The organism is Streptomyces sp. NBC_00252 (genome assembly GCF_036187565.1).
Classification (GTDB): domain Bacteria; phylum Actinomycetota; class Actinomycetes; order Streptomycetales; family Streptomycetaceae; genus Streptomyces.
In genome coordinates this window covers 1-461,373 of sequence record NZ_CP108087.1, presented here as the reverse complement: position 1 = coordinate 461,373, position 461,373 = coordinate 1, and the positions used below count along the sequence as shown (strand labels likewise).

376 protein-coding genes, 1 tRNA gene and 27 pseudogenes (1 of these 404 only partly in view) are annotated in these 461,373 nt (G+C 70.3%); 241 read left to right on the top strand and 163 right to left on the bottom strand.

From position 1 onward, the window contains the following. On the top strand, positions 1 to 3,293 hold the 3' portion of the coding sequence (locus OHT77_RS01990) for a BTAD domain-containing putative transcriptional regulator (RefSeq protein WP_328826160.1). Its footprint begins 286 nt before the window's first position; the window shows 3,293 of its 3,579 coding nt (coding positions 287–3,579); its start codon lies off the left edge, out of view; it ends in the stop codon at positions 3,291 to 3,293. 17 nt (positions 3,294 to 3,310) lie between these two features. On the opposite strand, the gene OHT77_RS01985 is transcribed toward OHT77_RS01990, so the two are convergent. Continuing rightward, the gene (locus OHT77_RS01985) at positions 3,311 to 4,726 is read right to left on the bottom strand and encodes a ricin-type beta-trefoil lectin domain protein (protein ID WP_328826158.1); all 1,416 of its coding nucleotides are present in this window, start codon (positions 4,724 to 4,726) and stop codon (positions 3,311 to 3,313) included. Positions 4,727 to 4,892: 166 nt separating this feature from the next. Further along, positions 4,893 to 5,525: a response regulator transcription factor gene (locus OHT77_RS01980; RefSeq protein ID WP_328826157.1), complete on the bottom strand. Its 633-nt coding sequence runs from the start codon at positions 5,523 to 5,525 to the stop codon at positions 4,893 to 4,895. Positions 5,526 to 5,775: 250 nt separating this feature from the next. On the opposite strand from OHT77_RS01980, the gene eccCa reads away from it, so the two are divergent. The 12 genes from eccCa (at position 5,776) to OHT77_RS01920 (ending at position 37,300) form a co-directional block, all read left to right on the top strand. Beyond that, positions 5,776 to 9,807 carry a type VII secretion protein EccCa gene (eccCa, locus tag OHT77_RS01975; RefSeq protein ID WP_328826156.1) on the top strand — a complete coding sequence of 1,344 codons (4,032 nt, stop codon included), beginning with the start codon at positions 5,776 to 5,778 and terminating at the stop codon, positions 9,805 to 9,807. Next, positions 9,804 to 11,201: a type VII secretion integral membrane protein EccD gene (eccD, locus tag OHT77_RS01970; RefSeq protein WP_328826155.1), complete on the top strand. Its 1,398-nt coding sequence runs from the start codon at positions 9,804 to 9,806 to the stop codon at positions 11,199 to 11,201. Before eccCa ends, eccD begins: the two co-directional genes overlap by 4 nt. Before the next feature lie 11 nt (positions 11,202 to 11,212). Next, complete coding sequence (gene eccB / locus OHT77_RS01965) at positions 11,213 to 12,550, top strand: type VII secretion protein EccB (protein WP_328826154.1); 1,338 nt, start codon at positions 11,213 to 11,215, stop codon at positions 12,548 to 12,550. A gap of 5 nt (positions 12,551 to 12,555) precedes the next feature. Further along, positions 12,556 to 14,958, top strand: a complete 2,403-nt coding sequence (locus OHT77_RS01960; RefSeq protein WP_328826153.1) for a hypothetical protein — start codon at positions 12,556 to 12,558, stop codon at positions 14,956 to 14,958. Continuing rightward, the gene (locus OHT77_RS01955) at positions 14,955 to 18,143 is read left to right on the top strand and encodes a right-handed parallel beta-helix repeat-containing protein (RefSeq protein WP_328826152.1); all 3,189 of its coding nucleotides are present in this window, start codon (positions 14,955 to 14,957) and stop codon (positions 18,141 to 18,143) included. Before OHT77_RS01960 ends, OHT77_RS01955 begins: the two co-directional genes overlap by 4 nt. 213 nt (positions 18,144 to 18,356) lie before the next feature. Then, on the top strand, positions 18,357 to 18,692 hold the full coding sequence (locus OHT77_RS01950) for a WXG100 family type VII secretion target (RefSeq protein WP_328826151.1): 336 nt from the start codon (positions 18,357 to 18,359) through the stop codon (positions 18,690 to 18,692). Positions 18,693 to 18,732: 40 nt separating this feature from the next. Next, complete coding sequence (locus OHT77_RS01945; protein ID WP_266779154.1) at positions 18,733 to 19,023, top strand: WXG100 family type VII secretion target; 291 nt, start codon at positions 18,733 to 18,735, stop codon at positions 19,021 to 19,023. A gap of 1 nt (position 19,024) precedes the next feature. Further along, the gene (locus tag OHT77_RS01940) at positions 19,025 to 19,630 is read left to right on the top strand and encodes a hypothetical protein (protein ID WP_328826150.1); all 606 of its coding nucleotides are present in this window, start codon (positions 19,025 to 19,027) and stop codon (positions 19,628 to 19,630) included. Between the two features lie 23 nt (positions 19,631 to 19,653). Then, a complete protein-coding gene (locus OHT77_RS01935; protein WP_328826149.1) occupies positions 19,654 to 21,900 on the top strand; it encodes a hypothetical protein in 2,247 nt (748 codons plus the stop codon). A 47-nt stretch (positions 21,901 to 21,947) separates the two neighbouring features. Next, the gene (locus OHT77_RS01930; RefSeq protein WP_266779160.1) at positions 21,948 to 22,379 is read left to right on the top strand and encodes a YbaB/EbfC family nucleoid-associated protein; all 432 of its coding nucleotides are present in this window, start codon (positions 21,948 to 21,950) and stop codon (positions 22,377 to 22,379) included. Beyond that, the gene (locus OHT77_RS01925; protein ID WP_328826148.1) at positions 22,372 to 22,743 is read left to right on the top strand and encodes a WXG100 family type VII secretion target; all 372 of its coding nucleotides are present in this window, start codon (positions 22,372 to 22,374) and stop codon (positions 22,741 to 22,743) included. The genes OHT77_RS01930 and OHT77_RS01925 overlap by 8 nt, the downstream gene beginning before the upstream one ends. Before the next feature lie 7 nt (positions 22,744 to 22,750). Then, on the top strand, positions 22,751 to 37,300 hold the full coding sequence (locus tag OHT77_RS01920) for a WXG100-like domain-containing protein (RefSeq protein ID WP_328826147.1): 14,550 nt from the start codon (positions 22,751 to 22,753) through the stop codon (positions 37,298 to 37,300). A 353-nt stretch (positions 37,301 to 37,653) separates the two neighbouring features. On the opposite strand, the pseudogene OHT77_RS01915 reads toward OHT77_RS01920, so the two are convergent. Next, a pseudogene (locus tag OHT77_RS01915) lies at positions 37,654 to 37,786 on the bottom strand (IS5 family transposase); the annotation flags it as partial. 172 nt (positions 37,787 to 37,958) lie between these two features. Here OHT77_RS01915 and OHT77_RS01910 point away from each other — a divergent pair. Then, a complete protein-coding gene (locus OHT77_RS01910) occupies positions 37,959 to 38,369 on the top strand; it encodes a peptidase inhibitor family I36 protein (RefSeq protein ID WP_328826146.1) in 411 nt (136 codons plus the stop codon). 345 nt (positions 38,370 to 38,714) lie between these two features. On the opposite strand, the gene OHT77_RS01905 is transcribed toward OHT77_RS01910, so the two are convergent. The 3 genes and pseudogenes from OHT77_RS01905 to OHT77_RS01895 all read right to left on the bottom strand — a co-directional run bounded on the left by OHT77_RS01905 (position 38,715) and on the right by OHT77_RS01895 (position 40,238). Further along, positions 38,715 to 39,576, bottom strand: a protein-coding gene (locus tag OHT77_RS01905; RefSeq protein WP_443047871.1) for an IS5 family transposase whose coding sequence is annotated in 2 segments (ribosomal slippage) — positions 38,715 to 39,209 and positions 39,211 to 39,576 — 861 coding nt in all. Because the reading frame shifts where the segments join, the coding sequence is not laid out codon by codon here. Between the two features lie 18 nt (positions 39,577 to 39,594). Continuing rightward, positions 39,595 to 39,803: pseudogene (locus OHT77_RS01900) on the bottom strand (MFS transporter); the annotation flags it as partial. Positions 39,804 to 39,821: 18 nt separating this feature from the next. Next, entirely contained in the window at positions 39,822 to 40,238 is a 417-nt protein-coding gene (locus OHT77_RS01895) for a hypothetical protein (protein WP_328826145.1), read from the bottom strand. Between the two features lie 456 nt (positions 40,239 to 40,694). On the opposite strand from OHT77_RS01895, the gene OHT77_RS01890 reads away from it, so the two are divergent. Together OHT77_RS01890 and OHT77_RS01885 are read left to right on the top strand one after the other, a co-directional pair. Next, complete coding sequence (locus tag OHT77_RS01890) at positions 40,695 to 41,630, top strand: AfsA-related hotdog domain-containing protein (RefSeq protein WP_328826144.1); 936 nt, start codon at positions 40,695 to 40,697, stop codon at positions 41,628 to 41,630. Between the two features lie 207 nt (positions 41,631 to 41,837). Further along, entirely contained in the window at positions 41,838 to 42,419 is a 582-nt protein-coding gene (locus OHT77_RS01885) for a DUF4383 domain-containing protein (protein WP_328826143.1), read from the top strand. A 107-nt stretch (positions 42,420 to 42,526) separates the two neighbouring features. Here OHT77_RS01885 and OHT77_RS01880 read toward each other — a convergent pair whose 3' ends face one another. Then, entirely contained in the window at positions 42,527 to 43,588 is a 1,062-nt protein-coding gene (locus OHT77_RS01880) for a MerR family transcriptional regulator (RefSeq protein ID WP_328826142.1), read from the bottom strand. Further along, positions 43,585 to 44,052, bottom strand: a complete 468-nt coding sequence (locus OHT77_RS01875; protein WP_328826141.1) for an SRPBCC family protein — start codon at positions 44,050 to 44,052, stop codon at positions 43,585 to 43,587. The genes OHT77_RS01880 and OHT77_RS01875 overlap by 4 nt, the downstream gene beginning before the upstream one ends. A gap of 273 nt (positions 44,053 to 44,325) precedes the next feature. Between OHT77_RS01875 and OHT77_RS01870 the strand changes: the two genes are divergently transcribed. Both OHT77_RS01870 and OHT77_RS01865 read left to right on the top strand, forming a co-directional pair. Further along, entirely contained in the window at positions 44,326 to 44,679 is a 354-nt protein-coding gene (locus tag OHT77_RS01870) for a hypothetical protein (protein WP_328826140.1), read from the top strand. A 100-nt stretch (positions 44,680 to 44,779) separates the two neighbouring features. Then, a complete protein-coding gene (locus OHT77_RS01865) occupies positions 44,780 to 45,481 on the top strand; it encodes a YqjF family protein (RefSeq protein ID WP_328826139.1) in 702 nt (233 codons plus the stop codon). A 38-nt stretch (positions 45,482 to 45,519) separates the two neighbouring features. Here the strand turns inward: OHT77_RS01865 and OHT77_RS01860 are convergent, their stop codons facing one another. Further along, the gene (locus OHT77_RS01860; RefSeq protein WP_328826138.1) at positions 45,520 to 46,857 is read right to left on the bottom strand and encodes a glycosyltransferase; all 1,338 of its coding nucleotides are present in this window, start codon (positions 46,855 to 46,857) and stop codon (positions 45,520 to 45,522) included. Positions 46,858 to 47,033: 176 nt separating this feature from the next. Here OHT77_RS01860 and OHT77_RS01855 point away from each other — a divergent pair, with 176 nt between their 5' ends. From OHT77_RS01855 to OHT77_RS01835, 5 genes are all read left to right on the top strand, one after another. Then, the gene (locus OHT77_RS01855; protein ID WP_328826137.1) at positions 47,034 to 49,106 is read left to right on the top strand and encodes a glycosyltransferase family 4 protein; all 2,073 of its coding nucleotides are present in this window, start codon (positions 47,034 to 47,036) and stop codon (positions 49,104 to 49,106) included. A 366-nt stretch (positions 49,107 to 49,472) separates the two neighbouring features. Further along, positions 49,473 to 50,117 (top strand): RNA polymerase sigma factor, encoded by a 645-nt coding sequence (locus tag OHT77_RS01850; RefSeq protein WP_328826136.1) that lies wholly within the window; start codon positions 49,473 to 49,475, stop codon positions 50,115 to 50,117. A gap of 178 nt (positions 50,118 to 50,295) precedes the next feature. Continuing rightward, positions 50,296 to 50,865 carry a carboxymuconolactone decarboxylase family protein gene (locus OHT77_RS01845; protein WP_328826135.1) on the top strand — a complete coding sequence of 190 codons (570 nt, stop codon included), beginning with the start codon at positions 50,296 to 50,298 and terminating at the stop codon, positions 50,863 to 50,865. Further along, entirely contained in the window at positions 50,858 to 51,664 is an 807-nt protein-coding gene (locus OHT77_RS01840) for a helix-turn-helix domain-containing protein (protein WP_328826134.1), read from the top strand. Before OHT77_RS01845 ends, OHT77_RS01840 begins: the two co-directional genes overlap by 8 nt. Before the next feature lie 194 nt (positions 51,665 to 51,858). Beyond that, complete coding sequence (locus tag OHT77_RS01835; RefSeq protein WP_328826133.1) at positions 51,859 to 52,884, top strand: SDR family NAD(P)-dependent oxidoreductase; 1,026 nt, start codon at positions 51,859 to 51,861, stop codon at positions 52,882 to 52,884. A gap of 457 nt (positions 52,885 to 53,341) precedes the next feature. On the opposite strand, the gene OHT77_RS01830 is transcribed toward OHT77_RS01835, so the two are convergent. Continuing rightward, positions 53,342 to 53,737 (bottom strand): C2 domain-containing protein, encoded by a 396-nt coding sequence (locus OHT77_RS01830; RefSeq protein WP_328826131.1) that lies wholly within the window; start codon positions 53,735 to 53,737, stop codon positions 53,342 to 53,344. Positions 53,738 to 54,502: 765 nt separating this feature from the next. Between OHT77_RS01830 and OHT77_RS01825 the strand changes: the two genes are divergently transcribed. Together OHT77_RS01825 and OHT77_RS01820 are read left to right on the top strand one after the other, a co-directional pair. Beyond that, on the top strand, positions 54,503 to 55,045 hold the full coding sequence (locus OHT77_RS01825) for a hypothetical protein (RefSeq protein ID WP_328826130.1): 543 nt from the start codon (positions 54,503 to 54,505) through the stop codon (positions 55,043 to 55,045). Positions 55,046 to 55,357: 312 nt separating this feature from the next. After that, on the top strand, positions 55,358 to 56,011 hold the full coding sequence (locus OHT77_RS01820; RefSeq protein ID WP_328826129.1) for a class F sortase: 654 nt from the start codon (positions 55,358 to 55,360) through the stop codon (positions 56,009 to 56,011). Between the two features lie 135 nt (positions 56,012 to 56,146). Here the strand turns inward: OHT77_RS01820 and OHT77_RS01815 are convergent, their stop codons facing one another. Together OHT77_RS01815 and OHT77_RS01810 are read right to left on the bottom strand one after the other, a co-directional pair. Then, the gene (locus OHT77_RS01815; RefSeq protein WP_328826128.1) at positions 56,147 to 57,046 is read right to left on the bottom strand and encodes a DUF72 domain-containing protein; all 900 of its coding nucleotides are present in this window, start codon (positions 57,044 to 57,046) and stop codon (positions 56,147 to 56,149) included. A 234-nt stretch (positions 57,047 to 57,280) separates the two neighbouring features. Beyond that, positions 57,281 to 58,201 carry an NADP-dependent oxidoreductase gene (locus OHT77_RS01810; protein WP_328826127.1) on the bottom strand — a complete coding sequence of 307 codons (921 nt, stop codon included), beginning with the start codon at positions 58,199 to 58,201 and terminating at the stop codon, positions 57,281 to 57,283. Between the two features lie 131 nt (positions 58,202 to 58,332). Between OHT77_RS01810 and OHT77_RS01805 the strand changes: the two genes are divergently transcribed. The 4 genes from OHT77_RS01805 (at position 58,333) to OHT77_RS01790 (ending at position 60,931) form a co-directional block, all read left to right on the top strand. Continuing rightward, positions 58,333 to 58,908, top strand: coding sequence for a TetR/AcrR family transcriptional regulator (locus OHT77_RS01805; RefSeq protein ID WP_328826126.1), 576 nt, complete (start codon positions 58,333 to 58,335; stop codon positions 58,906 to 58,908). A gap of 132 nt (positions 58,909 to 59,040) precedes the next feature. Continuing rightward, a complete protein-coding gene (locus tag OHT77_RS01800) occupies positions 59,041 to 59,523 on the top strand; it encodes a hypothetical protein (protein ID WP_328826125.1) in 483 nt (160 codons plus the stop codon). Between the two features lie 329 nt (positions 59,524 to 59,852). Continuing rightward, complete coding sequence (locus OHT77_RS01795) at positions 59,853 to 60,542, top strand: DJ-1/PfpI family protein (RefSeq protein WP_328826124.1); 690 nt, start codon at positions 59,853 to 59,855, stop codon at positions 60,540 to 60,542. A 71-nt stretch (positions 60,543 to 60,613) separates the two neighbouring features. Beyond that, the gene (locus tag OHT77_RS01790; protein WP_328826123.1) at positions 60,614 to 60,931 is read left to right on the top strand and encodes a hypothetical protein; all 318 of its coding nucleotides are present in this window, start codon (positions 60,614 to 60,616) and stop codon (positions 60,929 to 60,931) included. Between the two features lie 42 nt (positions 60,932 to 60,973). Here the strand turns inward: OHT77_RS01790 and OHT77_RS01785 are convergent, their stop codons facing one another. Next, positions 60,974 to 61,471, bottom strand: coding sequence for an Lrp/AsnC family transcriptional regulator (locus tag OHT77_RS01785; RefSeq protein ID WP_328826122.1), 498 nt, complete (start codon positions 61,469 to 61,471; stop codon positions 60,974 to 60,976). A gap of 73 nt (positions 61,472 to 61,544) precedes the next feature. Here OHT77_RS01785 and OHT77_RS01780 point away from each other — a divergent pair, with 73 nt between their 5' ends. Further along, positions 61,545 to 62,579, top strand: a complete 1,035-nt coding sequence (locus tag OHT77_RS01780; protein WP_328826121.1) for a DMT family transporter — start codon at positions 61,545 to 61,547, stop codon at positions 62,577 to 62,579. A gap of 84 nt (positions 62,580 to 62,663) precedes the next feature. Here the strand turns inward: OHT77_RS01780 and OHT77_RS01775 are convergent, their stop codons facing one another. Next, a complete protein-coding gene (locus tag OHT77_RS01775; RefSeq protein WP_328826120.1) occupies positions 62,664 to 63,266 on the bottom strand; it encodes a TetR/AcrR family transcriptional regulator in 603 nt (200 codons plus the stop codon). A gap of 286 nt (positions 63,267 to 63,552) precedes the next feature. On the opposite strand from OHT77_RS01775, the gene OHT77_RS01770 reads away from it, so the two are divergent. After that, positions 63,553 to 64,491, top strand: a complete 939-nt coding sequence (locus OHT77_RS01770; protein WP_328826119.1) for an alpha/beta fold hydrolase — start codon at positions 63,553 to 63,555, stop codon at positions 64,489 to 64,491. A 345-nt stretch (positions 64,492 to 64,836) separates the two neighbouring features. Continuing rightward, positions 64,837 to 65,478, top strand: coding sequence for a DUF2461 family protein (locus OHT77_RS01765; RefSeq protein ID WP_328826118.1), 642 nt, complete (start codon positions 64,837 to 64,839; stop codon positions 65,476 to 65,478). Positions 65,479 to 65,688: 210 nt separating this feature from the next. Here the strand turns inward: OHT77_RS01765 and OHT77_RS01760 are convergent, their stop codons facing one another. After that, on the bottom strand, positions 65,689 to 66,147 hold the full coding sequence (locus OHT77_RS01760; RefSeq protein WP_328826116.1) for a hypothetical protein: 459 nt from the start codon (positions 66,145 to 66,147) through the stop codon (positions 65,689 to 65,691). Positions 66,148 to 66,308: 161 nt separating this feature from the next. Between OHT77_RS01760 and OHT77_RS01755 the strand changes: the two genes are divergently transcribed. Beyond that, positions 66,309 to 68,402, top strand: a complete 2,094-nt coding sequence (locus OHT77_RS01755; protein WP_328826115.1) for a CASTOR/POLLUX-related putative ion channel — start codon at positions 66,309 to 66,311, stop codon at positions 68,400 to 68,402. A gap of 75 nt (positions 68,403 to 68,477) precedes the next feature. Here the strand turns inward: OHT77_RS01755 and OHT77_RS01750 are convergent, their stop codons facing one another. Then, a complete protein-coding gene (locus OHT77_RS01750; protein WP_328826114.1) occupies positions 68,478 to 69,140 on the bottom strand; it encodes a response regulator transcription factor in 663 nt (220 codons plus the stop codon). A gap of 21 nt (positions 69,141 to 69,161) precedes the next feature. After that, a complete protein-coding gene (locus OHT77_RS01745) occupies positions 69,162 to 70,394 on the bottom strand; it encodes a sensor histidine kinase (protein ID WP_328826113.1) in 1,233 nt (410 codons plus the stop codon). Positions 70,395 to 70,584: 190 nt separating this feature from the next. Here OHT77_RS01745 and OHT77_RS01740 point away from each other — a divergent pair, with 190 nt between their 5' ends. The 4 genes from OHT77_RS01740 to OHT77_RS01725 all read left to right on the top strand — a co-directional run bounded on the left by OHT77_RS01740 (position 70,585) and on the right by OHT77_RS01725 (position 75,838). Then, positions 70,585 to 71,847 carry a glycosyltransferase family 4 protein gene (locus OHT77_RS01740; RefSeq protein ID WP_328826112.1) on the top strand — a complete coding sequence of 421 codons (1,263 nt, stop codon included), beginning with the start codon at positions 70,585 to 70,587 and terminating at the stop codon, positions 71,845 to 71,847. Between the two features lie 752 nt (positions 71,848 to 72,599). Beyond that, complete coding sequence (locus OHT77_RS01735) at positions 72,600 to 73,631, top strand: serine hydrolase domain-containing protein (protein WP_328826111.1); 1,032 nt, start codon at positions 72,600 to 72,602, stop codon at positions 73,629 to 73,631. A 313-nt stretch (positions 73,632 to 73,944) separates the two neighbouring features. After that, entirely contained in the window at positions 73,945 to 74,982 is a 1,038-nt protein-coding gene (locus OHT77_RS01730; RefSeq protein WP_328826110.1) for a terminase large subunit domain-containing protein, read from the top strand. Between the two features lie 313 nt (positions 74,983 to 75,295). Then, positions 75,296 to 75,838: a hypothetical protein gene (locus tag OHT77_RS01725; RefSeq protein WP_328826109.1), complete on the top strand. Its 543-nt coding sequence runs from the start codon at positions 75,296 to 75,298 to the stop codon at positions 75,836 to 75,838. A 78-nt stretch (positions 75,839 to 75,916) separates the two neighbouring features. Here OHT77_RS01725 and OHT77_RS01720 read toward each other — a convergent pair whose 3' ends face one another. Continuing rightward, entirely contained in the window at positions 75,917 to 76,765 is an 849-nt protein-coding gene (locus tag OHT77_RS01720; protein WP_328826108.1) for a hypothetical protein, read from the bottom strand. A gap of 283 nt (positions 76,766 to 77,048) precedes the next feature. Between OHT77_RS01720 and OHT77_RS01715 the strand changes: the two genes are divergently transcribed. Next, positions 77,049 to 77,930 carry an IS5 family transposase gene (locus tag OHT77_RS01715; protein WP_328826107.1) on the top strand — a complete coding sequence of 294 codons (882 nt, stop codon included), beginning with the start codon at positions 77,049 to 77,051 and terminating at the stop codon, positions 77,928 to 77,930. A gap of 17 nt (positions 77,931 to 77,947) precedes the next feature. Here the strand turns inward: OHT77_RS01715 and OHT77_RS01710 are convergent, their stop codons facing one another. Beyond that, positions 77,948 to 78,661, bottom strand: coding sequence for a hypothetical protein (locus OHT77_RS01710; RefSeq protein ID WP_328826106.1), 714 nt, complete (start codon positions 78,659 to 78,661; stop codon positions 77,948 to 77,950). A 118-nt stretch (positions 78,662 to 78,779) separates the two neighbouring features. Then, positions 78,780 to 80,054, bottom strand: a complete 1,275-nt coding sequence (locus OHT77_RS01705; protein ID WP_328826105.1) for an IS701 family transposase — start codon at positions 80,052 to 80,054, stop codon at positions 78,780 to 78,782. A gap of 457 nt (positions 80,055 to 80,511) precedes the next feature. On the opposite strand from OHT77_RS01705, the gene OHT77_RS01700 reads away from it, so the two are divergent. Then, positions 80,512 to 81,660, top strand: a complete 1,149-nt coding sequence (locus OHT77_RS01700) for a glutathione-independent formaldehyde dehydrogenase (protein ID WP_443047889.1) — start codon at positions 80,512 to 80,514, stop codon at positions 81,658 to 81,660. A gap of 428 nt (positions 81,661 to 82,088) precedes the next feature. Here the strand turns inward: OHT77_RS01700 and OHT77_RS01695 are convergent, their stop codons facing one another. Together OHT77_RS01695 and OHT77_RS01690 are read right to left on the bottom strand one after the other, a co-directional pair. Further along, entirely contained in the window at positions 82,089 to 82,661 is a 573-nt protein-coding gene (locus OHT77_RS01695; protein ID WP_328826104.1) for a hypothetical protein, read from the bottom strand. Positions 82,662 to 82,877: 216 nt separating this feature from the next. Continuing rightward, positions 82,878 to 83,258 (bottom strand): DUF6083 domain-containing protein, encoded by a 381-nt coding sequence (locus OHT77_RS01690; protein WP_328826103.1) that lies wholly within the window; start codon positions 83,256 to 83,258, stop codon positions 82,878 to 82,880. A gap of 510 nt (positions 83,259 to 83,768) precedes the next feature. Here OHT77_RS01690 and OHT77_RS01685 point away from each other — a divergent pair. Continuing rightward, entirely contained in the window at positions 83,769 to 84,539 is a 771-nt protein-coding gene (locus OHT77_RS01685) for a transposase family protein (RefSeq protein WP_328826102.1), read from the top strand. Between the two features lie 424 nt (positions 84,540 to 84,963). Here the strand turns inward: OHT77_RS01685 and OHT77_RS01680 are convergent, their stop codons facing one another. Then, complete coding sequence (locus OHT77_RS01680; RefSeq protein ID WP_328826101.1) at positions 84,964 to 85,530, bottom strand: TetR/AcrR family transcriptional regulator; 567 nt, start codon at positions 85,528 to 85,530, stop codon at positions 84,964 to 84,966. A 143-nt stretch (positions 85,531 to 85,673) separates the two neighbouring features. Here OHT77_RS01680 and OHT77_RS01675 point away from each other — a divergent pair, with 143 nt between their 5' ends. The 5 genes from OHT77_RS01675 to OHT77_RS01655 all read left to right on the top strand — a co-directional run bounded on the left by OHT77_RS01675 (position 85,674) and on the right by OHT77_RS01655 (position 90,890). Continuing rightward, positions 85,674 to 87,143: an MFS transporter gene (locus OHT77_RS01675; protein ID WP_328834119.1), complete on the top strand. Its 1,470-nt coding sequence runs from the start codon at positions 85,674 to 85,676 to the stop codon at positions 87,141 to 87,143. Positions 87,144 to 87,404: 261 nt separating this feature from the next. Continuing rightward, a complete protein-coding gene (locus tag OHT77_RS01670; RefSeq protein ID WP_328826100.1) occupies positions 87,405 to 88,055 on the top strand; it encodes a CatB-related O-acetyltransferase in 651 nt (216 codons plus the stop codon). Positions 88,056 to 88,100: 45 nt separating this feature from the next. Continuing rightward, the gene (locus OHT77_RS01665; RefSeq protein ID WP_328826099.1) at positions 88,101 to 89,372 is read left to right on the top strand and encodes an erythromycin esterase family protein; all 1,272 of its coding nucleotides are present in this window, start codon (positions 88,101 to 88,103) and stop codon (positions 89,370 to 89,372) included. After that, positions 89,369 to 89,833 carry a VOC family protein gene (locus tag OHT77_RS01660; protein ID WP_328826098.1) on the top strand — a complete coding sequence of 155 codons (465 nt, stop codon included), beginning with the start codon at positions 89,369 to 89,371 and terminating at the stop codon, positions 89,831 to 89,833. Before OHT77_RS01665 ends, OHT77_RS01660 begins: the two co-directional genes overlap by 4 nt. A gap of 253 nt (positions 89,834 to 90,086) precedes the next feature. After that, the gene (locus tag OHT77_RS01655) at positions 90,087 to 90,890 is read left to right on the top strand and encodes a hypothetical protein (protein WP_328826097.1); all 804 of its coding nucleotides are present in this window, start codon (positions 90,087 to 90,089) and stop codon (positions 90,888 to 90,890) included. Between the two features lie 927 nt (positions 90,891 to 91,817). Here OHT77_RS01655 and OHT77_RS01650 read toward each other — a convergent pair. From OHT77_RS01650 to OHT77_RS01620, 7 genes are all read right to left on the bottom strand, one after another. Then, entirely contained in the window at positions 91,818 to 93,128 is a 1,311-nt protein-coding gene (locus tag OHT77_RS01650) for an alpha-glucosidase/alpha-galactosidase (RefSeq protein WP_328826096.1), read from the bottom strand. After that, entirely contained in the window at positions 93,125 to 94,102 is a 978-nt protein-coding gene (locus OHT77_RS01645) for a carbohydrate kinase family protein (RefSeq protein WP_328826095.1), read from the bottom strand. The genes OHT77_RS01650 and OHT77_RS01645 overlap by 4 nt, the downstream gene beginning before the upstream one ends. 47 nt (positions 94,103 to 94,149) lie before the next feature. After that, positions 94,150 to 95,043 (bottom strand): carbohydrate ABC transporter permease, encoded by an 894-nt coding sequence (locus OHT77_RS01640; protein WP_328826094.1) that lies wholly within the window; start codon positions 95,041 to 95,043, stop codon positions 94,150 to 94,152. Next, positions 95,040 to 95,978: a carbohydrate ABC transporter permease gene (locus OHT77_RS01635; protein WP_328826093.1), complete on the bottom strand. Its 939-nt coding sequence runs from the start codon at positions 95,976 to 95,978 to the stop codon at positions 95,040 to 95,042. The genes OHT77_RS01640 and OHT77_RS01635 overlap by 4 nt, the downstream gene beginning before the upstream one ends. Positions 95,979 to 95,989: 11 nt before the next feature. Beyond that, positions 95,990 to 97,318 (bottom strand): ABC transporter substrate-binding protein, encoded by a 1,329-nt coding sequence (locus tag OHT77_RS01630; RefSeq protein WP_328826092.1) that lies wholly within the window; start codon positions 97,316 to 97,318, stop codon positions 95,990 to 95,992. 552 nt (positions 97,319 to 97,870) lie between these two features. Next, complete coding sequence (locus OHT77_RS01625; RefSeq protein WP_328826091.1) at positions 97,871 to 98,689, bottom strand: endo alpha-1,4 polygalactosaminidase; 819 nt, start codon at positions 98,687 to 98,689, stop codon at positions 97,871 to 97,873. 210 nt (positions 98,690 to 98,899) lie between these two features. Further along, positions 98,900 to 99,823, bottom strand: a complete 924-nt coding sequence (locus tag OHT77_RS01620) for a 1-phosphofructokinase family hexose kinase (protein ID WP_328826090.1) — start codon at positions 99,821 to 99,823, stop codon at positions 98,900 to 98,902. A 254-nt stretch (positions 99,824 to 100,077) separates the two neighbouring features. Here OHT77_RS01620 and OHT77_RS01615 point away from each other — a divergent pair, with 254 nt between their 5' ends. The 5 genes from OHT77_RS01615 (at position 100,078) to OHT77_RS01595 (ending at position 104,882) form a co-directional block, all read left to right on the top strand. Then, complete coding sequence (locus tag OHT77_RS01615) at positions 100,078 to 101,316, top strand: Gfo/Idh/MocA family protein (protein ID WP_328826089.1); 1,239 nt, start codon at positions 100,078 to 100,080, stop codon at positions 101,314 to 101,316. Positions 101,317 to 101,385: 69 nt separating this feature from the next. Continuing rightward, the gene (locus tag OHT77_RS01610; protein WP_328826088.1) at positions 101,386 to 102,276 is read left to right on the top strand and encodes an SIS domain-containing protein; all 891 of its coding nucleotides are present in this window, start codon (positions 101,386 to 101,388) and stop codon (positions 102,274 to 102,276) included. 71 nt (positions 102,277 to 102,347) lie between these two features. Then, the gene (locus OHT77_RS01605) at positions 102,348 to 103,193 is read left to right on the top strand and encodes a class II fructose-bisphosphate aldolase (protein WP_328826087.1); all 846 of its coding nucleotides are present in this window, start codon (positions 102,348 to 102,350) and stop codon (positions 103,191 to 103,193) included. 290 nt (positions 103,194 to 103,483) lie between these two features. After that, on the top strand, positions 103,484 to 103,753 hold the full coding sequence (locus tag OHT77_RS01600) for a hypothetical protein (RefSeq protein ID WP_328826086.1): 270 nt from the start codon (positions 103,484 to 103,486) through the stop codon (positions 103,751 to 103,753). A 412-nt stretch (positions 103,754 to 104,165) separates the two neighbouring features. Continuing rightward, complete coding sequence (locus tag OHT77_RS01595; protein ID WP_328834118.1) at positions 104,166 to 104,882, top strand: DUF4142 domain-containing protein; 717 nt, start codon at positions 104,166 to 104,168, stop codon at positions 104,880 to 104,882. A 428-nt stretch (positions 104,883 to 105,310) separates the two neighbouring features. Here the strand turns inward: OHT77_RS01595 and OHT77_RS01590 are convergent, their stop codons facing one another. Next, positions 105,311 to 106,252 (bottom strand): SDR family oxidoreductase, encoded by a 942-nt coding sequence (locus tag OHT77_RS01590; RefSeq protein ID WP_328826084.1) that lies wholly within the window; start codon positions 106,250 to 106,252, stop codon positions 105,311 to 105,313. 178 nt (positions 106,253 to 106,430) lie between these two features. On the opposite strand from OHT77_RS01590, the gene OHT77_RS01585 reads away from it, so the two are divergent. After that, positions 106,431 to 107,273, top strand: coding sequence for a helix-turn-helix transcriptional regulator (locus OHT77_RS01585; RefSeq protein WP_328826083.1), 843 nt, complete (start codon positions 106,431 to 106,433; stop codon positions 107,271 to 107,273). Between the two features lie 235 nt (positions 107,274 to 107,508). On the opposite strand, the gene OHT77_RS01580 is transcribed toward OHT77_RS01585, so the two are convergent. Further along, on the bottom strand, positions 107,509 to 108,417 hold the full coding sequence (locus OHT77_RS01580; protein ID WP_328826082.1) for a LysR family transcriptional regulator: 909 nt from the start codon (positions 108,415 to 108,417) through the stop codon (positions 107,509 to 107,511). A gap of 125 nt (positions 108,418 to 108,542) precedes the next feature. Between OHT77_RS01580 and OHT77_RS01575 the strand changes: the two genes are divergently transcribed. Further along, positions 108,543 to 109,346 (top strand): SDR family NAD(P)-dependent oxidoreductase, encoded by an 804-nt coding sequence (locus tag OHT77_RS01575; RefSeq protein ID WP_328826081.1) that lies wholly within the window; start codon positions 108,543 to 108,545, stop codon positions 109,344 to 109,346. A gap of 24 nt (positions 109,347 to 109,370) precedes the next feature. Here the strand turns inward: OHT77_RS01575 and OHT77_RS01570 are convergent, their stop codons facing one another. Next, positions 109,371 to 110,027 (bottom strand): DUF4232 domain-containing protein, encoded by a 657-nt coding sequence (locus OHT77_RS01570; protein ID WP_328826080.1) that lies wholly within the window; start codon positions 110,025 to 110,027, stop codon positions 109,371 to 109,373. Positions 110,028 to 110,547: 520 nt separating this feature from the next. On the opposite strand from OHT77_RS01570, the gene OHT77_RS01565 reads away from it, so the two are divergent. After that, a complete protein-coding gene (locus OHT77_RS01565) occupies positions 110,548 to 112,143 on the top strand; it encodes a phospholipase D family protein (RefSeq protein ID WP_328826078.1) in 1,596 nt (531 codons plus the stop codon). Positions 112,144 to 112,258: 115 nt separating this feature from the next. After that, the gene (locus OHT77_RS01560) at positions 112,259 to 112,786 is read left to right on the top strand and encodes a DinB family protein (RefSeq protein ID WP_328826076.1); all 528 of its coding nucleotides are present in this window, start codon (positions 112,259 to 112,261) and stop codon (positions 112,784 to 112,786) included. A 126-nt stretch (positions 112,787 to 112,912) separates the two neighbouring features. On the opposite strand, the gene OHT77_RS01555 is transcribed toward OHT77_RS01560, so the two are convergent. Together OHT77_RS01555 and OHT77_RS01550 are read right to left on the bottom strand one after the other, a co-directional pair. Beyond that, complete coding sequence (locus OHT77_RS01555; protein WP_328826075.1) at positions 112,913 to 113,686, bottom strand: DUF5995 family protein; 774 nt, start codon at positions 113,684 to 113,686, stop codon at positions 112,913 to 112,915. A 149-nt stretch (positions 113,687 to 113,835) separates the two neighbouring features. After that, complete coding sequence (locus tag OHT77_RS01550) at positions 113,836 to 115,254, bottom strand: hypothetical protein (RefSeq protein ID WP_443047886.1); 1,419 nt, start codon at positions 115,252 to 115,254, stop codon at positions 113,836 to 113,838. A 113-nt stretch (positions 115,255 to 115,367) separates the two neighbouring features. Here OHT77_RS01550 and OHT77_RS01545 point away from each other — a divergent pair, with 113 nt between their 5' ends. Next, positions 115,368 to 116,603 carry a molybdopterin-dependent oxidoreductase gene (locus tag OHT77_RS01545; RefSeq protein ID WP_328826074.1) on the top strand — a complete coding sequence of 412 codons (1,236 nt, stop codon included), beginning with the start codon at positions 115,368 to 115,370 and terminating at the stop codon, positions 116,601 to 116,603. 322 nt (positions 116,604 to 116,925) lie between these two features. Here the strand turns inward: OHT77_RS01545 and OHT77_RS01540 are convergent, their stop codons facing one another. Genes OHT77_RS01540 through OHT77_RS01530 form a run of 3 tightly spaced genes read right to left on the bottom strand, consistent with a single transcriptional unit; the run spans position 116,926 to position 119,191 of the window. Continuing rightward, positions 116,926 to 117,762 (bottom strand): class I SAM-dependent methyltransferase, encoded by an 837-nt coding sequence (locus OHT77_RS01540; RefSeq protein WP_328826073.1) that lies wholly within the window; start codon positions 117,760 to 117,762, stop codon positions 116,926 to 116,928. 56 nt (positions 117,763 to 117,818) lie between these two features. After that, positions 117,819 to 118,436 carry a TIGR04282 family arsenosugar biosynthesis glycosyltransferase gene (locus tag OHT77_RS01535; protein WP_328826071.1) on the bottom strand — a complete coding sequence of 206 codons (618 nt, stop codon included), beginning with the start codon at positions 118,434 to 118,436 and terminating at the stop codon, positions 117,819 to 117,821. After that, positions 118,433 to 119,191, bottom strand: coding sequence for a glycosyltransferase family 2 protein (locus OHT77_RS01530; RefSeq protein WP_328826070.1), 759 nt, complete (start codon positions 119,189 to 119,191; stop codon positions 118,433 to 118,435). The genes OHT77_RS01535 and OHT77_RS01530 overlap by 4 nt, the downstream gene beginning before the upstream one ends. A gap of 104 nt (positions 119,192 to 119,295) precedes the next feature. Here OHT77_RS01530 and OHT77_RS01525 point away from each other — a divergent pair, with 104 nt between their 5' ends. Further along, on the top strand, positions 119,296 to 120,051 hold the full coding sequence (locus tag OHT77_RS01525; RefSeq protein ID WP_443047885.1) for a response regulator transcription factor: 756 nt from the start codon (positions 119,296 to 119,298) through the stop codon (positions 120,049 to 120,051). Positions 120,052 to 120,053: 2 nt separating this feature from the next. Continuing rightward, a complete protein-coding gene (locus OHT77_RS01520; RefSeq protein ID WP_328826069.1) occupies positions 120,054 to 121,166 on the top strand; it encodes a sensor histidine kinase in 1,113 nt (370 codons plus the stop codon). 23 nt (positions 121,167 to 121,189) lie between these two features. Here the strand turns inward: OHT77_RS01520 and OHT77_RS01515 are convergent, their stop codons facing one another. Together OHT77_RS01515 and OHT77_RS01510 are read right to left on the bottom strand one after the other, a co-directional pair. Further along, positions 121,190 to 122,188 carry an NAD-dependent epimerase/dehydratase family protein gene (locus tag OHT77_RS01515; RefSeq protein ID WP_328826068.1) on the bottom strand — a complete coding sequence of 333 codons (999 nt, stop codon included), beginning with the start codon at positions 122,186 to 122,188 and terminating at the stop codon, positions 121,190 to 121,192. Between the two features lie 159 nt (positions 122,189 to 122,347). Continuing rightward, positions 122,348 to 123,385: a LacI family DNA-binding transcriptional regulator gene (locus OHT77_RS01510; protein ID WP_328826067.1), complete on the bottom strand. Its 1,038-nt coding sequence runs from the start codon at positions 123,383 to 123,385 to the stop codon at positions 122,348 to 122,350. A 690-nt stretch (positions 123,386 to 124,075) separates the two neighbouring features. Here OHT77_RS01510 and OHT77_RS01505 point away from each other — a divergent pair. From OHT77_RS01505 to OHT77_RS01490, 4 genes are all read left to right on the top strand, one after another. Continuing rightward, a complete protein-coding gene (locus OHT77_RS01505) occupies positions 124,076 to 125,383 on the top strand; it encodes an extracellular solute-binding protein (RefSeq protein ID WP_328826066.1) in 1,308 nt (435 codons plus the stop codon). Then, the gene (locus OHT77_RS01500) at positions 125,380 to 126,282 is read left to right on the top strand and encodes a carbohydrate ABC transporter permease (protein WP_328826065.1); all 903 of its coding nucleotides are present in this window, start codon (positions 125,380 to 125,382) and stop codon (positions 126,280 to 126,282) included. The genes OHT77_RS01505 and OHT77_RS01500 overlap by 4 nt, the downstream gene beginning before the upstream one ends. A gap of 1 nt (position 126,283) precedes the next feature. Further along, a complete protein-coding gene (locus OHT77_RS01495; RefSeq protein WP_328826064.1) occupies positions 126,284 to 127,180 on the top strand; it encodes a carbohydrate ABC transporter permease in 897 nt (298 codons plus the stop codon). A 327-nt stretch (positions 127,181 to 127,507) separates the two neighbouring features. After that, entirely contained in the window at positions 127,508 to 129,889 is a 2,382-nt protein-coding gene (locus OHT77_RS01490; RefSeq protein WP_328826063.1) for a beta-glucosidase family protein, read from the top strand. 85 nt (positions 129,890 to 129,974) lie between these two features. On the opposite strand, the gene OHT77_RS01485 is transcribed toward OHT77_RS01490, so the two are convergent. Both OHT77_RS01485 and OHT77_RS01480 read right to left on the bottom strand, forming a co-directional pair. Beyond that, entirely contained in the window at positions 129,975 to 131,162 is a 1,188-nt protein-coding gene (locus OHT77_RS01485) for a fumarylacetoacetate hydrolase family protein (protein ID WP_328826062.1), read from the bottom strand. Positions 131,163 to 131,208: 46 nt separating this feature from the next. Continuing rightward, complete coding sequence (locus OHT77_RS01480) at positions 131,209 to 132,945, bottom strand: IlvD/Edd family dehydratase (protein ID WP_328826061.1); 1,737 nt, start codon at positions 132,943 to 132,945, stop codon at positions 131,209 to 131,211. A 161-nt stretch (positions 132,946 to 133,106) separates the two neighbouring features. Between OHT77_RS01480 and OHT77_RS01475 the strand changes: the two genes are divergently transcribed. Next, complete coding sequence (locus OHT77_RS01475) at positions 133,107 to 133,826, top strand: FadR/GntR family transcriptional regulator (protein WP_328834115.1); 720 nt, start codon at positions 133,107 to 133,109, stop codon at positions 133,824 to 133,826. Positions 133,827 to 133,952: 126 nt separating this feature from the next. Here the strand turns inward: OHT77_RS01475 and OHT77_RS01470 are convergent, their stop codons facing one another. From OHT77_RS01470 to OHT77_RS01455, 4 genes are all read right to left on the bottom strand, one after another. Beyond that, positions 133,953 to 134,678, bottom strand: a complete 726-nt coding sequence (locus tag OHT77_RS01470) for a class I SAM-dependent methyltransferase (RefSeq protein WP_328826060.1) — start codon at positions 134,676 to 134,678, stop codon at positions 133,953 to 133,955. Positions 134,679 to 134,982: 304 nt separating this feature from the next. Beyond that, positions 134,983 to 135,360, bottom strand: coding sequence for a hypothetical protein (locus tag OHT77_RS01465; RefSeq protein ID WP_328826059.1), 378 nt, complete (start codon positions 135,358 to 135,360; stop codon positions 134,983 to 134,985). A gap of 643 nt (positions 135,361 to 136,003) precedes the next feature. Next, positions 136,004 to 136,078, bottom strand: a tRNA-Met gene (locus tag OHT77_RS01460). A gap of 249 nt (positions 136,079 to 136,327) precedes the next feature. Next, positions 136,328 to 136,969: a carbonic anhydrase gene (locus OHT77_RS01455; protein WP_328826058.1), complete on the bottom strand. Its 642-nt coding sequence runs from the start codon at positions 136,967 to 136,969 to the stop codon at positions 136,328 to 136,330. Between the two features lie 351 nt (positions 136,970 to 137,320). On the opposite strand from OHT77_RS01455, the gene OHT77_RS01450 reads away from it, so the two are divergent. From OHT77_RS01450 to OHT77_RS01385, 14 genes and pseudogenes are all read left to right on the top strand, one after another. Next, positions 137,321 to 137,821 (top strand): TetR/AcrR family transcriptional regulator, encoded by a 501-nt coding sequence (locus OHT77_RS01450; RefSeq protein WP_328826057.1) that lies wholly within the window; start codon positions 137,321 to 137,323, stop codon positions 137,819 to 137,821. Between the two features lie 13 nt (positions 137,822 to 137,834). Then, a complete protein-coding gene (locus OHT77_RS01445; protein WP_328826056.1) occupies positions 137,835 to 138,200 on the top strand; it encodes a hypothetical protein in 366 nt (121 codons plus the stop codon). Next, a pseudogene (locus tag OHT77_RS01440) lies at positions 138,200 to 139,233 on the top strand (alpha/beta hydrolase). The gene OHT77_RS01445 and the pseudogene OHT77_RS01440 overlap by 1 nt, the downstream one beginning before the upstream one ends. A 784-nt stretch (positions 139,234 to 140,017) precedes the next feature. Beyond that, complete coding sequence (locus tag OHT77_RS01435; protein WP_328826054.1) at positions 140,018 to 140,350, top strand: metalloregulator ArsR/SmtB family transcription factor; 333 nt, start codon at positions 140,018 to 140,020, stop codon at positions 140,348 to 140,350. Next, a complete protein-coding gene (locus OHT77_RS01430) occupies positions 140,347 to 141,093 on the top strand; it encodes a DUF2071 domain-containing protein (RefSeq protein WP_328826053.1) in 747 nt (248 codons plus the stop codon). Before OHT77_RS01435 ends, OHT77_RS01430 begins: the two co-directional genes overlap by 4 nt. A gap of 225 nt (positions 141,094 to 141,318) precedes the next feature. After that, the gene (locus tag OHT77_RS01425; protein ID WP_328826051.1) at positions 141,319 to 142,272 is read left to right on the top strand and encodes an RNA-binding protein; all 954 of its coding nucleotides are present in this window, start codon (positions 141,319 to 141,321) and stop codon (positions 142,270 to 142,272) included. Positions 142,273 to 142,694: 422 nt separating this feature from the next. Continuing rightward, complete coding sequence (locus OHT77_RS01420) at positions 142,695 to 142,907, top strand: hypothetical protein (protein ID WP_328826050.1); 213 nt, start codon at positions 142,695 to 142,697, stop codon at positions 142,905 to 142,907. Between the two features lie 318 nt (positions 142,908 to 143,225). Then, positions 143,226 to 143,603 (top strand): hypothetical protein, encoded by a 378-nt coding sequence (locus tag OHT77_RS01415; protein ID WP_328826049.1) that lies wholly within the window; start codon positions 143,226 to 143,228, stop codon positions 143,601 to 143,603. Positions 143,604 to 144,388: 785 nt separating this feature from the next. Next, positions 144,389 to 144,598, top strand: a complete 210-nt coding sequence (locus tag OHT77_RS01410) for a DinB/UmuC family translesion DNA polymerase (protein WP_328826048.1) — start codon at positions 144,389 to 144,391, stop codon at positions 144,596 to 144,598. Positions 144,599 to 144,624: 26 nt separating this feature from the next. After that, positions 144,625 to 144,774, top strand: coding sequence for a hypothetical protein (locus tag OHT77_RS01405; RefSeq protein ID WP_328826047.1), 150 nt, complete (start codon positions 144,625 to 144,627; stop codon positions 144,772 to 144,774). A gap of 659 nt (positions 144,775 to 145,433) precedes the next feature. Then, positions 145,434 to 145,979 (top strand): SigE family RNA polymerase sigma factor, encoded by a 546-nt coding sequence (locus OHT77_RS01400; protein WP_328826045.1) that lies wholly within the window; start codon positions 145,434 to 145,436, stop codon positions 145,977 to 145,979. After that, positions 145,976 to 146,677 (top strand): SecDF P1 head subdomain-containing protein, encoded by a 702-nt coding sequence (locus OHT77_RS01395; RefSeq protein ID WP_328826044.1) that lies wholly within the window; start codon positions 145,976 to 145,978, stop codon positions 146,675 to 146,677. Before OHT77_RS01400 ends, OHT77_RS01395 begins: the two co-directional genes overlap by 4 nt. Positions 146,678 to 147,169: 492 nt before the next feature. Then, positions 147,170 to 148,267 carry a barstar family protein gene (locus tag OHT77_RS01390; protein WP_328826043.1) on the top strand — a complete coding sequence of 366 codons (1,098 nt, stop codon included), beginning with the start codon at positions 147,170 to 147,172 and terminating at the stop codon, positions 148,265 to 148,267. Between the two features lie 251 nt (positions 148,268 to 148,518). Beyond that, a complete protein-coding gene (locus tag OHT77_RS01385; RefSeq protein ID WP_328826042.1) occupies positions 148,519 to 149,385 on the top strand; it encodes a hypothetical protein in 867 nt (288 codons plus the stop codon). Between the two features lie 653 nt (positions 149,386 to 150,038). On the opposite strand, the gene OHT77_RS01380 is transcribed toward OHT77_RS01385, so the two are convergent. Genes OHT77_RS01380 through OHT77_RS01370 form a run of 3 tightly spaced genes read right to left on the bottom strand, consistent with a single transcriptional unit; the run spans position 150,039 to position 152,587 of the window. Continuing rightward, entirely contained in the window at positions 150,039 to 151,064 is a 1,026-nt protein-coding gene (locus OHT77_RS01380; RefSeq protein ID WP_328826041.1) for an SDR family oxidoreductase, read from the bottom strand. A gap of 55 nt (positions 151,065 to 151,119) precedes the next feature. Beyond that, the gene (locus tag OHT77_RS01375; protein ID WP_328826040.1) at positions 151,120 to 151,491 is read right to left on the bottom strand and encodes a VOC family protein; all 372 of its coding nucleotides are present in this window, start codon (positions 151,489 to 151,491) and stop codon (positions 151,120 to 151,122) included. A gap of 46 nt (positions 151,492 to 151,537) precedes the next feature. Further along, positions 151,538 to 152,587 carry an aldo/keto reductase gene (locus OHT77_RS01370; RefSeq protein ID WP_328826038.1) on the bottom strand — a complete coding sequence of 350 codons (1,050 nt, stop codon included), beginning with the start codon at positions 152,585 to 152,587 and terminating at the stop codon, positions 151,538 to 151,540. A gap of 148 nt (positions 152,588 to 152,735) precedes the next feature. Here OHT77_RS01370 and OHT77_RS01365 point away from each other — a divergent pair, with 148 nt between their 5' ends. After that, on the top strand, positions 152,736 to 153,296 hold the full coding sequence (locus OHT77_RS01365; protein ID WP_328826037.1) for a TetR/AcrR family transcriptional regulator: 561 nt from the start codon (positions 152,736 to 152,738) through the stop codon (positions 153,294 to 153,296). Positions 153,297 to 153,492: 196 nt separating this feature from the next. Then, positions 153,493 to 153,639 (top strand): hypothetical protein, encoded by a 147-nt coding sequence (locus tag OHT77_RS01360; protein ID WP_328826036.1) that lies wholly within the window; start codon positions 153,493 to 153,495, stop codon positions 153,637 to 153,639. Positions 153,640 to 153,927: 288 nt separating this feature from the next. Here the strand turns inward: OHT77_RS01360 and OHT77_RS01355 are convergent, their stop codons facing one another. Then, positions 153,928 to 154,722, bottom strand: coding sequence for an AraC family transcriptional regulator (locus tag OHT77_RS01355; protein ID WP_328826035.1), 795 nt, complete (start codon positions 154,720 to 154,722; stop codon positions 153,928 to 153,930). A 91-nt stretch (positions 154,723 to 154,813) separates the two neighbouring features. Here OHT77_RS01355 and OHT77_RS01350 point away from each other — a divergent pair, with 91 nt between their 5' ends. From OHT77_RS01350 to OHT77_RS01320, 7 genes are all read left to right on the top strand, one after another. After that, on the top strand, positions 154,814 to 155,620 hold the full coding sequence (locus OHT77_RS01350; protein ID WP_328826034.1) for a sulfite exporter TauE/SafE family protein: 807 nt from the start codon (positions 154,814 to 154,816) through the stop codon (positions 155,618 to 155,620). Between the two features lie 111 nt (positions 155,621 to 155,731). Continuing rightward, complete coding sequence (locus tag OHT77_RS01345; RefSeq protein WP_328826033.1) at positions 155,732 to 156,337, top strand: dihydrofolate reductase family protein; 606 nt, start codon at positions 155,732 to 155,734, stop codon at positions 156,335 to 156,337. Between the two features lie 256 nt (positions 156,338 to 156,593). Further along, positions 156,594 to 157,475: a helix-turn-helix domain-containing protein gene (locus OHT77_RS01340; protein ID WP_328826032.1), complete on the top strand. Its 882-nt coding sequence runs from the start codon at positions 156,594 to 156,596 to the stop codon at positions 157,473 to 157,475. Positions 157,476 to 157,614: 139 nt separating this feature from the next. Then, positions 157,615 to 158,517, top strand: coding sequence for an ABC transporter ATP-binding protein (locus OHT77_RS01335; protein WP_328826031.1), 903 nt, complete (start codon positions 157,615 to 157,617; stop codon positions 158,515 to 158,517). A gap of 107 nt (positions 158,518 to 158,624) precedes the next feature. Beyond that, positions 158,625 to 159,686, top strand: coding sequence for an iron-siderophore ABC transporter substrate-binding protein (locus tag OHT77_RS01330; protein WP_328826030.1), 1,062 nt, complete (start codon positions 158,625 to 158,627; stop codon positions 159,684 to 159,686). Next, positions 159,683 to 161,785, top strand: a complete 2,103-nt coding sequence (locus tag OHT77_RS01325; RefSeq protein ID WP_328826029.1) for an iron ABC transporter permease — start codon at positions 159,683 to 159,685, stop codon at positions 161,783 to 161,785. Before OHT77_RS01330 ends, OHT77_RS01325 begins: the two co-directional genes overlap by 4 nt. 73 nt (positions 161,786 to 161,858) lie before the next feature. Beyond that, a complete protein-coding gene (locus OHT77_RS01320) occupies positions 161,859 to 163,013 on the top strand; it encodes a peptidase C39 family protein (protein WP_328826028.1) in 1,155 nt (384 codons plus the stop codon). 28 nt (positions 163,014 to 163,041) lie between these two features. On the opposite strand, the gene OHT77_RS01315 is transcribed toward OHT77_RS01320, so the two are convergent. Further along, on the bottom strand, positions 163,042 to 163,206 hold the full coding sequence (locus OHT77_RS01315; RefSeq protein WP_328826027.1) for a hypothetical protein: 165 nt from the start codon (positions 163,204 to 163,206) through the stop codon (positions 163,042 to 163,044). 822 nt (positions 163,207 to 164,028) lie between these two features. Here OHT77_RS01315 and OHT77_RS01310 point away from each other — a divergent pair. From OHT77_RS01310 to OHT77_RS01295, 4 genes are read left to right on the top strand one after another with little or no spacing between them, the layout of a single operon-like run. Beyond that, entirely contained in the window at positions 164,029 to 166,506 is a 2,478-nt protein-coding gene (locus OHT77_RS01310) for a sensor histidine kinase (RefSeq protein ID WP_328826026.1), read from the top strand. Then, positions 166,503 to 166,934: a roadblock/LC7 domain-containing protein gene (locus OHT77_RS01305; RefSeq protein WP_266779333.1), complete on the top strand. Its 432-nt coding sequence runs from the start codon at positions 166,503 to 166,505 to the stop codon at positions 166,932 to 166,934. Before OHT77_RS01310 ends, OHT77_RS01305 begins: the two co-directional genes overlap by 4 nt. 14 nt (positions 166,935 to 166,948) lie before the next feature. Then, complete coding sequence (locus tag OHT77_RS01300) at positions 166,949 to 167,329, top strand: DUF742 domain-containing protein (protein ID WP_328826025.1); 381 nt, start codon at positions 166,949 to 166,951, stop codon at positions 167,327 to 167,329. Then, entirely contained in the window at positions 167,310 to 167,933 is a 624-nt protein-coding gene (locus OHT77_RS01295) for a GTP-binding protein (protein WP_328826023.1), read from the top strand. Before OHT77_RS01300 ends, OHT77_RS01295 begins: the two co-directional genes overlap by 20 nt. Positions 167,934 to 168,273: 340 nt before the next feature. Here the strand turns inward: OHT77_RS01295 and OHT77_RS01290 are convergent, their stop codons facing one another. The 3 genes from OHT77_RS01290 to OHT77_RS01280 all read right to left on the bottom strand — a co-directional run bounded on the left by OHT77_RS01290 (position 168,274) and on the right by OHT77_RS01280 (position 171,095). Further along, complete coding sequence (locus tag OHT77_RS01290) at positions 168,274 to 168,792, bottom strand: hypothetical protein (RefSeq protein WP_328826022.1); 519 nt, start codon at positions 168,790 to 168,792, stop codon at positions 168,274 to 168,276. 990 nt (positions 168,793 to 169,782) lie between these two features. Further along, positions 169,783 to 170,259 carry a hypothetical protein gene (locus OHT77_RS01285; protein WP_328826021.1) on the bottom strand — a complete coding sequence of 159 codons (477 nt, stop codon included), beginning with the start codon at positions 170,257 to 170,259 and terminating at the stop codon, positions 169,783 to 169,785. A gap of 206 nt (positions 170,260 to 170,465) precedes the next feature. Next, on the bottom strand, positions 170,466 to 171,095 hold the full coding sequence (locus OHT77_RS01280; protein WP_328826020.1) for an NADAR family protein: 630 nt from the start codon (positions 171,093 to 171,095) through the stop codon (positions 170,466 to 170,468). Between OHT77_RS01280 and OHT77_RS01275 the strand changes: the two are divergent. Beyond that, positions 171,043 to 171,210, top strand: a pseudogene (locus tag OHT77_RS01275) (GNAT family N-acetyltransferase); the annotation flags it as partial. The gene OHT77_RS01280 and the pseudogene OHT77_RS01275 sit on opposite strands and share 53 nt — an antisense overlap. Before the next feature lie 104 nt (positions 171,211 to 171,314). Further along, a complete protein-coding gene (locus OHT77_RS01270) occupies positions 171,315 to 171,878 on the top strand; it encodes a DinB family protein (RefSeq protein ID WP_328826019.1) in 564 nt (187 codons plus the stop codon). A 1,020-nt stretch (positions 171,879 to 172,898) separates the two neighbouring features. Here OHT77_RS01270 and OHT77_RS01265 read toward each other — a convergent pair. Further along, positions 172,899 to 173,564, bottom strand: a complete 666-nt coding sequence (locus tag OHT77_RS01265) for a TetR/AcrR family transcriptional regulator (RefSeq protein WP_328834114.1) — start codon at positions 173,562 to 173,564, stop codon at positions 172,899 to 172,901. Between the two features lie 109 nt (positions 173,565 to 173,673). On the opposite strand from OHT77_RS01265, the gene OHT77_RS01260 reads away from it, so the two are divergent. After that, the gene (locus tag OHT77_RS01260; protein ID WP_328826018.1) at positions 173,674 to 174,630 is read left to right on the top strand and encodes an SDR family NAD(P)-dependent oxidoreductase; all 957 of its coding nucleotides are present in this window, start codon (positions 173,674 to 173,676) and stop codon (positions 174,628 to 174,630) included. 931 nt (positions 174,631 to 175,561) lie between these two features. Here the strand turns inward: OHT77_RS01260 and OHT77_RS01255 are convergent. After that, on the bottom strand, positions 175,562 to 176,362 hold the full coding sequence (locus OHT77_RS01255; RefSeq protein WP_328826017.1) for an alpha/beta hydrolase: 801 nt from the start codon (positions 176,360 to 176,362) through the stop codon (positions 175,562 to 175,564). Positions 176,363 to 176,735: 373 nt separating this feature from the next. Between OHT77_RS01255 and OHT77_RS01250 the strand changes: the two genes are divergently transcribed. After that, positions 176,736 to 177,821 carry an Lrp/AsnC family transcriptional regulator gene (locus OHT77_RS01250; protein WP_328826016.1) on the top strand — a complete coding sequence of 362 codons (1,086 nt, stop codon included), beginning with the start codon at positions 176,736 to 176,738 and terminating at the stop codon, positions 177,819 to 177,821. A 210-nt stretch (positions 177,822 to 178,031) separates the two neighbouring features. Here the strand turns inward: OHT77_RS01250 and OHT77_RS01245 are convergent, their stop codons facing one another. Further along, positions 178,032 to 179,498, bottom strand: coding sequence for an MFS transporter (locus tag OHT77_RS01245; RefSeq protein ID WP_328826015.1), 1,467 nt, complete (start codon positions 179,496 to 179,498; stop codon positions 178,032 to 178,034). Then, positions 179,495 to 180,226: an SDR family NAD(P)-dependent oxidoreductase gene (locus OHT77_RS01240; RefSeq protein WP_328826014.1), complete on the bottom strand. Its 732-nt coding sequence runs from the start codon at positions 180,224 to 180,226 to the stop codon at positions 179,495 to 179,497. Before OHT77_RS01240 ends, OHT77_RS01245 begins: the two co-directional genes overlap by 4 nt. A 349-nt stretch (positions 180,227 to 180,575) precedes the next feature. On the opposite strand from OHT77_RS01240, the gene OHT77_RS01235 reads away from it, so the two are divergent. Beyond that, a complete protein-coding gene (locus OHT77_RS01235; RefSeq protein ID WP_328826013.1) occupies positions 180,576 to 181,007 on the top strand; it encodes a DUF5959 family protein in 432 nt (143 codons plus the stop codon). Between the two features lies 1 nt (position 181,008). Here the strand turns inward: OHT77_RS01235 and OHT77_RS01230 are convergent. From OHT77_RS01230 to OHT77_RS01220, 3 genes and pseudogenes are all read right to left on the bottom strand, one after another. Then, positions 181,009 to 181,347: pseudogene (locus OHT77_RS01230) on the bottom strand (transposase); the annotation flags it as partial. 191 nt (positions 181,348 to 181,538) lie between these two features. Beyond that, positions 181,539 to 181,823, bottom strand: coding sequence for a hypothetical protein (locus tag OHT77_RS01225; protein ID WP_328826012.1), 285 nt, complete (start codon positions 181,821 to 181,823; stop codon positions 181,539 to 181,541). Next, positions 181,820 to 182,872 (bottom strand): sigma-70 family RNA polymerase sigma factor, encoded by a 1,053-nt coding sequence (locus OHT77_RS01220; RefSeq protein ID WP_328826011.1) that lies wholly within the window; start codon positions 182,870 to 182,872, stop codon positions 181,820 to 181,822. The genes OHT77_RS01225 and OHT77_RS01220 overlap by 4 nt, the downstream gene beginning before the upstream one ends. 362 nt (positions 182,873 to 183,234) lie before the next feature. Here OHT77_RS01220 and OHT77_RS01215 point away from each other — a divergent pair, with 362 nt between their 5' ends. Then, positions 183,235 to 183,999 carry an isocitrate lyase/PEP mutase family protein gene (locus OHT77_RS01215; protein WP_328826010.1) on the top strand — a complete coding sequence of 255 codons (765 nt, stop codon included), beginning with the start codon at positions 183,235 to 183,237 and terminating at the stop codon, positions 183,997 to 183,999. Between the two features lie 347 nt (positions 184,000 to 184,346). On the opposite strand, the gene OHT77_RS01210 is transcribed toward OHT77_RS01215, so the two are convergent. Beyond that, positions 184,347 to 185,705: a WD40 repeat domain-containing protein gene (locus OHT77_RS01210; RefSeq protein ID WP_328826009.1), complete on the bottom strand. Its 1,359-nt coding sequence runs from the start codon at positions 185,703 to 185,705 to the stop codon at positions 184,347 to 184,349. 439 nt (positions 185,706 to 186,144) lie between these two features. Between OHT77_RS01210 and OHT77_RS01205 the strand changes: the two genes are divergently transcribed. Together OHT77_RS01205 and OHT77_RS01200 are read left to right on the top strand one after the other, a co-directional pair. After that, complete coding sequence (locus OHT77_RS01205; protein WP_328826008.1) at positions 186,145 to 186,570, top strand: hypothetical protein; 426 nt, start codon at positions 186,145 to 186,147, stop codon at positions 186,568 to 186,570. A gap of 508 nt (positions 186,571 to 187,078) precedes the next feature. Continuing rightward, positions 187,079 to 187,282, top strand: coding sequence for a cold-shock protein (locus OHT77_RS01200; protein ID WP_328826006.1), 204 nt, complete (start codon positions 187,079 to 187,081; stop codon positions 187,280 to 187,282). A 186-nt stretch (positions 187,283 to 187,468) separates the two neighbouring features. On the opposite strand, the pseudogene OHT77_RS44970 reads toward OHT77_RS01200, so the two are convergent. Next, positions 187,469 to 187,603: pseudogene (locus OHT77_RS44970) on the bottom strand (DUF397 domain-containing protein); the annotation flags it as partial. A gap of 31 nt (positions 187,604 to 187,634) precedes the next feature. Between OHT77_RS44970 and OHT77_RS01195 the strand changes: the two are divergent. Beyond that, positions 187,635 to 187,943, top strand: a complete 309-nt coding sequence (locus OHT77_RS01195) for a hypothetical protein (RefSeq protein ID WP_328826005.1) — start codon at positions 187,635 to 187,637, stop codon at positions 187,941 to 187,943. A gap of 64 nt (positions 187,944 to 188,007) precedes the next feature. Here OHT77_RS01195 and OHT77_RS01190 read toward each other — a convergent pair. Beyond that, a protein-coding gene (locus OHT77_RS01190) for an IS5 family transposase (RefSeq protein WP_443047871.1) occupies positions 188,008 to 188,869 on the bottom strand; the annotation gives its coding sequence in 2 pieces (ribosomal slippage) (positions 188,008 to 188,502 and positions 188,504 to 188,869; 861 coding nt in all). 41 nt (positions 188,870 to 188,910) lie between these two features. On the opposite strand from OHT77_RS01190, the pseudogene OHT77_RS01185 reads away from it, so the two are divergent. The 3 genes and pseudogenes from OHT77_RS01185 to OHT77_RS01175 all read left to right on the top strand — a co-directional run. Next, positions 188,911 to 189,240, top strand: a pseudogene (locus OHT77_RS01185) (zinc-binding dehydrogenase); the annotation flags it as partial. Positions 189,241 to 189,283: 43 nt separating this feature from the next. After that, positions 189,284 to 189,640 (top strand): DUF4440 domain-containing protein, encoded by a 357-nt coding sequence (locus tag OHT77_RS01180; protein ID WP_328826004.1) that lies wholly within the window; start codon positions 189,284 to 189,286, stop codon positions 189,638 to 189,640. Positions 189,641 to 189,885: 245 nt separating this feature from the next. Next, positions 189,886 to 190,314, top strand: a complete 429-nt coding sequence (locus OHT77_RS01175; RefSeq protein WP_328826003.1) for a VOC family protein — start codon at positions 189,886 to 189,888, stop codon at positions 190,312 to 190,314. 101 nt (positions 190,315 to 190,415) lie between these two features. On the opposite strand, the gene OHT77_RS01170 is transcribed toward OHT77_RS01175, so the two are convergent. Beyond that, positions 190,416 to 191,354: a helix-turn-helix domain-containing protein gene (locus tag OHT77_RS01170; protein WP_443047881.1), complete on the bottom strand. Its 939-nt coding sequence runs from the start codon at positions 191,352 to 191,354 to the stop codon at positions 190,416 to 190,418. Between the two features lie 127 nt (positions 191,355 to 191,481). Between OHT77_RS01170 and OHT77_RS01165 the strand changes: the two genes are divergently transcribed. From OHT77_RS01165 to OHT77_RS01155, 3 genes are all read left to right on the top strand, one after another. Continuing rightward, positions 191,482 to 191,877 carry an MmcQ/YjbR family DNA-binding protein gene (locus tag OHT77_RS01165; RefSeq protein WP_328826001.1) on the top strand — a complete coding sequence of 132 codons (396 nt, stop codon included), beginning with the start codon at positions 191,482 to 191,484 and terminating at the stop codon, positions 191,875 to 191,877. Continuing rightward, entirely contained in the window at positions 191,874 to 192,242 is a 369-nt protein-coding gene (locus OHT77_RS01160) for an MmcQ/YjbR family DNA-binding protein (protein ID WP_328826000.1), read from the top strand. The genes OHT77_RS01165 and OHT77_RS01160 overlap by 4 nt, the downstream gene beginning before the upstream one ends. Before the next feature lie 103 nt (positions 192,243 to 192,345). After that, entirely contained in the window at positions 192,346 to 193,662 is a 1,317-nt protein-coding gene (locus OHT77_RS01155) for a replication-associated recombination protein A (protein WP_328825999.1), read from the top strand. 296 nt (positions 193,663 to 193,958) lie between these two features. Here the strand turns inward: OHT77_RS01155 and OHT77_RS01150 are convergent, their stop codons facing one another. The 4 genes from OHT77_RS01150 to OHT77_RS01135 form a co-directional block, all read right to left on the bottom strand. Beyond that, a complete protein-coding gene (locus tag OHT77_RS01150; RefSeq protein WP_328825998.1) occupies positions 193,959 to 194,867 on the bottom strand; it encodes an SDR family oxidoreductase in 909 nt (302 codons plus the stop codon). Between the two features lie 443 nt (positions 194,868 to 195,310). Next, positions 195,311 to 195,790 carry a MarR family winged helix-turn-helix transcriptional regulator gene (locus OHT77_RS01145; RefSeq protein WP_328825997.1) on the bottom strand — a complete coding sequence of 160 codons (480 nt, stop codon included), beginning with the start codon at positions 195,788 to 195,790 and terminating at the stop codon, positions 195,311 to 195,313. A gap of 11 nt (positions 195,791 to 195,801) precedes the next feature. Then, entirely contained in the window at positions 195,802 to 196,863 is a 1,062-nt protein-coding gene (locus tag OHT77_RS01140; protein ID WP_328825996.1) for an alkene reductase, read from the bottom strand. Between the two features lie 50 nt (positions 196,864 to 196,913). Then, the gene (locus OHT77_RS01135) at positions 196,914 to 197,819 is read right to left on the bottom strand and encodes an NADP-dependent oxidoreductase (RefSeq protein ID WP_328825995.1); all 906 of its coding nucleotides are present in this window, start codon (positions 197,817 to 197,819) and stop codon (positions 196,914 to 196,916) included. 164 nt (positions 197,820 to 197,983) lie between these two features. On the opposite strand from OHT77_RS01135, the pseudogene OHT77_RS44965 reads away from it, so the two are divergent. After that, positions 197,984 to 198,712: pseudogene (locus OHT77_RS44965) on the top strand (transposase); the annotation flags it as partial. A gap of 209 nt (positions 198,713 to 198,921) precedes the next feature. Here OHT77_RS44965 and OHT77_RS01125 read toward each other — a convergent pair. From OHT77_RS01125 to OHT77_RS01110, 4 genes are all read right to left on the bottom strand, one after another. Continuing rightward, a complete protein-coding gene (locus OHT77_RS01125; RefSeq protein ID WP_443048194.1) occupies positions 198,922 to 199,368 on the bottom strand; it encodes a hypothetical protein in 447 nt (148 codons plus the stop codon). Then, a complete protein-coding gene (locus tag OHT77_RS44960; protein WP_443047880.1) occupies positions 199,263 to 199,769 on the bottom strand; it encodes an SRPBCC family protein in 507 nt (168 codons plus the stop codon). Before OHT77_RS44960 ends, OHT77_RS01125 begins: the two co-directional genes overlap by 106 nt. Before the next feature lie 122 nt (positions 199,770 to 199,891). Continuing rightward, complete coding sequence (locus OHT77_RS01115; RefSeq protein WP_328825992.1) at positions 199,892 to 200,503, bottom strand: TetR-like C-terminal domain-containing protein; 612 nt, start codon at positions 200,501 to 200,503, stop codon at positions 199,892 to 199,894. Next, positions 200,496 to 201,332, bottom strand: a complete 837-nt coding sequence (locus OHT77_RS01110; protein WP_328825991.1) for an alpha/beta fold hydrolase — start codon at positions 201,330 to 201,332, stop codon at positions 200,496 to 200,498. The genes OHT77_RS01115 and OHT77_RS01110 overlap by 8 nt, the downstream gene beginning before the upstream one ends. Before the next feature lie 187 nt (positions 201,333 to 201,519). Between OHT77_RS01110 and OHT77_RS01105 the strand changes: the two genes are divergently transcribed. The 3 genes from OHT77_RS01105 to OHT77_RS01095 are packed head-to-tail and all read left to right on the top strand — an operon-like array spanning position 201,520 to position 202,403. Then, complete coding sequence (locus OHT77_RS01105) at positions 201,520 to 201,786, top strand: hypothetical protein (protein WP_328825990.1); 267 nt, start codon at positions 201,520 to 201,522, stop codon at positions 201,784 to 201,786. A 44-nt stretch (positions 201,787 to 201,830) separates the two neighbouring features. Further along, positions 201,831 to 202,043 (top strand): hypothetical protein, encoded by a 213-nt coding sequence (locus OHT77_RS01100; protein ID WP_328825989.1) that lies wholly within the window; start codon positions 201,831 to 201,833, stop codon positions 202,041 to 202,043. 48 nt (positions 202,044 to 202,091) lie between these two features. Next, positions 202,092 to 202,403: a hypothetical protein gene (locus OHT77_RS01095; RefSeq protein WP_328825988.1), complete on the top strand. Its 312-nt coding sequence runs from the start codon at positions 202,092 to 202,094 to the stop codon at positions 202,401 to 202,403. A 192-nt stretch (positions 202,404 to 202,595) separates the two neighbouring features. On the opposite strand, the gene OHT77_RS01090 is transcribed toward OHT77_RS01095, so the two are convergent. Beyond that, positions 202,596 to 203,413, bottom strand: a protein-coding gene (locus OHT77_RS01090) for an IS5 family transposase (protein WP_328825987.1) whose coding sequence is annotated in 2 segments (ribosomal slippage) — positions 202,596 to 203,065 and positions 203,065 to 203,413 — 819 coding nt in all. Because the reading frame shifts where the segments join, the coding sequence is not laid out codon by codon here. 54 nt (positions 203,414 to 203,467) lie between these two features. Between OHT77_RS01090 and OHT77_RS44955 the strand changes: the two are divergent. From OHT77_RS44955 to OHT77_RS01075, 5 genes and pseudogenes are all read left to right on the top strand, one after another. After that, positions 203,468 to 203,716, top strand: a pseudogene (locus OHT77_RS44955) (SUKH-4 family immunity protein); the annotation flags it as partial. Between the two features lie 5 nt (positions 203,717 to 203,721). Then, on the top strand, positions 203,722 to 204,030 hold the full coding sequence (locus OHT77_RS44950) for an SUKH-4 family immunity protein (RefSeq protein ID WP_443048193.1): 309 nt from the start codon (positions 203,722 to 203,724) through the stop codon (positions 204,028 to 204,030). Between the two features lie 991 nt (positions 204,031 to 205,021). Further along, a complete protein-coding gene (locus OHT77_RS01085) occupies positions 205,022 to 205,501 on the top strand; it encodes an SRPBCC family protein (RefSeq protein WP_328825986.1) in 480 nt (159 codons plus the stop codon). A gap of 69 nt (positions 205,502 to 205,570) precedes the next feature. Further along, positions 205,571 to 207,187, top strand: coding sequence for a phytoene desaturase family protein (locus tag OHT77_RS01080; RefSeq protein WP_328825984.1), 1,617 nt, complete (start codon positions 205,571 to 205,573; stop codon positions 207,185 to 207,187). Between the two features lie 95 nt (positions 207,188 to 207,282). Further along, on the top strand, positions 207,283 to 207,552 hold the full coding sequence (locus tag OHT77_RS01075) for a hypothetical protein (RefSeq protein WP_328825983.1): 270 nt from the start codon (positions 207,283 to 207,285) through the stop codon (positions 207,550 to 207,552). A gap of 47 nt (positions 207,553 to 207,599) precedes the next feature. Here the strand turns inward: OHT77_RS01075 and OHT77_RS01070 are convergent, their stop codons facing one another. The 7 genes from OHT77_RS01070 to OHT77_RS01040 form a co-directional block, all read right to left on the bottom strand. Then, a complete protein-coding gene (locus OHT77_RS01070; protein WP_328825982.1) occupies positions 207,600 to 207,992 on the bottom strand; it encodes a GIY-YIG nuclease family protein in 393 nt (130 codons plus the stop codon). Between the two features lies 1 nt (position 207,993). After that, positions 207,994 to 208,275 (bottom strand): hypothetical protein, encoded by a 282-nt coding sequence (locus tag OHT77_RS01065; RefSeq protein WP_328825981.1) that lies wholly within the window; start codon positions 208,273 to 208,275, stop codon positions 207,994 to 207,996. Between the two features lie 328 nt (positions 208,276 to 208,603). Beyond that, entirely contained in the window at positions 208,604 to 209,110 is a 507-nt protein-coding gene (locus OHT77_RS01060) for a hypothetical protein (RefSeq protein WP_328825980.1), read from the bottom strand. Positions 209,111 to 209,156: 46 nt separating this feature from the next. Beyond that, the gene (locus tag OHT77_RS01055) at positions 209,157 to 210,521 is read right to left on the bottom strand and encodes a hypothetical protein (RefSeq protein WP_328825979.1); all 1,365 of its coding nucleotides are present in this window, start codon (positions 210,519 to 210,521) and stop codon (positions 209,157 to 209,159) included. Positions 210,522 to 210,753: 232 nt separating this feature from the next. Further along, positions 210,754 to 211,086: a helix-turn-helix domain-containing protein gene (locus OHT77_RS01050; RefSeq protein ID WP_328825978.1), complete on the bottom strand. Its 333-nt coding sequence runs from the start codon at positions 211,084 to 211,086 to the stop codon at positions 210,754 to 210,756. Then, positions 211,083 to 212,162, bottom strand: a complete 1,080-nt coding sequence (locus OHT77_RS01045; protein WP_328825977.1) for a tyrosine-type recombinase/integrase — start codon at positions 212,160 to 212,162, stop codon at positions 211,083 to 211,085. Before OHT77_RS01045 ends, OHT77_RS01050 begins: the two co-directional genes overlap by 4 nt. 172 nt (positions 212,163 to 212,334) lie before the next feature. After that, complete coding sequence (locus OHT77_RS01040) at positions 212,335 to 212,793, bottom strand: MarR family winged helix-turn-helix transcriptional regulator (RefSeq protein WP_328825976.1); 459 nt, start codon at positions 212,791 to 212,793, stop codon at positions 212,335 to 212,337. Positions 212,794 to 212,931: 138 nt separating this feature from the next. On the opposite strand from OHT77_RS01040, the gene OHT77_RS01035 reads away from it, so the two are divergent. The 7 genes from OHT77_RS01035 to OHT77_RS01005 all read left to right on the top strand — a co-directional run bounded on the left by OHT77_RS01035 (position 212,932) and on the right by OHT77_RS01005 (position 218,147). Beyond that, complete coding sequence (locus tag OHT77_RS01035) at positions 212,932 to 214,029, top strand: SDR family oxidoreductase (RefSeq protein ID WP_328825974.1); 1,098 nt, start codon at positions 212,932 to 212,934, stop codon at positions 214,027 to 214,029. Between the two features lie 254 nt (positions 214,030 to 214,283). Further along, on the top strand, positions 214,284 to 215,375 hold the full coding sequence (locus tag OHT77_RS01030) for an IS630 family transposase (RefSeq protein ID WP_328825973.1): 1,092 nt from the start codon (positions 214,284 to 214,286) through the stop codon (positions 215,373 to 215,375). A 100-nt stretch (positions 215,376 to 215,475) separates the two neighbouring features. Further along, complete coding sequence (locus OHT77_RS01025; RefSeq protein WP_328825970.1) at positions 215,476 to 215,979, top strand: hypothetical protein; 504 nt, start codon at positions 215,476 to 215,478, stop codon at positions 215,977 to 215,979. A gap of 59 nt (positions 215,980 to 216,038) precedes the next feature. After that, the gene (locus OHT77_RS01020; protein WP_328825969.1) at positions 216,039 to 216,290 is read left to right on the top strand and encodes a hypothetical protein; all 252 of its coding nucleotides are present in this window, start codon (positions 216,039 to 216,041) and stop codon (positions 216,288 to 216,290) included. Positions 216,291 to 216,418: 128 nt separating this feature from the next. After that, positions 216,419 to 216,796, top strand: a complete 378-nt coding sequence (locus OHT77_RS01015; RefSeq protein ID WP_328825968.1) for a hypothetical protein — start codon at positions 216,419 to 216,421, stop codon at positions 216,794 to 216,796. Positions 216,797 to 216,867: 71 nt separating this feature from the next. Further along, entirely contained in the window at positions 216,868 to 217,533 is a 666-nt protein-coding gene (locus OHT77_RS01010; protein ID WP_328825967.1) for a hypothetical protein, read from the top strand. Continuing rightward, on the top strand, positions 217,485 to 218,147 hold the full coding sequence (locus OHT77_RS01005; RefSeq protein ID WP_328825966.1) for a hypothetical protein: 663 nt from the start codon (positions 217,485 to 217,487) through the stop codon (positions 218,145 to 218,147). Before OHT77_RS01010 ends, OHT77_RS01005 begins: the two co-directional genes overlap by 49 nt. 483 nt (positions 218,148 to 218,630) lie before the next feature. Here the strand turns inward: OHT77_RS01005 and OHT77_RS01000 are convergent, their stop codons facing one another. Then, positions 218,631 to 219,209, bottom strand: coding sequence for a TetR/AcrR family transcriptional regulator (locus OHT77_RS01000; RefSeq protein WP_328825964.1), 579 nt, complete (start codon positions 219,207 to 219,209; stop codon positions 218,631 to 218,633). Between the two features lie 51 nt (positions 219,210 to 219,260). On the opposite strand from OHT77_RS01000, the gene OHT77_RS00995 reads away from it, so the two are divergent. Both OHT77_RS00995 and OHT77_RS00990 read left to right on the top strand, forming a co-directional pair. Beyond that, positions 219,261 to 220,136, top strand: a complete 876-nt coding sequence (locus tag OHT77_RS00995) for an SDR family oxidoreductase (protein ID WP_328825962.1) — start codon at positions 219,261 to 219,263, stop codon at positions 220,134 to 220,136. Positions 220,137 to 220,668: 532 nt separating this feature from the next. Next, the gene (locus OHT77_RS00990; protein WP_328825960.1) at positions 220,669 to 221,127 is read left to right on the top strand and encodes a hypothetical protein; all 459 of its coding nucleotides are present in this window, start codon (positions 220,669 to 220,671) and stop codon (positions 221,125 to 221,127) included. Positions 221,128 to 221,148: 21 nt separating this feature from the next. Here OHT77_RS00990 and OHT77_RS44945 read toward each other — a convergent pair. After that, positions 221,149 to 221,229 (bottom strand): annotated as a pseudogene (locus tag OHT77_RS44945) (ATP-binding protein); the annotation flags it as partial. A 20-nt stretch (positions 221,230 to 221,249) separates the two neighbouring features. Here OHT77_RS44945 and OHT77_RS00985 point away from each other — a divergent pair. Next, entirely contained in the window at positions 221,250 to 221,507 is a 258-nt protein-coding gene (locus tag OHT77_RS00985) for a DUF5707 domain-containing protein (protein ID WP_328825959.1), read from the top strand. A gap of 79 nt (positions 221,508 to 221,586) precedes the next feature. After that, a pseudogene (locus OHT77_RS00980) lies at positions 221,587 to 221,666 on the top strand (IS21-like element helper ATPase IstB); the annotation flags it as partial. Between the two features lie 54 nt (positions 221,667 to 221,720). Here the strand turns inward: OHT77_RS00980 and OHT77_RS00975 are convergent. Together OHT77_RS00975 and OHT77_RS00970 are read right to left on the bottom strand one after the other, a co-directional pair. Next, positions 221,721 to 222,113: pseudogene (locus tag OHT77_RS00975) on the bottom strand (DUF6879 family protein); the annotation flags it as partial. A gap of 396 nt (positions 222,114 to 222,509) precedes the next feature. Further along, entirely contained in the window at positions 222,510 to 223,028 is a 519-nt protein-coding gene (locus OHT77_RS00970) for a hypothetical protein (protein WP_328825957.1), read from the bottom strand. A gap of 252 nt (positions 223,029 to 223,280) precedes the next feature. Here OHT77_RS00970 and OHT77_RS00965 point away from each other — a divergent pair, with 252 nt between their 5' ends. Beyond that, entirely contained in the window at positions 223,281 to 224,483 is a 1,203-nt protein-coding gene (locus OHT77_RS00965; RefSeq protein ID WP_443047878.1) for an IS110 family transposase, read from the top strand. 517 nt (positions 224,484 to 225,000) lie between these two features. Here the strand turns inward: OHT77_RS00965 and OHT77_RS00960 are convergent. The 3 genes from OHT77_RS00960 to OHT77_RS00950 all read right to left on the bottom strand — a co-directional run bounded on the left by OHT77_RS00960 (position 225,001) and on the right by OHT77_RS00950 (position 228,764). Next, entirely contained in the window at positions 225,001 to 225,411 is a 411-nt protein-coding gene (locus OHT77_RS00960) for a hypothetical protein (RefSeq protein ID WP_328825956.1), read from the bottom strand. Positions 225,412 to 225,474: 63 nt separating this feature from the next. Beyond that, positions 225,475 to 226,746 carry an NAD(P)/FAD-dependent oxidoreductase gene (locus OHT77_RS00955; RefSeq protein ID WP_328825955.1) on the bottom strand — a complete coding sequence of 424 codons (1,272 nt, stop codon included), beginning with the start codon at positions 226,744 to 226,746 and terminating at the stop codon, positions 225,475 to 225,477. Beyond that, positions 226,743 to 228,764, bottom strand: a complete 2,022-nt coding sequence (locus OHT77_RS00950) for a LodA/GoxA family CTQ-dependent oxidase (protein WP_328825954.1) — start codon at positions 228,762 to 228,764, stop codon at positions 226,743 to 226,745. The genes OHT77_RS00955 and OHT77_RS00950 overlap by 4 nt, the downstream gene beginning before the upstream one ends. A gap of 609 nt (positions 228,765 to 229,373) precedes the next feature. Here OHT77_RS00950 and OHT77_RS00945 point away from each other — a divergent pair. The 4 genes from OHT77_RS00945 (at position 229,374) to OHT77_RS00930 (ending at position 236,892) form a co-directional block, all read left to right on the top strand. After that, entirely contained in the window at positions 229,374 to 231,929 is a 2,556-nt protein-coding gene (locus OHT77_RS00945; protein WP_328825953.1) for a type II toxin-antitoxin system prevent-host-death family antitoxin, read from the top strand. Next, complete coding sequence (locus OHT77_RS00940) at positions 231,929 to 232,501, top strand: hypothetical protein (protein WP_328825952.1); 573 nt, start codon at positions 231,929 to 231,931, stop codon at positions 232,499 to 232,501. Before OHT77_RS00945 ends, OHT77_RS00940 begins: the two co-directional genes overlap by 1 nt. 2,086 nt (positions 232,502 to 234,587) lie before the next feature. After that, positions 234,588 to 235,103, top strand: a complete 516-nt coding sequence (locus OHT77_RS00935) for a DUF2231 domain-containing protein (protein ID WP_328825951.1) — start codon at positions 234,588 to 234,590, stop codon at positions 235,101 to 235,103. Between the two features lie 517 nt (positions 235,104 to 235,620). Then, the gene (locus tag OHT77_RS00930; RefSeq protein WP_328825950.1) at positions 235,621 to 236,892 is read left to right on the top strand and encodes an HAD-IC family P-type ATPase; all 1,272 of its coding nucleotides are present in this window, start codon (positions 235,621 to 235,623) and stop codon (positions 236,890 to 236,892) included. On the opposite strand, the gene OHT77_RS00925 is transcribed toward OHT77_RS00930, so the two are convergent. From OHT77_RS00925 to OHT77_RS44940, 4 genes are all read right to left on the bottom strand, one after another. After that, positions 236,835 to 237,017: a hypothetical protein gene (locus OHT77_RS00925; RefSeq protein WP_328825949.1), complete on the bottom strand. Its 183-nt coding sequence runs from the start codon at positions 237,015 to 237,017 to the stop codon at positions 236,835 to 236,837. The genes OHT77_RS00930 and OHT77_RS00925 overlap by 58 nt on opposite strands. Further along, entirely contained in the window at positions 237,014 to 237,202 is a 189-nt protein-coding gene (locus tag OHT77_RS00920; RefSeq protein ID WP_328825948.1) for a hypothetical protein, read from the bottom strand. Before OHT77_RS00920 ends, OHT77_RS00925 begins: the two co-directional genes overlap by 4 nt. 260 nt (positions 237,203 to 237,462) lie before the next feature. Then, positions 237,463 to 238,044 carry an Rv1733c family protein gene (locus tag OHT77_RS00915; RefSeq protein WP_328825947.1) on the bottom strand — a complete coding sequence of 194 codons (582 nt, stop codon included), beginning with the start codon at positions 238,042 to 238,044 and terminating at the stop codon, positions 237,463 to 237,465. A 131-nt stretch (positions 238,045 to 238,175) separates the two neighbouring features. Continuing rightward, positions 238,176 to 238,307 carry a hypothetical protein gene (locus OHT77_RS44940; protein ID WP_443047877.1) on the bottom strand — a complete coding sequence of 44 codons (132 nt, stop codon included), beginning with the start codon at positions 238,305 to 238,307 and terminating at the stop codon, positions 238,176 to 238,178. A 562-nt stretch (positions 238,308 to 238,869) separates the two neighbouring features. On the opposite strand from OHT77_RS44940, the pseudogene OHT77_RS44935 reads away from it, so the two are divergent. Further along, positions 238,870 to 239,010 (top strand): annotated as a pseudogene (locus OHT77_RS44935) (galactose oxidase-like domain-containing protein); the annotation flags it as partial. Between the two features lie 30 nt (positions 239,011 to 239,040). Here OHT77_RS44935 and OHT77_RS00905 read toward each other — a convergent pair. Continuing rightward, on the bottom strand, positions 239,041 to 240,099 hold the full coding sequence (locus OHT77_RS00905) for a PucR family transcriptional regulator (protein WP_328825946.1): 1,059 nt from the start codon (positions 240,097 to 240,099) through the stop codon (positions 239,041 to 239,043). Positions 240,100 to 240,338: 239 nt separating this feature from the next. Here OHT77_RS00905 and OHT77_RS00900 point away from each other — a divergent pair, with 239 nt between their 5' ends. Beyond that, positions 240,339 to 240,743 (top strand): hypothetical protein, encoded by a 405-nt coding sequence (locus tag OHT77_RS00900; protein WP_328825945.1) that lies wholly within the window; start codon positions 240,339 to 240,341, stop codon positions 240,741 to 240,743. 236 nt (positions 240,744 to 240,979) lie between these two features. Here the strand turns inward: OHT77_RS00900 and OHT77_RS00895 are convergent. Continuing rightward, positions 240,980 to 241,841, bottom strand: a protein-coding gene (locus tag OHT77_RS00895) for an IS5 family transposase (RefSeq protein ID WP_443047871.1) whose coding sequence is annotated in 2 segments (ribosomal slippage) — positions 240,980 to 241,474 and positions 241,476 to 241,841 — 861 coding nt in all. Because the reading frame shifts where the segments join, the coding sequence is not laid out codon by codon here. 165 nt (positions 241,842 to 242,006) lie between these two features. Here OHT77_RS00895 and OHT77_RS00890 point away from each other — a divergent pair. Next, positions 242,007 to 242,471, top strand: coding sequence for a CBS domain-containing protein (locus OHT77_RS00890; protein WP_328834112.1), 465 nt, complete (start codon positions 242,007 to 242,009; stop codon positions 242,469 to 242,471). Positions 242,472 to 242,480: 9 nt separating this feature from the next. Here the strand turns inward: OHT77_RS00890 and OHT77_RS00885 are convergent, their stop codons facing one another. After that, a complete protein-coding gene (locus OHT77_RS00885) occupies positions 242,481 to 242,894 on the bottom strand; it encodes an STAS domain-containing protein (protein WP_328825944.1) in 414 nt (137 codons plus the stop codon). Positions 242,895 to 243,190: 296 nt separating this feature from the next. On the opposite strand from OHT77_RS00885, the gene OHT77_RS00880 reads away from it, so the two are divergent. The 5 genes from OHT77_RS00880 to OHT77_RS00860 all read left to right on the top strand — a co-directional run bounded on the left by OHT77_RS00880 (position 243,191) and on the right by OHT77_RS00860 (position 247,743). Further along, positions 243,191 to 244,444, top strand: coding sequence for a cation:proton antiporter (locus OHT77_RS00880; protein ID WP_328825943.1), 1,254 nt, complete (start codon positions 243,191 to 243,193; stop codon positions 244,442 to 244,444). Continuing rightward, positions 244,441 to 245,739: an ArsB/NhaD family transporter gene (locus OHT77_RS00875; RefSeq protein ID WP_328825942.1), complete on the top strand. Its 1,299-nt coding sequence runs from the start codon at positions 244,441 to 244,443 to the stop codon at positions 245,737 to 245,739. The genes OHT77_RS00880 and OHT77_RS00875 overlap by 4 nt, the downstream gene beginning before the upstream one ends. Before the next feature lie 58 nt (positions 245,740 to 245,797). After that, positions 245,798 to 246,283: a cation:proton antiporter regulatory subunit gene (locus OHT77_RS00870; protein WP_328825941.1), complete on the top strand. Its 486-nt coding sequence runs from the start codon at positions 245,798 to 245,800 to the stop codon at positions 246,281 to 246,283. A gap of 4 nt (positions 246,284 to 246,287) precedes the next feature. After that, entirely contained in the window at positions 246,288 to 247,523 is a 1,236-nt protein-coding gene (locus OHT77_RS00865; protein WP_328825940.1) for a cation:proton antiporter, read from the top strand. A gap of 88 nt (positions 247,524 to 247,611) precedes the next feature. Then, positions 247,612 to 247,743: a hypothetical protein gene (locus OHT77_RS00860; protein ID WP_328825938.1), complete on the top strand. Its 132-nt coding sequence runs from the start codon at positions 247,612 to 247,614 to the stop codon at positions 247,741 to 247,743. Positions 247,744 to 248,524: 781 nt separating this feature from the next. Here OHT77_RS00860 and OHT77_RS00855 read toward each other — a convergent pair. Then, positions 248,525 to 249,028 (bottom strand): nitroreductase family deazaflavin-dependent oxidoreductase, encoded by a 504-nt coding sequence (locus OHT77_RS00855; protein ID WP_328825937.1) that lies wholly within the window; start codon positions 249,026 to 249,028, stop codon positions 248,525 to 248,527. A gap of 172 nt (positions 249,029 to 249,200) precedes the next feature. On the opposite strand from OHT77_RS00855, the gene OHT77_RS00850 reads away from it, so the two are divergent. The 3 genes from OHT77_RS00850 to OHT77_RS00840 all read left to right on the top strand — a co-directional run bounded on the left by OHT77_RS00850 (position 249,201) and on the right by OHT77_RS00840 (position 251,764). Next, positions 249,201 to 250,247 carry a PP2C family protein-serine/threonine phosphatase gene (locus OHT77_RS00850; RefSeq protein WP_328825936.1) on the top strand — a complete coding sequence of 349 codons (1,047 nt, stop codon included), beginning with the start codon at positions 249,201 to 249,203 and terminating at the stop codon, positions 250,245 to 250,247. A gap of 34 nt (positions 250,248 to 250,281) precedes the next feature. Then, positions 250,282 to 250,818: a MarR family winged helix-turn-helix transcriptional regulator gene (locus tag OHT77_RS00845; RefSeq protein ID WP_328825935.1), complete on the top strand. Its 537-nt coding sequence runs from the start codon at positions 250,282 to 250,284 to the stop codon at positions 250,816 to 250,818. 400 nt (positions 250,819 to 251,218) lie between these two features. Further along, the gene (locus OHT77_RS00840; RefSeq protein ID WP_328825934.1) at positions 251,219 to 251,764 is read left to right on the top strand and encodes a hypothetical protein; all 546 of its coding nucleotides are present in this window, start codon (positions 251,219 to 251,221) and stop codon (positions 251,762 to 251,764) included. Here OHT77_RS00840 and OHT77_RS00835 read toward each other — a convergent pair whose 3' ends face one another. The 3 genes from OHT77_RS00835 to OHT77_RS00825 form a co-directional block, all read right to left on the bottom strand. Continuing rightward, positions 251,765 to 252,505 carry a DUF4142 domain-containing protein gene (locus OHT77_RS00835; RefSeq protein WP_328825933.1) on the bottom strand — a complete coding sequence of 247 codons (741 nt, stop codon included), beginning with the start codon at positions 252,503 to 252,505 and terminating at the stop codon, positions 251,765 to 251,767. Positions 252,506 to 252,622: 117 nt separating this feature from the next. Continuing rightward, on the bottom strand, positions 252,623 to 253,396 hold the full coding sequence (locus OHT77_RS00830) for a DUF4142 domain-containing protein (protein ID WP_328825932.1): 774 nt from the start codon (positions 253,394 to 253,396) through the stop codon (positions 252,623 to 252,625). 197 nt (positions 253,397 to 253,593) lie between these two features. Continuing rightward, on the bottom strand, positions 253,594 to 255,285 hold the full coding sequence (locus OHT77_RS00825; RefSeq protein WP_328834111.1) for a chloride channel protein: 1,692 nt from the start codon (positions 255,283 to 255,285) through the stop codon (positions 253,594 to 253,596). Positions 255,286 to 255,867: 582 nt separating this feature from the next. Here OHT77_RS00825 and OHT77_RS00820 point away from each other — a divergent pair. Continuing rightward, positions 255,868 to 256,677: a DUF4118 domain-containing protein gene (locus OHT77_RS00820; RefSeq protein WP_328825931.1), complete on the top strand. Its 810-nt coding sequence runs from the start codon at positions 255,868 to 255,870 to the stop codon at positions 256,675 to 256,677. Here OHT77_RS00820 and OHT77_RS00815 read toward each other — a convergent pair. The 12 genes from OHT77_RS00815 to OHT77_RS00760 form a co-directional block, all read right to left on the bottom strand. Next, complete coding sequence (locus OHT77_RS00815; protein WP_328825930.1) at positions 256,571 to 257,293, bottom strand: FadR/GntR family transcriptional regulator; 723 nt, start codon at positions 257,291 to 257,293, stop codon at positions 256,571 to 256,573. The genes OHT77_RS00820 and OHT77_RS00815 overlap by 107 nt on opposite strands. After that, positions 257,284 to 258,312, bottom strand: a complete 1,029-nt coding sequence (locus OHT77_RS00810; RefSeq protein ID WP_328825929.1) for an aldo/keto reductase — start codon at positions 258,310 to 258,312, stop codon at positions 257,284 to 257,286. Before OHT77_RS00810 ends, OHT77_RS00815 begins: the two co-directional genes overlap by 10 nt. A gap of 53 nt (positions 258,313 to 258,365) precedes the next feature. Then, entirely contained in the window at positions 258,366 to 259,430 is a 1,065-nt protein-coding gene (locus OHT77_RS00805; protein ID WP_328825928.1) for a sugar kinase, read from the bottom strand. After that, on the bottom strand, positions 259,427 to 260,053 hold the full coding sequence (locus OHT77_RS00800; RefSeq protein ID WP_328825927.1) for a bifunctional 4-hydroxy-2-oxoglutarate aldolase/2-dehydro-3-deoxy-phosphogluconate aldolase: 627 nt from the start codon (positions 260,051 to 260,053) through the stop codon (positions 259,427 to 259,429). Before OHT77_RS00800 ends, OHT77_RS00805 begins: the two co-directional genes overlap by 4 nt. Further along, positions 260,050 to 260,811, bottom strand: coding sequence for an SDR family oxidoreductase (locus OHT77_RS00795; protein WP_328825926.1), 762 nt, complete (start codon positions 260,809 to 260,811; stop codon positions 260,050 to 260,052). The genes OHT77_RS00800 and OHT77_RS00795 overlap by 4 nt, the downstream gene beginning before the upstream one ends. Further along, complete coding sequence (locus tag OHT77_RS00790) at positions 260,808 to 261,854, bottom strand: zinc-dependent alcohol dehydrogenase (protein ID WP_328825924.1); 1,047 nt, start codon at positions 261,852 to 261,854, stop codon at positions 260,808 to 260,810. The genes OHT77_RS00795 and OHT77_RS00790 overlap by 4 nt, the downstream gene beginning before the upstream one ends. Further along, entirely contained in the window at positions 261,851 to 262,288 is a 438-nt protein-coding gene (locus OHT77_RS00785; protein ID WP_328825923.1) for an RbsD/FucU family protein, read from the bottom strand. The genes OHT77_RS00790 and OHT77_RS00785 overlap by 4 nt, the downstream gene beginning before the upstream one ends. Beyond that, positions 262,279 to 263,196, bottom strand: coding sequence for an amidohydrolase family protein (locus tag OHT77_RS00780; RefSeq protein ID WP_328825922.1), 918 nt, complete (start codon positions 263,194 to 263,196; stop codon positions 262,279 to 262,281). Before OHT77_RS00780 ends, OHT77_RS00785 begins: the two co-directional genes overlap by 10 nt. Beyond that, entirely contained in the window at positions 263,189 to 264,523 is a 1,335-nt protein-coding gene (locus OHT77_RS00775) for an L-fuconate dehydratase (protein ID WP_328825921.1), read from the bottom strand. The genes OHT77_RS00780 and OHT77_RS00775 overlap by 8 nt, the downstream gene beginning before the upstream one ends. 107 nt (positions 264,524 to 264,630) lie before the next feature. Then, a complete protein-coding gene (locus tag OHT77_RS00770) occupies positions 264,631 to 265,674 on the bottom strand; it encodes an ABC transporter permease (RefSeq protein WP_328825920.1) in 1,044 nt (347 codons plus the stop codon). Then, the gene (locus OHT77_RS00765; RefSeq protein ID WP_328825919.1) at positions 265,667 to 267,229 is read right to left on the bottom strand and encodes a sugar ABC transporter ATP-binding protein; all 1,563 of its coding nucleotides are present in this window, start codon (positions 267,227 to 267,229) and stop codon (positions 265,667 to 265,669) included. Before OHT77_RS00765 ends, OHT77_RS00770 begins: the two co-directional genes overlap by 8 nt. A 45-nt stretch (positions 267,230 to 267,274) precedes the next feature. Further along, positions 267,275 to 268,336: a sugar ABC transporter substrate-binding protein gene (locus OHT77_RS00760; protein ID WP_328825918.1), complete on the bottom strand. Its 1,062-nt coding sequence runs from the start codon at positions 268,334 to 268,336 to the stop codon at positions 267,275 to 267,277. Positions 268,337 to 268,912: 576 nt separating this feature from the next. Here OHT77_RS00760 and OHT77_RS00755 point away from each other — a divergent pair. After that, on the top strand, positions 268,913 to 270,850 hold the full coding sequence (locus OHT77_RS00755; protein ID WP_328825917.1) for an alpha-L-fucosidase: 1,938 nt from the start codon (positions 268,913 to 268,915) through the stop codon (positions 270,848 to 270,850). 35 nt (positions 270,851 to 270,885) lie between these two features. Here the strand turns inward: OHT77_RS00755 and OHT77_RS00750 are convergent, their stop codons facing one another. After that, positions 270,886 to 271,440 carry a winged helix-turn-helix transcriptional regulator gene (locus OHT77_RS00750; protein ID WP_328825915.1) on the bottom strand — a complete coding sequence of 185 codons (555 nt, stop codon included), beginning with the start codon at positions 271,438 to 271,440 and terminating at the stop codon, positions 270,886 to 270,888. A 110-nt stretch (positions 271,441 to 271,550) separates the two neighbouring features. Here OHT77_RS00750 and OHT77_RS00745 point away from each other — a divergent pair, with 110 nt between their 5' ends. The 3 genes from OHT77_RS00745 to OHT77_RS00735 all read left to right on the top strand — a co-directional run bounded on the left by OHT77_RS00745 (position 271,551) and on the right by OHT77_RS00735 (position 275,015). After that, positions 271,551 to 273,173, top strand: coding sequence for a phytoene desaturase family protein (locus OHT77_RS00745; RefSeq protein WP_328825913.1), 1,623 nt, complete (start codon positions 271,551 to 271,553; stop codon positions 273,171 to 273,173). Next, positions 273,170 to 273,478, top strand: a complete 309-nt coding sequence (locus OHT77_RS00740; RefSeq protein ID WP_328825911.1) for an EthD family reductase — start codon at positions 273,170 to 273,172, stop codon at positions 273,476 to 273,478. Before OHT77_RS00745 ends, OHT77_RS00740 begins: the two co-directional genes overlap by 4 nt. Before the next feature lie 565 nt (positions 273,479 to 274,043). Further along, positions 274,044 to 275,015, top strand: a complete 972-nt coding sequence (locus OHT77_RS00735; protein ID WP_443047875.1) for an expansin EXLX1 family cellulose-binding protein — start codon at positions 274,044 to 274,046, stop codon at positions 275,013 to 275,015. Positions 275,016 to 275,088: 73 nt separating this feature from the next. Here the strand turns inward: OHT77_RS00735 and OHT77_RS00730 are convergent. The 3 genes and pseudogenes from OHT77_RS00730 to OHT77_RS00720 form a co-directional block, all read right to left on the bottom strand. Beyond that, a pseudogene (locus tag OHT77_RS00730) lies at positions 275,089 to 275,435 on the bottom strand (transposase); the annotation flags it as partial. A gap of 326 nt (positions 275,436 to 275,761) precedes the next feature. Then, entirely contained in the window at positions 275,762 to 278,377 is a 2,616-nt protein-coding gene (locus tag OHT77_RS00725; RefSeq protein WP_328825909.1) for a LamG-like jellyroll fold domain-containing protein, read from the bottom strand. Positions 278,378 to 278,603: 226 nt separating this feature from the next. After that, a pseudogene (locus OHT77_RS00720) lies at positions 278,604 to 278,906 on the bottom strand (arabinofuranosidase catalytic domain-containing protein); the annotation flags it as partial. A gap of 671 nt (positions 278,907 to 279,577) precedes the next feature. Between OHT77_RS00720 and OHT77_RS00715 the strand changes: the two are divergent. Then, complete coding sequence (locus OHT77_RS00715) at positions 279,578 to 280,609, top strand: LacI family DNA-binding transcriptional regulator (protein ID WP_328825908.1); 1,032 nt, start codon at positions 279,578 to 279,580, stop codon at positions 280,607 to 280,609. A gap of 72 nt (positions 280,610 to 280,681) precedes the next feature. Here the strand turns inward: OHT77_RS00715 and OHT77_RS00710 are convergent. After that, a protein-coding gene (locus OHT77_RS00710) for an IS5 family transposase (protein WP_443048192.1) occupies positions 280,682 to 281,472 on the bottom strand; the annotation gives its coding sequence in 2 pieces (ribosomal slippage) (positions 280,682 to 281,142 and positions 281,142 to 281,472; 792 coding nt in all). Between the two features lie 282 nt (positions 281,473 to 281,754). Here OHT77_RS00710 and araD point away from each other — a divergent pair. After that, positions 281,755 to 281,912, top strand: a pseudogene (gene araD, locus OHT77_RS00705) (L-ribulose-5-phosphate 4-epimerase); the annotation flags it as partial. Between the two features lie 603 nt (positions 281,913 to 282,515). Here the strand turns inward: araD and OHT77_RS00700 are convergent. The 7 genes and pseudogenes from OHT77_RS00700 to OHT77_RS00670 form a co-directional block, all read right to left on the bottom strand. Continuing rightward, positions 282,516 to 284,393, bottom strand: coding sequence for an RICIN domain-containing protein (locus OHT77_RS00700; RefSeq protein ID WP_328825906.1), 1,878 nt, complete (start codon positions 284,391 to 284,393; stop codon positions 282,516 to 282,518). Between the two features lie 55 nt (positions 284,394 to 284,448). After that, a complete protein-coding gene (locus OHT77_RS00695) occupies positions 284,449 to 286,206 on the bottom strand; it encodes an amylo-alpha-1,6-glucosidase (protein ID WP_328825905.1) in 1,758 nt (585 codons plus the stop codon). Between the two features lie 89 nt (positions 286,207 to 286,295). Continuing rightward, positions 286,296 to 287,138, bottom strand: coding sequence for a carbohydrate ABC transporter permease (locus OHT77_RS00690; protein ID WP_328825904.1), 843 nt, complete (start codon positions 287,136 to 287,138; stop codon positions 286,296 to 286,298). After that, positions 287,135 to 288,106 carry a carbohydrate ABC transporter permease gene (locus OHT77_RS00685; RefSeq protein ID WP_328825902.1) on the bottom strand — a complete coding sequence of 324 codons (972 nt, stop codon included), beginning with the start codon at positions 288,104 to 288,106 and terminating at the stop codon, positions 287,135 to 287,137. Before OHT77_RS00685 ends, OHT77_RS00690 begins: the two co-directional genes overlap by 4 nt. Before the next feature lie 20 nt (positions 288,107 to 288,126). Further along, the gene (locus OHT77_RS00680; RefSeq protein WP_328825901.1) at positions 288,127 to 289,371 is read right to left on the bottom strand and encodes a sugar ABC transporter substrate-binding protein; all 1,245 of its coding nucleotides are present in this window, start codon (positions 289,369 to 289,371) and stop codon (positions 288,127 to 288,129) included. A 164-nt stretch (positions 289,372 to 289,535) separates the two neighbouring features. Next, complete coding sequence (locus OHT77_RS00675) at positions 289,536 to 290,591, bottom strand: LacI family DNA-binding transcriptional regulator (RefSeq protein WP_328825899.1); 1,056 nt, start codon at positions 290,589 to 290,591, stop codon at positions 289,536 to 289,538. Between the two features lie 943 nt (positions 290,592 to 291,534). Then, a pseudogene (locus OHT77_RS00670) lies at positions 291,535 to 292,121 on the bottom strand (glycoside hydrolase family 6 protein); the annotation flags it as partial. Positions 292,122 to 292,292: 171 nt separating this feature from the next. Between OHT77_RS00670 and OHT77_RS00665 the strand changes: the two are divergent. Further along, positions 292,293 to 292,589: a hypothetical protein gene (locus tag OHT77_RS00665; protein ID WP_328825897.1), complete on the top strand. Its 297-nt coding sequence runs from the start codon at positions 292,293 to 292,295 to the stop codon at positions 292,587 to 292,589. A 153-nt stretch (positions 292,590 to 292,742) separates the two neighbouring features. On the opposite strand, the gene OHT77_RS00660 is transcribed toward OHT77_RS00665, so the two are convergent. Further along, the gene (locus OHT77_RS00660; RefSeq protein ID WP_328825896.1) at positions 292,743 to 293,786 is read right to left on the bottom strand and encodes a LacI family DNA-binding transcriptional regulator; all 1,044 of its coding nucleotides are present in this window, start codon (positions 293,784 to 293,786) and stop codon (positions 292,743 to 292,745) included. A gap of 161 nt (positions 293,787 to 293,947) precedes the next feature. On the opposite strand from OHT77_RS00660, the gene OHT77_RS00655 reads away from it, so the two are divergent. Further along, entirely contained in the window at positions 293,948 to 295,024 is a 1,077-nt protein-coding gene (locus OHT77_RS00655) for an RNA-guided endonuclease InsQ/TnpB family protein (protein WP_328825895.1), read from the top strand. Positions 295,025 to 295,055: 31 nt separating this feature from the next. Here OHT77_RS00655 and OHT77_RS00650 read toward each other — a convergent pair whose 3' ends face one another. Then, entirely contained in the window at positions 295,056 to 295,544 is a 489-nt protein-coding gene (locus OHT77_RS00650) for an RICIN domain-containing protein (RefSeq protein WP_328825894.1), read from the bottom strand. A gap of 160 nt (positions 295,545 to 295,704) precedes the next feature. Here OHT77_RS00650 and OHT77_RS00645 point away from each other — a divergent pair, with 160 nt between their 5' ends. The 18 genes and pseudogenes from OHT77_RS00645 (at position 295,705) to OHT77_RS00560 (ending at position 321,283) form a co-directional block, all read left to right on the top strand. Continuing rightward, positions 295,705 to 296,493, top strand: coding sequence for a transposase (locus OHT77_RS00645; RefSeq protein WP_328825893.1), 789 nt, complete (start codon positions 295,705 to 295,707; stop codon positions 296,491 to 296,493). Between the two features lie 707 nt (positions 296,494 to 297,200). Further along, a complete protein-coding gene (locus tag OHT77_RS00640; protein WP_443047873.1) occupies positions 297,201 to 298,796 on the top strand; it encodes an arabinofuranosidase catalytic domain-containing protein in 1,596 nt (531 codons plus the stop codon). A gap of 114 nt (positions 298,797 to 298,910) precedes the next feature. Next, the gene (locus OHT77_RS00635; RefSeq protein ID WP_328825891.1) at positions 298,911 to 301,361 is read left to right on the top strand and encodes an RICIN domain-containing protein; all 2,451 of its coding nucleotides are present in this window, start codon (positions 298,911 to 298,913) and stop codon (positions 301,359 to 301,361) included. A gap of 47 nt (positions 301,362 to 301,408) precedes the next feature. Continuing rightward, positions 301,409 to 302,530, top strand: a complete 1,122-nt coding sequence (locus tag OHT77_RS00630) for a ricin-type beta-trefoil lectin domain protein (RefSeq protein ID WP_328825889.1) — start codon at positions 301,409 to 301,411, stop codon at positions 302,528 to 302,530. A gap of 95 nt (positions 302,531 to 302,625) precedes the next feature. Beyond that, a pseudogene (locus OHT77_RS00625) lies at positions 302,626 to 304,095 on the top strand (endo-1,4-beta-xylanase); the annotation flags it as partial. Between the two features lie 438 nt (positions 304,096 to 304,533). Continuing rightward, entirely contained in the window at positions 304,534 to 305,961 is a 1,428-nt protein-coding gene (locus OHT77_RS00620) for an arabinofuranosidase catalytic domain-containing protein (RefSeq protein ID WP_328825887.1), read from the top strand. A gap of 36 nt (positions 305,962 to 305,997) precedes the next feature. After that, on the top strand, positions 305,998 to 307,677 hold the full coding sequence (locus OHT77_RS00615) for a glycoside hydrolase family 27 protein (RefSeq protein WP_328825886.1): 1,680 nt from the start codon (positions 305,998 to 306,000) through the stop codon (positions 307,675 to 307,677). Between the two features lie 70 nt (positions 307,678 to 307,747). Continuing rightward, positions 307,748 to 309,289, top strand: a complete 1,542-nt coding sequence (locus OHT77_RS00610; protein WP_328825885.1) for an arabinofuranosidase catalytic domain-containing protein — start codon at positions 307,748 to 307,750, stop codon at positions 309,287 to 309,289. A gap of 144 nt (positions 309,290 to 309,433) precedes the next feature. Next, positions 309,434 to 311,266 (top strand): RICIN domain-containing protein, encoded by a 1,833-nt coding sequence (locus OHT77_RS00605; RefSeq protein ID WP_328825884.1) that lies wholly within the window; start codon positions 309,434 to 309,436, stop codon positions 311,264 to 311,266. Positions 311,267 to 311,312: 46 nt separating this feature from the next. Beyond that, on the top strand, positions 311,313 to 313,721 hold the full coding sequence (locus tag OHT77_RS00600) for a ricin-type beta-trefoil lectin domain protein (RefSeq protein WP_328825883.1): 2,409 nt from the start codon (positions 311,313 to 311,315) through the stop codon (positions 313,719 to 313,721). A 107-nt stretch (positions 313,722 to 313,828) separates the two neighbouring features. After that, a complete protein-coding gene (locus tag OHT77_RS00595) occupies positions 313,829 to 315,808 on the top strand; it encodes an alpha-L-fucosidase (protein WP_328825882.1) in 1,980 nt (659 codons plus the stop codon). A 74-nt stretch (positions 315,809 to 315,882) separates the two neighbouring features. Beyond that, on the top strand, positions 315,883 to 317,199 hold the full coding sequence (locus OHT77_RS00590) for a ricin-type beta-trefoil lectin domain protein (protein ID WP_328834110.1): 1,317 nt from the start codon (positions 315,883 to 315,885) through the stop codon (positions 317,197 to 317,199). A gap of 149 nt (positions 317,200 to 317,348) precedes the next feature. Continuing rightward, a pseudogene (locus tag OHT77_RS00585) lies at positions 317,349 to 317,595 on the top strand (molybdopterin cofactor-binding domain-containing protein); the annotation flags it as partial. Between the two features lie 107 nt (positions 317,596 to 317,702). Further along, positions 317,703 to 318,448, top strand: a pseudogene (locus OHT77_RS00580) (XdhC family protein); the annotation flags it as partial. A gap of 311 nt (positions 318,449 to 318,759) precedes the next feature. Continuing rightward, positions 318,760 to 319,254 (top strand): MarR family winged helix-turn-helix transcriptional regulator, encoded by a 495-nt coding sequence (locus OHT77_RS00575; RefSeq protein WP_328825881.1) that lies wholly within the window; start codon positions 318,760 to 318,762, stop codon positions 319,252 to 319,254. A gap of 155 nt (positions 319,255 to 319,409) precedes the next feature. Continuing rightward, a complete protein-coding gene (locus OHT77_RS00570) occupies positions 319,410 to 320,018 on the top strand; it encodes a DsbA family protein (RefSeq protein WP_328825880.1) in 609 nt (202 codons plus the stop codon). A gap of 45 nt (positions 320,019 to 320,063) precedes the next feature. Then, positions 320,064 to 320,870, top strand: a complete 807-nt coding sequence (locus tag OHT77_RS00565) for an MBL fold metallo-hydrolase (protein ID WP_328825879.1) — start codon at positions 320,064 to 320,066, stop codon at positions 320,868 to 320,870. Between the two features lie 2 nt (positions 320,871 to 320,872). Then, positions 320,873 to 321,283, top strand: coding sequence for a nuclear transport factor 2 family protein (locus tag OHT77_RS00560; protein WP_328825878.1), 411 nt, complete (start codon positions 320,873 to 320,875; stop codon positions 321,281 to 321,283). Positions 321,284 to 321,444: 161 nt separating this feature from the next. Here OHT77_RS00560 and OHT77_RS00555 read toward each other — a convergent pair whose 3' ends face one another. Continuing rightward, the gene (locus OHT77_RS00555) at positions 321,445 to 321,603 is read right to left on the bottom strand and encodes an Arc family DNA-binding protein (RefSeq protein WP_328825876.1); all 159 of its coding nucleotides are present in this window, start codon (positions 321,601 to 321,603) and stop codon (positions 321,445 to 321,447) included. A gap of 140 nt (positions 321,604 to 321,743) precedes the next feature. On the opposite strand from OHT77_RS00555, the pseudogene OHT77_RS00550 reads away from it, so the two are divergent. Together OHT77_RS00550 and OHT77_RS00545 are read left to right on the top strand one after the other, a co-directional pair. Further along, positions 321,744 to 322,701: pseudogene (locus OHT77_RS00550) on the top strand (RNA-guided endonuclease InsQ/TnpB family protein); the annotation flags it as partial. Between the two features lie 225 nt (positions 322,702 to 322,926). Then, positions 322,927 to 323,766: an IS5 family transposase gene (locus OHT77_RS00545; RefSeq protein WP_328825875.1), complete on the top strand. Its 840-nt coding sequence runs from the start codon at positions 322,927 to 322,929 to the stop codon at positions 323,764 to 323,766. 236 nt (positions 323,767 to 324,002) lie between these two features. Here the strand turns inward: OHT77_RS00545 and OHT77_RS00540 are convergent, their stop codons facing one another. The 3 genes from OHT77_RS00540 to OHT77_RS00530 all read right to left on the bottom strand — a co-directional run bounded on the left by OHT77_RS00540 (position 324,003) and on the right by OHT77_RS00530 (position 327,537). Further along, positions 324,003 to 325,208, bottom strand: a complete 1,206-nt coding sequence (locus OHT77_RS00540) for an FAD-dependent oxidoreductase (protein ID WP_328825874.1) — start codon at positions 325,206 to 325,208, stop codon at positions 324,003 to 324,005. 560 nt (positions 325,209 to 325,768) lie between these two features. Next, a complete protein-coding gene (locus OHT77_RS00535) occupies positions 325,769 to 326,452 on the bottom strand; it encodes an ABC transporter ATP-binding protein (protein WP_328825873.1) in 684 nt (227 codons plus the stop codon). Then, positions 326,449 to 327,537, bottom strand: a complete 1,089-nt coding sequence (locus tag OHT77_RS00530; protein ID WP_328825871.1) for an ABC transporter permease — start codon at positions 327,535 to 327,537, stop codon at positions 326,449 to 326,451. Before OHT77_RS00530 ends, OHT77_RS00535 begins: the two co-directional genes overlap by 4 nt. A gap of 172 nt (positions 327,538 to 327,709) precedes the next feature. On the opposite strand from OHT77_RS00530, the gene OHT77_RS00525 reads away from it, so the two are divergent. From OHT77_RS00525 to OHT77_RS00515, 3 genes are all read left to right on the top strand, one after another. Continuing rightward, entirely contained in the window at positions 327,710 to 328,930 is a 1,221-nt protein-coding gene (locus OHT77_RS00525) for a sensor histidine kinase (RefSeq protein ID WP_328825870.1), read from the top strand. Next, positions 328,927 to 329,562: a response regulator transcription factor gene (locus OHT77_RS00520; protein ID WP_328825869.1), complete on the top strand. Its 636-nt coding sequence runs from the start codon at positions 328,927 to 328,929 to the stop codon at positions 329,560 to 329,562. The genes OHT77_RS00525 and OHT77_RS00520 overlap by 4 nt, the downstream gene beginning before the upstream one ends. A 403-nt stretch (positions 329,563 to 329,965) precedes the next feature. After that, positions 329,966 to 330,232, top strand: a complete 267-nt coding sequence (locus OHT77_RS00515; RefSeq protein ID WP_328825867.1) for a hypothetical protein — start codon at positions 329,966 to 329,968, stop codon at positions 330,230 to 330,232. Between the two features lie 39 nt (positions 330,233 to 330,271). Here the strand turns inward: OHT77_RS00515 and OHT77_RS44930 are convergent. The 4 genes and pseudogenes from OHT77_RS44930 to OHT77_RS00500 all read right to left on the bottom strand — a co-directional run. Continuing rightward, positions 330,272 to 330,408, bottom strand: a pseudogene (locus OHT77_RS44930) (IS701 family transposase); the annotation flags it as partial. Between the two features lie 184 nt (positions 330,409 to 330,592). After that, the gene (locus OHT77_RS00510; RefSeq protein WP_328825866.1) at positions 330,593 to 330,976 is read right to left on the bottom strand and encodes a hypothetical protein; all 384 of its coding nucleotides are present in this window, start codon (positions 330,974 to 330,976) and stop codon (positions 330,593 to 330,595) included. Continuing rightward, positions 330,973 to 331,179, bottom strand: coding sequence for a hypothetical protein (locus OHT77_RS00505; RefSeq protein ID WP_328825865.1), 207 nt, complete (start codon positions 331,177 to 331,179; stop codon positions 330,973 to 330,975). Before OHT77_RS00505 ends, OHT77_RS00510 begins: the two co-directional genes overlap by 4 nt. A gap of 822 nt (positions 331,180 to 332,001) precedes the next feature. Then, positions 332,002 to 332,715: a TetR/AcrR family transcriptional regulator gene (locus OHT77_RS00500; protein WP_328825864.1), complete on the bottom strand. Its 714-nt coding sequence runs from the start codon at positions 332,713 to 332,715 to the stop codon at positions 332,002 to 332,004. Between the two features lie 129 nt (positions 332,716 to 332,844). Between OHT77_RS00500 and OHT77_RS00495 the strand changes: the two genes are divergently transcribed. From OHT77_RS00495 to OHT77_RS00485, 3 genes and pseudogenes are all read left to right on the top strand, one after another. Further along, entirely contained in the window at positions 332,845 to 333,519 is a 675-nt protein-coding gene (locus OHT77_RS00495; protein WP_328825863.1) for an SDR family NAD(P)-dependent oxidoreductase, read from the top strand. Between the two features lie 490 nt (positions 333,520 to 334,009). After that, a complete protein-coding gene (locus OHT77_RS00490; protein ID WP_328825861.1) occupies positions 334,010 to 334,480 on the top strand; it encodes a hypothetical protein in 471 nt (156 codons plus the stop codon). 44 nt (positions 334,481 to 334,524) lie between these two features. Beyond that, a pseudogene (locus tag OHT77_RS00485) lies at positions 334,525 to 334,941 on the top strand (hypothetical protein); the annotation flags it as partial. Positions 334,942 to 335,491: 550 nt separating this feature from the next. Here the strand turns inward: OHT77_RS00485 and OHT77_RS00480 are convergent. Then, entirely contained in the window at positions 335,492 to 337,234 is a 1,743-nt protein-coding gene (locus tag OHT77_RS00480; RefSeq protein ID WP_443048191.1) for an endo-1,4-beta-xylanase, read from the bottom strand. An 86-nt stretch (positions 337,235 to 337,320) separates the two neighbouring features. On the opposite strand from OHT77_RS00480, the gene OHT77_RS00475 reads away from it, so the two are divergent. The 3 genes and pseudogenes from OHT77_RS00475 to OHT77_RS00465 form a co-directional block, all read left to right on the top strand. After that, positions 337,321 to 337,842, top strand: a complete 522-nt coding sequence (locus tag OHT77_RS00475; protein ID WP_328825857.1) for an RHS repeat-associated core domain-containing protein — start codon at positions 337,321 to 337,323, stop codon at positions 337,840 to 337,842. Between the two features lie 258 nt (positions 337,843 to 338,100). After that, positions 338,101 to 338,274 carry a hypothetical protein gene (locus OHT77_RS00470; RefSeq protein WP_328825855.1) on the top strand — a complete coding sequence of 58 codons (174 nt, stop codon included), beginning with the start codon at positions 338,101 to 338,103 and terminating at the stop codon, positions 338,272 to 338,274. 190 nt (positions 338,275 to 338,464) lie between these two features. After that, positions 338,465 to 338,703 (top strand): annotated as a pseudogene (locus tag OHT77_RS00465) (glycoside hydrolase domain-containing protein); the annotation flags it as partial. A 43-nt stretch (positions 338,704 to 338,746) separates the two neighbouring features. Here the strand turns inward: OHT77_RS00465 and OHT77_RS00460 are convergent. Together OHT77_RS00460 and OHT77_RS00455 are read right to left on the bottom strand one after the other, a co-directional pair. Continuing rightward, entirely contained in the window at positions 338,747 to 340,141 is a 1,395-nt protein-coding gene (locus tag OHT77_RS00460; RefSeq protein ID WP_328825854.1) for an MFS transporter, read from the bottom strand. Beyond that, on the bottom strand, positions 340,138 to 340,983 hold the full coding sequence (locus tag OHT77_RS00455) for an alpha/beta hydrolase (RefSeq protein ID WP_328825853.1): 846 nt from the start codon (positions 340,981 to 340,983) through the stop codon (positions 340,138 to 340,140). The genes OHT77_RS00460 and OHT77_RS00455 overlap by 4 nt, the downstream gene beginning before the upstream one ends. 90 nt (positions 340,984 to 341,073) lie before the next feature. Here OHT77_RS00455 and OHT77_RS00450 point away from each other — a divergent pair, with 90 nt between their 5' ends. The 3 genes from OHT77_RS00450 to htpG all read left to right on the top strand — a co-directional run bounded on the left by OHT77_RS00450 (position 341,074) and on the right by htpG (position 345,292). Then, the gene (locus tag OHT77_RS00450) at positions 341,074 to 342,039 is read left to right on the top strand and encodes a LysR family transcriptional regulator (protein WP_328825852.1); all 966 of its coding nucleotides are present in this window, start codon (positions 341,074 to 341,076) and stop codon (positions 342,037 to 342,039) included. A 647-nt stretch (positions 342,040 to 342,686) separates the two neighbouring features. Then, entirely contained in the window at positions 342,687 to 343,349 is a 663-nt protein-coding gene (locus tag OHT77_RS00445) for a type III effector protein (RefSeq protein WP_328825851.1), read from the top strand. 23 nt (positions 343,350 to 343,372) lie between these two features. Next, positions 343,373 to 345,292: a molecular chaperone HtpG gene (htpG, locus tag OHT77_RS00440; protein WP_328825850.1), complete on the top strand. Its 1,920-nt coding sequence runs from the start codon at positions 343,373 to 343,375 to the stop codon at positions 345,290 to 345,292. Between the two features lie 135 nt (positions 345,293 to 345,427). Here htpG and OHT77_RS00435 read toward each other — a convergent pair. Both OHT77_RS00435 and OHT77_RS00430 read right to left on the bottom strand, forming a co-directional pair. Next, a pseudogene (locus tag OHT77_RS00435) lies at positions 345,428 to 345,727 on the bottom strand (transposase); the annotation flags it as partial. 228 nt (positions 345,728 to 345,955) lie between these two features. Next, positions 345,956 to 346,891: a helix-turn-helix domain-containing protein gene (locus OHT77_RS00430; RefSeq protein WP_328825849.1), complete on the bottom strand. Its 936-nt coding sequence runs from the start codon at positions 346,889 to 346,891 to the stop codon at positions 345,956 to 345,958. 545 nt (positions 346,892 to 347,436) lie between these two features. Between OHT77_RS00430 and OHT77_RS00425 the strand changes: the two genes are divergently transcribed. From OHT77_RS00425 to OHT77_RS00415, 3 genes are all read left to right on the top strand, one after another. After that, complete coding sequence (locus OHT77_RS00425; protein WP_328825848.1) at positions 347,437 to 347,823, top strand: SH3 domain-containing protein; 387 nt, start codon at positions 347,437 to 347,439, stop codon at positions 347,821 to 347,823. 252 nt (positions 347,824 to 348,075) lie between these two features. Continuing rightward, positions 348,076 to 348,459: a hypothetical protein gene (locus OHT77_RS00420; protein WP_328825847.1), complete on the top strand. Its 384-nt coding sequence runs from the start codon at positions 348,076 to 348,078 to the stop codon at positions 348,457 to 348,459. 337 nt (positions 348,460 to 348,796) lie between these two features. Next, a complete protein-coding gene (locus OHT77_RS00415) occupies positions 348,797 to 349,225 on the top strand; it encodes an FAD-dependent monooxygenase (protein ID WP_328825845.1) in 429 nt (142 codons plus the stop codon). A 23-nt stretch (positions 349,226 to 349,248) separates the two neighbouring features. Here the strand turns inward: OHT77_RS00415 and OHT77_RS00410 are convergent, their stop codons facing one another. The 3 genes from OHT77_RS00410 to OHT77_RS00400 form a co-directional block, all read right to left on the bottom strand. Then, positions 349,249 to 349,470: a hypothetical protein gene (locus tag OHT77_RS00410; RefSeq protein WP_328825844.1), complete on the bottom strand. Its 222-nt coding sequence runs from the start codon at positions 349,468 to 349,470 to the stop codon at positions 349,249 to 349,251. A gap of 377 nt (positions 349,471 to 349,847) precedes the next feature. After that, positions 349,848 to 350,054: a hypothetical protein gene (locus OHT77_RS00405; RefSeq protein WP_328825843.1), complete on the bottom strand. Its 207-nt coding sequence runs from the start codon at positions 350,052 to 350,054 to the stop codon at positions 349,848 to 349,850. 474 nt (positions 350,055 to 350,528) lie between these two features. Next, a complete protein-coding gene (locus tag OHT77_RS00400; protein WP_328825842.1) occupies positions 350,529 to 351,143 on the bottom strand; it encodes a hypothetical protein in 615 nt (204 codons plus the stop codon). A 657-nt stretch (positions 351,144 to 351,800) separates the two neighbouring features. Here OHT77_RS00400 and OHT77_RS00395 point away from each other — a divergent pair. The 6 genes from OHT77_RS00395 to OHT77_RS00370 all read left to right on the top strand — a co-directional run bounded on the left by OHT77_RS00395 (position 351,801) and on the right by OHT77_RS00370 (position 357,870). Next, positions 351,801 to 351,956: a hypothetical protein gene (locus OHT77_RS00395; protein WP_328825841.1), complete on the top strand. Its 156-nt coding sequence runs from the start codon at positions 351,801 to 351,803 to the stop codon at positions 351,954 to 351,956. Positions 351,957 to 352,479: 523 nt separating this feature from the next. After that, a complete protein-coding gene (locus OHT77_RS00390) occupies positions 352,480 to 353,856 on the top strand; it encodes an IS1380 family transposase (RefSeq protein WP_328825840.1) in 1,377 nt (458 codons plus the stop codon). 342 nt (positions 353,857 to 354,198) lie between these two features. Further along, positions 354,199 to 355,077: a hypothetical protein gene (locus tag OHT77_RS00385; RefSeq protein ID WP_328825839.1), complete on the top strand. Its 879-nt coding sequence runs from the start codon at positions 354,199 to 354,201 to the stop codon at positions 355,075 to 355,077. Further along, positions 355,074 to 356,303 carry a hypothetical protein gene (locus OHT77_RS00380; RefSeq protein WP_328825838.1) on the top strand — a complete coding sequence of 410 codons (1,230 nt, stop codon included), beginning with the start codon at positions 355,074 to 355,076 and terminating at the stop codon, positions 356,301 to 356,303. The genes OHT77_RS00385 and OHT77_RS00380 overlap by 4 nt, the downstream gene beginning before the upstream one ends. Continuing rightward, positions 356,300 to 356,773: an effector-associated constant component EACC1 gene (locus OHT77_RS00375; protein ID WP_328825837.1), complete on the top strand. Its 474-nt coding sequence runs from the start codon at positions 356,300 to 356,302 to the stop codon at positions 356,771 to 356,773. The genes OHT77_RS00380 and OHT77_RS00375 overlap by 4 nt, the downstream gene beginning before the upstream one ends. Beyond that, positions 356,770 to 357,870, top strand: a complete 1,101-nt coding sequence (locus tag OHT77_RS00370; RefSeq protein WP_328825835.1) for a hypothetical protein — start codon at positions 356,770 to 356,772, stop codon at positions 357,868 to 357,870. Before OHT77_RS00375 ends, OHT77_RS00370 begins: the two co-directional genes overlap by 4 nt. 9 nt (positions 357,871 to 357,879) lie before the next feature. On the opposite strand, the gene OHT77_RS00365 is transcribed toward OHT77_RS00370, so the two are convergent. Beyond that, a protein-coding gene (locus OHT77_RS00365) for an IS5 family transposase (protein WP_443047871.1) occupies positions 357,880 to 358,741 on the bottom strand; the annotation gives its coding sequence in 2 pieces (ribosomal slippage) (positions 357,880 to 358,374 and positions 358,376 to 358,741; 861 coding nt in all). Between the two features lie 97 nt (positions 358,742 to 358,838). On the opposite strand from OHT77_RS00365, the gene OHT77_RS00360 reads away from it, so the two are divergent. Further along, complete coding sequence (locus tag OHT77_RS00360) at positions 358,839 to 360,113, top strand: IS701 family transposase (RefSeq protein WP_328825834.1); 1,275 nt, start codon at positions 358,839 to 358,841, stop codon at positions 360,111 to 360,113. Between the two features lie 61 nt (positions 360,114 to 360,174). Here OHT77_RS00360 and OHT77_RS00355 read toward each other — a convergent pair whose 3' ends face one another. Next, positions 360,175 to 360,345 (bottom strand): DUF5959 family protein, encoded by a 171-nt coding sequence (locus OHT77_RS00355; RefSeq protein WP_328825833.1) that lies wholly within the window; start codon positions 360,343 to 360,345, stop codon positions 360,175 to 360,177. 528 nt (positions 360,346 to 360,873) lie between these two features. On the opposite strand from OHT77_RS00355, the gene OHT77_RS00350 reads away from it, so the two are divergent. The 5 genes and pseudogenes from OHT77_RS00350 to OHT77_RS00330 all read left to right on the top strand — a co-directional run bounded on the left by OHT77_RS00350 (position 360,874) and on the right by OHT77_RS00330 (position 374,249). Next, entirely contained in the window at positions 360,874 to 365,142 is a 4,269-nt protein-coding gene (locus tag OHT77_RS00350) for a LamG-like jellyroll fold domain-containing protein (protein ID WP_328825832.1), read from the top strand. 169 nt (positions 365,143 to 365,311) lie between these two features. Further along, positions 365,312 to 372,085 (top strand): polymorphic toxin-type HINT domain-containing protein, encoded by a 6,774-nt coding sequence (locus OHT77_RS00345; RefSeq protein ID WP_443048190.1) that lies wholly within the window; start codon positions 365,312 to 365,314, stop codon positions 372,083 to 372,085. Continuing rightward, complete coding sequence (locus OHT77_RS00340; RefSeq protein WP_328825830.1) at positions 372,069 to 372,476, top strand: hypothetical protein; 408 nt, start codon at positions 372,069 to 372,071, stop codon at positions 372,474 to 372,476. The genes OHT77_RS00345 and OHT77_RS00340 overlap by 17 nt, the downstream gene beginning before the upstream one ends. A gap of 156 nt (positions 372,477 to 372,632) precedes the next feature. After that, positions 372,633 to 373,363, top strand: a pseudogene (locus OHT77_RS00335) (transposase family protein). Positions 373,364 to 373,487: 124 nt separating this feature from the next. Further along, complete coding sequence (locus tag OHT77_RS00330; protein ID WP_328825829.1) at positions 373,488 to 374,249, top strand: transposase family protein; 762 nt, start codon at positions 373,488 to 373,490, stop codon at positions 374,247 to 374,249. A 108-nt stretch (positions 374,250 to 374,357) separates the two neighbouring features. Here the strand turns inward: OHT77_RS00330 and OHT77_RS00325 are convergent, their stop codons facing one another. Further along, positions 374,358 to 375,098: a ScbR family autoregulator-binding transcription factor gene (locus OHT77_RS00325; RefSeq protein ID WP_328825828.1), complete on the bottom strand. Its 741-nt coding sequence runs from the start codon at positions 375,096 to 375,098 to the stop codon at positions 374,358 to 374,360. A 398-nt stretch (positions 375,099 to 375,496) separates the two neighbouring features. Here OHT77_RS00325 and OHT77_RS00320 point away from each other — a divergent pair, with 398 nt between their 5' ends. Further along, positions 375,497 to 375,877 carry a hypothetical protein gene (locus OHT77_RS00320; RefSeq protein WP_328825827.1) on the top strand — a complete coding sequence of 127 codons (381 nt, stop codon included), beginning with the start codon at positions 375,497 to 375,499 and terminating at the stop codon, positions 375,875 to 375,877. Next, positions 375,874 to 376,572, top strand: a complete 699-nt coding sequence (locus tag OHT77_RS00315; protein ID WP_443047869.1) for a nucleotidyl transferase AbiEii/AbiGii toxin family protein — start codon at positions 375,874 to 375,876, stop codon at positions 376,570 to 376,572. Before OHT77_RS00320 ends, OHT77_RS00315 begins: the two co-directional genes overlap by 4 nt. Positions 376,573 to 377,326: 754 nt before the next feature. Here the strand turns inward: OHT77_RS00315 and OHT77_RS00310 are convergent. Then, the gene (locus OHT77_RS00310; RefSeq protein WP_328825826.1) at positions 377,327 to 378,382 is read right to left on the bottom strand and encodes a ScbA/BarX family gamma-butyrolactone biosynthesis protein; all 1,056 of its coding nucleotides are present in this window, start codon (positions 378,380 to 378,382) and stop codon (positions 377,327 to 377,329) included. 670 nt (positions 378,383 to 379,052) lie between these two features. On the opposite strand from OHT77_RS00310, the gene OHT77_RS00305 reads away from it, so the two are divergent. The 3 genes from OHT77_RS00305 (at position 379,053) to OHT77_RS00295 (ending at position 385,962) form a co-directional block, all read left to right on the top strand. After that, positions 379,053 to 379,250: an acyl-CoA carboxylase epsilon subunit gene (locus tag OHT77_RS00305; protein WP_328825824.1), complete on the top strand. Its 198-nt coding sequence runs from the start codon at positions 379,053 to 379,055 to the stop codon at positions 379,248 to 379,250. Positions 379,251 to 381,597: 2,347 nt separating this feature from the next. Continuing rightward, positions 381,598 to 382,551, top strand: coding sequence for an AfsR/SARP family transcriptional regulator (locus tag OHT77_RS00300; protein WP_328825822.1), 954 nt, complete (start codon positions 381,598 to 381,600; stop codon positions 382,549 to 382,551). Positions 382,552 to 384,024: 1,473 nt separating this feature from the next. Further along, the gene (locus tag OHT77_RS00295) at positions 384,025 to 385,962 is read left to right on the top strand and encodes an FAD-dependent monooxygenase (RefSeq protein WP_328825820.1); all 1,938 of its coding nucleotides are present in this window, start codon (positions 384,025 to 384,027) and stop codon (positions 385,960 to 385,962) included. Here OHT77_RS00295 and OHT77_RS00290 read toward each other — a convergent pair. Beyond that, complete coding sequence (locus OHT77_RS00290; RefSeq protein ID WP_328825819.1) at positions 385,955 to 386,617, bottom strand: ScbR family autoregulator-binding transcription factor; 663 nt, start codon at positions 386,615 to 386,617, stop codon at positions 385,955 to 385,957. The genes OHT77_RS00295 and OHT77_RS00290 overlap by 8 nt on opposite strands. A 553-nt stretch (positions 386,618 to 387,170) precedes the next feature. Between OHT77_RS00290 and OHT77_RS00285 the strand changes: the two genes are divergently transcribed. The 13 genes from OHT77_RS00285 to OHT77_RS00225 all read left to right on the top strand — a co-directional run bounded on the left by OHT77_RS00285 (position 387,171) and on the right by OHT77_RS00225 (position 407,181). Further along, on the top strand, positions 387,171 to 388,112 hold the full coding sequence (locus OHT77_RS00285; RefSeq protein ID WP_328834107.1) for an NAD(P)H-binding protein: 942 nt from the start codon (positions 387,171 to 387,173) through the stop codon (positions 388,110 to 388,112). A 1,608-nt stretch (positions 388,113 to 389,720) separates the two neighbouring features. Continuing rightward, a complete protein-coding gene (locus OHT77_RS00280) occupies positions 389,721 to 391,313 on the top strand; it encodes an acyl-CoA carboxylase subunit beta (protein WP_328825818.1) in 1,593 nt (530 codons plus the stop codon). A 328-nt stretch (positions 391,314 to 391,641) separates the two neighbouring features. Next, positions 391,642 to 392,520: an AfsR/SARP family transcriptional regulator gene (locus tag OHT77_RS00275; protein ID WP_328825817.1), complete on the top strand. Its 879-nt coding sequence runs from the start codon at positions 391,642 to 391,644 to the stop codon at positions 392,518 to 392,520. Positions 392,521 to 392,664: 144 nt separating this feature from the next. Beyond that, positions 392,665 to 394,938, top strand: a complete 2,274-nt coding sequence (locus OHT77_RS00270; protein WP_328825816.1) for a (Fe-S)-binding protein — start codon at positions 392,665 to 392,667, stop codon at positions 394,936 to 394,938. Positions 394,939 to 395,195: 257 nt separating this feature from the next. Next, entirely contained in the window at positions 395,196 to 395,873 is a 678-nt protein-coding gene (locus OHT77_RS00265; RefSeq protein WP_328825814.1) for a ScbR family autoregulator-binding transcription factor, read from the top strand. Between the two features lie 820 nt (positions 395,874 to 396,693). Next, positions 396,694 to 397,515, top strand: coding sequence for an AfsR/SARP family transcriptional regulator (locus OHT77_RS00260; protein WP_328825813.1), 822 nt, complete (start codon positions 396,694 to 396,696; stop codon positions 397,513 to 397,515). A gap of 585 nt (positions 397,516 to 398,100) precedes the next feature. Further along, positions 398,101 to 398,853, top strand: a complete 753-nt coding sequence (locus OHT77_RS00255) for a thioesterase II family protein (RefSeq protein ID WP_328825812.1) — start codon at positions 398,101 to 398,103, stop codon at positions 398,851 to 398,853. Between the two features lie 177 nt (positions 398,854 to 399,030). Beyond that, complete coding sequence (locus OHT77_RS00250) at positions 399,031 to 400,053, top strand: cyclase (protein WP_328825811.1); 1,023 nt, start codon at positions 399,031 to 399,033, stop codon at positions 400,051 to 400,053. A 645-nt stretch (positions 400,054 to 400,698) separates the two neighbouring features. Continuing rightward, positions 400,699 to 404,778, top strand: a complete 4,080-nt coding sequence (locus OHT77_RS00245) for a condensation domain-containing protein (RefSeq protein ID WP_328825809.1) — start codon at positions 400,699 to 400,701, stop codon at positions 404,776 to 404,778. After that, positions 404,697 to 405,212 (top strand): hypothetical protein, encoded by a 516-nt coding sequence (locus OHT77_RS00240; RefSeq protein WP_328825808.1) that lies wholly within the window; start codon positions 404,697 to 404,699, stop codon positions 405,210 to 405,212. Before OHT77_RS00245 ends, OHT77_RS00240 begins: the two co-directional genes overlap by 82 nt. A 141-nt stretch (positions 405,213 to 405,353) precedes the next feature. Next, complete coding sequence (metK, locus tag OHT77_RS00235; protein ID WP_328825807.1) at positions 405,354 to 406,577, top strand: methionine adenosyltransferase; 1,224 nt, start codon at positions 405,354 to 405,356, stop codon at positions 406,575 to 406,577. A 57-nt stretch (positions 406,578 to 406,634) separates the two neighbouring features. Further along, positions 406,635 to 406,799, top strand: a complete 165-nt coding sequence (locus OHT77_RS00230) for a surface protein (RefSeq protein WP_328825805.1) — start codon at positions 406,635 to 406,637, stop codon at positions 406,797 to 406,799. 103 nt (positions 406,800 to 406,902) lie between these two features. Beyond that, on the top strand, positions 406,903 to 407,181 hold the full coding sequence (locus OHT77_RS00225) for a DUF6059 family protein (protein WP_328825804.1): 279 nt from the start codon (positions 406,903 to 406,905) through the stop codon (positions 407,179 to 407,181). 144 nt (positions 407,182 to 407,325) lie between these two features. On the opposite strand, the gene OHT77_RS00220 is transcribed toward OHT77_RS00225, so the two are convergent. The 9 genes from OHT77_RS00220 to OHT77_RS00180 all read right to left on the bottom strand — a co-directional run bounded on the left by OHT77_RS00220 (position 407,326) and on the right by OHT77_RS00180 (position 416,680). Further along, positions 407,326 to 408,339 (bottom strand): 3-oxoacyl-ACP synthase III family protein, encoded by a 1,014-nt coding sequence (locus tag OHT77_RS00220; protein ID WP_328825803.1) that lies wholly within the window; start codon positions 408,337 to 408,339, stop codon positions 407,326 to 407,328. 140 nt (positions 408,340 to 408,479) lie between these two features. Then, a complete protein-coding gene (locus OHT77_RS00215; protein WP_328825802.1) occupies positions 408,480 to 409,649 on the bottom strand; it encodes a hydroxymethylglutaryl-CoA synthase in 1,170 nt (389 codons plus the stop codon). Positions 409,650 to 409,651: 2 nt separating this feature from the next. After that, a complete protein-coding gene (locus OHT77_RS00210; protein ID WP_328825801.1) occupies positions 409,652 to 410,713 on the bottom strand; it encodes a hydroxymethylglutaryl-CoA reductase in 1,062 nt (353 codons plus the stop codon). Next, complete coding sequence (gene fni, locus OHT77_RS00205; RefSeq protein WP_328825799.1) at positions 410,710 to 411,807, bottom strand: type 2 isopentenyl-diphosphate Delta-isomerase; 1,098 nt, start codon at positions 411,805 to 411,807, stop codon at positions 410,710 to 410,712. Before fni ends, OHT77_RS00210 begins: the two co-directional genes overlap by 4 nt. Then, positions 411,804 to 412,997, bottom strand: coding sequence for a phosphomevalonate kinase (locus OHT77_RS00200; protein ID WP_328825797.1), 1,194 nt, complete (start codon positions 412,995 to 412,997; stop codon positions 411,804 to 411,806). The genes fni and OHT77_RS00200 overlap by 4 nt, the downstream gene beginning before the upstream one ends. Continuing rightward, on the bottom strand, positions 412,994 to 414,124 hold the full coding sequence (mvaD, locus tag OHT77_RS00195) for a diphosphomevalonate decarboxylase (protein WP_328825796.1): 1,131 nt from the start codon (positions 414,122 to 414,124) through the stop codon (positions 412,994 to 412,996). Before mvaD ends, OHT77_RS00200 begins: the two co-directional genes overlap by 4 nt. Beyond that, a complete protein-coding gene (mvk, locus tag OHT77_RS00190; protein ID WP_328825795.1) occupies positions 414,114 to 415,121 on the bottom strand; it encodes a mevalonate kinase in 1,008 nt (335 codons plus the stop codon). The genes mvaD and mvk overlap by 11 nt, the downstream gene beginning before the upstream one ends. 804 nt (positions 415,122 to 415,925) lie before the next feature. Next, on the bottom strand, positions 415,926 to 416,111 hold the full coding sequence (locus OHT77_RS00185; RefSeq protein ID WP_327740976.1) for a hypothetical protein: 186 nt from the start codon (positions 416,109 to 416,111) through the stop codon (positions 415,926 to 415,928). Continuing rightward, positions 416,108 to 416,680 carry a hypothetical protein gene (locus tag OHT77_RS00180; RefSeq protein ID WP_328825794.1) on the bottom strand — a complete coding sequence of 191 codons (573 nt, stop codon included), beginning with the start codon at positions 416,678 to 416,680 and terminating at the stop codon, positions 416,108 to 416,110. The genes OHT77_RS00185 and OHT77_RS00180 overlap by 4 nt, the downstream gene beginning before the upstream one ends. Before the next feature lie 591 nt (positions 416,681 to 417,271). Between OHT77_RS00180 and OHT77_RS00175 the strand changes: the two genes are divergently transcribed. The 5 genes from OHT77_RS00175 (at position 417,272) to OHT77_RS00155 (ending at position 425,525) form a co-directional block, all read left to right on the top strand. Next, positions 417,272 to 419,410, top strand: a complete 2,139-nt coding sequence (locus tag OHT77_RS00175) for an FAD/NAD(P)-binding protein (protein ID WP_328825793.1) — start codon at positions 417,272 to 417,274, stop codon at positions 419,408 to 419,410. Next, entirely contained in the window at positions 419,407 to 420,969 is a 1,563-nt protein-coding gene (gene pcaB / locus OHT77_RS00170; protein ID WP_328825792.1) for a 3-carboxy-cis,cis-muconate cycloisomerase, read from the top strand. The genes OHT77_RS00175 and pcaB overlap by 4 nt, the downstream gene beginning before the upstream one ends. Before the next feature lie 434 nt (positions 420,970 to 421,403). Beyond that, positions 421,404 to 422,903, top strand: a complete 1,500-nt coding sequence (locus OHT77_RS00165; RefSeq protein WP_328825791.1) for an FAD-dependent oxidoreductase — start codon at positions 421,404 to 421,406, stop codon at positions 422,901 to 422,903. 225 nt (positions 422,904 to 423,128) lie between these two features. After that, positions 423,129 to 424,910, top strand: coding sequence for a cytochrome bc1 complex cytochrome b subunit (qcrB, locus tag OHT77_RS00160; protein WP_328825790.1), 1,782 nt, complete (start codon positions 423,129 to 423,131; stop codon positions 424,908 to 424,910). Between the two features lie 255 nt (positions 424,911 to 425,165). After that, complete coding sequence (locus OHT77_RS00155) at positions 425,166 to 425,525, top strand: DUF3099 domain-containing protein (protein ID WP_328825789.1); 360 nt, start codon at positions 425,166 to 425,168, stop codon at positions 425,523 to 425,525. Positions 425,526 to 425,712: 187 nt separating this feature from the next. On the opposite strand, the gene OHT77_RS00150 is transcribed toward OHT77_RS00155, so the two are convergent. Together OHT77_RS00150 and OHT77_RS00145 are read right to left on the bottom strand one after the other, a co-directional pair. Then, entirely contained in the window at positions 425,713 to 426,171 is a 459-nt protein-coding gene (locus OHT77_RS00150; protein ID WP_328825788.1) for a hypothetical protein, read from the bottom strand. Between the two features lie 59 nt (positions 426,172 to 426,230). Beyond that, the gene (locus OHT77_RS00145) at positions 426,231 to 427,535 is read right to left on the bottom strand and encodes a multidrug effflux MFS transporter (protein ID WP_328825787.1); all 1,305 of its coding nucleotides are present in this window, start codon (positions 427,533 to 427,535) and stop codon (positions 426,231 to 426,233) included. A gap of 527 nt (positions 427,536 to 428,062) precedes the next feature. Between OHT77_RS00145 and OHT77_RS00140 the strand changes: the two genes are divergently transcribed. The 15 genes and pseudogenes from OHT77_RS00140 to OHT77_RS00070 all read left to right on the top strand — a co-directional run bounded on the left by OHT77_RS00140 (position 428,063) and on the right by OHT77_RS00070 (position 446,158). After that, positions 428,063 to 428,854, top strand: coding sequence for a helix-turn-helix transcriptional regulator (locus tag OHT77_RS00140; protein WP_328825785.1), 792 nt, complete (start codon positions 428,063 to 428,065; stop codon positions 428,852 to 428,854). Between the two features lie 96 nt (positions 428,855 to 428,950). Continuing rightward, complete coding sequence (locus OHT77_RS00135) at positions 428,951 to 430,018, top strand: type III polyketide synthase (protein ID WP_328825784.1); 1,068 nt, start codon at positions 428,951 to 428,953, stop codon at positions 430,016 to 430,018. Between the two features lie 50 nt (positions 430,019 to 430,068). Beyond that, positions 430,069 to 430,602: pseudogene (locus tag OHT77_RS00130) on the top strand (cupin domain-containing protein); the annotation flags it as partial. A 234-nt stretch (positions 430,603 to 430,836) separates the two neighbouring features. Then, positions 430,837 to 431,985: a DegT/DnrJ/EryC1/StrS family aminotransferase gene (locus OHT77_RS00125; protein WP_328825783.1), complete on the top strand. Its 1,149-nt coding sequence runs from the start codon at positions 430,837 to 430,839 to the stop codon at positions 431,983 to 431,985. 103 nt (positions 431,986 to 432,088) lie between these two features. After that, entirely contained in the window at positions 432,089 to 433,702 is a 1,614-nt protein-coding gene (locus OHT77_RS00120) for a class I adenylate-forming enzyme family protein (RefSeq protein ID WP_328825782.1), read from the top strand. 4 nt (positions 433,703 to 433,706) lie between these two features. Beyond that, the gene (locus OHT77_RS00115; RefSeq protein WP_328825781.1) at positions 433,707 to 434,777 is read left to right on the top strand and encodes a methyltransferase; all 1,071 of its coding nucleotides are present in this window, start codon (positions 433,707 to 433,709) and stop codon (positions 434,775 to 434,777) included. A gap of 53 nt (positions 434,778 to 434,830) precedes the next feature. Continuing rightward, positions 434,831 to 435,538 (top strand): AAA family ATPase, encoded by a 708-nt coding sequence (locus OHT77_RS00110; protein ID WP_328825780.1) that lies wholly within the window; start codon positions 434,831 to 434,833, stop codon positions 435,536 to 435,538. 39 nt (positions 435,539 to 435,577) lie between these two features. Then, complete coding sequence (locus OHT77_RS00105; protein WP_328825779.1) at positions 435,578 to 436,216, top strand: flavodoxin family protein; 639 nt, start codon at positions 435,578 to 435,580, stop codon at positions 436,214 to 436,216. Positions 436,217 to 436,809: 593 nt separating this feature from the next. Continuing rightward, complete coding sequence (locus OHT77_RS00100; protein ID WP_328825778.1) at positions 436,810 to 437,886, top strand: AvrD family protein; 1,077 nt, start codon at positions 436,810 to 436,812, stop codon at positions 437,884 to 437,886. 86 nt (positions 437,887 to 437,972) lie between these two features. Beyond that, entirely contained in the window at positions 437,973 to 438,626 is a 654-nt protein-coding gene (locus OHT77_RS00095; RefSeq protein ID WP_328825777.1) for an undecaprenyl diphosphate synthase family protein, read from the top strand. 159 nt (positions 438,627 to 438,785) lie between these two features. After that, a complete protein-coding gene (locus OHT77_RS00090; protein ID WP_328825776.1) occupies positions 438,786 to 440,111 on the top strand; it encodes a cation:proton antiporter in 1,326 nt (441 codons plus the stop codon). 657 nt (positions 440,112 to 440,768) lie between these two features. Continuing rightward, the gene (locus OHT77_RS00085; RefSeq protein ID WP_328825775.1) at positions 440,769 to 441,704 is read left to right on the top strand and encodes an aromatic prenyltransferase; all 936 of its coding nucleotides are present in this window, start codon (positions 440,769 to 440,771) and stop codon (positions 441,702 to 441,704) included. A 169-nt stretch (positions 441,705 to 441,873) separates the two neighbouring features. Then, on the top strand, positions 441,874 to 443,394 hold the full coding sequence (locus tag OHT77_RS00080; RefSeq protein ID WP_328825774.1) for an MFS transporter: 1,521 nt from the start codon (positions 441,874 to 441,876) through the stop codon (positions 443,392 to 443,394). Between the two features lie 259 nt (positions 443,395 to 443,653). After that, positions 443,654 to 444,577 (top strand): RNA polymerase sigma-70 factor, encoded by a 924-nt coding sequence (locus tag OHT77_RS00075; protein WP_328825773.1) that lies wholly within the window; start codon positions 443,654 to 443,656, stop codon positions 444,575 to 444,577. A 156-nt stretch (positions 444,578 to 444,733) separates the two neighbouring features. After that, complete coding sequence (locus tag OHT77_RS00070; RefSeq protein ID WP_328825772.1) at positions 444,734 to 446,158, top strand: MFS transporter; 1,425 nt, start codon at positions 444,734 to 444,736, stop codon at positions 446,156 to 446,158. A gap of 108 nt (positions 446,159 to 446,266) precedes the next feature. Here the strand turns inward: OHT77_RS00070 and OHT77_RS00065 are convergent, their stop codons facing one another. Further along, on the bottom strand, positions 446,267 to 447,172 hold the full coding sequence (locus tag OHT77_RS00065; protein ID WP_328825771.1) for an aromatic prenyltransferase: 906 nt from the start codon (positions 447,170 to 447,172) through the stop codon (positions 446,267 to 446,269). 271 nt (positions 447,173 to 447,443) lie between these two features. Here OHT77_RS00065 and OHT77_RS00060 point away from each other — a divergent pair, with 271 nt between their 5' ends. From OHT77_RS00060 to OHT77_RS00050, 3 genes are all read left to right on the top strand, one after another. Next, a complete protein-coding gene (locus OHT77_RS00060) occupies positions 447,444 to 448,901 on the top strand; it encodes a DUF6851 domain-containing protein (RefSeq protein ID WP_328825770.1) in 1,458 nt (485 codons plus the stop codon). Positions 448,902 to 448,978: 77 nt separating this feature from the next. Beyond that, a complete protein-coding gene (locus OHT77_RS00055) occupies positions 448,979 to 449,335 on the top strand; it encodes a hypothetical protein (RefSeq protein WP_328825769.1) in 357 nt (118 codons plus the stop codon). A 350-nt stretch (positions 449,336 to 449,685) separates the two neighbouring features. Next, positions 449,686 to 450,339, top strand: a complete 654-nt coding sequence (locus tag OHT77_RS00050; protein WP_328825768.1) for a sigma factor-like helix-turn-helix DNA-binding protein — start codon at positions 449,686 to 449,688, stop codon at positions 450,337 to 450,339. A gap of 113 nt (positions 450,340 to 450,452) precedes the next feature. Here the strand turns inward: OHT77_RS00050 and OHT77_RS00045 are convergent, their stop codons facing one another. The 4 genes from OHT77_RS00045 to OHT77_RS00030 all read right to left on the bottom strand — a co-directional run bounded on the left by OHT77_RS00045 (position 450,453) and on the right by OHT77_RS00030 (position 454,692). Further along, complete coding sequence (locus OHT77_RS00045) at positions 450,453 to 451,688, bottom strand: NAD(P)/FAD-dependent oxidoreductase (protein WP_328825767.1); 1,236 nt, start codon at positions 451,686 to 451,688, stop codon at positions 450,453 to 450,455. A 336-nt stretch (positions 451,689 to 452,024) separates the two neighbouring features. Further along, complete coding sequence (locus tag OHT77_RS00040) at positions 452,025 to 452,498, bottom strand: carboxymuconolactone decarboxylase family protein (protein WP_328825766.1); 474 nt, start codon at positions 452,496 to 452,498, stop codon at positions 452,025 to 452,027. 191 nt (positions 452,499 to 452,689) lie between these two features. Further along, entirely contained in the window at positions 452,690 to 454,297 is a 1,608-nt protein-coding gene (locus OHT77_RS00035; RefSeq protein ID WP_328825765.1) for a sodium/solute symporter, read from the bottom strand. Next, positions 454,294 to 454,692, bottom strand: a complete 399-nt coding sequence (locus OHT77_RS00030; RefSeq protein ID WP_328825764.1) for a DUF485 domain-containing protein — start codon at positions 454,690 to 454,692, stop codon at positions 454,294 to 454,296. The genes OHT77_RS00035 and OHT77_RS00030 overlap by 4 nt, the downstream gene beginning before the upstream one ends. 460 nt (positions 454,693 to 455,152) lie before the next feature. On the opposite strand from OHT77_RS00030, the gene OHT77_RS00025 reads away from it, so the two are divergent. From OHT77_RS00025 to OHT77_RS00010, 4 genes are all read left to right on the top strand, one after another. Then, positions 455,153 to 455,470, top strand: coding sequence for a helix-turn-helix transcriptional regulator (locus OHT77_RS00025; protein ID WP_328825763.1), 318 nt, complete (start codon positions 455,153 to 455,155; stop codon positions 455,468 to 455,470). Beyond that, positions 455,467 to 456,975 (top strand): helix-turn-helix domain-containing protein, encoded by a 1,509-nt coding sequence (locus OHT77_RS00020; RefSeq protein WP_328825761.1) that lies wholly within the window; start codon positions 455,467 to 455,469, stop codon positions 456,973 to 456,975. The genes OHT77_RS00025 and OHT77_RS00020 overlap by 4 nt, the downstream gene beginning before the upstream one ends. After that, positions 456,975 to 457,538 carry a transcriptional regulator gene (locus tag OHT77_RS00015; RefSeq protein WP_328825760.1) on the top strand — a complete coding sequence of 188 codons (564 nt, stop codon included), beginning with the start codon at positions 456,975 to 456,977 and terminating at the stop codon, positions 457,536 to 457,538. Before OHT77_RS00020 ends, OHT77_RS00015 begins: the two co-directional genes overlap by 1 nt. Before the next feature lie 458 nt (positions 457,539 to 457,996). Next, positions 457,997 to 458,194 carry a hypothetical protein gene (locus OHT77_RS00010; protein ID WP_328825759.1) on the top strand — a complete coding sequence of 66 codons (198 nt, stop codon included), beginning with the start codon at positions 457,997 to 457,999 and terminating at the stop codon, positions 458,192 to 458,194. A 74-nt stretch (positions 458,195 to 458,268) separates the two neighbouring features. On the opposite strand, the gene OHT77_RS00005 is transcribed toward OHT77_RS00010, so the two are convergent. Further along, positions 458,269 to 460,758, bottom strand: coding sequence for a DEAD/DEAH box helicase (locus tag OHT77_RS00005; protein ID WP_328825757.1), 2,490 nt, complete (start codon positions 460,756 to 460,758; stop codon positions 458,269 to 458,271). Positions 460,759 to 461,373 lie beyond the last annotated feature (615 nt).

Below are 461,373 nucleotides of genomic sequence, written 5' to 3'. Positions count from 1 at the left end.
TGCGGCTGCCCGAGGACGCGGTCGACGCCTGGCGGTTCGAGGCGGCGGTACGGCGGGCTCGCAGGGCCCGCGGGGCAGAGGCCCGGCGGCTGCTGGAGGAGGCGCTCGGGTGGTGGCACGGAGCGGCGTACGGCGAGTGGGCGGACGAGGAGTGGGCGTCGGCCGAGGCCGCCAGGCTGAACGAACTGCACCTGACGGCACGGGAGATGGCGATCACCGCGACCCTCGCCACGGGAGCCGCGCGGGAGGCGGTGCCGGCGGCCGAGGCGCTCGTACGGGAGCACCCGCTGCGCGAGGAGGGCTGGCGGCTGCTGGCCCTCGGGCTCTGGGCCAGTGGACGCCGCGCCGACGCGGTGGCCGAACTGCGGCGGGCGGCAGGCGTGTTGGCCGCCGAACTCGGCCTGGGGTTCGGCGGCGCGCTGGCCGAGCTGGAGGGGGCCGTGCTGGCGGGGCGCACCGAGTTCCTGCGTGCGGCGGTACCGGCGGAGGCAGCGACGCCGGAAGCCCTGGAACCGGTGGTGACCGACTCGTCGGCGCCGGATCGGGGTGCGCCGTCCGGCGGAGTGGGGGATCAGGTGGGCGTCGTCCTGCCGGACGACGAGCTGTTCGTGGGCCGGGACGACGAACTGCGGGCCTTGGAGAAAGTGGCGCGCGAGGCCCGGCGGGGCGGCGGTGTGGTCCTGGTGACCGGCGACGCCGGGGCCGGCAAGTCGGCGCTGCTCGGTCGGTACCAGCGGCGGCTGCGGGAGCAGGGCTGGACCGTCGTGGTCGGCCGCTGCCCCGAGTTCGACGGCGCCCCCTCCGCTTGGGCCTGGGTGGAGGCGCTCGGCGCGCTCGCCCGCCGGACCCCTCCCACCGACCCGGCCGCGCTCGGCGCCCTGCTCCAGGAGGCCGGCTACGGCGAACGCGAAGAGGGCGAGTCCGCGCCCGGCGGCGATATGGCGGAGGGATTCCCGGGACGGGACGACACGGCGTCCGTCGGACGGTTCCGGCTGCACCGGGCGTTCAGCACCTGGCTGCGGGAGGCCGCCGCGGACGCACCCCTGGCCGTGGTCGTGGACGACCTGCACCGGGCCGACGGCGAGACGCTGGCCCTGTTGGAAAGGACCGCCGAGCTGATCGGATCGCCGGTACTCGCGATCGCCGCGTACCGCCCGGCCGACGCGGGGGAGAGGCTGACGAAGACGCTCGCCGCACTCGCCCACCGCTCGCCGTACCGGCTGGCCCTCGGCGGACTGCCCTTACCTGATGTGGACGCCCTGGTCAGGGCGGTGTGCGGGAAGCAGGTCGACGCGGCGACCATCGGCGCGCTCGCCGACCGGACCGACGGCAACCCCTTCTACGTCCGGGAGAGCGCGCGGCTGCTCGCCAGCGAGGGCGCCCTGGTGGCGGTGTCCGAGGTCCCGCAGGGCGTGCGTGACGTGCTGCGGCGTCGGCTGCGGCAGTTGCCCGAGGGTGCGCTGGCCGTCCTCCAACTGGCCTCCGTGGTGGGCCGCGAGATAGAGATCTGCGTCCTCGTGGAGGCCGCGGACCCCACGCGGCACGACGAGCACGCCGTGCTCGACGCCGTCGAGGCGGGTGTGGTGGCCGGGCTGCTGACCGAACCGGCGCCCGGCGTGGTCCGGTTCGCGCACGCGCTGGTCCGCGACACCCTGTACACCGACCTCATCGGCGTGCGCCGGGCCCGACTGCACGCCCGGCTCGCCGAGGTGCTGCGCAGACGCCGTCCGGACGACCTCGCCGCCCTCGCGCACCACTTCGCCCGGGCCGCGAGCAAACAGACCGCGTCGCTCGCCGTCGCGTACTCGCTCGGCGCGGCCGACCAGGCCGAGCGCCGCTATGCCCACGACACGGCGGTCCAGTTGCTCACCCAGGCCATCGAGTCCTTCGCGCTGATCCCCGCCGACGCGGACGGTGCCACGGTGAACGGCCGCTCCGGGCGGCTGGTAGCGCTGTACGGCCGCCTGCTGCGGGCCGAGATACGGGCCGGAGCGATCGTGGCGGCACGGCACACCCGGCAGCGCGCCTTGGAGGCGGCCGAGGGCGTCGGGCACGACGAGTTGGTCGCGGCGGCGCTCGGCGTGTGGGGCGGACAGGGGCCCGCCCTGAGCGGGCCGCAGGGGCTCGCCGAACCGGCGGCGATCGACGCGTTCGTCGACGTCCTGACGGCCCGTGCGGACCTGGATCCGGCCGTCCTCGGCATCCTGCCGCCGGCCGTTGCGGACGACCTGCCCCGCCACACGAGGGGCGGCGCACCCGCCGTACGCCCCGAAGGAGAGAGGAAGGCCACGGGGCCGCAGGTCGCGCACCACGGCGTGGAGTCGATGGGCGCGGCGGACGCGTGCGGTGGGGGAGCGGCGGAGGAGAGTTCCGAGGCCGATCGCCGACTGGTCGTGGCCCGGGCCGTGGGGGATCCGTTGCTGCTCTCCTCCGCGCTGACGGTGGCGGCCGCGGTGAAGCCGGAGGGGTTCTCGGACCGCCGCGCGTTGCTGGCGGCGGAGTTGCGCGTCCTCGGCTACGCACACGACCTGCCCGCCAACAACTGGGTGCGCGAGCACACCGGGGCCATGGCGGCCGGGGCCCGCAACGACGTCGAGAGGGTTCGCCGGCACACCAGGGACGGGCGGGCGATCGCCGGACGGCACCGCCTGGTGGAGGCCGAGGCGATCAACCTGCTGACCCTCGCCATGCTGGCGCACGTCGAGGGCCGCTTCGCCGAGTCGGAGGCCGGTTACACGGAAGTACGCGACCGGTTGCGCTACCACGGCTCGCCGTTCGGCGACTTCGTGTACGTCGTGGGGCTGACGTCGGTGCGATTCGGCCAGGACCGTCCGCGTGCGGCCGAGCCCCTGCTGCGGTCCCTTCTGCCCGGATCGGTGCCCATCGCCGAACTCGCCCTCGGTGTCGCGCTCGCCCGGCAGGGCGAGCACGCACAGGCCCACCTGTTGGGCGGGCACACTCCGACCGTGGTCCCCGTCGTCCCCGACCACCTGTACGGCATCGCCCTGTCGCTCCGGGCCGAACTCGCCTTCCTGCTGGGTGACATGACCACCGCGCGGGAGCTGATCCCGCTCCTGCGGCCGCTGCGCACCCAGCTGGCCGGCGCCGCCAGCGTCTCCTTCGCCACCCGCCCCTTCGCCCACTCCCTGGGGGAGTTGCACCGGCTTCTGGGCGACGAGGACGAGGCGCTACGGCAGTTCGCCCGCGCCGAGGACGTGGCGCGGCGATGGGGCTCGCGGCACCTCGCGGAGGCGGCGCGGGCCGCCTCGCAGGAGCGGGCCGCCCGGAGGTGACGTGACGGCGGCGGGGATCAGCCCAGGTGCCACTTCTGGTTGGACGTCCCCCCGCAGGTCCACAGCTGGAGCCGGGTGCCGTTGCCGGTGCCCGAGTCCTTGGCGTCCACACACTTGCCGATCACGGTGTTGACCAGGTCGTGGGAGCCGTTGAGGTTGAAGCGCTGGGCCCAGCCGCCGTTGCAGGTGGCCAGCTGGATGGCCGCGCCGTCGGACTCCGAGGCGTTCGCGATGTCCAGGCACAGGCCCATGGACCGCACGCTGCCGTCGGACTTGAACACCCACTTCTGCCAGGCGTCGCCGTCACATCCCCACAGCCGCAGCGGGGAGCCGTCCACACCGGAATGGGCGCTCACCTCGATGCACTTCGACGATCCGTAACCGACGAGCTCGTCGCCGGCAGCGCCGGCAGCACCGGCAGCGGCCGGCTTCGACGTCGGGGTCTTCGTGGTCGTGCTGCCCGATCCGGTCCCGCTCTGTGCGTCGGCGTCGGCGGCGTGGGCCGCCTTGGTGCCGGACGCCTTGTCGGGGTGCGCGGCATCCGCCACCGGGGACGAACTCCCCTCGGCGTGCGGGCCCTTGTCCGTACCGGCCTTCGACCCCTTCGTACGGTGGGCCGGCCGGCCGCTGCCCGAGGGGGAGCCGGTCTGCCCCACCGAGCCGCCCGCCGTGAGCTGCGGGACGGCGCCGTCGCCGACGCTCGCCGCCCGCGGACCGGAGTCGTCGTGGTCCGGCATCGAGATGAACGCGGCGCTGCCGATCCCGATGACCAGCAGGGCACAGCCGGCGACCGCGACACCGACCACTCGCGCGCTCCGCTCCGGGCGCACGTCCCCGGCACCCGTTCCGCGCTGTCCGCCGGAGTCACCCGACCCCGTCGTGCGCGGCCGGAACAGCGAGCCCGGCGCGGCGGACGCTTCCTCGGCAGGCGGCTCGGCCGCAGTGGTGGCCACCGATGCCGCGGCGGGCGCGGGCTCGGCCGGCCGTGCCGCCCTGGGGCGGAACAGCCCGCCGGGTGCGGCAGGTTCGGGTGCGGTGGGGGATGCCGGAGCGGGCGTCGGGCTGTCCGGCCGTGCCGCCCTCGGGCGGAACAGTCCGCCCGGTGCGGCGGGCTCGGCCGCGGGGCTGGAGGCGGGAGCGGACGCGGGCGTCGGGTCGTCCGACCGCCTCGTCCTCGGCCGGAACAGCGTGCCCGGCGCGGAGGAGGTCTCGTCCGTGCCCGGCGCGGGGTCGGAGGCCGTCCCGGTCGCCGGTGTGCCGTCGGGTGTGCTCACGCCGTCAGGAGCGGAACCGTCCTCGGAGGGCGACACGGGCTCCTCCTCCGACGCGTCCCCCGGCCCGGACGTCGGCTCGGTCTCCCGAAGCCACGGCAGCGGCCGTTCCCAGAGGGCCGGCTCCTCCGGTGTCTCCGGCTGCCCCGCTGTGTGCTCCATGTCTGCCTGCCCGTCTGCGTACTCGATGTTCCCCGGCGGGCGACGTTAGGGGCGCCGGTCGTGGACACCCGCCGGAAGGCGTCGGTTCTGCCCCGCCGGACCGCAAACCCTTCCCCTGCGGACCGGACGACCGGGGTGCCGTACCCCTCGCACGGTTTCCGACCGGCTACAGCGTCCCTGTGCGGAGCGCGTACGCGACCGCGTGGGTGCGGTTGCGCAGGCCGAGCCGGTTCATCATGACGCTGACGATGCTTTTGATGGTGCGCTCCGAGTAGTTCAGCTTCTGGGCGATCTCGGTCGTCTCCAGCCCCTCGGCCAGCAGCCGCAGCACATCGACCTCGCGGGTCTCCAGGCCGGACGCGGTCAGCCCCAACGGCCCCAGCACGTCGCGCTCGACCGTCATGAGATGGTCGAGGAGCTGCCCCTGGACCGGGTGCGGCAGCGCCGCCCCGCCCTCGGCCACCGCGCGCACGGACTCCACGACCTTGTCGTACGTGGTGTCCTGACGCCACATCACCCCGCGCAGGCCGAACCGGACCGCCCGCAGCAGATGGGCCTCCCCGATGTGCCCGGTGACCAGCACGATGCCCGGGCCGGGACGGGTCGAGCGCTCGGCCACCGACTCCATCAGCAGCATGGTGTCCTCGGTGACGTCCGGCGTGATCAGGAGCGCCACGTCCGCGTTGCGGTGTTCCTCCTGCGGCAGCACCGTCAGATCCGGATACCTGCGCAGGCACCAGACGGCCCCCTCACCGGTGATCGGGTCACTGGCCAGGACTGCTATCGAGATCGTTCCCAACGTTCTTGCTTTCCTTCCGGGCGCGGACCGTCGCCCTGGACGGGCGGGCGGCGATCGTCACCGGGCGGCCTTAAGGCCGACTTGGCGTGTACTTGGCGAAGCTGCCCCTGCGGCCAGGCTTCGCTGCCCGCGCGGGCGGACATCCGCCCGTACGTCACGGTCGCGGGCGACCCTCTGCCTACGCTCCACGCGCGGATCCGGTCGTGGATCCCGTTGCGGGAACGCCAGCAGAAGCAGAGAAGAGAGCACGTTGAGCACCGTCGTCGCCAAGCGCTCGCCGCGTGCCGAAGGTCCCCCGATGCCGGAGGGGCAGGTGGAACTCGCCGAGCCCCCGGTGCTCGGCGAACCGGCCACCGCCGACTTCGGCTCGGTCATGACATACCTGCCGATGGGCCTGGGTGCAGGCGCCATGGTGCTGATGTACTCGGTCGGCAGCGGCGGTCCGTCCATGTACATGATGACCGGGATGATGGGCGTCGCCATGATCAGCATGACGCTGACCCAGATCGGCAGGCCCGGCGCGGACCGACGCCGCCGCATGCGCGCCGAACGCCGGGACTATCTGCGCTACCTCGCCCAGAAGCGTGCACAGGCCCGGCAGGCGGCCGACGACCAGCGGGCCGCGCTGCTGTGGGACAACCCCGACCCGTCCGACCTGTGGGCGCTCGCGGCCGGCCCCCGCCTGTGGGAACGCAGGCCCGGGCACGAGGACTTCGGCCGGATCCGCATCGGTCTCGCGACCCGTCGCGCCGCACTGGAGTTCCTGCCGCCGCAGACCAAGCCGGTGGAGGACCTGGAACCGCTGTGCGCGATCTCGCTGCGCCGGTTCACCAAGGCCCACCAGACCGTGCCCCTGCTGCCGGTGCCGGTCTCCCTCCAGCGCTTCACCAGCGTCGAGTTCACCGGGGAGATCGAGGAGGCGGTGGCTCTCGCCCGCGCGCTGCTCGGTCAGTTGGCGGTCCTCCACTCCCCGGACGAACTGCGGGTGGCGGTCCTCGGCGACGAGGCGGCCCACCACGACTGGGACTGGCTCAAGTGGCTGCCGCACAACGCCCACCCGGCGGAGGAGGACGCGGCCGGAGCGGTGCGGCTGGCTGCCGGCGATCACGACGAACTCCTCGATCTGCTCGGGCCCGATGTCCGCGACCGTCCCGACCACGACGTCACCTCCTCGCCCAGCGTCGCCGAGCCCTTCACGGTCATCGTCGCCCAGGGCGTACAACTGCCCGCCACCTCAAGGCTGTTGGGCGCCGGGATACGCGGGGTGGTGCTGCTCGACCTCACCGGCGCGATGCCCGGCGGACCCAAGGTGCTGCGGCTCACGGTCCGCGCCGGCGAGGTGGGCTTCCCCAGCGGCACCGAGAACGTCAGCGGCCGTGCCGACCGGCTCGGCCCCGTCGAGGCCGAGCAACTGGCCCGGGCCCTCGCCCCGATGCGTACCGGCGGCGGCGTCGACCTGGTCGACCGGCCCCTGGAATCCGACTTCGACCTGGCCACCATGCTCGGCATCCGTGACGTACGCGCCTTCGACGTCGCCGCCAAGTGGCGTCCTCGGCTGGCCCAGGACGCCCGGCTCAAGGTGCCGATCGGCGTCACCGAGGACGGCGAGATCGTCGAGCTGGACCTCAAGGAGTCCGCACAGGGCGGCATGGGCCCGCACGGCCTGCTGATCGGCGCCACCGGCTCCGGCAAGAGCGAACTGCTGCGCACCCTCGTCACCGGCCTGGCCGCCACCCACTCCTCCGAGATCCTGAACCTGGTCCTGGTGGACTTCAAGGGCGGCGCCACCTTCCTCAACATGGACCGGCTGCCGCACACCTCCGCCGTCATCACCAACCTCGCCGACGAACTCCACCTCGTCGACCGCATGCGGGACTCCATCAACGGCGAGATGATCCGCCGTCAAGAACTGCTGCGGGAGGCCGGATACGCCTCGCTCTTCGAGTACGAGAAGGCACGCGCCGCCGGCGCGAGCACCCTGGCTCCGCTGCCCTCGCTGCTGGTCATCGTCGACGAGTTCTCCGAACTGCTTGCCAGCAAGCCGGAGTTCGTGGAACTGTTCGTCTCCATCGGGCGGCTCGGCCGCAGCCTGGGCGTCCATCTCCTGCTGGCCTCCCAGCGGTTGGACGAGTCCCGCATCCACCGCGTCGAGGGCCACCTCTCGTACCGGCTCGCCCTGCGCACCTTCTCCTCGATGGAGTCGCGCAGCGTGATCGGCACCTCCAGCGCCTACGAACTGCCGTCCGCCCCCGGCAACGGCTACCTCAAGGTCGACACCACCAACCTCGTCCGGTTCAAGGCCGCCTACGTCTCCGGAGCGGCGCCCGCACCGGCCGGCCCCGAGGAGACGGCGCACCGGACGGCCGCGGCCCGAGAAGTGACCGCCTTCGGACTGGAGCGACACGGACCGCCGGCCGCGGACCGCGAGACGGAGGAGGCCGCCCGGCTCGTGTCGCTGGCCGAGGAGGCCCTACGCGACCAGGGCGTCGGCGCCGGACCCGAGCAGGACGGCGGTGACGGCGGCGAGGACAGCCTGCTGGAGGTCTTCGTCGGACGGCTGGAGGACAGTGGTCCGCCCGCCCGGCAGGTCTGGCTCTCCCCGCTGTCCGAGTCACCCGGCCTTGACCAGCTGCTGCCCGGCATCGTGCCCGACCCGGACCGCGGCATGGGCGCCGCCGATCCTCGCGTCCAGGGCGCGCTGCGCGTCCCGTTGGGCATGGTGGACCGCCCGTTCGAGCAGCTCCGCGAACTGCTCGTCGCCGACCTGTCCGGCGCCGACGGCCATCTCGGCCTGGTGGGCGCACCGCAGACCGGCAAGTCCACCCTGCTGCGCACCCTGATGCTGTCGCTGGCCCTGACCCACACGCCCGCCGAAGTCCAGTTCTACTGCCTCGACTTCGGCGGCGGCGGTCTCGTCTCCACCGCCGGACTCCCGCACGTCGGCTCCGTGGCCACCCGACTGGAACGCGACCGGGTCCTGCGCACCGTCGAAGAACTCACCCAACTCCTGGAACAGCGCGAGCAGTTGTTCACCTCCCGGGGCCTGGAATCGATGGCCGCCTACCGGGCGCTGCGCGCGGACGGCACGATCGACGACCCCTTCGGCGACGTGTTCCTCGTGGTCGACGGCTGGGCCACGCTCCGCCAGGACTACGAGGACCTCGAACGGCGGATCATGGAACTCGCCGCGCGCGGCCTGTCGTTCGGGCTGCACATCGTCGCCTCCGCGGTGCGCTGGTCCGAAGTGCGGCCCCGGCTGCGGGACATGCTCGGCACCAAACTCGAACTGCGGCTCGGCGACTCGATGGAGTCCGAGGTCGGCTCCCGCGCGGCAGCCGGCGTCCCGCACCGGCCGGGACGCGGACTGACCAGCTCCGGACACCACTTCCTGTCCGCACTGCCCCGCCTCGACAGCTCCTCGCGCACCGACGACCTGACGGCCGCCACCAAGGCCGCGGTCGCCGAGATCGACACCTTCTGGACCGGCCCCCGGGCTCCTGGCGTACGCCTGCTGCCGACGAGACTCGACGCCCGCAGGCTGCCCGCGCCGGCCGACACGCGCGACCTGAAGTTCTGCGTTGGCTGGGACGAGCAACGCCTCGCCCCCGTCTGGCACGACTTCGGCGCCACCCCGCACCTGCTGGTCTACGGCGACGGCGAGACCGGCAAGACCAACGCGCTGCGGCTGGCCATCCGAGCCATCACCACCCGCTACCGGCCCGAGGAGGCCAGGATCCTGCTGGCCGACCCCGGCCGCGGACTCCTCAAGGACGTACCGGACGAGTACCGCGTCGGATACGTCGTCGACAGCGACGCGCTCGGCAAACTCGCCGACAGCGCCGCCGTGTCCGTCGCCAAACGACAGCCCGGCACCGATGTCTCCCCGGAGCAGCTGGAGAAGCGCGACTGGTGGACCGGACCGCTGCTGTTCGTCCTCGTCGACGACTACGACCTCTTCTCCGGCGCGCCCGGCACCCCGTCACCGATGCTGCCGCTGGTGCCCCTGCTCGCGCAGGGCGCGCACATCGGACTGCACATGGTCGTCGCCCGCTCCACCTCCGGCGCCATGCGGTCCGTCATGGACCCGCTGATCCGCCGGATGTGGGAGCTGGGCAACCCCGCACTGCTGTTCTCCTACCCCAAGGAGGAGGGCAAGTTCATCGGCGAGGCCAAGCCCCGCACCCTGCCCGCGGGCCGCGCCCAGCTCGTCACCCGCCGCACCGTCCAGCTCGTCCAGACCGGCCTGGTGTCGGCGGCCCCCCTCCCCACAGGAGCACGATGACCACCGCCGTACCCCTGCCCGCCCGGACTGCCGAGGTCTGCCGCCTCACCGTGGAGGCACCGGACGGCCGCGCCGACCTCGCCGTCCCCGTCACCACCCCCGTCTCCGCCCTGCTGCCGGTGCTGCTGCGCCACACCGCCGGGGGACCCGACACCCAGGGCACCCCCTGGACCCTGCAACGGCTCGGCGAAGACCCCCTCGACCCCGAGGCGACCCCCGAGAGCGCCGGGCTGCGCGACGGCGACGTCCTGCACCTGCGTCCGGCCGAGGCGGCGCTGCCCGCCCTGCACTTCGACGACGTCTCCGACGGCGTCGCCCACACCGTCGGCTCAGGACCAGGCCGCTGGCGCCCCGAACTCACCCGCAAACTCGGCCTCGCCCTGGCCAGCCTGGCGCTGGCCGCGCTCGCCGCCGCGCTGCTCGGCGCGGGCCCCGGCCCGCTCACCGCCGTGACCGCCGGAGCGATCGCGCTGGTGCTGGCCGCGGGCTGCGCGAGCGCCGCCCGTATGCACGCCGTCCCGGGCGCGATCCTCGTCGCGGGCGTCGGCGCGTTCGGCTTCGCCGCACTGGCCGGCACGACCCTGCGCGAGGGCCCGTCCGGCGGCTTCGCCCCCGGCACCACCGGAATCCTCGTGGCCGCCGGATGCGTGGTCGCCCTGGCCGGCGGGCTGCTCGCCCTCGGAGCACTGCCCCTGGTCGTACCCGGGACCGTCCTGCTCACCGCGGTCGCCGCCGCCGTCGGGGCCGGCCTCGCCGAGACCGCCGGACTCCACGGTTTCCAGGCCGCCTCGGTGGTCGCGGTCGGCCTGTTCGTCCTCGGCCACCTCGCCCCCCGGCTGGCCCTGCGCACCGCACGGCTGCGCGTGCCCCAACTCCCGCACGACGCCGAGGAACTCCAGCAGGACATCGAGCCCGAACCCGGTGAGCGGGTGACCGGCCGCGTCACCGTGGCCACCGCCTGCCTCGACGCGATCGGCATCTCCTCCGCGCTGGTGTGGGCGGTGGCCCTGTGGCTGCTCGCCGACCGCGAACACGGCTGGACGGGCTGGCTCCTTCCCCTCTGCCTCAGCCTCGCCGTCCTGCTCCGCGCGCGAGGCACCAACGGCACCCTCCAGCGGGTCCCGGCCGTGCTGGCCGGCGCCTACGGCCTCGGGCTCGTGCTCATCGTCCGGGTCGCACCCACCGGCCCCGTCGGCCGGGCCTCCGTCCTCGCGGCGCTGCTGGCCGCCGCGCTGCTGCTGCTCGTCGGCGCCTGGCGGCTCCCGCGGGCTCGGCTGCTGCCGGTGTGGGGACACCTCGGTGACCTGCTGGAGACGGTCACGGCGATCGCGCTGCTGCCGCTGCTGCTCCAAGTGCTGCACGCCTACACCTACTTCCGCGGCCTCGCGGGCTAGGAGCGGCACCCATGCAGACACGACGCGATCACGTGCAGGCCTACCAGTTCGCCATGGGGCGCCTCGCCTCCGCCCTCGTCAGCGGCGACCCCGGCCGGGGCGACAGCCCCACCCGGCGCTCCGCACTCGGCTCGGTCTTCGGAGTGGGCCTGGTCGTCCTGCTGTGCGCCGGGTACGGGGTGTACGGCCTGATCTCGCCCGTCGCCAAGGACGACTGGCGCAAGGACGGCACGATCGTCCTGGAGAAGGACACCGGCAACCGCTACGTCTACGCGAACGGCGAGCTGCGCCCTGTGCGCAACTACGCCTCCGCACTGCTCATCGCGGGGGCGCGGACCGCACCCGAGACGGTGTCCGCCACGTCCCTGGCCGGAGTTCCGCACGGCACCCCCGTCGGCATCCAGGGCGCGCCGGACACCGTGCCGGACGCGTCCGCTCTGGCGACCGGAGCCTGGGCGCGCTGCCTGCCGGGGCAGGGAGCGGACGGCACCGCGGCCACGACGAAGGGGACCAAGGCGAAGGACTCCGCCGGCCAGGGGCAGAGCCTCGTCTTCGGCAGCTCCGTGACGGCGCTCGCCGCGCTGCCCGCTGATCGACAGGTACTGCTCCGCGGGCCGGGCAGTACCCGGTATCTGCTGCTCAGCGGCGTCAAGTACCCGGTCCCCGGCACCCCGACGCTGATCGCCCTCGGCCTGGACGACGAGACGGCCCTGCCCGCCACCGCCGACTGGCTCGCCGCCGTTCCCACCGGCACCGCGCTCGCCGGGCCCGTGCCGTCCGGCGCGGGCAAGGCCGCCGCCAAGGTCGCCGGACAGAGCACCGTGGTCGGCCAGGTCTTCCGCACCACCACGGGCAGCGCCGAGCACTACTACGTGATGCGCTCGGACGGGCTCGCCCTCGTCAACGCCACCGAGTACGCGCTGCTCGCCGCCCGCCCCGGTGCCCCTGCTCCACGTCAGGTCGGACAGGCGGACATCGCCGTGGCCCCGGTCTCGGCCGAACACGCCACGACCGGCCGGGTGCCGGACCTGACCCGTGTCCGTCCGCTGGAAGGCGGCACCGTCTGCGTGACCGATCTCGCCGACGGCCGGGCCCGGATCACCATGGCCGCCTCGGAGAGCGGCGGAATCGTCCTGCCGGCCGGCGGCGGTGTCCTGGCCGTCCCGGACAGCGGGCGCACCGAGTACCTGATCACCGAGCAGGGCCTGAAGTACCGCATCGCCGACACCGACGCCGCGCGGGCCCTCGGGTTCGGCGACACCAAGCACCGGCTCACGCTGCCGGCGGGCGTCCTCGCCCTCGTCCCGGACGGTCCGGTACTCAGCCGCGCCGCCGCCGCGAAGGACTGAACCCGATGGCCCGGCTCCGCCTTCGCTCGACACCTGTGGGCGACGTCCTGCTCATCCATCCCAAGGGCGGATACGACGACCGGGCCGCCGCGTTCGCCTCCGGCATTACCGAGGACCCGCTCCACACCCTCGTCGTGGTGGACCTGCCCGCCGACGCCCTCGTCACGGAGTGGGAGGGGGTGGCCCGGCTGCTGTCGTCCCCCCGGCACGGCAGCCCGCGCCTGGTCTTCGGCCGGGGCAACGGCGACGACATCCGCACCGCCTGCCGCCTCCTGGCCGAACGCCTCGAACGCGAGGTGCTCGCCCCGGACGGCGACCTCGTCCCGACCGTCACCGGCGGGTTGTTCGTACCGGGTGACGACGGTGCCGCCTGGCTGAGGTTCCGGCCGGGCCGCGACCCCGAGCCCGAGGCGCAGCGCTACCCCAAACCGCACTGGGAGTTCACCGCACCGACCCGCACCGGTCCGGCCGGCGCCCACACCGTCGCCCAACCGGTGCCGGCGGGGGTGTGGTTGCGCCACGCCGACCACGACCCACTGGCCGTCCGTCACGATCGCGCGGTCGAAACCGTCCCTACCGACCCGCACCTCTTCCTGCTGGTCCTCGGCAGCCCCGGTACCCCACCGCTCGCCCTCGACGACGTGGCGCGGTTCTGGGACACCGTGCTCCCCGGCGTGCGCCCCGCAGCCCGGTTCGTCCTCCACGGCAGCCTCGACACCCCTGCCGACCAGGAACCGGGCCAGGCCCTCGCCGACGTCCTCAATCACCAGGTCACCCTGTACGACGCCTTGCCCTACGCGGAGCCCGAGGGCCTGCCCGTCCCGGCCGAGTCCACCTACCTGCCCTCCGCGACCCACACGCCGGGGATCACACCGGGGCCGGCGCCGCAGCGAGAACCCGCCTCCGGCGTACCGTCCCCGCAGGTCCCGCCGCCCATCCGCACGGAGTCCGGCGGCGGCGCGCCGCACGGGCAGACCAGCACCGAAGAGCTCCCCGAGGGCCTCACCAGCCCCGACGCCTCCGACGACACGGATCTCTCGGAGGCGCCCACCGTCCGCAACGACGGCGAGACGCACCTGCCTGCCCCGGAGCCCACCACCACCGGCGCGGCGGATCTGGAAGAAGCCCCCACGATCCGCAACACCCGCCGTACCAGGGCCCCCAAGACCCCGGACCCGACACCAGCGGCCGACCCCGCACGAGTACCCGACCCGCCATCCGAGCCGCCGCGAACGCCTCTCCCAGCTCCGACCTCGATCCCGGCTGAGACCCCGTCGACGCCCCCGGCCTCGGTCCTGACCTCGGCCCTCGCCGCACCTCCGACCCCACAGCCCGACTCCGCGCCCACTCCCACCTCTTCTCCCGCACCCACCCCCTCTCTCGCCCCCGCACAGCGGCTCGCCCCGCCCATCGCCCCCCGTTTTCGGCTGGAGTCCGGCGCCCCCGAGCCGGAGCCCCCGGTGGCCGGAGACGTGGGCACCTCCGTGGCCGCGGACACCCCGGCCGCCGCCACGGGCACCGGCCCGGCGCCCGGCACCACCCCCGTCATCGGTGGTGCCGGCGCCGGGCCAGGTGTCCGGGTGCAACCCGTGCCACGGGCATCGGCCTGTGCGCTGCCGCCGGAGCGGGGGATCGCGCAGGAGCGGGAGTGGCTGCGGCGGACGCTGAGCGAGCAGTACAACGCCGTGGCCGGTTCCGTCTCGCGGGTGATGTCCGAGTCACCGGGCCTGCGTGGCGGGTCCCGGACCGAGGTGGCGGACGCGCTGACCGATCTGGTCGCCGTACGCCTGTACTTGTCCGGTGACAGTCGTCAGGCCGACGCGGTCGTCCGCGAGGCGGTGGCCGGGCCGCACGTGCCGTTGGCGCGCTGTGTCACGGCGGGACTGCGGCGGCTGCCGTCCTACCGGGGGCCGGCCCTGCTGCGCACGCGCCTCGGTGACGCGGAGCGTGCGTGGTACCGCGAGGGCAGGCTGGCCACCGAGTGGGCGTTCTGCCATGCCCGCACGTCGTTGCACCCGGGCCCGCAGGGCGGCGGCGCCACCGACGTGCTGATCTGGTCGATGACCGCCCGGCGGACCAGTTCGCTGGACCCCGCCGTCCCCGACCGGGTGCTGTTCCTGCCCGGCACGGCCTTCAAGGTGCTGCGCGCCGAGGGTTCGGTCGTGCTGATGCGGGAGCTGTCGCCGTCCGAGACCGCCCAGGACAGCCGTACCACCCAGGAAGGCCGCAGCAGCCAAGACGGTCGGCGCGAGATCCCCGCCAAGTTCGACGAGATCGCCGTCAAGGGACTGGAGAAGATCCTCGACGCGCTGGAGCGGACCGGCACCGACGCCGCGGCTGAGAGCGCCGATCCGCCCGGACTGATCGTGACCCCCCGTGCGGTCCGCACAGAAGGAGCCAAGCCGTGAGCAGGCAGGTCTTGCTGGTCTCCCCGGACCGACCGGGCGCCCACCGTACGATCGCGCGGGCACTGGCCGAGGCCGCCGAGGGAGCGCTGATCACGGTCGCCCCCGGCCGCTACGAGGAGTCGCTGGAGATCGTCCGGCCCGTGACCCTGGCCGCGGAGGGCGGCGCCGGGACCGTACAGGTCCACGCGTCCACGGGCAGCACGGTCGTGGTGGACACCGAGGCGGTCCAGCTGTCCGGGCTGGTCCTGTCCGGCGCAGACCGGGAGGCACCGGTCCTGGACCTGCGGCGCGGGCAGTCGGCGCTGGACGGCTGCCGGATCGAGGGCGAGGCGTGGACGGCGGTACTGGCCTGGCACGAGGGCACCCTCGTCGCCCGAGGCTGCCGGGTCACCAACCCGCGCGGCGCTGGGGTGGTGGTCACCTCGCGCGGCGACAACGTGCTGGCCGACACCGAAGTCACCGAGGCCGGATCCTCCGCGGTCGTGGTCGCCGAGCACGGCCGTCTCGACGTACGGGACTGCCGTCTCGACCGCCCCCGGGGCAACGGCGTCTGTGTCAACGGCAACGCCTCGGCGACGGTCGAGGCCACGCTGATCACCGGCAGCGGCAAACCCGCCGTCGCCGTGGAGCAGGAGGCGCGCGCCACCCTGCTCCGGGTGACCGTGACGGGCAGCAGCGCGCTGGACGCGTACCTGACCAGCCGGGGCGAGACCACGCTCACCGACTGCGCGTTCTCCGGCTCAGGCGGGCAGTCCGTACACATCGCCGACGGCGCCGCACCGCACCTGCGCGGGTGCGCGGTCACCGGCGCGGCCCGCAGCGGCATCCAGGCCACAGGTGGCGCCCGGCCCCGGTTGGAGGACTGCACGGTCACCGGCACCCCGGTAGGCGTCCATGTCACCGGCGCGGCGACCCTCGTCAGCGCCACCGGGCTCGTCGTGCGGGACGCCTCGACCACCGCGGTGCAGGTCGCCGACTCCGGCACGGTGGAACTGGAGCGGCTCACCGTCGCCGGCACCATCGGCGCCGGGGTCCGGGCCGAGGGCGGCGCACGGGTGACCCTGCGGGGCGCCGACATCGCGATGAGCGGCGGGGAGCGGCCGGCCGGCCAAGGAGCGGGCCGGGGGACGGGACTCGGGCTGGCCGGGTCCGCGAGCGCGTTCGTGTCCGGCTCCGTGCTGCGCGAGTGCGGTGCGGTGATCGGTGCGGACGCGGAACTGACCGCGCACGACTGCGAGTTCACCGGTTCGCCGGGCGACGCCGTGCGGGTCGGGGCGGGAGGTTCGTTCACTGCGGTCGGGTGCCGGATGACCGGTGCTCGCGGCCGTGGGGTCGACGCGCACGCCGACGCCCGCACCGATCTCAGCAACTGTGTGCTCCAGGACAACGCGGGCGATCCTCCGGCCGACCGGGCGGAGCACGGGTTCGACGGGGACGGCGAGGACCTCGGCGCGGCCCGGTCGACCGGCCGTGACACGACCGGGGAAGAGGGAGGGGACGCGGGACCGGCGGCGGGCAGGGACGTCCCCCGTTCCGGGACCGGGCCGCTGGCCGAACTGGAGGCACTGGTCGGTCTGGAGAGCGTGAAGCTCGAGGTCACCGGGCTGATCAACCTCAACAAGGTGACCAAGCGGCGCACCGAGATGGGCCTGCCGATGCCGCCGATGAGCCGCCATCTCGTCTTCGCGGGTCCGCCCGGTACCGGCAAGACGACCGTGGCCCGGCTGTACGGCGCGGTGCTGGCCGAACTCGGCATCCTCGGCAAGGGGCACATCGTCGAGGTCGCCCGCGCCGACCTGGTCGCCCAGATCATCGGCGGGACCGCCATCAAGACCACGGAGGTCTTCAACCGGGCGTTGGGCGGGGTGCTCTTCATCGACGAGGCCTACACCCTGACCAACCAGTCCCGCGGCACGGGGCCGGACTTCGGGCAGGAGGCCGTCGAGACCCTGATGAAGATGATGGAGGACCACCGCGACGAGATCGTCGTCATCGCGGCCGGTTACTCCGAGCACATGGACCGGTTCCTCGCCTCCAACCCCGGTATGGCGTCCCGTTTCGCCCGCACGATCGAGTTCCCCAACTACTCCCCGGAGGAACTGGTCACCATCGTCCGGGGTCTGTGCGCCAAGCACTACTACGAGCTGTCCGACGACACCGTGGACGCGCTGTCCCGCTACTTCGAAACCGTCCCCAAGGGACCGACCTTCGGCAACGGCCGGGTCGCCCGCCAGGTCTTCGAGTCGATGATCGGCGCCCAGGCCTCGCGGCTCGCCATCCAGTCGCCGGGACACGACAGCGAACTGAGCCTGCTCACCGCCGCCGACGTCACCCCGGCCCCCCAGGCGCCGCCGCCCGCACCGGAACCCTCACCGCCGTCCACGGCCCGTGCCGCCCCGCCGCCTCCCGCACCGGTCCCCGAGGCGCCCTCGGCGTCCCCGCCTCCCGTCGCCCGTCACCTGGCCGCTCTCAGTGGTCCTGGCCCGGTGGCCGAGGCGCTGGCCGCGCGGCTGCACACCCTGGTGAAGCTCGGTCAGGGCACCGCCGGGCTCGCGGACGTCGTCCTGGAGGGCGCGCCGGGCAGCGGACGACGGGCCGTGGCCGCCGCGTACGGCAGAGACCTGGGGGAGCTGGGCATCCTGCCGTCCGGCGCGCTCACGTGCGTGTCGCTCTCGGAGGTCCCGGCGCGCTGGGCGGCGCAGCCCCGCACGTTCCTCGCCGACGTGTTCCGCCGCGCGGCCGGCGGCCTGCTCCTGCTGGAGGCCGGTCCGGCGTTCGTGGCCCGGCCGGACGCCGAGCGTGACGCGGTCCTCGACGCGCTGGCCGCGGAGACGGCGACCCGCGACCCGTACGACACCGTCCTGGTGCTGTCGGGCAGTGCCCCGAGCCTGGGCGAACTGCTGCGCACCCGCGCCGACCTGGCCGGTGCGTTCGCCGAGTACCTGCGCCTGCCCGCCTGGACCGGCACGGGTCTCGCCGAGCTGACCCGGCGGCGCCTCACGGCACAGGGCTTCGAGGTGCCCGACGACGTCCTCGCGGCTCTCGCCGCACAGGACACGGCCCAGGGCGCGTACGGCGCGCACCGACTGGCGGACCGCATCGCCGCGCGCGCGGGTGCCCCCGTACTGGTCGCCGCCGACCTGACCGGCGAACTCCCGCTGGCAGAAGCGCTGGTGGCGCGGTGAGGGGTCGTAGCGGATCGTCGCCCGGGCCGGCCGAGGTGATCGGTCCGGTCGCCGGACTCCTTTGGGCGGCAGTGCCGGGGTCGGCCGGCGGGTCGCAGGGACAGAGAATCACGGTCGCTGGGGCAGGGAGTCCGGTTCCGGTCCGTCGTGGGCGTCGACCCGGACCACCATCACGGACGAGGACCGCCAGAAACCCGTCACGAGAGGAACAGCATGGCCGGCAACGTGAACACATCGGTCGACACCTCGGGCATGAAGATCGCCCAGGGGAGCTTCCAGACCGCCCTGGACGAGGTCAACGCCACGTACACGCAGATGCAGAGCCAGATCGACACCCTGCGCAGCAACTGGTCCGGTGATGCCGCCACCACCTTCCAGGGCGCCATGGACACCTGGCTCAGCGACTTCGGCACCGTCAAGCAGCAGTTGGAGCTGATGCTCCAGAAGCTCCAGGCCAACACCGGGAGTTACGACACCACGCACCAGGCCACCTCGGACACGGCGACCCAGCTCCACAAGAGCATGACCACCCCGCTGCCCGGCTTCTGACCACCCCACCCCCGACCACCCCGCACACGAGGAGCGAGCCATGCCCACGTACACCGTCAACATGAACCAGATCGAGTACGTCGTCGGTGAGATGACCGCGATCAGCGGGAAGATCCAGGCCGCGCTGACCGACCTGGACGACAGCGCCAAGGTGCACCTGAGCGAGTGGACGAGCGACGCCCGCGCCACCTACGACGTCGCGAAGGCCAAGTGGGACGCGGCCGCCGCCGACATGGTGACCCAGTCGCAGAACGCGACCAACTCCCTCGGTCACATCAACGAGTCCTACTACGCGGGTGAGCGGCACGGCGTGAGTCTCTGGGAGCAGTGACATGACGGACGGCATCAGCGCCGAGAGCAACAGCAACAGCAACGGCAACGGCAACAGCAGTACGGGCGACAGCAACACTGGTGACCACCACTACCACGGTGGTACGGACGTCCTGCACGTCCCGGGCATCCTGAGCGACCTGCACCCCTTCGTGCCTCCGCCGGTACCGGGCGGGGACGGGCACAACGGGACCTCGGTCAGCACGCCGTCGCTGGACCTGTTCGCCACCAACATCGACCTGCTGATCCAGCCGGTACGCGACGTCGCCACCGCGCTGACCGATGTCTCGGTCGCGCCGGGCGCGTTCTACCACGCCAACGTCATGCGCACGTCGGTCAACGGCCCAAATGCCGACGCCGGTCTCAAGAAGAGCTACGGCGACGCTCTGACGGCACTGGTCCGAGGCCTGACGGACCTGCGGGACGGGGTGAAGGGGCTCAGCCACAAGTACGCCACCACCGAGGACGCCAACGGCATGACGGCCCAAGACCTCGCGGACGCCTTCACGACCACCACGGCCGACTTCAACACGGTGATGACGTCGAACGGCGGTACCGGCATGACAGGCAACACCGGTACCGGCAACCCGAACACCACCACCACTTAGGCGCGCTGCGCGGGAGAGCGAAAGTGCCGGACTACAACAGCGGCGGCTTCCATCAGGGCGACGACGGGACGATCTTCGGCAACCCCGACGGCTCGTCCAACGGAAGCGTCACGGACTACGACAACTGGGACTGGAAGCAGATCAAGGCGGCCGTCTACGGCATGTCGTCCGGAGTCGGCACCGAGTCGAACCTGGCGCACGCCCGGTCCATCGCCAACCCGCAGTCGCTCCTGGACGCGGCCAACGCCTTCTTCCACGTCCAGCGCGTCCTGGAAGGCATCACGAAGAGCCTGGTCGACCAGGCCAAGGCCCTGGCCGGCGACAACGGGCCCTGGGGCGGCAGCGCGGCCGACTCCTTCCTCACGATGATGACCAACTTCTCCCGCCAGGTGAAGGCCAACGCCGATGTCCTGTCCGGAGGTTCGACCGGCGACCACTCCGTCCCCCATCAACTCGCCAACAACGCGATCGCCTTCCAGAGCGCGCAGAACAAACTCGCGGAGATCGACGTCTGGTACGCCCATCAGGCCGTGCTGATGGGCGTCACCCCGATGTCGGACGGACTGATCCCGATCAGTCAGAAGCCCGAACTCGTCGCGATGATGACCGACGACATGCGTGCCGTGCTGAAAAACCTGGCGCACTCCTACCAGGTCACGACCGACGCCATCGTGAACCCGACCCCGGTGACCTCACCGACCAACAACCCGGACGGCTCGGGGAACGACGAAGGCCTCCCCGACCCGAACGCCGGCGTGAACGACCCCGATCTCGGCGGGTCCGACAACGGGATCGGCGACGGCATCGGCGACGGTATCGGTGACACCGGAAGCCTGTCGGACCTGTCCGGCTATCCCGACACAGGCCTGGACAGCGGCACCGGCACCGGTGACGGCATCGGCGACGTCGGAGACCTGGCCGGCCTGGACGGGTCCGCCGACCCGACCGCCTTTCCCGGCGACCTGTCCGACCTCGGCGACACCGGCCTCGACCCGTCCGCACTCGACGGCACGGGACTCGGGGACCTGGGCCTCGACAGCCTGGACCCGTCGGCCCTCGACAGCGCGCTGAACCCCCTCTCCTTCCCCGGGCTCGGCAGCCTGGCGGGTCTCGGCACCGGCGGTCTGGGGTCCGAGGGGGAGAGTTCCCTCGGCGGCCTGTCCACGGCCGACCCTGCCGCGTTCGGCGACACCGGGCTCGGCGACGGCCTCGCCGACGGCCTCACCGGCGGACTGGACAGCGGCCTCGGCGAGGGCCTGTCCGCCGGTTCGCTCGCCCCTTCACCGCTCGCGACGTCCTCCGGGATGCCGTACATGCCGGGGATGGGCGGCTCAGGGGCCGGCGCGGGCGGTCAGACGGCCGAGCCGACGGACGCCTCCGGGCTGCTCGACGCGAGCGCGGATCCCTGGGACGGCGAGGAGATCCCCGGCGGCGACGAGGTCGGCTCGGAACTCGGCACGGCCGCCGGCGGCGAGGGCCTGGGCACGGCCGGGATGCCCTATCTGCCGGGCATGGGAGGCACGGGCGCCTCCGGCGCGGGCCGGGACGGCACGAACGAACGGACCGACGCCTCCGGGCTGCTCGACCCGAGCACCGAGCCCTGGGTCGGCGACGACGAGACCGGCGACGACGAGGCGGGCTCGGTGACAGGGGCCCTGCCCGGGGTGCCCTTGCTGCCCGGCTTCGGTACGGCCGCACCAGGGACGACCAGCGCGACGACGCGTCGCACGGACGCCCGGGGCGACGAACGTACGGGGGAGGCGGCCCCGGCGGAGGAAGGCACGACGGAAGCGGGCGCGGCGGAACACGGCGCGACCACGGCCGAGGCCCCGGTCGCGGTCGGGTCCGACGGCATGCCGCTGCCGGCCCCCGTCAGCGCCGTAGCTCCGGAGCCGTCGGCCGATGACGGCGAGGAGGACTTCTCCGCGTGGGAGGCCGGTGCGGGTGCGTTCGTGCCTCTGCTGTGGGCAGTGCGCGGAGATCACGAGCGGGAGGCGGAGGACGTCGCGGCGGCGCCGGGCGAGTCCGCTGAGCCGCGCAGTACGTGGCAGCCGGACCGCACCGGCGCCGGTGCGGTGGCCGGCGTGGGAACCGGCGCCCTGGGTGAGGCGTTCTGCGGCGACGGCGGCCCCGAGCCGGACGAGCCAGAGGAGCCCGCAGAGCCCGAGGAGCCGGAGGAGGAACCGGCACCCCGGGGCATCGCGGACCTGCTGGTCCAGTCGGAGACCACCTGGGGCACCGCGCCCGGCGACTCCGCCGCCACCCTCTGACCGGCTCACACGCCCGTCCGACACCTTCCGAGAGGAGAGAAGTTCACATGCCCGGTCCGTACGACCAGCAGATCGAGGACCTGCTGGACCAGTACCGCCGCCAGCGTGACGAGGCCGCCGAGACCCGGCGCCGGATCAACGAGACGACGTCGACCGTGACCGCCCCCCGGCAGACGGTGAAGATCACTGTCGGTGCCCAGGGGGAGGTCACCGCCATCGAGTTCCCCACCGGCGCCTACCGGCGGATGGCGCCCAAGGAGCTGGCCGACGTGCTGCTCACCACCCTGCGGCAGGCCAGGGCCGAGGCGCTGGAGGGCGTCTCGGGCGTGCTCGCCGACCGGCTGCCGCCCGGGGTGACCGTGCCCGACCTGCTCCAGGGCCGGGTCGACCCGGCCGCCGTACTGCCCGAGGACCCGGCCATGCCGGACTCCGTACGCGACTACGTGGACCACGGCTTCAAGGGAGGCCCCGATGAGTGACGGCACCTTCTCCGTCGACACCGAACGGCTCGAGCAGGCCGCCCCGCAGATGCAGGAGCTGGCCGGACGCATCAGGTCCATCGCGACGAAGCTCGACGGCCGCCTGGAGGCCCTCGGCGCGTGCTGGGGCGACGACGAGAGCGGACGCCAGTTCCTCGAGCAGTACGCCGAGCCCAAGCGGCAGCTCAGCGCCGGCATCACCGGCGCGGGCAACGTGCTCGACAGCACCGTCGACGGCGTCCGGACCATGGCCAGGGGATTCGCGCGGACCGAGGAACAGAACGTGGAGACCCTGCGCGCCGTCACACCCGCGGCCGACTCCGTGACGACGAGCGGCTCGTCGTCGCACCACACCCGGCGCTGAGTCCCGTATGAGCGTCGACATGCCCCCCGAGCTGGCCTGGGTCGCCCGGCTCGCCGTCGGTCAGGCCTGGCCCAAGGGAGACGAGGACAACCTGCACGCCCTCGGCCAGGCGTGGAACGACGCGGCCCAGGAACTCAAGGGCATCAGCGGGCAGATCGGCGCGTCCGGCAACGGGGTCCTGGAGAGCGTGGGCGGGCAGGTCGCCGACGAGTTCCAGGCCTTCGTGACCCAACTGGAGTCCAGCCTCCCGGAGATGGCCGAGTCCGCGAACCAGTTGGGCAAGCTCGGCAAGCACACCGCCGTGCAGGTCGAGTACTCCAAGTACATGATCATCGGCCAGCTCATCCTGCTGGCCGCGCAGATCGCGGAGTGGATCTTCTTCGCGCCCGAGGTCATCCCGCTGGCCATCACCGCCGCCCGGGTCGCGGTGAAGATGATCCTGCGCCGGCTGCTCATCTCGGTCGCGACCGGCGTCGCCATGAACGTCGGCCTCGATGTCGCCGTCCAGACCATCCAGTTCCTCAAGGGCGACCGCACCGAGTGGTCCACCGACAACACCGTCTCCGCCGTGGTGTCGGGTGCCATCGGCGGGGCCATGGGCGGCCTCTTCTTCGGCGTCGGCAGCGTCCTCGCACCGAAGTTCGCGCACTCGCTGCTCGGCAAGGGCATCCTCGGCGCGGCCACCGGCATCGGCACCTCCGGGATCATGTACGGCATCTACCACAGCGGGGAGGACGAGTTCGGCACGTCCATCAGCGCGGGTGCGCTGGGCGCCCTGGGCGGCGGAGGCAAACGGCGGTTCGGCGGCAAGAGCGACACGGTGACGGTGGACCCCGTCCACGTGAACCTGCCGACGGCGCTGGAAATCGACCTGCCCGGAGTGGTGTCGGCCGCCAAGACGGAACTGCCCGGCACGGACACCTTCAAGGAACCGGCGGACAGCACGGCGACGGCCGGCACGAACGGGACCGGACACACGACCGGTTCGGCGGCCACGACCAGCCCGGCCACCGGCACCGCCGGGACGGAGCACAGTGCCTCCCGCACCGGCAGCTCCACCGCCGTGCACGAGACGACCCACGCCGCGTCCACCCCGGTCACCGCCGAACACGAGAACGGCCTGCCCGGATTCACCACCACCGTCACCTCCGCGTCGCACACGACGCCCAGCGCCGGTGGTTCGACCGCCACCCGCACCGGGACGGCCGGCATCACGCCGACCCGCGCCACGACGGGCGGCGGCGCGGCCGGCACCGGAACCACGGTCGCGAACGGAGGCCGTCCCACGACCACCAGCGGCTCCGGCACCGCCACCCCCACCGGCTCCGCGCGCCCGTCCACGGTGAGCGCAGGCACCGACCGCGGCACCGGCGCCACTGGCGCGGCGTCGTCCGTCCGTTCGGAGTCCGGCCCTCCGTCGGGTGCTGATACCCGTCCGTCCACGGTGAGCACGGGCACCGACCGCGGCACCGGCGCGACCGGCCCGGCGCCGTCCGTCCGTGCGGAATCCGGCACTCCGCCAGCCGCGGACACGCGCACGCACGCGGGACCGGAAACCGCCGGGCCGACGGAGCCCACCGCCACCGCGAGCATCACGGAACCCGAGGCGGGCGCCGGGGCGACCGCGCACGAAACCGCCGCCCCCGTACCGGAGTCGGAGACCGCCGCGGCCTCCGGCCGACCCCGCCATGAGGCCGCCGCGCCGGTCCCGGACCCCACCCCGCCCCCGGGCGGACACCCCGCCGGTTCGGTCCCGCCCCCTCGGATGAAGCTCGACCGCACACCGCGCATCGTCGTCCGGTCCTCCTTCGAGGCCCGGCGGTTCCTGTACCGGGGCGAGCCGGTCACCGACCTGACGGTCAGGGTCGCCTTCCGGAACGGTGGCGGAGGACACGACACGGACGCGGTCTGGGCCAAGGTGACGGCCGGCGTCGAGGCGTACTTCAACGCCCCGGAGTACCACCTGCCCGGCCCGGACCACCGTCCAGGCACCGGTGACCGGCTGCATGTCACCGCGGTGCGTGCGAGGCCCGGCGAGGAGGCGCACCTGACGGTCGACCTCGTCGACGGCGACGGGGTCATGGACCAGCGGAGGTGGCGGACCGACGCGGAGCCCATCGTGTACGCGCACGAGCTGGGGCACCAGGTGCTCAACCTGCGTGACGAATACCGTGACGCGGCTGTTCCGCACCGCCCCGATGTCAAGGGCGGTCTGATGGGCGACTTCCACACCGCATCGCCCGAGGGGCTGCGCAGGGGCGGCCTGGGTGACCGCCATCTACAGCTGAGCGCCGCCGTCGTCGGCGACCTCCGCCTTGAACATCCGGGACTTCCGCACGACGCCGAATGGGAACAGGTGCGTCAGGCCGCGACGCCCCACAAGCGCGCGCACACCTGGGTGGACCCGGTCTCCGAGCCCTCGCGCTACGAGCCGCTCGACGGCACCGGGGAGAAGGCGTCGGCGGATGTGGAGCCGCGCACCACGACCCAGGCGGACCTCGCCAGGGCGCTCGAAGCCGCCCTGGGGAGTCGGCGGCAGCAGGACTCGGGCGATGAGTCGGATCCGGAGTCGGAGTGGAGCGACGCGGAGAGTGACACGCCGGCCAGGCGTGTCCCCACCGCTGTGCCCGGAGCGTCCCGTTGGATGGGCCCGGCCCCCGTACCGGCTCCGGCCCACCACACGGCGGGGGACGGCAACGGGACGGACGTAGCGGGAGGGAGCCCGGACCGTTCCGCGTCGCCCGAGTCCGAGGAGCGGACGGCGCACACCGACGCCACCGGACAGCAGCCGGAGGCGGACGAGGCGCCGCTGCCCACCCCGTCCGTACCGCTGCTGGAGGCGTTGCCCGCCGGACCGTTCGAGGCACACACCCTGTGGGCCGACGAGCCCTCCTTCCCTCTCGGGCTGGTCGTGCAGGAGAACCGGTCCGGCCAGACGATCTCCACGTTGCCGGTGGCCTACTCCCACGAAAACGATGTGGCACACCTGCTGGCGGATGGCGGGAGCGGCAACTGGAAGCTCTGGGAATTCCGGAACAGGGCCCATGACGCCCTGGCGCGTGCGGCGGAGCACCGGCTTCGCCTGATCACCGAACGTGCGCAGGAGGTCGTCGATTCGAAGGAGACGCCCGCTCGGGAACGACAGCGCGCCGAGCGCCTGCTGAAGACCGAGACCGCCCTGAAGGGCGGCGGCTGGACGGCCGAGTACCGCAGCGAGTTCCTCCGCGTGCAGATGCTGATGGGGGACAGCGACTTCCTGGACCGGCTGCCGCCTGAGCTGGTCGTGAACGAGCACTGGGGGGACCGGACCGGGAGCGACGCGGACGCCGTCACGTCGTGGGCCCTGGTCTCCCCGGACGATCCGACGGGACGGATCGGCGGTTCACTGGGTGGCCCTGACGGTGTGTCGGCGCGGTTCCACACCTGGCTGAAGGAGAACGGCGGCGACAGCGACTGGCTCGCCGAGTGGGCCGTCGGCCAGTCGGCAGGCTCCAACACCAGCTCGGCGCAGCGCTTCAAGGTGCTGATGAGCCATTTCCATCCGGCACGGCATGACGACGGCTTCTACATGGCTCGCCTGGACGGCATGGAGGTGAAGAACGACGAGGCCCACGTCCCGGGCCACTACGACCCGATGCCGGTGGTGAGCTTCGCCCCGGAATACGTGCGGAGCATCGTGGCCCAGCACGTCTTCACCCACGAGATCCTCAACCGGGTGAAGATGCCGAACGTGGACCCGGAGCGAGGCGTCGTCCGACTCCTGCGCCTGGACAAGCGATCCGTCGTCGACGACACGAACGGTGGGCGCAGGCCGGACCTCCACGCCCAGATCGATCTGCGGCGCGGGCCCGCGGACTCGTACAGCCTGCTGGCACCGTACAAGGACCAGAACGACACCGAGAACCACACGCTGGGAGCGTTCTGGGTCACCTCGCAGGAGATCCCGCTGCACCAGGTCTTCGGAACGTACCTCCAGAGGAGGGCACCGATCTCCGGCGAGCCCGAACACACCCTCTTCCTGTACGAGCCCGAGAACGAGTTCCTGGCGATGTCCGACGGTGTGAAGGCCGACTTCTACGGAACGGATCTGCCGCCCCTGCTGAACGTGGTCCGTGAGGCGTCCGCTCCGCCCTCCGACGAGTTCGTCCCCCGGGCCCCGGTGGCCGACGGAACCAGCCGCCGGACGAGCCCGTCGAGCCTTCCGGACACCGCGCCGCAGCAGGCCCCGCACCAGGCACCGCCCTCCGCGCACGCGCCGTCGGACACGGACGTGGCAGCCGGATCCTCGCGGACGGTGGCCCCGTCCCTGGCCCGTTCGCAGTACGGCATGCCGGAGAAGAACTTCGACAGGTTCAGGGATCTGGCGCGGACGCGCAATCTCGTCATCGACGTCCGGCCGACGAACACCGCCGCCCCCGAATGGCTCGATCAGGGGAAGCTGCCGAAGCCCAAGGACATCAAGGCGAAGTCCGTCAACGACCTGGACGTGCTGCTGGGAGCGAAGGCCGAACACCGCGGTCTGATCGGGTACTTCGAGCCGGTCCGGCCCGAACGCGGGAACCTCGACGACCGGACGTGGGAGGGGCTCGAGAGACGGTTCGCGCAGCGCGCCGAGGAGTTCGAGACGCTGGCGCCGGTGATGGCCGGCCTTGTGTCCGAGGGCCGGTTCAAGGTCGAGAACGGTCTGGTGTACGGCCGGGACGGTCAGGGCGACTGGACCGAGATCACCGGCGATCACGACGTGTTCGACATCCACACACCGGGCGGCACCCGGCTGGCGGGGGAGCCGTACGGCGAGGTCGTCAACACCATGATGACCACCGACATGGCCGTCATGCACGGCGCGCACATGGACTGGGAGCCGACCACGCCCTTCAGCAAGGGCATCTTCAGCAAGATCGTGGAATCGCACCAGGAGGGCGGCGAACCCCTCCTGCGCTTCCGGCCCGGCCTCAACGAGGCCGAACTCGTCCATGCCCCGGCGGAGTTCCTCCTCAAGGCCCCGGAACCGGCGCGGCCCGACGAGCCCGTCACCCGGCACGACGGCTCGCCTCTCCCGCACCCCGACATCGACCCCGCGCGTTCCGGCTCCGTCCTGCGGCCCGCCGAGGAACCCGTTCCGCGACCGGCTGGGCCGCCGTCCGAGTCCACGGCTGCGACGTCCGCGACCGCCCTCGCCGAGCCGCCGCTGATCCGCTCCGACGCGCCGGTCACGCACGTGTCGTCGCACCCCCGTGTCGAGCAACCCGCCCTGCGCGCACCGGAGTCGGAGCAGGCGCCCGGTGCGCGCCTCGGCCGACCCGAGGCGCTGCCTGAGGTACGGCCCGAGGTACGGCCAGGGACACCGCCCGCCCGGGATCCCCTCGCGGACCCCTTGGCAGAGCCTTTTGCGGAACCTCTCACCGAGCCGCCCGCAGAGCAGGTCAAGCCCGCAGCGCCGGTCAAGGCCGCGGAGGCGGAGCCGAAGACCGTGGAGCCGGAGGGAGACCCGCTGTCACCGCCTCCGCCCGTCGACGACCAGCACCGGGCCGGTGACCCGGAGACCGCGGACCTTCCCGCGCCGCCGCCCGAGCCGCCTGGCCCGCCCGCCCGGCTGGGCGGCCCGCATCAGCGGTCGCTGGCCGGCATCCGGATCACCGACGCCCCCGGCCCGGACGACCTGCGCGCACAGGTGGTGGCGGCCCTGCCCGCCGCGCACCGTACCGACCGCCAGGTCGTCCAGAAGCTCGACGCCGAGTTCGACCCGGCCACCTTCCGTGCCCGGCACGAGCAGATGGTCAACGGCGGCTGGCGCTTCCAGCTCCGGGCGGGCGGCGACCTGCACGACGTGGTCCTCACGGCCCGGCCCGGTCCCTGGCAGCTGCGCGCGGACCAGGCACCGGCCGAGGAGAAGGAGGGAAAGAGCTTCGACCGGTCCGCCGGGACCAAACGCGTGGCCGTGCCGATGAAGACGGCGCTGACCACCTCGACGGCGGGCCTCGACCTGGCCCCGACCGTGATCCTCCCGGACGGTTCCGGGGGCGACCGGCTGGGCCTGATCACCCCCTCCGTCAAGGCGGGAGGCAGCACGCACGCGACCGACACCTCGGTGAACGCGGGCACCGAGACGGGCACCAAGACCTCGCTCACCGGCCCCACCGACACCTATGTCTCCGCCTTCCACTACGAGTCGACCGTCACCGGTCCCGACGGCCGCCCGCTCCCTCGCCCCGCCGGCGCGCCGCTCACCGCCGACGTGACCGCCGAGGTCACCCGCACGGATCCGGCTCCAGCGGACGGTCGTGCCGCCCGCTGGAACGGCTGGGAGAGCGACCACCCCGACCGTGCGCAGGGCAGCCCGCTCGACGTCACCGGGCTGGACGCACTCCATGAGGACGTCTTCCGCCGTCTGCCCGACGAGGGCCGCCCCGACGGCCTCGCGCACAACGACATCCTGGAGTTCCTGTCCCCGAAGAACGTCGTCGACGGGTTCGAGCACGCCGCCGGCTGGGGTCTGACCTCCAAACGGCTCGACCTCAGCGACGGCGGCCACGCCTGGCTCCGGCTCACCCTGGAACCCGGCACGTCGACACGCGAGGGCACGGTCGCCGACAAGGACACCGTCACCAGCGCGGAGACCGGTGAGCACGCCACGGGCCGCACCGACACCTCCGGCTGGGGTCTCGGCCTGAACGGCGGCGGCGCGCGGCGGATGTGGCAGAGCAGCACGACGAAGGAGTCGTCCTGGCTGACGGTCACCGGCGGTTACTCCTACGCGTACAGCCAGGCCCACCAGGAGAAGGGCAAGCAGACCTTCTCGCTGGAGCGGAGCCTGGAGCACCCGGGCACGGGCGACTTGATCAGGACGGACGTACGGTTCCGGCTGGAAGTACTGCGCGAGCGGCTCTCCCCGGGCACGGACGGCCTGCACGCGGTCCGCGCGGAACCCGTCCCCGCGCCCGCCCGTGACGAGGCCCCGCGCGACGCGGAGAATCCGCCCGCCCCACGCACCGGCACGGTCGTCCGTGTCGTTCACCATCCGTCCGCACCCGCCGCGGACGCCCCCGGGGGCCGCACTCCCGCCCCGGCCGCCGACAGCCTGCGCCGACCACTGACCGCCGCGCGCACCGCCTTCGTCGACCTGCCCGGCGCCCGGCAGCTGGAGCAGCACATCACCGACCGGCTGCATGAACTGGCCCCCGGCACCCTCCCACCGCCCGACGGCGCGGCGGCGGGACGGATCACTCCGCAGGCCATGGAGAACCAACGCCTGCTGCGCGAGCGCCTCTCCCGGTCCGGGCTGCGCGCCGACGGCGGACAACTCCTTGACGGCACCTTCCGCATCACCCTGGACACCTCCCATCTGCCAGGGCTGCCCGGTCGTACGTACGAGGTGGTCGTCCGGGCCGACATCGGCGCGGGCCGCCACGACGGGGAAGCGGCGGGCACCGCGAAGGACACGGTGGTCAGGGGCCATGCCGCCGACAAGGCCGTGACCCGGGGGAGCAAGCACACCCTGAGCGCAGGCGGCAACCTGCGCCGCGCGCTGAACCCGCCGGACACCGTCCGGGCGTTCGGCAACCTCGGTGTCGACGGCTCCTACGGCCCGTCCCGGCAGACCGTCGCGTCCGGCGAGACCCAGGCCAAGCGGACGTTCCAGCACAAGGGGCCCGCGGACGCCTTCAGTTACCCCGTGACGTACCGGGTCCTGGTCGCCCCGCACCGGGAGGGAACCCCGCCGGGCACCCTGCCCGCCGAACGCCCGGCCCACGGCCAGGGGCCGGACACCGTACGCGAGGTGACCCTCGCGGGCGACGACCGGATGCGGGTCGAGGTGCGCCGCACGGAGCGGTCGGCCTCCGCACCCCGGTATCTGCGGCCCGCCCGGCTGCCGCAGTCGCACGCCGTCACCCACGTCACCGACGAGGCCGGCTTCCAACGGCAGGCGCGGGCCGCGCTGGAGGCCGCGTACCGGTCCCGTGAGCCCGACGTCGAACCACCGCGGATCCCCGAACTCGACGCGGCCGTGACGTCACTGGCCGGCCGCGCCCAGCTGCCCGGTCTGGTGTCCGCCTCGCACTCCGGCTGGGCCAACACGCTCGACCGGCACGTCGGCACCGGACGGGCCCCCGACACCGTGGGCCTGTCGGTGCGCACCCGGCTGATCGACCTGCACTACGAGGAGACGCTGTCCGGGGACAACACCCTCGACCTGGAGCTGAAGGCGAGCGGAGCCACCACCGTCGCCGACCAGACGTCGTCGTCCGTCAAGGGCAGCCTCGGACCCGACTTCGGTCTGTTCCCCGAGACCGCGACCGGCGCGCTGACCACCACGTTCCAGGTGCGCGGCGGCGGCAAGGGCAAGGCCGGGGGCCAGTGGGACCAGGTCGACACCCTCAAGCAGCAGACCGCCACCACCCGCAAGGTCAGCCACACCGGAACCTGGCACGTCTACCGCGCCACGGCCGAGGTGAGCATCGCCGGCCGCCTCACCGAGGCGTCCGGAGCCTCGCACGTGGGCCGCCCGATCCGTCACCACCACGACATCCACGTCCTCCTCTCCGACGAGGACGTGACCCGCCTGCACAACGCGGCCCTCACCGACCCGGCCGCCCAGCCTCCGGAGCGCCGCGCCACCCTGCTGGACCTCGGCATCTCGGGCGGCGCCCTGGTGGAGCTGCCCGGCACCGATCCCGTCCTCCAGGAGATCGACCGGCAGCTGCGCGGGCCGGACGCCAGCACCGTCCCGGTGTCGGCCCTCCCGTTCGCCGACGCCTACTCACCGGACACCCTCGCCGCCCGGTACGACGAACTCGTCGGCCCCGGCATCCTGGAACGGCACGTGGAGGTGACGCGCGCCGGACACGTCGTCACCGAAGTGCTGGTGCGCGGGATCACCGACGGCTGGCGCGACGACGGTTCCCGCTCGGACCGCCCCCTGACCCGTGACGTCACCGCCGCCCACACCGTCAAGGGCAAAGCCGGCGCGAAGGGCAGCCTCGGCGCCGAGGCCAACCTGCGGGCCTCCGTGCGCCCTCCGGCGGTGCCCCACCTCAACTCGATCTCCATCACCCCCGCCGGAGGACTCGAAGGCGGCCGCGGCAGCAGCGCCGAATCAGGCGTGACCACCACCGTCGGCCACAAGACGTCCGGCTACGGCGACACCAACGCCCGGTTCACCACCGGCCTGAGCTACGAAGTGACGGTCACCCGGCGCACCGAGACGGGCCGCTTCGTCCACCTCCCGGAAGAACCACGGACCATCGGTCCCTACGGCGCGAGCGCCTGGGTGCCCGAGTCCCTCACCGAGAGCGCGACCGCCCCGCCCCACCCGCACACACCCGGCGACGACGCCCGCCCCGCCCCCTTGGCCGAGCACCCCTTCGCCATCGAGCTCGACCCGCGGCCAGGACCGGGCCCGGCCGAGCGGCTCGGCTGGCACAACGCCCTGCGCGAGGGGCACGACCTGGTCGGCTTCGACAACGCCAAGTCCCTGCACGACACCGCCGTCCAGGTCCAGGCGACCCCCCGCCCCTGGGGCGACGGCCTGCTCGGACACCTGGGCACCTACTACTCGTGGGCTCTCTCCCAGGGGGCGGACCTGACCCGATGGGCGGCGCGCTCCACCCTGCCCACGCAGCTGACCGACACCGTCTCCCGCTTCGTGGACACCTTCACGGCCGACCCCCGGCTGGGACACGAGCACGATCTGAGCCAGGAGCAACGCCTCTCCCTGGAGGAGCAGTTCGCGATCCGGCAGGTCTTCTCCGGGCAGTCGCTGCCCGCCCTGTTCCACCTGCTCAACACGCCGGGCACCGAGTACCGGGTGCCCGGGACCTCGATCACTCTGTCGATGGAGGCCATCGGGCCCCCGGAGGAGGTCGGCCAGCGTGACACCGCCGACGACGAACTCTCCGTCGCCGTCACGGGTGAGTCCGCCACCGCCGCCACCAACACGTACAACTGGTCCGTCTCCCCGCTCGACCTCGCCGTCCTCACCGAGGACCCGGCGGGCAGCATCCCCCTGTCCACCGCGCGCATGACCCGCGACGCGACCTTCGACTCCACCCGCCCCGTCACCCGTACACCCGGCACACCGAGCAGGCCCACCCCCGACGCGGAGCCGCCGCACGGCATCGCGGCCACGGAACCCGGCAAGGCCAAGCTCACCGGCGCAGCCTCACTGATGCGCCAGCCCGTCAGATTCACCGTCCGGGCCCACGACGACGCCGGCCCCTACGGCACCCCGCGCACCGTCACCGGCCACATCTTCCACTGGACGACACCCCGCGACCGGGCCACCCCGTCGGCGTCGGGTTCGGCGACCGCGTTCGCCTCGGGTTCGACTCGCCCTCCGGGCACGTCGTCGGCTTCGAGCGCCGTGGTTCCGCCGGCTCCGGGATCGGCTCGCCGTACCGGTGCCTCGTCGGCCTCACGTTCCTCCGCCCCGCCGCCCTTCGCCGTCCCGCACCGTCCCGCCGCATCGTCCCTCGCCGGCTCCCTGCACCGCCCCGCCGTTCCCTCCTCCCTCGGCCCGTCCCGCCGCCGCAACGCTCCGTCTCCTTCCGGATCCACGGAGACCTCCACTGCTCCGTCCTCTCTCGGCCCGCCCCGCCGCGCACCCGCCGCCGCCCCTCCCTCCCGCCTCTCTCCGCCCAACTCCGGCCCTGCCGAGGCCAGTTCCTCCGACTCGGTTTCCAGCGTGCCGCGTCCGGCCGACGCAGGTACCTCCGAGTCGGTTTCCCGCGTGCCTCGCCCCGTCGACGCCGGCTCTCCCGAGTTCTTCCCCCGCGCCCCCCGCCCCGGTGCCGTGGCAACCGCTCCGCACCCCGCCCATACCGAGCCAACGGCCCCCGCCCACACGGAGCCCACGGCCCCTGCCGCGCCCACCGCGCTCACACGCGGCATCGCGTTCTCCGCCGAGGACGTCACCACGCCCGGGCCCGCCGAGACCGCCCACGTCGACGCGCTGGCCGCCGAGGTGGCGGACGACGCGGTGCGGCGGGTGGCGAGCGGGCTCGGGCTGCCGGCGGTTCTGGTCACCGGGCACGGCACCGCGTCCGTGTCCGGCCTGCCCCACTTCGGCAGGGCGGTCCAGGTAGGCGCCGAGCGGGCCGAGAGCGTCCGCGCCCTCTTCGCCCGGCGCCTCGACGCCCACCTGCGGGACCTGGGCACCCCGCTGACGTCGGACGCGTTCACGATCAGCGCCGAGTCCCGTGGCCCGGACCTCCCGCACGGCACGGACCCGGCCCAGGACACTCCGGAGGCCCGCCGCCGCGCGGTCATCACCGTCACCCACTCGCAGGCCACGGAACACGAGCCGTCCATCGTCGGCGAACATCCGGCGGACCACGGCACGGCGTCCCCCGCTCCGTCCCACGCGGCGCAGGCCCCCGCATCCGCCGTACCGTCCGCACCGCCCTCGGACGGACGGCCGCCCCTGCGGCCCGAGCAGTGGCGTGCCCGGCGCGCGCAGGCTGCCTGGGCCGTGGTCAGGACCGAGCAGTACGACCCCGCCCGCGACCCACTGGCCGAGCGTCCCGGGCCCGGGCTGCTGGCCGGACGAGACGTCGTGGTCCGCGCGGCCGTCGCCCGGATCCAGGCGGACGACGGCCGCTGGGTCCGCAACCTCTCCCTGCACCTCCCCGTGCGCTTCGGCGACGGATTCGGCCCCGCTGACCTGGCCTCCTACCGCGAGCGGCTCCAGTCGCTGCTCGACACCCACGTCAACGACGGGCGCCGACTGCCCGGCTCGGGCGACCAGTTGCACATCGACGTGGACCTGGAGCACCGGCCCGACCATCCCGAGGCCGTCGAGATCAGCCGGGGCGAAGCGCCGCAGCGCGCATGGGACCAGTTCACCTTCCCGCTGGGCGAGCACGAGGGAGTGCGGGACGACGCCCGCGCCCTCCACGAACTGCTGCACTACAGCGGTCTGCCCGACCGCTACCACGACGTCACGACGCTCTTCCGCCGCCGCGAGGGACAGACAGACCGGACCGGCGTCATGGCGGACGTCGACACCATCGACGTACCCGACACGTACCTTCGGACGATCGCCGAGGTCACCGAATCGGGGCCGGTCCTGCGTGACCTGCCGTACACGGGAGAGAACGGGAAGCCGGGCGTCGCCGCACCGGGGCTGACCGGAGCCGCCGCCCGAGAGGTCCTGCTCGCGGTGGAGAGGGACGCGTCGGCCCCGGCCCGGCCCCCCGCCGCCGCGCCGTTCGCCACCCTGTCCGACGCGAAGGTCAGGGAGCTGACCCGTCAAGTCTGGGGCGAGGGAACCAAGTTGACCGGCGGTGGCCGGAACTGGCGGGGCATCGCGCGGCCCGCGTTCGACCCCACCCGGTACCACGTCCACCAGGACGGCGGTGAACGGACCGTGCACGCCATGCCGTGGGCCGAGGGCTCCTACGTCGTCCTGGCCCGGGCCGGAAACGGCCACATCACCCTGGAGACTCCGGGCGGCGAATTCCGGCTTGCACGCGTCGAGGACTTCGTCCACCTGGTGGCGAACGATCCGCACCGTCCGCCGGACGCCGACATCGTGCTGGCCGTGCGCGGCCTTCCGGCGGACGCCTTCGGTCTGCCGCAAGCCGTGTTCGCCGCCACGGGCAACCGGGTCTGGTCACCGTCGGGCGGGGACGCCGACCTGACCCGGGTGGTGCGCGGGAAGGTGAAGCTGGAGCGGATCCGGCTGGCCGGCCGCGACCCGCACTGGGCCCCGACCACCTCGGCGGCGGGCCCCGACCACTTCGCGCACCTGCGGCCGCAGCGCCTGACCACCGACGAGTACTCCGTGCGGTTCACCGACGACGAGGCCGTGCTCTTCCACCGGCTGCCCGCAACGCGGTTGACGGCCGACCCCGTCGGCTCCGCGGCGACTCCGCTGTACCTGCCCACCCAGGAACTCGGCGTGGTCCCCGTCCAGGACTTCCCCGCGATCCACGTCTCGCAGGACCACACGCTGGCCATCGACGCCGGCGGGCTCAGCCAGCACGCGTACGCCACCGAGCAGGCCGTCGACCAGGCCAACGCCAAGCTGGCGGCAGCGGGCAGCAGCGTACGGCTGAAAGCCGATCCGGAGATCTCCCTCACCTTCACCCGGGGCGACACCCTGCCCACCCCGCCGCTGCTCCAGGTCACCCCGCGGTTCCTGACCCGGTCCGAGAGGTCCGAGGAGGAGACCTGCCGCGACTTCGCGCAGATGGTGTCCGGCCAACTCCGGGCCTCGCACGTGGTGTTCAGGGTGCCGGGACGCGTCTCGACCGGCCGGATCAGCGCCCTGGACACGGCCGAGGTCACCGGCACACACCATCTCGCCGAGTCCCTGGCCGAGGTCGCCGACGGGCTGACCGACCCGGCCGTCACCGGCCCGTCCTGGGCCGCCGAGCAGATCGCCCGGGACAACCGGGGCGTCGGCGGTCAGGGCGGCGCGCCGATGCCCGGCCGGGAGTACGGCAGCGCGCTCAGCTACGAGTACGTCGACGACCCGCGCCGCGACGCCGTGACGCGGGCGGCGCTGCGGACCGGGATCAACGAGGGAGCCTGGGCCGAGGTCGGCGAGGGCTACCTGGTCCAGTCGATCAGCGCTGCCGACGACGAGGGAAAGCCGACCCTGGCGGTCAACTACGCCAAGCCCACCGCGAGCAACACATCGCACTTCGGCTACCACTTCGCGACCGTCGTCCTGGCCAGCGAGGACGGCCAGTCGCAGCTCACCCTGGAGAACCACGCCCGGGTCAGCAGGAACAAGGCGGAGATGAACGCCGCCGTCGAGGAGAACCTGAGCAGCCCCGCCACCGAACTGCGCGCGCTCGCCGCCCGGCTGCACGAGCGCGCGCGCTTCGCCGGACAGGTGGGCGCGGACCCGGCGTGGCAGGACGCCCTCAAGTCCAGGGCCCGGCTCGCCGACCTGTTGGCCACCGCCAGGGAGGCTCGCGACCGGGGCGACTCCGAGGAGGAGCGGAACCGTACGTTCCAACAAGCCGCCAGAGCCATGCCGCAGGTCGCCTCCATGATCGACGGAAAGCACCAGTGGTACTTCCGCTCGTACAGCAGACGTCCCGGGGAGTCGATGCACGAGTCCCACGCGGAACTGCTCTCGGACGACCACGCCTCGGCCGAGGCGAATCCGCTCACCCTGGTCGTCCTGCACGGCCACGCCGTGTCCGCGCCCGAGCACCGTTTCATCCCGTTCGAGGAGTCCGGCGCCCTGGCGGACAGTGCGGGCTACAAGCTCGACCACCTGGCCGAGCACATCGTCCGCACCGGCCTCTGGAACCTGGCACACGGGCTGCGGCTGCCGTCCGTCCGGCTGGCCGGCCACGGCGGCGGCGCGACGGTTCTGGACCGCGACCTCACCATGGCCGCCACGATCCGCGACGAACTGCGCAGCCGCATCGCCACCCTGCTCCACGACCGCGGCGCGACCACGACCGCCGACGCCTTCACGATCAGCATCGCCGCCGCCGTCCACCGCACCGACAGCGAAACCCGTACCCCTCAGGTCACGTTCGAGGTCGATCACTGGCGCAACCTCCAGGACGACGACCCCGCGACGCAGGACGGGTGACGCGGGGAACGGCGCACTGCCCGGGATTCACGGGACCCACTCGCGCGGCGGCGTACACCGCGTCACCGCGTCCTCTCCCTGACGTGGGGCCCGCGGCTGTTCCTGCGTTCGGACGGGACGCGCAAACTCGCCTTGGCACGACGGTTGTCGGCGGCGCCCGCGTCCACTCGCGCAACGGTTCCGTGCACTGCGTACGGTCCACTAATACTCCCCGGACGCCGTCCGCGAACCGCTGGAGTCGGCCGCCGCGCCGGACGTGTGGGCCGCCCTGCGCGGCGACGGGCCGACTGCGCGAGGACTTCGACTCCTGGGATCTGGTGCTGCTGCACATGGCCAACGGCAGGACGCCCTCTGGGGTGGGTTTCGTAGTCGCGCGCGAGACGGCGGGCGCATCGGCCAGCCGAAGATCCGCTCGACCACCCACCGGCGGGGGATAACCTTCAACCCTGCGACGCCGGGGCCCCGTTGGACGACTTCAAGGTCGATTCAGGGGCGGGCACAGGGATCCATGGCTTTCGTCCTGAGGGTGCGGGGCGGACAAGGTTTCCACCAGGTCGGGGCAAGGTCGGCCTTCCACTATCGGTGCACCCATCGCCGAGGGGGCCGGCCCGGAGACGTCTTCCTGGCCGGAAGGATCACTTACAGGAAGGGATCACGAATGAACGTCACTACACGCACCGTCCGCAGGACTGTGAGCGCGGGCGTCGTCGCCGCCACGGTGGCGGCTCTGGGCCTGTTGGCACCGGGTTCGGCCGAAGCCGCCGCGAGTTGCCCTTCCGGCAGCCTGTGCGTCTGGGACCAGATCAACTACACAGGGAACCGCTGCAGTTGGAGCAACGCCGACAATGACTGGACCAGCGGTACCGTGACGTGTTCATGGGCGGATGACCGCAACGTCAAGTCGGTCTGGAACAACGGGACTTCGTCCTCGTACGCGGGGGTCGGACTCTATTCCGGCACGGGTTATTCGGGGTATCTCGGCTGCATAGGACAGGGCGTGAAGGGCCCCGGCGTCAGCGGCGGCCCCGGCCTGAAGGTGCTCTCCCACAAGTGGCTCACCAGCTGCTGAGTCCGGACACTCCAGTTCGTCAGCACAGCAGGGCCGTCACGGGGGGAGTGGCTCCACTGTTGCCGATGCGGGTCATGAGGGCCACGGGTACTCGACCGACGCTCCCGGGCCGACTCATTGCCTCTCGCGCGCCCCGGCCCCCGCGACGCGGGCCGGGGCGCGCGGCGACGGAGCGCCGACCGCGACCAGCAGCAGGACGACAGCACACGCCTCGAACAGTCGGGGCTCCCGGGGACATCCGCACTGCCCTTTCCGCCCGGTACCCAAGTCGGCTGCCGAGAGATCGAGCTCGTCGGCGGTACGAGCCCTCCGGGTGGGAGAAAACGCCGGCACTAGGGTCCGTCTTCAAACGGATCTTGCCCAGAGTAGGAATGACGCGAGATTGACCGCTGCTTCGTAGGAGGTGGCGGTCTTGTCGTATCTGGTGGCGATGCCGCGGAAGCCCTTGAGCTGGTTGAAGCAGCGCTCGACGACGTTGCGCCGACGGTAGAGCTGGCGGTCGAAAGCGGGTGGCCGGCCTCCTCGGTAGCCGCGATTGTGGCGGTGACGCTTCTGGTCGGTCTTTTCCGGGATGGTGCATGCAATTCCGCGTTTGCGCAGGTAGGCGCGGAAACCACGAGAGCTGTAAGCCTTGTCGGCGACGACCTGGTCGGGTCTGCAACGGGGTCGGCCCAGTCCCATACGCGGGACGCGAATGCGTTCCAGGAGGGGACGCGCGCAGGTGCTGTCGTGGCGTTGTCCGGGTGTCAGCAGGACGGCCAGGGGCCTGCCGCGGCCGTCGCAGGCGAGGTGGATTTTGGTGGTCAGTCCGCCTCGGGATCGGCCGAGGGCGTGATCGTCCGGTTCGTCCGGCCGGCTGATCCCCTTTTCGGCCGGTGGCGGCCGAGTGTTGGTGGGCGCGGACGATGGTGGAGTCGATCTGGACGAGCCAGTCGATGTCGCCGACAGCGTCCGCGTCGGCCTGGATCTGCTGGAGTGCCCGGGTGAACACGCCGTCCAACGCGTAGCGGCGAAAGCGGGTGTAGACCGTCTGCCACGGCCCGTAGCGTTCCGGCAGGTCACGCCAGGAGACCCCGGTCCGGATCTTGTAGACCATCCCGTTGATGACCTGCCGGTCTGGCACGCGCGGTCGTCCCGTCGCGGCACGCGGTATGAGAGGAGCAAGTAACTCCCACTCCAGGTCGGTGAGTTCATGGCGGCGTATCACCCGACCATGATCCACCACTCAATGATCTTTGAAGACGGACCCTAGTGCCTGGACGACTGCTCCCGACAGCCCGGTCCACAGCGCGAGGCGATAACAGACCTGGCGGCGAGTACTCCGCCAAGAGGTGCGCCCACCGCGACCACGCCCCAGTTCAGCGAGCGGATCGTCGCGTTCATCCGCCCGCGCGGCCTGCCGGGCGTCACCGCCCGGCGGTAACTCATCTCCAACCGGCCCGCGATGCCGCATCAAACAACGTTCGCCCTGGTGAGGAACCGAGCCAGCACAGCCACGCCGACGGGCAACGCAACAAGGTAGCCGACGAGGACAGCGACGCCCGGATCAGTGAGCGCGGGAAAGGCCCAGTTCACTGCTGCGGCCACGAGCAGTCTCACCGCTGCCAGCGCGAGGAGAGCGGCAACAACAGCGAGCCGACGCGGCGGGCCCGCCCTGCTGTACAACTTGGCCGCAGGCCCGATCGCGATCAGGCCCGTCTCGATCAGCAGGAAATCACTGTCGGGCAGCCACCCGAACGGCCACCCCATCAGGGCGATCAACCCGGAGCACGTGAGGCCGCCCAGTTCCAGCGCAATGGTGGCCACCACCGGGTGGTCCCACGAAGGGCGTCGGATCGAATCGCTCGCACTGACCTTCTCATCGGCCACGTCGTCAGAGTAGCCATCGCCAGGGCGAATGTTGCCTGATATGGCCGGAGTTCACGGCATCGCTCGCCAGAACGCACGGTCGCCCCGCGCGGGCAGCGCAGCCTAACGGAGTGGGATCAGCTGGGTGACGTCGTTGCCCTCTCCTCGACGGGAGCTCGTCCTACAGGACGGTCGCGAGGAGGACGACTGCCTCCCCGCCGCGTGGAGCGGATCACGCGCATCTGCCCGACGGGTACGGACGCCAGCGGACGGCGCGGTACGCCGAAGGGCGACGGGGCGGAGGAACGTGAGGCCGACGAGGCGACCTGGGTTCAGCAGTGCCCTGCGTCCGAAAAGGCCGCCAACGGGATGATTCCGTACGTATGCGTCATAGTCGTGCATCCGTCGGCGCGGCCCGGTGCGAAGACCCAGTGCGGTGCGGTCGAAGACGACCTGCCGGCCGAGCGAGGAGGGTCCATGCCTGACGGTGCGGTGCGCGAGGCGCCTGTCTTGGAAGAGGCGTCCTCCGAAATGCCCGGTGCCGGGTGGGCGACAGGCGCGGAGGGCGTGGAGGGGGAGCTGACCTGGCGGGTCCTGGGCCTTGAGACGGTGGCCTCCATGCTGGTCGTCGCACTGCGCCGCCAGGGAGACCGCTCCTTCGAGGCGCAGTGTCAGTGGCCGCGGATGCATCCGCTGAACGAACGCGTCAACGTCGTGGAACATCACCCCCTGATCGTCGTCGAGTCCACCCGGCAGATCGCCGCGGCCGTCCAGCGCGGGCATCTCCGCACCGCCGGGGATCAGCGGTTCGAGGCGGTATCCGTGAGCCTGGGACTGCATCCTGGCCTACAGCCGTCGGAGAGCGGCAGTGCCACCCATGTGCGGGTCCGGGTGACGCTGAGCGACGTCGTGCCGCGGGCCGGTGCACTGGACTCGTTCCGCGTCACGGCCGAGTACCTGCACGCGAGGCAGGTGTTCGCGACCTGCACGATGATCTGCGCGCGGCCCGTCCCGGACGAGGGCGAGCCTCTCGTCGCGGCGCCGGGGTTCGGCCTGTTGCATCCCAGTGCGGCTGCGGTGGGCGCGGTAGCGGACGCGGATGTGCTGCTCGCCCGTGGACCACAGGGCCGCTTGGTGGTCGTTCCGCGCGACCCGGCGCACCCCGTCCTCCTGCCGGGCCGGCCGCGTCTTCTGACGGTACTGGCCGTGCTGGAGGCCGGACGGCAGGCCGTCCTCCTCTCCTCCGGCATGACGTCTCGTGCCGTGGCGGGGCTGCGGGTGGACATCCGGTCGGCGGTACCGGCCAGGGGAGCCACCGTCGCCGTCGTCTCGGATCACTTGGGTGCACATTTCGCCATGACCGTCGCCGACCGCACCGTGGCGACGGGCACGGTGAGTCTGCGGCGGTCGTGACGCGGAGTCCGGCTGGGGGGAGCGGGTCGAGGGCCCGGTTCGCCGTCTTCCGAACCGCATCGCCACGTTGCCGGTAGGCCGTCCGGTCGAAATTCCGAAGCAACGCAACCGTATGGCCGTTTTGCCACGAATACCCCTTTGAGTCGTCGGCTCGGAGGCTGCTCCACGGAAGCCCGCGACGCGTTCGCGCATCGGAAAGGATTCGCCATGAAACTGAGCGACGAGCTGCCTGTGGACCACCAACTGACCACGGTCTACCGGTACGGCGCCGCACTCTGCGGACTCACCCTGCTTGTCTTCGGCGTCCTCGGATTCGCCGATGAGCTCAGCCCGTTCAACACCCACGGGCACCACATCGCGGGCATGTCCACCAACGGCCTGCTGAGCGTGATCTCCGTCGTCGTGGGCCTCGCGCTCATCGCCGGTGGCATTGTCGGCGGGAACTTCGCCTCGACACTCAACATGGTGGTCGGAACGCTGTTTCTCCTGAGCGGTTTCGTCCACATCTTCATCCTGGACCGGCCGGCCAACATCCTGGACTTCGGGATGACCAACGTCCTGTTCAGCTTCGTCATGGGGCTGATCATTCTGACGTTCGGTATGTACGGGCGCGTATCGAGCAAGCTGCCGCACGACAATCCGTACTGGCGCCGTCGGCACGCCCGTGAGGCCGCCCGCGAATCCCTCGCGGTCCGCCGCCGGGGCCAGGAAGAGAAGCCCGCGCTGTCCACGGGCGGCGCGAGTGCGAGCCCGGTGCTTCCGGCGGCGAACACGCAGCGCGAGAGCTGACGGAGTGGACGACCCGGCCGGTTCGCCGTCCTCGCAGCGCCGGATGAGGTCGACGAACTGGCCGGGTCGTGCCGCGGACAGGACCGCGCCCTGAGGGGGGCGGCCTGTCAGGGGGTGGGCGACGACGTGAGGTGTTCGCCATCGAGCATGAGCAGGGCTTCGTGCAGTCCCTGCGGCCGCAGCAGACCGGAGTGTTGCGCCCGCCGCCAGCCGGGTCCCGTGAGCAGCACCCGGCTCTGCGTGCGCGCCCCGCGGACGCCCCATCGGGTGGCGGCCACAAGGCGGGCCAACGGGACACTCGCCGTCGACGTGGACTGCGACCACAGGACCACGGCACTCGGACCGACCCGCTGCACCGCGGCCACCAGGGCCTCCGCCGGGACGGCGCCACCGAGCATCAGGGTGGCGACACCCCGCTCCGCGAGAACGGCCGTGAGTGCCTCCAGCGGCAGAGTGTGCTGCTCGCCGGGCAGGCAGGCCAGAACCACGGGCGCCGAGCGCGGCGCCTTCTGCGCGGCCACCGAACTCACGTAGAGGTGACGGAGGGTCGCGGAGATGTGCCACGACAGCAGATGCTCCACCTCCACATAGCGCTCGCCCGCGGACTGCCACTTGCGCCCCACCGCCTGGAGCGCCGGAGCCAGGATCTCCTCCCACGTCACGACCAGCCCGTGCCTGCGCACCGCCGAGTTGAGCTGTTCCTGCACGGCGGCTCCGTCCAGCCGTACGGCCGCGCGGGCGAGCCCCTTGCACTCCTGCCGCACATTTCCCAGCGGCAGCCCGCTGCCGGACCGTGAGGCGTACGGGGACGTGGAGCCGGACTCCGGCGGAGCGAGGACACGGTCCGGGAGCCCGGCGGTGGCGGAGGGTGAGACTCCGTTCCCGGCGTCACGCCCTTCCTTGTGGCCCTTGGCCACCTTCGCCGCCTCGCCCGGCGGGATACCGGCTGCCGTCAGGCGGCACATCTCCAGGACCATGGCGACATCGTCGGAGGACCATCTGCGGTGGCGTCCCTCCGCTCTGGTCGCGGGTCCGAGGCCGTAGCGGCGGTCCCAAGAACGAAGCGTGGTGGGCGACACGCCCACCCGTCTCGCGAGGGAACCCGTACTCACCCCGGCCTCCAGCGGCAGCACCGCGTCCGTGTCGGTCACGTCGATGTCGCTGGTCACTGGGGATGTGCTCCGCCCGAGGGCGGAACGCTCAGGGCACGGTCAACCGCCTGGGGCAGCCGCTCGACCACCTCGTCCCCGAGCCGGTCGAACTCCCGCTTGAGGAGTGGAGTGGCCAGCCGGGCCAGGCCGTTGAACTCGACACGCGCCCGGTAGGTCAACTGGGTCCGGCCGTCGCGCTCCTCGAATCGCATGTCGTCGGTCGAGGTGGCGGTCTTGTTGCGTCCTACGAAGGTCAGGTGATCGGCGTCGAAGCGGTCCAGTTGGTAGCGCAGTTCGGTACGACGGCCCCAGAACTGGGAGACGTTGTGCCACTCGGCTCCCACCTCCGGACCGCCGGTGCCGATCCGCTCGCAGGTGATGGTTCCCGGATCCCACAGCTCGGCGTTCGAGAAGTCCGCGAGGAAGCCCACCACGTCGCGCAACGGATGGTCCAGTGTCATGACACGCTCGACTTCGATCACAACTGCCTCCGCTTTCGACATCCGGCCGCCGGAACACACGCTGGTCCTGGCGTCTTCCTTTCTGTTCTGTGCTGCCGCGGTCGTCGGATGCATCAGTGCACGATCGTTCGGAATCCGTCATCCCGAGCCGCACCGGTCGTCGGCTCTCCGTGCCAGGTCTTCCGGACGCCGCGCTGACCTGAGCCCTCGCGTCCCACGCGCTGCATCCGACGGACGGCCGACCGGCGAACCAGACACGTGGCACCAGACCGGCGGTGGATTCGGGAGGCGAGCATGGATCTACGAGGCGGACGCATCCCCCTCCCCGGCAGTACCGGCGAGATCGGTCGAGTACTCGCCGTCCGGCTGCACACCCTGGGCACCCACACGGCATGCGCCGACCGTGACCACGCCGTCTCCGTGACCGTGACCGGCATCGCGGCCGAGACGGCACCCGCGCGGATGGCCGACTGCGCTGCCGCCGAAGCGGCCCTGCCCAGCCGGCTCACGGCGGTCCACCGCCTGCGAACGGGCAGGGGCGTGGCGGTGCCGGAGATCAACTTGCCCCACCTGGGCACGGGTTTCGCCGCGTGTGCTGTCGTAATGATTCGCCCCGGCGGCGGTCCGGCGCTCGAGATGGTGCGGTAGGGCGGCCATGGTGAGAGATCGCCCCGGTCCCGGCCCTTCGGTCCACCGGCCCCGGCCCGTGGAAGCGCTGACACCGTTGACTCCCCGTCCGGTGCGGCGCGTGCTCTTCCGGCAGAGCTGGCGGGACCTGGTGTTCCTGCACTGGGCCGCCGATCCGTTCGAGGTGGCCCGGCTGCTGCCCGCCGGCACCGTGCCGGACCTTCACCAGGGACGGGCGTACGTCGGCCTGGTCTTCTTCCGCATGGACGACCTCGCGTTCGGGCGGACGAGGGCGCTGCCGTATCTGGGGAGCTTCGGCGAGGTCAACGTCCGCCTGTACAGCCGTGACGCGGCGGGTCGGCGCGGTGTCGTGTTCCGTTCCCTCGACTGTGACCGCCTGTTGCCGGTGCTGACGGCGCGATGGGCTTTCGGCCTGCCCTATCGATGGTCCCGTATCAGCGGCAGATGGTTCGACAGCCGGCTGCTCTACAGCACGTCGCGGCACGGTGGCGGCAGCACGGGGGCTCGGGTGTGGATCGATGTGGGGGACAGACCCGTGGTGGCCGGGCCGTTGGAGGAGTTCCTCACCAGGCGGTGGGGACTGCACGAGCGGTTCCTCGGCCGTACCTACTACCTGCCCAACGCCCACCCCGCGTGGACCTTCCGCGAGTGCGCCCTGCTGGGATGGGAGGACGGCCTGATCCCGGCCGCGGGTCTGTCGAAACCGCGGGGGGAGCCCGTCAGCGTTCTGTACGCGCCTGGCGTCCCGGTGCGGTTCGGGCCACCTGTGCCCCTTCTCGGCTCCGGCCCGGCGCCGACCTGACCTGCCACGGAGCCTGCGGCCGCGCGGCGACCGAGGGATCAGGTCCGCGAGGCCCGAGCGCCCATGGCCGCCAGCAGTTCACCCGCCGCCCATCGGGGACCGTGCTGTCCCACCGACTCGGCCAGAGCGGAGACGCGTGGCTCCAGGGTGGCCCACACCGTTTCCAGAGCTGCCGGAACCTCGTCCGGAGACAGGGCATTCGGGTCGAGCACCACACCGGCGCCCGAGCGCTCCGCGTCCCGCGCCACGGAGAACTGGTCGCTGGAGAACGGCAGTACCACCGCGGGTACGCCCGCCCGCAGGCACTCGGTGAAGGAATTGCCGCCGCCGTGATGCACCATGGCGTCCACGTGGTCGAGCAGCGCACGTTGCGGTACCGAGCGCGCCACCTCGACCCGGTCACCCGCGAGATCGGCCAGTGCCGCGGTCCGCTCGCCGGCCGCCACCACGACGGACACGTCCCGCGTTCCGTCCAGCAGTCCGGTGACGATGGTGCGCAGGACATCGTCACGCGCGGACAGGAACGTGCCGAGCGCGACGAGGACGAGCCGCCCGCCGTTTCCCCGCAGGCGCCGGAGACGTGCTTCCCATTCCGCGTCGAGGGGATCCGGGTCGGCGGCCATGTGCCCGCTGAACAGGCGCACCGGCCCTTGCGGAGGCTTCGGCAGCCACGGGAAGGGCGGGTAGGCGTAGACGACCGCATGCGGCGAGCTGAGCGCGAAGGCTCTGCCGGGGGCAGGCCGGGAAGGCGCGCGCCGCCGGGCGAAAGCTCCGAAGAGGGCGGTGAAGGCCTCGTCGTTCTGCCGCGCGGCGGTACGCAACTCCCGTAGACGCCCTGGGGCGGGTCGCAGCACGTCGGGCCAGTCGTAGGGCACGCCGAACAAGGCGTCGGGGTCCGCGAGCACGTAGCTGGGGTGGCCCGGGCAGAAACTCGCGTACGGCAGACCGAGGCAGTGCAGCGCCAGGGTGACCGGGTAGCTGAGCTGGTCCACCACGTACCAGTCGGGACGCAGCTCCCGGTCGATCGAGCGCAGCGCGTCGAACACGCCGTCCGGGTCGGCGAGCATGTCCGCGCGCCGGTGACGTGCCTGGGCCAGGAGCGCGGACACGGCACCCTCCCTGGTGGCGTCGAGGAACTCCCGTAGCCGGGCCGCCTCTTGAGCGTCCTGCTGCGTCGCCTCGGCCACGCCGGTGTTGGCGTTGCGTGTCACGGACAGCGGCACGAAGCCCACCCCCGCCTGCCGGGCCAGGTCCTCGAACGCCGGCGCACAGGCGAAATGGACGTCCGTCCCCTGCAGGCCCAGCGCGCCGGCCAGGACCGACAAAGGCCGGGCGTGGGACATGAACGGGGGGCTGACGACTACGACACGCGGCATGGGCATCCTTCGGCCAGACGTCTTCCGACCTCGACCGGTCAGGGCGAGGCGAGCGCATCGTAGGCGACGTTCGGCCAGGTCGCCCCCGTGTCGATGATCACCGGGGGAGGCGCATCCGTAGGGCCGACACTCCTGGAACCACATGGGTCAGAGCCGTCCCCGAGACAGGAGAGCCCATGGCCGGCACCGCCTTCGCACCCGCCTCGGTGCCCCAGGACCCCGGACGTCCGGCACACGCGGGGCACGGGGACCAGGACGCCTTGGTGGCCGCCCGCGCCGCGTTCTTCGACGGCTCCGGACGGACCGGGCGCGCGTCCTCCCCCGGAGGGCGGAGCCCCCTTCCCGTCCCGGACGAGCTGGCGCGGCTGTTGGACGCCGAATACGGAAGAGGGCCATGGGCCGTGCCGCCCGGGAACGGTCACGGCGCGACCCGTGACGACCGGGCCGTGGCGGCGCTGCGACGCGCGGCCCGGCTCGGCACGCCGCCGACCCCGGAGGCACTGCTCGCCCACCGTGACGGCGGCCCGAGGCTCAGCGCCGCGCTCACCGAGCTGTGGCCGGAAACGGTCCGCCGACATGGCCGCAGGCAGGCGGAGAAGGCGCTGCGCACGCGACTCACCGACCCGGTCGACGCGCCGGACGTGGGCTGCCTGCTGGACCTCGCGGTGGCCGCCGCACTGCACCCTCTCACTCCGGCCGAGGGCGCCGCGCTCGGGCAGCGCAGCGCCCATCGAGCGGTGCGCCATTCCGCCTGGCGGTACCTGCACCAGATCCCGGGAGGCCCGGCCCACCTGCCCGATCCGAGCCGGGCCGCGGACGCCTATGAGCGGCTTCTGCTGACGCCGCCGGTGCCCGTGCTCGGCCCGGACCAGGACGGCCCGTCGGGCTTGGTGGTCGCCCAGACCATGCTGCTGGGCCGACTGGACTCTCCGGGGCAGGGCATGAGCGGGGGACTGGCGGTGCTGCTCGGAGACCTCGGCGACCGGCTCGCCGAGACCGACGGGATCGGCGGCGTGATCACGGTCGTCACGGTCGGGCTCGAGGACTTGGCGGACCCCGGGCTCGTGCGCCAACGCGCTCCGGGCCACTGGGTGTTGCGGCTGCCCGTGGACGCGCCCACGCCCCTGGCCCAGCCGGACATGCACCACCACCGCGCCGCGCTGACCTGGTGGGCAACCCGCCTGCTCGGTGGGATGGGGCGGCCCCTGGACGTCCTGCATGTCAGATACGCCGACGACGGCAGCCTGGCGCTCGCGGAGGCCGCCGAGCGACTGGGCGCCGCGCTGGTCTTCACGGCCACACCCGACCCGCATCGCGATCTTGCCGCGCGTCACGCCGCGCGCGACCCGGCCGACCCGACGGCGGGGGAGGAGCTCCGGAACGAACTGCACCGCGTGTTCGTGGCCGATCGCCTCGTGGCCCGTGCCGGCACGGTCGTCGGCATCCCCGGTCGTGGCGGTACGGAGGAACTCGTCCGCCATTTCCCCGGCCTGGCCCGGCTCAACGCGGGAGCGGGACCGAGCGCACCGCCCGAAGGCATAGCCGCATACCGGCCCGCGCCCGACGAGGACGACCGCATGCACCAGGCGCTCGCCATGCTCTACCGGGACGGAGCGCGCCCCGACTCCCTGGACCCGAGAGACCGCGGCCTGCCCCTGCTGCTGTGCGTCGGCCGCCTCCACCCGGTGAAACAGCAGGACCTCCTGGTCCGGGCCTGGCTGGCGACAGGCGGTCACCTCAGCAGCACCCTGATCCTGGTCGGCGGCAGCCCCGGCGCGGGCACGGCCGCCGAGGCCGAGATCCGCCACCGCATCGACACGCTGCTGGCCGGGAACGCTCAGGCAAGCAGCCGTCTGGCGCTGCTGCCCGCTCTGCCGAACACCGAGGTGCGCCGTCTCCAGCGTGCTCTCGCCCGGCGGACGGCGGACGCGTGCTCCTGGTACGTGTGCCCCAGCGCGAAGGAGGAGTTCGGTCTCGCCGTACTGGAGGCGATGGACGCAGGCCTTCCCGTGGCCGGGCCCCGGCGCGGCGGCGTCACGCACTACCTCCGTGATCGGGTCAACGGACTCCTGATCGACACCTCTGACCAGGCGGGACTGATGCGAGGCCTGCGGCGCGTCGCGACCACATCCGTCGACGACCGACGCCGCTACGCCGCCGCGGGCAGGAAACTGGTCGCCGAACGATTCTCCGTGGCGCGCATGGCGGACGAGCTGGCAGACGAATACATCGCACTGCGCGGCCACTGAGGAGCGGGTCGCGTCGCCGGTACCCGGGCGGACCGGCTCGCGGATCGATGCCGCTGTGCGGGCATGGGCCCACGCCCGGAACCACTGGACACGCGCGGGGAGCGCCGTCGTAGACGGACGTGCGGACGCCCGAGCGTACAGACGCGTGACCAGGCGCGTTCCGCCCGACTCCGCGCCCGCACCGGCGTTTCTCGGGATACCGATCATGGCTCCGGCCGCCCGGCAACCATGCCCTCCGTCGGCTGCTTCGCGGCTTCGGCCATTTCGATGCAAAGACGATGCGAGTTGTCCATCTTGCATCGATTGCGAACCGTAGAGGAGACACAGTCGCTCCCGGCGGCTGGCGGGTCCAGCGAGGAGCAAGCCATGACGACCGCAGTGCACATCGACGCGGAGATCGACGACGGTGCCCTCGTGCACGGGTTCCTGAACGGCGACGAGGACTGCCTCGATGCCCTGCACCGGCGTTGGGGTCCTCTCGTGTACGCCCACGCCAGACGCTCGACGGGCGATGCGCGGGAGGCCGAGGACATCACCCAACTGGTGTTCTTCGCCGCCTGGCGCGGACGAGCCGGATTCGTGCCCGAACGCGGCACGCTTCCCGGATGGCTCCTGGGTATCACCCGCCGGAAGATCGCTGACGCACTCGCCGCCCGCACCCGCCGTACCGAGCTCGTCGACGCGGCGGCCGCCCAGCTGCTGCTGTCGGCGGCCGACGAGGCCGTGCAACCGGAGGCCGCGCTCGACCGCGTCCTGCTGGCCGACGAGTTGTCACGCCTTCCGCAGCCCCAACGTCAGGTGCTCAACCTGGCCTTCTACGACGACCTCACCCAGACCCAGATCGCCGAACTCACCGGTTGGCCCCTGGGCACCGTCAAGAGCCACGCACGCCGCGGCATGCACCGCCTGGCCTCACGCCTCCGGGACGACACCGGATCGGGCTTCGGCATGGATGGGGACCAAGGTCGGCCGGCGACGGTTCCCTCATCCGGTGGCCGTAGCGGCGAGTAGTGCGCGGACCGGCTCGTCCTGCGCTCAGGCAGCTGGATGGGCCCGCTCGACGCGGAGAGAAGTGCGGGCTCAGCTGCCGGCCCGTCGAACTGCCGCGGTGACCACGCGCGAGCGGTACCACGCGCATTTACCTCTGAGGGAATTGGTTCGACGTCGCGGCTGCCACAGACTCCGAGTCATGACCAACTACCAGATCCACACCGCCGACACCGCGTCCGAAGCCGCGAAGGAGCCGCTGACGGTCCTGCCGGGGGCATTCGGGTTCGTTCCGGCCGCGGCCGGGCTCATGGCGAACTCGCCGGCGCTGCTGAACACCTTCTTCTCCGCCTTCGGGCACTTCCGGGGTGGCGGAACGTTCGGCCCGGACGAACGGCAGGTCCTGCTGCTGTCCAACGCGGTCGCCAACGGCAGCGAATGGGCGGTCGCGTTCCACACGCTGGAGGCGCTCGCGGACGGGGTCGAACCGGCCGTGGTCGAGGCCCTGCGCCGCGGCGAGCTTCCCACCGACCCGCGGATGGCGGCGCTGTCGGCCCTCACCCGCGCGTTCATCGACAAGCGGGGCCGGCTCGATGAGACGGACGTGGCCGCGTTCACGGCGGCCGGCTTCACAGAGGAGCAACTGTTCGAAGTGATAACCGGGGTGGCGATCTCCACGATGACGAACTACACCGCGAACGTCGCCCGGCCACCGCTGGAAGCGGCGGTGCAGCCCCACGCTTGGACTGCGGGATACTCGAGCGGTGTCTGAGGTCGGTCCGCTGTTGAAACACTGGAGGAGCGTCCGGCGGTTGAGCCAGCTGGCTCTGGCCGCCGAGGCCGCGGTGTCGATCCGCCATCTGTGTTTCCTCGAGACCGGCCGCGCGAACCCCAGCCGGGCCATGGTCCTGAAGCTCGCCGAGGTGCTCGACGTACCCCTGCGCGAACGCAACACCCTGCTGCTCAAGGCCGGGTTCGCGCCCGAATACCCGGAGTCCGAACTGGACGCGCCGTCGCTCGCCGCCGTCCGCGACGCGCTCGACACCATCCTGACGCAGCAGGAGCCCTTCCCGGCCCTGGTGATGGACCCGAGCTGGGACATCCGGCACACGAACGCCGCCGCTCGCCGCTTCTTCGCTTTCCTCCAGGACGGACAGGCGAAGACAGCTCCTGGACCGGCGAACGTGCTGCGCCGGATGTTCCACCCCGACGGCGTCCGCCGGCACGTGACGAACTGGCCGGACGTCGCGGAGGCGCTGGTGCAGCGCGTGCGCCGGGAGGCGATCGGGGGTGTCACCGACGAGCGCGCCCAACGGATCCTCGACGAGGTACTGGGCTACCCAGGTGTGCCGGCCTCGCTGCGGTCGCTCGACGCGGCCACGCCGGTGCTGCCGATCGTGCCGATCCAGTACGCGCACGGTGGCCGGCGGTTCGACTACTTCTCCACCGTGACGACGCTCGGGACACCGCAGGACGTGACGCTGCAGGAGTTGCGCATCGAGTGCTTCTTCCCGATGAACGACGAAACGCGATCGCACGCGCGTCAACTCACCGAGGCACCGCAGCTCTGACTCAGGCCCACGGCGGCGGTCTCTCCGGCGCCCTCGTCGGCATCGGCCGGCCGGGTGTGTCTCGGCATGTCCTGCCAACGGTCCCGGGGTAGCGGTTCGGCCCTACTGACGGCTGGGAGCGGCGCCCGGTCGCCTCGTGTACGCGCACCCGGTGCGGGTACTCGAGGCTTCTTCGACGAGTGAGGTGAGAAGACATGGCAGCCGAGACGTCACGCCGATCCAACCTGGACGGTCTGTCTGCGCTGGTCACGGGCGGGTCCCGGGGGCTGGGGCTCCTGTTGTCCGCGCGTCTGGCGCAGCGCGGCTGCCGGGTCACCATGGCGGCCCGCGACGAGGACGAACTGCGGCGTGGCGCCGCATGGGTCGAGGACAGGACCGGGGTCAGTGTCTCCATCGCGGTGTGCGACGTCCGTGACCGGGATGCGGTGGAGTCGGTGGTCCGGCAGGCGGAGAGGCGATACGGCGGGCTAGACATCGTCGTCGCCAATGCGGGGGTCATTCAGGTGGCTCCGGTGGCGTCGCTGGACAGCGAGGCGTTCGACGACGCCATGGCCGCCATCTTCGGAGGCGCGGTGAACACGGCGATGGCGGCTCTTCCGCATCTGCGCATGAGTGATGCCGGGGGGCGTCTGTGCCTCATCGGTTCCGTGGGCGGACTGCTCGCTGTTCCGCACCTGCTTCCCTATTCGTGCGCGAAGGCCGCCGTCGGAGCGCTGGGGGAGGGGCTGCGGGCCGAGACGGCCGGGCAGGGCCTCAGTGTGACGACAGTCCATCCCGGGCTGATGCGCACCGGCTCTCATCTCCAGGCCGAGTTCGGTGGCCGCTCGTCCGAAGAGTTCGCCTGGTTTTCCGCGCTGTCGGGGGCACCGGTGATCTCCATGGACGCCGAACGCGCGGCAGAGCGCATCGTCCGAGCACTGGAGAAGCGCCGGACCCGCCTGGTGCTCACCCCTGCGGCACGGGTCGCATCGGTGGCACACGGCGTAGCGCCGGTCACGGTCACCAAGCTCAGCGGACTCGCCGCCCGGCTCCTTCCCCGGTCCCCGTCCCGGGACGGAGACGTAGGTGGGTCAGGGGAAGACGGCATCGATCAAGGCCACAGCATCGATCGCGCCGCCCCTTCGTGGACGGAAAAGGTACGCAGGCTGGGCAGCGGCCTCAACGACCGGGCGGCGCGCCGCTACAACCAGCGCGTGCCGGGGCCCCCGACCAGCGCGTGACGCATCGACGCCGTCCAGGGACAAGGCCCCCCGCCCGTCGGGCCCGGCAGCCAGCAGCTTCGGCAGCGCGGCCCGAGCGCGGACAGGTCCGTGGATCGGCCCACGGAAGTGACGGCCAGGAGCAGGACGGTGGGTTCCGCCCTGCGGGACGGCGGACGAAGCCGCCGGGACGTGACCGGCAGGCAGGCCTCGGATCCGTTCGGGAGTCGGCTCGCGTCGAGGGGCGATCTCTTCGAAGGCGCAAGACCGAATGATGGATCCGACCGGCCGTCAGCTCCCGCCCGAGCGACTGCAACAGGTCCGACAGTTGGTGAAGGAGAGCCGGCGGCGCCGCACCTGCCTCCGAAGCCGCCGCACGCGGCAGTGCCCGAGCTGGAAGCCGAACCCGCCATGGCAGTCCGTCTACTGCCGTAGGTGCCGCCGGAGATGAACCGAACGATGCGGCTGGCGGCTACCGCTACGAGGTCTCCCAGCGGGCCTTGACCTCGATGTAGCTGTCGCCGGCGCGGAGCGTCTGGCGCTTGTCTTCGTTGTTGTAGAGGAACTGGCCCACCGTCATCTGGATCTGGCCGAGGTCGTCATCGTGGACCGGGGAGTCGGAGTCGTAGACGTGGAACTTGATCCGACAGGCGGGGGTCACGTTTTTGAACGTGTAGGACCAGTGCCACCGCGGCCTGGTGGTGTCGTCGTCGACGGGGGTCTGGGCCTTCTCTTCGCAGACCGTCACAGAAACGTAGGGGTCGCTGTTGAAGAGGTCCTTGGCGGGCACGTTCCCCTCGTAGACCTTGACGTACAGGGAACGCGCAGTGTCCGCCTGAGCCGACGCGGGCGCCAGCACGGGGAGGCACGTCAAGGCGAAAGCAGCGACGGCTGCGCGCGTAGCGAAGAGCATGGTCAGTCAACGAAACACACGTGACCGGGACACGAGGCCGGTGCGGAGAGCCGACGCCTCCCGGCAGCGGGAGTGAACCGCACCGAATGCGCGCGGGACGGCCGAGCAGCCGCCGACCCCGGCCGTGTTGCCGGAGAGACGCGAGGCCATCGTGCCCACGCCGCTCCTGCCCGGCTCAGCCGCGCCTACCCGCCATCCTGCCCGTCCAGGTTCCTGGAGCTGCGCAGGTGTCCTTCGGTCGAACTGCCCGTTCTTCAGGGCGATTTACGCGACCGTTCGCCTTGTCCGGGGAGGACGTACCGTCGGTTGGACGCACGTCCCGGGTGGGCATCCGCGCATTCCGTGACCTGCTCGGCTGCGCCACGCAACGGAAGGCGATCACACCGGGAGACCTGCGGGTCGAGGTGAGGCGGGTTGGGTCCGCGGCCTTTCACGCACATGGCGGGGGCGCGCTGAGCAGACGTGTGGCCTCCGATCGGGTCAAGCACAGCGAGGCCTGCGGGCTCGGTGACACGCCGGGGGTTCGCATCGAATCGCAGGTCAAAGAGGTGTGGCCGTCCTCGGGTGGGCGAACGGCTCGACCGATGGAGGCGGCCGGGGGAGTAGGCCGAGCGTGCGTTCCGAGTGGTGGGCAAGCCAGATCGAAGTGACGGTAGATCACGTCGTACCGGTTTCACCTGTGCTGACAAGAGGTCAGCTGCCGGTCCTGACGGAAGGACTCCGACGATGCGATCTGCCCGCATGCTCCTTGCTGCCGCGACGGCCACCGCCGCTCTCGCGATCGCAGCCCCTGGTGCCTACGCCGCCACGCTCGGCGACGGGGACCACGACTCCTCGTCCTCCTCGACGATGGAGCACGAGGACTCCTCCTCTTCGTACAGCAGGGAGCACGACAAAGACAGCGACCACGACAGGGGCTCGTCGCACGAGAAGCCGAATGGCGGTATGCACACCGGTGGCGGCGCGCTGACAGCCGTCAAGACGGACGACTCGTTCAAGGGCGACAAGAAGTTCGACCCGGAGACCTACAAGGACAAGAACTCCTCGGGCTCGGACGAGGAAAAGGGCTCCTGGAACTCCGAGCAGGACGGAGGATCGTGGGACGACCACGGTAGGGACGAGGAGGAGAAGCCGCACGGCGGCATGCACACCGGTGGCGGCGCGCTCGCCACGCCCGGTGTCACGGCCGGCGGTGTCGCGGTCCTCGGTCTCGTGGCCGCGGGTGCCTACGTGATGCGTCGCAGGAACAACGAGGGCGGTGTGGCCTGACCATGCCTGACGACATAGTGGCCTGAGCCGCCACCCCGTTCTCCGTGGCGGCTCGGCCGGCTTTCCACCGGCCCCCTTGCTGTCGGCGCATAACCCAAAGCCCGCATGGCCCAAAGCCCGCATGGCCCAAAGCCCGCATGGACCAGAGCCGGTATGGGCGCGCCCGACACAGCGCGTTCTCGACTCCGAGACTCAGCGCTTCCCCGACTCCGCCCCGCCGCTTCTCCCGCGGTCACCACGCTCGCCGTACGTCCGGGGGAGCCTGACCGCCGCTGGTTTGCTTCGCTGCCCGACCCGATGAGGTGGTGCCCGATGGCAGTTCGTTCGCCCTTTCCCGCCGAGACCCGCAATCCCCGGCGGCGCCTGGCCTGGATCGTGTGGTGCGCGGGCATCGCGATCGTCATGGCCATGAGCGTGTTCCACGGTCAGGACGATCCGTCCGGCCCCACCGGTACGTCCCACGCGGCGGCGGCCCCCGGCGCGTCCAAGGCGCCCCACCGGTCCGGCAAGTACCTGCCTCGGGCCGAGCCCACGCGGCTGCTCATTCCGAAGATCGAGGTCGACGCGCCGTTCACCGAACTCGCCACCGACGACTCGGGCCGGCTCGAACCACCGCCGGCGGACGACGTGAACATGGTCGGCTGGTACGCCAAAGGTGTCTCGCCCGGCGAGCGAGGTGCGGCGATCATCGCCGGGCACGTCGACACCAAGACCTCGGCCGCCGTGTTCGCCGGTCTGAGCGACCTGAAGAAGGGGGACAAGTTCAGCGTCAAGCGGTCCGACGGCCGTACGGCGACGTTCGCTGTGGACAGCTCGGACACCTTCGAGAAGGACGACTTCCCCGACGAGCGCGTGTACGCGGACACCCCCGACGCCCAGGTCCGCCTGATCACCTGCGCGGGCAACTACGACCGCTCTGCCAAGGACTACACCGAGAACCTGGTGGTCTTCGCCCACCTCGTGTGACGACGACGGTAGCTGTGCGCCGGGGCACACCAGTCCGGTGTGCGCGCCCGGCAGGCTATGGACGGACGGCCCCCTGCTCCGCCCGGCCGGGCACTCCAGGGGACGGGGACCTGGCGGGCGACATGGGCTCCGGTTTCACTGCGGATGTGGTGGCCACGGTGACCGGCTGGAGGCCGGACACGAGCTGACTTCCTGCCGGATCAGGTGCGCCAGCTGCTCCGCGGCCCGCACCGAGGCGTCACCGCAGCAGTTGTTGAACAGCACGTGGACTCGCTCGGCCCGCTCGGCGAGCGCACGCAACCGAGGCAGCCACTCGGCGAGTTCACCATCGGAGTACGTGTAGCGGAAGCGGTCTTCTTTGCTCCCTCGTCCCCACGCCGTGCTGCGCCCGTGGAACCGTACGACGGCCAGGCGGGATGTGGTGACAGGTGTGACGGGTGGCATGGAAGAAGGCAGCCCCTGGACCATGTCGACGGCGACGGCGGCCATGCCGTGGTCCGCGAGCAGCGCGCTGGTCAGCTCGGCCTGCTCCGGCCGCCACCAGTCGGGATGCCGGAACTCCACGGCGACCGGCCAGCCCGCGGTGCGCCGTGCGGTCTGCGACAGGATCCGCTCGCCCCGGGATCCCGGCCGCAACCACGGTGGGAACTGGAACAGCACGCTGCCAAGTCGCCCTGCTCTCCGCAGCGGGCCGATCCCCTCGGCGAACCGCGCCCACAGCTCGTCGAGTACGCCGCTGTCCTGCGCGTCGGCCGCCATGCCATCCGGTAGGACGCCATGGCGGGCGGGATGCCCGGTCAGCAACGAGAACGCCTTGACGTCGAAGACGAACCCGTCCGGGGTGCGTTCTGCCCACATCCGGCTGAAGCGCTCCTGCGGCAGGGCGTAGTACGACGAGTCGACCTCGACGACTGGAAACCGTCCGGCGTAGTAGCGCAGCCGCCCTTCCGCATCCCGCTGTCCCTTGGGATACCAGCCGCTGCGCACAAGTGCCGGGTCGGTCCACGAGCAGGTGCCCACAAGAATGTCGCCCATACGGGACCGGTACCCAGGAAGCGATGTCTCGCTCCTGAGGGCAGCTTCGCTCACCGGCTGTCGGTAGCGCGGGGAAATGGGGCCGGGTCGTGGTGGGCGGGCGGGCGGCTGCGTCGTAGTTCTACGACGATACGACGACGGGTGGGCGGCGCGGACATCGGGACCTGCTTCGGCGCGGCCCCCTCGGAGGGAACTGGCGGGGAGCAGGGGGCCGACGCCAGCCGTCCTCCGTGGTCACAGCGTGACGACGATTTTCCCGTGGACGTGGCGTCCGGCCTGGAGGGTCACGGCGTCGCGGATCTTCTCGACCGGGAAGGCCGCGGCGATGGGGACGGTCAGCCCGTCGGCGAGGATCGCGGCGGTGATCCGCTCCATGGCGTCCGGCCCCGCGTCGACCGCGCCGGTGGCGTGGACGCCGTCGAGTGCGTCGGGTCCCGCGGCGACCGTGGAGATCCGCTCGGGCGCGACACCGAGTGCCAGTGCGGCCTCGGCCGTCTCGGTGCCGAACAGGTCGGTCGCGGCCGTGACCCCGCCGGGCGACAGTGCCCGGACCCGGTCCGCCAGCCCCACGCCGTAGGCCACCGGTTCGGCGCCCAACTGCCTCAGGAACGCGAAGGTTTCCGGTGCGGCGGTGCCGATCACGGTGGCGCCAGCGAGCTGGGCGAGCTGGAGGGCGAACACACCCACGCCGCCTGCGGCTCCGCCGATCAGGACGGTGTCGCCGGGCTCCGGGCGGATTGCCGCCAGGGCGGCGACCGCGGTGAGGCCGGCCACCGGGAGCACGCTCGCCACCTCGTCACCGATCTCCGGCGGGGTGTGCCACAGGGGATCGGCGGGTGGCCTGACCACGACGAAGTCGGCCACCGCTCGGCCCAGGGCGCCACCGTGGACGCGGTCGCCCACGGCGAAGTCCGTGACTCCGTCGCCGACTTCGTCGATCACGCCGGCGAAGTCGGACCCGAAGCCGGAGGGCGCGGTGATGCCGAACCGTGCCGCCACCTCCGGTCGCGCGGCGATGGCCCAGTCCATCGGGTTGAGCCCGGCGGCTGTCACCCGCACACGGACCTCGCCCGGACCGGCATGAGGCTCGGGGACCTCACGCAGCTCCAGCACCTCGGGGCCTCCGAACGTTTCGTAGATGACGGCTCGACTCATGGGACGACTCCTGACGGGACGGATGACGGGACGGATGAGGGAACGAGTGACGGGACTTGGTCCCATCACTGTATACCCACGATGGGACCAAGTCCCGTGGGTGATGAGACCGAGTCCCATAGGCTGTGCTCATGGCTCGCTGGGAACCCAACGCCCCCGAACGGCTGGCGCACGCCGCCCTGGACCTGTTCGCCGAGCGCGGCTACGAAAACACGAGCGTGCTCGACATCGCGCAGCGCGCCGGGCTGGGGAAGAGCACCTTCTTCCGGCACTTCCAGGACAAGAGGGAAGTTCTCTTCGGCGGCGGAACCGTGAGCGGACTCCTCACCGAGGCCATCGACTCGGCACCGGCGACCGCCGACCCGTTCGAGGCGGTCGCGCACGCACTGGACGCGGCCGGTGCGGAGGTGTTCACGGCCGCGCGCCGCGCCTTCACCGCCCGCAGGCAGGCGGTGATCGCCGCCAACCCCGAACTGCGGGAACGCGAGGCCCTGAAGAACCTCGCCCTGGTCGCCTCCATGGCCGACGCGCTCAAACGGCGAGGTGTCCCCGACCTGACCGCCCGCGTGGCCGCGGAACTCGGCTCGCTCGCTTCCGCTATCGCCTATGAACGCTGGATCGAGGCGACGGACGATGCCGAGTTCGGCCCGATCGCGCGCCAGGCGCTCGCTGACGTGCGGGCTTCCACGGGTTCGGTCTCGCCCTGAGACGTGAGGGTGTGTCTGGTGGGCGACGAGGGTGAATCCGGCGCGGTCGGCGTCGCGGAACGGATGGATGAATCTTCGTCACGGGTCGGGGCACTCGCCTGAAGTCAGTGTTCACCCGCCCCCGGAGAGGTCATGACGGAGCATACGGAAGGCCCTGAGCACAGCCGGTTCTGCAAGGCGTGCGGCGCGCCCGCCGCGGACGGGAAGCTGTGCCGACACTGCGGAGTGGAGCTGGAGATCCCTGAGGAGGCGAGCCTGATCGACGACGAAGGCGCGGCCGTACGGCGGGACTTCGAGGGTCGGGGCACCCCATCCGATGGGGAGGCCCGGCCGCAGCGGAAGCGGACGCTGAGGCAACTGAGCCATGTCCGGGGCTTCTACGGAGCGGGCGTCGCTCTCTGGACCGTCTCGACCGCCTGGGCGGCATGGGACTCTCCCGGAAGCCGACCGATGTGGACGTCGGTGCTTCTCCTTGTCGTCTTCACGGGCTTGCTGGCCCTGACGACCGTGTGGGTGCGGCGCGTCAAGGGCGCGGGTGCAGAAGGACCGGCCCGGCACGCCGCACCGCGATCGACGGTTGTTCCGCGTGTTACGGCTTCCCGCTCGACGCACTAGAAGCAGGCGGCCCGGCCTGTCACGCAGAGGGTGACAGACCGGGCTGCCCTGCGATCACGGGGAAGAGGCCGCGCGTTGTTCGCCGAAGCCGACGAGAACGCGAACCCGTCGTCCCCGTAGCCACGGAGCGCATCGAGGCGAGCACCTGTGTGCTCGTCCGGACATGTCGGCGGGATCACCGAGGCGGACTTCGCCTGAAGCGGCTGCGCCCCACGGGCAGGTCGTGGCAATAACCCGTCGGGATACGGCACCAATGCCACTGGGGGAACAGAGCGGCAGTCGGTTGAATTCGGAGCGTCCGAAGCAGATCGACTTTGAAGGACTCCACCATGCACATCCAGTTCGTGCTGTTCGACGGCTTCGATCCGCTCGATGTCATTGCCCCGTACGAGGTGTTGCACTCCGGCGGTGCGGCGTCGGGGGGTGCGGTGACCGTCGAGTTGGTCTCCGCCGAAGGCCCGCGTGAGGTGACCAGCGGCACCGGGGCACTGACGTTGCGCGCTGTGGGCGCCGTGGATCTGGAACGCGCGGACATGCTTCTCGTGCCCGGCGCCTCCGGCCGGGTGGGCGAACCCGGAGAGGTCCCGGAGGAGGAGGTGGGTGCCGGTGACCGTAAGCAGGACGAGCTCATCCCGGTGCTTCTGGGGCGCACGTTGACCACGGGACTGCCCGCACTGCTCGAGCAGGCCATGGACGACCCCGGGATCACGGTCGCCGCCGTCTGCGGCGGGTCCCTCGTCCTGGCCATGGCCGGTCTGCTGGAGGGACGTCATGCCACGACCCACCACCTGGGCCTCGACATGCTCGACGCCACCGGCGCACACGCGATCCACGCCCGCATCGTGGACGACGGCGACCTGATCACCGGTGCCGGTGTCACCTCCGGGCTGGACCTGGGCCTGTACCTCCTGGAGCGCGAGCTGGGACCCCGTGTCGCCCACGCCGTCGAGGAGTTGTTCGCCCACGAACGGCGGGGCACCGTCTGGCGTGCCCAAGGTCTGACGCCCACCGCCCTCTGAACGCCCCGCCGTTGGTGGATCAGCCGCCCAGCATCCGTCAACCCCCTTGCCCCGTAAGGAAGTACACCAGCATGTCCGTCGTCGGCACCTGGGACCTGTCCGTCTTCACCCCCATAGGGAAGATCAAGGTCGTCATCGAACTCCACGAGCGGGAAGGCGTGTTGACCGGCGTCGCCCGGGGAGCCGGCGAGGAGGTACCACTCGCCGACATCTCTCTCGACGGCGACCGGCTCACCTGGAAGCAGGCCGTCACCAAGCCCATGCGGCTGAACCTGGCGTTCGACGTGACCGTCGACGGTGACACCCTTCGCGGCACCTCCAAGGCCGGCCGTCTCCCGTCGTCGAAGGTGACCGGCGAGCGCCGGAACGCCCCTGAGCACCAGGCGTGAGCGGCGTCTCCATCAGAGGGGCATCGCGGGCCGCCGCAGTGATCAACGTGACCTGTGGCCGGTGCTGCGGCGGCGATCCGCGTCGGCGGGTTCGATGGAGCGGGCCTGGACGTGCTCGTAGGCCATGGTGGTCTGTACGTCCACCACCTCGCGGCGCTCGGTGAGGCGGTCGATGACGAAGGCGTACACCCCGTTGACGTCGGGAACGGCGATGTGGATGAGGAAGTCGTAGGCGCCGGAGGTGACGAACAGGCCGATGGTCTCCGGCAGTTGGGCCGCCCATTCGCGGAATCCCTCGATGACCGGGCGGGCCGGCGGCCGGATGCGGACGGAGATCAGGGCCTGGACGGAACGGCCGGCGGCTTCGAGATCCAGGGCCGCGTGGTAGCCGGTGATGATCCCGTGCTCGCGCAGCAGTCGCACGCGTTCCAGCGAGGTGGAGGGCGAGACTCCCGTCTTGGCGGCCAGATCGCGGTTGGTCTGCCGTGCATCGTTCTGCAGCTCCCGCAGAAGAGCCCGATCCAGCGCATCAAGTTCCACGGAATCACTCTTTCTCTGAATAAAGTGCGGCGTCCGATGTATCTCTCCTGATGTTTGCCTAGCGTAACGCCTCATGAATGTGCAGAAGAACGGTACGGCGGCCGGAGCGGGGCTGGTGCTCGGCGCGGCCGTCCTGTGGGGTACGGTCGGCCCGGCCCAGGTCATGGCCGACAGTCCGCTGGGAACCGTGGCCCTGGGCGGCTGGCGGATGCTCGTCGGAGGCGTGGTGCTGGGGGCGCTGACGGCGCGGGACCGCGGCAGGCTGCGGGTCCTGGCGGCACGCTCGGCCTGGGTGCCCTTGCTGGTGTGCGCGCTGTCGACCTGCCTGTACCAGGCGGCCTTCCTGTACTCCGTGTCCCTGACCGGGGCGGCGCTGGCGACCGTGGTCGCGCTGGGCACCGCCCCGGTCACCACCGGCGTGTGCGCGTGGTGGTTCACCGGTGAGCGGGTGGGCGTGTCCTGGCTGGTCAGCACCGGTGCAGCGACGGCCGGATGCGCCCTGCTGCTCGTCCCCGGAGGCCGTCCGGCCGATGCGCTCGGTCTCCTCCTCGGGGTCGCCGCCGGTGCCTGCTACGGCCTGTACACGGTCTTCGCCAAACGGCTGGCCGCCGACAATCCGGCCGTCCACCTGCCGACCGTCTCCGCGGTCTCGCTGACCGCCGGCGCCGCCATGCTGCTGCCCTGGATGGTCACCGACACCGCCGGACTCTCCGACACCCGCACCCTGGGCCTCGTCGCCTGGCTGGGACTGGCCACCACGGTCGCCGCCTACTGGCTGTTCTCCGCCGGTCTGACCCGGATGAGCGCCACCGCGGTCGGCACCCTGAGCCTCGCCGAACCCCTGGCGGCGGCCCTGCTCGGCGTGCTGGTGCTCGGCGAGCGCCTGTCGGCCACCGCTGTCGCCGGGTGCGTTCTGATGCTGATCGGCCTGACCGCCGTATCCCTGCCAGGCGTACGACGATCCTCCCGGAAGGGCGCGGTCGTGGTCACGGTCGGGGAGGTTTCGTCCCCGGGGCCGCACATGGGGGCCCTCGTGGCGAGCGATGTCGTAGGCGACGATGAGGTGAGCTGTTCCCCGAGCGGGACGGGTGCGGGGCATGCGAGATAGGTGATGCCGAGTGCCTGGCCGATCTTCACCAGGACGGTGTGGTCGTTCCGTAGGGCGGTCAACTGCGCCTGGGATGAGGTGACTTCACCCTTGGACATGCCTGGTCGCAGGCAGCGCCCGCGAGAGTGCGTCGAGGGTGACGCCCACTACGGACGCGAGTTGGGCCGGGCTTGCCCCTGCTCTGCTCATGACGGCGAGGGACTGGTTCACGGCAGCCATGTGTTCGGCGAAGGCGTCGGCGTCCTGATCGGGCAATCGCCCGGCCTTCAGTGCCGCGCGCAGACGTGAACGCTGGAAGCCGAGCGCCTCCTTGGTGTGCGCCGCGACGGCTGGGCTCAGCGTCGGAATCGCCATGGCCGACTGGGCGATCAGGCATCCATCGGGCAGCTCGGGGTCGGCAATACGCTTGAGGGTGACATCGAAGAACGCGCGAACGGCCGCAAGGGGTTCCGAGGCGGCACTCGACAGGGCGGCGTCGTACCTCTCGCCGTAGCGCGCGGCGTAGCGATCCAGGCAGCGCAGGAAGAGTGCGTCCTTGTCGCCGAGTGAGGAGTAGATGGAGCTGCGGTTCAGGCCGGTCGCGCGTGACAGGTCGTCCACCGAGGTGGCGGCGTAACCGGCGCGCCAGAACTGGACCATCGCGGCGTCGAGCGCCGTATCCATGTCGAACTGCTTCTTGCCTGCCACGGGGTACTTCCTTGCCGGTGTGTCGATCCCTGTCCATGGGCCGAGCTGTACACCACTCTATCTTGAACTGAATGGTTCAGGATGTGTTACGTTGCAGAAGTGATCGCGACCGCGGGCATTCGCAAGCGGCCGCAGGGCCGTACGGCGGAGTTCGTCACGGCATCAGCCGCACCCGGCTCGGCATGGTCGGGCCCCCGGATCTTCACCATCGATCCCGGCTGTTCTCCCAGCAGCGAACCAACCCACCCCGCCCCCGCATTCGACATCCCGCCCCTGGAGGACTCACGTGACCGACCCGACGACCGTCACTCCGCATGTCTCCGGAACCAATCCTGTCCGCGACCTTCCCTTGCACGAACTGGACGGGTTCACCCACCGTTGGGTCGAGGTGGGCGGCGTCCGCCTTCATGCCGTTGATGGCGGCCGGCCGGACGCCCCGGCCGTCGTCCTGCTCGCCGGGTTCCCGCAGACCTGGTGGGCCTGGCGAAAAGTCATGCCCAGCCTCGCCGACCGGTTCCGCGTCATCGCGGTCGACCTCCCGGGTCAAGGCAACTCAGAACGCCCTGAGGGCAGTTACGGCACCCACGCGGCCGCTGCCCACGTCCACTCCGCCGTCAAAGCTCTCGGAGTGTCGACCTACTGGCTGGCCGCCCATGACATCGGCGCCTGGGTCGCCTTCTCCCTCGCCCTCAACCACGGGAGTCACCTGCGCGGGGTCGCCCTGCTCGACGCCGGAATCCCGGGCATCACCCTTCCGGAATCGATCCCCACCGACCCGGAACGGGCGTGGAAAACCTGGCATTTCGCGTTCCACCTCGTGCCCGACCTGCCCGAGACCCTGCTCACCGGCCGCGAACGGGACTATGTCGACTGGTTCCTGAAGACGAAGGCTCATTCGCCCGACACGTTCGACGACGCCGACGTCGACCACTACGCGGCATCCCTCGCTGCCGACGGCGGCCTCCGCGCCTCCCTCGCCTACTACCGGGACGCGGCCGAGTCGGCGCGCAAGAACCACCAAGCGCTCGACCGGCAGCATCTGACCGTGCCCGTGCTCGGGATCTCCAGCAGCCACGGTTCCATCCCGGACATGGCGGCCTCCATCAGCCCCTGGGCCGACAACATCACCGGAGTCGTCGTGCCCGACGCCGGGCACTTCATCCCCGATGAGCAGCCCGAAGCGGTCGCTGCCGCGTTGGCCGGCTTCATCGCACGCGCCGCCTGAGGCCGATGACTTGACGGTCCTCCGAAGCACAACGCCCTTACAGGTCCGAGCAGTTGAGGGGCTGTGTACCGCGCCCGTGCCGCACGACGCGAACTAGGACTCGCCGTCGCTGGACGGCCCGCCGCGCAGCGGTTCAGGCGGTCGACCGTCTCCTCGCTCCATGCCTGGATGAGTGACGTCTGTTCGGGACCCAGTGAGTCGAGGACGTGGCGGCGGATGTTGCCGCCGTGCACGAGGACGGCGCTCCAGGCGGCGCGACGCCCCTCGGCGGTCAGTCCGATCGCCGCACGGCGGCCGTCGGCCCCGTACCGGGTGCGTTGGACGAAGCCGCGCTATCGTGCGCCCATGCGTGGACAGGTCGGACGGTTCGCCGGGTGGCCGGAGCAGGCCATGGACGTGTTGTGGCAGCTCCAGGGTGAACCGAGCCACACGACGCGCGAGCGGTGTCGAGCGGACCGCGAACGGCTGGTCCGGCAGCCGATGATCGCCCTGCTGAACGCGGTAGCGGACGCCGATGCCCGCTACGAGGACTTCTCCGTCTGGCACTACCGCACCACCTCCTGGTGGTGGCAGCACCAGGGCGCGGTGATCCGGCTCGGCCGCAAGATCGAGATCGGACTCCGGTTCGACCTGGACGGCCTGCGGATCCAGGGTGCCTGGTGGTATCCCGATCCCGGCCAGGTGGACATGTTCCGCAGAGCCGTGGCCTCCGAGGGGAGCGGCCGCGAACTCTCCGCCATCGTCGAAGAGGTACAGACGAAGGGCTACGACATCTCCGGGGACGTGATGAGACGTCCCCCACGCGGATATCCGACCGACCACTCCCGTGCGGAACTGCTGCGCCACCGCTCGCTGATCGCCGCCCGCCCCCTCGGCTGCGAGCGGTGGCTGCACACCTCCGAAGCGGTCGACCGGGTCCTTGCGGCCGCAGCCGATCTGGACGCCCTGCTGATGTGGCTGGTCCGTCATGTGAAGAGCACGGCCTGAGATCCTGAGGGCGCCGCCGCGACACATCTCGCGCTCACCGGCCAACTGCCGTACCGGGTGGGCGCTTTGGGCTTCGCACCTCCTCCGGGGACTCCGGTCCGGTTCTGTGGTGTTCGGTGTTCCGGGCCAGGGAGCCGGGCCACCGGGCTCGGGGTCCGATGCGCACGAACCCAGGCTCCCGCGCTGGTGACTTGAGCGCGGCCGGGCCTGTCAGGTCTGCGGTGGGGGAGCGAGGAAGACGGGCCACTCGTCCTCGGACGTGAGCAGGTCGTCCAGGGGGACGTCGGCGGCTGCCATGAACACGGCGGTCGCCTCCGCCAGCCGGGTGGACAGGTCCGGGTCGGCCGCGGTCCTGGCCGTCAGCACGATCACGGCCTCCGGGTCGACGGCCGATCGTTCGGTGAAGTCTTCGGGATCCACGTCCATCTGCCGCAGCGCGACGGTACGGACAGCGACACGGACCACCAACGTGCCGCCGTCGAAGGACTGCTCGGCCCAGCCGTCGGTCCGGACGAGGTACAGGGCGGCGTCGCCCTCGTAGCAGTGCGCGCCGATCTCGGTCATGGCCCGACCTCCGGGACCGCCGTCGGGAGCGACGACGAGGACGGCGAAGGCGGCGTCCGGAGCGTCGGGACTCAGGTCGGAGCGGACGTACAGGCGGGCGGTCATGGGGTGAACCTTCAGAAGGGGGGCGGGACTTCAGCAGTACAGCATGGCGCGGAGTCCGGGCCCCGCACTCGCGCTGGACCCGGACCCGTCGACGTCGACCCGGTGGCCGGACCTGACCATGTTTCAGCCCCGTGCCGTTGCCCGAAAGTATGAAACTCCTGATGAAACGGCGTGCCCCGGACGCCGGACCCGGCACGCTTCGATTCCCGGCGGCGTATGGAGATCAGGGGGTCGATGTGGAACGGCGGCAGGAGCGGAGCCCGTTACGCCACCGCACGCGGTATCTGTTCGACAGGACGCTGGCGCGCAGCACGGCGACCCTGCTGGGCTGGCTGGCCCTGTGCTGTCTGGCCGTCGTCGTGCCGGTGAGCACCCTGCTGGTGTGGACCGACCCGGATGCACCGCATTCGCTGTCCGGCCGGCTCACCCAGGTGTGGCGTACCAGCGCGGAGACCCTGCGGCTGAGCGTGGCCACCGGCGCGCCGCTGCGAATGCTGCTGTCCGTACTGCTCGGCCTGATCGCCCTGCTGTGCGTGTCGACGGTCGTCGGAGTCGTCACCACGGGCCTCGGCGACCGGCTCGCGGAGCTGCGGCGAGGGCGCTCCCGGGTCGTGGAACGCGGCCACACCGTCGTCCTCGGCTGGTCGGACCAGGTGTTCACCGTGGTCGAAGAGCTGATCGCCGCCCGCGCCGCAGGCGACCGGCAGGTGATCACCGTGCTCGCGGACCGGGACCCGGCCGCGATGGAACGGGCGCTGACGGCCGCCCTCGGAGTCACCGACGGCGTGCGGCTGGAGTGCCGCACCGGAGTGCCGTCCGACCCCGACACCTTACGGCTGGTCAGCCTGGGCGCGGCCCGAGCGGTGGTGGTGCTGCCCGCCGAGGGTCCCGACGGCGACCTGAGGGTCGTACGGATCCTGCTGGCGTTGCGCACCGTGCTCGGCGCGCAAGGCGGCCCGCGCGTAGTGGCCGCCGTACACGACGAACACCATGTCCCCGCCGCGCGACTCGCCGTGGGACCGCGTGGCACGGTTCTCGGGACCGACCAGTCGACCGCGCGGCTGCTCGTGCAGTGCGCACGGAATCCCGGGATGTCGACGGTGCTGCGGGACCTCCTGGACTTCTCCGGAGCCGAGTTCCACGTCGTCGACGTCCCGCAGGCGACGGGACTGTCCTTCGGCGAGGTGGCGCTGCGCCTGGAGACGTCCAGTGCCGTGGGGCTTCTGCGGGCCGACGGCCGCCCGCTGCTCACCCCGCCGCCGGGCACCGTACTGGAGGCGGGGGACCGGCTGGTGACCGTCGCGCACGACGACGGCCCGCCGCCCCTCAGCGCCCACCGCGCTCCGGTCGACCCCACGGCGGTGGCCCGCACCCGGCCACGGCCCGAACACCCTTACCGGCTGCTGCTGTTGGGCTGGAACCGACGCGCCCCGCTCATCGTCGACACCCTGTGCCGCACCGCCCGACCGGGCTCCGCGCTCGACCTGGTCACCGGCCTCGCAGCACCGGGAATCCCATCGCGCGCGGACGTCTCACCCCTACGGCTCACCCACCACCCCGGCGACCCGTCCGCCCCCGAAACCCTCACCGGCCTCGACCTCTCCGCCTACGACTGTGTCCTCGCCCTGGGCGCCGACCAGCAAGCGGAGACGGCCCCCGAACGGGCCGACGACCGGACGCTGTTGGCCATGCTGACCCTGCGTTCCTGGGAGGAGGAGACGTCCCGGGTGCTCCCCGTGGTGGCCGAGATGCGCGACCACCGCAGCCGTACACTCGCCCCGCTCGGCCCGGCCGGTGACGTCGTCGTCGCGGGAGAACTCACCGCCCTGCTGATGGCCCAGATCGTCCACACCCCGGAACTGGCCGCCGTGTTCGAGGAGATCTTCGCCGTGCGCGGTGGAGCGCTCGCCCTGCGCTCGGCCGCCCACTATGTTCGGCCCGGCCGCGAGGCGTCCTTCGCCACGGTCGTCGCGGCAGGGATACGGAACGACGAGTACGCGATCGGCTACCGCCCTCACGTCCCTCGCCCGCCCCGCGCCCACGGCACCGTCCACCTGTGCCCCGGCAAGTCCGAACGGCGCGTGTGGCACGCCGAGGACGAGATCCTGGTCCTGACACCGGGGCACACCGAGCCCGCCCCTACCGACCTGGCCGGACTCACCCTGCCCGCCATGCGCCCCGGACCTGGGGCACCTGCCGAACCCCAGCCGCCGGACTCCCCGCCGACCACGCCCGGAGCCGACATCTCTCCCTGAGCACCAGCGCTGCTCCTCCTGTCCCGGACCAGCGCAGCCCCACCGGATGCTCAGCGTCGGCGGTCTGGCCAACTTCTAGTCCAGCAGCCGCAGTTCAGTGGCTTTGGAGACGGCCGCCGCACGGGTCTGGACCTCCAGGCTGAGGAAGATCCGGCGCAGATGTGACTTCACAGTGGTCTCGCTCAGGAACAGCGTGCGGGCTATCTCGCGGTTGGTACGCCCCTCGGCCAGCTGCCGCAGGATGTGCCGTTCACGCTCCGAGAAGGAAGGCGGGGGAGTGCGCATCTGCTGTACGACGCGGTCCGTGACGCGTTCGGAGAGGACGGTCCGACCCGAGGCGGCGGCCGTGATCGCCTCGTACAACACCTGTGGTCTGTCCGCCTTCAACAGATAGCCGGTGGCGCCGGCCTTGAGGGCGCGCGTGATGTCCGCATCGGTGTCGAACATCGTGAGCACGAGCACGCGGGGCGTGGGCGTGGACGGATCGGCTGCCGCCCGGTTCAGGAGCTGCCGGGTGGTGGCGATGCCGTCGGAACCCCCCTCCAGCTTCAGGTCCATGAGAATCACATCGGGGTGGACGCGGGCGGCGACGGCGAGGGCCTCCTCCCCACTGGCCGCTTCTCCGACGATGGTCATGTCGTCCCTGCCGGACAGAAGTGCGTGCAGGCCCGCGCGGACCACGGCGTGGTCGTCGCACAGGAGGATCCGCACCTGGCGTGCGGCGGGCGAGGAGGTCATCGTGGGGCCTTTCACACGGTGTCAGGAGGACATGGGGAAGGTCGCGGTGAGGACGGTGCCTTCCTGCGGGGTGGACTCAAGGCGCAGGGTGCCGCCGGCACTCCGGGCGCGCCTGCGCATCGCGGGCAACCCGAAGCCGCGATCGTCAGCGGGAGTTCGTTCGCCGCGCGGCGGTGGTACCTCCGTCGTGCCGGGCGCGCAGCCCGTACCGTCGTCGGCGATGTCCAGGCACACCTCATGCTCGAGATGCGTGAGCGTGATGACAGCGCGGCCGGCGTTGGCGTGCTCCCGCACATTCGCCAGCGCGCCCTGGGCGATGCGGAGCGCGGCGCTGGACACGGGAGGTGGCACGGAGCCCACGACTCCTTCCTCATGGAACGTCACGGCGAGACGGGGCGTCGTCTCCCGCACTGCCAGCGCGGCCAACGCGACGGACAGGGTGTGATCGGCGAGGTCCGCGGGCCCGAGATCCCGTACGAAGCGCCGGGCCTCCACCAACCCGCGCTCCACGATCGCGGTGGCATCCGCGACATGACGCCGGGCGGCGGTGGCATCGGTCGACCAGAGCTGCTCGGCGGCCCGCAACAACATCTGCTGACTGGCCAGTCCCTGCGCGAGCACGTCATGGATCTCGGCGGACAGACGCTGACGTTCGGCCAGGGTCCCGGCCGCGCGCTCACTGCGCGCGAGTGACTCCCGCGTGGCCACGAGACCGGCGATCAGGACCCGCTGGCGTGCCGACTGCCGCTTGAGCCGAACCAGCACGGCGGTGGCCACCGCGGCCACGGCCGGCGGCGCCAACAGCATGTTCGGGTTGGTCGCGCCGATCCCTCCCCGCAACTGGGACGCCACGACGAGGGCGGTCAGCAGGGCTCCCACGGGGACGGCGACACGTGTGGGCAGCCGGTGCGGACCGGCGAACAGGATCGGCATCAGACACCACGTGGCACTGGGCGCCCACATCAGGAGGACCACCCAGCACGCGGACACCCCGGCCAGCCAGCCGAGATGCCGACCTGTCGCCCGATCCCCTGTCCGGGGCGCGGGCGCCCACCGCGCACCGGCGACATAGACCAGGCCGAGAAGGGCGTACAGGCAACTGACCGTCAGGACATGGCCCTGCGACCGGTCGTGGGCGACGTAGCGGACGAAGGACGACGCGAGCAGCACCAGGAACGCTCCGTGCATGACGGCTGACAGCCATCTCTCGTCCTGCTGCTCAGCGACCTCGGACATGACCGTCGCCTCACCCATGCTCGCCCCCTCGGCGCGATCGCATACCCCGGTGGCGCGGCGAGAGCAATACCCATCCGGGTCCGAGATCGCCGTCCGTGCCGTCCGACAGCGACGCCCGTACACCACCGGGCGGCGGTCGCCACCCGGCCCATGCTGTCACCAGGCCCATCGCGGCCGTACGCACGTCCCCCTACCTCCCGTGGAACGCATGCACATCACCTTCCTCCTCCACAACGCATTCGCCGTCGGTGGCACCACCCGCACCACGTTCAACCTGGCCGCCGCCCTGTCGGCACGCCACCAGGTCCACGTGGTATCCGTCTTCCAGGACCGGGCGCGCCCGCGGCTCGACCCACCACCGGGCATCGAGATCACCGCGCTGGTGGATCGCAGAACCACGTCACCCGACAACACGGACGCCCGCAGTCGCCAGGGCGGCCGCCATTTCCCGCGCGGCGACAGCCGTCACCACCAGTACCACCGACTTGCCGAGGACCGGCTGAGGGAGTGGTTCGCCACCTGCTCCACCGACGTCGTCATCTCCACCCGCGCCGGTCTCAACGTGCTGTTGGCCCGCTTCGGCCCCACCACCGCCCTGCGCATCGCGCAGGAGCACCTGGTCCACGACGCGCTGCGCCACTCCCTGCGGCGCGCGATGCGGCGCTGGTATCCCGCACTGGACGCCGTCGTGACGATGACACGGGCGGACGCGGCGGCCTACCGGGCGGGGCTTGGCCTGCGCAGGCCGGAGATCAGGGCACTGCCCAACAGCGTCCCCCCACCCGAACACCCGCTCCCGCGGCAGACCGGAAAAATCGTCATGGCCGCCGGACGGCTCACCCGGGTGAAGCGCTACGACCTGCTCATCGACGCCTTCACCCGCATCGGTCCCGAACGCGAGGGCTGGCAGCTGCACATCTACGGCTCCGGGCCGGTCCGGCAGTCCCTGGAGACGGAGATCGACCTCCGCGACATGGGCGGTCACATCCGTCTCATGGGCCAGGCAACCCCGTTGGCCCCGAAGTGGAACGCGGCCTCCCTCGCCGCCGTGACCTCGGCGCAGGAAGCGTTCGGCATGACACTCATCGAGGCGATGGCACACGGTGTGCCGGTGGTGAGTACCGACTGCCCCCACGGCCCCCGGGAGATCATCCGGGACGGAACCGACGGCCGCCTCGTACCCCGTGACGACGTTCCCGCCCTGAGCGCGGCACTGGCTCAACTGATGGACGACCAGGCGCTCCGCGAAGCCATGGGGAGAAACGCCCGCGAGCGAGCGCAGTCCTGTTTCACACCCGACCCCGTCGCCAGACGCTACGAGACCCTCTTCGACGAACTGCAGAACAACGCGGGCGCGGGAGCCGCCCGACCCGTCCCCCTCCGATCGCCCCGACGGCGCTCGCCACTCCCCGTCCTACGGGCGACAGCCGGGATCATTCTCCGGGGCCTGCGCAGGCGGTTGCTCCGATGACGACAAGCCTGGCCATCGGCACCACGTGCCTCCTCAGGTGTCACCCGCACCGTCGTCGCGACGGAAGAGCAATGCAACGAAGTCGCCCATCGGCCCGGGGACTTGGGTTCCGGGGGCCGATGGCCATTCACCCGAGTTGGACGGACGGGGGCAGGTCGGACGGCAGGTGACTGACCGCCTGACGCCAGACTTCGTGCCCGGGCGTGCGGGCGTGTGCGGTGTCCTCCGCGATCTCGCTGGTGAGACGGAGGGCTCGCCGAGGTGGGGCCGGTTCCCATCGGGTGGCCCCTGTACCGGAGCGCTCGGGGTCCCGCCGGGCGGAGTTGACCGGTCGCCGGATGGCGGGTGGGGGGGGGAGGCGTTGTGGCCGGGAGTATGACGGATCCTCACCTTCGCTCTCCGTCTCTGCCATTCCTCCGTAGGATTCTCCCGGGGTCGCCGGACGCCAACTCGCATACCAGAAGCCTGTGTTGTCGTCCCCGTATCTCGATCGCACCCGACGGACTCACCGGATCTCGAAGGAGCATGACGTGCGAGTGAACGCGCGTGTCCGACGGCGCCCGCAACGCACGGGGCTTCGCGCAGGAGCAGCAGTAGCGGTGTGCGCGGCCCTGATCGTGCCCCTCGTCGCGTCCCCGTCGAGTGCGAACTCGATCCGGGGGAGTGCGGTGGTCCGACAGGACGCCACCTCTGCGACGCGCGCTCATCTGCGGGATTTGGCGCGGAAGTTGGTGGCAGCAGGAGTGCCCGGGGTGATCGTGCGGGTGGACGACGGGCATGGCAGGCCCATCGAGATCTCCGAGCAGGCGGCCTGGACGCGGAAGGACCATCGACTGCGGGCGGACGACGAGGTCCGTGAGGCGTCCAACACCAAGACGATGATGGCCACCCTCGTGCTGCAACTCGTCGCCGAGCACAGACTCGCCCTCACCGACTCGGTCGACAAGTGGCTGCCCGGGCAGGTGCGCAACGGCAGGGCGATCACCCTGCGCATGCTGCTCAACCACACCAGCGGATTGTTCGACTACACCGACGACCCCGCCCTCGCACCGGCCCTCACCGGCCGGGACCCGCACGTATGGACGTCGACGGAGATCCTCAGGCTGGTGAGCGGACACCCGGCACTGTTCGAACCCGGCAGCGAGTGGTCGTACAGCAACACCAACTACATAGCGATCGGCGCCGTGTTGGAGAAAGCCACCGGCAAAAGCCTCGCGACGCTGGTGCGGGACCGGATCGCCGGGCCCCTGGGGCTCCGGCACACCTTCTACGCCACCGGCTCCACCTGGCGCGGCCGCCATGCGCACGGCTACGAACCTGACGCCGCCCACATGCCGCCGGACGTCCCCGAAGAGTTCAGGACCTACGGCGGACCCCAGCACGACGACCACGTGGACGTCACCGGCGACTACGTCACGGCCGACGGCGCGGATGCCGCGATCGTGTCCACCGCCGGTGACTGGTCGCGTTTCTACGGTGCGTTGATGTCGGGCCGCCTGCTGCCCGCGGCCCAACTGGCGCAGATGCGCACCACCGTGCCGGAGGACGGGCCGGGAGACCCGCAGGAACTCGGCTACGGCCTGGGCATCGAGACGGCGAAGACCGACTGCGGCACGGTCTGGGACCACGTCGGCATCGTCCCGGGCTATGCGACCTACAACGTCACCGACTCCACGGGCCGTCGCACGGCCGCCTTCTTCTTCGCCACGTCCACGCTCACCAAGGAGGGGCACCAGGCCGGCGCCGCCCTGATGGACGCGGTCGACTGCGCCATTTTCGACTGAGCCGCCGCTCGCTGCCGATCGCCGTCGGCATGGCAGATCCGGAGGACAACGAGTTCGACGGGGCCCGCACCTTGGCACCGCAGAACGAAGCCCGGGCACCCGCACCCGTCGCACACCCGGAACCACCGCGCTGCCGAGGAGGCCTCGATCGTTTCGGTGGGGCGGACAGTGAACAGGAACGCGATCACGCATCCTTCGACGGAGCCAGCCGGAAGATGACGGCAGCCGTTCCGAATGCGGGCACGTCGACCCAGACGGTGCCCTCGGGTTCCGGATCGAGTTCCCGCTGCGTGAGCCCGAGGTAGCTGGTCCGGTGTGCCTGAGGGAAGGGCTCAAGCCCGGCAGTCAGGCCGCCAACAGGTTCGACATCGTCGGCGGCGAAGGCGGCCTCCTCGTGGCCGGTATCGGCGGCGGCCTCACCGGACGCGGCGCACACATCGCCATCGTCGATGACCCGGTCAAGGACATGGCCGACGCCGACAGCCCCACCCTGCGCAAGCGCGCCTGGGACTGGTGGACTTCGGTACTGCAGACCCGACTCGAACCCGTCGGCGCCAGCTGCCTCATCCAGACCCGGTGGCACGAAGACGACCTCGCCGGACGCATCCTCGCCACCGAGCGAGGCGCCTGGCGAGTCATCGACCTGCCCGCCATCGCCGGCAGTCTCGACGACCCCCTCGGCCGCATACCCGGTCAGGCGCTGCGGCCTGAACGCTTCGACGTCACTCACCACGCCAAGACCCGCAAGCGAGTCGGTGAACGCGTCTGGGGCGCCCTCTACTTGCAGAAGCCCCGCCCGCCGGAGGGAGGCGTCTGGAGGCGGGAGCGGATCGAGACCGCCCGGATCAACGCCGTCCAGTTCTCCGGCCTCGACATGGCGCGCATCGTTGTCGCCGTCGACCCCGCCGGTGGAGAGTCCACCATCGGCGACGAGACGGGCGTCATCGGCGTCGGCCGCGACTTCGACCGGCAGCTGTACCTCCTGGCCGACCGATCCGGATCGATGGGCGCCAACGACTGGGGCCTAGCCGCATGCCGACTCGCCCTCGAACTCAAGGCCGACGCGATCGTGGTCGAGAAGAACTACGGCGGCGACATGGCCCGGCAGATCGTCACCCAGGCATGGGAGCAGCTGCGCCGCGAGAGCGTCACCAAGGGGCTCCTCGAGCCCATGATCCTGGAGGTCACCGCCAAGGTCGGCAAACGTCTGCGGGCCGCCCCCGTGGCTCAGCTGTACGAACAGCAGCTCGTACACCACGTCGGCGAATACCCCGACCTGGAAGGCCAGATGGTCACCTGGGTCGAGGGAATGGACAGCCCGACCGCATGGACGCCGCCGTCCACGGACTGACCGAACTGGCCGACCCCGACCAACTTGACACCCTGCCCACCGACACCGATGACGGCCGCCGCTGAACTGGCGCGGGTAGACGTACGACCGGAAACGGCCCCCAGAGGAAAGTGCCCATGTCGAGATGGCCCCGGCGACCCGGACCTGTCCGGTCGATCATGCGCGGAGCCAGATGACCAGGGTGGCTTCGATGGCGATGCCGAGAAAGGCGTGGCCGCGTTCTCGATGCGCGTCGCCACGGTGCGGGACCACATGGGATTCTTGAGACCTCATGCTGGCTGACGTTCCGACATCCGCGGTCTAATACGCGGTGATGGACGCGAGCGTGGTGGGCCTGGTGGGCGCGGCGGTCGGCGCGCTGGGAGCTGCGGCAGGCGGCTGGGTTTCCGTGCTCGGCCAAGGGCGTCAGCAACAACGGCAGTTACAGGCGGACCGGGAGCATCGGCGTGAAGCCGCACGTCGGGATGTGTACGGCGCATGCATTGCAAGCACGAAGCTGCTGTCGAATACGTGGTGGCGGTTTTCCGACATCGTCTGGACCGAGCAATCCACGCCCGAGCAGTGGCGGACTGCCTTCGCCGAGGTGCACGAGGCATGGACCCAGTTCAGCACAGCAGTCGCGGCAGTTACCGTCGCCGGGCCGGTATCCGCCGCGGAGGCGGCCGAAGAGCTACGCGTGGCCATGTACGAATGGGAGAAGGCAGGGATGGACTGGTACGCGGCGGCCCGGCGGGAGGGACACGGCCGACTCGATGAGTACGCCGAGCGATTCCAGCAAGCATGGCAGGCGAAACGTGCTCCGGACCGCACCTTCCAGCAGGCCGCCCGAGAGGCTCTGGGAACAGAGGAGCCATAGCAAGTCCGCCCAGTCATGCGGCGGATGTGCATGGTCACGCTGGTGATGGAGAATACCGCTGAACTGCGCTGGCCCGATCTACCGGGTGTTCCTCTCCACGCGCAGAGGCTCGTCATCGGCCAGGCGGGCAGCGATGTCCTGTGCTTCCGGGAACGCAGGGGACGTCAGTTGCAGCTCGGCGTTAGTCATCACCGTGGCAACGCGCTCTGCCAGTTCCTTGAGTTCTTCGTCCGGAACACCGCTGAGGTTGAGGGAGAGCCAGACCCGCATGTCGTGGCCCTGCGAGACGAGGACCTGGCCCTGAGGGGGAGTGCAGGAAATCGTCGCGTCGGTCAGCACCTGGACGACTTGGTCCCGTAGTTCGGCCGCGCTCCGCTGGTCGACCGCGCGTGTCGCGGCGTAGATCGCATCGAACAGTGCGTTGGCGGCAGGGACCGCCACGCTGACGGAGATGGTGAACGGCCCCATGGTGACGGTGTCGGCGACCGGGTCGTAGCCGAAGCTCCAGAAGTCGCGGGCTACATCGCGGGGGTCAGCGGTCTTGCGGGCGTCTTTCTGCGGCCCGCCGCCCCTGCCGCGTGCCCAGTCCTCGAAGTGAGTGAGGCCGTCACGGACGTGCTTGATGTTCGGCAGGGCGTCAAGGAAGACCTGCTCGGCATCATCGAGTGCAGTGATCACCGCGGGATCGATGCCGAGGTCTGTGAGGGCGATCCGTTCGAGCTTGACGGCGGCGAGGAGTTGGCGCAGGGCGACGACCAGTGTCCGTGCGTCGATCTGCCGGGAGCTGAACCAGCCGGCTGGGACGTCGTCACCGTGCATGCGCTCGACGGTCAAGGCGACCGTGGCACGCCACCAGTTCGCTTCCGAGAGCGCGATCGAGTACGGATTGTCCGCTGGGGACCAATCATCCGGCGGGTTGCTGTTCATGACGGAATCTTCGACCCCGAGAGCGTTCGCCTGCTCGGAATATTCGGATCCCGAGGTGCTGTGAACTGAGAGCGTCCGTCGTGGAAAACGTTTCGTAGGCTGGAGGCGCGGCGCGGGGCCGACTGCCGGAGGGGCACTGTGGGCCTGCGCGAGCTGATCACCGACGGCGGGCAGGTGCCTCAGATCGTGGTTCGTCGCGTCGACCGCCACGGCGGGCGGTGCTCTGGGTTAGGGACTGTCCGGCGGATCAGGTGATCGCCTCGCGTGGACCATTGTGTTGCTCGTGGGGCGGGGCGATCTTACGAACGACGAGTGGCTACAACTGGCACCGTTTCTACCGAAGGCCGGGTGCCGCGGCGGACGTTGGGCCGATCACCGGAAGGTGATCAACGGGATCCTGTTCCGGGTGCGCACGGGTGTCCCGTGGCGGGACCTGCCGGACCGGTTCGGGAACTGGAAAACCGTCTATGAGCGCCACCGCCGGTGGTCGGCGGACGGCACCTGGGAGAGGATCCTCCAGGCCGTCCAGGCCGAGGCCGACTCCCAGGGGCGCATCGACTGGAGCATAGTGAGCGTGGACTCCACCTCGTGCCGGACCCACCAGCACGCCGCCGGTGCACCGCGCAGAACACCCCGGATCCCAAAGCGGAGATCAACGCCCCGGCAGCACCGCACCGACGAAGGACTCGGCCGCTCCCGTGGCGGGCTGACCTCCAAGATCCACCTCGCCGGGGAAGGAGGCCGCCGTCCGCTCGCTGTGCTGATCACGCCGGGCCAGTGGGGCGACAGCCCGCAGTTGATCCCGATCCTGGAACGCATCAGCGTCAAGCGCCCAAGTGGCGGCCGCCCGCGCACCCGGCCTGACCACCTCGGCGGTGATAAGGCCTACGGCTCCCGCCGAAATCGCCGCTACCTGCGCAGACGCCAGATCAAGCACACCATTCCGGAGCCGAAGGACCAGCGGGCCAATCGCCGGCGCCGCGGCAGCCGGGGAGGCCGGCCTACGGCCTTCGACAAGGAGATGTACAAACGCCGGAACGAGGTCGAGCGCACGATCAATCGACTCAAGCACTCCAGGGCCATCGCGACGCGGTACGACAAGCGAGCCTACGTCTTCCACGGCACCGTCACCCTCGCGTCGATCCGCTTGTGGCTCGGGCCTTGAACCGCCGCATGGGGCACCTACAGCAGACCCAGGACAGAGGCGCTCCACCCGAGGGCCTCGGGCGTGTGCCAGCGTGGCCGCTCTCGTGTCCCGGCCATGGCCCGGCCTGCCGCGAACGCTTGCTGATGGGCCGGCTGATGTTCCTGGACCCTCTTCCAGAGCGCCCGTGCCTGCGAATGATGGCCAGTGCTGACGAGGAACTCGACGAGATCCTGCGCGAACCCCCACCCCGTGAGAAGAGGATCAGGAGCTGCCCGCGCGATCTGCTCGGGATCGGCGGTACTGGCGAACCATGGGAGCGCGGTGTCACGAAGGTGAGCTGCGAACTGCTCCAGTTTCGTTGGGCGCTCCTCGGGCTGGGTGAGCACCACGAAGTACTGACCGGGCAGGTCGAGAAAGCTGGAGGCGCAGAAGATCGACTCGACGGATTCGGGCCGGCGAACGGTCAGCTCGGGGTTGGCCCGACGCCACCTGCCCAGGTCGTCGTCGAAGACGGTCAGGCTCGTCACGGTGAACTTGATCAAGTGTCCCGATCGGTTCCACTTGCCCTTCTCCAGCTGGAGCACCTCCCGGCGAACCGACTCCCGGCGCTCCAGCGAATGCCGAGACCTGACCCACCTAAACCCGTCGAGCATCTCAGCCAAGCAAGCGGCCCCGGCATGGACGACATCGGCTGGCTTGTCGGCCTCAATCAGGCGGGTGATCAGGTCATCAGGCTGCGTCGAGGGCACCTCGCACATGATGCCGCACGAAGATCCGCCGGACAGTGCCTAGTAGTGCTTCGTTAGGTTCTGGGTCTGCTGGTTTTGAGGGGGTGGCCGCAGGTGCTGCAGGTGCCGGTCCAGCACCTCAGCAGGTCTTGGAGTGCGTCGAGGGTCTGGTAGAGGCTCGGGGAGGTGCCTCGACTTTTGGGTCGAGCCTGCGGAGGGTGAGGAATGCCTGCGCGGCGGTGACGAGGGTGACGTGGTGGTGCCAGCCGCGCCAGGTTCGGCCTTCGAAGTGGTCGAGCCCGAGGCCGTGTTTGAGCTCGCGGTAGTCGTGTTCGATCCGCCAGCGCATCTTCGCCCACCGCACCAGGTCAGCGATCGGCGTGTCAGACGGCAGGTTCGATATCCAGTAGTCCGTCGGGGTGTCCTGGCCGTCCGGCCATTCGACCAGGAGGGTTTGGGTGGGCAGGACGCCGTCCCACTGGCTGCGGCCCCCGCCCGCCTCCTGAGCTGCGGCCAGAGACTGTTTGCCCGCGGGCCGCACCGTCAGCACCGTGAATCGTGAGGTCATCGCGCCCTTGCTGCCCTGCCTCCAGGTCACTTCGGAGAATCGCTCCGCACCCGCCTCCGCCGCGAGGGTGGAGAGGGCTCGCGGCGGGGTGCGGTAGCGGGGAAGGGTGGGCGGCCCGAGCCCGCCATAAGCGGGCTGGTGCGGCCGGGCATCCTCCGGATGAGCGACTTCCTTCCCGCTCAGGGCCAGGACGTAGGGCAGCCCTCGCTCCTGGAGACCGAGCCGGAACGGTGTGCTGACGCCGTAGCCGGCATCAGCGACCACGACCGGCGCCTCCACCTGCCACTTGGCGAGTGTGTCCAGCAGGCCGAGCGCGAGACGCCACTTCTCCCGGTGCACCACGTCCTCGGGGACGCCTGCCCTGCGGCAGCGCTCGGGCTCGTCCGTCCACTCCCGCGGCAGATACAACTGCCACTCCAACGGACACGAGGCGGTGTCGGTGGCGGCATGGACACTGACTGCGACCTGGCAGTTCGCCCGTTTGCCGACCGCTCCGCAGTACTGGCGGGCCACCCCGACCGAGGCTGTGCCGCACTTGGGGAACGACACATCGTCGATCACCCACACCTCGGGCCTGACGGCTTGGGACAGCCGCTCGGCGATCCGCTGCCTGACCGGCAGCGGATCCCACGGCGACTGGTTCACGAACTGCTGCAGGGCTTGCATGTTCCCGTCCGGCAGACGCCCGGCCATCGGCTGGATCGACTTGCGCCGACCCTCCAGCATCAGGCCTCGCAGATAACACTCACCCTTGGCCCGCTGATCCGTACGCGGCACCGAGGCGAAGACATCCGCCACGAACATCGCCAACGCCGCCCGTAATCGGTTCACTTCATGTGCATCCACACAACCAACATGCTCTTGATCAGCATCAACGAACAGACCTAACGAAGCACTACTAGGGCTTGGAGAGCGACGAGGCGATCCGGGCCGCCGCCTGTTCCAAGCGGGAGCAGGAACGTCGGAACGTGCTGCAGAGTGAAGGCTGATCAGCCGCTGCGGAAGTTCTCGGTGATCGATCAGTGCGCGGTGTTTGTGCAGGGGCTGGGCGGGGACGCGTCTGTTAGGTCGCCGGCGCGCCGCGTTATGCCGGGCAGCCAGGTGGCGACAACACAACCGTTCCGCCCGTAGAGGGGGGAATGGCTCGCAGAGGCGTGCCCCAGTCATGGCCCCTCGCCTCATCGGCCGGGTACCACCGGCACGGCACCATCCACCGGGTACTGCTGGCCATCGGGTACTGCTGGCACGTCCTCTCCCAATCCGCTGCGCTGCGGCCCGGCCGCGGGATCGGAGGGAAAACGTCATGAAGGCAGCCATATATGAAGGTCCGCGAACGGTCACGGTGAAGGATGTACCGGACGCGAAGATCGAACACCCTTGCGACATTATCGTCAAGATCACCACCACGAACATCTGCGGTTCGGATCTGCACATGTACGAGGGCCGCACCTCGTTCGAGTCCGGCCGCACCCTGGGACACGAGAACATGGGCCAGGTCGTGGAAGTCGGCTCGGCCGTCCGCAAGGTCCAGGTCGGCCAGTACGTCGTCCTGCCCTTCAACATCGCCTGCGGCTTCTGCAAGCAGTGCGAGCAAGGTCTGACCAACTACTGCCTGACCATGCAGCCGGAACCGGCCCTGGCCGGAGCGGCCTACGGATTCGCCGACATGGGCCCCTATCAGGGCGGCCAGGCCGAGCTGCTCCGCGTGCCCTACGGCGACTTCAACGCGCTGCGGCTGGGTGAGGACGCCGCCGAGCGGCAGACCGACTACGTGATGCTCGCCGACATCTTCCCCACCGGCTATCACGCCACCGAGATGGCCCATGTCAAACCAGGCGACCAGACGATCGTCTTCGGCGCCGGCCCCGTCGGGCTGATGGCGGCCTACTCCGCTCTCCTCAAGGGCGCCGGACGCGTCTGGGTGGCCGACCACCAGCCAGACAGGCTGCGCAAGGCCGAAGAGATCGGAGCCATCGCGATCAACACCGCCGAGCAGGATCCGGCGGAGGTCGTCAAGGAGGCCACGCTGGGCCTGGGCGCCGACAACGGCTGCGAGTGCGTCGGCTACCAGGCGCACGACGCCAACGGTCACGAGGACGCCAGCCTCACGCTCAACGGACTGATCGACTCGGTCAGGTTCACCGGCGCCATCGGCGTGGTGGGCGTGTTCCTGCCCCAGGACCCCGGCGGCGAGGAGGCCCAGGGCGAGCTGGAGGCGGAGGGCAAGGTCCCGATCGACTTCGGCATGATGTGGTTCAAGGGCCAGCGCATGGGGACCGGCCAGGCGCCGGTGAAGAAGTACAACCGGGCACTGCGGGACCTGATCGCCGGTGGAAAGGCGACGCCGAGCTTCGTCGTCTCTCACGAACTCGGCCTGGACGAGGCCCCGGCCGCCTACGAGCACTTCGACGCCCGTGACGACGGCTGGACCAAGGTGGTCCTGCACCCCTGATGGCCACAGCAACGGCCGCAAGCGCTGAATGACACGGAGGACGTCGCACGACGACTTCTCCGGGGAATCCTGAGGTCTCCAATCGCGCGGCACAATCTCATGCTTTTGGCATCGAACAGAGAATTCAGCGGCTCGCCGAGTCCGGCGCGAGGAACCCTTGCTGCTCACATCGTCGGCGTCTGCCTGCCTGCCGGTTAGAACGGTCGTGGAGGCCGCAGGCGGCGCACGCTCCGCGAGGAGGGTAGAGGTAGAAGGCCTGCGCCCCTCGCGCGGTGAGCCGCGACTCGACCTCGCGAAGCAGAACGGGGCGCTTCGATACCGGCACCGCGGTACACATAGGGGGAAGTCCGGATGCCTCCTCGTCCTTCGAGGGCGCTCACGGCGTCGCGTATCTGCTGTGACCGCCGGTACGGAGTGGCCTTGCCGCTCTACCGCTCGGTGGCGCCGTCCTCACCATCGATCTCATAGATCCGCTCCCGAAGCCGTTCACCGGCCCAGTCCAGCCCGACACCCAAGTCAAACCAGCGCCGATCCCTGCGGACTTCGGGCCCTGACAGGTTTACCGCCGCCCAGGAGAACACCCCTAGGAGGACAGAGCGGCCGTGCTGCGTTGCGCGCACGGACAACGCGAACGGCGCGGCGAGTGCCGCGCGGGTGAGCAACATGACCTGTTCGTCCTCAGAACGTTGACGCCCACCCGTGAGGAACCGGGGCGTTTCAAGGATCTTGACCCACTCGACCACTGAGTCTGCCACCTGGGCGCGCAAGGACTCTTCGAGGCCCTCCCGGACGGCACCCGCGGGATCATCACCGAGCCAGCCAAGCCAGTGATCAGGATCCGTGAGCTTGCTGAAGTCGTCCTGGGGCACCCCGTGACGGGGATTCTCCTGGTACTCACCTGTCAGCTTCCCGCTGCTGTCCACCAGCCACGCGCCGCGGATCGCCTCCGGAGGCACATAGCCGTTCGGGTCGCCGATGTGCGTCGGGTCGATCTCGGCCACGCTGCCACCCGGATTCTCAGCGGCCTCAGCCAGTAGCGCCGGCTCATCCGGTATGCCCCTACGCCGACTTCGCCAGCCGAAACGCCCCACGTTCCCACCCCTACCATTCACCGCCCAGTTGACCGCGATTGTGCCGCACCAGGCAGGACCGCATGAGGCCAGGTGCGGGTGACGGCGACGCTGGGTGGGGTTCGATGACCAGGAACTCGCACCAGCTCAACCTGTCGCCGGCAGCTCGGCAGGCATCGTCGGCGGCTCAGGCTCATCCCGTCGCTCCGACGCCCGCCGGTTCTCCTCCCGCAACGACGTCAGCCACGGCCACAGGTCCGGCAACGCCCGCCCCGGGCAAGCCAGCTCGTGCTCGATACGGCACCGCTGCTCCACCACCGGCGGACACACTCCGTAAACCGTCACCCGCCCGTCCGCCACCGTGATCCACCGACGCTCGGCGGGCACCGTATGCGCGGGCGGCTCCATGCCCGGCTCCAGCATCACCCAGTCACTGTCGAGCGTCGCCACCCGCTCCTGCGGCAGCCCGCAATACGGGCAGGTGAACATCGTCGTGTCGATCCGCGATAAACCCTCATCAGCCCCCATACATCGAGGCTGCACGCCACACCCGGACATGCGGCAGGGCGCGAACCGGACGGGACCACGGAGGTAGGCGATGCGGCGGGCGACTGGAGGCGAAACGGCAGGCGGCAGACGCGTGCACAAGCCACGCGTCGACTGGCCGAGGAGCGAGCATCCACGCCCAACTCGGGCCGCCGTGCCAGACAACACGAGCGAGATCGAGATCCACATAGATCGAGCGACCGGCGACGTGTACGCCCATGGACCCGGACTGCTCAAGCCCCTGGGGCGGGTCGAGCAACAGAACGGCGGACGGCGTCCTGGGACGACCAAGGCTCAAAGGTTCTACTGCATCCGGTCCGCACCGACCCAGGTCGCCGCACCCAGTTTCCCCTCGACCACGCATGCTGCCCTGAGTTTGCCGCACATCCCCGCCAGCAGCCAGGGCTACTGGTCTGGGGAGACACGCAGATCGTTTACGGGACGACGCTTAAAGGGTGTTGCACAAGGCCGTGAACTGGGCATCTCCGGTGTATGGCAGGGGTGTTGAGGGCCGAACGGGTGTGGGTGGAGACATTCACCGGGCTGCAAGTGACGCAGTTCGCGCGTCTGTTGAAAGTGGTGCGGGAGCGGGGCGGTAACGGCACCCTGCGGGGCCGGCCATGGTCGCTGCCGCTGGCCGAGCGGGTGCTGGTGGTCGCGGTGTACTACCGCACCAATCTGACGATGCGGCAGCTGGGCCCGCTGTTCGGTGTCTCCTCCTCCACCGTGTGCCGGGTCATCCAACGACTGGGACCGCTGCTCGCGATCGAGCCCGTCTCCCGCCCGGCCGATGCCCCGGAACGCATGTGGATCGTGGACGGCACGCTGATCCCGCTCCGCGACCGGTCGGTGGCCGCATCCAGCCGCAACTACCGGTTCTCGGCGAACGTGCAGGTGGTCGTGGACGCGGACACGCGGCTGGTGATCGCGGCAGCACGACCGGTGCCGGGCACGACGGCGGACGCCCACGCCTGGCGTGCGTCCGGGCTGAGCCGACACTGTGAGGGCGTGACGGTGCTCGGCGACGGCGCCTACCTCAACTGCGGCATGGCGGTACCGCACCGCAAACGCCCCGGACGGGCTCTGCTCCCGGGCGAGGAGGACGACAACGCCGCCCACCGCAAGGTCCGCGCCCGCGTGGAACACGTCATCGGCCGCCTGAAGAACTACAAGATCCTCCGCGACTGCCGACAGCACGGCGACGGCCTCCATCACGCGGTCCAAGCCGTCGCCCACATGCACAACCTCGCCCTCGCATCATGACCAGAAGACTGTGCTCACCCACTCTGGCCTGCCCGAACACGGCCTTGTGCAACACCCTTTAGGGAGAGGGTCTGTGAACCGGGTGCATTTGCCCATCTGGGACGCGTTCTGGACGCAGGTTGGACACAGGGATCGGAAAAGACTGACAAGGGCCGAGAAGGACTGAGGCGCCAAACCGCGTCTGAACTGGGAAAACGGCCGAGATGCGCATGGATCGACAAGGGCCGCCAAGATCCTCAAAGGACTCGAACTCCGTGTGCTGATCGGTTGCTTGGCCGACAGCTTGGGGAGGCGTACGGCGCGTGCCGCCCCGTAGCCGCTCCGGCGTCTTCCTGACCGAGCACATCCGACGCTTGGGCGACCGCCGGTCGGCGGCTTGGGTCAGGCCGCGTACGAGGGCTGATGTCCGAGGGCCGGGGCGGGGTCACAGCAGTCGGTCGACCAGCCCGTCGACGTAGTCCGGGGTGAGCGGGCCGATGCCGAACAGGACGCGGATATACATCGGGGCCATGATGTGGTCCAGCACGTCGAGCGCGCCGAGTGACTGCTCGCCGCGTTCGCGGGCGCGATCGAGCATGGTCTGCAGTTGCCGGGTGCGTTCGTCGCGGAAGGCGTCACGCGCCTGCAGCCCCTTCTGGCCATTGTTCGACAGGGCGACGGCCAGGCGCACCAACAACAGGCCGTCGGGTCCGGTGATCTCGCGGGCCACTTGGGCTGCGTACGTGCGCAGGTCGCCGACCAGGGTTCCGGTGTCGGGCATCGGCGACTGCGCGTTGAGACGGGTGAGCGCCACGTCGGTGAGCAGGGATTCAAGGCTTCCCCACCGGCGGTAGATGCTGCTGCCGGCCACGTTCGCGCGGGCTGCGACGTCGCCGACGGTGAAGTTGCCGTAGCCGTGCTCGTTGATCAGGTCGGTCACGGCCTGGTGCACCTCCGCGGCAACGCGGGCGCTGCGCCCGCCGGGCCGTCGGGGTCGCTGCTGTTCGTCCATCTCTCCACCTTAACGCAATTATCGCTTGCGTTTACGGAGTGATCCTCTCTATAGTCGCCTAACGCAACCGCTGATTGCTTTAAGGGTCGGAGGTTGACCGCGTCGCCCATCGAGAGGCGCAAGCCACCTTGAGAGGAACCACCATGACTGCATCGCTTGTGGCCGCGGGCAGCCGACCGAGCCGGTCCGTGCTGCTCACGGTGACCTGCCTGGGCCAGTTCATGGTCCTGCTCGACAACACGATTGTCGGAGCGGCGCTGCCCGACATGCAGCACCGGCTGCACACTCAGCTGACCGGTCTGCAATGGATCGTCGACGCGTACGTACTTCTGGTCGCCATGCTGCTCCTGTCCGGCGGCGTCTTCGCGGACCGGTTCGGACGCAAGCGGGTGTACCTGACCGGCGTCGCGGTGTTCACCGCCGCGTCACTGGTGTGCAGCCTCGCGCCGTCGGTCGGCTGGCTGATTGCCGGCCGGGTACTGCAGGGCGTCGGGGCCGCGGCGCTGGCGCCTGCCTCACTCGCCCTGCTCGCCGCCGCCCATCCTCTGCCGCAGGATCGAATGAAGGCCATCGGGCTGTGGGCCGGCCTCAGCGGAGTCGGTCTGGCCGCGGGCCCCGTGGCCGGCGGTGTACTGACGGAAGCCTTCGGCTGGCCCGCCATCTTCCTGGTCAATCTGCCCATCGGCGTGGTCCTGCTCCTGGTCGGCCTGCGCCACCTCGGCGAATCCCGTAACCCGAATGCCCCCGCGATCGACATCCCGGGCACGGTGCTGTCGGTGCTGGCGGTGGGGGCTCTGACCTACGGGCTGATCGAGGGCGGTGCCCGAGGGTGGACCTCACCGGTCATCCTGGGGAGCTTTGCCGCCGCGGTGATCCTCCTCGCCGCCTTCATCGCCGTCGAGGCGCGTGGACCCGCGCCGATGCTGCCGCTGCGACTGTTTGGGGAGCGGCTGTTCACCGTGTCCAACATCGCCATGGTCGTGGTGGGGTTCGCGCTCATGGGTTCGTCGTTCTTCTTCTCCCAGTTCTTCGTCTACGTCCAGGGCAGCTCGATCCTGCGTGCCGGCCTCCAGACTCTGCCGATGTCCCTCGCCATGGTGATCGTCAGCCCGTACGCAGGCCGGATCGCCGCCCGGTACGGCTTCCGGATCCTGGTCACCACCGGCCTGGCCCTGGCTGGCCTGGGACTGCTGGCGCTCGGCACAGTGCACGCCGACACCGGTTACGGAAACGTGTGGTGGCGGCTGGGAGCTGTCGGCATCGGTTTCGCTCTGGCCCTGTCCCCACTGACGGCAGCCGCCATCCAGGCAGTCAGCCCGCAGGAAGGCGGTCTCGCATCAGGCATCAGCAGCACCACCCGGCAGATCGGCGCGGTGCTCGGCGTGGCGGTGCTCGGCGCCATCGTCCGCGCAAGGCAATCCGGCGGCGCCTCTTTCGAGACCGGCCTCGACAGCGCCTTCCTCGCTGCCGGCGCCGTCACTCTGTCCGCCGCCGTGTTCACCGGCCTGTGGCTGGCGAGGTCCAGGCCCGCGAACGGGTCGGCGCCGCCTCAACGGTCCGCCGATCCCGGTGCGGTCACCACCTCGGACGAGACAACCGCGAACAGCCGTTGACGGCGACACCGACCTCGGGTCGGGATTCATCCCGCCGACGGCCGAGGGCGCCCGTTGACGACGAGCATGCTCTGACCCTGATCCGTCCGGACGCACATATCGCCTGAGCGTTGCCCGTCGGCGCGTGCTCCGACATTCTCCTGGTCGCGCTGCGGCGAGCCCTGTCCGCCTGTGCGGACGCCCCTGGACCAATGAGGTACCGCACCACAGGTCGGTCAACGGCCACGTACCGACAACCCACACACGACGAGGACATCCACCGTGCACGTACCCGCCGACCCCACAACTCTCCACCCCATGCCGGACCAGCCGCGGGTGGTGCTGCTCAAGCCGTTGGTCACGTCCCCGCTGATCGACGTCGGGGTGTACTCCTACTACGACGACCCCGATGACGCGACCGCCTTCGAGACCCGTAACGTGCTGTACCACTACGGGCCCGAGAGACTGGTCATCGGCAAGTTCTGCGCGCTGGGCACCGGAGTGCGGTTCATCATGAACGGCGCCAACCACCGCATGGACGACCCCTCCACCTTTCCCTTCCCCACGCTGGGCGGATCCTGGGCCGACCACTTCGACCTACTGACCGGCCTGCCCAACCGCGGGGACACCGTCGTCGGCAACGACGTCTGGTTCGGCCACAGCGCGACCGTCATGCCCGGCGTGCGCATCGGACACGGCGCGATCATCGCCAGCGGCTCCGTGGTCACCAAGGACGTCCCGGACTACGGCATCGTCGGCGGCAACCCGGCCCGTCTCATCCGCACCCGCTACAGCGACGAGGACATCGCCCGGCTGCTCGCGCTGGCCTGGTGGGACTGGCCCCCGGAGCACCTCAGCAAGCACGTACGAACCCTCATGTCCGGCAGTGTCGACCAGCTGCAGGACGCGGCACCCTCCCTCCCGCACCCCTGATCCAGCGCCCACGCCCTCACCATCACCTCTCGGAAGGCCGCCACCTTGCCCGCCGCGACCGATCTGACCCCTTTCACCGACTGGCTCAAAGGCCATGCCACCCCACTGAGCCACCTTGACCCTGCAGCTCCCCTTGACGACCTGGAACCGCTGCGCGACATCCTCGAGGGTGTCCGCGTGGTGGCCGTCGGCGAGCACTCACACTTCGTCAGCGAGTTCGCCGCGATGCGCCAGCGCATCCTGCGGTTCCTCGTCGAGCGCTGCGGCTTCACGGCTCTGGCCTTCGAGTACGGCTTCTGCGAAGCCATACCCCTCGACGCCTGGGCCCACGGCGAGGGAGCGGACGACAACCTCTCCACGCTCCTGGCCACCGCGGTTCCCATCGGACTCCAGGAGCCGGCGCGCTACATCCGCCGGCACAACCGCACCGCCGCGGAACCGGTTCGCTTCGCGGGAATCGACATCCCGGCGGCCGGCGGGTCGCTGCTCCCCGCTCTGGCCCCGGTCGCCGACTATCTCCGCCACATCGACCCGGAAACCCTGCCGACGCTCCAGAGCGCGACCACCATCGCCGCGTCCTTCGCCGGTGACTCGGCAGCTGTAGCCGCACCGGCATGGGCGCGCCTGACCACCACCGAGCAGGACACCCTCAGCGCGCTCCTGGCACGGCTGCTCATCCGATTCCGTTCCCTGAAACCGCTGTACCTCTCCCGCGGAGACCGCCACAGCTACGACACCGCCCTGCGATGCCTGGAGGCCGCCTGCCACGGCGACCACACGTTTCGCGCCATGGCCGGTCTCTTCGCCGGAGACGGGCTCACGGCCGACACCTCCGCCCGCGACCTCTACATGGCGGAATCACTTCTGTGGCATCTGAAGCGACTCGAACCCACGACCCGCGTCGTGTTGATGGCGCACAATGCGCACATCCAGAAGACGCCGGTCGCCTTCGACGGCCAACTCACCGGGATCCCCATGGGGCAGCACCTGTACCACGCCCTCGGTGACTCGTACTTCGCCCTCGGCCTGACCAGCGTCACGGGTCACACCGCCGACATGCGTCGGGACGAGACCGCTTCCTTCGGATTCACCGTTCACGACACCCCGCTGGAGCCCCCCGCGCCGGGAAGCATCGAAGAGGCCTTCGCCCGGACCGGCCTCGCCGTGGCTCATCTTGGACAGCCCCGGTCCAAGAACCTCATCGGCCCGGACCGCATCCGTTTGCAAGGGATCTACCAGCAGACCCCGGTCATCGACGCGTTCGACGGCATCCTCTGCACTCCCGCCTCCACCACCACCGATCTGGAGAATGCATGACCAGCAGGTTCACCGAATTGGTCGTCGACTGCCACGATCCGCAGCGACTCGCGGCCTTCTGGTGCGAAGCCCTGGACTTCACCGTGCTCGACCGCAGCGAGGGCATGGTCGAGATCGGCTCCTGGGAGCCAACCGTCGAAGCCGTCCGAGCCGGCCAGATGCCGCCAACCTTGGTGTTCATCCAAGTGCCCGAGGGAAAGACGGTGAAGAACCGGCTCCATCTCGACGTGAGCCCCATCGACGCCAGCACTGCCGACGAGGTCGCCAGACTGCTCAGCCTCGGCGCCACCACAGTCGACGTGGGCCAGGGCTCCACGCGCAGCTGGACGGTCATGGCCGACCCTGAGGGCAACGAATTCGATGTCCTGCGTACCCTGGCGCCCGCCGCCACGGGACGCCCACTGCAGAGCCAGGATGCGGCACCGGACCCGACCGCTCCAGGACCAGGCGCGGCGATCTAGACGCCGCGCGATCTCCTGGACGGCCAACACGGCGTACGACGCGCCGGCAGGCGATGGGCGCTGCCCTTCCTGCGCACCAGGGTTTCGGGGGTGGAAGCCGCGGCTCGGGGTACCGGCGGGCGGGTTCTTCGGATTGAGGCCTGCCGCTCGGAGTCTTGACGTGTGTGGATGAGCGCGGGGGCCACAGTCGGCCGGTGCATACCGTTCGCTAGCATCCGTGCGCATGACAATGAGGGGGTGGCGTTTAGGTGTCGTGGCGGTGCTGACAGCGATCTGTGTCTCCGGTCCGGGAAGCACGGAGACTGTCCGTACGGCGTCGGACCTCGGCCCTCTCCCGGCCGACAGCTACGCCTACACGTCACAGGACTATCAGCGATCGCAGCGGGCATCGGCGTTGCTGGTCCGGCAGTGCATGGCGGAGCACGGCCACCGGGACTTCCCGCTCGACCCCCGCTCTCCCGGCGACCCCGTCGTCGTCACTGCGGTCGGCACCGACTACGGTGTCCTGGATCTCGCAGTCGCCCGCCGCTGGGGCTATGGCTGGGACCCGGCCAAGTCCCAGGCCCTCCGGCCGAAGGGCCGCCGGATGACCAACGCCGAGGACGCGGACTTCCCCGCATGCAACGCCGAGGCGAGCCGACGGCTGCTGCGGGGCATCGACGTCAAGCGGGACTGGCTCTACGCGACTACACGGGAGATTGAGGTCGACAGGGCGGTTAGGCGGGACCCGCGCCTCCGGGCGGCTTGGGACGTGTGGTCCCACTGCGTGGCGGAACAGGGATTCACGCGCTATCCCGACCCCGTCGCGGCGTACTCGGACAGCGCCTGGCAGCGGGGGAATGACGGCAACACCAGGCATACGCAGCGTGAACGGGCCACCGCCGTCGCGGACGTCACCTGCAAGCAACGCCACCACACGGCCGAGGTCTGGCACTCTGCGCGGGCGCAGCAGCAGGCCTTGGACATCACACGGCACCGCGACCGCTATACCGCCGGACTGAAGGCGCTGCGGACTTACCGGGCAACAGTCGCCGAGGTGCTGCGGAAGCTCGGCTAGCGGGGTGTCGGCCAAGGAGATCGGCGCGTCACGTGATGGGCGCTCCGTCCGGCTGAGAGCCTGCCGCCGAACGTGCTCGGTCGAGATCGGTGCGCCACGCGTCCGCTGCTACCTCGTCCGACTGCCCGTGCATGTGAATCGCCGGAGCCGGGAGCCGAAGTCTCTTCCGGAGCTGACAGATCCCCGACGAGGATGCACCCTCTGCGCTCGCCTCGGGGCCGTAGACACCTTGCCGGTCGGTGGCTCACCCCTGATCGATCCGCTCGGCGGCGAATCGCGCCCCTTGCCAGACACTGCCGTTGAGGGGTACGTCAGGTGTGCGGCGTCGTTGCCGCCGTTGCCGCAGACAGGGTCGCCGAAGACGACGACCGCCTGACGTGATCGGCGAGCCCCGCGGGAATGGCGCGGCCGGAGCCCAGTCGCGTTCGGATGCCGAGGGCGATGTCGGTGACTCCGCCGCCCTGGGAACAGCCGCCCGGAATGAAGGACGTGTTGGCGCAATCGGCTGCCATTGACGTGACGCGAGTTGTCCCCGAGCCCGGGCGCTTCCCCGGTGCCGCGTGCGGAGACGTCCTCGACGTCGGGGCACGCGGCGGCAGGTAGGTGCAGGCCGCGCCGAGGACAACACCGACCCCGGCGAAGGACACGAGAGTGAGACGACGCCGTGAAGCACGACGGGACATATGGCACAAGTCCGTTTCCGCGGTATCGCGGGCTGTCGGCCCCGGCGGCCACCGGTGGGTGACTGGCGATGTCTTGACACCGAGTGAGGGCTGCCGGACGGACCCGACCCCGGTCAATTCCACAGCCCTCTCCCGGCCGTAGCCCTGTCGGGTTTCCCGCGCCGGCGCCGGGGCGTCGCACCTTCCCGGCCGCCGCTGGGAACTTGATGTGGTGTCCGGCGGGTCGGCCCGCCGGACACCACCGTCAGGTGCCGAGGCGGGCGCGCAGTCCCGGCTGGAGCAGGTCGCCGTGGGCGGTGACCATGTCGTCGCACAGGCGCCAGATGTCCTCGACGGGCAATGTCGCGGCGGTGGCCGGGTCGGTCATCGCCGCGTGCCTGATGTGTCTCGGGTCGTCTTCGAGGGCCGCCCGCACCACCAGGTCGTTCGCGCTCAGGTAGGTGCGGTTCAATGCCGCGAGCTGGGGCGGGAGGGCGCCGACGCGGGTGGGCTGGACGCCCAGCGAGTCCACCAGACACGGCACTTCGACCACGCCGTGGGCGGGGAGGTTGTCGATCAGACCGCGGTTGGGGACGTTGCCGTAGATCGTGCGCGGGGTGCCGGTGACCATGCTGTGGATGATCTGCGGCGCGTACTCCATCGTGCCCTCGACGGTGATCGGGGCCCCCGCCGCCAGCGCGTCGCGGGTCCTCTCGTACTCGGCCGTGTTCTCGTCGACGATCTTGAGGTACTCGCCGACGGGCAGCCGCAGCCGCTCGATCTCGCTCGTGTGGTGCAGGTACCAGGGGACGTACTCGGAGGAGTGTTCGCTGGTCTCGGTCGGGTAGTGGCCGAGCCTGCGGTACATGTCGACGCGGACCCGGCGGCGCAACTGCTCGTCCCCGGCGATCAGTTCGTCGAGTCTCGGGTAGAGGTCCTGCCCCTCGTGCTCGAAGCGCAGTACCCACGCCTGGTGGTTGACACCCGCCGCGTGGTAACTGACCTCTTCGTAGGGCACCTTGACCAGGTCGGCGAGGTCGCGCATCGTCCAGTAGACGGAGTGGCACAGTCCCACCACCCTGGTCAGGCCGGTGGCCTCGGTGAGGTACTGCACGTTCATCGCCATGGGGTTGGTGTAGTTGAACAGCCACGCCTGGGGGCAGAGTTCGGCGATGTCACGGCCCAGTTTCCGGAGGAAGGGGAAGGTCCGCAGGGCGCGGAAGATGCCGCCGATGCCGAGGGTGTCGCCGATGGTCTGGCGCACGCCGTAGCGCGCCGGTATCTCGAAGTCGGTGCGGGTGGCCTCCACCATGCCGATCTGCACGATGTTGATGACGAAGTCGGCCCCGGCCAGGGCCTCGCGGCGGTCGGCGTGGGCGGTGACCGTGGGGGCGGCGCCGAGGGTGTCGGCGATGCGGAGGGCGGCGGCGTGTGCGGTGGCCAGGCGTTCGGCGTCGATGTCGTGGAGCGCGACGTGCGCGGACCTCAGTTCGTCGAAGGCGAGGAGATCCGCGAGCAGACCCTGGGTGAAGACGACGCTGCCGGCGCCGACGAAGACGATCTTTGGGGTGGTCATACGGGGGTTTCCTCGGTCTCGGTGAGGCGGGTGAGTGCTTCGTCCCAGGTGGGCTGGGCGGCGGTGCCGCCGGGGGCGCGGGTGGACAGGGCGCCGCAGACGGCGGCGAGGCGCAGCGCGTCGGCCAGGGGCATGCCGTTCAGCAGTCCGGCGATGAACCCGGCGTCGAAACTGTCGCCCGCGCCGACGGCGTCGACCGGCTCGACGCGTATGCCCCGGGTGGTGAGGAGGCGTTCGCCGTCGTGGCACAGCGCGCCGTCGGCGCCGTTCTTGACGACGGTGACCGGTCCCCGGGCGGCGAGCCGGGCGGCGGCGCCGGCCGGGTCCATGACGTCGGCCGGGCCCGCTATGCCGGTGGGCGCGGCGAGTTGCCGTGCCTCGGCGGCGTTGGGCAGGAGGAAGTCGGTGTGGGCCAGGACGGCGGCGAGACCGGCGGGTTCCCAGCGGCCCGTCGGATCGTCGTTGGTGTCGACGGACGTGGTGGCGCCGTGCCGGCGTGCGGTGCGCAGGAGGTCCGGGAGCGCGGCGGCGAGGTGCGGCATCAGGAAGTACGAGGCGGAGTGGACGTGCCGGGCGGCTGCCGTCAGGGCAGGTGGCACGTCGTCGGCGGTGGTCGCGGCCAGGGTGCCGGACGCGGTGAGGATGGCCCGGTCGTCGCCCCGGGTGAGGACGACGGTCAGCGGGGTGAGCCGGTGGGGGTCCAGCGTCAGCGCCTCGGTGTCGACGCCGTGGGCGTCGAGACGGTCGCGCATGTACCGGCCGGCGTCGTCGTCGCCCACCCGGCCTGCGAACGCGACGCGCAGGCCGAGCCGTGCGGCACCGCAGGCGACGATCGCGCCGGAGCCCCCGACCGTGAGGGTGCCCGAGGGCACCAGTTGTTCACGCTGGCCGAAGGTGAGCGGGGTGTCGAGGGGGCCGATGACGACGTCCGGGTTGGCGTCGCCGATGACGAGCAGGTCGAAGGCGTGCGGCATTGCGGAGGTTCCTGCCTGAGTGGTGTGTGGCGGGGAGACCGGCGGGCTCAGCCCTTGAGCCCGCTGGAGGTGACGGACTGGATGAACGCCTTCTGTGCGACGAGGAAGGCGATCAGGACGGGCAGCACGGTGATGACGTTCCCGGCCATCACGGCGGCCCATTGGGTGTGGTGCTGTCCCTGGAAGGTCGTCAGGCCCAGCTGGAGCGTGTACTGGGTGTCGTGGTTGATGGCGATCAGGGGCCAGGTGAGGTCGTTCCAGGTGCTCAGGAAGGTGAGGACGGCGACGGTGCTGAGGGCGGGCCGGGACAGGGGGAGCACGATCTGCCACAGGACGCGCAGCCGCGAACAGCCGTCGATCCAGGCCGCCTCCTCCAGTTCGCGGGGCAGGGAGAGGAAGAACTGGCGGAGCAGGAACACCGAGAACGGGGTGACCAGGGACGGCACGATCAGCGCGCCGAGCGTGTCGATGAGGCCGAACTGCTTCATCACCAGGAACGTGGGGATCATGGTCAGCTGGAACGGGATCGCCATCGTCGCCAGCATCAGGCCCAGCAGCAGCCGGGAGCCCGCGAACCGCATCCGGGCGAAGGCGTAGCCGCCGAGGGTGCCGAAGACCAGGTTCGCGGTGACGGTGACCAGGCTGACGATGAAGGAGTTGGCGAACCAGCGCGGGAACATGGCGTTGCCCAGCACGTACCGGTAGCCGCCCAGGTCGATGTGAGAGGGCCACAGCGCGGGCGGGAAGCGGTTGATCTCGGCGTTGCTCATCACCGAGCTGAGGACCAGCCAGATCAGTGGCACCGCGAAGAGCAGGGCGGACGGCGCGAGCAGCAGGTGCCAGGCGCTGAACGGCTGCCGGGTCCGGCGCCGCCGCGAGTCGGGGCGTGCGGCGGGCGACGCGGTGTGCGCGGTCTCGGGCGGTGCGGAGAGGGCGGTCATGCGGAGGCTCCCTGGAGGCGGCGGCGGGCGACCTGGAAGATCAGGCCGATGACGCCCAGGGCGATGGCCAGGACGTAGGCGGAGGCGGCTCCGTAACCGGCGGTGGCGTTCTTGAAGGCCTGTTCCCAGATGAAGTAGACGATCACCGTGGTGGAGCCGAGCGGGCCGCCCTTGGTGGTGACGTAGACGAGGTCGAAGGTCTGGAGGGACTGGATGGTCTGCCACAGCAGGAGGAACACCGTCACGGGCCGCAGCGCGGGAAGGGTGACGTGACGCAGCAGGCGGCGGCGGTCGGCGCCGTCCAGGCGGGCCGCCTCGATCAGTGAGACGGATACGTCCTGGAGCGCGGCGAGATAGATGACCAGACAGAATCCGGTGCCGCTCCACAGACTGACGGCGACCAGCACGGGCAGCGCCTGGGAGGGGTCGGTGAGGAACCCCTGGGAGGGGATGCCGAAGCGGTGGAGCACGGCGTTGGCGGCGCCGAACTCGGGGTCGAGGATGAAGGAGAACAGCACGCCCTGCGCGGTCGCGGAGACCACGAACGGGACGAAGAACAGGGTGCGGTACAGGCCCACGAAGCGGATGCGCCGGTTGAGGGCGAGAGCGAGGGCGAGGCCGATCACCATGGACGCCGGCACGTACAGCGCGGTGTACAGCAGGGTGTTGCGCAGAGCCTGGCTGAAGTGCGGGTCCTGGGCCAGGGCGCGGTAGTTGTCCAGGCCGACCCACCGGCTGGGGGTGACCAGGTCGTCGGCCTGGAAGGACAGCAGCAGCGACCAGATGATCGGTACGACGCTCAGCCCGAGGATGATGAGGACGGCGGGCGTGACGAACGACCAGGCCATGGCGGCCTCGCCGGCGCGTCTGCGGCGCAGGGCACGGCGGTTGTCCGGGGGCCGGGACACGGTGATCGGGGTGGGCAGTCGCGACATGTCGGGGCTCCTCAACGCGGGATGAGCAGTGCGGCGTTGGCGTCGTCGGCGCAGGCGCGCATGGCCTGCGCGGGACTGCTCCGGCCGAGCAGTACGGCGACGACGGCCTGTCCGAGGGCCTGGGAGATCTGCGGGTAGGCGGCGTGCACGGGGCGCACGCGGGCGGAGTCGAGGGCCTTGGTGAACACGTCCAGGCCCTCGGTGGTGCGCTCCTTGTGCTGCCAGTCGGGCAGTTCGCGCGTGGCGTGGCTGAGGGGCAGGCTGCCCGCGCGGATGTCCCAGCGCACGTCCTGGGCCGGCTGCATGAGCCAGCTGAGGAAGGTCTTGGCGGCCTTCCCGCGTGCCTCGCCGTTGTCGAAGACGGTCCAGGTGTCGGGTCCGCTGATGGTCGTCGGGCGGCCGGTGAAGGTGGGCAGCGGGACCACGTGGTAGTCGACCTTCGCCTGCTGTATGTCGGGGAGCTGCCAGGGACCCGTGACGGCCATGCCCATGCGGTTCGACATGAAGACCTGGTACATCTGCTCGCTGCCGGGCTTCGGATCGACGTAGACGCTCTTGTCGCGGGCCAGTTGGGCGACGACCTCCAGGGCCCGGGTGCCGGTGTCGCCGAAGCCGATGTGCTTTCCGTCGTCGGCGACGACGTCCCCGCCGAGGTCCCAGATCATGGGCCACAGCCGCCAGACGGTGTCCTCGTCCCCGACCCCGGGCCAGCCGGTGCCGAAGCGTCCGCCGCGGGTGTCGGTGAGGGCTTTGGCTGTGGCGACGAACTCGTCCCACCGCCAGCCCGCCTCGGGCAGGGGCAGGCCGGCCTCGCGGAAGAGCTTCTTGTTGCAGACGACGGCGAGGGAGTCCAGGACGGCGGGGGCGGCGCGCACCCGGCCGTTGACGGTGACGGCCTTGCGGGCCGGTACCCAGTAGCTGGTCCAGGGGGTGGGCGAACTCTCGACCATGTCGGTGAGGTCGACGGCCTGGGGGCTGCGGGCGACGCTGGCCAGGTCGGAGCCGAAGATGTAGGCGATGTCGGGATAGGAGCCGGCGGCGAGGGCGGCCGTCACCTTCTGGAGCATCGCGTCGGCGAGGACGCCACCGCCGAGCCGGACATGGATGTGGGGGTGGCTGCTCGTGAAGGAGGCGACCAGGGACTCCAGCGCCTTCTTGCCGGTGTCGGTCTGGCCGTGCCACATCTCGATCGTCACGGTGCCGTCGGCGGCGACGCCGTCGTCGCGGCCCGCCGCGCATCCGGTGGCCGCCGTGCCCGTGGCCACCGCCGTGGCCAGGCCGGCGCCGGCGCGCAGTACGTCGCGGCGGGCGGGCCGCGCGCTGCGGGGGACCGCTTGCATGGATACCTCCGGTGGGAGCTGTGGGACGGGCGATGCGTGCAGAGGGAGGAGACCGGCGTGTGCCGTTGGAGACGAGTGCCGGGTGGGGGAGGAGCCGGTCGGTCGCCGGGGCCCGGTGGGGTGGTTCAGCGCCGGGGCCGGGAAGGCGGTCGTAACGCCGTCGGTCTCGTGGTCGCCGGAGCTTCGGCGGTGCCCGGCCGCCGGCCGCGGCGGGGCACGCGGGTTCGGTTCATGGCCGTGCTCCAGAGCGTGGTGGGCACGTCCCCGCCTCGGATGCCCGCGGGCTCCTGGCGACTCAGTCCGGGCTCCTGGCGCGTGGTCAGCTACCGGCTGGGCGTACCTCTTTCGCCGCGTCCTGCGTGTGCGGCGTTGGCCAGGATTTAAACGACGGTCACTGGCGTCTGTCAAGAGCTTCGGTGCTCGGAAGTGCGTGAAACTCCTTGGAAACACGCATCATTGAGCATGGCGGAGGGGGTCCGAGAGGGGATCCGAGCCTCGTGAAGCGGTCCGTGGCGGCTCGCGTGAGCCGCCACGGACCTAGGGAGAGCCCGGTCAGCAGGTCTTGCGGACGTACCCGCTGCTGCCGGCGGGGGAGACGTCGACGTCACGCTGGACGATGCTCAGCGTGCTGCCCCACGACCGGCACGCCTTCGAACGCCCGGAGTCGGTGTACTCGATCACGATGACGTTGGAGCCGAAGGCGCTGGTGTAGTCGCCGCACTCGTCGTACGTGCCGCATTCCTCCGCCACGGCGAAGTCCAGACCGTTGGCCGTGCGGTTCGCGGCCAGCTCGGAGGTGTTCTTCTGGGCGATGGCCAGACCGTCCGCGTGTGCGCGGGCGGACAGCAGCTTGATGAACGCCTGCGCGTTGTTCGCGGTCAGGCGGTTCCCCGAGCGCGTGTAGCTGTCGTAGTTGTCCGGTTCGACGGCCTGGAAGCCCTTGGTGTGGCAACTGTCGATCAGGGCCCCGATCTTGTCGGCGATCCGCTTGCGCTTGGCGTCGGTGCCGACGTCGAGGAGGGCCTCGCCCCAGTCCTCGTCGTAGACGACCTTGCCTGCGGAGTCGCGCAGCAGCAGGTCCGAGGCCCAGTCGCCCTCGGCGCCGGGCTGGGCCTGGAAGGCGTTCACGTAGCAGATGTTGTACAGCCCGGCCGCCGGGGAGGCGTCGTGGTCGCGGGTGACGACCTTGACGCCGGACGGCGGGGTGTAGGCGCCTCCGATCTGGTAGTCGAAGCCGACGTGGGTGGGGGGCAGCGTCATGGCCGCGGCCTGCGACGTGTCCGCCTGCACGAGCAGCGCGCCCGCGAGGGCGGCGACGCCGACGGCTGCGCCGACGACCTTCCGCGGAGTGGTGTTCATCAGGTGGCTCATGTATCGAGCTCCATGGGAAGAGGGCACGTCCCCGCCTCGGACGCGTGGGGCGTCCTGGCGACTCGGGCCGGGCTCGCGGCGCGGGGCCTGCATACCGGCTGGGCGTACCTCTGACGCGGAGCGGGGCTCCTGCGTAGTCCGGGAGTAAAGCGATCGCCGGAGCGGATGTCAACGAGCGCGTCGGTCGCTTGAGCCCGATGTGCCGGGGCGTCAAATGGTGGACGGGGGAACCGAGTTGACGGTCACCGTGCCGAGCAGGGCGCGGCGGACCGCGGGGTCGAAGTCCCCGGCGAGCGGCGCTGCCACGGCGGCTGCCGACAGTGCCACGGCCTCCACGAGCCGCTCCGGCCAGGCATGTCCGGCGGTCAGCCCGAGGGCGAGAGCGGCGACCGCCGCGTCCCCCGCGCCCGTGGGGTTGCCCGCGACGGGGGCGGGCGGCCGGGCCCGCCACACACCGTCCGGGGTGTGGGCGAGCAGCCCGTCGGGGCCCAGCGACACCACCACGGCCCGGGCTCCCGCGGCGGTCAGAGCGGCCGCGCCCACCGCCGGGTCCTCGCCCCCGGTGACCGCGGCGAGTTCGTGGATGTTCGGCTTCACGACATCGGGACCCTCGGCGAGCGCCGCCAGCAGGGCCTCGCCGTCCGCGTCCAGCAGGGCGGGCACGCCCGCGGCACGGGCCAGGGCGACGAGCACGCCGTAGGCGTCCGCGGGTACGCCCGGCGGCAGGCTGCCGGAGAGGACCACGGCCCGTGCGCCGCCCAGAAGTTCGCGGTACCGGCGAGTGAACCGCGCCCACTCGGCGGAGGTCACCGGCGGTCCGGGCTCCAGCAGGATCGTGGTGTCGCGGTCGTCGACGACGGCGACGGTACGACGGCTTTCCCCGTCGATCGGGACGAGATGGTCCGCGATGCTCGCCGCGGCGAGGTCGGCGCGCACGGCGGCGCCGGTCGGGCCCCCGGCGAGTCCGGTGACGGCGGTCCGCTCACCGAGTGCGCGCAGGACCCGGGCCACGTTGACGCCCTTTCCGCCGGCCCGCTGGCTGACGTCGGAGACGCGGTTGCTCGCGTGAGGACGGAGCCGGGCGACGCGGTGGGTGATGTCGAGGGCGGCGTTGAGGGTGACGGTGAGGATCACTGCTTCTCCTTGGACGGTGGCCGGAATCGTAGCCAGAATGCTCGAAGTTGCTCGCTAGAGGCATTGATAGAGCAGTTTCAAGCATCTATGGTCAGGGGCGTCACAGCGAAACCCGGAGCCCGGCTCCGGGTCCGGAGGTCTGCCGTGACGCCGGCCCAGCGCCCGGGCCCCGCAGCCCACGACCCTCCGGCCGCCGCGCCCTCGCGGCGCCGAGCGGCTTCTTCCCCGCCGCGACGAAGACGAAGGGAACCCGCATGACCGAGCAGCCGCCGCCCGAACTACGCCTGGGAGTGGTCGGCGTCGGCCAGCGCGCCGGACTGGCCGCCCTCGCCGACCGGCCCGGACGGGCCCGGGTGGTCTCGTGCGCCGACCCGGCCGAGCGCGGACGCGCCGACGCCCGCACGCTGTTCGGCCCCGGCGTACGGCTCCACGAGCGCTACGAGGACATGCTCGAGGACGACCTCGACGCCGTCTTCGTCCTGACCCCCGACGACCTGCACACCGCGCCCGCGCTGTTCTTCCTCGAAGCGGGCGTCGCCGTGTTCGCCGAGAAGCCACTGGCCATCACCCTCGACGACTGCGACCGGGTACTGGCCACCGCCGCCCGCACCCGCACCCGCCTCTACGTCGGCCACAACCTGCGGCATCTGCCGGTCCTGCGCACCATGCGCCGTCTCGTGACCGAGGGCGCCATCGGGACCGTACGGGCCGTGTGGTGCCGCCACTTCGTCGGCCACGGCGGCGACTACTACTTCAAGGACTGGCACGCCGAACGAGCCCGCACCACCGGCCTGTTGCTCCAGAAGGGCGCCCACGACCTGGACGCGATCCACTGGCTGGCCGGCGGCAGCGCCCGCACCGTCACCGCGCTGGGCGACCTGGCGGTCTACGGTGCCGACACGCACCGGCGCTCCGAACCTCAGGGCTCGCGGCGGGTGCAGGACTGGTTCGACGAGGGTGTCTGGCCGCCGTCCCGACTGCGCGACCTCCACCCCGTTATCGACGTCGAGGACATCAGCATGGTGCTGACCCGCCTCGACAACGGCGTCCTCACCAGCTACCAGCAGTGCCACTTCACCCCCGACTACTGGCGCAACTACACCGTCATCGGCGACGAGGGCCGCATCGAGAACCTCGGCGACGGCATCGAGGGAGACCCGCCGGTCGTCAAGGTCTGGAACCGGCGCCGCTCCGGCTACCGCCCCGAGGCCGACCGCACCCTCGGGGCCGAGAGTGCCGAGAGCACGGATGCCGCTCACGGCGGCGCGGACCAGGCCCTCGTCGACGAGTTCCTGCGTTTCGTCGCGCACGGCGCCGCCACCGACACCTCGCCCGTCGCCGCCCGGGAAGCGGTCGCCACGGGCATCGCGGCCACCGTGTCCCTGCGCTCGGGGGGCACCCCCGTCGAGGTGCCCGCCCTCGCCCCGGACCTGGCCGACTACTTCGCCCGCCACCAGCCCGGTTCACGCGGCCCGGCCGCCCGGACCTCCTGACCCCAGTCATCCACCGCCATCATCCGTGGGCGCCGAGACGCGCCCGCGCGCACACCGAGGAGCACCAGCATGTCGTTCATAGGCGAGGAGATCGCCCGCCAGCCCCAGGCCTGGCTCAAGGCCGCGACCGCGGCGAGCGGGTCCGCGGACCTGCTGCCCCGGCCGGGCGAGCGGGTCGCCGTCGTCGGCTGCGGCACCTCCTGGTTCATGGCCGAGGCCTACGCCGCCCTGCGCGAGGCCCGCGGCCTGGGCGAGACGGACCACTTCGCGGCCTCCGAGTTCCCGCACGAGCGCACCTACGACCGGCTGGTGGCGATCTCCCGGTCCGGCACCACCACCGAGGTCCTGGAACTGCTCGACCGCCGGCGCGGCCGCTACCCCGCGATCGCCCTGACAGCCGACACCTCCACGCCGATCGTCGACGTCGCCGACCACGTCCTCGACCTGTCCTTCGCGGACGAGAGGTCCGTGGTACAGACCCTCTTCGCGACCACCGCGCTCACCGCCCTGCGCGCCGGACTGGGCGAACCGGTGGAGCCGCTGGCGGAGGCCGCGCGCACGGCACTCGACGCGCCCCTGCCCGAGGAGTGGGTGACCGCCGAGCAGATCACCTTCCTCGGCCGCGGCTGGGCGCACGGCATCGCACGCGAGGCATCCCTCAAGATGCGCGAGGCCACCCAGAGCTGGACGGAGTCCTACCCGTCCCTGGAGTACCGCCACGGCCCGATCTCGATCGCCGCGCCGGGCCGGCTGGTCTGGCACTTCGGCCCGGACGCGGTCGGGCTGCGGGCGGACGTAGCGCCCACCGGCGCCCTGTTCGTGGACCATCCCGAGGACCCGCAGGCCGACCTGGTGCGCGTCCAGCGGCTCGCGGAGGCCGCCGCCGTCCGTAAGGGACTGGACCCCGACCGCCCGCGTGCGCTGACGCGCTCCGTGATTCTGGATCGCCCCGCCCCCTGACCACGCCCGCCGCACAACAGCCCCGCCCTGCCGCCCAGGGCCCCTGCTTCTGATCACCCTGAAAGGACGTCATGCTCTGCCGCAGCGCGGACCTGATCGCCGAAGCCCACGCGTCGGGTTCCGGGATAGCCGCCTTCAACGTCATCACCTTGGAGCACGTCCAGGCCGTCGCCGACGCCGCGCGGCGCACCGGCAGGCCGGCGATCGTGCAGATCAGCCAGAACGCCGTACGCCACCACGGCGGTGACGTCATGCCGCTTGCCGCCGCTGTGGCCGCCGCCGCCCACGGTGGGGAGATACGGCTCGCCCTGCACCTCGACCACGTCGAGGACACGGCCCTGTTGCACCGGACCGCCGAGTGCGGGGCCAGTTCGGTGATGTTCGACGCCTCCAGGCTGCCGGACGCGGAGAACATCGCCGCGACCCGCGAGGCGGCGCGGTGGGCACATGGCCAAGGCCTGTTCGTGGAGGCGGAGTTGGGCGAGATCGGCGGGAAGGGCTCGGCGCACACCCCAGGAGTGCGCACCGACCCCGCCGACGCGGCCCGGTTCGTGGACGAGACCGGCGTCGACGCGCTGGCCGTCGCCGTGGGCAGCAGTCACGCGATGGTCTCCCGGACCGCCGCGCTCGACCTTCGACTGATCGAGCGGATCAGCGAAGCGGTGCCCGTACCGCTCGTTCTGCACGGCTCGTCGGGAGTGCCGCACACGGCGCTGCGGGACGCCGTGAGTCACGGCATGACGAAGATCAACATCGGGACCCTGCTCAATGTCTCCTTCACCCGGGCCGTCCGGGCCACCCTGGCTCAGGACCCGAAGGTGGTCGATCCGCGCCGCTATCTGGGCCCGGCCCGGGATGCCATGACGGACGCGGTCTCCGACTGCCTCATGGCACTGACCACCTCCGACTCGCCCTGAAGACAAGGCCGTTCACCGCGGAACGAGCCGCGTCGGGCGATGCTGAACGGGGGGTAGCGGACAGGGGGGACCCTGGGCGGATCGACCCGGTGCGTGGGGTGGGGGACGAGGCGCTCGATGCTGCCGCCCACTCAGCGGCGTTTTTCGTAGGACGGAACGCTCAGTTCGGAGTGCTGACGATCGCTCACGGCGCCGTGCTTTCGGCCCGTGTGCTGTTGCTGGGGTCCGGTCGGCCGAGTCGGGCCGAACTGGCAAGCGCGTACCGGGTTTTGGCAGAGGTGAGCCCGAGGGTGTACCTGCCGAAGCTGGTCGACGCCGTGCTCGGGCTGTACTACGGGGGCCGGGATCTGAAGGTGGACCTCACTCTGGCTGAGGAGGCGTCCTGGGCTGCTCGCAGGATGGAGAGCGGGGCGCGGAATCGGGCGGGGCGGCTGCGCAGGGCCCTGAACGCCTATCAGACCGTGCTGTTCTCTCTCGGGCGCAGGGGGGAAGGGAGCGTTGTCTGCGAGGAGTTGGCCGAGGTCGGCGACAGCGATCGGCTGGCGAGCGTCCTGGCCTAGGAGAGGCGCTTCAGGGAAGCCGCCGAGCTGTTCTGGATGACCCCGTACGACCCCGTTCGCGGGGCTGAGCGCCCGCGCACCTTGAGCAGGTTGGTGACCGGCTGCGGAGGGAGGGAGCCTACGCGCCGGGTCGCGGGCGGCTCTGGGGACTGCCGCTGGCGGACTGTCGAGCGCATGGCCGTTCGCGGCGCCGAGGCGGTTCGGCAACTGAATCCGGGCACCAGGCGCGCACCGACAGGGCGCGGCGCCGACTGCAGCCAGAATCCGCCAACTCGTTACCGGATCCGTCGAGTCGCTTGCGTGTTCCGTGCGTACCGCTGACTACACCCGTCCATGGACGGATCTACGACCTGCAGGAGGTACGGTGCGGTTCTCTTGGAATGTGACGGGAGCTTTCATTGTCGGCGGCGCCATGAGTCTTGCGGTCGCGGCCCTCGTCCACCCAGGCACTGCGGGTGTCAGTTCTGCCTCCGCCTCCCACGACAGCATCATTTCCCAGACACCTTGGGGCCCTCTGACCGAGTCGGACCGGGACTTTGTCGTGAAGGTCCGTGCTGCCGGGCTATGGGAATACCCTGTCGGCCAGCTCGGCCTACAGAAAGGCTCAACAGAAGCTGTTGTTATCGCGAGTCGACACCTTATCGACGGGCATGCCGCACTGGACGCCACCTGCCGCAAGATAGCACCGATGTTGAACATCATGCTGCCCAATTCCGCGAGCCCTCAGCAGCAAGGTTTTGTTTCCGCACTGACGGAAGACACGCGCGAGCAGTTTGATTCGGACTTTTCCAACATCCTGCGAATGACGCACGGATCGATCTTCAACACGGTGGCGAAAATCCGCTCCACCACCAAAAATACGCTCGTACGCGCCTTGGCCGACCAAGCCAACGACACCGTGCTTGATCACATCACCGTCATGGAAAGAACGGGCCTGGTCAATTTCGACCAGACCCTCTTGCGGCAGACCACTCCGCCCAATCTCCCTTCGTCCGACCTCACCCCACCACCTCCGTCCCTTGGGCAGTCGACCGTGGTTCTCGCCCCGCCGCCGAACGCCACTTCCACTCCGGCGAACATCGATGCAATCATCGGAGTCGGGGCTGGGGCAGCTCCCAGTTCGACCTGACCGAGTAACTAAGTGCCTGCAACAGAGTCATGGCCGGCTTTCTCGAGGTATTGCAAGCTGCCCCCGTAGGCTTCCGACCCGGTATGCGGGGCGCCCGGAAGGTCTCCGCCAAGCCTGCTGCCCACCCCTGCGAGCAAGGGCCCCGTGTGTGCCCGAGTTCTCCGCCGTAGTGCGCGTACGAGATCAACGGAGGTCCGGAGATGGGCGGTTGGGCGTCCTGCGCGACATACCGGCGCGGTTGCCGCTCCTCCTCGCGACTACGCATGACGGCGTCGGCCCGCCACCGGGGTACTGGGGAGGAGCGTCGGCATCACCACGTGTCGCTCGCCTCGACGGGCAACGGGCAGCCCCAGCCCGGCTGTGGTGAGCAGCCGGATGAAGACGTCGTGCCGGTCGGCCTGGGAGACGCGTGGTGGATGAACGGCATCTCAGGTCGTGTTCAGTGACACCTGGGTGAGCTGCTGTGTGAGGTCCCACATGCGCCGTGCGTCCTCAGGGCTGCGCAGGCGCGAGTAGAGCTTCTGTTCCGTGGGCCGGCCGCCGACGCCGCCGACGCCGTTCGGTCCGAAGAACTTGCCGCCTTGGTCGCCGGGTGTCGTGGCCGCCATGAGTGCGGGCAGACCGGCACTCATGACGGTCCCCGTGATACCGAGCCGGGAGAGGGCGGTGATCACCCGACGGGCCGGAACCGATTCGGTGCGGCCGATCTCGGGGCGCGCCGCGAGCAGGTTTGTCGGGGCGATTCCGGGGTGCGCGAGGTTGGCGCTGATGCCCCAGCCGCATGCCCTGCTGCGCCGGTCGAGCTCAAGGCCGAAGAGGCCGTAGGCGATCTTCGACTGGGAGTACGCGCCCATGCTGTTGTAGGAGCGTTCCCAGTTGAGGTCGTCCCAGTTCACGGCACCTCGGTTGGCTGCGATGCTCAGTTGCAGGGTCACCCGCGCGTGTCCTGCGCGCAGCAGCGGCAGGAGGTGACCGATGAGGGCCGCATGGCCGAGGTGGTTGGTGCCGAACTGCAGCTCGAAGCCGTCGACGGTGGTCTGCCGCTCGGGCGGGTTCATGACGCCTGCGTTGCCGATGAACACATGGATCGGATCGCCCTCCTGCCGCAGCGCCTCGCCGAGCGCGGCGGCGGACTCGAGTGAGGAGAGGTCGAGGGAGCGCAGCGACACGCGCGCCTTCGGCTCCCGCTCGCGGATGGCCGTCAGCGCGGCCTCGCCCTTGCGGTGGTTGCGGACGGGCAGGATCAGCTCGGCGCCTGCCGCGGCGAGGCGGGTGGCGATGACGAGCCCCATGCCGTCGCTGCCGCCGGTGAGGACGACGCGCTTGCCGGTGAAATCGGGGATGGTGACGTCGATGGGGCGGGGTGCCATGGTGGCGTGCTCCTTCTGTCTGTCGAGCGGTCTCTACGAGCATGTGACGTCGCCGTGGCCGTATCCAGGACCTGCCGATCAGTGGCTGGCCGGGGCGTCGTCGGCTCAGGGGTGGATCGGTAGACCGTGGATGCGGACGTCCGGGCGAGGTAGAAACGATCGGGACGAGAGGATCCACATGGAGATCGATCGCACCGGGCTGGCGGAATTCCTGCGGCACCGGCGTGCGGCGCTGCAGCCGGAGGATGTGGGGCTGCCCCGTGGCCGGCGCCGCCGGACCGGGGGGCTGCGTCGCGAGGAGGTCGCGGTGCTCTGCTACATGTCGACGGACTACTACGCGCGGCTGGAGCGCGCCCGTGGGCCGCAGCCGTCCGGACAGATGATCGCCTCGATCGCGCAGGGTCTGCACCTGAACATCCAGGAACGCGACCACCTGTTCCGACTCTCCGGACATGAGCCGCCCGCGCACGGAGGTGAGAGCGAACAACACATCGCTCCCGGGCTGTTGCGGATCCTGGACCGTCTTGACGACACTCCGGCCGAGATTGTGTCCGAGCTCGGCGAGACACTCCGGCAGACCACTCTGGGCGTGGCACTCTCGGGCGATCTGACCGGCTTCCGAGGCCCAGCACGCAGTCTCGGCTACCGCTGGTTCACCGATCCCGCCACACGTGGTCGCTACGCCGCCGACGACCACGAGTACCTCTCCAGGGTGTACGCATCGAAGCTGCGGGAGGTCGTCGCCAGACGCGGTCCGCAATCCCGGGCGGCCCATCTCGCGGAACTCTTGCTGAATGAGAGTGAGGAGTTCCGCGCGCTCTGGAATCGCCACGAGGTCGGCGTGCTCCCCACGTCCGGAAAACGCATCCTCCACCCGGAAGTGGGGCTTCTCGACCTGGAGTGCCAGACGCTGCTCGATCCCGAACAGTCACACGTTCTGCTCGTCTACACCGCCGTGCCAGGCAGCGAGACCCACGAGAAACTGCGACTGCTGTCGGTCATCAGCGCCCCGCTCCGCTGACGCCTCACGGGTGTGGACGTCCTGATTCGCCGAAGTCCACTCCCGGGGTGAAACAGCAGTTCCGACCTTGCTGGGCGTCTGTGCGGCTTAGGCCGACCCATTGGTCCTCCCGTGGGACCTCGCCGCCCGGGCATTTGCTCCGACTCGCAGCGCGATCGGACCCGTCCCAGAGAGGCTTACCGCCCTGGACAGGCACCTGCTGCACCAGGCCGTTCGCTGCCGCCATGAGTGAGCGTCATGGCGCCGCACGGAGCTGTGCCGCCTCGTGGCGCAGTGCCCCCACAGTGGCCGTCACCTCGGGGGAGCGGTCGCGGACCGTGACGGCGACGACCGCCCGGCCGAGCCAGGCGGTGTCGTCGACGTGGACGGTGCGGACTCCCGCGGGGACCGCGGCCGCGGCCACTTCGGGGAGTACGGCGATGCCGAGACCGGTGGCGACGAGGCCGAGGCGAGTGGGCCACTCGCGGGCGGCGTAGGCGATCCGTGGGTGATCGAGGGTGGGCCAGGCGCCGAACTGGGGGTCGTCACGCAGGCCCTTGCCGACGATCCAGGGCTCGTCCCTCAGCTCGGTCACCGGGACGGACTTGCGGCCGGCGAACCGGTGGCCGACAGCGACGGCGAGCAGCAGGCCGCCGTCGAGGAGCAGGTCGCGGCGCAGGCCCTCGAAGTCGTAGGCGGGCAGGTCCGGTCCCACGCCGATCACCGCGACGTCGATGCGGTGGGCGCGGAGTTGGCGAAGCTGCGTGGGCGAGGACGCCTCGCCGAACTCGACGATCAGACCCGGGTGGTCGTTTCCGAGCCGGGCCAGGGCCCTGGGGACGAGCACGGCGGCAGCCGAGGGGAACGCCGCGACGGCGACCCGGCCGGTGACGTGGTCCTGGAGCCCGGCGAGGTCCGCGCTGACGGCGTCGATCTCGTTGAGGGCGGTCGCGGCCCGGCGGGCGAGCATCATGCCCGCGGGCGAGGGGGCCACCCCGCGGGCGCCCCGGACGAACAGCGGCGCACCCGCGGCGGCTTCCATCGCCGCCACCTGACGGGAGACCGCCGACTGCGTGTACCCGAGCGCGTCGGCCGCGGCGGTGAACGATCCGGTGTCGACCACTGCCTGGACGACGCGGAGTCCGGTGAGGGTGAAGTCCGCCATGCCGTCATCCTGACACATTCCCAAACCGCATGTCTCCTATGTGAGACCTTCGCTGGTGGAATGCCTGGATCGGCAGCACGCTGGAGGAGCAACAGCACAAACATCACGCACAGGGAGCACCATTCATGGCTAAGACCTGGTTCATCACGGGCAGTTCGAGGGGCTTCGGCCGCGAGTGGACCGAAGCGGCGCTCGAACGCGGCGATCACGTCGCGGCGACGGCTCGGGACGCCAGCCTCCTGACCCCACTGGTCGAGCGGTACGGGGACGCGGTCCTGCCGGTCCGCCTCGACGTCACCGACCGCGTCGCGGTGCAGGAGGCGGTACAGCGTGCCCACTCGCACTTCGGTTCGCTGGATATCGCGGTCAACAACGCCGGCTACGGCCATTTCGGCATGGTCGAGGAGCTGGACGAGGACGAACTCCGAGCCCAGATGGAGACCAACTTCTTCGGCGCGATCTGGGTCACGCAGGCCGTACTGCCCCTCATGCGGGCGCAACGCTCGGGAAGGATCTTGCAGGTGACCAGCGAGGGAGGCGTACGCGCGTTCCCCGGTATAGGCGCATACCACGCCTCCAAGTGGGCTCTTGAAGGCCTGTCGGAATCCCTGGCCCAGGAAGTGGCGGCCTTCGGCATCCACATCACCAACGTCGAGCCCGGCCCCTACGCCACCGACTGGCTGGCTCGCGGGGCCCGGCACAGCGAGCAGCACCCGGACTACGCCGAAGTCCACGCGGCCACCGCGCCGGACTTCGAGGTGGGTGACCCGCGCGCGACCCGTGACGCGATACTCCGGATCGTCGACGCGGAGCAGCCCCCTCTGAGGGTCCTCTTCGGCAAGTCCTTCACCGACGTCGCCGCTCTCTACGAAGAGCGACTGAGCACCTGGCGTCAGTGGCAGCCGCTCTCCCTGGCCGCGTTCGGCTGAGCGCCGGCCCCGGCTGGCAGGGGGCTACTTACCGGAGCCGACGTGGTAACCGACCGGGTCGACGATGACGTCCGGAACGGTGCCACTGGACGGGGAGACGGTGACGGCCAGGTCGTCGAGGTTCACGATTTCCCCGACCGTCTCGTTGGGCGGGGTGACGTCGAGCCGGGTGTACTTCTTGCCGGAGCCGCTGGTGTCCTGGCTGAAGTGCAGCAGAAAACGGGTCTCCTCACCGGCTCCGACGGTGACCGTGGATGCCGAGGCGTCGGAACGGGCAGCGTCCGGCCCGGTGTCGCCCAATCCGTCGGGGCCCACGAGCTGGACGCCCGGGAAGCCGTGCATGCTGCATTTGGTTGAACCGGTGTTCTTCAGGTTGACGACTATCTCACCCTCGACTCCGCTGGCGGTCGCACTGGGGGCGAGGCTGTCGGTCTTGCACCTGGGGGCCGACGTCGAGGACTGCGCCTGGCCGGCGGTTCCGCTGCCCGTGCCGGAGCCGGAGGAGGAACCCGAGGTCGAGCCCTTGCCGCCGGTGGAGGTGCCGCCGGTGGAGCCGCTCGCGGTGGTGGATGCGCTGGTGCTGGCGGAAGCACTCGACCCATCGCTGCTGTTGCACCCGGTCAGCGAGAGGGCGGCGGCAGCGACGACGAGGGCAAGGGCGGGCATCTGCTTGGCGCGCATCGGTACTCCTGGGAATCGGTGTCGTATCGGCCGCTCGCTCCGGCTGAGCGGCCTCGGTTGTTTCATAGGAGGCCGAGGCCCGGGCCTGGGTTGTGGCAGGAGATGCCTCAAGACACCCCTGTGACAAGCGGGTTGATGCGCCGTTACGGGAAACCGGAGAAACCCGGAAAGACGAGGCCCGCATCCACATCAAGTCCGACTGGACCACAAACCTCGCCGATCTCGACCTGAGCTGACAGCAGCACATCGCCCCTCGGCCTCCGCCGCCCGCACCGGCGGGGTCACCCGGCCGCTCTCGGGCAGCCGTGGGGTACCAGGCCCGCAGGACAGCTGACGAGCCGGCCGGCGCTCCCCGTGCCGGAAAGGCGAGGTTTCGGCACGTCGGCCCGGGCTACTCGTAGGGAATGTCCAGACGCTGCGGCCGTATCCCTGAGGGGACGGATTCTCCGCGTCGCGGACGCCACCGAACGATGACTGATGGACGTGCCTGTTTTGCCGGGTGCCGTCCCTGGGAGGGTCCATGAGACTGGCTGACTGGTTGCTCGCGCCCGGCGAGCGAGGCAACCCGGCGACCCGTCTGGAGAGCCGCCGGCCCGGGGGAGTGGCGTGGTCGACGGGGAACCAGGTCCGGCCCCTCGTTCACGGCACGGTGTACTTCGGCGAACTGCTCAAGGCCGTCCGCGCCCAACAGCCGGGCGACCTGCTGCTGTTCACCGACTGGCGCGGCGATCCCGACGAACGGCTCGACGGCCCCGGCAGCGAGATCGGACAGGTGCTCTCTGCGGCCGCCGAGCGCGGAGTCATCGTCAAGGGGTTGATCTGGCGTTCTCACCTGGACCGCTTCCAGTTCAGCGAACGCGAGAACCGTCACCTCGGTGAGGAGATCAGAGCGGCGGGCGGAGAATGCCTGCTCGACATGCGGGTGCGCCCCGGCGGCTCGCACCATCAGAAGGCCGTCATTCTGCGTCACCCGGGACGGCCCGAGCGGGACGTGGCCTTCGTGGGCGGCATCGACCTGTGCCACAGCCGTCGCGACGACACCGCACACCAGGGCGACCCGCTCAGCCAGCCGTTCGCGGCGGCCTACGGGCCGCGCCCGCCCTGGCACGACGTCCAACTCGCGATCCACGGCCCTGCCGTCGGCGATGTCGAAGCCACCTTCCGCGAACGCTGGGAGGACCCGGCCCCGCTCAGCCGCAGCCCGCTGGGACGCCTGCGCGAGCTCCTGCACCATGAGGACACCACAGCCGACCCGCTTCCCGCGCAGATGGACGACCCGGAGCCCTGCGGCACACACACCGTGCAACTCCTACGCACCTACCCGTCCCGTATCCCCGGCTACGACTTCGCCCCGCACGGCGAACGCAGCATCGCCCGCGGCTACCGAAAGGTCCTGCGCCGGGCCCGCTCCCTGATCTACCTGGAGGACCAGTACCTGTGGTCGGCCCAGGTCGTCAGGTGCTTCGCCGAGGCGCTGGTCGCTCACCCCGAGCTACGGCTCATCGCGGTCATCCCGGCCCACCCCGACGAGGACGGGCGGATGACGCAGGCGATGAACCTCGTCGGGCGGATCAGCGCACTGAACCTGCTGCGCCGTGCGGGCGGTCACCGGGTCGCCGTCTACGCACCGGAGAACCATGCCGGAACTCCCGTGTACGTTCACGCGAAAGTCTGCGTCATCGACGACGTGTGGGCCTCTGTGGGATCGGACAACGTCAACCGCCGCTCCTGGACGCACGATTCCGAGCTGAGCTGCGCCGTGGTGGACGAGGCGCTCGACCCTCGTGAGCCACGCGACCCGGGAGGCCTCGGCGACGGAGCCCGCGCCTACGCCCGCGACCTGCGACTCGAACTGGCCTGCGAGCATCTGGACCGCACTGATCCGTCGGAGCTGTGCGACCCGGTGAAGGCGTTCCGCGCTTTCGCGGAGTCGGCCTCCGCGCTGGACGCGTGGTACGACGGCGGACGCCAGGGCCCCCGGCCTCCCGGCCGACTGCGCACCTACCGCACCCCGCGGCTGTCGCCCACGATGACGGCCCTGGTCACCCCGTTCTACCGCCTGCTCGCCGACCCCGACGGCCGCCCCCTGGCGCTGCGCCGTAGCGACTCCTACTGAACGCCAAGGTCATTCCAGTGGCTGTCTGCCTCGCGATTGCGACGGCCTTCGGTCGTGAACACGTCCTGGATATTGGACAACTGCGTGTGCAGCCGCAGAGATTCGGTGACCCTGGATGACCGTGACTGAAGACGTGAGCGAGACGGCGCCGGACAGTGAGGTAAGGGCGCTTCTTCGGATCTTGGACGGACAGCGACGCCACGTCCTCGGCATCCTTGACGGGCTTGACGCGAAGGACCTTCGACGGCCCGCGCTGCCCTCTGGATGGCACTGCTTGGGACTGGTTCAGCACCTGACGCTCGATGTGGAGCGGTTCTGGTTCCGTGCCGTCGTCGCCGGGGACGAGGAGGTCATCCAAGGTCTGCCGATCGGCGACGAAGCGTGGAAGGTGGCCCCGGAAGTGTCAGCGGGCGAAGTGCTCGAACGATATCGGCGTGAGGCGGAACTCGCCGACGCCGTCATCACCGCCACTCCGGCCGACGCCGCACTGGCCTGGTGGCCTCACGACCTGTTCGGTGAACCGCACCTGCACACCTTACGCGACGTCGTTCTGCATGTCGTCGCCGAGACCGCGTGCCATGCCGGCCACCTCGATGCGGCGCGAGAACTACTGGACGGCCGCCGCTGGTTGGTCCTGACCTGAAAATCACCCCGGTCAGGCGGTGTGCCGGGTGGTGGTGGCCCGGTGCGGCATTCGGGATCGTATGCCGGGTCGGGCGGAACGGTGCAGGCTGGAATCCCCGTACGAAATGGGCCGGCAGGGCCGCCCTCAAGCCGCCGAGGCTCCCCGCACCGCGTTGTCCAAGTGGGCGATGACCTCCGCCACGTCGTCGCTCTCGGTGTGGCGGATCAGTTCCAGGGCCGGGCGGACCAGGGCGGTCGGGCGGGCTATCAGCCGGGCCAGGACCGCGGCCCGGATGTCGAGGCGGTCGATGGTGGTCTCACGGTCCTTTTCGCGCTGGCCGGCCAGAAGGACCGCGTTGTGCCAGGCCTCCGCGCGGGACTGGACGATGCTGAAGTCGAGGATCTGCTCGTCGGTGCGGCCGCCGACCCGGTCCAGCAGGGAAAGGAGCGGTGACACGGCGTCGACCGAGTCCTGCACCGCCAGCACCACCCGCGCCAGGATGTCGTTGATCAGCAGGAAGTCGTGCCGCAGCGCCTGGATGTCCCGGCCAGGGTCCGTCCCCGCGGCGGCGACGGCCAGGTCGAGGTTGATGTGCGCGTTCACGCCGAGTACCAGGTGCTGGACGATCACGGTGTCGGCGTCGTCGAGCAGGCCGAACGTCTCGCGCCAGCAACGCGGCCCGCTCCGGTCCCGGCGCCAGGCGTCGTGTGCCGCGAAGTAACGGTTCCCGAAGAGCGTGTCGAAGCGGTCCATGCGGGCACCGTCCTCGAACTGCCCCTCATGGATGGCGGTACGGATCTCGACGGTCACCTGCCGGTACAGGGCCGCGAAGTACCCGATCCGGTCACCGGTGCGGGTCGCCTCCCGCACGATCTCGGCAAGCCTGTCCACGACCTCGTCGATGTTCTGCGCCGTCATGCCCAACTCCCCTTTGCCGGAGCCACACTTCGGTCTGTTCAGTGTCACCGGTACCGGCCGTTCCGGCAGTGCTCACGCCAGGACGCGTCCTGATCCTGGTCATCGTCGGCCCGCTCACCGCCCGCGGACGTGGCCCCTGTCCTCGATCGTCACCAGCCCGTCAGCAGTAGGTGGTTGAGGAGGAGGGCCAGGACGGCCTGTGCCGTGAGCCAGGCGCGGGGCCGGGGGAGGAACGCGCACGCGGGAAGCAGCCACATCGCGAACGGCAGCCAGATGCGTTCCGTCTCCGCCTTGCTCATGCCGGAGAGGTCGGCCACGAGAAGGGCCAGCAGTGCGGCGAACACGAGCAGGGCGAGCCGGGGTTCGGGCGCGGCCGTACGGAAACCGCCCCGGAGGTCCCGGAGTTCGGGACGTGCCGACGCGGCGCCCGACCGCCGCAGCCCCACGACCGTCGCCGGGCCCACGATCAGCGCGGTGCAGGCCAGGTTCGCCCACACCCAGTAGGCGTAGGGGCGGGTCCCGCCGACACCTTCGTAGTAGCGGGTGATCAACAGGTGGTACGCCTCCCACCAGTTGAAGCCGAGGAGGGTGAACACGAGGGGGACGACGGCGAGTCCGGCGACGACGTACGGAAGGGGGCGCAGCCGTCGGTGGCCGAGGAGCAGCGCGGCGGCCGCGATCACGGCGAACAGTGTCAGGCCGTAGGAGAGGTACGCGGTGAGGCCGAAGAGGAGGCCGGAGGCGAGGCCGGCGGAGCGTGGCCGGTTGCCCGTGACGGCGAGGGCGAGGAACGCGACGGACCAGGCGGCGACCGCCGCGAAGTAGCCGTCGGCGGAGGTGCCCATCCACACGGCGGCCGGGGCGAGGACGAGGTAGGGGGCGGCGCGGCGGGCGAGTTCCTCGCCGGCGAGGGCGCGCACGGTGACGAGGACCGCGGTGGCGGCGGTCGCCCCGACGGTGATGCACCAGACGCCCGCCCAGGCTCCGCCGCCCAGGCCGATCCGGTCGAGGAGGACGAAGGTGACGGTGGCCGCCGGGGGATGCCCGGCGATGTGCGCGGGCCAGGGCGCGGGGGAGTGGCTGAGGATGTGGTGGGTGAAGTCGCGCAGGCTGGCGGGGATGTCGTGGAAGCGGTCGATGACCGTGAGGTACTCGTTCGTGGTCGTCAGCCGTCCGGCGATGCCGCGCTGCCAGCCGTCGACCAGGGCCAGGGAGAACGTCCAGGCCATTGCGGTGCCCCAGGCGGTGAACAGCAGGGCCCGCCAGGGCAGTCGGGCGGCGAGTGCGGGACCGTAGGCGACGACGGCGACCGCGACGGCGAGCGCCGCCGGGGTGCCGGGGCCGACGTGCGGTTCCCACTGGGCGAAGACGGGTGGCCAGCCGACGAAGAGCGAATGGTCACGGTGTTGGACGGCGTCGCCGACGAGGACGGCCACCAGGACGAGCAGGGCGGCGGCGAGGGCGGCGGCCAGGTCGCGGACGAGGTCGCGCCGACGGTCGCCCGGAACGTCACGGCGACGGTCGTCGGGACGGACACGGGGACGGTCGCGGAGAAGATCGCGGTTCACACCGACACGCTAGGCCGGAGGGTGGCCGACGGAACCGCCGCCGGAGTGGACGTCAGGGTTTCGTCATGGTTTGCGAACCCGTTCGGGGGGTGTTCCCGGCCTACGGTCGGGTCATGCCACGTTCCCCCTCCTCACCTGCGTTCTGGCGCAGCCCGCTGCGCGGTCCCTGGTTCACCTCCGTGCTGGGTGTCGTGCTGCTCGCCGGGATCACGGTGCTGTTCGTGACGGGCCTGCTGTCGTACGCCGCCTACAACCCGGACCTGTCGTCGGTGAACGACCAGACCCCGGACAAGGGCCTGCTCGGCTTCTATCTCTTCTCCTGGCCGACGCACCCGTCCTGGCTGTACCGCCTCACGCAGGGCATCCATGTCACCCTCGGCATCGCACTGATCCCCGTGCTGCTGGCCAAGCTGTGGTCGGTCGTGCCGAAGCTGTTCGCGCTGCCGCCCGCCCGCTCCCTGGCGCATGCCCTGGAACGGCTCTCGCTGCTTCTCCTCGTGGGGGGCGGTCTGTTCGAGTTCACCACCGGAGTCCTCAACGTCCAGCTGGACTACATCTTCCCCGGCTCCTTCTACCCCCTGCACTTCTACGGCGCCTGGGTCTTCTTCGCCGCCTTCCTCGCGCACGCCGTCCTGAAGACCCCCCTGGCCCTGCGCAACCTGCGCCACCTCCGCGACGAACAACCCTCAGGGGAAGGGGAGTTGGTGTCACCGAACCCCGCCGAACCCACCGTCTCGCGGCGCGGTGCCCTCGGTGTGGTGGGCGGCGGATCGCTGCTCCTGCTCGCCACGACGGCGGGCCGCAGCTTCGACGGACCGCTGCGGGAGACGGCGCTCCTCGCACCGCACGGCGGGCCCGAACCGGGCGGCGGTCCAGGCGGGTTCCAGATCAACAAGACGGCCGCCTACGCGGGCATCAGCCCGACGGAGACCGGAGAGGAAGCGTGGCGGCTGGTCGTGACCGGCCGAGACGGCCGCAGCGTCCGCCTCGACCGCCCCCAGCTCCTCCAACTGGCGCTCCACAGCTCGGCGTTGCCCATCGCCTGTGTGGAGGGCTGGTCGACCTCGGACCAGTGGTGGCGGGGTGTACGACTGCGGGATCTGGCCGCGCTGGTCGGACACGACGATCCCGTGGACGTCCTCGTGGAGTCGCTGCAACGCCACGGGGCGTTCCGGCGCGCGGCCCTGCGCGCCAACCAGGTCGCCGACCCGCGTTCCCTGCTCGCCCTGTTCGTCAACGGCGAGGACCTCACCCCCGACCACGGCTACCCGGCACGCGTCATCGTCCCCGCGGCGCCCGGCGTGCTCAACACCAAATGGGTGGCCCGGATGACGTTCGGAGACCTGTGATGCGCGTTCCGTTCAGGCGGCCGCCCCTCGGCAGCCCGCTGCAGATCCTTCTCCTCGCCTGCTCGTTCGCGCTCGCCGGGTACGCGGGGGTGCGGCTGCTCGCGGACGACTGGTTCGGGGTGGCGCTGTGGTTCGTGGGCGCGGCGCTGGTGCACGACCTGGTGCTGGTGCCGTTGTACGCGGGGGCGGACCGGGCCCTGACGGGAGCGTTGGGGGCGGTCGGCCGCCGGACGTGGACGCTCTACGTCCGGGTCCCGGCCCTGCTGTCCGGCCTCCTGCTGCTGGTGTGGTTCCCGTTGATCAGCGGGCAGGTGGCGGACCACTACCGGTCGGCCACCGGCCTGTCCGGCGACGGGTTCCTGTCCCGCTGGCTGCTGGTCACCGCGGTGCTGTTCGGGGGCTCGGCCGCGCTGCTCGTCCTGCGGTTGCGCAGGGCGAGGAAGGAGCGACCGTCGGCCGTCCACTGACCGTCCGGGCGCCACCCCGCCCGGCGGGCGTGGCGCAGCAGGGCAGGGGTGCCCAGACGGGCCCAGGGGAAGGCGTTGCCGGTGGCGCCTCGGCCGTCGGCGACATGTACCTGCACGCGTTCGTCGACGTCGACCGGGGCGGTCTCGGCGATCAACAATCCTTCGGCGGTGAGGAGTTGGGACACCCGTCGCAGCAGGGCGTGGGGGTTGCCGCCGATACCGACGTTGCCGTCGATGAGGAGTGCGGTGTCCCAGCGACCCTCGCCGGGGAGGGGCTGGAAGACGGACCGGCGCAGTGCCTGCCCGCCCAGGCGGACGGTGTGCGCGACGGCGGCCTCGCTGACATCGACACCCAGCGCCCGTCGCCCTCGCGCGGCGAGCGCCGCCACCAGCCGCCCCGGTCCGCACCCCACATCGAGCACGGCCCCCTCGCACCGCCCCAGCACCTCCAAGTCCGCGGCATCGGCTTCGGCGCACCACCGCTCGACCTCCAGGGGCAGCAGCCAGCCGTCGCTGCGGCGCAGGTAGAGGGGACCGCGGCCGGTACGCAGCGCGTCGGTGTACGGATCGGCTGACCAGGGGCGTGCCGTGAGGTCGAGCGGTGCGGAGGGCAGCAGCCCGGGGGCCGGTGCGGATCGTTCGCCGAGATCCGCCGTCGGGTGACCGGTCAGGCTCGGCGGGGGGTGGTTCATGAGGGCGGTTGCCGGGCTCCCCTTCGCTGTCGGCTGCCCCGTCTCGTGTCCGGCGTTCACCGGACAACTGCCGTGTGCAGCCTGGCCAGTTCGCCGGCGAACCGACCCGCCGGCGCTTCAGCGGCGACCAGTTCGGCGTCGTGGGCCGTGTCGACGTCACGCAGACTCGGCAGATCGTGGACGCGGAGACCCGCGGCCGTCAGCCGGGCGCGCTGCACGGCACCGGTGGTGGGTGTCGACATCGGTACGCCACGCAGGAGCGCGGGGTCGGGATCGGCGAGGCCCAGGGCCCAGAACCCGCCGTCCTCGGCCGGACCGAAGTACGCGTCGCAGTCGGCGAAGTCGACGGTGAGGAGTTCGGGCGTCACCTGCGGGGTGTCCATGCCGATGAGCAGCGCGGGCCCGTCACAGCCGGCGAAGGCGGCGGCCAGTCGTTCGTCGAGCCCGCCGTCGCACTGCGGTACGACGTCGAAGCCCGGCGGCAGCCAGGGGCCCGGCGCTCCGGCGAGCACCAGCACCCGCCGCCGTGCGGGCGTCGCCAGCACCACGTGCAAGGTGTCGACCAGCGACGCCTCGGCGAGCGCGGCGGCCTCCTCGGCCGTGAACGGCGGAGTGAGCCGGGTCTTCACCCGTCCCGGGAGCGGTTCCTTGGCGATGACAAGAAGGGTGGTCACAGGGAGTTCGCTCCTTGCGGTGCGGAGAAGGAGCCGGTGGTCGACGCGCCAGTGGGTGCCGGGGGTTCGGCCAGGACGCGGCGCATGTCCCGCACCGCCTGCCAGGTCCCACGCCAGGTCCCGGTGACCTTGGAGGCGCCGGTGCGCGGCAGATACGGCACATCGTGCTCGGCCACCCGCAGACCGGCGTCCGCGGCCCGAACGACCATCTGGAGCGGGTAGCCGCTGCGACGGTCCGTCAGGCCGAGGGCGAGCAGATCCGTGCGGCGGGCCGCACGCAGCGGGCCGAGGTCGTGCAGGCGCAGTCCGGTGCGGCGGCGCAGCATCCCGGCCAGCGCGATGTTTCCGGCCCGGGCGTGCGCGGGCCAGGCGCCTCGTCCCTGCGGACGACGCCGCCCGAGCACCAAGTCCGCCTCGCCGTCGCGTACTTCGCGGACGAAGGGCACCAGGAGGGACGGGTCGAGCGAGGCGTCGCAGTCGCAGAAGCACACGATGTCCGCGGTGGCGGCCAGCAGTCCGGCGTGGCAGGCGGCACCGAATCCGCGGCGCTCCTCATGCACGACGGTGGCGCCGAGGCCGCGCGCCAGTTCCGCCGAACCGTCCGTGGATCCGTTGTCCACGACGAGCGCACGCCAGCTGTCCGGGATGCGGGCGAGTACCCAGGGCAGAGCCTCGGCCTCGTTCAGACAGGGGAGGACCACGTCGACAGGCGCCGGGTCCGGTTCCGTTGCGGGGAAGGTCGTCACGGCTTTCACCCTACGGGCGAGATTCGGGCATATCGGGCTTCCGGTCCTTACGAAACGCGGACGTCGAGGCGCGAAACCCGGTGGCGAGCGCGGCCGGTGGGACGCTGGAGGACATGCAGCAGCCGTACGAATCCCCAGCCGCGGTACCCGTCCTGAGCAGGCCCCGGGACACGATGCGCGTCCTGGTCGTGGACGACGATCCGACCGTCGCCGAGGTCGTCTCCGGGTATCTCGACCGTGCCGGATACGTCGTGGACCGTGCCGAGGACGGACCGGAAGCTCTCGCCCGGGCCGCCGCGCACTGGCCCGACCTGGTGGTGCTCGACCTGATGCTGCCGGGCATCGACGGCCTTGAAGTATGCCGTCGGCTGCGCGGACACGGGCCCGTGCCGGTCATCATGCTCACCGCGCGCGGGGACGAGGACGACCGGATCCTGGGCCTGGAGGTCGGCGCCGACGACTACGTCACCAAGCCGTTCAGCCCGCGCGAACTGGTCCTGCGCGTGGAGTCGGTGCTACGGCGCACTCGGCCCGCGACCGCCGCACGCACCCTGCGATCGGGCGGACTCACCGCCGACCCCGCCGGCCGCCGTGCCAGCAAGAACGGCGCCGAACTCGCCCTCACCATCAGGGAGTTCGACCTGCTCGCCTTCTTCCTGCGACACCCGGGAGTGGTGTTCAGCCGGGAGGACCTCATGCGGGAGGTGTGGGGGTGGGACTTCGGTGACCTGTCGACCGTCACCGTGCACGTCCGGCGGCTGCGAGCCAAGGTCGAGGACGATCCGGGGCGGCCCCGGCTCATCCAGACGGTGTGGGGCGCCGGATACCGCTTCGAGTCCACCGGCACGGCCGGCACCGGGGAGGGCTGATCATGGGGGACATATTGCTCATCGCCCTGTTCGCCTTCCTCGGTGCCGCCGCTGCCGGGGTGCTCGGCGCCGGTGCCCTGTGGCTGCTGCGCCGCCGCTCGCTGACCGCGTCCGTCGCCGTGGTCGCCGCCGTCGCCGTGACCGCGATGCTCGCCGGAACCCTGGCGGTGGCCCAGGCGATGTTCCTCTCCTCGCACGACCTCTCCGTCGTCACGACCGTCGTCGCCATGGCCGCCGTCGTCTCCCTCCTCACCGCCCTCCTGCTGGGCCGCTGGGTCGTCGCCCGCAGCCGTGAACTCGCCCTCGCCGCCCGCGACTTCGGCGACGGCGGCGACTTCTCCGCCCCGGTCGGCCCCGCCACCGCCGAACTCGCCGACCTCAGCCGCGAGTTGGCCGCCACCAGCGCCAAGCTCGCCGAATCCCGCGACCGCGAACGGGCGTTGGAGTCGTCCCGCCGTGAACTCGTCGCCTGGATCTCCCACGACCTGCGCACCCCGCTCGCCGGTCTCCGCGCGATGTCCGAGGCCCTGGAGGACGGCGTCGCCGCCGACCCCGACCGCTACCTCCGCCAGATCCGCACCGAGGTCGAACGCCTCAACGACATGGTCGGCGACCTCTTCGAACTCTCCCGCATCCACGCCGGGACACTCACTCTCTCCCCTTCACGGATGTCCCTCTACGACCTGATCGGCGATGCCCTCGCGGGTGCCGATCCGCTCGCACGTGAGCACGGTGTACGGCTGGTCGGCGACTGGATCGAGCCGGTGCCGGTCGAGGTGGACGGCAAGGAGATGAGCCGCGTCCTGGGAAACCTGCTGGTCAACGCGATCCGGCGGACCCCGGCCGACGGCACCGTCGCCGTCGCCGCGGAACGCTCCGCCGACGGGGTCGTGCTGTCGGTGACGGACGGCTGCGGCGGCATCCCGGAGGACGATCTGCCCCGGGTCTTCGACACCGGCTGGCGCGGCACCCACGCAAGGACCCCACCGGCCGGAGCCGGTCTCGGCCTCGCGATCGTGCGCGGCATCGTGGAGGCCCACCAGGGCCGCGCCGCCGTACGGAACGTCTCGGGCGGCTGCCGCTTCGAGGTGACGCTGCCCATGGCCGAGGCGTGAACGCCGGAGAGGTCCTCGGCCGACTACTGCTCTCCGCGCAGCTTCGACGTCGCGAACTCGCGCATCCCCTCGGTGAATTCGACCTCGGCCTTCCAGCCCAGTTCGGCTCGTAGCCGGGACGAGTCCGCCGTGATGTGGCGGACGTCGCCGAGGCGGTACTCCCCGGTCACCACAGGGGCGGGCCCTCCGTACGCGGCGGCCAGCGCCTGCGCCATCTCACCGACCGTGTGGGGTTCCCCGCTGCCGGTGTTGTAGGCGGCCAGCGTCCCCTCCTGGGGTTCGGATTCAAGGGCCGCCACGTTGGCTGCGGCCACATCGCGGACGTGCACGAAGTCCCGCCGCTGGCCGCCGTCCTCGAAGACGCGAGGCGACTCACCGCGCGCCAGCGCGGAGCGGAAGAAGGAGGCGACCCCCGCGTACGGGGTGTCGCGGGGCATCCGCGGGCCGTACACATTGTGGTAGCGCAGCGACACGGCCGAACCGCCGGTTGACCGCGCCCAGTTCGCCGCCAGATGCTCCTGGGTCAGCTTGGTCGTCGCGTACACGTTCCGCGGGTCGACCGGAGCGTCCTCGCCGACCAGTCCCGGCGTCAACTCCTCGCCGCAGCGCGGACACCGGGGCTCGAAACGCCCCGCGTCCAGATCGGCCACGGACCGTGGGCCGGGCCGCACCGGTCCGTGCTCCTCGCAGGCGTAGGCGCCCTCGCCGTAGACGACCATCGACCCGGCGAGCACGAGGCGTCGTAGGCCGGCGTCGGCCATGGCGGTGAGCAGCACCGCCGTACCGAGGTCGTTGTGCGAGACGTAGTCGGCCGCGTCACCGAACCCCGTCCCCAGTCCCACCATCGCCGCCTGGTGACACACGGCGTCCACATTCGGCAGCGCGGACGCGACCGCCTGGGGACTGCGCACGTCGAAGCCGTCGCGCAGGTCGAACACGACCGCCTCATGACCGCGTGCGGTCAGTGCCTCGACGACATGGGACCCGATGAACCCGGCACCGCCGGTGACCAGTACTCGCATGCACCCGACGCTAGGACCGATGCCCCGCCGCGTGGCAGCACCACGCCCGTCACGTCACCGGTCCGTAAGACCTGTTTGGACACCGTTTCTCTTGGCCGGGGGGGCAAGCCGTGAAGCCGAGACGCCTCCGACCGGTCGCCAACTCCGTTCGAAAGCCTCTCACTTGAGTTGCTCACGCGTCGAAGTCTGTCCGCGGGGCGGCGCTGTCGAGGAGCGCATCACGAGATCGGTGGCGAGTTCGATGTGGTGGGACTCGACCTTCTCGCCGTTGGCCAGCCGGAGGGCGATGCGGAGGGCCGCACCGCCCATCTCCCGTAGCGGCTGGCGCACAGTGGTCAGCGGCGGTGAGGCCATCTGGGCGAGGCTCGTGTCGTCGAAGCCGACCACGCTCAGGTCTTCGGGGATGCGCAGGCCTCGGACACGGGCGGTCTCGAGGACGCCGAGGGCGATCTCATCGTTGCCCGCGAAGATCGCGGTCGGTGGCTCTTCCAGGGCCAGGAGCGCATCGGCGCCGATCAGCCCGGTCTCGTACGTGAACTCCCCGGGCCGTACGTAGGCGTTGGGTACCTGCACTCCCTCCGCCTCCATGGCGGCGCGGTAGCCGTGCACGCGTGCCTGGTTGCACACGGCCATGGCCGGTCCGCCGAGATAGGCGACGCGACGGTGGCCCAGGGAAAGCAGATGCCGGGTCGCGGCCAGGCCACCGGCGAAATTGGTCGCCCCGACGCTGTTGACCCGGCTGTCCGGCAGGTGCAGCGGATCCAGCACGACCAACGGCAGCCCGGCCCGGGCCAGTTCGGTCAGGTGCCCCGCGGTGTACACGCTGGTGACCGCGATGACGGCGCGGCGCCCGGCTGAGACGAGGTCCCGGGCCCAGTGCGGGGCACGGGACGCCTTGCTGACCACCACCGAGGCCCCCAGTTCAGCGGCCGAGTCGATGATGCCTTCCAGGGTCTCGGCGACGTACGACTTGAGTCCGCCGTGGAACTGGACCTCGATGGTGGGGAGTTCGACGGCCTCGGTGTGACGGAACACCGGCGCGAGGTAGTCGTGCTGATGCAGCAGCTCCTGTACGCGGGTGCGGGTGTCCGGTGCCACGTCACCGCGGCCGTTGACCACTTTGGACACGGTCGCGACGGAAACCCCGGCCGCTTGCGCGACGTCCGCCAAGGTGGTGCGCCTGGAGTTCGGTCGCATCGGTTCCTCCCAGCTGTTCGTACCAGTGTGGTGAGCCGCCGGTCGGACCGGCAACGCGGGTGGAACCGGTCAACCGTACGGCAGTTCGGCATCGAGATCATCCGGGAGAGCGCCGACTGCCGCACTGTAACGGGGGCTTCCGGCAGACCCGCATCCGCAGGTCGGTGGGCTGGATGCCGCAGCCCGGGTGATCGCCGCCGCGCACTCCTGGCCGGGCATGAACTCCCGCACGGGGCAGACGACTTGGTGGTCCTCGTCGGTGGAACGCTCCCGGATTCGGTGAACACGCCCTCTGCGGGCGCCCCTTGCGGACTTTCGACCCCGTCCGGCGTCCCCTTCGGCCGCCCGTCCCGGGCCGTGCGGTTGATTCAGAGTCGGTGCAGGTCACGCCGGGCGGACGGGAGGCTCGGGGTGGCCGGTACGGGACGGGGGCATCGCTCTGCCATCGCATCGGCCTGTCCTCAAGCAGCTGGTTTCGAAACAGTTTCGGAGACCGCGAAAGTCTCGCAAGGGCTCCTTCATGCGACGTCACACAGCTGACGACGGCCCGAATTCGCTTGTCTGCACGCGTCTTGACAGGGCATCAGATCGAAACCTAGCTTGCACGAACAGAGCTCGAAGAAGGTTATTTCGAAAACCTTTCACCATGACTCACGAGAAGCCTGTGGCTCTCGAGTGCGGAGTAAAGACATGGCGCTCTCCCGACGTACCCTCCTCGGCCTGGCCGTCGGTGTGCCGGCCTCCGCGGCGCTGGCGGCCTGCGGCTCGTCCGGCCCCGGCAAGAGCGGCGGGGCCACGTACTGGTACCTGAACGGTCAGCCGCAGGAAGGCGTCAGGGCCGGCGCGGTGGACGCGTTCAACAAGGCCCACCCCAAGGAGCAGATCAAGGACACCACCTTCCAGAACGACGCGTACAAGACGAAGATCAAGACCTCCATCGGTGCCGGAAAGGCCCCCACCATCATCTGGGGCTGGGGCGGCGGGACTCTGCGCACCTACGTGGAGGCCGGTCAGGTCGAGGACCTCACCTCGTGGTTCGGGGAGCACTCCGAGCTCAAGAAGAGCCTGTTCCCGTCCTCGTTCGGCGCGGCGACCGTGAACGGCAAGATCTACGCGATGCCGGTCGAGACCGTGCAGCCGATCATCCTCTACTACAACAGGAAGGTCTTCGACCAGGTCGGTGTGGAACCACCGAAGTCCTGGGACGACATCATGGCGCTGGTGCCCAGGTTCAACGCGAAGGGCATAGCGCCCTTCTCCCTCGGTGGCCAGTCCCGGTGGACAAACATGATGTGGCTGGAGTTCCTGTTCGACCGCATCGGCGGTTCCGAGGTGTTCCAGGCCATCGCCGAAGGGGAGAAGGACGCCTGGTCCAACCCGGACGCCATCGCCGCGCTCACCAAGGCGCAGGAGCTCGTCAAGGCCCACGGGTTCGTCAAGGGCTTCTCCTCCATCACCGCGGACTCCAACGCCGACCAGGCGCTGCTGTACACCGGCAGGGCCGCGATGATGCTGCACGGGGCCTGGTCGTACGGCATCCAGCAGGCGGACGGCGGGGACTTCGTCTCCAGCGGCTCTCTGGGCTACATGACCTTCCCGCCCGTGGAAGGCGGCAAGGGTGATCCGAGCGACACCGTCGGCAACCCCGCCCAGTACCTGTCCATCTCCTCGAAGGCCAGCGCTGCGCAGAAGAAGGTCGCCAAGGACTTCTTCGCCACCGGCGTCCTCCAGGACGAGGAGGTGAAGCAGTGGATCGACAACGGGTCGGTCCCGATCCGGCTGGGCACGGAGAAGCTCCTGGCCGCCTCCAAGAACGCCGATTTCCTGCAGTTCACCTACGACATCGCCAGCAAGGCGAAGGTCTTCGGCCAGTCCTGGGACCAGGCGCTCAGTCCGACGGCCGCCGAGACCCTGCTGGACAACATCGTCAAGTTGTTCCAACTCTCCGTCTCGCCACAGCAGTTCGCCGACAACCTCAACGCGGTCACCGGCACATGAGTGCACTCACCGGCCGGCGGCCGCATCGCGAACCGCGGAGCATCCTGCCGTGGCTGGCGGCACCGGCGCTGGTGGTCTTCGTCGGCTTCGCCGTGGTTCCGCTCGTCGGAGTCTTCGCGCTGAGCTTCACGACGTGGGACGGGATCGGCGCCATCCACCCCTCGGGGCTGACCAGTTGGCGTGCGGTGCTCACCGACTCAGGGCTGCCGCACGCCCTGTGGGTGACGTTTCTGGTGATGGCGGTGTCCTGGGCCGTTCAGACGCCGCTGAGCATTCTGCTCGGCACGTTCATGGCGGGCCGCCAGCGCTACCGCGCGGTGCTTGGCGTGGTGTACTTCGTCCCGCTGATGCTCAGCTCCGCGGCCATCGCGATCGCGTACAAGGCCCTGCTGGACCCGAACTTCGGGCTCGGTGCCGGACTGAAGATCCAGGCGCTGAGCAAGGACTGGCTGGGGCGGCCCGGGCTCGCGTTCGGAGTCGTCATCTTCGTCGTCTCCTGGCAGTTCATTCCGTTCCACTCCCTGATCTACCAGGGTGGTGTCCAGCAGATCCCGAAGTCCCTCTACGAGGCAGCGCAGTTGGACGGAGCCGGACGCGTCCGGCAGTTCCTCAGCATCACGCTGCCCCAACTGAAGTACACGATCATCACCTCGTCCACGCTGATGGTCGTCGGGTCCCTGACCTTCTTCGACCTCATCTTCGTCCTCACCGAGGGCGGCCCCGCGGACGCCACCCGGGTTCTCGCACTGGACATGTACAAGCGCGGGTTCCAGGCCAGTCTGATGGGGCCGGCCAGCGTCATCGCGGTCATCCTCGTCCTGGTGGGTCTGGCCCTCGCCCTGTTGCTGCGCCGGCTCGGCGGCCGGGACGCCGGCGCGAGCCAACTCGAGGGGGTCTGACGTGACCACCACCCCGACCGAGCCGCGACCACCCCGGAAGGTCACCCACCGCGAGCGGCAACGCCACCCGCGTCGAACGGCCCGCCGCCGCAACTGGGCCGGTGGCCTGGCCGGATGGCTCTGGCTCGTCGTCGTCGCGGTGCCCCTCTACTGGACCCTCATCACCAGCTTCAAGGCCAAGAGCGGCTACTACGCGAGCAATCCGCTGGTGCCTCCGACCGATCCGACGCTGGAGAACTACCGGTTCGTCATCGAGTCCGACTTCCTTCGCTACTTCCTCAACAGCGTCGTCGTCACCGCCGGTGCCGTGGTGCCTGCGGTCGTGATCTCCTTCATGGCCGCCTACGCGATCGTCCGCGGCTGGCGCATGCGTGCCCTGCGCGCGATGAACGGACTGTTCCTCATGGGCCTGGCCATCCCGCTCCAGGCGACGGTGATCCCGGTCTACCTGATCATCATCAAAATGCACCTCTACGACAATCTGCTGGCACTGATCCTCCCGTCCATCGCCTTCGCGATCCCACTGTCCGTGCTGGTGCTCACCAACTTCATCCGCGACGTCCCGAAGGAGCTGTTCGACTCGATGAAGGTCGACGGTGCCACCGAGTGGACGACGCTGTGGCGGCTGGCGGCACCACTGACCCGGCCGGCCATCCTCACCGTGACCATCTTCAACTCCCTGACCATCTGGAACGGATTCCTGCTGCCGCTGATCCTCACCCAGAGCCCCGACCGTCGGACCCTGCCGCTCGCGCTGTGGTCCTTCCAGGGCCAGTACGGGGTCAACGTCCCTGCTGTCCTCGCCGCCGTCGTCCTCACCACCCTTCCCGTCCTGGTGCTGTACGCGTTCGGCCGCCGCCAGCTGCTGAGCGGACTGACCGCGGGATTCAGCCGTTGACCGGCCCGGACACCGTGTCCGGTGGCCGGCCTGTGGTCCGGGACATCCGGTGAACTCCGGGACCGGATACCGACAGGACGAGGAGACATGCGGCAGGACAAGCTCCACGGCGCTCGTTCGCACGTCCCGGTCCCGGCCCGCACCGCTTCCACCAGCGCGCGCGGAACCGCACCACCCCTGGAAACAGCGGCAGTTCCGTCCCGCGAAGGGCGGGACACATGGATCCGGGCCCGTGCCGGAGCCCGGACGCGACCTGCCCCGCTCCGAGTCCTGTCTACCCGTTCGCCCGTCGCGCCCGCCCAAGGGCCTGACGTACGTGGGAGGAAAGTGAACGCCAACGTGGCTGCAGAGAACATCCCCGGAACCGCTCCCTGGAACGACCCCACCGTGCCCGTCGCCGCGCGAGTCGACGCCCTGATCGCCGCGATGACCCTCCAGGAGAAGACCGCCCAGCTGTACGGAGTGTGGGTGGGCGCCTCGGACCAGGGCGGTGAAGTCGCCCCCCATCAGCACGACATGGAGGAGGCCGTCGACCTCGACGCACTCCTGCCCGCCGGACTGGGCCAGCTGACCCGGCCCTTCGGCACCGGCCCGGTCGACCCCGCCCTGGGCGCGCTCTCCCTCGCCCGCACCCAGGCCCGTATCGCCGCCACCAACCGATTCGGCATACCCGCTCTCGCCCATGACGAATGCCTGGCGGGATTCGCGGCCTGGGGGGCGACGGCCTTCCCCGTCCCCCTGTCCTGGGGCGCAACCTTCGATCCGGACACGGTACGGCGCATGGCCGCCGTCATCGGTCGCGACATGCGTGCCGTCGGTGTCCACCAAGGGCTCGCGCCCGTCCTGGACGTGGTGCGCGACACCCGCTGGGGTCGGGTCGAGGAGACCATCGGCGAGGACCCCTACCTCGTCGGCACCATCGCGACCGCTTACGTGCAGGGCCTGGAGTCGGCCGGGATCGTCGCCACCCTCAAACACTTCGTCGGATACTCGGCCTCGCGCGCCGGCCGCAACCTCGCTCCCTCCTCCATGGGACCGCGTGAGCGCGCCGACGTGCTGCTGCCTCCCTTCGAGATGGCGATCCGTGAAAGCGGCGTCCGGTCGGTGATGAGCGCCTACACGGACACCGACGGCATGCCCTCCGCCGCCGACGAGGATCTGCTCACCGGGCTGCTGCGCGACACATGGGGCTTCGACGGCACCGTGGTCGCCGACTACTTCGCCGTCGCCTTCCTCAAGACTCTGCACGGCATCGCGGCCGACTGGCCCGACGCCGCCGGAACCGCGCTGGGGGCGGGCGTCGACGTGGAACTGCCCACCGTCAAGGCGTACGGTGCGCCCCTGGCCGAGGCTGTCACCGACGGCCGCGTCCCGGAGGCGTTGGTCGACCGCGCCCTGCGCCGGACACTCACCCAGAAGGTGGCGCTCGGCCTGCTCGACCCGGACTGGAACCCCGTACCGGCCGCGCTCGACGGGGCGGACCTGGCCGATCCGGCCGCTTTGCGCGGACGTATCGACCTCGACGGCCCGGAGAACCGGGCGCTGGCCCGCACCATCGCCGAGAAAGCGGTCGTGCTGCTGAGCAACGACGGCACTCTGCCGCTGGGGAGGCCGCGGCGCATCGCGCTGCTCGGCCCCAACGCCGACGAGCCCGTCGCCGTCCTGGGCTGCTACTCCTTCCCCCAGCACATCGGCGTCCGGCACCCCGCCACCCCACTCGGCATCGAACTGCCCACGCTGCGCGACACCCTCGCCGCCGAGTTCCCCGATGCCGAGATCACGGTCGCTCGCGGTACCGGAATCGACGACGGAGATCTCTCCGGCATCGGCGCGGCCGTCCAGGCGGCACGGGAAGCGGACGTCGCCCTCGTGGTGCTCGGCGACCGTGCCGGGCTCTTCGGGCGGGGCACCAGTGGCGAAGGATGCGATGTGGAGACGCTGGCACTGCCCGGCGCGCAGCAGCAGCTGCTCGACAGCCTGCTCGACCTGGAGACGCCCGTGGTCACCGTGCTGCTCACGGGACGGCCGTACGCCCTGGGCCGCGCCGTGGAGGAGTCCGCCGCCATCGTGCAGTCCTTCTTCCCGGGCGAGGAGGGGACGCACGCGATCGCGGGGATCCTCAGCGGCCGTACCAATCCCTCCGGACGTCTCCCGGTCAGCGTGCCGCGCGGGACGGGCTCCCAGCCGGCCACGTACCTCGGAGCGCGGCTCGCCCACGCCAGCGAGGTCTCCAGCATCGACCCGACGCCCGCGTTCGCCTTCGGTCACGGGCTGTCCTACACGCGGTTCGACTGGACCGACCTGACCGTGGACGTCCAGGAGGCCCCGACGGACGGTGAGTTCACCCTCGCCTTCACGGTCCGCAACACGGGCGGACGGTCCGGAACCGAGGTCGTCCAGCTCTATCTGCACGACCCGGTCGCCTCCGTCGTCCAGCCCGTGCAGCGTCTCGTCGGCTACACCCGGGTCGAACTGGAGCCGGGCCGGGCCCGCCGCGTCACCATCACGGTCCCGGCCGACCTGGCCTCCTTCACCGGACGCGACGGGCGGCGCGTCCTCGAACCGGGCGAACTGGAACTGCGGCTGGCCGCCTCCAGCGCGGACCCGCGCCTGACGGCCAGGGTTGCGCTGACCGGAGCCGAGCGCCATGTGGATCACACACGGCGCCTGCACACCACGGTCGTCCAGGAGCCCCTTGTCGAGATGTGAGGCGCGGTGCGAGCGCGGGCCGCAGGACCGGCGGCGCTGCGCACACCGCCCGGACGCGCTGCCGGCCGCGGAAGCACTCGCCCGCTCAGAGCACGCCGCGCCGGGCGAGGTTGCGCATGAGCGCTCCGACGCCGGACGTCCACGGTGCGGCCTGCTCGCTCGGGACGACGGTGTTGACCAGAGCGCCGAGCCGTGGGCTGGAGATCCGGACGACGTCGCCGTACTCGTGGGTGAAGCCCGCGCCGGGTGCCCCTCGGTCCTCGGTGGGAGCGAACATCGTTCCGGTGAACAGGACGAAGCCGTCCGGGTATTGGTGATGCGGACCGTGGGTGGCGGCCACCAGGTCCAGTACGTCGCGGCTGATCTCCCGCATGGAACTGCTGCCGTGCAGTACGTAGCCGTCCATGCCGTCGATCCGCAGGTCGACGTCGAGCCCGCGTACGGTGTCGAGGTCGAAGCCTTCGTCGAGCAGGCGCAGGAACGGGCCGATCGCGCAGGACGCGTTGTTGTCCTTCGCGCGCGACAGCAGCAGGGCGCTGCGGCCCTCGATGTCGCGGAGGTTGACGTCGTTGCCGAGCGTCGCGCCGCGCACCCGGCCGCGCGAGTCCACGACGAGGACGACCTCGGGTTCGGGGTTGTTCCACACCGAGGCGCCCAGCACTCCGACGTCGGAGCCGGTGCCGACCGCGGACAGTACCGGGGCCTTGGTGAACACCTCGGGGTCCGGTCCGATCCCGACCTCCAGGTACTGCGACCACAGTCCCTCCGAGACGAGCAGTTCCCTGGCCCTGCCGGCTTCCGGTGATCCGGGACGGATGCCGGCGAGTGTGCCGCCCACCACCTCCCCGACGCGGGCCCGCACCCGCGCGGCCTGCGCCGGATCGCCGCCCGTGCGCTCTTCGATGACGCGTTCCAGCAGACTCCCGGCGAAGGTGACGCCCGCGGCCTTGATCACCTGTAGGTCGATGGGGGCGAGCAGATGCGGAACGTCACGGCGGCCGGCCGGTGCCTGGAGCAGCCGGTCCAGACTCCAGACCTGTCCGCCGCCGGTCTCGCGGACGACTGCCGCCGCGTCGTCGCGCTCCATGAGGTCGGAGACGGTGGGCGTCACGGCCGTCAGGTCGACGACCTGCTCGCCGCGGACCGCGGCCACACACGGTCCGCCGGATTCCGGGTCGTGCACGCGCGCGACGAGTACGGCCCGGTCGGCGTCCTCCGGCAGGACGGAGCCGGGTGTGAGGACCGGACGAGGGTGCACGGCTGCCGATTCCACGGTCGATGCGCTCCTGGATCAGAGGGGTACGGTCGCCCCGGCGGGCTCAGTGGGAGTCACGAGGGACCTCATGGCCACGGCTTCCGCGCAGGAAACCGAAGTCGGCGCCCTGGTCGGCCTGTTCCACGTTCTGGGTGTAGAGCCAGGAGTAGCCGCTGGTGTGCCGCTCGGCGGGTGCCCTCCACGCGTGTCGGCGGCGCGTGAGCTCGGCGTCGTCCACGTCCAGGCGCAGGGTGCGGTTGGGGACGTCGAGGACGACCGGGTCCCCGTCGCGCACCAGGGCGAGAGGTCCGCCGACGGCGGCCTCCGGCGCCACGTGCAGGACCACCGTCCCGTAGCCGGTACCGCTCATCCGGCCGTCGCAGACGCGCACCATGTCCTTGACACCGGCCTTCAGCAGCTTGCCGGGCAGCGGCACGTTGGCGACCTCGGGCATGCCGGGGTAGCCCTTGGGGCCGGCGTTGCGGATGACGATGACGGTGTTCTCGTCGACATCGAGTTCCGGGTCGTCGGCCACCTCGTGATAGGCCTCGGGGGAGTCGAAGACGCGGGCGGGGCCGCGGTGGGTGAGCAGATGCGGTGAGGCGGCGGACTGCTTGATCACAGCGCCGTCGGGGCACAGGTTGCCGTGCAGTACGGCGATGCCTGTGCCGGCCGGCTGGAAGGGCGCGTCAAGGCGGGTGATGACGTCGGAGTCGACACACTCGGCGTTCTCGGTGTTCTCGGCGACAGTGCGGCCGGTGACCGTGACTGGTCCGCCGTGCAGCAGTCCGCCGCCGAGCAGTTCGGCCATGACGGCGGGCAGGCCGCCCGCGTAGCAGAAGTCCTCCATGAGGTAGGTGCCGCTCGGCATCAGGTTGACCAGGGTCGGCACCGTCCGGACCAGCTCGTCGAAGTCCCGCAGGTTCAGCTCGACACCGACGCGTCCGGCGATGGCGATGAGATGGATGACGGCGTTCGTGGAGCCGCCGATCGCCGCGTTGACCCGGACGGCGTTCTCGAAGGCGTCCCGGGTCAGGATCTGCGAGGGGCGCAGCTCCTCCTCCACCATCCGGACGATGCGCTGCCCCGCCGCCTGCGCGACCTCCATCCGCCGGGAGTCGACCGCGGGCCATGCCGCCGACCCCGGCAACTGCATACCGAGCGCCTCGGCCAGGCAGGCCATCGTCGAGGCGGTCCCCATCGTCATGCAGTGCCCGTTGGAGCGGGCCATGCACCCCTCCGCGAAGAAGCACTCCTCCTCGGTCATCCGGCCGGTCTTCAGATCCTCCTCGAACTTCCACACCTGGGTACCGGAACCCACGTCGCGGCCCCGGTACTTGCCGTTGAGCATCGGCCCGCCGGTGACCATCACGGCGGGCAGGTCGACGCTGGCGGCGCCCATCAGCATGGCGGGGGTCGTCTTGTCGCAGCCGGACAGCAGCACGACACCGTCGAGCGGATTGGCTCGGATCAGTTCCTCGACCTCCATGGCCATGAGGTTGCGGTACAGCATCGCGGTGGGGCGCATCAGGGTCTCGCCGGTCGCCATGGTCGGGAACTGGAGCGGCAGGCCGCCCGCCTGCCAGACGCCCCGCTTGACGGCTTCCGCGACGCGCGTCAGATGCGCGTTGCACGGGGCGAGTTCGGAGGCGCTGGTCGCGATGCCGATGACAGGACGCCCGTCGAACACCTCGTGTCCGAATCCCTGGCTGCGCATCCAGGAGCGGTACACCATCCCGCTGCGGCCCTGTGCACCGAACCATGCCTGGCTGCGGCGGCTCCTCTTCTGACCGTCGGTCATGTACGCACTCCCGTGGCTGTCGCGTCGTCCGCTTCGCTGTGGGGCGGTAAGGCGGTAAGGCGGTAAGGCGGTGGGGCAGTGGTGGGTGAGGTCCCGCGGGTCGTAGTCTGGAGCTCAATCATTAAATGATTCGATGAATGGCGTCCAGGGGGTGAGCGCAGATCGTGGCGCACTTCCCGACCACGCACCAGCGGGTGGTCGACGAACTCGGGAGACGCATCGTGGGCGGAGCGTGGAAGCCCGGAGCCCCGCTGCCGGTCGAGGCCACCCTCGCGGCCGAGATCGGCGTCAGCCGCGGCCTCTTGCGGGAGGCGGTCAAGGCGCTGGTGGCCAAGGGCATGCTGCACGTACGTCCGCGCACCGGCACACGCGTTCTGCGCCCGGAGCACTGGAACCACCTCGACCCGGACGTACTGCGCTGGAAACAGGCCGAGGACGCCACGGCTCTGCTGCGTGACACGGGTGAACTTCGCCGGATCGTCGAGCCAGAGGCGGCCCGGCTCGCCGCCGACCGGGCCGGCCCCGACGAGGTACGAGTCCTGTACGAGGCACTGGCGGCCATGGAGGCCGCGGCGGCGAATCCCGACCGCACCGGTTATATCGAGGCCGACATCGCCTTCCACCGCGCCCTGCTCGACGCGGGCGGCAACCGTCTCCTCGGATCACTGGGCCGCGCCGTCGGCATCGCGCTGGAACACAGTTTCCTCCTCAGCACGCAGACCTCCGGGGCGGTGGAAGCCTCGCTGCCGGGTCACCGAGCCGTCGTGGAAGCCGTCGAGGCTCGCGATCCTGCGGCGGCGGCCGCTGCCGTACTGGCGATCGTCGACGCCGCCGAGCAAGAGATCGCCCAGTCGCCCGGACTGCCGGGCGACGCCGTATGAGCTGCGACGGCTGCGGCCTCGCGGGCCTACGGACAGGAGCACGGAAGCGACCGACGCCGATGGAGTCACGCACCGCCGATGGGTGATGTGTGTCATCGGGGGTCGAGCGGCATGGCTTACGGACGATCACGGACGTCGCGCCAGGAAGACGAACTCCCTTCCTGGGCGGTCAGGCGCATCGCGAACGTCGTCCACCACGTATCCGTGCGCGTCCAGGTCCTGCTCGACTTCATCCCGCTCGCGAAAGCGGAGCGTTGAATCCGACGTCAGCACCTGTCCGTCCACTGCGAACCGGTAGGTCCAGCGGAACGTGACGAGAGGCCGGCTCACCTCAATCACCTGAATCCAGGTCTCGACGGGGCCGACGCGCGGGATGTCGGTCACGCGGTAGGAGCTCTCTCGGTTCCACTGCTCCCAGGCGCGTCGGGCCGGATCGCGCGTCTCGAAGACCAGATGCCCGCCAGGCCGAAGCGCTTCGTGGGCTCCCCGTAGCGTTTTCTGCCATGTCTGCGGATCGGCGATGGCCTGGGCGACGTTCGCCGTCATCGTCGCGAGGTCGACCTGGAGCGGCGGGAGGTCTGTCGCATCGCCGCAGATCCAGCGCACTCGCTCACTTCCCGGCTTGGCCCGGGCAACCTCGATGGACGCTCGGGCGGGATCCACACCGACGACCTCGGTCCCGCGGTCGGCCAGGAGAAGCGCGAACACCCCTGTGCCGCAACCGATGTCCAGCACTCGTCGTGCCTCGAACTCTTCTGCCATCTGAAGGTATGCATCGAGATCGCTGCGGTCGGGGTCGAGCGGATCGTAGATCGCGGCGAGTCGCGGATGCGCGAAGCAGTCGTCAGCCATGCGGCCGAACGTAGGCCGAGCCGGGTCCGAACAGGTACTGAGTTTCGACGGCAGACGGTTCCCCCGTCGGCCTACGTTGGACACCTGGCCTCGGTTTGCCGGTTGCGCTGATGGAGCCGTCGTGGCGGTGCGGCAATTGGTCGCTCCCAGGCCTGGGTGGCCTCTTGAGGGGCTAGCTGTCCGCTCCTGCGGGAGCTTCGACGGGCGATGCGCAGCCCCTTGACATGCGGGTCACCCGCCGGACCGCACCGGTGTGGGCCGGCCCGGCGGTCGCTCCCTTCATTCCCCCGTGGAGAAGGGTGCGCTACGGCCGGTTGAGGGTGATGGAGTTGATCGGCGTGAGGTTCTCGTAAGTCCAGTCGTCCTGGTAGAGGGTCTCGTAGCAGTTGGTGCCGCCGTAGTTGTAGCAGAGGCTGGCGCTGGCGCCGCCGTACTGGTTGTTGAGGACCCAATGGTCCCCGTACTGGTTGCTCAGGTTGTGGTAGCCGTAGCTGCTGTACTGGACCGTCGGGTGCGGGTTGTCGAAGGGTTCGACGCCCTGGGGCCAGATGCACACGTTGCCGGACCTGCATCCGTACACCGTGGAGTCGCCGTTGGGCGCGGCCTGGGCGGCGCTGCTCATCACCACCACTGCCGTGGCCGCGGTCGCGAACGCGGCGGCGGCGCTCATCACCTTGCGCATGTTTCCCCCTGGCGGTTGGCCTACGTCTTCGCAGGCCGAGCTTCGAGTTGGGGGATCAGTCTGTTGCGGGGGACTGCCGGTGTCGACGGGTTACCTGTTGCCCATTTGGGACCGGTTGGGAAACCCGGTGTGAGCTGGGGTTTCGCGTGCGGTGATCGACTGGGGGACCGGCCCTGGCGACCGGTCGGCGCCGAGGTTGATGAAGGGGCAGTAGTCGGCGAGCGGGAGCCCGGGCACCGACCGGTGGAGGCGCGACAGGACGTGGCGTCGAGACGGCACACGTGGGGCCTGGTCCCTTTCAGCGGTAAGGCACCTGGCCGCACAACGGCTTCGCCGTCTGAGCGCAGGCGGCCGCCTCATCGCATCTCCCCGCGGTGGCTGCTACGACCGTGTGAGGGCGCGGGTTCCTTCCGATCGCGAAGCCGGAGGCTGATCAGCGCGGTGATCGTGAAGGCGGCGACCCGGTAGAGCATGGCGTGCCGGAAAGCGGTGTCGGTATCGGCGGCGGGGCCGTACACCTCGGCCAGGACCGGCGTGAGCACCGAGGCGGTGCAGACGCCGAATGCGGCTCGGGCGACGGCCAGTGCTGCTGAGACAGCTCCGGCCCCCTGCGACCGATGGGGCGCAGGGGGCCGGATTTTTGTAGCGGGGGCGGGATTTGAACCACGCGACCTCTGGGTTATGAGCCCAGCGAGCTACCGAGCTGCTCCACCCCGCGTCGGTGCTTTAACCGTACGTCATCCGGGCGCGCCGGGCAGGGATTTACCGCAGAGCCTCTATAGGTTCCGCCAGTGCACGTCAGATCGGCGCGGGGGAGAGGAGGGCGCTGGACGCGCGGTCGGCTCCGTGGGCCGCCAAGGGCCCTTCCGCTGATGATCAAAGCGGCGAGTCCGATGGGCTCCTCGGCCGCGTACACGGGCGTCCTTCGACGGCGGGAAGTCACGCTGAGCAGCCGCGGCCGAGGCAGTCAGGACTCAGCGAGGACGGCCGCATCGAGTCCGTGGGAGGCGACGAGTCGCGCGCTGCCGTCGGCCAGGCGGTAGCACAGGCCGACAACGGCGGCTTGGCCGGCGGCGACCTTCTCGGCGAGCACGCGGGAGCGGTCCAGCAGCAGGTCGACGGTGTGCCTTATGTGCTCGGCGAGGATCTCCTCGGGCTCGACGTGACCGGCGGCCCTCGCTGCCAGCACGCTGGGGGTCACCCGCTCGACGACGTCCCGGATGTATCCGGCCGGAGTCATGCCGTCCTCCAGAGCGGCGCATGCCGCGCCGACCGCGCCGCACGAGTCGTGGCCGAGGACCACGACCAGCGGGCAGCCCAGGATGTCCACGCCGTACTCGATGCTGCCGAGCACCTCCGGGCCCATGACGTGGCCTGCGGTGCGCACCACGAACAGGTCGCCCAGGCCACGGTCGAAGATGATCTCGGCGGCCAGCCGGGAGTCGGAGCACCCGAACAGCACGGCGAAGGGCTGCTGGCCCGGTGCGATCTCGGCGCGGCGGGCGGCGTTTTGGTTGGGGTGCTCGGGGGTGCCGGCGACGAAGCGGTGGTTTCCGGCCAGCAGCAGCTCGAAGGCATCGCGGGGCGTCGGGGCGTGCGTTTCAGTCATGGCCGCAGCCTACGAGCAGACACCCGCCGTCACACCGCCTGGCCTCCTCGGTCGTCGCTGCGTCGGCCGGCGCATACGGCTTCGCGGTCACGTCCAGGGGCCGGGCGAGGACGGCCTCGACGGGGAGCCTCGGCGCACAGTGCGGCGGCCTTGTCCCGTACGGCCGGCCGACTGCCCGCCTCCGGAGCTCCGCCTGGTCGGGATGACCCGTGAGTTCACAGCGAGCTCCTTGGACAGGCGGTGTGACAGGTCCTGGGCGAACTTCTCGAACTTCACCATCGTGGGAGGGGTCAGAAATTAAGGAACGATCGTTCTTGACTGTTCGTTCCTTAACTCTCTACTCTTGTGCCCGTGGGCAGGCCAAGAGCATTTGACGAGGACGAAGTAGTGCGTGCCGCCGTAGACCTTTTCGGCGGACGTCCGTATGACGGCGTGTCCGTTGACGACCTGGTGAGTCATCTCGGCGTGCACCGCAACAGTCTGTACAAGACGTTCGGCAGCAAGCGCGGCCTCTATCTGATGGCTCTACGCCGCCATCTCACCGACGACGTCCGCCCTCTGCTCGATGCCCTCGTCGGTGCGTCGGATGCCGCGGCCGCGCTGCGTCTCGTCACGTCGGCCGACCTGCGCCTGCTTCTCCTCGCGACGATCGAACGGGCACCGGCCGACGAGGAGGTCGCCTCCGAGGTGACGGCCGCACTGGCTGCCGTAGACCAGGCGATTTCCGACGCGCTCGGTGTTCCTGCCGACCTGGCCGCCGCTCTCACCGCCGCCGCGCTGGGCATCCTCCTGCGTGGCAACCCCGACGACGCCACCATCGCACTGGCCCAGCACCTCGACCCACTCACCTGAAACGGAAATCGACATGGCATTGCTACGCATCGACGGCGACGACCTCGTCGTCGTGATGGAGGGGCTCAACAAGCTCTGGTCGTTCAAGGGCAGCCTGACCATCCCGCTGGCCAACGTCCGTGGCGCGACCGCCGATCCCGGTATCGCCACCGACCCCAAAGGAGTCCGCGCGCCGGGCTCTCACGTACCCGGTCTGATCACCGCCGGCACATTCCATCAGGACGGTGAAAGGGTCTTCTGGGACGTCAGGGATGCGTCAAAGGCCGTCGTGGTCGAGCTCGCCGACGAGAGATACGCACGCCTGGTGCTCCAGGTCGACGACCCGCGCGCGGCCGTCGCCCTGGTCGAAAAGGCCCTCGCGCAACGAGAGGTGTGTTGATGTTGCGCAACTTAGCAGCAGCCGCGCTGGCCCTGGCCGCCGTCACCGTCACCGTCGCCCCGGCCGAGGCAATACCGAGATTCGTGCCTGCCGCCGACCGCGAGATCGTCTTCACAGCCGATGGGACGCCCCGTACGGCACCCTGCACGTGCCCGAGCATCAGGCCGGGCAACGACTGCGAGCGGCACTGCTGCTGCCCGGCAGCGGACCCACCGACCGCGACGGCAACCAACCGTCCGCGTCCTCACCGGACACCTTGGCACAGCTGGCCGACGCGCTCGACGGAGACGGGATTGCCACGCTGCGGTTCGACAAGTACGGCACCGGCCGCACCGGACTAGGCGCCTACCGAAGCCACCCGGAACAACTCGACTACCCAGCATTCGTCCGCCAGGCACGGGCCGCCTATGAGTCGTTGCGCGATCAACCGGAGACCGACCCGCACGCACTGCTGATCGTCGGACACAGCGAGGGCGCGATGACGGCACTGCTCCTCGGCGGTACCGTCCGCCCCCGCCCTGTCGGCCTGGCGCTGCTGCAACCGCAGGCGATCCGCCTGCTGGACCTGGTCGCGCTCCAACTCAAGGCCCAGATCGCCGAAGCAACCCGGCAGGGCCAGCTCACACCGGAACAGCAGCGCACCATCAACGCGGCCATCGCCGCCGGCGTCACCTCCCTGCGCCAACACCGGCCGGCCGACACCGCAGACCTGCCTCCCGCGATCGCTCAGCTCTTCGCAGCGTTCCAGAACCTCAACGCCCGCTTCGTGGAAAGCGATGACGCCGTCTACCCACCGGACACCGCCGCCGGACTCCGGCCGGGAACCAAGGTGCTGCTGACGTGCGGCACGAACGACGCCCAGGTCCCCTGTGTCACAACGAACGCCCTGACGACCGCCCTGCGTCACGCGCGTACAGGCGGACCGGGCCGCGTGACACTGCCGGCCGTGGACCATCTGATGCACGACGCCAACCACCCGAACACGCTCGCGCCGCCGGTACGCGACGCCTTGCACCGGTTGACCCGGCACTGACGCCGGCCGAGGACGGCCCCCGGGCCGCTAGTGCGGCGGCAGGTTGTCGACGGCCCATCGGGATGCGCTCGTGCGGCCGAGCCTGCTCCCGCGCTAGAGGACCGGGGGCCCGACCCAATCGAAAGCGATGGGGAAAAGGCCGGCCTGAACCGCCTCCGAGGGCTCTACGCCTCCATCGACCTCGTGCGGCGCGGCGGCACCGTCTGGCTCACTCGGGTGTACGGCGAAGCCTTGGACCTGATGCCGCGGCTGCGCATGCTGGATAAGCAGCTCCAGATCCGGATGGGCCAGGCCAAGGTGTGGCGCCGGGTGCCGGACATGCGATGAGCCGCCGCGGTGGCTGGAGGATCCGGCCTTCCACCGCAGCCATCGGTCGATGCCGGCGCGCAAGGTGCCCAAGGTGTAGGGGCCTGTCCTCGCGCACGTGTTCGAAGACTGCCTAACTTCTGGCTGGCGTCGGACCAGGCAGGGTGAGGGTCGGGTGCCCGGGGCCGTGTCGGCGTGGCTGTCGGCCACCCGCACGGCGCACACGTAGAAGCCGTAGCGGACCAGTGCCTCCTCATAACCGATCCGACTGGGGGATGGCAGCGCCACCTGTAGCCGGGCACGGTCAGGCGGCGCAGCACCTCGGCGTCTCGACCCGCTTCGTCTCTACGAGCGTGACCGAGTGCTTCAGTTGGCGAGGCGTACGACGTGTCAGGCGACACGAGGCACCGCCACGACCTGCCGGCGTAAGCTGCCCGATCCATTGTTAGATATTTAGCTAGTGTGCTAAATATCTAACATGACGGAAGCTCAGAACGAGGCGGGCGTCTTCCGCGCACTCGCTGATCCGACGAGGCGCCAGATCCTTGAGGACCTCAGAGGCGGAGAACTCGCGGCCGGGGAGATCGCGAGCAGGTTTGCGATCAGCGCGCCGTCCATCTCGCGGCACCTCGGCGTGCTCAAGGGAGCAGGACTGGTCACCGAGCGCCGGGACGGCAACCGGATCCTCTACACGCTGGCCGATGACCGCTTGGCGAGCGCCGTCGGCCGCTTTCTCAGCGCCGTCTGCCCCGAGCAGATCGTCCTGCGTCAGACCAAATGGCGCGCCGGGGCGCAGAGCGAGGAGTCATGAGGCAACCGCACTTGTCCAGCGTCGTCGAGCGACGGCTTCTGGTGAACTACCGGGTCGCCCCGGACGTCGCGGCACGCTTGCTTCCGGAGCCGCTGCGCCCGCAGTTGGTGCACGGCCACGCGGTCGCGGGCATCTGCCTGTTGCGGCTGGGAAGTGTCCGTCCTACCTGGGCACCCAAGGTCTTCGGGCTGCGGAGCGAGAACGCGGCGCACCGGATCGCTGTCGAATGGGACGGACCGGACGGCGTCGAGACCGGTGTCTACATCACGCGTCGAGACTCCGCCTCGCGGCTCAACGTCTGGGCCGGAGGCCGCGTTTTCCCAGGCGAGCACGGCCGCGCCGGCTTCGAGGTGCACGAAACGCCCGGCCGGTCGAGTGTCGCCTTCGCGACGAGGGACGGCGACACCCAGGTGGACGTCACCGTCGAGCTGTCCGACGAGCTGCACGGCAGCGAGCTCTTCGCCGATCTCGCCGAGGCCTCCCGCTTCTTTCAACGTGGGGCAAAGGGTTACTCGCCCACCAGGTCCGGCCGCCACCTGGACGGCATGGAACTGCACACCGACGCCTGGCACGTGGAAGCTGGCAGGGTCCGCTCCGCCGCATCGTCCTTCTTCGACGACCCAGACCGCTTCCCCCCAGGGAGTGCAACCCTGGACTGCGCCCTGGTGATGCGCAACGTTCCCGCCAACTGGCGCCCGCTCACGACCATGGCCACCAACCGAGACGCCCAACGCGCCAAGTGAAGCACTCGGGCACACGATGAGCCGAAGCTCAGGAGTTGTCACCGGCGGGACCGGCTGGGCTGGTGATTGGGGCGACCGAGGCAGCCTGGTTGTCACACGTGAGGCGTCTGACCTGTCACAGGCGCTCATTCGGCAGGCTTTCTGTCACCGGGAAGATCTGCTCGGTGGGCAGCGGAAATTGGGGAGCTTCGAGTTCGGGTCGGAACCTACGCTGGCGCCATCTTTTTGAGGAGTGGCGTGCCGCCTTCTTTCGTTCACCGGATCACGAAGTACGACCCTGCCGACCGCGACGAGCACGGCAGCTACCGGGGTGCGGAGGAGGCAGTTAGTGACCGTGGGCCGGTCGAGGCCGCGTACCTGGAGTCGATCTCCGCGTTCGCGGAAGCTGCGGGCATTGACCGGCTGGAGATCCGTGAGCCCTCCGTCACCGGGCTCGTCCACTTCGGTGCTCAGCCGGCGGTCGACGGACACGGTCTCAGCGATCTGTTCCCGGCTGACCTAACCGGTTACCACGACGGCGCCGAGGTCTCCTTGGCGGCGGCCCTGGAGCTGATCCGCGTCATGCTGCGTGAGCAGGGCGCCTGGTGCCGACTGGAGGCGGGGGACGTTTTCACCGTGCACGTCGGATGGGACCAGTACGTGTACGTGGGCAGTGACCGACCCTGCACGGACGCCGTCGCCCGTACGCGCGAACTCGGCCTCTTCGCGGAACCGCTGGTGGCTTCCCCCTACGCCGCAGAACCAGAGGTGACACATGCCGCCGACGAAGGCTTCTGGGCGTCGATACGCACCGAGCTGGCAACGCGACAAGGCCTGCTCCTGGAGGAAACCCACTTCGTCAGCGCCACACGCTGGCATCGTCTCACCGCGGATAACCTCAACTCGGTGCGTGCCGGCCTCGGCCCGCGCGCCCTACTGACCGTCTGGCCCGACCTGCAACCTGACGTCGGCGCGGTCCTGACCGCACTGCCGTACGAATGGCACATCGAGTTCGTCTGGGAGACAAAGGACGGAACGATCAGACACGTGACCGTCGATGAGACCCAGTACCAGGAGCTCGCTGCTCTGGCTGCCGACGCGCGAGCGGCCTGCGCCCTGTCCCTCTACAACGACGAACGCAGTCCGCTGCTCCAAGCCATTCTACCCGACAGCGACGGCGTGTTGCGCGCACGATGGTGACCCGATGCACGAAAACCAACTCGCCCAAACCCGCACCTCAGCATGCTGAACGTCAACTCGTCCGCCCAACTTGGTAGCCGAAGCGCACAGTCACGCAGCATCTTCGGAGACAAGCAGCCTTCCTATGTGACAGCTAGCGTGGTTCGGCTCACGGCGCCGGATAGCCTCCGAGGGAACCAGGCTGAAGCAGTCGGACTGCCCGCAGAGAGGCGCTGGAGTTGTCACACATAGCCGATCACCGCTCTTCCTGTCGCCGGGGCGCAGTGTGACGCGCGACGACCTCATCGCCATGCTCCGCGAACAGACGTCGGCATGCGGTCCTGCGCGTAACGCTTTGATCGCCGGCTGACTTCGTCGTCTGGGACGGCCTGGTCCCGGCCAACCGGCACGCGGACGTCTTCCGCGGGTGAATGATCCACTCTTTGAAACGTGGCCACACGATCGATGGCCTGGCCGACAGCGTCGACATCCTCAAGCGGGCCGGGGAAGAGCTGCTTCGCACCGGATCCATCGACGCGGTGGACCGGTCATCCTGGTTCACGATCTCCCTGAACTCCACGGCGACAGTAGTGGTGGCCTGCCACGGCGGACGCCGACCCACCACCCCTCCCGAGTCGGCCGACGCCCCGGAGTGACAGCAAGCCTGCTTTTGTCGCAACTATCGTGCTTCGCTCAACACTGGTGAATTCGGCGGTCCAGATCCCTTGCCTTCAGAAGTCGAGGGACGGGCCCAGCGGTTCAGGTTGTTCTCTTTCTTCTGACCCTGACCGGTCGTCCTGTCCGACCCGCCGGTTGACCACCGTCAGCGAAACCCCAGCTCGCACCGGGTTTCCTGGCCATCCCGTCGACGGGCAACAGGAAACCCGTCGACCCTGGATATCCCCCGGGACAGGCTGATCCCCGTCAGCACGAAGACGACCTGCGGCGACGCAGGAGACCCACCAGGGGGAAACATGCGCAAGATGTTCAGTGCCGCAGCCATCGCGACCGCGACCGCCGCCGCAGCCGTGCTGAGTGTCGGCACGGCGGAGGCGAAGCCCGCCGCCGACTCCTGGGGCACCTGCCCCTCCGGAGCGGTCTGCATCTTCCCGGAAGGTGTGAACCCGGGTAACACCCAGACCAGCCCCACCAACACGTACTGGAGCTACGGGGCCCACAACCTCAGCGGCCAGTACGGCTGGCACTGGGTCTACAACAATCAGACCGGCGGCGCCCACGCCCACCTCTGCAAGGCCTACAACGGCGGCAACTGCGACGGCGACATGCGAGCCGGCGTGGCCTACTGGGTCGACCTGGGCCCCGTGAACTCCATCACTCTCGACCGCCCGTAACACCCAAGCCTCGGGGCCGGTATCGCTCACAGCGGTATCGGCCCCGCCGCGTGGCACGATGTCTCGGAATCCCCCTCCGGGAGCCTGGATCCGGACCGTAGGGGCGATGGCAGCGGCCTCGCCCGATCCATCCATCTGGCCCGGACCTGCCTCCATGCCATGACCATCGGCTGCGGCGCTCCAGAGTCTCGGGTGCCGGTGGTGATGCATGTGCGCTGTCCGGAGGGGCTGCCGGAGGAGCTGTACCGGCAGGTCCTGGATCAGCTGGGGGAGTTGTCGCCGGTGGTGCAGGCGCTGCCGCCCACTGCGGCGCTGGTCGACCTGCGCGACGCGCTGCGCTATCACGCCGCTACCGCCTCCCACCTCGCAGATGTGCTGCGGCTGCGGACGGTCTCCCGGTACGGCATCGACGTGCGCTTCGGCATCGGCCCGACCGTCGCCGTCGCCACGACCGCCTCCGCACAATTCCAGCGTCCGGGCGGCGTCCTGGCCATCGCCCCTGACGCCGACGCCGACTGGCTCGCCTTGCTCCCCGTCGGGGACCTGCACCGCATCGGCCCCCGCCACGCGGCCACCCTGAAGCGCTACGGCATCGACCGCGTCGGCCTGCTCGCCGTGCTTTCTCCGGCGACGGTCCAGCGGATGATCGGAGGGACGGCCGGCTTCATGGCCTTCGACCGGGCCCGCAGTACCGACCCCGCACCGTCACCCCACCTCTCCAGCCCGCCTCAACGACCGTCCGCCACCGCTTCCCCTACGACATCCACGACGGCGCCGCCGCCCGGGTGGCTCTGCTCGGTCTGGTCGTGCATCTCGGTGCTGAACTGCGCCGCCGCGGGCAGTCCGCGCGGGCCCTCACGCTCACGCTGTCGTTCGCCGACGGACCGGCATGGGAGAAAACGCGCCGTACGGTCGAGCCGCCGGCGCACGAGGACGACCTGCGCCTGCTCACCTACCAGGTGAAGGACGCCGCGGGTCCCAGCGGGGCCGGCTGACCGGACTCGCACTACGCGCCGAGGATTTGGTCACCGCCAGCCAGGTCGCCGAACAGCTCAGCCTCGATGCCGCGCGGCAGGCCCGCCTGGTGGCGGAGTCGGCCGCCGACCGGATCCGGGCCAAGTTCGGGCCCGGCGCGATCGGGCCGGTCGCCACCTACCGGCCCGCCTCCTGACCCCACCGGGCGTGGCCGCTCGTACGGGAGACGCCCGCCAGATTGGGCCGGGATGGGTGCATCCGGTCGGGGTGTGCGTAACAGTCCTCAACAGGCCGGACCTGCATGGTGGCGGCAGTCCTACGGTGAGAGCGGTCCTCCCGCCCCGGGCTCGCGGTGGTGTGAGGGCATGTCCCGCAGCAGAGCGAGCCTGCGGCATCACCAGCGCCGGGCTCGTCTTCCTCTCCCGCGGAAGCCGCCGACAGCCCGGACCGTCCCTTGGGGCAGCGATGCCGGAGCGCACCAGGCCCGGCTGCCAGGAGGGAGTGCTTCAGTGGCCGGACGGGGGACGCCACGGATCACGGGCACGCGGCCGCCGTCTGAGATGGCGGCCGCCGCCCGTTGCCGATCTCAGCGCGGCACGAACGGGCCGACCGCGAGAGTGCCGTCGTCGTCTTCAGGCCGCTCTGACAAGCGGGTGATCTTCACAGTCCGGGGCCGCTTCTATACGACCCGGTAGTCCCAAATGACGTCAGCCACTGGTAGGAGAGCTAGGCCGCATGAACCACCGCGCCGTACCGCGCCAGGACCCGGGCAGAGTCGTGGTCAAGAAAGTCTGACAGGCAGGGCAGTGGAACCCCCTTCCGTACCCGTCTTTACGGGGAACAAGGGAGGGCACTTTGAACGCCGACGATGAACGTGAGTTCCGCGAGTTCGTGGCGGCGCGGTCGCGATCGCTGCTGCACACGGCCTATCTGCTGACCGGGGACTGGGAGCAGGGCCGAGATCTGGTCCAAACCGCACTTGCCTCCACTGCCCGGCGTTGGTCACGGCTGCGCGACCGGCACCAGCCGGAGATCTATGTGCGCCGGGCGATCTACCACGCGCAGGTGGACCGCTTCCGACTGCTCAGCTGGGGACGGAAGACGGTCACCGACACCCTGCCGGACCCGCCGTCCGCGCAGGGCACCGCCTTGGTCGACAGCGTGGTCCAGCGGCAGGACATCATGGCCGCGCTGCGGCGGCTGCCCAGGCGCCAGCGCGCGGTGATCGTGCTGCGCTACTTCGAGGACCGGCCGGACTCCGAGACCGCCGCGATCCTGGGCATCGCGCAGGGCACCGTTCGCAGCCAGACCCACAAGGCCCTCGCCTCCCTCCGCGCCACCTTGGCCGAGGCAGAGCCGTCGGCCTCCTCCGCTGTCTCCGGAAGGGGTGACACCGCATGAACGACTCGACCGAACACCCGCTGCACGAGGCCTTGCATGCCCATGTCCGGGAGACCGGCGACCATGCCGTCGATCCCTATATGGTCGGCCTGGCCGACGGCGCGTTGCAGGTCGCCCGGCGGCGGCAACGGCTGGCCCGCGCCGGAGTCGGCATCGCCGCAGCCGCCGTACTCGCCACCGCCTGGGTGGCTGTCGCGAACGGCGCGACCCAGCGCGCGCATGTGGTGCAGCCCGCCACGGGTGAGACGGGGAAAGCCGAGAAGGTGGCGCTGATCTCCATCCTGCCGGTTACCTCGGTCACGGATACCGACTGCACTCCTGGCAGCGGGGGCTACAGCGTGCGCGCGGGCGCGACCCACCCAGCGATGTGCGTCCATGCTGACCGGGCCAGGGGTATGACCGATGTCCGCGCCGCCTCTGCCAAGGCCGCCCGAAGCACTCAGGTCGGCACCTGGCGGGTCGAGGTGACCCTCAGCCCCGCCGACCGGACCCGTTTCGCCGCCCTCACCGGTTCCATCGCAGCCCACTCGGCCCCGCGCAACGAATTCGCCATCGTCATAGACGGGAAGTTCTGGGGCGGGCCCTCCGTGACCTCCTCGATCACCGGCGGCCGTCTGGAAATCGTTGGGGTCTACGACGGAGACCTCACCAGCGCCACCGCCCAAGACCTCGCCCTCCGGCTGGATACCGGGAGGTGACCTGTTCCTCCCGGGGCAGGAGAGCGAGCCGGTCGGCGCGGTCCCCGGTGTGTGCGCGGACGGCCGCAGCCACCGGCTCGCTCATGGACCCGCTCTCCATCCCATGTACGAGCATGAGCCCGGACCGACGGGCATGTCCTACGTCGGGTACGAGCGGCGCGTGCTAGTGGGCGGCGAGCCCGAGAAAGTCCCAGGCCTGGACCCGGCGAACGTGATCGACACGGTGCCCGTGAGCAGCCCGGGCCACATTGGCGCCGACTGCGATGGCCGATCTCGCGCGCGCGGGATCGGTGACCCGACCGTGCCCGAGGGACGCATGCCGTGCCGTAGCTCTTTCCCCACGATCGTGCCGAGCCCCCGGCCGGTCGGAATACAGGCCACGTGCGAGGCAGTACGACCTCTGGGCTACCAAGGTGGCAGGCACAGCCGCGCTGACGAATGCAGCTCCGACCAGCGAAGATCCTGCCCTAGTCGTGCGAACGTGGTCGGGGCATGATCTCCGTTGTGCATGAGGACGAGAAGGCGCGCGGGAGCGCGTCGTACGCGCTGACCGAGACGGAGCACGGCCATGTCTGGGGCGTCTGCGCCGAGGTGGAGGGGCTGTTCGGAGGGTGCCGGCGCGGGACGTACGAGTTGTTCGGCTGGGTTCCGGAGGGATCCGGCGTGTCCGGCTGGGTCGGCAGCAGAGTGTGGCTGGTACCGGAGGATGAGGCATGCGATGCCTGGCTGCTGGAGGACGCGGAGAGTTCGGGTCAGCTCGTCGGGACGGACAGTTGGCTGCTCACCGGCCTGGACGACTACGAAGGCCCACCCGAGGGGTACAGGGGGCGCGTTCGCGTGCACGACGGGCATCGCTGGTTGGGCTCGTGCCGGGAGTTCACACGCATCATGTCGCCCGAGCAGGTACCCCCACCGATTGTCCTGCGAGGGCTCGTGCCGAGTGATCGGCTCAGGACAGCACTGGCGAAGGGCACCCGGCGGGCTCTGGACCTGGATGAGGCCGCGCTGGAGATACGGGACGGCCAAGGAGAGCTCCTCACCGATTGGCTGCTGTGGACCACGATCAGTGCCTGGCGCCCATCCTCTTGCGGGGCGGACCTGATCGACCTTGAGCTCGACGGAGGCCGCTTCACACCCGTCCCCGAATACGCCCGGTCGATCTGGGAGCAATGGCTCGCCGGACCACCGATCGTCGTGAACACCTGGGCCGGCCTCGACACTCGCCGCCGCGGGGCCTGGCATGACCTTGTACGCGAGCGGGGCTGCCGACGCTCCCACCGTGACCGGCCGGCCGGTCACGCCTACGAACTCGACGGCCGGTACGTCACCGACGAACCAGCCCTCTACCTGGCGCTCGGCGAGGCGGTCAACGGCCCCGGCGGCTACTTCGGCGGCTGCCTCACCGCCCTCGACGACTGCCTGCGCGGCACCTTCGGTTACACCGCCCCCGCCACCTTGCTCTGGCGAGACGCCGCGACCGCCCGCGAGCACCTGTCCCACGCCCTGACACCGGACGGTCAGCCCTACAACTTGTTCACCACAATCCTTGAAACCCTGGCCGAGGGCGGCATGGACGTCACCTTGGCATGATCTGCTGTCCGATCCCTCTGACGCTCTTTCTGCGCAAGCCCTGCAGCGGGCGAATCGTGCCAATTGGAGCGCTCAGCTGCACCTTAAATGGCTTGTCCCACGGTCGGTTGGCGACCAGGATCACCTCATGACGACCAGAAAGGGCAATGCCTTCTAGGCGCCCCGCTCCGCTCTCCTCCGCTCGCGCCCCGCCGTCGCCGCAGCGCATTGTCCGTTGGCTGTGACCGACCGCCCACTCAGGAGAGCCCACCGTGCAGAAGACCGTCCTCGTTCCCTACGCCCATCTGCCTCATGCGCACCATGACCGGCACGTTCTGACCAGTACTGTCGACATTTTCGGCACCGCCCACTGGCTGCTTGCCGACCGCGTTCCGCAGCCTGGCCACGCTCTCCGGCCCTTTGACGCGCTGGTCGTTTCCGTCGATCCGGACGGCAACGACGAACTCACCGAGCTGAGCGCCGTGCGAGCCCGCTGGCCGCACCTGGACTGCCTGCCCGACGGCGGGTTCGTAGTCGCCGCGTCTCGCGCCCGCCGAGACGAAGTTGCGAACCAGGTCCAGGTCTTCGACGCGCTCGGCCGTGAGACCTCGTCCTTTTCCGTCGGGGACGCCATCGAGCACCTGCTCGTGGACGAGGCAAGCCGTATCTGGGTCGGGCACTTCGACGAGAACCCGGTGGGAATCCGCTGCTGGAGCGCCACCGGCCGACTCACTTGGACATCAGACGACGCCGGCATCCCCGGCCTCTTCGACTGCTACGCCCTTAACGTGTCGGGCACCACCGCCTGGGCCTGCCCGTACACGGACTTCCCGCTCGTCGAGATACGCCCCGACCGCACCCATCGACCCGTGAGGGTGTGGGCGAACCCCGTACGAGGCTCCACAGCGGTGGCAGTCCACGGTGAGCGGGTCGCCTTCTACGGTGGCTACGGCGAAGAGCGGGACCGACTCGCCCATGGAGAGATCGTGGACACATCCGTCGAGCCATCGGACGCCGGCCTGCTCCTCCCGCCCGATGGCTCTGCCCCCGGCCGTCGGCGGGTCGTCGGCCGAGGAAGCAGGATCTACGTCCAGGCCGAGCCGTTCACCACCTGGGGCGTGTTCGACCTCAGCCGCTGACCCCCCTTCTGACCTCGCAGGGAGCAACGTGCCGCCGTCCTTCGTCCACGGGATCACCGAGTACGACCCTGCAGACCTGATGAACACGGCCACTACACCGGTGCAGAGGAGGCGGTTAGTGACCATGGGCTGGTCGAAGATGACACAGCTGTTCGCGGCCCCCGGCAGCCAGCTCATCCAGTGGAGTTGCGCCGACGCACACCCGGCAGCGGCCCAGGTCTGGACCGTGAGTTAGGCCGTTTCTGAGAAGCCCGCCGCTCAGCGTTCGGCAGGGCCTCTTGGCAGTTCCGGGTGGTAACGGCCGAATACCAGGGGACCCTGTTGCGGCGCTGCCGCGCGCTTGTGTGCGTGGGGCCCGATTCGCCGTCCGGGATGTTCCGGCGAGATCGATCACAGGAACCGAAACCGGCAGGAGTCCGTCATGCCGTCCTCGAAGACTCTGGTCGGTCGGCCTGGACGGACGCTCAGCACTTCTCGGGTTGCGCTGCTGCTGGGCGGCGACCGATGCGACTATCGAGCCGTTCGTGAGGGTGTAAGCGTCAAGTCGGCGGCCTGTACGGCGAGTTATGGGCACGGATCGAGCCGCCACGGTGGGCACTCTTCGCGCGGGCTTCCCCGTCGATGGCTGCTGGTCGACGCCCTGGTCGGCTGCCTCAGCCGGTGGTGGTGTCGAGTGCCAGGAGGCTTTCGGCGGTCTCGATGATGGTGTCCTCGACGGGGCGCGGCTTCCAGTCGAGGAGGCGCTGGGCCTTTTCCGAGGTGGCGTCGAGGTTCTTGCCTAGGAGTGCGCGGAGCGGTCGCAGTTCGGGTCGGACCAGGGAGAGGCCGCGCGCCGCCCAGACCGGCATCTCGCGGGTGGGGACGCGATCGGCCCGTTCCCCGAGGCGTCGGTGGAGGATCGCGGCGACGTCGCGGACCCACAGGCTCTGCCCCGACGTGGCGATGAACCGCTGTCCTGAGGCCGCCGGGTCGGTCATGGCGCGCAGGTGGAGGTCAGCCACGTCGCGTACGTCGACATAGCCGGAGGCGAACTTCAGGGCCACGGGCATCGAACCGTTCAGCATGCGCTGGATCAGTCCGAGGGACGGGGAGAAGTCGGGTCCCAGGACCGGGCCGAGGACGCCGGTGGGGTTCACGGTGGCGAGTTCCAGCCCGTTGCCCTGTTCCCTGATGAAGTCCCAGGCGGCGCGTTCCGCGAGGGTTTTCGACTTCTGGTACGGCTCGATGCCCGCGTCGACGTCCGTCCAGTCGTCCTCGGTGAACGGTCTGTCCCGGTCCGGATGGCCGTAGGCGACGGCACCGATCGCCGAGGTCAGGACCACGCGTTTCACGCCCGCGTCGCGGGATGCCCGCAGGACACACAGGACACCGTCGCGGGCCGGGGTGACCATCTCCTCGTCCGAGCGGGGGGTGCTGGTCAGGGTCGGGGAGGCGACGTGCAGGACGGCGTCGCAGCCCCGCACCGCCTCCGGCCAGCCCGCGTCCTTCGTCAGATCGGCGGGCACCACACGCAGCGGTGCGTCGGCCGGGGCTCCGCCCCGCTGCAGCATCGCCCGCAGTTCCGGTTCGCGCGACAGGCTGCGGACCGTCGTACGCACCGAGTGTCCGGCGTTCAGCAGTGCCAGGATGCACCAGCTGCCGATGTAGCCCGTACCGCATGTCACCAGTACTTCAGCCATGATTCGAGTCCTCCTTGACAGCGTTGGATGGGAGCCCGCGTCTCGTGGACGGGCGTCATGCGGGGATGAGCGTGGTGAGGCAGAACGGGTGGCCCGCGGGGTCCAGGAGGACCCGCCAGCGGTCCGGGGCGGGCTGGCCGGCGGCCTTGGTCGCGCCGGCGGCGAGCGCGAGCTGTTCGGCCGCTTCCAGGTCGGTGACGGCCACATCCAGGTGGAACTGCTTCGGCGTGCCGTCCGGCCACTGCGGCGGCCGGTGGTCGGGGACGCGGACGGTGACCAGGAGAAGTGCGCCCAGGTCCACCGCGCAGAAGCCGTCGGACTCGACGGTGATCTCGCCGCCGAGGGTCGCCGCCCAGAAGGCCGCGAGTGCTCGTGGATCGTCGCAGTCCAGGGACAGGGATCCCAGCCGGCCTACGGGTTCGGTCATGTCGACTCCTCGAGTCGTGGGGGCGCGGGTGCAGAGCCGGTCCGGGTCAGAGGTTGGCGTAGCCCGGGATCATGGCCTTGATGCGCTCCAGCTCGCGCTCGTCGGAGACGCCCTGGAAGTCGTGGCGGGGGGTGTACGGCATTTCGAGCCGCCGCGCCTCGGCGTCGGTGAGGTCGAGGTCGAGGGACGCCACCGCGTCGTCGATCTGCTGGACGGTGCGGGCGCCGACGAGGGGCGCGGCCACGACCGGGTTGCGGCGCAGCCAGGCGAGGGCGATCTGTGCGCGGCTGACGCCGCGGTCCTCGGCGACGGCGCCGACCGCGTCGATGATCTCGCGGTCGCTGTCGGCGTTGGCCTTGTACAGCAGGTCGGCGAAACCGCCGTCGGTGGCGGCGCGCGCACCGGTGTTGGCCTGGTCGAAGGGGCGGGCGAGACGGCCTCGGGCCAGCGGGCTCCACACCATGGTGGCGACGCCCTCGTCGGCGCAGAGCGGCAGCATCTCGCGCTCCTCCTCGCGGGCCAGGAGGTTGTAGTGGTCCTGCATGGTCGCGAAGCGTGCCCAGCCGTGCCGCTCCTGGAGGTGCAGGGCCTTGGCGAACTGCCAGGCGTGCATCGAGGATGCGCCGAGATAGCGGGCCTTCCCGGCCTTCACCACGTCGTTCAGCGCTTCCAGGGTCTCCTCCAGCGGGGTCCCGTTGTCGTACCGGTGGATCATGTAGACGTCGACGTAGTCGGTGCCCAGTCGTCGCAGGCTGGCGTCGATCTCGGACATGATCGCCTTGCGGGACAGGCCGCCGCCGTTGGGGCGGCCGGGGCGCATGGTGTGGCGGACCTTGGTGGTGATGACGACGTCGTCGCGGTTCGCGTAGTCCTTCAGGGCGCGGCCGAGGATCTCCTCGCTGGAGCCGTAGGAGTACATGTTCGCGGTGTCGAAGAAGTTGATGCCCGCTTCGAGGGCGTGCTTGATCAGGGGCCGGCTGGCTTCCTCGTCGAGGGACCAGACGGGGTGGCCGCGGTCGGGGTCGCCGTAGGTCATGGCGCCGACGGCCACGGGAGAGACATCGAGGCCGGTGCGGCCGAGTTTGATGTAACGCACGGGGGATCTCCTACAATGAGGGACGACACAATCGGAGAGTTCTCCGGTTGGCTCTCTCGACCGTAGCGGAGAGTTCTCCGCATCGCAATCGGAGCCAGTCGCCCGCACACTTCATCGCCCCATCGCCACCCCGACGACAGGAGGACCCATGTCCGAGCCCGCACGGCAGCGCGCTGACGCACTCAAGAACCGGGAGGCGATCCTCCAGGTCGCCCACGACGCCCTCACCGAGTCGCCCGACGTGTCGCTCAACTCGATCGCCAAGCGCGCGGGCGTCGGCCCCGGCACCCTCTACCGGCACTTCCCCACCCGCGAAGCGCTGCTCCTGGAGGTCCATCAGCACGGCATCGACCGGCTCACCGACACCGTGACGGAAGTCCTCGCCACCCAGCCCCCGCTGGAGGCGCTGCGCAGCTGGTTCACCACCCTGACCGGCTATGTGCGCATCAAGCACGGGCTCGGCGAAGCACTGCACTCCGCCGCCGCCCAGGAGGTCGTCAGCGCCTCCTGGCCCCCCGTCACCGCCGCCGTCCAACGCCTCCTCGACGCCTGCGTCGAATCCGGCGAGGTACGCCCCGGCATCGACCCCGTCGACGTGATCATGCTGCTCAGTTGCCTGTGGCGGACACCGGACAGCCCGGAGGGCGCCGCCCAGGCAGCCCGCCTCATGGACCTCGCGATCGACGGCTTTCGCCCACAACAGCACTGAACACGGCGCTGCGCAGCGATACCGTTCGGCCGTATCCGTGACGACCACGAAGCCGCTCGCCAGGGTGCAAGCGTCAAGTCGTGAGTCGTGGACGACGAGTTGGGTGTTGTTCGCGGCTGTGCCACCACCCAGGCCCGAGCGGGTACCGGGTCCTCGGCCGGTGCTGAAGCGATTGCCTCTGCAGGGGGAGCTTTTCGTGCTCTACACCGGGATCCCTTGGCAGCGGCTCTCGTTGGACTTCGGCTTCGTCTTTGGCTTCGGGCAGACCCCCTGTCGCGGGCTGGAGCGACGGCAGACGGCCGGAGCCTTCGACCGGCTGCACCGCATGCTGCGTCGCAAGTGAATACGGCTGGAGAACTTGGCCGGGGCCGCGCGGGCGTGGGACTCCTCCCGCACATTTCCAGCGCCGACCAGCAAGAACCAGCGGTCCCACCGCAAACACCGCGGCAGCGAGGGCGGCCGACCTGCTGGAACGAGGCTTCTACGATGGCTGTCGGGCTGCTGGTCATCCGGGCCCCCGGTCAGACGACTGGCCCTGTTCCGCCACCGAGCACCGCGTTTGCGTAGGCCCAGTGGCGAGGCCGCACGGAGCCCGGCCGAAGTTCACGGTCACCGCGTCCGTATGCGTTGATCAGGCCCCGCGGCTCTGGACGCTACCGGTGCCCGGGCTCCGGTACGCCGTCGGCGGTCGGCCGAGGAGTTTCTTGAACGCGGCTGTGTAGGCGGCGGGGTTGTCATAGCCCAGCATGGTCGCGACGCGCGTGACCGGCGTGCCGGTGCTGAGGTGCCGTAGGGAGTGCAGGACGCAGGCGCGTTGGCGCCACTGCGAGAAGCTCAGGCCGGTGTCGCGTCGGAAGAGGCGGGCGAGGGTGCGTTCGCTGATGTTGAGGACCGCGCACCAGCGTGCCGGCGGATCGTGGATGTCGGGCTTTCGCAGGAACGCCTCGCACAGGCCGCGCAGGCCGGGATCGGACGGCAGGGGCACGTCGAGCGGCAGAGGGGTGAGGTTCCTGAGCTCGTGGAGGATGAGGGTGGCGACCGCCGCGTCACGGCTGTGCTCGGGGTAGCGCGGCTCCATCTCGACGGCCTCCAGGATCAGCGTCCGCAGGAGGACGGAGACATCGACGGCCTGGCAACGGGCGGGAAACCACGGCACGGCGGCGGGCTCGATGTAGAGACTGCGGGTGCTGACCCCGGTCATCGTGACCTGATGCCTGGCCATGGGCGGGATCAGCACCGCACGGGCGGTGGGAATCGTCCAACTGCCGTCCGCCGTCTCGACCCGCATGACGCCGGTGGCTGCGTACAGGACCTGGGCACGCCGGTGCTCGTGCCGGACGAGCAGGTGGTCGTGGGGGTAGTCGGTGCCGATGGCCAGGACGGCACGGTCGAGGTCGTCCACCTCCGCGACGGGGATGTTGCGCATGCCGCGAGACTACGCGTCGTGTCCACTGCGCGTAGGAAGTAGGCAATTCATCGATTGCCCGTCACACCTCATGATCCCTACCGTCGTACCAGTGCTGACCTCCCTCTTCATCCTCCTGTTGTTCGGATGCCTGACCGGCATCACGACCGTGCTCTTCGGCTTCGGCGGGGGCTTCGTCCCGGTTCCTGTCGTCTACGGCGTCCTGAGCGTCACGGCGCGTCCGGGAGCGGACGCCATGCACGTCGCCGTGGCGACCTCGGCGGCGGTCATGGTCGTGAACGCCGGGGCGGCGACGCTGGCTCAGTGGCGTCAGGGCCGCCTGCGCCGCGCGTACGTCTGGCCGTTGGCGGCGTTCATCGCGCTCGGCGCCGCGGCCGGAGCCTTCGCCGCCACCTTGATCGACGGGACTGTGCTGCGCCTTCTCTTCGCCGCCTACCTGCTGGTGACGATCGCCGACAGTCTGCTGCGCAAGGGCTTCCTTTCTGTGGCGCACCGCACGCGTCCCGAGCCACTGGGCCGGGGCACCACCACCCTCGGCGGCACGGGCATCGGTCTGGTGGCTGCCGGACTCGGGGTGGGCGGCAGCGTCATGACGGTTCCCCTGCTGCGCCGCCGGGGCCTGCCCATGGCCGAGGCGACCGCCATGGCCAACCCGCTGAGCGTCCCGGTCGCCGTGGCCGGGACCCTCGTCTACGCCCTTGCCCCCACCACCCTGGCCGGTTCAGGACAGCTCGGTTACGTCGATCTCGGTGCGGGCGCCGCCCTGCTCTTCGGTTCGCTGCCGACCATCCTGCTGGCGCGACGGGTCACCGGCCGCGTCCCGGACCGTGTTCATTCGGCCGCTTACATCGCCCTGCTGGTGGTCGTCCTGATCGTGATGGTGGCCATCGGGGTATGACGTGCTGATCCAGACGAGATCCAGACGACGCCCTTCGTGTTGCGCCGCGGACGTGCCGCCGATGAGTTTTCGGTGGTGGTGCGGTCTGTCCGTTGACGAAGGGAGCGCACCATGCGCGAGATCATCGTTTGCACGTTCCTGACGCTGGACGGCGTCATGCAGGCGCCGGGTGGTCCGGACGAGGACGCCGAGAGCGGCTTCGAGCGCGGCGGCTGGCAGAAGCCGGTGGACGACGACGAGGTCGGCGCGGCCATCGCCGGTTGGTACGAGCACGCCGACGCGATGCTGCTCGGCCGTAAGACGTACGAGATCTTCGCGTCGTACTGGCCGACCGCCGATCCCGACAACCCGTTCACCAGTCGGATGAACGGCATGCACAAGTACGTGGCGTCTCGGACCCTGACGTCTGTCGAGTGGCAGAACTCCACGCTGCTGGAGGGCGATCTCGTCGCTGCCGTACGCGAGCTGAAGGCGTCCGACGGCGGTGCCATCAATGTCGTCGGCAGCGGCAACCTCGCCCAGACCCTCATGCGACACGGCCTGGTCGACGAGTACCGGCTGACCATCCATCCGGTGATCATCGGCACCGGCAAGCGGCTGTTCGCCGACGGAGCGATCCCTGCGGCTCTGGAGCCGGTCAGCGTTTCGGCGACGAAGGGCGGCACCATCGTCGGCGTCTATCGACCGAACGGTGAGCCTGCTTACGACAGCTACTAGGGCTTGGCCGGGTGTCATGTGGGGGAGTCGGCAAGTGAACGCCCGGGGCTGCCGCGATGGTGTGGCTTTCCCGCCACGCCGTACCGGATGCGGGATCGGCCGCGCCGCAGCCGCCCGCACCGCTATCCCGACCGACGCACGCGCCCAACGCGCTCCGAGGGGACCTGTCCTGAGACCGTCGCCCGCCCGCGCTCGGAGGTTCCCTGGCCGACGTACCGGGCCGAATCCTCACAGACGCGCTCGATAGACTCGCCGCATGGTCCGGTCGTCCCGTGGTGAAGTCAGTGTCGGGACATGGCGCCGCGAGGCGGGCACCGTGGTGCATCCGCCCGGCGCGTTTCCTGAAGTGACCGTGGAGCCGTTCGCCATCGCGGCCGGATTTCACGTGCCTCCCGTTCCCACGGAGTGGGCGCCGCACTCGCATGGCCTGCACGAGCTCGTCTGGGTGCGTGGGGGGACGTTGACGTCCCGGGTGGAGGACCGTGTCTTCACCGTGTGCGCGGGAGAGGGGCTGTGGATGCCCGCCGGAGTGGTGCACGGGGGGCGTGCCACGGCGGGCTCGGAGTTCCATCACGCGTTCTTCGCTCCTGAGCACGCGTCGTTCGCGTTCGCGTCCGGGGAGCCGACGGCGATCGCGATCACACCGTTGCTGGAGTCGTTGCTGACCCACCTCTACCGCACGGATCTCGACGCGGGGGCCAGGGCGCGGGCGGAGTCGGTCGTGTTCGACGTGATCCGGCCCGCGGAGCGGCAGTTCGCCCTGCGCCTGCCCGGCGACGCCCGCATCGACGCCATCGCCGAGGCGCTGCTGGACGATCCCGCCGACGGCCGTTCGCTGGAGGAGTGGGCGCGGTGGCTCGGTATGAGCGAGCGTACCGTCACGCGCGCGTTCCGCACCGCGACGGGGCTGTCCTTCGCGCAGTGGCGGCAGATGCTGCGAGTGCACCGGGCGCTGGTGCTGCTCTCCGAGGGCTTCGACGTGATGACGGTCTCCGAGACGCTCGGCTACGCGCAGCCCAGTTCCTTCATCGTCGCCTTCCGGCGGGTCATGGGCACCACACCGGGCGCGTTCTTCGGCGCGGGTGACGGCGGCCCGGGGAGTGTCCGGAATCCCGTATCGCCTGTCCACAACTCCTGATTGTCGACAGGGCGGCCGAAACATAAGCTGCAGGGACTTAGGTAACCCTTAGTTCGAATGCGGGCGGCGGGCGGTGCTTGTCGTGCCCGCCGGTCGAGGGTGCCGTAGTCCTTGCTCCTCCGACCGTCCGGATCCCTCGATGTTCACCAGTCTTTTCCGGCCCGCCGACCGCGTCGCCGCGGAACCGGCAACGCCGGTCGCCGCCCTCGACGGGCACGACCTCGTGCTGCGGTACGGCGGCAGAACGGTCGTCCACGGCGTCTCCATCGCCCTGGAACCCGGCCGCGCGACCGCCCTGGTGGGGCCGAACGGCAGCGGGAAGTCCACGCTCCTGCGCGCGCTCTCCAGGCTGCACAAGGTCGACGACGGCCGGATCACCCTCGGGCGCGCAACCGACGACGGAGCCGAACTCCGGCCCGGTGTCGACACCGACGGGCCGCGCGTGCGCGACGCGGCGCTGCTCAGCGCCCGTCAGTTCGCCCGCGAAGTCACGCTGTTCTCGCAGTCGCGGCCCGCGCCCCAGGGGCTGACGGTCACGGAGGTCGTCGCGTTCGGCCGCCACCCGTACCGGCGCGGCTTCGCCGGGCCCAGTGCCGAGGACCGCGCCGCCGTCGACCGCGCCATGGGCGTCACCGGCGTACGGGGCATGGCCGACCGGCCGGTCGGCGAACTGTCCGGCGGCGAGATGCAGCGGGTCTGGCTCGCCGCCTGTCTCGCCCAGGACACCGGCGTCGTCCTGCTGGACGAACCGACCAACCACCTGGACCTGCGCTACCAGGTCGAGACGCTCGACCTCGTGCGCGATCTGGTCGAGGACCACGGCATCGCGGTCGGGATCGTGCTCCACGACCTCGACCAGGCGTCCCGCGTCGCGGACACGCTCGTCCTGATGCGCGCGGGCCGTGTGCACGCGATGGGCGAACCCGCCGACGTCCTCACCGCCGAGAACATCCGTGAGGTCTACGACATCGGTGTCGAGGTCGGCGTCGACCCGCGCACCGGCCGGCTCCGCATCGACCCGATCGGCCGGCATTCCGTCTGAACCGGCATCCCGTCTGAACCGGCGTCTCCGCCGCCGCGCTCACTCGCAGGAACACCCGCAGGAACACCCGCAGGGACACCGCGGGACATCAAGAAAGAGGCTTGTTCATGAACCGTGCCCACCGTCTGGTGGCATCGGCCTCCGTGGGGCTCTTCGCCCTCTCGGTATCCGCCTGCGGCACGACCGATGTCGACAAGGTCGAGGCGGGCACCACGGCCAGTGCCTCGCCGGCGTCGAAGAGCTGTGCCGACGACACCACGACCACCTCGACGAAGCCGGTCACCTTCACCGACGGCGTCGGCCGGAAGATCACGCTCGCCAAGCCCGCGAAGCGGATCGCCGTCCTGGAGTGGCAGCAGGTCGAGGACGCGCTGACCCTGTGCGTCACCCCCACCGCCGTCTCCGACAAGAAGGGGTACAGCACCTACGTCAGTGCCGAGAAGCTGCCCAGCGGTGTGACCGACATCGGTAACCGCGGGGAGCCCGACCTCGACAGTCTCTACGCCACGAAGCCAGACCTCATCGTCGTCGAGGCGTTCAAGGCGAACGACGAGACCCTCGTGAAGCTGGAGAAGCGGGGCGTTCCCGTGATCGCCACGAAGGGCGCCGACCCGAAGGACCCGCTCGGCAACATGAAGAACGTGTTCAGCATGATCGCCAAGGCGACGGGACGCACCGAGCGCGCCGACCAGGTGCTCAAGCAGTTCGACCAGCACCTCGCGGCGGCGAAGCAGAAGGTCGCCGACGCCGGCCTCCCGACGAAGAAGTTCCTGTTCTTCGACGGCTGGCTGGAGAGCGGCAACCTGGTCATCCGCCCCTACAGCAAGGGGGCCCTCTTCACCCAGATAGGCGAGGAACTCGGCATGACCCCCGCCTGGACCGACACCATCAACAAGGCTCACGGCGACGGCGGCGTCGACCCCTCCTACGGCCTCGCACAGACCGACGTCGAGGGACTCACCTCGGTGGGTGACGCCAACCTCTTCTACTCCGCCGACGAGGGCGCCGACGGCTATGTCGCCGCGCTGAAGAAGAACCCGCTCTGGAAGAGCATGCCGGCCGTGAAGGACGGGCGCGCGCACGCGTTCCCGTCCGGTGTGTGGGGCGCGGGCGGCCCGCTCTCCTGCGAGCAGGCCATCGACGCGTACGTCGACGTACTCGACAAGTGAGCACATCGACACGGGAGCCGGTGAAGGCGCCGCCGGGCGAAGCGTTGCCGCAAGGCGGCGGCCCCACCGGGGCGGCCGTCCTGGGTGTGCTGCTCCTCCTGACCGTCCTGGTGGGCATGTGGCACCTGACGCAGGGGACATCGGGCGTCGGCGTCGGCGACCTGGTGCACTACTTCGCCGGGAAACGGCAGACCGGCGCCGGGGCGCCGGTCGGTGAGATCCTCACCGGCTCGCGCCTCCCGCGCCTGCTGGCGGGCGTGGCCGTGGGCTTCGCCCTCGGCTCGGCCGGCACACTGCTCCAGTCCGTCACGCACAACGCGCTCGCCTCGCCCGACACCCTCGCGGTCACCTCCGGGGCCTACGTGACGCTCACCGCCGTCGCGGCCTTCGGCATCTCCGTCCCCCTGTGGGCGTCGGGCGCCGTCGCCTTCGCCGGCGGTCTCGTCGCGGCCGCCCTCGTACTGCTCCTCGCGGGACGGGCCTCCGGCACCTCGGGCACCCGTCTCATCCTCGCCGGATCGGCGATGGCGATGGCACTGGACGCGGTGAGCGGGATGCTCCTGATCCTGTTCAAGCAGAACACGATCGGTCTCTTCGCCTGGGGGAGCGGTTCGCTCTCGCAGATGAACATCGACGCGTCGCTCCGCGCGTTCCCCGTCATGGCCGTGGTGCTGTGCGTCGCGCTGGCACTGTCGCGGCGGCTCGACGTGATGAACCTCGGCGACGACACCGCGTCCACCCTCGGCGTGCCGATCCGGACGACCCGCGTGACCGCCGTGGTCTGCGCGGTCGTCCTGACCGCCACGGCGGTGACCCTCGCGGGCCCGATCTCCTTCGTCGGCCTCGGCGCGCCCGTCCTGGCCCGGCTGATCGCCGGGCGGGCCCGGGCACTGCGCCGGCACCTCCTGCTCATTCCGGCGGCCGGACTGCTCGGCGCGCTGCTCATCCTTCTCGCGGACGCGACCCTGCGCGCGATCCAGGGTGCGAACGGCGCCGCCTCCATCCCCACCGGTGTACCGACCGCGCTGCTCGGCTCCGTCGTGATCGTGGTCCTCGCCCTGCGTCTGCGTGGCACCGGGGAACTCAGGCAGCCGCCTCACGTGCGGGTCGCCGTACGCTCGCGCCGGGGTTTCCTTCTCGTCGTGTCCGGCGCGGTCGTCCTCCTGTTCGCGGCGGTCCTGGTGGCGACCCTGGCGGGCAGCATCTGGCTGCGGACCGGTGACATCGGCCTGTGGCTGCGCGGGGCTGCCCCGGAACTGATCGGGCAGGCGCTCGACGACCGGGTCCCGCGGGTGACGGCCGCGGTGCTCGCCGGCGCGGCACTCGGACTGGCCGGATGCGTCGTGCAGGGCGCGGTCCGCAACCCGCTGGCCGAACCGGGCGTGCTCGGCATCACGGCGGGCGCCGGACTGGGCGCGGCAGCCGTCGTCACGTCCGGCATGCCCGGCGGGCGGCCCGTGCTCGTCGCGGTCGCCGTCGCGGCAGGCCTCGCCACGTTCGCGCTGATCACCCTGCTCTCCTGGCGCGGCGGCTTCCTGCCCGACCGGTTCGTACTGATCGGCATCGGCTGTGGGTACGGCATCAGCTCCGTCACCACCTTCCTGCTGCTGCGCGCCGACCCGTACGACACACCGCAGCTCTTCACCTGGCTCTCCGGTACGACCTACGGCCGTGAGTTCCCCGACGTCGTACCGGTGGCGGTGGCCCTCGCGCTGGCGCTTCCGGTGCTGATCGCGATGCGCGGCAGGCTCGATCTGCTCGCCGTCGACGAGGACACCCCACGCATCGTCGGCGTCAGGGTGGAGCGCACGCGCTTCGCGGCACTGGCGATCGCCGCCGTCCTCGCCGCGCTCAGCGTGGTCGCCGTCGGCGTCGTGGGTTTCGTAGGTCTCGTGGCCCCGCACCTCGCCCGGTCCCTGGTGGGCGCACGGCACGGGCGCTCGATCCCGGTCTCGATGCTGCTCGGCGGCGTGCTGGTGTGCGTGGCCGACACCCTCGGGCGCACGGTCGTCGCGCCGGCCCAGGTACCGGCGGGCCTCATGATCGCCCTGGTCGGCGGCCCGTACTTCATCTGGGTGCTCCGGAAATCCCGCGCATGACGACGGGAGCGCACACGGCGCTCCTTCACCGTCGCCCCGTCCCGCCCTCACCGACCCGCCAGGAGTACCGCGCATGCCGTCGTCCCCGCAGGAAGCGCCCGCCGAACGCACCGTCGTGCCGTTCGACCCCGACACGCTGCCCGACTCGTTGCGACGGCTCGGGCACCGTGACGTGCTGGAGCGGTGGCAGGCGGTGGACCGCTCGGCCCACGGCGCCCACATCGTCGCCGTCGGGAACGCCAGGGGCGGCGACGAGGCGCTCTGGGCCGGCGCGGCCCTGGTCACGGCACGCCCGCACACGGCCTACCTGAAGATCGTCGACGCCGTGGGCGACGTACCGGCGGCCGTCGCTGCCGTCGTGGAGCACGCACGTGCCCGGGCCTGCGTACAGGTCAAATGGGAAGGCTGGACGGCACACCCCGAGGACGTCGCCGCCGCGGGCTTCACCGCCCTGCGGCCCCCACTCGCGGACGGCACCGGGGAGGCGGTCGGGCCCGCGTCCGGCTACGTCCGCTGGCTGCACACCGGCCCGGCGGTGACCGAGCCTCCGTACTACCGGCAGACCACGCACTTCTCGTGCGGTGCCGTGACCGCGCTCGTCGCCCAGGCGCACGCGGGCCTGCTGCCGGCTGAATCGCTGGACCGGCGCGCGGAGTTGACGCTGTGGCGGGACGCGACGAACTTCCCCTCGTGCGAACCCGTCGGACTGGGCGTCGCCGTGCGCCGGGCCTGGCCGTCGTCGTCGTCTGTGGTCGTCCACCTCGACGTGGACCGGCCCGTCCTGCTCGACCACTTCCCGGAGACCGAACAGGAGTGGCGTGCCCACCTCCAGCGCATGTCCCGTGCGGACGCGGCACGGATCGGTGTACCGATCGCAGCGCAGGCCCTGCCCCTGACCGGAATACGGAGCGCGATCGAGCGACGTGAGCGTGTGCTCCTGCTGATCTCACTCGCTGGGATGCAGGGCTTCGACGTACCGCACTGGGTGTTCTGCCACGGCACGGTGCACGGGGCCGTCGTCATCGAGGACCCGTGGGCCGGTACGACGACGGGGGACACCTGGGTCGACGCCCACCTGTTGCCCATCGCCGACGAGTCCCTCGCCACGATGTCGGCCGCACCGCCGGACGGCTTCCACGGCGCCGTACTCATCGGCGACGGACCGGGGCCGCGTTCCGTCGCCTCCCTTCCGGAACCCACCGACGAGGAGGACGGGCAGCGCCCGTAGAACCTCCCTTGTGCTGCGGGACGGGGCGTCACCGGGAGCCGGCCGGTCGGGTCTCCTGCCGCGACGGGGGTTCCGCTTCGGCCGTCGCGTTGTGCCGTGGGAGTTCGGCCAGTCCGGAGACGCCGTCGCTGTGTCCCGGCCCCGCGGCCATCGCCTGGGCGACGAGCTGGTGGTTTGCCTCCTGCTGGACCATGGGGCGCTCCCACGGACGCTGCCAGGTAGTCGATGAGTGCCAAGTCCTTGGCGACCAGGGACGGTGCCATGTGGATGGCCGCTTCGCGGCGGTGCCCCTATCTCGGTTGAGCCGTCCCGGCACGACGTCCCCGTCACGCCCGCGTGCGTCGCTGTCCGGGCCCGGTTCGAAGGCCGCACGGTGAGCATGGAGAAGGCATGCCCACGCGCAACACCACTCGCCGCCGCGTGGCCCCGCGAGCCCGTGACGACCGGCGTTCGCGAGGGGTCCCGCAGTAACCGGGAGGCAGCCGGAGCGGACTGACGTACTGCCCCGTGGAGCGGCTGGCATCCGGGCGTGATGCACCTGCTGACGGTGGAACAGCCCGTGCGTTGACCGACGGTTCCATGCCCCGCAGGGCCAGTCGCGTTGCTGAGCACCGGGTGGGGGATCTCGGCGAACGGTGTCCGGCGGAACCGTAGGGACCTTCACGCCGATGCGCTCCCAGCCGACGAACCGCGCGCACCTGGCTGGAAGGGACCCTTGGGAAGCCAGTTCCGCAGAGTGCGACGAAAGGCCTACGGGCTGCGATCGAATGTGGCTACTATCAGCCGTTCAGGCGCCGGGATTTGCCGATTTTTCCTCATGGATGCGCCGAATGGTGGGGGGAGTGCCAGCGAAGTGACCGGATTGGGAAGGTTCGGCGGTGGACGAACCGGAATGTTGGCCGTCGAGGACCCGCCCACGGCCGCCGGGGCGCCGTCAACCGGCCTTCCCTCAGGGGTAGTTGAGCCCGGAGGCGGCCCCCGTCGCCTGCCTCTGCGTACGGTTCTGATCATTCTCGTGGTCGTACCGAGCCTCGCACTCGCACCCCTGTGGGGTCTGAGCACGTACCAACTGGCCACTCGCTGGCAGGCGGAGAGAACCCAGGGGGAACTGACCGCTTCACTGAGCGGGCCTTCGTTCGCCCTCTTCCAGTCCCTGCAAAAAGAGCGCCGGCTCACCGCGGAGGCACAGGCCGACACCGGCAACACCGGCACGCGTGGCCGGCTGGCCGACGCGCGCACCGCGACGGACAGGGCGATAGCCGACTTCCGTCCGGTGGCCGCCGAGAGCACGTCGCACGGGCAGCAGGGACTCAGCGCGGCCCTGGCCGGCACCACGGGCGATCTCGACCGGATCTCCGTGCAGCGCAAGGCAGTTGACACCGGGTCAGCAGGCGAGAAGACGGCATTCGACTACTACAACGGCACCGTGGACTCCCTGATCACCGTCTTCACCGCGCTGGGCCGCTCCAGCAACGCCGACGTGACTCTCCTGTCGCATACGAGCGTCGATCTCTACGGCGCCATCGACATGATCGGGCGCGAGGACGCGCTGCTCGGCCGCGACTGGCAGATCGGGCACCTGAGCGTCGCCGAATTCGACGTGTTCGTCGACGCTGTCGGCGCCCAGAGCTACCTGCTCCATCGGGTCGACCTCAGCCTCACTCACGACGAGCGCGACACGTACAAGGCGCTGACGACCGCCAAGTCGTGGGCGAGCCAGCAGGACCTGGAGAAGCAGATCATCGTCGCCGGTCCCCACCACTCGCAGGGCGAGTTGGTCCTCGGCCAGATCCACGCTCAATGGCGCAGTGCGGTGGACGCCAACTACCCACTGCTGCGGAGCCTGGTCGATGTGCGGGCCGCGCACGTGGACGAGGTCTCCGCCGACAGCGTCAGCCAGCTCCGGCAGAACCTCGTCATCGTCAGCGCCATCGGACTGCTCGCCGTGATCCTGGTCATTGCCACCAGCTGGCGCCTCACCGTCGTGCTGCGCCGGCGCATCTACGGCCTGCGCGAAGAAGCCGTGGAACTGCAGCAGCGACTGCCCGACGTGGTGGCCCGGTTGGAACGCGGCGAGAACGTCGACGTGGACCGCGAGGTCCGGCTGGTCGAGCCCACCCCCGACGAGCTCGGGGAGCTCGGGCGGGCCCTGAACGCCGCCAGCCGCAGCGCCGTGTCCACGGCCGTGCGCCAGGCCGAGCAGCACCGTGGCTTCGAGCGCCTGCTTCAGCGGATCGCCCGACGCACCCAACTCCTCATCGGCCTCCAGCTGCGCAAGCTGGACGAGCTGGAACGCACCCACGAGGACCCGGAGTTGTTGGACGGTCTGTTCGCCCTGGACCACCTCACCGCGCGGCTCCGCCGCTACGAGGAGAACCTGGTCATCCTCGGCGGCGGCCAGCCGCAGCGCCGCTGGCGCAAGCCGGTCCAACTGATGGACGTCCTGCGTGCCGCACAGGGCGAGGTGAAGGACTACGACCGGATCTCCATCGACGTGGAGGGCGAGCCCTGGGTGTCCGAGCGGGCGGTGAGCCCGCTCGCGCACATATTGGCGGAGCTGATGGAGAACGCGGCCGTCTTCTCGAAACCGCCGACCCCGGTTGAGGTACGGGCCGTCATGGTCAGCCGGGGCATCGCTGTTGAGATCGAAGACCGCGGCCTGGGCATGGAACCCGAGCAGTACGCCGCGGTCAACGCCTTGATGGAGGCGCCTCCACAACTGGACGTGATGACCCAGGCGGATGACGTACGGCTCGGTCTATACGTGGTCGCCCGGCTGTCCGCGGGCCTCGGCCTGAGGGTGGAGCTGCGGCCGTCCGCGTTCGGCGGCACCCGCGTGATCGTACTGCTGCCGGAACAGGTGGTAGTGGAACAGCCCGACGTGGAGCCCCAGCCTGTCAAGCTCCCGCCGGAAGCGCGGCTGCTCCCGACCGGCCCGAAACGCCACCCGGACGACGCCAGTATCAGTCGGCAGGCGCCGTACAGGGACGGGCAACTGCCCCTCCGCACCAGGGGACACGCGATGGCCGACATCACGGCCACCGCTCTCCCGTCACCGGACGCGATCAAGGAAACCCCGTTCACGTCGGCCGATGCCCAGCCGCTGCCGCAGCGGGTCCGCCAGGCCAGCCTTGCGTCCGAACTCCAGATCCCGGCCGAGCCGGACAGTCCGGACGATCCGACGCCCTGGTCGATCCCCCACCAGCCTGGCCGGTCAGGGGCCACCATCGGCGCGTTCCAGCGGCAGTCCCGGCTGAGCCGGAGCGGCAGCGGCTCGGACGGCGACGCCGCGGACGGATTCGGCGACGATCTCGCCAGCGTCGGCCACCGCGGGAGCTTCGACGACGGTGGTGAGAGCGGCGGTTCCGGCACGGGTCATGGCCTCAGCAGCGGCCGTGGCAAGAGCAATGGTGACGCCTACGGCGACGGCAGCAGTGAAGATCCCCCCTCGCCCGAATCGCCAGGCCCCTCCAGGACGGATGATCGAGAATGACGCAGCGAACGACGGCCACCAACGTGGACCTGGACTGGCTTCTGGACGGCCTGGTCGACCAGGTGACGGGTACGAGGCACGCCATCTTGCTGACGGACGACGGCTTGGTGATGAGTCGTTCGCAGACCATCGAACGCTCGGACTCGGAGCGGCTCGCCGCGATCGCCACCGGCCAGCAGAGCCTGGCGCGTGGCGCCGGCCAGCTCTTCGGCGGCGGTCCGGTACATCAGGTCATCGTCGAGATGGCCGGCCTGTGGCTGTTCGTCGTCTCCGCGGGCCGCGGCACCCACCTGGCAGTGATTGCCGACCAGGAAGTCGACGCCGAGCTGATGAGCGTTGCGATGCACACCCTGGTTCAGCAGGTCGGCCAGCGTCTGCGCGCCGACGCGCGTACGCCGTCGGCCGACGACCCAGGCAGAGCCGGATGAAACACTGGACTGAGGTGTTCGACGACGATGACGCCGACGAGCAACTGGTCCGTCCCTACACCATCACCAGCGGGCGTACCAGCACTGAGCGGGCGGATCTGACACTGATCACCCTGGTGACGACGCTGCCCGAGGGCGCCACGCGGGCGACGCCTGCCGTGCCCAGGATGCAACCGGAGCACCGCACGATTCTCGCGATGTGCCGGGACTCCAAAGCGGTCGTGGAGGTCTCCGCCGAACTGCGCCTCCCGGTGGCGCTGACGAAGATCCTCATCGGCGATCTGGTCGACGCAGGACGGGTGTCGGCCCGTTCACCGCGACCCGTCACACGGCAGGGCGAAGTGTCCGACATGGCAATCCTCGAGGCGGTGAGAGATGGACTACGCCAGCTCTGAGCACGCGACCGGCCGGCCCTCGGGCCGCACAGCGGAACAGACGGACACCGCGCCCCTGGCGGTGAAGATTCTGATTGCCGGCGGATTCGGCGTCGGGAAGACCACCCTGGTCGGCTCGGTGAGCGAGGTCGCGCCGCTGCACACCGAGGAGTACCTGACCCGGGCCAGCATCGGCGTCGACGACCTGGAAGGTCTGAACAGCAAGGTCACGACCACCGTCGCACTCGACTTCGGGCGGATCACCATCAGTGACCAGCTCGTGGTCTATCTCTTCGGCACCCCCGGGCAAGAACGCTTCTGGTTCATGTGGAACGACCTGGTCAATGGGGCGATGGGTGCGGTGGTCCTGGTCGACACCCGGCGCCTGGAGACGAGCTTCGCCTCGATCGACTTCTTCGAAAGCCGGGGAATCCCCTTCGTCGTCGGCGTCAACTGCTTCCACGGCGTCCGGGACAGGACCACGGAGGAGATCCGTACAGCACTCGCTCTCGACCCCCAGGTTCCGCTGGTGCTGTGTGACGCCCGCGACCGAGCGGACGGCCGCAATGTGCTGTTGGCGCTCGTCGAACACCTGATGGCAGGTCAGGCCGCTGCGTCCCTCTAGCCCTGGGCCTTTGAGAGGTGGACTGTCCGGAGAGTGCTAGGTGTGCGTCGGCCGGCTGCAGGGCTTGCCGGGATCAACACGCTGATTTGGCCTCCGCGGCCGAACTGGGCACGGCCCAGGCACAGATTGGCCGCTCTCTGCCGTCTGAGTGGGTTGACTCGGGGGGCGTCCAACGGATGGGCAAGTTTGTCCTGCCCGGCAATCGGTTCAGAGGCACGCACCTGATCGCGCGGTAATACCAGAGCTACCGCCGTGGGGGAGGCGATGCGCCGACGGGCCGAGGGCAGTGTCGCGATGTCCCGAACCAGACGGCCCTCCTGCGTCAAGCACAGCCACGGACTTACGCCGCCGCCTCACAGGTGGCCCGCAGCCGCCGGACTTCGCCGCCGGTCCGGCGTTGCGGGGTGCTCTCGGTGAACACCGCCAGACGCAGTACGAGATAGCGGCCCATCCCGACGAGCGCGGTGGCCGACAGGTACACCGTCTGCTGCAGGACGAGTCCGGCGCCGGGCCTGAGTGTGGCCAGCGCGCCGACCGCGGCGGAGGTGACCAGCCAGCCGGCGGCGATGGTGGCAGCGCTCTTCAGGTGCCCGGCCAGGCCGGGCCGTCCGTGGCCGAACGAGACGCGGGCGTGCAACTCTGTGGCGATTACGGTGGAGGCGACGGTGGTCAGCGCGTTCGCCGCCATCCACGGAATCCACTGCGACAGCAGGACCAGGGCCGCCGAGGCTGCCAGAGTGACCCCGCTGCCCAGCCCGGCGAAGCGCCCGAAGGCCGCCGCGTGCAGACGGATCAGTCGCAGGCCGTTCATGGTGATCCCCTCCCCGTCCGCTGCCCCTGGCGGGGCCGTCGTCGTCATGCCGCAGAGCGTGACCGACCCTCCCTTCAGAGCGGTCTCAACGCGGTCTCAGATACTTCGACGATGTTGAAACCGATCCTGTGACACGCCGCCTGCCCCGACCGTGACCACTTGCCCAACGGGCTGGAGTTGGGCAAGCACCCGAATCGGCCATGCCCACGAGCTGAACCACCGTCACCGTCCAAGCCACTCCGCGACGACGTCACCAGAGCCGCAGGGCGCCGCAGGCCAGGTGCGGCGCAACCGTTGCCGCGGTCACGCGATGGTGATGCGCCTTGTCCCTGCCCGCCCAGGCATGGTTCACGGGTGGTGGCGATATGCGGGGTGCGGCGCGGGGCGTGCGCATCCGTGCGCCCAACGCCCCTACCCCCCCCGCGGTAGACCGGCAGGCGGGTAGGGCAGCATCGGCTCAGCTTCCGCATGCCCATGAGGGGTCATCATGCGTTCCGCCCGCCGTGCCGCATCACCTGTGCTGTTCGCCTGCCTGGTGCTCGCGGGCTGCCCTCCCACGCCGCTCGGAAACTCGAACGCGGGCGCGTCGGGGAGCCAGACACCCTCAGCGGGTCCGTCGGGCGCAGGCGGGGCCGGACGGGCGTTCGCGGTAGGGGCGGGGCCGCAGAGGACATACACGGTGCAGCAGCAGTCGGCGGCGGGCTCCTGCCACTGCCGGTATTGAGGTAGGCGATCGATCCGTTTTCTGTCTGCGTGACAGGCACCATACGGGTGTTCGCCGAGGCCACCGATGTGCCCGATGTGTCACCGTGTCCTGCTGGGCCTGCCTACCTCCCGCGCGGCATACCCGCCACGCCTGCTCACACTGCTTAAAGCCACACTCGCATCCGCCCAGGCCCATCCTGATCGACGCATCCGTCGCTGGGCCAACGCAGCAGACCACGGCGCAGTTTGAGCCCGGCTGTCTGCCAGCAGTCACCGGACACCCTTAGCTTGTGAGCTAGCGGTCAGCGACCAGTGGCACTTTCTGCCGGTATGTCAGTCCCACGCGTTGAAGAGGACCCCGCCCAATGTGGTGATGCCGTGAAAGCGGACCTCACGCCACTCGCCCTGCGTGAGCACTGAGGTGTCCACGTCGGAGAGCGGTGTGGCGAGTTGTTCGCCGCTCAGGACTGTGAAGCCTGCGTCGCTGAAGACGTGAGCCCATGGCGGCGGCGCGAGGAAGCCCTCTCCGTACCAGTCCCGCCGTGCCTTGGCGAAGGCGACCCAGGTGTGGTGAGCGTGGCACAGGACAGTGTTCTCGCCTTCGCGTCCGACGACCGTTGCGGTGTGGAAGCTCCGGGGGTACGCCCGTTTCTCCACCTCACCTACTTCGCCTTCAGCGACGCGGGCAGCGGCATACAGAGCGGCGCGGAACGCCGACAGGTCAGTCTCGGGAAGAGGGCCGTCCTTCGGCCGGTGGAAACCTGTCGCCCCCCGCGGCAGCGTGAAGCCGCCGTTCCCCTCGTTGACCATGCCGCACATTCTGCCTGGTGCGAGGCGCAACAGTGTTCAGAGGTCCCCAGCTGCCAGTCCATGATGCGTGTCGAGGCTTGGTGTCCATATTTTGTTGCGCGGAGCGGGGATACGCCTCGCCGGTGGTTAGTATTCTGCCGACGTCGTGCTGGGTGGTGGAGCGGACGGTTTTCCTCTGAGGCGGGACAGTTGCAAACCCGGCGGCCTCACATCCTGAAAATCCCTGCTCGTTGTGCTTGCAGTTCGGAGCGGACGAGTTCGAGGATGCGTCCGGACCAGTTGCGGCCTCGGCCGGCGTTGTCGCCCCAGAAGGCTGAGTTCATGTCGTCGTAGATGACGGTGGCGTCGCCCGTAGCCAGCAGGATCTCAGCCAGTTCAGGGTGCTGGTCGTACTTGGCGTTCAGCAGGCGTGTCATGACGGCGGTTCGAGCGTGTTCCCAGCCCTCGCGGCGAGGTGCCTCGGTCGCGAGCGCGCGTGCTGTGGCGGCGGTCTCTGCTGCCGCGATCGCGAGCCGGGTCTGCGGATCTGTGACCGACAGGGCCCAGTAAGCGTGGGCGACGGAGGGGTAGTTGGATCCGTCGACCGTGATCGGGGCGGGGTAGTCGTGTCGCAGACCGAGCGTGCCGGGATCGTCAACCGGCCCCGTCGGGAACGAGTGGTAGAGCTGGACGGCGGGGGCGTGCGAGGCCACCGGTCCGTCCGCGGGGACGCGTGTGGCTATCTCGGCCGTCCAGCGGGCCCGCTCCTCGAAGTATGCGAGGGCGAACGTGCCGAGCCTGCTGATGAGGTGGCTGGCGCTTCGTGAGCCCGAGGCCCGAGACCGTGCGGCGTCCATCGAGTTTCTGGCGTCGCCAGCGGCGCGCACCTATCTCGGCGGCCCTCGGCCGCGTGACGAGCTTGAGCGCGAGATGCCCGTGGTGCCCGAGCGGTGGTCCGGGAGTTTCGTCGTCGGAAGGCTGGTCAGCGTCGTCGAAGTTTGATGACCGCTAGGTACGGTGGGCGACGGTATCCGTGAGGGTCGTAGCAAGATCCCCGTCGTCTGTAGGGTGCGGCAATGACAAGAAGCGAGCGGCTCGCGGAGCAGTTGGACTGGTACTGGCGCAAGAACCTGCGGCCGCGCCTGGACGGTCTTACCGATGAGGAGTACTTCTGGGAGCCGGTGCGCGGCTGCTGGAGTATCCGCCCACGTGGCACGTCGGCCGCACCGATGTCGGCGGGTTCAGGGAAGTGGACGATGGACTTCGCGTCCCCTGCCCCGGAGCCGGCGCCGGTGACCACGATTGCCTGGCGGCTGGCGCACATCATCGTCTCGTGCCTGGCCTATCGGGTCGAATGGTACTTCGACGGCCAGGACTTCGACGCCGAGGCGTTCGCCTATGCGGGGACCGCCGACGAGGCGCTGAAACAGCTCGATGACATGTATGGGAGATGGAACGCGGGGGTCCGCGAACTCTCGGACGCCGACCTGGACAATCCGCCCGCGATGGGTCCCGAACGGTTTCCCATAGAGAACAGGGTCCTGCACGTCAACAGGGAGCTGATCCATCACGGCGCCGAGATCTCCCTGCTGCGCGACCTCTACCACTGGCAGGACGAAGCCGTACCGCGCCGAGTATGACCTTCCTTCGGTGAGACAGGACAGAGAGCACCGGAGCAACAGCCCGACAGGTCCTGCGGTCTCGTCCTGACCGCGCAGCGCCAGGACGAGACGGGGCGGGGCGGGGCGACTACGAGCCGGGCTCGAGGTCCGGGCGCAAGGCCACCACTGGGGCTCGTCCATGCCCCGACTGGTCGCGGAGCTGGTGGTTCTCAATGGTGAGGACGTTCACCACGTGGGTGAATGTCTCGATCTCGGCCTGCTGTCGCCTGTTCTCCTCGATCAGCTCGGCCAGTCGCTCCTTGATTTTCTTCCGTTCGGCCCGCAGCTTGCGTTCGCTGTCGGGGACCCGTCCTTCCCGTGTCTGAAGTCGGGGCCTTGCGCAGGTCCCGCAGCCACGCGGAGGGTTCGCGCCAGTCCTGGTCCCACACCTCCGGCGAAAGCACCGACCGCAGCTCCCTGAGCACGTGCAGCAGATAGGCCGGCCACGGCGGGTGACGCGGGGTGATCACGGCGTTCGGGCAGGCCGTGCAGAGCAGGGTCGTGCAGAGCAGGAACGACGCCCCGGCAGGGCACCCCCTGTTCCCCGAACGGGCTGTGGGCGTAGTCGCTGCACGAGTTCATGTCCCGCTGCCACAGGAAGTTGAAGAACAGACAGCAGTCCCCGGCGCAGTTCCGACACGTCTCCCTGGCCAGATGCGTGAACGCCGAACGCGTCGTGTACAGCGTCAGCCGCGGGTCCACCTGGTAGTCAGGGTCCGTGAAAAACACGTCCCCCGGGTCGATCCGGGCGGCCTCCTCCCGTACGTCGAGGTCGGCCTACTCCCTCAGGACAGGGTGATCGGTCGCCGCTGCGGCGTGCAGTCTCGACACCCAGTGCACTTGCCAGGACTTGCTCACACGTCCCTCTTTGCTCGCCACACGTACCGCTGCAACACGAAGATTCAACAGGGAAGAACGTGCAGTACGACTTGGGTCAGAGGACGCCGAACCGCCGCTGGTGGAAGTCCTGGAACCGCTGCATGTCCAGTGCGATGCAGGTCAGCGGCGGGGCAGCACGCCCAGGAGTGTCGCGGTCAGGGCCAGCTCCAGATAGTCCTTCAACTCGAGGTGGAAGCGGGCCAGTTCGGGCTCGGCCTGGTAGGCCGCCTGCAGGCTGGGTGGGGGTGTGCTGTACGCGGGCAGGGCACCGGCCATGAGTATGGCCTGCAGGCTGAACAGTGTCGCGTTCTCGCCCAGCTCCGGCAGGTACTTCAGAAGCAGGGCGGTCATGGTGGTCAAGTGCCCCAGGGAGGCGCGCTTGTAGCGTGCGACGACCTCGACCGAGACGTTGCGTTCCAGGACGCTGCTCTGCGCGCCGATGAGGTCGCACAGCACCACTCGGCCGGAGAGTGAGCGGCTGAGGGTCTCCGCCACGGCAGCCGCCCGCTCGGCCATGGGTAGATTTTCGTCGACGCCGGCAGCCAACTCGCCTGCCAGTTCCGTCAGCCACTCCTGCAGGAGGCGGTCCAGCAGTTCCAGCAGCACCGCCTCGCGGGACTCGAAGTAGCGCAGCACGTTCGGCTTCGCCAGTCCTACGCGGCGGCTGAGCTCGTTGAGGGTGATCTCGGCCACCGGCATCTCGTCGAGCATCGCCGACGCCATGTCGAGGATCGCCCGTCGGCGGATCTCCCGCTGCTCTTCGGTTCGCGCCCGCTGGAAAGTCACGATCGCCATCTTAACTTAAGTACCGCCGGTACGTTGACAACGTACTGGGGGTACTTTAATGTCGCTGACACAAGATACCTTCGGTACGTTAGTTAGTTGGGAGCCTGTCATGAGTGAGAAGTGGACGACGGCGAATATTCCGGACCAGCGCGGACGGGTGGCCGTGGTGACCGGAGCCAACACCGGCTTGGGGTACGAGACCGCCAAAGCGCTCGCCGAGCACGGGGCGTCCGTGGTGCTCGCCGTGCGCAACGTCGAGAAGGGCGAGCAGGCCGCGGCCGGCATGACCGGCGACGTGACCGTGCAGGCGTTGGACCTGACCTCACTCGACTCCGTCAGGACCGCGGCGGCGGAGCTGCGCTCCCGGCTCGACCGAATCGACCTGCTGATCAACAACGCCGGCGTGATGTACACCCCGAAGCAGAACACCAGGGACGGCTTCGAGATGCAGTTCGGCACCAACCACCTCGGCCACTTCGCGCTCACCGGGCTGCTGCTGGATCTAATGCTGCCGGTACCCAGATCGCGCGTGGTGACGGTCAGCAGCACTGGCCACCGCATCCGTGCCGCGATCCATTTCGACGACCTGCAGTGGGAGCGGTCGTACAGCCGGACCGCCGCCTATGGTCAGTCCAAGCTGGCCAACCTGATGTTCACGTACGAGCTGCAGCGCCGACTCGCCGCACACGGCACCACCGTCGCGTTGGCCGCACACCCTGGCATGTCCAACACAGAGCTCGCCCGCAATACCCCCGCGGCCCTCCGCCTTCCGCTCACCTGGCTCGCGCCGCTGATCACCCAGACGCCGTCGATGGGGGCGCTGCCGACCCTGCGCGCCGCCACCGACCCCGCAGCGCTCGGCGGCCAGTACTACGGCCCCGGCGGACGTAACGAGATAAAGGGTCACCCCCGGCTGGTCACCTCCAGCCCGGAGTCGTACGAGGCAGCCGTCCAACAGCGGCTGTGGACCGTCTCCGAAGACCTCACCGGGGTGAAATTCCCCCCTGTTCAGTCCATGCACGACTCGTTTCCGCCCGGATCGGACATCACGATGAGCCCGCGCTGATAGGGCACGCCGGCCCGTCGCCGTGCAGGCCGGGTGCGTCCAGGCGCAGATAGCGCGAAGGGTCCTCCTCGCCGCCCCGCGACGGCGGCCGGCAGGTGCCGCCTCAGGGCGGGGCACGTGACCCCGACTGCCGGGTGATGGTGCGTCGAAGGGCCCGGTTGGAGCGTGGGGTTTCATTCTCGGCTGCAGCAAGGGTTGTCGGAGGGCGGGTGCGGCTGGTGGAGGTGGCGCCCCGGGTGGATGGTGGGGCGAAGTGGTGCTCGGTGCAGCCGGGCCGGCCGCCGGGAGTGCTGGGGGAGGTGGCGTTAAGGGCATTCCCGGAAGGGAGTTGACACAGTGTCGGTTCCCGAATTAGGTTTGTCGTGTGTAGCCGCTTGGTTGCATGTTTTTGGGGGGCGGGCTTCATCCGTGAGGGATGGAAGCCGGGGAATTAACCCCAGGAGACATGCGGCGTAAAGCGGCCTGTTGCTTTTCCGGGGCCCAGTTCCTCGCGGCCCGTCCTTCCTGATCGGGAAGGAACGGCGGTGCCCTCGCAGGTTGACCCATCAGAAGAGAACTCTGTTGTTTCGGATACCGCCCGAGAGTTCCCCGAAGAGCCCGATCACCGCACAGTCGATTTGATCGCGCTCGTGTGCATCCTGGCCGCCTGTACCGCGATCTGCTTGTCGGCCGGCGTAGTGGCTCTCCAGGCAGTGATCGGCGCGGCCGGCATTTTGTTCGCCGCGTGGCGGACACCACCGCGGACCAGGCGGGGACCGCGACCGGTATCGGCTCGGCGGAGGCCGCCGCGTCGCCCCGGATCATGACATGCGCGAGGCCCTACGTGCTGCGCTGGACGCTGCGCCATTGTTCGGCTCGTTTCGGCCGGGGCGTGCTGTAGGCCGAGGTCTGTCGGCTGTGATCCGCCCGAGCCGAGCCTCCTCGCGAACCTCTAGGCGGAGCGGCTGTGCCCGTCCAGATGTTTGCGCAGGAAGGCGATCTCCGCCTCGACGACCTCCTCGTGTGCCGCAAGGAACGGGGCGTAATGCCGGCCCTCGACGTGCAGCACCTCCGCGTCGGGAGCCGCTGCGGCGGCTCGCAGAGCAGGGCCGGGGAGCGTGCTCCGATCTTGGTCGCAGACCACCATGAGCAGGGGACACCGGATCCGCGAGGCGTGCAGGCCGGGCCGGTACCGGCCCAGGTGGAGCGCAATCCGCGCCGCGACCGTCTGGTCCCAGCCCGAGTGACGCTGGCCGGGGTCCAGGGCGCGGCCAGCGTCCATCGCGTCGGGGGTGGTGAGCGCGGCGACGTCACCGCGTACGCCGGCCGCGGGGATCAGCAGCGGACGCCGTCCTACGAGACCGCCGAGCACGTCCGCGACCGCCAGACCCATGAGCCGCAGCACGGCGAGGGGCGTCATGGCCCGCAGCGCGTTGGGTGCGAGGGCGCGGCCGTCGACGACCGGCGACTGCGCGATCACCGACGCCAGACCCGTGTTCTCCGCCGCCACCTGAAGGATGTGGCCGGATCCGAGGGAGAAACTCCACAGGGAGACCCCTGCTGGGTCGACGTCGGGCAGCTCGCGCGCGAAGTCGATCGCGGCCTGCCAGTCGGCGCGCTGCTCGGCGAAGCGGACGACCTGGCGCGGGGTGCCGCCGCTCTCCCCGAAGCGGCGGTGGTCGAAGGCCAGGACGGCGAAGCCGGCGTCGTTGAAGCGCCGGGCGAAGAGGTCCGAGGCGGGCTCCTTCGTCACGGCGGTTCCGCCTGCCATGACCACGCAGCCGCCGTTGGTGCCTGGGTAGTGCCAAGCGGCGCACGTCGTGTCACCGCTGGTGAACCGTACTTTTTCGCGCGGGAGGACGGGGGACACGGGAACCTCTCGTTCTGGGTTCGGGTTCGGGGGGCGCCGGGTCGCGGGCGGCGATCCGGCGACCCGGCGACCTTCGGCCGTAGGCGGATCAGAAGGGGAACCAGTTGCGCGGATCGATGATCATCGGCGTCTCACTCCGTTGCTCGGGAGCCCGTCGGGCATCAGGGGAACGGAGTTCATCGCGTGCACTTCATGCTGGTCCCGGTCCCGGCGCAGGAGGCCGCATCCGACGCCGGTATGAGCGAAACTCGCCTTCATGGCCAACGTTCCGGCGGATTCCGTCCTCAGCCTCACCGATCAGCGGCTGGTGGCCGCCCTGCAGTGCGACGGGCGACTGACTGCCGAGCGGGCGGCGCAGGTGCTCGGCATCGGCGCTGCCACGGTCCGCCGGCGCCTGCACGCACTCACGGCGGACGGCGCCGTGCGGGTGGTGGTCTCCCCGGTCGCGCGGCCGCGCAACGGCGGCTCGGCCGGCGCCCTGTTCCTGCGAATCCGGGTGCTGCGGGGAAAGCTCGACACGATCGTGGCCGCGCTCGCGGCACGGGAGGACATCCCGTTCATCGACGTCACCACCGCCGGCGACGAGATCTTCGCGGTGGCCCGGACCGAGCCCGGCTCGCGCGACCCGCTGGTGTTCCGCCAGTTGCCCTCCACACAGGCGGTCACCTCCCTGGACAGCGCCACCATCCTGCACGTCTTCCGGCTCACCTCCGAGTGGCGGCACACCGTCCTGACCCCCGCTGAGCGCACCGCTCTGTCCCGAACCGATCCGCAGGCGGAGCCGGCACCAGAGCGGGTGCGGCCATCCGCCGGCTCCCCGGGACCGTACGGTGTCGACACCGACCCCGTGGAACAGTCCCTCATCGACGCGCTCACCCCCGACGCCCGGCTCCCCGCCGCCGCGCTGGCCGCCCGCACGGGTCACCCGGAGTCGACAGTGCGTCGGCGCGTTGCCCAACTGACCGCGCAGGGGCGGCTGGTGACGCAAGTCCTGGTCGACCCTCGCCGCCTCGGGCTGCCCATCGAGGCCAAGCTGCTGCTGCACGTGGCCCCCGACCACCTGGCCGCCGCCGGACAGGCCCTGGCCGACCACCCCGCCGTCCACGGCGCGTTCGCGACCTCCGGCCCCTCGAACCTGCACGCCGCCGCATACTTCCCCGATCTGACCGCGCTCTACGGCTTCCTCTCCCGCGACCTGTCCGGGCTCGGAATCACCCAGGTGGAGACCGCGATCGTGAGCCGCGCCGCGAAACGTACACCGCCCCTGGGCGGCGAGCCCCCCGCCCGAGCCACCGCCACACGGCGTCGGCCGCCGGCCCGCGTGGGGGAGGGGAAGGGGTAGCAGGCGGGGCACGCGACCCGCGCGACCCGGGAAGGACGTAGCGACACTCGTCACTCCCAGCTCGGCAGTTACCCGCGCGCACAGCAGCGCTGCCGTGAGGGGCCCCGTCGGCGCTGCCGGACCCGGCCGCAGCAGGTCGGCGGCGCGCTCGGCCGCGCAGCGCGAGTAGTGGCCCGTGCTCTCTGGACACGCTGCCCCGGCTTTTCGGGTTTAGCCGGTGCTGACTCCTCTGCTGGCCGACGTACCTGCACCGGCCGGGGCAGCCGTGGGGGCTGGCGGTGGCGTTGCCCGGCGGCTCGGTGCGAGGAGCCCGGCGGCGGCACCGAGGATCGCCAGGACGGCAGCCGCGACCATCGCGGCGGAGAACCCGTCGGCGAAATCCTGCGGTGACTGGTCGGTGCCGTGCGCCGCGAAGACGGCCGCGAGGATGGCGATGCCGAGCGCGCCGCCGAGCTGCCGGACGGCGCTGAAGGTGCCGGCCGCCTTGCCCATCGACTCCGGTGGCACCGAGGTCATCACCGAGCTCTGCTGGGCGGGCATGGCCATCGTCGTACCGACACCTGCGACAACGAGGGCAGCGATCGAGGAGGCGTAGCCGTCATGTTGGTGGGCCTCGACCGCGAGCCACAGCAACCCGGCGCCCTGCAGTGTCAGACCCGTGGAGATGAGCCAGCGCGACCCGATCCGGTCCTGCAACCGCCCGGCGATCGGCGCGACGAAGAACAGCGGCAAGGTGAAGGGGAGGAAGCGGACGCCTGTCCCGAGTGGCGAGTAGCCCTGGGCCACCTGCAGATACTGCGCCAGGAAGAACACCGTGCTCATCAGCGACGCGGTGAGCATCAGTGCGGAGGCGTTGCCGGCCGCGAACTCGCGCACCGTGAAGAGTCGCATCGGCAGCATCGGGTGCTCCGTCCGCAGCTCCCACGCGACGAAACCGGCCAGCAGGACGATGCCGCCGATCAAGGTGCCGAGTACCTCGCCGCTTTCCCATCCGGCTGCCCCTGAGCGTACGAGCGCCCACACGATCCCGAAGGTCGAGGTCGCCACGAGCAGAAGTCCCAGCACGTCGGGGCGCACCGGGCTGCCCTTCATCTCGGTGAGCCTGGTCGCGGCCAGTGGCAGCACCAGGGCGATCACCGGGACGTTGATCCAGAAGATCCACTGCCAGGCGAGCCCTTCGGTGACGGCGCCGCCCACCAGCGGTCCGCCGGCCACGGCGAGGCCCATGAAGGCGGCGTACACGCCCATCACCGCGCCGCGCCTGTGCGGCGGGGCGGCGGCGGTGAGCAGGGCGAGCGCCGCGGGCATGATCATTGCCCCGCCGGCGCCCTGGACGACCCGGGCGCCGATGAGCAGGCCGATGTTCGGGGCGAGGGCGCAGGCGGCGGAGGCGAATGCGAAGACGACCAGGCCGAGCAGGTAGGTCCGTCGGCGACCGAGCCGGTCGCCCAGCTCGGCGGCCGGGACCATCAGCGCCGCGAGGCTGAGGCTGAAGGCGCTGACGGTCCACTCAAGGCTGGACATCGACGCGTCGAGATCGCGTTGCAGGGTCGGCAGGGCGGTGGCGACCACAAGCTGGTCGAGCGCCACCACCAGCGCGCCGGCAACAGTGAGCGCGAGCACCAGTCCCAGGGGTGTGGGTCGGTGAGCGGCGGTGGTCGCGGGCCTGAGCGTCATCGGGCACCGGCCAGCGTGTCGGCGGTCAGTGCGGCGTACTGGACCTCCAGTGCCTTGCCTGCGCCGGTGCGCCAACTGTCAGCCATCGGCCGGGACATGGCGTCGGGGAAGATGTCCTGCTCACCCTTCTCGACGCCGTCGAGGATGGCCGCCGCTACGGCAGCAGGGGTGTCCTTAGGGATCTCGACGCCCCGGGACATGTCCGTGTCGACGATGCCCGTGAGAACGGCATGGACGCTCACCCCCTGCGCAGACAGGAGTGTGCGCAGGGACTGGGTCGCGGAGAACGCAGCCGCCTTTGAGACGGAGTAGGACGCGATCAGCGGCAGCGGAGCGAACGCGTTGACGGACAAGTTGTTGACGATGGCTCCGTTGCTACGGGCCAGCAGCGGGGTGAACGCCCGCGTGACGGCGAGGGTGCCGAAGAGGTTGACCGCCAGGTGCTCGGCGATGACGGCGGGGTCGCTGAGGTCGTCGTACCCGGCGATGCCCGCGTTGTTGATCAAGAGGTCGAGGGACCCGATCCCGTTGACGGCTGCCGTGATCTGCTCGCTGTTGGTGACGTCGATTGTGACCGGCTGGACACGGGAGTCGGGGTGGTCGAGCGGCGTACGCGTCCCGGCGTAGACAGTGGCTGCGCCCCGCGCCAGCGCCTCGTCGACGAGCGCGCGTCCGATGCCTCGGCTCGCGCCGGTGATCAATACCGTGGTGCCTTCGATGCGCGTCACGATGACGGCGTCCTCTCGTAGTGATGTGCGACTCGGGCGGGCAGCGTCCGGTCCTCTGTGTGACGTGCCCGGGCTTCCGCACTCATCGGATGACCGCGAGTTCGAGGACGGGCTCCGCGCGCGTCGTGCGACGTCGGCCGACGTGTATGCGGATGGCGGCGCGATGGCTGCTCGGGCCGACGGTGCAGTTCAGCGCGGCCTTCGCCTTCATCTCGGTCGCCGACCTGGTCGGCGTGGTGAAGCAGCGCTCGCGTCGCCTCGGGGAGTGAGAGCTCCTAACGAAATGGAGTGGCGGACGCACTCGTGACAGGGCGACGATCTCTCGGTACTCGCCGATTAAGGGGCAGCTATGGGCGACATCGTTCCGAGGGAGCTCATCTCCCTCGCCGATGACGAGGGGAACAGCGTCACTGTCAACGTTCTGGGGCGTGATCCCAGGTGGAGTGCCGGGCTTGCCGCCGAGATCGTGGTCCGGACGCCCTTCGTGTCCGGCCGTATCGATTTGGTGCTGTCCACTTCGGATCTGACGAGCTGGGCGGACGCGCTGAACAGGCTGGACGCCGGCGAGGACGTCGCCTGGATGGAGTGGGGTAGGGGGCCTTCCTTCTGGATCCAGCTCAGTGGCGAGCGTGACTGTCCGGAGGTGGTGGTGGAGGACGAGTCGGGGTCCATGGTCACGGTGAGAGTGCCGCTCGTCCCGCCGGACGACTGGATCGCAGCTCACCAGCAGCGTTCGCACCGGGTGATGGCGCACTGGGTTCCGCTGTTGTCAGCGAGCTGAGCAACCGCCGCCAGCAGATGAGTGCGCATCCGAGAACGAGGAAGGCTTCGATGTCGTCGCGAATCTCCCAGCGGATCCGCAGGCGGCGGAACCAGTGCAGGTGTGCAAAAACGCGCTCGGCGACCCAGCGTTGAGTGCCGAGACCGGAGCCGTGCTCGGTGCCACGGCGGGCGATCGGTGGTTTCACGCCGAGGCTCCAGACGAGGCGGCGGTACTTTTCGTGGTCGTAGCCGCGGTCACCCAGCACCACGTCCGGCCGGCGTCGAGGTCGTCCGCGCCTGCCTCGTGCCGACGGCACGGCTTGGAGGAGCGGGATCAGCTGGGTGACGTCGTTGCGGTTCCACCTTCGGCCGGAGCGGCTCGATCACCGTCCACAACTCGTCATCGACATGCCAAGGCTGCGGCCGAGCCACCCGCACCACCCCCGGAGCAACGGTCCCGGAGTAGTCCAACCACCTCGAAGATCATTTCGTTAGGGGTTCCAACTCAGCCGTGTGACAAGCGGGCCCTCGGACTCCTCGAGAGCCAGGGTCACCTGGTCAGCGCGCTCAGGACCAACGAGGTCGCGCCGGGGTTGAGGAGGCGCCGCGGCTGTACGCCCGCGAAGGTGAGGACTGCACCGGATCCGAACCGCGCGCGGGCACCGCTACTGCACTCGACTTCGAGGAGTCCCTCCTCGACCACTACGAGGGCGTCGGTCCACTCCTCGGAGACGTAGTCGAGGGCATCCCCGGCCCGTATGACGACGGTCCGGACTCGGTGGCCTGGTGGGGTCCTGCGACCGATGAACGAAACTGGCTCGCCGTCGTACGTCACAGCGTCGCCGGGAGAGCGAAGCGGTCGAAGAGCGGGGTATCGACGAAGATCGCCAGCTCGATGATCGCCGCATCGTCGACGGTGAGCACGCCGATCGCGAACCGACGGAGCTCGGTGTCGTCCGGCGCACGCCAGTAGAGCGCGAACGCGGGCTGACGGTTGGCCGAGGTCGGCACCAGCCGCCAGTCCCCGCGGAGGCCCTGGAAGACGTGCATGCGGAGGAAGGTCTCGATGGCGTCGCGGCCGTCGTACCAGGTGGGGCGCGGCGGCATGACCAGCCGTGCGTCCTCACGCAGCAGCGTGACCAGCGCGGTTGTGTCGGCCCGCTCCCATGCCTCCATGAGTTGCTGGAGCAGGACTTTCTCGTCCGCGGCGGCGGTCGCACGATCGCGGGTCGGCCACTCCTCGCGATCCGGCGGTACGTGGGCGGCGAGCCCGGCGTGAGCACGTTGGAGGGCGCTGTTGACCGCCGCTGTGGATGTCTCCAGCGTGCGTGCGGTGTCCTTCGCGGACCAGTCGAGCACGTCGCGCAGGATGAGCACGGCCCGCTGGCGCGCCGGGAGCCGCTGGATGGCTGCCAGGAACGCCAACTCGATCGTCTCCTTGGCGGCCACCGCGACCTCCGGCTCGCCGTCCGAGGGCGCCGGGACCGCCAGCAGACTGTCGGGGTAGGGCTGCAGCCACGGAATGTCGACCCGCGGCGACGGCTCGCTCCCCGGTTCGGCGGCCGCCACGACGTCGGTGGGCCAGGACCGGGCCTTGCGGCGGCGGAGCATGTCCAGGCACGCGTTCGTTGCGATGCCGTACAGCCAGGCCCGGAACGACGCCCGGCCGGCGAAACTGTCCAGCCGTGCCCAAGCCCGCAGGTACGTCTCCTGCACCGCGTCCTCGGCGTCCTCGATCGAGCCGAGCATCCGATAGCAGTGCACGTTGAGCTCGCGGCGATGGGGTTCGGCCAGTCGTTCGAAGGCCGACTGGCCCTCCGCGCGCGCCTTCTTCAGCAGTGATTCATCCACGTCGGTATGACGCTTGCCGACCTCCTGACTCATCGGTGCTCATGCCTCAGGCAGCCCGTCGCTTCCAGCGACGCAAGGAACCGCGCACCCCGGCGTACTGGGGCAGAGGCCACAGCAACGGCGAACATCCTGCACCGCATCGGAGTCAGGTCGTCGTCGGCCGACGACGGCTACGCGGCCCTGACCACGCACGACAGAGTCTCAGCGTGGTGGGCACGCGGCATCGCAGGAAGACCGGTGTGGGTGGCGTGATCGCCTTTCAGTTCGTGCCTGCCCGTGCCGGCGGCGCGAGCTCGTCGCTCAGCCTGCACCGATGAGTCGAAGCTGCCGCGCACGTCTCACGGACAGAGGAACGCTGGCAGGTGCACAAGCACCACGGAGTCTGGGAGTACGTCATGAACGCGGAAGCGAACGGGAACAAGGCCGAGGCGTTCAGGGCGCTGCACGTGCCCGGGCGGCCCCTGGTGGCCCCCAACGGATGGGACGCAGCGTCGGCCAAGATCATCGAGCGGGCCGGCTTCCCCGCCGTGGCAACAAGCAGTGCTGCCGTATCGGCCTGCCTCGGCTGGGAGGACGGAGAGGCAGCCCCCGTCGAGGCAATGTTGGCGACGGCAGCTGGAATGGCCCGAGCGGTGAGTGTGCCCGTGACCGTCGACTTCGAACGCGGCTACCGCCTTCCGCCGGAGGAACTGGTCGAGCGACTCGCAGCCACTGGAGCGGTTGGACTCAACATCGAGGACTCGGACCCGGCCACGGGCGTCATCGTCGAGACCTCGGAGCAGGTCGAGTTCCTCCGCGGCGTGCGGGGGGCCGCCGTTGCTGCCGGACTGGACTTGGTGATCAATGCTCGGACCGACGCCTTCCTGCGTCGCGTCGGAACTCCTGCGGAGCAGCTCGCCGCCTCCGTCGAGCGCGGAAACCGCTATCTGGATGCCGGCGCCGACTGCGTCTACCCGCTGGGGACGGGTGAGCCGGCGACCATCGAGAAGCTCGTGCAGGCGATCGACGGACCGGTCAATGTCGCGCGCGGCGTACAGTCGCCGCTGACACTCGCAGAACTGGCCAGTCTGGGCGTGGCGCGGGTGACGTTCGGGCCGAGCCTGCAGCGGCACGTCTATTCGTGGTTCGAGGCTGAGGCCCTGCCTGGCCTGCTGGCGTGATCGGAGAGATCCCCAGTAGCACGCGAGCAGGGCCACCACAGGCTCAATGAGCGTGCTCGCCGGAAACGCGAGCTCCTTCAGCGGGCCGAACTCCGCGACGTACGACGGGACGAGCGTCGCTAGCGGGCAGAGCACAAGCCAGGCGGCACGGTTGGCGTTCGGCCAACCGGCTGGCTCAGCTCAATCATCCGAGCTTGCTGCATCGCGTACCGCTGAATCGTCCGCGCCTGCGACGACCGGCGAACGACGGTCCGTCCGCCCCGAGCATCCCCAACTACCCCGCCGCCAGGACGGATAGCCAGCGAATGAGGAACCCAGGACTGGCCCAGCCACACGCGGCTGACGGCTCAGAGGGTCCACTTCCATGTGGCGCCGCTCCACAGCCCGGCGAGCACGGTGAGGCGGTCGCCCACGGCGTGAGTGGTCAGGGCCTCGATGCCGGAGGGCGCTGTGCGGGTTTCGTACGGGTGACCGGTGGCGAGGTCCCAGCCGCGGAGGACGCCGTCGTCCCCGCCGGAGAAGGCGACCGACCGGGACCCGAGCTTGGCCACCGCGACCGCTTTGACCGCGGTGTCCAGCTGCGGACCGAGTGTCCGGCCGACCGGCTCAGGCACGGTCAGGTTCCACACGCGGGTCGTGCCGTCGTCCCCCGCGGAGAGCGCGAACGGCCGGTGGTCCGAGGTGCCGAGGGCCAGACTCCAGATCGTGCCGTCGTGGTCCCCGAGCGTGCGGGCCACCGGGTGGTCCGCGCTCAGGTCCCACAGGCGTACGGCGTGGTCGTCGCCACCGGTCACGGCTATGGTTCGGCCGTCCATGTCGCCGACGGCGACCGCTTTGACCGCGGTACTCAGCCGTTCGCCGAGCGGCCTGCCGGAGGGGTCTGCGACGGTCAGGTCCCACAGTCGTACGGTGCCGTCGTCGCCGGCCGACACCGCCACCGTCCGGCCGGCCAAGGTGCCGAGCGCCACACCGTTGATGGAGCCGGACGGCTGCGCCCCGCCGAGCTGCCGGCCGGCGGGTCGCCCGGCGGTGAGGTCCCAGAGTCGTAGCGTGCCGTCCACGCTGCCGGACACGGCGGTGGCCCGGCCGTTCAGGCTGCCCACGGACACGGAGTAGACGGCCTTGGTGTGGCCGGCGAGCGGCCCGCCGCGGACGGCGCCCGTGGCCAGGTCCCACACCTGCAGAACACCGTCCTGACGACCCGTGACGACGACGGTCTGGCCGCCAAGAGTGCCCGTCTTGACAGTCCATACGGCACCGTGGTCGTCGTCGGACAGCGGGCCTCCCAGCGGCTCGCCGGTCAGGGTGTCGTTCAAAGGCACCGTGTGCTGCCCGGACTTCGACGGCGAGGGGTGCCGCCCTGCCGGTTGCTCGGGACTGTTGTCCAGCCACGCGGTGACAGCGACGCCGGTGGTTGCCGCCGCGAGCACGGCCGACAACGAGATGAGCACCTGGCGCCGGGGACGCGACGGCGATGCCGGGGGAGTGGCGGGAGACTTGAGGGGCTCCGGGGACTGGCCGGTGATGGCGACGTGCCCGGGACGCGCGTCGATGGCGGCCTTAGCCGCGGTGGCCGGTCCGACGGTGGTCGAAGCCGCCGCCTCCGCCGTCAGCCACAGCCGACGGAACTCTTCGACGTCCCCTGCCAGTGCCTCCACCACCAGCTCCAGATTTCCCCACCGGGGCAACCGCTCGCAACGGATCACGATATGCACCGTGGTGTGGCTCAACGCCTGGATTCTCGTGGCGAGTTGGCGATAGCTCGGCTTTCCTGCCCGGCGATGGAGATCCTGCAACCGAAGCCGCAGTGCGAGGAGTTCGTCGCCGCTTCCGGCGGACGGTAACGGCGGGTCGAACATCGTCATGGCGGCCCCCACCCGTAATGACGCAACTACGCTGCGGCACTTCGAGGGTAACGACATCCGGTTCCTGTGAGGAGCACTTCAGGCACCCGCGTAAGGATTCGTCCGCGTCCGTCAGATTCCGTACGGCTTCGTAAACTCGCTGGCAGACGGCCTCATCGTGGGAAGCGGGGTCAGCAACTGGCCCCTTCGGCTAGGCCTTTCGCGACCTTTCGCGGCCTCCCGCGACTTCGAACGAGCTGCGGACAGCCGACTGCATTCAGCGCATCAGGAAAGGACATCCATGCGCACCAAGATCGCAACCACCGCCCTCCTCGCGTCACTGACCGTGGCAGGCGTGGCGCTCGCGCCGGCCGTCAGCGCCGCCCCGCAGCACACCGCGGTGCAGGCGGCACCCGCTGCGGCACCGGGGTTCTACGTCGGCGGAACCTGGAAGCTGTACCAGAGCAACGGCCCCGTGGTCACGATGAACGTGTCCCAGGACTCTGCGGGGACGCTGTACGGAAGCGCGTCGTGCTGCGGCAACCCCGGGACGATTCGAAGCGGCCGGGTCGACGGCACCGGCATCTACTTCGTCATCGCATGGTCGAACGGTGCGCTGGGCCGGTACACCGGGACCCTCGGTCCGGACCGGCGCCTGTCGGGCTACACCTTCGACATCAACAACCCGAGCAGCCAGGCCAATTGGAACACCAGCCGCGCCTTCTGAAGTACTGAGTCGGCTCCTCAGGTCCGTGCACCTCCTCCCGGGTGCACGGACCTCCTCACCATGGACCTTGCGGATCCCAGGACAGGGGTCCTGCTGGCACGGGAGTCTCCGTATCCGGCGGAGTCCAGGAACGATGCCGTCACGTTGCCCTGGTGAGGTCGCTCCGCTTGCGCAGCAGTTCACGGCATCGCAGACCAGAACGCGCAATCCCGGCCAGGAGGTGAGTCCACTCCGAGGGTGAGCAACAGCATGTCGACGCGGCCTCATTGAGCGTCGCGCGCCGAGCTGGTGCGGAGGTCCCGGATGCGGTGACGGGCGCCGTGCCGTATGTGGCTGCTGAGCTCTGGTGGGTGCCGGTTTCTCCGTGTAGCGTCGCTGTCAGATGTCGTGGTTCGCAGTACCTGCCCGCGCTGTTGCGCGGGCGTTTTGCTGTGCGGTGGCTGGACCAGGGCGATCATCTCCGGGGCCGCGCGGTGCGGCACCCGACAGCGACTGAGAGGGCACCGATATGGCCAGCGGGACCGTGAAGTGGTTCAACGCCGAAAAGGGTTTCGGCTTCATCGAGCAAGAGGGCGGCGGCCCGGACGTCTTCGCGCACTACTCCAACATCAACGCCTCCGGCTTCCGTGAGCTCCAGGAAGGTCAGAAGGTGACCTTCGACATCACCCAGGGCCAGAAGGGCCCGCAGGCGGAGAACATCACGCCTGCCTGACCTCTCGTCATGGGCCCGTAGGTCCAGGGCGGTCACGGTCGCGTCGATCCTGTCCCAGTGATCGTCCGTGAGATCGGGCAGCAGGTGCCGAAGGCGAAGGGGCCGCCCATCCTGGGGTGGCCCCTTCGTCATGGGCGGGTCGTCGGCTGACGGTCGGACTGACCTGTTGATCGCGTCGGTGAGCAGTGCGGCAAACCCCCGGGTGCCGAGGAAAAGGGCGGGGTTGTCGGTGTGCGTGGAGTCCCGGATCGCGATCCAGGACGGGAGGACTGCGAGTTCGACGCACTCGTTGTGTGGGGAGTCTCCGTGCAGGAACTCCACGACCGGGACCTCCTGATGACCGACTGTCGGGGTGAGCTTTTCTTCCAGCTCACCGGGACCCGACGCGGATACGAGGCCCTGGAAGCCGCTGGCTTCGACGTCCGGCGCGACACACTCTTCAAGTGGCTGTCGGATCTCGAGTACAACGTCCGCCGCGCCGCTGCGGATCGACGGTACGCGGGGCAACTGGGAGGAGATCGAGGAGCTCTGGCTCGCCGGCGACCTCACCGATGACGAGTTCGAGGACCATTTCGTCGACGACGTCATCGTGGTGGACATCGGCGAAGGCACCGATGGGTGGGAGTTCCCCGGCGCCTCGTACACCGTCGAAGTCAGGTAGTAGCGCGCACGAAGCAGGTGAAGGACAGCGGCCGCTCGGGATGCATCGTCACTAGGGTCCGTCTTCAAACGGATCTTGCCCAGAGTAGGAATGACGCGAGATTGACCGCTGCTTCGTAGGAGGTGGCGGTCTTGTCGTATCTGGTGGCGATGCCGCGGAAGCCCTTGAGCTGGTTGAAGCAGCGCTCGACGACGTTGCGCCGACGGTAGAGCTGGCGGTCGAAAGCGGGTGGCCGGCCTCCTCGGTAGCCGCGATTGTGGCGGTGACGCTTCTGGTCGGTCTTTTCCGGGATGGTGCATGCAATTCCGCGTTTGCGCAGGTAGGCGCGGAAACCACGAGAGCTGTAAGCCTTGTCGGCGACGACCTGGTCGGGTCTGCAACGGGGTCGGCCCAGTCCCATACGCGGGACGCGAATGCGTTCCAGGAGGGGACGCGCGCAGGTGCTGTCGTGGCGTTGTCCGGGTGTCAGCAGGACGGCCAGGGGCCTGCCGCGGCCGTCGCAGGCGAGGTGGATTTTGGTGGTCAGTCCGCCTCGGGATCGGCCGAGGGCGTGATCGTCCGGTTCGTCCGGCCGGCTGATCCCCTTTTCGGCCGGTGGCGGCCGAGTGTTGGTGGGCGCGGACGATGGTGGAGTCGATCTGGACGAGCCAGTCGATGTCGCCGACAGCGTCCGCGTCGGCCTGGATCTGCTGGAGTGCCCGGGTGAACACGCCGTCCAACGCGTAGCGGCGAAAGCGGGTGTAGACCGTCTGCCACGGCCCGTAGCGTTCCGGCAGGTCACGCCAGGAGACCCCGGTCCGGATCTTGTAGACCATCCCGTTGATGACCTGCCGGTCTGGCACGCGCGGTCGTCCCGTCGCGGCACGCGGTATGAGCGGAGCAAGTAACTCCCACTCCAGGTCGGTGAGTTCATGGCGGCGTATCACCCGACCATGATCCACCACTCAATGATCTTTGAAGACGGACCCTAGTCGGCTGCTCGGTTCTCCCCGACACCCTCAACGCCGTCCGCCGGCACGGCACCGTCTGCTTCACCGGAGCCCTGGCGGGCCAGTGGTCCATCCCGGACTTCACCCCGTTCATGATCCCCTTCGGGGTACGCCTGACCTCTTACGGCGGTCAGGCCGCCGACCTCCCGGCCGACGTCTTCGCCCACCAGCTCCAGGCCATCGCCGCAGGACGCCTCAAGGTCCCGGTCGCCAAGGTCTACCACGGCCTGGAACAAGTCCGAGACGCCCAGGCCGACCTCGAATCCGGCACCACGCCGGGCAAGCATGTCGTCGTCCTGGACGACTGAAAGAAACACATCCCCTGGTTCGCCGACAGGCACCGACTGGGGCATGCACAAAGAAAGGGAGGGCGCCGCGGGCGTCAACAAGGAAGGAGTCAGCAAGACCATCATCGAGCTTGAGGAGACGTACAACGAGCGCTTCAGCGCCGGCGACCCGGGCGGCTACCTGGACGGCTTCGCGGACGAGGTGAGCTACTTCGACCCGATCCTCGAGAACCTCGTCGTCGGCAAGGAGCAGACCGTCGCGTGGCTGTCGTCCATCTACTCCAACCCGCACATCGTGCGCAGCGAGTACCTCAACCCGACGGTCCACGTCGGCGACAGCGGCGACTCCGCCGTCCTGGCTTACAACCTGAAGACCTACGTGCTCGACGAGGACGGCAACGAGAAGCAGCGGCGCGCCTAGAACGCCACGCACGGCTACCGGCTGGTCAACGGCCAGTGGCTCATCGTGCACTCCAACTGGGCGTTCTCCCAGACCGTGACCGAAAGGATCGCCTCCTGACCGCGGCGCAGCCTGTGGGCCCCAGCGTGACCGGGTTCCTCCGACATGGCGAGCGGGGCCCCGCCTGTGCCGCCGGCATCCGGCCAGTGGTCGTCCCAGCCGCGCCGATCAGCTCCGAGACACGCCCGCGACACCAGCGCACCCGAATGACCGAACGTCAGGATCCCATGATCACCGACACCGCAATCGACGCCTACAGCTCCCTCACCGTGACCGACCTGGAATCGACCCGCACCTTCTACCACGACGTACTCGGACTGCACGTCGAAGACCGGGACGCAATGCTCACCATCCGCCTCCCCGGCGGTGCGAGCACCGTCGCGTACGCCTCCCGCAACCACCAACCGGCACGATTCACCATCCTCAACATCGTCGTCCCTGACCTCCCCAGTACTGTCGCGGACCTCACCCGACGCGGCGTGGATTTCGAGCGCTACGAGGGGGTGCAGATCGACTCGGACGGGATCTGCCGTGCCAACGGCCCCTGGTTCGCCTGGTTCACCGACCCCTCCGGCAACGTTCTTGCCGTCTGTGAACGCGACCTCCGCACGGCCGGCGCGAGGCGTACCGGCTGATCGACGGCGAGTGGCACGTCGGGCACACCCACTGGGCGTGCATGCAGACTGCGAAGGCAGCCATCTCCTCCTGACGGGCAAGGCGCCTCCGCCGCCTTGCGTCACGCGTCGGTCCTCGCCTCGCGGGCACCGAAGGCGGCCGGGGTGAGACCGGTGCGGTCGCGGAAGAAGCGGCCGAAGTTCGCGGGGTCGGTGAAGCCGAGGTGGACGGCCACCGTCCGGGCATCCCATCGGGCACCTCCTAGCAGACGCCGGGCTTCGAGGAGGCGGCGTTCGTCGATGAGTTCACGTACCCCCTTGCCGGTGGCGTCCCGTGCGGCGCGGCTGAGGGTGCGGACCGAGCAGCCGAGCAGCTCGGCGTAGTCCGCGGCCTGGTGCAGCTCCCGGAAGTGCAGTTCGAGGGCGTCCAGGAAGAGCACATACCGGTCGATGCGGCCCGTGTCGGCCGTGGCCGTGGCGGCGGGGGTGATGCCCGGGGAGTAGTTGGTCAGGCGCAGCAGCAGCGATTCGAGCAGGCTGCGCCGCAGGGCGTGGTGGACGTCGAGTGAGCGGCGCCCCAGTGCGCGGTGTTCGTCCAGCAGCTGGAGCGCCGTCTGCTGGAGCCAGGCGGCGTCATCGGCTTGCGGGCTCAGCACGGCCGGGGCGTCGTGCGCGGTGAGCGGGGCCAGCAGATGGGCGGTGTCGGGCCGCAGAACATCCGGTTCGAACAGGACGAACGGGCCGCGGGCAGAGCCGGGCGGATGAAAGCACAGCGTGTGTCCGGGACGCACCCAGAGCCACTGGCCGGGGGCGACGGTCCGCGTGACGTGATCGACGTCGTGCAGCAGCTCGCCCTCGGTGACGGCGATGAGGTAGTGGAAGGTGGCGCGGACCGGACGGGGCGGGCTCCACGGCCAGTCGTCGTGCTGGGCGAAGAAGTCCTCGATGGTGTTCACCTCGAGGCCGTACGGAGTACCGACCGGGGGCTGGAAACCGTACAGCGGAACCGCGGCCGGTTCAGCCCGTCCGCTTGGGCTGGGGTGTCGCTTGCCGACCATCATGTGTCCGCAGTCTACTGCGGCCTACGGCGCTTTCGGGGAGACAGTGGGAGGCGCAGCCACGACCGTTCGGCGCGCCACTCGCGTCACGGGGTGCCCAGCCCGCGCTCATCCGATGAAGGAAACGTTCATGAACGAAACGACCCTGCACAAGACCGCCGCCGCCTGCGCCGAGGGGCTTCCCGGAGCCCAGCTTGAGCATCCCTTCGGTGACGACTGGGAGGTCTTCAAAGTACGAGGCAAGGTGTTCATGCTGATGACCGAGGTCCCCGGGCGTCCCGTCGTGATCCTCAAGGCGGACCCCGACGAGGCCCAAGCCCTGCGGGAGCAGTACAGCCACATCACCCCCGGCTACCACATGAACAAGAAGCACTGGATCACCCTGGAGAGCGGGGCAGGCGTCGACAAGGAGCTTGTCGGGGAGTTCGTCACGGAGTCATACCGGCTCGTCGTCGCTCACCTGCCCAAGGCGGAGCGGCCCGTCGACCCGCACACCTACGGCAACGGAGGGCGGGCGGCCCGATGAGCGCGGCCGGTGACCGGCTCCAAGGCACCGCCCGCCGGACGGCCCTCGCCCTCCCCGACGTCAGCCACGGATACCCCTTCACCCCGGGACTCGACGTGTACAAGGTCGCGGGCAAGGTGTTCCTGATCGTCACCGACGACCCGGACGAGCAGATCATCACGGTCAAGTGCGAACCCGAACACGCCCGCGCGCAAGAACGCGGCTACGCCTCGATCACCCCCGGCCGCTACCTCGACAAACGGCACTGGATCTCGCTCGGGCCAGGACCCGGCATCACCGAGCGGCTGGTCACCGACGCTGTTGAGGACTCCTACGACCTGGTCACCAAGTGGCTGCCGCGACGCAACCGTCCCGGCGCCCGATGAGCGCCGCGAGCTTCCCCGCGAGCGGCTGAGCCCGCGTGTGTCAGTGTCCCGTGCAAGGCTGGTCACATCCGCAGACGCCCGCCTTCCGCCACCCGAGAGACCGATGGAACCAACCGAAGCGACTCTGCCGCTCTTCGGCGAGGAGCCCGCCCGGCCCCTCGCCGACCGCCTGCGCCCCACCCGGCTGGAAGAGGTCGTCGGGCAGGACCACCTCCTTGCCCCCGATGCGCCGCTGGGCCGCATGGTCGCCCAGCAGCGCCTCAGCTCCGCCATCCTGTGGGGGCCGCCCGGCGTCGGGAAGACCACCATCGCCCGGCTCCTCGCGGACGTCGGCAACCTGGCCTTCGAACCGGTGTCGGCCACCTTCTCCGGCGTGGCCGATCTGCGCAAGGTCTTCGCCGCCGCACGAAGCCGACGCGGCATCGGCCAGGGCACCCTGCTGTTCGTCGACGAGATCCACCGCTTCAACCGCGCCCAGCAGGACAGCTTCCTGCCCTACGTCGAGGACGGCACCGTCACCCTGATCGGCGCCACCACGGAGAACCCGAGTTTCGAACTCAACGGCGCCCTCCTCTCGCGCACCCAGGTCCTCGTCCTCAAACGCCTCGACGAAGCCGCACTGTCCACGCTTCTCGACCGCGCCGAGCAGCTCACCGGCCACCATCTGCCCCTGGACGACGACGCCCGCCGGGCCCTGATCGCCATGGCGGACGGCGACGGCCGCTACCTCCTCAACATGGCCGAACAGCTCCAAGCCCTCCCGGACACCGGAACAACCCTGGACACCGCCGGGCTCGCCCATCACATCCAGCAGCGGGCCCCGCTGTACGACAAGGCGCAGGAGGGCCACTACAACCTGATCTCCGCCCTGCACAAGTCGATGCGCGGCTCCGACCCGGACGCAGCCCTGTACTGGCTCGCTCGCATGCTCGACGGCGGCGAGGACCCGCTGTTCGTAGCCCGCCGCCTGGTCCGCTTCGCGAACGAGGACATCGGCATGGCCGACCCGCACGCCGTCCAGCAGGCCCTCGCCGCCTGGGACGTGTACGAGCGACTGGGCTCCCCCGAGGGCGAGTTGGCGATCGCCCAGGCCGTCGTCTACCTCGCCACCGCCCCCAAATCCATCGCCGTCTACCGCGGCTTCAACGCCGCACACCGAGCAGCCCGCCGCACCGGCTCCCTCATGCCACCCGCCCACATCCTCAACGCCCCGACCCGGCTGATGAAAGACCTCGGCTACGGCAAGGACTACCAGTACGACCCGGACACCGCCGACGGCTTCTCCGGTGACGACTACTTCCCCGACGGCATGGACGACCGCGAGGCGTACTACCAGCCCACCCGCAACGGCTACGAAGCCCAGATCAGCGAACGGCTACGCCACTGGGCCGCCCTGCGCGCCCGCCGACACAGCGGCTGACCGGCCCATGCCCACGAAGAATCATTACGACCCGAGAAGCGAAGCCAGCGCGCCCGAGTTGTCCGTGACCTGCACCGGTTCCGGGCCGGCAGTAGTCCTCTGGGAGCGAATCGCCAGTTCAGGTGAAGCCTGGCTACAGCCGGGCCGGGCATGGCTTTGTTCCGAGAACCAGGTCTCGCGAACAAGCAACTGGGGTCCCATTCCGGGTGCGGTAGGAATGTGTGGTGGTCTGTCACAGCGGTTCCTCCACCCATCTGTTGGGCCCGTCCGGGTGGCGGGACCGGGATGAGGGCCCGTCACCGGTGCTGGGCAGTGCCCAGCTCGTCGGTGTACCGGCCGAGGGCCTCCTCGGCCGTGGGCACGGGGCCGAACAGCTGCTGCTGGCGGCGGGGGTCGGCGACGTAGCGGCCGGTGTCGAACCAGCCGAACATTGCGGCCATGTCCTTGACCACCGGATTGAAGCGGCCGACGACGGCTCCTGCGGCGCGGACGACGACGGAGGGGACGGCCCACACCCTGATCTTCCTTCCGGCCCGGTGGCCCATCAGGTCGGCCACTTCGCGCATGCTGATCGCACGGTCCCAGCCGATGTCGATGCGCTCACCGGCCTCGGCCTCGGCGTCGACCGCGGCTGCCAGGTAGGCCGCGAGATCCGAGGTGTGGACGAAGGTCAGCGGCACGGTGGCCTTGGCCGGCCAGATCAGGCGGCCCTTGTCGAGGGGGTTGCCCGCCATGGTCGCGACTTGGTCGAGGAAGGCCCCCGGGCGCAGTGCGACGAAGGGGACGCCGAGTTGTTCGAGCTTGTCCTCGGCGAGCTTCTTGTGCCAGAAGTGCGGGACCTGGGGCGTCTGGTCGCTGGTGAGGATGCTGGTCATGACGAACCGTCGGATGCCAGTGCGGTGAGCGGCCTCGGCGAGGTTGGCGTTGCCGACGGTGTCGATGTCGTTTGCGTCCTTGCCGCCGCGGGTGTAGCCGGCGGCAGTGGTGATGACGGCATCGGCGCCGTTCATGGCGGCGACGAGCGAGTCGAGGTCGAGCATGTCGCCACGGGCGATCTCGACGCCCCGCTTCTCGAGTCTGCTCGCGTCGGTGGTCGGCCGGACCAGGGCGCGGACGTTCTTGCCGCGCCCCAGCAGTTCGTCGACGACCTTGCCGCCGAGGTTCCCGGTCGCGCCGACGACGAGGACGGGGAAGGTTTTGGTCATGGGGCTCTCACTTTCCATCAAGGCAGGAGTGGAGGATTTAAGGTGGCGCGGACGTGGGCGCCGTCGGCCCGAGCCGCTCAAGGGGGGGCCTGTGATGGGCGGATCTGCGGCGCGGGTCACCGCCGGTCCTCAGGAGTTTGCGGGGGTCGACGGTGAACGGGACGCGGGTGTTGCGGCCGTCCTCGAAGTGCACGTGGCTGGCGACAGTGAAGGGTTCGACTTCCGTGTCTGAGGCCCCGCTCAGCCTGTAGTCCCTGACGTTCCGGGGTGAGCGGGGGGCGCTCCACATCCGCCGGCGCGGCTCACCGGGCCTCGCCCGACAATCGCGGAGCCTGGTTCCGTTCAGCACGTGCCTTCGTGCAGTTGAGTGCGCTGCAGCGCTGTCCCGGGAACGTCGGAGCGATGTGCACTTCAAGCCGGAAGCGGGGTACGAGCCGAGGGAGTTACTCGGACTCTTCCCGGGGAAGAGCGTGGCTGTTGATCGCGTCGGCGATGGCGTATGCGGTGCGGACGAAGGACTCTGCCTGCTGGGCCGACAGGTCCCGCGCGGAGGTCTCCTCGAGGGTCTGCCACATGGCCGTGATGGGTTCGCGCATGGCACGGCCCTTGTCGGTGAGGTGGACCACCATGACGCGCCGGTCGTGTTGGGCCGGCTCGCGGACGAGCAGGCCGGCGTCCTGCATGCGACGCAGTGACTTGGAGACGGTGGAGTGGTCCAGGCCGACGCTTTCGAGCAGTTCGGACTGGGTCTGGCCGTCCCGGTCGAGGAGTTGCATCAGCAGCAGTTCCTGTCCGGGATGCAGGTCCATCTCGCGGAGCATGGCGGCGGCGCGGGCGCGGTGGGCGCGGGCGAGCTGGAAGATCGCGTAGCTCATCGGCCCCTCGCTCGCCGTAGAGGGGGTGTGGTGGATGGAGCGGGGCATGATGCGGTTCCTCAGACAGTACGGGTGGGGTAGTCGGTGTAGCCGGCCGCTCCGCCGCCGTAGAAGGTCGCCGGGTCGGGGGTGTTCAGCGGCGCGTCAGAGCGTAGCCGCTCGACCAGGTCCGGGTTGGCGAGCGCGAGAGCCCCGACGGAGACAAGGTCGGCCGTGCCCTGGTCGATGTCCTTGGCGCGGGTGGGCAGGTCGGTGCCGGCCCGGTTGAGGATCAGCGTGGTCGGCCACAGCGCGCGCAGGGTGCCCAGCAGTTCGTCGTCGCCCGCGTGCATCACGTGGAGGTAGGCCAGACCGAGCGGACTGAGGGCGCGCAGGAGCGCCGGATACAGTTCTGCGGTGTCCGACTCGGCGATGTCGTTGAAGGGGTTACCCGGGGAGATGCGCAAGCCGGTGCGGTCGGCGCCGATCTCCTCGGCCACGGCAGCGGCGACCTCTACGGCGAAGCGGATGCGGCCCTCGATGGAGCCGCCGTACTGGTCGGTGCGCTGGTTGGTGTTGTCGGACAGGAACTGGTGCACCAGGTAGCCGTTGGCGCCGTGGATCTCCACGCCGTCGGCGCCCGCCGCGACGGCAGCCGCCGCGGCGCGACGGAAGTCGTCGACGGTCGCGGCGACCTCCTGCGTCGACAGCGCACGGGGCGTAGGCATCTCCTGGGGCCCGGCCGCTGTGAACATCAGGCCCTGCGGCTGGACCGCCGAAGGGGCGACCGGCCGCCGCCCATGCGGGGTGTTGTCGGGGTGAGCGATACGTCCGGTGTGCATCAGCTGGATGACGATCCGGCCGTCGGCCGCGTGCACGGCGTCGGTGACCTTGCGCCACCCCGCGATCTGCTCGTCATCGTGGACGCCTGGGGTGAAGAGGTAGCCCTGACCGTCGGCGGAGGGCTGGGTTCCCTCAGTGATGACGAGCGCGTGCGAGGCGCGCTGCGCGTAGTACTCGGCGTTCAGCTCGGTCGGTACGCCTTCCGGGGTGGCCCGGCTGCGGGTCATGGGGGCCATGACCAGGCGATGCGGGAGGGAGATGTCGCCGACGGTGATCGGCGTCCACAGCGCGTTCAGCATGAGTAGTCCTTGGGTGTGATGAATCGGAACAGGGGGCAGGGCGGGCGTGGTCAGTCGAGGGTGAGGACGAGCTTGCCCCGGACGTGTCCGGCGTCGCTGGCCTGCTGGGCCGTGGCGGCCTCGGCGAGCGGGTAGGCAGTGACGGTGGTGACGACCTTGCCGGTCGCCGCGTCCTGCGCCAGGGCGGCCAGGCGGGCGGCCGAGCGTTCCTGGCCACCGCTGGAGAAGGTGATCCCGAGCTGGTGCGCGCGGAAGTCGGCGATGGTGACGATGCGCTCGGTGCCGCCGCGCAGGGCGATGGAGTCCTCCAGGGCTCCCTTCCCGGCCAGGTCGAACACCGCGTCCACGCCGTCGGGCGCGAGCGCCCGGACCCGCTCGACCAGGCCCTCGCCGTAGAGAGTCGCGGTGGCACCGAGCGAGGTGAGGTAGTCCTGATTGGCGGGGCCAGCGGTGGCGATGACGCGCGCCCCACGCGCTGTGGCGAGCTGGACCGCCAGGGTGCCGACCGCTCCGGCCGCGCCGTGCATCAGCACGGTCTGCCCGGCGGTGACGCCCAGTAGGTCCAGGACCCGCTCGGCCGTCTCGCCCGCCACCGGCAACGCGACCGCGTGCTGCCAGTCCAGGCCGACGGGCTTGGGGGCCACGGTGGTGGCCAGCGCGTACTCGGCATACGAGCCGGTGTCCGACCAGCCCAATACCTCGTCACCAACGTGCACGTCCCGCACGCCCTCGCCCAGGGCGTCCACCACGCCGGCGAGCTCGGCACCGGGGACAGCGGGAAGCGGCGTGGGGAACGCGGCCTCCATCGCCCCGGAGCGGATCTTGCCGTCCAGCGCGTTCAGGCCGGCAGCCCGGACGCGGACGCGGACCTGCCCGAGGCCGGGCTGCGGGACATCGATGTCCGCCTCGTGCAGCACGTCGGTGCCTCCGAAACGGTCGAACAGAATGGCTTTCATGGTGGCTCCTTTCATGGCCCCACCCATTTAGGTGGCTGGCCACACGAATTAATGTACCAGCAATCGCGTGGCTAGCCAAGTATTCGTGATTGTGGGGTGGAGTTGGCTGGGCTCGAGCGGGCGCATGCGCCCGCTGACCGACGAGCAGGGCGCCGTTCGCCGACCACAGCCGCATCTTCGAAAGGGTCACCTACGGATACCGCACCGGCATCCCCTGCAGAGATCTGCCCCGCGAAGCATCCGGCCGCTGGCAGACGCCACGGAAGCGCCATCGCAGGTGGGCTGCTGACGGCACTGGGACACGGTTCGGGCCCGGCGAACCAGCCAGGCGGCCTCGATCAACGGAATCGACGGGACGGTCGGCCAACTCGGCAAACGATCGGGCCTACCAGCACGCCACGAACACGGCCCGGCCCGAGAAGACCGCCAGCGCCGCCACCTGCCACAGCAAGAGTGAAGCTCCTGCCACCAGGGGCGAGTCCGCTGGCCACGCTACAGCTAGACCACGTTCGCCACCGGCATCGTCCTCTTATGTGTGCGCGATGCTGTGCACCGAGAGGAGAACTCTCCTTACCTCACTCGCCCCTGAGCCCTTCACGCTGGGTGAAGCGGTGCGGGGCGTGGTGCGCACCCCGCACCCCACGACGCGCACCGCTGCGCGGGAGCTCTGCGCGGCGATGCGCACCAGGCAGGACACCCACCGCACCGGATGCGCACCATCCGGCGGAGGAGTGCGCTGCATCGTGCACAACTCATTGCTGCAAGGTCTACGAGAAGGGCACCGTCATCACGAAGGTGGGGGAGAACTGGGGACGCTCCGGCCTCGCTCCCCGCGAGCCGTCGCCTGCGGAGCGAGAGTTCGAGCGGAACAAGGCCAGGATCGACAGCGGTGAGACCTTCCACTCCCGCAAGCCTTCGGGCTGGAGGCGCGGCGCCTCGGTCTCCGGTACTCGATCCGCCCGCTGAACCACGGCAGGACGGTGTGGTTGGCCAGCCCGGACGAACCGTCCGGACAAGGGGGGGGGCAAGGGCAAAACGGGCACCGCGGATCGGATTGAGCAGGTCGCGGACAAGGCCCCCGTCGTTGCCTACGAAGTCCTCCTCAGCCGGCGCTGTGGCACTTGAGCTGTGCGTCGATTTGCGCGGCGGTCTTGGCGCCGTCGTCGCTCCAGTACTGTCCGGCCTTCAGTTTCGCTGCGGATATCGTGCGCAGCGTGAAGACGCCGTCCCGGCCGTCGCCTGACGGATCCAGGAACCCGACCACGAGGTTGCGGGGGATGGCGGACCGCGGCGGCTCTGGGGCGTGGTGCTCGAATCCGTCACCGGACCAGAGCGTGGTGACGCCTTTCCTGGCGGATGGTGTGGTGGGGTTGGTGGCCCACCACAGGACGTGCGGATTCGCGCTGGTGTCGTCGTCGAAGTCCGTGACTTCTACGTGCCGGATCACGTCTGTGGGGCAGACGGGGAATTTGAGGACGATCGTCTGTCCTTCGACGCGGGCGCCAAGGACGGGGGGTACGGGGTACGACATGCTGTAGGCGCCGTACACCCATATGCCGACGGCCGTGAGGACGGCCAGTACGAGTACTGAGCCTCCCACCGCGAAGGGCCACACGGGTACTTTCCGGGGGTGCTTCCCCGCGACCACCGGCACCTTACGTATGGCCCATGCCGTCGTGGTTGGGGACAGGACGAAGGAGTGCCGGCTGTGGAGCAGATGCTTGATGTCGTGCCGACCCGCCGCAGTTCCTGGCCGGGTGTCGCGACGGTGACCGTGGGCCTGAAGGGCATGCCCGGCATGCGCATTGTGAGCCGGCTTCCCACTCGGGCGGTTCCTTCGGCCGCTGAGAAGGTGCTCCACTCGCCGTAGGCGGCGAAGTCGGTGAGGACGTCCCACACCGCTTGCGGGGTGGCGTCGATGTCGATGACCGCGGTGAGGACCGGCTTCATAGGGGTTTCCACTTCTGGCTGGTGTGGGGTGACAGCGGTGGGGGTTCGGCGAGCGCGTGGTCCACCGGTGGCCGGTGGGGCCGGGGAACGGCGTGGGGCCCGGTCCGTGGCGGGTCAGAGCGTCACGCCCGACGCGGTCGTGCGGGAGGGGCGCTGTGGGTGCTGGTGGCCGTGGTCTCCTGCAGGCCGTGGTCGATGAAGTCGATCATCCAGGTGAAGCTGTCGTCGATGTCGGTGGCGAACTGGAATCCGCCGGCTGCTTCCAGGGACGCGTATCCGTGCAGGACGGTGCGGAGCATCCGCAGCGCGTGGATCTGCTGGTCGGGGTCGATGTGGTAGCCGTGGAGCATGGCGGCCCAGGAGTCGACCACCCGGTTGAGGGCGTCGATGAGGGGGTCGTCGGGTCCGGTCGGGCGGGCGGCGTTGGCTGCGGCGTACCGGCCGTGGTGGTCCTTGACGAATGTCCGCATCGCCTGTGCGCCGCGGGCCAGGGCTTCGGTGCCGGACCGGCCCTGGGTGGCGTCGCGGATGGCGTCGGCGCACTGGTTCATGGCCAGGATGGCGATTCGGTGGGCGAGGTCGGTCTGGCCGGTGACGTGTTTGTACAGCGAGGGGGTCTTGACCCCGAGCCGTTCGGCGACTAGGCCCATGCCGAGCTGGTCGAACCCGACCTCGTCGACCAGGGCGGCGGCGGCTTCGGTGACCGTCGCGGCGGTGAGTCCGGCCCTAGGCACGGCCGGCCGCCTTGGCCAGAAACGGCAGGGCCAGCGCGAGGACCTGGTCGGGGGTCTGGGCGTGCGGGTAGTGGCCGGCGCCGTCGATCACGGCCAGCTCGCCGAGGCCGGCGGGCAGGTCGGCGATGATCTTCTCTCCTTCGGCGCGGGGGTCGGCCCAGTCGGGGTCCAGGCTGCCTTCGACGATCAGGACCGGGCAGGTGACGTGGGCGAGCTGGGCGCCGGCGTCGGTGGGCTTGGACTTGCACATGGCCTGCAGGGCCTTCATCCGGCCGGGCTCACTCAGCGTGGCCTCGATGCGGGCCAGTTCGCTGGTCCAGTCGGCGGGCTTGGCCGGGTAGGCCACGTCGAGGTACTTCTTCCAGTCCGCCACGCGTCCCCGGACGATGACCATTGCCATCCGCGCGTACCCGGTCCGGAAGCGCTTGGCCCGGATCAGCCCGCCCAGGTCGATGGGCTGTGCACGGGTGAACGGAGCCAGCTCTATCACTCCGCTGATCACGTCGGGCGCGGTGGCGGCCGCGATGGTCGCGGCGCCGCCGCTGATCGACTGCCCGATGATCACAGCCGGGCCGCCGAGATGACGCACGACGGCGACCAGGTCTCCGGCGATGTCGGTGCGGCTGTAACCGCCCCAGCCGAGGCTGGACTCGCCGCACCCGCGGATGTCGACGTTCGCGACCCGGTAGCCGGCGGCCACCAGGCCGGGAACGAGGAAGCGGTAGGAATGCCGGCTGTCGCCGATACCGTGCGCCAGCACCACCAGAGGACCTTCCCCGCTCACGTCGAAGGCGAGGGTGTTCTTGCCGATTCTCAGGTGCTCGGTCATGCCGTCCTCCATCAAGCTAGCTAATGTTGTTAGCTAAAGACTAGTCACATTAGCTATCTGGGTCAACGCCACACCCAGCCGCGCTCGGGGGCCGAGCCCAGAGCGATGGGCTGCCGCACGGCGTAGTGCTGTTTTTCCGCGAGAACTACTGGGACTCTCATCACCGCAACGTTCCACGGTCCAGCGGATGCTCGGAGGGACGGCCGGCCGCATGGCCGTCGACCGGGCACGGGGGATCGACCCGCGCACCGTCACCCCACGCCTCCAGCCCGCCTCAGCGACCGTCCGTCACCGCTTTCCCCGCGACGTCCACGACGGCGCCGCCGCCCGTGCGGCTCTGCTCGGCCTGGTCGTGCAGTTGGGGGCCGAACTGCGCCGCCGCGGGCAGCCCGTGCCCTCACGCTCGCGCTGTCGTTCGCCGGCGGACCGCAGGGGTAGAAGGCGCGCCGCCTGACCGAGCCATCCGCGCACGACCCGCGTCTGCTCGCCTACCAGGTGATGGAGGCTGCGGGCCTCCAGCGGGGCCGGCTGACCGGACTCGTGCTGCGCGCCGAGGACCTCGTCGACGCCGGCCAGGTCGCCGAACAGCTCAGCCTCGATGCCGCACGGCAGGCCCGTCTGGTGGCGGAGTCGGCCGCCGACGACCGGCTCCGGGAGAAGTTCGGGCCCGGCGCGATCGGCCCGGCCGCCACCTACGAGCCCGCCTCCTGACCCCCTAGGCAGATGAGACCTGCAGCCGGTCCGTGTCACGCTGCTGGCATGAGCACCAGGCGCCGCCGACTCGGCATCGGACCCACCCCCGATCAGCACGACGTCGGCGGCGCACCAGGCACCAGGACGTCGTGGGGATTCGCTGAAGAGATCGAGACCATCCGCCCCGAGCTGAACAAGGTCATGCGTCGACGCCTACCTCAACATGGCCCTCCCGCCCCGACTGCGGCCATCAAGGTCGCGCTCGCGGACCACCAGGCTCAGCTCGCACTGGCCTTGAAGCAAGAAGCGGCCCGCACGGAGCTGACACAGGCCATCTCCACCGCCCACCAGAAGATCACGGCTTTGCGCCGCGACTGAGCACCCCATCCCTGGACGAACGCCACAGCACGATCTGAGCCCCGACCACCCACCCGTGGTCGGGGCTCAGCGCGGTATGAACGGGTCTTGGTGAGGGTGCCGTCGTCGTTGAGGCGTGCGTGGTCGGCGAGTTGGGCGAGCAGCTGCTCCGGTGTCGGGCCGGTCCGGGCGGCGATGCCTTTAGACCGTGTCCTATGTGGTGAGGCGGACGAGGCGTTTGTAGCAGCAGAGGGCGGCGGCGAGACCGAGGAAGGCCAGGTAGTTGCGGGGATGGCGCTCGTAGCGGGGACTGAGTCTGCGGTAGCCGGACAGCCACGACATCGTGCGCTCGATCACCCACCTGCGGCGCCCTAATCGTTCGCTGGACTCGATGCCTTTGCGCGCGATCCGGACTCCGATGCGCTTGCCGCGCAGCCATTTCCGCAGGCTGGCGTGGTCGTAGGCTTTGTCTGCGTGGAGGCGTTGGGGCTTGAAGTAGCGGCCTCGGTAGGGGTCGTGTCTCGTTTGGTGACCGGCGATCATGGGCTTCAGCCCTTCGCTGTCGTGGGTGTTGCCGGCCGAGACACCGACGAGGAGGGGCAGTCCGTTCGCGTCCGACAGGACGTGCATCTTGGAACCCGGCTTGCCCCGGTCCACGGGGCTCGGACCTGTGTGTTCGCCCCTTTTTTAGCCCTGACGTGGGCGGTGTCGAGGACGACGCGGGTGACGTCGATGAGGCCGGCATCGTCGAGGCGGTGCAGTACGGCTTCGTGCAGGCGGCCCCAGACGCCGGCTCTCGACCAGATCAGGAACCGGCGGTGGGCGGTCGACTTCGATATCCCGAAGCAGGGCGGCAGAGCGCGCCAGGCGCAGCCGCTGACCAGGACGTAGACGATGGCGGCGAACAGCGTCTCATCAGGCGTGTCCTGCGTTCCGCCGCCCTGCGGCCGCACTCTCGACGGCGGGATCAGCGGCTTCGCGATCTCCCACAGTCCGTCCGGAACAATCCAACTCCACGTACCCCGCCCCATGACCAGCCCAACGAATGATCACCACATAGGACACGGTCTAAAGAGGACCGTCCGATGGCGACGTATGACCAGTTGACCGAATGGGCCGGTCTCGGCCATGTCACGCGCGCCAGCCGCGACGTTGTGGCCAGTTGGCGGATCCCGGACGCCATGAAGGCGCAACTCGTCGAAGTGGGCATCCCCGTAACTCCACGCCTCATCGAGCGAGTCGTGACTCAGAGCGAGGCCGATCCAGGGCTACTTACGTCACGCGGTCCGCTGTACAGGCTCACCGAGCAGGCGGACCCGTATGAACCAGCCCACCTGTCATCGTTCGGTGCAGAACCGGGGACCGGGGCGGTCTACTTCGTCAAGCCGGACGGGGGGGGGCATGGTTCGCCAACTCGAGTATCGACGCGTGGCTTGATGCCCTTCATCGCTACGGCAGCCGCGTCACTGCTTCAGAGCTTCTCAGCGAGCCGGACGGCCCCGAGGAGTACCTCTCCGACGAGCAGGAGGAACAGGCTCTCACCGAACTGACCCAGCTGGCTGAGGAACTGAAGGAGGCCGACCCTGCGGCCTTCAAGGGCTACAAGGGGTTCCTCTGGCCCGCCCACCTGGATCGATGGCTCTACTGACGGTGGCCGACAGGACTAATCCTCACTGCCTTTGTCCTGGTCAGGTCCACCTTGGTGTTGTCGGCCGCCGTCCGGCGATCCCAGCATCGTGCAGGAGTCCACTGTCCGACGGACGGTGCGAGGTGAGGAACACGCGCCTGGGCTGCTCACTCCGGTTGGTGTTCGGGCCTGCCGGACAGCCGTGCACGGTCCCGGGCAGCCACGCGCCCCGGCATCCAGCGCGCTCAGTCGCAGTGGCCTGACGGAGGCAGTCACAACGGCCTCCGGCAGTGAGCCGCCGACCTTGCTGCAAACTGGGACTGTCCCTCGGTGGCCATCGCGCCCACAGCTGTCGCCGCCGGGGGACTCTTCGCAGACTGCAGGACGATCAACCGGTGCGGCTCCGTGGAATCGGATGCGCCGGCGCGGCTGGGCTCACCCCCAGAGGGGGCAGGTGAGCGAGAGGACACGTTCGGTCATCTGCCCGGTGAGGGCGCTGTCGGTGAGGGTGACATCGGCGAGCCAGTCCGTATGCGCCAGCTGGTCAACCAGGTGCTGCAGCTCACCGGAATCGCGCGCTGGGCGCTGCTGGCGGGGGCGACTTCCGCCAGTCGACCGCTTCCCCGGCCGTCGGCAGTACCGGAAACCCGACTTCCCACTCGAACAGCCTCGCGGGCCTCTCCGCCGCTGGGCGCTGCTGGCGGGGGCGACTTCCGCCAGTCGACCGCTTCCCCGGCCGTCGGCAGTACCGGAAACCCGACTTCCCACTCGAACAGCCTCGCGGGCCTCTCCGCAGCAGCCGCGTCAGGGGCCTAGCCGGCTCACGAGGTTCCGATCGGCGAGAGGGGCGGCGCCACGCGCGAAGCGATCCGCGTGCGGGCAGATGCCACTCGGCCCCCGCGGCGTCCTCCACGGGCATGCGCCGCCACCGTCCCCGCACGGGAGTGCGTACCCGAGCCCAGGATGGGCACTCGCGTCCGGGAACACGACATTTCGAACGGCGGAGGACCGCATGGCCGTACGACACCGTTTGATCAAGAAATCTCCCGAGGACGTCTGGAAGGTCCTGTCCGACGCCGAACGGTACGGGGACTGGGTCGTCGGCACCTCACGGGCCGAATCCGAGGAGGCGTCGTGGCCCGAGGTGGGGGCGTCCCTCCGGTACGAGATCAGGATCGGGCCACTCACCCTGCACAACCAGACCGTGGTGCGCCGCAGTGAACCCCCCGCCGTCCTCGAACTGGAGGCGAACAGCGGGCCGCTCGGAACCGCGAGGATCGCGATGGAACTGCGGCCGTGGGGCGAGCAGACACTGATCATCCTCGACGAGCATCCGCTGCGCGGCGCGGGCGGCGCCCTGCACAACGGCCTCCTCGACACGGTGCAGCATGTGCGCAGCCGCGCGATGCTGGCCCGTCTCGCCCGACTGTGCGAAGAAGACGAGAGCCCGGCCCGCGGCACGGCCGGACGACCGCGACCGCACACGGCCTGAACCAGTGCCGAGCGCTGGATGCAGCCGCGCCACCGGGTGCGGCGCCACCCACTGGACCGGGAGCGAGTGATGGCGGACGCAGTAGTGATCGGAGCCGGCCCCAACGGACTGGTCGCCGCGAACCTCCTGGCCGACGCGGGCTGGAGCGTGGAGGTGCTGGAAGCCCAGGACCAGCCGGGAGGAGCGGTCCGGCACGACCGTGGAGTCGACCCCGACTTCGCCAGCGACCTCTTCAGCGCCTTCTATCCTCTCGCCGCCGCCTCCCCGGTGCTGGCCGGACTGCATCTGGAACGGGAGGGGCTGCGCTGGAGCCATGCCCCCAAGGTGCTGGCCCACCCGTTGCCGGACGGCCGCTGCGCGGTCCTCAGCCGGGACCTGGAGGAGACGGCCGCGAGCCTGGAGACCTTCGCCCCCGGCGACGGAGCCGCCTGGAAAGAGCTACAGAAAGTCTGGGACACGCTGCGACCAGGCATCCTCGACGCCCTGTTCACACCGTTCCCCCCGGTCCGCGCCGGCGCCCGGCTGGCGTTGCGGCTGAGGACCGCGGGTGGACTGCGCCTGGCCCGGACGATGTTGCTGCCGGTCCGGCGCATGGGCGAGGAGGAGTTCGGCGGCGAGGGCGGCAGGCTCCTGCTCGCCGGCAACGCCCTGCACGCGGACCTCGCGCCGGAAGCGGCGGGCAGCGGCGGCTTCGGCTGGCTCATGTCCATGCTCGGTCAGACCTACGGTTTCCCTGTCCCCACCGGCGGCTCCGGGGCGCTCACTTCGGCTCTCGTCCGCCGGCTGGCGCATCGCGGCGGGACCGTCCGCTGCGGGGAACGAGTCACCGAGGTCGTCGTCCGCAACGGCCGAGCCGTCGGCGTTCGCACCGCGGGCGGCGAGGCGGTGGTCGCCCGCAGGGCCGTCCTCGCCGACGTGTCCGCGCCCGCGCTCTACGGCTCGCTCGTCGCGGAACAGCACCTCCCCGGAAGGCTGCTCGCCGACCTGAAACGCTTCCAGTGGGACTTCGCCACCTTCAAAGTCGACTGGGCATTGAACGGCCCGGTGCCCTGGACCTGTCCGGAGGCAGCGCACGCGGGAACCGTCCACCTCGCGGACGGCGTGGACGCCCTCACCCGCTTCGCCGCCCAGATCGCCACGGGCCACATTCCCGACGAACCCTTCGCCCTGTTCGGCCAGATGACCACCACCGACCCCAGCCGCTCCCCCCGGGGCACCGAGTCCGCCTGGGCCTACACGCACGTGCCGCACCGAGTGCACGGCGACGCGGGAGACGACAAGCTCACCGGCTGCTGGGACGCCCAGGAACAGGAGGCCATGGCAGACCGGGTCGAGGCACAGGTCGAACGCTACGCGCCCGGCTTCCGCGACCTCATCAGAGCCCGCCGCATCCTCGCTCCGCCCACGTTGGAGAGCCTGAACGCCAACCTCCACGCCGGCGCCATCAACGGCGGCACAACAGCCCTGCACCAGCAGCTGGTCTTCCGCCCCACTCCCGGCACCGGCCGGCCCGAGACACCCGTACCCGGGCTCTACCTGGCTTCCGCCTCCGCGCACCCGGGCGGAGGCGTCCACGGCGCCCCCGGTGCCAACGCGGCTCGCGCCGCCCTCCACACACACCGCACCGGCGCCCTCGTCCACCTGCAGAACCGGTTGAACCGCCGCGACCGCAAAGGACAGCGCTGACGCCTCCTGGGCCTCCCGCAGGAGTCAGGGCCCACAGCCGACAGGCAGAAGCGGGGTGCAACAGCCGACGAAACATCCTCTCCCGCCTCGCCGCGATGCGCCGCTTACAGAACGCGCGATCCGTTCTGAGAGAGGCCGACGTCTCCGAGACGGAGCAGGAGGCCGCGAAAGCGGCCGCAATGGAGGCACGCACCCTCGCGGGCGAGGCCCTGACCGAGCTCCAGCTGCTGAGCGAGGTGTGGCGCGCACAGCAGGCCGCCATGCACACCGCGCTCCGAACCATCCTCACCGCGCAGGGCTACTGGATGAGCGACGACAGAGGTGACACACCGGTTGTCTTCGGCCCCCACCCACTGTCGCTCTGACCGAAGCCCGTGTCGGACCGAGATGACCCTTCGCGACACCCTGCGGGTCAGGGGGTGTCAGTCTCCGCAGCGATGCGGTCAGCCATGCGTTGGCGCACGTAGAGGACCATGTGGGCCACGCTGCGAACACGGTGTTCGTCGGTGTGCACCACGTTGTGCCGGGGTTTGAACGACCTGATCTGCTTGCGCTCTTCACGCTCAGCGGCATCGCGATCGGCGTGCCACTCAAGTTCGTAGCGGGAGATCTCCTCCGCCCACGGCTTCCTCGGGTAGTGGGATCGAAGGCGAGTGGCGGGGTCGTGGCTGGCGCCGATGTAGATCACCTCGCTGGCCTCGTTGTAGAAGCGGTAGACGCAGCAGGGATCACTCCGGTCGAAGTAGCGTGTAGCCCCGCCTGCGGTGACACGCCTCCTCGGCAAGGGCGGTGTTAACTCCGGCACGTTAGGACTCCTTCTCGCTGCGCTTGGATCGCCGCCCGGTGACGGTGCCGTTGACGATGTGGCTGATGCGCCCGACGGAGAGTTCAACGAGCTCGGAGACCTCTTTCCCGGTTCGGGTCCGGCGCAGTTCGCGCACGTCTGCCTCGCGCGCCTGCTTGAGACGCTGGTCGTCTTCGACCGCCTTCAGGACGCGCGTGATGGTGCGGGCGCGCAGGGCGGGATCGTCGATGGCGAGGGCATGTTCGATAGCGGCCTTGATGAGGTCGTCGGGGGTCGTCTCCATACCCGCACTGTAGACCTCTAAAAGAATCTCGGATAGACCTCTAGTGCTGCTCCGCGGAAGTCCGTGGAGGGGTGTTGATCAGATGGTCGATCCGCCGAGGTAGAGGCCATCTGCGCAGTGGAGGGCTCCCTCAGGAGAGCTAGCGGGCAGTCCGCTGGGCAGGATGTTGTCCCGGTTGCTGTCGCTGCGGGCCAAGTTGGGGTGACGTTGACGAGCGTGGCACCAGCCGTCATAGCGGCTGGTGCCACGCTCGTCAACGTCACGAGCTCCGTGGGTTCACGGAAACCGAAGTCTCTTCAGTGCGAACCCAAGGGTCCACCGGTGTGCTTCAGATCAGTGGATCCGTGGGTTCGGGTGTAACACGAGGATGCTGAGTGAGCCGAAGAGCTTCGGCCAGAACGTCGGCGTCGACCTGTGCCAGTGTCCTGTCGCCGTACTCGAGGATGTCGTACTCGTCGTCCAGGTTGGCGAGTCGTTCGGCCAAGGGCAGTTCGTGCCCGAAGCGCTGGTGGATCCGGAAAACCAGCTCGCGTGGCGTCAACTCGCCGGCCAGCATTCGGGCGGCAAGTGCTCGTGCGGCGGCTTCCTGTCCGGCAAGGCTGCCCGCTGGGTAGAAGGTGAGGCCCAGTTCGTCGAGTGCTGGGGGAAGGAGATCGGGGACGTCGTAATCCGCCTCCGCGCGTGTGCACGCGGCCAGCATCCGCAGGGCGGGACTGTCGAGGCCGGCGACGAGCGCATTACAGGCGCCGGTGACGACATCGGTAGCACTGATCTCGCCCATGCTCCAGAGGGCGGCATGGTCCTGTAGGGCGAGTGCTGCTGCTTGGGTCGACATCACTCGTCCATGATTCCCTTCATGGTGCGTCGCGGTCGAGCCGGTTTCAGCGGAGGTGCTGTTCAGCGGCCTGTTCCAGCAGGGCTCGTGCGGATTCCGCGTAGCGCATCGCGGTCTTCTCGTCGAGGCCGAACACCTCGGCGAGGTGGAGCGGGTCGGGGCCGTGGGTCAGGGCCTCTTCGAGTTGGCGGTCGACGCGGAGCCGTTCCAGCGTCGCGTCCTGCCCGCGCATCGCGGCGCTGATCCAGTGGTTGCTGGCGCGGCTGGTCTTCGTGGCGGTCTGGTTGTTGATCAGTAGGTGGAGGTTCGCGGTGTTCGGCCAACGGTTTCGCCGGTGCCCCAGCCAGTCCAGCAGCAGTTTCAGGGTGAGGTCGTCGAGCGGACGGGCGCGTCCGTTGATGGTCAGCCGCCGGTTGTCGAGGTCGACGTCGTCGAGCATGAGGGTGGCGATCTGGGCGACCCGGGCGGCGTGGACCGCTGCGAGGGCGAGGATGAGCCGCGTCGCCGGGGTGGTGGCCGCCGCGACGGAGCGATCGACCTGTTCGGGGACGAGCGGTTGCAGCACGGCGTACTCGTATTGCCCGACCTTGATCCGGCTAGTGGGGTTGCGGAAGATCAGTCCGTTCCGCTTGGCCCAGGTGAACAGTGAGCGCAGGGCGACGAGTTGGTCGTGGCGCTGGTGGCCGTGCAGTGTCTTGATGTAGGTGAGGACGTCCTCGCGGGTCACCTCCCGCAGGTGGTCGTAGGGGTTCGACCATTCCAGCAAGGCCGGACGGACCCGGTTGAGGTAGAGCCAGACCGTGCCTTCCCGTCTCGGGAGGCTGCGGGGGCCGCCGTCGCGCAGGACGCGGGTCCAGCGCTCGGTCTCCGAGCGGATGCCGGGCGCGAGATCCTCCAGCTTCTCGGCGAGCCAGCGTTCGAAGGAGGGTTCTCTGTCGTCCTCGAAGATCCCCATATCTTCCAGGACCGTGACGGTGTGGCCCATGGGCAGGTCCAGGGACCGGAGCGGGGCGAAGATCTCCGTGTGCCGGATGACGTCGCCCTCGACGTAGCCGGTGAGGACGAGGGCCAGGCCGCGGTTGACGGCGAAGCGGATGTTGCGGCCCCAGCCGCGGGTCTCGGCGAGCCGGTGGGCGAGGTACTTTGCCCAGGTCATCCACGGGCTGGCCAGGTCGGCGTCGGCCAGGGCGAGCCGGCTGTAGTCGCGGGGGATCTGTGTAAACAGCGGTAGCTGCCGCCAGCCGGGATCCGGGCGCCAGGCCGGTGCAGGAGGCGGCTTGCGCGGGGCTCCCCGCCATCCTCCTCGTGTCCGAGCTGCTGGGGTGGTTCTCCTGCGGTAGTGCATCCCGACGAAGAACAGTTGGTGATGCCGGACGGCGGCGAGCCGGTCCCGCACGTCCGTCTCGTCCATTGGCTGACCGACGACGGCCTTCGCACTGAGGCGGGCCTGGCACCAGCACAGGCGGCAGTAGTCCCACTTCAGCGGCTGGACACGGCGGCAGCCAGTGCATGCGGCCGCCTCGTGGCCGCGACCGAACATATAGCAGGTGGGGCAGAAGCGGCCGCTGAAGTTTCCCCAGGCCAGACAGCTATCGCAGGAGTCGGTGGGCTTGACGTAGCCCTTCGGGCACCGTGCCACCGGATCACTCCGGCGGTAGCGACCGGCCATCCCGGCGCCTGGGAATCACCTTCGGTGCGGCGGTTCCCGCGCCGATCGCGGCCCCTTCCGTCTCCTCTGCCTGGCCAGGGCGGCGGACCTTTTCTGGTTCGGGGATCAGCAGGTCTTCGATCTCGCAGCCGAGGACCACGCAGATGACGTCCAGGTCCTCCAGCTTGAGCGAGACCGGCTGGCCGGACCACAGCCCGGACATCTTGCCGGCCGAGATCACCAGGCCGTGCTCGGCCAGGCTCCGCTGGAGCTCGGACGCCTTCCAGATACCCTTGTTCGCGGCGGTCAGCCGCAGGTTCCACCTCATCGGGCCAGTCCTTCCAGCCGCTTCGCGGCCCGTTCCATCCCGGCGGCCCAGGCGTCCTCGACCCGGGTCTGCTGCACGTGGATAAACCGCATGGTCGTAGCGATCCAGAAATGTCCGAGGACCTCCTGGATTGCGAACAAGTCCAGCCCGTTTCCGTAGAGTTGGGACGCGCAGAAGTGCCGCAGGACGTGCGGTGTCAACCTCTCCGTCCAGCTCGGCAGATGAGCCTCGACCGCGTTGTCGAGCCCGTTGCGCAGGGCGTCGTCGCCGACCCGGCGGGCGGAGCCGTCGGTGTTCCTGCGCTCGGAGGGAAACAGCGGGGCACCAGGGCGAGTGTGATCGTCGTCGAACTGGCCCCACACGTCCTCGATGAACCACCGCAGTGTCCGGTCGGCACCGTTGATCAGCGGAACCATCCGCTCGCGCGGCCCCGAGCCTCGGGCCCCCTTGCCGTGGCGGACGTGGAGTTTGCCGAAGCGGCCCAGGTCCCACTTGATGTCGTCCAGGTCGAGCCCACACGCCTCGCTCACTCGCAGGCCGACCTGGGACATCAACTTCGAGGCGGTGTAGTTCCGGGCGGTCGGGGCGAACTTCCGGCAGGTGGCCAGCTCACCGCCCCAGCCGGTGAACAACCTCCCGATCTCCGGCTCACTCGGCGGGATCCGCAGCTGGGCGTCCTTGGCTCCGCGCGGCCGGTTCATCTCGTCGATCGGACACTCGACCACCCGGCCGGTCATCCGGTGGATCTCGACCTTGTGCTGCAGCTCCAGGAACGTGAAATACGTGCTCAACGCCTGCGACCGGCCCAGCCGGGTGCCACTGGGCGAGTGCCGCAGAACCTTCCCGAAGTACACGTCCGCGTCAGCGGGCTCTATGTCCCACAAGGGCCGGCCGAACCAGGTCCTGATCTGATCCAGGTGGCCAACGTCCCCGCGGATGGTGCCGTCCGCCAGCCCTGCTGAGGCCCGTGCGAGGACGAACCCGGACAGCACATCGGTCTCGAACCGCTCCAGCTCCTCAGCCGACGCGGGCGCCCAGTGCTCACGCAGGTCCCGTACGACTGCCAGCGCCGCCAACCCGAGCCTCCTCGCCTTCGCCCCGACTGCGAATCGGTCGGACGAGATGAGAACGCTTCAAGAATCCCGAAGTTTCGTCACAAGCCAACAAAGCACACGAAGGAGGAAGAACCCCCTGGCCATGGGCCCAGGGAATCAGCGGGGCTCAGGGGAACTCACGGGATGTCGCACACTAAGCCGGTTGCGGCTTGTGGCTGTCGAGCAGCTTGGCAAGCAGGGAGTGAAGCTGTCGTCGTTCCGCGGCGTCGAGGCCGGCGAGCAGTTCGGCCTGGACGGCATCGGCGTGCTGTTGGAGTTCCTCGAGGTGCTGCCTTCCGGCGGCGGTGAGGGTGACGACGTTGCGGCGCCGATTGGCGGGGTCGGCCTGCCGGTTGACCCGGCGGCAGCCTTCCAGGCGGTTGAGGATGCCGCTGACGTCGTTGCGGTCAAGGCCGAGGCGGCGGCCGATCTCGGCCTGACTGAGCGCCCCGTACTCCTCCAGTGCCGCCAGGACAGCGAAATCGGCGCGGGCACTCAGCGGCATTCGCTGCGCGGTCAGCCGAGCGCCGAGCGTCGACACCTTGCTCGCCTGCCAGCTGGCGAGCTCACGCAGCCGGGCCGGGGGTTGCAATGCGTGATCCATGTCCGCCATTTCCCCATCCTAACCGTTGGCCACCCCAACACACACCTGCTATGTTGGGCTGGCCAACGTTGGCTTGGCCAACACGTGAGTGGGGTCAGTGGAGGACCGCCGGTCGACTGCCCCGCACCGCTCCCAAGGAGTCATCTCATGCACAGCAGCAATGCACTTCCCGATCTGCCCGGTCGCAGGGTTGTCGTTCCGGGCGGCACGGGAGCCGTGGGAGAGGGTGTCGTCCGCAGCTACCTCGCCGCCGGTGCGGACGTCGTTGTCCCGACCCGCACCCAGGAGCGGGCGGAGGAGTTCCGGCGCGTGCTCGGTGACGCGGAGACCGACCGCCTGCACCTGGTGGTCCACGACTACACGACGTTCGCCGGCGCCGAGCAGCTTGCCGAGGAGATGGAGCGCAGGCTCGGTGGTGTCGACGACGTGGTGGCCCCGATCGGTGGGTGGTGGGCCGGCAAGCGGCTCTGGGAGATCGACGAGAGCGATTGGCAGAACGCCTTCGTCGGGCTCGCGGCCGCGCACGTGGCCGTCCTGCGGGCCTTCCTGCCCAGGCTGAACGCCCGCGGCGCCTACACGTTGATCGTCGGGGCTTCCGCGTTCACGCCGGTTCCCGGCAGCGGCCTGGTCAGCATGGAGCAGGCCGCCCTGCTGATGATGCGGCAGGTGGTCGAGGCCGAGGTGGCAGGACAGCAGCGGGTCTTCGCCCTGGTCCTCGGGCCGGTCAGGACCCGCCTGGTCGACTCCGGCGATCCGGACTGGGTCAGTGCCGACCAGGTCGGTGCGGTCGCCGTCGCGGCCTCGGCCGCAGCGGCAGTGGGCGGCCTGGAGATCCGGCTGCGCAGTCAGGCCGAGGCGGACGAGGCGCTGGCAGTGCTCCAGGGTGACCAGCCGATCAGGACCGGCGCGGTCGTTGCCGTGTCCACGATGGAGCCCAAGAACGGACGACGCGAGGACCTCCTCGAGGTGCTGGCCGAACTCGCTCCGCAGATCCGCGCCGAACCGGGGTGCCTGCACTACTCGGTACACCGCGCGCGCGGCGATGCCGACGGACCGCTGCTGGTCATCCAAAGGTTCGCTTCGATCGAGGCGTTCACGGAGCACAGCGCGAGCGTGGCGGACCAGATTCCGAGGATCGCTGCCCTCCTCGCCACGCCCCCTATGCCGCCGACCCTGTTCGAACCGGTCCCGCAGTCCGCTCTCATCGAGTGCGTCGGCAACGGCGAGAAGGGCCACGTTTGTTGACGTCACCCCAAGTAGAGGGCGAAGCCTCAGGTGCGCAGCACGCCTGGGGCTTCGCCGGCGACACAGCGGCACGGTCTGCTTGTCCGGCAATTCGGCTGCTACACAAGCGAACCGAGTGCGGAATCGGACCGTGATGACGTTCACGTGCGGCCAGTGGTGAGCATGGTGGTTCAGGCGCTGGCCGCATGTGCTGCTGCATCGATGCGGGGGCGTCGGCACGGGCCCGTATTGCAGGGTGCGGCGTCCCACCCGCCATGATCATGGCCGTGTGCGGTGGCCAGCGGACGGGGACGGCAGTTGAGGTGGTGCTCGCGATGGAGGTCCACGAGCGGCTGTTGAGGACGGTGGCCTCTGCGAAGTCTCAGGTTCGTGCGGTGTTGCGGGCCCGGATCGTGCTCGCGGCAGCGGACGGGCTCGCCAACGGCGCCATCGCCCGGGAGCTGGAGATCAGTGTGAACACGGTGCGCAAGTGGCGGGGACGGTTCGCCGCCTGTGGGCCGGCCGGCCTTCGAGATGCCGAACGGTCGGGACGGCCGAGGACCTACGGGCCAGCGGTGCGCATGGCGGTCGTGGCCACCGCGACGAGCGAGCCGCCGCACCCGGAGGCGACCTGGTCACATCGGGCCATCGCGCAACGGGTGGCCGGCACGTGCTTCGCGTCAGTGTCTGCCTCCCAGGTCGGCCGGATCCTGGCGGATCTGGACCTGAAGCCGCACAAGGTCCGAGGCTGGCTCACCCGCCGGGACACCCCCGACTTCTGGCAGCGGGCCGACGACGTGTGCGCTCTCTATCTGGAACCGCCTGAGGGGGCAGTCGTGCTCTCGATCGACGAGAAGACCGCGATCGCCGCCCGCTCGCGCCGGTATCCCGGGCGCTCCGCGCGCCCTGGAAAACCCGTCCGGCAGGAGTTCGAGTACCGGCGTCACGGCACCGCCTCCCTCGTCGCGGCACTCGACGTTCGCAGCGGTGAAGTACTCACCGAGGTGATCACGCGCAACGACGCGGTGACCTTCACCGGCTTTCTGGACCAACTCGACGCCGTCATCGCCCCGGGGCACGAAGTCCGCATCGTGCTCGACAACGGCTCCTCGCACACCGCCAAGCACGCCAAGGCTTGGCTGGCCTTGCATCCGCGCTGGCACGTCCGCTGGACCCCACCGCACGCCTCTTGGCTCAATCAGGTAGAGCTGTTCTTCTCCGCCCTGACCCGCGGGGTCGTGCGGCACGGCGACTTCGCCGACCGCAACGACCTGATCGAGAAGCTGGAGGCGTACACGATCGGGCACAACGAGACCGCCAAGCCCTACCGGTGGACCTACGAAGGCACCCCACTCAAGGCAATCTGATCAACACCCCTCCACGGACTTCCGCGGAGCAGCACTAGACAGAGAGTATAGAGGTCTATAACTTGAGCCGTATCAACCCCACTCCATCGAGGAGGGCCTCATGGCCGCCACCGCCCGCCGCCCCGAGCTCCAGCTCTTCAGCATCGGCGGCGAGCGGTTCACCGCCGTGGTCATGACTTCCGCCGACCTGGCGGTGCTCGACATCGAGCACCTCGGGTTGCCGGAGGACCGCACCCGGATGCAGGGCCTGCGCGGCTGGGACGTCTACGACGGCGCCGGCCTCCATATCGGCCGCGTCATCGGCCGCTCGTGCGTGGTTGCTGCGGAGTGGTTCGACGCCGTTGCCGAGGGCTGGCTGCTCGCCCGGTGGTCCTGCCGCCGCCTGGAGCGCGCCGTGCGCGAGATCGCGCGCTTGCGCGACGACATCGAGGGCGAGCGTGCCGCCGCATCCGCCCGCCAGGAGGAGCAGGAGCAGCGCGCCGCCTACGCCGCCTACCTTCAGCGCCACGGCCTGGTCCTCGATGAGGACGGTGACGAGCGGTACGCCGACCGGACCGGTCACACCGCTTCGCCGCCCGGTTTCGGCGACGTCTTCGCCAGCTGACCTACGCTGTCCGGCCCTTCGGGCCGGGCCCACCCCCACCCCTGAAGTGGAGAAAGTCCATGCAGAGCCCCACCGAGACCTCAACGATGGCGACCACCGAGATCAACGAGGCGGCCCGCGCTGCCGAGCGGGAGGCCGGCGAGGCCTTCGCGAACCAGCTGCGGGACGCGCTTGGGCTGACCCCCGAGACGCCGCGCTTCCACTACGACCGCGACCAGCACCGCCGCGCCGACCGGCTCATCCGTCTCGCACGCGAGCGCGTCCTGGACCAGGCCCTGCTGGAGGGAGACTCCACCCTCGCGGCCGGCTAACCGCCGCCTGCGCTTGGACGCGGTTAATCTACCTGGAGCAGGCCACCGAGGCCGCCCTGGAATACGTACAGGCACTCTCTCCCTGGGGCTTCTGCCAGTTCCTGGGTGACCTGGTGGTGGCCGGCGCGATGACCGGCAAGGCACGGGACGCCTACTTCTGCGCGCTCGCCGCCCGCGTCACCACCGCGGCCCGCATCCGGTGCGAGGGCCTGCCCGTCAAGCGGCTCGCCCGGCAGCACACCGAGATCCTGCGCCTGGCAGACAAGCCGCACCTGAGCGACCGCTGGGACACCATCGACCCGTACTGCGTGTGGATCACCTACCGCCTGGAGGTGGGCGCCACGGAGCCCACCTGGGAGGCAGTCGTCTCCGGCTACCGCGTCCTGAGCAACGGCGTCATCGACATGGACGCCCGCAGCATCACGCTGCGCAGCGGCACCGACGAGGGCGCGACCCCCGACTGGCTGACGGGCCTGATCGAGCAGTACACCCCGGCCTCCTGGTAGACCCGCCAACCCCCGGCCGTGCGCCGGGGGTTGGCCGTTCGACCGCCCAACTCGCCACGGAGCAGGGAGACATGACCATGGAACTGGCCTCGAACGCCGTCGCCGCACTCGCGGGTCTGCTCGGAATCGTGATCGGCTTCCGTCTCCAGGACCGGTCCACCGAGCGCCGCGACCGGCGCGCCCGGCAGATTCAGCAGCGCGCTGAGCTGCGCGCCGTGATCGTGAAGCTCCTTTCGCGCCTCGCTGCGATGCGCCGCTTACAGAGCGCGCGATCGGTTCTGCGGGAGGATGACGCGTCCGAGGCGGAGCAGGAGGTTGCGAAGACGGCCGCGGTGGAGGCGCGCACCGTCGTGGGCGAGGCGCTGACCGAACTCCAGCTGCTGACCGAGGGTGCGCGCGTCCTGGCGCTCGCCGACCGGATCGTCGACGTCACCTTCACCCTGCACGAGGCCGCCGACCGCGCCGACCGTGACCGTCGCTTCGACCCTCGCCAGGGCCGCGCACAACGCCTTCGTCGCAGCCGCCGGCCCGCTCGTGCGGGCCTGACTCGTACAACTGCGGTATGTGGGGGCGCGTTTACGCTGCGCCGTATGGCAGGCGTGCGCCTTCACGCGGCACCCCGCGCGGTAGGACGGCGGTCAGGTGGGGCAGCATCTGCTCAGCCATCGCCTGCTCGTGAGGGGTCGTCATGCGTTCCACCCGGCGTGCTGCTTCATCCGTCCTGTTCGCCTGCCTGATGCTCGCGGGCTGCTCTCCCACTGCGCTGGACGGCGCGGCGCCGTCCGGGAGCGCGAGTGGTGCGGGGGGTCCGTCGGGTGTCGGCGGGGCCGGGCGGGCGATCGCGGTGGGGGCGGGTCCGCAGAAGACGTACACGGTGCAGCAGCAGCCGGCCGCGGGCACCTGCCACTACCGGTATCTCAAGGGCGAGCCGATCGAGGATCCGACGTGCACGCCGGGCGCGGTCTCTCCGGCGGTCACGCAGGCGAATCTGAAGTCGACGATCTGCCGCAAGGGCGGCTACACCTCCGGCATCCGTCCCTCCACGTCGGTCACGGGCAGGGAGAAGAAGTCGAACGCCGCCTCCTACGGCTTCACCGGCCGCATGGGCGATGCCGAGTACGACCACCTGATCAGCCTGCAGCTGGGCGGGGACCCCAACGACTACCGCAACCTGTGGGTGGAACCGGCGGACCCTGGCCACAAGAAGGGCTCCGGGGTGAACAACGCGAAGGATCCGGTGGAGACGAAGCTGCACACTGCGGTCTGCAAAGACACGGTCACTCTCGCCGCCGCGCAGAAGGCGGTCGTCACCGACTGGACCACCGCACTGAGCCGGCTGGGCCTCGGCTGAGAGAGGTGCTGCGAATCCGGACGCCCGACTGCAGGCCCGCGGCGGTCGTGCACAGCCGAAAGTCCCGGCTGGACGGGGGAGACCAGTGGGCGCAGCCGGGTGAGGGCGTCGTCGTTGTCGGCGTCGGTGAAGGCGTGGATCGCCACCAGGATGGCTGCGCCGATCTGTTTGGCGGTGGCGGGGTCGTCACCGGCGAGAGCGGCCTGGGCGGGCCAGGAGTCGGTCAGGGAAGAACGATGCGCGCCGTGGGATCACTGTTGATCTCCGCGATCCGGCGGCCTGTTTCGTCGTGGTCCATGGTGGCGTCGATGCCGAACGCGGCGATCAGGACGCTCTGGAGTGTGTGCTGCCCGTACCCGGTCAGCAGGCGGGCAGCGGACTCTCGCGTCCGTCTCCAGCGAGAGCCGCGAGGGCTTGGTCGTCGTTGCCGATGACGGCCTCCAGCGCGGCCAGACGCCACGGTGAGGGCCGGAAAGTGCCGTGTCAGTGAGGCGACGATTGGAGAGAGTTGATGAGCATGTCGACGAGTTCCTCTCCGTTGGTGTCCCATTTTTCAGCGCCGAGGTGGCCGCTCAGCTCCATGCCTGCGATCCCGTGCGCGCTGGAGAGAAGAAGCGCTGCATAACGGCGCACTTCTCGGTCACCGACCGCGCCGGCGACCATGTCGAGGAAGTGACCATGAGACGCTGACACAGATTCGAGCAGCGCGTCCGTGTCGCCCTCGGGGGTGTAGAACATCAGCGCGTAGAGGTGAGGGCGCTCGCGTCCGATCTCGATGAGCGCCAGCAGGGCGTGCTTGAGCCTGATGGCCGGCGTGAGTCGGTCGTCGCGCTGCAGGCGCCGCAGTTGTTCGGCCAGCGCATGCCAGGCGTCGATCGCCAGCTGGGTGAGCAGATGCTCCTTGTCGGCGAAGTGCCCATATGGGGCTCCTCGGGATACGCCGGCGCGTGCTCCCACGGCGCGGAGGGTTACGGCGTCGGGTCCGCCGTGATCGAGAAGATCCGATGCGGCGCGGAGCAAAGCCTCGCGGGTCGCGGCTGCGGACTCGGCGCGGGTCACCATGGCGCCTACTTTACTTGACAGTGTCACGCGAGTGGCTGCATGCTCACTCACATGACAACGTCACATGACAATGAGCTGGTTTTCGTGTCCGGAGCATCCACCGGGATGGGCTCGGCGACCGCCCGCGAACTGGCCCGCCGGGGATACCACGTGCTCGCAGGCGTCCGTAGCCAGGCGGACGCCGACACCGTCCGGGACATCCGCATCGAGCCCGTCTTCTTGGACGTCACCAACGCCGGACACATTGAGGACCTCGTCGCGAGGATCGCCCACGACCCGCAGGGTCGGAAGCTCGCCACCCTCATCAACAACGCTGGCATCGCAGTAAACGCCCCGGTCGAAACCCTGCCCCTCGACCAGTGGCGGCAGCAGTTCGAGGTCAACCTGTTCGGTCACATCGCCGTCACCCAAGCCCTGCTGCCCTTCCTCCACGAGAGCCGAGGCCGCATCGTCAACATCAGTTCCCTGGGCGGCAAAGTGGCCATGCCCACCTACGGCGCCTACGCCGGCGCGAAGTTCGCTCTGGAAGCGGTCAGTGACGCTCTGCGGCGCGAACTCGCCCCGCACGGCGTACAGGTGGTGGTCGTCGAGCCCGGCGGCGTGAAAACCGAGATGACCGGACACGGCATCAATCGCGCCCAGCAGTTCGTGAAGGACATGTCGACCACCCAGCGCCGACTCTACGGCGGCCTCATGCAGGCGATCATCAAGCAGGCCAACGAGTTCACCGAGCAGGGAGTGACGGCAGACAAGGCTGCCCTCGTCATCGCCAAGGCCGCTACCGCACCCAAGCCCCGCACGCGCTACACCATCGGACGTGACGCCGCCGTGATGACCCGCCTGGCCTGGCTGCTCACGGACCGCACGCTTGACCGCGTCGCCGCGGCTAATCTTCGGCCCCACATGCCCAAAGCCTCAGCCGCCTGATCGCGGGACCGCACCTGTTCGAACCGGTTCAGCAGAGGTCACAGCCTTCGGTGCACCGCTCCTCGGACCGCCCTCTGTGCGGCACGTGAGAGCCGGTTTCGGGCGGTCGCAGCTCCGCCTGCCCCGCACAGCAGCCACGCCGCCCCGTCTGCATGCTGCTGTCTCATTGAGCGAAGTGTTGAGGCTGCGTGCGCGGCCGCGACCCTCCGTCGACCTCGTCGACCGCCCATTCCGGCCGACCGTGACGCCGGAGCGGCGGGGGAGGAGTCTGCCGCGTCAGAGCATCCCGGCGGCGCTGCTCACGTTCCCCGGCCCAAAGCGTCCACTGCCGGCCCTGCACCATCCCGTACGTTGCGTGCCCTCCACCTCTCGCACAGCGGCGACCCGCCGCCACACCTCAAGTCGCCCCACCGATACCCCGGCCAGCTCCACCGGATCACCGCCCAACTCACCTCACCCCCTGAGGTGGCTAGGGCGAGCGTCAGCGGCTCCACCGAGGCGAGCCCAACGGGCCCCAGTTCTAGGATGATTGGTGAAGATCAGGCGTCTTGGGGCAGCCGCGGAGGGCGGCTCGATCTGGGACCACCGGGCTGACGAAACTGCCGACGGTCGTGCGAGAGCCTCGGGCATGATGACCTTCATGCCGATGGAGACCGACGAGTTGTTCGAGGGCGACACGGCGGCCTGCGTTCCGGTCGCCGACGAGGCGACAGGTGAGGTGCGACTGCTGTCCGAGCGGTGTTCGACCTGCATCTTCCGGCCGGGCAATCCGTTCCGTGCCACGATGTCGGCACGAGTCCGGAACATGATCGCTGATGCCGTGGCGGACGAGGGGCATGTGACGTGTCACTCGACGCTGCCGGGATCGTCGCCCGCGGATGTCGAACCCGCGATCTGCCGTGGGTTCGCGGACACTTATGGTGATCGGTCGTTGGCCCTGCGGTTGGGAGACGCTCTGGGCCTCATCCGGGAGGTTCCTCCGCCCTCGTGAGGTGGTCGGATACTTCATCCTGGCGTTCGCCTTGGTGCGGGCCAGGCGGTAGGACTCGGTTCCGGTCTCGATGAGGGTGGCGTTGAAGGTGAGCCGGTCGAGTGAAGGCGTCGTCGGGGGTCATGAGCGTGAAGGCGCTGGCCTGGCCCGCTGCTTCGCCTTTCGCCAAGCGGGGGCTGACCGTCAAGGAGATGGCCGACGCGGAGGCGGCGAAGTGCACGCCGTCGGGTCACGACGTCGTGCACTACACCTACAGGGTGGCTGTCACCCGCGCCGAGGCCAACGGCTCCCCGCGGGGCCGGTGGCACATCGCGGTCCTGGCCACCGCGAAGAACGGCGACACGACGCTGAAGACCAAGGCGGCCGACTTCACCGCATGACCCCCGCGCATGCCGGTGGACGGTCGCGGACCGACGCGGCGCGGCTCGCAGCGACGTCACACCCACCCTGGTCAACAACCTCGCCACCTGCGAATGGTCAAGAAGGGCGAGCCGCTCTGCCTGATCGGCGACTCCGGCACCGGCAAGACCCACCTGCTGCCACGCGGTCTCGCGAGCTTGGGCGTAGCGGAGCACCTCGGCGGGCGTGGTGATCAGCTCCACCCCGGTCATCACGTCCGCCTCGTCGAAGTGCAGCAGGGCGACCACCCGCGCGTCGAACAGCCAGAAGTCCTCCCGAGGAAGGCCGAGCTGGTCGGCTCGGCTGCGAGACAGGACACGGATGGTCTCGCCAACTGCGGAGTTGCGGCGGGCGTTGTCGAGTAGGTACCGCTGCCCCGGAGTCGGCGGCTCATCGACGATGCGCACCCGCTCGAACCTCTTGCCGGCCGCGGTCTGCTCGCGCCGGTTGGTGCACCACGCGTCGTCCAGGTCCCAGCTGACGGACTCACCTGCCGCGAACTGGCGGTAGGTGTCGGTGACTTCGTCCTCGGCGTACCGGCTACGGGTCTCCAGCCTCCAAGCGGAGTGCTTCAGCGTGGTGAACATGCCGCCGAACTCGGCGAGGCTGATCTCCTGCGGCACGTGCACGGACTCCTTCGGGCCGAAGTTCGCGAGCAGCTCGCGGGGCACGGTCACGGCCGCCTCGCCCTCGGCGAGGTCCAGCTGTCCCAGCTCGGCCGGGTCGGTGACGGGGTCGCCCTGCACGACGTACGTATCGGTGCCGGGCTCGGTGTACAGGGTGGGGCATCCGTCGTTGCCGGAGTTGGTGCCGACCTTCCACAGTCGCCTGGTCATGGCATGCGTCCCTTCGGTGAGGGGAAGCAGGCGCGCACCGTACCCGTCGGGCGACGGGCCGCAACAGGGCGCCGTCCGGCCGCTGGCACCGCCTCCGACAGACGAGGGCCCCGGCCATGTGGTGGGGCCCCCAAAGGGGCTGGGCGCCTACTGCTGCACGGTGCCGTGCAGGGCAGCAGCGACCTTCGGGGCGAGGCGCTTGCTGTCGTCTCGGGCACCGGCCGCGTCAGGTGGCAGGCTGACGGCCCACGTGTCGCCGGTGACCGCCACGCCTCCGAAGCTCTTGGAGAGCGGGACCCACGCGGCTAGGGCCTCGGCGTTGGGGAACATGTTGATTCCCGCAGTGCCGGGTGCCGCCTTGTCGGCCTGGTCGATGACAGTGAAGTCGCAGGCGGTGCCGCCGACCTGGCTGACGTAGTTGTCCGCGGTCTCCTCCTGCGGTTTGGAGGCAGTGAGCCCTGCCGCTGACAGCGCGTCAGCGATGTCCTGCGCACTCGAGTAGTGGCTGCCCTTCGCGGCGTTGGTGCGGGGAGCGGCGCTGGCAGCTGGCGTGCTGGCGGTGCCGTCCTGCGCGTTGGTGTGGCCGCCCTTGTCGTCGCTGCTGCACGCAGCCAGTGTGAGGGCGAAAGCAGCGGTCAGGCTGGCGATGATGGTGCGGGTGCGCATGAGTCCCCCCCCGTTACCTTCTTCGTGGCTCCGCAATGGGGCCTCCGGCCTTCGGGTCCGGCATGACTTCCCCCCCCTTGTTGCGGTTGATGATCCGGGGGGTGGTGTCACCGGGTCCGGAGGCATCGACGGACCGCTGATGAGGGGCTTGAGCACCGGCTTCACCCAGGCCGGAAGAGCTCTCCGTAACGTGGATGTGGCAGCTCGGTGCCGAGGCAAGGCCGGACGAAGACGTGATGGAGGGGCCTGCACGTGATCGACACCGGCGACATCGACGTCTTCCTCGGCCTGGACGTCGGCAAGGGCGAACACCATGCCACCGCCGTCACCCCGGCTGGCAAGAAGGCCTTCGACAAGCGGTTACCCAACACCGAGCCCAAGCTCCGTGAGCTGTTCGCCAAGCTGAAGGCCAAGCACGGAACGGTGCTGGTCGTGGTCGACCAGCCGGCCTCGATCGGCGCCCTGCCGCTGGCGGTTGCGAGGGTCATGGGCTGCCCGGTCGCCTATCTGCCGGGGCTGACGATGCGGCGGATCGCCGACCTCTATCCCGGTGAGGCCAAGACGGATGCGAAGGACGCGTTCATCATCGCGGACGCGGCCCGCGCGATGCCTCACACGCTGCGGGCGATCGACGGCGAGGACGAGACCATCGCCGAGTTGGAGATGATCGTCGGGTTCGACGACGACCTGGCCAGCGAGGCGACCAGGCTCGCGAACCGTCTGCACGGCCTGCTGACCCAGATCCCTCCGTCGCTGGAACGGGTCCTGGGACCGCGGTTGCAGCACCCTGCCGTCCTCACGCTGCTGGAGCGGTTCGGGTCACCGGCACAGATACGCAAGGCAGGCCGACGGCGGCTGGTCACGCTGCTGCGGCCGAAGGCGCCGCGGATGGCCGAGCGGCTGGTCGAGGACATCTTCGCCGCGTTGGACGAGCAGACCGTGACCGTCCCAGGGACCGAGGCGGCCGCACTGATCGTCCCAAGCCTCGCCGGATCTCTGGCCGCAGTCCTCGACCAGCGCAGACTGCTGGCCGGGCGGATCGAAGAACTCCTGGACGCCCACCCTCTTTCCAAGGTCCTGACGTCGATGCCGGGAGTCGGCGTCAGGACCGGAGCCCGCATCCTGGTCGAGGTCGGCGACGGCAGCACCTTCCCGACCGCCGGCCACCTCGCCGCCTACGCCGGACTCGCCCCTGCCACCCGGAGCTCGGGCTCATCGATCCGCGGCGAACAGCCCTCCAGACGGGGAAACAAGCAGCTCAAACGGGCCTTCTTCCTCTCCGCGTTCGCGTCCCTGGCTGACCCCGCATCGCGGACCTACTACGACAAGAAGATCACCCAGGGCAAGCACCACACCCAGGCCCTGCTCTGCCTCGCCAGACGCCGGGCCGACGTCCTCTTCGCCATGCTCCGCGACGGAACCTTCTACGAACCCCAGCCAGCCTCAGCCGGCTGATCCTCAGCGGCCTCGCCGCACACGGGACAGTCCCGCTCGTCGACCGAGTCCAACAAGACCGAATGACCGCAAAAGTCGCATGGCCGCATGCTCCCGCCCGCCGACTCTCGAACAGGCACGTCATCACTCATGACAGCCACACTGCCACCCGACCACCTTGACCAAAGACATAGGGGCACCCCCCCCGGGACAGTCGGATGCTGAAGGGGCATCATGCGCCGTCCGGTGAGCGCTTGGGAGCTTTGCGCTGGTCCTGTGACGTATTGCGAAGCTGCCGGGCGGCAGAGGGGCGACATGCTGACGCCCCGCCATCAGCGCTGTCCATCAGGCGGAATGTCGGGTGTTCGGCGCGTGCAGCCAGCAGACGCTCAACGGGATACGGACCCCGCTACGTCCCGTCACTGACAACGGGCTTGGGAACGGCCGCAGACTTCGACCTCGCCCGCAGGATCGACGCCATCGCGCAGGTCCACGGCGCGGAGCCCTTGGGTGACTGATCGCGCGGCGTCACAGCGCGTCAGTACACTCCGGCGTCCCGCAACTCCGCCGCCAACGCCTTGGAGTGCTGCGGACAGTACGCCTTCACGCCCAGTACCAGCACCTGGTACGCGTCCGTCTTCTCCGTTCCCCATGTGCCACCCCACGGATACAGGTCGCCCTCGCCGAACATCCACGCTGCGCTGTGCCCCGCGTCCAACGCTGTGCACCACTTCGGCGGGAACACCTCCATCTCTTGGTACGGCGGGATACCTGTCGCGTACGAGTTCAGGCCCGCGTCCTCCACCGACGACATGAACGCCACAACCGGATCCACCGACGGCGACGCGCTCGCCGACGCCTTCGAGTCGGCTGCCTCCTGGCCCCCACCAGAGCATCCGGTGACGAGCCCGGCGAGCAGCAGGCAGGTGGCAGTGACGGTACGGCGCACGGTCCCCCCAGGATCGCGCGTATCGGTGCGCCTGAGCAGTCCAGGTCACACCGGCCGAGGCTGTCAGGGCACGTCGGCCAGGCGCCGCGCCCAGAAGGAGCGGTCGATCCAGCGGGCCTCTTGGGCGTGGATGACACGGTGGCCGCGCAGATATGCGCTCCGTGCGGCCGCGACCTGGTCCGCGTAGGCGCCGAGGGACGAGTCCGCGCCGTCAGGAAGGCCACTCAGGTGGGCGTCGACGGCCAGACCCGCGCTCAGCCCGGTGTAGAGGGCGGTCAGCACGCCCTGGGAGGAGAGCGGGTCGAAGGCGACCGCCGCGTCACCGGCGGCGGTCCAGCCGTCTCCGTACACCCGGTCCAGGTGCGCCGTGTGCGCGGCGGCCCGGCGGGGCGCGGTGGGTGACGTGGGCGGGGGCCCGTCCCGGTGGACCCATCGGGACACGTGGCGGGTTTCCGACATCCGTCGGTGGAAGTGGCGTGCGGTGTGGGTGGCGGCCGGCAGGTCGGTGTCGGTGAAGTAGGCGACCAGGCGCCCGCCGGACGGCTGCGGGGCGGTGTACCACCAGCCTTCCTCGTCGGACTCGACGAGGGAGCGGCGGTCGGTGTCCAGCGGGTCCGCTTCCAGGGACACGTACAGGGCTGTGAGCCGGTCCCGGACCCTCCGCCGGGCCCCGCACCGGACCGCTATCGCGGCGGCGCGGCCGGTGGCGTCGATCACCCAGCGGCAGCGCACCGTACGCTCGCCACCGGACGCGGACGCGGACCCGGACCCGCCTCCGCCTGCGGACCCGCCCCCGGACCCGGAACCGGCCTTGGACCCGGACCCCGGCCCGGTATCGGACCCGCTCCCGCTCCCGCCCCCCGACCCGCTACCGGCAGGGCCCGTGCCGCCGCGCAGGACCAAGGTCCAGCCGCTGTCCGGCGTCCGCACCGTTTCGCGTACGGCCGTGCCCTCGGCGACCTCCGCCCCCGCCGCGCGGGAGGCGTCGCGCAGTCGCTGGTCGAACAGCTGTCGGTCGAGGTGCCAGCCATGGCCGTGCGGGTCGTTGATGAAGTCGACGGTGTGCAGGTCGGCCGAACCCCACGCCGAAAGACTGCCGTAGCAGGGCAGGTGTCCGGAGTCGAGAACACGGTCGGCTATGCCGAGGTCGCCGAGCAGGACCCGCCCGGCGGGTACGAGCGTCTCGCCGACCTTGGGCGGCCTGGTGCCGGCGTCCGCCAGCAGGATCGTACGGCCCGCCCGGGCAAGCATGAGCGCGGCGGCGCAGCCGGCCGGGCCGCCGCCCGCCACCACGACGTCGTAGGTGTCCGCGCCGAGAGCGAGGGCGGCGCTCACCGCGCGTCGCGGAAGGGGTCGAGTTTCTCGAGGTATCCGGCGGTGATCTCCTCCTCGGGGTATCCGGTCGCCCTGGCCGCTTCGCCGACCGCTCGTGCCGCCGACTCGGCCTCGACGGCTTCGGGGGCGGGCATTCCCTCGGGCGAGCGGCCTGCCGCCGCGGCCAACACGTGCGGACCCACCTCGGGCACCTGCACGTTGACGAGGTTCGCCCTGTCCGGTGCCTGAGCGAGCGGTTGTGCCGGGCGCGACTCCACCAGGATCCGTTCGGGGAACTTCCCGTCGCCCACGGTGTAGTCGCGCACCTCGACGACGCCGAGTTTGAACCAGTCCTTGATCATCTGGGTGCGCTGCTCGTTCATGGTGCCGGTGAGTCCGCGCAGCCAGGTCGCCCGCCGCTCGAACGCCTCCTCCCGGGCGCTGTCGTCGCTCCCGGCTGACGGCGTGTTGACCTTCTCGAAGTCCTCCAGCTTGAGCACATGGTTGGGTACCTGGGCAGGCCAGAAGGTCGGCAGGTACGGGCTGTACCGGGGCCCCAGGTTGGCCAGTACCTCGTAGCCGGAGCGGCAGCTCGCGGTGTCCGCCTGCCAGGGGGCGGCCATCCAGCGGGTGAGGTCTCCGGGGGCCTGTGCCTGGAGGGGGCCAGTGGCGGAGACCGCCTCGTCCGGAAGCAGGGTGGGCCCGTAGTCGGGTTCCGCGGTGGCGGGGGCGCGGTGCCGGATGCGGAAGGGGGCACTGAACATGCTCGCGTGCCTGATCGGCCAGGTGACCTCGATCCCCGGGTGGAACGCGTCGGCGGCGCAGCCCTCCAGGGCCGCCCGGTCCAGCAGCCCCGGCTGCTCGGCGGCCGGGGCGTCGTCGACCGTGGGGCGCGGCTGCTGCAAGGGTCCGGCCACGAACGCCCCGTCCGCCCAACGCTGCAGCATCCAGTCCTGGGTCGGCGACAGTGCCAGGTGCTGAAGCACGGACTTGGGCTTGCTGGCCATGGCGTCGCCGTAGAGCCACGGCCACGGCAGCGGGGACTTTCCATCACGGTCGTAGTCGCGCAAGGAGGCGTACACCTGGCGGCGCAGTTCCCGGGTTCGGTTGGACGGATCGGCGAGCCTCTTGCGCATCGTCGGGGAGAGGAAGAAGTTGGGGCCGTTCCAGCCGAACTGGGTCGCGAAACCGTGGTTGACCCACTGCAGATCGCAGAACCTGCGGAATATCGGCTCGATGTGGTCGGCGAACGAGATCTGCTGCGGGCGGGTCAGCGAACGGGCCTGGACGAAGACGTCGAAGAGCAGGTCGTAGAGGGTACGGACGGACTTCACGCCGGGGGCGTAGTGCGGAGGTCCCACCACGACCCAGGCCGGAACGGCGGTCAGATCCTGGCCGTCGATTGTGACCTTCGCTGTCACCGGGCCGTCGGACACGTCGTCGTACCAGGTGTCGTTGTTGGTGACCCCGGTGATCGGCTTGTTCTTGTAGGAGGCGGAGTTTCCCCGGCCGCCGAGCACCACCAGGCGGCCGTCGGAACGGGTGGAGATCTCGCCGAGGTACACCGCCTTGTCCATGACTTTGCCGGTGTCGAACTTCTGCGTCTCGGTCTTCGAGCCGCGAACGGTGCGGCTGCCGGGATCGTTGACCAGCTTCTTCCTGTCGGCGCCCACGACGTCGGCGTTGCGTCGGCCGTATTGCTCTGCCGTGAGCGTCTTGCCCTCGGGGATGTCCAGCGCCAGATGGAACTGATACCAGGCGGCCTTCTTGTTGGCCAGATGCACCGTCCACTGGATCTCGGTGACACCCTCGCTGCCCGGCTTCAGTTCCCGTACGACCTCCCCGGCGGCGTTGTAGCCGTACACACGGAATCGTGCGGCCTGCCTCCGTATCGCCCCGGAAGCGTCCTTGTAGGAGCCGGCGTCCGCTGGTTTCTGGTCCGGTGATTCCGGGCCGATGAAGGGTGCCTCTGCGCTGTTGCCGACCCGGGCGACACCGATGGCGGGGTGGATCTTCACCTGCACGATGTGACTGTCCATCAAAGAACCCTCCGTTGTGGATTCAACCGGTCGAAGGTATGTGATCGCACATGAAGAGGGTGTAGGCCGAGCTCGCGTTCCGAGGGCGGGGTTCGGGTCAGGGTCCTACCCGGCGCCAGTCCGTCACAGGGCCGGGGTCCGTGTGGTCCGCAGGGCGCGAGCGCCGTCTCCTACGACAAGGCGAGCGGCGAGCGGGAGAAGAAGCGCCTCACCGCGGCCCACTGCTCGAATGGCGAGCTTGTGCAGGTGGAGCCGGGCCACCTGCGTTCTCCGGGTGGGCGAATCTGACGCCGGGCTGGAAGTGTTTGTCCGCAAGCCCCGGCCACCGGTCGTCTGCGTCGCCGCCTGGAGCGCCTCGGCGATGTTGTTCGCGATCTCGATGTAGGCGTCGGAGCCGGGTGCCATCCACCGGTCGACGACGTCACAGACCGTGGGAACGGACCGTGTGGCTCAGCCTCCATATCTTACGGACTCCACGGAGGGACCTGGCCGCTGCATCTGCCTATTGAGCCGCTGGGTGAGTGAAATTCATCCAGTGATTGTGTGAGTTTAGGCGTTCATCAGTGTCAGCTCTAGTATTCTGCAGGGGGTTGAGTACCGGGAGGGTAAGTGGGGCAGCCACCTCAGACGGAGGAGCCGACGTCGGCCAGCGACGCCCGCAGGGGTCTCTACGGCTTGGTCAAGGCCGCCCAGGACGACGGGGTCACCACGCTGATCCACAAGTTGGTCAACAAGGGGGTGGAGCGTGTTCTGCTGGCTCCGCTGGACCGGTTCCCCGCGGCCAGGAAGGCCGGCGCGTTTCCCGTCTGGCCGCTCAGCGCAGCGCAGAAGGAGTTCGGCACCCTGATCAGCCGGGCGGCCGGGGGAGAGCCTCAGGTCCTGCGCCGGAACAGCACGCCGATCGCCGTGCTGATCCCTGCCGATCCCAACGAGCTTGCCCTCTCACCCGACACGGCCGTGCCCGAGGGCGCGCCGACCGCAGGAGGCGCGGTGCCCAGTCAGCCCACTCCCACCCGTGAGCGCGGCCGGCGTCTCGCCACCCTCGGCGATGCCATCGGCGCCGTCCTGGCCACCGGATCGGCGCCCGGCCTATCGTTCGGTCTCGCACGTCTGGACGAGGCGACCGGGGGCCTGCACCCAGGCCGCCTGATCCTGGTCGCGGCCGAACCGCAGGTGGGCGGCAGCCTGATCGGCCTCGCCGCCGCCCGCGCCGCGCTCGCCCGAGGCGCCCGCGTCCTGTACGCGGCGTCGGGCCCGAGCAGCGCGGACATCACGCGCCGCATCATCGCCGCGGAAGCCGGCGGCGACTACGCCCGCCTGCGGACCGGCGTCCTCACCCAGGACGAGCAGCAGGTCGTCAAGCGACTGCGCCACGCGCCCCTGCTCATCGACGACGGCAGCGACCTGACCGCCGAGGCTATCGCTGACACCGCGCCGCTCGCCGACGACCTGGCCCTCGTGGTCGTCGACCGCCTGCAACGCGCCCACAACCCCCGCCTCCCGCTCTCCGGCGAGCACCTGCCCAAGGCCAGCCAGGTCCTGCGCGAGCTGGCCCGCAGCCAGAACGTGCCGGTCCTCGCGGTCGTGGACACCGACGACCCGGCCCTCGTCAACTTGCTGGACGCCGACGTCATCCTCACCCTCACCCACGCGCCGGGCCAGCAGACAACGACGACCGTGACCGTCGCCGAACGCGACCTGGGCACCATCGCCACCACCACCCTGCGCCCCGATCTCGCCCATGCCCGCTTCCTCGACACGGGCCCCAGCCCCGCCACGGTCGCCCCGACGCCGGCCACCGGCGTGAGCGAGGCCGCGGAAGCGCTCCCGGACACCGTGGGCACCGCGGCCGACCGCCAACTCGCCGAGGCGGCCCTGCCGTTCACCTCGGGCGCCGTCAAGGGACTGCCTGCGGAAGCGACCCGTCTTCTCGCGGCTCTCCGCAGCGCTCTGGCGGGCGCGCACGTGAAGGACCTCGACGACCTCCACACCCCGCTCACGGAGTTGGCCGAGGCCGGGCTGCAGACACCCGACAGCGCCGAAGGCCGTCGACTCGCCGCCGCGCTGCACGCTTACATCGCCCCCGCCCCCGCCACGGAGCAGTCTTTCGGGTCTGCTCCCGATCCTGCGGGCGCGCCGGTCGCCGAGAACGTCGATGTGGTGCGCCGGGATGACGACGATGGTCTGGTCCCGGGTGATGAGCAGGACGAGCCGGACGGCGCGATCTTCCCGGCACTGCGGATCCTGAAGGAGTCAGTGGCGCGGTCGAAGATGCACCCGATCCCGGTCATCCGCACCGAGGACCGTGAGGCCGGGCCGTGGCCGTTGATCAGTGAGGACATGGACGGTGAGCCCGGCTGGGTTCACCCCGACGTCACCAGCACCCGCGTCGCCCATGAGCGCAACGGCAAGCGAGTGCGGCGCGACCAGCTCGACGTGCCCGCCTCGTTCGGCGACGGCCTGATGTGCCTGATCGACCGCAACGGCTCCTTCCCCTCCGCGTGTTCCGCGGTTCCGCTCGCGCCGAACAAGCTCCTGCACACCGGGCCCCTGGACGTCTTCGACAGGAGCCAGGCCGGTATCTACCAGATCACCGTCCCAGCCTGGGGCTACCCGGGTATGCCGCACCCGCTCGGACGCCTCGCCGAGCGACCCGACGAACAGGGCCGGGTGTGGGTGACCACCCCGCACATCAAGATGCTCGAACGCCTCCACCGCGACGGCCACCTCACCCACCCGGTGACGATCCACGACTCGTGGACCGGCAAGGCCAACGAGTCCCTGTTCAAGCCGTTCTATCAAGCCACCAAGGAGGCCCGGACCGAGCTGATCCAGGCCGGAGGCGAGCCGTACACGAACTACAAGACGCGTCTGTCGATCGCGTTGCGTCTGCTGTGGCCCAAGCGGCCCGAGTCGCGGTCGCCGTTCTGGCGGCCGGACTGGCGCATGAGCATGGTCGCCGAGGCCTCCGTCCGGCACTGGACGGTGGCCTTCAAGGCCGTCCAGGCGGGCCACCAGCTCATTGCCCTGCGCAACGTGGATGCCGCGATCTTCTGGGTCCCTGGCGAGACGGCACCCGACACCTACCGGGTCGGCACAGGGTTCGGCGAAGTAAAGGCCAAGTTCATCAAGCCCGGCGCCTTCCTTCCCGAAGGTGACGACTGATGGCCGGCCCCACCGACCGCGGCGGATCCCTCGGCGCCGCCCTCAACAACCTCCTGCGCACCCAAGTCACCCCACGCCACCGCCTGTCCACCTACACCGCCCAGCACTGGCACGCCCAGCTCAACCAGCTCACCGGCACCCGCCGCGGCTACGAAGCCCTCGAAACCGTCGGCCTCGACGTCCGGCCCGACACCCTCATCAAGTGGCTGTCGGACGCCGAGTACAACGTGCGCCGCAGCTACCGCGACCTCATCCACACCGCCTACGAGAACGTCGCCTTCGCCCCCGCCGAACCCCTCACCGACACCGTCAAGAACGGCACTTACGAGATCAGCGGCCTGGTCAAGACCGGCGCGGACGAACGCGAACGCGGCAACCGCCGTGCCGCCCCCCTGCGCATCGACGCCAGCCGCGGCGACTGGACCGACATCGAGACCCGGTGGCTGGGCGGAGACCTGCGCGACGACGACCTCGAAGACCTCTTCATCGACGAGATCATCGTCTCCGACATCGGTGCCGGCACCGACGGCTGGGAGTTCAGCGGCAACTCATACTCCGTCGAGCTCCGGTGACAGACCGGGTGCTGCCAGCGTCTACGCCCCCACCGCGCTTTCACCCGGCGCGGAAGCGGCGATGTTCACTCCCATCCCACTGACGTCAGACCGCGTCGAAGAGCGGGATGCCGCGGCCTTGATCGGAGGAACGCACTGAGCGTCGTGGTTGAGCAGCAGGCATCCCGCGAGTTGCTAACCGCGAAGCGGCTGATGGTGGGAGCGGGTGGTTTGCCCTGCCGATCAGCAGTCCATCCGCGACGAAGTTTGCGTCGGCGCCGCCGAGGCACTGCTGCCGGGGAACGCCAGTCCGCGTTCCCGCTGTTCGTCCGGCAGCTGCCGCAACGGTGCAAAGGGCCGTTGGGTGATGTCGCCCAGTACATATACCGGGACCGCTGCGATCAGCTGATCGAGGGGCGGGGCGTGCGTCGGAGTGGGCGAGTAGGTTGCGGCGTTGGGAGAAGGTTCCATTGCGGTAGATCGCCTCATCCAGCCGGGGTGCACTCCCCAGGTGGGCGCGGAGCAGGGTTTCGGTGCCGTGTCTGTGTACCCCGGTGCGAATGTGGCATCGCGCCCGCCGCGCAGAGGGTCTCGCCCGGGGCAATGGCGACCGCCATGGCGAGGAGGGCTTCGGCGTGACGGTGCAGGAGTCCTTGCCCGCCGCCGAGGTTGCGTGAGTCGGATTGCCCGCCCGATGGGTTGAGCGGGCACCGGCACCCTGCGCGGCGTCCGGGGCGCCGTCGGAAGGATCGGAGTTAAGGCGGCGGGCTTCCGCTGCGAAGTCCCGGCGCGGCGGTGCCGAGGGTCGCCGAACTGTGGCGGGTTCCGCTTCCGCGAGCGCGTGGGCGGCTGGACGGAAGCGGGGCGTTCCCCTTCGGCGGTTCTTGAGCACAAGGGGCCGCGCGGCCTTCCGGACTGGAAGGTGCGCGCCGGGGGAGCCGTCCGCTTCTATGGTGGCCCATCCCGTCGGTGGCGCAACGAGAAGTACGGGTTCGCCATCAAAAGCGTTGGAGTGGGTGCCGAGCACCCCCGATGCGCAGCGCCTGTTTGTGAGCACGTTCGTGCGGAAGGTCTGCTAAGTGGCGGCGAGGTAGTTTCCCGCGCTGTGCTCGGGGCGCCTGGTCAATGTGTCCGGATTCCTGAGTGGATGAGCAGACATGTAGCGGTGAACGGTGCCGCAGGACACGCTGGCGTCATGTTCGTCCAGCAGCCTCTCCCAGACCAGCCCGACCGTGGGAAGTTGGCCGGCATGCGTGGCTGCGTACTCGTCGAGGATGACATCGATGGCAGCGCCGACACGTCCTTTGGTCCGGCCCTGGATGGCCGCGCGTTACTTGCGCGGTGGAGGAGTTGGTGAGGCGAGGGCCTGGCGGACCTGTATGGGCTCACATGATGCTTCGCCGCCAGTCTCCTGATGGACTGCTCTCCTGCTTGGGCGTCCCGGCGGATCGCCGCGAAGAGCGCGGGCTTTCCCCGCTGACGGTGACATGCCGCTTGGGCTTGTCCGGGGCCGGCCTCGCACGTTTCCCTCTCACCAGATCGGCCAGCACCCGTTCTAGCACGTCTTGTTGGCGACCGGTGACTGCGGCGAGTTGGTCAGCGTGTGGTCGTTTCCCACGTTTGTCGTCGGGTCGGCCGACGAGGCATCCGCGCAGGTAGCTGGGTTTGAGGTGGTTGGCCCGGGACAGTCGGCGGATGAAGGTACGTAGGAGCATCGCGGGCTGGAACGGGCCAGAACCCACGAAGACCTCCCTGCCCGACGATCTACACGGCAGATTGCCGCGCGTGACCAGCACGAGCACCGGGGCACGGAATCACACCAGGCCCTTGACCTTCCACTTCACGATGCACACCACTCAATGGTGGGCTGGACATGTTCCGCTCAGCTTGCTTGCGCATGGGCAACCTCGGTGTACGACTCACGCGGGCTCCGACACGCCACCGTCGGAGCCCTGCTCCAGGAAGCCACCGACGGCGCTGTCATCCTTCACGTCCATGGGGCAGTGATTCGGACGAGACTCAGAGGTAACTGAGAAGTCCCTGTGAAAGCGTGCCGAGGCCCCCGCAGCGTCAACTGTCCGGCCAACCCCCCATGGAGAAAGCCCTCATGAGCCTCACTGTCGTCAACGGACTGCCCGCGCACGTCCTGTTCGTGCATTTCGTCATCGTGCTCGTGCCCCTGAGTGCCCTGGCACTCGTGGTGTGCGCGGCCTGGCCCGCAGGTGCCCGCCGACTCGGTCTGCTGCTGCCGATCCTCGCGCTCGTGACCTTGGCCAGCGTGCCAGTGGCCACCCACGCGGGGGAATGGTTGGAACAGCACGTCGGCAGCAACCCGCTGGTGCGCAAGCACGCCGAACTCGGCGACGGCCTGCTCCCGTGGGCTCTGGGCCTCTTCGTGATCTCGGCCGTCGTTTGGTGGACGGCTCGCCGATCGGCCCCCGCCGCGGACGGCGCGGCGGGGGTCTCATGGTCGCCCTCGGTACTGGTTCGGGGCGCGGTCGTGGCTCTTTCTCTCGCTGTCGCGGTCGGCGCCGTGGTGGACGTCTACCGGATCGGCGACTCGGGAGCCAAGGCGGCCTGGAAGGACAACTACTCCAAGACGGCCAAGCAGAACGGCGGTTGACATGACGAGGCCGTCATTGGGCCGGGCGCCTCCGGACCGGCGTCGCGAGTCTTTATCGCGTACGTCTCTGCTCGGGCCGAACGGTCCCCGACGTGCCAGGGGACAGCTGACGAAGTTCAGCTGATCCCGGCGGGAGGGATGCTCCCCTCCGGGGTCGACACGGCATGAAGCCCCCAGGCCGTAGCATGGGTGTCCCGGGCGTTCTGGGTGTGGTCCGCACGGAAGCTGGCGATCACGCGGTCGGCGATGCTGTCGGCGACCAAGGTGTCCGGTCTCGGTGATCACGACGGAACCGGTATCCTCCTTTGACCGAGTGGCCCCTCTCTGGCGTGGTGGGTCCTGCATGTGAATGGGACGGACAGCGCGGCCCGTAGGGCAGATGCCACGAGCTGCGGTACATCAGCAGCATGCGCTGATCGGGCCGAGGAGGAACATCTTCGACGGCTGGAGCGTGGCGTGCTGCCAGTTCCCGGAGGCGGTGGGTCCAGTGGTCCCTGAGCGTGTCGTACGTGAGCCCGTGGCCGAACGCGACGGGGTCGCGCCGCGGCTTGGCGATCCGCTGGAGTCGCTGACCCTGTTGCTGCAGCACCTGCGCACTTCGGCCGGGGGACTGTCGGAGCGGGAGGCGGCGCGGAGACTGCAGGCCTACGGGCCGAACGAGCTGGTCCGCCGTAGCGGGACCCGGTGGCCCGCCGAACTTGCGAGGCAGTTCACTCATCCGTTGGCGCTGGTCCTTGCGGTGGCCGCGGTGCTGGCGTGGGGCAGCGGGAGCCCCACCCTGGCGGTGGCGATCACGGCGGTGATCGTGCTCAACGCGGCCTTCGCGTTCTTTCAGGAGATACAGGCGGAACGGGCCGTGGAGGCACTCGCGGCTTTCCTTCCTGCCCACACCCGGGTACTGCGTGACGGTCACCCGCGACAGGCGGAGGCCGCAGCCCTGGTCCCGGGTGATGTGATGGTCGTGGCGGAGGGCGACAGCATCTGTGCCGACGCTCGGCTGCTCAGCGGTGCCGTGCAGGTCGACATCTCCACCCTCACCGGGGAGTCCGAGTCGGTCGCCCGCTCCGCCGAGGCGATGGACACCGACGTTCCCCTCCTCCAGGCACGCGACGTCCTGTTCAGCGGGACGGTGTGCACCGGCGGAGAGGCCGTCGCGGTGGTCACCGCGACGGGGATGCACTCCGAACTGGGCCGCATCGCCGCTCTCACCGCGCGCGTGACGCGGGAGGACAGCCCGCTGGAGCACCAGGTGAAGCGGGTCGCCTGGCTGATCGCCGTGGTCGCCGTCGGCGTGGGGATCGGTTTCCTGCCCCTGGGTCTGCTGGCCGGACTGGGCTGGAGCGCGGCGATCAGCTTCGCGATCGGTCTGCTGGTGGCCAACGTGCCTGAGGGCCTGCTGCCCACCATCACCTTGGCCGTAGGCGTAAGGGAGTTGGCCGGACGGGGCGCCGTCGTCAAGCGCCTCAGCGCCGTGGAGACGCTGGGCTCGACGACGGTGATCTGCACTGACAAGACCGGCACCCTGACCGAGAACCACATGCGTGTCACCTCCCTCTGGATATCTGAGGGCTCCGCGGACCCACAGGTACCGACAGCACAGACCGACCTCGTCGTGCGCTCCGCCGCTGCCTGCACCAACGCCGAACTGCCCGGGAGCGCCACGGCTGAGGCGAAGGGGGGACCCCACGGAACTCGCCCTGCTGGAGCTGGCCGTCGCCCTCGGCCGTCCGGTCACTCCAGATCAACGGTGAACACCTCTTCGCCCAGGGAGAGTCCGGCGCGCAGGTGACCGCCGTAGAAGATCACGACGGTGGCCGGGCCGCGGGGTTCGTAGCGGAACTCGACCAGTCCGCGGCTCAACTGCGCTATCCCAGTGGGGAGTTCGTCACGAAGGAGGTCGGCGGTCTTCCTCATGGCAGATTTTTGATTCGGCGCAACTCCTTGCGGATCGCTTCCAGTTCTGTAGCGCCGCGGACCAGGACGGTGCAGAGGGCGAGTCCCTCGGGGGCTCGGCGGATCAGAGGGCGGATGAGGTGGTATGCCGGGTCCAGGGTGATCAGGTCGAGTCCCTTAGGATCGCCGAGGGCGCTGAGCGTCATACGACCGACCCCCGTTGAGCGGCACGATGTAAGTGGCCGGGCGGACACGTCCCGGTGTCCCGCCTTCGGTGCGCGTTTCTCGCTGGGGACGCGTTTTCCCGCCCACCTTTGCATCCTGCCACTATTCGGAGTCGTTGGTCCCGGCAGCGGTCGGCCAGTCGCATCGCACCGCACTCTTCGGCTCCGGGGGTGCGTTCCGCCCAACGGGCTCCACCCAAGTGGCGTTGAAGAGCTGAGGAGTTGAGGGGTTCTGCGTTGCGTCATCCGGTCCTCCCGCCCCGGCGGGTGTCGACGCGCATCCACTCCTCCTCCCATTCCCTCAGACGTCGCCGCTCCAGCCCGGCGCGGGCGAGCTGAGCGCCGCCGAACACAACACCGGCCGCGCCCGCCGCGGCCAGCGCGCCCGTCCAGTCCGCCTGGAACTCCGCGTCCCCGGGTGTGAGCGGCTTCGACACGAGTTGCCCCTGCCGGTCGGTCCAGATCGTGACCTGGGTGCCCTTCGGTGTGCTGGGACGTACCTCCGTACGGCCGGTGTGCGATGAACCGTCTGGAGCGGTCCAGCGCACACCGGCCCATACGTGGCTGTTGTCCACGGCCTGTGCCGACGTGCTGCCGTCTGCCTTCTCGGTCAGGACCGCCGTGATCGGGCGGCGTTCCGTTCGCTGCTGGTCGAGCCCTCGTTTCACCGCGTCCGCTGTCGTCAGCCCCGCGAGGAGGCTCCCGGCCAGCGCGATCAGCCACGCCGCGAGGACGATCCAGGCTTCGACGAGGTCACTGCGGCGCCTGAGCGGACTCCGGCGCCAGCGCCAGGTCCAGAGCCTGCCGACTCGGGTTCCTGCCATGGTCGACACCCCCTCGTGCGTACCGCCGCTCCCGCCCCCGTTTCCCATCCCAGTGTCCTCCCGCGGACGTCCTGGAGCACTTCACGTCTGGGGTGGGCGGTCGCATCTGTCACCTGCTTTCAGGGCATCCGTCAGGTGTACGAGTTCAACCCGTACACCGAGAAGTTCACCAAGGTCGCCCCGATGAACGAGGCGCGCTGGTACCCGACCCTGACCCGGCTCGCCGCCGGGCGGGTGCCGGCCCTGTCCGGCCTGGACGACATCGGCCAGATCGTGCCGGGCAAGAGCGAGATCTACGACCCGAAGACCAGGACCTGGAAGTACAGCGGGAAGATCCGCCAGTTCGTCGGCTACGGACCTGCCGACGTCGGCCGAACCCCGGGCATCTGGCAGTTCGACTCGAACGAAGTCGTCGAACAAGACCCAGATCGTCGACCTCACGGCGACCAACCCGCACTTCGTGGACGGGCCCGAGCTGGAGAAGGGCACCCGCTACTCGGAACTGTCGGTCCTGCCCGACGACACCATCCTGATCACCGGCGGCTCCCAGGAGTACCGGGACCCGTCCTCGCAGAGCATCCTCCAGGCCCGCATCTACGACGCGAAGACCAGCATGATGCGCCGGGTCGCCGACCCCGAGGTCGGGCGTAACTACCACTCCGGATCGATCCTGCTCCCTGACGGACGGGTGATCACGTTCGGCGGCGACTCGCTCTTCGCCGAGCTGGAGATCTACACGCCGCGTTACCTCTACCGGGATACGCGGCCGTCACTCACGAGCGGGCCGAGCACCGTCAAGCTCGGCGCAAACGCGACCTTCACCAGCAAGTACGGGTCGGTGATCAAGACGGTGCGACTGTTCCCGGCAATCGCAACCGCAACCTCGTCCCGGTCGGCTGGTACATGGCCTTCGTGACCGACGACCAGGGGACGCTGTCCAAGGCGTTGTGGGTGCGAGTGCCGTGAGAACGCCGGTGCCGCCTGCCCGGATCGCCCTCAGAGCTCCTGAGCGGGCCAGTCCAGCAGACGGGCGCCGATCACCGCGGTCTGGAGCATGTAGCGGTGGGCGGGGTCGGCCGGGTCGGCACCGGTGAGCTTGTGGATGCGTTCCAGGCGGTATGTCAGGGCGCGCACGCTCAGCGTCAGGCGGCGGGCGGCCTCGGCGGCCACGCAGCCGGAATCGAAATAGGTGGTGAGAGTGTCGAGGAGAGGCTCGGCGCCGCCGCGGGCCGTGGTGAGTGGTCCGAGGGTGTCGAGGACGAGGTCGGCCATCGCTTGCCGGTCGCGGGTCAGTACCGGGTAGACGAGAAGGTCGGCGGCGCGCAGCACCGGCCCTTCGAGGCCGAGACGCTCGGCCAGGTCGAGGGCGTTCAGCGCCTCCTCGTACGACTGCACGACCCCGCCGGCGCCCGGTTGCGGACGTCCGACGGCGACGCGACAGCCGTCGGTGGCGGCGTACACCTGCTTGGCGAAGTGGGCGAGGACCTCGCCCTGGTGGCCGGGGGCGACACACAGCAGGCGGCCGTCCTTGGTGGTGAGCAGGATGCTGCGGTCGCCGAAGCGGGCCATGAGTGCGCGCTCCACCTGCCGGGGTACCTGGTCGCCCTCGTCGTAGGCGGCCGGGCCCTGGGCGACGGCGACCGCATGGGCGTGGGACAGACGCAGGCCGAAGCGCTCGGCACGTTCGGCGAGGCGGCCCAGGTCGCTGCGGCCGTAGAGGAGGTCGTCGATGAACTCCCGCCGGGCGGCCTCCTCCTGTCGTACGGCGAGTCGCTGGGCGCGTTCGTAGCCCTCGGCGAAGGCGTCTATCGCCTGCTTTACGGCGGCGAGTGCGATGTCGGTCGAGCCGGAGGCGCGGGGCCAGGCGAGGCGCGCGGCGGCCAGGTGTGCGCTGACGAGGTCGCGCAGCCCGTGGCCGGCGTCGGCGGCCTGTTCCCCCAGGGTGCGCCGGGACTCGATCTCCTCCCGGGTGAGGCGCCGGCCGGTGGCCGAGACCCCGGTGAGGATCTGGGCGTAGCCGTCCAGGTAGTGGTCGGGAATCCTTCGGTTCGTCATGTGGCCCCCGCGATCTTGATGCATCGGTGATGGTTTCTTAGCGGCTCACCGGCATGCAGACCCTAGTGAATGCTGCCGGGAACCGGCAATGCGGGGGCGGGGCTCGGCCGTGCAGCATGGCGTGTGGGGAGCACTGCGGATGGTTCCGGTGCCGGGCACCGGCAAGTGGTGTCCGGGCCGGAACCCGGAGGGGAGCGGTGCCCCGTCGGAGTACGAGGTGGGCAGGGGAGGGGCCGGCGATGCGGATCTTTGTGGAAGCCGCCGCGGGCCTGCCCATGATCCTGTTCACCGCCGCCCTGCTGGTGGCCGTGTGCTTCTGGCTGCTTCCCGCCGTCGGACTCGTGGACCTGGACAGCTTCGACGCGGACGCCGATCTGGACGCCTCGGGCATGGGCGGAGTGCCGGTGGCGGTCGCGGTCACTCTGCTCACGGTGCTCGCTTGGGTCCTCGGCGTCGGTGCGACCGCTCTCCTGGCCGTTCTCGCGCCGCCGGGGGCGATCGGCTGGGGGCTGCGTCTGGTGGCGACAGTCGGTGCGCCGCTCGTTGCCTGGCGGCTGACCCGCCGGTGCGTGCGGCGGCTGAGCCGTCACTTCCCTGACGAACGCGGGCCGTCCCGGCCGACTGCGCACCACGACGCCGCCTGAGCCAGAGCCCACCTGCACCGGGGCCACGTCCTCGTGCCTCGCACGTCAACCCTCCTCATGCCTAAGGACGTATGCCGTGAACGCCACTGACCTGGACGCCTGGGATGCAGCGGGATGGGAGGAGCGGTGATGGCCTACTACCTCGCGCCGCTTGCCGCCGCCCTGGTGATTGTGGCGTTCGGTACGGCCGTGCTGGTTCGCGGGGACCGACGGCGGATGCGGGCTAGGGTCCGTCTTCAAACGGATCTTGCCCAGAGTAGGAATGACGCGAGATTGACCGCTGCTTCGTAGGAGGTGGCGGTCTTGTCGTATCTGGTGGCGATGCCGCGGAAGCCCTTGAGCTGGTTGAAGCAGCGCTCGACGACGTTGCGCCGACGGTAGAGCTGGCGGTCGAAAGCGGGTGGCCGGCCTCCTCGGTAGCCGCGATTGTGGCGGTGACGCTTCTGGTCGGTCTTTTCCGGGATGGTGCATGCAATTCCGCGTTTGCGCAGGTAGGCGCGGAAACCACGAGAGCTGTAAGCCTTGTCGGCGACGACCTGGTCGGGTCTGCAACGGGGTCGGCCCAGTCCCATACGCGGGACGCGAATGCGTTCCAGGAGGGGACGCGCGCAGGTGCTGTCGTGGCGTTGTCCGGGTGTCAGCAGGACGGCCAGGGGCCTGCCGCGGCCGTCGCAGGCGAGGTGGATTTTGGTGGTCAGTCCGCCTCGGGATCGGCCGAGGGCGTGATCGTCCGGTTCGTCCGGCCGGCTGATCCCCTTTTCGGCCGGTGGCGGCCGAGTGTTGGTGGGCGCGGACGATGGTGGAGTCGATCTGGACGAGCCAGTCGATGTCGCCGACAGCGTCCGCGTCGGCCTGGATCTGCTGGAGTGCCCGGGTGAACACGCCGTCCAACGCGTAGCGGCGAAAGCGGGTGTAGACCGTCTGCCACGGCCCGTAGCGTTCCGGCAGGTCACGCCAGGAGACCCCGGTCCGGATCTTGTAGACCATCCCGTTGATGACCTGCCGGTCTGGCACGCGCGGTCGTCCCGTCGCGGCACGCGGTATGAGAGGAGCAAGTAACTCCCACTCCAGGTCGGTGAGTTCATGGCGGCGTATCACCCGACCATGATCCACCACTCAATGATCTTTGAAGACGGACCCTAGTCCGAAGGACGTACGTCCTGAGCCGTCGGTTGTATCGTGCTCGTACGACCAGCCTGCCGTTGCGGTGGACGACCGGACAGGCCGGCAGTCGGTGCATCGAGCGTGAGACAGGAGCCGAGCGTGCGCGCGCGTGACCTGGCGGTGGAGTACGAAACGGTCGGCCTTGACAGCGACGCTCTGGACGCCGCGCGGCTGATGGCCGAACAGCAACTCCCCGCGCTGCTGGTGGTCGACGAGCGGGGAGCGCCGAAGGCGATCCTGCCCGCCTCCCAGATGGTCAAGATCCTGGTGCCGGCCTATGTCGTCGAGGACCCGACCCTCGCGGCGGTGGTCGACGAGCGCCATGCCGACCGGCTGTGCGAGGCGCTCGCGGGCCGTAAGGTGCGCGACTGCCTGTCGAAGAGCACGCCACCGCCCGCCGTCGCCGCGCCCGACGACACCGCGCTGGAGGTCGCCGCGCAGATGGCGCAGGTGCGCAGCCCGTTGGTGGCCGTCGTGGAGAAGGGCGGGGCGGGCGTGCGCCTGCTCGGCGTTATCACCGCTTCCCATCTGCTGGAACGGCTGCTCGCCGCCGCTTCCTGCTGACTTCCGGGGTCAGAGCTCGTCCCGGTCCGAGTCGGTACGGATGTCGATGAGGCGAGCCAGGCCCAATTGGGTGAGCGTGGTCCGGGCACGGGCATTCGCATGCGTCACGGTCACCAGGGTGCCGTGTGGGCGTGGCGCCCGCAGTGCCCGGAAGAACGCCGCGCCCCCGTCGTTGCTGAGGTAGGTCACTTGGCCGAGATCGACTTCGAGGACACCGGGACGGGCATCGAGGGCCTCCCGCAGACGTTCGCCGACCTTCTTCGCGTTGCGTGAGGTGATTTCCCCCGCGAGGCGTAGAACGACGTGGTCCCCGTCGGAGATCACACTGACGGTCGGGTGCAGCAGGGCGTTCCGTAGACGGTGTCCGACCTCCCGTAGGCGGTGGCGCTCGTGAGGTCCGTGACCTGCGGGGGAGTGCGGCATGCGGGGCTCCGAGGGCAGAGGAGGGCCGATCGCCGACCAGACTTCCCGGCACACCTGATCGTCAGCCTAGGCGTACGTTCCGTGGGCAGCCACGCGGGTGGGGGTGTCCGACAAGAAGGGCGGCACCATTCGGTGCGCCTTGCTCCTTGCCGGAAACCGGCAAGACCGTGCATCCTGCGGTGCCTGGCAACGGCCTGTTAAAGACGCGTCAAGAACCGGTAAGGTTCCCAGTGGTGTGCCGGGAAGTCTGGTCGGCGAGCAGGGGATCGCTCTCTCTTCCGATCGGGGTAGTCGGCATGGTGCTGGTGGCGGTGTTCGGTGTCGCGTTGCTGGTGGCGGTGCTGTTGTCGGGCCTGGCGGCCCGCACGGTGCTGTCCACGTCCTTCCTCTTCCTGGCCGGGGGCGCGCTCGTCAGCGACGGTTTTCTCGGCCTGATCCACATCACCCCCGACAGTCAGATCGTCTCCGTGACGGCGGATCTCGCCCTGTTCGCGGTGCTGTTCACCGACGGCATGCACGTCTCGCTGCCGAAGCTGCGCGCCCACTGGAGGAACCCGGCGCGAGCCCTCGGACTGGGCATGCCCCTCGCCTTCGTCTTCATGGCACTGGTCACCCACTTCCTGGTGGGCCTGGACTGGACGACATCGTTCCTGGTGGGCGCCGTGCTGGCACCGACCGACCCGGTGTTCGCCTCGGCGATCGTCGGGCGCACCGAAGTCCCTGCCAAGCTGCGGCAGTTGCTGAACGTCGAGAGCGGCGTCAACGACGGACTCGCCCTCCCCGTCGTCCTGCTCCTGATCGCCGCCGCCGGTCCCACCGCGGGCAGCGCCGAGGCGTCACCCGGGAAGATCGCGGTCGAGCTGCTGCTCGGCCTGACCTTCGGTGTCGTACTGCCCCTGCTGGTCAATGTGTTGGTGCGGTTCCGGCTGCTGGGCGCGGAGGCGAAACTCCAGCCGCTGCTGCCGCTGGCGAGCGGCATCATCCTGTACGCGGCCTGCCACCTCACCCACGCCAACCCCTACCTGGCGGCGTTCTCTGCGGGCGCGGTCCTCGCCCACGTCTCACCGGAGGCGAAGACGTCCTTCGAACCGCTCGGCGAAGCCCTCGCGGAACTGGCGAAGTTCGCGGCGCTTCTCGTGTTCGGCGCGCTCCTGACCCCGAAGCTGTTCGGTGCCCTGTCGCTCGGCGGGTACGCGGCGGTGGTCCTGGCGATCTTCCTGATCCGCCCGTCCTCGCTGCTGCTGTCCCTGCTCGGCACGGGCATCTCCCGGCGGGAGAAGCTGGTGGCGGCCTGGTTCGGCCCGAAGGGCTTCGCCTCGGTCGTCTACGGACTGCTGGTCCTGCAGTCCGGAATCCCGCAGGCGGAGCAGGCGTTCACGCTGGTCGCGGTGTGCATCGCCTTCTCGATCGTCGCCCACAGCTCGACGGACGTGCCCATCGCCCGAGCCTTCGACGTCGAGGACCTGGCAGGCATCCCGGACGGAAGTGGCGACACGGACGCCCCCACAAGCACCTCACCACAAGCACTCTCGGCAACCGGAGGACCGTGAACGACTGGCACAGCTGGGCGGCGATCGTCGTATTCGCCGGTGCGTACGCCCTGATCATCAGCGAGAAGATCCACCGCGTCGCCGTCGCCCTGGGCGGCGCGGGCCTGATGCTGGCGATCGGGGCGACCGACGACGTCTCGGCGTTCTACTCCGAGGATTCCGGCATCGACTGGAACGTCATCTTCCTGCTCATGGGCATGATGATGATCGTCGGCGTGCTGAAGAAGACCGGCATGTTCGAGTACCTGGCCATCTGGTCCGTGAAGAAGGCCCGCGCCCAACCCTTCCGGGTGATGGCCATGCTCGTCGTCATCACGGCCCTCGCCTCCGCCCTGCTCGACAACGTGACCACGGTCCTGCTGATCGCCCCGGTGACGCTGCTGGTCTGCGAACGCCTCGCCCTGCCCGCGGCCCCTTTCCTGATCGCCGAAGTGTTCGCCTCGAACATCGGCGGCACCGCGACCCTGGTCGGCGACCCGCCCAACATCATCATCGCCAGCCGGGCCGGGATCACCTTCAACGACTTCCTGGTCCACCTCGCCCCGCTGTCCGCGGTCCTGGTGGTGGTCCTCGTCCTGTTGTGCCGGGTGATGTTCCGCAAGACCTTCGTCTACGACGAGGACCGCGCCGCCGAGATCATGGCCCTGGAGGAGCGCGAGGCCATCAAGGACCCGCGCCTGCTGGTCCAGGGCCTGATCGTCCTGGCCCTGGTGGTCGCCGGCTTCGTCCTGCACCCAGTACTGCACTACGAGCCCAGCATCGTCGCGCTCCTCGGCGCCGGGCTGCTCGTCGCCGTCTCCACGGCCGAGACGAGCGAGGTCCTGTCCGAGGTCGAGTGGCCCACGCTCGCCTTCTTCGCGGGCCTGTTCATCATGATCGGCGGACTGATCGACACCGGTGTGATCGACGAGGCCTCCAAGGCGCTCGCGAACGCGATCGGCACGAACGAACTCGGCGGGTCCTTGACGATGCTGGGTGCTTCCGCGGTCCTGTCCGGGGTTGTGGACAACATCCCGTACGTCGCCACCATGGCGCCCATCACCAGCGACCTGGTCCACAACATGGGCGGCGCCGGCGACCACGTCATGTGGTGGGCCCTCGCCCTCGGCGCCGACCTCGGCGGCAACGCCACCGCCATCGGCGCCTCCGCCAACGTCGTCGTCCTCGGCATCGCCGAACGCAACCGACAGCCCATCACCTTCTGGCAGTTCACCAAGTACGGCCTGATCGTCACCGCCGTCACCGTGGCCATCTCGCTCGGCTACGTGTGGCTGCGCTACTTCGCACTGGCCTGAACAGGGCTACCACCGACATCGGACAGAGATGACAGAGGCAGAGGACAGGGAGACACACATGGGTACTCCACGCGTGAGCAGTACGCCGTTGCCGGGGATCGGTGTCCGTTACGACCTGACGACACGTGAGCGGCGCCGTGTGTCGGTGGTCGCGCACCGGGACGGCGAGCGCACGCTGAACGCGTACCGCACGGACGATCCGGACGCCTGCGCCCTGTCGGTGCGGCTGACCTCGGGGGAGACGACGGCGCTCATCGGCGCCCTGTTGCCCTCGCACCACAGCCCGAATCTGCTGTCCACCACCGAACTGGGACTGGTCGCGGAGCGCGTCCAGTTGTCGGCGCTCTCGTACTGGAACGGCCGGGTGCTGGGCGAGACCCGGATGCGCACCGAGACCGGCGTCTCGATCGTGGCCGTACTGCGCCGGGCCGAGGCCGTCCCGTCTCCCACGCCGGACTTCCGGCTGGCCGGCGGGGACACCCTGATCGTGATCGGCACGCGCGAGGGCGTCGAGTCGGCCGCGGCGATACTCGGGCGGGAGTGAACCGGTGCATTCGTCCGCGAGGTTCCTGATCGAGTTCGGCGCGATCATCCTGGCCCTGGGACTGCTGGGCCGGTTCGCCGCACGCTTCCAGTCCTCCCCGATACCGCTCTATCTGCTGGCCGGGCTGGCCTTCGGGGAGGGCGGGCTGCTGCCGCTGGGCACGAGCGAGGAGTTCGTCGCCATCGGCGCCGAGATCGGCGTCATCCTGCTGCTGTTGATGCTCGGCCTGGAGTACTCGGCCAGCGATCTCGTCTCCAACCTCAAGAGCCAGTACACCGCCGGTCTCGTCGACGCCGCCCTCAACGCTCTGCCCGGTGCCGCCATGGCGCTGCTGCTCGGCTGGGGACCGGTCGCCGCGGTGGTGCTGGCCGGGGTCACCTGGATCTCCTCCTCGGGTGTCATCGCCAAGGTCCTCGGCGACCTGGGCCGCCTCGGTAACCGCGAGACCCCGGTCATCCTCAGCGTCCTGGTCCTGGAAGACCTGTCCATGGCCGTCTACCTGCCGATCATCACGGCCCTGCTGGCCGGCACGGGCCTCGCGGCCGGCAGCCTCACCCTGGCCGTCGCGCTCGGCGCCGCGGCACTCGTCCTGCTCGTCGCGGTCCGCTACGGCCGCCACATCTCCCGCTTCGTCTCCAGCGACGACCCGGAGAAGCTGCTGCTGGTCGTCCTGGGCCTGACCCTGCTGGTGGCCGGTCTCGCCCAGCAGCTCCAGGTGTCCGCGGCCGTGGGCGCGTTCCTGGTCGGCATCGCCCTGTCCGGCGAGGCGGCGGAGGGCGCGCACAGCCTGCTCTCCCCGCTGCGGGACCTGTTCGCCGCCGTGTTCTTCGTCTTCTTCGGCCTGCACACCGACCCGGCGAGCATCCCGCCGGTCCTGCTGCCCGCGCTGGCCCTGGCGGTGGTCACCGCCGGCACGAAGATCGCCACGGGGTACTGGGCGGCCCGGCGTGCGGGGATCTCGGCGAAGGGCCGCTGGCGGGCGGGCGGCACGCTGGTCGCCCGGGGTGAGTTCTCGATCGTCATCGCCGGACTCGCCGTCACCTCCGGCATCGAACCCTCCCTCGGCCCCCTGGCCACGGCGTATGTGCTGATCCTGGTCATCGTCGGCCCGCTCACCGCCCGCTACACCGAGCCCTTGGCCACCCGCCTGACCGGACGCAGGCGCGACAAGACCGCCGTTGCGGCGGACACGGGAGGCACCAGGGAGAGCACTGCCGAGGAGCCGTACGAGGTGGGCTAGGACGCAAGGAGGCCGGCGCCCTGGCCCCGTACGAGTGCGGTCCGGATCTCAATTGGGTCCGCGCGAGAGGGTGTGGCGGAGCCGCGTCTTGGACCGGGTCGGGGACTCGCCCCGGCTGTCCCGTGCGAAGGAGCCCCGGGTGCGGTCCACCAGCATGGACGTAGAAGGCCACAAGACGGAGACCGTCGAGGTCGAGGCGTCCGTTCCGCCCGCGCACTGACCTGACGGGGACGCCGGAGAAGAAGGGCACCGTATGAGCAGGTTGCTGGAAGCGGTGTGTGCGCTGACCGTCGGTGTCCTCGTTGCGCTCCTTGTATGGGGTGCTGACCCTGGTGCTGTGCGGGTGGCGTGGCGGGACGGAGAGCTGAGCGGTGTGACGGTCGTGTTCGCGGCGGCGTGTGCGCTGTGGCGCAGGCGTACCGGGCGCGGCTGGCCGGCATGGCCGCTTGTGGTGCTGCTGTGCGGTGCGGCTGTTGCGCTAGTCGTGGCGGCCATGGCCGGTTGACCGGCGCACGCAGGGTGGGGCTCTCATCTCCCTCTGGAGGCGGCTCACTCGCTCACCGAGGGCCGGTCGAGGGTTCCGCGGAAGGCGATGTCCACGCCCTGCGCGGCTGCATGGCGGGGCCGCCGACGGCCGGTGTGCCACCCAAACCCCTGACAAATGCCGGTCACTCCTGGGCGCCGGCTGCTTGTCGGTCGTCGGCTCGGCCCCCGATGTGATTCTTGAACAGTGCAAAATCAGTTCGCCAGCGCTTCGGGTAGAGGTCTCGGCCCGGCCGCGTTGCCGCCAATCTCCTGGGGTGCCTGCGTCTTACGAGACTCTGACATGGCGGGCGCCTGCTGCCGCCCCGGCCGTGCCATGCGCGACTCTGGTCTTGTTCGGCGCCCGAGAGGGTGCCGCCGCGGTATGGGAAGCGGCTGCCGTGGAACAGCGCCCCGGGCCGATCCCGGGGCGCTTGGCCGTGTTCGGTCTCCCGGCCCGGCGATGAGCGCACCGTGGGTCAGGGCAGTCGGGGATCGGTGTCGGCATCCAGGCGCACGAAGGGGATGCTGCGGCCGGCGTCACGGAAGCCGGCCTCACTCCCGTCGCCGGGCAACCCCATGAACGTGCACAGGCGTTGTGCGGTCCGGGGGTGCCGTTGTGCGTAGCCCGCCATGATCTCGGCGCCGTCGTCCGGCGTGAGGAATTGTGCCGTGACGGCGCGGTGGCGGTTGCCGACCTGGATGACGGTCTTCGGCTCAGCGTGCAGGTTGCGGTACCAGTCCGCCATCGGACCGAAGCCGGCCACGATCCAGCTGACGTGGGCCGCGTCGTGCTCCACCACTTCGAGGACAGTGCAACGGTCGAGTCCGCTGACGCGGCCGGTGTGGTGCAGCAGGAGCAGCCGCTTGCCGAAGACCCGTCCCAGCCCGCCGCGGAAGAGGAGGATCGGCAGCCGGGCGCCGAAACGCCGCCACCCGGTGGGAAGTTGGGGCCGGTGCGGGGTGCTCTGTCTGTGGGACATCTTCGCCTTCCGGAGGGTCGGACGCGGCGGCTTGCGACCTCTGTCGGCTAAAAGGCCGGGGCGAGGGCTGTTTCGCCCCAGAAACCTTTGCATAGTCTAAAGATGGGGAGGTGCGTCTGTGTCAGAAACGAAGAGGCGGCTCTTACGCGCTGCCGCACCGCTGGAGGACGATATGGGCATGGGCGGGACGGCGTCCGATTCAGCGACGCTGTCCTGGATGCCGGTGGCGGCGATGGCCGTGGTGGCCGCTGCGGACGTCGTTGCCGGTCCGGGAGTGGGATTTCTGCCCCTGGTCTCGCTGGGGCCGGCGTTCTCCGGGCTTGCCGGCGGGTGGCGGCGTACGGCGCTGATCGGCTCCGTGGCCCTGGTCCTGTGCGTAGGGCTCGGGCTGTACGACGGGCTCTTCGAGGTGCGCAGGGGCTTCACCGCGATGGTGTCGGTGGCGGGCGTGACCGGCGCCGGTATCGCGGCGGCCGTGATGCGCTCCCGCAGAGAGGCGGAGCTGGCCAGTGTGCGGTCGATCGCGGAGGTGGCCCAGAGGGTGCTGCTGCGGCCGGTGCCGCGGACCGCGGGTCCGCTGCAGGCGGCGGTGTCGTACACCTCGGCGGTCGCGGAGGCACGCATCGGCGGTGACCTGTACGAGATGGTTGCCTCGCCGGACGGGATCCGGGTGATCGTGGGGGATGTGCAGGGCAAGGGGCTGGCCGCGGTGGAGACGGCCGCCGTGGTGCTCGGTGCCTTCAGGGAGGCGGCGCACGACGAAGCCGACCTGGTCGGGCTGGGGGAACGTCTGGAGCGCAGTGTGGCCCGGGAGTTGGAGGGCGAGAAGTTCGTCACCGCGGTCCTCGCGGAGATCGGCCCGGACGGTGTGGTCGTCTTCCTCAACTACGGTCATCCGGCTCCCATGGTCGTACGCCAGGACGGCGCCGTCGACTTCCCGCAGCCGCCCGTGTACGCCCTGCCGCTGGGTCTGGGTGCACAGGGGATCGAGCTGCTGTTGTATACCGACGGGGTCAGCGAGGCCCGCGACGCGGGCGGCTCCTTCTACCCCCTCGGGGAGAGGGCGGACCTGCTCAAGGAACCCGACGCGCACCGTGCTCTGGAGGCCCTGCGCGAGGACCTGGTGCGGCACGCCGCCGGGCCGCTGCACGACGACGCCGCGATGCTCCTGCTGCGCTACCACGGTCATGGGGAAGGAAAATCTGTTCCCATCACGTGAGTGAGCAGCGACTTCGGCACGGTAGAAAGGACACATGCCGGAGCGAGAGACCCCAGCGGGGGCCATGGACGATGTCGACGAGGTCACCCGGGCGGTGCTGACCGCGTCCCGGCTGCTGGTGGCGGTCTCCGCGCGCTCGCTCGCCGCTGTCGAGGAGGGGGTGACCCTGCCGCAGTTCCGGATGCTGGTCGTGCTGTCCACCCGGGGTGCCACCAAACTGGTCGCGCTCGCCGAGCTGCTCAAGGTGGCGCCCTCGACGGCCATGCGCATGGTCGACAGGCTGATCGCCGCCGGTCTGGCCGACCGGCAGACCAACCCCGGCAACCGTCGCGAAACGATGTTGCAGCTCACCGAGGAGGGTCGACGCACGGTCGAAGACGTCACCGCCCGGCGCCGTACCGAGATCGCCGCCGTCGTCGCACGGCTCCGGCCGACGCAGCGGCTGGCACTCGTCGAAGCCCTCAACGCCTTCAACGAGGCGGGCGGAGAGTCCCCGGCCCCCGCCGCGGACGACCCGGAGCCGCACCCGCTCGGCTGGGTCGTGGACGGCGCGCTGGCGCACGACGTGTGACGGTTTGCGGCTTTTCCGTGCATTTTCGGGTGGTCGGCTTTTCTCCGTGCCCGACATTTTTTGCATAATGCAAGGAAATGGTGGGCGGGGCGCTCCGCTGCCGGATTCCGGCAACGGGCGCCGGGCGGACGTGTCCGGTCAGAGGCAGGGCGGTCGCGCCGCCGCGGCGGCACCATGGGCGGTCGCCGACGGACCGGGAACGACACAAGGGGTGCAGGGGAATGCGCGGATGGCGCCGTTTCAGGGCACCTGCCGAGTCGCACCTCATGGCGCATCTGCGTACGTCGGTGTGGGGGCCCGCGGAGTTCGTCGGGACGCCGCCCCGCCGGCTGGTCGGCGAAGGGCTCCTTGCGGGAGTCCTGGGTGCCGCCGCGATCATCGCTGGGACGCTCTTCGGGGCGTGGACGGGGGGTCCTCCCTGGCTGGCGGCGAGGCGGGCCTCGTGTGTGCCGCAGCCCTCGCCCTGTACCTGTCCGTCGTGGGGGTGGGACGTGCGCTGGTCGGCATCGTGGCGCTGCTCGGTGTGTGCCTCGCCCTCCAGGCGCCGCAGGCCGCCGCGGGCGTCGTGCTGATGGAAAGCGGACGGGTGCAGACGGTGGTGGTGACGTCGATCGAGAGCAGCCCGGCTGCGGTTGGTGGACGTGGCCGTTACCTCTGCGCGGTGGCTCGCCGGGACGGTTCGCCGCTCACGGTGCGCATCTGGCGCGGGTGCGGGCAGGCGACCCGTCCAGGAGACGCACTCACCGTCGTCTACGACCCCCAGGGGCACGTGGCCCCGCGCGGAATGGAAGCAGGCGCCGGGATGGCGGGAGCGCTGCGTGACCTGGCCCTGTGGGCCGTCTCCCTCGTGGCCGCGAGCGTGATCGCCGTCGTCCGCTCCTACCGGCTCTCCGTGCCTCCCGTCGCCTTGGCGTCTCCCGGGCGGGGCGCCACCACGCATCGTTGATCATGCGGCTGTGGGGCTGGGTGTGGGCGAGGTGGTGTTGACGTTCAGGTCGGGGCGGGGGGTGAGGGCGATGAGGGGTGCGCCGGCCTGCGGTGGGGGCGGGGTGACCTGGTCCTTGGGGAGTTTGGGCGGGGTGCTCTGCTGGAAGTTGACCTGGTCGAAGTTGACCACGCCGGTCTTCTCCAGCACGGTGATGTGGTCCAGGACGGTGTCGTTGGCGAGGTCGGCGAGCGCGCGGACCATGGTGTTCGTGGTGGTGGCGCGGATCTTGGCGATGGCCGGGAAGATCTGGCCGTGGGTGACGCGCATGATGTTGGCGGCGGTGGAGTCGAACTGTGTGCCTGACTGGGCCGCCGAGGTTGCCACGAACTGCTGCTGCTGAGGGCTGGCCTGGTTGGGCAGGGTGATGTTCAGCTCGGGCGCGATCCTGCGGCACAGCTCGTCGAGGCCGGCATGCCCGACGATCAGATGCCGGCCGGCTTCCCGCATCTCCTCCGTGGAGCCCTTCTTCAGCGCCAGTTCGCCCAGGGGGTACTCCCACAGTCCGGCGGAGCGGACCTTGACGACGAAGTCGCGGTCGGCCTCGGTGAGCGGACCGTAGCGGGTGTTGGCGATGATGCGTGAGGGGTTGCCGGAGGTGTTCTGCACGCCGAGCATCGCGGGGTAGGCGAGGGCGCTGAGGGTCAGGCCCAGGGCGCCGATCACGAAGACGGTTCCTGCCGTGTTGCGGGAGAGGGGCATGCGGCCTCCAGGTGTGAGCGGCTCGTATGCCAGGGGGTACGGACAGGCTGGAGCATCCGATCATTGCTCTAGGTAAAGTTTGCATGCTGCCGAGTGGCGTGCGTCACATGCGTGGGGTCATCCGCTGGTGGGGGAGGCGGACGGTGAGGGTGTCGCGGCAGGGTCCGCCGGGCCGGTCGGTACTCCGGCGGTCGGCAGTCCGGGAGGCACGGTGAGGGCGACCATGGGTGCCCCCGGTTGCGGCACCGGTGGTGTGACCTGGCTGGCGGGCAGCTTCGGCGGGGTCGTCTCCTGGAAGTTGACCTGGTCGAAGTTGACCAGCCCGGTCTTCTCCATCTGGGTGATGTGGTCCAGCACCACGTCGTTGGCCTGGTCGGCCAGCGCGCGCACGAGGGTGTTCTTGGTGGTGGAACGGATCTTGGCGATGGTGTTGAAGATCGAGCCGTGGGTGATGCGCAGGGTGTTGGCGAAGTCGGTGTCGAACTGCTTGCCCGTGTCCGACTGGAACGTCGCCAGGAAGCCCTGCTGCTGTGGGGTGGGCTGGTTGGGGATGGTGATGTTCAGCTCGGGGGCGATCTTCCGGCAGGAGGCGTCGAGGGCGGCGTGCCCGATGACCAGGTGTCGGCCGGCCTCGCGCACGGCCGCGGTCGTCCCCTTCTTCATGGCCAGGTCCCCGGAGGGCCCCTCCCACAGTCCGGCGGAGCGCACGAAGACCACGAAGTTGCGGTCGGCCTCGGTGAGCGGACCCCACTGGGTGTTGGCGATCACGCGCGCCGGGTTGGTCGACACGTTCTGGACGCCGAGCATGCTCGGGTAGGCCAGGGCGGCGAGCGTGACGCTCAGGGCTCCGCCCACGAAGACGGTTCCGAGCGTGCTGCGCGAGATGGGCATCGTGCCTCCTGGAGCGGACAGCGGGTACGTCGGCAGGTACGGGCCCGCAACGGAAAGAGAACCCTTGCTCCAGGTAAAGATTGCACTATGCCAAGTTCTTGATGGGTCCGGGAGCCATGGATGCCCGACGCCGTGACCGAAAGCAATCACCGGAGTGCTGGGGGCGGGCCGGGGAAACGGCAGCCGCGAGCGGTCGGCTACGCGGTGGCCGGGGCTGTCGAGTGCAGGGCGCGCAGCGCACTCTGGTGGCTGAGCCAGCCGACCGGTTCGCCCTTCTCCCCCTCCAAGACCGGCACGCCCGTGCCGCTCGCGGACACCAGGTGGTGCAGGGCCGTGGCCAACGGCTCGTCGGCCGTGACGGAGGCCGGCGGTTCGGCGAATTCGCCGACCTGTGTGGGCGCTCCGTCCGGCTGCTCGGCCAGCGCCTCGGCGACGGACTGGGCGGTGACCATGCCGAGGTAGCGTCCCGAGGCGTCCCGTACCGGCAGTGCGCCATGGCCGGAGAAACTCAACAGGTCGGCCGCGTCGCCGAGCCCGATGGACGCGGGCAGGGCCGAGGGCAGCGGTTCCATGACGTCGGCGACCCGCTGCCCACCGAGCCGGGCGCCGGACGCGGGGCCCTCCAGATCGATGCCGCGACGGCGCAGCTTGAGCGTGTAGATCGTGTCGTGGGACAGCAGCCGGCTGGTGGCGGTGGCCAGCACGATCGCCAGCATCAGCGGCAGGATGATCGAATACTCGCCCGTCAGCTCGAAGAGGATCACCACGGCAGTGATCGGAGCCCGGGCCGCGCCGGCGAACACGGCACCCATACCGACCAGTGCGTACGCGCCGACCGCGCCTGCGGAGTGGGGCAGCAGGTGGTGGACACCGATGCCGTACGCCGAGCCGAGCATCGCCCCGATGAACAGGCTGGGGGCGAAGACCCCGCCGGAGCCGCCGATCCCGATCGTGAGGCTGGTCGCAAGCATCTTGCCCGCCAGCAACATGAACAGGAAGCCGACTGCGTAACCGCCCTCGGTCGCCTTCTGCAGCACGGGGTAGCCGACACCGTACATCTGCGGCAGGGCCAGCAGGAGCAGGCCGAGCGCGAGGCCGCCGACGGCCGGGCGCAGCCACTCAGGGCCGCGCCAGACCCAGTCGCAGACGTCCTCGATCAGATACAGGAACCGCGAGAAGCCCACCCCCACCACGGCGGCGCCGACGCCGAGCGCGGCGAACAGACCGTACTGGGCGAGGTGGTCGACGTGGAAGTCGGGGAGGCTCAGGAAGGCGGCGTTGCCGAACGCGGCCCGTCCGATGACGCTCGCGGTCACGCTGGCCAGCACGGTGGCACCGAACGCCTCCGCGGTGAAGGTGCCCAGGATCAACTCCATGGCGAAGAACACGCCGGCCAGCGGTGCGTTGAAGGTGGCCGCGATGCCGCCCGCCGCACCACATGCGACCAGCAGCTTCATCCGGCCCTCGGTCACCTTCGTCACCCGGCCCAGGGTGGAGCCGAGCGCCGAGCCGATCTGCACGATCGGCCCCTCCCGGCCCACCGAACCACCCGAGCCGATGCACAGAGCGGAGGCGAGCGTCTTGACGACGGCGACCTTGGGGCTGATCCGTCCGCCGCGCTGGGCGACGGCCAGCATCACCTCGGGCACCCCGTGCCCGCGTGCCTCCTTGGCGAACCGGTTCACCAGCGGCCCGTACAGCAGACCACCTACCACCGGCGCCAGGAGTACGAAGTACGGGCCCAGCCACGGCACGTGCGGATTGCTCGCGCCGGGGGCTGCCGCGTAGTCGCCATGGCCGGAGAACAAGCGGGTGAACGTCTTGATGCACCAGCGGAAGACCACTGAGCCCGCTCCGGCTCCGGCGCCCACCACGACGGCCAGGGCCATCAGACCCCAAGGGGCGGTACGCAGTCCCGCGATCCTCGGTGTTGGCGGGAGACCCCTCGGTGCGGTGCTGGGCACGTGCTGCTCGTCCCTTGCTGCCGGAATGGCACTCATCGCTTCCCCTTCCATACCTTTGCATTATGCAAAGCAAGTCAAGGGTGCACGTCACAGGGGTGAGCCGGGTGGTGCTCTGCCGGGGAACGCCGAGCGTGGGGCGCTGTCCTCTCTGTGGGCGGTCAGCCCGCGTCGGCGCGGGTGGGTCGGACCGTCGACCCGCACCGGAGCTGTCGGCGGCAGCTATGTGAGGTCGCAGCGCATGGCGCATGGCGCGGCCTCTTCCTGGCACGCCACTCGCGTTGTCACCTCAAAATGCCCGTCGTTCAGGGGTTAGGGGCGCATCAGGATTCCCGGTCGCCTGATGGCTTCGGGCGAGCGGCGTCAGAAGTACGTCAAGATCGTGCGCGGTGCTGGCCGGGAGAGGAGCGGCAGAGGGATTCTTGCCTCGTCGGCGCAGTGACGCGTCGCGCCCGTATGGGCGGCCTCTTCGGGCATGGGCCGCCCCTCGCTTCCGTGAGGTGGTGGATCATGCGGATCACCCTACGCGACCGGATCGCCCTGGCAGCCGCCCTACTGGCTCCGTTAGTCGTCGCCCTCGCTCTGGCTCCGGTCCGCTCCCACATGACGTCCGCGAACCTGGCGCTGATCCTCGTGGTGGTCGTCGTCGCGGTCGCCGCGCTGGGCAGCCGGACGGCCGGGGTGGTGACCGCGCTGTCGGCGGCCGCGTGGTTCGACTTCTTCCTCACCCGTCCCTACCAGCGGTTCACCATCGCCGACAGCGACGACATCATCACCACGCTCCTGCTGCTGGCGGTGGGCGTGACCGTCTCCCAACTGGCCGCCCACGCCCGCACCCTGAAGCTGGTCACCATCACCGACGCGGCTCATCTGGCGCGGATCCACGAGACGGCGAACATGGTCCAGGCCGGAGCCTCGCCGTATGCCGTCGTGGACCAGGTACGGCTGCAACTCGTCGAGATCCTGGGACTGCGTGGCTGCCGCTTCGAACACGGGACACTGCTGGGCAGGCACCCCCGTCTGGAACAGGACGGCATGCTGACCGTCGCCCGGGCCCACTGGGACCTGGACAAGGACGGCTGGCCCGGTGAGGAGATCGAACTGCGCGCCTCGGTCGGAGGCCGCTACATCGGCCGGTTCACGATGCAGCCGGAGCCAGGCACGCCGCCGCCACCTCTGCAGGCACGTCGGGGCGTGCGTGTGACGCCGCTCGTCAGTTCTGCGTCGGTGGTGGGAAGGGGAGTGGCTGGTTTGAGCGGAGGTGCTCCTTCAGAGCCTGTTCGGTGTTGCTCACGTGCAGGAGCGCGGCGGCCTGGCTGAGGGCGCAGTCGCGGGTGGCGAGGGCCGCGTAGATCGCCTTGTGCTCGGCGAGGGTGCGGCCGGCGGCCTGGTCGTCGACCAGACCGCGCCAGATCCGCGCGCGCAGCGTGCGACCGGAGACGCTCTCCAGGAGGGTGAGCAGGGTCTCGTTGCCGGTCGCGGCGACTACGGCGCGGTGGAATGCGGCGTCGTGCGAGTTGAGCAGTTCGACGTTGTCGCGGGCTTCACGCATGGCGTCCAGGTGGCATTTGACTTCGGCCAGCTGGTCGTCGGAGATCCTGGTGGCGGCCAGCGCGGTGGCGACGGGTTCGAGGAGCCGACGTACCTCCATGAGGTCCTGCAGGGCGGCCGAGTCGCTCTGCAGGAGCTCCACCGCGCCGCCGAGCCCTTCCAGGAGCAGGCTGGGCTGCAGGCTGGTGACGTAGGTGCCGTCGCCCCGGCGGACCTCCAGGACGCGGGCCACGGCCAGTGCCTTGACCGCCTCACGCGCGAGGTTGCGGGACAGACCCAGTTGGGCCGCCAGGTCTGCTTCTGGGGGGAGTTTCGATCCCGGAGGCAGCGCACCCGTGCGGACAAGCTCACGGATCTGATTGATGGCCTTGTCCGTCAGAGACACGTCGAACTCCTCGCCCCGGCGCCCGCGCCGGGTACGTCCGGCCTGATCAGCCCTTGGGTACGGAGATCGTCCCAGAGGCCGTCGGGAATGTGTTGCTGGTGGAGTTCCACGTTCTGCCTGACCTGTTCCGAAGTCCTCATACCGAGGGTGACGTTGATGATAGTGGGATGAGTGTGCGGGAAGGCGATCGCAGCCCTGGGCAGGTTCGTCCCATGTGCCGCGCAGACGTCGGCGATCGCCCGCGCGCGGGCGACCAGAGGCGGCGGAGCATCCTGATAGTCGTACTTCATGCCCTCGTTGGGCCGGTCGCGGGAGAGCAGCCCCGAGTTGAACACACCGACGGCCACCACGCTCTTGCCGAGTTCCTCGGCGGCGGGCAGGACGTCGTCCAGCGCCGACTGGTCGAGCAGCGTGTAGCGCCCGGCGAGCATCACCACGTCGGCGTCGGTCTCGCGCAGGAAGCGGGCGAGCATGGCCGACTGGTTCATGCCGGCGCCGATCGCGCCGATCACTCCTTGGTCGCGCAGTTCCGCCAGAGCGGGCATGGCCTCGTCGGCGGCCTGCTCCCAGTGGTCGTCCGGGTCGTGCAGGTAGACGACGTCCAGGCGGTCGAGGCCCATCCTGTCCAACGTGGCCTCGATGGAACGCAGCACCCCCTCCCGGCTGAAGTCCCACTGGCGGCGCAGATCGTCCCGTACGACGAAGCCCTCGCTGTCGACGCCCCGCGGATGCTCGTTGGGGACCAGTAGCCGGCCCACTTTGGAGGAGACTACGTATTCGGTACGGGGCCGCTGCCGCAGGGCGGTGCCCAGGCGCAGCTCGGACAGGCCCAGGCCGTAGTGCGGCGCCGTGTCGAAGTAGCGGATGCCGGCTTCCCAGGCGGCTTCGACCGCGGCGCTCGCGTCCTCGGCCGGGGTGACCCGGTACAGGTTGCCCAGGACGGAGGCCCCGAAGCCGAGGCCGGTGAGTTCGACAGCGGTGTTCCTTATCTGTCGGCGTCCGGCGGTCCGGTGTCTCAACTGTGCTCCTTGCGACTTGGGGGTGCGGGTGGCGCGGGCCGCTCGGCGGCAGGTCAGCGTCTGACGGCGGCCGAGCCGTCGGCCAGGAGGGCTTCGACCTCGGCGAGGGAGGCCATGGAGACGTCTCCGGGGGTGGTCATGATGAGCGCGCCGTGCGCGGTGCCGTAGGCGAGGGCCCGCTTGAGGCAGGTCGTCGTTATCTGACCCGACCGCTCCTCCCCGGCCAGCAGGCCGTGGATGAGGCCGGCGGCGAAACCGTCGCCGGAGCCGATGCGGTCCAGGACGTGCAGGCCGGGCATCCGAGGGCCGTCGACGAAGCCGGTCTGGGGTGACCAGGCGGCCGACGCCCAGTCGTTGACCCCGGCCGTGGGCACCTCGCGCAGGGTCGTCGCCAGCACCCTCGCCTCGGGCAGCAGGCCCGCCACCTCGGTGAGGGCGTCCGCCACTTCGTCGCCCCCGATGTGTGCCTCTCCCGGATACGTTCCGGCCAGGCCCAGGGCACCCACCACCACGTCGGCCTGCCGGGCGAGCCGCAGGTCGACCTCGCGAGCGGCGTCGGCGCCGCCCCGGCCGGCCCAGAGGCTGGGGCGGTAGTTGGGGTCGTAGGAGACGGTGACGCCGTGGCGGCGGGCCGTCGTCATGGCCTCCTCCGCGACGTCCAGGGTGGTGTCCGAAAGGCCGGCGAAGATGCCGCCGGTGTGGAGCCAGCGCACTCCGGCAGCGAAGACTGCATCCCAGTCCACGTCACCCTTCTTCAACTGGGATACGGCCGTGTGCGCGCGATCGCTGACGCCGAGTGCGCTGCGGATGCCGTAGCCGCGTTCGACGAAGTTCAGGCCGTTGCGGGCCGTGCGGCCGATACCGTCGCCTGGCACCCAGCGGATCAGCGAGGTGTCGACTCCCCCCTGCAGAATCAGGTCCTCCACCAGTCGGCCCACCGCGTTGTCCGCCAGGGCGGTCACCACGGCCGCACGCCACCCGAAGCAGCGGCGCAGACCGCGTGCGACGTTGTACTCGCCGCCACCCTCCCAGGCCTGGAAGGTGCGGGCGGTGCTGATCCGTCCCTCGCCCGGGTCCAGGCGGAGCATCACCTCGCCGAGCGCCACCACATCGATCACGGCGTGCTCCTCTCCGTGGCCTCGGCGGTCAGCCGTCGGATTCCCTCGTAGTCGCCCCGTTCCAGGTGCCCGGCGGTCGCCATCCAACTGCCGCCGACGGCCAGGACGGCAGGGTGCGCGAGGTAGGCGGACACCTGGGAGAGGCCGATTCCGCCCGTGGGTACGAAACGCACTTGGGGGAACGGCGCTGCCAGGGAACTGAGCAGCGGTACGCCGCCCAGCACCGCGGCCGGGAACAGCTTGACGGTGTCGATTCCGGCTCGCAGGGCCCGCAGCAGTTCGGTGGCGGTGGCGATGCCAGGGAGGACCGGCACGCCCAACGTCCGGCATGTGGCGACCACTTCGGCGTCGAACCCGGGCGACACGACGAAGCGGGCCCCGGCGGCCACGGCCCGTTCGGCCTGCTGCGGTGTGAGTACCGTGCCCGCGCCGACGGTCAGTCCGCCGTGCGCCGCCATGGTTTTGAGCACCTGCTCCGCCTCCGGAGTACGGAAGGTGACCTCGGCACACCGCGCACCGCCCTGCACGAGTGCTTGCGCAAGCGGGTCTGCCATCCTGGCGCAGGGCACGGTCAGAACCGGCAGAATCCGAGCACCCAGCACGGACGCCAGATCGGTGCTCATCGGCCCAGCCATCCGCCGTCGACGGGCAGGACGATGCCGTGGACATAGGCAGCAGCGTCGGAGGCGAGGAAAACGGTGGCGCCGGTGAGGTCGGCGGCGGTGCCCCAGCGGCCGGCCGGGATGCGGTTGAGGATCGCGCGGCTGCGTATCGGATCGACCTGCAGTGCGTGCGTGTTGTCGGTGGCGATGTAGCCGGGGGCGATGGCGTTGACGTTGACGCCGTGGGGGGCCCATTCATTGGCCAGTGCCTTGGTCAGTCCGGTGATGCCGTGTTTGGCGGCCGTGTAGCCGGGGACGTTGATGCCGCCCTGGAAGCTGAGGAGCGAGGCCGTGAAGATGACCTTCCCGCGGCCGCGGGCCATCATCGCCGCGCCCACCGCGCGGGTCAGCGCGAACTGTGCGTTGAGGTTGACCTGGAGGACCAGCTCCCAGTCCGCGTCGGTGTGTTCGGCGGCGGGGGCGCGGCGGATGGTGCCCGCATTGTTGACGAGGATATCGACTGGCCGCTCGCGTCCCGCGAGGTCGGCGCCCAGAGACCGTACGGCTCCGGGGTCGGCGAAGTCGGTGCGGATCGCCTCGAAGGTACGCCCCGCGGCACGCACGTCCTTCTCCACCGCGCTGCCGGATTCCTCCAGGTTGGCGCTTACGCCGATGATGTCCGCGCCGGCCTCGGCGAGGGCGCGGGCCATGGCCCGGCCGATGCCGCGCCGGGCGCCGGTGACGACGGCGAGTTTCCCGGTGAGGTCGAAGGCGTTCATACGGCGGCTCCCTGGGCGTTCTCAGTGCTGCAGTCCACGAGGATCTTCATCACGTCGCCGCCTGCCTCCAGCGCCTGGAAAGCGGCGGGCGCTTCGGTGAGCGGGACGGTCTTGCTGATGAGCCGCTCGGCCGGAATCGTGCCGTCGGCGACGAGGGCCACTGCCTTCTCGAAGTCGGAACGGTCGTACAACCGCGCGCCGACGAGGGCGAGTTCGCGCCAGAAGAAGCGGTGGAGGCTGACCTCGCGGGGGCTGGGGTGGATGGCCACCAGGCACAGCCGGCCGCGTACGCCCAGCACATCGACCGCCGTGTCGACGCCGGCGGCGGCGCCGGACACCTCGAAGGCGACGTCCGCGCCCGCATCCGCGGTCCACTCGCGGACCAGTTCAGCCACGTTGTCGATGGTCGGATCCCAGGCAGTCAGCCCCGACTCCTCGGCGAGCGCGCGCCGGTAGGCGCTCAGTTCGGCGATGCGTACGTCGGCTCCGGCGGCCCGGGCGACCAGCGCGATGAGGATGCCGACGGGTCCGCCGCCGACCACGACGACCTTCTCGCCCTCGGCGACCTGTGCGCGGCCGACGTCGTGCACGGCGACCGCCGTGGGCTCGACCAGCGCGGCCCGGTCCAGGGGAAGGGTGTCGGGCAGCCGGATGAGCGTCGAGGTGGGCACGGTCCAGCGCTGCTGCATCGCGCCGGGGGAGTCGATGCCGATGAAGTCGAGGTGCTGGCAGATGTGCTGATGGCCTTTGAGGCAGGCCGGGCAGGTGTCGTCCCAGCGCAGCGGCATCACAGTGACCGCGTCCCCGGGCGCCCAGCCGTCCACGCCGGGGCCGACGCGGACGATCCGGCCGGACATCTCGTGCCCCAGGACGGCGGGTGTGGACACCCGGGCGTCCATGTCGCCGTGGAAGATGTGCAGGTCGGTGCCGCAGATGCCGACATAGGCGGGCGCGAGCTCCACCTCGCCGGGACCAGGGGCGGAGGGCTCGGCGAGGGCGGTGTCCAGGGTGCGGGCGGATAGGTAACGGACGGCGAGTGTCATCGTGGCGTCAGGGTCCCTTCAGCGCGGACACCGATGGTCAGCAGCAGGTTGGCGTAGGTACGGGTGTCGGCGGTGACGATCGCCAGCGCCAGGTCGGGGGAGCGGGCGGTGTTGTAGAACTCGAAGCGGCCGAGTGTGTCGACCGGGACGGGCGCCAGCCGGGCGCGGTACTGCGCAATGGCGGGCGGTTCCGGTTCGCGCCCGGGTGGCACCATCACCTGGGCCGACTCGACCGGCAGAGCGCTCAGCAGGACGTCGAGCACGGTGGTGACGTCCAGCAGGCCGGGCGCCAGGTTGAGGTGGATGATGCGGGCGCGTTCCCCGGTCGCGGTGCTCGCCGGGTAGTGGCCGTCGGCGAGCAGGACCCGGGCGCCGTGGCCGGCGCCGGCCAGCGCTTCGAGGATCCCCGGGTGCAGCAGACGGGTCAGGAGCACGGTGTCCCCTCCTTCCTTCCAGAGGTTCGCGGTGCAGTGCGGTTCAGGCGGTAGAAGGCGGTCGCGGTGTCGGCGAGGATCGCCGAGGTCTCGGTGGTGGAGCAGTCGACGAGCAGGTCCTCGACGGTGGCGGCCCACTGGTTCCAGCCGCCCGCGAGGACACAGACCGGCCAGTCGGAACCGAACATCAGCCGGTCGGGTCCGAAGGCGGACAGCAGCACGTCCCACACTGGGCGGATGTCCTCGGTCGTCCAGTTCTGCCGGTCGGCCTCCGTGACCAGACCCGAGACCTTGCAGCGCACCTGAGGGTGCGCGGCCAGAGTCCGCAACTGCCTGTCCCAGTTGCCCAGTTCGCCCCGGGCGATGGGTGGCTTGCCCGCGTGGTCGAGGACGATCGGCAGCGCGGGGAAGCGTTCCGCCAAGTGGATCGCCTGGTCGAACTGCGGGCTGCGGATCAGGACGTCGTACGCCAGTCCGCGCTCGCCCAAAGCCCGCAACCCCCTTTCCACGGCAGGCCGTTGCAGCCACGCCGGGTCCGACTCGCTCTGTACGAGGTGGCGCAGGGCGCGGAGATAGGGGCCACCGGGCCCGGCGAGCAGGCTGTCGAGCGTGTCCGCGACGGCTGGGGAGGCGAGGTCCACCCAGCCGACGACCGCGCCGATCAGCGGGTCGGCGCCGGCCAGGGCGAGCAGTTCCCGTGTCTCGGACAGGGAGGCCGTGCACTGGACGACCACCGTGCTCGCCGGCTTCCGTCCGGCGATCGGCCGGGTCGCCGCCGAGCGCAGGTCGGCCGTGCCGAACGTGCGGCGGATGGGCTCGTGGCCGGGCTCGTCGAGCCAGGGCTGCCGTCGGCGGTCCAGGTCCCACAGGTGATGGTGGGCGTCCACCAGGCGTCGGCTGTCAGACACGGGAGGACCAGACCGGCCCGTCGGGATACGTGTACTCCTTGAGGGACTCGGGGTGCATTTCCGCGCTCAGCCCGGGCAGGGCGGGGGCGAGGTAGTGGCCTTCGATGATGCGCACGGGGTCGACGAAGTGTTCGTGCAGGTGGTCGACGTACTCGATGACGCGATCCTCGAGCGTGCCGGAGACGGCGATGTAGTCGAACATCGACAGGTGCTGAACCATCTCGCACAGGCCGACCCCGCCGGCGTGCGGGCAGACCGGCACGCCGAACTTCGCGGCGAGCAGCAGGATGGCGATGTTCTCGTTGACGCCGCCGACCCGGGCGGAGTCGATCTGCACGATGTCCACCGCGCCGGCCTGGAGGAGCTGCTTGAAGACGACTCGGTTGGCGATGTGTTCGCCGGTGGCGACCTTGATGGGGCTGAGGGCCTTGCGGATGGCCGCGTGGCCGAGGATGTCGTCGGGGGAGGTGGGCTCCTCGATCCAGTACGGGTCGTAGGGGGCCAGTTCGCGCATCCAGTCGATCGCGGGCTGTACGTCCCATCTCTGGTTGGCGTCGACAGCGATGCGGATGCCGTCCCCGACCGCCTTACGGGCCGCGCGCATCCGCCGTACGTCGTCCTCCAGGGACGCGCCGACCTTCAGCTTGATCTGGGTGAAGCCGTCCGCGACGGCCTCGCGGGCGAGGCGGACCAGCTTCTCGTCGGAGTAGCCGAGCCAGCCGGGGGTGGTGGTGTAGGCGGGGTAGCCGTGCTCCAGGAGGCGGGCGATGCGCGCCTCGCGGCCGGGTTCGGCACGCCGGAGGATCTCCAGGGCCTCTTCGGGGGTGAGGGCGTCGCTGAGCCAGCGGAAGTCGACCTGGGCGACCAGTTCCTCGGACGGCATCTCGCCGAGGAAGCGCCAGACGGGCTTGCCGGCGCGCTTGGCGGCGAGGTCCCAGGCGGCGTTGACGACCGCGCCGGTCGCCATGTGGATGGCGCCCTTCTCCGGGCCGAGCCAGCGCAGTTGGGGATCATGGACCAGGGAGCGGGAGAACGCGCCGAGGTCGGCGCAGACCTCTTCGACCAAGAGGCCGACGACGTGCGGGGCGAGGGCTGCGATGGCGGCGGCCTGGACGTCGTTGCCGCGGCCGGTGGTGAAGGCCAGGGCGTGGCCCTCCAAGCCGTCGGTGGCGTCGGTGCGCAGGACGACGTAGGCGGCGGAGTAGTCGGGTTCGGGGTTCATCGCGTCCGAGCCGTCCAGGTGCTCGGACGTCGGGAAGCGCACGTCGAGGACGTCCAGGGCGATGATGCGGGCAGATGCCGATACGACGGACTCGGTGGAGGACATGGCAACTCCTAGGGGGCAGGGGCGTGGACCCTGCGACGAGAGGGGGCAACGACGGCGGCGGAGGTCGGGGCCGCACGATCACGGTGGATCCGGCGGCGGCCGCCGGCTCAGTCCTGGATCTTGCCGCCCGTGATGCGCGAGATCATCAGCGCGACCAGGATGATCAGGCCGTTGAGGGCGCCGATCCACTGCGCGGGCACGCCGCCCAGGGTGAGCACGTTCTGGATCATGAAAAGCAGCAGGATGCCGCTGAAGGCCCCGAACATGGTGCCCTTGCCGCCGTTCAGGCTGATCCCGCCGATGACGGCGGCGGCCATGACGGTGAAGATGTAGCCGTTGCCCTGTGCGGAGGCGACGGAGGCGAGCCGTCCGGAGAGCAGGAGTCCGGCGAGGGCGGCGAGCACGCTGCCGGTGACGATGACGATCCACAGCACCCGGTCGGTACGGATGCCGGCCGCCTTCGCGGCGTCGACGTTGCCGCCGATGGCGTACAGGGAGCGGCCGAAGCTGGTCCAGCCGAGGACCACGATGGCCACCGCGAACAGTGCCAGGCAGAGCCAGATGGAGGCGGGTATCCCGAACCACTCGGCGGTGCCCAGGTAGAGCATCGACTCCGGCAGCTGGAAGAAGGTCTGGCCGCCGGAGATGCCCGTGAGAACCCCGCGCAGGACGATCAGCATGCCCAGGGTGACGATGAAGCCGTTGAGGCCGAAGCGGATGATCAGGACAGCGTTGATCACGCCGACGAGTGCGCCCACGGCGAGCGTGACGGGAATCGCCCAGGCGCCGGACAGCAGGCCGAGGCCGTGTCCCGCACCGGTCGGCACCACCAGCCAGGCGGCCACCCCGGGCGCCAGGCCCATGGTGGACTCCAGCGAGAGGTCCATCTTCTTGACGATCAGGATCATCGTCTGGGCGAGGACCAGCAGCGCGATCTCGGACATGGTCTGCAGCACGTTGATGAGGTTGTCGGCCTGGAGGAAGACCGGGCTGACGATCTGGCCGACGACCGCGATCACCACGATGGCCGGTACCAGCGCGAGGTCACGCAGCCTGGCCAGCGGCACCCGGCCGCCGAACAGCGCGGTCGGCTTGGTTCCCGGCTGCGCGGCCTCTGAGGCGGGCTTGTCCGCGAGAACGGATTCAGGCATTGAGGTCCACTCCTTCCATCGCGGCCACGAGGTCGTGGTCGTGCCAGCCGCGGGCGATCTCTGTCGTCACCCGGCCCTGGAACATCACCAGGACCCGGTCGCACATGCGCAGGTCGTCGAGCTCGTCGGAGGCGATGAGCACTCCGGTGCCGGTCTGCGCGGTCTCCTCGACCTTGCCGAGGAGGAACTCCTTGGAGCGCACGTCCACGCCCGCGGTCGGGTTGATCAGCACCAGCAGCCGGGGGTCATCGGCCAGGGCGCGGGCCATGACGACCTTCTGCTGGTTGCCTCCGGACAGCGCGGAGACCGGCAGGTCCGCTGTAGGGGTCTTGATCGCCAGGTTCTCGATCATGTTCTCGGCGAGCCGGTCCCGGGTGCGGCTGCTGAGGAACCCGTTCCTGCCGATCCGGTGGGGCACGGAGAGGGTGGCGTTGTCCGCGATCGACATGTCGGGCACGAAGCCCTGGTGGTGCCGGTCCTGCGGCACGAACCCGGCACCGGCGGCCAGCGCCGCGGGCACGCTGCCCGGCCGGGGCCGCCGCCCTGCTATCTCCACCGCGCCGCCGTCGGCGGACCTAAGCCCTACGACGGTCTCGGCGACCTCCGTACGACCGCTCACCGTGGCCCCGGCGAGTCCCACGATCTCGCCCGCCCCCACCTGGAAGGTGACCTCGCCGTAGGTTCCGCCGCTCAGCCCCCGGACGTTCAGCGCGACCGTGGCAGCGGTGTCCACAGTGCTCGCCCGTTCCCCCTGCCGGGCGGTTGCCGCCTCGCCGGTCATGGCGGCGACGAGTTCGGTGCGGGGGAGTTCGGTCACCGGCGCGGTCAGGATGTGCCGGGCGTCGCGGAACACCGTCACCATGTCGCAGATCTCGTAGATCTCCTGGATGTGGTGACTGATGAACAGGAAGGTCACACCCTGGCGTTGCAGGTCGCGGATCCTGCCGAAAAGCCGGTTGATGGCGGCCGCGTCGAGCTGTGCGGTGGGTTCGTCGAGGATGATGAACCGGGCGCCGAAGGACAGCGCGCGGGCGATCTCGACGAACTGCCGCTGCTCCACGTCCAGTTCACCGGCCGGGGTCTGCGGATCCACGTCCACCGACCACGTCGACAAGGTCTCCTGTGCGCGGCGGCGCACGCCCTGCCAGCTGATCAGCCGGCTGCGTCCGTGGTGGTGCCGGTTGAGGAAGAGGTTCTCCGCGACGGTCAGCGTCGGGATGATCGTCGACTTCTGGTAGACGCAGGCGACCCGCTGCCGCCAGGCGTCGCGGTCGGTGAGCCGCGGCGCCGGGGTGCCGCCGAAGGAGACGGTTCCCTCGTCGGGGGCCTGGAGGCCGGTGAGGACGGAGACCAGGGTCGACTTGCCGGCTCCGTTGCGGCCGACGAGCGCGTGGGTCTCGCCGGGTCTGATGGTGATTCGGGCGCCGTCCAGGGCGACTGTCGGACCGAATCGTTTGGTTATGCCCGTCGCCTCGACGACGGGCGGGTCCGCCGGGGCCCGTCCGTCGTCCGCCGGGGCGGGCGCGGGGGTGACTGCTCGCTCCCCGTCGCTCATCTCAACCGCCTTGTGCTCGTGGACCGTTGCTCTTCTGACGAACCATCAGCTGAGGTTGTTGCCCCACAGGGACTTGTCGTCGCTCTTGAGGCTGGGCACGCCCCCGTAGATGCCGCCGTCGGCGGTGACCAGCGGGGCGGCGAGCTGGTCCTCCAGGAGGCCGTCGCGGACCTGGACGATGGTGCTGTCGTGGTCGGTCTTGCCGGGCTTGAACGTCTTTCCGTCGATCGCGGCCTTGACGTAGTACAGGGCGTACTTGGCGTACAGGTCGGCGGGCTGGGAGACGGTGGCGTCGATCTTTCCCTCGCCTATGGACTTCAGTTCCTCGGGGATGCCGTCGTTGGACACGACGAACACGTGCTTCTTGTCCGACGGCTCGACCAGCAGGCCCTTCTGCTTGAGGACCTGGAGGGTGCCGGCCAGGGCGAAACTGGACTGCATGTAGACGCCCTTGATGTCCGGGTTCGCGGTCAGGTCCGTCTGGAGCTTCTGCGCGGCGACGGCGCCGTCCCAGTTGGTGGCCTCGCCGAACACCTTGATGCCGGGGTAGTTCTTCTTCACGCAGTCGTTGAACGCCTCGGTGCGGTCGCGGCCGTTGATGGAGTCCAGGCCGCCCTCCAGCATGACGACCTTGCCCTTGCCGCCGAGCTTGGTGCCCAGGTACTGGCACGCCTTCTCGCCGTAAGCCCGGTTGTCGGCGCGGACCACCATGAAGACCTTGCCGCTGTCCGGGCGGGTGTCGACGGTGACGACCGGGATCTTCTTCGCCGCCAGCTGCGCCAGCGTCGGCGCGATGGCGGCGGTGTCCTGCGGGGCCATCGCCACGCCCTTGACGCCCTGGCTGATGAACGTCTGCGCGTTTGCGGTCAGTTTGGCGACGTCGTTCTGCGAGTTGGTGGTCTTGAGGGAGACGTCGAACTCCTTGGCGTACTCCGGCGTGTACTTGATGTACGAGTTCCAGAAGTCGGTGTCCGAGCGCGGGTAGTCGACCCCCACCAACGGGGCGCCGCCGGCAGACGTGGAGGCGGAACCGCCGCTGCAGGCGCTGATCAGCAGCAGGGCGGACGTGGCCGAGACGACGGCGCAGAGTGCGGTTCTGGGTCTCATGGCTTCTTTCCTCACGCGGAACGACTGGACGGGGGCGATGTTTCGGAGATGCGAACGGCGGATGACGTCGCCAATAGACATGGGATGTTTATAGGTGTGAACCCTTCTCCGCGTCCAGGTGTCTGCGACCATTCGTACAAAAAACCAGGCAGCGCATAGAGAACGGCTGTAGGGGCGGACTTTTACCTCGTGATCCATCCCATGTCTGCCCTCGCAGTCGCTGCACCGTGACAGCCCTTGACTCGATCGCTGGGGCTCAGACATGCCATGTCTGAGCTCAACTGGCGCATCTAATAAGGTGCAATCTATGGCAAACGGGTTAGGTTTCCTGTCTTTCATCCCTGTACAGGTGTTGACATCCGTGGGATGCATGGCCGACGTTCGTCGTTAACATCCGGAGCCCCCGGCCTGGGGCGCTGTTCGACCCGCCTCCCCGCCCGCCCTCGACCTGACGTGCGCAGCACCTGGGAGTTCGCCGACTGCCTGCAGGTGCGAGAACGGGGCGATGCGCATCCGGTCGTCTCTCGCCGTCTACAGCCCAGTCAGGGATAGAGCGCACCAACCAGGAGTGAGATCATGTCGTCAGGAAGACTGTCCCGCCGTACGCTTCTGACTGCGGCGGGTGCTGCGGCAGCAGCGACCGCCCTGCCCGTTCTTCCCGCCTTCTCCGGCCTTCTGGCCGAGGCCTCCGCCGCTGACCTGCAGACCAATCTGGCCCATCTGGCCGACCTGCGGTTCGGGATGTTCAACCACTTCAACCTGGGCACGTTCACCAACGAGGAGTGGGCCGCGCCGAACCAGAGTCCCGCGCTGTTCGCTCCCACCGCCGTCGACTGCGCGCAGTGGGCGGCTGCGGCCGCCGCCGCGAAGATGAGCTACGGGGTCCTGACGACCAAGCACCACGACGGTTTTGCCCTGTGGCCGAGCGCCTACGGCACGCAGAACGTCGCCAACAGCTCCTACAAGCACGACATCGTGCAGGCCTACGTCACCGCGTTCCGCGCTCAGGGCCTCAGGGTCGGCCTGTACTTTTCCATCTGGGACCGCACCTACAACGTGCAGGCCTACGACACACGGCACGGGGTCGCCGCCACCGAGGAGATCCAGCCGGGGGACATCACCTTCATCCTCAACCAGATCACCGAGCTGCTGACGAACTACGGCACCATCGACCTGTTCATCACCGACGGCTACGCCTGGCAGATGGGCCAGCAGGCCGTCTCCTACCAGCGGATCCGCGAACACGTGAAGTTGCTGCAGCCGAACATCGTCATGATCGACCACGGCGGGCTCTCGCAGCCCTGGCTCGGCGACGCGATCTACTTCGAAGAGCCGCTCGGTGTCACCTCGCCGGCCGGCAACACCTACGCCTCCCTGCAGGGGCAGACGATCAGCAACGGCTGGTTCTGGCACCCTTCCACGCCTACCACCGACCCGATGAGCCAGGCGTCGGTCCTGTCCCATCTCGCGGACCTGGAACCGAAGTACACCTCCTTCATCCTCAACTGCCCGCCCAACCGCGACGGCGTACTGGACACCAACATCGTCAGCCGCCTGGCTGGCGTCGGCGCCGCCTGGAGCCCGAACACCTCCCGGGCCCCGCTGCCGGCCCAGCAACTGCGCTGCGAGCACCCGGTCAACCCGGTCAATGCCTACGCCACCGCCTTCCACACCGGCGAGGGCCCGCTCAACGCCATCGACGGTCTCAGCGACAAATCCTTCGAGACCTGCTGGTCCACCTGGAGTCTGTCGCTGCCACAGTCGATCACGATCGACCTGGGCGGGGTCTGGAGCAACGTCTCCACCCTGGAATACCTGCCCAAACAGTGGAACCGGTCCGACACCACCGACGGCGACATCACGTCGTACACCATCTACACCAGCACGGACGGCGTCACCTTCACGCAAGCCGCCACCGGCACCTGGAGCGGCAACCAGACGACCAAGCTGGTGGAGTGGACGAACCGCAACGTCGGTTTCGTGCGCATCCAGGTCGATGCCGCCACCGGCGGCTACGCGAACATCGGCGGCGTCAGGATAGGCGGCCGGTCGGCCAGACCCGCCCTGGTCACCAGCACGTTCCCCGGCGACTCGACCGTCTACAAGCTGGTCAACCGCAACAGCGGAGAGGTGGCCGCCGTGTACAACTTCGGCACCGCCAACGGCGCCAACATCCAGCAGTGGCCCTGGCTGGACAACACGGCCCAGAAATGGACCTTCGTGAGCACCGGCGACGGCTACTTCAAGGTCCGCAACGTCAACAGCGGCAAGCTCATGGAGGTCGCAGGGCTCTCCCGCGTCGACGGCGGAAACGTCGGCATTTGGGCCGATGCCAACGTTCCCCAGCAGCACTGGGCCCTGACGCCCACCGGTGACGGCTACTACTTCCTCACCAACCGGCTCAGCGGTCTTTCACTCAACGTGGACGGCGCTTCCACCGCCGACGGGGCCAACATCAACCAGTACACATACACCAACGCCGCTCGGGAGCAGTGGCGGATCGTCAGCGTGTAGCCGGAACTGCCGCAGGCAGCAAAGCGATGCGGATGTCACGGTCCGTCGGCCGGGCCGGGGGCATCCGCTGCGCCGGGCCGGGCCGGCCGGGCTCCGGGGCCGGGCGTCGCGGCGATGTCGCGGACGGCGGCGATTTCGTGACCGGAGGCGCAGGCGATGACCGCGTGGACCGGTGCACCGCAGTCGCGATGGACCAGCGTGACCGTGGGTCCGGGCGCGTCGGCAAGCCAGCGTTCGGCCCAGGAGTTGAGAGCGACCAGGGTGGGAGCGAGGCTGAGTCCTTTGTCGGTGAGCCGGTACTCGTCCCGCTCGCGGGCACCGGGCTCGCGGTAGGGCCTTTTCTCGAGCACGCCGATGGCCACGAGGTCACGCAACCGCGTCGAGAGAACGGTCCGGCTCAGCTCGCACCGACGCTGGAAGTCCTCGAAACGCCGCGTGCCGTAGAAGGCTTCCTTCATGATCTTGCCGGCCGCACGGGGGTTGAGGACCTCCAGGGCGAGGGCGATCGAGTCGGGCTCGATGTCCCAGGAATCACGGTTCCACGGAGGTGGACCGCCCGTCGGGCCCGATCCTTCTGATGCGTCAGCCACGTGCCTCTCCCCAGGTCGGAGCCTGCCTACAGGCCCCTCACCGCCTGCACTTTACACTCACCCTTGAGCTGAGTACGGTTATGCGGACTCAGCCAAGGAGGGTGGCGCAGATGAGCGTCGGACAGAGCTACCACCGGAGCAATGCCGGTATGTCATGGGACGCGATCGTCATCGGGTCCGGGATCGGCGGCCTCACCACCGCCGGCCTCCTCGCCCGGGCCGGACAACGGGTTCTTGTACTGGAGCGGCATTCGACGGCCGGCGGAGCCACCCAGACCTTCCGCAGGGCCGGTTACGAGTGGGACGCCGGACTGCACTACATGGGCGAGGTGCACCGTCCCAACAGCGGGCTGCGCCGGATCTTCGACCACATCACCGGCGGCAACCTCCAGTGGGCCCCGATGCCCGACGTCTACAACCGGATCGTCGTCGGCGACCGCGAGTACGAGTTCCCGTCGGGCGCCGAGCGGTTCAAGGAGCGCATGACCCGGTACTTCCCGGACGACGCCGAGGCGATCAGCCGCTACGTGGAACTGGTCTTCTCGGCCAACCGGACGGCCAAGAACTTCTTCGCGCAGCGCAGTCTGCCGCAGCCGGCCGCCGACGAGCTCTACGAGGTGATGTGCGCACCGTTTCGCGCCTTCTCCGACCGCACGGCGACGGACATCGTTTCGGAACTCACCGACAACGAGGAGCTCAAGACCGTCCTGTGCGGTCACTACGGTGACTACTCGCTGACCCCGGGGCGCGCCTCGTTCGGCATCCACGCCATGCTCATCCGGCACTACATCGACGGCGCCAACTACCCGGTCGGCGGATCGGGCCGACTGGCCGAGACCATCAGTGAGGTGATCCGGGACGCGGGCGGAGAGGTCCTCATCGCCGCCGAAGTCGCCTCCGTGCTGCTCGACGACGAGGGGCGGTCCGGTGGTGTCACGATGGCCGACGGCCGGGTGTTCCACGCGCCGGTAGTGATCAGCGATGCCGGCGCCCTGAACACCCTCACCCGTCTGCTGCCCGCCGAAGCGAAACGCGATGACGGCCTCGTTCAGGCGTGCCGCGCGATAGGCCCCTCGCTCACCTGGGTCGTCCTCAACATCGGGCTCAAGGAGCCGGCCGACCAGCTGGGCCTGCAGGCGTCCAACATCTGGGCACACCAGGGACCGGGCATCGATGCCCAGTTCGCCGCCTACGAGGCGGATCCCCAGCACCGCCCGATGCCGTCGTACTTCCTGACCGCTCCCTCGACCAAGGATCCGCTCTGGGACGACCGCTACCCCGGGCGGAGCACGATCGACATCGCCGGGGTGACGACCTGGTCCCTGTTCGAGCCCTTCGCGGACAGCGCCTGGATGCGTCGCGGACCGGAGTACGAGCAGCTCAAGCAACGACTGAGCCAGGAACTGCTCGACCAGGTTCTGCGGTTCTATCCCAAGGCGGAAGGCAAGATCGATCACATGGAGCTGGCCACGCCGCTCAGCTTCAATCACTTCCTCGGCCGGACCCACGGTGACTTCATGTCGCTGGCGCACACTCCCGAACGCTTTGCCCAGCGGGGTCTGAGCGCCCACACCACGGTGCCCGGCCTGTTCCTCAGCGGCCAGGACGTCGCTGCGGCCGGCGTCAGCGGCGCGGTGACGGGCGGACTCGTCGCGGCATCCGCCGTGCTCGAACGCGATGCGCTCGCCGACCTCCCCACGAGGAACCTCACGTCCGCAGGAGACAGCGCATGACCGTGAAGCTGATGGTGCTGTACACGCGGCCCGTCGACGGCGACGCCTTCGACGAACATTACCTGGGAGTCCACGCACCCCTCGTGGAGGCGGTTCCAGGCCTCCAGCGATGGGAGTCCGCACGCGTCGCCGGAGCCGCCGACGGCGGTGGGCAGACGTTCCACCGAGTCGCGGAGCTGTATTTCACGGACATGGAGTCCCTGGAAGCCGCGCTCGGCTCCGAGGAGGGACGGGCTACGGGCCGCGACTACCGGCAGATCGCTCCACCCGGCTCCCGGATGTTCATCGCCGCGCTCGACGAGTAGCTGCTGCGGTTCTCCGTCGCGGTGAGTGCGGTCCCGGAAGTGGCGTTCTCCCGGGGTGTGGTATTCCGATGGGGCAGCTCTACCGTGAAGCAAGTGCGGCCCGAGGCTGCGGAGTTGCTCGCTCAGACATCTCCGTGGCCGGCGCCGGTTTCCCTACCCCATCGCACGGGCCCCGGCGTTGGAATTCAGCTGATGCGTGCGGAAGAGTCCTTGGCGGTGACCGCGCGGGATGCGAGCGGCCGACCGGCCACCTGGAGCGCGTCGACGGGGAGCGGATCCTCTTCCGGAGCCATGGGCCGCTCGTCACGGCCGAGTCCCACCAGGCTGCCCGCTCACCCCGCCTTACCTGACAGTGTCAAGCCGCAGAGACAGCGACCCGCGCCCACAGCAGGCAGCGCTCCCATCTGAGGATCCAAGAGAGGGAGCACGGGAACCACAAAGACCGTGCCTGGCACTTCTGACGGGCTGCTCATGTGTCGGTACCCGGCGGCCGAAAAGTCGACGGCAACCTTTGCGCCGCCTGTGGCCACTGAGCAGTGCAACAGTGGCTCGCTCTTTCGAACGGATGGACATGCAGGAGACAACACGTCAGGCGGCGCGGGAGCGCAGGCGCAGACGCCGACTGATGGTGGGCACCACCACGGGACTGATCGTCACAGGACTTCTCGTCTGCCTGGTCATGACAATGCAACCAGACCGCAAGGAGGACGCAGGACCGGCCGTGGCCACGGCCGTCGCCAACTCCCAGGGGACCTTCGCGTCGGCCTCGCCAGGGCGCAAGCCGTCCTCGGCGTCCCCGTCCGCGACCTCAACGACCTCCGTGACACCGTCGGCCGGTTCGACGACTCCGAAGGCTTCCCCGTCCAGGCCGGCTGCGCCGTCATCGGTCTCCCCGCGGAAGGCTCCGGTCACGACCTCGCTGGCCGGGCGGATCCGGCCCCAGGTCGGCTACCCGGGAGTGGCCACGGTTTACAAGGCCGGGGTCGGGGACGGCGCCTGCTCGTACGGTCCGAGCAGCGACATGATGATCGCGGCGATGAACACCACCGACTACGAGACGTCCAGGGCGTGCGGAGCTTACATCCGCGTTCACGCGGCGAACGGCGCCTCTGTCACGGTCCGGATCACCAACGAATGCCCGCTGCCCTGTGCACCCGGTCAACTCGACCTCAGCGAACAGGCCTTCGCCAAATTGGCTCCCGTCTCGACCGGTCGGCTCGCGATCACCTGGAGCCTGTTGAGCTCCGACATGTCGGGCACGATCTCGATCCGTTACAAGACCGGGTCCAGCCCCTACTGGTGCGGTATTCAGGCGATAGGTCATCGCAACCCGCTTGCTCGGCTGGAGGTCCGCGTCGGCGGCGGCTGGCGCCAACTGGCCCGCACCGACTACAACTACTTCCTTTCTCCAGACGGCAGCGGGTGCGGAGGCGCGATCAGGCTCACCGACATCTACGGAGAACGACTGACCGTGAACGGGATCGCGGTGCGGCCTGACGTCGTGCAGGCCACACGGGCCCAGTTCGCCCGACACTGACCCGACTACCCCCTCGTGAGCGGAATGCTCCGGGGGGTGCTCTTATCTGTTTGGTCGAGGTGTGCGGATTTGGTTAGGCGGCCTGTTCGTGTGTCGGCTGGTAGGCGGCGCGGCGTTCGAGCATGGCGTGCAGGACGTCGATCCTGCTGCGGGTGAGGCAGATCAGGGCGGCGTTCGGCGTTTGCCTCAGCCGCGTTTCCTGTCGTAGTAGGCGCGGGAGTCGGGGCTGCTCAGCGAGGCGAACGAGGCCAGGAAGAGGGCCCGTGTAAGGGGTTTGTTGCCTCCGCGTGGTGGTCTTTCGCCTCGGATGGCGCTGCCCGAGCGGAAGACCGAGAGAGCCAGGCCGGCGTAGGAGGCCAGCTGGGCAGCGGTGGGGAACGCGCTGCCGTCGCCCACGACGGCCAGGATGCGGGCGCCGGTTGGAGATGCGGATGCCGTCGAACGGATCGTGCTGGATCTCGCCCATGAGGCGAACGACGCGGTGCACTGTCTTGCGGTCGGTTCCGAGCCGGTGCTGGAAGTCGGCCCAGAGGACCGGGGTGAAGTTGACGTCCCTCACTCCTTGCCGGCCAGTTCCTGGAGTTAATGCGTAGCGGCGCGTCGTCGTTACCTTCTTGACCAACGGGAAGAGTTCCGTGAGCGCCTCGTCGGCAGTGAGGCCCGGAACTCGTCCTACGGCCCGACTCGCCGTGCCCGCCCGGGATGGGCGGACGGGCAGGGCGGGTCGCGGGGCGGGTGGGCGGATGTCAGGTCAGGACGAGTTCCAGGACCGTGACGGAGAGCGGCGGCAGGGTGCTGGTGAAGGCCGCTGCCGCGCCGATGACGGTGCTGGTTCTGGGGATCAGTGTGGTGGGTTCGGTCAGTGTGTTGGTGGCGGTGCGCGAAGGGCCGGTCAGGACCGTGACGGTGGCGTTCTTCTTCACGCCCTTCGGCAGGCCCTTCAGTTCGACCGGTAGGTTCACCTTCTCCGTTCCGGAGTTGACGACCGCCAGGTAGAGACGGTTTCCCGCGCGGGTGGCGACCGTGGCGATGACGGGCAACGCACGTGTGTTGGCCGGCAGTACCGTTCTGCCCAGCCTGCTCGTCAGCATTTGCTGCGCCCAGTAGCTGGGTGACACATAGCTGGTGAGGTTGTCGTAGGCGATCAGGTTGGTCGCCCAGACGTTGTTCTTGACGTGGGAGAAGAGCGGGGCGTAGCACTCCATGAGGACCTGGTCGGAGTTGCGGATCAGCCCGGCCAACCACGCGGCGTCGCCCAGCGCGGCGTTGAGGTCGGGCGTGGGGCGCCCCTCCTGCGCGGCCCACTCCCCGACGAAGACCTTGGTCGAGGCACGGTCCCGGTTGTCGTACTTGTGGGTGGCGGCCTGGGCGGCGGACGGCGCGAGGTAGTAGTGCTCGTCGATCAGGTCGGGTGTGCGGCTTGTCACTGTCGCCGTGGCGATCAGCTTCAGGTGCGGGTACTTCGCCTTGATCGCGTCGTAGAAGGCTGCGAACCGCTCGTCGTAGGACCCGGAGGAGTCGAACCAGTCCTCGTTGCCGATCTCCACGAACTCCAGCGGGAACGGCTTCGGATGGCCGTCGGCCGCGCGCTTCGCGCCCCAGGTGCTGGTGACCGGGCCGGTGACATACTCGATCTCGTCGAGGGCGTCCTGTACGTACGGCGTGAGAGCGTCGCCGGTGACGTGCTCGCCTTTCAGCGTGTAGCCGGCGAAGACGGCGAGGACCGGCTGGGCGTGCATGTCCTCGACCCAGTGCAGGTATTCGAGGAGTCCGAGCCCATCCGTGGACCAGTAACCCCAGGCGTCATCCATGTGGCCGGGGCGTTCCCAGGCCGGACCGATGGTGTTCTTCCAGTTGAAGCGTGTTGCGATGGTGTTGCCCTCAAGGAAGTTGCCGCCGGGGAAACGCAGGAACTTCGGCTTCAGAGCGACCAGTTTCTCCATCAGGTCGATACGCAGGCCGTTGGGGCGGTTGTTGTAGGTGGGCGGGAAGAGGGAGACGTACTGGAGCCAGAGGGTCGCGCCCGCGGCGGACGGGTCGTCGGTGGTCACGGTCAGCCTTGCGTCGCCGACCACCGGAGTGCGCGGACCGGTGCGCAGGGTGAGTTCGAAGGGACGGTCCGGGAAGTCGGTGCCGACGTGGTGCAGTCGTGCGGAGGCGTACACCGTCGAGCCGTCCGCCGACTCGAGGGCCACGCTGAGAGGGCCGATCCGGTGTGACGCCTTGACGAACAGCCGCGCGGTATAGGTGGTTCGGGGGCGCACGGGGATACCCCAGAATCCGTCGTTGGCCACTCCGGCCCGGTTGCCGGCCCTGGTACCGCTCGGCAGTGCGACCTTGAGGGAGCGGTTGAGGGCGTCGTTGAGGGGGGTGGTGGTGTCCAGCGCGAGGGTTGTCCCGCCGACGGCGGACCAGTGGACGGCTGAGGTGTCGCTGGCCATCATCGTGCGGTTCTGTACCAGTTCGGCGTAGATGCCGCCCTCGCCGGAGTGGTTGATGTCCTCGAACATCAGGCCGGGAAGGATGGGGGACACTGCGTGCGCCGGGTTGGCGACGTCCACGCTCAGCAACGGTGTCGTGGACTCCACCGGAACCCCGGCCAGCGTCGCGACCTGGTCTGAGGTGAGGGCGGTCGGGAACATCCGCACGTCGTCGATCAGACCGTGCCACTGGTCGACGTGCCCCCCGCCGTAGAGGGCGCGGCCGATGGCGGTGTCGCCGGTTCCTGCCCAGCCCGCGGTGTAGTCGCTCTCACCCTCCAGCACGCCGTTGACGTAGAGGCGGGTGACGCCGGCCGGCGGGTCGCTGACTCCGACGAGGTGGGTCCACGTGCCGGTGGTGGGCGCGGAGGCGGCTGCCGCGACGGCGGCACCCTGTGTGGCGTCCGAGGCGAGCCGGGCGAAGGCGAAGGTGCCGGTGTCGTCGCGCAGCCCGAGGTAGAAGGCGCTGACGACCTGGCCGTCGATACTGACGGCGGTCTGGTAGCCGCCCAGCTGACTGAGGTTCACCCAGGCGGCCACCGAGAACGCCTCGGAGGTGTCGAGGGCGGGCCCGGTGGCCGAGGCGTTGCCGCCCGCGGTGAGGCTCAGGCTGTGGGCGCCGATCTTGCCGGTGCCCCAGGCGGCCGCGCCCTGGAGCGCGACGGTGTGAGCGTTGCCGGACGAGTCGGCGGCGGAGGATCCGGAGCCTTCGTCGAAGGTCCAGTGCGCGGCTGCGGCGGGCAGGTCCGAGGCGGTGGCGTCCGCCGAGGTGCCGGAACGTCCGGCGGCCTGTGCCGGCGCGGCGGCGAAGGTTCCGGCCAGGGAGGCGGCACCGAGGGCTGTGAGGACGGTTCTGCGGGGCAGTCCGGTTTCTGAAGGCATGCGGGAGTTCCTTTGCGAAGCGGATCGAGCGCGGTGAGGGGAGGCGCTGAACGGGGGAGGAGTGGTGAGTGCCTCTCTGCGGTGGGTTCCGAGCGAGTGGGGGCGGGTGGTGTGTGCTCGTCCTGGGATCGACGGCCGGGACGGGCCGATGGTCAGCCGTCGGGGAGGCCGGCGGACCATCGGCGGGTCGGTTCTCCGGTCAGGAGGCGATGCCACCCCACTGCTGAGAGTCCTGTGCCGCGGAGTTGGCATAGCCGCCGGTGCTGAGGACGCCGATGTCGGTGGTGGCGGAATCCGAGGCACGCCTGACCTGGTAGAGAGCGCCGGCGTAGGAGGCGTAGAGGGCTCGCGTGGTGCTGCGCGCCGCGGCGCAGGGGGTGCCGGCGGAGGTGTGGATGTCACACGGCAGGGACGAGGCCGCCTGGGCGGTGCCCGCGGTGCCGATGGCTCCGACCGCGATGCCGGCGGCAAGTGCGAGGACCGCGCCGACCACCCTCAGTCGGAGCCCTCTCAGATGCCTTGCTATCACTGTGAACCTCTTCCGTGTCGCGTTCTTCTCGGGCCCGGCGTCGCCTGCGCAGCGAGCGGGGGAGGGCCGGTATGCGGTGGTCCGCATGCCGGGAGCTGCCGCCGGGACACGGCGTCGGCGCTGAGCGGGGCGTCGCCGTCCCGCTCGGCGGGAGAATGTGAGCGCTAACAATCGAGATTCCCGGATGCCGTCACTCATCCGGGCTCCATGGGGGACGGGGGTGTTGGCGGCCTGCGTGTTCCTCTGTTCGCGCACGGCTGCCGAGCGTGATGACTGCATGCCGGAAAGGCTGACCCGGCCTGGAACCGGGACGTTGTGCATGGGCCGACCTCGTACGGCCGACGGTGATCGACCGGTCTCGCGACTCCGCCTTTTTACGCGGGGATGAATGGGCGGTCAACAGTGGGGGACGGTCAAGAGTGTGGAAACGAATGCCCTGGATTCCGTGGGGGATGGTCTGCGGTCACGGTGGAGCGGGGCTTTTCTCGACAAAGATCTGCCAGGTCAAGGCGGTTGGAGGGTGCATGACAACGCTGTCCGAAGCATCCGGAAGCGAACAGTTGTGATCCTTGACCCCTCCGGAATGTGTGCGCTAACAATTCTCCACGGCAGGCTGGTTCCGGCCGGGAAGCAGCCGATCGGAAACACGGCAGCACGTGAGGAGGCGGAGGATGGACGGGGAACGCGCACCGGTGATGGCGGATGTGGCCCGGATCGCGGGGGTCTCGCACCAGACCGTTTCGCGGGTCCTCAACGACCACCCGAACGTACGGTCCGCCACCCGTGACCGTGTGCTCGCCGCAGTCCGTGAACTCGGCTACCGCCCCAACGCCGCCGCCCGCAACCTGGCCACCCGACGCACCCGCACCCTGGGTGTGATCAGCTTCAACACCACGCTGTACGGGCCGGCCAGCATGCTCTACGGCATCGAGCAGGCGGCCAGGCAGCACGAGTACTTCGTCGTCGTGGCCGCGGTCGGCACGCTCGATCGCCGTTCGGTGCTGGACGCCGTCGACCGGCTTCGGGACCAGGGTGTCGAGGGGATCATCGTGATCGCGCCGCAGACCTCCGCCGTCGGAGCGCTGGCGAGCGTGCCGTCGGACGTGCCGCTGGTCGCGGTCGGCTGCGGCACCCACGCCAAGCTCGCCTCGGTCGCCGTGGACAACGAGGCGGGTGCCGAACTCGCCACCTCCTATCTGCTCGACCTCGGCCATCGCACCGTGCACCACGTGGTCGGGCCGCGTTCCTGGCTCGACGCGCAGGAGCGCGAGGCAGGTTGGCGCCGCACCCTGGAAAAGCGGGGTGCTCCGGTGGTCGAACCGCTGGGCGGCGCCGACTGGACGTCCCGTACCGGATTCGAGGTCGGTCAACGGATCGCCGCCGACCCCGAAGTCACCGCGGTGTTCTGCGCCAACGACCACATGGCCCTCGGCCTGCTGCGGGCTGTTCAACAGGCCGGTCGCCGGGTGCCCGAGGACATCAGCGTCGTCGGATTCGACGACATGCCGGAGACCGAGTACTTCGGCCCGTCACTGACCAGCGTCCGTCAGGACTTCGACGAACTCGGCCGGCGTGCCCTGCGTGCTCTGATCGAGATCGTCGGTGACCCGGAGGCGGGCCTCCCGGCGGCCGAGGAAAGACCCCACATCGTCATCCCACCCAGTCTTGTGGTGCGCACGTCGGCGACCCGCCCCCGGCCATGACCGGCGCCTCGGTCGCACCACCGGCCTGCCAAGAGAAGAGGAAACGAGATGAGCCGCCTCCCCTTAGAGGTCCTAACAAAGGCGTTGGACGTGGCGGTGGGTGATGAGGCAGGTGGCGAGGCCGAGGAAGGCTTCGTGGATGTCGTCGCGTCGTTCCCAGCGGATCCGCAGGCGGCGGAAGCCGTGCAGCCAGGCGATGGTGCGCTCGACCACGTAACGGAAGATGCCGAGGCCGGAGCCGTGTTCCGTGCCTCGTTCGGCGATGACCGGGCGGATGCCGCGGGCCCAGAGCAGGCGCCGGTACTTGTCGTGGTCGTAGCCGCGGTCGGCGAGGAGTGCGTCGGGTCGGTGTCTGGGGCGGCCGACGACGCCGGCTACGGCCGGGACCTTGTCGAGCAGGGGCAGCAACTGGGTGACGTCGTTGCGGTTTCCGCCGGTCAGTGACACCGCGAGTGGGATGCCCTGGGCGTCGGTCAGGACGTGGTGCTTGCTGCCCGGACGTGCGCGGTCGACCGGGCTGGGCCCGCTTTTGGGCCGCGCCGAGCGGCCCGCACGTGGGAGGAGTCGATCACCGCCCGCGACCAGTCCAGCTTCTTCGCGGCCCGCAGCTTCTTCAGCAGCACCAGGTGCAGTGCGTCCCACACGCCGGCCTCGTTCCACGCGGCCAGGCGCCGCCAGCACGTCATGCCGGAGCCGAAACCCAGCTCTTGGGGCAGGTACTCCCACTGGATGCCGGTGTGCAGCACGAACAGGATCCCGCACAGCGCCTGACGGTCCGGCACCCGCGGCCTGCCCTCGACCAGCTTCGGGCCCGGCTCGGGCAGCAACGGCTCGATGAGCGACCACAGTTCATCCGACACGATCCACGGCCGCGACTGATGTTTCCCACGACCAGACCAACGACCAACCAAGCCGAAAGTCACATGATCAACGGCTTCTGTTAGGACCTCTTAGCGTGACAGCCGACCATCCGGCTGCGGGTCCCCGAACGTCCGGGTGGCCTCGCACGTGAGTGCCGCAGGCCGAACGACCGCTCTTCCCGGCCCACTTGGGTCACAGGACCGGACACGTGGTCCGTCCTCCGACCCGACGGTGCCGACTACCTGACATACCGTCAGGCAGCCGTACATTGCCGCCGTCGCCGCGTTCAGCACGCGATCATCTGCGAGGCCGTGGCAGACATGGCCATCAACACCCTGGGCCGGTCCCCGCTGCCCCGCATCGGCTGGCCCGCCACTACACCCGCAAGCACGGCCCGGACGCCCACTACGGCAACCCGGACGTGACGGCGGCTCCCAGCTGACCGCCGCCGTCCGCCGAACCGACCCGGCGCGGAATGCGGATCCGCACGTGTGGCATTTGCCCGTGTGCTCGGCCGGCCGTCGCGACTACGGGGGTTCCCTGGGACGAACTGCGGGGCCGTGACTTTCGGCGTCTTTCGCAGGTGTACCGGTTTGTGCCGCTCAAACTCCCCGGAGCCTCCCCGAGCGACGAGAACCTCCCCAGCCGCTCTCCCGACACTGTGCCGGAGTCGTCCTTCCTCGGGCCGTATGAGCCAGCTGACGGCACCGAGCACAAGGCGCGATTCCTGGAGCGCTGACCGGCTTGCCCGCCTCCGGCACAACAGGGCGCGCTCGACCTCGATGTCACCGAAGTCGCCCCGGCCCGGAGGACATGCGGCTCGACTCGTTCAGCCGTGGCTGCTCCGACCGCCCACAGGCACGGGCTGTCGGTTTCCGCGGTGCCAGAGTCCCCGGCGCCCGCACGGTAGTCGGAGCCGGGGACTCTGGAAGGCATGTGGAGAGGGCCAGGACCGGGTGCCGTGGCCCTCTCACGAGGTCCCGCAGGTGGGAGCGGGGTCTGTGTCTGTCGGCGTGGCCGGGAAACCAGCGGGATCCGCTGGTGGTCAGCTCTTGCCGAGCAGGCGCCAGATCTGGTTCTTCTTGGTGGTCAACGCGCTCGCGGTGTCACAGGTCCACTGGTGGATCTGCGCTCCGGCAGTGGTCGAGACGTTGCTGACGTCGACGCACTTACCGCTGTGGACGGCGACCAGTTGATAGTCCTGACTGTTGCCGAGCGCGGTGACCGGGTTGAGGGTGAACTGCTGGTTGGTGCCGCCGTTGCACGTCCACTGCTGGACAGCGGCACCGTCGGCGGTGGACGCCCCGGAGACATCGAGGCATTTGCCGCTCAACTCGTTGACCACGGTATACGTGTTGGGTTTGCCGCTGACCGGCTTGAAATCGAGCATCTGCTGGTAGCCGCCCTCGCAGTAGTACTGCTGGTACTGGGTGCCGTTGGCGGTGCTGATGTTGGTGTCGTCCAGGCACTGGCCGCTGTTCTCGCTCACGGCGACCGTGGAGACGGTGGTGCTGGACGGCGGAAGCAGGGTGAGCGTGTAGCCGTCCTTGGCGCTGGCGTAGGGCACGTTCACGGAGGCCGCGTTGCCGCTGACGGTCAGGGTCTGGTCGGAGACGGTGACGGGACCGGTCACGGCGCCGCCGTTGTCGTAGGGGACGCGCTGGAGCACGGCGCGCACCTTGCCGCTTTCGACCACCGAGGTGGTGTTCAGGCCGGTCAGGTTGACGGTGACGGTGCCGGTGTTGCCGCTGCTGCCGAGCAGGATCTTGGCGTTCTTCGCGATGTTGTCCTTGGTGGCCAGGCCGTCGGTGCCGGTGCCCGGGACCAGGTTGACGATGTTGCCGGTCTGGGAGCCGTAGTAGCGGTACATGAACCACTCGCCGAGCGGCAGGTACTGGCCCGCGCTGTTCTTGGTGAGCAGGCCGGCCTCGTTGTCGTGCAGGGCGGTCCCGGAGGCCCAGTTGCCGCGCAGGCCGTCGGCGCCGGCCCGTTCCAGGCGGCCGATGAACCAGGCGCCGCCGCCCGGGGACTGCATGGACGGGGTGGCGTACTCGTTGATCTGGTACGCCCGGGTGTTGGTCAACCCGGCAGCGGCGAGCGTGGAGTTGGCGCGTCCGACGTCGGTGACGGGGTCTCCGGGTTCGTCGTGCCAGCTGTAGATGTCGGGGGCGACGTTGTTCGCCTTCACGTAGGCCAGATACGTCGTCCACCAGTTGTTGGAGGAGTTCGGCTGGCCGGCCGTGCTCGGGCCGACGATGAGCTGGGTGGGGAACGCGGCGCGGATCCTGGTGTAGAAGCGCGACCACATCTGGAGGTACTGCGTCTGGGACGCGCCCCAGAAGCCGCTGCCGTCGGGCTCGTTCCACAGGTCCCACTGGACCGTCATGTTGTTGGCCTTGACGTCACTGACGAGCTGGGTGACGAAGGCGTCGAACTGGGTCCAGTCTCCGTTGTCGCCGGGCCAGCCCTGGCTGGTGGTGCCGTCGGCGCCCCACAGGTCGTGCGGGAGGAGGACGAAGGTGCCGCCGAGGGCCGCGGTGCGCTTGTACTGGGCGAGAGCGGAGGCCCAGCGGGTCTGGTAGTCGGCGAGGCTCGTGGCGTAGCCGCCGCTGTTGAGCTGGGCACCGCCGGCTCGCATGAAGTGCCACTTGATGTCGGTGAAGAAGTGGTCCTGCGGCAGCGAGCCGGCCGGAGTCATCCCGTAGATCATGCCGGAGGCGTGATAGGTGGGGGCGCCGCCGGCGGTGGCGAAGTCCACGGTGACAGAGGTGTTCGCGGCGTGCGCCGTGGTCGTGGGGAGGACGACGGCCACGATCGACGCGAACAGGGCGGCGAATGCGATGGACGTGCGACGACGGCGCGCTCCCGCGCCGATGAGGCTGCGTTCCCGTCTGGGCAGGGGAAGGTGGACAGGTGTGCGCATAGCGGTTCTCCCGATGGTTGGGTGGTCCCTGGGCGCGGCTCGGCCCAGGTGGACTTCAGCCACCGACGGCGCCGGCAGGCGCGGTGCGCCTGAGTTCGTGCGCTTCGGCGAGGAGGAGATAGCTGCTGGCGGTCCAGGTGTAGGCGCGGTCGCGCAGGCCCGTCCCGGTGAGGGCGTCGAAGTTCTCGGCGAAGCCCGAGGTTTCGCACAGGGCGCGGAAGCGGGCGCTGATCTCGTCCGCGAGGCGCTCGTGGCCTGCGCGGCGCAGCCCGTCCTCGATCAGGACGGTGGCGGGGGCCCAGATCGGGCCGCGCCAGTAACCGTCGGAGCGGTAGTGCGCCGAGGTCGGCAGCTCGGTGGCGAGGCCGTACGCGGTGAGGTGGGCCTCGATCCGGTCGGCGAGCACGCTGCTGATGCTCTCGGGCAGATGCTCGCCCAGCACGATGGGCATCAGATCGAGCAGGCTGGAGCTGGCCCAGGTGTCCTGGCTGTGCACTCCACGGGCGAGGAACCGCTCGCCGGTCCACAGCTGGTCGAGCATCTCGGCCTGAGTCGTATCAGCGGTGCGAGTCCAGGTGAGGGCGTCTTCGGGCAGGTCCAACTCGGCTGCGATGTGGGTGAGTTCGCGTAGTTGGAGGATGAGGAAGGCGGCCAGGTCGGCGCTGACGATCACACGTTCGGGGTCGAAGGTGGTGGCGTTGTCCCAGCCGCTGTCGTTGCCGTGCTGGTAGTGGGGCAGGGAGGCTCCGGGTGCGCGCCGGGTGGTCAGCCAGAAGTCCGTCCAGCGCGCCAGTCCTGCGTACGCTTCGGCCAGTTCGACCTGACCGAGCGGGGCGGGCAGCCTGCCGCGCAGGTGGCCCAGGGCCCAGCCGTGGATGGGCGGTTTGACGAAGTTGTGCAGGACCTCGGAGTGGGTGACCGAGTCAGGGAGGGCGCCGCTCTCTTCCTGGTGGTCGAAGGGCAGCAAGAACTGGTCCCAGGCGAGTGCAGGGGAGCCGGGAGCCAGGGCGAGGGCGTTGAAGCAGTGGTCCCAGCTCCAGACCTTGTCCATCCAGTGCTTGGACATCAGTACCGCGGGCCGGGTGACCAGTCCTTGCGGCCGTACGGTGGCGGACCACACCACATACGCGGCGAGTTCGGCTGCCGAGGTGCCGGCCGAGCGCCAGGGGGCGGTCGTGTCGACGAACTGGGAGAACGAGCGCCGTGCGGCCTCCGCGACTTGGGCGAACGCCGACGACGAGCGGTAGGGGCGGCGCGCACTGTCGAGTTCCTCGACTGCGATTTCCCACGTTCCGTCGGCCTCGCCGGAGACCGTGAGACCGCGGTCACCGGCGCCCAGGGCCTGGGAACCGACCACCTCGGCAACCGTGCCGGACAGCACGGTGATCCGGTAGCGGCGCCCCGTCTCGTACGAGGTGAACGTGTAGGCGCCGTCCACCGGATCGCGGTAGAAGTAGGTCCCGCTGAAGGGGGTCAGCGCTTTCGCCACCGCGGTGATGCGCAGGTCCAGTCCCTGGCCGTGTACGCGTACGGTGTCGGGCGACTCGTAGGCGAGGTCGAGTCGCCCGTCCCCGCCGGTCCAGCTGAGCAGGCTCGGTGTCGCCCGGACAGCGGTCTCCGCCCGGTCGCCCGTCGCCGTGTCGAGGGGGATCAGACGTAGGACGGCGTGCATGCCGTTCTGGTGCGATACGAGGTGCAGGTCATCGGCACGTGTCTGCTCCGCCAGCACGGGAGAGATGCCGAACCAGGATCCGTGCGTGCTGAAGGGTATGTCGTGGACGGAGAAGGCCGGGCCGGACGGAAGGGCGGTCATGAAGGCGGTACTCGTTTCTTGAACGGGGCGAGCGGTGATGTCCCGGAGGGGCGGCGGCACTTGCGCGGCAGCGCGTGGGAGGCCCGGTGTCAGTCCTTGACGGCGCCGGCGGTCACGCCGGCGGCGACGTAGCGCTGGGCGAGGATGAGGATCCCAGCGGCTGGCAGGGAGGCCACGACGGCGGTGGCCATGATGGCGTTCCACTGCTGGTTGTTGTTGCCGATGTAGTGGTAGATGCCGAGGGTGATCGGCTCGTGGGCGCCGCCGTTGACCAGAGTGCTGGCGAAGACGAAGTCGGACCAGGACCACAGGAAAGCGAACAGCGAGACTGTGACGACGGCGTTGCGGCTCATGGGCAGGACGATGGACCAGAAGGTGCGCACGGGCCCCGCGCCGTCGGTTGTCGCGGCCTGGAGCAGTTCGCCTGGGATGCCTGACATGAATGCGGTGAAGATCAGCACGCCGAACGGGACCGCCAGCGTGGAGTCGGCGACGATCAGGCCCGGCACCGACTGGAGCAGGCCGAGGCTGAGGTAGATGGCGTAGAAGCCCATCGCCATGATGATGCCGGGGATCATCTGGGCGGCCAGGAGGACGAAGTTGAGGATGCCGCCGCCGCGTGGGCGCAGTTTGGCCAGGGCGTAGCCGGCGGGCGCGGACAGCGCCACGGTCAGGACTACGGTGCCCAGGGCGATGGCGAGGCTGGTGCCGAGGTAGGGCAGCTGATCGTCGAGAACAGCGCGGTAGCCGGCCAGGGTCCCGTGGAGCGGGAACAGCTCCGGCGGACTCTTGCGCATGTCCTGGTCGCGGGTGAAGGACACGTTCAGCATCCAGTAGACCGGGAAGAGCATGACCGCAGTCAGCACGAGGCCAATGGCCGTCTTCCCCCGGGCAGGGCGGCGCCAACCGAGAACAGTCGGTGCACTCGTCATGACAGCGCCTGCTTTCGCTGGACTCGGGCGTAGACCAGTCCGAAGACCAGGGCGGCGGCGACGAGCAGGTTGCCGACAGCGGCTCCGGGACCGAAGGCGGGCAGCAAGTTGCCGAAGCCCAGTTGGTAGGACCAGGTGGCCAAGGTGGTGGAGGAGTCCGCCGGGCCGCCCTTGGTCATGATCCAGATGATGTCGAAGACCTTGAGCGTGTAGACCAGCCCGAGGAGCAGGGTGATCGCGGACACCGGCCGCAGCAGCGGGAAGGTGATGCTCCAGAACCGCTGCCAGGCACCGGCCCCGTCGAGGGCGGCGGCCTCGTACAGGCTGAGGGGAATCGATTGCAGACCGCTGTAGAGCACGACCAGGTTGAACGGGACACCGATCCAGATGTTCGCGATGATCACCGAGGCCAGCGACCAAGACGGCGAGGTCAGCCAGTTCACGGGGCTGAGGCCGACGGCGTGGAGTACGGCGTTGACGACGCCCGACTCGCTGTTGAGCATCCACGACCAGGTCGAGGCCGACACGATCAACGGCAGCAGCCAGGGGACCAGGAACAGGGCCCGCAGGGTGGCCGAGAGCCGGAAGTTCTGGTTGAAGAAGATCGCGAGCGCCAGCCCGATGGCGTACTGGAAGACGAGGCACACGGTGGTGAAGACCGCGGTGTGCAGCAGAGCTGGGGCGAAGGTCGGATCGTCGAAGACCGTGCGGTAGTTCGCCAGGCCCGTGAACGGGGCGTCACCCTGGACGAAGGAGCGCACCGTGTAATTGCGCAGGCTCAGGTCGATGTTGCGGTAGAGGGGATAGGCGTAGAAGAGGACGAGGTAGAGGGTCACCGGGGCGAGGAAGCCCCAGGCGGCCCACTGCGGGGAGGTGGGGCGGCGCCGTGCCCGGGGCGGTGCGGTGGGGGCCGCACCACTGGCCGGTCGCACGGGCCGCCGTTGCGGCACTTTCGTCGTGTGGCTCATCAACAGCCTCTGGTTTCCGGCTACTTGACGGCGGACTGCGCCGCGGCCAGCGCGTCCTTCGGCGACTGCGCACCACTGAGCGCGGACTGGACGGCCTTCCACAACTGCTCGGAGATCTTCGGGTACTTGGTCCCCAGGTCGTCGCTAGTGCGTCCCTTGGCCGCCTTGACCGCGTCGACCCAGGGCTTCAACTCGGCGTTCGCGGCGACCTGCTTTTCCTGGACCTCGGAGGTGGGGGCCACGTACGAGAGGGTCGTGTCGGTTGCGAGCAGGTTCTGGTTGTTGGTCAGGCAGGACACGAGCTTCTGCGAGGTGGCGTAGCGGCCGGTGGACTGGTGGACCGGGATGGTCACGAACTCACCGCCGGTCGGTGCTGAGGCGTTGCCTCCCGAGGCACCCGGGACGGGCAGAACGCCGTAGTCGAAGCCGGCCTTGTCGGCGTTGGCGAGCTGCCAGGTGCCGTTCTCGCTGAACGCGTAGTCGCCGGTCGCGAACTCCTGCCAGCTGGTGGTCTGCGTGTTGTTGAGGACCGAGTTCGGGGCGTAGCCGTCCTTCAGCCAGCCCGTCCACAGCGTCAGTGCGGAGACCGCCTTGTCCGAGTCGAGCGCCGTCAGCTGGGCGCCCGATCCCCAGAACCAGGGCAGGAACTGGAAGCTGCCCTCCTCCGTACCGATCGCGGAGAACGTGATGCCCTTCTTGCCTGCCGCCTTGACCTTCGCGAGCGCCGCGGTCAGCGACCTCCAGTCCGTGACCGAGGCGATGTTTACCCCGGCCTGCTTCAGCACCTTCTTGTTGTAGTAGAGGGCGAGAGTGTTGGCGCCGATCGGGGTGCCGTACGTCTTGCCGCCAGACTGTCCGGCCGCGAGGAGGTTGGGATCGGCCTTGGAGGTGTCCAGCTTGTTGTCGGCCGTCGTGGTGAGGACGCCGGCCTCGGCGAGGGTCGACACCACCGGGTTGTCGACGATGAGGACGTCGGCGGAGTTGTCCTGCTGCGCCGCCAGCAGCGCCTTGTTCGCCAGGTCACTGGTGTCGAACGCCGTCCGCTTGATCTTCACGCCGGCCTTGGTGCCGCAGCCGTCGAGCAGTTTCGCCCACGCCGAGCTCTTGTCGAACTGCGGATACGGGTCCCAGATGGTGTAGGTGCCGCTGCCGGAGGCCTTCGTTCCGGCGCTGTCCGAGCCGGAGGAGCAGGCCGTGGCACCGACGGTGACGGCGACGACGGTCAGGACTGCGGCGGTGAGACGCCGTCTGGCGGATCGGTTCATTGCGCGTTCCTCATGGGTTTTGGCACAGGGGTGCCCTGGGATCGGCACATGCGTGCTGTGAGAGGGGTGATCCGGGGCTGACGGGTTCACGGAACCCGGGCGGTGGGTTGGTCAGCCGACCGGTGCGGGATGGGGAGTTCGGTGGAGCGTGTGCGGGGTGAGGGTCAGGTGTTTGCAGGCGCGTCGAGGTCCGCTGCCGGGTCGGGCGGCGTCGCACCCGCGGGTGCGGTGCTCGCCCGCAACGAGATCGGCGGCGCGAGCAGGTGATGCCGGGCCGGTGTGTCCGGGTGGTCGAGCCGCTCGACGAGCAGTTCCACGGCAAGGCGGCCCATCTGTTCCGCCGGTACGTCCGCCGCGGTGAGCTGCGGGGTGACCGTCTCCGCCCACCTGCTGGCCACGACCCCGGTGACGGAGAAGTCGCGGGGAACATGGCGGCCGGCCTGGGACAGCCCACGGTAGAGACCGCCGAGCGCGGCCTCGTTCAAGGTGACCAGGCCCGTGGTGGCGGGCTCGTCGTGCAGGATCCGCTCCAGACAGGCCAGGCCCGAGGCGGCATCGTCCCCGCAGCAGTACGTCCTGACGGTCAGTCCGCGCTCCGCCGCGGCCTTGGTGAAACCCTCCAGACCCCGGTGGGCCGACTCGTACCCGGCCCGCAGGAGCTGCTCGGGCCTATTGACGAAAGCGATCCTGCGATGGCCCAGGTCAGCGAGATGGTGCACACAGGCCGCCGCCAGTGCCGTGTGGTCCAGCCCCACCCACCAACTGCCCTGCGGGTGGGCGGTGCGGCCGATGGCCACGGAGGGGAAATTTACCGCGGCGAGATGGTCGAGCCGGTCGTCCTGCAACCGGATTTCCATCAGGATCGCGCCGTCCACCCGGCGCTCGCCCAGCAGCCGCTGAAACGAGCGGTCGCTGTCCACACCGCTCGGAGACAGCAGCACGTCGTAGTCGTAGGCCGCGGCGGCCTCGGTGACGCTGCCGATGAAGTCCAACTGCATTCCGGTGTAGTGGTTGCCGGCCGGCGGGAAGACCAGACCGATGGTATTGGTCCGGCCGTTGGCCAGCGCTCGCGCACTCGCGTTGGGCTGATAGCCCAGCTCGTCGATGACCCGCTGGATCTTCTGGCGGGTGTCCTCCGAAACCGGGCGCTTGCCGCTGAGCGCGACGGAGACGGTACTGCGGGACACGCCGGCCAGCCGGGCGATCTCACCGATGTTCACGGGACTCCTAGCCGAGATCGGTCGAATCGGTTCGAAGTCTCCGAGCGGTGAAGTCGACGGATACTGCCCGTCGAACCGGTTCGCGTGAAGTGAAGGTAGGAGCAACCTCGACGGGTGTCAACGCCTCGCGCAGAACTTCCCGTAACCGTCCGGAAACGTCAGTGGACGGAGGTGTGGCACCTGGTCCATTGGGAGCTTGCCTGCTCACCAGCAGGTCAGGCCCCTGATTCGACGGGCGAGATCACCCCCGCTTCCGACTGGAGGGCCCGCTGTGCGCGACGGAAGAGATCCGCCTCCAGGGTGTTGCTGGCAGGTTTCCCGGTGCTAGCTTCCCCGAACCGGTTCGACACGGGATCGAAGAGTCGGCCCGCAGCGCTGTGGGCTGCCGAACGAAATGCGGCGGCGGTTGCCGCCGGGCTGCGCGATTCCAGTCGCACAGCGCGAAGCCGAACCGGTTCGCCCCCCTGACTGCTTCCCGCTGGACGCGGGGCCTGACCACTGTCCCGGTCGGCCCTCCTGCGTACGCAACACATCGGATCCAGAACCCGAGAAGCCACCGATCCCACCCAACCCACCGAACCCACCGAGACCTCAGTGCGACACAGGAAAAGAACGATGGGGGCCGCCGCGGTGGCAGCCGTCCTCACCACCATGCTCGCCGTCCCGCCTCTGGCCTCACGCCATCTCCCTCATCCGTCGTACCTTCTTCCGGGCGTCGCGTCCTGCCAGGTGCGCCAGCGGAAGAACTCGCGAACGAGTGATCCAATCGCTCGACCGTACGGATCACCGCTGGATCGACGGCAGTTGACGCGTGGGATCGGCACAGGTGCCGCGTGCGTCCTCGACGAGATGGCACCGGACGGATGGAGAAGGCCTCCTGGCGAGACGAAGGCGGGTGCTCTGGGCTCTGGTGGACGTGCAGACCTTCGGTTGAGATCCGGCGTCACCCTCGCCCGACGCGCAGGCGCACCCACCTTCGAGGACATTCGTTTTGCTGGTGTGAAGCGCGATCCGCCGGAGTCGGTCCTTCAGGGGCCGGGCCCCGGCGGGCGCTCACTGTCTCAGAGGGGCACGGCAGTGGCGGGTAGGCGTTCTGCATCAGCTGCTGGAACTGGGCGGAGAACCAGTGCCCCGCCAACGGCGCGTACGCCAGGGCGCCGGTAGGGCTGTTGCCGTTGTGAGGGTTGGCGCCGTAGGTGGGGTCGCCCATGCGGTCGAAGCCCTTGCCCCCGTCGTTGGAGACGGCGGAGCTGGAGTCGTCGGACTCGCCCGGGGGCTTGACCCAGACGTGGGCGTCGATGCCGGTGGCCGGGGCCGCGCGGAGCCGCCCCAGCCGTTGCGGGAGGTGTCGATCAGCATGCCGAGCCCGGAGTCGAATCCGGCCGCAACCAACTTGTCCCGCAACCCGAGCGCGAACGACTGCTCGTCCGCGTACTGGTTCCAGTCCACCCACTTCGACTGACGTACGGTCTGACCGTTGACGCCGTCGGTGACCTTGGAGTTCGGCTCCTTGGCGGGGCCGTAGCTGGCAGGCCGCGCTCAGGCCTGTGAGGTTGGGGCACTCCAGGTCGCCGACTTCCGGGATGTGCTGATGGACAAGGCCCGACCCCGTGCCGGCCGACTCGCAGGCTCCGTCGCTTGCGCGTCCATCATCGCCGCCCCTTGACGTGTGCTGTTGTCGGGGAGCCCTCCGCGAAAGCGGTGGCCGCCCGCGAGGCCGCGTCCGACTGCGTGGTCGATGCCCTCACCAACCACTGGTGGTGCCAGAACAAGCCAGGGATCCGTGGCCGGTGGGCCGGGCAGACCGTCGGCCACCTCAATTCCGCTACCAGCTGGTTCACATGTCGGTACGAAGGTGATCCCACAGGGGGCGACGGTCGGCACCCCGAGCGCTGGATCCACACGCTCGATGACACACATCTCCAGAACCATGGCGGCTGGGGCTTCGTGAAGGACAGCGACGTCATCGAGGAAACCACTCCACTGCCGCGCTGCTGACACCACGTCTACGCGCTGGATACGCGTCAGCTCCGGACGGTCGCGAGCAGTGGGGACAGGCGCTCGGCCGGGGTTTCCCGGCCGAGCGTTCTGCGTGGCCGGCGGTTGAGTTCGTGCGCGATGGTCTGCAGGGGTCTGCCGAAACCTCCCGGCTCAGCGCGCCGCGCCGTTGATGCGCGCCTGGCGGCCGGTGGGCGCGGCGGCCGTGCTGGAGCGCAGCGAGACCGGGGGTGCCAGCAGGATGTGCTGAGGCGGGGTGTCCGGCGCGGTGATGCGCCCCACCAGCAGGGACACGGCCTTCTCGCCCATCTCCAGGGCCGGTACGTCCGCCGCCGTGAGCGGCGGACTGAAGTCCTCGGCCCAGGTCCTGGCCGCCACTCCGGTGATGGAGAAGTCGTACGGCACTTCCAGACCGGTGTCCGACAGCGCCCTCTGGATGCCGGGCAGGGCGGCCTCGTTGATGGTGGTGACAGCTGTCAGGTCCGGATGGCTCCGCAGAAGCGCCGTCATGCACTCCTGGCCGGAACGGGCATCGTCCCCACAAGGCACTTCGATGCCGTCAAGGCCGCGTTCCGCCAGTGCCTTCACGAAGCCCTCCCTGGCCCTGCGGGCGGGACCATAACCCGCCGCGATGAGTTCCGCGGAACGGGTGACCAGAGCAACCCGGCGGTGCCCCAGATCGGCGAGGTGGCGCACGCAGTGCTGGATCAAGCCGGCGTAGTCGACGTCGATCCAGGACATCTGCTGGTCGCCGGCCGTGTGTCCGATGCCGACGAAGGGCAGTCCGGCGTCGTGCAGCCGACCGACACGAGGGTCCTCCAGGCGGATCTCCATGAGAATCACACCGTCCACACGGCTCTCCGAAACCAACCGCTCGAAGGAACGGTCGTGATCCCCGCCGGAAGGGGACAGCAGCACATCCAGGTCGACCCGGGCGGCGGCGTCGACCACGCTGGCGACGAAGTCCAGCTGCATGTGCGTGAGCCGGTTGCCGGCGGGCGGGATGACGAGACCGATCGTCCGGGTCCGCCCCTCCTTGAGGGCCCTCGCGGCCGCATTGGGCCGATATCCCAACTCGTCGATCACGTCTTGGATACGTCTGCGGGTGCTGGTCGAGACGGGACGTTTGCCGCTCAGCGCGTAGGACACCGTGCTCCGTGACACGCCCGCACGCCGGGCGATCTCCCCGATGTTCATCGGGGCTCTCCTACGTGGATAGTCCCGGGTTCCGCCGGGGGAGGAAACGAAGCTCCCGCGGAGCAGGGCAGGGAAATCCGGTTCGCCGTCAGGGGGATCCTGCGTCCACCGTCTACCGGCCGACACCCGCCACTCACACGGGAACTGATCGATCGTGAGGTATGACGCAGCAGGTGAAGCGGGCGTTCACGTACCGCTTTTACCCCACAGGCGAGCAGGCGGCCGAGCCGTCGCGTACGTTCGGCAGCGTCCGTCTCGTCTGCAACAAGGCGCGAGAAGAGCGCACCCGGGCCTGGTACGGGGAGCAGCGCCGCGTCTCGTACGTCCAGTCGTCGGCTGCGCTGACCCACCGGGAGAAGGCCCGCGCGTCGGCCGAGTACACCCGCGCCGCCTTCTCGTGGCGCGACGGACAGCTGACTCTGGCGAAGACGGCCGGTCCGCTGGACATCCGCTGGTCGCGTCCATCCCCGGAGGGCAGCGAGCCGACCACGGTGACTGTGTCCCGCGACACGGCGGGTCGCTGGTTCGTCCCCCTGCTCTGCGAGGAGACCACCGCCCCAGCCTCCGCCACCACAGCGGCCGTCGGCCTGGACGCCGGGATCACCTCCCTCGTGACCCTGTCCACCGGCGAGAAGGTCACCAACCCCCGGCACGAGCGCCGTGACCGCGCGCGTCTCGCCAGGGCGCAGCGGGAACTGTCCTGCAAGGCCAGGGGTTCGGCGAACCGGGAGAAGGCCCGCCGCAAGGTCGCCCGCGTGCACGCGCGGATCGCCGACCGGCGCCGCGACTTCCTGCAGAAGCCGTCGACTCGTCTCGTCCGTGAGAACCAAACGGTCGTGATCGAGGACCTCACCGTCCGCAACCTGCTCAAGAACCACAAGCTGGCGCGCGCCATCTCGGACGCGTCGTGGACGCGACTGCGGTCGATGCTGGAGTACAAGTACGCCTGGTACGGGCGCGAACTCGTCGTGATCGACCGCTGGTTCCCCAGCAGCAAGTTGTGCGGAACCTGCGGTACGGTCGCGCCGAAGATGCCGCTGAACGTCCGCGCGTGGACGTGTGGTTGCGGCGCGGTGCATGACCGCGACGTGAACGCGGCACGCAGCATCAAGGCGGCCGGGCTGGCGGTGTCTGCCGGTGGAGCTGGTGTTAGACCTCAACGGGAGTCCTCCCGGACGGGGCAGTCGTCGGTGAAACAGGAACCCCAGTGGGCGACCGCTGGAATCCCCCGCCTCTAGGCGGGGAGGAAGTCAAGCAGCTCCCAAGAACTCACCCACAGACGGCTAGAGTACCGCGCGCGAAATGTTTCGCTCCTGTGGCAGGGGCTGGTCGCGGACCCGCCCGGCGGTGTCGAAGTGGGTGGATGCGGGGGAGTGTTGGGCGCTGTGGAGGGGCGCTCGCGGGATCAACTCGGGGACGACCATTGCTGGTTGCCCTGCCGTTGCAGGGCCAGGTGATGACCTTGGTGCCGGGGCTGGTGCCCTGGATGGAGGCGTCCGGGCACAGCCAGCTGCTGCCCAAGTACACGGTCAGCCCGTGCGAGGCTGTCTGGGACCAGGTCTGGTTCGCCGCCCCGCTGCAGTCCCAGATCTGTGTCCGCCCCCCCCGCGAGCGCCCCGGTGCCCGGGAGGCATGCGCGCCGCAGCGGGATCCGGGCGGGCGAAGGAGGCCAGAGTGCGATGAGTTCGTGGGGAACGGCGTTGGGCTGCCGGGAACCGTCGGCGTTCCGTGTCTCACGTAGTACTGAAAAGTACCCATGACAGCGCTGTGCGCCGGCACCGTGGAGGGATGAGGATCCGGGGTGCGTGACGGTTTCTGGCCAGTGGGTGGTTTGGCTTCTGTGCGCGGGTGGAGTGCTCTGTGGTGCCGTTCGCATGCGGCGGCACGCTGATCTGTGCTGTCGCGGAAGGGGCCGGGCGTGCAGGTGATCTTCGAACGGTGTGCCGGACGTACCCAGGCGTACCGGTGGCGACGGTCCGCTCGCCGGGGCAGCGCGGAGGTTCACGGGCAACGCAGACGCGGACCGTCAAGACGACCGTGCGCGCTGGCCGATCTGGGCGACTGGCCGGCCTGCGCAGGGGTGGAGCTGGTCGGCACGGAAGCGGCGGTGGTGTACTGGAAGTCCGTCTTCGCCGCGCTGGAGGGGCGGTTCCCCTGCTGGCTGGTGAACGTGGCCCATCTGCGCAACGTCCTGGGCCGCAAGACCGAGGATCTGCTGGCGCATGTCGACGGGTTGGAGCGGCGGTTCGACGCCTGCGAGGCGGAGTTCGCGATCCGGCTTGCCCCGCGCCAAGAGGTCCTGGAGCTGATCCAGGCCATCCCGGGGGCTGGGGCGAAGGTCGCCCAGGTGCTGATCGGCGAGATCGGTCGGGACATGTCGGCGTTCTCGTCGTCGGATCATCTCGCCTGCTGGGCTGGGCTGTGTCCGGGAAATCAGGCTTGGGGCGGCAAGCGCAGGGGCGGACGCAGCCGGCCAGGTTCGAAGTGGCTGAAGGCTGCGCTGACTGAAAGCGGTGTGGGGCGCGGTCAATGCCAAGGGCACCTACCTGCACGCGCATCACGTGCCGATCAAAGGCTGGGCGGGCGGCTTCAAGACTCTCGGTGCGACTCGCCACGACATCAGCGTGGCCTGCTGGCACATCGTTCACGACCAGGTGCCCCACCGGGAGTTGGGCCCCGACCGGGCGACAAGGCGATTCATCCTTGAGCAACGCCAGGCGGCTGACCGCCCAGCTCGGAGCCCTCGGTTTCGACGTCACCATCGGACCCGCGGGAACCGGATCCTCCTGAACCGGGCTCGACACGAGTGCGGCCCCGCCCCGGGCCTCGCTCAAAGGTGGCCGTGGGGCCCCGGATTCACATCCCGGCAACACTGACGAAGCATGGAGCGAATCGATTCCACGCAAGCGCTTCGACGGGAGACCACGACCGGCGGGATGCGGGGTCAACGGCGCGCGCGAGGCGAATGGGCGCCGACGCGCGGATCGGGGCCTCGCCGCTTCGGCCGGTGTTCGGCGGACCGGCCGCCCATCGTCCGGGTGTGGTGGCTGCGTCCCTGCTCACCGACGTAATGGCGGGTCACCCAGGTATGCCGGGCCGGACCGCGGGCCACACCGAAGTGACCGACCGCATGTGCGCGGCGGGAGGTTTCAGCCTCCACCTGGCTGCCGCTACATGGGGCCGCTCGGGCATGCCGATCCGTTGCGATCTGCAGGGAATCAGCCATCGAATCGATTCCGCGACAAGGTTCTGAGCAGATGACTCGGACCCCCTTGACAGTCCTGTGAGTCGGGAGCACCGTCTCCCCCCGAAACCTCTCTGCAATCCCACGGCAAAAACGGCATGCAAGCGCTTCCGTTTCACTGGCGCCACACACAGCCCGACTCGGTTGCGCCGGCACGGTAGGGAGATGAGATGGGAACCACACGTGGAAGACGCCGCCCGCTGCCAGGACGCGGTGGCGTCCGACGGCTACTCGCGGCGGTACGGCGCCGAGGCAGGGCAGAAAACGTGCCTGACCAGGCATCTGTCGCTTCGTGGGAGCGCTCCCGCAGCTCTCGGGCGAGAGCGTTCGCCCGGGCGGGGGCCGCAGTTGTGCTCGTCGCCGGCGCGCTGGTCGGCGCCACGGCCACGGCCGGCACCGCACGGGCCGCCACGTCCGGCCCGTGCGACATCTACGCGACAGGCAGCACGCCCTGCGTGGCGGCGCACAGCACGACGCGAGCGCTGTACGCCGCGTACAACGGGCCGCTCTACCAGGTCCGGCGTGCCTCGGACAACACCACCCGGGACATCGGCCTGCTGAGTGCGGGCGGATACGCCGACGCCGCCGCGCAGGACTCGTTCTGCTCGGGCACGACCTGCCTGATCACGATCATCTACGACCAGTCGGGCCGCGGCAACAACCTCACCCAGGCGCCCGGGGGCGGTGCCGCGGGCGGCCCCGACAACCTCGCGAACGCGACCGCCGCGCCCACCACGGTGGGTGGTCACAAGGCTTACGGCGTCTTCGTGGCGCCCGGCACGGGGTACCGCAACAACCACACCAACGGCATCGCGACCGGGGACAACCCCGAGGGCATGTACGCGATCTTCGACGGCACGCACTACAACGGCGGGTGCTGCTTCGACTACGGCAACGCCGAGACAGACAGCAACGACGATGGCAACGGCACCATGGAGGCCATCTACTTCGGCAACATCAAGGTCTGGGGCTACGGTGCGGGCAACGGCCCCTGGGTCATGGCCGATCTGGAGAACGGCCTGTTCTCCGGAGTCAACCAGCACTACAACGCGAACGACCCGACCATCAACTACCGGTACACGACCGCCATCGTGAAGGGCGGCCCGAACCACTGGGCGATCCGCGGCGGCAACGCGCAGTCGGGGGGCCTGTCCACCTTCTACGACGGGGTGCGTCCCAACGTCGCGGGCTACAACCCGATGCGGAAGCAGGGCGCCATCATTCTGGGCACCGGCGGCGACAACAGCAAAGGCGCCCAAGGCACCTTCTACGAAGGTGTGATGACCTCTGGCTACCCGTCGGACGCCACCGAGAACGCGGTGCAGGCCAACATCGCGGCGGCCGGATACAGCAACTCCTCCGGCGGGTCGAGCACCGGTGCGCTGCACGCCGTGGGCGCGGGCAAGTGCCTGGACGTGCCGAATGCGTCCACCACGGCCGGTACCCAGCTGCAGATCTGGGACTGCAGCGGTGGCACTGGCCAGACCTGGACCCGCACGTCCTCCAACCAGTTGACCGTCTACAGCGGCAGCAGCCAGATGTGCCTGGACGCGTACAACAACCAGACCTCCGCCGGTACCAAGGTGGTGACCTGGCCGTGCAACGGCGGGGCCAACCAGCAGTGGCAGGTGAACTCCGACGGCACCGTCACCGGCACACAGTCCGGGCTCTGCCTCGACGTCACCGGTGCCTCCACGGCCAACGGCGCTCTGGCCGAACTCTGGTCGTGCAACGGCGGATCGAACCAGCAATGGCGTCTCAGCTGACCTGAACCTCTGCAGCCCGTGGCCGGCTCACTGTCGGCCACGGGTGCACCCGGTCCCGTATACAGGCGACCGCGTGACATCCCCGGGCGCACGCGTCACCACAGGAGGATGACGATGTCCAGAGCCAGAGTGCTCTGCGGCCTCTGGGCCGTCCCCGCAGGTCTGCTCGCCCTGCTCGCCGGGAGCGTGGCCACGGCCGGGGCCGCGAGCGCCGTACCGGCCGAGCCCCGAGCGGCGGCCGCCGCCCTGTACGTGGCGCCGGGGGCGGCCCCGGGCGGGGACGGCAGCGCCCAGCTGCCGTTCGCCACCATTGACCAGGCGCAGCAGCCCGCGCACCAGCTCTCGGCCGATTCGGACGTGGTGGTCTACCTGGCCGGTGGCACCTACCGGCTGTTCAAGCCGCTGACCTTGGGCTCCGGCGACGGCGGCCAGAACGGCCACACCATCACCTACCATGCCGTGTCCGGGCAGCAGCCGGTCGTGACAGGCGCCCAACAAGTATCGGGTTGGCAGGTGCATGATCAGAGCGCCAATATCTGGTCGGCCCACGTCGGCAGCGGTGTGAACACACGTCAGTTGTACGTGAACGGCAAGGAGGCACCGCGAGCGGCGATCCAGGTGCCCCGCTCCGCGTTTACCTTCACGCAGTCCGGCCTGACCGTCACCGACTCCTCCCTCGACTACCTGGCCGGCCTCTCGGACCAGAACCACATGGAAGTCGAGAGCCTCAACTCCTTCACCGACCGCTATGCGCCGGTCCAGTCGATCAGCGGCAGAACCATCACCATGCGGCAGCCCGCGTGGAACAACAACTCCTGGGGCTACGACACCATCAACGCGCCATTCGCCGGCGGGACGATGTACCTGGAGAACAACTACGCGTTCCTGAAGCAGGCCGGACAGTGGTACCTCGACTCGTCCACCGGAGACCTCTACTACCGGGCCCAGCAGGGACAGAACCCGAGCAGCCTCGACATCGAACTGCCCCGTTTGCAGAGCCTGCTCGGCATCAGCGGCAGCTACGGCTCACCGGCGACCGGCCTGGGGTTCACCGGCATCCGGTTCACGGGAACCTCCTGGCTCGGCCCGAGCGGATCCGACGGCTATGCGGACCAGCAGAGCGGCGCACACATCACCGGCGCCTACGCGATGCCCGCCAACTGGCTGAGCACCTGCAAGTCGGGGTGCACACAGTTCGAGGCCACCCGTAACCACTGGGCGCAGATGCCCGCCGCCGTACAGGTCTCAGCCGCCACCGGCATCACGTTCTCCGGCGACACGTTCTCCGAACTCGGGCAGGCCGGACTGGGCGTGGGCAACGACGGCGCCGCCACGGCCTCCGGCACTGGACTCGGCGCCAACGGGGTCACCGTCACCGGCGACACGTTCACCGATCTCGCCGGCAGCGGCATCCAGGTCGGCGGGATCCAGCCGGACGCACACCACCCGAGCAACCCGCAGATGACCAACCAGAACATCGTCATCAGCAACAACCGGGTCAGCGGAGTGGGCACCGACTACAAAGAGACCGCGGCGATCCTGTCGACCTACATCACCAAGGCGACGATCACCCACAACCAGTGCGACCACCTGCCCTACGACGGGATCGACATCGGTTGGGGCTGGGGCGCCAACGACCCGGGCGGCAGCCAGGACTACGTCAACCGGGGCACGTACAACTACCAGCCGATCTACAGCACTCCCACGACGCTGAAGAACACCACCGTCTCCTACAACCTGATCTTTGACACCAAGAACGCCATGTTCGACGGCGGCAGCATCTACAACCTGTCCGCGAACCCCGGCTCGGTGATCTCCGACAACTACATGTACGGCAACCGCCGCACCACCGCGCTGTATCTCGACGAGGGCTCCCGCTATCTGACCGTGTCGAACAACGTGGTGCAGGACGCCGGCAACTGGGCGCTCGCCAATGCCAACGCGAACAACCACACCGACGACAGCACCTTCTCCGGCAACTGGTACAACGGCGGCAACACCTACGTCGCCACCGGTCCTCCGCACAACAACGTGCTCAACGGCAACGTCCAGGTCAGCGGCACCAACTGGCCGACGGGCGCGCAGCAGGTCATCCAGCAGGCAGGCGTCCAGCCCTCGGGCGGCGATGGCGGCTTCCCCACCGGCTACCACCGGCTGGTGATCGGCAGCAACAGCCTGTGCATGGACGTGTACGGCAACTCCGGCAGCCCCGGCGCCGCGGTCGACCAGTGGACCTGCCACGGGCAGAGCAACCAGCAGTTCCAGTTCGTGCCGGGCTCGGGCGGCTACGGACAGCTGCAGGCGCAGAACTCCGGGCAGGTCGTGGCGGTCTCGGGCGGCTCCACGGCCGCCGGTACGCCCGACATCGTGCAGCAGGCCCCCGGTGGAGGCTCCAGCGGCCTGTGTCTGCCGATCCAGCAGTCCGACGGTTCGTACGCCTTCCAGAACCAGAACAGCGGCCTGTGCCTGGACGTCTACGGCGGCGTCAGCAATCCCGGCCAGCAGCTCGACCAGTGGCCCTGCAAGAACGGCCCCGGCACCAACCAGGACTTCACGCCCCGCTGACCGGCTCGTTCACCCCACCCACTGTCCCGCACCAGTGAGGAACGTCTATGAAGAAGTACTGGGCAGCCCCGGCCGCTGCGCTGACCGCCACGCTGGGTGTGGCCGCCGCGTTACCCGCGGCGGCCGCCACCGGCACACCGTCGTCCGCCGCATCGCCCGCCACCGTGCGGCTGATGCCGTTGGGGGACTCGATCACCTGGGGCGTCGGCAGCCCGTCCGGGAACAGCTACCGGGGCTTCCTGGGAAGCCAGTTGGCGGCCGAGGGGCATGCCCTGGACTTCGTCGGTTCGGGCCGCAACGGCACCCTGTCCGACCCGGACAACGAAGGCCACTCCGGCTGGCGTATCGACCAGATAGCGGGCATCGCGGACTCCGTGCTGGCCCGCTACCGCCCGAACGTGGTCACCCTGGAGATCGGCACCAACGACCTGAACGGCAACTACCAGGTTCCGACCGCCCCCGACCGGCTCCGCGCGCTCATCGATCAAATCACCCGCGACGCCCCCGACGCGACCGTCCTCGTCGGCACCGTGATCGTCTCCATGAGCGGAGCCGAGGAGGCCAACCGGCCCGCGTTCAACGCCAGGCTCCCCGGCATCGTCCAGGCCGAGCAGAGCGCCGGCAAGCACGTACGCCTGGTGGACATGAGCGCGTTGACCAGCGCGGACCTGTCCGACTCCCTGCACCCGAACGACAACGGCTTCCGCAAGATGGCGGACGCCTTCAACGCCGGTGTCCAGGCCGCGGACGCGGCGGGCTGGATCAAGCCGCCGGTTTCCGTGAGCGGACAGGTGCGCTCCGGGATCGCGGGGAAGTGCCTGGACGTCAACGGCGGCAACAGCGCCAACGGGACCGCCGCGGACATCGTGTCCTGCAACAACTCCGACGCGCAGCGGTGGTCCGCGCACTCGGACGGCACGCTGCGGGCGCTCGGCAAGTGCCTCGACGCCACCGGCCGCGGCACCGCCAACGGCACCAAGGTCGAGATCTGGGACTGCAACAACGGTGCCAACCAGCAATGGCAGGCGTACAGCGGCGGCTACCGCAACCCGGTCTCCGGCCGCTGTCTCGACGACCCCGGCGCGTCCATCACCGACGGTACGCACCTGGTCCTGTGGGACTGCAACGGCGGTGCCAACCAGCAGTGGACCGCTGTGCCGGTCTCCTGAGCCGCGCGACCCGGCACCACCGCAACAGCGTCTCGCGTTCGGTGTCTCCCCCTGATCGCAATCCCCCGCCCCCCACACAAGGAGAATGATCGTTCATGTCATGGCTCAACGAAGAGCCCCGTCTCCGCAAGGCCCTGGTCTCGGCCACCGGTCTGACGGTCGGCACCGTACTGGTCCTGGCCGCGACCGTGGCCCCCGCCGCACACGCGGCTTCCGGCACACTGGGCTCGGCCGCGGCCGGCAGCGGACGCTATTTCGGAACCGCCGTGGCCGCTGGGAAGCTCGGCGACTCGACGTATTCCACGATTCTCGACCGGGAATTCAACATGATCACCCCGGAGAACGAGATGAAGTGGGACACCACCGAACCGTCCCGCGGCAACTTCAACTTCGGCCCCGGCGACCAGATCGTCAACCACGCCACCGCACACGGGCAGCGGATGCGCGGCCACACCCTGGTCTGGCACTCCCAACTGCCCGGCTGGGTCAGCTCCATCGGCGACGCGAACACCCTGCGCAGCGTGATGAACAACCACATCACCACGGAGATGACCCACTTCAAGGGCAAGATCTACGCCTGGGACGTGGTCAACGAGGCCTTCGCCGACGGCGGCAGCGGTCAGCACCGCAGTTCGGTGTTCCAGAACGTGCTCGGCAACGGCTTCATCGAGGAGGCGTTCCGCACCGCCCGGGCAGCGGACTCCTCGGCCAAGCTCTGCTACAACGACTACAACATCGAGAACTGGACCGACGCCAAGACCCAGGGCGTCTACGCGATGGTCAAGGACTTCAAGGCGCGCGGCGTGCCCATCGACTGCGTCGGCCTCCAGTCCCACTTCGGCGCCGGCGGCCCGCCGTCGAGCTTCCAGACCACCCTGTCCAACTTCGCCGCACTCGGCGTCGACGTCCAGATCACCGAACTCGACATCGCCCAGGCTTCCCCCACCGCCTACGCCAACACGGTCAAGGCGTGCATGAACGTTGCCCGCTGCACTGGCATCACCACGTGGGGGATCAGGGACAGCGACTCGTGGCGGACGGGGGAGAACCCGCTGCTGTTCGACAACAACGGCAACAAGAAGCCGGCCTACGACTCGGTCCTGTCCGCGCTGGGCGGCAGTACGGGGAACCCGGGAGGCATCGTCTCAGGCACGGTGTATTCGCTGAGCGATGTCGCTGCGGGCCGGGTGTTGGACGTGCCGGGCGGACAGACGGGCAACGGCACACCCCTGCAGGTCTGGGATGCCAATGGCACTGCTGCGAATCAGCAGTGGCGGGCGAATCAGAACAGCGACGGTTCCTACACGCTGACGAACATCGCCGGCGGGCGTGTGCTGGACGAGCCGGGTGGCCAGACGGGCAACGGCACGCGGATGGAGATCTGGGACTCCAACGGCGGCGCCAACCAGCACTGGCGGGCGAGCCAGAACGGCGACGGTTCGTACACCCTGACCAACGTCGCTTCCGGCCGGGCGCTGGAGATCCCCAGCGGGCAGAACGGCAACGGGGCCCCGGTCCAGATCTGGGACTCCAACGGCGGCGCGAACCAGCACTGGAACTTCCGGTGAGGTGATCGGCGCCCAGCGCGCTCCCGCCCCGAACTTGCTGCGAAGTCCAGGTCGGGAGCCCTGGGAACGAAACCCCGCGTCCGGCACGGCGACCGTCGCCGGACGCGGGTTTCGGCATGCCCTCACCGCGGCCTGACCAGGACCAATACATGGGATGGATTGGGTTCCTGTCGCTCAGAAATGTCTATTGACACCTCGATATGGCTGTGGGATCACTATGTGACATGGGATGTCTGAGTGTTCCCTGTGGGTGCCCCCCGGGCACGCTGACGGGAGCGGTCGACCCCTCTTCCGAACCCGTTTCGGACAGGCAGGGCACTCTCCGTCCGCGTCCCCCCGCATATCCGAGGACACAGAATGCAGCCTTCATCCGCTCCGCTCTGCAGTACCGCGGCTCGCGCACCACGCCTACCGGCGGCGGCCGCCGTATGCGTGATGGCTCTGCTGGCCATGCTGCTGGCGTCCACGCCGACCTGGTCGGCGCCGGCGTCCGCGGCGGCCCTGGTGAGCTCGGCGTCGGGGCGGTGCCTGGACGTCAAGGGCAACGTCGACACATCGGGCACGGCGTTGGAGATCTGGGACTGCAACAACCAGGCCAACCAGGCGTTCGAGTCCACGGCGGCGGGTGAGCTGAGGACGATGAACGGCACCCGGTGCGTGGACGCCTACGACAGCCGGACGGCTCCCGGAGCCCCGGTGGTCATCCGGCCGTGCGACGGGCGGCCGACCCAGGTGTGGCGACAGAACTCCGACGGGTCCGTCACCGGTGTCGCCTCCGGATTCTGCCTGGACGTGAGCGGAGCGGCCACGGCCAACGGCACCGCGGTCGTCCTGTGGACCTGCAACGGCCAGAGCAACCAGAAGTGGACCACGTCGACACCTCCGCGCCCGCCCAGCGGGACGGGCCCGTGCGACATCTACGCCGCGGGGGGCACGCCGTGCGTGGCCGCACACAGCACCGTGCGGGCGCTCTACGGGTCGTACAACGGCTCTCTCTACCAGGTCAGGCGCTCCTCGGACAACGCGACCAGGGACATCGGTGTGCTGGCGGTCGGCGGTTTCGCCGACGCCGCCGCGCAGGACTCGTTCTGCGCCGGCACCTCATGCGTGATCACAGCCGTCCGCGACCAGTCCGGACACGGCAACGACCTGTGGTACCAGGGATCGGCCCAGGTCCCCGGATCGAGCCAGAGCAGCCCCGCGAAGGCGACCTCCGAGGCGCTGACCGCCGGGGGTACCAAGGCGTACTCGCTGTACATCAACCCCGGGAACAGCTACTGGCGCGACGGCCACCTGACGGGCGTGCCGACCGGCAGCGCACCCGAAGGGGCGTACATGGTCACCAGCGGCACCCACGTCAACAACGGCTGCTGCTTCGACTACGGCAACAGCGAGACGACACGGAAGGCCGACGCCGCCGGGGCGATGGACGCGATCAACTTCGGCACCGAGTGCTGGTTCGGCGGCTGCTCGGGAAGCGGTCCCTGGGTGCAGGCCGATCTCGAATGGGGCCTGTACTCCGGCGGCAGCCAGTCCTGGAACACCAACCAGCGGGCCTTCCCCCACAAGTTCGTCACCGCGATGCTGAAGAACAACGGCACCTCGAGGTTCGCCCTCAAAGGCGGCAACTCCCAGTCAGGGAGCCTGACCACCCTGTGGGACGGCGGGCTTCCCGGCGGCTACAGCCCCATGAAGAAGCAGGGGGCCATCGTCCTGGGCAGCGGCGGCGACTGCTGCAAGCCCGGCGGCGGCGCCAACCTGAGCGCCGGCACCTTCTACGAGGGAGCCATGGTCGCCGGCTACCCCTCCGACGCGACCGACAACGCGGTGCAGGCCAACGTCACCGCCGCCGGCTACCGCTGACCCTCCGCTCCCACTCGGCCCAGGAGTCGATGACTTATGCCCACGACCACCGCGAGAGCCAGGCGTCTCACGCCGCTGCCGTCGCTGCTGTCCCTGCGCAGAACACTGGCCCTCGCCTTCTCGGCCGCGCTGTTCACCGTCGGCGTTTCCCTGCTCTCCGCCGGTACGGCACAACCCGCCGCCGCGCTCTCCGTCGGTACGGAGCAGCCCGCCGCGCTCGGCAACGGGCTCGCGCTGACCCCGCAGATGGGCTTCAACGACTGGAACGCGTACGGCTGCAACGTCTCCGAGTCGCTGATCAAGTCCACCGCGCAGGCGATGCACACCAACGGCATGCAGGCGGCGGGCTACTCGTACGTCAACATCGACGACTGCTGGATGACCCACAACCGTGATTCCGGCGGCCGTCTGGTGCCGGACCCGGCCAAGTTCCCCGACGGCATCAAGGGCACTGCGGACTACGTGCACTCACTGGGGCTGAAGCTGGGGATCTACGAAGACGCGGGCACCGCGACCTGCGCCGGGTATCCGGGCAGCCTCGGGCACGAGACGACGGACGCACAGTCGTTCGCGTCGTGGGGCGTGGACTATCTGAAGTACGACAACTGCAACAACAACGGGGTGCCCGGGCAGACCCGGTACACCGCGATGCGGGACGCCCTGGCTGCCACCAACCGGCCGATCCTGTACAGCCTGTGCAACTGGGGCCAGGAGAACGTGTGGACCTGGGGCGCGGGCGTCGGCAACAGCTGGCGCACCACCGGGGACATCAGCGCGAACTTCTCCAGCATGCTGTCGATCTTCCACAGCAACGTGGGACTCGCCTCCTACGCCGGCCCCGGCCACTGGAACGACCCCGACATGCTGGAGGTCGGCAACGGCTCGATGACGTCCACCGAGAGCCGCAGCGAGGTCAGTCTGTGGGCTGAGATGGCCGCGCCGCTGATCGCGGGCACCAACATCCCCTCCGCCAGTGCGGACACCTTGTCCACGCTGACCAACTCCCGGGTGATCGCGGTCGACCAGGACTCCCTGGGCAAACAGGGCACCATGGTGTCGTCCTCGGGCGGCCTGGGCGTGCTGGCAAAACCTCTGGCCAACGGGGACGTGTCGGTGGCGCTGTTCAACGAGACGGGCTCGACGGCGACCATCTCCACCACCGCAGCCGCGATCGGGAAGACCGGGGCGTCCAGCTATGCCCTGACCGATCTGTGGTCGGGGGCTTCCTCGACCGCTTCGGGCACGATCAGCGCCTCGGTGCCCGCGCACGGAACGGTGATGTACCGGGTCGCCGGCGGTACCAGCGGCGGCGGCACCAGCGTGACCGGTGCGCTGCACGCGGTGGGTGCGGGCAAGTGTCTGGACGTACCCAACTCGGCCAGTACCGCCGGCACCCAGGTGGAGATCTGGAGCTGCAACGGCGGGGCCAACCAGACATGGACGCACTCCACGTCCAACCAGCTCACCGTCTACTCCGGCAGCAGCCAGATGTGCCTCGACGCCTACAACAACCAGACCTCGCCGGGGACGAAGGTGGAGATCTGGTCGTGCAACGGCCAGAGCAACCAGCAGTGGCTGCTGAACGCCAACGGCACGATCACCGGCGTCCAGTCCGGCCTGTGCCTGGATGTCACCGGAGGAGCCACGGCCGACGGCGCCCTCGCCCAGCTGGGGACCTGCAACGGCGGCAGCAGCCAGCGGTGGACGCTGGGATGACTCCCCTTCCCCTCGGCCACCGGCAGCTTCGGTGCCGCCGCGCGGCAGCACCGCCACAGAGGAGGTCTCCATGATCGGATCAGCAACCGATCGCCGGCGAAGGCGATTCCCGGCCGTGCTCCTGGTCGTCCTGGCGATGGCCGTGGCCGCGTTGGGCACACCGGCGTTCGCGACATCCCCGCGGACCGGTACGACCGCCACCGTCCGCGCGACAGCCCACACGGTGAACACCGCAGCGGCCGACGCCTCGCTTCCCTGTGACCTCTACGCCGCGGGCGGCACGCCGTGTGTGACGGCGCACGCCACCACCAGGGCGCTCTTCGCGTCGTACAACGGCCCGCTGTACCAGATCCAGAGGGCCTCCGACCACAGCTACCGCGACATCGGAGTGCTCAGCGCGGGCGGGTACGCCGACGCGGCGTCCCAGGTGTCGTTCTGCGCGGGCACCTCGTGCACGATCACCAAGATCTACGACCAGACCACCAAGCACAACGACATGCCGATCTCCTGGGGCGGCTACTGGAAGGGCCCCGGCCCGAACGGATCCGACGTCGGCGCGGACGCCATGGCGCTGCCGGTGACCGCGGCCGGCCACCAGGTCTTCGGTATCAAGGTCACCCCCGGCGTCGGCTACCGGCTCGACCACGCGAACGGCGTGCCCACCGGGTCCCAGGCCGAAGGCATCTACATGGTGACGTCGTCGAACTACACGAGCCAGTGGTGCTGCTTCGACTACGGCAGCGGTGAGAACTCCCACACCGACACCGGCAACGCCACCATGAACGCCATCTACTGGGGCACCGCCTGCTGGTTCGGCGGATGCACCGGCAGCGGCCCCTGGGTCGAGGCCGACCTGGAGAACGGCATGTTCCACACCAACACCGGCTCCAACAAAGACCCGAACAACTCCGGCGTGCACTACCCGTTCGTCAGCGCATGGCTGAAGAACAACGGCACCAGCAACTTCACCCTCAAATACGGCAACGGTGCGAGCGGCGGCCTGACCACGACGTTCTCCGGCCCGCTGCCCAACGGCTACTCACCGATGAAGGTCGACAGTTCGGTCCTGCTCGGCACCGGCGGCGACAACAGTCCCAACGGGGTGGGTGAGTTCTTCGAGGGCGCGATGACGGCGGGCTATCCCTCCGACGCCACCGAGAACGCCGTGCAGGCGGCCATCACCGCCGCCGGCTACGGGTCGGGAGGCGGTGGCGGCACGGCGACCGCGCTGCACGCGGTGGGTGCGGGCAAGTGTCTGGAGGTACCGGGTGCGTCCACGACGCCGGGTACGCAGACGCAGATCCGGGACTGCACCGGCGCGACTCACCAGACCTGGTCCCAGACCGCCACCCACCAGCTCACCGTCTACTCGGGCAGCGGCCGGCTGTGCCTGGACGCCTCCAACAAGGGCACCAGCCCCGGCACCAAGGTCGTCACCTGGACCTGCAACGGCCAGACCAACCAGCAGTGGAACCTCAACGCCAACGGCACCGTCACCTCCGTCCAGTCCGGCCTGTGCCTGGACGTCACCGGTGCCGCCACTGCCAACGGCACCCCCGTCGAACTGTGGACCTGCAACGGCGGATCCAACCAGCAGTGGTCGCTGAGCTGACGCCGTAAGGAGACCGCACCACGCAGCGCCGGGACGGTAACCGACCGCCGCCCCGGTGTGTCACCGCAGCGCACCGGTTCCGGAAGCCGGCCCTGTCCATCACGCGCGCCGCAGCGCGGCGGCGCCGAACCGCAGGAGGATCGAATGAGGACGAGAGCGAGGGCCGGCCGTCTGGCCATGGCAGCCGGCGTCGTCTTGGCGCTGGTGCGGCAACTGCTGTCGACGGGCGACGCCCAGGCCACCTCGAGCGAGTCGCTGAGTGTGAACCTGGCATCGACGCGGGGGCCGTCGACCGGCGTGGGGGAGGGGTTCCTCTACGGCATCAGCCAGGACGGCAGCCAGCCGGTGGACCAGTTCCTTCAGCCGCTGGGGATCAACGCGTTCCGCGGCGGCGGCTGGTTCTCCGGCGGCTGGATCAAGGACAACTACCAGTACGGCGCGGCCACCCGGGCCGACCTCGACTCGATCATCGCGCAGGCGAAACGGCTCACCCAGCCGCCGTACCACGCGCAGTACCAGGTGCTGGTCAGCGACATCTACGGCGCCAACGGCGGCCAGCCGTCGAACACGACCTACCCCTGCGACAACGGCAACTGCGCCAACTGGGTCAGCTTCATCGACGCCACGGTGGGAGCGCTCCAGGCCTCGGGACTGACGTTCTCCTACGACATCTGGAACGAGCCGGACATATCCGTCTTCTGGACCCGGGGTGTGAACAGCGCCCAGTACTTCCAGATGTGGGACACCGCCTACCGGGAGATCCGGCGCCTCGCCCCCTCGGCGCAGATCGTGGGGCCGTCACTCGCGTTCACCCCGCAGAGCAACCCGGGTGAATGGCGGACCTGGCTCGCGCATGTGAAGGCGGCCGGGACGGTGCCGGACATGATCACCAACCACGACGAGGGCGATGTCGACGACCCCGTCACTGTCTCGCAGTCCCTCAACAGTGCCCTGACCACGGCGGGCATCGGTGCGCTGCCGCTGTCCGCGAACGAGTACCAGCCCGCCGACCGGCAGACCGCCGGGGTGACGGCCTGGTATCTGGCGCGGTTCGCGCAGTCCGGGTACACGAACGCGATGCGCGGCAACTGGGTGTGCTGCGTCACCCCGAACCTGACCGGAGTCCTGACCCAGAGCGGGGGCAGTTGGCAGCCGACCGGCAACTGGTGGGCGCTTCGGGACTACGCCGACATGACCGGCACCCTCGTGGACACCTCCGGCCAGGTCGGCTCGACCGCCATCTCGGCCTCCGAGGACCCCGGCAACAAGCGCGCGGTGGCGATCATCGGCAACGCGAACGGGAACAGCGGCACCGCGTCCGTGACCTTCACCGGGCTGGCGTCCGTGCCCTGGCTGGCGAACGCCGGCAGCGTGAACGTCACCGTGCACCGCATCCCCGACCAGGCGCCGCTGACCGCACCACAGGTCGCGTACGACCAGAACGTCAGCGCCTCGGGTGGCTCGATCACCGTGCCGTTCACGTTCCAGGCCTCGCATGACGCGTTCGCCGTCTATCTGACACCCGCCTCGGCCGGCGGCGGCGGCCTCCCGAGCGGCTACCACCAACTCGCGGTCGCCCAGAACAGCCTGTGCCTGGACGTGTACGGCAACTCCGCCGCCGCGGGCGCCGCGATCGACCAGTGGACCTGCAACGGGCAGGGCAACCAGCAGTTCCAGTTCGTGCCGGCCTCGGGCGGCTACGGCGAACTGCGGGCCCAGCACTCGGGCCTGGACGTGGCGGTGGCCGGCAGTTCCACGGCTGCGGGCACCCCGGACATCGTCCAGCAGGCCCCCGGCGCGGCGGCAGCCGGCCTCTGGCTGCCAGTGCGGCAGTCCGACGGCTCCTACGCCTTCCAGAACAAGAACAGCGCCCTGTGCCTGGACGTCTACGGCGGCGGCAGCAACCCGGGCCAGCAACTGGACCAGTGGCCGTGCAAGAACGCGCCCGGCACCAACCAGGACTTCGTGCCGCGCTGACCACAGCTCCGCCCCGGACACCCCTCGACCTGCGAAAGGAACCACTGTGTCTGCACTCAGTCGGCTGTTGCGGCGCCTGCGCGTCCCCACAGCCCTGCTCACGGGCCTCGTTCTGGCCGCCGGCGGCATCGTGGGCACGGCGGCCACGCCGGCCCGGGCCGCCACCTCGATCACGATCAACGGCGCCTCGGGCGGCCGTACGTTCGACGGCGTCGGCGCGATCAGCGGCGGCGGCGGCAACAGCAGACTCCTGATCGACTATCCCGAGCCCCAACGAGGTCAGGTCCTGGACTACCTGTTCAAGCCCGGCTACGGCGCCGCCTTGCAGGTCCTCAAAGCCGAGATCGGCGGCGACACCAACTCCACCTCGGGCGCCGAGCCGAGCCATCAGCACACCCGGTCCGACCTCAACTGCGACCGGGGCTACGAGTGGTGGCTGATGGAGCAGGCCAAGGCGCGCAACCCGGACATCAAGCTGTACGGGCTCGCCTGGGGCGCGCCCGGCTGGATCGGCGGCGGCAACTTCTGGTCCACCGACATGGTCAACTACCTGGTCTCGTGGCTCGGTTGTGCCAAACAGCACGGGTTGAGCATCGACTACCTCGGCGGGTGGAACGAGCGCGGCTACAACGTCTCCTGGTACGAGCAACTGCGCAGCGCGCTCAACTCGAACGGCTACGGCAGCGTCAAGATCGTCGCGGCAGACTCGGACTGGGGGGTGGCCAACGACATCAACTCCAACGCGGCGTTCCGCGCGTCGGTGGACATCATCGGTACGCACTACCCGTGCGGTTACCGGTCCGCCCAGACCAGTTGCACGGTGCCGTCGTCCGCCACCTCGACCGGCAAACAACTGTGGGCGAGCGAGAACGGCTCCGACGACTACAACGCGGGAGCGCCGGCCGTGGCCCGCGGCATCAACCGCGGATACATCGACGGCCGGATGACCGCGTATCTCAACTGGCCTGTGGTCGCCTCGGTCACACCGAACATTCCGTACCCCACCATGGGTCTCGCCCTGGCCCCGCAGCCGTGGTCCGGCTACTACGCCATCGGCAAGAACGCCTGGGTGATGGCGCAGACGAGTCAGTTCACCGCCCCGGGCTGGCACTACCTCGACGACTCCAGCGGCTATATCGGCGGCAACCGCAACAACGGCAGCTATGTGTCGCTGAAGTCCACGAACAACTCCGACTACTCCACGGTCATCGAGACGATGGACGCCGGCAGCGCCCAGACGCTGAACTTCAACGTCAGCGGAGGACTGTCGTCCACCAAGACCGTCCACGTCTGGTCGACCGACGTCAGATCCAACAACACGTCCGACTACTTCGTGCGCGCTTTGGACATCACCCCGTCCGGCGGCGCATTCAGCCTGACCGTGCAGCCCGGCCGCGTGTACACCCTGACCACCACGACCGGACAGGGCAAGGGCACCGCCGCCGGCCCCGGCCGGGGCACGCTGAACCTGCCGTACAGCGACTCCTTCGACAGCTACGCCACCGGCACCGAGGCCAAGTACCTGATGGACTGGCAGGGCGCCTTCGAGGCGGTCGGCTGCGGCGGCGGCCGTAGCGGCAAGTGCGTACGCCAGATGAGCCCGCAGAAACCGATCACCTGGGACGCGCTGTCAGATCCGCACGCCCTGCTCGGTGAGGTGGGCTGGAGCAACTACACCGTCTCCTCCGACGTGCTGCTCGAACAGTCCGGATACGCCGAGTTGATCGGCCGCGCGGGCGCACAGGACTACAGCAGCACCGGCGGACTGAACGCCTACCACCTGCGGGTGAGTGACACCGGAGCCTGGTCGATCCTGAACTCCAACACCAATGGCAACGTCTCCACCCTGGCCCGCGGCACGACCACGGCGCTGGGCACCAACCGGTGGCACACCCTGGGCCTCACCTTCTCCGGCAACAGCATCACCGCCGTCATCGACGGCTCCACCGTCGGTTCCGTGAAGGACAGCACCTGGGCAGGCGGCCAGATCGGCTACGCGACCGGCCAGACCGAGACGGCGCAGTTCGACAACCTGTCCATCACGCCCGGCAGCGGCGGATCCGGCGGCACGACCGCCCCGATCACCGGGACCGCCTCCGGCCGGTGCGTCGACGTGCCGAACCAGTCGCAGACATCCGGCACCCAGGTGCAGTTGTGGGACTGCAACGGCGGCAGCAACCAGCAGTGGACGAGCACCTCGGCCGACGAGCTGCGCGTCTACGGCGGCTCCTGCCTGGACGCCGCGGGCCAGGGCACCAGCCCCGGCACCAAGGTGGACATCTTCACCTGCAACGGCGCCGCCAACCAGAAGTGGACGATCAACGCCGACGGCACGATCACCGGTGTCCAGTCCGGCCTGTGCCTGGACGCCACCGGCGCGGGAACGGCCAACGGCACCCTGCTGGAGCTGTGGACCTGCAACGGCGGCAGCAACCAGCAGTGGACGCGCAGTTGACTCGATGACCGGCCGACGTGCCCGCCGCCCAGCCGCGGTCGATCCGGCGGATCCCGGATCCCGGATTCCTGAAACTCACCCCTGCCACCCCCCCGAGAGGTCCCCGCATGCCCTCCTCCCAACCGGTCAGCCGGCGCAGCCTGCTCGCGGCGGCCGGCGCGGCCACGGCCTACAGCCTCCTTCGGTTCGCCCCCGAGGCCGCCGCGACCGACGGCCCCGGAAGCTACACCGCGAGCTGGTCCTCCGTGGACCAACACCCCCCGGCCCCGGCCTGGTTCCAGGACGCCAAGTTCGGCATCTACTACCACTGGGGCGTCTTCAGCGTTCCCGCCTTCGGGAACGAGTGGTATCCGCGCAACATGTACATCGGCGGCTCGGCCGAGAACAACCACCACAAGACCACCTACGGCGACCCCTCGGTATGGCCGTACAACAACTTCATCGACGGCGCCCGCGACAAGGCCGGCAACTACGTGCAGTTCGCCCCGAAGCTCCCCTCCCAGGGCGGCAACTGGGACCCGAACGCCTGGGCCCAGCTCTTCAAGGCCGCAGGCGCGAAGTTCGCCGGCCCGGTCGCCGAACACCACGACGGCTTCTCCATGTGGAACAGCCGCTCCAACCCGTGGAACTCGGCCCAGCACGGCCCCAGACTCGACCTCCTGGGACTGCACGCGCAGGCCATCCGCGGACAGGGCCTGAAGTTCATGGCCTCGCTGCACCACGCGTACCACTTCAACGGCTACTACGACCATGTGCCCAACCAGTCGGACCCGACGCTGCGCATCCTCTTCGGCCAGCAGGGCTCGCCCGCGGAGAACCAGCTCTGGTACGACAAGCTGACCGAGGTCATCGACGGCTACCAGCCGGACCTGATCTGGCAGGACTTCGACCTCGGCCTGGTGCAGGAGTCCTACCGGCTCCAGTTCCTCGCGCACTACTACAACCAGGCCGTGTCGTGGAACAAGGACGTGGTCGCGACCTACAAGGACGGCCTCGACAACAAGGGTGAGGTCTACGACTTCGAGCGCGGCGGTCCGGCAGACCTGCTCACTCCCTACTGGCTGACCGACGACAGCATCTCCTCCTCCAGCTGGTGCTACACGGTGGGCATCGGCTACTACTCGACGCAGGCACTGCTCCACTCGCTGATCGACCGGGTCAGCAAGGGCGGCAACATGCTGCTGAACATCGCCCCGATGGCCGACGGCACCATCCCCTCGGGGCAGCAGTCCATCCTGCTCGCCATGGGTGACTGGCTCGGCCGCTTCGGAGAGGCCGTCTACGCCACCCGCTCCTGGAGCAGTTATGGCGAGGGCCCCACCAAGATGGGCGGAGGCTCGTTCAGCGGACCGGTGGCCGGCAAGCCGCAGGACGTCCGCTTCACCCGCAGCCGGGACAACAAGGTCCTCTACGCGACCGCCCTGGGCTGGCAGGGCGCCACCATGACCGTCACGACGCTGAACTCGAACCAGATCAACCTCAGCAGCCTGACCGGCGCGCAACTGCTGAACAACACGGCCGGCACCTACATCAACCTGCCCACACCTACCCAGGATGCCTCCGGCCTGCACTTCACCATGCCCGCGTCCAACCCGCCGTTCAGCGCCCTTGCCTACACGGTCAAGCTCACCTTCTCCGGTGAGATCCCCGTCCTGGGCGTACCGGGCGGCTCCACCACCTGGGTCAAGATCGCCAACGCGACCAGCGGACTGCTGCTCGACAGCGGGGGCAACGTCGCGTCCGGCTCCAACCTCAAGCAGTGGAACTCCGACGGGAGCACCAACCTGCAGTGGCAGCTCATCGACCTCGGCAACGGCTACTCCCGCATCGTGAACCGCACCAACGGCATGGTCGCGGACAGTTGGGGCAACGCCGCCAACGGCGCTCCCGCCCGCCAGGAGGCGTGGAACGGCGGCAACAACCAGCAGTGGTCGCTCAACAGTGTCGGCAGCAACCGGTACCAGATCATCAACCGGGCCACCGGCACCGCCCTTGACGGAAGCGGCAGCACCACCGTCGGCTCGACGACGGTGATGTGGACACCCAACTACAGCACCAACAACGAATGGACCATCACCGCGGTCTGAACCCGGTCGGCCGAGGTTCCCCGCCCATCGCTCGACTTCGGAAGAAGGAGCGCATGAAACGCACACCCCTCTTGATGTCCATCGTCACCGCGGTACTTCTCGTCCTGACCACTGCGGGCACCTCGTTCAGCAGCGTCCTTGGCGCGCCGGTGCCGGCCACGAACACCGACGCCGCCGCGGCGACCGCCGGCTGTGGCAGGGCCCCAACGCTGACGAGCGGTACACACACGATTCAGAGCGGCGGCCAGACGCGCAGTTACATCCTGCGAGTTCCGGCCGGCTACGACAGTAACCACCCCTACCGGCTGGTCTTCGGTTTCCACTGGCGCGGCGGTACGGCCAACGACGTCGACTCGGGCGGAACGGACGGGTACAACTGGTCCTACTACGGCCTGCGGCGCCTGGCGGACAACGCGAACAACAGCACGATCTTCGTCGCCCCCCAGGGCAACGGCAACGGCTGGGCCAACCCCGGCGGCCAGGACGTGGCCTTCGTCGACGCCATGGTCAGCCAGATCGAAGCAGGTCTGTGCGTCGACACCGCGCAGTTGTTCTCCGCAGGCTTCAGCTACGGCGCAGCCATGTCGTACGCCCTCGCCTGCTCACGGGCGACGGTCTTCCGCGCGGTCGCCGTCTACTCCGGCGCGAACCTCAGCGGCTGCAACGGCGGCACTCAGCCCATCGCCTACATGGGTCTGCACGGCCTGAGGGACAACGTGCTGCCCATCTCGTCGGGACGAGAACTGCGCGACACCTTCGTCCGGGCCAATGGCTGCACCCCGCAGAACCCGCCCGAGCCGGCCTACGGAAGCCTGACGCACATCATCACCACCTACTCCGGATGCAGGTCCGGATACCCGGTGGTCTGGGCCGCGTTCGACGGAGCGGGCCACGACCCCGGTCCTATAGACGGTTCCACCGGTGACGGCTGGCGCACCTGGACGTCGGCAGCGGTGTGGCAGTTCTTCACACAGTTCGGCTCGAATCCGCCGCCGCCACCGTCCACCGGCAACCAGGAGATCGTCGGCCAGCAGTCGGGACGCTGCCTCGACATCAACAACTTCACCACGGCCAACGGCACGCAGGCACAACTGTGGGACTGCAACGGTGGCTCCAACCAACAGTGGACCTACACCGACGGAAAGCAGCTGATGGTCTACGGCAGCAAATGCCTGGGCGCCTCCGGCCAGGGCAGCGGCACCCCGGCAGCGATCGGGGACTGCAGCGGCCAGGCAGACCAGCAATGGAACATGAATCCCGACGGCACGATCACCGCCGCCCAATCGGGTCTCTGCCTGGACGCCAACGGTCAGGCGACCGCCAACGGGACGAAGATCCAGCTGTGGAGTTGCACAGGCGGCGCGAACCAGCACTGGCGCCTGCAGAACTGACACACCGTGGCCAGGCACGACACCGTGCGGGCCTGGCCCCGACGTGGATGGGCTCATTGTTCGGGGAGTTGAAGGCCCGGGAGGCGGCTGCCCGGGTGGGCTCGTCCGCCGGGGGGCCCAGTCCGGAGCAGCACTCCTTCTACGCCTAGGACGCCGGGCGGATCATCAGCCCCGAGCTCGCCGAAAGCCAGGCGATCGGCGGCATCGTGGGCGGTATCGGCACGCCCCTGCTGGAGCACACGGTCGATCACCGGGCGGGCCGGATCGTGAACGCCAACCTGGCCGACTACCTGGTCCCGGTCACCGCGGACGTCCCCGACGTCAAGGCGATCCATCCGGACGGGGAGGACCGCGAGGCCGACCAGCTCGGGGTGAAGGGACTCGGCCTGGTCGTCCCCAAGCCCGCCCCCGGCGCTCCCGCCCTCCCGGGGTCGCCGCCGCGCGTGCTCCCTCGTCAGGCGCGGCGGCGGCCGGCCCGCTTCGCACCCCACGGAGAAAGGCTCATGCTGAACATCGCGGAGATACTGCACCGCTGGTGCGGCGAGGGACGTCCATTCGCCGTGGCCACCGTCGTCGACGTTCATGGCAGCGCACCGCTGCCGGTTGGCACGTCCGTGGCGGTGGACGAGGACGGCAACGCGGTCTGCAGCCTCTCCGGCGGCTGTGTCGAGGGCGCGGCGTACGAGCTGTGCCGACAGGTGCTTCACGATCGGGGCGCGGTCCAGCGGGCCTGGTGCGGCTACTCCGACGAGGACGCCTTCGCCGTAGGCCTGAGGTGCGGTGGCGAGCTCGACGTCGTCGTCCAGCACATCGATCCCGCGACTCAGCCGCATCTCGGACGGCCCTCGCGGAGGCGGTAGGGGGCCGGCCGGTCGCGGTGGCGCAGGTCGTCGACGGCCCTGACGGGATTCTCGGCGCCAGCTTGAGCGTGCTCGGTGACGGCCGGATGGTCGGCGGGACACTGGACGACGGGCCGGTGGCACAGGCGGTCGCGGACCGAGCCAGGGCTCTGGTGCGGGCCGGACGCACGGCCTGCGTCACGCTCGGCGGGGACGCGGCCACCTGCCCCGAGAGGCTGTCCGTCCTCGTCCATGTGGCCGCCACCCGCCCCCGCATGCTTATCTTCGGCGCGATCGACTTCGCGGCCGTGCTCAGCCAGACCGGCCGCTTTCTCGGCTGCCGGGTCACCGTCTGCGACGCCCGCCCCGTCTTCGCCCCCGCACGCTTCCCGTACGCCGACGAGGCCGTGGCGCGGTGATAGGCGCCTGCGGTTTTGGAGACGTACCTGCGTTCACGGGACAGCTGGCGTGCCAAAGTGGCACCCAGGCCTGTGTTGGCCGCGAATGCTGCTGTTGCGTCTTCGCGGCTCATGGAGTGTTTGACCCGCTCATCCTGGTATGGATCAGTGCTGACGGCTTTGCTGGTGCAGTTCCGGCCTCATGGCGCTTCCGCACGGATGAGGCTGCTTGTGGCTCGGCTGGTCCAGCTGCCTCCGCTGCCCCGCAGGTCCGTACATGATCGGTACGGTGGTGTCGGGACCACGAGAGGGGCGGCGCTGCCGTGGGTGAGGAAGCTGAGATCAGGACGGCGAAGGAGGCTGCCGACCACGAGCTCATCCTGGCGTTCGGGCGGCTGCAGGGGGCGGCGAACCGGCTGGAGTACATCCTCGGCCGGGCGCTGGAGGTGGAGTGCGGCATCAGTCATCTGGTCTTCGAGGTGCTGCTGATCCTCGGACGCGCGGGCGAGCCGGGGCTTTCGATGCGGGCCATCGCCCAAGAGCAGGTGCTGACCACGGGCGGTGCCACCCGGCTGGTGGATCGCATGCAGGCGGCGGGTTTCGTGACGCGTGCGGACTCTCCCGACGACCGGCGCGGAAAGCTGGTGCGGCTGACGCCGCTGGGCGAGGAGACGGTCGTACGCGCGTCCCGTGTCCACCTGGAGAACATCAAGCGGTACCTCGTGGACCCGCTGCCCGCAGCGGACCGGAAGCGGTTCGCGGAGGATCTCCGCATCCTCAGCCACACGGCCCGGGACCTGCTGCCCCGACTGCCCTGACCTGCGGACCAGCGGCAATGCTGGTGTACTGACGTGGCCAGCCACACCTATGTGCCCCACCTCACACGAACCTTGAAATATCTGACGCGTCAGTTACTGTTCTGTCAGATGAATCGCTCGCAACCCGCGGGCGCACATCCCTGCCGAGGTCCTCGATGAAGCTCGTCTACGTCTTCGACGCCTACTGCGGCTGGTCGCACGGGTTCTCCGGAACCCTGAGTGAGGTCGCTGCCCGTCACCCCGAACTGCCGGTCGAAGTCGTCTCCGGCGGCCTGTTCACCGGATCGCGGCAGGTGCCCATCCGCCAGTTCGGCTACGTCCAGGGCGCGAACGCCAAGATCGCCGAGCTGACCGGCGCCGAGTTCGGCGCGGCCTACGAGCGGCTGATCGCCGACGGCTCGTTCGTGATGGACTCCGAGGCCGCCGCCCGCGGAGTCGCCGCCCTGCGCCAGATCGCCCCCGACCGCGCGGCGGAGCTGGCCGCGGCCCTACAGGCCGCCTTCTACGTCGACGGACACAGCCTGTCCGAGGCGGCCACCTACCGGAAGGTCGCCCAGGCCGCCGGGCTCGACGCGGATGCCGTCGTCGCCGCGTTCGAAGCCCCCGACGCACAGACCGCGGCCCACGCCGACTTCCGCCGCGCGGTCCAGCTCGGCGTTACCGGGTTCCCCACTCTGCTGGCCGTCGACGGCGACTCCGTCACCCCGCTGGCCTACGGCCAGGCCACCGCCGACGAGGTCGACGCACGCTTCGCCACCCACTGACCTTCCCCCGCCCCCACCCCACCCCCTGCAAGAGGAGCCCCGCGCATGAGCACCCTCTCCTTCAAGGTCCTCGACCTCGACTTCCCGGCCGGCAGCAAGAACAAGACCGCCACCCTCGTCACCGGCGAGAGCGACGCCCTGCTGATCGACGCCGCGTTCACCCGCGCTGACGGCCACCGCCTCGCCGCCGAGATCCTCGACTCCGGCAAGAAGCTGACCACCGTCTTCGTCAGCCACGCCGACCCCGACTTCTACTTCGGCGCCGAAGTGATCGCCGCCGCCTTCCCCGACGCGGTGTTCGTGGCCACGCCGCTCGTCATCGAGCACATCCAGGACTCCTACGACGGCAAGCTCAAGGCGTGGGCCGCGCTCGGCCCGAACCTGCCCACCCGCCTGGTCGACCTCACCCCGCTCACCGGCGACCTCACGCTGGAGGGTCATCGCTTCGAGCTCAAGGGCGGCCCGGCCGCGCTGCCCGACCGCCACTACCTGTGGCAGGCCGAGCACCGCGCCCTCCTCGGCGGCGTCCTGCTCTTCCAGCAGGAGCACGTCTGGGTCGCCGACACCCCCACCCCCGGCGACCGTGCCGCGTGGATCGACCTGCTGGACGAAATGGCGGCGCTGCAGCCGGAGTTGGTCGTGCCGGGGCACCGTCTGCCCGGTACGGCGGCGGACGCGTCCGCGATCACCGCGACCCGCGAGTACCTGCTCGCCTTCGAGGAGGAGCTCGGCAAGGCGGCCGACGGCGCCGCGCTGACCGAGGCGATGGTCAAGCGCTACCCGGACAACGGCATGCTGATCGCCGCCCAGATCGGCGCGAAGGTCGCCAAGGGGGAGATGAAGTGGGGCTGACCATGGCCGAGTTCGCTACCTCTACCGCCCCTGCCGACGTCGTACGGCGTCAGTACCTCGCCTCCGCGGCCGGTGACCTGGAGGCGCTTCGGGCCACCCTCGCCCCCGACGTGGAGTGGACGGAGATGGCCGGCTTCCCCCTCGCCGGCACGTACCGCACCCCCGACGGCGTCACCGAGGGCGTCATGGAGAAGCTCGGCCAGGACTGGGACGGCTGGACCGCCCACGACGACACCTACGTCGTCGACGGCGAGAACGTCGTGGTCCTCGCCCGCTACACCGCGACCAACAAGGCCACCGGGAAGCAGATCGACGTCCGCGTCGCCCACCACTTCGTCGTACGCGCAGGACACATCGTCCGCTTCGAACAGTTCGTCGACACGGCGCTCGTCCGCGACTCCATGGCCCTCTGACGCACGACCCGGCACCCAGAGAGCAGAAGAAGCTCGTGTCCGCTGCCGACAACAAGGCGCTCGTCATCGCGTTTCACCGGGAACCTCCGAGGATGCCCAGGCCTTCAGGCCGGGGAGGAATCGGACTCCTGCGGAGCAGGGCAGGGAAAGCCGAATCGCCGTCAGGGCGGTTCGGCGTCTGCCATGGCGGCGTCGCGCTCGACCTCCAGGCGGTAGACGATCTCGGAGTTGAGGGACCTGCGGGTGGACTTGCCCTGTGCGACCAGCCATTCATGGAGGTATGCGGGCAGGCGGAGGGTGATGCGCTTCTCTTCATCCATGACTCCAGAGTAGTGTGTTTCAAGTGGCCAACAAGTGGTAGAGTGACACCATTTCGACACGATGGAAGGCTTCGGAGGATGCCGGGCACGCCCGGTACACCTACCGGCTCCGCGTTTCGTCGACCGCCCGCACCGGCCTCATGGCCGAGTGGGCGCGCTGCCGGTGGATCTGGAACGAGTGCGTTGCCAAGTCGAGGCAGACCTGCATCGCCAACCGGGCCCTGGCCGAGGGTGCGGAGAAGGTGACGTGTGGCCCTGCGGGCCTGGACAGGATGCTGACTCAGGCCCGGACCGCGAACGCGTGGCTGCGCGAGGGCTCCTCGGTTCCTCAGCAGCAGATCGTCCGCGATTTTGCGAAGTCCCGCGCCAAGGCGCTGAAGGACGTCAAGGAGCGGCTGCCCGTGCGGCAGCGTGCCGGGATGCCGGGTGTGAAGAAGAAGCGTGAGGCGCTGCCCACGCTGAACTACACCACCCGGGGCTTCCGGCTGAAGGAAGGGCCGCCTGCACCTGGCCGGGGGCATCGTCCTGAGCGTCGTATGGTCCCGTGACCTCCCGGCCATGCCCTCCTCGGCGCGCGTGTACCAGGACGCGGCCGGGCACCGGTACGCGTCGTTCGTCGTCGCCACCGAAGCCCAGCCGCTCCCCGCCACCGGCGCCGTGCTCGGTATCGACTGGGGCGTCAAGGAAACCGCCACCACCACATCCGACGCCCACGACCTCCCACACGCCCAGCACGGGAAGCACGCCGCGCAGAAACTGGCCCGGTACCAGCGGATGATGGCCCGCCGCAAGCCCACTCCCGGGCAGGCCGCGTCCAAGGGCTGCCGCCAGGCACAGCAGCAGACCGCGAAGCTGCACAAGAAGGTGGCACGGCAGCGTCAGGACACCGCCCGCAAGTGGGCCAAGCGCGTCGTCCGCGACCACGACGCCATCGCCGTCGAGGACTTCCGTCCGAAGTTCCTCGCCAAGTCCACGATGGCCCGCAAAGCCGCCGACGCCGCGATCGGCGCGACCAAGACCGCGCTGCTGGAGATGGCACGCAAGCACGGCCGGACGGTGCACCTCGTGCACCCGGCCCACACGACGATGGACTGTTCTGAGTGGGCGTTCACATAGCTCTTTTTCGGTATGTGAGTTTTGCCCATGTCTCGCTTTGGGTGTCTTCGTCGGGTAGGCACTATTAGTACCCGGCGGGGCAGAGCACTCGGCTGTCCGTCTCATGCAGCTTCATGCCCGAAAACCCGTCTGATTTGAAAACACCACAGAATCGCCCGAGTTCCCGCGGAACTTACCCCTCCGCCGTACTCATGATCACGCTGCGCCGTGAGCGAGCGCAAGCCGTACCCCAGCGACCTGTCCGACGCCCGATGGGCCCTGATTGAGCCGACGTTGGCGGCCTGGAGAAAGGCCCGCCTCGAACGCCGGCCGACGGGACAGCCGGCCAAAGTCGAACTGCGCGACGTGTTCGACGCACTCCTCTACATCAACCGCACCGGAATCCCCTGGAAGTACCTCCCGCACGACTTCCCGGGCCACGGCACCGTCTACTTCTACTACGCCGCCTGGCGTGACGAGGGAATCCTCGCCCAGCTCAACCACGACCTGACCGGCCTGGCCCGCGTCAAGGACGGCCGCAAGCCCGAACCGACCGCCTCCGTGATCGACACCCAGAGCGTGAAGACCTCCACCAACGTACCCCTGACCAGCCAGGGAACCGACGCCGCCAAGAAGATCGTCGGCAGGAAGCGCGGCATCCTCACCGACACCATCGGCCTCATCCTCGCCGTGACCGTCACCGCCGCCAGCCTCTCGGAAAACGCCCTGGGAATACGCCTCCTCGACCAAGCGAAAGAGAAGTACCCAACCATCTCCAAGAGTTGGGTCGACACCGGATTCAAAAATGCCGTCATCGAACACGGCGCCCGCCTCGGAATCGACGTCGAAGTCGTCAACAGAAACCCCGGAGTTCGCGGATTTCACGTCGTTAAAAGGCGCTGGGTAGTAGAGCGAAGCATTGGCTGGATCATGATGCACCGCCGCCTCGCCCGCGACTACGAGACCCTCACTGCCAGTTCCGAAGCCATGATCCACATCGCCTCGATCGACAACCTGGCCAAACGCATAACGGACGAGACCACGCCAACCTGGCGAGGAACCTACTAGGGCATACAGTGCAATACGCCTAGATCAAATGCCCTCTCAGCACCTGTTTTCAAGTCTCCGGGTGGCATTAACCCAGGTCGGTAATCGAACAGGGCCGGGCCGGGGGGGCAGGGCGCAGGCCGGGGGGCAATGAGCTGATCGGGTGTGAGGAGGTGGGGGTATCGACGCCGGGGTATGTCCTGAGCGGTCTGTGGGCTCGGGCGGGGTGTTGATATTTGCCGCCCGAGCCCAGGGGGCTATTCGGGCAGGGGCAGGTGCCCGATGACCTTCTGGCCGACGAACGCGGACATCCGCAGCGCGTGGTAGGCGTACTCGCGCATGGCGTGTTCGTAGGCGGCGATGCCGTCAAGGAGTGGCTGGTCGCCGGCGGCGACGGCGAGCAGTTGATCGCCCAGGGTGTGCGCGTCGCGCAGTGCGGTGTTGGCTCCGATACCCAGGGCGGGACTCATGGCGTGGATCGCGTCGCCCATCACGGTGATGTTGGACGGTTCCCAGTCGTCGACAGGTACGCAGCTGCGGCACTTGAGGGCCTGCACGGTGGCGGTGTCCCAGAGCCGGACGGTGTCGACCAGGGCCGGGTGCCAGGTGGCGACACGCTGCAGCGCGTGTGCTTTGAGCTGATCTGGTGTGGCCGTGAAGAGTTCCTCGTCGGAGAGCATCCCTTCGGGCAGGGAGTTGAAGATGCTCAGCGCGTAGTCGGCGGTGGCTTCGTGCTGGAAGGCGGGGTCCTGCTCGGCGATCAGCGGTGAGGCGGGGTCGGTGCGTTCCAGCGGGCCGAGGGTCAGGCCGGTGAAATCGGCGTCGTAGGCGAGGGAGAAGGCGTTGAACAACTGCGCGGGCAGTTTGGCCTTTGCTTCGTCGGTGAGGTGGATCTTTGCGGCGATGTGCCGGGAGCCGAGGTCCGCGACCTGGACCTGGGGCAGACGTTGTGCGCGGACGGCGGAGTTGATGCCGTCCGCGGCAATGAGGACGTCGGCCTCGACTGTGTCGCCGTTCTCCAGCAGCACGGTGACCGTCGTGTCAGGGTTGGTGCGGTATCCGGTGGCCTTGGCGCCGAAGTGCACGGCCTTCTCCAGGCCGAGGTGGAGGATGCGGCGCAGGGTGGAGCGGCACACCACCAGGTGCTCGGGGATGTCGGCGGGTACGCCGGTGCCCTCGGTGGCGGCCCTGTCCCGGCCAGGGCGGGGGTTGAGCTGTTCGTCGAAGAGGAGCATGTCGTCGCTCGGCATGCCGCAGGTCGCCAGGAACAGGTCCCACAGGCGCGGTTCCAGGGCCGCGTGCAGCGCGGAGGTGCCGGTGGAGTTGATGTGGATCCGGTATCCGGCCTCGCGTGCCGCGATCCCGGCGTCGCGTTCGTAGACGGCCACGTCCAGGCCGTGCCGGTTGAGATGGTGGGCCAGCGTCAGCCCGGCGAGCCCGCCGCCGGTGATGACAATACGCATTCCAGACACAGTACTCCCAGTGCAGATTTCTTCTCGTACTCGGAGCACACCGGGACTCCCACTCGGGGAGAGTGTTGGCGCAGATCAGGAAAACCGTGACCTGCGGTCCGGACTACCAACCGGAAGGCAATTTTGTGTGCCCAAAGAATATACATCAACGGTCTCGGCAGGCGGCGGATCAGTACTGTGATGTGCGGTTTTTCACTGATCTCCGGTTCGCTGAGACGAATTCCGGCCGATGGCAAGTCTGCTCTTGACGAACCGATTCAATTATGGTCAGCGGGGATTCGATTTGACCGTACCGGCGTTTTCTGCTCGCATTCTGAATGGATCATGCCCGCAATTCGAAAGGGATCTGTTTATTGGACTGACGGGCCTGTGCCGACGCTGGGAGGATCGGCAGCATCGCGGGTTCAGGCTGGTGCGGGTCAAGGGAGGGCCGGTCTGGCTGAGGGCCCGGCGGCCTCTTGGTGAGGCTGCTGACCGTCAGTGCTGGGACCTGCGGAATGCTCGTCGTACGCCGGGCTGGCTGGGCCCTGTGGCTCGTGCAAGCCGATCTCTTACCGGTTCGCGGCCGGGAGGCGCAGGCGTCCGTCGTGGACTTCGGTGATCTGGTCGACGGCGGTGAGGTGGGCGCGGTCGTGGGTGACCAGGACGGTGGCGGTGGCCTGTTGGCGGGTGAGTTGGGTGATGAGGTCGATGACGGCGGCGCCGCGTTCGTGGTCGAGGGCGCTGGTGGGCTCGTCGACCAGGAGGACGGTGGGGGTGTTCATCAGGGCGCGGGCGATGTTGATGCGCTGGCGCTGGCCGCCGGAGAGCTGGTGGGGGCGGCGGCCCGCCTGGTCTGCGAGGCCGACGGCGTCGAGGAGTTCCATCGCCCGGTCGCGTGCGGTGCGGGGTTTGCGGCCGTCGATCTGGGCCATGACCTGGAGTTGTTCGGCGGCGGTGAGGGAGGGCAGCAGGTTGGGCTGCTGGAAGACGATGCCGATCTTGTGGCGGCGCAGTTCCGCCAGTTGGCCGCGGCTGAGGCCGGTGGTGTTCTGGCCGTCGATGGTGACGGTGCCGGTGTCGGGGGTGATCAGGGTGGCGGCGACCGCGAGGAGGCTGGACTTGCCGGAGCCGGAGGGGCCCACCACGGCGCTCAGGCTGCCTTTGGGGACCTCCAGGCTGACCTGGTCGAGGGCGGTCAGACGGGTGCCGCCGTCGGGGTAGGTGAGGGTGATGTCGGTCAGGTTCAGGCTCATCGGGCGCTCCCCAGGGCGGCCAACGGGTCGACGGAGGTGATACGGCGGATGGAAAGCGCGGCGCCGAGCGCGCCGAGGACGATCAGCACAGCGGCCGGGAGCAGGACGGTGGCAGGGGTCAGGAGGAAAGGCTCGGCGGAGCCGGACACCAGGGCGCCGAGGGCGGCGGCGATGCCGGTGCCGATGAGGGTGCCGCCGACGAGCAGGACGATGGCCTGGCCGAGGGCGTCCTTGAGCAGATTGGCAGTGGAGGCACCCAGTGCCTTGAGGACGGAGATGTCACCGCTGCGCTGGATGGTCCAGACGGTGAAGAAGGCGCCGATGACCAGGGCGGAGATGGCGAACAGGAAGCCGCGCATCAGCTGCAGGGAGCCGTTCTCGGAGGTGTAGGAGCCGATCGCGGACAACGAGTCGTCGGTGGTGAGCGTCGTGGTGCCGGCCTGGCGGTCGGTGGCGGCCGTATCGGCCTTGGAGGTGATGTTCAGGGCGATGACGGTCGCACGTGCTGCGCCGTCGGTGCCGGTGGGCGGCGCGATCTTCTGCCAGGTGTCCAGGCTGGTCCAGATCACCGGGGTGTGGCTGAAGTGGGCGTCTCCCTGGACTGCGGCCACGTTCAGCTGCTGGCCAGCCAGGGTGAGGGAGTCGCCGGGCTTCACGCCGAGATCGTCGGCCGCCGCGGTGGACAGCACCACCTCGTTGCCGGTGATCTTGTCCCTGTCCGGGGCGAGGCGGGAGCCGGGCTCGACGCCGAAGGCCGAGACCCCGGTGCTCTTGTCCCCTGCGGTGGCCTTGGTCGTGGTGATACCCAGCGGTTCGGCGCTTTCGACACCGGGCGCCGCGGACCACTTCTTCCACTGCTGTGGGGTGACGGTGGAGTTGGAGTATGACGGGTCCTGCCCCCCGCCGGGTGCCTGAAAAGCGATCTTGTCGGCAGGCAGGCCGGTGATCGCGGAGATGTTCTGCTGGCCCAGTCCGGCCGTCAGCCCGGACAGCAGCCCGACCAGCAGGGTGATCAGCACGATGACGGTCCCCATCAGAGCGAAGCGCCCCTTGGCGAATTTCAGGTCTCTCCAGGCGACGAACACGGCCTTGGACTGTCCTTTCCAGCGGCGGAACCGGTATGACTCCACCGTCGCCGCCGACCCCCTGCGCGCGCGTCTGGCGCAGGATGGCACCTGGCGGGCCGAAAGGCGGCGCGCGGGTTCTAACTTTCGACGGAGGTCCCGGAGCTGCAGCCTCCGTAACCTGGGAGGCACTGTGAAGACCGCTGCCCCCGCCCTGACCCCGACCACCCGTGCCCTGTCCTGGTGCCTGCACCTGCTGGTCATCGGCCTGCTCGTGCTGGCCGCCGGCCGGGCCGTGACCGGCAGCTGGCCCCACGCCGGTTGGATCGTCGCCGCGGCAGCGGTGTGCGGCCTGATGTACGCGGCCGGGCCCGTACTGCCGGCCATACGCCGCTCGCGGCGGGCCGCCGCACTGTGGCTTGCCGCCGTGGGCGCCTGCTGGCTGGTGCTGCTGGCGCTGTCCCCCGATGCCGTGTGGGTGGCCTTCCCGCTCTATTTCCTCCAGCTGCACCTGCTGCCCCGCCGCGCCGGACTGGCCGTCGTGGCCGCCACCACCGCCGCGGCCATCGCGGGCTTCGCCGCCCACCAGGGCTCCTTCCACCCCGCCATGGCCATCGGCCCCGCCCTCGGTGCCGCAGTCGCAGTCGCGGTGGTGTGGGGCTACCAGGCCCTGTACCGGGAAAGCGAACACCGCCGCAGGCTGATCCAAGAGCTCACCGCCACCCGCGCCGACCTGGCCGCCGCCCAGCACACCGCCGGCGTGCTCGCCGAACGCGACCGCCTGGCCCGCGAGATCCACGACACCCTCGCCCAGGGCCTGTCCAGCATCCAGCTGCTGCTGCGCGCTGCCGAACGCGCCCTGCCCCAGACCCCGCAGAACGCCGCCCGCTACATCGACCAGGCACGGCAGGCCGCCGTCGACAACCTCGCCGAGGCCCGCCGCTTCGTCGCCGCCCTCACCCCGCCCACGCTGGAAGGCACCACACTGGCCGGCGCCCTGGAGCGCCTGTGCACCACCGCCTCAGCCCGCCACCGGCTCACCACACGCTTCCACCTCACCGGGGAGCCCACCCCGCTCGCCACCCCGCACGAGGTCGCCCTGCTGCGCATCGCCCAGTCCGCCCTCGCCAACACCGTCCGCCACGCCGAAGCAACCACCGCGGATGTCACGCTCTCCTACCTCGGTGACCATGTCGCCCTCGACGTCACCGACGACGGACGCGGCTTCGACCCCACCCGCCTGCCCGCCCCCGACCCCGAGACCGGCGGATTCGGCCTGGCCGCCATGCGCGCCCGCGCCCAGGCACTCCAAGGCACCCTCACCGTCGAATCCACCCCCGGCCACGGCACCGCCCTGGCCGCCCAGCTGCCCCTCACCCCGCCAGCCGAGAACCAACCCGAGGCCCGCCCGTGACCGACACCCCCATCCGCCTGCTCCTGGCCGACGACCACCCCGTCGTACGGGCCGGACTGCGCGCCGTGCTGGAAACCGAGCCCGGCCTCGTCGTCACGGCCGAAGCCGCCACCGCCGAGGCCGCCGTCACCCGCGCCGCCGAGGGCGACATCGACGTCGTGCTCATGGACCTCCAGTTCGGCGGGCGCATGGGCGGCGCCGAAGCCACCGCCCAGATCACCGCCCGCCCCGGAGCCCCCCGTGTACTGATCGTCACCACCTACGACTCCGACGCCGACACCCTGCCCGCCATCGAAGCCGGCGCCACCGGCTACCTCCTCAAAGACGCCCCGCCCGAGGACCTGGCCGCCGCCGTACGTACCGCAGCCGCCGGACGCATCACACTGGCGCCCACAGTCGCCGACCGGCTGATGAACCGGCTCCGCACACCAGGCACCACTCTGACCCGGCGCGAGAGCGAAGTCCTCACCCTGGTCGCCGACGGCCTGTCCAACCAAGCCATCGGCAACCGGCTCCACCTGACCGAAGGCACCGTCAAATCCCACCTCGCCCGCATCTACACCAAACTCGACGTCGACTCACGCACCGCCGCCGTCGCTGCCGCCACCGATCTCGGCCTCATCCGGCGTTGAGCTGGGTGCACACAACACCACCGGTGCGGCTCTGCTGATGGTGCAGGACAGCTCCAGCCGATGCGGATGAAGCGCCGTCCAACTTCGGGCGTGCAGGTCATGGCGCACGCGGGCGCCAGCGCTGCGTCGCCCTGGCTCGCCGGGCGGGCGCTGCCCGCGCCGCGGACTCGGGGCGCGGCATAGGGCGCGTCGCCGCCGCTCTCGGCCATCCAGTTCACTGCGGTCTGCTTGCAGAAGCCGAGCAGACGGCTGAAGACGAAGGCGGGAAGCTCAGCGGCCAGGTCTATGAGCGAGGCATTTCTAGTGGGCGGCGGCCGGATGCCGAGCGCCTGATCGGGGAAGAGTTCGGATCCGCGAGGGAAGGAACAGCGCGATGGCGATCAGAGGATGGAGCCCGGAGAGGATGGCCCGCCTTGAAGCGCTCGTCGACGAGTGCCGACCGCTGTTGGCCGGGGACGGCGGGATGGCTGCCGTGCAGCGGCTGCTGGCTGAGCGCCGGGTCGAGGTGCTTGATGCCGTGGTGATCACGCGTGAACTGCTGGGGGCGGGTCCCACGTCGCTCGCGGAGGCGAAGACCATCGTTGTGACGAGCCCAGGCAGAGGGCGTGAGCTGAAGGTGCACGAGCAGTTCCTGGACGGCTTGGAACAGAACGGTGCCCTCGGCCAGTGACAACCGGCTGGTCAGCGCCTCGCCATCCGCGGAGGGTGTCGGGTTGATCGAATTGCGCCGGCCATCCAGCATCAGTCCGCGCAGAGAGCACTCGCCCTGGCCCGCTGGTCCCTGCGCGGCACCGAGGCGAACACACCGGCCACGAACAGCCCCAAAGCGGCCCGTGACCGGTTCACTTCATGCTCGACCCCCGAGTCTGGCGGGGAGGGGAAGAACGGTCGGCGGGGGCGGGCGCGGCCGTCGGCCGGGCAGGTCGACGTCGGTGCCGGTCGCTCAGGCGAGGCGTGCGAGTTCGAGGGCGTCCACCTGGCGCCGGCCGTGCTCGATGTCACTGACGGCGGACCGCGCCATCCCGGCGGTTCACTCGCTGCGCCAGGACTCCAGGCGCAGCGCGACGGTGCGCAGATCGGCTTGCTGCGTACGGACGGCCTGGGTGAGGTCGTACAGGTCATCGTCCTTGGCCTGGATGGGCTGGCCGGAGACGCGCATGTACTGGCTGGCGCAGGCCCAGCCGATGACCAGGTTGTAGTCGGTGAAGGGACGCAGCAGCAGTGCGGTGTGCAGGAAGGTCGCGGCCCGGGAGGCGGCCTCCTCGTAGTAGAGGACGCCGCGCTCCCGCTCGAACGTGTGCCGGTCGGCCATGAACCCGAGGGCGCCCCAGTCCGCGATGGGCACGTTGAGCGGGGAGATCGCGGACTGGATCTGCAGGACCCAGCCGACATCGACGCGGATGATTGGGCTCACCGCTGTCCCTCGGGAAACCGGGCCGTGACGCCGGGCAGCACCCGGGCGGCTTCCTCAACCGCTCCCTCCACGAAGGCGAGCCGGTCGGCCTCTTGCACGGTCACGTCGTGCACGTGCTGCTTCAGGCTCCGGCCCGCCAGAGCCGCCCGACCGCGCAGCCGTGTCAGTTCGTCTTCGGTGAATTCCACATTGAGTGCAGGCATAGAGTCAAGGTACCCCGCTAGGTACCGAATGCGGTACCAGACTGTGCGAAGCCGGGGGAAGGTATCGATGCCGCAGTACTGGGTGGCTGTGACCTGCGCTCCTGCGGCTGTGCTGAGACCGCCTTGAGGGGCGGTCCGGGAAGGGGAGCACGCCGGAACGGCGATCCTGCACGTCGAGTGAGACTGCCGCACGCGGATGGGGTCGCGGTCGGGAGACGGGCATCCCCTCCACCCCCCTCAAGTCCACGCCCCACAGCAGGAGAGGAGAACGGCGTGCGGGTGGACAGGATGTGGGCGGCGGCGAGGAGAGCGGGGCGCCTGGATGGTCCTCGAGCGTCCGCGCGGCCGGGGCGGTTTCGCCGGTCGGCTAAGCCGCCGATGAATGTGCAGCTGGGTGTCGGGCTGGCACACCGGGCACGCCGGTACCGCGTCCGCGGTGAGGAGGCGGCGCGTCGCGGCTGACCGCGCGGTGCCGTTTGCCCTTCATGCCGCACGTGCCGTCGTGGACCTGGAGGGGTCCGCTGGTGGCTCGGCTGAGTTCGACGGCCCAGTCCGGGGGCCGGGGGCGGCTGCGGCGTCCGCGTTCCTCTTCGGCCTGCCGCTTGCGGATGTAGGCGATCTGGCGGTCGATGCGCTCGAGCCACATGGCGTGCCAGGTGCGCATTCTGTGGAATCAGATTCGTCGAGCGCTTTCGGTAGTGGAAGCGCCTGCCCACTGCCCGGCGCCAGTGACTCCGTGCCCGCTACTTGGGACACCACCAGCCTTGAAGGAGTGCGGACCTACGGTGAAGACCCGCGGAGGTCTCGCCCCCGGTCGCTGGTTCAGCGTCGCTTGCCGGTGTCGGGTGTGGTGACGTTCAGGCTGGCGCGGCGCATGGCCTCGTACAGCGCAGCGTCTTCCGGCGGGTCCGGCAGAGGGCCGCGGGCCGGGGCCTCGAAGGACTGGATCATCCAGGCGACCATGCGCCGCCAGGCGTCCGGGGCGGCGTCGCCGATGGCGCTGAGGACTCCGGCGTTGGCCATCAGTAGCAGCACGAGGTCCCGGCTGGTGAAGTCCTCGCGCAGATGCCCGCTGTTCTTGGCACGGCCGATGAGTTCGAGGAAGCCCTCGTACGCCTGGGCGTGGTGCTGCTCCAGTTCCGGGACGCCGGGGAAGCTCATGGTCAGAACGTCGGCGAAGCCGCGGTCGGCGGCCTGCATCGCGCAGACGTCCTGGATGTAGCCGGTGAAGCCGTTCCACGGGTCGGGGTCGGCCAGGGCCTCGGTGGTGGCCTGTGCGTACGCCTTCATGCGGTCGGTGAAGACCGCGGCGACGAGATCTTCCTTGCGAGGGAAGTGGCGGAAGAGGGTGGCGATCCCGACCCCGGTCTCCCGTGCGACCGACGCCATCGACGCGTTCAGCCCGTCACGCCCGAAGATCGTGCGCGCGGCGGCGATGATCCGCCCCCGGTTGCGCTCCGCATCGCTGCGCCTGGACTGACCTGTGGAAACGGCCGTGTCAGCGCTGGCCTCGGGGTGCGGGTCTCGGGGGCTCATGGCGACCATACTAGCAAACCGGAACGCCCTATCCGATTCCCGTGTTACGGTGAGATCCGAACCGGATAGGGCTTTCCGGGAAGGGGATGGATAGCCCTATCCATCTCCATTCCAGTGAAAGGCTCTCTCATGCCCACCATCGCCATCGTCGGCGCCGGCCCTCAGCTCGGTCTCGCCATCGCACGCACCTACGGCACCCACGGCTACAACGTCGCACTGATCGCCCGCAACCGGGCCAAGCTCGAAGACCTTGCCGGCGAGCTGGCCGCCGAGGGCATCGCCGCCGCTGCCTTTCCTGCCGACGTTCTTGACCGCACCGCCCTCACCCAGGCGCTCAAGGACGCGGCCGCGCACTTCGGCGGCGTCGACGTCCTGGAGTACTCCCCGGTCGGCGGCCTCCAGACCGTCATGACCACCCCGGCCGCCACCGAGCCAGCCGACGTGCAGCACGAGATGGACTTCCAGCTCTACGGAGCCATCGCCGCCACCCGCGCGGTGCTGCCCGCCATGCAGGAGGCCGGCGCGGGCACGCTGCTGTTCACCACCGGTGCCGGCTCCGTCGACCCTGTTCCGCAGATCGCCAACGTCAACGCCGCCGCCGCAGCGCTGCGCAACTGGGTGATCAACCTGCACAAGGAACTGGACGGCACCGGTGTCCAGGCGGCGCACGTCGCCATCAACGTGTCCATCGGCACGCCGGCCGTCCCCGGATTCCCGACCGCCCAGCCCGAGGAGATCTCCCCGGCCTACTGGGACCTGCACGCCACCAAGCGCGACCAGGCCGAACTCGTCTTCAGCCTCTGACACCTATCAGACACGCGGCCGCCTGGCCTCCCGGCATCTACGCCGCGCACGTCGCCATCAACACCCGGCTCGGGGGCGGCCCCGAAAACATTCCCTCGGAGCCGCCCTCGAGTAGGTCGCACGCCGACCAGGCGTGTACCGCCCACGGCCCACGGGATTCGACTCACGCAGCCCTCTTCGACAGGGAAGTCGTAGAACAGGTGCACCGGCACCAGACGTTGCTGGATCGTCGCGTTCGCCGCCGGACTCACCCTGCCCTGGAGCTCTGGGGTGGTCGAAGGCCACGTGAACCGGTTGAAAACCCTCAGGCGAGCAATGTATGGCCGAGCCTCGTTCGACCTCTTGCGGACCCGCATCCTCACCCAACCTTGACTATCGCCGAGTAGGTCCGGAGGAGGATGGAAGGTCATCCGGCACGTCGCCTACAGTGCCGCTGTTTACGAATGATCATTCTCAACGCACCCCATCTATACGGAGCCGAAGCCCGCTGATGACCACCGATCCGGAGCTCACGCTGCACCACGCCGTGGACGTCACGGTGGAAGACGCCTGGGCGATCTTGGAGTTTCTGGCACCCCGTTTGGAATCGCTGGAGCGCGCTCACGATGGCGACACGGAGGAGCACCGCACGGCCGCAGCTCTCGCTGAGGCGATGTCCGCCCTCGTGCTGGCGCTCGAATCAGAAATCCGCGGCCCCAACAGAGGACGTCTCCGCAACCGTTCCGCCCCACCACCCGCTTTAGTCCCTTCGCCGACCGAGGACGAGCGGATCGCCAGGGAAAAGCGGCGACTCACCATGATCGCGGAGTACTGGAACCAGCTCTGCGGCATCGTTTATGCCTGGCGCGAGAGCGACGGCTACGACCGGGCCCGGTGGCACCGGGTGACCTTCCTGGACACGGCCGCTGAGGCCGAGTATCACCGACTCGTCGTCGAAGCCGGCCTCCGGAAAGCCGAATAGTCGTGAACACCGCGGTGTCCGTCACGAAACTGCGGACAGAGCCCCTTCCGGAGTACCCGCACACCCCGTAATACCGGACCTTCGAGACCGCGGTCGACTCGGACGCCCACCTCTACGAGTTCGTCGTGCCCATGGTTCCCCCGACGTGGAACGAGCGGGAGCGTGTCGAGGAATACGTCTCACTCATGGAGCAGGGAACGGTCCCCACGGCGGTGGCGATCTCCGCCCTGGACGTGTGCCAGCCCGCCATCGACCGAGGAGACGACTACTTCGTGCACTGGGGCCTGACCCACTTCCTCCTCGACGGACACCACAAACTGGAGGCCGCCGCCACCGCCGGTCGGCCGGTGCGGCTCCTCTCGCTGCTGGCCTTGGGCGAAAGCCTGGCCGGATCGGAAGAAACCGCCCGGCTGCCTGCCTTGTGCACGCAATCCCGCACGGCCCGCCGGATTGGGCGGTAGACGTCGGTACGTGACTCCGGCCAACTACAACACTCAGAGGCCAAGTAGCGTGCTCAAGGGCCATCTATCGTGCTCAGTCTCATTGATCCAGAGTCGTGGTCCGTGGTGCACACAACTCGCGCGTTCGATAGCGCGGGGTGTGAGAGGCGGGTGCGGTGAACACGGACAAAGGGGTGTGCCGTGTGCCGGTGGTGATGCATGTGCGCTGCCCGGAGCGGCTGCCGGAAGAGCTGTACCTGCAGGTCCTGGAGCAAATCGGGGAGTTGTCCCCGGTGGTGCAGGCGCTGCCGCCCACAGCGGCGCTGGTCGACCTGGTCGGCGCGCTGCGCTATCACGCCGCACCGCCGCCCACCTTGCAGACGTGCTGCGGCTGCGGACGGTCTCCCGGTACGGCATCGACGTGCGCATCGGCATCGGCCCGACCATCACCGTCGCCACGACCGCCTCCGCGCAGGTCCCGCGTCCGGGGCGGCGTCCTGGCGGACCGTCATGTAGGTCCTTTGACTCTCACTGCCATCGACACAACACCGGGAGATCGCACATTGATTCGTCACGCCTCGTCAAAGGCCTCGAGCAGGCGCTCGTACGCCTGCTTCGGCCGCAGGGACGCGTCCCACGGCAGGGAATCGGCCGTGCGCGGAGGATAGATCTTGGTGTCGGCGGTGGAACCGTACCGGTCGGTGAATCCCCATGTGGAGAACGATGTGCAGTTCGGCTCCTCCAGGCAGACCCGAAGCTTGCCCGCCATCTCATCAGCCTGGGTCTGCCGCCCGTCCTGCTCGTCCTCACCTATGGGGACGTCCATCTCCGACACCCGTGCCTGAATCCCGAGCTCCGCCAGATCCCGCACATGGCTGCGGAAGGTCTCCGGGTCGGTGCGGTCACCGGGTGCGTACTCATGGTTTTGGAAACCCACGCCGTCGATCGGTACGCCGCGTTCCTTGAGCCGCTTGACCAGACCGTAGAGGGCGTCCCACCGTTCGCCGTCCTCCTCGACCCCGTACTCGTTGAGGAACAGCCGTGCCTTCGGATCGGCCCGGTGGGCGGCCCTGAACGCCTCGTCGATGTACTCCTCGCCCATGGCCTCGAACCACGGGCTCTGCTCGGAGCGCAGGCCGAGATCCCCGTTGGTGTAGCTCTTCTCGTCGTCGGACATGGGTTCGTTGACCACATCCCATTCCGCGACTTTTCCCTTGAAGTGCCCGGCGACCATGGCGATGTGCCGGAGCATGGTGCGGCGCACCTCCTTGGGGTCGTCGTTCTCCCGCATCCAGTTGGGCAGAGCCTCGTGCCAGACGAGGGTGTGCGCGTGCACCTTCATGTCGTTGGCGCGGGCGAAGCGTACGAGGAGGTCCGCGTCGCGGAAGTCGTAGACGCCCCGGCGTGGGTGGAGGAACTGTGGCTTGAACGCGTTCTCCGGAGTGAGCATAGAGAACTGGCTGCCCGCGAGCGCCCGGTAGCGTGAGTCGGTGAGCAGCGGGTTCTCGGCCAGGGCGGCGCCGATGTTGAATGGCCGCCCCAGGTCTGCGGCTCGCGCGCGCAGCGAGTCGTCGGACTGCTTCTGGCGTAGGTGCGGCGCCTTGATCACGCGGAGCGAGTCACCGCTCTCTGGCCGCGCGATCAGCTGCGTCAGACGCCATCCCTCGTGGCGCTCGTCTTCGGCCGCGTCCGCCTCCAGGCCGAACCAGACAGTGCCCTCGGCGAACACCCCCGGGTCCTGCACGGTTCCCAGCCGCCGCCCGTCGGCTTGTACGCGGAATGTGTCACCGATGCTCGACACAGCAAGCGTCACCGTCCCGGAACAGCCGCAGTCGAAATCCTTGGAGGCGGCCGGCTCATCGCCCTCGCCGTCCCATATCTGCACCTTCACGTGTCCGTCAGCGGTCACGCCGACGCGGAGTGAGGGCCGCTCCTGCCGCCACTCGTCGTAGATGACCGGTACCCGTCCGTACAGACGCAGCCATGAGCCGCCGGCATCGTCACCCACACCGGACATGCGTGCGGTGACCGTGAAGTCGCCATCGGAGCTGAGATGCGGGCCGGCCAGGTTCAGCGGGGGGTTGGGCTGGCCGCCGGAGGAGTCCTGCTCCACGATGTGCCGATCCAATGCGCTGACCCGCAGGATGCCGTTGCGCGCGGTGGTGCCCGGCATCTGCGTCCAGTCGTGGTTCCGCAGCAGGTCTTCGCCGTTTCCGCCGCCCGCGCCTTCGCCCTGTCCCGTACACCCGGCCGCCACTGCCATGACGAGCGCCACGGCGGCCAGTCGCTGCGACCTCCCCTCACCAAGGTCCACGGTCCCTCCCACTCTGTTGTTCGAGACGAGATCAACTTCTCGAAGCCGGGCCACAGTTCATCACGCATGAGGTACGCCGCGCAGTGGTGCGGCCACCCAGGCAGGCACGTTGGTCGGGGTGCGTACATGGTCCAGCAAGGTCGCTGCGGAGCATTCGCACGGCCCTGCTCGCACTCCCGCTCGACACCTCCACGGCCCTGACCACGGACGAGTTCGGCAAGCGCACCAGTACCGAGCAGGCCCGCTACGGCTTCTTCGGCGGCGAACAGCGCTCCGCCGACACCCTCGGCAACCTCGTCCTCATGGGCGTGCGCCTGTACGGCCCGGCCTCCGGCCGGTTCCTCCAGACCGATCCGGTCGTCGGCGGCAGCTGCAGCAACTACGACTACGTCTGCGCCGACCCGGTCAACGCGGAGGACGTTTCCGGCTGCCTGCCCTGCAAGATCCCGTGGTACGCGTGGACCGGATGGCGAAGCGACAACAAGATCACCTGGTCCGGAAAGTGGTCCTACACCAGCTGGCGCACCAAGAAGTACTCCTGGATGTGGGACGCGCTCGCCGACTGGACGCCCTCGGCGATCGTGGGCTGGAAGGAAAGGTGGCGCTGACGCACCCAGCGCGGTGTCCGCTGCACCCTCCTGTCGTGGAGCCGCGAAAAGGTCCTGGCCGAATGGGTGTCCGCCTACACCACCCAATACCAGGACTGGATCACCTACCGGCAGACCTACGTCTACTCGTCAAAGATCTACTGGGGATACTTCCCCCCCCGGTACATTTCAGGCCGCCCGGGCCGCTGAGAAGCGGCTCGGGCAGCCGCCCTGACTTCCCGAACACCTCTCAACAGTGAAAACCAAGGAGCAATAAGCATGTCCCAGTCCCGCGTCGGCGTCCTGGTGATGTCGATCGGCGTCGCTCTCACAGCGGCCGGAGCAGCGATGTACGTTCTTCCCGGCCCGGGCCTTCCTGTCCTGCTGCTGGGCCTCGCCGCTGTCGCCGCAGGAGCGGCCGTATCGTTCAGCGGCCGCAACTCCGCAAGCTGAACGCTGATCGGCCGTCATAAAGCGCAACGATTTCTCTTTTCGGTATCCGTCCGGGCTGCAACAGCCCTGGCCGGACTTGTGAGGTGGGAAAGCACCGAAGCATCAGCTTTCCAGAAAAGGCCGCTACATCGCCCTGACGAATACCGGCGTCGTCGTCGTGTCCGTCGCCGGGATCGCGGCGCAGACCTCGATGGCTGCCACCACATGGCCCGCGCAGAGGACCTACACCGGCCGGGCCTTCGACGCCTGCACGGCGCCCTAGCTCACCGCGATGAAGGCGTGGAAGAAGGACGCCTACTACAGCCGTGTCGGCGTCTACATCGGCGGCAAGAACCGGGGTGCGCCCAGCCCAACCTCACCAAGTCCTGGGTGAAGTCGGTCGACACCCTCGGCTGGCGGATCATCCCCTTGTACGCAGCCGCCCTGCCAGAAGAGCCTCATCGGCTTCGCCGCCTGAGAGCAGGCGGCCGCCTCAGCGCATCTCCCCGCGGATGCTGCTACGACCGTGTGCGGGCGTGGTTTCATTCCGGTCGCGAAGCCGGAGGCTGATCAGCGCGGTGATCGTGAAGGCGGCGGCCTGGTAAAGCATGGCGTGCCGGAAAGCGGTGTCCGCATCGGCGGCGGGGGAGTAGTAGGCGAGTCCGGCCGCGGTCACTCCGACGGATCCGCCGAGCTGTTGCGCTGTGGGCAGCAGTCCGGAGACCGAACCGGCGACAGGGCCGTGGACCTCGGCCAGGACCAGGGTGAACACCGACGCGGTGAAGGCGCCGAATGCGGCTCCGCCGGCGGCCAGCACGGGCAGTGCCACCTGGCGTCCCGCTGCCGAGCCGACGAGCGGGGCCAGCGCCAGGCACATCCCGGCCAGCACCAGGGAAGCGACGGTGAGCACCATCGGCCCGTGCCGGCGGGTGAGAGCGGGCGCGGCCCTGCTGCCGGCAATGGCGGCGGCGGCGAACGGTGCTGACGTCAGCGCAGCCGCCAGCGCCGAGTACCCGATGGCGGACTGAAGGTGGAGGAAGAGAAGGTACGTGAAGGACGGCACGCCCGTGTTGAACACGAACACCAGCAAGGTGCCCCTGAGCGCCGGCCGGTGATGCAGCACTGCCGGATGGATCAGGGGGTCAGGTCGGTGCGGAAGGCTGCGGACGAAGTGGCCGAGGGCGGCCACAGCCACGGCGAATCCGGCCCATGTCCACCAGGGCCAGCCTGCTTCCCGCCCCAGCGCCAGGGGCAGGATCAGGGCGCCGGCTCCCACAGCGACCAGCACCGCACCCAGCTTGTCGACGCGGAGTCCGTCCGCCCCGCGGGTGCGGGGCAACGCGGTCGCTCCGGCGAGGGAGGCGAGTGCCACCGGCACGGTGAGGAGCATCACCGGCCGCCAGCCGAGGCCGAAGAGATCGGCACTGAGGACGAGGCCGCCGGTCAGGGGCCCGACGAGTGACGCGACGGCCATGGTGGCGCCGTACAGGCCGAGGGCGCGCGGCCGGCGTGTCGTGGGGGTGGTGGCCTGGATGAGGGAGAGGACCTGGGGGGCGACCAGGCCGCTGCCCGCGCCCTGCACCAGCCGGGCCGTGATCAGTGATGCGGCGTCGGGGGCACACGCGCCGGCCACCGAGCCCGCGGTGAAGACCACGGTGCCCGTCACGAACAGGCGGCGGTAGCCGTACCGGTCGCCGAGCCGTGCGGCGGGGATGAGCAGGCACGCGTACGTCAGGGTGTATCCGGCGAGGACCAGCTGCACGGCGCCCGGACCGGCGCCCAGGCCCGCCTGTATCGCCGGCGCGGCCATCTGGGCGACAGTGACGTTGAGCAGTTGCACGAAAGTCGCGCTGAGCACCACCGGCAGCACGAGGCGTCCGCCGCTCACGGCAGCAGCGCCGCGGCGAGCTCATGGGGCCGGGCGGCGAACGGACTGTGGCTGCCCGGGAGGGTGCGCACGGTGAAGGGGTTGGCGGGCATGTCCCGGTCGGCTTCCGCGATCATCAGATCCTGCACGGCGCTCGGCAGTGCCCGGTCGTCCGCGCAGCGCAGGAAGGTCCGCGGGATGCGCCCCCACCGGCCCGGGGTCACGATGACCGGGGTGGTGGGGATCCCCAGAGGCAGGTCGGTGCTCAGGGCTGAGCGCCAGCGGTCGAAGCGGTCCAGGGGGATGTCGTGGTAGTGAGTCTGCCGCAGTTCCTCGATGTAGGCGGGGTCCTGCGAGAGCGGGTTGATCCGCACGGCGCCCAGTTCCCCGGGGTCGCCGAGGTTCAGACTCTGGCCCCGTGCCGTGGCGTTCTCGGGCGAGCGGAGGTAGTCGAAGAACCGGGGGCGTCCGGCGGGTACGAAGGCCGAGAGGTAGACGATTTCGTCAACCAGTTCGGGTGCGCGCTCGGCGGCCAGTGAGGCGGGACCGCCGCCTGCACTGTGCGCGACGAGTACGACACGACGGTGGCGGCGGGCCTGGCGCAGTGCGTCCAGCACGGCCCCGGCGTTCTCGTCCATCGTCACGGTGGCGAGCGCGGACCTCTCGGTCAGCAGACCCGGCTGGCCCGGCTGAAGGTATCCGCTGGGCAGTGGCGCGTCGAAGCCGTGCCCCGGCAGGTCGGTTGCCACGCTGGCGGCACCGAGTGCGGCGAGGGCGCGCTGCGTCGCCGCCCACTGCCCCGAGCCGTGCCAGGCCCCGTGTACGAAGACGAAGACGGTGTCTGTAGGAGAACAAGCAGTCATGACCGCATTCCACGCGACCCGGCCCCGGCCATCCATCAAAAGATATGACAAGCTAGCCTGTAATACCCAGGAGATATGGAGCAAGGCTGTATGGAGGCGCGGCACCTGCGCTACGCACTGACCCTCGCCGAGCACGCACACTTCGGCCGGGCGGCCAGTGCGCTGGGCATCGCGCAGCCTCCACTGTCCAAGCAGATCGCCGACCTCGAACGAGAAGTGGGCACTCGCCTCTTCGGCCGCACCCGCCAAGGGGTCTTCCCGACAGCGGCGGGCGCTGCCTTCCTTGCCCGGGCCCGCAGGGCGCTCGACGAGATCACGGCGGCCTCGGCTGACGCGGCCAGGGCAGCACGCGGCGAGACGGGACGGCTGCGCCTGGGATTCATCGCCTCGGCTCTGCTCCAGCCCCTGCCGGACGTCCTGGGCCGGTTCGGCCGCGAACGGCCCGACGTGCAACTGGAACTGCACGAGATGGCGACCAACCGCAGCACGGCCGCGCTCGTCGCCGGCGAACTTGACGTGGCGATCGGCCTCGGCCGTCCACGCGGCGTCGGGGCCGAGCAACTGGTATCAGTCCCGATCGGACACGACCACCTGGTCGCGGTCGTGAGCAGCACGCACCCCTACGCGGGGCAGCCGTCGGTGGACGTGGACCAGCTGCGGCGACAGCGGCTGATCGTGGCGCCGGACGAGGACGAGCCTGCCGTCGTCACCGGCCTGCAGACCCTACTGGGCAAGGACACCCCGGCGCTCACCGGCGCAACCGTCGCGAGGGACATCCACACCATCATCGGCCTCGCCGCCTGCGGAGTGGGCGTCGGTCTGGGGCCCTCCCGCATGATGGCGGCCCCACGCCGGGGCACGTGGTTCTGCGAGGTGACCCCGCGCGCAGCGCTGCCCGATCTGGTCCTGTCCTTCCAAGCCCGGAACCGCTCCCCGGCACTGAACGCCTTCCTCGACATCATCCGCAAGAACTGCCCCGAGGCCGGTGCTGCGCTCGACGACCGGCTCGGCCCCCTCGGACAAGAAGAAGGCGACGGCGCCTCGACTCCTGCCTGACTTTGCCTCGCCGGACGAGTGGAAGTCCCCCCGGTTCCGGTGCTTGGCTACCGTGCTCCGCCGCACTGGTGGCCGCCTGGACCGGGGCACCATTGGTCCGGGCGACGGCTGCCGGCGGTGGGCGGGTGATGTGCCCGTCGGCGTGCTGCGGAGCGTCCGGGCAGGCTTGGGCGCTTCCTCGTTCCTGGGCTCTTTCGTGAACCGACGGCCCGGCGAGGCGGGTTCCGCTTCGGTCGTTCTTCAGCGCAAGGGGGCCGCGCGGCCTTCCAGACCGGAAGGTGCGACGCCGGGGAAGGCGTCCGCTTCCATGGTGCGCCATCCCGCCGGTGCCGCAACGACAAGTACGGTTTCGCCACCAAAAGCGTTCATTCCGCCGTGATTTGCCTGTGCTTGTGGCCGTGATGGAGTAACGGGCCGACCGCGCCGGGGGCGGGGGAGGGGGCTATTTGTTCCGTAACCCCCGGATCGCGTTGAGTGATGTGCGCCCGGCGCACCATGCTGTCGTCCAACTCCTCCGGGGCGATTCAGCACCGTCCCGGAGGTGGTGGCAGTTGTGCCAATGCGCTGCGCGGACACCGTTGTATCATGTCATCCGATGGATGACATTGATGCTGTCATCAATGCGATGACGGCTGAGGGGGGTGCGCGTGACCGCAGCGGAACAGCCGATCCCTGCCAGGGCCGGCGCCCGCGGCCCAGCCTCCTTCCCTGCGGCGGCAGCGGCCCTCGCCGCCATGGATGACGCGCTGCGCGACGCCCAGGACGAGACCCCTGAGGCTGACGTGACCCGTCCCGAGCAGGCGCTGGCCTCCTTGACATCACTGCGCCAGGTACGCGAGCAGTTCTCTGGCTGGGAGACCGGGCTGATCGAGACAGCACACGACGCCGGTGCCAGCCGGGCCGACGTCGCCGGACCCCTCGGCGTTGCCAGCCGGCAGACAGCAGAACGCCGATATCCGCGCCGCCGCCCCGGCGGGGCCGGCGCCACCGACGAGCAGCGCGTGACGGCCACCCGCCAGGCCAGGGCTGCCGAACGCGCCACCGCTACTTGGGCCCGCGCCAATGTCGCTGACCGACGTCGTCTCGCCGGAAAGATCACTGCCCTCGACCCTCTCGGCCCCCAGCCGCGCCCGGTCCAGGCTGCCCTGCAAGTCGCTCTTGGCACCGTCGGCGCCGCCGATCTCCTGGAGCCCCGGGCCCGCATGCGTCCCTACCGTCATGCGCATCATGCGGGTGCGGTCCGGCCCGCCGTGACGCAAGCCGATGGCGGGCGACGTTCCGTCTCGGCTCAAATCCAAGTCCGTTCATGACGTCCCCACAGGAAGAGACCCACATGGGCAGCAGTACCGAGACGCTGGAATTCCAGGCCGAGACCCGCCAGTTGCTCCGACTGGTGATTCACTCGATCTACTCGAACAAGGACATCTTCCTGCGCGAGCTGATCTCGAATGCCTCCGACGCCCTGGACAAGCTGAGGCTGGAATCGCTGACGGACTCCAGCCTCGCCGAAATCGACACCAGCGACCTACACATCGCGTTGCAGATCGACAAGGACGCCCGCACCCTGACCGTCCGTGACAACGGAATCGGCATGACCCGGGACGAACTGGTGGAGCTGATCGGCACCATCGCCAAGTCCGGCACCGCCGGCCTGCTGGAAAAGATCAAGGAGTCCAGAGAAGCCGCCACCGCCGACAGCCTGATCGGGCAGTTCGGCGTCGGCTTCTACTCCGCGTTCATGGTCGCCGACAAGGTCACCTTGCGGACCCGGCGGACCGGCACCGACTCCGGCACCCAGTGGGAGTCCGACGGCGAGGGCACCTACACCATCCAGACCGTCGACGGCCTTCCCACGGGTACCTCAGTCACCCTGCACCTCAAGCCCTCCGACAGCGAGGACGGGCTCGCCGACTACCTGGCCGAGCCGAAAATCCGTCAAATCGTCAAGCGCTACTCGGACTTCATCCGCTGGCCCATCAGGATGGCTGCCGAGCCCACCGGCACCGAGGGCGAGGCCACCCCCGGCGCCGACACGCTCAACTCGATGAAGGCTCTGTGGGCCCGGCCGCGGGACGAGGTGACCACGGACGAGTACAACGAGTTCTACCAGCAGATCAGCCATGACTGGCTCCCTCCGGCCGAGACGATCCATATGCGCGCCGAGGGCACCTTCGAGTACGAGGCACTGCTGTTCATCCCCTCACAGGCACCCTTCGACCTGTTCTCCCGCGAAACCAAGCCCGGCGTGCAGCTGTACGTCAAGCGGGTGTTCATCATGGACGACTGCGAAGCGCTCATGCCCCACTACCTGCGCTTCGTCAAGGGTGTCGTGGACGCCCACGACCTGTCGTTGAACGTCTCCCGGGAAATCCTCCAGCACGACCGGCAGATCCGCGGCGTACGCAGGCGCCTGGTCAAGAAGGTCCTCGGTGCCCTCAAAGACATGCAGACGAAGGACGTCGAGCGCTACGCGAAGGTGTGGACGCAATTCGGCCGGGCACTGAAGGAGGGCCTGGTCGAGGACGTGGACAACAGTGAGGCCCTGCTGGAACTCATCTCAGCCGCGTCCACGCACGACCCGGAGAAGACCACCACGCTCCGCGAGTACGTCGAGCGAATGAAGGATGGCCAGGACGCCATCTACTACCTGACCGGCGAGAGCCGGTCGACGGTGGAGAACTCCCCGCACATGGAAGCCTTCACCGCCAAGGGGTACGAGGTCCTGATCCTCACCGATCCCATCGACGAGGTATGGGCGGACCAGGTACCGGCATTCGACGGCCATCCTCTGCGGTCCATCGCCAAGGGCCAGGTCGACCTCGACGACTCCGCCGACGGCGACCAGGACACCAACGCTGAGAAGGCTCAGCGTGAGCAGGACTTCGCCGCCCTGCTGACCTGGCTGACCACCACCCTGTCCGGCCAGGTCAAGGAGGTACGCCTGTCGTCCCGCCTGACCACCTCGGCAGCCTGCATCGTCGGCGACGCCCACGATGTGACGCCGACCCTGGAGAAGATGTACCGGGCCATGGGGCAGCAGATTCCCCCCGTCAAGCGGATCCTGGAACTCAACCCTGCGCACCCCTTGATCGTCGCCCTGCGGACAGCGCACGACGCTGGCGCCGAGGAACCCGCACTGGCGGAGACCGCCGAACTGATCCACGGCAGTGCGCTGCTCGCCGAGGGGGGCGACCTGCCCGACCCTGCCCGCTTCACCCGACTGCTCACCGACCGCCTGGCCCGCAGCGTGTAACCACAGTGCGGCCAGAGGACGGCCGGCCGGATCAACTCCGGCCGGCCGTCCGTCACTTGTGCGCAGGACCAACAGTGGTATGGCGGGTGGACTTCGTACCTGAACCCTCAGTGGTTGTTGATGCCCCTATGGATGTCAACTTGCGGTTCCGTTGGGTTCTGCAGGGCACGCGGCTGTCCTGATGGGGGCGATGAGTCGGTAGATTTCGCGTGCGACATAACGTTTCAGGCGCCTGATGATCTCCCGGCGGGTTTTGCCCTCCGCGAGGCGTCGCCGCAGGTAGTCCTGGGTCCGGTCGTCCCAGCGCAGGCGGCTGAGGACGATCCGGGAGAGGGCCGCGTTGGCCTGGCGGTCACCGCCACGGTTGAGACGGCGTCGTTGGGTCTTGCCGGCGGATGCCTCGACGGGGCTGGTGCCGCACAGGGGGCCGTAGCCTTGTGCGGTGTCGGCGACATCGTCTGCGAGATGCCGACACGCGGTCTCCGGGGAGCAGACTCAGTCGACGGCGAGCGCATCCAGCAACTGCTGCGGCGTGAACTATGTTCCGTGCACCGCAAGCGTCCACCGCCTCCAGTACCGGCGCCGCCGGATCGGGGACGGCGACCAGGCGACCGGCTCCAGCCATGTCGTTGCCACCGACGCAAGGGTGATCCGCGGGTTCTTCTAGTTTTTCTGACTGCGGCGCAGTTCGCTGACAGTTGTGCCGAACTCGCGCTTCAGAGCCCTGCCGAGGTGTTTGGGGTCGTGTATTCCCCACTGCGCCGCGATCACGGCCGCAGGGAGGTTCGCGGAGGAGGGATCGAGGAGATCTCTGCGGATCCGTAGCAGACGTTCATGCCGGACCCAGGCGGCGAACGTCAGGTCGCTGTCTTTGAAGAGGGCGTGGAGGTGCCTGATGGAGATGTGATGCCGACGCGCGATGTGCTCCGCGCTGAGGTGGCTGTCGTCAAGGTGGGCCAGCGCGTAGGCGCGGATGCGGTCGGTGAGATTGCTCGCGACGGAGACCCGTTCGGGCGTGGTGTCGGCGAAGGCGGCGAGGAGGAGCGCGGTGAGGGCGTCAGCCAGATGCGTACGTGCCGCGCTGTGATGGGGAAGGCCGTTGTTGACCGTGGACAGCGCGTGGTCGAGGAGTCCGCCGATTCCGTCCAGAGCGGGGATGGGTAGTGCCGTGTGCTGGCTTACGGAGTCCGCGTGTCTGCCCAGACTAGCCCGGGGGATGCAGAGCACGGTCATGTCAGTGGGATCCGCACCGATGAGCCGGTAGGGCCGGGTGTTGTCACAGGCGTACAGTTCACCGGGTTTCACCGTCGCGGTCCGGTCGTCCTGGGCCGCCGTGAGCGGACCGTGGTGGTGGAGGTTGAAGTGCATCCATTCCACGTCGGTGGAGGTGATGCTGCCGCTGTCCCGTGTCACCGTTGCGGCGGCTGCCTGGATGCGAGCGATGACCACAGGTCCGATGACGGTGTGGTCGACCACGGCTTCGAACCCCTGGGGGCCGGGATCGCTCACCCGCAGCGGGGCGAACAAGGCCGAGGCAACCGTCTCGAAGGACTGGGTTCCTCTTAATCGGGCTAACGGGGAATCCTTGCGGCCTGTCATGCCCGTCCACCTCCGGCCCCGGCCGGAACGGACACCTGGCTAGCGCGTGGTGCACGGTGCACGAACTGGGGAGTCATGGTGCGCGCAGTGGCGCCGTTGAGGTGCGGCTTGCGCCTAGGGTCGTCAACGAACGAAGCACAGCCCGGTTCTGCGGGGGAAATCCGTCGACCACCGCCCACTGGAGAAGGCCCGTATTCCCTGATGCACGGGGGCAGCCGAATACTGACGAGAGGCCGTGGATATGCGCACCGACTGAGGGTCTGGATCAAGGATGCGGCCGGGCTGCACATGTATGCGTCGGCCTCGCTGATCGTTTCGCTCACATTCATGCTCCTCCGCTGCCTTCACTCCTTCGTGCAAGTGTTCCAGTAGTTGGTATTCAAGACCAGAGCATGGCCACGGGCCGGAAACCATAAGCGCCTTTCAGGATCTGCATCTTCCACGCCCATGCCTGGGCACATCGACACTGCCAACGCGTCTGCACGCGCCCCGGCCTGCAACCCGGACAGAGCGGGCTCAATGCCCTCGACACTGGCAGGAGAACGATGAACAAGCATGCTGTACGCACCGCACTCGTCTGCCTCTTCGCCACCGTGGGCCTGATCACCGCCACCGCCGGTGTCGGCCATGCCCAGACGGTGACCGCCGACCGGCCAGTGACTGCGCCGCTGCCGACGGCCGTCGCAGCAGGCTACGACGTCACTCCGTACGAGAACGCCAACGTCCTCACCCTTGCGCAGAGCAGCGGCACTCACGTGGCCACGCTCACCGCGGGCAGAACGTATGCGGCCTACTGCTGGACCGTGGGTGAGACGGTGTACGCCCACGGGATCACCAGCAGCATCTGGATCGTCTTCGCGGACGGCTACGTCAGCGCCCTCTACTTCGAAGGCGGCAAGTACGCCGGCCTGCCGCCTGACGCCCAATGCTGACGGGTCCGCCCACTCCGCGGCACGGATCCTCCGGCATACCTGCTCATGGACGGTCCGCTCCGATGTCGCCGTCGGCGCCGAGCGCGCGTGGCGGTGCCGTTCGAAGCCGTCGGCTCCAGGCACGTCTCGACAGACTTCGAGACGTTACGAGGTCCCTTTGGGCGGGACCTGAGTTGAGTCCACCGGGATTGACCACCTGGGAGAAATTGCCGCCACAGCACCACTGGCGGCATACACAAGGGGAGAAGAATCATGCGACCACGTTCCTTCACATCCGCCATGCTCGCGGTCCTGGCCACGGCGGGGCTCCTGGCCACCGGCTCTCAGGCGGTGGCGGCACCGCAGGCTCCGCGCACGCCCGCATCGGCCTCCACCTACAACCTGACCACTGTCATCGACCAGTGGACCCACTGGAGCCCCGACCCGTACACCTCGACGCACGCAGGCACCCTGTACGCCGGCACCAGCTACTTCTACTGCTGGGTCCACGGCGCCTGGTACTCCAACAACGGTCACTCGGACGACATCTGGCTCCTGACCGACGACGACACCGGCAACGGGGGCGTGTACGTCAGCGACGTGAACCTCGACTCCTGGGGTTGGCACCACGATCAGCAGGTCCTGTCGGAGTGCTAGGCAGTCCCTCCCCAGGGCCAGAGAGTCCGGCCGGCGCGTCGCGCCGGCCGAGTACCCGACGGCCCTGACCGCCGACGCTCGGCTGGTAACTCCCAGCCGAGCGTTCGGCATTCCGCAAGGCTGGTCGTCCGCCGGTTTCGCCGTATGGCGTTCTCCACACCCCGCTTCATCATGTGCCTGTTTCACATTTCGCGGTGTTGCCGAGGGCCTGGTGAAGATCGCGTTGGCAGGGAAAATCGCTGTGCTGAACGCTGGGCGCCACTGAGCACGGGGTGAAGCAGTCGCGCTTCCTTCTCCAAAAGGGAAGCGTCGTCAGCATGACGACGCGCCCACCACTGTGGACATCGGCTTCGTCCAGCGTCTGCTCGACGAACGCGCTCCCGGCCAGGCCGAAGTCACCGGCCTGGCATGGTCGTCACGGTTCCGGGTGCACCACCAGGTCGCCGACCGCTACCGTGCCGGCCGCCTGCTGGCCGGCGACGCCGCCCATGTCCACAGCCCCGCCGGCGGCCAGGGCATGAACACCGGCGTCCCGGACGGCTACACGCTCGGCCGGGCGTTTGCCACCGGGCAGCTCGACGGCTACGAGGCGCAACGCCGCCGCATTGCCCAGCGGGTGGTCGCCTTCACCCACCGCGTGACCCGAGCGGCCACCACGCGCAACCCGATGGTTCGCGCAGCACGGAACATCACGCTTCCCCTGCTCGGCCACACGGCCGTGCCCCGGAAGCTCGCCACCGAACTCGCCGAGCTCAACTACCGGTAGTGCAGACGTGATTCGGGGTCCCTTCAGGTCGCCGCCTCCTCGAAGGCCAGTACGTCGTGGCCGGTGTCCCAGAGCAGGGTCAGCAGTGCGCGTACCGACGCCTTGCCGACCTTCCACCGGCGATAGTGGATCTTGAGCTGGTCGCCGTAACTCCAGTCGGCTGGTGCTGCGTTGGTGGTCCAAGGAAAGACGTCCCGCTTCCCGTGGGGAAATGCAGGTGCAAGGCCTGCCCGGCGCTCGATCACGGGGGCTGTCCCGCAGGGACAGCCCCCGTTCGTTGTCCGGCACTGCCGACTGGCCCGACGCCTGGCGGGACAGGTCTTACCAGCCCGTCACCTCGACGGCATGCAGACAGTGCCGGCCGGCAGCATCCGGCCTCCACCACCGGCTCTCGCCGATGAGAGAGGGCCCGAACCAGAGGTATGCATACCCGTCATCGTCGTATCCGCCGTCGCCATGCGGAGCGACGCGAGCGTTCGGGGCCGGCCGAGCACCAGCGGCGCGGTCACCGGTTCGTCGTCAGGGACGCGGTGAATTCCTGCGGACGCGTGGGCGGGTGTGCGACGGTGGGTACTGGTTGGGTCTGCCGCTTTCCCCCGTAGTGGCGGGCCCGGCCGTTTGTTCAGCGGGCGAGGGTGACGGTGATCGGCTGGTCGGGGCAGTCGGCGAGCTGCCGGTCGAGTGCGTTGCGTTCGGTGGCGTCGATGCTCAGGCCCCACCGGGTTTTGTCGGCGATCCAGTCGGTGTCGTGCTGGCAGCGGTAGCCCGCGTAGTGCACCGGATGCGCCGGCCTGGTGTGGTGGAACGCAAGCACCTGCTCTGTCTCCATGACGCGTTGATGTCCACCAGCCCAGGAATGGCCTGGTGGCAGTAGAAATCTGAGATCGCGGTGGGAACGGCAGCTTCAGAGGTCACAGTGAGTCACTTTCTGTCTCGCGCAGCGGTTTGACCGCAAAAACTACCTTCTGTCTCATCTGTATCAGTGCTGGCCAATGATGACGCCGGAGCCGCTGGCCCTCCAGGCCTCCAAGGCGGCGGTGACAGCGAAGCGGCGCCCACACGGGAGAGCGGCGTCTCTATCGGACTCCGCGATAGCCCGGTGCGCCGCGCCGCTTGTCGTCCGGATCGGCGTCGAAGTATGCCGACAGAAGGGCCTGTCGCGCAGCCGGGGGTGGCCCGGCGCGGCAAGGAGTTGCGAAAGCTGGGCCCTCAACCTGCCCCAGTCCCGAAAAGACCCCGCCGCCAAGACGCAGAATCCCCGCTAGCAAACTGACGAGGGCTCATGAACGATCGAGGCCAGGAATCACTGATTTTGTAGTAGTGTATCTTCAATTAGAGGTCTGACTGCCAGTCCCTTCGACTGCCAGGGTTCGGGATTTTCAGCAGCCAAGCGCTCAAGCCATCGAACCTGGCCTGCAAAGAAGGCGGCGAATTCTGAGCCTTCTCCAAAGCCGAGAATAGGGCTTTCTGTACCGCGTTTCCCGTGCCCATAGAGCATGACGCGGTACGCATCGTCGACCTCCTCAACACCGAATGAGCACTGAAAGTTGTAAGTCCAAATTTTTAGTCCCGCATTCGGATTGCAATCCAGCGACACTCTTTTCGCGGCATCAAAGAGAGGGCGAAGAACTTCTCTTGTGTACCGTCGCGGATCCTCCATGGCAGCCTCAGGAGGCTCTAGCCTATAGCGATCCTTCCGTGATGCGCAATTTGGATCCATTACGTAAAAATTGACGGGAATGGTCCTCCCCTTCTCTTCGAAAACAGGCAGAATCTCATCGCGTGCATAGAAGTTTCGCGTCAAGCCAAAAAAATTGATCCGACTTCGCGCGTTTCTGATGCGCGTAACAAGATCTCTTTGGCTTTCACTCGTCGTTCGGGGCCAAATTCCATAAAGGCCGGAATTCTGTACGCTCATCGTAGACACCCCACTGTGGTCAATTCCGAATCCGAGTAAGTCAGGGCGGGTCTTATACACCTTACATAGATAGTCAACTCTTTCTTGTCCCGGCCGTCGATCCTGATGCTCCCACCGACAGATCTCTGCGGTGCTGATATGGAGCGGAGCTAATCCTTCGGACTGGTAAGCCGCGTCAAGGCGGGTCGATAGCTCTGTCCTACTCCATCCGTTTGCGAACCTCCAGGCTTCGAGGGGGAAAATTTGCGGAAGAGCTTGGGTTATCCTTTGTGCTATTTCGCTAACTGTCCACCCCTCGCGCAAGCCAATTAGCCGAATATCGGCAGCCTGGCGCGCAAGTTGCAACCGAGTAGCCCTGGGGACGCGTGAGGTCATAGTTGCTACTTTCCTCCTCTGTATCAATGCCGCGTTCAGGCAATGCTACATGCCAATAGAGGCATTGATGGGTCATTTCCGGAGAGATGAAGATTATTTACAGGGATTCCTCCATGGAAGGGGGGAATAAATGTTCGATTTCGCTGTCGATGGAGTGCTCGCCAGTATCCTCGGCGAGTTGCTAGCGGCTTTCGTTCTCGCGGCAGCACGGAAATGGCGAAAGGCAAGCAAAGTCGGTTCGGGTAAAAAAAGTAAAGAAAAGCTACCGGAAGGAGTGTAGATATGTTCCGTTTCCTCGCCATCCTGCAGATCATCGCTGTTATCGGCATGGTCTCTGTTCTGATCCTCTGGATCCTCATCAACGTCTCAGTCGTGAGTACAGAGGAGATCTTCTCATTCGTGACGACGGGGCACTGGCTGTCGCCTTCGCCCTGGTGAAGGGCTGTACGCATCGGCGGCCTTACGCGTCTGGCTGAGGGGATTGCTCTACGAGTCGGCGTTCGCCGTATAGCCAGTCCGCCCGCAACTGCTCCACGGGCGGGAACGTTTCAGGGGCGTCCTCGGGCGAGCAGGGTGGCGGCCGCCGGCCCCGCAGCCGCCATCGCCACCGTCTTGTTTACGCCACCAGCCCCCGACGAAACCGCTCTGCGCCGCCGCGCGCATGGCTCTGCCTGTACAGCCGCCAGCCGACGCGCATACGGCGTCCGAGCCGGCGGCGTCCTTGCTCTTCATGTCGCATCCAGCTCGGACGGCAGCGCCACCTCGTGAGAGTTATCAGTGCACTATTTGGCTGGAGGCACCGACTCTTCAGGATCCTCACCACATAGGACACGGTCTAACCTCGCGCTTTCGTGAAGCGGGCTGTCCGGCAGGCGGTCAGGGAAGCAGAAAGTGCCTCTGACCAGCGAGAATGAGGATTGCTGAGGTCCTTGTTCCCGCCCCTGCCGGAGGCACTTTCCAGGTGAAGCAGCCTATCGGGTCCTATCCCCATGTCCTTGTCCGGGATGACGGCCGGGCCGTGGTCTCGCAGGCCGGTTCGGTCCTGTTGGTCGAAACGGTCCGCAAGATCGGCCTTGACCAGGCGATATCCGCAGCCCTGACCCCATGGCGGAAACCGCGAGCCGTCCACGACCCCGGCAAGATGCTCGTGGACCTCGCACTGGCGGTCGCACTCGGCGGCGACTGCCTCGCCGACGTCGCTATGCTGCGGGCCGAGCCGGGTGTGTTCGGCCCGGTCGCCTCCGATCCGACGGTCTCCCGTTTGATCGGCACCCTCGCCGCCTCCGGCGAGAAGGCGCTGACCGCGATCCGCGTCGCACGTTCCGAAGTCTGCAAAAGAGTATGGGAGTTGGCCGGCGAGCGGGCTCCGGATGCCGGCAGGCAGGTGACCGTGGACCTGGACGGGGTCCTGGTCGTCGCGCACTCGGACAAGCAGGACGCGGCCCCGACCTGGAAGAAGACCTACGGACACCATCCGCTCATGGGCTTCGTCGACCACGGCCCGGGAGGAACCGGCGAACCTGTCGCAGCCCACCTCCGGCCCGGCAACGCGGGCTCGAACACGGCCGCCGACCACATCACCGTCACTCGCCTCGCCCTGGCTCAACTGCCCAAGAAATACCGGCAGGGACGGCGGACACTGATCCGCTGTGATTCCGCGGGCGGCACCCACGAGTTCGTGGCCTGGCTCGCCCAGCGCGGACGCTGGCTGTCCTACTCGGTCGGCATGGTGATCACCGAAGCCATCCACCAGCATGTTCTGAAGATCCCCGCATCGGCCTGGACGCCTGCGGTCGAATCGGACGGCGAGATCCGTGACGGGTCCTGGGTCGCCGAACTCACCGGTGACCTGCTCGACAGCTGGCCGCAGGGCATTCGGTTGATCGTCCGCAAGGAACGGCCCCATCCCGGAGCCCAGTTGAGGATCACGGACGCCGACGGCATGCGGATCACCTGCTTCGCCACCAACACCCTCAACCAGCCCATCGCCCAACTCGAACTCCGCCACCAGTTGCGAGCCCGCGCGGAGGACCGCATCCGGGCCGCGCGAGCGACCGGACTGCGCAACCTGCCCCTGCACGACACCGCGCAGAACCAGCTCTGGCTGGAGATCGTCCAGATCGCCCTCGACCTGCTGGCCTGGATGCCCGTGCTCGCCCTGACCGGCCAGCCCCGGCTCTGGGAACCCCGTCGCCTGCGACTCCGCCTGTTCTCCGCGGCCGGCCAGCTCGTCACCAACGGCCGACGCCGCTTCCTCCGCCTCGCCCGCCACTGGCCCTGGACCCGCGAGATCACAGACGCCCTCGCACGACTCGCGCCCCTGCCAAACCCTGGCTGACCAGCTAACTCGCCTGTCCCTGCAAGACAACGTGCCAGCCCGGAGCAGTGGAACCCGGCGTCCACCCGAGACGACACCCGGGCCCTCAACCTGCCCGGCCTCAGCCACCGACAACGAAATGGGCCCCCGACTCTGTCGGCGGCCCACCACGAAAGATCGAGGCTAGACCCGCCAAGATCCTCAAAGGACTCATAATCCGTCGGCCGACGTTTTTAGGCACGGAGTTCGCATTTCCGAAATTCCGCTTATCAGTTTCGGACTCTCCGGCTCTTTTCGGTCAATTCTGTGCCAACCTGACGGTTCATGCGTGGACAGGGGTGGCGAGGGGGACGACCAATGTTCGTGGCAGACACCAATCCGCTGCCGGGCTGGCGCGGGGGCGACGGGAACGCCGCCTATCTCGACAAGACCTTGAAGTTCGGGGAGATCGAGACGCAGCTCAACGAGAGTACGAATTTCGGATTCCTGCTGGGGCTGGTGGGTCAGGGAATTCTGACCGCGGTCCTGTTCTACATGGTGTGCGCGGTGATCGGCCTGTTCCTGCTGGTCGTCGCGGGCGTCGTGGGTCTGCTCTGGTTCGTGGTGTCCGGTTTCCTGTCGGTGGCGCTCTTCTGGGTCGTCGTGCTCTTCGCCCGGGTACCCGAACCGATCGCCGAGTGGCGGGTACTGCTCGCCGAGCGTTATGGCCGCAGGGAGAGCGTCTATCACGGCATCCGACAGGTGCTGCATACCCGTGGTTACCCGGTGCGGGTGGAGGAGCAGGAGGGACGGATGATCCTCAGGGAGAACACCTACTCCGTCTACATCTCCGTCTTCGCCTACGGCAGCAGCCTGTACCTCGGCTGGATGATGTGGCGTTCGCGCCGGGGGTACCAGTTCATCGGGCAGTACCTCCGCGACATGATGCAGGGTATCCAGGGCCGCAACCAGGTCGAGTGGCAGATGCTGCGCAGTGAACGCGCTCGCGCCCTGCGCGAGGCCGCCCACATCGCGTGCCGGGAGGGACTGGCCGTGGCGCTCGCCGATACCACCCCGCCCGTCCCGCCCGCCCAGCTCACCGGGCCACAGCCTTCGTACGGCAGCGGCATCCCCGGTCCGGTGCTGGGAGGCTACGGCCCGCCGGGCACCGGCACGCCCGCCGTCCTTCCGCAGATGCCGACCACCCCGCCCCAAGGGCCGTACGGCGGAGGCACCATGGGCGGACCGGGCCGGCCGGGGTGACCACGGCCTTGGACGGCTTCCTGGACCTGGCCGGACCTGGGGAGGCCTGGTGCGTCACCGGGGTCCGGCTGGAACCGGACCCCACCCTCGCCAGGGGCTCAGGGGCCCTAGGCCTGCCCGCCGAGGAACACCGCCGCCGCGCCGTCCAGTTGGAGCGGGCCTGGCTCACCGAGGCCTGGGCCCCGGACGGCCGCTGCTGGGAACTGCGGTACGGCCCCAGCGGACGCGGCGACGGACGGCTCGGGTGCGTGCTGCTGGCGCGTGCGGCCGGGCCAACGCCCTTGGCGGCACGCGCCGGGGCACACCTGCTGCGCGAGCAACTCGGCAGGTTGCCCGGCTCGGTCCGGCGCATCCCGCTGGACGCCGGGCAGCTCATGGGTGCCCTGCGGCCCTGGAAACCGGTCGGGATGGTGGAGATCCGGCCCCGGGTGCACTGGAGCGCCATCCCGCGCAAGGACGCGGCCTTCCCGTACGGCCTGTACGTGGACGCGCTCACGGCCGAGCCGGTCGCCTGGGAGCCGCTGTGGACTGAACTCACCCGCATTGACGGCCGGTTCAGCCTCGGCGTGCGTCTCGAACCGCTGGTGTGGCGGCAGCAGGACACGGCAATGGTGGAACGGCTCCTCGTTGAGTACACGGCGCTGGGACGGCCCGGCCGGTTCAACCCGGCCACCGGGTGGCAGGAAGGGGCCGTGCCCTTCGCCGAGGAGGCCGCGGTCCGCTACGCCCGGCTTCGGCAGGCGGTGGACAACGGCCATGCGTACCGGCTGCGGACCGCCCTGGCCTGCGCGGATCCGGCCGCGCTGGCGTCCGTGGCGCAGGCGGCGCAGGTGCTGGCCGCCGCGGTCGGCGGGGGCGGCGGGGCCGGGGCGGCCGTCGTCCGGTCGGTCCGGGATCCGGGCGAACACCACGCCGCCTGGCGGGCGTTCGCCCATCTGCACGACGAGTGGCTGCCTGAGGTGCGGCAGCAGGACTTCCCGTACGGCTTGGGCGACTTCGAGCGGATGTTGGTGGACCGGGTCTCGGTCGCGGAGGCGTCTGCCGCGTTCCGGCTGCCCGCCGAGACGGGTGGTCATCTGCCGATGTTCTCCGTCTTCTCCGCCGACCCGCAGGGCGGTACTCCGGCCCGGCCCGCCGGGCCACCCCCGTCCACCGCCGCAGGGCTGCCGCTGCCGCCGCCCGGATTCGGCGGGCCGCCCGAGCCTTGGCAAGGAAGGACCCCGTGAGTCACCTCTTCCTCACCTTCGACGAAACCCCGGAAGCGGCGAGCGAACTGCACCGGTCGCTCGCCGCCTGGCTGTGCAGGGACGAACGGCTGCGCCGATTCACCCGGCTGGTCGAGGAGCCCCCGCCGCCCGGGGCGCTCGGCGGTCTCGCCACGGCGGTCGAACTGGTCACCGCCGCGGGGCCGGTGCTCAGCGCGGGCGTCGGAGCCTTCGGCTACTGGCTGGGCCAGCGGATGACCGGTCACCCCATCAGCTTTGAGGTCACCCTCGCGGACGGCAGCTCGCGGTCCTTCACGGCCGACCGGCGCGATCGGGAGCTGGTGCTCGCGGAGCTGGAGCTGTTTGTGAGGCGCGAGCAGGCGGAGCAGGCCGGAGCCGGGACCGGACTGGCACCGGATCCGGATTCCGTGGCCGGTCCGGGTGCTGCGCCCGGTCCCGGCTCCGCCCCTGGGTCATCGACCAGCCCGTGACCCCGCCCCCCGCCTTCAAGCCCGCCTCCGGGAACGCGCTCGCTGTGCTCGTCGGTACCGCCACCCACGTCCACCCGAGCGAGCTGCCCGCCGTGCCGCAGGCCGCCCGGAACGTGCTGGCGCTGCATGACGCGCTCGCTGCCCCACGGGGGAGCTTCGGGTATCCCGCGGGGCTCCGTACGGTCGTCGACCCACGTGACGCCGACGCGGTCGTCGACGCCTTGCTCCGGCCCCGGGACGACGCGCCGCCGGACCGGCGGGAGCCGGATGTCCTGCTCTTTTACTACGCCGGACACGGCTTCGCCGACGCCGATGAGCGGCAGCTGCGCCTCGCCCTGCCCGCGACCCTCTCCACCCGGCGCGGCGACGGCCCCTCGCTGCCCGTCCGCGAGGTGTTCGCGGCGATGGCCGCGAGCGGTGCCCGGCAGTGCGTCGCGGTGCTCGACTGTTGTTTCGCCGGGCTCGCCCTGTACGCCCCGGAAGCCGCCCGGGTGCATCTGCTGACCGCCGCGGGCGAGGGCTACCAGGCAGGCTTCCTCGACGGCCGCCCCGATCTCCCGACCGCGTTCACCGGCGCTCTGTTGGACCTCCTGCACGCCGGCGTCCCCGACGAGGGCCGCCATCTGCGCCTGGGCGCCCTCTACCGACGGCTCGCCGTCATCCTGCCCGCGTCCGACCCACCCCGCCCCGACACTGTCCAGCGGACCGTGGACGACAGCGCCAACCTCGCCCTCGCCGTGAACCCCGCGTACGGCACCGCCCACACCCGCGACGGCCTGCGCCGCCGCCGCGACTTCGCCCTGCTGGCTCGGAAGGCGGCCCATCGCGCCGCTGATTTCGAGGACCGAAGCCGGGCCGCGGAACGTCTGACCCGGGCCGTCCACGAAGCGCGGGCACTGACCGCCGACGCGACGGCGGCCTTGGGCAGGAGCGACCCCGACACCGTCTACTACCGGGAGCTACTGGGTGTCCTGCTCGGCGAGTCCGGCGACCCGGACTCCGCACGGGCGGTTCTCACGGAACTCGCCACCGACCTTGAGGACGCCCCCGACCACGCGGAGCGCCTCGCATCGGTACGAGCGCGCCTGGTCGGCTAGGGTCCGTCTTCAAACGGATCTTGCCCAGAGTAGGAATGACGCGAGATTGACCGCTGCCTCGTAGGAGGTGGCGGTCTTGTCGTATCTGGTGGCGATGCCGCGGAAGCCCTTGAGCTGGTTGAAGCAGCGCTCGACGACGTTGCGCCGACGGTAGAGCTGGCGGTCGAAAGCGGGTGGCCGGCCTCCTCGGTAGCCGCGATTGTGGCGGTGACGCTTCTGGTCGGTCTTTTCCGGGATGGTGCATGCAATTCCGCGTTTGCGCAGGTAGGCGCGGAAACCACGAGAGCTGTAAGCCTTGTCGGCGACGACCTGGTCGGGTCTGCAACGGGGTCGGCCCAGTCCCATACGCGGGACGCGAATGCGTTCCAGGAGGGGACGCGCGCAGGTGCTGTCGTGGCGTTGTCCGGGTGTCAGCAGGACGGCCAGGGGCCTGCCGCGGCCGTCGCAGGCGAGGTGGATTTTGGTGGTCAGTCCGCCTCGGGATCGGCCGAGGGCGTGATCGTCCGGTTCGTCCGGCCGGCTGATCCCCTTTTCGGCCGGTGGCGGCCGAGTGTTGGTGGGCGCGGACGATGGTGGAGTCGATCTGGACGAGCCAGTCGATGTCGCCGACAGCGTCCGCGTCGGCCTGGATCTGCTGGAGTGCCCGGGTGAACACGCCGTCCAACGCGTAGCGGCGAAAGCGGGTGTAGACCGTCTGCCACGGCCCGTAGCGTTCCGGCAGGTCACGCCAGGAGACCCCGGTCCGGATCTTGTAGACCATCCCGTTGATGACCTGCCGGTCTGGCACGCGCGGTCGTCCCGTCGCGGCACGCGGTATGAGAGGAGCAAGTAACTCCCACTCCAGGTCGGTGAGTTCATGGCGGCGTATCACCCGACCATGATCCACCACTCAATGATCTTTGAAGACGGACCCTAGTAGTGCTTCGTTAGGTCTGTTCGTTGATGCTGATCAAGAGCATGTTGGTTGTGTGGATGCACATGAAGTGAACCGATTACGGGCGGCGTTGGCGATGTTCGTGGCGGATGTCTTCGCCTCGGTGCCGCGTACGGATCAGCGGGCCAAGGGTGAGTATTATCTGCGAGGCCTGATGCTGGAGGGTCGGCGCAAGTCGATCCAGCCGATGGCCGGGCGTCTGCCGGACGGGAACATGCAAGCCCTGCAGCAGTTCGTGAACCAGTCGCCGTGGGATCCGCTGCCGGTCAGGCAGCGGATCGCCGAGCGGCTGTCCCAAGCCGTCAGGCCCGAGGTGTGGGTGATCGACGATGTGTCGTTCCCCAAGTGCGGCACAGCCTCGGTCGGGGTGGCCCGCCAGTACTGCGGAGCGGTCGGCAAACGGGCGAACTGCCAGGTCGCAGTCAGTGTCCATGCCGCCACCGACACCGCCTCGTGTCCGTTGGAGTGGCAGTTGTATCTGCCGCGGGAGTGGACGGACGAGCCCGAGCGCTGCCGCAGGGCAGGCGTCCCCGAGGACGTGGTGCACCGGGAGAAGTGGCGTCTCGCGCTCGGCCTGCTGGACACACTCGCCAAGTGGCAGGTGGAGGCGCCGGTCGTGGTCGCTGATGCCGGCTACGGCGTCAGCACACCGTTCCGGCTCGGTCTCCAGGAGCGAGGGCTGCCCTACGTCCTGGCCCTGAGCGGGAAGGAAGTCGCTCATCCGGAGGATGCCCGGCCGCACCAGCCCGCTTATGGCGGGCTCGGGCCGCCCACCCTTCCCCGCTACCGCACCCCGCCGCGAGCCCTCTCCACCCTCGCGGCGGAGGCGGGTGCGGAGCGATTCTCCGAAGTGACCTGGAGGCAGGGCAGCAAGGGCGCGATGACCTCACGATTCACGGTGCTGACGGTGCGGCCCGCGGGCAAACAGTCTCTGGCCGCAGCTCAGGAGGCGGGCGGGGGCCGCAGCCAGTGGGACGGCGTCCTGCCCACCCAAACCCTCCTGGTCGAATGGCCGGACGGCCAGGACACCCCGACGGACTACTGGATATCGAACCTGCCGTCTGACACGCCGATCGCTGACCTGGTGCGGTGGGCGAAGATGCGCTGGCGGATCGAACACGACTACCGCGAGCTCAAACACGGCCTCGGGCTCGACCACTTCGAAGGCCGAACCTGGCGCGGCTGGCACCACCACGTCACCCTCGTCACCGCCGCGCAGGCATTCCTCACCCTCCGCAGGCTCGACCCAAAAGTCGAGGCACCTCCCCGAGCCTCTACCAGACCCTCGACGCACTCCAAGACCTGCTGAGGTGCTGGACCGGCACCTGCAGCACCTGCGGCCACCCCCTCAAAACCAGCAGACCCAGAACCTAACGAAGCACTACTAGGTCGATTCGGCCGGACACGAAGGGTGTCTTGACGACGATCTCTGCGTCGAGCCCGGCGGTCCAGATGGGGCTGCGCCCCAGAACGTTGACCGAGACGCTGTTGCCCTCGTCATCGGCGAGCGAGATGAGCTCTTTCGGGGCGCTGTCGCCCATAGCCGTCCTCTTCCGTCAGCGAGTACTGAGCGATCTTCGCCCGACCGGAGGCCATCCTTCATCTCATTTCGTTCGGAGTTCTTAATGCCCCGTTGCGCCCCACGCTGGCAGCACCTACCGCGATCCCCCGGACGGTAGCGGGCCATGGTGCGCACAGCTCGGCAACCGAGTCGCGGCCACGCACGGGGTCTCGTGCCGACGGCCTCGGCCCGAAGCTGTGACTGGGGCCCGCGGCCGTACAGGCGGGTGCTACCGCAGCAGATGTATCGCTGGTCTCACGACAGGGCGTTGGGTTGTGGCGGACTCCGCGCACTTTTGTGAAATGTGCCACGCGATGAGTTTGGACTTACGCCCCTTTTTGTAACTCATGTCCATTTGTGAGTCTCTGGTAAGAAAGCTGTGGATGGCTTATGTTGCGGTCTGATCATCCGGCCGAGCGCGGTGGGTGACGGTTCAACTCATGTTCATCCGGGGGGAGTTCACGTGACGTTGTACGGGGGCGGGCTTCGAAGGCGCAGAGCTGGCGCGATGCTAGTCGCGGTAGTGGTGTTGGCGGCGGGTGCGGTCAACGACGCCACGGCTGTGACCGAGGAGCTAGCCGGCGGTCCGGCCGCGCAGGTTGCCGGTGTGGACGCGGACGGTGCGGCGGCCGACGACGGCGTGGAGCACGAGGCGAGCGAGGAAACTCGTGCTCTGGCCGAGGCCGTACGAACCGGCAAGCCCGTCGAGATCGTCTCCCGACGCGGGGAGAGCAGTGAGGTGTATGCCACCCCGGAGGGGAACCTGGAGGACCGCGAGCATCTACGCCCGGTGCGGACTCGAGTCGATGGCAAGTGGCAGGACATCGACACCACCCTCGTGAAGCGGGCGAACGGAGAGGTGACGCCGAAGGCCACGACCGTGGATCTGGCATTCTCCGGTGGAGGGTCGGATCCGCTGGTGCGGATGACGAAGAGCGGCCGTGAGCTGGCACTGTCCTGGCCCAGGGTACTGCCGGCGCCGAAGCTGAACGGCAACACCGTCACCTATCCGGACGTACTGCCCGACGTCGACTTGGAGATGGAAGCTCAGCAGGACGGCTTCACCCAGCTCTTGGTCGTCAAGTCGGCTGAAGCCGCGACGAGTTCGGAGCTGAGCGAACTGCGTCTGAAGCTGGTTGCCGATGGCATGCGGGTGGAGGAGACCGCAGAGGGCGGTGTCGCAGCACTAGACGAGGGTGCGGGAAGCGCCGTCTTCGAGGCCCCTCGGCCCATGATGTGGGACTCCAGCAGCCAGGCACCGGCCGGCACCGCCACCAAGCAGTCCGCCACCGGTACCGGTGCTGCTGCCGCTGGGACCGCGAAGCGTTCCTCCCAGACCGTGGCATCCGAGTCCGCCAACATGGCTCCGGTCGGCGTGGATGTTCCCGCCGGGCAGAACGCTCTGGTGCTCACTCCCGACAGCGACGTGCTGCGTGGCAAGGACACGGTGTATCCCGTGTTCATCGACCCTCAGTGGTACTCCCCGAAGGCCACGGCTTGGACGATGGCCTCCAAGTACTGGGCGTCGTCGCCGCAGTGGAAGTTCAACGGCGACTCGGACGCGGGTATGGGCTACTGCTACTGGTCATACTGCGCGCCGTACGACACCAAGCGGCTCTTCTATCGCGTCCCGACCTCGAAGTTCGCGGGCCGTAGTGTGCTGCAGGCGGAGTTCGTGGTCCGCAACACCTGGTCGGCGTCCTGCTCGGCGCGCAGCGTGGAGCTGTGGCGCACCAAGGACATCTCCTCGTCGACGACTTGGAACTCGCAGAACGCGAGCGGCTTTTGGATCGACCGCCTCAAGACGGCGTCTTTCGCCTACGGGTTCACCGGCTGCGCCGCGAGGGACGCGGAGTTCGACGTGAAGTCCGCAGTGCAGGAGGCGGCAGACAAGAAGTGGTCGACGATGACCTTCGGTCTGAAAGCTGCCAGCGAGACCGACGAGTACGGATGGAAGCGGTTCTCCGACGACGCCTATTTGCGCGTGCAGTACAACCGCCCGCCCCCGCAGGTCAAGATGTCGCAACTGACCATGGAGTACGGCGGCTCGTGCAAGAAGCCGTCCGCAGCCGCGCGAGTCAGCACCCGGGGCAAGATCTACGCGAACAACGTCACCGACCCAGACGGCGACTCCGTAGCCGTCGAGTTCTGGGCGAGTTGGGACACCGGCGACGGCAAGGGAGTGGTCACCCGCTGGAAGTCCGGACGGACGACGGCGAAGAAGTCCGGCTCGGACTTCGCGATCGCCCTCCCGTCTTCTCTTCCCGCCAACAAGACGGTGAACTGGTACGTCCGTTCCTACGACGGCGCCCAGTACTCGCCGTGGTCGTACTCGGGTGATCCCACCGCCTGCTACTTCGTGTACGACACGAGCGTGCCCAAGGCGCCGACCATCTCCTCCGCCATCTACCCGGCCATGAACCCCGAGGATCCCGACGACCCCTGGTACGACGGGGTGGGTCAGTACGGCGACTTCGTGGTCACCGGTGCCGTGTCCGACGTGACCAAGTACTGGTTCGGCATCAACAACGACCCGGTCTCCACCAACACCGTCACCACCTCCGGCGGAGCCGCCAGGACCGTACCTGTCCTCCCGCTCAAGCCCGGCCTCAACACCTTCACCGCACGCTCCTTCGACGCCGCTGGAAACGGCTCCGAGATCCGCACCTACCAGTTCCGCGTCAAGGCGGGACAACGGGAGCGAGCCGACTGGTCCATGGACGAGGGGGCCGGCGCCACCGCGGTGGCCGGCAGCGCACCTCAGCAGTCGGCCACCCTCTACAACGGTCCGACGCCGAAGACCGAGGGGAAGTTCGGCACGGCGGTGCAGTTCGACGGCGTAGACGACTACGCCGCCACTGACATAGCCACTGTCAACACCGACATCAGCTTCTCGGTGTCCGCGTGGGTGAAACTCTCCGCCATGCCGACCGGAGCGGCCGTCGCGGTTTCCCAACGAGGAAACCACGCACCGGGGTTCGAGCTGTACTACTCCAAGGGCTATGACCGCTGGGTGTTCAACCAGTACAGCTCCGACAGTTCCAGCGGCACCCCTGTCCGCGCCATGCAGGCCGCCGCTGGCGGGGTCAAAGCGGGGGAGTGGACGCATCTGGTCGGCATCTATTCAGCCGGTGAGAATCTGCTGAAGCTGTACGTCAACGGCGCCCTGGCCGGGACCGCGGCCTACAGCACACCCTGGAACGCACGCCGCGGCATGATCATCGGCGGCAGCTTCCTTGACGGAGCGTCCACCCCTGCCTCGCCTTTCCCCGGCGTCATCGACGAGGTGAAGACCTTCGAGAAGCCGCTGTCAGCGGCAGAGATCGCGGGGCTCTACAGCTCGAACTCGATCGGCGGCGGCCGGCCCGCCCGCATGGTCTTCCACATGGACGACGATGCCGGCGCGCCCGCCCTGAAGGGCGCGGCCGACGTGAATCCCGCGGTCCTCAAGGGGGGTGCCGCGACCGGTTCGGCCGGTGTGGACGGCAATGCGCTGACCCTGGACGGAACCGACGACTACGCCACCACCGGCGGCCCGCACATTAACACCTCCTACAGCTTCGCCGTGTCAGCCTGGGTGAAACTGCCGAAGACGAAACCTGCCCACGCGGCGACCGTCGCCGCCCAGAGCGGAACCGCGGTGACGGGACCGGAGCTGTACTACTCGAGCTCCTACGACCGCTGGGTGTTCAACCAGCACAGCGCCGACACCGCCGACTCCACGGTGGTACGGGCCATGCAGCCCACGGGAACCACCGCGTACGGCGGTGAGTGGACGCATCTGGTCGGCGTGCAGGACACGGAAGCGGACACCCTCTCGCTGTATGTCAACGGGAGCCTGGCCGGCACAGTCGCGCTGCCCTCGACCTGGTACGCGGGCGGGGCGGTACAGATTGGTGCCAGCTCGTTCGAGGGGGCCGCGACCTCCTTCTTCCCCGGACAGATCGACGACGTGCGGCTCTTCGACAGACCCGTATCCGCAGGCGAGGTGCAGCAGTTGTTCAAGCAGCGGGCCGTGGTCAAGGGGCGCTGGAAGTTCGAGACGTCCAGCGGCAGCCCACTGACCTCGCCCGACGCCTCGACTTCGGGCAACGCCATGACCCTCTACAACGGCGCCACCACAGGCTCCGGCTGGGTCGACGGTGCCCTCGTCCTCAACGGTACCAACCAATACGCCGCGGCTTCCGTGGTGCCAGTCGACACCAGCGGCAGCTTCACCGTCAGCGCCTTCGTCCAGACGGCGGCCGTCCCGACCGGTCCAGTCACCGTCATCAGCGCCCCCGGAGCTGCGAGGAGCGCGTTCGCGGTGCGCTACGAGCCCAGCGCCACCCCTGCCACCGATCCGGGCCGCTGGCGGATCACCACCGCAGATGCCGACAGTGCCTCGGCCGCCGTATCCGACACCGGCAACGGCATGTTCTACAGCCCCACCGACTGGAACCACGTGGCACTCGTCTACGACGGCTTCTCCAGAGAGATCCGCCTCTACGTCAACGGGGAGCTCCAAGAGACCGCCTGCGCCGACGCCGACGAGGACGGCGTCCAGGACGACGCGAGCTGCACCGACACCGTCTCCTGGACCGACACCGTCCTGATCTACAAGGCCACCAAGACCCTGCAGCTCGGCCGCGACACCGTAGGCACCACGCCCGGCCAGTATTTCCCCGGCTCGCTCTCCGACGTCTGGGTCTTCCAGGGCGCACTGACCGAGACACAGATCGACCACCTCGCCGTCGGCAACCCCGGCGTGGAGACCTCCGTCCCCAGCGGCGACTGACCAGCGCAACCCGCCGGAAACGGGCCGCCGCGAGCGGATGGCCCGTCCCCGGCCACACCCTTCACCGCGTCGTGCGCGGTTCCCCGCTGCCCGCGGGCACTCAACGGGAGGAAGACGAACGCGTATGAGGATCAGACACCGCTCCAGAACGACACGGCCGTGGCGCAGGATGGCCGTCATCACCGCCGTCGTCATGACCGCGACACTGCTCCAGACGGCAGGGGTCCCCGCTGTCGCCGAAGGCTGGCACATGCCCGCTGTGCCGCAGGCCGAGTCCCCCGTCCCCAGTGTCCCAGTGGGCAAGGCCGTGCCCCGCAAGACGACGAAGGGCCCCCGGACACCAACCGAGGCACCGGCCACCAGTTGGCCGAAGACGAACACTGCGGAAATGACGCTCAGCCGAGCCTCTTCTCCAGTAAAGAAGTTGCCGCTCACCTTGCGCACAAAGCACCGGTCGGACGCGGCCACCGGCACCTTCACGGTGCGCACGCTGACGCGCGCGGACTCACGGAGGACCGGTGTCGACGGTCCGGTCTTCGCTTTGACCCCCCGCAAGGACGCCGCTCAGCGGGCCGGAAAGGCCCACGCCGACCTGGACTACTCCTCCTTCGCCGACCTGTACGGCGGCGGATACGCCTCCCGTCTGACCCTGGTCCAGCTGCCGCCGTGCGCGCTGACCACCCCGCAGAAGAAGCAGTGCCGTACCGCCGAGCCGGTGCCGACCGTCAACGACGCCGCCAAGCAGACCCTGACCACGGAATCGGTCGCCCTGAGCGCGAGCGCGACGACCGTGCTGGCCGCGACCGCCTCAGCGAGCGGCGACAGAGGTGACTTCAAAGCCACCTCCCTGGCCGCCTCGTCGACCTGGAACACCGATCTGAGCAGCGGCTCCTTCTCCTGGGCGTACGACATGCCGGTGCCGCAGGTGCCCGGAGGCCTGACTCCAGAGGTCGGGCTGTCGTACTCCTCCGGCGGTGTCGACGGCCGTTCCGGAAACACCAACAACCAGGCATCGTGGGTCGGCGACGGCTTCGACCTCGCTCCCGGCTTCATCGAGCGCACCTACAAAAGCTGCGCGGACGACGGAGTCACCAACGCCGACGGGAACAAGCCGGGCGATCTGTGCTGGGCGTACGACAACGCCACACTTTCGCTGAACGGTTCGGGCGGAGAACTGGTACCGAACGGCACCAACTCCTTCAAGCTCCAGAACGACGACGGCACGAAGATCGACCGGATCTACGGCACCTCCTCCGACGTGCGGTCCAACGGCGCACGCAACGACGAGTACTGGAGGGTGACCACTCCCGACGGTACCCAGTACTACTTCGGCTACAACCGGCTGCCGGGCTGGGTCAGCGGCAACGAGACCACCGACTCGGCCTGGACGGTGCCGGTCTTCGGTAACGACGCCGACGACCAGTGCCACGCGTCGACGTTCGCGGCGTCCTGGTGCCAGCAGGGCTGGCGTTGGAACCTGGACTACGTCGTGGACCCACACGGCGACGCGGTCGCGTACTACTACGACAAGGAGACCAACTCCTACGGCCGCAACCTGACCGCTGCGGACGACACCCCGTACGTGCGCGGCGGGACGATTGACCGGATCGAGTACGGCCTCAAGAGCACGGCCATGTACTCGGCGAAGGCACTCGCCAAGGTCGACTTCACCAGCAGCGAGCGGTGCATCCCGGACAGCTCGACCACCTGCTCGTCCATCTCCACGGACGCCCAGTACTGGTACGACACTCCGTGGGACCTGAACTGCACCGCAGGCACCGACTGCGACAACGGCCGATTCGCCCCGGTGTTCTTCACCCGCAACCGGTTGACCTCCGTCACCACCCAGGTCCTGGTGTCCGGGTCCTACAGCAATGTCGACGGCTGGAAACTCACCCACCGGTGGGGCATGGCCGACACCGACTACCAACTGCTCCTGGACTCCGTTCAGCGCACCGGTTACGGCACCGGCGGCACGTCCATCACCCTGCCTAAGGTCACCCTCGCCTACACACAACTCGCCAACCGGCTGGACAAGACCGGCGACGGCTTCGCCCCGTTCATCAAGTCCCGGCTGTCCACCGTCGCCGACGAGTCGGGCGGCCAGATCGACGTCGGCTACTCGGCCTCGGAATGCGACTTCGCCGCGCTCCCCACACCCGAGACCAATACAACCCGATGCTTCCCGCAGTACATAGGCGGCAGCACCAGCGACGACCCCGTCCTGCAGTGGTTCAACAAATACGTGGTCGCCACCGTCACCTCGACCGATCGCACCGGCGGATCGCCCGACCAGGTCACCATGTACGACTACCTGGACGGCGCGGCCTGGCACTACGACGATGACGACGGGATGACCAAGGAGAAGTCCAAGACCTGGTCGCAGTGGCGTGGTTACGGACACGTCCGGGTCCGCACCGGAGGTCAGGGCGGAGCCTTGGCGATGAAGTCGCAGGAGGACTCGTACTTCCTGCGCGGCATGGACGGCGACCGAAAGAACGCCTCCGGCGCCACCAGGAGCGTCTCGGTCGACCTCGCCTCCGGTGAGGGCGACGCCATCACCGATCACGAGTCGCAGGCCGGATTCGCCTACAAGACCGTCACCTACTCCGGCCCTGGCGGCAAGGTGCTGGCCAAATCCGTGAACCGGCCCTGGTACCAGCAGACCGCGAAAAAGGTCCGCACCTGGGGCACCGTGACCGCCAATCTGACAGGCAACGCCTCCACCAAGTCCTGGACCTCGCTGGACGACGGCGCGGGCACCAAGTGGCAGATCACCTCGACGGCAGACACTCACGACACCACCACCGGCCTGGTCACGCAGACCAACGACCTCGGCGACACCACGACCGCCGCCGACGACCAGTGCACCCGCACCACCTACGTCTCCGGCAGCATCCCCGTCGGCGCGCCCGCACGGGTGGAGACGGTAGCCAAGGCGTGCGACGCCGCAACCAGCCGACCGGCCGACGTGATGTCCGACGTCCGGACCGCCTACGACGGTGGGGCATACGGCGCCGCGGCCACTAAGGGTGACGCCACCAGGACCGCCAAACTCAAGACGTACACCGGCTCCAGCGCGGTCTACCTCGAGTCCGGCTCCACATTCGACGGCTACGGCCGGGCGCTGACCACCACCGATCTGACCGCCGGCGTGACGGTCACCTCCGCGGGCACGCTGACGCGGTCCGCCCGCACCGACGGCCGCACCACCACCACCGCATACACGCCGACCACAGGCTTCCCAACGAGCAGCACTGTGACCACCCCGCCCGCCACGGCCGGAGACACCACAACCGCGCAGACGTCCACCACCGCCTACGACACCCTGCGCGGCCTGCCGCTCACGGAGACCGACACCAACGGCAAGTCCGTCACCCACGCCTACGACGCGCTGGGACGCACCACCAAGGTGTGGCAGGCGGACCGGACCACCGGCCAGACCCCCAGCTACGAGTTCGGCTACACCATCACCGAAGGCCAGCCGGTCGTGGTGTCCACCAAAACCATCGGTAACTCAGGTGCCCAGGACACCTCGTACACCCTCTACGACGGCTTCCTGCGCACCCGGCAGACACAGGCCCCCGGCCCGGCCGGCGGAGCACTGCTCGCGGACACCTTCTACGACGAACGCGGCCTGGTCACCAAGGAGTTCGCGACCTACTACATCACCGACGCACCCTCGACCACGCTCCTGAAGCCCGAGAAGGCGCTCAGCGTGGAGACGCAGAACCGGCACACCTACGACGGCCTGGGCCGCGAGACCGAGCTGCGGCAGATCGCAGGAAACGGTGACGGCGGCACCGTCCTCGGGATCACGAAGACCATCTACGACGGCAACACCACCACCGTCATCCCGCCGGTGGGCGGCACCGCACAGACCACCGTCACCGACGCCCGCGGCCGCACCAGCGAACTGCGCCTGCTCCATGCTCGAGTCCCCGAGGCCCCCTACGACACCACCACCTACGGTTACAGCCCCCGGGGTGAGCTGACCAACGTCACCGACCCGGCAGGCAACGACTGGACCTGGACGTACGACCTGATGGGCCGGCTCACCGACACCACCGACCCGGACAAGGGAGCCGGCCACAACGAGTACGACGACCGCTCCCTGCTGACCACGGCCAAAGACGCCCGCGGCACCGTTCTGGCGCACACCTACGACGGTCTGGGACGAGAGACCGAACTGCGGGAGAACTCCTCCACCGGAACGCTGCGCGCCAAGTGGGTCTACGACACGATCAGCGGCGCCAAGGGCCATCTCACCTCCAGCTCCCGCTTCAGCGGCGGCCAGGAGTACAAGTCGAACGTCGTGGCCTACGACCGCCTCTACCGGCCGCTGCGCACCTCGGTGACCATCCCCTCGACAGAAGGTGCCCTGCAGGGCACCTACCTGACGACGACCACCTACAACGCCTCAGGCACAGTTCAGGGCGTCGGCTATCCCAAGGCCGGTGACCTTGCTGCCAACACCGTCACTTACACCTACGAAGACGGCACTCAGCGGCCCATCAAGGTCAGTGGCCCGCTCAACCTGACCGCGACCACCAGCTACAGCTACACCGGCAAACCACTGCAGTACGTGATGTCCGCGAACGGCGGAAAGACCACGTACGAGAACAACACGTACCAGTGGGGTACCCAACGGCTGGCGACCTCGGCGGTGGGACGCCAGGACGTGACGGGATCCGACCAGAACAACACCTACACCTACGACGAAGCCGGCAATGTCCTCTCCGTCTCGGACACCTCCCGCTCCGGCACGGACAACCAGTGCTTCAGCTACGACTACCTCCGCCGACTGACCGAGGCCTGGGCACAGCAGACCACCAGCTGCACCACCACCCCCACCACCAGCGCACTCGGCGGCCCGGCCCCTTACTGGACCTCCTACTCCTACGACAAGGTCGGCAACCGCCTCACCGAGACCCAGCACGCCACCACCAGCGGCGCCTCGGGCACCGAGCGGAGCTACCACTACCCCGATCCGGGCACAGCCCAGCCGCACAAGCTGAACTCGGTCGACACCACCACCGGCACGGTGAAATCCACCGACAGCTTCGGCTATGACACCGGGGGCTACACCCACACCCGGCAACTGGGCAACGGCACCTCCCAGACCCTGGACTGGGACATCGAAGGCCATCTCTCCAAGGTCACCCAGCCAGTCGAGGGCGGCAGTGACAAAGTCACCGAGTACCTGTACGACGCGGACGGCTCCCGTCTGATCGGCCGCACCCCCACGGAGACTACGCTCTACCTCGGCGACACGGAGATCACCCTCGCAAACGGGGCCACCAGCGCGAAGGGCACCCGCTACTTCGACATCGGCGGCGGCCACCAGGCCGTCCAGTCCAACGACGGAACACTCTCCTTCACTCTCGCCGACCACCACGGCACCGCCCAACTGTCCGTCAACGCCAACACCCAGGCCCTGACCCAACGCCGCACCTTGCCCTTCGGCGGCCTGCGCGGAACCACGCCCACCAACTGGATCGGTACCAAGGGTTTCGTGGGCGGCACCACCGACACCACCACCGCGCTCACTCACCTTGGAGCGCGCGAGTACGACCCCGCGACCGGCCGCTTCCTCTCGGTCGACCCGGTCTTCACGGCCGGCGACCCGCAGCAGATGCACGGCTACAGCTACGCCAACAACAACCCGCTGACCTATTCCGACCCGGCGGGCACGGAGATCGGCTCCAAGCCGAACTCCTGCCAGTACGACATCAGCAGGTGCAGCAAGGAGACCAAGAAGGAAGTCGGCTACGACGACAGGTCCGGCACGGTCGACTACCACCGCGGCAGGATCTACAAGCGATCTCAAGCCGCGAAGAAGCAATGGGTGCAGGCCAACACCCCGGTCACGAACGATATCGACAAACTCGCGGACCAGTACTGGTCGCCCAGGATGAACGGGGAGTTCACAGACGACTTCTGGTACAACCCGGTATACGAGTCCGCCGACGAAGGAAGTGCCTGCTACGGCCGCGAGGGATGCCGTCAGGCCTACCTTTACGTACTCCACGGCGGCAAGGACGTCGAGAAGGCCAAGGAGATCGCGGCCACCTACTGCGTCTACAACGCCGAGGAATGCAGCGACAAAGCCGCAGCCGTCGCCCGTGGCAACGCTATCCGGGACATGTTCAGCACGGCCGTACTGGCTTATCTGGGTGGGGCTGCCGGAACCTCGAAGCCCTGCAACAGTTTCATTCCCGGCACTCAGGTCCTGATGGCGGACGGCACGACTAAGCCCATCGAGGATGTGAAGATCGGGGACAAGGTTCTCGCCACGGATCCCACTACTGGCCGCACTGAAGTCAAGGCGGTCACGGCCAAGATCAGCGGCAAGGGTCTGAAGAACCTGGTCAGAATCACTCTTTCCATCGAAGTCGAAGGTAAGAAGAAGAGCGCATCGGTCACAGCCACTGCCGGGCATCCCTTCTGGGTTCCCGAACTTGGTGGCTGGGTCAACGCCACAGGCTTGGCGGTTGGAGAACGACTCGACACATCAGCTGACGCCGTCATCCACATCACCGATGTCGACCGATGGACACAGTCCGCCACCGTTTACAATCTGACCGTCGGCGACATCCACACCTACTATGTACTGGCCGGATCCATACCGGTACTTGTGCACAACGACAACGGCGCGCCGGATGTCGCCCGAGTGCCGGATCTGACGGGTCTAACGCAGACGGAAGCCGATGGCGTTCTCACGTCTCGCGGATTCGACCTGCAGGCGATATCAGACAAATACGCGACGTACCGGGCAACCGACGGAAGTAAGGTAACCATCCGTCTGGGCGACGGCCGGGTCTCGCGCTCATCGACGGTGGATCCTGGGCCGAACCAACGGAACTACACAATACGCTGGGACCAGACGGGCAACAGGACACAGTCACACGACACAGGAGAGAACCTTGGCGGCTGCAAATAGCGAGTTCGCGGATGTCTGTCGTCGGGCCGCAGATATCCTGGCCCGAGTCGAAGGCTATTTTCTGGATCGAGTACTGGTCGACACTGCACCGACTGACGGTAGCGTTGATATCCATCTGCGCCTCGGCCCAACGGCTCCGGACGTCGTGGTGTCACTCACAAAAGTCGTACACGCGAGCATCGAGCATTTCCTCGAACCAGACGCCGCTTTCGTGGACGAGATTCGATTGAAACACATTGCTGGAGGCCACCGCTCCTGGCCCGACGGCCTGACTGGATTGGGTCCCCGGCCGCCTGGAACTCCGGACGTCGCATGGCTAATCATCGAAGGGCCCATGCGCGTGGAAGTGGTTGCGCAAACTATCACCGTGGCGGTGGCACAGGTGTATTGATCCTTCCCCGGGCTGGGAATCTAACTGCCGGTGTTTTCAATGAGCTTCTTCGAGTTGGTCACCGATCAGGTGATGGCCGGTGAAGCGCAACGAGCGAGGTTCCCGGGCTGTTGATCGAGATGTCTGACGTCTCAATCACGTTGCTCGGGGGCCTCGTTGGTCATCCATCCTGCCGCACTCGACCTGCCGCATGCGCTCGTGGAGTGGGTGACGATGCTGATCGTCACTCGTGAGGGCGACCGCCGCAACGCGCGATGGTGGCACTGGTGTACCTGCGCGAACACACCACCCTGGCAAAGATCGCTGCCGGGTTGGGGATCAGCGAGTCCACCGCCCACGCCTACACCAGCCAGGTCGTCGACCTGCTCACCGGCCGGGCACCGGGTCTGCTGAAGGTCCTGCGCGAGACCATGGCGGACTTCTTCCTCCTGGACGGCACCCTCGCCGAGTGCGACCGGGTCGGCGACGGACGGGCCGAATATTCCCACAAACACCGGCGCCACGGCGTGAAGGTGCAGGTCGTCACCGACCCCGATGGCCGGCTGCTGTGGCTCTCACCCGCTCTGCCGGGCCGGACTCATGACCTAACCGCGGCCCGGAGCCACCGGATCATCCGTATCTGCGAGCGCCAGGGCGTGCCCATCCTGGCCGATCTCGCCTACCAAGGCGGCGGCCCGTGGCTGACCACCGGCATCAAACGCAAGCCCCTGCAGAAACTCACCCCCACCGAGACGACCCTCAACCGGGCACTGGACTCTGCACGAGCGCCGGTCGAGCGAGGCGTCGCCCGCCTGAAGTCCTGGCGCATCTTCCGCAGGTCCCGGTGCAGCTCGAATCGGATGACGTCAATCGCCAAGGCCATCCTCACGCTGGAGAGACAACGCTGAAGAAGCTCACTGAGCGCCTTCCAACCTGCCCAGGGTGACTCGGAGTTGGACGGGCCTGTGGAACGTCGAAGCTCCTGGTAGACGAGTTGTCGACCAAGATGAACCGTCGTTCCAGGAGCTCCGTGTGCTTGTCTATCCGTCAGCCATCGATCTGTCCACCGTGCACCTGCGTCACTTGAGTCGGGTGCTGGCGGCGCGACGTCGGGAGATAGGCAGTCGGTGGCGGAGGCTGACTCCCCGACGCCAGGCCCTGCTCGCCTTGGCGCATCTGCGGTCTGGCGACACGTATGCGCAGCTCGCGGTGGGGTTCGGCATCGGGATTGCCACCGTGTACCGCTACGTCCGCGAGGCAATCGACGTTCTGGCCGCGCTTGCGCCCACGCTCAACAAGGCAATGGTGATGGCCCGTTCGAAGGCGTACGTGATCCTGGACGGCACCGTGCTGCCGATCAACCGGATCGCCGCCGACCGGGCCTACTACTCCGGTAAGAAGCGGCATCACGGTATGAACGTTCAGGTGCTGACCGATCCGTTCGGACGGCTGCTGTGGGCGTCGCCCGCACTGCCCTTCGCGACACATGACCTGACGGCGGCACGCGAGCACGGAATCATTGACGCTCTTGGCGAGGCCGGCCTCAAGTGCTGGGCCGATAAGGCGTATCAGAGTGCGGCTGAGAACGTTCGAGTCCCGTTCAAGGGGCGACGCCTCAAGCGGTGGCAACGACGCCACAACACCACCCACGCCAAGATCCGCTGCGTCGGTGAGCAGGCCATGGCCACGCTCAAGAGCTGGCGCCTGCTGCGGAAGTTGCGCTGCAGCACCAACCGCATCACCGCGATCGTCAAGGCCGTGCTCACTCTGCACCTCGCAGCCGCATCAGGATGAAAACACCTCAGTGCCACACGGGCCATCAAGCGCTCTGGCGCGCCCAGGTAGAGCGTGGGTAGTCACACGCCGAGCCGAGGCGGACCGACATCATTCTGAAACGATCGGTTAGTGGGTTGCTGCTTTTTCCTTTGCCCCCGTCGGTGTGGTTTCTGTTTCGGTTTCTGTGTTTTTGCTGTTGTTGCGTTGTCCGTCTTCTTCGTCGTTTTCTCCGCCTGTTTCTCCGTGTGTGAGGTGGGTGATGTTGGGGGTGAGGTTGAGGGTGGTGAGGGTGGCGGGGTGGGTGATGGTGGGGAGGGTGTGTTTGAGGAGGGCGGTGATGGTGGTGGGGAGGTTTTGGTAGTTGGTGGTGGCTTGGGACATGGCTTGGATGCCGGCGAAGGCGCCGACGAGGATTTGGGCGGTTTCTTGGGGGTTGACGTGGGGGAGGAGTTCGCCTTGTTGTTGGGCTTGGGTGAGGAGGTTGGTGACGATGGTGGTCCAGTGGTGGAAGGGGGCGGTGCGGTCGAGTCCGTCGGCGCGTTGGTCGAGGGTGAGGCGGACGCCGGCGCGGACGAGGGGGTCGGTTTGGAGGCGGTGGGCGTGGAGCATGGTGGTGTCGATGAGTTCTTGGGTTTTGCAGGGTTGTGGGGGGACGGTGAGGTTTTGGTCTTGTCCGGCGAGGACGCCTTGGGCGAGTTGTTCTTTTGATTTGAAGTGGAAGTAGAGGGCGCCTTTGGTGACGTTGGCGGTGGTGAGGATTTCGCTGATGGTGGCGGCTTGGTAGCCGCGTTCTTCGAAGACGGTGGCGGCTGCCATGAGGATGGTGTGGCGGGTGCGGATGGCGCGGTCTTGTTTGGGTTGTGGCATGGGGTGGCTTCTTTCGTTGCGGGTGGGGGTCCGCGGGGTGGGTTAAAAATACCGTCCAGTTCGTATAGTCTACGGGGTTTGGTGGGGCGGGGTGGGGGGTGTGCGGTGATCGGTTGCGGGGCTGTGGGCGGGTGTTCGGGGCTTGTACCGGGTGCGGGTGCGGGTGCGGGTGCGGGTGTGAGGGGGCGGGGGTGGGGCCGGGTTTCTGTGGCGGGCTTCAAATAGTTCTCGTTTAGGGCGTTTTGCGCGCATGTGTGTGTGGTTGGTTTTGGCGGGGCCGGTTCCTCGGTGCAGAGGGCGGTGATGTGGGGGCTGGTCGGCTGTGCGCGTGTGGCCTGTGGTTCCTGCCCGTTTTGCTGCTGCGTCTGGCCCGGGGTGTAAGCCCCTATCGTTGTGCCATGGATGCATACGGTCCCGGGCACGAGCACACTGCAGGGCGTGAGGTGTCCGCGCCTTCCCGTTGGGGTCCGGCCTCGGGCCAGTTGCCGTCGAGCCTGGCCGAGTTGGCCGGCCCCACGCGCGGCCTGGTGGATCTGCCGTTGCATCTTGCCTGGTCGGGGCTGCGCACGTTCGATTTGGGTGATGAGAAGCTGCTTTTGGGCATGTACCGCATTGTTTTGGCCGCCGGTCTGCGCGAGGACTACCTTCAGTTTCTGGACGGCGGCCTTCTGGTCGCGCACTGGCCACGGCTGCGGAAAATGGTCGGCCGTGGTGTTCGCACGGCGTGGGAGGACGCCTTCCCCCCGTTGCGTCCGCGCACCGGCCGGGCCGCGGCGTGAACGACCAGGGGCTGCCGGTTCTCCCGGCGCACCACCGGCGGCTCCTTATCGACATCTTCGACCTGGGCCGCCCCTACGGGCTCGCACTCATGGGCGGTTATGCGGTCCAGGCGCATGGCATCGTTCATCGCCCCAGCCAGGATCTCGACTTCGCGACGACCCATCCCGCCGCGCTGCCGCAGATCGCCGACCGCCTGACGCAGGGATTGAGTGCGCGCGGCTGGCGGGTCTCCGCGCTGCATGCCGCGCCTCTTAAGGCGCGCTTCCTGGCTACCGACCCCGACAGCGGGCAGTCCTGCGAAGTCGACCTCCTCAAGGAGGTGCTCTGGCAGCCACCGGTGGTGCTGGGACTCGGCCCGGTCATCGCCCTGGAGGACCTCATTGCGACCAAGGTGCGGGCGCTGGGGGACCGCGGGCTGCCGCGCGATGTGATCGATGTGCATGCGGCGTCCGGGCAGTTCAGCACTGGTGAACTGGAGGCGCTGGGGGCACGCCGTCCTGAGGAGTTCGACGTCCAGGAGCTGCACGATCGCCTGGAATCGGTGGCGTGGGTGAGCGATGCCGAGTTCGAGGCCTATGGTCTGGAGCCCGCACGTATCACGGAGCTGCGGCACTGGGCCCAGCGCTGGCAGGACGACCTCGCCCAGCGTCTTGCCGAGCCGTTTACCGACAGCGACGACGCCGGCGGGTACTGATCCGCCGACGGCCCTGCCGTCCGCCTTCTCGAAGAAGCCGATGATCCCGGCCTCGGCTGAGGACTCCAGGGGGACAGTCGAGCGCTTCTTCCGCCCCGTCAGGGACCGGCCGGTCTTGCCGGGTGGAACAGGCTTTTCACGGCGTGGGTGGAGAGGGTCTGTTGCCGACGGTGCATGCGGGGACCGGGCAGCCGCCGGTCGGGCGGTGGCCGGGTTCGATTCCCGGACCGCTGCCGGTGCTGTCCGCGGCGGATCTGCGGGAGGCGTTGGGGCGGTCGGAGCTGTGGACGGTGACGGAGACCGCCGGGGCTGCTGTGTATTCACTCGCGTCCCTTGTGGCCGGTTCTTGGCTCGGTGGCGTGCTGGCCGGGGGTGTGGCGGCGTGGCCGCGGAGCCCCGGTGCGCCGCGTGGCCGGGGTGCGGTGGTGCGGGTGGGGAAGTCCTGGGGTGTGTCGTGTTGGCCGTCGGTGTGTCCGGGGCGGCGGACTGTCCGGTGTGGCCGGGTGGGGCCCGGCGGGGTGGGGGCGGGGGTGTCTTGTCCCGGCCGTGGGCCGGGTCTTCCCGTGAGCCGTGAGCCGTGAGCCGTGAGCTGTTCAGCTGTGTGGTTGTGCGGTGACTGGCGGGGCGGTGTGGGGGTGTCCGGCCGTGGGGTGCCGTGTGCTGCCGGGGCTGGGGTTGGTGTGTGGGGCGGGTGCGGGTGGGTCGGGCCTGCCGGGTGGTGCGGGGTGCCGGGGTGTGGGGGTGTGTGGGGTGGTTAGGGGGTGGTGGTGGTGATGGTGGTGTGGAAGACGGGGTGGTTGTTTTGGTGGCAGGTGATGTGGGTGGTGTGGTGGCCGGGGGTGGTGGGGGTGGTGGTGTGGGTTTGGAGGTGGCAGGGGGTGTCGAGTTCGGCGTAGTTGGTGAAGGTGGTGGTGAGGGTGAGGGGGAGGGTGGGGTGGCCGAGGTGGGCGGTGGTGGCCTGGCGGGCGGCTTCGAGGAGGACCATGCCGGGGATGTGGTCGACGGGGTGGTCGAAGAGGACGGGGTGGCGGGTGTCGGTGCGTAGTTGCCAGGTGTGGGGGTGGGGGGTGGGGGTGAGGACGACGTCGGTGGGGGAGGTGCGGCCGACGGTCTGGGGTGCGGTGGGTGCGGTGAGCGGGAGGGGGGTGGTGTGGGTGCGGTTGCCGCGCAGGCGCTGGTAGACGGCGGGGGGTGTGCAGGTGCAGGAGGCGTCGGCGCGGGCGAGGACGTGGCCGTCGCGGCGCAGGGTGCTGGTGTAGCGCAGGGAGGCGGCGCGGCCGCGGCGGCGGGTGATGTCGGAGCAGGTGACGTCGATGGTGAGGGCGGCGGGGGCGGTGCCGACGCGGAGGTGGGCGGGGTCGAGGGCGATGCTGAGGTCGTGCATGACGAAGCTGTGGTCGAGGGGGACGCCGTATTCGGTGTGGGCGAGCAGGAGGCCGCTCTGGCGGATCGTTTCGGCGGCGATGAGGGGGTCGTGGTAGCCGGCGATGGGGGTGAAGAAGGAGTGGCCGCGGGGCCACTGGGCGCTGACGGTGAAGCGGTCCTCGCCGGTGCGCTGCCAGTCGGTGAGCAGGACCTCGGCGACCGAGGCGCGGTGGACGAACTCCTTGGGCACGGTCCGGGTCAGCGACAGGTGGGCGTAGGCGTCCCGGCCCGCCGGCACCCCGCCCGCGGCGGACGCGGCGGCGCCGGGGGTGCGGGGGGCGGCCGCGGTCAGCGGGGCCGGGGCGGCGGCCGGGCTGCCGGCGGCCGGGGCGGGTGCGGCGGTGGTGAGGGCCGGGCGGTGGGCCTGGAACGTGTGCGTAGACATGGTTCCCCCTTGTACCGGGATCGGGACGAAACAGAACAGAACAGGCGTGTTGAGGGTGGGGTGCTTCCGCCTCCCCGGCTTCCTGCCGCCCCGCCGGACCGGGGTGGGGCAGGAAGCGGTGCGGGGTGCGGGGTGGTGCGGCGGGACAGGTGATGCCGTGCGTGCTGTGCGGGGCTGTGCCGTGCCGTGCCGTGCCGTGCCGTGCCGTGCGGTGCCGTGCTCGTGCGGGGCGGTGCCGTGCGGCGTTACGGGTGTGCGGGCGTGCGGCAGCGCGGTGCCGTGCGGTGGTGCGGGGGTGCGGGGTGGTGCCGTGCCGTGCGGTGGCGCGGTGCTTCCGAGACCAGAAGATACATACCACTCGGTTTTCTTTCTAGGGGTATCGGAGCTTCCGGGGGCACGGGATGTGGAAGAACCCGCTCCGCGCCGGGTGGCCGAAACCGTGCCCGCACCCCGCCGTCACCGCCCCGCCGAGCCCCCCGCGCGCCCCGCCGTGCCCGCCCGGCGCCGGGTGCGCGGGGGTGGGGTGCGGACCGTGCCCGGGGCCGGTCCGGGCCGGGTCCGCGGGGGGCTTGGCGGGGTGGTTCTCGAGCGGGGCGTCAGTGGTTTTCCAGGGCGCGGGTGCAGGGTGGCCGCACGTCGGGATGAAGGGGGTGCGGGCCGGGTGAGCAGCGTGGAGAGTGTTTTCCGGGTGGAGCGCGGGCGGGCGAGCAGGGAGGAGCTGGCGGCGCTGTGCGCCGTGCTGTGCGCGGTGCTGGCCGCCCGCGGGGAGGAGGCCGGCGAGGGGAGCGGCGCCGGGCCGGAGGCGGGGGATGTGTGGAGCCCGGAACGGACGGCCGCGGCCTACCGGCCTCCCCGCGCCTGGCGGTGACAGTCCCGGGGACCGTATGGATGTGGCCGGTTCGGCGGGTCCGTCTCTGACCCGTTTATGTAAACCACGCGTGCGGTTTTTTGTGACGGGCTGGAGTCGGGCGGAACAGGGCGGGTGGCGTGGTGTCGCGCGGCACGGGCTGGCCCGTGCCGCGCTGTGCTGTGCCGTGCCAGGGCGGCCCGTGGGGGAGGGGGCGCGTGCCGTGGAGGGTTTCCGGCGGCCTGCCCTGACGGCTGCCGGCGTGGGCGTCCGGGCCTGCGCCGGCGGGACGCGCCGCCGCACGGGCACCGGCGCGCCTCCCGTGCCCGCGCCCCGGCTGCGCTGCGCAGCGGTGCGGTGGTCTGTGGGTGTGGGTGGGTGGTCGCGTACGTGCCGGTGCGCGTTGTGCGGGAGTTCGCCGCCCGGCGCCGCGGTCCTGGGTGAGGTGGTGTTCGGGATCGGCTGGCCGGGTCGTGCCGGGCAGTTGCGCGCCGGGGCCGGATGGTTCCTGGGCGGGGGCGGGTTCGGCTTCCGTGTCGACGGCGCGCCGTGCCGCGGCCGGGTCCGTCCCGTCCGGCGGGCCAGCGGGCCGGCACCTGTGGCTGTTGTCTGCGGTGCGGAGTCCGGGTGCGGGGGTGCCGGTGCAGGGTGCGGCGGTGGGCCCGTGGCCGTTGGTGCCGGGGTGGTGCCCGGCACTGGAGGCCGGTGGGCGTGCCCAGTACGGGTGTGGGCGTGTGCACGGGTGCGGGCGTGTGCGGTGAGGTGTGGCGGGGGCCGCGCGGGGGTGTCGCACGGATGCGGATGCGGATGCGGGGGCGTACGGCCGGGAGGTTCTGGGCCGGACGGTGGGGTGGAGGGTTTCGCCGGCCGAGGGTGCCGTCGGGCTCCTGGCGGTGACCGGTGCCGGGGGTGGTGGAGCGCCGTGAGCTCTCCGCGGAGGGGGCAGCGCGGGGAAGTGTGTGGCGGGGGCCGGTGCCGGTGGGCGTGGCGGGGGAGTCGGCGGCGCGCACCCCTGCGTGAGCGAACGAGCGGGTGGGTGTGGGGTGGGGTGGGGTTGCGGGGGCTGTGTGGCATCTGGCCGCGTGAGGCGGTGTCCGGCCGGGTGGTTGCGTGAGGGGTGGGGTGCTGCGGGCCGGTTTCCGGCTCGGTGTCGGTGTGGCCCGGGTGTCGTGCGTGGAGGTGTCCGTGCTGTGGCGGGCGGCGGGTGGGTGGCCGCAGGGCCGGGCGGGGCGGGGTGGGTTGCGCCAAGGGGCGCGGTGAGGGTGCCGTGGCGCGGTCGGCGCGGGCACCATCCGCCTCGGGCAGCGGCATGTGCGGCGCGGCGGCGGGTTTCGAGGGTTCGGCGCGTGGGCCGCGGTATGGCCGGCGCGGTTCGTGGGGTGCCTGGGTCCGGCTGCCGCCGCCTGACCGTGTCGCGGTAGCACCGCGTGTCGGTCTCGATGCCACCGGCATTTTCCCGCGCCTCCGGGAAGACTGGCCGCCCCTTTTTTCCGCGCCCCCTCGGCCCCGGGCGGCCCCCTTCTTGCCGCCGCGCGCTTCTCTGCCGGGCCCGCTTTCCCTCTGTCGTCGGGCCGGCCGTTGTCGTCGGGTCGGTCGCTGACGGCTGACGGCCCGGCCTGCGGCCAGGGCGGCAGCGCACTTACGGTGGCCGCCGCCCGTGCACGGCTGCCTTCGGTCTCCCCGGGGGTGCCCATCCGCCGGACCGGGCCTGCTGAGCGGCGAAGACCGGGACCGGCGCCCCCGCTTCCATCCCCGGCACCCGATGCCCCGAATACCCGCCCCGCGCCCCGCCTTCCGGCCCGGACACCCCTCACCCCAGCCCCCCGCTCCCTCCGATCCCGGCACCCCGCACCCCAGTGCGCCCCCCGGCAGCCCGCCCCCGGTAGCCCGTACCAGCCAGTTCCCCTGACCCGCACCCGCCCGGGCGGACGCCCTCCTGCGTCCTGGCGACAGCCGTGCCGGCCACGGCCACCGCGACCTGGCCGGGAGGACGGCCTTACCGGGGTGGCTGGGCCGAGCTGAACCGAGCCGGCCGGATGGGCGGGCGCGTGCGGCCAAGCCGCGCCGGGCAGGTTGAGTCGACCCTGCCAGCCCTGCCAGCCCTGCCAGCCCTGCCAGCCCTGCCAGCCCTGCCAGCCCTGCCAGCCCTGCCAGCCCTGCCGACGGGGTCGGGCGGGCCGGCTGCTCGGCGCGCTCGTCAGAGTTGGCCGGATCTGTGCGCTCGCGGCGGCGGGATGTCCATCACGACATTGACAAACCGTCCGTGCTGTTTTTTTATCGAGGGGTTCCCGTGCCGTGATGGTCCGGGTGCCGGGCGGTCCGGTTGCGGGCCGCTGCTGTCGTGGCGGCCGTGTAGGGGGAGTTGGGTGTGGAGATCGAAGTGCTGGGCTGGCTGGCGGTGCGGGTGAACGGTGTGTCGGTGGTGCCGACGGCTCCCAAGCCGCGGCGGGTGCTGGGGCTGCTGGCCCTGCATCCCGATCAGGTGGTGCCGGTGTCCGCGCTGGTCGAGGAGTTGTGGGGGGCGCTGCCGCCGCGCAGTGCGCGGACCACGCTGCAGACCTACGTCCTGCAGCTGCGCGAGCTGATCGGCACGGCCCTGGCCGCACCGGTCCCGCGCCGGCCCGACGGCACCGCAGACACAGACCCGGGCGACACCGCGGACGCACGCGACACCGCAGACGCAGGCATCAGCGACGGCGACGGCGTAGGTGCAGGTGGTGGCGGTGCCGGCGACGGAGGTGGGCGGCTGGGGGCCAAGGACGTGCTGGCCACGGTGGCGGGGGGTTATCTGCTGCGGACGGGGGGCGGGACGGTCGACCACCGGGAGTTCGAGCGGCGGGCGGGCGGCGGTTACCGGGCGATGGACGCGGAGGACTACGCGGGGGCGGCCCGCCGGCTGGCCGGCGCGCTGTGCCTGTGGAACGGGCCGGCGCTGAGCGGGGTGCAGGCAGGCAGCCAGATCGAGATGGAGACGCGCCGGCTGGAGGAGGCGCGGCTGTGCGCGCTGGCCCAGCGCATCGACGCCGACCTGCACCTGGGCCGCCACCGTGAGCTGCTGCCGGAACTGACGGTGCTGGTCAACCAGCACCGGATGCACGAGAGCCTGCACGGCCAGTTCATGGTCGCGCTGCACCGCGCGGGCCGGCGCGGCGAGGCCCTGGACGTCTACCAGCGGCTGCGTGCCACCCTCGTCACCGAACTGGGCCTGGAGCCCTCGGCCCCGCTGGGCCGCCTGCAGCGCTCCATCCTCACCGCCCGCCCCGACCACACCCCCCTCCCCGCCCCCGGCACACCCCCGCAACTCACCACCCGCCCCGCCTGACCCACCCCCGCCCCGCCCCGCAGCACCCGCCCCCACCGCACCCCGCCGCGTCGCATCCCGCCGGTCCAGGGCGCCCCGGCCGCCCGGTCCGCCCGCGCCCGGGTACCGGCCCGCGGGACGCGGCCGTCCTCTTCCCGTACGCCCACCGCGATGGCCCCCGCTCCCGCCCCCGGCCTCTGTCCTGCCTCCGCTCCGCCCGCCTCGCTGTGCCCGGCCTGCTCCGGCATCACCGCGGCTCCGCCGGGCCGGACGCGTCGCACCCGCTCCGGCCGAGGGGGTGCGCGGGGGAGGCGCACGCCAGGACACCGGCGCAGCACCGGAGCGCGGAGCACCGGCCCAACATCGCCGCTCCCGCAGACCGGGGGACACGCGGCCCGCCGCGAACCCCTGAACCGGCAGACATGCACCCGGTCCTGCCTCCCGGGGTCCGGCTGCCCGCGGAGCCGGAGGGGCCGGGGCCGTAGGGCAGGGGCAGGGGCCGGAGGGCTGGGGGTCGTAGGGCGGGGGTGTAGGGGCGCCCGCGTACCCGGCCGCACCGCAGACCGGCCAGAAGGGGATTCCTCGGCCGGCCACCGCACAGACACTCCTCCGGGAAGGCGCGTCACCGGCCCCGCCCCGCCTGCAGCCGACGCGAGCGTCAACGCGGCCCCCCGCCCGCGCCCGCAGCCGGACACGGCACCGCCCCTCTCCGAGCCCGCCGCGGACCGGCAGCTCCGGCAGTTCCCCGTCCCTGCACACCTCTCGCCGCCCCAGGCGCAGCCCCGGCTCTACGGCGTCATGCCCCCGGAGCCGCGCCGCTCCGCCCGTCACGCGCCCGCCTCCCCGGACCGCACCGCACACCTCCAGCCCCCTCCCGCGGCCCCGGCCCCGCCCCGCCCCGCCCCCGGCGTACCCCCGCCCAACAGGCCGCCCCCGCAAGGCCGTTGCCCGCCCCGGCACAGAGATGCCTCCCCGCCCTGGCGCAGACACGCCCTCGCCCCGGACACGCCCCTCCCGCGAACCCCCTCCCGGGCCCCTTCCCCACCCCTCCCGCACCGCTCTCCCGTCCGGTCTCCCGGAACCCGTTGCAAAGAACCGTCCACCCGGTATATTTTGGCGGCGTCCGCACCCCTGGACAGTCCGCCCGGCCCCCGCAGAACGCGTGCCGGGCCCGCGCCGGACGAAGCCGCAGGAAGCCGTGAGAGGCCGAAGAGGCAGGCAGAAGGCAGGAAGGGAAGGAAAGGGGGGCGGCGGGGGAGACACCGTGCCGCGCGGTGCACGACCGTGCGCGGCACAGGGCCCCGTGCGGTGCGTGACGCCGTGCGGGATGCCGCCGGATGCCGCCGGTCTTCCCTGCCCCCGCTTCCCGGATCCGGTCCGTGCCCCTGCCTCCGGGCCCTTCTCGCCCCTTCCGCCGCCGGCTGCGCTGTTGCCGGGTGTGCGGAGCTGGTTGCTGACGCGACGTGGTCCGGGACGAGATGGGGGAGACCTGGAATGACGAATACGACAGGTACAGCAGGTACAGCAGACGCGGCAGGTATACCGGGCACGGCGGACGCGGCAGGCACGGCAGGTGCGCCGGCCGCACGCGGTGTGCCGGACGCGGCGGCCACACCCGCCACGCCCGCCATGCCCAGCGCGCCCGCCGCGCCCGCCGCGCCCGCCGCGCCCGCCGCACCCGCCGCGCCCAGCGCGCCCCCCACGTCCAGTGCATCCGGTGCACTCACCGCGCCCGGTGTGTCCGGCACGGCGGGTGTGCCGGGCGAACCGGGTGCGGTGGGTGTGGTGCGGGCGCAGGTGGTGGTCGTGGGCGGGGGGCCGGTGGGGCTGCTGGTGGCGTGTGAGCTGGCGGGGTTCGGGGTGCGGACGGTGGTGGTGGAGGAGCGGGAGGGGATCTCGGCGCGGCCGAAGGCGACCACGCTGCATGCCCGGGCGGTGCAGTGCCTGGTGCGGCGGGGGTATCTGGCCGGGGTGGCCGGGGGGTCCTCGGCGCCGGTGGCGACGCGGTGCGCGTTCCATTTCGCGGGGATGCCGGGGCTGGCGGTGTGTGCGCCGGCGCTGGAGCCGCCGCCGGTCCTCAAGTGCGAGCAGGAGCAGCTGGAGCGGCATTTCGAGGCGCGGGCGCGGGCGGCGGGTGTGGTGGTCCTGCGCGGTCTGCGGGTGACGGGGGTGCGCCAGGGCCCCGACGGGGTCCAGGTCACCGCGGGGGGCCGGCAGGGGCAGGTGACCTTTACGGCCCGCTACGCGGTGGGCGCGGACGGGGCCCGCAGCACGGTCCGCGGGCTGGCGGCCTTCGCCTGCCGCACCTATCCGGCCACCGTCTCCGCGCTGGCGGGCGACGTCCGCCTGGCGCAGCCCGGCGCGCTGCGCCCGGGCTGGCACCGCACCGCCACCGGCTGGATCGTCGCCAAGGACATCCCGGACGTGCCGGGCGGGGTGCGGCTGCGGACCCTGGACTGCACCGGCGCGCACCGCGGCCGGCACCTGCCGCCCACCCTGGAGGAGCTGCGCGCCGAGGTCGCCCGGATCACCGGGCGGGACGTGCCGATGGGGCAGGCGCGCTGGCTGAGCCGGTTCAGCGACTTCAGCCGGATCACCCTCTCCTACCGTGCGGGACGGGTCCTGCTGGCGGGCGACGCCGCCCACGTGCACTTCCCCGTCGGCGGCCAGGGGTTGAGCGCCGGTGTGCTGGATGCCCTCAACCTTGGCTGGAAACTCGCCCTGGCCGTCCGCGGCGCCGCCGCCCCCGGCCTGCTGGACACCTACGACCTCGAGCGCCGCCCGGCCGCGCAGCGCGTCATCGACAACACCCGCGCCCAGCTCGCCCTGATGCGCCCCGACACCGGCCTGGACCCGCTGCGCACCCTGTTCGGCGAACTGCTGGCCCGCGGCGGGGGCGGCGGGGAGAACGGCGTGCTGGCCTCCATGGTCAGCGCCCAGGACACGGTGCTGCCCCCGCGGGCGGCCGATCCCTCCCCCTGGGAGGGACGCTTCCTGGCCAACACCGAACTCACCACCGCCCAGGGCCGCACCGACGTCATCCGCCTGCTGGCCGCCGGCCGCCCGCTGCTGCTGCTCTCCGACGGCGCCGACGGCGCCGACAGTGCCCGCTGGCAGGCCCAGGCCCGGCCGTGGTCGGGGCTGCTGCGGGTGGTGCGCACCGGGGCGGATTCCGCCCTGCCCGGCGGCGCGGTCCTTCTCCGCCCCGACGGCTACGTCGGCTGGGCGGCCGGCGCCGGCCCCCTCACCGCCGCCCTGGGCGCCTACTTCCGCGAGGGCGGCAGCTGGGAACACGGACAACGGCACCCCGACACCACCACCACCGGCACCAGCACCAGCACCGGTACGGGCGCGGGCGCGGACGTAGAAGTGATGGCCGGGGCTGGGGCCGGGGCGGGGGTGGGGGATGCGGTCCCGGGCGGGGTCAGGTGAGGGGCGCGGGATTCGGCGCGGCGCCGGCGGCGGTGAGCTGTTCCTGGACCCAGGCGCCCCGGGTCTCGGAGAGGTCCACCGAGGCCAGTACCGGGGGGATGACCACGGACGGCAGCACGTGCCGCAGCAGGCCGGTCACCCGGCGCGGCAGGTCCTGGTAGCCCGACAGCGACCGGGAGATGGCCTGCACCCCGGCGAAGGCCCCCACCAGGACGCCCGCGGTCTCGGCCGGCACCACGTGCGGCAGCAGCTCGCCCCGCTCCCGCGCCAGCTCCAGCAGCTCCGCGCCGACCTCGCGCCAGCGCCGGAAGGAACCGCCCCGGTCCAGCCCCTCGGCCTGCTGGTCCAGCGCGAGCCGCACCCCGGCCCGGACCACCGGGTCGGTGCGCAGCCGGTGGGCGTGCAGCACCACCGTGTCCACCAGCTGCTGGACCGCGCACTGGCGGCCCGCCGCGGGCAGCCGGCCGTCCTGCTCACGGATCACCCCCTCCGCCAGATCCTCCTTGGAGGGGAAATGGAAGTAGAGCGCGCCCCGCGTCACCCCCGCCCGGGCGAGGATCTCGCTGATCGTCGCGGCCCGGTAGCCGCGCTCCTCGAACACCCCGGCCGCCGCCGTGAGGATCGCCTGACGGGTGAGGATCGCCCGGTCCTGCATCGCCGCCCCCGGTCTCCCGTGTCCGATGAGCCCGAAGACCCAATAAAAACCGTCCAGTCCGGATCTTACCGCGCCAGGCCCCGCCAGGGCAGACCGGACACGGCACACCTTGCCCCGATCCCCGCCAACCCGTCCGCCCGGTCTGTTTCCGGCCATCCCGGACCCGCGAGAACCGGCAACACCGGACGAACCGTGAGAGCCGGCAGGGCTGGGGGACGGGGATCGGAGGAACCGGCGGGCAATCGGCGTAAAAGGCAACGACACACCGGGAACAGAGGGAACGGCGTACCAGGAGCGATGCACCGGACAGCGGAAGGGACGGAGGCGCGGAGCAATGCACACAGAGGACTACGACGGCAGCGGCAGCGGCGGTGACGGGCGGCGGGCGGTACCGCGAACCGGGACCGATACCGGGACCGACGCCCGGACCGACGCCCGGACCGGGGCCGGCGCCGGGGCCGACGCCCGGACCGACGCCGGGGCCGGGCCGGAGCCGGTGGTCCGCGGGCACGGGCACGGGCACGGACAGGGGCTGGGGCTGGGGCAGGGGCCGGTGGTGCTGGTGACGGGGGCGACGGGGACGGTGGGCGGGGAAGTGGTCCGCGCGCTGCCGGCCCGGCTGCCCGCAGGGCTGGGGGTGCGGGTCATGGCCCGGGACCCGGCGAGGGCCGCGGCGATGTTCCCCGGGGTGGAGGCGGTGGCCGGCGACTACACGGACCCGCCGTCGCTGGCCTCGGCCCTGCGGGGAGTGCGGACGGCGTTTTTGGTGACCGCGCGCGTCGAGGGGGACGACGACGCGGCGTTCGTCGCGGCCGCCCGCGCCGCCGGGGTGCGGCGGGTGGTGAAGCTGTCCGCGGCGGCCGTCCTGGATCCCGGCGCGGACGACCTCATCACCCGCCGCCAGCGGGCCGGCGAGGAGACGCTGCGCGGCTGCGGACTGGAATGGACCCTGCTGCGCCCGCGCGCGTTCATGTCCAACTCCCTGTCCTGGGCCGCCTCCGTGCGCCGCGAGCGCACCGTCCGCGCGCTGTACGGGAGCGCGCCCAACGCGTGCGTGGACCCCCGCGACATCGCCGAGGTCGCGGCACGGGCCCTGACCGAGGAGGGCCACGCCGGCCACGCCTACACCCTGACCGGCCCGCAGGCCCTGACCGCCGTCGAACAGACCCGCGAACTGGGCCGCCTCCTGGACATCCCGCTGCGTTTCGAGGAACTGACCCTCGCCCAGGCCCGCACCGCGCTGGCCGGACGCTTCCCGCCCCCGCTCGTCGAGGCCCTCCTGGTAAGCGCCGAACGCCAGAGAGCCGGCGCCAAAGCCCACGTGGACGACACCGTCCACACCCTGACCGGCCACCCGGCCCGCACCTTCCACGACTGGGCCCGCGACCACATCAAGGCCTTCACTGCAGCCCCGGAACCGGATCCGGCATGGGCGCCGGCCCCGGCTGCGACCTCGGATCCTGCCGGGACCGGCACCCGCCGTCCCACACTCTGACCCCCACCCCCGTGGTCTACGGCCTTCCTCGCCCGATGGCCTCGGCCCTGACCCCTTCCGACGGCCCCGGCCTCGGCATTGACCCTGGCCTCGGCACCGGCCGGGATCGGCGCCCGCCGTCCCACGCCCTGACCCCCGCCCTGCGGTCCACGGCCTTCCCCACCCGCCGGAGCCGACCCTGGCGCCGACATCAACCCCGACCTTGACCCCGGCCCCGGCTTCGGCCGGGACCGGCGCCCGCCGTAACGCGCCCTGCCCCTCGGGGCGGTCTACGGCCTTCCCGCCCGCCGGCACCGGCCCGGCGGGCCAACTCCCGCACCACCACGGCGGTATGGCACGGTGAGGGACCCAACTGGCGCCCCCCTTCCGGCCGAGCAGCGCCGAGGGAGTCGCTTCGCGACGACAGCGGACGTCCTCGCCCCCCGGCCGGGTGCGCGATGTCGGCCTGCGGTGACGCCAGTTGGCACCAGCCTCCCCGGGACGGGCCGCCACGCGCCTACGACTCCGAAGCCCCCCGACGCCCACGCCCCCCGACCCCGACCTCGACGCCCACGCGGCCACGCCCACGCCCACGCGGCCACGGTCCAGCCCCGGCCGCTCACCGCTCACGACCCGTCACCCACCCCGCACACCCGCCCGCCACTCACCCCGCACGGACACCCGCCCCCCACCCCACACGCACACCCACCCCGCACACCCGCCCGCCACTCACCCCGCACGGACACCCGCCCCCCACCCCACACGCACACCCACCCCGCACACCCGCCCGCCACTCACCCCGCACGGACACCCGCCCCCCACCCCACACGCACACCCACCCCGCACACCCGCCCGCCACTCACCCCGCACGGACACCCGCCCCCCACCCCACACGCACACCCACCCCGCACACCCGCCCGCCACTCACCCCGCACGGACACCCGCCCCCCACCCCACACGCACACCCACCCCGCACGCACACCCACCCCCCGCCCGCTACCACCCCGTCCCCGCCCGCGAGCCCCCGCCGACCGATCCTCAAGCGATCCCTCAGCACTTCTCCACCACCCGGCCCGACGATGGCCGTGGGCCGCAAGGGCCGGCAGGACGGAGCGGACCGGATCAACCGGGCGCGGCGGGCGGAGAGGGGAGGCAGGCGCCGGACGGGCCGGGCGGAGGGAAGCGGGCGCCGGACGCGGCGCCGGCGGACACCGCGCGGGCGGCACACGTACCCGGGCCCGGCACCCCGGACCGGTGGCTTTTGCCGCCGGTCACCACCCCTCCCTGCACCCGCCCGGCAGGGCCGGCCGCCGCCCGCACTCCCGCGCACCGCACCCCCGGGCACACCGGGGGCGGCGGCCGCTGCGGGACGGCGCCCGGCCGGTATGTCCCGGCGGGTGGGACGGCGCCCGGTGCTGCACGGCATCCGCCGCTGCACCCGGGCCGCACGCCGCCGCACCCGGACTGCACGGCGCGGCGCGCACCGGTGGACGCTCCACCGGTCCTGCAGGCGCTGTCCGCCCGCAGGAGAGGAAATCTCATGGCTGTCTACTTTTGCTCTCGATGGGACGGACGGGACCGGGGCGGATCTCCTCACCTCCTCCCGGCCGTCCCGGAAACGGACCAGGGATGACGACGACGACGGCGCCGGCACCGCTCACGGCGGGGACGGGCGGCACTCATTCGCATGTGGCGGAGCTGCACGCGATCCGGGCCCAGGCGATGGCGGGGCCGAGCGAGCAGGCGACGGCGGCGCAGCACGCCAAGGGCAAGCTGACGGCCCGTGAGCGCATCGGGCTGCTGCTGGACGAGGGCTCCTTCCAGGAGGTCGAGCAGCTGCGCCGGCACCGGGCGACCGGGTTCGGCCTGGAGACGAGAAAGCCGTACACCGACGGTGTGATCACGGGCTGGGGGACGGTCGAGGGCCGCACCGTGTTCGTGTACGCGCACGATTTCCGGATCTTCGGCGGGGCGCTGGGCGAGGCCCATGCCACGAAGATCCACAAGATCATGGACATGGCGCTGGCGGCCGGCGCGCCGCTGGTGTCGCTGAACGACGGCGCGGGCGCCCGGATCCAGGAGGGGGTCAGCGCGCTGGCCGGCTACGGCGGCATCTTCCAGCGCAACACCCGTGCGTCGGGGGTGATCCCGCAGATCTCCGTGATCCTGGGCCCCTGCGCGGGCGGCGCCGCCTACAGCCCGGCGCTGACGGACTTCGTGTTCATGGTCCGTGACACCTCGCAGATGTTCATCACCGGCCCGGACGTCGTCAGGGCGGTCACCGGCGAGGAGATCACCCAGAACGGCCTGGGCGGCGCGGACGTGCACGCGGAGACGTCGGGGGTGTGCCACTTCGCCTACGACGACGAGGAGACGTGCCTGGCGGAGGTGCGCTACCTGCTGTCGATGCTCCCGCAGAACAACCGCGAGGCGCCGCCGGCGGTGCGCACCGCGGACCCGGCCTCGCGGCGCGGGGAGATGCTGCTGGACCATGTGCCGGCCGACGGCAGCCGCCCCTACGACATGACGGCCGTCATCGGGGAGATCGTCGACGACGGCGAGTACCTGGAGGTCCACGAGCACTGGGCGCGCAACATCGTGTGCGCGCTGGCCCGTCTGGACGGCCAGGTGGTGGGGATCGTCGCCAACCAGCCGCGCACCCTGGCCGGGGTGCTGGACATCCACGCCAGCGAGAAGGCCGCCCGGTTCGTGCAGATGTGCGACGCCTTCAACATCCCCCTGGTCACCCTCCTGGACGTGCCCGGCTTCCTGCCCGGCGTCGGCCAGGAGCACGGCGGGATCATCCGCCACGGCGCGAAACTCCTCTACGCCTACTGCAGCGCCACCGTGCCGCGCATCTCGCTCGTCCTGCGCAAGGCCTACGGCGGCGCCTACATCGTGATGGACAGCCAGTCCATCGGCGCCGACCTCACCTACGCCTGGCCCGCCAACGAGATCGCGGTGATGGGCGCGGAGGGCGCCGCGGGCGTCATCTTCCGCCGCCGTATCGCCGAGGCCGCCGACCCCGAGGCGATGCGGCAGAAGCTGGTCAAGGAGTACCGGGCGGAGCTGATGCACCCCTACTACGCGGCCGAGCGCGGCCTGGTCGACGACGTCATCGACCCCGCCGCCACCCGCGAGGTCCTCATCCGCTCGCTCGCGATGCTCCAGCGCAAGCACGCCGACCTCCCCTCCCGCAAACACGGCAACCCCCCGCAGTGAGACCGGCGCCCTTCCCGGGCCGGCCGCCCCCCTGAACAGCACGATCGGTCTGTTTACGGCGTCCAGGACCCCCGCCGCAGCCGCCCGGCCGCCCCGCCCGGCCCCCGCCCCGCCCCGCGCCCGCCGGACCGGCCGGCTCCGCATTTTCCGGCCGGCCGCCCCGGAAACGGGCGTATCCGCAGGCCAGGGGCGCGGGCGGGGGAGGGGCGGGGGTCCGGCTGCACGATGCATCAAAACAGCATGCACGGTTTGGTATTGACAAACCGTCCGGCCTGTTTTGTACTCGGGGTACCGAAGGACGGCACACACCCACCGAGGGGGCGACGGCGTGCAGATCGACGTACTGGGCACATTGGATGTCAGGGAGAACGGGGTGTCGATCGCGCCCACCGCGCCCAAACCCCGCCAGGTCCTCGCGCTGCTGGCCCTGCACGCCGACCGGGTGGTCCCGGTGGCCGCCCTGGTCGACGAACTGTGGTCGGGCCGCCCCCCGCGCAGCGTCCGCACCACCCTGCAGACCTACGTCCTGCAGCTGCGCGAGCTGATCACCCTCGCCCTGCACCAGCCCGCCGCCCCCGCGGACGCTCCCGCCTCGTGCGCGGGGCGCAGCGCCAAGGACGTCCTGGCCACCGTGCCCGGCGGCTACCTGCTGGTCTCCGGCGGCGGCGGCAGCGACGTGCGGGAGTTCGAACGCCTCGCTGGACTGGGCTACCGGGCGATGGACGCCGGCGACCACAAGGACGCCTCCCGCCTGCTGCGCGAGGCCCTCCTGCTGTGGACCGGGCCCGCCTTCGCCGGCGTGCCGGCCGGCGCCCGCCTGGAGACGGAGGCCCGCCGGCTGGAGGAGAGCCGCCTGTGCGCCCTCGACCAGCGCATCGAGGCCGACCTACGGCTGGGCCGCCACCGCGAACTCCTGGCCGAACTGACCGTCCTGACCAGCCGTTACGCCACCCACGAGAACCTGCACGCCCAGTTCATGCTCGCCCTGCACCGCTCCGGCCGGCGCGGCGAGGCCCTGGACGTCTACCACCGGCTGCGCGCCACCCTGGTGCGGGACCTGGGCCTGGAGCCCTCGCCCCGGCTGCGCCGCCTGCAGCAGTCGATCCTGGTGGCCGCGCCCGAGACCCCGCCCGCCCCGCGCCAGGCGGTGCCCGCCGTCCCCGTGCTGCCCGCCGCCCGCGCCCGCGTCGGCGTCCGCCCCGTGTGAACCCGCCCGCCGGCGACGGGAGTTGCCGGCGCGGCGGGATGCCGCAGACGGGGCTGCGGTGCGGCACGGGGAGTGGGTAGCCTCGGACGGAACACCAAGTTACCGATTGGTAACCGGTTTTTCGCCGGTTCGAGGAGCCCACACATGCAACTCGTCGCGATCACCGTGTCGCTGGCCCTGACTGCGGCCGGCTTCGCCCTGTTCGGCCGCGCCCTCTTACGCATCCTCCGCTTCCTGCGCCTGGGCGCCCCCGCCCCCGACGGCCTGCGCACCGCCTCTGCCTGGCGGCGCACCGCCATGCTGGGCAGGGAGTTCGCCGCCCACACCCGGATGAACCGCTGGGGCGCCGTCGGCGTCGCGCACTGGTTCGTGGCGGTCGGCTTCTACGCCCTGCTCATCACCCTCGTCAACGCCACCGGCCAGCTCTTCCGCCCCGACTGGCTGCTGCCGGTCATCGGCGACTGGACCCCCTACAACGTCTTCGTCGAGTTCCTCGCCACGGGCACGGCCCTGGGCATCCTGGTCCTCATCGCCATCCGCCAGCTCAGCAGGCCCGACCGGCCGGGCCGCAAGTCCCGCTTCGCCGGATCGCGTTCGGGCCAGGCCTACTTCGTCGAGGCCGTCATCGTCATCGTGAGCGTCTGCATCGTGGTGCTGCACGCCCTGGAGGGCGCCCTGCACCACGCCGACGGCTACCAGGCCTCCTTCTTCGTCTCCTACCCGCTGGTCGCCCGCTTCCGGCAGCTGGACACCGCCACCCTGCACGACCTCGTCTACCTCGTCGCCTGCGTGAAGATCACCACCTCCTACGTCTGGATGATCACCGTCTCGCTGAAGACCGACATGGGGATCGCCTGGCACCGTTTCCTGGCGTTCCCGAACATCTGGTTCAAGCGCAACGCGACGGGTGAGACCTCTCTCGGTGGGCTGCTGCCGATGACGTCGGGCGGGAAGCCGATCGACTTCACCGACCCGGGCGACGACGACGTCTTCGGCGTCTCCCAGGTCGAGCAGTTCTCCTGGAAGGGCCTGCTGGACTTCTCCACCTGCACGGAGTGCGGGCGCTGCCAGTCGCAGTGCCCCGCCTGGAACACCGGCAAGCCGCTCTCCCCGAAGCTCCTGATCATGTCCCTGCGGGACCACGCCCACGCCAAGGCGCCCTACCTGCTGGCGGGCGGCGGCAAGTCGATGGAGGGCGAGGAGAAAGCATCCGCGGAGCAGCTCGCCGGCGTCCCCGCCGCGGCCCTGGCGGAGGCGGAACGCCCCCTGATCGGGACGGCGGAGGAGAACGGGGTGATCGACCCGGACGTCCTGTGGTCCTGCACCACCTGCGGCGCCTGCGTCGAGCAGTGCCCGGTCGACATCGAGCACGTCGACCACATCGTCGACATGCGCCGCTACCAGGTGATGATCGAGAGCGCGTTCCCCTCCGAGGCCGGGACGATGCTGAAGAACCTGGAGAAGAAGGGCAATCCCTGGGGCCTGGCGAAGAAGCAGCGCCTGGAGTGGCTCAAGGAGGTCGACTTCGAGGTCCCCGTCGTCGGCCGGGACATCGAAGACCTCACCGAGGTCGAGTACCTGTACTGGGTGGGCTGCGCGGGCGCCCTGGAGGACCGGGCGAAGAAGACCACGAAGGCCTTCGCCGAACTCCTGCACATCGCGGGCGTCAAGTTCGCGATCATGGGCGGTGACGAGAAGTGCACCGGCGACTCGGCCCGCCGCCTGGGCAACGAGCCCCTGTTCCAGGAACTCGGCATGGACAACGTGATGGCGCTGAACACGGCGTTCGGTGAGGAGCTGGACGACGACGGCAAGGTCGTCGCCCAGTCGGCGAAGCCGAGGTCGGCGAAGAAGATCGTCGCGACCTGCCCGCACTGCCTCAACACCATCGGCAACGAGTACCCGCAGCTCGGCGGCGACTACGAGGTCATCCACCACACCCAGCTCCTCCAGCATTTGGTGGATGCGGGCAAGCTGGTGCCGGTGACGCCGGTCGAGGGCATCATCACCTACCACGACCCCTGCTACCTGGGCCGCCACAACAAGATCTACACACCCCCGCGCGAGATCATCGCCAGCGTCCCCGGCCTGCGCAACGAGGAGATGCACCGCCACAAGGAACGCGGCTTCTGCTGCGGCGCCGGCGGCGCGCGGATGTGGATGGAAGAACGCATCGGCAAGCGCATCAACAACGAACGCGTCGACGAAGCACTCTCCCTGAACCCCGACATCGTCTCCACGGCCTGCCCCTTCTGCCTCGTCATGCTCACCGACTCCGTCAACGGCAAGAAGAACGACGGCGCAGTGAGGGAGTCGGTCCAGGTGGTCGACGTGGCCCAGCTGCTCCTCGAGTCGGTCTCCAGGAGCGGTGTGGAGGGTGTCGCGGAGGGCGCGGCGGAGCCGGAGTCCGCCGTGTAGCGGTGGCGGGGGAGTGCGCGGGGGAGCAGGGGGCCGCCTGGGGCGGCCCCCTAGTCGTTGACCAGCGATGTTCGTTTCTGCTTCGTCCCCGCATATATGAAACCGCTCATGCGGTTTGTTAGTGTGTCGGGTGCGGTTCCTGCCCTGCCGTGCCCGTGCCGGCCAGCGGCTCCCCGGGCGGGGCGCCCTCCCGTACGGGTGTCCGTGCGCGTGAGGGGCGGGAAACGCAGACGTTCCGGTGCCCCAGGAGGCAGCACATGGTCAAGCAGGAGCGGGCCGCACGCACGCGGCGTTCGCTGATCGAGGCCGCGTCCGAGGTGTTCGCCGAGGCCGGTTTCGCGCCCGCGTCGCTGGGCGCCATCAGCGCACGGGCCGGGGTCAGCAACGGGGCGCTGCACTTCCACTTCGCCAACAAGAACATGCTCGCCGAGGCGGTCGAGGCCCAGGCCGCCGAGACGGTGGCCCGCATCACCGGGGCGGCCCGCGAGCGGCAGGGCGACTCCCTGCAGGCGGTGGTGGACGCCACCCACGACCTGATGGACACCCTGGCCCGGGACATCGTGGTCCGCGCCGGCTTCCAGCTCGCCGCCGACAGCGCCGCCCGCGCCACCCCGCCCCTCGACCCGGGGCCGCGGGTGCGGTGGCGGCACTGGGTCGAGGACAGCCTGCGCCGCGCCGGACACCGAGGCGCGCTCGCACCGGGCCTGTCCTGGACGGACGCCGCCCGCGTCGTCGTCGCCGCGACCGTGGGCCTGCAGGTCCTCGGCGCCACCGACGCCTCCTGGCTGCGCCGCCACAACGTCACCCGCCTGTGGGACGTACTGCTGCCCCGCCTGGCCAGCCGCCGCGACCTGACCGCCCTGGTGACCTCCGGCACCCGCCCGCCCGCCACACCGCCCCGCGACCGCCCACAGCACCCGTCGGCCGACCGCTGACACCGGCCTCCGCCCCCCTCTTCCCTTCCGGCCCCCGGCCCGGGCCCCCGGCCTCCGGCAGGCAGGGCCCGGGCGCGGTCTCCGGCCCCGGTCCCCGGCCTTCGGCAGGCGGCCTCCGGTCTCCGGCCCCGCCCTCCGGCCTTCGGCAGGCAGGGCGCGGGCGCGGTCTCCGGCCCGGGTCTCCCGGCCTCCGGCCCCGGCTCTGGCTCCGGCCTCCGGCTCCGGCCTCCGGCCCCGGCTCTGGCTCGGGCCCCCGGCCCCAGCCCCGGTCCCCGGCCTTCGGTAGGCAGGCTCCGGTCTCCGGCCCCGCCCTCCGGCCCCCGGCAGGCAGGGCGCGGGCGCGGTCTCCGGCCCGGGCCCCCCGGCCTCCGGCCCGGCCTCTGGCCTCCGGCCCCAGCAGGCGGCCCCCGGCAGGCGGGGCGCGGGCGCGGATGCGGATGCGGATACGGGAGAGGGGCGGGATGCGGACGCGAGGAGGACGGGTGTGCGCGGGGGAGGGGCGCGTGCAGCCGGCCGGAGAGTCACCGGAGGACCGCCGGAGCGCCGGCCGGTGCGGGCCGGTGCCGGGCGGAGCGATGCCGGCGGGTGACGGGGGCGGATTTCGGCCGGTTGGCCCGCATGTTCCCGCCCGGAGCACATGGCGACGCGCCCCGTTCGCGCCCTGCCCGCACGCCGCCCACGCCCCGTCCGCGGCAAGGCCGTTGAGGACCGCTCGAAGGCCACTGAAGGAACCCGCGCCTCCGGTCCGGGTCGGACTAGCGTGCCATTTCACCGACGCATTTCCGCCATCGGGAGTGCCCCACGACGAACGGAGGAAACCATGGAGATTCAGGTTCTGGGTCCGCTGTGTGCCGCCGTGAACGGGGACTCGATCGTCCCGACTGCCGGAAAACCCCGGCAGGTGCTCGCCCTGCTCGCGCTGTATCCGGGCCGCGTCGTGCCGGTGTCGACGCTGATGGAGGAGATCTGGGGGACGGAACTGCCCCAGAGCGCGGTGACGACGCTGCAGACCTACATCATGCAGCTGCGCCGCAGCCTCGGCACGGCCATGGGACCAGGCGCCCCGGGCGGCGCGAAGAACGTTCTGGCCACCCGGCACGGCGGCTACCTCCTGCAGGTGCCGCCCCAGTCCGTGGACGTGCACACCTACGAACGCCTCATCACCGAGGGCCAGGAGGCCTTCGAGCAGGGCGAGGACGAACGCGCCGCCCGCTGCTTCCGCCAGGCCCTGGCCCTGTGGCAGGGACCCGCCCTGGTGGACGTACGCCTGGGGCCCGTCCTGGAGATCGAGGTGCTGCGGCTGGAGGAGTCACGGCTGGTGACCGTCGAGCGGCGCATCGACGCCGACCTGCGGCTGGGCCGGCACGCCGAACTCATCGCCGAACTCACCGACCTGGTCGCCCGTCACCCCCAGCACGAGGGCCTGCACGCGCAGGCGATGCTCGCCCTGTACCGCTCCGGCCGGCAGGCCTCCGCCCTCGACATCTACCGCCGGCTGCGCAGACGCCTCATAGACGAACTCGGCGTGGAACCCACCCCGCAACTCCAGCGCCTGCACCAGGCGATGCTCGCCGTCGACCCCGAACTCGACGTGATGGCCGGCCCCCGCCGAGGCTCCACCTTCGACCGCTACGCCGCGTAGAGCTCCGCCGGAACACCGGGCCAGGCCCAACACCGGGTCCGAATGCAGGCCAGGGCCAGGGTCCAGTACCGGGCCAGGACGCGGGCCAGGGCCAGGATGCGGCACCGGGTCGGAGTCCAGCACCGGGGCGGGTCCGGGGTCAGGGGCGGGCACCGGGCCAGAGGCAGGCCCCGCCCCGCCCGGCCCGGAGAAAACGCCCGCCTGGCCCGGCCCGTCCTGTGCCGCCGCCGGGCCCGCGGGCCTCAACCCGGCCTGCACCGGCCCCCGTTGGGGAAGTCCTGTACTGCGGCCCGTACTCGCCCCGTCGGGTAAGCCCCGTACCGCGGCCCGCAGCGCCGGCAGTCGGGCAAGTCCCCTACCCCGGCCGCCAGTTGACCTCCCGCAGTCGCCCCGTGCGCGCAACTCCCCGCCCCCGCCCGCCCCGCAACACCCCGGGCACGCCCACGCATCCTCCGCCACCGCCTCCGTCTCCATACCGGCTCGGTGTGTTCTCGAGTGGGGTTCGAGGGCGGGTGGCGATGCTCGGAATCCGCCCCGTCGCCCCGCCGCCGCGTGGTGCCGGGAGCGGACACACAGGAGGATGCCATGCCGGACGAACAGCCAGTGCGGCTGCACTGTTTCGCCCACTCCGCTGAGGGCGTCTCCGTCTTCGACCACTGGGCCGCGAGCGTGGGACCCGGCGTACGGCCGCTCCCGGTCCTCCTGCCGGGCTGCGCCCCGCGCCGCGGCGAGCCGCGGGTGACCACCCAGCGGGCGCTGCTGGCCGACGTCCTGCCCCGCTTCACCGGCCCCGACCAGGGACCCTTCGTGCTGTACGGGCACGGCTTCGGCGCGATGATCGCGCTCACCGTCGCCCGCGCCCTGCACGAGGCGGGCCTGCCGGGGCCCGCGCTGCTGGCCGTCGGCGCGTGGCCGCCGCCGCGCCTGCCGGCCGCCCTGCCCGACGTCCGCCGCGCCACCGACGCCGAACTGCTGCACGTGCTGGGCGGCCGCGGCGCGGTCCCGGCCGGCAGCGACGAGGGCATCTGGCTGCGGGCCGTCCTGCCGGTGCTGCGCGCCGACCTGGCGCTGGCCCAGTCCCTGCACGAGGCGGCCCGCCTGCCCGGCCCGCAGGGCCCCCTCACCACCCCGGTCCTCGTCGTCGCCTCGCAGGACAACCCGCTGGCCGCGCCCCGGGGGACCGAGGGCTGGCAGCGATGGACCCGCGGCCCCGTGCGCTCGCGGACCGTACCGGGCCGGCACTTCTTCGTCCGCGGCGGCCGTGAACTGCCCCGCCTGGTGGGCCGGGCCTGCCGCGTCGTACGCCGGCTCACCCCCGAGCCCGCCCCCGTCGGCTGACCCGCCCGCCGCGCCTGCCCGGCACACCGCCCGCCCCGGCCTCCGGGGCCCCGGAGGCCGGGGCCGGCAGACGCGAACAGACAGCGCGCACGGACGCCACCTACAGGCGTCGCGCACAAACCTGAAGAGAGCGGCGAAGAGCCGAAGAGCCGAAGAGACAGAGAGAGGTGTTCCGGGATGGCTGGTGAGCGGGACGGCGGGGTGGTCCACCGCATACAGGTGGCCGCACCCGCCGGTGTGGTCTACGCCGTGTTGGCCGATGCGCCGAAACTGCCGCTCTACTTCGCCCCGAGCATCCATGTGGAGCGCCTGGACACCGACGGCGTCGACGGCGGGCGCGAACGCCTGCGGATGTGGTTCTGGGTGGGCGGCCGGCTGGAGTCATGGACCTCGTGGCGCCATCTGGACCCGGTGGAGCGCCGTATCGAGGTCCGTCCGGAGGCGCCCGGCTCCCCGCTGGAGCCGATGCGCGGCGTGGTCGGCATCCGCGACCGCGGCCCGCACGCCAGCGAACTGGAACTGCGCTACGGCTACGGCCACGACACCCACGACGGCCCCGGTGCCGGGGCGGGCGTGCGGTGGCCGGGGCGGATCGCCGACCGGTGGCCGGGGCAGGTCGCCGACCTGAACATCCGCACCCAGCTCACCCAGCTGAAACGGTTCGCCGAACAGTGGAGCCGCCTCGACGACCTGGTCCTGTACTGCGAGGACTCCGTCCGCGTCCAGGGCCCGGCCGAACTCGCCTACGACTTCCTCTACCGCGCGGGCGACTGGCCCGAGCACATCGCCCACATCAGCGGGGCCCGGGTGAGCGAGGAGAGCCCCGGCATCCAGCGCCTGACCCTGCGCAGCGCGGCCGGCCAGGGCGTGCACACCAGCGAGTCGGTACGGATCTGCTTCCCGCACGCGGGCCGCATCGTCCACAAACAGACCACGCTCGCCCCGCTGCTGGCCGCCCACACCGGCGAATGGTCCCTCACCGAGGACGAACACGGGGCGACCCTCACCTCGCGCCAGACCCTCGTGCTGTGCGAGGAGGACATCCCCGCCGTCCTCGGCGAGGGCGCCACCCTCGCCGACGCCCGCCGCCAGGTGCGCGCCGCCGTCACACGCGAGAGCCAGGTCCTGCTCACCCTGGCCCAGCAGCACGCGGACAGCGCCGTCCGCATGCTGGTACCCCCCGCCCGCCCCGTCTGCTAGAGAACCCCTCGAGCCGGCCCCGGCACGCGCCCGCCGGGTGCCGGGCGCCGGTATCGTGACGGCCGCCCGGCCGGCCCCGCGGGCGGCCGTACCGCCGCGCCCTGCCCTACGTCCCCCTCTCCCTCCCCGCCGCCCTCCACGCCCTCCGCACCCTGCCCCCGCAGGCGGTCCCCGGCGCCCTCCGAGCCTTCCGTGCCCTCCGCACCCCTGCTCCCGCAGGCGGCCGTCGGCCGTTCTCGGGGGCTGCTCGCACCCCGCTGCACATCCGCTCGGGGAAACGGGCTCGGGGCGCGTAGGGCCATTAACGTGCTCATCTCGACCGTTGTGCACGCAGGCAGGCCAGGAGGGCGTCATGGCAGAGAGGCAGTACGGCCAGCACCGGCCCCCGTGCACCCAACCCGGCACCGCCCGCACCGCGGCCCCCTCCGCGGCCGGCGTCCCACCGGGCCCGTGCATGCCGGGCCTCCGTACGCCGGGTTGCCGGCCGGCCGCTCCCCGTACGACGGCTCCCCGTACTACGACGGGTCCGTGTGCGGTGGGGGAGCGGCCGGCCGGGAGGAGTTCCGCGGGTTCCTCCCGCGTGCGCCGAGAGGAGACAGAGGGGATCCGGTTCCCGTACCGGCCCGCGCACCCCCGGACCACACCATGACTGCCAACCGTTTCCCGTACGCGCCGACCGCGCTGATCCTGGCCCCCGCCCCCGCCCCTGCCTCCGGCTCCGGCTCTGATGCCGGTTCCGCGCCGTGGGACCTCGAACTGCGCGGCCCGCTCGATGCCGCCGCACTGGAAGACCTCCTGCACCGCCTTGCCGCCGACGGACAGGATCCGGCCGCCGGCGGCGGGCACCGGCTGCTGCGGCACGGCCCCGGCCACCACACCCTGCGGTGCACGGCGCAGGGGGACATCCCGGCCGCCGCCGTGGCGGGCCGCATCGCCGACCTCCTCACCACCACGGCGACCGTCCACCCGCTCACCCCCGCGCAGCGCGCACTGCTCGCCCCGGACGGCACCCGCGCCCCCGGCTACGGCTGTGAGGCGTTCTTCCTGGAGACCGCCGCCGCAACGGACACGGAGACGGTGCGCCGGGCCCTGCACACCGTCGTGGCCGCCCACCCGCAGCTGCGCCACCGCCTCGACACGGCGGCCGGCCACCTGACCGGCCCGCCCGGTCCGGGCGGCCAGGACCTGCTGACGGAGGGGCAGTTCACCGACGAGCCCGGCCACACCGCCGCGGTCACCGCGCTGTCCCGCACCCTCGACCCGTCTGCCGGCATCCACCTCCGCGCCCTCCTCGCCCGCGACCACCGCCCCGCCCGCCCCGACCGCCTCACGCTCCTCATCCACCCCCTCGCCACCGACCCCACCACCCGCGACCTCCTCCTCACCGACCTGACCAGAGCCCTGGGACCGGCCACGGTCATCGGCCCGACACCTCCGGACCCGCTCACGCCGGGCGATTCGGCCCCGGCCGTCGCTGCTGCCGCGGGCCTCTCCCCGGCCTCGGAACCCGGTCCGGCCGCGGGCTTGCCCTCGGCCTTGGAACCTGGTCTGGCTGCGGGCTTGCCCCCGGCCTCGGAACCTGGTCGGGGCGCGGGCTTGTCCCCGGCCTTGGAACCCGGTCCGGCCGCAGGCTCGCCCTCGGCCTCGGAACCTGGTCTGGCCGCAGGCTTGTCCCCAGCCTCGGAACCCGGTCGGAGCGCGGGCTTGTCCCTGGCCCCGGCCCCGGCCTCCGCCGCAGTACGGGCGCGGTGCGCGGGCGACGGCCTGGCCGACTGGGTCGCGGGCTTGCGCGAGCTGGCCCGCGACCCCGCCGAGGCCCGTCACTGGAGCCTGGTCGCCGAGCGAAGGTCCCGCTCGGTCACCTCCAGCGCCGCCGGGATGCCCCGGCCGGGCGGGGAGGCCGACACCGCCGCGCCGGCCGACACGGGTGCGCCGGCCGACACGGGCGCGCCGGCCGGCACCGTCCCGCTGCCCACGGCGGGCACCGGACCGGACGTGGGCTCGGGCACCACCCCCTGCATCGCCCCGGACAGCACTGCCGTGCTGCCGACCCCGGAGAACGGCCCGGACGCCGGTGCGTACGCCGACCCGGACACCGGTGCGGGCTCCGGGCCGGACGGCAGGCCGGATGCCGGCCCGGGGACCAGGCCGGGCACCACCGGCTCACCGTCCGTCCCGGAGACCGGCCCGGCCTCCGCCCCGGAAACACCCCCACACCCCCAACACCCCCTGCACCAGGCCGGCTTCATCCTGGACGAGGAGCAGACCGAGCGGATCACCCGGCACCTGGCCCGGCGTCTCGCGCTCACCGCGGAGCAGGTGCTGACCGGCGTGTTCGCGCTGGCGCTGGCCCGGTGGCAGCGCACCGACGAGGTCGGGTTCGACGTCCGCAGCGATCCCAGGAGCGGTCATCCGGGTCTGCGCCGCCACGCCGGCCGGCTCACCGACGTGCACCCGGTCCAGCTCACCCTGGATCCCGGCCCCGACGCCTTGGGCCAACTCGCCGCCGCGGCCGGTTTCCTGGCGGCCGGCGCCGGACGGGCCGCGGGCGGCGCCGGCTTCGGTGCCTGCCGCGAGTTCAGCCCCGACCCGCTGCTGCGCGCCACCCTGCGCGCACTGCCCGCCGCCCCCGCCTGCCTGGTCCTGCACGCCCCGCACGAAACACCATCCGCAACCGCTCACCCGGTCCCCGGCCTACCGCAACCCCGCACCCACTGCCTCCAGGCACACGCCCGGATCACCAGCGGCCGACTGCACTTCACCCTCGACCGGCCACCCGCCCGGCCCGCCGGCACCCCGGCAGCGGCCGGCCACGCCGCCGCGAACGGCGCCCCGGGGACCGGCGGCCCTTCCGTTCCGTCGACGTCCACCGTCGGCGCCGCCCTCACGGTGCCCGCCGACTTCCCCCGCCCCCCAGCGGCCACGCCCCCTCCGGCCGCCGCCGACCGCGTCGACCGCGCCGCCCCTCCGGCCACCGTCGACCGCGCCGACGCTCCGGCCACTGCCGCTTCTACGGCTCCTTCGGCCACCGCCGGTGTTTCCGACCTCCCGCCGTCCGCCGACGCTGCAGCGGCCACCGGTCGCACGGCCCCCTCGGCGGCCCCCGCCGGTTTTGCGCCTGTGTCCGACGGCCCCCCGGCGCCCCCCGGCCGTACCGTCCCCTCGGCATCCCCCGACACCACCGAGCCCCCGGCGGCCACACCCCCCACCCCCACGCCCACGCCCACGCCCGCCGCCCTCGCCGCCCTGCTCCAAGACGTCCTGGAAGAGCTCGCCGGCTCCGCCACCGCCCCCGTCCCGGGCGTGTTCGCGCCCACCGCGCAGCAGGCGGCCCTCTATGCCGGGGGAGAGGGAAGGCCGGGAACCGGGCGGCATGTGGAGCAGGTGGTGTGGGTGTGGCGCGGGCCGTTGGACGCGGGACGGTTCGAGGCGGCGTGGCAGTCGGTGTTCGACCGGGAGGCGGTGCTGCGTACGGCGTTCACCGGGACGAGTCCGCCGCGGCTGATCGTGCACGGCCGGGTCACCCCGGACATCACCCGCCGCATCCCCTCCGGCGCGGACCGGGCCCCCTTCCTGGAGCGCGACCGGCTGCGCGGTTTCGACCTGCGCCGTCCCGGCCCGCTGCGCCTGACGCTGCTGGAGCCCGAACAGGCCCCGCCGGCCGGCCCCGGCACGTCCACCCGCATCGTGCTCACCTACCACCGGGCCCTGCTGGACACCTGGTCCGCGCACCTCCTGCTGCGCACCTTCTACCGGGCCTACCTCGCCGGCGGCACCCTGCCCGGCGGCCAGCGCCGCCCCGACCTGCGCGACTACACCGCCTGGATCGCCGCCCAGGACCCGCGCCCCGCCCGCGCCCTGTGGGCACGCCTGACACCCCCCGCCGTCACCGCCGCGGCCTCCCGCCCCGGCCGCCGGGGCGCGGCCACCGGCGGGAGCGGCGTCGGCCGCGCCCGGCTGCGCCTGGACGCGGCGGAGACCGTCCGTCTCGCCCGCTGGGCCGGCACCTGGGGCACCGCGGAGAGCAGTGTGCTGCAGGCCGTCTGGGCGCTGCTGATCTACCGCGCGTCCGGCGCCACCGGAGCGGCCCCGGTGTGCTTCGCGGTGACCGTCCCGGGCCGCGGCATCGCACTGGACGGCGCGGCCTGGCTGCCGGGCCCGCTGCGCAACCTGCTGCCGATGTCCCTGGACATCGACCCCGCCCACACCCTGCCCCGCCTGCTGCGCCACCTGCGCGACCGCGCCCTGGACATGGCCGCCTGCGAATGGCTCCCCGCCGAGCCGCCCCCCGGCACGGACGGGGAGCCGCAGCCCGGCCGTGCCGAGACCGTCCTGGTCTTCGAGGACGTGCCGCACCCGGTGCACGGCCTGGAGAGCGAACTGGCCGCCCACGGCATCCGCGCCGAGTTCCCCGGCACCGTGCCCGCCCGCTCCGCCCTGCCTCTGGCCCTGCTCGCCCACCACGACGACACCGGGGGTCTCGTCCTCACCGGCGTCCACGACCGCGCCCTCCTCGACGAGGACGCCGCCGCCGAACTTCTCGTACAGAGCGCCCTGCTGCTGCGTGAACTTCCCCTGACCGCGGACGAGTCCACCACCGTCGCCCAGGCCCTCGAACTCCTCGAAGGCCGCGACATCCCCCCATGGCCGACGACACCCCCGCCGCCCGCACCGCCCCCACCGCTTCCGCTGCCTCCGGTCCCGCCGGGACGGGCGGCCCGCTGACCCTCCTGCGCGCGGCCCGCGACGACCGGGCGGGCACGATCTGCCTCCTTTCGCCCCCCGGCGCCCCGCCCACCTGCTACGACCAGCTGCCCCCTGCCTATTCCGGCCCCCAGGAACTCCTCCTCCTCACCGACACCGACACCGACACCGACACCGGCAACGGCAACGGCACCGGTGTCACGGACACCGGCGCCGCGGCGCTGGCCGCGCGCACCGCCGGCCGGCCGCTGCTGCTCGCCGGGTTCTCCGGAGCCGGCGCCGCCGCCTGCGACCTCGCCCACCGCCTGACCACCACCACCGACGGCGGACGCCGCGCGCCCCGGGTCGTCCTCACCCCCGCCCCGCCCGGCGCACACGAACGCGCCCGCCTCCTGGCCCGGGCCCTCCAGGACGCCGCCGCCCCGCCCCCCGACCCGGAACACGCCGCCCCCTGACCGCCTCGCCTCCACTCCTGTTCCGCCCCGCTTCGACTCCGCCTCGTCCGTACCCGGGCACCGTGACGATGACGACGGCGTGGGCGATCCGGCCCGGCCGCCGGCGCCGTCCGCGTCCGGGCCGCAACCTTCTGGAGAGTCATGTCCCGTCGCCTGTTCACCTCGGAGTCCGTGACCGAAGGGCACCCCGACAAGATCGCCGACCGGATCAGCGACACCGTCCTGGACGCCCTGCTGCGCCAGGACCCGGGTTCCCGGGTCGCCGTCGAGACGCTGATCACCACCGGCCAGGTCCACATCGCCGGCGAGGTCACCACCCGCGCCTACGCCCCCATCGCCCAGCTGGTGCGCGAGGCCGTCCTGGAGATCGGCTACGACTCCTCCAAGAAGGGCTTCGACGGCGCCTCCTGCGGTGTGTCGGTGTCGATCGGCGCGCAGTCCCCGGACATCGCGCAGGGTGTCGACACGGCGTACGAGAAACGGGTCGAGGGCTCTGCCGCAGGCGACGAGGAGGACGAGCTCGACAAGCAGGGTGCGGGCGACCAGGGCCTGATGTTCGGCTACGCGACGGACGAGACGCCGACGCTGATGCCGCTGCCGATCTTCCTCGCGCACCGCCTGTCGAAGCGCCTCTCCGAGGTCCGCAAGAACGGCACCATCCCCTACCTGCGCCCGGACGGCAAGACCCAGGTCACCATCGAGTACGACGGCGACAAGGCCGTCCGCCTGGACACGGTCGTGGTGTCCTCGCAGCACGCCTCCGACATCGACCTGGAGTCGCTGCTCGCCCCCGACATCCGCGAGTTCGTCGTCGAGGCCGAGCTGAAGGCGCTGGTGGAAGAGGGCATCAAGCTCGACACCGACGGCTACCGCCTCCTGGTCAACCCGACCGGCCGCTTCGAGATCGGCGGCCCGATGGGCGACGCCGGCCTGACCGGCCGCAAGATCATCATCGACACGTACGGCGGGATGGCCCGTCACGGCGGCGGCGCGTTCTCGGGCAAGGACCCCTCCAAGGTGGACCGTTCGGCGGCGTACGCGATGCGCTGGGTCGCCAAGAACGTCGTCGCCGCAGGGCTCGCCTCGCGCTGCGAGGTGCAGGTGGCGTACGCGATCGGCAAGGCCGAGCCGGTGGGCCTGTTCGTCGAGACGTTCAACACCCACACCGTGGGCACGGAGCGGATCGAGAAGGCCATCGACGAGGTCTTCGACCTGCGCCCGGCCGCCATCATCCGCGACCTGGACCTGCTGCGGCCGATCTACGCCCAGACCGCCGCCTACGGCCACTTCGGCCGTGAGATCCCCGACTTCACGTGGGAGCGCACCGACCGCGCCCGGCAGCTGAGGGCGGCCGCCGGCCTCTGAGGCCCCGGGCGCGGAGCACCACCCGTCACCGATCAGCACCGAGTCGAGGAGGACCAGGTGTACGACATCACCGAGGTGGACACCCGCCCGTCCCCGGGCACGACGCAGCCCCCGCTGCCCCTGCCCCTGCCGCTGTCTCTGCCGTCCGCGCCGCCGCTGCTGCTGGCGGGGATCGACGAGGAGGAGTGGGGGGAGCCGCACGTGGTGCGCGGTATCGACTGACGGCCGCCGCCGCAACCGCGCCCGTGCCGTTCTCAAGTCATCCGCGAGCCGCTCTTGGCAGCCTGTGAAGGCACAGACGGACCACGAGGCGGAGGGGGCGGGTATGGGACGGGTACCGCGGGGCGGCCGGCGGGCGCTGGCGGACTATGTCGTACGGCGGCTGTGGCTGTCCCTGGTGGCCTTCGGCGCCTCCTACGAGCCGCTCGCGCAGCAGGCCGCCCAGCCGGGGCACAGGCCGGTGCAGCGTCCCGGCGGTCCGCCGCCGGCGCATCCCGAGCGGCTGCGGGAGGACGTCGCGCTGTCCGAGCAGGAGGTACGGATCCTGCGGGAGCTGTGGCCGGCCGGCTATGCCGGGCACCGGGCTCCCGGCCGCCGCACCTGACCCGTTGCGCGGACCCCGCAACGTGGCCGGCTGCGCCCGGACGGCGGCCTGTTGAGGCCGTAAACAGAAAAAGGAGGGGGGCGGCCACAGGCCGCCCCCCTCCTTTTCTTGTTCTTCTGTGCGGTTGTCGTCGCGGGGGTCTGCTCACCACTCGACGAGGGCGAAGCTGGCGGCCATGCCGCCGCCGAAGCCGGCGAGCAGGACGAGTTCGCCGGGGTTGATCTCGCCGGCGCGGACGGCGGCGTCCAGGGTGATGGGGATGGAGGCGGCGCCGGTGTTGCCGTAGTGGGTCACGGTGCGGTGCATGCGGGCGTGGGGGAGGGCGAGGTGGGTGAAGACGTCGTCGAGCATGACGCCGTTGGCCTGGTGGGGGATGACGTGGTGGATGTCGGCGGGCTCGACGCCGGCCTCGTGGAGGAACGCCTTGGTCAGCTGGGGGAGTTCCTCGACGACGAAGCGGCGCACGGCGCGGCCCTCCATCGCGAAGTAGTGCAGTCCGGCGTCCAGGGCGGCCGCGTCGAGGGGGCGGCGGCTGCCGCCGGCGGGGACCTGGATGAGGCCGGTGAGTTCGCCGAAGGTGTGCAGGGCGACGTGGCGGACGGTGTGGCCGTGTTCGGAGGGGCCCAGCACCATCGCGCCGGCGCCGTCGCCGAACAGGACGACGGTCCTGCGGTCGGCGGGGTCCAGGATGCGGGAGTAGACGTCGGCGCCGATGACCAGGGCGTGGCCGCCGCGGCGCAGGATGACGCTGCCGACGGCGGAGAGCGCGAAGACGGTGCCCGAGCAGACGGCGTTGACGTCGAAGGCGGCGGTGCCCGAGGCGCCGAGGTTGTGCTGGACGTAGGCGGCGGTCGGCGGCTGGGGGTGGTCGGGGGTGGAGGTGGCGACCGCGATCACGGACAGCTGCTCGGCGGTGATGCCGGCGGCCTGCATGGCGGCCCGGGCGGCGGCGGTGGCCAGGTCGGAGGTGGCCTGGCCGGGGGCGGCCCAGCGGCGTTCACGGATCGCGGTCTTGCGGGTGATCCAGGCGTCGTCGACCCCGGCGGGCGCGCCGGCCTCGTCGTTGGAGACGATCCGCTCGGGCACGTAGGCGCCGGTGCCGAGAATCCTGACGTCCCTGATCGGGCTGCCCGTACCGAGGATCGTCGCGTCGTCCATGCGGCTGCCCTCCCTTCGCATGGTGCGTGGATGAATGAATGAAATGAGTGAAGTGGGTGAAGTGGTGCGCCGGCGGGGTGCCCCGGGCCGCGCCCCCCTGTGCAGGGGGGCGCGGCCCGGACGGTCGCCGGGGGGCGGGTTCAGCGGGTGGCGTAGAGGCGCTTGTGGCCGCTGATGCCGGCCAGCCGGTAGGGGCCGGTGGTCTGGGCGGGGGTGGCGTGGTCGCCGCCGTCGGCCGGGAGGCGGTGTTCGTGCAGGGCGCGGTAGGCGTCGTAGTCGACCTCGGTGCGCCGGTTGATCGCCTCGTGGTGGGCGCCGGTGCGCAGGTGGTCGCGGTAGCCGGCGACGACGGTGCCGGCGAAGAACTCGGCGACCGAGCCGGAGCCGTAGCTGAGGAAGCCGACGCTCTTGCCGGTGAGGTCGTCGGCCTGGTCCAGGAGGGCGGCCAGGGCGAGGTAGACGGAGGCGGTGTAGCTGTTGCCGATGACCCGGTTGTAGGCGGTGGTCTCGCCCAGGGCGGCGGTGACGGTGTCGGGGTCGGTGTCGCGGCCGCAGTAGTTGAGCAGGTGGCGGTGGGCCTTGTAGGCCATCTTGGTGAAGGGCTGGTGGTAGCAGAACGCGGCGAACTCCTCCAGGGTGCGCCCGCCCTGCTCGGTGTAGTCCTTCCAGGTGCCCTCGACGGCCTGCAGGTAGGCGCCGACCGATTCCTGGCCGTCGACCAGGGCGGTGTCGCGGTAGTTGGGCCGCCAGAAGTCCATGACGTCGGCGGTGTACAGCCCGGAGGGGTCCTCGATGCGCACCAGCGCGGGGTCGACGCCGACGAGCATGGCGACGGCGGCGGCGCCCTGGGTGGCCTCGCCGGGGCTGTCGAGGTCGTAGCGGGAGACGTCGCTGGCGATGACCAGGACCTGCTGGGCGGGGTCGCGGCGGACCAGGCCGATGGCGAACTGCAGGGCGGCGGTGGCGCCGTAGCAGGCCTGTTTGAGTTCGACGACGCGGGTGGCGGAGGGCAGGCCGATGAGGGAGTGGACGTAGATGCCGGCCGCCTTGGCCTGGTCGATGGAGGACTCGGTGGCCAGGACCAGGGTGCGGATGCGGTCGGTGCCGTGGCGGGCTATGAGGGGGGCGGCGGCGGTGGCGGCGAGGGTGACGATGTCCTCGTCGGCGGCGGTCACGCTCATCGACTCCTGGCCGATGCCGACGTGGTACTTGCCGATGTCGGTGCCGTTGTGGGCGGCGAGCGCGGTGTGCGGGAGCACGAACTCGCCGGTGGCGATGGACAGGTCGTGGATTCCGATGGACAGGGACATGGTCAGGCACCAACCTTTGCGGTCTTGGGGTCGCGTTCCAGCTGGACGTGCGCGCGCATCAGTTCGCCGGGGTTGGTCTGCGCGGCGAGCAGGGACAGCTCCCCGCACAGCACGCTCGCGGCGGCGATGACGGCCAGGCGGCGGGCGTTGTCGCCGGCCGGGCGGTCGGCGCGGCAGCCCAGGCGGGTCAGGTTCGTCTCCACGAAGCCCAGGCCCTTGCCGTTGCCGACGGTGCCGACGATCAGGTTGGGCAGGGTGCAGGCGAAGTAGAGGTCGCCGTCGCGGTCCTCGGCCATCGTCACGCCCTGCGAGCCCTCGACGATGTTCGCGGCGTCCTGGCCGGTGGCGAGGTAGAAGCCCAGCAGCATGTTGGCGTAGTGGGCGTTGGCGGAGCGCACCCCGCCGGCCAGCAGGGTGCCCAGCAGGTTCTTGCGCAGGTTCAGCTGGGCGATCTTCGCGGCGGTGGTGTGCAGGACACCGTGCACCACGTCGCGGGGGACGAGGAGTTCGGTGACGACGTTCTTGCCGCGCCCCAGGATGCCGTTGACGGCGCTGGCCTTCTTGTCGGTGCAGTAGTTCCCGGAGATCGAGCCGTAGGAGATGTCCGGGACGGTGGCCAGCAGGTGGGCCAGGAGGGCGTCGGAGGCGAGGGTGGCCATGTTGTGGCCCGACGCGTCGCCGGTGGAGAACTCGAACCGCAAAAACAGCAGGTTGGCGTTGATCTCGTGGCGCACCCCGATCAGACGGGCGTAGCGGCTGCAGCCGCGCACCACCTCCCGCAGCTCCTCGATCCTTGCCTCGACGGTGCGGGCGGCGGTGAGGGCGGCCTGCGCGTCGGTGGCCTCGACCAGGACGGAACGGGTCATCCGCTCGTCCACGAGGGTGGCGACGATGCCCTCCTGGGCGAGCATGGACACCTTCGCGCCGCGGCCCACCGAGGGCCACAGCGGCGACTCGTAGGTGGCCAGCGGGATGTGGGTCTCGGTGCGGGCCACGTTCCCGGAGATACGCACGGGTCCCACCCAGCGCATCGGGATTCCGGCGATGGCGTGCTGCTCGGTCATCGGGTGCTTCCTGTCGTCGGGGCGCTCGGCGCGCCGGAGCCGGAGCTGGAGCGGCGGGCCAGGGTGGCGGTATCGATGCCGCGGTCCGCGCAGAAGTCGCGCAGGGAGCCGTGCAGGAGCAGGTCGCAGGCGGCCAGGTCGGCCGGCGTGGGCGCGCCGAGCATGGTCTGCAGCGCGGCCAGCTGGTCCAGCCAGCGGGTGAGCTGTGCGGTCAGGGCGGGGACGCCGCCGTCCAGGAGGGTGCGCAGGAAGATCCCGGACGCGCCGACCGCGACCGCGCCCAGCGCCAGGGCGCGGGCGGCGTCCAGGGGGCCGCGCACCCCGCCGGAGGCCAGCAGCGGCAGCGCGGTGCCGGAGGCGTCCAGCAGACAGGCGGGCGCGGACTGCCCCCAGCCGTGCAGGAAGGCGTACTCGCCCTCCTGGCGGCGGCCGTTCTCGATGCGGGCGAAGTCGGTGCCGCCGCGGCCGCTGACGTCGGCCGCGGCCACCCCCAGCGTGCCCAGCAGCTGGACGGTCTGCCGGCTCAGGCCGTTGCCGACCTCCTTGACGATCACCGGGATGTCGACCGCCGCGGCGATCTTCTCGATCTGGCCCGGCCAGGCGCCGAAGGAGCGGTCGCCCTCCGGCATCGCGGTCTCCTGCGCGGTGTTGACGTGGATCTGCAGCGCGTCGGCCCGCAGCAGCTCGACCGCACGCCACACGTTGTCCACCGACGCCGTCGCGTTCACGTTGGCCAGCACGAACCCGTCCGGGTTCTCCTCGCGCAGCACACTGAACGTGCCCGCGCAGGCGGGGTCCTTGAAGTAGGCGTTCATCGACCCCGACGCGATCGGCACCCCCGTCTCGCGGGCGGCGATCGCCAGGTCGCGGTTGATGGCGCCGGTGCGCGCACTGCCGCCGGTCATCGCGTTGACGTACAGCGGCACCGGCCAGGACAGGCCCGCGAACGAGGTGCCCAGGGACACCTCCTCGCGGTCCAGGCCGGCCAGGGCGTGGTGGACGAACGACACCTCGTCGAAGGGGTGGGGTCCGCGGGGGGTGTCCTGCTGCTCGATGGCGAGCCGGACGTGGTCGTCCTTGCGTTGAGCACTCATGATTGCGAGGTCCTTTCGGGCCGTTGCGCGGCGGGGCGCACGGGCAGGGGATGCACCCCGGCCGCCGTCCAGTGCCGCCGTACCTGACAGATGTGCCGGGAGGCGGCCGCGTCCAGCAGGGCGATGCCGCAGTCGCCGCCGCCCGCCCCCGAGGGTTTGGCGGCGGCGCCGACGGCCTCGGCCGCCTCGCACAGCCGCCTCAGCCGGGGCGTGAAGATGCCCAGCCCGACCGCCTCGTCCAGCCGCGCCAACTCCGCCGCTGCGATGCGGATCTGGGCCAGCAGCCCGGCGTCCTCGCCGCGCTCCAGCGCGCCGGCCGCCGCCTCCACCAGCCGGTTGCTGGCCTGGGTGAACCGCCGGCGTGCGGCGGTGTCCGGGCGGCCGCCGCGCCGCTGGAGGCCGGCGACCTGGGAGGCGGTGGAGACGGGCTCCCCGGTCCAGCCGACCTCCAGCCGCAGCCCGGCCGGCGGCGGCAGCCGCCGCACCTCGTGTCCGGGCCAGGGCGCGGCCAGCGTCCGGGCGATGCCCACCCGCCGGGCCAGGTCGAGGACGAAGGCCCGATCCGGCGCCCGGTAGAGGATCCAGCCGCCCCAGGCACTGGCGGCCAGATCACCCCCCGAGCCCTTCGGGTCGATCCGCGCGGACGCCAGCATCGCCAGCCGGTAGCGCTCACCGGCCGACAGCTCCACCCCGCAGAACGCGGCCACGGCGTCCACCGCGGCCACGGTCACCGCACCGGAGGACCCCAGCCCGTACTTCCGGCCCCCCTCGTGCAGCCGGCTGCTCACCGCGATCCCCAACTCCGGTACCGGCAGGCCCCGTTCGGCCAGCAGCGCCCCCACCGTCTCCACGGCCCCCACCACATGCGCGAGCCCGGCCCGCGCCTGCGCGCCGTCACCGGGCCCGTGCAGGACCAGACGGCCTTCGTGCCAGCGCCAGGCGGTGGGGCGGGGGGTGAGGTCGCTGGAGATGGTGACGCCGGGGGCGGGGGAGCGGGATGTGGCGAGCGGGTCGAGCCCGCCGGGTGTGCCGGGTGTGCCGGTGACCGTGACGGTGATGTAGCGGTCGACGGCGACCAGGATCGCCGGGTTGCCCGCGTCCACCACCGCGTACTCGCCCGCGACGAACAGCTTGCCCGGTGCCCGGCGCACCACCGTGCGGGCGGCGGCCACCTCGGCCGGGGCGGTCATCGTGCGGCCCCGTCCGTCTCGTCCAGCAGCCGGGCACCGGGCCCGGGGCCCGCCACCAGCACCCGTGCCGAGGGCACGGTCTCGGCGAGAGTGGCGGCCACCCGGCGCGCGTCCGCGCGCCGGCACAGCACCTTGACGTTCGGTCCGGCGTCCATCGTCGCGTGGGCCGCGATCCCCTCCCGCCGCAGCTGCAGGACCCGGTCCAGGACGGTGACCGTGGCCGGCGAGAGGTAGCGCACCGCGGGCCGCGCGGCGAGCATCGTGGCGTGCATCCCCAGCGCGTTGCGCTCGGCGATCTCGCCCACCGCCTCCAGGTCCCCGCGCCCCAGCGCCGCCCGCATGTCCGCGAGGTCGGCACGGCTGGAGTCGGCCCAGGGCCGGTACAGCGGCGAGGTGTCCACGGTGCGGCGCATCGCCTCCCGGCTGGAGACCGTCTTGGGGCCCGCGTCCAGGACCGCGACGACCAGCGCCGGGTCCAGGCCGGCCGCGGGCACCGGCTCGGCGTAGGAACCCGCGTCCGCCGCCGCGCCGGTGGCGCCGGCCGGTCCGGCGTGCCAGACGGCGAAGCCGCCGAACACCGACCGCGAGGCCGAGCCCGAACCGCGCCGGGCCAGCCGGGACAGCCCGGTGGCGTTCAGCTCCAGCCCGTAGGCGGCCGCGGCGGCGACGGCCAGCGCGGCGAACCCGCTGGCCGAGGACGCGAGCCCCGCCCCGGTGGGCACGGTGTTACGGCTGTCCACCACCGCCCGCCGCGTGGAACCGGCCCGCTCCCGCACCAACTGAAGGAACGCGGTGACCCGCCGCGCGGCCTCGCCCCTGGCGGGCTGCCCGTCGAGCGTCACCTCGTCATGGCCGGCCGCGGCGTCCAGCCGGACCCGGGTGGTGGTTGGGAAGACGTCCAGCGTCATCGACAGACTGTCCGTCCAGGGCAGGATCAGCCCCTCGTCGCGCTTGCCCCAGTACTTGACCAGCGCGATGTTGGGATGCGCGACGGCGGTGACACCGGCGGAGGCGTCCGCCCCCGCAGGCCGCGGCACGGTCTGCGTCAGGCCCGGCACGCTCTGGGTGGGGCCCGGCAGGGTCTGGGTGGGGCCGGGTGCGGTGGTCGGTGTGGGTTCACGGCGCATGGTTGTCGAGCCCCTTCAGCGGTATGAGCCACGTCTGTACGGCGCCTGCCTCGTGCAGGCGCCGGGTGACCTCGCGGGCCCGCTCCGGCGGGGCCAGCGCGATCATGCAGCCGCCCAGACCACCGCCGGTGATCTTGGCGCCGAGGCTGCCCGCCGCCAGCGCGGCCTCCACCAGCCGCTCGATGGCGCCGGTGCTCAGGCGGGCCGCCCGCAGCAGCGCGTGATAGTCCGTCATCCGCCGGCCCAGGTCCCCGGCCCGGCCCTCGGCGAGCGCGAGCAGGGCCTCCTCGGTCAGCTGCGTGGCCCGCCCCACGAACCGTGTGCGCGCCCCGGGCCGGCGGTCGAAGCCCTCCCGCAGCAGCTCGACCGCCTCCCGCGTGCTGCCCGGCCGGCCGCTGTCCGCGACGATGAACAGCCCGTCGCAGCCCACCCGCACCTCCCGGGTACGGCCCGCCCGGAACAGCAGCGGGCGCAGCGCGCCGACGGTCATGGCATCGACGCCGCTGGCCCTGCCGTGCGCCATGTTCTCGGCCGTCTGCACCAGTTCGAACGCGGTGGTCTCGTCCAGCTCCCGGCCGAAGAGGTCGGCCAGCGCGAACGCGATCGCCCGCGAACTGGCCGCGCTGGAGCCCAGCCCCCGCCCGTGCGGGATCGCACCGTCGAGGATCACGTCCAGATGCGGCCGCCCGCTCACGCCCATCCGCGCCTTGAACTCCGCGGTCAGCCGGCGCAGCCCGTCGGAGGCCTGCGTCACCATCGCCCGCGAGGGGGAACCGGTCATCGTGTAGGAGAGGTCGCCCTGCCCGTCGCCGGGCTGGGCGGACCATCCGGCGCTGGCCGTGACGGTGAGCTGCGGGATCGGCAGGGCGAGCGCCGGGGCGCCGTAGACGACCGCGTGCTCGCCCAGCAGGATCGCCTTGGCGTGGGCGCGGCCGATGCCGACCGAGCGGGTCCGGCGGCTGTCCGGCACCCCCTCCGCCGAGGTCGGTAGAGTCAACGCACTCAGCTCCCTATGTCTGTCGTGCACGGAGATGTCAGAGATCCCGGAAATGCCGGGGGTGTCGCAGACGCCGGTGGCGCGGGGGCCGCACGGCGGCCGTGGGGGCCAGGGGCCCGCGAAGAAGACACGGCGCCAACCGCCGTACACCGCAGGGGACTTCATCCGCGGCGCGGACGCGCCGGACGCAGCCCGAACGGTGAAGCGGTGCACCGATGAACCGGCGGACCGACGCAACCGACGGAACCGGCGGAACCGGGAAAGAAAAAGTGCCGCGCACCCCATGAGAGGGGCGACCGCGGCACGCGCTCCCTGCCGCAGCACGGCCTCGCGGCGGCTTTTGGGCAGGGGAGATGTAGGGAGATAGTGACACGGGGTCAGGCCCCCCGCCAACACCGCGCGGAAGTGACGTGGGTCACTCGCCCGGAGGTGCGGAAACCCGCCCGCGCAACCGGCGCAGCCGCGGCTGCCAGGGCAGTCGCGGCGGGCATGGTCGGGCTCTTCGGGCCTGTGGGGCAAGGGAGTTGAGAAACCGTCAGGAACATTTGTTGAAGCGGGAGTTGGTGAACCCGGGTGTCCGGGGCCGGAGTTGGTGAACTCGGTCGTCGGGAGTCGGAGTTGATGAACCTCGTTGTCGGGAGCCGGAGTTGGGGGGCGGCGGGAGCCGGGGGAGTGGAGAGTCCCCGGGGGGTGTGCGGGCGCGGGGCTCCGCGTCGCAGACGTACCGCCGGCCCTACGGCCCCCCGGGCCGCCGCCCGCTTCGGGGAGCAACCGGCGCCCGCCCGCCCGGAGTTGAGGACGAAGTCAGGGCCGCCGGTGCAGGGCGATCTCGGTGAGTTCCTCGATGTCGAACTCGGAGCGGCGGTGCGGGGCGCCGTAGCGGGTGATCTTCCCGCGGCTGACCCACTTGCGGATCGTCGCCTCGGAGACCCCCACGGCGAGGGCGGCCACCTTGGTGGGGACGAGCCGGTGGCTGGGTGGCTTGATCATGCGCTGACGCCCTTCCGCTGCCGTTCCATGAGGGTGCGCAGCCCCAGCCACTCGCCCACGTCCCACGCGTGCCCCGAGGAGCACCGGATGCTGCCCCCCGAACCCGAACCCGAACCCGAACCCGAACCCGAACCCGAACCGGTGCTGCCGCTTCCGGTGCCGCGCTGCGGGAGCGCGCTGATCGTCCCCGGACAGCCGTCCACGACGCAGCTGCGGATGAGGGCGTGCAGGGGGTGCGGGTCGGGGTCGATGGTCTGGCGGAGTTCGCCGACGAGGCGTTCGATCTCGTCGGCGAAGTCGTCCGCCGGGGGCTGGCCGGCGAGCCACTCCAGATGCCGGACCAGGAACCGTGCCAGCGAGGGGACGCTGCGCGCCGGGGCGGGGGTCCCGCGCTTCTCCGCGACCAGTGACGACCAGGACTCGAGAATGGTCAGGATGTTGTGCCGGGCGTCGAGCACGGCGATGTCGAGGTGGTCCCTCTTGCGGCTGCCGGAGACCTTGGTGGGATTCGTGCGCCGGCCGGTGGGGGAGGCCTGGTGCAGGCATTCCTGGTGCAGTGCGGGAAGCACCCGCAGATGCTGCGCCGCCCTTCGCACGCACGGGGCGCAGAGGACGGACCCGGCGGCGGCGACGCTTTCCTGGGGGTGACTCCTGGGGCATGACTGGGAATTCATCGAAACTCCTTCACGAGGCGTCTGGGGCCCCGCAACCGCTGTCCACAACTGTGCTGTCGGATATCCCGTGCATCCATCCCGCGAATCCGTGACTCCGTAACTCCGTGAATCTGTGACTCCGTGACTCCGTGAATCCGTTTACGTGTGTGCCGTTACGCGTGTGCCTTTTGCGGATGTGTCTTTTGCGCGTGTGTCTTTTGTGCGGGTGGCCGTATGTGCCGTGCCGGTCACGGTGGTTGACCCGGCGGGGTTTTCGTCCGCGGGGGTCCTTCCATTACCCGCCCGGTGACTCGAGTCCCGATACAGCCCCGTTCGGGAACAGGCCGGTGAAATGGCGTGCCGGATTTCTCGAGGTCTTTTCCACCCGGAGCCGAGCCCTGGTCGAGCGTCTGCACCGACGGTGGCGGCAGGAAGGGAGGAACTGTGGACGGTACGCACGCAGGCGAACGCGCAGTAGACGCCGGACTCCTCGCAGGGCCGCTCGTCATGACGGCCGATCGGTTTCCCCCGGGCGGAGTCTTTCCCCCCGGGGACCCGGATCCCCGCGCCGCCGCGCCGCCGCCCGGCGACGCGACCGCGGCCCATCTGGAGGTGTGCCTGGTCGGTGCCGGCCCCCGGGGCCTTTCCGTGCTGGAACGGCTGTGTGCGCAGGAACGGAAGTCGCCCCGCTGGGACACCGTCACCGTGCACGTCGTCGATCCCGGCCCGCCGGGCTCCGGGCGGGTGTGGCGCCCCACCCAGTCGCGGCAGCTGCTGATGAACACCGTCGCCTCGCAGGTGACGGTCTACACCGATGCGAGTGTCCGCATCGACGGCCCGCTGGAGGAGGGCCCGAGCCTGTACGAGTGGGCGCGCGCCCTGGAGTCGGGCACCCTGGAGGGCGCCCCCGATGCCGGTGCCGGCCTCGGCGCGGAGGTTCTTGCCGAGGCGCGCGTCCTGGGCCCCGACACGTATCCCACCCGCGCCCTCTACGGCTCCTATCTCACCTGGGCGTTCGGGCGGGTCGTCGCCAACGCCGCCGCCCATGTCCGGGTGCGCACCCACGCGCTGCGCGCCGTCGCCCTCACGGATGCCGACGGTGTCCGGGCGGGCCGCCAGAGCGTGGTGCTGGAGGACGGCACCCGGCTGGAGGGCCTGTCGGCGGTGGTCCTGGCGCAGGGGCACGTCCCGGTACGGCCCTCCCGCACCGAGCGGCGGCTGGCGGCCTTCGCGGCCCGGCACGGTCTGACCTATGTGGCGCCCGCCAACCCGGCCGACGTGGACCTCTCCGCCGTACGGCCGGGCGAGAGCGTGCTGCTGCGCGGGCTGGGCCTGAACTTCTTCGACCACATGGCGCTGTTCACCCGCGGGCGCGGCGGCGTCTTCACCCGTACCGGGGGGCGTCTGGTCTACCGGCCCTCGGGCCGTGAGCCGCGCCTGTACGCCGGGTCGCGGCGCGGGGTGCCCTACCAGGCGCGCGGCGAGAACGAGAAGGGCGCCCACGGCCGCCACCGGCCGCGGCTGCTGACGGCGGAGTACGTCGCGGCGCTGCGGGCCGCCGACCGGCGCAGCACGGCCGTCGACTTCGCCGCCGATCTGTGGCCGCTGATCTCCAAGGAGGTGTGCGCCGTCTACTACGCGGCGCTGCTGGCCCGGCGCGGTGAACCGGCCGCCGTGGCCGAGGAGTTCACCGAGCGCTATCTGCACGCCGAGCCCGGCCCGGCCGAGGACCTTCTGCTGGAGGAGGCCGGGATCACCGCCGCGCAGCACTGGGACTGGGAGCGCATCGCCCGCCCCTACGGCGCCCGTGCCTTCCCCGACCTGGCCGCCTTCCGGACCTGGCTGCGCGGGCATCTCGACGAGGACCTCCGCCTGGCCCGGCAGGGCAATGTCAGCGGCCCGGTCAAGGCGGCCCTGGACGTGCTGCGCGACCTTCGCAACGAGGTCCGCCTCGCCGTCGACCACGCCGGCCTGAGCGCCGCCTCCCACCGCGACGACCTGGAGCGCTGGTACACCCCGCTCAACGCCTACCTCTCCATCGGCCCGCCGGCCTCCCGCATCGAGGAGATGGCCGCGCTCATCGACGCCGGCATCCTGGAGGTGACCGGCCCCGGGCTGCGGGTGGGCGCGCAGGAGCACGACGCGTCCGGCCCCTGCTTCGTGGCCACCTCCGAGACGATCCCGGGGGTACGCATCCGGGCCACCGTCCTGATCGAGGCCCGCCTGCCCGGCACCGACCTGCGGCGCACCGCCGACCCGCTGATGAGCCAGCTGCTGCGCACCGGCCAGTGCCGCCCCTACCGCATCCCCGCCCTCCACGACGAGGACGACGGCGGCGGGTACGAGACCGGGGGACTGGCGGTGACCGGGCGCCCCTACCGTCTGATCGACGCGCACGGGGTGCCCCATCCGCGGCGTTTCGCCTACGGGGTGCCCACCGAGTCCGTGCACTGGGTGACGGCCGCGGGCATCCGGCCCGGTGTCGGCTCGGTCACCCTGGAGGACTCCGACGCCATCGCCGCCGCGGTCCTGGCCGTGCCCCAGGCCCACGAGGCACCCGCCGCCGCCCGCCGTCCGGTGCGGCACGCGGCAACTCCCGTGTCCCCGGGCCCGGTTGCGGCCCCGAGTGTGAAGGCGGGCGCATGACCTCCCCCGACCCGACCCCGCCGACCCCGCCGTCCCCGCTGTCTCCGCCGCCGGTGGAGCTGTCGGCGCATCTGGACGCGGGGCTGCTGTCCCCGGTGCGGGCGGGCACCCCCGTCGAGGCGGCCGTCGGCGATGTCGCGTGGTTGCAGGCGATGCTGGACGCGGAGGCGGCGCTGGCCCGGGCACAGGCCCGCCTGGGCACGGTGCCGGCCTCGGCGGCGGCGGCCGTCACCGCCGCGGCCCGCGCGGAGTTCTTCGACGTACGCGAACTGGCCCTGGCCGCGCGGGAGACCGCGAACCCGGTGGTGGGCCTGGTCGCGGCGCTGACCGCGCGGGTCGCCCAGGACTGCCCGGGCGCCGCCGAGTACGTGCACCGCGGCTCCACCAGCCAGGACGTCCTGGACACCGGCGCGATGCTGGTGGCCGCCCGCGCGCTGCGCCTGATCGTGGCGGACCTGCGCTCGGTCGCCGACGCGCTCGCGGTGCTGGCGGCCGGGCACCGGGACACGGTGATGGCCGGCCGCACCCTGGCCCTGCACGCCGTGCCCACCACCTTCGGCCTCAAGGCGGCCGGCTGGCGCCAGCTGGTCCTGGACGCCGCCGACCGCCTCGAGCGGCTGGCCTCGGGCGGCCTGCCGGTGGCGCTCGGCGGCGCGGCCGGCACCCTGGCCGGCTACCTGCAGTACGCCGGCCCCGGCACCGACCCGGCCGCCCTGTGCGAGGAGCTGACGGAGGCGTTCGCACGGGAGACGGGACTTGCGGCGCCGGTGCTGCCCTGGCACGCGCTGCGCACCCCGGTCGCCGACCTGGCGGCCGGCCTGGCGCATGCGGCCGGGGCACTGGGGAAGATCGCCGCGGACGTGCTGGTGCTGGCCCGCACCGAGATCGGGGAGGTGGCCGAGCCGGCCGTCGCGGGGCGGGGGGCGTCCTCGGCGATGCCCCACAAACGCAATCCCGTGCTGGCCACCCTGATCCGCTCGGCCGCGCTGCAGGTGCCCGCGCAGGCGGGTGTGCTGACGCAGTGTCTGGTGGCCGAGGACGAACGCTCGGCCGGGGTGTGGCACGCGGAATGGCAGCCGCTGCGCGAGTGCCTGCGGCTGACCGGCGGCGCCGCGCACACGGCCGTCGAACTCGCCCGCGGTCTGACCGTCCGCCCCGACCGGATGCGCGCCAACCTGGAGGCCACCGGCGGACAGCTCGTCTCCGAACGCCTCTCCGCCGTCCTGACCCCCCGCCTGGGCCGCACCGCGGCCAGGGAACTCCTCACCCGGGCCTCCCTCCTGGCCACCCGCACGGGCCTTCCCCTCTCCGACACCCTGGCCGGCCTGCCCGAACTGGCCGGCATCCTCACCAAGGAGGAAGCAGCCGCCCTCCTGACCCCGTCCGCCTACACGGGCGCGGCCCCCGCCCTGGTGGACCGGGCCCTCGCCGCGACACCCCCCACGGCCCCCGGCCCCGGCCCTGACCCCGGCGCCGGCCACGGACCCGACACGGGCCCAGGCCCCGGCCCCGGCGGCCGGCGGTCCCGGCCCGTGCCCGGGCCATGGCGCCGGTCCTGACCCCGGCGGTGGCGGTGGCGGCGGGGTCCGGGCCCGGTGTCTGACGACACCTCACCCGTCGCCGTACCGCGGCCCGTGGCCCCCGGCCCCGGGGTCACGCGGGCCAACTCCCGGTACGCGTCGGGCCGGTGCTCAAGCGCACCCCCCCGGGGTCCGTCCCCCGGCCCCCGCTCCACCGCCCCTCAGAACAAGATCGGCGCCCCCCGCCGGAACACCCCCGCCCCTCCCGGAAAACACCCCCTCACCCCGCCCCCGCCCAGCTCACGCCCCTGCGCCTCGAGTCCCGCCGGAGTCTTCCTCGAGTCTGGGCGGAGGCCCGGTGGAGGGGGACTCGAAGGGCGCTGGAGGGGTGGTCCTCGACGGGTGGAAGGGGCCGTGCGGGGTCGTCCGGGCGCCGCATGATGAAGGCACAACGAGCAGGGAGGGCAGCCGAGTTGAGTGCATACGCGGGGGCCGGCGCGGGTGGTGGCCACGGGCGTGCCGTGGTCGTCGGCGCCGGGCTCGCCGGGCTCACGGCGGCACGGGCCCTGGCCAACTTCATGGACCACGTCACGGTGATCGAGCGCGACTGGGTGCCCTCCGGGCCGGGACGGCGTCCGGGGGTGCCCCAGGCCCGGCACACCCACACGCTGGCGCCGGCCGCGCATCAGGGGCTGGAGCGGCTCTTCCCCGGGATCGGCCAGGACCTGGCCGGCGCCGGGGCGGTCCGGCTCACCGTGCCCCGGGACCTGCTGGTGCTGGGCCCGGCCGGCTGGCTGCCCCGTTTCGACGCCGGCCTGTCCCTGCTTTCCGCGGGCCGCGACCTGATCGACGCGGCGGTCCGCACCCGGCTGCGCACCGACCCGAAAGTGACCTTCCTGCCCGGGCACGAGGCCGTCGGCCTGCGCGGGGGCCGCCACGACACCGTCACCGGTGTGTGGGTGCGCGCCCGCGAGCGCGCCGCCGCGGACGGCCGGGGTGTGCCACGGCTGTTGCCGGCGGAGTTCGTGGTCGATGCTTCCGGGCGCGGCTCCCACGCCCCGCGCTGGCTGGCCGAACTCGGCTACCCCGCACCCCCGCAGACCCTCGCCGCCGCCCCGGCCGCCTTCGCCACCGCCGCCTTCGCCCCGCCGGTGGGCCATGTCGCCGACTGGAAGAGCCTCCTGGTGACGGCAGCGCCCGGCCTGCCCCGCCAGGGCGTCCTGCACCCGGTCGAGGGCGGCCGCTGGTCGGTGACCCTCACCCTCCCCGGCACCGCCCGCCCCCCGGCCGGGCATCCCGCCCTGCTGCACGCCGCCCGCACCCTGCGCCACCCCCTGCTCCACGACCTGCTGACCGCCGCCAGCCCGCTGGGCCCGGTCTACGGCTGCACCCGCACCGGCGCCCGCTGGCACCGCTACGAGAAACTCCGCCGCTGGCCCGACCAGTTCCTCGTCGTCGGCGACGCGCTCGCGGACCTGGACGCGGCCCACGGCCACGGCATGGCCCTGGCGGTGCAGTGCGCGCTGGCCCTGGACCAGGTCCTCACCGGCCACGGCACCGCCGTCGGCATCAGCCACCGGCTGCGCCACGCCCTGGCCCGCCAGGTGGCCCCCGCCTGGCGCCAGGCCCACCCCGCCCCCCGCCCGGCCAGCGGCCTGCGCGCCCGTTACGCGGCCCGGATCGCGGCGGCCGCGACCAGCGACCCGCACGCGGCCGCCCTGCTGCTGCACCCCCTGCACCCCGCCCCGCCGCCGGCTGCTGGCGGCGCTGCGCCCGCGCGTCCTGCGGGCCGCCCTGCGACCTCTGCCCGGTCCGGCGCCCTTCGCGCCGCCCAGCACCACCCACGGCCCGGACACCCCCCGCCGCCGCACCCCCGCAGCCCCCGCAGCGGCCCCGGTGCGCATCGCCGGTGCCGTGCCCGCGCGGCCCGCAGACCTGCCGCCGCCCACACCGGCGCCGGCCCCCGCCGGTGAACGGAGGCGGCCGTGAACACCCCGCCCCCCCACCCGGCCCCACGAGGTGTCCCGCATGACGAGAGTGGAGAAAGTGAACCGACCAGCCGCCCCGGAAGCCACCCCCGGCACACCTCCGGGCGCCCCCCGACCCGCACCCGGCGCAGTCCCGTCGCACACGGTGGTCCGGCCCTCGCCGCGGCAGACCGCCCCCACCGTCCGGCGGCGAGGGGAAGGGGCCCGGGCATGACCGACACCGACACACCCGCACGCGCCGGCCGCACCACCGCGCCGCGCGGCGAACGCATCGCCGACTGGACCGATGGCCGGCTGGGGATCTACAACTTCCGCTTCCTGGTGCGCAAGGTGTTCCCCGAGCACTGGTCGTTCATGTTCGGCGAGATCGCCCTCTACAGCTTCGTCGTGCTGCTGGTGACCGGGATCTGGCTCACCCTCTTCTTCGACCCGAGCATGTCCGAGACCGTCTACCACGGCTCCTACGGGCCGCTGCACGGCGTGCGGATGTCCCAGGCCTACGCCTCCACCGTCCACATCAGCTTCGAGGTCCGCGGCGGGCTGTTCATCCGCCAGCTGCACCACTGGTCGGCGCTGACGATGATCGGCGCTCTGTGCCTGCACACCCTGCGCCACTTCCTGACCGGCTCGTTCCGCAAGCCGCGCGAGGTCAACTGGCTGTTCGGGTTCACGCTGCTGGTGCTGGTCACCCTGGAGGGCTTCGTGGGCTACTCGCTGCCCGACGACCTGCTCTCCGGCACCGGCCTGCGCATCGCCGAGGGCGTCACCCTGGCCATCCCGCTGGTGGGCACGTACCTGTCGATGTTCCTGTTCGGCGGCGAGTTCCCCGGCCACAACGTGATCGGCCGGTTCTACGGCTTCCACATCCTGCTGATCCCGGGCATCGTCGTGGCGCTGCTGACCGTCCACCTGATCCTGGTCTTCTACCACAAGCACACCCAGTTCAGGGGTCCCGCCCGCACCGAGAAGAACGTGGTGGGCCAGCCCCTGTTCCCGCACTACACGGCCAAGGCCGGCGGCTTCTTCTTCATCATCGCCGGGTTCCTGTCCCTGCTGGCGGGCATCGCGCAGATCAACCCCGTGTGGACCTACGGCCCCTACCGGCCCGACCAGATCTCCCAGGGCTCCCAGCCCGACTGGTACATGGGCTTCCTGGAAGGCGCCCTGCGGGCCATGCCCGCCTGGGAGTTCAGCCTCGCCGGCTACACCGTCAACCTCGGCATCCTGATCCCCGCGGTGATCGTGCCCACCCTGATGATGGCCGTGATCGCGCTGTGGCCGTTCCTGGAGGCGTGGGTGACCGGCGACCGCCGTGAGCACCATCTCCTGGACCGGCCGCGCGACCACCCCACCCGCACCGCGTTCGGCATCGGCTTCGTCGCCCTGTACCTGGTGCTGTTCTTCGGCGGCGCCAACGACGTGCTGGCCCAGGAGTTCCACCTCTCCCTCAACCAGATCACCTGGTCGGTACGGATCGGCGTGTTCGTCGTCCCGGCGCTGACCTACGTCGTCACCCGGCGGATCTGCCTGGGCCTGCAGCGCCGTGAACGCGACACCTTGCTGCACGGCCGGGAGACCGGCCGGATCAGGAGACTGCCGCACGGCGAGTTCGTCGAGGTCCACCAGCGCGTGGACCGCCAGCGGGAGTACGCGCTGCTGGCCCGCAAGACCTACGCCCCGCTGCCCGCCCCCGCCGCCGAGCACAACGGCGTGCCCAACCCCGACCGGCGCCGGCAGGCCCTGCGCCACCGCCTCAGCCGCTGGCTCTACGGCAACCAGATCCCCAAGCCCACCCCGGCCGAGATGCGCGAGGCCCTGGCCCACTTCGCCCACGCCGAACCCGCCGCACTCGAGGGGCCCTCCGCCAACGGGCACGCGGCCTCCAACGGCCACGCCGCCTCCAACGGGCACGGCCCCTCCGAACCGGTGTCCGCGGACTCCGGCGCGGGCCGCCACTCCGCAGGCCGGGAGGCGGACCGGGAAACGCACTGACCCCGGGGGCGGGGCCGGTGCGGGCGGCGCGGGTGACCGGGGGACGGCCACCCGCGCCGCCGCCGTTCCCCGGTCACACCGCCTGACGGACCGTCACCATCCGTCGCATGCGGCCCGGTTGACGTGCCACCGACCCAACTCACCGTCAGGCCACGCCCCTTCAGGCCAGTCCCTTCGGACCAGGTCCTTTCAGGCTGCGTCCCTCCGGGCCGCGCCGTTGCCGCCACAGCCCAATTCCTCGTCCTCGGAGGCCCGATGAGCAGAGTTCGCTGGCGCCGGGACGTGGTCCCGGCCGAGTCCATCACCCGGGCGCGGGCCGGGCTGACGCGTGATGTGCGCGGGCGGCAGCGCCGTTACCTCATGGCGATGGTGGTGCGCACCGTGTGCGTGGTGCTGATGGCCGCGACCTGGAACCGCTGGCCCGTCCTCGCCGGCTGCGCGCTGGCCGGGGCGGTGGTCATCCCGTATGTCGCGGTGGTCCTCGCGCAGGCCCACTGGCGCCAGCAGCGCGGCCCACGCCACCCGGTGGTCCGCGCGGTACGGGAGGAGCCCGCCGTCCGGGTCGTCCTGGAACCCACCCTGATCCTGCCCCCGGAGCCCGACACGGCCGCCTGAACCGGCCCCCACCCAGGACACACCGAGCAGCTTCCGCAGCCCGTCGAGACGGTCCGCGGGAGCTGCTCTGTATGTGCGGGGGAGAGGCAGGGAGAGGAGGGGGGGTCCCGGTCGCGACGAAACCCCGCGCGAGGACGGTCTCGCGCGGGGTTTCGTCGTGGCGCCGCTCCGGTGGTCAACGGCGGTCTCAGCTGCTCGGACGCCACCGAAGCCAGTAGTCGGGCCCCTCGACCCGGTAGCGGACGTCGACACCGGCAATGAACCGCAGCTCGCACACGAGCCGACGGGCGCCGTCCGGCGCCAAGCGGTGCGGCGCCAACAGCAGCTCCAACTCGTCATAGCGGGCGTCGATCCCGCCGTGGCCCGGATGGCTCTCGTGTCCGACCTCGCCCGCCTGACTGCGCTCGTACCACCTGGCGTAGATCGCCCACTGCTCGCGCTCCAGCTCCGCCACCGTCTCGCTCGCGGGCCAGACCTGGTACTCACTGACTTCATGGGTGGGGTCGTAGCGCTCTATCTCGAAGTGGTGAGGCTTCCCGTCGATGTCGGCAAGGCCGGTCACCGGTTCGCCGTTCCAGTCCGACTCGACGTACACCCGCTCGAAGCCGTCCGCGGTCAACTGCTCCTCGCTCCAGGACTCAGTCACGCGGGCAGGCTACCGGCGAGCAGCCTCCGTATCCATGATCACGGTCCACGGCCTGAGCACTAGTGCCGGATCTCCTCGGCGGGCAGGCTGCGCCAGGGGCGGCACATGAGCAGGAGGGAGGTGACGGCGGCGAGGGCGCTGCCGGTCTGGACGGCGGCCATGGGGACGGCCGTTCCCTTGCCGGCGATGCCGACCAGGAGGGTGGCGACGGCGCCCATGGCGAAGCAGGAGGTGCCCACCAGGGCGGAGGCGGAGCCCGCGGCGTGCGGGGTGCGCATCAGGGCGAGCGCGTTGGTGTTGGGCAGCACCAGGCCCAGCGCGGAGATCATGACGAACAGGCAGCAGGCCACCGGGACGGTGCCGGCGTCCCCGAAGACGCCCTGCGCGACCAGCAGCAGCACGGTCCCGGCCACCGCGATGACACTCAGCCCGGCGCCGAGCGCCCGGTCCAGGCGCACCCGGCCGACCAGGAGTTTCCCGTTGACGCGGCCGACGATCATCATGCCGAGCGAGTTGAGGCCGTAGAGCAGGGAGAAGGTCTGCGGGGAGGCGCCGTAGATGCCCTGGATGACGAAGGGGGAGGCGGCGATGTAGGAGAACAGGGCGCCGTAGGCGAAGCCGTTGACCATCACGTAGCCGGCGAAGACCCGGTCGGCGAGCAGGCCGCGCATGATGAACAGGGCGCCCAGCACACCCCCGCCGCGCCGCCGCTCGGGAGGCAGCGTCTCGGGCAGCCGGCGCCACACCAGCGCGGTCAGCGCGACGCCGATCACGGCCAGCACGAGGAAGACGCCCCGCCAGGCGGTGAAGCGCAGCACCTGCCCGCCCAGGATCGGTGCGACGACCGGGGCGAGGCTGGAGACCAGCAGCAGGGTGGAGAAGAACCGGGCCATCTCCAGGCCGTCGTAGAGGTCGCGCACGACGGCGCGGGCGATGACGATGCCCGCCGCCCCGGCCAGGCCCTGCAGCAGCCGGCAGCCGATCAGCAGCCCGGCGTCGGGCGCGACCGCGCAGCACACGGAGGCCAGGACGTAGACGAGCAGGCCGATCAGCAGCGGTTTGCGCCGGCCCCAGCGGTCGCTCATCGGGCCGACGACGAGCTGGCCCAGCGCCATGCCGGTCAGGCAGGCGGTCAGGGTGAGCTGGCCGCTGGTGGCGGAGGAGTGCAGGGTGCGGGTGACGTCGGGCAGTGCGGGCAGGTACATGTCCATCGACAGCGGCGGCACCGCGGACAGCGCGCCGAGCATGAAGGTGATCAGCGCTCCGGTCCGGCGCAGCCCCTTCAGCCGGCCGGCGTCGCCGGCCCGCGCCGGTGGTGCGGTCGACCGTTTGGTCCTGACGGTGGCTTCCTCGGCGCGAGACATTCGCCCTCCGTGTCCGGTCGTGTGGGTCTGGGCCGATGGTGGCAGCAGGCCGCTACAGAACCGGTCGGGTGCCGGTGGCGTGATCCGTACGCCAACTCCGCGGCCCCCGAACGCAGTTGACGTGACCTACGTCACTTCGGGGGAGTCTTGGCGGGCGGGTGGCGACCGTGTCACTATTTCGGCACACCTCCCCTGCCCGAAAATGGTTCAGGCGGCGGGGAGTTGGCAGGGAGTCGGGGACCGAGCGTCCCGACTCCCTTTTTTCATGCGCCCGTTGCGCCCCCCGTCCATCGCGCCACCCGTCACTCGCGCTGCCCGCCGGCCGTGCCGTGCGCCGGTCGCGTCAAGCGCCGGCCGGCTCATGCGCCGGCCGCGTCAAGCGTCCGTCGCGCGGCGGCGGCCCCGACCCAGCGCCCCGATGCCCGGTGACCCGGTGACCCGGTGACCGTGTGGCTGTGCGGTTCGTCCGGGCGGGGCCGGTGCCGGTCAACTCCCCGCCGGCCGGCGGTTCTTCGTCAGGAGCCCTCATGGAGCACCTCGTGCGGCATGCCGTCACCACGATCCGCGAACGCTTCTGGGAGCCCCTGAGCCTGGAGGAGCTGGCGCGTGGCGCGATGGTCAGCAAGTACCACTTCCTGCGGGTGTTCACCCGGGTCACCGGTGTCACCCCGGGACGGTTCCTGTGCGCGGTACGGCTGCAGGAGGCCAAAGTCCTGCTGCTGAGCACCCAGTTGACCGTCGCGGACATCGGGGCGCGCGTCGGCTACAGCAGCACCGGCAGTTTCACCCGCCGCTTCACCGAGCTGGTGGGCCTGTCGCCCACCGGCTACCGCGCGCTCTCCCTCACCCCGGCCGGCCCCCGACAGGCCCCGCCCGCACCCGAGTCGACCCCGGCCGCACCCGCGCCGGTGACGACGCCGGAGGCGGCCCGGCCCACCGGCACCGGCACGGTCACGGGCCTGCTGCGCACCACCGGCGGGAGCACGCGGGCGGTGCGGGTGGGTGTCTTCGCCAGCCCCCTGCTGCAGGGCGCCCCCGTCCGGCTCGCCCACGCGTCCGCGCCCGGCCCCTTCACGCTGGAGCACATCCCCGCAGGCGTCTGGTACGTCCACGCGGTGACCCGCCCCCGCCCAACCGATGTCGCGGAAACCGGAACTGACGGCATGTCACCGGCGCGGCTGACGGCGGCGATCGGCCCGGTACGGGTCAAGGACGACACCGCGCGCCGCCTGGAGATCACCCTGAGCGCGCCCGACTGGAGCAGGCCGCCGGTCCTCTCCGCCCTGATGGACCTCGCCCCGCACCCCGCGGCGGCGTAACCCCCCGGCCCCCGGCCCCACGCGCCGTATCCGGCGCACGCCCCACGCACGTACGTGCACTTTTTCCCCGGCAGACCTAGAGAAGGCGGACCAGACATGGCCAGGCTGTGCAAGCCCGCGGTGCAGGCGCCCGAGCACGTCATCACGATGGAGGAGACGCTGGACTTCGCCCGGCGTGTCCACGAGGGGAAGGAGCAACTGCCGCTCGCGCTGCGCCTGATACGCAACACCGGCGTGCAGAAGCGCCACCTCGTCCAGCCCATCGAGCAGACCCTGCGCCACCCGGGCCTGACCGAACGCAACCGCATCTACGAGGTCGAGTCCAAGAAGCGCACTCCCCAGGTCGTCGAGGAGGCGCTGAAGAACGCCGACGTCGCCGCCCGGGACATCGACGCGATCATCTACGTGTCGTGCACCGGCTTCCTGATGCCGTCGCTGACGGCGTGGCTCATCAACACGATGGGGCTGCGCCCCGACACCCGTCAGATCCCCATCGCCCAGCTCGGCTGCGCGGCCGGCGGCGCCGCCGTCAACCGCGCCCACGACTTCTGCGTCGCCCACCCCGGCAGCAACGTCCTGATCGTGTCGGCCGAGTTCTGCTCGCTGTGCTACCAGCCCGACATGGACGACATCGGCTCGCTGCTCTCCGACGGCCTGTTCGGGGACGCGGTCGCGGCCGCCGTGGTGCGCGGCAACGGCGGCACCGGCATCGAGCTGGAGCGCAACGCCTCCTACCTCATCCCGCACACCGAGGACTGGATCTCCTACGCGGTGCGCGAGACGGGCTTCCACTTCCAGCTGGACCGGCGGGTGCCGGGCACGATGGAGCCGCTGGCGCCGGTGCTGCGGGAGTTCGCCAAGGACCACAGCTGGGACGCGGGCAGCCTCGACTTCTACATCGTCCACGCCGGCGGCCCGCGCATCCTGGACGACCTCGCCAAGTTCCTCGAGGTCGACCGCAGCGTGTTCCGGCACAGCTGGGCCACGCTCAGCGAGTACGGCAACATCGCCAGCGCGGTGGTCCTGGAGGCGGCCCGCCGCCTGTTCGAGGAGGACACCCCGGCCCCCGACGCGACCGGCCTGATCGCGGGCTTCGGTCCCGGCATCACCGCCGAGATGGCGCTGGGCCGCTGGAGCGACGGCGCCCGTGCCGACGTCGACTGACCCCTTCTTGCTTTCTTCCGCCGCCGTCTCTGCCGAAGGAACCGAATCGGATGACTGGCCTCATCGTCCCGCCCGGCCAGGGCCGGAAACTGATCACCAAGGCGCAGGAAGTCACCTTCAAGGCCACCAAGGACCACGGCTCCTCCCTGTCGGTCTTCGAGGTGGTCGTCCCGCCCGGCTTCGACGTCGGGGCGCACGTCCACCACGACGCGCAGGAGTTCTTCTACGTCCTCGAGGGCGAGCTGGAGCTCCTGGCGTTCGAGCCGGAGCGGCGCACCGAGGACTCCTGGCACCGGTGGACCTCCCCGGACGGCGACCGGATCACCGCCGCGACCGAGGGCGCCTTCATGTTCGTCCCCCCGGGCACCCCGCACGCCTTCCGCAACGCCTCCGATACGCCCGCCCGCATGCTCTTCCAGTGCTATCCCTCGCCGTACCACGAGTTCTACTTCGAGGAGATCGCCGAGATCTGGCAGGCGGGCGGCACGATCGACCAGGAAGCCGTGGAACGCATGCGGCGCCGCTACGACGTCCACCAGCTGACCCCGCTGCGCTACGAGCCCCCCGCCCGCGAACCGGCGCCCGCACCCGCACCCGCGGCTGCGCCTGAACCCGCGGTTGCCGCTGCGCCCGAACCCGCGGCTGCGCCCGGATCCGTGCCCGCGACCGCCCCTGCGGCCGGACCCGGACCCGGACCCGGATCGGCTCCGGCCCTCGCAACGGCGCCTGCCGTTGCCCCTGTTGTTCCCTCCCCTGTCTCTTCCCCTGTTTCTTCCCCCCGGGCCGCCGGGCGCGGAGCGTGAACGGAGTTGACCACGATGGACGCGATTCCCCTGGTGCACGCGAGTCTGGGCGAGCGGGAACTGGCCGCCGTCGCCGAGGTGTTCGCCTCCGGCTGGCCGGCCGGCCAGGGCCCGCAGGGCAAGGCGCTGGAGGCCCGGCTGGCGGCGGAGTACATGGTCGGTGACGCGGTCGCGGTGAGCAACTGCGGTGCCGCCCTGCACCTGGCGATGCTCGCCCTGGGGGTGGGGCCCGGCGACGAGGTCATCGTCGCCGACTACGGTTTCCCGGCGCCCGCCCAGGCCGCCCGCTACGTCGGAGCCACCCCCGTCTTCGCCGACGTACGCCCCGACACCTACACCGTCGACCCGCAGGCGGTGGCCGACCTGGTCACCCCCCGCACCGCGGGGATCATCGCGGTCGACACGGTCGGCCTGCCCGCCGACTACACCGAACTGCAGGAGATCGCCGACCGGCACGGCCTGTTCCTCGTCGAGGACGCGGCCTGCGCGGTCGGCGCCACCTACCAGGGCGGCAAGGCGGGGGCGCTGGCGGAGGTGGGCTGCCTGTCCTTCCACGGCCGCAAGGGCGCCAGCAGCGGCGAGGGCGGCGCGCTGCTGGCCTCCGACCCGGAGATAGGCAAGGACGCCCGGCTGCGCTCCTCCTTCGGCATCGGCAGCATCTTCGACATGGGCAACGTGGTCGGCCTGCCGATCCCGGTGTTCACCGAGATCGGCTACAACTTCAAGCTGTCCGACATCGCCGCGGCGATCCTCCAGGTGCAGCTGGGCCGCATCGGTGAACTCCTGGCCCGCCGCAGCGCGGTCGCCGCGCAGTACGGCGAACTCCTGGCCGGCGAGGACCTGCTGACCCTGCCGCACGTGCCGGCCGACCGCACCCACGCCTGGCAGACCTACATGGTCACCCTCGACGAGACGGTGGACCGCGGCGCGGTGGCCACCGCGCTGCGCGCCCAGGGCATCGGCTGCGGACACGGCACGTTCGCCGGCCACACCCAGCCCGTCTTCGACGCGAAGCAGACCTGCCCCATCTCCCTCGACCTGGCCACCCGCCAGCTCGCGATCCCCATGCACGCCGAACTGACCCAGGACCAGGTCACCCGCGTCGCCCACACCCTGCGCGAGGCGGTACACGCCCACGCGGGCACCGCCCGCCGGGCCGCATGACCCACCCCCGCACCCCACCGGGCACCTCACCCCCGGACCCCTCCCGGCACCCCTCACGTGTCCTGCCCGTCCCGCAGCGTGCCCCCGAAGGAGACACATCCCCATGAAGGGCTCCACCGCCTACCGATCGATCCAGCGCCGCGGCCTGCACATCGGCCTGCTGCCCGAGATGGCCGCGGCCGTCGACCCCTCGACGCCGATCACCCTGGACCACGACCTGGACGTCCTGCCCGAGGCGGGACGGCAGCTGACGGTCCGCCAGTACGCCGGCCACGTCGACGACCTCGCCGGCCGCCTCCACGCGGCCGGCGTACGGCCCGGCGAACACGTCGTGATCTACAAGACGGCCAACGCCGACCACTGGATGCTCGCCGCCGCGATCTCCCGGATTGGCGCGGTCGTCGTCAACCTCTCCCCGGCCCTGGACGCCACGACCGTCGGCGTCCTGCTGGAGCGGGTCGGCCGCCCCACCCTGCTCACCGACGGCCACAAGCTCGACCTCTTGGACGGCGTGCCGCTGGCCGACCTCACCCGCCGGGTCATCACCTCCGCCGCCGACCGGCCCGGCGCCGTCTCGCTGGCCGAACTCGCCGGCGCGCCCCGGGTACGGCCGGTGCTGCGGCCGCTGGACGAGGCCGCCGTCATCACCCACACCTCCGGCACCACCGGCATCCCCAAGCTCGTCGTCCACACCCCCCGCACCCAGGCGATACGCCTGGTGCCGCAGTGGCGGCTGCTGGCCCTCAAGCGCAGGAAGGAGACCGTCGCCATCCACGTGCCGTTCGTGCACTCCCGGATGGTCGCCGCGATGTCCCTGGCCCTGCTCAAGCAGTACCCGGTGCTGCTGCTGCGTGAGACGGACCCGGCCGTCGTCGCCGAGCACTTCCTCGCCCACCGCCCCGCGTTCGTGGAGGCGCTGCCCAACTCCCTCATGGAATGGGAACAGCTCACCGACGACCCCCGGATGCCGTTCGCCTCGGTGAAGGTCTTCTCCAGCACCTTCGACGCCATCCACCCCGCCACCATGAGCCGGCTGCTGAAGTCCTCCACCCGGCGCGGCGCCCTGTTCTTCCAGATCTACGGCCAGAGCGAGGTCGGGCCGGCCGTCGGCCGCGCCTACTTCCGTCCCTTCGCCCACAAGGCCAACGGCCGCTGCGTGGGCTGGGCCATGCCCCGGGGCGCCGCCCGTATCCGCGTCGTCGGCATCGACGGCCGCCGCCCCACCCGGCGCCACCCCGGCCGTATCGAGGTCGCCTGGCCGGGTCTGGCCAAGACCTACCACGGCGAGCAGGACCGCTACGACGGCAACCGCACCGGCCAGTGGTGGGGGACCGGCGACGTCGGCTACCGCACCCGGCTGGGCTGCCTGCACATGCTCGACCGGGAGGTCGACATGATCCCCGGGGTGCACAGCTCCCTGGAGATCGAGGACGTCGTCCTGGGCGGCCTGGCGGAACTGAGCGAACTGGTCGTCGTCCAGGGCCCGAACGGCGAAGCGGTCCCGGTGGTCTGCACCCACGACGACGCCCCCCTGGACCCGGCCCGCTGGCGGGCGGCCACCACCGCCTTCCCGCAGCTCGCCGACCCCGTCCAGATCCCGCAGGCCGAACTGCCCCGCACCGCCACGCTCAAGGTGCAGCGCCTGGAGCTGGCCCGCCGTTTCACCCAGCCGCCGGCACACACCCCCGCGGCCGGCCCCACCGACTCGAAAGGCTGACACCGTGACACCTGACGCCACGCTCGCCCGACTGCGCGAGTACATGGTCGGACCCTCGCGGTTCATGAGCCTGCTCTCCGCCTTCGAACTCGGCCTGGTCGACACCCTGCGCGCCCGCCCCGGCTCCAGCGCCGTCCAGCTCGGCGAGGCCGCAGGCGCCCGCCCCGACGCCGTGGAACAGCTTCTGTTCCTCCTGGTCAAGGAGGGCTTCGTCGCCCACGACGAGGAGGCGGGCACCTACACCCTGGACGCGCTGGGCGACGTCCCCGTCGCCGACCTGGACCGGGCCCTGGCCTACATGAACCTGATCAAGGTCACCGCGCTGCGCCAGCTGTTCTACCTCACCGAGTCCGCCCGCACCGGCACCGTCGTCGGCCTCAAGGAGCTCTACGGCGCCGAGGGCACCCTCTACGACGCGGTCGCCGACCACCAGGACCTCAATGACTCCTGGCTGAAGCTGATGAACAACGTCACGGCCAACATCGACCCCTGGTTCTTCGCCAACATCGACATCCCGGCCGGCTCCCGCGTCCTGGACGTGGCCGGCAACACCGGCCTGGGCGCGATCCACACCTACCGCCACAAGGCCTCCGAGGGCCTGACGGTCACCACCTTCGACCTGCCCGGCAAGGAGAGCGAGGCGCTGGCCAACTTCCGTGCCGCGGGCCTCGAGGAGCATCTGTCGTTCATCGGCGGCAACGTCTTCGACGAGATCCCCCAGGGCTACGACGTCGTCCTGGTCAAGCACTTCCTGGACATGTTCGACAGGGCCGACGTGGTCAGGATCCTGCAGGGCGTCCACAAGGCACTCAAGCCCGGCGGCACGGTGAACATCCTGGTGCCGGTCTACCCCGAGGACATCACCGACCGCGACAACTACAACGTCGACTTCTTCCCGGCCTTCTTCATCGGCGCCGCCATGGGCCAGGGCGGCCCGCAGAAGCTGTCGGTCTACGAGCGCTGGCTGCGCGAGTGCGGCTTCGAGGTGACCAAGGCGCTCACCAAGGACGCCGCGGAGATCCCGCCCGACGTCATCCCCGTCCAGGCCGTCCTGACCGCGGTGAAGACCGCCTGAGGGACTGTTCCCGTACGCCATGAGCCCACCCGCACAGGGGGCTGGAGGAGCCAATGAAGATAGCCGTGTCCGGGACCTACTCCTCGGGCAAGACCTCGACGGTGATGGCGCTGTCGCACTACACCGGCATCCCGCGCTCACTGGCCCGCACCGTCCGGGAGATCATGCCGCAGGCCCTGCCCGGGGTGCGGCTGGCCGATGTGACACCGGCACAGTTCCTCCAGCTCACCCTGCGCCGCCACACCGGCCGCGCGGTGCAGGAGGCCCTGCTCGGCGACGACTTCGTCTCCGACGGCTCCTCCCTGCAGGAGTGGCTCTACGGCGAGGGCCGCCGCCGCTACGGCATGAACCCCAGCGCCGCCCCCGCGGACGGCCTGCCCACCGCGCCGGCCTCGCCGCAGATGGTGTTCTTCGGCGAGGTCGTCGAGCAGTACGGGCACGCCTTCAAACAGCACGTCAAGGCCACCTACGACGCCTACGTCCACCTGCGCCACGAACTGCCGCTCGCCGCGGACGGCCACCGGCCGATGAACGACGCCTTCCGCGCGAGCGTGGACCGGATGCTGCTGGCCACCCTGGAGGAACTGCAGATCCCCTGCCACGTGGTCGGCGGCCCCATGGCCCAGCGCCTGGAGACCATCGCGGGCCTCTTCGGCTGGACCCCGGTCATGACCACGGCCGAGGCCATCGAACGGGCCCGGCGGGAGTACGGCCGCCAGGACTTCCGCATGGAGCACGAACGCCTCCCGGCCCACCCCTGAACCCCCGTGAGCAGCTCCGCGTCCGCAGGAGGACACCCGATGCAGACACCACCACGACCACTGCAGCGCCCGCCGGCCGTGGCGGTCGCCTACCACTCCGGCCGGGGCCACACCGACGTCCTGGCGCACGCCGTGCGGGCGGGCGCCGTCTCGGCGGGCGCCGAGGTGACCATGGTCGGGGTCGGCGCCATGGACGACGCCGCGTGGGAGAGCCTGGACGCGGCCGACGCGATCGTCTTCGGATCGCCCACCTACATGGGCTCGGCGTCGGGCGCCTTCCACACCTTCGCCGAGTCGACCAGCAGGCGCTGGGCGCGCCAGGCCTGGAAGGACAAACTCGGCTCGGGGTTCACCATCGGCGCCTGCAAGGCGGGCGACAAGGACTCCACCCTCGGCTACTTCCAGACCCTGGGCGCCCAGCACGGCATGATCTGGGTCAGCCTCGGCCTCCTCCCGGGCTGGCACCTCAGCCATGAGAGCGACAACGACCTCAACCGCCTGGGCTACTTCAACGGCGCCGCCGCCACCGCACCGGGCGACCTGCCCCCCGACGCCGTCCACAAGGCCGACATCGCCACCGCCGAACACCTCGGCGAACGCGTCACCCACCTGACAGCGATCCACCTCACCGGCCGCGCCCTCCTGACCGCAGGCCAGCGCCCCGGCACGGAGAGCTGACCCGGGGCCAGGAGTGCGCGGCCGGGGCGGAGCACAGCCCCGGCCACACCCCGCACGGGCAGCCCCACCGCCGGGCCCGCCCGCTGGCCCGTCGGCCGGCCGGTCCGCACGGAGAGCCGACCCGAGGGCGGCCCGGGGCAGTACCGGCACGATAGAGGCCACGTTCTTCACGCTCCCCGCCACTGGCCGGGAGGCCTTTCCGGTCCGCCCGCCGCACCGCCCCGGCTACCAGGCCCCGGGCCGCGGGCCAGCGCAGAGGGCCGGCCCGGGGAGTACCGGCGCAGCCGCAGTCAGGTTCCTCGCGGCTTCCCCGCCGCCCGGCCTTTGGCGGCGAGGGCACGGACACCTGCCCCGCCCGGGGGAGTCCCCCCGCGCTCCGCGGCGCCCTTCTCCCGACAGGTGCCACGGCATCCACCCCGACCGCCCGCCCGCCGGGCTGCCGGGGAACATACGGGCGGCCCCGTCCGGCATGCCCGGCCATCACAGGCCCCCGTCCCCGCGCCGCCCCGCACCCGCATCAGGCCGGCCCCCTCCAGGACGGCCGTGTCGTCGCCGTTCCCGTCACCGCGGACGCGGCGGGAACAGGAGTACCTGTGTCATCCCTGCACCTCGCGTCCATCGACGACTTCCTCGGCCCGCGCGAGGGCCGGTTCCTCGGCGAGGGATTCAAACGGGTCGCCCACTCGCTGACCGACCTCACGATCACCCCGGCCCCCGCCCCCGCGGGCGGCCCCGGCAGAGCCCACGCCCCCGGCGGGACCGCCTGCATCCGTGCCACCGCCCACCTCGCCCTGCCCGCCGCCTGGTCCCGCAAGGGCGACCGGTATCCGACCCCGCATCTCAGCTCCCTCGACGTGATGCTCTTCGCCGCCCGCCTCACCGGCCTGTACGCGGCCCATGCCTGCTCGCTGGGGCCCGGTGACCGCTTCGAGGTGTGTTCCGTCGACATCAAGGCGGGCGCCCGCCCGGACGAGGAGGGGCTGGAGAGTTTCCCGGTCACCGGCCGGCTCGCCGCCGCCGAGGACACCGGGCCGCTGTGGTCGACGACCCTGGACTGCCGGGTCGGCTCGCTGTCGGCCCGGGTGCACGCCCGCCACAGCCCCGCCCGCCGCCCGCCCGCCGCCCCCCGTTCGTACTACCTGGCGGAGGAGCTGCCCGGCCCCTGGAACGACGCCCCCTACGGCGTTCCGCACGGCGCCCGCAGCCAGCTGCTGACCGGCGTACGGATCACGGCCGGCACGCAGGAGCCGTACGCCTCGGCCCGGGCCGCACTGGTCCCCGACGGTGCGCAGGCGCCCCGGGACGGCACCCCGGCCACCATGATCGACGCGTTCGTCGCGGCCATGCAGCTGGGCCAGGTCCTGCTCTACACCCTGGACGGCGTCGAGCGCGCCGACAGCAACAACCTGTGGATGCGCCGCACCCGCGTCACCACCGACGACCCCCGCACCACCGGCGCCGGCGACGCTGCCGGCACCGGTGTGCCGGAGGGGGCGGGCGGTGAGGTGACGGCCCGTCTGGACCGGGCCCGGCTGCTGCGTTCCGCGTCCGGCACCTGGCGCACGGCCGAGATCAGCGGCGCCCTGCACGGCGTACGGGCGTGGGCCTCGGTGGCGCACCTGCTCGCCTCGCCCTCGCCGAGCGGCAGCCGGGCGGACGGCGCCCGCTGACCCCCGCCCCCGCCCCTGTTTCCGCCCCGCGCCACCGCCATCACTTTTCCCGTCCCGTTCTCACCCGCAACGACAAGGAGATCCCGGTGACCACCCTGATGCTTTTGCCGGACGGAATGCGCCGCTGGTCCCAGGCGAACGGCGTCTCCCTCGACGACGGCTACGCGGCGATGGGGGACAAGATCGTCGAGTTCATGGACTGGGCCCGCGAGGAGGGCGTGACGACCCTCTACATCACGGCCTCCTCCGCCGCCAACCACAGCCGTCCCCAGCCCGCGGTGACCACGTTCATGAACGCGTTCACCGACGTGGTGCGCCGCGTCCACGACAGCTGTGCCTTCGACTTCTCCGGCTCCCTCGACCTGGTGTCCGCCCCGCACCTGGCCGAACTGGAGGAACTGCGCGAGAAGTCGGCCAAGGACACGGGCTTCACGCTCCACTACATCCTGGGCATGTCCCTCACCCACGAGGTCATCGGCATCTTCAACCGGCTCAACGGGAAGATCCCGGAGCTGACCGAGGAGATCCTGGCCCGCCACGCCTACGTCCCGGCCCAGGTCGACCACCTCATCCGCACCGGCGGCGCGACCCGCATGTCGTCGTTCTTCCCGCTGATGTCGCCCTACGCCGAACTGCACTTCTCGCCGTGCCTGTTCCCCGACATGACCCGCGCCGACTTCGACGCCGCCCTCGCCGACCTGAAGGGCCGCGAACGCCGCTTCGGCGGCTACCCGCACTGAACACACCCCCTTTCGGGAGCCCGGCGGCCGCGCGCAGCGGCCGCCGGGCTCCGCGCACCTTCCCGCGCCGGTGCGGCCGCTTCTCTTCCGCCGGTGCGCCGCGGCATCGCCCCTTGCTCCGCTCCCGGGCCGGATCCCACCGACGAAAGACCCCTCGCCATGACCACTCATCAGACCTCGTCCCTGCTCGTCGGTCTCGCCGCCGTCGTGTTCCTGGCCCGTGTGCTGGGCATGCTGGCCCGGCGCCTGAACCAGCCGGCGGTGATCGGCGAGGTCCTCGCCGGCATCGCCCTGGGGCCGACCCTCTTCCACGGCGCGCTCTCCGACGCCCTCTTCCCCGCCGGCATCCGCCCGCTGCTGGCCGCGCTGGCCGCGGTCGGGGTGGCGGCCTTCATGTTCCTGGTCGGCCTGGAGTGGGACGCCGCGATGATCCGCGGCAGCGGCAGCCTCGCCGCCACCGTCTCCTTCAGCTCCGTCCTGCTGCCGTTCGGCCTGGGCATGCTGCTGGCCCTGTATCTGATGGACGACTACGGCACCGGTGACCGGACGGCGTTCATGCTGTTCATGGGCATCGCCATGTCGATCACCGCCTTCCCGGTCCTGGCCCGCATCCTCACCGACCGGCGCATGTCCCGCTCCCCGCTCGGTGTGGTGGCCCTGGCCTGCGCCTCCATCGACGACGTGCTGGCCTGGTCGCTGCTGGCCGCCGTGATCGCCGTCAGCGGTTCGGCGGGCCCCGACCAGTGGCGCATCCTGCTGGCCGTCCCCTACCTGCTGGCCATGCTCTTCGTCGTACGCCCCCTGCTGCGCCGTTTCGTCGCGCGCCGCCCGGCGCTGACGCTCACCCCGACCGTGTTCGCGGCCGTCCTGGTGGGTCTGCTGCTGTCGGCCGCCGCCACCGAGTGGGTGGGCCTGCACTACATCTTCGGCGCGTTCCTCTTCGGCGTGATCCTGCCGCGCGAGGGCAGCGAGCGGCTGCGCGCGGACGTCCACGAGCGGCTGGGCCACCTGAGCGGGACGCTGCTGCTGCCGGTGTTCTTCCTGGTCGCAGGTCTGCAGGTCGACCTGTCCGGGCTGGACGCGGGCGGGCTGGGCGCGCTGGGGCTGATCCTGCTGGTGGCCGTCGGCGGCAAGTTCACCGGCGCGTTCGCCGCGGCCCGCCTCAACCGGATGCCGCTGCGGCAGTCGGCCGCGCTGGCGACGCTGATGAACACCCGCGGCCTGACCGAGCTGATCGTCCTGAACGTGGGTCTCCAACTGGGCTTCCTGGACCGGGACCTGTACTCGCTGATGGTCGTCATGGCCGTGGTCACCACCGCGATGGCGGGCCCCCTGCTGAGCTGGATCATCGGCCGCCCCACCGACCCCGACGCACCCCGCCCGCCCGCACACCCCACGGCGACCACCCCGTCCGCGACGACCACCGCGCCCGCGACCGGGACCGGGACCGAGCACGCGGCGGGAACCGTGGGCACCCCCGCCTAGAACCGGGCCCGGAGGCGGGACCGGAGACGGGATCGGTCCCCTCGCCGCCCCGAAGGCGCGGGGGAGCCGCCGCGCCGTAGCCCCCGCCTCCGCACCCGCTCCGCACCCGTTCCGCGCACCGGCCCCGCCCGGGGAGCCGCAGCCCTCCCGCTGCGCGCGCCCCGGCCGGGCCGGCGGACGGGCCGGCCCGGGGGAGGTCACGAGATGCGGGCCGCCCGGCACGGCCGCACCCCGGGGGGAAATCCCCGGCGCGGACGACGAGGCGGACGCGAACGCCCGTGGCGGGCGGGCCGGTTCCCGGCCCGCCGGGGGAGTGGCGCGGCCCGGGGGACGCCGTAGCCCACGTGCTGCCGGGCCCGCGTGCTGCCGGGCCCGCCGGGGCGTCCCTCCCGCCGCGGACTCCACCACCGTCCGCGTGCACCGTCGCCACCCCGCGGGTCACCCCGCACTGCACGCGGATCACCCCGCAATTCACCGGCCCTCCGATTCAGGAGAGGGGCCGTTCACCATCTGCTCGCGCATTCTCACGCTTGTCACCGGCCCTGGCGTCAGTGAATTCTCCGGCGGTTCCCGAGCGGCCCCGCGCTATGTTCCCGAAGGCGGCGGAGTACGGATTCCCGCGGAATCAATGACCGGCGCAGACTACTTGGAGTGTTGATGTCCGAAGGCACTGAGGCGGAAAAGCTGTACTCAGCGATCGAGGAGGCGGCCCGGCTGGTGGGGGCGTCGTTCTCGCGTGACATGGTGTGGCCGGTCCTGGAGGCGTTCCGTGACGCGCTGACGGACGGGGCGATCATTTTCAGCGCGCAGGTCAACGCGGGCCGGGTGGGCGAACTCGAATACACCGTGCAGGTGTCGCCGGGGTCCGAGGGCCCGTACGCGCGGGCGCTGGCCGGCGGTCTCCTGCCCCGGCAGGACCATCCCGTGGCGGGTCTGCTCTCCGACATCGAGGAGCGGGTCGCCGTCGAGGACTATTTCATCGACTGCGGGGTCGCCGGCGGGTTCAAGAAGATCTACGCGCAGTTCCCCGGCGACCTGCAGAAGGTGTCGGAGCTGGCCCGGATCCCGTCGGTGCCGCGCTCGGTGGCCGACAACGCCGCGCTCTTCGCCCGCCACGGCCTGGAGGAGGTGGCGCTGGTCGGCATCAACTACCGCAGCAGGACGCTGAACCTGTACTTCCAGCTGCCCGCCGAGGTGGCCGGCGACCTCGACCCGCGCACGGTGCTGTCGCTGCTGAAGGAGATGGGGCTGCCCGAGCCCGACGAGCGGATGCTGGCGTACGCGTGCACGTCCTACCGGGTCTACGCGACCCTCGGCTGGGACTCCCCGGACATCCGGCGGATCTCCTTCGCCCCGGTGCCCTCCCCGGGCCTGGACCCGGCGGCGCTGCCGGCCCGGCTGGACCCGCGGCTGGAGCACTTCGTCCGCAGCGCCCCCTACACGTATGCGGGTGAGCCGGTGAACGCCTCGGCGGTCAAGTGGTCGCCGGACGGGGACCATCTCGACCTCGCGGTGTACCACCAGATCTCGCCGCCGCTGCTGAAGGCGTTCACCGACCACGCCCACGCCCGCGCCCAGGCCCGGCCTGCCTGACGCCGCGTCACCGGCGCCCGCCCCCTTCCCGCTCCCTCCCGCACTCTCGCCGTCCGGCCGTGTTCCGCCCGCGGTGATGTCACAGCCGCCACCCCGTGTCTCGTCCTAGGGGCGAGGCCTCGAGCCCGTTCGCCAAATCGCCGGATTACGGAACAAGGAGAAGATGATCATGGCAGCACAGAGCGCAGCCGCCACGGCTGGGCCGAGCACGGGGGCGGCCGCCGACGCACGGCGGCGGTGGCTGATCGGCGCCGTCATCTGCACCGCCTATCTGATGGTCGGCCTCGACCTGACCGTCATGAACATCGCCCTGCCCTCCGCGCAGCAGGCGCTGGACTTCAGCAACGCCGACCGGCAGTGGATCGTGACCGCCTACGCGCTGCCGTTCGGCGGTCTGCTGCTGTTCTGCGGCCGGCTCTCCGACCTGATCGGCCGCAAGCGGGCCTTCCTGATCGGCCTGCTGGGCTTCGCGGCCGCCTCCGCGGTGGGCGGCGCCGCCACCAACTTCGAGATGCTGGTGACCGCCCGTGCCTGCCAGGGCGCGTTCGCCGCACTGCTCTCGCCCTCCTGCCTGGCCCTGCTGGCCACCACCTTCACCGACCCCAAGGAACGCGCCAAGGCCTTCGGCGTCTTCAGCGGCGTGGTGGCCAGCGGCTCGGGTGTGGGCCTGATCATCGGCGGGGCGCTGACCTCCGGTCTGAGCTGGCGCTGGTGCATGTACGTCAACCTGCTGCTGGCCGCCGTCGCGTTCTTCGGCGGCATGGCACTGCTGCAGGACCAGCCCAAGTCCGGCGCCCGGATGGACATCCCCGGCGTGCTGCTCGCCTCGGCCGGCATGTTCGCCGTGGTGCTGGGCTTCTCCAACGCGCACAACGGCTGGGGCGAGACCTCGACCTGGGGCTTCCTCGCCGCCGGCGCCGTCCTGCTGGTCGCCTTCTCGGTCTGGCAGACCCGCGCCGCCCACCCGCTGCTGCCGCCCCGGATCGTCCTCAGCCGCACCCGCGGCGCCGCCTACTTCACCGTGCTCCTGGTCGGCATCGGCTTCTTCGGCATCCTGATGTTCCTCGTCTACTACATGCAGACCATCCTGGGCTACTCGGCGATCACCTCCGGCTGCGCGCTGCTCCCGATGATCGCGATCACCCCGGTGGGCACCAGCGTGGGCGCCATCAAGCTGCTGCCCAAGTTCGGCCCGCGCCCGCTGATCACCGGCGGCCTGCTGATCAGCGCCGCCGGCATGGCCGGCCTGACCCGCATCGACGCCGACTCCGCCTACGCCACCCACATCCTGGGCCCCGTCCTGCTGGTCGGCATCGGCATGGGCCTCATCTACGGCGCGGCGCTGAGCGCGGGCACCTCCGGGGTGGCCCCGCAGGACGCGGGCATCGCCTCGGCCGTCATCAGCACCGGCCAGCAGCTCGGCGGCGCCATCGGCACCGCCCTGCTCAACACGATCGCCGCCACCGCCGCCACCGACTGGCTCGCCGGCCACGTGACGGGCACCCCCACCGTGCAGGACCTGCACCTGGCGTCGATCCACGGCGACACCCGGGTGTTCTGGTGGTGCACGGCCATCTTCGGCCTCGGCGCGGTCGTCTCCGCCCTGCTGCTGCGCGGCGGTCCGCTGCCCGCACCGGCCGGCGCCCCCGCCCCCAAGCCGTCCGAACAGGCCGAAGCGGCCCGCTCCTGACCGACGGACCCGCACCGGCTCCCTCCAGCGGCCGGCCCCCGCCCGGATCATCTCCCGGGCGGGGACCGGCCGCTTCACCCTTCCCGCTCGGCTTGCGCTACAGCCGTACTCGAAGCCCCCTGGAGGGCGCGGGACGCGCCCTGGTCCCGCCCCTAGGGTGAGAATCCGCCCCGGCACAGGCCCCGGCCGCCGGGCCCCGGCCCCCCAAAAAAACCAGCCCCCAGCCCCAAGTCTCCACGGCTTCAGGGAGGAGATCGCGGTGACCCGGATCGAGGAGTTCGAGGAACTGCGGTCCCTGCTGTTCTCCATCGCCTACCGCATCCTGGGCAGCGTCAGCGAGGCCGAGGACGCCGTCCAGGAGACCTGGCTGCGCTACGACGCCTCCCCGGCCAGCCCCGCGTCGGTGAAGTCCTTCCTGTCGGCCGTGGTCACCCGCGTCTCGATCGACGTCCTGCGCTCGGCCCGGGTACGGCGCGAGCAGTACGTCGGCCCGTGGCTGCCCGAACCCCTCCTCACCGACCCCTACGAGGACCCGGCCCGCTCGGCGGAACTGGCCGACTCCGTCTCCATGGCGGCGCTGATCCTGCTGGAGCGGCTGTCCCCGCTGGAGCGTGCGGTGTTCGTGCTGCGCGAGGTGTTCGCCTTCGACTTCCCGGCGATCGCCTCGGCGGTGGGCCGCTCCCAGAGCGCCTGCCGCCAGCTCGCGGTCCGCGCCCGCCGCCACATGGCCGCCGAACGCCCCCGTTTCGAGGCCGACCGCGCCGAGCGCGACGAACTCGCCGAGCGGTTCTTCTGCGCGCTGCGGGAGGGCGACGTGGAGGGCCTGCGCGAACTGCTCGCCGCGGACGCGCAGATGGTCGGCGACGGCGGCGGCAAGACCCCGCAGCTGGCCAGGGCCGTCAGCGGCGCCGGCAACACGGCCCGCCTGCTGGCCTCGGTGGTGCCCGCGCTGGTGCGGGTGGAGGTGACGCTGGAGCCGCGCGAGATCAACGGCCAGCCCGGCGCGATCTTCCGCGACCGGGAGGGGAGAGTGCTCACCGCCTGGACGCTGGACGTCCTGGACGGCCGGATCCAGGCGATCCGCTCGGTGACCAACCCCGACAAGCTCGCCCACCTGGGCCCGGTCGCCGACGCCTGGGCCCTCAGCCGCGAGGCCAGCAGAGCCCGCCGCACCCCGCACTGACCCCCCCCCAGGCCCCCGCCGCCACCCTCTTTTTTCTTACGCCTCTCCGCCCGCGCGGAGGGGCGTTCTGCTGTGTCCTGCCTGTTCTCCTTCCTCGTTCTGTTCTCCTTCCTCGTCTTCCTTGTTTTCCTTCTTCGCCTCGAAAGGGGTCTGCCGGTGACCACGGATGCCTCGATCACGGACGCCTCGGCGCGTCCTGGTCCCCAGGAGTTCATCGACCGCGGTCCGATGAGCCGCCGGCAGTGGCTCATCGTGATCCTGGGCCTGCTGATGATGGTGGCCGAGGGCCTCGACGCGGTCGTCGCCGCCTTCGTCTACCCCCGGATCGAGAAGCAGTGGGGTGTCGGTGACGGCGCGGTCACCGCGACGGTGACGCTGAGCGTGCTGGCGATGGTGGCGGGCGGTGCGGGGGCCGGCCCGCTGGCCGACCGCTACGGCCGCCGGGGTGTCACCGCCGCCGGTGTCGCCGTCTTCGGCCTCGGCACGGCGGGGATGGCGTTCACGCACGGCATCGGCGTCTTCGCCGGGGTGCGGATCGTGGCCTGTCTGGGGCTGGGGGCGGTGCTGCCGACGATGATGGCGCTGGTCGCGGACTGGACGCCGGCCGGGCGGCGGGGCCAGACGGTCGCGCTGGCCTTCGCCGGGGTGACGGCCGGCACGACCGCCGGCGGGATCCTCTCCTCGGTCCTGATCCCCGCCCACGGCTGGCCGGTGCTGCTGCTGGTGTGCGGGCTCGCCCCGCTGCTGCTGGTCCCGGCGCTGCTCGTGTTCGTCCCGGAGTCGCTGAGCGTGCTGGCCGCCCGCGGCCGGCCCGCCGCGGACGTGCGCGGGGCGCTGCGGGCCGTGGTGGGGGAGCGGGACGTGTCCGGCGTGGACCTGGAGCGGGCCGCGCCCGCCCGGGGCCCGGTCGCACGGACCGTCCTGTCGGGGGAGGCGGCCCGCACCACGGTCCTGCTGTGGCTGTGCTTCCTGGCGGGGCTGGGCGTGGTGGGCCTGATCCTGAGCTATCTGCCGCTGCTGGCCGAGCGCACGGGCCTGACGTCCGCTCAGGCGGGGGTGGCCGTCGCGGTGTTCGGGTGGGGCGGCCTGCTGGGACAGCTCGCGGTCTCCTTCGTCCTGCGGCGCCTGGACCGGTTCGTGGTGCTGGCCGTGCTGTGGGGCGCGGCCGTGCTGGGCCTGGCGGCCGCGCTCCTGTGGGCAGGGCAGTTCGCGGGCCTGCTGGCCGGGGCGTTCGTCCTGGGGCTGTGCCTGCCGGCGGCGAACTCCGCGCTGCAGGTGATCGCCGCGCTCGCCTACCCGCCGGCCGTGCGCGCCACCGGCATCAGCTGGGCCAACAGCGCCGGCAAGCTGGGCCCGGTCCTCGGCGGCCTCGCGGGCGGCCTGATGGCACACGCGGGCTGGAGCCTGGGCACGGTGCTGACCGTCCTGGCGGTGCCCCTGGCCCTGTGCCTGCCGGCCGTACGGACGCTGAGGGCCCGCGCCCGCCGGCACCGCACCGCCGCCCCGCACACCACCACCGCCCGCCCGTTGCCCGCACCCACGCCCGCTCCGGCTCCGGCGTCCGCGCCGGGACAGGTGTGAGCCCCCGGCACACGGCAGACGGCACGCGGCACGCGGTACGTAAAAGGCGGGCCCCGCCCCCTCGGCCAGAGGGCGGGGCCCGCCTTTTTTTGTGTGCCCGGGCCGCTGTCAGGTGCGGCCGAGCAGTCCCTTGGCCTCCACGGAGCCGTCGCTGATCTGGTAGTACGTCTGGAGCTTGAAGTACTCCCCGCCGGCGTACGACGCCACGTTGTACAGGCCCTTGCCGACCGGCCCGTAGGTGTGGGGGGCGCCGAGCGCGAACCGCTCCACCCGGGGGTCGGCGCCGAAGCGGGCGGGGAGTTCGCGGACGTCGGGCAGCAGCGCGGCGAAGGTGATCCGCTGGATGTCGGGGGAGTCCCAGTTCAGGGTCGTGTAGATGCCGCCGGCCTGGGCGGCGTGGCGCAGCATCGTCTCGCTGGGCTCGGGCAGGCCGATGTCGCGCATCATCGCGCGCACGGTCTCCGGCTCGCGGCAGGCGGCCGGCGCGCCGAGGAAGTAGACGTTGATCGTCCTGCTGGGGTAGTCGATCCCGACCATGCTGATCTTGTCGTCCAGGCCGTAGCGGGCGTAGAAGCCGCTGTTGAGGCCCAGGCTGCGGGGCATGGAGGGGACGTCGTCGAGGTCCGACAGCTTCTGCAGGTCGTCGACGGGGAAGAACGTCCAGGTCTTCTTGAAGCCGCCGACGAGCCCGAAGTCGGCGCCGTGGCAGGGGATCGGGAACCGTTCCTCGAGGTCGGCCAGCAGCGAGCCGACGGGGTGGTCCGTCTTCGGGGTCAGGGAGTGCGCCACGGCGTGGGCGTAGGGGTCGAAGCCGTGGGGGAACGCGGTGAAACGGCAGTCGACGTCCCCCGTGTCACGTGTCGCCACCCGGAACGCGATCACGGCCTGCGGGATGAAGGACGCGTAGGCGGTGAGGACGGGCCAGACCCGTTCGCGTGAGGGCGTGATGTCCAGCAGCCCGGCCGTTTCCTCCATGACGGAATAAAGATTCTCCAGCTCCGCTGTCCCGCTCATTCATCGTCCTCCGATGCTCATATTCATATCCCGGTCCATGAAAGCATCGGCGCCCGAAACTCCCCCTGTCAAGATATTAGCTAATCTTTCCCCTCGGTATCGGGTGAGGCCGGTAAATGCAGCGGGTTTCCACCGTGCCTCGAGCGGCTGCGGATACTCTCGATGGGGTGGAATGCGGAATTCCCGGACGGAATTCGCGACACGGACCCGCTGCCTGCATAAATCAAAAATCATGAATCGCGAACCAGGAATCAGGAAAAGGACACGACCCATGACGACGTCCGGCCCCTCGCCCGCCGCACCTTCCGCCGCCCCGAAGGTCGCCTTCGACTTCGACCACGGCAACTTCATCCGGGACCTGATCACCACCAACGGCGGCGGCGGTTTCCCCCCGGCCGAGGCCATCGCCCCCGGGGACACCCCCGTCTACACCTGGATCACCCTCCAGTTCCAGCTCGCCTGGTTCGACGCGCTGGCGCCCTATCACCCCACCGCCCAGGGCGTGCACTCCCGCATCGCCCGCCGGCCCGCCGGGGAGTCGGCCACCAACCGCAACAAGAACATCGCCGGCCTGTACGCCTCCTACCAGGTCGTCAAAGCCGTCTTCGAGGAACGCGCCCCCGTCATGCGGATGGCGATGACCGCCTTCGGCCTCGACCCCGACGACGACTCCCGCGACCCGGCCACCCCCGTCGGCATCGGCAACACCGCGGGCATCGCCGTCGTGGCCGCCCACCACGACGACGGCATGAACCCCCGCGGCGACCGGGGCCGCGCCTACCACCCCCGCCCCTACGCCGACTACACCGGCTACGCCCCCGTCAACACCGCCTACGCGCTGACCGACCCCACCCGCTGGCAGCCCGCGCTGGGCCCCCACCAGCGGCGCGTGGGCGGCGGACCGGGCGACAAGGGCGTCTACACCGTCCAGCAGTTCCTCACCCCCCAGCTGCGGCTGGTCACCCCCCTCACCTACCAGGACCCGGCCGCCTTCCCCCTCGCCCCGCCCGCCCACCTCGACCCCGCCGCCCCGGCCGCCTACCGCGACGCGGTCGACGAGGTCCTGGCCGCCTCGGCCGCCCTGAGCGACGAGCAGAAGGTCAAGGCCGAGTTCTTCGAGCACTCACCGGTCTCCCTCACCTGGGCCCCGCGCGCCGCCGCCCTCGCCCACGACCTGGACCTGGACGGCTGGGCCCATCTCTTCGCCACCACCGCCCTGGCCCGCTTCGACAACCTCATCGCCGTCTGGCACCACAAGCACGCCCATGACGCGGTGCGCCCCTTCAGCGCGGTCGGCCACGTCCACGGCGAGGCCCCGGTCACCGCCTGGGGCGGGCCCGGGCAGGGCACCGTCACCGACCTGCCCGCCGACCAGTGGAGCGGCTACCTCCCTCCGGGCAGCCACCCCGAGTTCCCCTCCGCCTTCACCGCCCTGTGCTCCGCCCAGGCCCAGGCCGCCCGCCGTTTCCTCGGTGACGACATCCTCGACTGGACCCACGCCATCCCCGCGGGCACCGCCCAGACCGAACCCGGCCTGGTCCCCGCCGACGACCTGAAGCTGACCTGGGAGACCTGGACCGCCTTCGAGAACGACTGCGCCGCCAGCCGTGTCTGGGCCGGCGTCGCCTTCCCCGCCACAGTCCAGGACTCCATCCCCTTCGGCGCCCAGTTCGGCGACCTGGCCCACGAGTTCATCCAGCGCCACATCGACGGGGACACCGGGCACTGACCCCACCCCTCTGTCCCGGCGGCCGGTGGGGATCACGGACGCGCCGGGGCACGGCCCGCAGGAGAGGAAGACAGCCGATGAGCGCCGCCCCGCCCGCCCCCGCCCGTCACGCGCACACCGCCGACCTCGTCTCCCGGGCCCGCACCGAGGCCCTCGCCATGACCGCCCCCTCTCCCGCTCCCGGCCCGGACTCCGTTCCGGGCCTCGGCTCCGGCGGCGGGGGTGCGGGGGCCGGGGCAGGGCGCGGCCCGATTCCCGGTGAACTGGCCGCCCGCGCCCTGCGGGCCCACAGCACGCTGGCCCAGGGCCTGGGCCGGTCCATCCCGGTCACCGGCCTGGAGCCCGGCGGCGGACCCCGCGCACTCGCCGCGTTCCTGGCGGTCTACGCCGCCCAGCACACCCACCGGACGCCCGCCCCCCGCACGGCGCCCTGAGAACCCAGGCCTCCGTGCACGCCCCACCCCCCGGGGGCGCGCACGGACCCGCGGGGCGCTCACCCCCTCCAGGTGGCCGCCCCGCACGAACCGCCGCGCCCGCCCGTCCCGAGCCTCCCCCCGGCCGGCGGGCGGGCGCGCCGGTCCCCGCCCCGATGTCACGCGCACCGGGACCGTCTCGTCTCGTGCACGGCAGACACACCGAGTGCGGGCGGCCGGCGGGCGTACGGGCGGCGGGCGCAGGGCGCGGGGGAGGAGAACCGATGCCACCGCGCGGGGGCGGTGCCCCTCCCACGGCGAGCAGGAGGCGGACGCCGTCCGCCACGTCCACGAAGGAGGGAGGAACCCGGGTGAGCCGGACCGAAGAGTTCGAGGAACTGCGGCCGCTGCTGTTCTCGATCGCCTACCGGATCCTGGGCAGCGAGAGCCGGGCCCACCACGCCGTCGAGGAGACCCGGCTCGGCTACGAGCGGGCCTCGGCCGTGCCCGCGTCGCCGAGGGCGTTCCTGTCGGCCGAGGTCACCCGGATCGCCCGGGCCGCCCGCCACCCGGCCCCCGCACCCCCGGCGCCGGCGGCGGCCGTACTGCTCCTGGAACGGCTCTCCCCCCTGGAGCGCGCGGTCTTCGCCCTGCGGGAGATCTTCGGATGCGGCACCGCGCAGATCGCGTCCGCGGTGGGCTGCTCGGAGGCGGTGAGCCGCCGCCTCACCGCCGCGGCGACGGCACCGCCCGCCGCCGCCGGCGGCCCGGCCCCGTACTGGCCGGACCGGCTCGCCGGCGCGGACCAGATCGCCCGCGTCCTGGCGGCCGTCGTCCCGGCCCTGGGCCGCATCGGTGTCACCATGCGGCCCGGGGAGGTGGACGGCGGCCCCGGCGCCGTCTTCCACGACCGCAACGGCACGGCCCTGGGCGCCCTCGCCCTCGGCATCCTCGACGGACGGATCCAGACGGTCCGCTGGACAGCCGCCCCCGGCGACTCCGGCGGCCGGAACACGGCGGCCTGACACCCCCTGCCCACGGCCCGCCGCCGCGCCCCCGGAACGTGCCTTGACACGACGGTGCGGCAGCCCCCTTGCCCGGGGGCTGCCGCACCGTCGTGTCCGCGTGCCCGCGGACCTCACACCCCGCCCGCACCCGCTTCCGTGGCGTCGGCCACCAGGTCGCTGAGATCGAGGTCGAACAGCCCGCCGGCCCGCCCGCTCAGCCCGGAGATCAGCTTCACGAAGTCGACCTGCGCGTCGTTCTCCTGGCCGGGGTCGTTGATCTCCTGGGCCAGGTTGAAGTAGAACCCCTTCGTCTTCGACCGGTCGTAGAAGCCCTCCACGAACTTGCGGATGTCGTGGAAGAAGTCCTGGTACGCGGTCGAGTACCGGTCGAGCGCCTTCTCCTCGATCTGCGGGTTGTGCAGGATCGTGTCGACGACCTTCGACAGGGTGCTGCCCGCCAGCGTCGCGAGCGCGACCCCGGTGGAGAACAGCGGGTCCACGAAGGCGGCGGCGTCCCCGACCAGCACCCAGCCGTTGCCGTGGAAACGCTCGTTGGTGTACGACCAGTCGCGCGCCGAACGGTAGCCCGCGGCCTGCGTCGCGTCCCTGAGGATGTCCTTCAGCTTGGTGGTCTGCGCCATCTCCGACTCGAAGAGGTCCTCCAGCGACTTGTCGCTCCCGCTGGCGACGTCCGACCGCGTCACGTAGCCGACGCTGAAGACACCCTTGTCGATCGGGATGCCCCAGAACCAGCCGTCCCGCGTCCCCTCGATGAGGATGTTGCTCCACTCGTCCCCGGGCAGCCGGTGGCAGTTGTCGAAGTACGTCCACACCGCGACGTTGCGCAGCTGGTCGTTCCAGTTGACCGCGGAGAACTTACGGCCCAGCACCCGCGCCTGCCCGGAGGCGTCCACGACCAGCGCGGCCCGCGCCTCGTGGGTGCCGCTGAGGCCGCGCAGCGCGTAGCGGACGCCCACGACACGGCCGTCCTCCTCCAGCGGCTCCTTCACCGTCGCGTCCTCCACGACGAACGCGCCCAGCTCCCGCGCCCGGTCCAGCAGCAGCGCGTCCAGATCGGCCCGGCGCGTGTGATAGGCGTACGGGATACGGCCGCCGGTGGTGAACGAGAAGTTCCACGGAACCTCGTTGTTGCCCCACACCAGAGTTCCGCCGTATTTGCGCTCGAACCCCTTCGCCTCCATACGCTCGGTCAGACCGAGTTCCTCCATCGGCACCATCACACCGGGAATGAGGGACTCCCCGACGTGATAGCGCGGGAACCGTTCACGGTCGAGCACGAGAACACGGTGGCCGCGCTTGGCGAGAAGCCCCGCGGTGGTCGCACCGGCGGGCCCGCCGCCGATCACGATTACGTCGAAATCCTCAGTGACCCCAAAAAGAGTGGGCGACATGCGAGACCTTCCCCAGTCATGGATTCGGCCGTACCCGCGGGGCGCGTGACCTTCAACTCCCGCTCCCGCAGAGCACGTTCACCCATCAGCGTGCGGGCAGCCCACCGGCACTGTCATCGCCGAGATTGCTCAGTGCGAATCCCAGCGCGCCTGCAGCGAAACCCCGCCCCGCCCCCGCCCGCTCCCCGTCCCCGCACGCCCGCTCCCCGTCCCCGCACGACAGCGCCCCGTCCCCGCACGACAGCGCCCCGGGCACCGCACGACGGTGCCCGGGGCGCGGCGGCACGACTGTCAGTGGGGCTGGCCCGCCTCGTACCCGCCCGCCGGCTGACGGGTGATCACATTCCCCCGGTTGAACGCGTTGATGATCGCGATCTGCGCCACCAGGGCCGCCAGCTGGTCCTCGTCGTAGTGCTTCGCCGCCCTGGCCCACACCTCGTCCGGCACCCCGCCGGCCGCGTCCGCGATCCGCGTCCCCTCCTCCGCCAGCTCCAGCGCCGCCCGCTCGGCCTCGGTGAACACGGTCGCATCCCGCCACGCCGCCACCAGGTTCAGCCGCAACGCCGTCTCGCCCGCCGCCGCGGCCTCCTTGGTGTGCATGTCCACACACCCGCCGCAGCCGTTGATCTGGCTGGCCCGCAGTATCACCAGCTCCCGGGTCGCGGCCGGCAGCGTCGACTCCGCGAGCGCCCCGGCCGCGGCGACGATGTGCTTCATGGCCTTGGCCGCGACCGGACTGGCCATGACGTTCAACCGGGCTTCCATGCCGCACTCCTGTGTCCTCGTCGATACGCGCACCCCCACCGCGGGGGAGGGCGTCTGACCTGCCGTCAGATGCCCACGAGTGTGATGTCCGCCCACCGCCCCGCCAACGCGACACCCCCGACGGCACCACCCCGTACCCACGCACAGACCACAGCCGGCCCGGTCACCCGCCCCGCGGACAACCGGCCCGGTCACCCGCCCCGGGGATACGGCGGCCCGGCCAGCAGCACCGGCTCGACCGCCTCGTAGCGGTTGCGCTCCCGCGCCGCCGCCCGCCGCCCCGACACCAGCGTCCCCACCACCCCGCACAAAAACCCCGCCGGCACCGACACCAGAGCGGTCGTCGTGAACGGGAACCAGTTGAAGTCCGCCCCGGGGAACGCCGACTGGGGCGAGCCGGAGACCAGGTTCGTGCCGGTCATCAGGACCAGGACACTGACCGTGCCGCCGATCAGCGTGCACAGCAGCCCGGCCCGCGTGTAGCGCCGCCAGAACAGCCCGAACACCAGCGCCGGCGCGATCGCCGACGCCCCCAGACAGAACGACACGATCGCCAGCGGCTGCAGACTGCGGTGCTGCGCGGCCACCGCCAGGGCGATCACCGGCACCCCCACCCCCAGCGCCGACAGCCGCGCCAGCGCCATCTCCCGCAGCGGCGCCGTACCCGAACGCGCGATCACGTCGTGCGCCAGCGAGTTCGCGCACGCCAGCGTCATGCTCGCCACCGACGCCAGCAGCGTCAGGAAGATCGCCGTGGTCACCGTCGTGAACAGCAGACCCTCCGCCCGCGACAGATCCGCCCCGAACGCGGCCCGCGCGCCCAGCAGATACGCCGTGTTGCCCCGCGGATCCGCCGCCGCCACCGCCCTGCCCCCGATCAGCGCGGTCGCCCCCACCGCCACCACCGTCATCACCGCCATGAACAGCGCCACCGCCGACACCGCCCACGACATCGCCCGCCGCACCTGCCGCGTACTGCCCGCCGTGTACATCCGCATCGTCACATGCGGCAGACACGCACCCCCCAGCACGATCGCGCACTGCGTGCTCACCATGTCCAGCGCCGGATGCCGCCCGCCCGCGAACTGCAGCCCGTAGCGCAGATACCCCGGCCCCGCCCCGCTGTTGCGCGCCGCCGACTCGAACAGCGTGCGCGGACTCCAGCCGAACGTGTGCAGGATCAGAGCGGCCACCACCAGCCCCGAACCGAGCAGGATCACCGTCTTCAGGATCTGGATCAACGCCGTCCCGCGCATCCCCCCGATCGCCGCATACGTGATCATCAGCGCCCCCGCCCCCACGACGCACCCCGTACGCATCGCACCGTCGGAGAACCCCAGCACGAACGCCAACAGCTGCCCCACACCCGCCAGTTGCACCACCATCATCGGCATCAGCGCCGCCAGCGTCACCGCACACGCCGTGATCCGCACCGCCCGCCCCGGCATACGCCGCCCCAGCACGTCCCCCATCGTGAACCGGCCCGTGTGATGCAGCGGCTCCGCCAGCAGGAACATCAGCAGCAGCAGCGACAGCAGCGTGCTCAGAGCCAGCACCACCCCGTCGTACCCGCACAGCGCGATGATCCCGCCCACCGTCAGCACCGTCGCCGCCGAGATGTAGTCACCCGCGATGGCCAGCCCGTTGCGCAACGGCGACAGGAACCGGTACCCGGTGTAGAACTCGTCCAGGTCCTCCCGGTCCGGCCCGGTGATCACACACAGCAGCAGCGTCAGCGTCACCACACTGCAGAACGCCACCAGCGACCAGGACTGCGCCGGACCCCCGAAGTCCGTCACGGCAGCGACCGCCCCTCACGGCCCGCCCGCCGCACCCGCCGCGCCAGCGGATCCACGAACCGCCGCGCCGTCAGCTCGTAGAACACCACCGCCAGCCACGTCACCGGCAACTGCACCAAAGCCAGCAGCAGCCCGAACGGCAGCCCGCCCGGCGCCGGCCGCGTCATCAAGGACGGCACCCGGACGGTCAGCGCCAGGAACACCGCGAAATACCCCAGCGCCGCCAGCGCCGCCACCCGCCGCTGCCACCGGCACGCCCGCCGCAGCAACCGCAGATCCCGGTGCGCCCCGGCCCACGGCCGCACCCGGCCCGTCGCCCACCCCGGCGCCACCGCCGAGGCATGCCGCCCGGCCCGCTGCGCCGGCGGCCGTAACTCGGAGCTGTCGGAAGACATCCCAAGATCTCCTAGAGGGTCGTGGGCCCCACAAGGCACGGACCGCGAGAAGCAGGGGGAAACGGCCCGGTCATCGCACGCTATGCGGCACCCGCACCCACCGCAGCCCTTTCCGACGAACTCCCTGATGAAACCTTCAACCGCCTCTGACCTCGGATGTTGCGGATGAGGAGAGGGGGGCGGGGGAGCACGGCAGTGCCCTGTGGGCCCCGCCCGGCACGCTGACGGCCGGTCCACCGCCCGACTGCCGGGAAGCCCTACCGGCCTGTCGACACGCAGGACGAGGAGACATGGACGAGCACGGCCACGGCTGGAGGCCGACGACGCGGATTCGGCCGACCTGCACGCCCTGTACCGCCATACCTGACAGCTGTGCCACTTCCTCACCGGCCGCTGACTGCACCTGATGAGAGGATTGCAATATTCGCATCAATAGTGCGCATCTTGTATACTTCTCGCTATGAGCATGGCCCTGGACGAGCGGCTGAGGTCGGCGATCGCCGCGCTCCTGCACGCGACAGGCGAGTCGCAGGCCGATCTCGCGGCCGCACTGAGGGTGAGTCAGGCGCAGGTGAGCCGCCGTCAGTCCGGAGCAGCCGCCTGGAGCCTGACCGACTGCGACATCGTGGCCGCACACTACGGAATCGACGTACTGGAACTCCTGGCCGGCCCCACCCGGGCCACGGAGTCCCTGCCCGCGCAACGCCGCCGACCGGCCCGCCGCACAGCAGCCCGCACCCGCCGGACTGCCGCCGTGCAGGAGGGGGGAGCCCGATGACGGACTTCGAAGCGATCGACGCCCTGCTCGCCCGAGCCAAGCAGGAAACACCCCTGCCACCCGTCGAAGAACGCCGCCCGCTGCGGGAGGCACTGAACGTCTCACGCGCCCAGCTCGCACAAGCCCTGGGCGTCGCCGCGTCCACGGTCGGGGGCTGGGAGTCCGGACGCGACCCGAGCGGCGAAGTGCGCGAGAAGTACGCGTACTTCCTCAACGGAGCCCGCACCAAGCTGGACACCGCCGCAACGGCCGACGCAGAACCTGCCGTCGAACCCGCAGAGGAGTCGGCGGAAGCCGACGAACCGGCCGACCTCGACGACGTCGACGAACTGGCCGACCCGCAACCGTGCGTACTGTGCGGACAGCCCGCCCACCACCAGGTCGAAGGATTCCCCCAGCACCTGGACCCCACCGACTGCGGCCCTGCCCCGACAGCCCCGGCCACAGAGCCGGCCGGGCATCCCGAGGCACAGCCACCCGCGGCCACGGACAGGCCGGTACGGCAGGCCGGACGCAGCGTGAAGGTCGTGCCGGTCGGGCGCCGCATGCAGAGCGCCGACACCCCGGACCCGATCACGTCCACCGTCACCGCCGTCCTCGCCGAGCACGCCGGCGATACCGAAGCGGCCACCGCGGCACTGGTGAAGCGGGCGATCCCGGACGCGATGCAACTGCTCGACCACACCCGCAAGGGCGGCCGCTACGACATCGTCGCGCACCCGTGGCTGCCCGACGTGCTGCGCAAGCAGACCGCGCGGGGCGCCGACCAGGTGTGGGAGGCCCGCCCCAAGTGGAACCGGCCGGAGCTCCCACCCGGCGAGCACGAGGTGACCGCGCTGGACGTCAACGGCGCCTACTTGAGCGCGCTCAAGACGCATCTGCCGCTCGGCCAGCTGGAACACTCCACCGGCGGTCACCACGACCGCCGCCGGGCCGGCATCCACCTGATCACCCCGCCCGCTTGGGACCACGACCAGGTCCTGCCCAACCCGATCGGCAACCGCGACGAAGCCGGCCCGCTGTGGGTCACGGAACCGACCCTGCGCCTGCTGCAGCGGCTCTCCGGCCCCAAGTACGCGCTGTGCGAGCCACCGGTGATCCACGAATCATGGACATCGGGCGCCACCGAAGGCCTGCTGGAAAAGTTCCGCATCACCCTCAAGGACGCCCGCGACAAAGCGATCGCCGACGGCGACGACGTCACACTCGAATACGTCAAGGCCATGTACTCGAAGTTCGTCTCGACCATGGGGGAGTCGAACTACAACCGGGAGCTCTACCGCACCGACTGGATGCATTTGATTCGTTCCCAGGCCTTCGCGAATTTGTGGTGGAAAGCCCATCGCGCCTATGAAGAAGGCCTTATGGTGGTACGTGCGATGGGTACCGACGAATTGCACGTCATCGGTGAATGGCGCGCCGTCTTCACCGAGGGACGCGGCCTGACCGAGATGGAACCCAAAGACACTTACACGGTCGGCACCACGACGGAAGAGCAAGCCTGATGCCAGAGCGCAACGTGGACTTCGGCAAGTTCGGCGCCATCGGCATCAAAGGCCACCAAGCCGTCGGCCGCCAACTCGACGCCCTCGCCGGCTACATCGCCACCCCCGTCACCGCCCAGCGCGGCCTCCTCGCCCGCCTGCACTACCTCACCCGCACCGACCACGCCCGCGCCGCCGCCCGCGCCGCCGGCCTGACCGTCACCGACCGCACGCTGCAAGCCTGGCTCAACGGCAAGCGCCAGCCCCTGAAAAAGAACCTCGAAGCGATCGAACAGGCCTACCGCACCGTGCGCCGCGAGAACGTCGCCCGCTACCTCCTCGCCCGCCTCAACCGCGGCACCCGCGTAGAGATCCACCCCCTCAACCAGTCCCAGGTGGACCGCCCCCACCAGCGGACCCTGGAGTTCCGGACGATGAACGTCCGCAACTGGGACCAGATCGTCGCCGCATGGGCGGCCGGCAACGACCAGCAACTGGACGACGCATGGGTCGACAAGGTCATCGACCTCGGCTCCCAATGGGGCCAGTACGAGTACGTCACCAACATCGGCTTCGCCGCCTGACGACCCCAAGGCCCTCGCGCCTACGACGATGCGCCGATGCCCGGCAGTTCACTGTCGTCCTCCGCCCAGCTGTTGACCCATCCACAGCAAAAGCAGGCCCATCGTCCGCTGACCCCAGAGAACTCCGCACCGCACTGCCGACAGCCGGTGGTGGTGATGCGCTCCCCGCCAAGGAACGCGGCAGAGAAGAGTAAGGGGCGTCCCGGCCTTGTACGCGACAGATCGAGGCTGGGAGCACGTACAGGGCTCGATGACCCTGGGATCCACCAGGGTGACAGTCGATCACATGATCAATTTCGATGAGTTCGGGAGCCACTACAACCGTTGTCAAGCCTTGCGGAACGGGTCGAAGACCTTGGCGGGGAGTGACGCGCATTGTGAGACTGGCAGCCAGCCGCGAGAGCGTCTCCGAGACAGGCGCCAGCGGCCGAACATCACCAGTCGATCAGGGAGTTCAGATGCATCTGCGCAAGCGTGCACTGGCCGTCATGTTCGTGACCACCGCGGCCTTCACTGCCCTCGCCCCTCAGGCCATAGCCGCCCCCATGCCCTGGGAGACCAGCAAAGCCCCCACGACCGTCACCCACCACACCTCCACGGCGACCAGCGACAGCAGCACCGTCACCGTGCTCTGCGGCGGCAGCTGCTACGAGTAGAGGGACACGCCGAGCACCCCATGCCAGGACGACGAGTCCGACGCGCCGCCGCCCAAACTCCGAGCCGTCCCGCATCACCCCCCACCCTCCAGCGCCCACTCCAGACCGAGCACGGCCAACTGCGCCCGCCGCTCCGGGCTCAACTTCCCGACCCGGCGGCGGGTGTTATCCAGGAACGCCCCGAGCTTGTGCGACTCGCCGTCCACGACTTCGACGTGCTTGCGGCCCGGCCGTAGATGGCCCTCGCGGGCATGGAACTGCTGCGCCGCCGCGAGGTTGGCGGCCCACCGGGCATCCTGCGACCGGGCCACGCCCACGACCGGCTCACCCTCGCCCGCGGGCTCGACTCCAAGCGCGGCCAGGAGGTACTGCTGCGCGGGCATCAGCCGGTCCCACCCGGTCCGCTGCCCGGCGAGCCACACCCCCAGGTCCTCGCCCTGCACGATCAGCTGACCCGGCCCGGCAGGGAGTGCGCCGCCGGTCTGGACATGGGCGAGGGCGAGCCGGTAGCAGCGCTGCCACCCGATCTCCCATACCGGGCACCACCCCGGATCCACGTCCGTGAGAGCCTCCTGACGGCCCACTGACAGCTCACCACCGGCCGGGACGTCCGCTTCCCCCGCCTCGCGCCGTGCGGCGTTCCCTGCCGCTTTACGGGCCGCCGCGCGCTGATTCTTGGCCCACACCCCGAGCGGAAAGTCCTCCCAGACCACCGAAGCGGCGGGCAGGAAGTGTCCGTGGACATCGGCATACGAGCGGGCGACGGCGAGGCCCGTCTCCCACGCGGACGCCTGCACCGACCACACCATCCCCAGCGCCTCCAGCTCGACAACGCGGGAGGCCTCCAGCACCCCGACCGCGTAGTACCGACGCTGATCCGCCACCCACACCCCCAGCGGATGCCCGCCGATCGCCGGCCAGTCCACCGGGGTCACGTACGTGTACGGCACCCGCAACTCGCTGCCGCCGGACTCACGCCGCCACCTGGTCGCCGCTTCAACGCCCCGCCGCCAATACGCGGCCTCCGGATCGATCACCCGCAGCCGCACGAACTGCGTGAGCACGGCGGGATCGCGTTCCTCGCTGAACCGGAGCACTCCGGCCGCCGCCGCGCCCACCCGCACAGCGTCGTCCTGCTCCTGGCCGTCCTCGTCCTGGTCGCGGTCGACGTCCTCGCCGACCACCGAACGGCTGTTGCGCAGGCGGGGATCAGCGAGCGCCTCGATCGTCTCCGAGTCGTGCGCCCGCAGCGCCCCGAGGATCTTCGCGAGGGTCCCGTAGGCATCCGAGGTCAGTAGTTCGTTCGCGTCCTCGTTTTCCCCGAGGAATACAGGAACGATCAAGGTGGCGAGTTTCCCGACCCCGGGACGCATCCGCAGGGCACGTCCGACCATCTGCACGATATCGACCATCGAGCCGCGAGCGTCCGCGAAAAGAACCGCATCACACTCCGCTGTGTCGACACCCTCACCCAAAACCCGGACCGAGGAAAGCACCCGCAATTCAGCGCGCACATCCCGACCCTCGAATTCCGTCCCGCCGAGGAAGTCAGACGCGAATTCGGCCAGCACATTGCGGCGGTGCACGGGCGCATGCTCGCCGTACAGCCACTCCGACCAGACCTGTTCGGCCGGCGGAAACATCTCGGGGTCGTCCTCGGCAAGCCGAGCCGCTGTCACCGGCACCGCGGCCGCCATCGCCTCCGCCTCCCCAACCCGACTGTGGAAGCTGAGCACCCGCCGGAACCGCTCCTGACTCGCAGCCCGCATCAGGCCCGTCTGCACGGCCGCGAGCCGCGCCCCGCGTACGGCGTCGGAACCGGTCGCCTCCGTGGTCAGCGCGGCGTACAGCTCGGGATCATGGATGTCCAAGCACAGCACCTGATAGGGCGCCACCAGCCCCATACGGATCGCCTCGGACAGCTTCAGCTTGTACGCGACCGGCCCGAAGACCTCGGAGTCCTCATCCATGGACGCCACCATGCGCGGCTGGTCACCCTCCGCCTCCCACACCCGAGCCGTGGCGGTCATGTACAGCCGCCGCACAGCGGGAACCTGCGCCTGGTCGTGCACGGCCGCCCACGGCTTCAACCCGTCGCCACTGACCCGGTGCGCTTCGTCCACGACCATCAGGTCCCACACGGGCAGACCCGCAGCGTGCGCGCGCTGGAGGGTGCCCATGCCGACCGAGGCGTACGTTGCGAACACGGTGACGGTCTCGGGGCCGGCCGTCCACGCGACGAGTTCATCCGGGTCGGTCGTGCACGGCACACCCTGGCTGTCCGCACCCCGCAGGGAGCACACCCCGATCATCGCGCCGCGACGCCCTCCCTCCCGCCAGGCGGCAGCCATCTGCAACAGCAGATCCAAAGTCGGCACCAATACCAGTACCCGGCGTGCCGAAAGCCGATTCGCCGACTCCACACCGATCAGGGTCTTACCGGAACCGGTAGCCGCGATCACTTGAGTCCGCAGGCCTTCCGGGGGGATACCCTTTCCTGATTCCTCTGAGAGATTCCTCAGTACCGAATCAACGGCTTCAATCTGATGCGGACGAAGAACCATACGCGTCATCCTGAATCCATTTCCCGCACCATTCGTGGCACGTCTTGAGAGAATATGGAGCTGAGATCTCAGCCGAATCGATGCCGGAGAGGTACTGAACCATCATCCCAGAACCAAGCCGGACGTCATAAGTGACGCACGCCAGCGTCCGGAGTTGTGTAGAAGTGCTCGTCCTTGATGCCTGTTCTCGTCGGACGCGGGCACCGGTAAGGCTGGAGGTGCATCAGTGTCCAGACGATCAGGAATGCATGAACCGCCAGCTTGGACCAAACCGGGGGCTCGATGGGTCACCTGGATGTGTTGGCCGATGTTGCTCCTGTGCGCCGGCCTGACGGTGTGGCAGATAGCCGAAAGGGCTGCAGGGCGAGCCCTCTACCCAGCTTTCATGGTGGTCGTCTTCGGTGGACTACTGATCTGGAATCGAGCAAACCGGCACCGCGGCCTGTAGCCAGCCGCTTTTGCAGGGCGAGGGCGCGGAGCGCACTGGCCCTGTCCGGGTCCGGCCGGAGGCCGGATCCGGGACCGGATCGCGGAGCGAGCCGGTGACCGGAACAGAGTTCCGGTCTTCCGCGCGGAGCGCGGTGAGTGCCGCGTAGCGCGTCGCTGTCGCAGACG

What these genes read in the sequence shown, in the direction of transcription:
- OHT77_RS01180 (WP_328826004.1), top strand. Translation starts at nt 189,284, where the DNA reads ATGCACAAAGAAAGGGAGGGCGCCGCGGGCGTCAACAAGGAAGGAGTC.
- OHT77_RS01685 (WP_328826102.1), top strand. Translation starts at nt 83,769, where the DNA reads ATGGCAGGGGTGTTGAGGGCCGAACGGGTGTGGGTGGAGACATTCACC.
- OHT77_RS01020 (WP_328825969.1), top strand. Translation starts at nt 216,039, where the DNA reads ATGCAGAGCCCCACCGAGACCTCAACGATGGCGACCACCGAGATCAAC.
- OHT77_RS00590 (WP_328834110.1), top strand. Translation starts at nt 315,883, where the DNA reads ATGTCCATCGTCACCGCGGTACTTCTCGTCCTGACCACTGCGGGCACC.
- OHT77_RS01720 (WP_328826108.1), bottom strand. Translation starts at nt 76,765, where the DNA reads ATGAACAGCAACCCGCCGGATGATTGGTCCCCAGCGGACAATCCGTAC.
- OHT77_RS00320 (WP_328825827.1), top strand. Translation starts at nt 375,497, where the DNA reads ATGGATGCATACGGTCCCGGGCACGAGCACACTGCAGGGCGTGAGGTG.
- OHT77_RS01065 (WP_328825981.1), bottom strand. Translation starts at nt 208,275, where the DNA reads ATGGAGACGACCCCCGACGACCTCATCAAGGCCGCTATCGAACATGCC.
- OHT77_RS01630 (WP_328826092.1), bottom strand. Translation starts at nt 97,318, where the DNA reads ATGCAAGCGGTCCCCCGCAGCGCGCGGCCCGCCCGCCGCGACGTACTG.
- OHT77_RS00425 (WP_328825848.1), top strand. Translation starts at nt 347,437, where the DNA reads ATGAACAAGCATGCTGTACGCACCGCACTCGTCTGCCTCTTCGCCACC.
- qcrB (WP_328825790.1), top strand. Translation starts at nt 423,129, where the DNA reads ATGACCGACACCGACACACCCGCACGCGCCGGCCGCACCACCGCGCCG.
- OHT77_RS00755 (WP_328825917.1), top strand. Translation starts at nt 268,913, where the DNA reads ATGTCGTCAGGAAGACTGTCCCGCCGTACGCTTCTGACTGCGGCGGGT.
- OHT77_RS00540 (WP_328825874.1), bottom strand. Translation starts at nt 325,208, where the DNA reads ATGCGTATTGTCATCACCGGCGGCGGGCTCGCCGGGCTGACGCTGGCC.
- OHT77_RS01800 (WP_328826125.1), top strand. Translation starts at nt 59,041, where the DNA reads ATGACGGAGCATACGGAAGGCCCTGAGCACAGCCGGTTCTGCAAGGCG.
- OHT77_RS00770 (WP_328825920.1), bottom strand. Translation starts at nt 265,674, where the DNA reads ATGCCTGAATCCGTTCTCGCGGACAAGCCCGCCTCAGAGGCCGCGCAG.
- OHT77_RS01315 (WP_328826027.1), bottom strand. Translation starts at nt 163,206, where the DNA reads ATGGTCCAGCAGGAGGCAAACCACCAGCTCGTCGCCCAGGCGATGGCC.
- OHT77_RS01645 (WP_328826095.1), bottom strand. Translation starts at nt 94,102, where the DNA reads ATGCCGCACGCCTTCGACCTGCTCGTCATCGGCGACGCCAACCCGGAC.
- OHT77_RS00265 (WP_328825814.1), top strand. Translation starts at nt 395,196, where the DNA reads ATGGTCAAGCAGGAGCGGGCCGCACGCACGCGGCGTTCGCTGATCGAG.
- OHT77_RS00395 (WP_328825841.1), top strand. Translation starts at nt 351,801, where the DNA reads ATGTTCCGTTTCCTCGCCATCCTGCAGATCATCGCTGTTATCGGCATG.
- OHT77_RS01590 (WP_328826084.1), bottom strand. Translation starts at nt 106,252, where the DNA reads ATGGCACCCCGCCCCATCGACGTCACCATCCCCGATTTCACCGGCAAG.
- OHT77_RS00685 (WP_328825902.1), bottom strand. Translation starts at nt 288,106, where the DNA reads ATGAGCCACACGACGAAAGTGCCGCAACGGCGGCCCGTGCGACCGGCC.
- OHT77_RS00745 (WP_328825913.1), top strand. Translation starts at nt 271,551, where the DNA reads ATGAGCGTCGGACAGAGCTACCACCGGAGCAATGCCGGTATGTCATGG.
- OHT77_RS00015 (WP_328825760.1), top strand. Translation starts at nt 456,975, where the DNA reads ATGCCAGAGCGCAACGTGGACTTCGGCAAGTTCGGCGCCATCGGCATC.
- OHT77_RS00855 (WP_328825937.1), bottom strand. Translation starts at nt 249,028, where the DNA reads ATGTCCCACAGACAGAGCACCCCGCACCGGCCCCAACTTCCCACCGGG.
- OHT77_RS00470 (WP_328825855.1), top strand. Translation starts at nt 338,101, where the DNA reads ATGTCCCAGTCCCGCGTCGGCGTCCTGGTGATGTCGATCGGCGTCGCT.
- OHT77_RS01580 (WP_328826082.1), bottom strand. Translation starts at nt 108,417, where the DNA reads ATGGCGGACTTCACCCTCACCGGACTCCGCGTCGTCCAGGCAGTGGTC.
- OHT77_RS01355 (WP_328826035.1), bottom strand. Translation starts at nt 154,722, where the DNA reads ATGCGCAACATCCCCGTCGCGGAGGTGGACGACCTCGACCGTGCCGTC.
- OHT77_RS01205 (WP_328826008.1), top strand. Translation starts at nt 186,145, where the DNA reads ATGCGCACCAAGATCGCAACCACCGCCCTCCTCGCGTCACTGACCGTG.
- OHT77_RS01025 (WP_328825970.1), top strand. Translation starts at nt 215,476, where the DNA reads ATGGCCGCCACCGCCCGCCGCCCCGAGCTCCAGCTCTTCAGCATCGGC.
- OHT77_RS00505 (WP_328825865.1), bottom strand. Translation starts at nt 331,179, where the DNA reads ATGCCTGCACTCAATGTGGAATTCACCGAAGACGAACTGACACGGCTG.
- OHT77_RS00290 (WP_328825819.1), bottom strand. Translation starts at nt 386,617, where the DNA reads ATGCAGGACCGGGCGATCCTCACCCGTCAGGCGATCCTCACGGCGGCG.
- htpG (WP_328825850.1), top strand. Translation starts at nt 343,373, where the DNA reads ATGGGCAGCAGTACCGAGACGCTGGAATTCCAGGCCGAGACCCGCCAG.
- OHT77_RS01885 (WP_328826143.1), top strand. Translation starts at nt 41,838, where the DNA reads ATGAAACTGAGCGACGAGCTGCCTGTGGACCACCAACTGACCACGGTC.
- OHT77_RS01260 (WP_328826018.1), top strand. Translation starts at nt 173,674, where the DNA reads ATGAGTGAGAAGTGGACGACGGCGAATATTCCGGACCAGCGCGGACGG.
- OHT77_RS00950 (WP_328825954.1), bottom strand. Translation starts at nt 228,764, where the DNA reads ATGGACAGTCACATCGTGCAGGTGAAGATCCACCCCGCCATCGGTGTC.
- OHT77_RS00620 (WP_328825887.1), top strand. Translation starts at nt 304,534, where the DNA reads ATGGCTCTGCTGGCCATGCTGCTGGCGTCCACGCCGACCTGGTCGGCG.
- OHT77_RS01145 (WP_328825997.1), bottom strand. Translation starts at nt 195,790, where the DNA reads ATGCCCCGCTCCATCCACCACACCCCCTCTACGGCGAGCGAGGGGCCG.
- OHT77_RS01815 (WP_328826128.1), bottom strand. Translation starts at nt 57,046, where the DNA reads ATGGGCGACATTCTTGTGGGCACCTGCTCGTGGACCGACCCGGCACTT.
- OHT77_RS01055 (WP_328825979.1), bottom strand. Translation starts at nt 210,521, where the DNA reads ATGGACGAGACGGACGTGCGGGACCGGCTCGCCGCCGTCCGGCATCAC.
- OHT77_RS01835 (WP_328826133.1), top strand. Translation starts at nt 51,859, where the DNA reads ATGGCAGCCGAGACGTCACGCCGATCCAACCTGGACGGTCTGTCTGCG.
- OHT77_RS00700 (WP_328825906.1), bottom strand. Translation starts at nt 284,393, where the DNA reads ATGCGCACACCTGTCCACCTTCCCCTGCCCAGACGGGAACGCAGCCTC.
- OHT77_RS01395 (WP_328826044.1), top strand. Translation starts at nt 145,976, where the DNA reads ATGAACGACTCGACCGAACACCCGCTGCACGAGGCCTTGCATGCCCAT.
- metK (WP_328825807.1), top strand. Translation starts at nt 405,354, where the DNA reads ATGTCCCGTCGCCTGTTCACCTCGGAGTCCGTGACCGAAGGGCACCCC.
- OHT77_RS00565 (WP_328825879.1), top strand. Translation starts at nt 320,064, where the DNA reads ATGAGCACCCTCTCCTTCAAGGTCCTCGACCTCGACTTCCCGGCCGGC.
- OHT77_RS01845 (WP_328826135.1), top strand. Translation starts at nt 50,296, where the DNA reads ATGACCAACTACCAGATCCACACCGCCGACACCGCGTCCGAAGCCGCG.
- OHT77_RS01445 (WP_328826056.1), top strand. Translation starts at nt 137,835, where the DNA reads ATGGCATTGCTACGCATCGACGGCGACGACCTCGTCGTCGTGATGGAG.
- OHT77_RS00120 (WP_328825782.1), top strand. Translation starts at nt 432,089, where the DNA reads ATGAAGGGCTCCACCGCCTACCGATCGATCCAGCGCCGCGGCCTGCAC.
- OHT77_RS01565 (WP_328826078.1), top strand. Translation starts at nt 110,548, where the DNA reads ATGAGACTGGCTGACTGGTTGCTCGCGCCCGGCGAGCGAGGCAACCCG.
- OHT77_RS01105 (WP_328825990.1), top strand. Translation starts at nt 201,520, where the DNA reads ATGCTCGGAGGGACGGCCGGCCGCATGGCCGTCGACCGGGCACGGGGG.
- OHT77_RS00125 (WP_328825783.1), top strand. Translation starts at nt 430,837, where the DNA reads ATGGACGCGATTCCCCTGGTGCACGCGAGTCTGGGCGAGCGGGAACTG.
- OHT77_RS01345 (WP_328826033.1), top strand. Translation starts at nt 155,732, where the DNA reads ATGCGCGAGATCATCGTTTGCACGTTCCTGACGCTGGACGGCGTCATG.
- OHT77_RS00110 (WP_328825780.1), top strand. Translation starts at nt 434,831, where the DNA reads ATGAAGATAGCCGTGTCCGGGACCTACTCCTCGGGCAAGACCTCGACG.
- OHT77_RS01170 (WP_443047881.1), bottom strand. Translation starts at nt 191,354, where the DNA reads ATGATGGTCGGCAAGCGACACCCCAGCCCAAGCGGACGGGCTGAACCG.
- OHT77_RS00725 (WP_328825909.1), bottom strand. Translation starts at nt 278,377, where the DNA reads ATGCCTTCAGAAACCGGACTGCCCCGCAGAACCGTCCTCACAGCCCTC.
- OHT77_RS01765 (WP_328826118.1), top strand. Translation starts at nt 64,837, where the DNA reads ATGCGTGGACAGGTCGGACGGTTCGCCGGGTGGCCGGAGCAGGCCATG.
- OHT77_RS01570 (WP_328826080.1), bottom strand. Translation starts at nt 110,027, where the DNA reads ATGCGCGCCAAGCAGATGCCCGCCCTTGCCCTCGTCGTCGCTGCCGCC.
- OHT77_RS00820 (WP_328825931.1), top strand. Translation starts at nt 255,868, where the DNA reads ATGCGGATCACCCTACGCGACCGGATCGCCCTGGCAGCCGCCCTACTG.
- OHT77_RS01160 (WP_328826000.1), top strand. Translation starts at nt 191,874, where the DNA reads ATGAGCGCGGCCGGTGACCGGCTCCAAGGCACCGCCCGCCGGACGGCC.
- OHT77_RS01960 (WP_328826153.1), top strand. Translation starts at nt 12,556, where the DNA reads ATGGCCCGGCTCCGCCTTCGCTCGACACCTGTGGGCGACGTCCTGCTC.
- OHT77_RS00025 (WP_328825763.1), top strand. Translation starts at nt 455,153, where the DNA reads ATGAGCATGGCCCTGGACGAGCGGCTGAGGTCGGCGATCGCCGCGCTC.
- OHT77_RS01925 (WP_328826148.1), top strand. Translation starts at nt 22,372, where the DNA reads ATGAGTGACGGCACCTTCTCCGTCGACACCGAACGGCTCGAGCAGGCC.
- OHT77_RS00020 (WP_328825761.1), top strand. Translation starts at nt 455,467, where the DNA reads ATGACGGACTTCGAAGCGATCGACGCCCTGCTCGCCCGAGCCAAGCAG.
- OHT77_RS00155 (WP_328825789.1), top strand. Translation starts at nt 425,166, where the DNA reads ATGAGCAGAGTTCGCTGGCGCCGGGACGTGGTCCCGGCCGAGTCCATC.
- OHT77_RS00995 (WP_328825962.1), top strand. Translation starts at nt 219,261, where the DNA reads ATGACAACGTCACATGACAATGAGCTGGTTTTCGTGTCCGGAGCATCC.
- OHT77_RS01375 (WP_328826040.1), bottom strand. Translation starts at nt 151,491, where the DNA reads ATGACCGAACCCGTAGGCCGGCTGGGATCCCTGTCCCTGGACTGCGAC.
- OHT77_RS01860 (WP_328826138.1), bottom strand. Translation starts at nt 46,857, where the DNA reads ATGCCGCGTGTCGTAGTCGTCAGCCCCCCGTTCATGTCCCACGCCCGG.
- OHT77_RS00985 (WP_328825959.1), top strand. Translation starts at nt 221,250, where the DNA reads ATGAGCGTGAAGGCGCTGGCCTGGCCCGCTGCTTCGCCTTTCGCCAAG.
- OHT77_RS00005 (WP_328825757.1), bottom strand. Translation starts at nt 460,758, where the DNA reads ATGGTTCTTCGTCCGCATCAGATTGAAGCCGTTGATTCGGTACTGAGG.
- OHT77_RS01415 (WP_328826049.1), top strand. Translation starts at nt 143,226, where the DNA reads ATGCGCAAGATGTTCAGTGCCGCAGCCATCGCGACCGCGACCGCCGCC.
- OHT77_RS00325 (WP_328825828.1), bottom strand. Translation starts at nt 375,098, where the DNA reads ATGCCACAACCCAAACAAGACCGCGCCATCCGCACCCGCCACACCATC.
- OHT77_RS01165 (WP_328826001.1), top strand. Translation starts at nt 191,482, where the DNA reads ATGAACGAAACGACCCTGCACAAGACCGCCGCCGCCTGCGCCGAGGGG.
- OHT77_RS01035 (WP_328825974.1), top strand. Translation starts at nt 212,932, where the DNA reads ATGCACAGCAGCAATGCACTTCCCGATCTGCCCGGTCGCAGGGTTGTC.
- OHT77_RS01660 (WP_328826098.1), top strand. Translation starts at nt 89,369, where the DNA reads ATGACCAGCAGGTTCACCGAATTGGTCGTCGACTGCCACGATCCGCAG.
- OHT77_RS01930 (WP_266779160.1), top strand. Translation starts at nt 21,948, where the DNA reads ATGCCCGGTCCGTACGACCAGCAGATCGAGGACCTGCTGGACCAGTAC.
- OHT77_RS01010 (WP_328825967.1), top strand. Translation starts at nt 216,868, where the DNA reads ATGACCATGGAACTGGCCTCGAACGCCGTCGCCGCACTCGCGGGTCTG.
- OHT77_RS00220 (WP_328825803.1), bottom strand. Translation starts at nt 408,339, where the DNA reads ATGGACGACGCGACGATCCTCGGTACGGGCAGCCCGATCAGGGACGTC.
- OHT77_RS01575 (WP_328826081.1), top strand. Translation starts at nt 108,543, where the DNA reads ATGGCTAAGACCTGGTTCATCACGGGCAGTTCGAGGGGCTTCGGCCGC.
- OHT77_RS01005 (WP_328825966.1), top strand. Translation starts at nt 217,485, where the DNA reads ATGCGTTCCACCCGGCGTGCTGCTTCATCCGTCCTGTTCGCCTGCCTG.
- OHT77_RS01945 (WP_266779154.1), top strand. Translation starts at nt 18,733, where the DNA reads ATGCCCACGTACACCGTCAACATGAACCAGATCGAGTACGTCGTCGGT.
- OHT77_RS00870 (WP_328825941.1), top strand. Translation starts at nt 245,798, where the DNA reads ATGGGTACTCCACGCGTGAGCAGTACGCCGTTGCCGGGGATCGGTGTC.
- OHT77_RS00280 (WP_328825818.1), top strand. Translation starts at nt 389,721, where the DNA reads ATGACGACGACGACGGCGCCGGCACCGCTCACGGCGGGGACGGGCGGC.
- OHT77_RS01135 (WP_328825995.1), bottom strand. Translation starts at nt 197,819, where the DNA reads ATGAAAGCCATTCTGTTCGACCGTTTCGGAGGCACCGACGTGCTGCAC.
- OHT77_RS00055 (WP_328825769.1), top strand. Translation starts at nt 448,979, where the DNA reads ATGAGCGCCGCCCCGCCCGCCCCCGCCCGTCACGCGCACACCGCCGAC.
- OHT77_RS00635 (WP_328825891.1), top strand. Translation starts at nt 298,911, where the DNA reads ATGTCCAGAGCCAGAGTGCTCTGCGGCCTCTGGGCCGTCCCCGCAGGT.
- OHT77_RS00175 (WP_328825793.1), top strand. Translation starts at nt 417,272, where the DNA reads ATGACGGCCGATCGGTTTCCCCCGGGCGGAGTCTTTCCCCCCGGGGAC.
- OHT77_RS01825 (WP_328826130.1), top strand. Translation starts at nt 54,503, where the DNA reads ATGCGATCTGCCCGCATGCTCCTTGCTGCCGCGACGGCCACCGCCGCT.
- OHT77_RS01795 (WP_328826124.1), top strand. Translation starts at nt 59,853, where the DNA reads ATGCACATCCAGTTCGTGCTGTTCGACGGCTTCGATCCGCTCGATGTC.
- eccB (WP_328826154.1), top strand. Translation starts at nt 11,213, where the DNA reads ATGCAGACACGACGCGATCACGTGCAGGCCTACCAGTTCGCCATGGGG.
- OHT77_RS01235 (WP_328826013.1), top strand. Translation starts at nt 180,576, where the DNA reads ATGGGCGACATCGTTCCGAGGGAGCTCATCTCCCTCGCCGATGACGAG.
- OHT77_RS00270 (WP_328825816.1), top strand. Translation starts at nt 392,665, where the DNA reads ATGCAACTCGTCGCGATCACCGTGTCGCTGGCCCTGACTGCGGCCGGC.
- OHT77_RS01520 (WP_328826069.1), top strand. Translation starts at nt 120,054, where the DNA reads ATGGGGGACATATTGCTCATCGCCCTGTTCGCCTTCCTCGGTGCCGCC.
- OHT77_RS00915 (WP_328825947.1), bottom strand. Translation starts at nt 238,044, where the DNA reads ATGGCAGGAACCCGAGTCGGCAGGCTCTGGACCTGGCGCTGGCGCCGG.
- OHT77_RS00605 (WP_328825884.1), top strand. Translation starts at nt 309,434, where the DNA reads ATGAGGACGAGAGCGAGGGCCGGCCGTCTGGCCATGGCAGCCGGCGTC.
- OHT77_RS01390 (WP_328826043.1), top strand. Translation starts at nt 147,170, where the DNA reads ATGATCTCCGTTGTGCATGAGGACGAGAAGGCGCGCGGGAGCGCGTCG.
- OHT77_RS00655 (WP_328825895.1), top strand. Translation starts at nt 293,948, where the DNA reads ATGACGCAGCAGGTGAAGCGGGCGTTCACGTACCGCTTTTACCCCACA.
- OHT77_RS01040 (WP_328825976.1), bottom strand. Translation starts at nt 212,793, where the DNA reads ATGGCGGACATGGATCACGCATTGCAACCCCCGGCCCGGCTGCGTGAG.
- OHT77_RS01510 (WP_328826067.1), bottom strand. Translation starts at nt 123,385, where the DNA reads ATGCGACCGAACTCCAGGCGCACCACCTTGGCGGACGTCGCGCAAGCG.
- OHT77_RS01940 (WP_328826150.1), top strand. Translation starts at nt 19,025, where the DNA reads ATGACGGACGGCATCAGCGCCGAGAGCAACAGCAACAGCAACGGCAAC.
- OHT77_RS01855 (WP_328826137.1), top strand. Translation starts at nt 47,034, where the DNA reads ATGGCCGGCACCGCCTTCGCACCCGCCTCGGTGCCCCAGGACCCCGGA.
- OHT77_RS01585 (WP_328826083.1), top strand. Translation starts at nt 106,431, where the DNA reads ATGGAGATCGATCGCACCGGGCTGGCGGAATTCCTGCGGCACCGGCGT.
- OHT77_RS01245 (WP_328826015.1), bottom strand. Translation starts at nt 179,498, where the DNA reads ATGACGCTCAGGCCCGCGACCACCGCCGCTCACCGACCCACACCCCTG.
- OHT77_RS01320 (WP_328826028.1), top strand. Translation starts at nt 161,859, where the DNA reads ATGCCGTCGTCCCCGCAGGAAGCGCCCGCCGAACGCACCGTCGTGCCG.
- OHT77_RS00880 (WP_328825943.1), top strand. Translation starts at nt 243,191, where the DNA reads ATGGTGCTGGTGGCGGTGTTCGGTGTCGCGTTGCTGGTGGCGGTGCTG.
- OHT77_RS00240 (WP_328825808.1), top strand. Translation starts at nt 404,697, where the DNA reads ATGGCCGACGACACCCCCGCCGCCCGCACCGCCCCCACCGCTTCCGCT.
- OHT77_RS01455 (WP_328826058.1), bottom strand. Translation starts at nt 136,969, where the DNA reads ATGACTGAAACGCACGCCCCGACGCCCCGCGATGCCTTCGAGCTGCTG.
- OHT77_RS01610 (WP_328826088.1), top strand. Translation starts at nt 101,386, where the DNA reads ATGTCGTTCATAGGCGAGGAGATCGCCCGCCAGCCCCAGGCCTGGCTC.
- OHT77_RS01555 (WP_328826075.1), bottom strand. Translation starts at nt 113,686, where the DNA reads ATGACGGCGCAGAACATCGACGAGGTCGTGGACAGGCTTGCCGAGATC.
- OHT77_RS01250 (WP_328826016.1), top strand. Translation starts at nt 176,736, where the DNA reads ATGGCCAACGTTCCGGCGGATTCCGTCCTCAGCCTCACCGATCAGCGG.
- OHT77_RS00060 (WP_328825770.1), top strand. Translation starts at nt 447,444, where the DNA reads ATGACGACGTCCGGCCCCTCGCCCGCCGCACCTTCCGCCGCCCCGAAG.
- OHT77_RS01220 (WP_328826011.1), bottom strand. Translation starts at nt 182,872, where the DNA reads ATGAGTCAGGAGGTCGGCAAGCGTCATACCGACGTGGATGAATCACTG.
- OHT77_RS00080 (WP_328825774.1), top strand. Translation starts at nt 441,874, where the DNA reads ATGGCAGCACAGAGCGCAGCCGCCACGGCTGGGCCGAGCACGGGGGCG.
- OHT77_RS01985 (WP_328826158.1), bottom strand. Translation starts at nt 4,726, where the DNA reads ATGGAGCACACAGCGGGGCAGCCGGAGACACCGGAGGAGCCGGCCCTC.
- OHT77_RS00940 (WP_328825952.1), top strand. Translation starts at nt 231,929, where the DNA reads ATGGCCGGCCCCACCGACCGCGGCGGATCCCTCGGCGCCGCCCTCAAC.
- OHT77_RS01000 (WP_328825964.1), bottom strand. Translation starts at nt 219,209, where the DNA reads ATGGTGACCCGCGCCGAGTCCGCAGCCGCGACCCGCGAGGCTTTGCTC.
- OHT77_RS00740 (WP_328825911.1), top strand. Translation starts at nt 273,170, where the DNA reads ATGACCGTGAAGCTGATGGTGCTGTACACGCGGCCCGTCGACGGCGAC.
- OHT77_RS00850 (WP_328825936.1), top strand. Translation starts at nt 249,201, where the DNA reads ATGGGCATGGGCGGGACGGCGTCCGATTCAGCGACGCTGTCCTGGATG.
- OHT77_RS00735 (WP_443047875.1), top strand. Translation starts at nt 274,044, where the DNA reads ATGGACATGCAGGAGACAACACGTCAGGCGGCGCGGGAGCGCAGGCGC.
- OHT77_RS00455 (WP_328825853.1), bottom strand. Translation starts at nt 340,983, where the DNA reads ATGACTGCTTGTTCTCCTACAGACACCGTCTTCGTCTTCGTACACGGG.
- OHT77_RS01540 (WP_328826073.1), bottom strand. Translation starts at nt 117,762, where the DNA reads ATGAACCACCCCCCGCCGAGCCTGACCGGTCACCCGACGGCGGATCTC.
- OHT77_RS00535 (WP_328825873.1), bottom strand. Translation starts at nt 326,452, where the DNA reads ATGAGCCTGAACCTGACCGACATCACCCTCACCTACCCCGACGGCGGC.
- OHT77_RS01435 (WP_328826054.1), top strand. Translation starts at nt 140,018, where the DNA reads ATGACGGAAGCTCAGAACGAGGCGGGCGTCTTCCGCGCACTCGCTGAT.
- OHT77_RS00795 (WP_328825926.1), bottom strand. Translation starts at nt 260,811, where the DNA reads ATGAACGCCTTCGACCTCACCGGGAAACTCGCCGTCGTCACCGGCGCC.
- OHT77_RS44960 (WP_443047880.1), bottom strand. Translation starts at nt 199,769, where the DNA reads ATGAAGCCGGTCCTCACCGCGGTCATCGACATCGACGCCACCCCGCAA.
- OHT77_RS01080 (WP_328825984.1), top strand. Translation starts at nt 205,571, where the DNA reads ATGGCGGACGCAGTAGTGATCGGAGCCGGCCCCAACGGACTGGTCGCC.
- OHT77_RS01365 (WP_328826037.1), top strand. Translation starts at nt 152,736, where the DNA reads ATGTCCGAGCCCGCACGGCAGCGCGCTGACGCACTCAAGAACCGGGAG.
- OHT77_RS01340 (WP_328826032.1), top strand. Translation starts at nt 156,594, where the DNA reads ATGGTCCGGTCGTCCCGTGGTGAAGTCAGTGTCGGGACATGGCGCCGC.
- OHT77_RS01140 (WP_328825996.1), bottom strand. Translation starts at nt 196,863, where the DNA reads ATGCTGAACGCGCTGTGGACGCCGATCACCGTCGGCGACATCTCCCTC.
- OHT77_RS01470 (WP_328826060.1), bottom strand. Translation starts at nt 134,678, where the DNA reads ATGGCTGACGACTGCTTCGCGCATCCGCGACTCGCCGCGATCTACGAT.
- OHT77_RS01270 (WP_328826019.1), top strand. Translation starts at nt 171,315, where the DNA reads ATGACAAGAAGCGAGCGGCTCGCGGAGCAGTTGGACTGGTACTGGCGC.
- OHT77_RS01085 (WP_328825986.1), top strand. Translation starts at nt 205,022, where the DNA reads ATGGCCGTACGACACCGTTTGATCAAGAAATCTCCCGAGGACGTCTGG.
- OHT77_RS01680 (WP_328826101.1), bottom strand. Translation starts at nt 85,530, where the DNA reads ATGGACGAACAGCAGCGACCCCGACGGCCCGGCGGGCGCAGCGCCCGC.
- OHT77_RS01500 (WP_328826065.1), top strand. Translation starts at nt 125,380, where the DNA reads ATGAGTGCACTCACCGGCCGGCGGCCGCATCGCGAACCGCGGAGCATC.
- OHT77_RS01950 (WP_328826151.1), top strand. Translation starts at nt 18,357, where the DNA reads ATGGCCGGCAACGTGAACACATCGGTCGACACCTCGGGCATGAAGATC.
- OHT77_RS00885 (WP_328825944.1), bottom strand. Translation starts at nt 242,894, where the DNA reads ATGCCGCACTCCCCCGCAGGTCACGGACCTCACGAGCGCCACCGCCTA.
- OHT77_RS01280 (WP_328826020.1), bottom strand. Translation starts at nt 171,095, where the DNA reads ATGGACGCCGCACGGTCTCGGGCCTCGGGCTCACGAAGCGCCAGCCAC.
- OHT77_RS00030 (WP_328825764.1), bottom strand. Translation starts at nt 454,692, where the DNA reads ATGTCTTCCGACAGCTCCGAGTTACGGCCGCCGGCGCAGCGGGCCGGG.
- OHT77_RS01380 (WP_328826041.1), bottom strand. Translation starts at nt 151,064, where the DNA reads ATGGCTGAAGTACTGGTGACATGCGGTACGGGCTACATCGGCAGCTGG.
- OHT77_RS00690 (WP_328825904.1), bottom strand. Translation starts at nt 287,138, where the DNA reads ATGACGAGTGCACCGACTGTTCTCGGTTGGCGCCGCCCTGCCCGGGGG.
- OHT77_RS00085 (WP_328825775.1), top strand. Translation starts at nt 440,769, where the DNA reads ATGTCCGAAGGCACTGAGGCGGAAAAGCTGTACTCAGCGATCGAGGAG.
- OHT77_RS00560 (WP_328825878.1), top strand. Translation starts at nt 320,873, where the DNA reads ATGGCCGAGTTCGCTACCTCTACCGCCCCTGCCGACGTCGTACGGCGT.
- OHT77_RS00830 (WP_328825932.1), bottom strand. Translation starts at nt 253,396, where the DNA reads ATGCCCATCTCGCGCAGCACGCTCGGAACCGTCTTCGTGGGCGGAGCC.
- OHT77_RS00515 (WP_328825867.1), top strand. Translation starts at nt 329,966, where the DNA reads ATGGCCCGCCTTGAAGCGCTCGTCGACGAGTGCCGACCGCTGTTGGCC.
- pcaB (WP_328825792.1), top strand. Translation starts at nt 419,407, where the DNA reads ATGACCTCCCCCGACCCGACCCCGCCGACCCCGCCGTCCCCGCTGTCT.
- OHT77_RS00790 (WP_328825924.1), bottom strand. Translation starts at nt 261,854, where the DNA reads ATGACACTCGCCGTCCGTTACCTATCCGCCCGCACCCTGGACACCGCC.
- OHT77_RS01155 (WP_328825999.1), top strand. Translation starts at nt 192,346, where the DNA reads ATGGAACCAACCGAAGCGACTCTGCCGCTCTTCGGCGAGGAGCCCGCC.
- OHT77_RS00145 (WP_328825787.1), bottom strand. Translation starts at nt 427,535, where the DNA reads ATGTCTCGCGCCGAGGAAGCCACCGTCAGGACCAAACGGTCGACCGCA.
- OHT77_RS00420 (WP_328825847.1), top strand. Translation starts at nt 348,076, where the DNA reads ATGCGACCACGTTCCTTCACATCCGCCATGCTCGCGGTCCTGGCCACG.
- OHT77_RS00495 (WP_328825863.1), top strand. Translation starts at nt 332,845, where the DNA reads ATGCCCACCATCGCCATCGTCGGCGCCGGCCCTCAGCTCGGTCTCGCC.
- OHT77_RS00970 (WP_328825957.1), bottom strand. Translation starts at nt 223,028, where the DNA reads ATGCGCACCCGCACCATCATCGCCAGCCTGACCGCTGCTTTCGCCCTC.
- OHT77_RS00800 (WP_328825927.1), bottom strand. Translation starts at nt 260,053, where the DNA reads ATGAGCACCGATCTGGCGTCCGTGCTGGGTGCTCGGATTCTGCCGGTT.
- OHT77_RS01690 (WP_328826103.1), bottom strand. Translation starts at nt 83,258, where the DNA reads ATGGGGGCTGATGAGGGTTTATCGCGGATCGACACGACGATGTTCACC.
- OHT77_RS00680 (WP_328825901.1), bottom strand. Translation starts at nt 289,371, where the DNA reads ATGAACCGATCCGCCAGACGGCGTCTCACCGCCGCAGTCCTGACCGTC.
- OHT77_RS01030 (WP_328825973.1), top strand. Translation starts at nt 214,284, where the DNA reads ATGATCATGGCCGTGTGCGGTGGCCAGCGGACGGGGACGGCAGTTGAG.
- OHT77_RS01060 (WP_328825980.1), bottom strand. Translation starts at nt 209,110, where the DNA reads ATGTCGACCCAAGCAGCAGCACTCGCCCTACAGGACCATGCCGCCCTC.
- OHT77_RS01050 (WP_328825978.1), bottom strand. Translation starts at nt 211,086, where the DNA reads ATGAGGTGGAACCTGCGGCTGACCGCCGCGAACAAGGGTATCTGGAAG.
- OHT77_RS01595 (WP_328834118.1), top strand. Translation starts at nt 104,166, where the DNA reads ATGAGTCTTGCGGTCGCGGCCCTCGTCCACCCAGGCACTGCGGGTGTC.
- OHT77_RS00185 (WP_327740976.1), bottom strand. Translation starts at nt 416,111, where the DNA reads ATGATCAAGCCACCCAGCCACCGGCTCGTCCCCACCAAGGTGGCCGCC.
- OHT77_RS01850 (WP_328826136.1), top strand. Translation starts at nt 49,473, where the DNA reads ATGACGACCGCAGTGCACATCGACGCGGAGATCGACGACGGTGCCCTC.
- eccD (WP_328826155.1), top strand. Translation starts at nt 9,804, where the DNA reads ATGACCACCGCCGTACCCCTGCCCGCCCGGACTGCCGAGGTCTGCCGC.
- OHT77_RS00900 (WP_328825945.1), top strand. Translation starts at nt 240,339, where the DNA reads ATGCGGATCTTTGTGGAAGCCGCCGCGGGCCTGCCCATGATCCTGTTC.
- OHT77_RS01910 (WP_328826146.1), top strand. Translation starts at nt 37,959, where the DNA reads ATGAACGTCACTACACGCACCGTCCGCAGGACTGTGAGCGCGGGCGTC.
- OHT77_RS01560 (WP_328826076.1), top strand. Translation starts at nt 112,259, where the DNA reads ATGACCGTGACTGAAGACGTGAGCGAGACGGCGCCGGACAGTGAGGTA.
- OHT77_RS00295 (WP_328825820.1), top strand. Translation starts at nt 384,025, where the DNA reads ATGACGAATACGACAGGTACAGCAGGTACAGCAGACGCGGCAGGTATA.
- OHT77_RS00630 (WP_328825889.1), top strand. Translation starts at nt 301,409, where the DNA reads ATGAAGAAGTACTGGGCAGCCCCGGCCGCTGCGCTGACCGCCACGCTG.
- OHT77_RS00760 (WP_328825918.1), bottom strand. Translation starts at nt 268,336, where the DNA reads ATGAGACCCAGAACCGCACTCTGCGCCGTCGTCTCGGCCACGTCCGCC.
- OHT77_RS00260 (WP_328825813.1), top strand. Translation starts at nt 396,694, where the DNA reads ATGGAGATTCAGGTTCTGGGTCCGCTGTGTGCCGCCGTGAACGGGGAC.
- OHT77_RS01640 (WP_328826094.1), bottom strand. Translation starts at nt 95,043, where the DNA reads ATGACCGCCCTCTCCGCACCGCCCGAGACCGCGCACACCGCGTCGCCC.
- OHT77_RS00640 (WP_443047873.1), top strand. Translation starts at nt 297,201, where the DNA reads ATGGGAACCACACGTGGAAGACGCCGCCCGCTGCCAGGACGCGGTGGC.
- OHT77_RS00650 (WP_328825894.1), bottom strand. Translation starts at nt 295,544, where the DNA reads ATGGGTACTTTTCAGTACTACGTGAGACACGGAACGCCGACGGTTCCC.
- OHT77_RS01095 (WP_328825988.1), top strand. Translation starts at nt 202,092, where the DNA reads ATGAGCACCAGGCGCCGCCGACTCGGCATCGGACCCACCCCCGATCAG.
- OHT77_RS00920 (WP_328825948.1), bottom strand. Translation starts at nt 237,202, where the DNA reads ATGACGCTCAGCGCCCTCGGCGATCCTAAGGGACTCGACCTGATCACC.
- OHT77_RS00825 (WP_328834111.1), bottom strand. Translation starts at nt 255,285, where the DNA reads ATGGCCCTGGCCGTCGTGGTGGGCGCCGGAGCCGGAGCGGGCTCAGTG.
- OHT77_RS01745 (WP_328826113.1), bottom strand. Translation starts at nt 70,394, where the DNA reads ATGGGTGAGGCGACGGTCATGTCCGAGGTCGCTGAGCAGCAGGACGAG.
- OHT77_RS01200 (WP_328826006.1), top strand. Translation starts at nt 187,079, where the DNA reads ATGGCCAGCGGGACCGTGAAGTGGTTCAACGCCGAAAAGGGTTTCGGC.
- OHT77_RS00935 (WP_328825951.1), top strand. Translation starts at nt 234,588, where the DNA reads ATGAGCCTCACTGTCGTCAACGGACTGCCCGCGCACGTCCTGTTCGTG.
- OHT77_RS01755 (WP_328826115.1), top strand. Translation starts at nt 66,309, where the DNA reads ATGAAACGGCGTGCCCCGGACGCCGGACCCGGCACGCTTCGATTCCCG.
- OHT77_RS00500 (WP_328825864.1), bottom strand. Translation starts at nt 332,715, where the DNA reads ATGAGCCCCCGAGACCCGCACCCCGAGGCCAGCGCTGACACGGCCGTT.
- OHT77_RS00355 (WP_328825833.1), bottom strand. Translation starts at nt 360,345, where the DNA reads ATGGGCGACAGCGCCCCGAAAGAGCTCATCTCGCTCGCCGATGACGAG.
- OHT77_RS00350 (WP_328825832.1), top strand. Translation starts at nt 360,874, where the DNA reads ATGCTAGTCGCGGTAGTGGTGTTGGCGGCGGGTGCGGTCAACGACGCC.
- OHT77_RS01820 (WP_328826129.1), top strand. Translation starts at nt 55,358, where the DNA reads ATGGCAGTTCGTTCGCCCTTTCCCGCCGAGACCCGCAATCCCCGGCGG.
- OHT77_RS00835 (WP_328825933.1), bottom strand. Translation starts at nt 252,505, where the DNA reads ATGCCCCTCTCCCGCAACACGGCAGGAACCGTCTTCGTGATCGGCGCC.
- OHT77_RS01525 (WP_443047885.1), top strand. Translation starts at nt 119,296, where the DNA reads ATGCAGCAGCCGTACGAATCCCCAGCCGCGGTACCCGTCCTGAGCAGG.
- OHT77_RS01920 (WP_328826147.1), top strand. Translation starts at nt 22,751, where the DNA reads ATGAGCGTCGACATGCCCCCCGAGCTGGCCTGGGTCGCCCGGCTCGCC.
- OHT77_RS00695 (WP_328825905.1), bottom strand. Translation starts at nt 286,206, where the DNA reads ATGACCGCCCTTCCGTCCGGCCCGGCCTTCTCCGTCCACGACATACCC.
- OHT77_RS01790 (WP_328826123.1), top strand. Translation starts at nt 60,614, where the DNA reads ATGTCCGTCGTCGGCACCTGGGACCTGTCCGTCTTCACCCCCATAGGG.
- OHT77_RS01750 (WP_328826114.1), bottom strand. Translation starts at nt 69,140, where the DNA reads ATGACCTCCTCGCCCGCCGCACGCCAGGTGCGGATCCTCCTGTGCGAC.
- OHT77_RS00595 (WP_328825882.1), top strand. Translation starts at nt 313,829, where the DNA reads ATGCCCTCCTCCCAACCGGTCAGCCGGCGCAGCCTGCTCGCGGCGGCC.
- OHT77_RS01295 (WP_328826023.1), top strand. Translation starts at nt 167,310, where the DNA reads ATGGACTACGCCAGCTCTGAGCACGCGACCGGCCGGCCCTCGGGCCGC.
- OHT77_RS01110 (WP_328825991.1), bottom strand. Translation starts at nt 201,332, where the DNA reads ATGACCGAGCACCTGAGAATCGGCAAGAACACCCTCGCCTTCGACGTG.
- OHT77_RS01545 (WP_328826074.1), top strand. Translation starts at nt 115,368, where the DNA reads ATGCCACGTTCCCCCTCCTCACCTGCGTTCTGGCGCAGCCCGCTGCGC.
- OHT77_RS00200 (WP_328825797.1), bottom strand. Translation starts at nt 412,997, where the DNA reads ATGACCGCCCCGGCCGAGGTGGCCGCCGCCCGCACGGTGGTGCGCCGG.
- OHT77_RS01625 (WP_328826091.1), bottom strand. Translation starts at nt 98,689, where the DNA reads ATGAGCCACCTGATGAACACCACTCCGCGGAAGGTCGTCGGCGCAGCC.
- OHT77_RS00610 (WP_328825885.1), top strand. Translation starts at nt 307,748, where the DNA reads ATGATCGGATCAGCAACCGATCGCCGGCGAAGGCGATTCCCGGCCGTG.
- OHT77_RS00765 (WP_328825919.1), bottom strand. Translation starts at nt 267,229, where the DNA reads ATGAGCGACGGGGAGCGAGCAGTCACCCCCGCGCCCGCCCCGGCGGAC.
- OHT77_RS01635 (WP_328826093.1), bottom strand. Translation starts at nt 95,978, where the DNA reads ATGTCGCGACTGCCCACCCCGATCACCGTGTCCCGGCCCCCGGACAAC.
- fni (WP_328825799.1), bottom strand. Translation starts at nt 411,807, where the DNA reads ATGAGTGCTCAACGCAAGGACGACCACGTCCGGCTCGCCATCGAGCAG.
- OHT77_RS00140 (WP_328825785.1), top strand. Translation starts at nt 428,063, where the DNA reads ATGGAGCACCTCGTGCGGCATGCCGTCACCACGATCCGCGAACGCTTC.
- OHT77_RS00845 (WP_328825935.1), top strand. Translation starts at nt 250,282, where the DNA reads ATGCCGGAGCGAGAGACCCCAGCGGGGGCCATGGACGATGTCGACGAG.
- OHT77_RS00925 (WP_328825949.1), bottom strand. Translation starts at nt 237,017, where the DNA reads ATGAGGAAGACCGCCGACCTCCTTCGTGACGAACTCCCCACTGGGATA.
- OHT77_RS00615 (WP_328825886.1), top strand. Translation starts at nt 305,998, where the DNA reads ATGCCCACGACCACCGCGAGAGCCAGGCGTCTCACGCCGCTGCCGTCG.
- OHT77_RS00555 (WP_328825876.1), bottom strand. Translation starts at nt 321,603, where the DNA reads ATGGATGAAGAGAAGCGCATCACCCTCCGCCTGCCCGCATACCTCCAT.
- OHT77_RS00905 (WP_328825946.1), bottom strand. Translation starts at nt 240,099, where the DNA reads ATGACGAACCGAAGGATTCCCGACCACTACCTGGACGGCTACGCCCAG.
- OHT77_RS01330 (WP_328826030.1), top strand. Translation starts at nt 158,625, where the DNA reads ATGAACCGTGCCCACCGTCTGGTGGCATCGGCCTCCGTGGGGCTCTTC.
- OHT77_RS00715 (WP_328825908.1), top strand. Translation starts at nt 279,578, where the DNA reads ATGGACGGGGAACGCGCACCGGTGATGGCGGATGTGGCCCGGATCGCG.
- OHT77_RS00310 (WP_328825826.1), bottom strand. Translation starts at nt 378,382, where the DNA reads ATGTCTACGCACACGTTCCAGGCCCACCGCCCGGCCCTCACCACCGCC.
- OHT77_RS01505 (WP_328826066.1), top strand. Translation starts at nt 124,076, where the DNA reads ATGGCGCTCTCCCGACGTACCCTCCTCGGCCTGGCCGTCGGTGTGCCG.
- OHT77_RS01290 (WP_328826022.1), bottom strand. Translation starts at nt 168,792, where the DNA reads ATGACGACGACGGCCCCGCCAGGGGCAGCGGACGGGGAGGGGATCACC.
- OHT77_RS00210 (WP_328825801.1), bottom strand. Translation starts at nt 410,713, where the DNA reads ATGACCGAGCAGCACGCCATCGCCGGAATCCCGATGCGCTGGGTGGGA.
- OHT77_RS00490 (WP_328825861.1), top strand. Translation starts at nt 334,010, where the DNA reads ATGACCACCGATCCGGAGCTCACGCTGCACCACGCCGTGGACGTCACG.
- OHT77_RS01725 (WP_328826109.1), top strand. Translation starts at nt 75,296, where the DNA reads ATGGACGCGAGCGTGGTGGGCCTGGTGGGCGCGGCGGTCGGCGCGCTG.
- OHT77_RS00660 (WP_328825896.1), bottom strand. Translation starts at nt 293,786, where the DNA reads ATGAACATCGGGGAGATCGCCCGGCGTGCGGGCGTGTCACGGAGCACG.
- OHT77_RS01335 (WP_328826031.1), top strand. Translation starts at nt 157,615, where the DNA reads ATGTTCACCAGTCTTTTCCGGCCCGCCGACCGCGTCGCCGCGGAACCG.
- OHT77_RS01650 (WP_328826096.1), bottom strand. Translation starts at nt 93,128, where the DNA reads ATGACCACCCCAAAGATCGTCTTCGTCGGCGCCGGCAGCGTCGTCTTC.
- OHT77_RS01215 (WP_328826010.1), top strand. Translation starts at nt 183,235, where the DNA reads ATGAACGCGGAAGCGAACGGGAACAAGGCCGAGGCGTTCAGGGCGCTG.
- OHT77_RS00775 (WP_328825921.1), bottom strand. Translation starts at nt 264,523, where the DNA reads ATGTCCTCCACCGAGTCCGTCGTATCGGCATCTGCCCGCATCATCGCC.
- OHT77_RS01465 (WP_328826059.1), bottom strand. Translation starts at nt 135,360, where the DNA reads ATGCGCAAGGTGATGAGCGCCGCCGCCGCGTTCGCGACCGCGGCCACG.
- OHT77_RS01175 (WP_328826003.1), top strand. Translation starts at nt 189,886, where the DNA reads ATGACCGAACGTCAGGATCCCATGATCACCGACACCGCAATCGACGCC.
- OHT77_RS01805 (WP_328826126.1), top strand. Translation starts at nt 58,333, where the DNA reads ATGGCTCGCTGGGAACCCAACGCCCCCGAACGGCTGGCGCACGCCGCC.
- OHT77_RS01810 (WP_328826127.1), bottom strand. Translation starts at nt 58,201, where the DNA reads ATGAGTCGAGCCGTCATCTACGAAACGTTCGGAGGCCCCGAGGTGCTG.
- OHT77_RS01675 (WP_328834119.1), top strand. Translation starts at nt 85,674, where the DNA reads ATGACTGCATCGCTTGTGGCCGCGGGCAGCCGACCGAGCCGGTCCGTG.
- OHT77_RS01515 (WP_328826068.1), bottom strand. Translation starts at nt 122,188, where the DNA reads ATGCGAGTACTGGTCACCGGCGGTGCCGGGTTCATCGGGTCCCATGTC.
- OHT77_RS01700 (WP_443047889.1), top strand. Translation starts at nt 80,512, where the DNA reads ATGAAGGCAGCCATATATGAAGGTCCGCGAACGGTCACGGTGAAGGAT.
- OHT77_RS00215 (WP_328825802.1), bottom strand. Translation starts at nt 409,649, where the DNA reads ATGTCCCTGTCCATCGGAATCCACGACCTGTCCATCGCCACCGGCGAG.
- OHT77_RS00090 (WP_328825776.1), top strand. Translation starts at nt 438,786, where the DNA reads ATGACCACTCATCAGACCTCGTCCCTGCTCGTCGGTCTCGCCGCCGTC.
- OHT77_RS00255 (WP_328825812.1), top strand. Translation starts at nt 398,101, where the DNA reads ATGCCGGACGAACAGCCAGTGCGGCTGCACTGTTTCGCCCACTCCGCT.
- OHT77_RS00430 (WP_328825849.1), bottom strand. Translation starts at nt 346,891, where the DNA reads ATGACAGGCCGCAAGGATTCCCCGTTAGCCCGATTAAGAGGAACCCAG.
- OHT77_RS01780 (WP_328826121.1), top strand. Translation starts at nt 61,545, where the DNA reads ATGAATGTGCAGAAGAACGGTACGGCGGCCGGAGCGGGGCTGGTGCTC.
- OHT77_RS00135 (WP_328825784.1), top strand. Translation starts at nt 428,951, where the DNA reads ATGGCCAGGCTGTGCAAGCCCGCGGTGCAGGCGCCCGAGCACGTCATC.
- OHT77_RS01100 (WP_328825989.1), top strand. Translation starts at nt 201,831, where the DNA reads ATGGAGGCTGCGGGCCTCCAGCGGGGCCGGCTGACCGGACTCGTGCTG.
- OHT77_RS00245 (WP_328825809.1), top strand. Translation starts at nt 400,699, where the DNA reads ATGACTGCCAACCGTTTCCCGTACGCGCCGACCGCGCTGATCCTGGCC.
- OHT77_RS01890 (WP_328826144.1), top strand. Translation starts at nt 40,695, where the DNA reads ATGCCTGACGGTGCGGTGCGCGAGGCGCCTGTCTTGGAAGAGGCGTCC.
- OHT77_RS01615 (WP_328826089.1), top strand. Translation starts at nt 100,078, where the DNA reads ATGACCGAGCAGCCGCCGCCCGAACTACGCCTGGGAGTGGTCGGCGTC.
- OHT77_RS01430 (WP_328826053.1), top strand. Translation starts at nt 140,347, where the DNA reads ATGAGGCAACCGCACTTGTCCAGCGTCGTCGAGCGACGGCTTCTGGTG.
- OHT77_RS00065 (WP_328825771.1), bottom strand. Translation starts at nt 447,172, where the DNA reads ATGAGCGGGACAGCGGAGCTGGAGAATCTTTATTCCGTCATGGAGGAA.
- OHT77_RS00570 (WP_328825880.1), top strand. Translation starts at nt 319,410, where the DNA reads ATGAAGCTCGTCTACGTCTTCGACGCCTACTGCGGCTGGTCGCACGGG.
- OHT77_RS00450 (WP_328825852.1), top strand. Translation starts at nt 341,074, where the DNA reads ATGGAGGCGCGGCACCTGCGCTACGCACTGACCCTCGCCGAGCACGCA.
- mvaD (WP_328825796.1), bottom strand. Translation starts at nt 414,124, where the DNA reads ATGCGCCGTGAACCCACACCGACCACCGCACCCGGCCCCACCCAGACC.
- OHT77_RS44940 (WP_443047877.1), bottom strand. Translation starts at nt 238,307, where the DNA reads ATGTCGTCCAGGCCGGACAGGGCCGGCACCCGCCCGGCGGCGAGCCGG.
- OHT77_RS00400 (WP_328825842.1), bottom strand. Translation starts at nt 351,143, where the DNA reads ATGAGCGTACAGAATTCCGGCCTTTATGGAATTTGGCCCCGAACGACG.
- OHT77_RS01740 (WP_328826112.1), top strand. Translation starts at nt 70,585, where the DNA reads ATGCACATCACCTTCCTCCTCCACAACGCATTCGCCGTCGGTGGCACC.
- OHT77_RS00105 (WP_328825779.1), top strand. Translation starts at nt 435,578, where the DNA reads ATGCAGACACCACCACGACCACTGCAGCGCCCGCCGGCCGTGGCGGTC.
- OHT77_RS01150 (WP_328825998.1), bottom strand. Translation starts at nt 194,867, where the DNA reads ATGACCAAAACCTTCCCCGTCCTCGTCGTCGGCGCGACCGGGAACCTC.
- OHT77_RS00345 (WP_443048190.1), top strand. Translation starts at nt 365,312, where the DNA reads ATGGCCGTCATCACCGCCGTCGTCATGACCGCGACACTGCTCCAGACG.
- OHT77_RS01605 (WP_328826087.1), top strand. Translation starts at nt 102,348, where the DNA reads ATGCTCTGCCGCAGCGCGGACCTGATCGCCGAAGCCCACGCGTCGGGT.
- OHT77_RS01480 (WP_328826061.1), bottom strand. Translation starts at nt 132,945, where the DNA reads ATGACCGACGGTCAGAAGAGGAGCCGCCGCAGCCAGGCATGGTTCGGT.
- OHT77_RS01015 (WP_328825968.1), top strand. Translation starts at nt 216,419, where the DNA reads ATGACCGGCAAGGCACGGGACGCCTACTTCTGCGCGCTCGCCGCCCGC.
- OHT77_RS00040 (WP_328825766.1), bottom strand. Translation starts at nt 452,498, where the DNA reads ATGGAAGCCCGGTTGAACGTCATGGCCAGTCCGGTCGCGGCCAAGGCC.
- OHT77_RS00010 (WP_328825759.1), top strand. Translation starts at nt 457,997, where the DNA reads ATGCATCTGCGCAAGCGTGCACTGGCCGTCATGTTCGTGACCACCGCG.
- OHT77_RS00405 (WP_328825843.1), bottom strand. Translation starts at nt 350,054, where the DNA reads ATGGAGACAGAGCAGGTGCTTGCGTTCCACCACACCAGGCCGGCGCAT.
- OHT77_RS00225 (WP_328825804.1), top strand. Translation starts at nt 406,903, where the DNA reads ATGGGACGGGTACCGCGGGGCGGCCGGCGGGCGCTGGCGGACTATGTC.
- OHT77_RS01870 (WP_328826140.1), top strand. Translation starts at nt 44,326, where the DNA reads ATGGATCTACGAGGCGGACGCATCCCCCTCCCCGGCAGTACCGGCGAG.
- OHT77_RS01075 (WP_328825983.1), top strand. Translation starts at nt 207,283, where the DNA reads ATGCGCCGCTTACAGAACGCGCGATCCGTTCTGAGAGAGGCCGACGTC.
- OHT77_RS01285 (WP_328826021.1), bottom strand. Translation starts at nt 170,259, where the DNA reads ATGGTCAACGAGGGGAACGGCGGCTTCACGCTGCCGCGGGGGGCGACA.
- OHT77_RS00250 (WP_328825811.1), top strand. Translation starts at nt 399,031, where the DNA reads ATGGCTGGTGAGCGGGACGGCGGGGTGGTCCACCGCATACAGGTGGCC.
- OHT77_RS01760 (WP_328826116.1), bottom strand. Translation starts at nt 66,147, where the DNA reads ATGACCGCCCGCCTGTACGTCCGCTCCGACCTGAGTCCCGACGCTCCG.
- OHT77_RS01305 (WP_266779333.1), top strand. Translation starts at nt 166,503, where the DNA reads ATGACGCAGCGAACGACGGCCACCAACGTGGACCTGGACTGGCTTCTG.